Annotated in this window: 355 protein-coding genes, 1 tRNA gene, 1 rRNA gene, 1 other RNA gene, 9 pseudogenes and 1 riboswitch (2 of these 368 running past the window's edge); of the genes and pseudogenes, 174 read left to right on the top strand and 193 right to left on the bottom strand. The window is 60.0% G+C overall.

Translation table 11 applies throughout. From position 1 onward, the window contains the following. Together AB4N91_RS29935 and tyrS are read right to left on the bottom strand one after the other, a co-directional pair. A 16S ribosomal RNA gene (locus tag AB4N91_RS29935) occupies positions 1-659 on the bottom strand (it extends 880 nt beyond the left edge of the window). 552 nt (positions 660-1,211) lie between these two features. Continuing rightward, the gene (gene tyrS / locus AB4N91_RS29930) at positions 1,212-2,411 is read right to left on the bottom strand and encodes a tyrosine--tRNA ligase (protein ID WP_311096756.1); all 1,200 of its coding nucleotides are present in this window, start codon (positions 2,409-2,411) and stop codon (positions 1,212-1,214) included. A gap of 212 nt (positions 2,412-2,623) precedes the next feature. On the opposite strand from tyrS, the gene AB4N91_RS29925 reads away from it, so the two are divergent. Together AB4N91_RS29925 and AB4N91_RS29920 are read left to right on the top strand one after the other, a co-directional pair. Next, positions 2,624-4,045 (top strand): peptidoglycan DD-metalloendopeptidase family protein, encoded by a 1,422-nt coding sequence (locus AB4N91_RS29925; protein ID WP_460112007.1) that lies wholly within the window; start codon positions 2,624-2,626, stop codon positions 4,043-4,045. Positions 4,046-4,048: 3 nt separating this feature from the next. Further along, positions 4,049-5,140 carry an anhydro-N-acetylmuramic acid kinase gene (locus tag AB4N91_RS29920; protein WP_154912883.1) on the top strand — a complete coding sequence of 364 codons (1,092 nt, stop codon included), beginning with the start codon at positions 4,049-4,051 and terminating at the stop codon, positions 5,138-5,140. Positions 5,141-5,207: 67 nt separating this feature from the next. On the opposite strand, the gene erpA is transcribed toward AB4N91_RS29920, so the two are convergent. Together erpA and argC are read right to left on the bottom strand one after the other, a co-directional pair. Beyond that, complete coding sequence (gene erpA, locus AB4N91_RS29915) at positions 5,208-5,558, bottom strand: iron-sulfur cluster insertion protein ErpA (protein ID WP_007947969.1); 351 nt, start codon at positions 5,556-5,558, stop codon at positions 5,208-5,210. A 168-nt stretch (positions 5,559-5,726) separates the two neighbouring features. Continuing rightward, positions 5,727-6,761 (bottom strand): N-acetyl-gamma-glutamyl-phosphate reductase, encoded by a 1,035-nt coding sequence (argC, locus tag AB4N91_RS29910; protein ID WP_010467224.1) that lies wholly within the window; start codon positions 6,759-6,761, stop codon positions 5,727-5,729. 296 nt (positions 6,762-7,057) lie between these two features. Here argC and hemJ point away from each other — a divergent pair, with 296 nt between their 5' ends. The 6 genes from hemJ (at position 7,058) to coq7 (ending at position 11,579) form a co-directional block, all read left to right on the top strand. Beyond that, the gene (gene hemJ / locus AB4N91_RS29905; protein WP_154912884.1) at positions 7,058-7,486 is read left to right on the top strand and encodes a protoporphyrinogen oxidase HemJ; all 429 of its coding nucleotides are present in this window, start codon (positions 7,058-7,060) and stop codon (positions 7,484-7,486) included. Positions 7,487-7,513: 27 nt separating this feature from the next. Next, positions 7,514-8,482 (top strand): NAD(P)H-dependent flavin oxidoreductase, encoded by a 969-nt coding sequence (locus AB4N91_RS29900; RefSeq protein WP_010467219.1) that lies wholly within the window; start codon positions 7,514-7,516, stop codon positions 8,480-8,482. A 92-nt stretch (positions 8,483-8,574) separates the two neighbouring features. Beyond that, positions 8,575-9,519 carry a DUF805 domain-containing protein gene (locus tag AB4N91_RS29895; protein ID WP_077747324.1) on the top strand — a complete coding sequence of 315 codons (945 nt, stop codon included), beginning with the start codon at positions 8,575-8,577 and terminating at the stop codon, positions 9,517-9,519. Positions 9,520-9,614: 95 nt separating this feature from the next. After that, on the top strand, positions 9,615-10,403 hold the full coding sequence (locus tag AB4N91_RS29890) for an SDR family NAD(P)-dependent oxidoreductase (RefSeq protein ID WP_010467216.1): 789 nt from the start codon (positions 9,615-9,617) through the stop codon (positions 10,401-10,403). 81 nt (positions 10,404-10,484) lie between these two features. Then, complete coding sequence (locus AB4N91_RS29885) at positions 10,485-10,823, top strand: histidine triad nucleotide-binding protein (protein WP_010467214.1); 339 nt, start codon at positions 10,485-10,487, stop codon at positions 10,821-10,823. A gap of 108 nt (positions 10,824-10,931) precedes the next feature. Further along, positions 10,932-11,579 carry a 2-polyprenyl-3-methyl-6-methoxy-1,4-benzoquinone monooxygenase gene (gene coq7 / locus AB4N91_RS29880; RefSeq protein ID WP_010467212.1) on the top strand — a complete coding sequence of 216 codons (648 nt, stop codon included), beginning with the start codon at positions 10,932-10,934 and terminating at the stop codon, positions 11,577-11,579. A 117-nt stretch (positions 11,580-11,696) separates the two neighbouring features. On the opposite strand, the gene speD is transcribed toward coq7, so the two are convergent. Then, complete coding sequence (gene speD / locus AB4N91_RS29875; RefSeq protein ID WP_010467209.1) at positions 11,697-12,491, bottom strand: adenosylmethionine decarboxylase; 795 nt, start codon at positions 12,489-12,491, stop codon at positions 11,697-11,699. A gap of 239 nt (positions 12,492-12,730) precedes the next feature. Further along, positions 12,731-13,153 (bottom strand): OsmC family protein, encoded by a 423-nt coding sequence (locus AB4N91_RS29870; protein ID WP_007941657.1) that lies wholly within the window; start codon positions 13,151-13,153, stop codon positions 12,731-12,733. Between the two features lie 234 nt (positions 13,154-13,387). Between AB4N91_RS29870 and crp the strand changes: the two genes are divergently transcribed. Continuing rightward, positions 13,388-14,032, top strand: coding sequence for a cAMP-activated global transcriptional regulator CRP (crp, locus tag AB4N91_RS29865; RefSeq protein ID WP_008027103.1), 645 nt, complete (start codon positions 13,388-13,390; stop codon positions 14,030-14,032). On the opposite strand, the gene AB4N91_RS29860 is transcribed toward crp, so the two are convergent. From AB4N91_RS29860 to AB4N91_RS29845, 4 genes are all read right to left on the bottom strand, one after another. Then, positions 14,029-14,730 (bottom strand): lipoate--protein ligase family protein, encoded by a 702-nt coding sequence (locus AB4N91_RS29860; RefSeq protein WP_154501904.1) that lies wholly within the window; start codon positions 14,728-14,730, stop codon positions 14,029-14,031. The two genes, crp and AB4N91_RS29860, sit on opposite strands and share 4 nt — an antisense overlap. 145 nt (positions 14,731-14,875) lie before the next feature. Next, entirely contained in the window at positions 14,876-15,712 is an 837-nt protein-coding gene (gene trpC, locus AB4N91_RS29855; RefSeq protein WP_010467200.1) for an indole-3-glycerol phosphate synthase TrpC, read from the bottom strand. Then, entirely contained in the window at positions 15,709-16,758 is a 1,050-nt protein-coding gene (gene trpD / locus AB4N91_RS29850) for an anthranilate phosphoribosyltransferase (protein ID WP_010467198.1), read from the bottom strand. Before trpD ends, trpC begins: the two co-directional genes overlap by 4 nt. A gap of 9 nt (positions 16,759-16,767) precedes the next feature. After that, entirely contained in the window at positions 16,768-17,361 is a 594-nt protein-coding gene (locus tag AB4N91_RS29845) for an aminodeoxychorismate/anthranilate synthase component II (protein ID WP_010467196.1), read from the bottom strand. Positions 17,362-17,766: 405 nt separating this feature from the next. Here AB4N91_RS29845 and estP point away from each other — a divergent pair, with 405 nt between their 5' ends. Continuing rightward, entirely contained in the window at positions 17,767-19,677 is a 1,911-nt protein-coding gene (gene estP / locus AB4N91_RS29840; RefSeq protein ID WP_282411603.1) for an esterase EstP, read from the top strand. Positions 19,678-19,862: 185 nt separating this feature from the next. Here estP and trpE read toward each other — a convergent pair whose 3' ends face one another. From trpE to AB4N91_RS29790, 10 genes are all read right to left on the bottom strand, one after another. After that, positions 19,863-21,344: an anthranilate synthase component I gene (gene trpE, locus AB4N91_RS29835; protein ID WP_010467190.1), complete on the bottom strand. Its 1,482-nt coding sequence runs from the start codon at positions 21,342-21,344 to the stop codon at positions 19,863-19,865. Between the two features lie 71 nt (positions 21,345-21,415). Next, complete coding sequence (locus AB4N91_RS29830; RefSeq protein ID WP_102595487.1) at positions 21,416-22,234, bottom strand: phosphoglycolate phosphatase; 819 nt, start codon at positions 22,232-22,234, stop codon at positions 21,416-21,418. Next, positions 22,231-22,905: a ribulose-phosphate 3-epimerase gene (rpe, locus tag AB4N91_RS29825; RefSeq protein WP_008035979.1), complete on the bottom strand. Its 675-nt coding sequence runs from the start codon at positions 22,903-22,905 to the stop codon at positions 22,231-22,233. Before rpe ends, AB4N91_RS29830 begins: the two co-directional genes overlap by 4 nt. 80 nt (positions 22,906-22,985) lie before the next feature. Next, positions 22,986-24,134, bottom strand: coding sequence for an iron-containing alcohol dehydrogenase (locus AB4N91_RS29820; protein ID WP_154912888.1), 1,149 nt, complete (start codon positions 24,132-24,134; stop codon positions 22,986-22,988). Positions 24,135-24,353: 219 nt separating this feature from the next. Further along, a complete protein-coding gene (locus AB4N91_RS29815; RefSeq protein WP_010467184.1) occupies positions 24,354-25,178 on the bottom strand; it encodes an ABC transporter permease in 825 nt (274 codons plus the stop codon). Between the two features lie 12 nt (positions 25,179-25,190). Further along, the gene (locus tag AB4N91_RS29810; protein WP_083375643.1) at positions 25,191-26,438 is read right to left on the bottom strand and encodes an ABC transporter permease; all 1,248 of its coding nucleotides are present in this window, start codon (positions 26,436-26,438) and stop codon (positions 25,191-25,193) included. A 281-nt stretch (positions 26,439-26,719) separates the two neighbouring features. Further along, positions 26,720-27,763 carry an ABC transporter substrate-binding protein gene (locus AB4N91_RS29805; protein WP_010467181.1) on the bottom strand — a complete coding sequence of 348 codons (1,044 nt, stop codon included), beginning with the start codon at positions 27,761-27,763 and terminating at the stop codon, positions 26,720-26,722. Between the two features lie 48 nt (positions 27,764-27,811). Then, on the bottom strand, positions 27,812-28,936 hold the full coding sequence (locus AB4N91_RS29800; protein ID WP_010467179.1) for an ABC transporter ATP-binding protein: 1,125 nt from the start codon (positions 28,934-28,936) through the stop codon (positions 27,812-27,814). Between the two features lie 326 nt (positions 28,937-29,262). Next, a complete protein-coding gene (locus tag AB4N91_RS29795) occupies positions 29,263-29,904 on the bottom strand; it encodes a response regulator (protein WP_154501908.1) in 642 nt (213 codons plus the stop codon). Positions 29,905-30,050: 146 nt separating this feature from the next. Then, entirely contained in the window at positions 30,051-32,447 is a 2,397-nt protein-coding gene (locus AB4N91_RS29790; RefSeq protein WP_102595381.1) for a PAS domain-containing sensor histidine kinase, read from the bottom strand. Positions 32,448-32,520: 73 nt separating this feature from the next. On the opposite strand from AB4N91_RS29790, the gene AB4N91_RS29785 reads away from it, so the two are divergent. Beyond that, complete coding sequence (locus AB4N91_RS29785) at positions 32,521-33,513, top strand: alpha/beta hydrolase family protein (RefSeq protein ID WP_010467174.1); 993 nt, start codon at positions 32,521-32,523, stop codon at positions 33,511-33,513. A gap of 125 nt (positions 33,514-33,638) precedes the next feature. On the opposite strand, the gene AB4N91_RS29780 is transcribed toward AB4N91_RS29785, so the two are convergent. From AB4N91_RS29780 to AB4N91_RS29770, 3 genes are read right to left on the bottom strand one after another with little or no spacing between them, the layout of a single operon-like run. Beyond that, positions 33,639-34,406 (bottom strand): TerB family tellurite resistance protein, encoded by a 768-nt coding sequence (locus tag AB4N91_RS29780; protein WP_010467172.1) that lies wholly within the window; start codon positions 34,404-34,406, stop codon positions 33,639-33,641. 1 nt (position 34,407) lies between these two features. Next, positions 34,408-35,079: an N-acetylmuramate alpha-1-phosphate uridylyltransferase MurU gene (gene murU / locus AB4N91_RS29775; protein WP_154912889.1), complete on the bottom strand. Its 672-nt coding sequence runs from the start codon at positions 35,077-35,079 to the stop codon at positions 34,408-34,410. Then, positions 35,076-36,095 (bottom strand): aminoglycoside phosphotransferase family protein, encoded by a 1,020-nt coding sequence (locus AB4N91_RS29770; RefSeq protein ID WP_077747314.1) that lies wholly within the window; start codon positions 36,093-36,095, stop codon positions 35,076-35,078. The genes murU and AB4N91_RS29770 overlap by 4 nt, the downstream gene beginning before the upstream one ends. Positions 36,096-36,225: 130 nt before the next feature. On the opposite strand from AB4N91_RS29770, the gene AB4N91_RS29765 reads away from it, so the two are divergent. The 11 genes from AB4N91_RS29765 to AB4N91_RS29715 all read left to right on the top strand — a co-directional run bounded on the left by AB4N91_RS29765 (position 36,226) and on the right by AB4N91_RS29715 (position 50,330). Then, entirely contained in the window at positions 36,226-39,024 is a 2,799-nt protein-coding gene (locus AB4N91_RS29765) for an LPS-assembly protein LptD (protein ID WP_154501914.1), read from the top strand. Beyond that, positions 39,005-40,321 (top strand): peptidylprolyl isomerase SurA, encoded by a 1,317-nt coding sequence (gene surA, locus AB4N91_RS29760; protein WP_010467166.1) that lies wholly within the window; start codon positions 39,005-39,007, stop codon positions 40,319-40,321. Before AB4N91_RS29765 ends, surA begins: the two co-directional genes overlap by 20 nt. Beyond that, a complete protein-coding gene (pdxA, locus tag AB4N91_RS29755) occupies positions 40,318-41,307 on the top strand; it encodes a 4-hydroxythreonine-4-phosphate dehydrogenase PdxA (RefSeq protein ID WP_154912890.1) in 990 nt (329 codons plus the stop codon). The genes surA and pdxA overlap by 4 nt, the downstream gene beginning before the upstream one ends. Beyond that, positions 41,304-42,122, top strand: coding sequence for a 16S rRNA (adenine(1518)-N(6)/adenine(1519)-N(6))-dimethyltransferase RsmA (rsmA, locus tag AB4N91_RS29750; protein WP_154912891.1), 819 nt, complete (start codon positions 41,304-41,306; stop codon positions 42,120-42,122). Before pdxA ends, rsmA begins: the two co-directional genes overlap by 4 nt. A 123-nt stretch (positions 42,123-42,245) precedes the next feature. After that, the gene (gene apaG / locus AB4N91_RS29745) at positions 42,246-42,626 is read left to right on the top strand and encodes a Co2+/Mg2+ efflux protein ApaG (protein ID WP_010467163.1); all 381 of its coding nucleotides are present in this window, start codon (positions 42,246-42,248) and stop codon (positions 42,624-42,626) included. After that, on the top strand, positions 42,626-43,510 hold the full coding sequence (locus tag AB4N91_RS29740; RefSeq protein ID WP_154912892.1) for a symmetrical bis(5'-nucleosyl)-tetraphosphatase: 885 nt from the start codon (positions 42,626-42,628) through the stop codon (positions 43,508-43,510). The genes apaG and AB4N91_RS29740 overlap by 1 nt, the downstream gene beginning before the upstream one ends. Positions 43,511-43,543: 33 nt before the next feature. Next, a complete protein-coding gene (glpE, locus tag AB4N91_RS29735; protein ID WP_077747310.1) occupies positions 43,544-43,873 on the top strand; it encodes a thiosulfate sulfurtransferase GlpE in 330 nt (109 codons plus the stop codon). Between the two features lie 296 nt (positions 43,874-44,169). Further along, on the top strand, positions 44,170-46,092 hold the full coding sequence (locus AB4N91_RS29730) for a PrkA family serine protein kinase (RefSeq protein ID WP_010467160.1): 1,923 nt from the start codon (positions 44,170-44,172) through the stop codon (positions 46,090-46,092). A 114-nt stretch (positions 46,093-46,206) separates the two neighbouring features. Then, complete coding sequence (locus AB4N91_RS29725) at positions 46,207-47,478, top strand: YeaH/YhbH family protein (protein WP_010467159.1); 1,272 nt, start codon at positions 46,207-46,209, stop codon at positions 47,476-47,478. Continuing rightward, positions 47,475-49,037 (top strand): SpoVR family protein, encoded by a 1,563-nt coding sequence (locus AB4N91_RS29720; protein WP_077747309.1) that lies wholly within the window; start codon positions 47,475-47,477, stop codon positions 49,035-49,037. Before AB4N91_RS29725 ends, AB4N91_RS29720 begins: the two co-directional genes overlap by 4 nt. A 63-nt stretch (positions 49,038-49,100) precedes the next feature. Then, the gene (locus tag AB4N91_RS29715) at positions 49,101-50,330 is read left to right on the top strand and encodes a multifunctional CCA addition/repair protein (protein WP_154912893.1); all 1,230 of its coding nucleotides are present in this window, start codon (positions 49,101-49,103) and stop codon (positions 50,328-50,330) included. 108 nt (positions 50,331-50,438) lie between these two features. On the opposite strand, the gene folK is transcribed toward AB4N91_RS29715, so the two are convergent. Both folK and folB read right to left on the bottom strand, forming a co-directional pair. Continuing rightward, positions 50,439-50,957 (bottom strand): 2-amino-4-hydroxy-6-hydroxymethyldihydropteridine diphosphokinase, encoded by a 519-nt coding sequence (folK, locus tag AB4N91_RS29710; RefSeq protein WP_083375637.1) that lies wholly within the window; start codon positions 50,955-50,957, stop codon positions 50,439-50,441. After that, positions 50,948-51,304, bottom strand: coding sequence for a dihydroneopterin aldolase (gene folB / locus AB4N91_RS29705; protein ID WP_008051601.1), 357 nt, complete (start codon positions 51,302-51,304; stop codon positions 50,948-50,950). The genes folK and folB overlap by 10 nt, the downstream gene beginning before the upstream one ends. Positions 51,305-51,378: 74 nt before the next feature. On the opposite strand from folB, the gene plsY reads away from it, so the two are divergent. Continuing rightward, positions 51,379-51,948 carry a glycerol-3-phosphate 1-O-acyltransferase PlsY gene (gene plsY, locus AB4N91_RS29700; protein ID WP_077747307.1) on the top strand — a complete coding sequence of 190 codons (570 nt, stop codon included), beginning with the start codon at positions 51,379-51,381 and terminating at the stop codon, positions 51,946-51,948. Between the two features lie 23 nt (positions 51,949-51,971). On the opposite strand, the gene tsaD is transcribed toward plsY, so the two are convergent. Beyond that, positions 51,972-52,997, bottom strand: a complete 1,026-nt coding sequence (gene tsaD / locus AB4N91_RS29695) for a tRNA (adenosine(37)-N6)-threonylcarbamoyltransferase complex transferase subunit TsaD (protein WP_010467153.1) — start codon at positions 52,995-52,997, stop codon at positions 51,972-51,974. A 199-nt stretch (positions 52,998-53,196) separates the two neighbouring features. On the opposite strand from tsaD, the gene rpsU reads away from it, so the two are divergent. From rpsU to AB4N91_RS29670, 5 genes are all read left to right on the top strand, one after another. Next, on the top strand, positions 53,197-53,412 hold the full coding sequence (gene rpsU / locus AB4N91_RS29690; RefSeq protein ID WP_002551877.1) for a 30S ribosomal protein S21: 216 nt from the start codon (positions 53,197-53,199) through the stop codon (positions 53,410-53,412). A gap of 482 nt (positions 53,413-53,894) precedes the next feature. After that, positions 53,895-55,874, top strand: a complete 1,980-nt coding sequence (dnaG, locus tag AB4N91_RS29685; RefSeq protein ID WP_010467152.1) for a DNA primase — start codon at positions 53,895-53,897, stop codon at positions 55,872-55,874. A gap of 67 nt (positions 55,875-55,941) precedes the next feature. Continuing rightward, positions 55,942-57,792, top strand: a complete 1,851-nt coding sequence (gene rpoD / locus AB4N91_RS29680) for an RNA polymerase sigma factor RpoD (RefSeq protein ID WP_010467151.1) — start codon at positions 55,942-55,944, stop codon at positions 57,790-57,792. Between the two features lie 122 nt (positions 57,793-57,914). Further along, a complete protein-coding gene (locus AB4N91_RS29675; protein ID WP_077747305.1) occupies positions 57,915-61,661 on the top strand; it encodes an EAL domain-containing protein in 3,747 nt (1,248 codons plus the stop codon). 15 nt (positions 61,662-61,676) lie between these two features. Continuing rightward, positions 61,677-61,753, top strand: a tRNA-Ile gene (locus AB4N91_RS29670). 632 nt (positions 61,754-62,385) lie between these two features. On the opposite strand, the gene AB4N91_RS29665 is transcribed toward AB4N91_RS29670, so the two are convergent. Beyond that, positions 62,386-62,580, bottom strand: coding sequence for a hypothetical protein (locus tag AB4N91_RS29665; protein WP_010467148.1), 195 nt, complete (start codon positions 62,578-62,580; stop codon positions 62,386-62,388). Between the two features lie 451 nt (positions 62,581-63,031). On the opposite strand from AB4N91_RS29665, the gene AB4N91_RS29660 reads away from it, so the two are divergent. Then, positions 63,032-63,337 carry a DUF3077 domain-containing protein gene (locus AB4N91_RS29660; protein WP_460112006.1) on the top strand — a complete coding sequence of 102 codons (306 nt, stop codon included), beginning with the start codon at positions 63,032-63,034 and terminating at the stop codon, positions 63,335-63,337. A gap of 87 nt (positions 63,338-63,424) precedes the next feature. Here AB4N91_RS29660 and AB4N91_RS29655 read toward each other — a convergent pair whose 3' ends face one another. Beyond that, positions 63,425-64,105: a peptidase M41 gene (locus AB4N91_RS29655; RefSeq protein ID WP_154912894.1), complete on the bottom strand. Its 681-nt coding sequence runs from the start codon at positions 64,103-64,105 to the stop codon at positions 63,425-63,427. 156 nt (positions 64,106-64,261) lie between these two features. Between AB4N91_RS29655 and AB4N91_RS29650 the strand changes: the two genes are divergently transcribed. From AB4N91_RS29650 to AB4N91_RS29605, 10 genes are all read left to right on the top strand, one after another. Continuing rightward, entirely contained in the window at positions 64,262-64,723 is a 462-nt protein-coding gene (locus AB4N91_RS29650; protein WP_010467145.1) for an Lrp/AsnC family transcriptional regulator, read from the top strand. A 205-nt stretch (positions 64,724-64,928) separates the two neighbouring features. Further along, positions 64,929-66,611, top strand: a complete 1,683-nt coding sequence (locus AB4N91_RS29645) for a flavin monoamine oxidase family protein (RefSeq protein WP_010467144.1) — start codon at positions 64,929-64,931, stop codon at positions 66,609-66,611. A gap of 12 nt (positions 66,612-66,623) precedes the next feature. Beyond that, on the top strand, positions 66,624-67,418 hold the full coding sequence (locus tag AB4N91_RS29640; RefSeq protein ID WP_083375632.1) for a carbon-nitrogen hydrolase family protein: 795 nt from the start codon (positions 66,624-66,626) through the stop codon (positions 67,416-67,418). A 48-nt stretch (positions 67,419-67,466) separates the two neighbouring features. After that, positions 67,467-69,893, top strand: coding sequence for a pyrroloquinoline quinone biosynthesis protein PqqF (gene pqqF / locus AB4N91_RS29635; protein WP_460112005.1), 2,427 nt, complete (start codon positions 67,467-67,469; stop codon positions 69,891-69,893). A 155-nt stretch (positions 69,894-70,048) separates the two neighbouring features. Next, entirely contained in the window at positions 70,049-70,123 is a 75-nt protein-coding gene (gene pqqA / locus AB4N91_RS29630; protein WP_009045898.1) for a pyrroloquinoline quinone precursor peptide PqqA, read from the top strand. 76 nt (positions 70,124-70,199) lie between these two features. After that, a complete protein-coding gene (gene pqqB / locus AB4N91_RS29625) occupies positions 70,200-71,111 on the top strand; it encodes a pyrroloquinoline quinone biosynthesis protein PqqB (RefSeq protein ID WP_460112004.1) in 912 nt (303 codons plus the stop codon). A 127-nt stretch (positions 71,112-71,238) separates the two neighbouring features. After that, positions 71,239-71,991, top strand: a complete 753-nt coding sequence (gene pqqC / locus AB4N91_RS29620; protein WP_010467138.1) for a pyrroloquinoline-quinone synthase PqqC — start codon at positions 71,239-71,241, stop codon at positions 71,989-71,991. Further along, positions 71,988-72,263, top strand: a complete 276-nt coding sequence (gene pqqD / locus AB4N91_RS29615) for a pyrroloquinoline quinone biosynthesis peptide chaperone PqqD (RefSeq protein WP_010467137.1) — start codon at positions 71,988-71,990, stop codon at positions 72,261-72,263. Before pqqC ends, pqqD begins: the two co-directional genes overlap by 4 nt. 4 nt (positions 72,264-72,267) lie before the next feature. Further along, positions 72,268-73,410: a pyrroloquinoline quinone biosynthesis protein PqqE gene (gene pqqE / locus AB4N91_RS29610; protein WP_167362294.1), complete on the top strand. Its 1,143-nt coding sequence runs from the start codon at positions 72,268-72,270 to the stop codon at positions 73,408-73,410. Continuing rightward, positions 73,376-75,202 carry an alpha/beta hydrolase family protein gene (locus tag AB4N91_RS29605; protein ID WP_460112003.1) on the top strand — a complete coding sequence of 609 codons (1,827 nt, stop codon included), beginning with the start codon at positions 73,376-73,378 and terminating at the stop codon, positions 75,200-75,202. Before pqqE ends, AB4N91_RS29605 begins: the two co-directional genes overlap by 35 nt. Before the next feature lie 105 nt (positions 75,203-75,307). Here AB4N91_RS29605 and AB4N91_RS29600 read toward each other — a convergent pair whose 3' ends face one another. Next, positions 75,308-75,466, bottom strand: a complete 159-nt coding sequence (locus AB4N91_RS29600; protein ID WP_007904205.1) for a YqaE/Pmp3 family membrane protein — start codon at positions 75,464-75,466, stop codon at positions 75,308-75,310. Positions 75,467-75,670: 204 nt separating this feature from the next. Continuing rightward, positions 75,671-76,912 carry an aspartate aminotransferase family protein gene (locus tag AB4N91_RS29595; RefSeq protein WP_460112002.1) on the bottom strand — a complete coding sequence of 414 codons (1,242 nt, stop codon included), beginning with the start codon at positions 76,910-76,912 and terminating at the stop codon, positions 75,671-75,673. Between the two features lie 169 nt (positions 76,913-77,081). Here AB4N91_RS29595 and AB4N91_RS29590 point away from each other — a divergent pair, with 169 nt between their 5' ends. Next, a complete protein-coding gene (locus AB4N91_RS29590) occupies positions 77,082-78,011 on the top strand; it encodes a LysR family transcriptional regulator (RefSeq protein WP_169857121.1) in 930 nt (309 codons plus the stop codon). Positions 78,012-78,238: 227 nt separating this feature from the next. Here the strand turns inward: AB4N91_RS29590 and AB4N91_RS29585 are convergent, their stop codons facing one another. The 10 genes from AB4N91_RS29585 to bioB all read right to left on the bottom strand — a co-directional run bounded on the left by AB4N91_RS29585 (position 78,239) and on the right by bioB (position 90,792). Then, positions 78,239-80,017, bottom strand: coding sequence for an acyl-CoA dehydrogenase C-terminal domain-containing protein (locus AB4N91_RS29585; protein WP_154501949.1), 1,779 nt, complete (start codon positions 80,015-80,017; stop codon positions 78,239-78,241). 265 nt (positions 80,018-80,282) lie between these two features. Beyond that, positions 80,283-82,079: an acyl-CoA dehydrogenase C-terminal domain-containing protein gene (locus tag AB4N91_RS29580; RefSeq protein WP_154912901.1), complete on the bottom strand. Its 1,797-nt coding sequence runs from the start codon at positions 82,077-82,079 to the stop codon at positions 80,283-80,285. A gap of 90 nt (positions 82,080-82,169) precedes the next feature. After that, positions 82,170-83,459 carry a GGDEF domain-containing protein gene (locus tag AB4N91_RS29575; protein WP_010467125.1) on the bottom strand — a complete coding sequence of 430 codons (1,290 nt, stop codon included), beginning with the start codon at positions 83,457-83,459 and terminating at the stop codon, positions 82,170-82,172. Positions 83,460-83,698: 239 nt separating this feature from the next. Continuing rightward, entirely contained in the window at positions 83,699-85,504 is a 1,806-nt protein-coding gene (locus AB4N91_RS29570; protein ID WP_077747296.1) for a phenylacyl-CoA dehydrogenase, read from the bottom strand. Positions 85,505-85,781: 277 nt separating this feature from the next. Continuing rightward, positions 85,782-86,078, bottom strand: a complete 297-nt coding sequence (locus tag AB4N91_RS29565) for a hypothetical protein (protein WP_010467121.1) — start codon at positions 86,076-86,078, stop codon at positions 85,782-85,784. 107 nt (positions 86,079-86,185) lie between these two features. Further along, complete coding sequence (gene bioD, locus AB4N91_RS29560; RefSeq protein ID WP_010467119.1) at positions 86,186-86,866, bottom strand: dethiobiotin synthase; 681 nt, start codon at positions 86,864-86,866, stop codon at positions 86,186-86,188. Beyond that, complete coding sequence (gene bioC / locus AB4N91_RS29555) at positions 86,863-87,675, bottom strand: malonyl-ACP O-methyltransferase BioC (protein ID WP_460112001.1); 813 nt, start codon at positions 87,673-87,675, stop codon at positions 86,863-86,865. The genes bioD and bioC overlap by 4 nt, the downstream gene beginning before the upstream one ends. Then, entirely contained in the window at positions 87,668-88,399 is a 732-nt protein-coding gene (locus AB4N91_RS29550; RefSeq protein WP_010467117.1) for an alpha/beta fold hydrolase, read from the bottom strand. Before AB4N91_RS29550 ends, bioC begins: the two co-directional genes overlap by 8 nt. Then, a complete protein-coding gene (gene bioF, locus AB4N91_RS29545; RefSeq protein ID WP_460112000.1) occupies positions 88,392-89,570 on the bottom strand; it encodes an 8-amino-7-oxononanoate synthase in 1,179 nt (392 codons plus the stop codon). The genes AB4N91_RS29550 and bioF overlap by 8 nt, the downstream gene beginning before the upstream one ends. A 166-nt stretch (positions 89,571-89,736) precedes the next feature. Then, positions 89,737-90,792 carry a biotin synthase BioB gene (gene bioB / locus AB4N91_RS29540; RefSeq protein ID WP_010467114.1) on the bottom strand — a complete coding sequence of 352 codons (1,056 nt, stop codon included), beginning with the start codon at positions 90,790-90,792 and terminating at the stop codon, positions 89,737-89,739. 90 nt (positions 90,793-90,882) lie between these two features. Between bioB and AB4N91_RS29535 the strand changes: the two genes are divergently transcribed. The 5 genes from AB4N91_RS29535 (at position 90,883) to rarD (ending at position 96,742) form a co-directional block, all read left to right on the top strand. After that, positions 90,883-91,623 (top strand): ComF family protein, encoded by a 741-nt coding sequence (locus AB4N91_RS29535; RefSeq protein WP_460111999.1) that lies wholly within the window; start codon positions 90,883-90,885, stop codon positions 91,621-91,623. A gap of 187 nt (positions 91,624-91,810) precedes the next feature. Beyond that, positions 91,811-92,575 carry a TOBE domain-containing protein gene (locus AB4N91_RS29530; RefSeq protein ID WP_083375621.1) on the top strand — a complete coding sequence of 255 codons (765 nt, stop codon included), beginning with the start codon at positions 91,811-91,813 and terminating at the stop codon, positions 92,573-92,575. Positions 92,576-92,632: 57 nt separating this feature from the next. Next, positions 92,633-94,534, top strand: coding sequence for a PhoX family protein (locus AB4N91_RS29525; RefSeq protein ID WP_145309938.1), 1,902 nt, complete (start codon positions 92,633-92,635; stop codon positions 94,532-94,534). A 182-nt stretch (positions 94,535-94,716) separates the two neighbouring features. Continuing rightward, positions 94,717-95,691: a serine/threonine protein kinase gene (locus AB4N91_RS29520; RefSeq protein WP_077747291.1), complete on the top strand. Its 975-nt coding sequence runs from the start codon at positions 94,717-94,719 to the stop codon at positions 95,689-95,691. Positions 95,692-95,854: 163 nt separating this feature from the next. Further along, positions 95,855-96,742 carry an EamA family transporter RarD gene (gene rarD, locus AB4N91_RS29515; protein ID WP_010467094.1) on the top strand — a complete coding sequence of 296 codons (888 nt, stop codon included), beginning with the start codon at positions 95,855-95,857 and terminating at the stop codon, positions 96,740-96,742. 215 nt (positions 96,743-96,957) lie between these two features. Here rarD and AB4N91_RS29510 read toward each other — a convergent pair whose 3' ends face one another. Further along, positions 96,958-97,476, bottom strand: coding sequence for a glycine cleavage system transcriptional repressor (locus AB4N91_RS29510; protein ID WP_010467092.1), 519 nt, complete (start codon positions 97,474-97,476; stop codon positions 96,958-96,960). A gap of 535 nt (positions 97,477-98,011) precedes the next feature. Between AB4N91_RS29510 and AB4N91_RS29505 the strand changes: the two genes are divergently transcribed. After that, on the top strand, positions 98,012-100,189 hold the full coding sequence (locus AB4N91_RS29505) for a malate synthase G (protein ID WP_010467089.1): 2,178 nt from the start codon (positions 98,012-98,014) through the stop codon (positions 100,187-100,189). A 58-nt stretch (positions 100,190-100,247) separates the two neighbouring features. Here AB4N91_RS29505 and AB4N91_RS29500 read toward each other — a convergent pair whose 3' ends face one another. Continuing rightward, entirely contained in the window at positions 100,248-100,709 is a 462-nt protein-coding gene (locus AB4N91_RS29500; RefSeq protein ID WP_077747289.1) for a response regulator, read from the bottom strand. 252 nt (positions 100,710-100,961) lie between these two features. Here AB4N91_RS29500 and AB4N91_RS29495 point away from each other — a divergent pair, with 252 nt between their 5' ends. The 8 genes from AB4N91_RS29495 (at position 100,962) to AB4N91_RS29460 (ending at position 110,173) form a co-directional block, all read left to right on the top strand. Continuing rightward, positions 100,962-102,902 (top strand): putative nucleotidyltransferase substrate binding domain-containing protein, encoded by a 1,941-nt coding sequence (locus AB4N91_RS29495; protein WP_154912906.1) that lies wholly within the window; start codon positions 100,962-100,964, stop codon positions 102,900-102,902. Beyond that, positions 102,899-103,606 (top strand): 3'-5' exonuclease, encoded by a 708-nt coding sequence (locus tag AB4N91_RS29490; RefSeq protein WP_010467084.1) that lies wholly within the window; start codon positions 102,899-102,901, stop codon positions 103,604-103,606. Before AB4N91_RS29495 ends, AB4N91_RS29490 begins: the two co-directional genes overlap by 4 nt. A gap of 241 nt (positions 103,607-103,847) precedes the next feature. Continuing rightward, positions 103,848-104,366 (top strand): RNA polymerase sigma factor, encoded by a 519-nt coding sequence (locus AB4N91_RS29485; RefSeq protein WP_010467082.1) that lies wholly within the window; start codon positions 103,848-103,850, stop codon positions 104,364-104,366. Then, positions 104,363-105,334: a FecR domain-containing protein gene (locus tag AB4N91_RS29480; RefSeq protein WP_010467080.1), complete on the top strand. Its 972-nt coding sequence runs from the start codon at positions 104,363-104,365 to the stop codon at positions 105,332-105,334. Before AB4N91_RS29485 ends, AB4N91_RS29480 begins: the two co-directional genes overlap by 4 nt. A 247-nt stretch (positions 105,335-105,581) precedes the next feature. Next, entirely contained in the window at positions 105,582-108,008 is a 2,427-nt protein-coding gene (locus AB4N91_RS29475) for a TonB-dependent siderophore receptor (protein WP_282411994.1), read from the top strand. A 71-nt stretch (positions 108,009-108,079) separates the two neighbouring features. After that, positions 108,080-109,210, top strand: a complete 1,131-nt coding sequence (locus AB4N91_RS29470) for a PepSY-associated TM helix domain-containing protein (protein WP_460111998.1) — start codon at positions 108,080-108,082, stop codon at positions 109,208-109,210. Beyond that, complete coding sequence (locus tag AB4N91_RS29465) at positions 109,207-109,386, top strand: hypothetical protein (RefSeq protein WP_010467072.1); 180 nt, start codon at positions 109,207-109,209, stop codon at positions 109,384-109,386. The genes AB4N91_RS29470 and AB4N91_RS29465 overlap by 4 nt, the downstream gene beginning before the upstream one ends. A gap of 157 nt (positions 109,387-109,543) precedes the next feature. Further along, positions 109,544-110,173 (top strand): glutathione S-transferase, encoded by a 630-nt coding sequence (locus AB4N91_RS29460; RefSeq protein ID WP_010467070.1) that lies wholly within the window; start codon positions 109,544-109,546, stop codon positions 110,171-110,173. 208 nt (positions 110,174-110,381) lie between these two features. Here AB4N91_RS29460 and creD read toward each other — a convergent pair whose 3' ends face one another. From creD to rloA2, 4 genes are all read right to left on the bottom strand, one after another. Next, the gene (gene creD, locus AB4N91_RS29455; RefSeq protein WP_460111997.1) at positions 110,382-111,752 is read right to left on the bottom strand and encodes a cell envelope integrity protein CreD; all 1,371 of its coding nucleotides are present in this window, start codon (positions 111,750-111,752) and stop codon (positions 110,382-110,384) included. 177 nt (positions 111,753-111,929) lie between these two features. Further along, positions 111,930-113,348, bottom strand: a complete 1,419-nt coding sequence (gene creC, locus AB4N91_RS29450; protein ID WP_460111996.1) for a two-component system sensor histidine kinase CreC — start codon at positions 113,346-113,348, stop codon at positions 111,930-111,932. Continuing rightward, a complete protein-coding gene (gene creB / locus AB4N91_RS29445; protein WP_169857132.1) occupies positions 113,348-114,028 on the bottom strand; it encodes a two-component system response regulator CreB in 681 nt (226 codons plus the stop codon). Before creB ends, creC begins: the two co-directional genes overlap by 1 nt. A 59-nt stretch (positions 114,029-114,087) precedes the next feature. Further along, positions 114,088-114,594, bottom strand: coding sequence for a retropepsin-like aspartic peptidase RloA2 (gene rloA2, locus AB4N91_RS29440; protein WP_010467060.1), 507 nt, complete (start codon positions 114,592-114,594; stop codon positions 114,088-114,090). Positions 114,595-114,933: 339 nt separating this feature from the next. Here rloA2 and AB4N91_RS29435 point away from each other — a divergent pair, with 339 nt between their 5' ends. Then, the gene (locus AB4N91_RS29435) at positions 114,934-115,821 is read left to right on the top strand and encodes an acyltransferase (RefSeq protein WP_145306808.1); all 888 of its coding nucleotides are present in this window, start codon (positions 114,934-114,936) and stop codon (positions 115,819-115,821) included. A gap of 1 nt (position 115,822) precedes the next feature. On the opposite strand, the pseudogene AB4N91_RS29430 reads toward AB4N91_RS29435, so the two are convergent. Beyond that, a pseudogene (locus AB4N91_RS29430) lies at positions 115,823-116,376 on the bottom strand (DUF2780 domain-containing protein). 321 nt (positions 116,377-116,697) lie between these two features. On the opposite strand from AB4N91_RS29430, the gene AB4N91_RS29425 reads away from it, so the two are divergent. Both AB4N91_RS29425 and AB4N91_RS29420 read left to right on the top strand, forming a co-directional pair. Continuing rightward, positions 116,698-116,910, top strand: coding sequence for a cold-shock protein (locus tag AB4N91_RS29425; protein WP_010467055.1), 213 nt, complete (start codon positions 116,698-116,700; stop codon positions 116,908-116,910). 273 nt (positions 116,911-117,183) lie between these two features. Further along, positions 117,184-117,768 carry a DUF3757 domain-containing protein gene (locus AB4N91_RS29420; protein WP_191650635.1) on the top strand — a complete coding sequence of 195 codons (585 nt, stop codon included), beginning with the start codon at positions 117,184-117,186 and terminating at the stop codon, positions 117,766-117,768. Between the two features lie 65 nt (positions 117,769-117,833). Here AB4N91_RS29420 and fdhA read toward each other — a convergent pair whose 3' ends face one another. From fdhA to AB4N91_RS29380, 8 genes are all read right to left on the bottom strand, one after another. After that, positions 117,834-119,033, bottom strand: coding sequence for a formaldehyde dehydrogenase, glutathione-independent (fdhA, locus tag AB4N91_RS29415; protein WP_077747277.1), 1,200 nt, complete (start codon positions 119,031-119,033; stop codon positions 117,834-117,836). 203 nt (positions 119,034-119,236) lie between these two features. After that, the gene (gene purU, locus AB4N91_RS29410) at positions 119,237-120,094 is read right to left on the bottom strand and encodes a formyltetrahydrofolate deformylase (protein ID WP_010467046.1); all 858 of its coding nucleotides are present in this window, start codon (positions 120,092-120,094) and stop codon (positions 119,237-119,239) included. 147 nt (positions 120,095-120,241) lie between these two features. Further along, positions 120,242-120,874, bottom strand: coding sequence for a sarcosine oxidase subunit gamma (locus tag AB4N91_RS29405; protein ID WP_010467044.1), 633 nt, complete (start codon positions 120,872-120,874; stop codon positions 120,242-120,244). Between the two features lie 149 nt (positions 120,875-121,023). Further along, entirely contained in the window at positions 121,024-124,041 is a 3,018-nt protein-coding gene (locus AB4N91_RS29400) for a sarcosine oxidase subunit alpha (RefSeq protein WP_102593738.1), read from the bottom strand. Further along, complete coding sequence (locus tag AB4N91_RS29395) at positions 124,038-124,367, bottom strand: sarcosine oxidase subunit delta (RefSeq protein WP_010467039.1); 330 nt, start codon at positions 124,365-124,367, stop codon at positions 124,038-124,040. Before AB4N91_RS29395 ends, AB4N91_RS29400 begins: the two co-directional genes overlap by 4 nt. Positions 124,368-124,381: 14 nt before the next feature. Further along, positions 124,382-125,632 (bottom strand): sarcosine oxidase subunit beta, encoded by a 1,251-nt coding sequence (locus AB4N91_RS29390; protein WP_007947735.1) that lies wholly within the window; start codon positions 125,630-125,632, stop codon positions 124,382-124,384. Positions 125,633-125,655: 23 nt separating this feature from the next. After that, entirely contained in the window at positions 125,656-126,909 is a 1,254-nt protein-coding gene (gene glyA, locus AB4N91_RS29385; RefSeq protein ID WP_145306798.1) for a serine hydroxymethyltransferase, read from the bottom strand. 284 nt (positions 126,910-127,193) lie between these two features. Then, positions 127,194-127,910: a TraX family protein gene (locus AB4N91_RS29380; RefSeq protein WP_154912915.1), complete on the bottom strand. Its 717-nt coding sequence runs from the start codon at positions 127,908-127,910 to the stop codon at positions 127,194-127,196. 133 nt (positions 127,911-128,043) lie between these two features. On the opposite strand from AB4N91_RS29380, the gene AB4N91_RS29375 reads away from it, so the two are divergent. Together AB4N91_RS29375 and AB4N91_RS29370 are read left to right on the top strand one after the other, a co-directional pair. Next, the gene (locus AB4N91_RS29375) at positions 128,044-129,084 is read left to right on the top strand and encodes a threonine aldolase family protein (protein ID WP_010467030.1); all 1,041 of its coding nucleotides are present in this window, start codon (positions 128,044-128,046) and stop codon (positions 129,082-129,084) included. A 264-nt stretch (positions 129,085-129,348) separates the two neighbouring features. Next, entirely contained in the window at positions 129,349-130,173 is an 825-nt protein-coding gene (locus tag AB4N91_RS29370; protein WP_154912916.1) for an SDR family oxidoreductase, read from the top strand. A 99-nt stretch (positions 130,174-130,272) separates the two neighbouring features. Here the strand turns inward: AB4N91_RS29370 and gbcB are convergent, their stop codons facing one another. Further along, positions 130,273-131,373 (bottom strand): glycine-betaine demethylase subunit GbcB, encoded by a 1,101-nt coding sequence (gene gbcB / locus AB4N91_RS29365; protein WP_010467027.1) that lies wholly within the window; start codon positions 131,371-131,373, stop codon positions 130,273-130,275. Between the two features lie 283 nt (positions 131,374-131,656). Between gbcB and gbcA the strand changes: the two genes are divergently transcribed. Then, positions 131,657-132,952 carry a glycine-betaine demethylase subunit GbcA gene (gbcA, locus tag AB4N91_RS29360; RefSeq protein ID WP_010467026.1) on the top strand — a complete coding sequence of 432 codons (1,296 nt, stop codon included), beginning with the start codon at positions 131,657-131,659 and terminating at the stop codon, positions 132,950-132,952. 107 nt (positions 132,953-133,059) lie between these two features. Here the strand turns inward: gbcA and AB4N91_RS29355 are convergent, their stop codons facing one another. From AB4N91_RS29355 to AB4N91_RS29310, 10 genes are all read right to left on the bottom strand, one after another. Next, the gene (locus AB4N91_RS29355; RefSeq protein ID WP_145306794.1) at positions 133,060-134,304 is read right to left on the bottom strand and encodes a metallophosphoesterase family protein; all 1,245 of its coding nucleotides are present in this window, start codon (positions 134,302-134,304) and stop codon (positions 133,060-133,062) included. A 27-nt stretch (positions 134,305-134,331) separates the two neighbouring features. Beyond that, positions 134,332-136,200, bottom strand: coding sequence for a c-type cytochrome (locus AB4N91_RS29350; RefSeq protein WP_145306792.1), 1,869 nt, complete (start codon positions 136,198-136,200; stop codon positions 134,332-134,334). Positions 136,201-136,359: 159 nt separating this feature from the next. Then, the gene (locus AB4N91_RS29345) at positions 136,360-139,812 is read right to left on the bottom strand and encodes a GMC family oxidoreductase N-terminal domain-containing protein (protein WP_460111995.1); all 3,453 of its coding nucleotides are present in this window, start codon (positions 139,810-139,812) and stop codon (positions 136,360-136,362) included. Between the two features lie 1,025 nt (positions 139,813-140,837). After that, positions 140,838-141,404, bottom strand: a complete 567-nt coding sequence (locus AB4N91_RS29340; RefSeq protein ID WP_010467022.1) for a GNAT family N-acetyltransferase — start codon at positions 141,402-141,404, stop codon at positions 140,838-140,840. Positions 141,405-141,549: 145 nt separating this feature from the next. Next, complete coding sequence (etfB, locus tag AB4N91_RS29335) at positions 141,550-142,320, bottom strand: electron transfer flavoprotein subunit beta (RefSeq protein WP_010467008.1); 771 nt, start codon at positions 142,318-142,320, stop codon at positions 141,550-141,552. A gap of 15 nt (positions 142,321-142,335) precedes the next feature. After that, positions 142,336-143,556 (bottom strand): electron transfer flavoprotein subunit alpha, encoded by a 1,221-nt coding sequence (etfA, locus tag AB4N91_RS29330; protein ID WP_010467007.1) that lies wholly within the window; start codon positions 143,554-143,556, stop codon positions 142,336-142,338. Beyond that, positions 143,556-145,505 (bottom strand): dimethylglycine demethylation protein DgcB, encoded by a 1,950-nt coding sequence (dgcB, locus tag AB4N91_RS29325; RefSeq protein WP_460111994.1) that lies wholly within the window; start codon positions 145,503-145,505, stop codon positions 143,556-143,558. The genes etfA and dgcB overlap by 1 nt, the downstream gene beginning before the upstream one ends. Positions 145,506-145,616: 111 nt before the next feature. After that, positions 145,617-147,677, bottom strand: a complete 2,061-nt coding sequence (dgcA, locus tag AB4N91_RS29320; protein ID WP_008151900.1) for a dimethylglycine demethylation protein DgcA — start codon at positions 147,675-147,677, stop codon at positions 145,617-145,619. Between the two features lie 15 nt (positions 147,678-147,692). Next, complete coding sequence (locus AB4N91_RS29315; protein WP_008033249.1) at positions 147,693-148,223, bottom strand: DUF5943 domain-containing protein; 531 nt, start codon at positions 148,221-148,223, stop codon at positions 147,693-147,695. A 79-nt stretch (positions 148,224-148,302) separates the two neighbouring features. Further along, positions 148,303-149,280 (bottom strand): dipeptidase, encoded by a 978-nt coding sequence (locus AB4N91_RS29310; RefSeq protein WP_007907542.1) that lies wholly within the window; start codon positions 149,278-149,280, stop codon positions 148,303-148,305. A 236-nt stretch (positions 149,281-149,516) separates the two neighbouring features. Here AB4N91_RS29310 and AB4N91_RS29305 point away from each other — a divergent pair, with 236 nt between their 5' ends. The 4 genes and pseudogenes from AB4N91_RS29305 (at position 149,517) to AB4N91_RS29290 (ending at position 151,874) form a co-directional block, all read left to right on the top strand. Next, positions 149,517-149,918 (top strand): lysozyme inhibitor LprI family protein, encoded by a 402-nt coding sequence (locus AB4N91_RS29305; protein ID WP_010467005.1) that lies wholly within the window; start codon positions 149,517-149,519, stop codon positions 149,916-149,918. A gap of 10 nt (positions 149,919-149,928) precedes the next feature. Then, positions 149,929-150,159 (top strand): annotated as a pseudogene (locus AB4N91_RS29300) (helix-turn-helix domain-containing protein); the annotation flags it as partial. Positions 150,160-150,191: 32 nt separating this feature from the next. Continuing rightward, positions 150,192-150,608 carry a DUF3010 family protein gene (locus tag AB4N91_RS29295; protein ID WP_460111993.1) on the top strand — a complete coding sequence of 139 codons (417 nt, stop codon included), beginning with the start codon at positions 150,192-150,194 and terminating at the stop codon, positions 150,606-150,608. Positions 150,609-150,911: 303 nt separating this feature from the next. Further along, on the top strand, positions 150,912-151,874 hold the full coding sequence (locus AB4N91_RS29290) for an IS110 family transposase (RefSeq protein WP_017341458.1): 963 nt from the start codon (positions 150,912-150,914) through the stop codon (positions 151,872-151,874). 40 nt (positions 151,875-151,914) lie between these two features. Here the strand turns inward: AB4N91_RS29290 and AB4N91_RS29285 are convergent, their stop codons facing one another. Beyond that, positions 151,915-152,874, bottom strand: coding sequence for a GlxA family transcriptional regulator (locus tag AB4N91_RS29285; RefSeq protein WP_010467001.1), 960 nt, complete (start codon positions 152,872-152,874; stop codon positions 151,915-151,917). A 209-nt stretch (positions 152,875-153,083) separates the two neighbouring features. On the opposite strand from AB4N91_RS29285, the gene AB4N91_RS29280 reads away from it, so the two are divergent. From AB4N91_RS29280 to AB4N91_RS29255, 6 genes are all read left to right on the top strand, one after another. Then, positions 153,084-154,028 carry a choline ABC transporter substrate-binding protein gene (locus tag AB4N91_RS29280; RefSeq protein WP_010467000.1) on the top strand — a complete coding sequence of 315 codons (945 nt, stop codon included), beginning with the start codon at positions 153,084-153,086 and terminating at the stop codon, positions 154,026-154,028. Between the two features lie 75 nt (positions 154,029-154,103). Then, on the top strand, positions 154,104-154,991 hold the full coding sequence (locus AB4N91_RS29275) for a beta-keto acid cleavage family enzyme (protein WP_008151915.1): 888 nt from the start codon (positions 154,104-154,106) through the stop codon (positions 154,989-154,991). Between the two features lie 142 nt (positions 154,992-155,133). Next, on the top strand, positions 155,134-156,099 hold the full coding sequence (locus tag AB4N91_RS29270; protein ID WP_077747265.1) for an L-carnitine dehydrogenase: 966 nt from the start codon (positions 155,134-155,136) through the stop codon (positions 156,097-156,099). 134 nt (positions 156,100-156,233) lie between these two features. Further along, entirely contained in the window at positions 156,234-156,710 is a 477-nt protein-coding gene (locus AB4N91_RS29265) for a thioesterase family protein (RefSeq protein ID WP_010466998.1), read from the top strand. Positions 156,711-156,724: 14 nt separating this feature from the next. Continuing rightward, positions 156,725-157,885, top strand: coding sequence for a gamma-butyrobetaine dioxygenase (locus AB4N91_RS29260; protein ID WP_010466996.1), 1,161 nt, complete (start codon positions 156,725-156,727; stop codon positions 157,883-157,885). Between the two features lie 371 nt (positions 157,886-158,256). Then, positions 158,257-158,520, top strand: a complete 264-nt coding sequence (locus AB4N91_RS29255; protein WP_010466994.1) for a hypothetical protein — start codon at positions 158,257-158,259, stop codon at positions 158,518-158,520. Between the two features lie 67 nt (positions 158,521-158,587). Here the strand turns inward: AB4N91_RS29255 and AB4N91_RS29250 are convergent. The 3 genes from AB4N91_RS29250 to AB4N91_RS29240 all read right to left on the bottom strand — a co-directional run bounded on the left by AB4N91_RS29250 (position 158,588) and on the right by AB4N91_RS29240 (position 163,111). Further along, positions 158,588-159,954, bottom strand: a protein-coding gene (locus AB4N91_RS29250) for an IS3 family transposase (RefSeq protein ID WP_460111992.1) whose coding sequence is annotated in 2 segments (ribosomal slippage) — positions 158,588-159,486 and positions 159,486-159,954 — 1,368 coding nt in all. Because the reading frame shifts where the segments join, the coding sequence is not laid out codon by codon here. A 65-nt stretch (positions 159,955-160,019) separates the two neighbouring features. Then, entirely contained in the window at positions 160,020-161,123 is a 1,104-nt protein-coding gene (gbdR, locus tag AB4N91_RS29245; RefSeq protein ID WP_010466992.1) for a choline metabolism transcriptional regulator GbdR, read from the bottom strand. A gap of 611 nt (positions 161,124-161,734) precedes the next feature. Then, a complete protein-coding gene (locus AB4N91_RS29240) occupies positions 161,735-163,111 on the bottom strand; it encodes an L-serine ammonia-lyase (protein ID WP_010466990.1) in 1,377 nt (458 codons plus the stop codon). A 436-nt stretch (positions 163,112-163,547) separates the two neighbouring features. On the opposite strand from AB4N91_RS29240, the gene AB4N91_RS29235 reads away from it, so the two are divergent. The 3 genes from AB4N91_RS29235 to choV all read left to right on the top strand — a co-directional run bounded on the left by AB4N91_RS29235 (position 163,548) and on the right by choV (position 166,596). Beyond that, positions 163,548-164,498: a choline ABC transporter substrate-binding protein gene (locus tag AB4N91_RS29235; RefSeq protein WP_010466989.1), complete on the top strand. Its 951-nt coding sequence runs from the start codon at positions 163,548-163,550 to the stop codon at positions 164,496-164,498. A 77-nt stretch (positions 164,499-164,575) separates the two neighbouring features. Continuing rightward, the gene (gene choW, locus AB4N91_RS29230; RefSeq protein WP_010466987.1) at positions 164,576-165,421 is read left to right on the top strand and encodes a choline ABC transporter permease subunit; all 846 of its coding nucleotides are present in this window, start codon (positions 164,576-164,578) and stop codon (positions 165,419-165,421) included. Further along, positions 165,418-166,596 (top strand): choline ABC transporter ATP-binding protein, encoded by a 1,179-nt coding sequence (gene choV, locus AB4N91_RS29225; RefSeq protein WP_010466986.1) that lies wholly within the window; start codon positions 165,418-165,420, stop codon positions 166,594-166,596. Before choW ends, choV begins: the two co-directional genes overlap by 4 nt. Before the next feature lie 253 nt (positions 166,597-166,849). On the opposite strand, the gene AB4N91_RS29220 is transcribed toward choV, so the two are convergent. Then, entirely contained in the window at positions 166,850-168,799 is a 1,950-nt protein-coding gene (locus tag AB4N91_RS29220) for a BCCT family transporter (protein ID WP_224795543.1), read from the bottom strand. Positions 168,800-169,177: 378 nt separating this feature from the next. Between AB4N91_RS29220 and betI the strand changes: the two genes are divergently transcribed. The 9 genes from betI (at position 169,178) to yccS (ending at position 182,919) form a co-directional block, all read left to right on the top strand. Further along, the gene (betI, locus tag AB4N91_RS29215) at positions 169,178-169,771 is read left to right on the top strand and encodes a transcriptional regulator BetI (RefSeq protein ID WP_460111991.1); all 594 of its coding nucleotides are present in this window, start codon (positions 169,178-169,180) and stop codon (positions 169,769-169,771) included. Between the two features lie 110 nt (positions 169,772-169,881). Continuing rightward, a complete protein-coding gene (betB, locus tag AB4N91_RS29210) occupies positions 169,882-171,354 on the top strand; it encodes a betaine-aldehyde dehydrogenase (protein WP_010466983.1) in 1,473 nt (490 codons plus the stop codon). Positions 171,355-171,485: 131 nt separating this feature from the next. Beyond that, positions 171,486-173,189, top strand: a complete 1,704-nt coding sequence (gene betA / locus AB4N91_RS29205; protein WP_077747261.1) for a choline dehydrogenase — start codon at positions 171,486-171,488, stop codon at positions 173,187-173,189. 274 nt (positions 173,190-173,463) lie between these two features. Next, on the top strand, positions 173,464-174,906 hold the full coding sequence (locus AB4N91_RS29200) for a TldD/PmbA family protein (protein ID WP_460111990.1): 1,443 nt from the start codon (positions 173,464-173,466) through the stop codon (positions 174,904-174,906). After that, positions 174,899-176,242, top strand: a complete 1,344-nt coding sequence (locus tag AB4N91_RS29195) for a TldD/PmbA family protein (protein WP_460111989.1) — start codon at positions 174,899-174,901, stop codon at positions 176,240-176,242. The genes AB4N91_RS29200 and AB4N91_RS29195 overlap by 8 nt, the downstream gene beginning before the upstream one ends. A 140-nt stretch (positions 176,243-176,382) precedes the next feature. After that, a complete protein-coding gene (gene mdtD, locus AB4N91_RS29190) occupies positions 176,383-177,810 on the top strand; it encodes a multidrug transporter subunit MdtD (protein ID WP_154912926.1) in 1,428 nt (475 codons plus the stop codon). A 156-nt stretch (positions 177,811-177,966) separates the two neighbouring features. Beyond that, positions 177,967-179,304 carry an ATP-dependent RNA helicase DbpA gene (gene dbpA, locus AB4N91_RS29185; protein WP_229801809.1) on the top strand — a complete coding sequence of 446 codons (1,338 nt, stop codon included), beginning with the start codon at positions 177,967-177,969 and terminating at the stop codon, positions 179,302-179,304. 83 nt (positions 179,305-179,387) lie between these two features. Further along, on the top strand, positions 179,388-180,566 hold the full coding sequence (locus tag AB4N91_RS29180) for a BaiN/RdsA family NAD(P)/FAD-dependent oxidoreductase (RefSeq protein WP_010466977.1): 1,179 nt from the start codon (positions 179,388-179,390) through the stop codon (positions 180,564-180,566). A gap of 169 nt (positions 180,567-180,735) precedes the next feature. Then, complete coding sequence (gene yccS / locus AB4N91_RS29175; protein WP_010466973.1) at positions 180,736-182,919, top strand: YccS family putative transporter; 2,184 nt, start codon at positions 180,736-180,738, stop codon at positions 182,917-182,919. Positions 182,920-183,031: 112 nt separating this feature from the next. Here the strand turns inward: yccS and AB4N91_RS29170 are convergent, their stop codons facing one another. Beyond that, positions 183,032-183,769 carry a substrate-binding periplasmic protein gene (locus AB4N91_RS29170; protein WP_010466971.1) on the bottom strand — a complete coding sequence of 246 codons (738 nt, stop codon included), beginning with the start codon at positions 183,767-183,769 and terminating at the stop codon, positions 183,032-183,034. A 257-nt stretch (positions 183,770-184,026) separates the two neighbouring features. On the opposite strand from AB4N91_RS29170, the gene AB4N91_RS29165 reads away from it, so the two are divergent. Continuing rightward, the gene (locus tag AB4N91_RS29165) at positions 184,027-184,479 is read left to right on the top strand and encodes a GNAT family N-acetyltransferase (protein ID WP_010466969.1); all 453 of its coding nucleotides are present in this window, start codon (positions 184,027-184,029) and stop codon (positions 184,477-184,479) included. 96 nt (positions 184,480-184,575) lie between these two features. Here the strand turns inward: AB4N91_RS29165 and AB4N91_RS29160 are convergent, their stop codons facing one another. The 3 genes from AB4N91_RS29160 to AB4N91_RS29150 are packed head-to-tail and all read right to left on the bottom strand — an operon-like array spanning position 184,576 to position 187,547. Beyond that, entirely contained in the window at positions 184,576-184,872 is a 297-nt protein-coding gene (locus AB4N91_RS29160) for a winged helix-turn-helix domain-containing protein (RefSeq protein ID WP_010466964.1), read from the bottom strand. A 13-nt stretch (positions 184,873-184,885) separates the two neighbouring features. Then, positions 184,886-185,377, bottom strand: a complete 492-nt coding sequence (locus AB4N91_RS29155) for a M48 metallopeptidase family protein (RefSeq protein WP_010466956.1) — start codon at positions 185,375-185,377, stop codon at positions 184,886-184,888. A gap of 46 nt (positions 185,378-185,423) precedes the next feature. Beyond that, a complete protein-coding gene (locus AB4N91_RS29150) occupies positions 185,424-187,547 on the bottom strand; it encodes a putative bifunctional diguanylate cyclase/phosphodiesterase (protein ID WP_460111988.1) in 2,124 nt (707 codons plus the stop codon). Between the two features lie 325 nt (positions 187,548-187,872). Here AB4N91_RS29150 and AB4N91_RS29145 point away from each other — a divergent pair, with 325 nt between their 5' ends. Continuing rightward, the gene (locus tag AB4N91_RS29145; protein ID WP_077747256.1) at positions 187,873-188,541 is read left to right on the top strand and encodes a polysaccharide lyase family 7 protein; all 669 of its coding nucleotides are present in this window, start codon (positions 187,873-187,875) and stop codon (positions 188,539-188,541) included. Between the two features lie 426 nt (positions 188,542-188,967). Next, positions 188,968-189,261 (top strand): fructose-bisphosphate aldolase, encoded by a 294-nt coding sequence (locus AB4N91_RS29140; RefSeq protein ID WP_077747255.1) that lies wholly within the window; start codon positions 188,968-188,970, stop codon positions 189,259-189,261. Between the two features lie 106 nt (positions 189,262-189,367). Here AB4N91_RS29140 and AB4N91_RS29135 read toward each other — a convergent pair whose 3' ends face one another. Then, positions 189,368-189,613, bottom strand: coding sequence for a hypothetical protein (locus AB4N91_RS29135; RefSeq protein ID WP_154912927.1), 246 nt, complete (start codon positions 189,611-189,613; stop codon positions 189,368-189,370). Positions 189,614-189,928: 315 nt separating this feature from the next. Between AB4N91_RS29135 and AB4N91_RS29130 the strand changes: the two are divergent. Continuing rightward, positions 189,929-190,651: pseudogene (locus tag AB4N91_RS29130) on the top strand (transposase). Between the two features lie 95 nt (positions 190,652-190,746). On the opposite strand, the gene AB4N91_RS29125 reads toward AB4N91_RS29130, so the two are convergent. The 7 genes from AB4N91_RS29125 to tkt all read right to left on the bottom strand — a co-directional run bounded on the left by AB4N91_RS29125 (position 190,747) and on the right by tkt (position 197,785). After that, entirely contained in the window at positions 190,747-191,073 is a 327-nt protein-coding gene (locus AB4N91_RS29125) for a hypothetical protein (RefSeq protein ID WP_010466945.1), read from the bottom strand. Between the two features lie 340 nt (positions 191,074-191,413). After that, positions 191,414-192,478, bottom strand: a complete 1,065-nt coding sequence (fba, locus tag AB4N91_RS29120) for a class II fructose-bisphosphate aldolase (RefSeq protein ID WP_008081027.1) — start codon at positions 192,476-192,478, stop codon at positions 191,414-191,416. A gap of 270 nt (positions 192,479-192,748) precedes the next feature. Next, positions 192,749-193,081, bottom strand: a complete 333-nt coding sequence (locus AB4N91_RS29115; protein WP_077747251.1) for an MliC family protein — start codon at positions 193,079-193,081, stop codon at positions 192,749-192,751. 56 nt (positions 193,082-193,137) lie between these two features. Then, positions 193,138-193,359, bottom strand: coding sequence for a hypothetical protein (locus tag AB4N91_RS29110; protein WP_010466937.1), 222 nt, complete (start codon positions 193,357-193,359; stop codon positions 193,138-193,140). Between the two features lie 34 nt (positions 193,360-193,393). Next, on the bottom strand, positions 193,394-194,557 hold the full coding sequence (locus AB4N91_RS29105) for a phosphoglycerate kinase (protein WP_077747250.1): 1,164 nt from the start codon (positions 194,555-194,557) through the stop codon (positions 193,394-193,396). A gap of 17 nt (positions 194,558-194,574) precedes the next feature. Beyond that, complete coding sequence (epd, locus tag AB4N91_RS29100) at positions 194,575-195,627, bottom strand: erythrose-4-phosphate dehydrogenase (protein ID WP_010466935.1); 1,053 nt, start codon at positions 195,625-195,627, stop codon at positions 194,575-194,577. 160 nt (positions 195,628-195,787) lie between these two features. Continuing rightward, a complete protein-coding gene (gene tkt / locus AB4N91_RS29095; protein WP_460111987.1) occupies positions 195,788-197,785 on the bottom strand; it encodes a transketolase in 1,998 nt (665 codons plus the stop codon). A gap of 273 nt (positions 197,786-198,058) precedes the next feature. On the opposite strand from tkt, the gene AB4N91_RS29090 reads away from it, so the two are divergent. The 4 genes from AB4N91_RS29090 (at position 198,059) to AB4N91_RS29075 (ending at position 202,668) form a co-directional block, all read left to right on the top strand. Next, positions 198,059-199,054 (top strand): ArsR/SmtB family transcription factor, encoded by a 996-nt coding sequence (locus AB4N91_RS29090; protein ID WP_010466932.1) that lies wholly within the window; start codon positions 198,059-198,061, stop codon positions 199,052-199,054. 18 nt (positions 199,055-199,072) lie between these two features. After that, the gene (gene metK, locus AB4N91_RS29085; RefSeq protein WP_010466931.1) at positions 199,073-200,263 is read left to right on the top strand and encodes a methionine adenosyltransferase; all 1,191 of its coding nucleotides are present in this window, start codon (positions 199,073-199,075) and stop codon (positions 200,261-200,263) included. Between the two features lie 239 nt (positions 200,264-200,502). Continuing rightward, complete coding sequence (gene ligB, locus AB4N91_RS29080; protein WP_460111986.1) at positions 200,503-202,176, top strand: NAD-dependent DNA ligase LigB; 1,674 nt, start codon at positions 200,503-200,505, stop codon at positions 202,174-202,176. Positions 202,177-202,272: 96 nt separating this feature from the next. After that, positions 202,273-202,668, top strand: a complete 396-nt coding sequence (locus AB4N91_RS29075; protein WP_010466929.1) for a DUF1090 domain-containing protein — start codon at positions 202,273-202,275, stop codon at positions 202,666-202,668. A 77-nt stretch (positions 202,669-202,745) separates the two neighbouring features. On the opposite strand, the gene AB4N91_RS29070 is transcribed toward AB4N91_RS29075, so the two are convergent. Continuing rightward, positions 202,746-203,195: a c-type cytochrome gene (locus AB4N91_RS29070; RefSeq protein WP_042932506.1), complete on the bottom strand. Its 450-nt coding sequence runs from the start codon at positions 203,193-203,195 to the stop codon at positions 202,746-202,748. Positions 203,196-203,323: 128 nt separating this feature from the next. On the opposite strand from AB4N91_RS29070, the gene mltA reads away from it, so the two are divergent. Next, the gene (gene mltA / locus AB4N91_RS29065; RefSeq protein ID WP_010466927.1) at positions 203,324-204,508 is read left to right on the top strand and encodes a murein transglycosylase A; all 1,185 of its coding nucleotides are present in this window, start codon (positions 203,324-203,326) and stop codon (positions 204,506-204,508) included. 145 nt (positions 204,509-204,653) lie between these two features. On the opposite strand, the gene AB4N91_RS29060 is transcribed toward mltA, so the two are convergent. Together AB4N91_RS29060 and AB4N91_RS29055 are read right to left on the bottom strand one after the other, a co-directional pair. After that, a complete protein-coding gene (locus AB4N91_RS29060; RefSeq protein ID WP_010466926.1) occupies positions 204,654-205,037 on the bottom strand; it encodes an MAPEG family protein in 384 nt (127 codons plus the stop codon). Positions 205,038-205,077: 40 nt separating this feature from the next. Continuing rightward, the gene (locus tag AB4N91_RS29055) at positions 205,078-205,911 is read right to left on the bottom strand and encodes an EamA family transporter (protein ID WP_010466925.1); all 834 of its coding nucleotides are present in this window, start codon (positions 205,909-205,911) and stop codon (positions 205,078-205,080) included. 286 nt (positions 205,912-206,197) lie between these two features. Here AB4N91_RS29055 and AB4N91_RS29050 point away from each other — a divergent pair, with 286 nt between their 5' ends. Together AB4N91_RS29050 and AB4N91_RS29045 are read left to right on the top strand one after the other, a co-directional pair. Next, the gene (locus AB4N91_RS29050; protein ID WP_077747245.1) at positions 206,198-207,367 is read left to right on the top strand and encodes an MFS transporter; all 1,170 of its coding nucleotides are present in this window, start codon (positions 206,198-206,200) and stop codon (positions 207,365-207,367) included. A gap of 170 nt (positions 207,368-207,537) precedes the next feature. Then, positions 207,538-208,803, top strand: a complete 1,266-nt coding sequence (locus AB4N91_RS29045; protein ID WP_460111985.1) for a cation:proton antiporter — start codon at positions 207,538-207,540, stop codon at positions 208,801-208,803. On the opposite strand, the gene AB4N91_RS29040 is transcribed toward AB4N91_RS29045, so the two are convergent. Beyond that, a complete protein-coding gene (locus tag AB4N91_RS29040; protein WP_077747243.1) occupies positions 208,804-209,691 on the bottom strand; it encodes a formate/nitrite transporter family protein in 888 nt (295 codons plus the stop codon). Positions 209,692-209,873: 182 nt separating this feature from the next. Beyond that, complete coding sequence (locus AB4N91_RS29035; protein WP_010466921.1) at positions 209,874-210,278, bottom strand: acyl-CoA thioesterase; 405 nt, start codon at positions 210,276-210,278, stop codon at positions 209,874-209,876. A 189-nt stretch (positions 210,279-210,467) separates the two neighbouring features. After that, positions 210,468-210,570, top strand: a riboswitch (S-adenosyl-L-homocysteine riboswitch). Positions 210,571-210,593: 23 nt separating this feature from the next. Here AB4N91_RS29035 and ahcY point away from each other — a divergent pair. From ahcY to AB4N91_RS29015, 4 genes are all read left to right on the top strand, one after another. After that, entirely contained in the window at positions 210,594-212,003 is a 1,410-nt protein-coding gene (ahcY, locus tag AB4N91_RS29030) for an adenosylhomocysteinase (protein ID WP_077747242.1), read from the top strand. 191 nt (positions 212,004-212,194) lie between these two features. Next, on the top strand, positions 212,195-213,040 hold the full coding sequence (metF, locus tag AB4N91_RS29025) for a methylenetetrahydrofolate reductase [NAD(P)H] (protein ID WP_010466919.1): 846 nt from the start codon (positions 212,195-212,197) through the stop codon (positions 213,038-213,040). Between the two features lie 125 nt (positions 213,041-213,165). After that, positions 213,166-213,969, top strand: a complete 804-nt coding sequence (locus AB4N91_RS29020) for a substrate-binding periplasmic protein (RefSeq protein WP_169857146.1) — start codon at positions 213,166-213,168, stop codon at positions 213,967-213,969. 222 nt (positions 213,970-214,191) lie between these two features. Next, a complete protein-coding gene (locus AB4N91_RS29015; protein ID WP_460111984.1) occupies positions 214,192-216,069 on the top strand; it encodes a DEAD/DEAH box helicase in 1,878 nt (625 codons plus the stop codon). Between the two features lie 246 nt (positions 216,070-216,315). On the opposite strand, the gene AB4N91_RS29010 is transcribed toward AB4N91_RS29015, so the two are convergent. From AB4N91_RS29010 to AB4N91_RS29000, 3 genes are all read right to left on the bottom strand, one after another. Beyond that, positions 216,316-216,900 carry a YceI family protein gene (locus AB4N91_RS29010; RefSeq protein WP_077747241.1) on the bottom strand — a complete coding sequence of 195 codons (585 nt, stop codon included), beginning with the start codon at positions 216,898-216,900 and terminating at the stop codon, positions 216,316-216,318. Between the two features lie 32 nt (positions 216,901-216,932). Continuing rightward, positions 216,933-217,484 carry a cytochrome b gene (locus AB4N91_RS29005; protein WP_010466911.1) on the bottom strand — a complete coding sequence of 184 codons (552 nt, stop codon included), beginning with the start codon at positions 217,482-217,484 and terminating at the stop codon, positions 216,933-216,935. Positions 217,485-217,749: 265 nt separating this feature from the next. Further along, positions 217,750-219,507, bottom strand: coding sequence for a flavin monoamine oxidase family protein (locus AB4N91_RS29000; RefSeq protein ID WP_169857147.1), 1,758 nt, complete (start codon positions 219,505-219,507; stop codon positions 217,750-217,752). A gap of 222 nt (positions 219,508-219,729) precedes the next feature. Between AB4N91_RS29000 and AB4N91_RS28995 the strand changes: the two genes are divergently transcribed. Further along, on the top strand, positions 219,730-221,136 hold the full coding sequence (locus AB4N91_RS28995; protein ID WP_077747239.1) for an adenosylmethionine--8-amino-7-oxononanoate transaminase: 1,407 nt from the start codon (positions 219,730-219,732) through the stop codon (positions 221,134-221,136). 195 nt (positions 221,137-221,331) lie between these two features. Beyond that, positions 221,332-222,051, top strand: coding sequence for a 16S rRNA (uracil(1498)-N(3))-methyltransferase (locus AB4N91_RS28990; RefSeq protein WP_010466899.1), 720 nt, complete (start codon positions 221,332-221,334; stop codon positions 222,049-222,051). A gap of 116 nt (positions 222,052-222,167) precedes the next feature. Here AB4N91_RS28990 and AB4N91_RS28985 read toward each other — a convergent pair whose 3' ends face one another. From AB4N91_RS28985 to AB4N91_RS28975, 3 genes are read right to left on the bottom strand one after another with little or no spacing between them, the layout of a single operon-like run. Beyond that, positions 222,168-223,070 (bottom strand): transporter substrate-binding domain-containing protein, encoded by a 903-nt coding sequence (locus tag AB4N91_RS28985; protein ID WP_460111983.1) that lies wholly within the window; start codon positions 223,068-223,070, stop codon positions 222,168-222,170. Between the two features lie 27 nt (positions 223,071-223,097). After that, positions 223,098-223,448 (bottom strand): RidA family protein, encoded by a 351-nt coding sequence (locus tag AB4N91_RS28980; protein WP_010466895.1) that lies wholly within the window; start codon positions 223,446-223,448, stop codon positions 223,098-223,100. Positions 223,449-223,466: 18 nt separating this feature from the next. Further along, complete coding sequence (locus AB4N91_RS28975; protein ID WP_145306749.1) at positions 223,467-224,708, bottom strand: D-amino acid dehydrogenase; 1,242 nt, start codon at positions 224,706-224,708, stop codon at positions 223,467-223,469. Positions 224,709-224,815: 107 nt separating this feature from the next. Here AB4N91_RS28975 and AB4N91_RS28970 point away from each other — a divergent pair, with 107 nt between their 5' ends. Continuing rightward, entirely contained in the window at positions 224,816-225,724 is a 909-nt protein-coding gene (locus tag AB4N91_RS28970; RefSeq protein ID WP_460111982.1) for a LysR family transcriptional regulator, read from the top strand. Between the two features lie 113 nt (positions 225,725-225,837). Here AB4N91_RS28970 and trhA read toward each other — a convergent pair whose 3' ends face one another. Next, positions 225,838-226,455, bottom strand: coding sequence for a PAQR family membrane homeostasis protein TrhA (gene trhA / locus AB4N91_RS28965; RefSeq protein ID WP_010466891.1), 618 nt, complete (start codon positions 226,453-226,455; stop codon positions 225,838-225,840). Between the two features lie 129 nt (positions 226,456-226,584). Between trhA and AB4N91_RS28960 the strand changes: the two genes are divergently transcribed. Beyond that, a complete protein-coding gene (locus AB4N91_RS28960; RefSeq protein ID WP_077747236.1) occupies positions 226,585-227,499 on the top strand; it encodes a LysR family transcriptional regulator in 915 nt (304 codons plus the stop codon). A gap of 85 nt (positions 227,500-227,584) precedes the next feature. On the opposite strand, the gene madM is transcribed toward AB4N91_RS28960, so the two are convergent. The 10 genes from madM to AB4N91_RS28910 form a co-directional block, all read right to left on the bottom strand. Next, the gene (gene madM, locus AB4N91_RS28955; protein ID WP_010466889.1) at positions 227,585-228,349 is read right to left on the bottom strand and encodes a malonate transporter subunit MadM; all 765 of its coding nucleotides are present in this window, start codon (positions 228,347-228,349) and stop codon (positions 227,585-227,587) included. A 5-nt stretch (positions 228,350-228,354) separates the two neighbouring features. Further along, positions 228,355-228,747 carry a malonate transporter subunit MadL gene (gene madL, locus AB4N91_RS28950; protein WP_010466888.1) on the bottom strand — a complete coding sequence of 131 codons (393 nt, stop codon included), beginning with the start codon at positions 228,745-228,747 and terminating at the stop codon, positions 228,355-228,357. Between the two features lie 65 nt (positions 228,748-228,812). Next, positions 228,813-229,724: a malonate decarboxylase subunit epsilon gene (gene mdcH, locus AB4N91_RS28945; protein ID WP_083375555.1), complete on the bottom strand. Its 912-nt coding sequence runs from the start codon at positions 229,722-229,724 to the stop codon at positions 228,813-228,815. Next, a complete protein-coding gene (locus tag AB4N91_RS28940) occupies positions 229,721-230,332 on the bottom strand; it encodes a malonate decarboxylase holo-ACP synthase (RefSeq protein ID WP_460111980.1) in 612 nt (203 codons plus the stop codon). Before AB4N91_RS28940 ends, mdcH begins: the two co-directional genes overlap by 4 nt. Then, complete coding sequence (gene mdcE, locus AB4N91_RS28935; RefSeq protein WP_314641995.1) at positions 230,326-231,129, bottom strand: biotin-independent malonate decarboxylase subunit gamma; 804 nt, start codon at positions 231,127-231,129, stop codon at positions 230,326-230,328. Before mdcE ends, AB4N91_RS28940 begins: the two co-directional genes overlap by 7 nt. Beyond that, the gene (locus AB4N91_RS28930) at positions 231,126-231,977 is read right to left on the bottom strand and encodes a biotin-independent malonate decarboxylase subunit beta (protein ID WP_460111978.1); all 852 of its coding nucleotides are present in this window, start codon (positions 231,975-231,977) and stop codon (positions 231,126-231,128) included. The genes mdcE and AB4N91_RS28930 overlap by 4 nt, the downstream gene beginning before the upstream one ends. Next, positions 231,970-232,269, bottom strand: coding sequence for a malonate decarboxylase subunit delta (locus AB4N91_RS28925; protein ID WP_008026217.1), 300 nt, complete (start codon positions 232,267-232,269; stop codon positions 231,970-231,972). Before AB4N91_RS28925 ends, AB4N91_RS28930 begins: the two co-directional genes overlap by 8 nt. Next, complete coding sequence (locus AB4N91_RS28920; RefSeq protein ID WP_010466883.1) at positions 232,269-233,126, bottom strand: triphosphoribosyl-dephospho-CoA synthase; 858 nt, start codon at positions 233,124-233,126, stop codon at positions 232,269-232,271. Before AB4N91_RS28920 ends, AB4N91_RS28925 begins: the two co-directional genes overlap by 1 nt. Beyond that, positions 233,126-234,796, bottom strand: coding sequence for a malonate decarboxylase subunit alpha (gene mdcA / locus AB4N91_RS28915; protein WP_077747234.1), 1,671 nt, complete (start codon positions 234,794-234,796; stop codon positions 233,126-233,128). Before mdcA ends, AB4N91_RS28920 begins: the two co-directional genes overlap by 1 nt. Positions 234,797-235,065: 269 nt before the next feature. Continuing rightward, positions 235,066-235,695, bottom strand: coding sequence for a nucleotidyltransferase domain-containing protein (locus tag AB4N91_RS28910; protein ID WP_169857149.1), 630 nt, complete (start codon positions 235,693-235,695; stop codon positions 235,066-235,068). 304 nt (positions 235,696-235,999) lie between these two features. Between AB4N91_RS28910 and AB4N91_RS28905 the strand changes: the two are divergent. Further along, a pseudogene (locus AB4N91_RS28905) lies at positions 236,000-236,296 on the top strand (DUF6124 family protein); the annotation flags it as partial. Between the two features lie 91 nt (positions 236,297-236,387). Here the strand turns inward: AB4N91_RS28905 and AB4N91_RS28900 are convergent. The 6 genes from AB4N91_RS28900 to pilG form a co-directional block, all read right to left on the bottom strand. Continuing rightward, positions 236,388-236,843 carry a chemotaxis protein CheW gene (locus AB4N91_RS28900; RefSeq protein WP_010466875.1) on the bottom strand — a complete coding sequence of 152 codons (456 nt, stop codon included), beginning with the start codon at positions 236,841-236,843 and terminating at the stop codon, positions 236,388-236,390. After that, a complete protein-coding gene (locus AB4N91_RS28895) occupies positions 236,836-242,736 on the bottom strand; it encodes an Hpt domain-containing protein (RefSeq protein WP_460111977.1) in 5,901 nt (1,966 codons plus the stop codon). The genes AB4N91_RS28900 and AB4N91_RS28895 overlap by 8 nt, the downstream gene beginning before the upstream one ends. Before the next feature lie 52 nt (positions 242,737-242,788). Next, positions 242,789-244,846, bottom strand: a complete 2,058-nt coding sequence (locus tag AB4N91_RS28890) for a methyl-accepting chemotaxis protein (RefSeq protein WP_010466865.1) — start codon at positions 244,844-244,846, stop codon at positions 242,789-242,791. 147 nt (positions 244,847-244,993) lie between these two features. Continuing rightward, positions 244,994-245,533 carry a chemotaxis protein CheW gene (locus AB4N91_RS28885; RefSeq protein ID WP_010466863.1) on the bottom strand — a complete coding sequence of 180 codons (540 nt, stop codon included), beginning with the start codon at positions 245,531-245,533 and terminating at the stop codon, positions 244,994-244,996. A 10-nt stretch (positions 245,534-245,543) separates the two neighbouring features. After that, complete coding sequence (pilH, locus tag AB4N91_RS28880; RefSeq protein WP_008068134.1) at positions 245,544-245,909, bottom strand: twitching motility response regulator PilH; 366 nt, start codon at positions 245,907-245,909, stop codon at positions 245,544-245,546. Between the two features lie 57 nt (positions 245,910-245,966). Next, a complete protein-coding gene (pilG, locus tag AB4N91_RS28875; protein WP_010466861.1) occupies positions 245,967-246,371 on the bottom strand; it encodes a twitching motility response regulator PilG in 405 nt (134 codons plus the stop codon). A gap of 235 nt (positions 246,372-246,606) precedes the next feature. On the opposite strand from pilG, the gene gshB reads away from it, so the two are divergent. From gshB to AB4N91_RS28840, 7 genes are all read left to right on the top strand, one after another. Further along, a complete protein-coding gene (gene gshB / locus AB4N91_RS28870; RefSeq protein ID WP_010466860.1) occupies positions 246,607-247,578 on the top strand; it encodes a glutathione synthase in 972 nt (323 codons plus the stop codon). 106 nt (positions 247,579-247,684) lie between these two features. Beyond that, complete coding sequence (locus tag AB4N91_RS28865) at positions 247,685-248,584, top strand: energy transducer TonB (RefSeq protein WP_083375545.1); 900 nt, start codon at positions 247,685-247,687, stop codon at positions 248,582-248,584. Positions 248,585-248,798: 214 nt separating this feature from the next. Then, positions 248,799-249,371, top strand: a complete 573-nt coding sequence (locus AB4N91_RS28860; protein WP_077747229.1) for a YqgE/AlgH family protein — start codon at positions 248,799-248,801, stop codon at positions 249,369-249,371. Further along, positions 249,371-249,808, top strand: coding sequence for a Holliday junction resolvase RuvX (gene ruvX / locus AB4N91_RS28855; RefSeq protein ID WP_005792259.1), 438 nt, complete (start codon positions 249,371-249,373; stop codon positions 249,806-249,808). The genes AB4N91_RS28860 and ruvX overlap by 1 nt, the downstream gene beginning before the upstream one ends. Before the next feature lie 80 nt (positions 249,809-249,888). Continuing rightward, positions 249,889-250,392 (top strand): bifunctional pyr operon transcriptional regulator/uracil phosphoribosyltransferase PyrR, encoded by a 504-nt coding sequence (pyrR, locus tag AB4N91_RS28850; RefSeq protein ID WP_460111976.1) that lies wholly within the window; start codon positions 249,889-249,891, stop codon positions 250,390-250,392. Positions 250,393-250,419: 27 nt separating this feature from the next. Then, complete coding sequence (locus AB4N91_RS28845) at positions 250,420-251,424, top strand: aspartate carbamoyltransferase catalytic subunit (RefSeq protein WP_007897943.1); 1,005 nt, start codon at positions 250,420-250,422, stop codon at positions 251,422-251,424. Then, a complete protein-coding gene (locus AB4N91_RS28840) occupies positions 251,421-252,692 on the top strand; it encodes a dihydroorotase (RefSeq protein WP_010466848.1) in 1,272 nt (423 codons plus the stop codon). The genes AB4N91_RS28845 and AB4N91_RS28840 overlap by 4 nt, the downstream gene beginning before the upstream one ends. 94 nt (positions 252,693-252,786) lie before the next feature. Here the strand turns inward: AB4N91_RS28840 and AB4N91_RS28835 are convergent, their stop codons facing one another. Next, on the bottom strand, positions 252,787-253,218 hold the full coding sequence (locus AB4N91_RS28835) for an NINE protein (RefSeq protein ID WP_077747227.1): 432 nt from the start codon (positions 253,216-253,218) through the stop codon (positions 252,787-252,789). Positions 253,219-253,467: 249 nt separating this feature from the next. Here AB4N91_RS28835 and AB4N91_RS28830 point away from each other — a divergent pair, with 249 nt between their 5' ends. Further along, on the top strand, positions 253,468-254,085 hold the full coding sequence (locus AB4N91_RS28830) for a C40 family peptidase (protein WP_077747226.1): 618 nt from the start codon (positions 253,468-253,470) through the stop codon (positions 254,083-254,085). 151 nt (positions 254,086-254,236) lie between these two features. Here AB4N91_RS28830 and AB4N91_RS28825 read toward each other — a convergent pair whose 3' ends face one another. Next, positions 254,237-255,271 carry a type IV pilus twitching motility protein PilT gene (locus tag AB4N91_RS28825; protein WP_010466841.1) on the bottom strand — a complete coding sequence of 345 codons (1,035 nt, stop codon included), beginning with the start codon at positions 255,269-255,271 and terminating at the stop codon, positions 254,237-254,239. A 57-nt stretch (positions 255,272-255,328) separates the two neighbouring features. On the opposite strand from AB4N91_RS28825, the gene AB4N91_RS28820 reads away from it, so the two are divergent. From AB4N91_RS28820 to AB4N91_RS28775, 10 genes are all read left to right on the top strand, one after another. Then, a complete protein-coding gene (locus AB4N91_RS28820) occupies positions 255,329-256,015 on the top strand; it encodes a YggS family pyridoxal phosphate-dependent enzyme (RefSeq protein WP_010466839.1) in 687 nt (228 codons plus the stop codon). Positions 256,016-256,049: 34 nt separating this feature from the next. Next, complete coding sequence (gene proC / locus AB4N91_RS28815) at positions 256,050-256,868, top strand: pyrroline-5-carboxylate reductase (protein WP_010466837.1); 819 nt, start codon at positions 256,050-256,052, stop codon at positions 256,866-256,868. A 24-nt stretch (positions 256,869-256,892) separates the two neighbouring features. After that, positions 256,893-257,480, top strand: a complete 588-nt coding sequence (locus AB4N91_RS28810) for a YggT family protein (protein WP_010466835.1) — start codon at positions 256,893-256,895, stop codon at positions 257,478-257,480. Then, entirely contained in the window at positions 257,480-257,776 is a 297-nt protein-coding gene (locus AB4N91_RS28805) for a DUF167 domain-containing protein (protein ID WP_008007416.1), read from the top strand. The genes AB4N91_RS28810 and AB4N91_RS28805 overlap by 1 nt, the downstream gene beginning before the upstream one ends. A gap of 182 nt (positions 257,777-257,958) precedes the next feature. After that, on the top strand, positions 257,959-259,098 hold the full coding sequence (metX, locus tag AB4N91_RS28800) for a homoserine O-succinyltransferase MetX (RefSeq protein WP_010466830.1): 1,140 nt from the start codon (positions 257,959-257,961) through the stop codon (positions 259,096-259,098). A 7-nt stretch (positions 259,099-259,105) separates the two neighbouring features. Beyond that, complete coding sequence (metW, locus tag AB4N91_RS28795; protein ID WP_010466828.1) at positions 259,106-259,726, top strand: methionine biosynthesis protein MetW; 621 nt, start codon at positions 259,106-259,108, stop codon at positions 259,724-259,726. A gap of 26 nt (positions 259,727-259,752) precedes the next feature. Further along, positions 259,753-260,187 carry a DUF4426 domain-containing protein gene (locus tag AB4N91_RS28790; RefSeq protein WP_077747223.1) on the top strand — a complete coding sequence of 145 codons (435 nt, stop codon included), beginning with the start codon at positions 259,753-259,755 and terminating at the stop codon, positions 260,185-260,187. Continuing rightward, the gene (rdgB, locus tag AB4N91_RS28785; protein WP_077747222.1) at positions 260,184-260,780 is read left to right on the top strand and encodes an RdgB/HAM1 family non-canonical purine NTP pyrophosphatase; all 597 of its coding nucleotides are present in this window, start codon (positions 260,184-260,186) and stop codon (positions 260,778-260,780) included. Before AB4N91_RS28790 ends, rdgB begins: the two co-directional genes overlap by 4 nt. Next, positions 260,777-261,982 (top strand): radical SAM family heme chaperone HemW, encoded by a 1,206-nt coding sequence (hemW, locus tag AB4N91_RS28780; protein WP_145306720.1) that lies wholly within the window; start codon positions 260,777-260,779, stop codon positions 261,980-261,982. The genes rdgB and hemW overlap by 4 nt, the downstream gene beginning before the upstream one ends. 22 nt (positions 261,983-262,004) lie before the next feature. Further along, on the top strand, positions 262,005-262,328 hold the full coding sequence (locus AB4N91_RS28775; RefSeq protein WP_010466821.1) for a DUF3392 domain-containing protein: 324 nt from the start codon (positions 262,005-262,007) through the stop codon (positions 262,326-262,328). A 135-nt stretch (positions 262,329-262,463) separates the two neighbouring features. Here the strand turns inward: AB4N91_RS28775 and AB4N91_RS28770 are convergent, their stop codons facing one another. The 5 genes from AB4N91_RS28770 to AB4N91_RS28750 form a co-directional block, all read right to left on the bottom strand. After that, entirely contained in the window at positions 262,464-263,255 is a 792-nt protein-coding gene (locus tag AB4N91_RS28770) for a hypothetical protein (RefSeq protein ID WP_460111975.1), read from the bottom strand. 185 nt (positions 263,256-263,440) lie between these two features. Continuing rightward, complete coding sequence (trmB, locus tag AB4N91_RS28765; protein ID WP_083375541.1) at positions 263,441-264,166, bottom strand: tRNA (guanosine(46)-N7)-methyltransferase TrmB; 726 nt, start codon at positions 264,164-264,166, stop codon at positions 263,441-263,443. Positions 264,167-264,175: 9 nt separating this feature from the next. Beyond that, positions 264,176-264,970 (bottom strand): thiazole synthase, encoded by a 795-nt coding sequence (locus AB4N91_RS28760; RefSeq protein ID WP_010466815.1) that lies wholly within the window; start codon positions 264,968-264,970, stop codon positions 264,176-264,178. A 60-nt stretch (positions 264,971-265,030) separates the two neighbouring features. Then, the gene (gene thiS, locus AB4N91_RS28755; RefSeq protein ID WP_007897898.1) at positions 265,031-265,231 is read right to left on the bottom strand and encodes a sulfur carrier protein ThiS; all 201 of its coding nucleotides are present in this window, start codon (positions 265,229-265,231) and stop codon (positions 265,031-265,033) included. 90 nt (positions 265,232-265,321) lie between these two features. Then, a complete protein-coding gene (locus AB4N91_RS28750) occupies positions 265,322-265,693 on the bottom strand; it encodes a DUF423 domain-containing protein (protein WP_010466813.1) in 372 nt (123 codons plus the stop codon). 74 nt (positions 265,694-265,767) lie between these two features. On the opposite strand from AB4N91_RS28750, the gene mtgA reads away from it, so the two are divergent. After that, positions 265,768-266,490 carry a monofunctional biosynthetic peptidoglycan transglycosylase gene (mtgA, locus tag AB4N91_RS28745; RefSeq protein WP_042932499.1) on the top strand — a complete coding sequence of 241 codons (723 nt, stop codon included), beginning with the start codon at positions 265,768-265,770 and terminating at the stop codon, positions 266,488-266,490. A 200-nt stretch (positions 266,491-266,690) separates the two neighbouring features. Here mtgA and rpoH read toward each other — a convergent pair whose 3' ends face one another. From rpoH to ftsY, 4 genes are all read right to left on the bottom strand, one after another. After that, positions 266,691-267,545 carry an RNA polymerase sigma factor RpoH gene (gene rpoH / locus AB4N91_RS28740; protein ID WP_007897890.1) on the bottom strand — a complete coding sequence of 285 codons (855 nt, stop codon included), beginning with the start codon at positions 267,543-267,545 and terminating at the stop codon, positions 266,691-266,693. A gap of 113 nt (positions 267,546-267,658) precedes the next feature. Next, the gene (ftsX, locus tag AB4N91_RS28735; RefSeq protein WP_010466810.1) at positions 267,659-268,681 is read right to left on the bottom strand and encodes a permease-like cell division protein FtsX; all 1,023 of its coding nucleotides are present in this window, start codon (positions 268,679-268,681) and stop codon (positions 267,659-267,661) included. Next, positions 268,678-269,349, bottom strand: coding sequence for a cell division ATP-binding protein FtsE (ftsE, locus tag AB4N91_RS28730; RefSeq protein ID WP_010466809.1), 672 nt, complete (start codon positions 269,347-269,349; stop codon positions 268,678-268,680). Before ftsE ends, ftsX begins: the two co-directional genes overlap by 4 nt. Beyond that, complete coding sequence (gene ftsY / locus AB4N91_RS28725; protein ID WP_154502071.1) at positions 269,346-270,851, bottom strand: signal recognition particle-docking protein FtsY; 1,506 nt, start codon at positions 270,849-270,851, stop codon at positions 269,346-269,348. The genes ftsE and ftsY overlap by 4 nt, the downstream gene beginning before the upstream one ends. 341 nt (positions 270,852-271,192) lie before the next feature. Here ftsY and AB4N91_RS28720 point away from each other — a divergent pair, with 341 nt between their 5' ends. The 7 genes and pseudogenes from AB4N91_RS28720 (at position 271,193) to AB4N91_RS28690 (ending at position 279,468) form a co-directional block, all read left to right on the top strand. Next, the gene (locus AB4N91_RS28720; protein WP_010466807.1) at positions 271,193-272,548 is read left to right on the top strand and encodes a M16 family metallopeptidase; all 1,356 of its coding nucleotides are present in this window, start codon (positions 271,193-271,195) and stop codon (positions 272,546-272,548) included. Further along, on the top strand, positions 272,541-274,031 hold the full coding sequence (locus AB4N91_RS28715; protein ID WP_010466806.1) for a M16 family metallopeptidase: 1,491 nt from the start codon (positions 272,541-272,543) through the stop codon (positions 274,029-274,031). Before AB4N91_RS28720 ends, AB4N91_RS28715 begins: the two co-directional genes overlap by 8 nt. Continuing rightward, positions 274,031-274,642, top strand: coding sequence for a 16S rRNA (guanine(966)-N(2))-methyltransferase RsmD (rsmD, locus tag AB4N91_RS28710; RefSeq protein WP_010466805.1), 612 nt, complete (start codon positions 274,031-274,033; stop codon positions 274,640-274,642). Before AB4N91_RS28715 ends, rsmD begins: the two co-directional genes overlap by 1 nt. A 147-nt stretch (positions 274,643-274,789) precedes the next feature. After that, positions 274,790-276,091 (top strand): annotated as a pseudogene (locus AB4N91_RS28705) (M16 family metallopeptidase); the annotation flags it as partial. Between the two features lie 33 nt (positions 276,092-276,124). After that, positions 276,125-277,471: pseudogene (locus AB4N91_RS28700) on the top strand (M16 family metallopeptidase); the annotation flags it as partial. 155 nt (positions 277,472-277,626) lie between these two features. Then, on the top strand, positions 277,627-278,625 hold the full coding sequence (locus AB4N91_RS28695; RefSeq protein WP_077747218.1) for a hydrolase: 999 nt from the start codon (positions 277,627-277,629) through the stop codon (positions 278,623-278,625). 3 nt (positions 278,626-278,628) lie between these two features. Continuing rightward, on the top strand, positions 278,629-279,468 hold the full coding sequence (locus tag AB4N91_RS28690) for an AraC family transcriptional regulator (protein ID WP_311096818.1): 840 nt from the start codon (positions 278,629-278,631) through the stop codon (positions 279,466-279,468). A 119-nt stretch (positions 279,469-279,587) separates the two neighbouring features. On the opposite strand, the gene AB4N91_RS28685 is transcribed toward AB4N91_RS28690, so the two are convergent. After that, on the bottom strand, positions 279,588-280,442 hold the full coding sequence (locus AB4N91_RS28685) for a sulfurtransferase (RefSeq protein ID WP_077747216.1): 855 nt from the start codon (positions 280,440-280,442) through the stop codon (positions 279,588-279,590). Between the two features lie 33 nt (positions 280,443-280,475). Continuing rightward, a complete protein-coding gene (locus AB4N91_RS28680) occupies positions 280,476-281,147 on the bottom strand; it encodes a TetR/AcrR family transcriptional regulator (RefSeq protein WP_010466800.1) in 672 nt (223 codons plus the stop codon). 147 nt (positions 281,148-281,294) lie between these two features. Between AB4N91_RS28680 and AB4N91_RS28675 the strand changes: the two genes are divergently transcribed. The 5 genes from AB4N91_RS28675 to AB4N91_RS28655 all read left to right on the top strand — a co-directional run bounded on the left by AB4N91_RS28675 (position 281,295) and on the right by AB4N91_RS28655 (position 285,979). Further along, a complete protein-coding gene (locus tag AB4N91_RS28675; protein ID WP_077747215.1) occupies positions 281,295-282,725 on the top strand; it encodes a coniferyl aldehyde dehydrogenase in 1,431 nt (476 codons plus the stop codon). 27 nt (positions 282,726-282,752) lie between these two features. Next, positions 282,753-283,298 carry a hypothetical protein gene (locus AB4N91_RS28670; protein ID WP_010466797.1) on the top strand — a complete coding sequence of 182 codons (546 nt, stop codon included), beginning with the start codon at positions 282,753-282,755 and terminating at the stop codon, positions 283,296-283,298. 136 nt (positions 283,299-283,434) lie between these two features. Further along, a complete protein-coding gene (locus AB4N91_RS28665) occupies positions 283,435-285,030 on the top strand; it encodes a GMC family oxidoreductase (RefSeq protein ID WP_077747214.1) in 1,596 nt (531 codons plus the stop codon). A gap of 115 nt (positions 285,031-285,145) precedes the next feature. After that, positions 285,146-285,625 carry a pantetheine-phosphate adenylyltransferase gene (coaD, locus tag AB4N91_RS28660; RefSeq protein WP_007945531.1) on the top strand — a complete coding sequence of 160 codons (480 nt, stop codon included), beginning with the start codon at positions 285,146-285,148 and terminating at the stop codon, positions 285,623-285,625. 102 nt (positions 285,626-285,727) lie between these two features. Beyond that, positions 285,728-285,979: a YfhL family 4Fe-4S dicluster ferredoxin gene (locus AB4N91_RS28655; protein ID WP_010466792.1), complete on the top strand. Its 252-nt coding sequence runs from the start codon at positions 285,728-285,730 to the stop codon at positions 285,977-285,979. 160 nt (positions 285,980-286,139) lie between these two features. On the opposite strand, the gene AB4N91_RS28650 is transcribed toward AB4N91_RS28655, so the two are convergent. The 4 genes from AB4N91_RS28650 to AB4N91_RS28635 form a co-directional block, all read right to left on the bottom strand. Next, positions 286,140-286,463, bottom strand: coding sequence for a multidrug transporter (locus AB4N91_RS28650; RefSeq protein WP_010466790.1), 324 nt, complete (start codon positions 286,461-286,463; stop codon positions 286,140-286,142). Between the two features lie 54 nt (positions 286,464-286,517). Next, the gene (mutM, locus tag AB4N91_RS28645; RefSeq protein ID WP_010466788.1) at positions 286,518-287,330 is read right to left on the bottom strand and encodes a bifunctional DNA-formamidopyrimidine glycosylase/DNA-(apurinic or apyrimidinic site) lyase; all 813 of its coding nucleotides are present in this window, start codon (positions 287,328-287,330) and stop codon (positions 286,518-286,520) included. Positions 287,331-287,375: 45 nt separating this feature from the next. After that, the gene (locus AB4N91_RS28640; protein WP_169857237.1) at positions 287,376-288,191 is read right to left on the bottom strand and encodes an HDOD domain-containing protein; all 816 of its coding nucleotides are present in this window, start codon (positions 288,189-288,191) and stop codon (positions 287,376-287,378) included. 90 nt (positions 288,192-288,281) lie between these two features. Next, the gene (locus tag AB4N91_RS28635; protein ID WP_460111974.1) at positions 288,282-288,506 is read right to left on the bottom strand and encodes a hypothetical protein; all 225 of its coding nucleotides are present in this window, start codon (positions 288,504-288,506) and stop codon (positions 288,282-288,284) included. On the opposite strand from AB4N91_RS28635, the gene AB4N91_RS28630 reads away from it, so the two are divergent. From AB4N91_RS28630 to ilvD, 5 genes are all read left to right on the top strand, one after another. Further along, positions 288,505-289,701, top strand: coding sequence for a class I SAM-dependent rRNA methyltransferase (locus tag AB4N91_RS28630; RefSeq protein WP_003195152.1), 1,197 nt, complete (start codon positions 288,505-288,507; stop codon positions 289,699-289,701). The two genes, AB4N91_RS28635 and AB4N91_RS28630, sit on opposite strands and share 2 nt — an antisense overlap. Positions 289,702-290,127: 426 nt before the next feature. Beyond that, complete coding sequence (locus AB4N91_RS28625) at positions 290,128-291,207, top strand: SagB family peptide dehydrogenase (RefSeq protein WP_154502083.1); 1,080 nt, start codon at positions 290,128-290,130, stop codon at positions 291,205-291,207. Then, entirely contained in the window at positions 291,204-292,181 is a 978-nt protein-coding gene (locus AB4N91_RS28620) for a diiron oxygenase (RefSeq protein ID WP_460111973.1), read from the top strand. Before AB4N91_RS28625 ends, AB4N91_RS28620 begins: the two co-directional genes overlap by 4 nt. Next, entirely contained in the window at positions 292,174-293,379 is a 1,206-nt protein-coding gene (locus AB4N91_RS28615; RefSeq protein WP_460111972.1) for an MFS transporter, read from the top strand. The genes AB4N91_RS28620 and AB4N91_RS28615 overlap by 8 nt, the downstream gene beginning before the upstream one ends. A gap of 258 nt (positions 293,380-293,637) precedes the next feature. Further along, positions 293,638-295,479, top strand: coding sequence for a dihydroxy-acid dehydratase (ilvD, locus tag AB4N91_RS28610; RefSeq protein WP_010466773.1), 1,842 nt, complete (start codon positions 293,638-293,640; stop codon positions 295,477-295,479). A gap of 186 nt (positions 295,480-295,665) precedes the next feature. Here the strand turns inward: ilvD and AB4N91_RS28605 are convergent, their stop codons facing one another. Then, positions 295,666-296,721: an HAD family hydrolase gene (locus AB4N91_RS28605; RefSeq protein WP_010466771.1), complete on the bottom strand. Its 1,056-nt coding sequence runs from the start codon at positions 296,719-296,721 to the stop codon at positions 295,666-295,668. A 242-nt stretch (positions 296,722-296,963) separates the two neighbouring features. Between AB4N91_RS28605 and AB4N91_RS28600 the strand changes: the two genes are divergently transcribed. Then, a complete protein-coding gene (locus tag AB4N91_RS28600) occupies positions 296,964-298,355 on the top strand; it encodes an L-cystine transporter (protein WP_460111971.1) in 1,392 nt (463 codons plus the stop codon). A 121-nt stretch (positions 298,356-298,476) separates the two neighbouring features. On the opposite strand, the gene AB4N91_RS28595 is transcribed toward AB4N91_RS28600, so the two are convergent. Next, entirely contained in the window at positions 298,477-298,989 is a 513-nt protein-coding gene (locus AB4N91_RS28595; protein ID WP_010466767.1) for a dihydrofolate reductase, read from the bottom strand. An 85-nt stretch (positions 298,990-299,074) separates the two neighbouring features. Between AB4N91_RS28595 and AB4N91_RS28590 the strand changes: the two genes are divergently transcribed. Together AB4N91_RS28590 and AB4N91_RS28585 are read left to right on the top strand one after the other, a co-directional pair. Continuing rightward, complete coding sequence (locus AB4N91_RS28590; protein ID WP_460111970.1) at positions 299,075-300,454, top strand: DUF2868 domain-containing protein; 1,380 nt, start codon at positions 299,075-299,077, stop codon at positions 300,452-300,454. Next, a complete protein-coding gene (locus tag AB4N91_RS28585; protein WP_083375528.1) occupies positions 300,447-301,823 on the top strand; it encodes a GTPase/DUF3482 domain-containing protein in 1,377 nt (458 codons plus the stop codon). Before AB4N91_RS28590 ends, AB4N91_RS28585 begins: the two co-directional genes overlap by 8 nt. A gap of 119 nt (positions 301,824-301,942) precedes the next feature. Here the strand turns inward: AB4N91_RS28585 and AB4N91_RS28580 are convergent, their stop codons facing one another. From AB4N91_RS28580 to AB4N91_RS28550, 7 genes are all read right to left on the bottom strand, one after another. Next, on the bottom strand, positions 301,943-302,500 hold the full coding sequence (locus tag AB4N91_RS28580; protein WP_010466760.1) for a phosphonate degradation HD-domain oxygenase: 558 nt from the start codon (positions 302,498-302,500) through the stop codon (positions 301,943-301,945). Next, positions 302,500-303,633, bottom strand: a complete 1,134-nt coding sequence (locus AB4N91_RS28575; protein ID WP_427701294.1) for a TIGR03364 family FAD-dependent oxidoreductase — start codon at positions 303,631-303,633, stop codon at positions 302,500-302,502. The genes AB4N91_RS28580 and AB4N91_RS28575 overlap by 1 nt, the downstream gene beginning before the upstream one ends. Before the next feature lie 134 nt (positions 303,634-303,767). After that, the gene (locus AB4N91_RS28570; protein ID WP_010466757.1) at positions 303,768-304,793 is read right to left on the bottom strand and encodes a putative 2-aminoethylphosphonate ABC transporter substrate-binding protein; all 1,026 of its coding nucleotides are present in this window, start codon (positions 304,791-304,793) and stop codon (positions 303,768-303,770) included. 47 nt (positions 304,794-304,840) lie between these two features. Further along, the gene (locus AB4N91_RS28565) at positions 304,841-306,565 is read right to left on the bottom strand and encodes a putative 2-aminoethylphosphonate ABC transporter permease subunit (RefSeq protein WP_460111969.1); all 1,725 of its coding nucleotides are present in this window, start codon (positions 306,563-306,565) and stop codon (positions 304,841-304,843) included. Continuing rightward, complete coding sequence (locus AB4N91_RS28560) at positions 306,565-307,641, bottom strand: putative 2-aminoethylphosphonate ABC transporter ATP-binding protein (protein WP_010466754.1); 1,077 nt, start codon at positions 307,639-307,641, stop codon at positions 306,565-306,567. The genes AB4N91_RS28565 and AB4N91_RS28560 overlap by 1 nt, the downstream gene beginning before the upstream one ends. Positions 307,642-307,864: 223 nt before the next feature. Then, positions 307,865-308,728 (bottom strand): LysR family transcriptional regulator, encoded by an 864-nt coding sequence (locus tag AB4N91_RS28555; RefSeq protein ID WP_010466752.1) that lies wholly within the window; start codon positions 308,726-308,728, stop codon positions 307,865-307,867. Positions 308,729-308,744: 16 nt separating this feature from the next. After that, the gene (locus AB4N91_RS28550; protein ID WP_460111968.1) at positions 308,745-311,036 is read right to left on the bottom strand and encodes a heavy metal translocating P-type ATPase; all 2,292 of its coding nucleotides are present in this window, start codon (positions 311,034-311,036) and stop codon (positions 308,745-308,747) included. An 84-nt stretch (positions 311,037-311,120) separates the two neighbouring features. On the opposite strand from AB4N91_RS28550, the gene cadR reads away from it, so the two are divergent. After that, complete coding sequence (gene cadR / locus AB4N91_RS28545) at positions 311,121-311,570, top strand: Cd(II)/Pb(II)-responsive transcriptional regulator (RefSeq protein ID WP_010466748.1); 450 nt, start codon at positions 311,121-311,123, stop codon at positions 311,568-311,570. 20 nt (positions 311,571-311,590) lie between these two features. On the opposite strand, the gene AB4N91_RS28540 is transcribed toward cadR, so the two are convergent. The 4 genes from AB4N91_RS28540 to AB4N91_RS28525 form a co-directional block, all read right to left on the bottom strand. Continuing rightward, positions 311,591-312,421, bottom strand: a complete 831-nt coding sequence (locus AB4N91_RS28540; protein WP_077747199.1) for a hypothetical protein — start codon at positions 312,419-312,421, stop codon at positions 311,591-311,593. A gap of 150 nt (positions 312,422-312,571) precedes the next feature. Further along, positions 312,572-313,543, bottom strand: a complete 972-nt coding sequence (locus AB4N91_RS28535; RefSeq protein ID WP_460111967.1) for a thymidylate synthase — start codon at positions 313,541-313,543, stop codon at positions 312,572-312,574. 48 nt (positions 313,544-313,591) lie between these two features. Beyond that, entirely contained in the window at positions 313,592-314,398 is an 807-nt protein-coding gene (gene lgt, locus AB4N91_RS28530; protein WP_010466741.1) for a prolipoprotein diacylglyceryl transferase, read from the bottom strand. Between the two features lie 76 nt (positions 314,399-314,474). Next, the gene (locus tag AB4N91_RS28525) at positions 314,475-315,257 is read right to left on the bottom strand and encodes a sulfite exporter TauE/SafE family protein (RefSeq protein WP_077747197.1); all 783 of its coding nucleotides are present in this window, start codon (positions 315,255-315,257) and stop codon (positions 314,475-314,477) included. A gap of 134 nt (positions 315,258-315,391) precedes the next feature. Here AB4N91_RS28525 and AB4N91_RS28520 point away from each other — a divergent pair, with 134 nt between their 5' ends. Then, positions 315,392-316,138 carry an NRDE family protein gene (locus tag AB4N91_RS28520; RefSeq protein WP_102595076.1) on the top strand — a complete coding sequence of 249 codons (747 nt, stop codon included), beginning with the start codon at positions 315,392-315,394 and terminating at the stop codon, positions 316,136-316,138. Positions 316,139-316,243: 105 nt separating this feature from the next. On the opposite strand, the gene ptsP is transcribed toward AB4N91_RS28520, so the two are convergent. Both ptsP and AB4N91_RS28510 read right to left on the bottom strand, forming a co-directional pair. Next, positions 316,244-318,523: a phosphoenolpyruvate--protein phosphotransferase gene (gene ptsP, locus AB4N91_RS28515; RefSeq protein ID WP_010466735.1), complete on the bottom strand. Its 2,280-nt coding sequence runs from the start codon at positions 318,521-318,523 to the stop codon at positions 316,244-316,246. A gap of 22 nt (positions 318,524-318,545) precedes the next feature. Next, on the bottom strand, positions 318,546-319,025 hold the full coding sequence (locus AB4N91_RS28510; RefSeq protein ID WP_007945562.1) for an RNA pyrophosphohydrolase: 480 nt from the start codon (positions 319,023-319,025) through the stop codon (positions 318,546-318,548). 143 nt (positions 319,026-319,168) lie between these two features. On the opposite strand from AB4N91_RS28510, the gene AB4N91_RS28505 reads away from it, so the two are divergent. After that, positions 319,169-319,825 carry a histidinol-phosphatase gene (locus AB4N91_RS28505; protein ID WP_010466731.1) on the top strand — a complete coding sequence of 219 codons (657 nt, stop codon included), beginning with the start codon at positions 319,169-319,171 and terminating at the stop codon, positions 319,823-319,825. Positions 319,826-319,945: 120 nt separating this feature from the next. Here the strand turns inward: AB4N91_RS28505 and AB4N91_RS28500 are convergent, their stop codons facing one another. Both AB4N91_RS28500 and ilvA read right to left on the bottom strand, forming a co-directional pair. Beyond that, complete coding sequence (locus AB4N91_RS28500) at positions 319,946-320,371, bottom strand: DUF2269 domain-containing protein (RefSeq protein ID WP_077747195.1); 426 nt, start codon at positions 320,369-320,371, stop codon at positions 319,946-319,948. A gap of 39 nt (positions 320,372-320,410) precedes the next feature. Further along, the gene (gene ilvA / locus AB4N91_RS28495; protein ID WP_010466728.1) at positions 320,411-321,925 is read right to left on the bottom strand and encodes a threonine ammonia-lyase, biosynthetic; all 1,515 of its coding nucleotides are present in this window, start codon (positions 321,923-321,925) and stop codon (positions 320,411-320,413) included. A gap of 301 nt (positions 321,926-322,226) precedes the next feature. Between ilvA and rpiA the strand changes: the two genes are divergently transcribed. Continuing rightward, positions 322,227-322,898, top strand: coding sequence for a ribose-5-phosphate isomerase RpiA (gene rpiA / locus AB4N91_RS28490; RefSeq protein WP_010466726.1), 672 nt, complete (start codon positions 322,227-322,229; stop codon positions 322,896-322,898). 123 nt (positions 322,899-323,021) lie between these two features. Here rpiA and AB4N91_RS28485 read toward each other — a convergent pair whose 3' ends face one another. From AB4N91_RS28485 to AB4N91_RS28470, 4 genes are all read right to left on the bottom strand, one after another. Further along, positions 323,022-323,939, bottom strand: a complete 918-nt coding sequence (locus tag AB4N91_RS28485) for an SdiA-regulated domain-containing protein (RefSeq protein WP_010466724.1) — start codon at positions 323,937-323,939, stop codon at positions 323,022-323,024. A gap of 105 nt (positions 323,940-324,044) precedes the next feature. Next, on the bottom strand, positions 324,045-324,974 hold the full coding sequence (locus tag AB4N91_RS28480; RefSeq protein WP_154502110.1) for an SdiA-regulated domain-containing protein: 930 nt from the start codon (positions 324,972-324,974) through the stop codon (positions 324,045-324,047). Positions 324,975-325,228: 254 nt separating this feature from the next. Next, entirely contained in the window at positions 325,229-325,894 is a 666-nt protein-coding gene (locus AB4N91_RS28475; protein ID WP_010466720.1) for a fumarylacetoacetate hydrolase family protein, read from the bottom strand. 22 nt (positions 325,895-325,916) lie between these two features. Continuing rightward, positions 325,917-327,311, bottom strand: a complete 1,395-nt coding sequence (locus tag AB4N91_RS28470; protein ID WP_154913141.1) for an FAD-binding oxidoreductase — start codon at positions 327,309-327,311, stop codon at positions 325,917-325,919. Positions 327,312-327,674: 363 nt separating this feature from the next. Here AB4N91_RS28470 and serA point away from each other — a divergent pair, with 363 nt between their 5' ends. Continuing rightward, complete coding sequence (gene serA, locus AB4N91_RS28465; RefSeq protein ID WP_010466716.1) at positions 327,675-328,904, top strand: phosphoglycerate dehydrogenase; 1,230 nt, start codon at positions 327,675-327,677, stop codon at positions 328,902-328,904. A 61-nt stretch (positions 328,905-328,965) separates the two neighbouring features. Here the strand turns inward: serA and AB4N91_RS28460 are convergent, their stop codons facing one another. Further along, a complete protein-coding gene (locus tag AB4N91_RS28460) occupies positions 328,966-329,391 on the bottom strand; it encodes a DUF4399 domain-containing protein (RefSeq protein ID WP_010466714.1) in 426 nt (141 codons plus the stop codon). Positions 329,392-329,527: 136 nt separating this feature from the next. On the opposite strand from AB4N91_RS28460, the gene AB4N91_RS28455 reads away from it, so the two are divergent. Continuing rightward, positions 329,528-330,112, top strand: a complete 585-nt coding sequence (locus AB4N91_RS28455) for a transporter substrate-binding domain-containing protein (protein WP_221107717.1) — start codon at positions 329,528-329,530, stop codon at positions 330,110-330,112. A 53-nt stretch (positions 330,113-330,165) separates the two neighbouring features. Here the strand turns inward: AB4N91_RS28455 and AB4N91_RS28450 are convergent, their stop codons facing one another. Then, entirely contained in the window at positions 330,166-330,651 is a 486-nt protein-coding gene (locus AB4N91_RS28450) for a 2-thiouracil desulfurase family protein (RefSeq protein WP_102594808.1), read from the bottom strand. 2 nt (positions 330,652-330,653) lie between these two features. Next, positions 330,654-331,286, bottom strand: a complete 633-nt coding sequence (locus tag AB4N91_RS28445) for a 2OG-Fe(II) oxygenase (protein WP_042932493.1) — start codon at positions 331,284-331,286, stop codon at positions 330,654-330,656. Positions 331,287-331,409: 123 nt separating this feature from the next. On the opposite strand from AB4N91_RS28445, the gene AB4N91_RS28440 reads away from it, so the two are divergent. After that, a complete protein-coding gene (locus tag AB4N91_RS28440) occupies positions 331,410-332,162 on the top strand; it encodes a DUF2059 domain-containing protein (protein WP_010466707.1) in 753 nt (250 codons plus the stop codon). Between the two features lie 50 nt (positions 332,163-332,212). Here the strand turns inward: AB4N91_RS28440 and bipL are convergent, their stop codons facing one another. Beyond that, on the bottom strand, positions 332,213-333,160 hold the full coding sequence (gene bipL / locus AB4N91_RS28435) for a phospholipase BipL (protein ID WP_169857162.1): 948 nt from the start codon (positions 333,158-333,160) through the stop codon (positions 332,213-332,215). 98 nt (positions 333,161-333,258) lie between these two features. Here bipL and AB4N91_RS28430 point away from each other — a divergent pair, with 98 nt between their 5' ends. Then, complete coding sequence (locus AB4N91_RS28430) at positions 333,259-333,837, top strand: DUF6436 domain-containing protein (protein ID WP_083375517.1); 579 nt, start codon at positions 333,259-333,261, stop codon at positions 333,835-333,837. A 102-nt stretch (positions 333,838-333,939) separates the two neighbouring features. Beyond that, positions 333,940-336,351: a penicillin acylase family protein gene (locus AB4N91_RS28425; RefSeq protein WP_460111966.1), complete on the top strand. Its 2,412-nt coding sequence runs from the start codon at positions 333,940-333,942 to the stop codon at positions 336,349-336,351. A gap of 109 nt (positions 336,352-336,460) precedes the next feature. Here the strand turns inward: AB4N91_RS28425 and AB4N91_RS28420 are convergent, their stop codons facing one another. Beyond that, complete coding sequence (locus AB4N91_RS28420) at positions 336,461-337,426, bottom strand: GlxA family transcriptional regulator (protein ID WP_010466698.1); 966 nt, start codon at positions 337,424-337,426, stop codon at positions 336,461-336,463. 336 nt (positions 337,427-337,762) lie between these two features. On the opposite strand from AB4N91_RS28420, the gene AB4N91_RS28415 reads away from it, so the two are divergent. Beyond that, positions 337,763-338,404 (top strand): HD domain-containing protein, encoded by a 642-nt coding sequence (locus AB4N91_RS28415; protein WP_102594805.1) that lies wholly within the window; start codon positions 337,763-337,765, stop codon positions 338,402-338,404. Positions 338,405-338,536: 132 nt separating this feature from the next. On the opposite strand, the gene AB4N91_RS28410 is transcribed toward AB4N91_RS28415, so the two are convergent. The 7 genes from AB4N91_RS28410 to AB4N91_RS28380 all read right to left on the bottom strand — a co-directional run bounded on the left by AB4N91_RS28410 (position 338,537) and on the right by AB4N91_RS28380 (position 346,909). Further along, positions 338,537-339,430: an ABC transporter permease subunit gene (locus AB4N91_RS28410; RefSeq protein WP_010466694.1), complete on the bottom strand. Its 894-nt coding sequence runs from the start codon at positions 339,428-339,430 to the stop codon at positions 338,537-338,539. After that, complete coding sequence (locus tag AB4N91_RS28405) at positions 339,427-340,308, bottom strand: ABC transporter permease subunit (RefSeq protein WP_169857238.1); 882 nt, start codon at positions 340,306-340,308, stop codon at positions 339,427-339,429. The genes AB4N91_RS28410 and AB4N91_RS28405 overlap by 4 nt, the downstream gene beginning before the upstream one ends. Positions 340,309-340,343: 35 nt before the next feature. Further along, entirely contained in the window at positions 340,344-341,486 is a 1,143-nt protein-coding gene (locus AB4N91_RS28400) for an ABC transporter ATP-binding protein (protein ID WP_010466690.1), read from the bottom strand. Positions 341,487-341,559: 73 nt separating this feature from the next. Beyond that, positions 341,560-342,657: a polyamine ABC transporter substrate-binding protein gene (locus tag AB4N91_RS28395; RefSeq protein WP_077747186.1), complete on the bottom strand. Its 1,098-nt coding sequence runs from the start codon at positions 342,655-342,657 to the stop codon at positions 341,560-341,562. A 188-nt stretch (positions 342,658-342,845) separates the two neighbouring features. Continuing rightward, positions 342,846-343,958 carry a polyamine ABC transporter substrate-binding protein gene (locus AB4N91_RS28390; protein WP_010466686.1) on the bottom strand — a complete coding sequence of 371 codons (1,113 nt, stop codon included), beginning with the start codon at positions 343,956-343,958 and terminating at the stop codon, positions 342,846-342,848. A 169-nt stretch (positions 343,959-344,127) separates the two neighbouring features. Next, positions 344,128-345,492 carry an aspartate aminotransferase family protein gene (locus AB4N91_RS28385; protein ID WP_102594804.1) on the bottom strand — a complete coding sequence of 455 codons (1,365 nt, stop codon included), beginning with the start codon at positions 345,490-345,492 and terminating at the stop codon, positions 344,128-344,130. A 58-nt stretch (positions 345,493-345,550) separates the two neighbouring features. Next, a complete protein-coding gene (locus tag AB4N91_RS28380) occupies positions 345,551-346,909 on the bottom strand; it encodes a glutamine synthetase family protein (protein ID WP_010466683.1) in 1,359 nt (452 codons plus the stop codon). Positions 346,910-347,605: 696 nt separating this feature from the next. Here AB4N91_RS28380 and AB4N91_RS28375 point away from each other — a divergent pair. Both AB4N91_RS28375 and AB4N91_RS28370 read left to right on the top strand, forming a co-directional pair. Then, a complete protein-coding gene (locus AB4N91_RS28375; protein WP_010466681.1) occupies positions 347,606-348,982 on the top strand; it encodes a glutamine synthetase family protein in 1,377 nt (458 codons plus the stop codon). 263 nt (positions 348,983-349,245) lie between these two features. Further along, positions 349,246-349,884: a TetR/AcrR family transcriptional regulator gene (locus AB4N91_RS28370; protein ID WP_102594803.1), complete on the top strand. Its 639-nt coding sequence runs from the start codon at positions 349,246-349,248 to the stop codon at positions 349,882-349,884. A 202-nt stretch (positions 349,885-350,086) separates the two neighbouring features. On the opposite strand, the gene AB4N91_RS28365 is transcribed toward AB4N91_RS28370, so the two are convergent. From AB4N91_RS28365 to AB4N91_RS28325, 9 genes are all read right to left on the bottom strand, one after another. Continuing rightward, entirely contained in the window at positions 350,087-350,302 is a 216-nt protein-coding gene (locus tag AB4N91_RS28365; RefSeq protein WP_003229256.1) for a TOBE domain-containing protein, read from the bottom strand. Positions 350,303-350,409: 107 nt separating this feature from the next. Next, positions 350,410-351,216, bottom strand: a complete 807-nt coding sequence (ssuB, locus tag AB4N91_RS28360) for an aliphatic sulfonates ABC transporter ATP-binding protein (RefSeq protein ID WP_077747183.1) — start codon at positions 351,214-351,216, stop codon at positions 350,410-350,412. Then, a complete protein-coding gene (gene ssuC / locus AB4N91_RS28355; RefSeq protein ID WP_460111965.1) occupies positions 351,213-351,995 on the bottom strand; it encodes an aliphatic sulfonate ABC transporter permease SsuC in 783 nt (260 codons plus the stop codon). The genes ssuB and ssuC overlap by 4 nt, the downstream gene beginning before the upstream one ends. Positions 351,996-352,002: 7 nt before the next feature. Then, positions 352,003-353,151, bottom strand: coding sequence for an FMNH2-dependent alkanesulfonate monooxygenase (gene ssuD / locus AB4N91_RS28350; protein WP_010466669.1), 1,149 nt, complete (start codon positions 353,149-353,151; stop codon positions 352,003-352,005). 25 nt (positions 353,152-353,176) lie between these two features. Then, a complete protein-coding gene (locus AB4N91_RS28345) occupies positions 353,177-354,142 on the bottom strand; it encodes a sulfonate ABC transporter substrate-binding protein (protein ID WP_460111964.1) in 966 nt (321 codons plus the stop codon). A gap of 101 nt (positions 354,143-354,243) precedes the next feature. After that, on the bottom strand, positions 354,244-354,837 hold the full coding sequence (gene ssuE / locus AB4N91_RS28340) for an NADPH-dependent FMN reductase (protein ID WP_460111963.1): 594 nt from the start codon (positions 354,835-354,837) through the stop codon (positions 354,244-354,246). Positions 354,838-355,152: 315 nt separating this feature from the next. Beyond that, a complete protein-coding gene (locus tag AB4N91_RS28335) occupies positions 355,153-355,791 on the bottom strand; it encodes a peroxiredoxin (RefSeq protein WP_169857164.1) in 639 nt (212 codons plus the stop codon). Positions 355,792-356,084: 293 nt separating this feature from the next. Next, positions 356,085-357,428, bottom strand: coding sequence for an OprD family porin (locus tag AB4N91_RS28330; RefSeq protein WP_010466661.1), 1,344 nt, complete (start codon positions 357,426-357,428; stop codon positions 356,085-356,087). A gap of 373 nt (positions 357,429-357,801) precedes the next feature. Beyond that, positions 357,802-359,130: an OprD family porin gene (locus AB4N91_RS28325; RefSeq protein WP_010466659.1), complete on the bottom strand. Its 1,329-nt coding sequence runs from the start codon at positions 359,128-359,130 to the stop codon at positions 357,802-357,804. 375 nt (positions 359,131-359,505) lie between these two features. Here AB4N91_RS28325 and tauA (AB4N91_RS28320) point away from each other — a divergent pair. Then, positions 359,506-359,697: pseudogene (gene tauA / locus AB4N91_RS28320) on the top strand (taurine ABC transporter substrate-binding protein); the annotation flags it as partial. Between the two features lie 59 nt (positions 359,698-359,756). After that, a pseudogene (gene tauA, locus AB4N91_RS28315) lies at positions 359,757-359,892 on the top strand (taurine ABC transporter substrate-binding protein); the annotation flags it as partial. Between the two features lie 152 nt (positions 359,893-360,044). Here the strand turns inward: tauA (AB4N91_RS28315) and argA are convergent. Beyond that, positions 360,045-361,343 carry an amino-acid N-acetyltransferase gene (gene argA / locus AB4N91_RS28310; RefSeq protein WP_172791895.1) on the bottom strand — a complete coding sequence of 433 codons (1,299 nt, stop codon included), beginning with the start codon at positions 361,341-361,343 and terminating at the stop codon, positions 360,045-360,047. 233 nt (positions 361,344-361,576) lie between these two features. Continuing rightward, positions 361,577-362,746 carry an acetylornithine deacetylase gene (gene argE, locus AB4N91_RS28305; protein ID WP_010466655.1) on the bottom strand — a complete coding sequence of 390 codons (1,170 nt, stop codon included), beginning with the start codon at positions 362,744-362,746 and terminating at the stop codon, positions 361,577-361,579. Positions 362,747-362,903: 157 nt separating this feature from the next. Here argE and AB4N91_RS28300 point away from each other — a divergent pair, with 157 nt between their 5' ends. Next, positions 362,904-364,271 (top strand): CYTH domain-containing protein, encoded by a 1,368-nt coding sequence (locus AB4N91_RS28300; RefSeq protein WP_102594799.1) that lies wholly within the window; start codon positions 362,904-362,906, stop codon positions 364,269-364,271. Positions 364,272-364,392: 121 nt separating this feature from the next. Here the strand turns inward: AB4N91_RS28300 and AB4N91_RS28295 are convergent, their stop codons facing one another. Next, entirely contained in the window at positions 364,393-364,857 is a 465-nt protein-coding gene (locus AB4N91_RS28295) for an Lrp/AsnC family transcriptional regulator (protein ID WP_046045137.1), read from the bottom strand. A 125-nt stretch (positions 364,858-364,982) separates the two neighbouring features. Between AB4N91_RS28295 and AB4N91_RS28290 the strand changes: the two genes are divergently transcribed. The 3 genes from AB4N91_RS28290 (at position 364,983) to AB4N91_RS28280 (ending at position 367,586) form a co-directional block, all read left to right on the top strand. Continuing rightward, a complete protein-coding gene (locus tag AB4N91_RS28290; protein ID WP_010466649.1) occupies positions 364,983-365,321 on the top strand; it encodes a hypothetical protein in 339 nt (112 codons plus the stop codon). Positions 365,322-365,411: 90 nt separating this feature from the next. Next, the gene (locus AB4N91_RS28285; RefSeq protein WP_145306638.1) at positions 365,412-367,196 is read left to right on the top strand and encodes a GspE/PulE family protein; all 1,785 of its coding nucleotides are present in this window, start codon (positions 365,412-365,414) and stop codon (positions 367,194-367,196) included. A 69-nt stretch (positions 367,197-367,265) separates the two neighbouring features. After that, positions 367,266-367,586, top strand: coding sequence for a DUF2388 domain-containing protein (locus AB4N91_RS28280; RefSeq protein WP_169857239.1), 321 nt, complete (start codon positions 367,266-367,268; stop codon positions 367,584-367,586). Between the two features lie 175 nt (positions 367,587-367,761). Here the strand turns inward: AB4N91_RS28280 and gcvP are convergent, their stop codons facing one another. The 10 genes and pseudogenes from gcvP to AB4N91_RS28230 form a co-directional block, all read right to left on the bottom strand. Continuing rightward, on the bottom strand, positions 367,762-370,635 hold the full coding sequence (gene gcvP, locus AB4N91_RS28275) for an aminomethyl-transferring glycine dehydrogenase (protein ID WP_460111962.1): 2,874 nt from the start codon (positions 370,633-370,635) through the stop codon (positions 367,762-367,764). Positions 370,636-370,808: 173 nt separating this feature from the next. Continuing rightward, a complete protein-coding gene (gene gcvH / locus AB4N91_RS28270; RefSeq protein WP_460111961.1) occupies positions 370,809-371,192 on the bottom strand; it encodes a glycine cleavage system protein GcvH in 384 nt (127 codons plus the stop codon). Positions 371,193-371,241: 49 nt separating this feature from the next. After that, complete coding sequence (gene gcvT, locus AB4N91_RS28265; RefSeq protein WP_010464981.1) at positions 371,242-372,324, bottom strand: glycine cleavage system aminomethyltransferase GcvT; 1,083 nt, start codon at positions 372,322-372,324, stop codon at positions 371,242-371,244. A 155-nt stretch (positions 372,325-372,479) separates the two neighbouring features. Further along, positions 372,480-374,096, bottom strand: a complete 1,617-nt coding sequence (locus AB4N91_RS28260; protein ID WP_102594811.1) for an ABC transporter permease — start codon at positions 374,094-374,096, stop codon at positions 372,480-372,482. Positions 374,097-374,307: 211 nt separating this feature from the next. Beyond that, a pseudogene (locus AB4N91_RS28255) lies at positions 374,308-375,313 on the bottom strand (extracellular solute-binding protein). Between the two features lie 220 nt (positions 375,314-375,533). After that, entirely contained in the window at positions 375,534-376,751 is a 1,218-nt protein-coding gene (locus AB4N91_RS28250) for a 2-octaprenyl-3-methyl-6-methoxy-1,4-benzoquinol hydroxylase (RefSeq protein WP_172792597.1), read from the bottom strand. Between the two features lie 9 nt (positions 376,752-376,760). Then, the gene (locus tag AB4N91_RS28245) at positions 376,761-377,246 is read right to left on the bottom strand and encodes a DUF4442 domain-containing protein (RefSeq protein ID WP_460111960.1); all 486 of its coding nucleotides are present in this window, start codon (positions 377,244-377,246) and stop codon (positions 376,761-376,763) included. Continuing rightward, complete coding sequence (ubiH, locus tag AB4N91_RS28240; RefSeq protein WP_010464989.1) at positions 377,239-378,426, bottom strand: 2-octaprenyl-6-methoxyphenyl hydroxylase; 1,188 nt, start codon at positions 378,424-378,426, stop codon at positions 377,239-377,241. The genes AB4N91_RS28245 and ubiH overlap by 8 nt, the downstream gene beginning before the upstream one ends. Then, positions 378,423-379,757, bottom strand: a complete 1,335-nt coding sequence (gene pepP / locus AB4N91_RS28235; RefSeq protein ID WP_154502140.1) for a Xaa-Pro aminopeptidase — start codon at positions 379,755-379,757, stop codon at positions 378,423-378,425. The genes ubiH and pepP overlap by 4 nt, the downstream gene beginning before the upstream one ends. Positions 379,758-379,783: 26 nt before the next feature. Further along, positions 379,784-380,344, bottom strand: a complete 561-nt coding sequence (locus AB4N91_RS28230; RefSeq protein ID WP_010464994.1) for a YecA/YgfB family protein — start codon at positions 380,342-380,344, stop codon at positions 379,784-379,786. A 124-nt stretch (positions 380,345-380,468) separates the two neighbouring features. Between AB4N91_RS28230 and AB4N91_RS28225 the strand changes: the two genes are divergently transcribed. The 4 genes from AB4N91_RS28225 to AB4N91_RS28210 all read left to right on the top strand — a co-directional run bounded on the left by AB4N91_RS28225 (position 380,469) and on the right by AB4N91_RS28210 (position 381,893). Next, positions 380,469-380,678, top strand: a complete 210-nt coding sequence (locus AB4N91_RS28225; protein ID WP_003213954.1) for a TIGR02449 family protein — start codon at positions 380,469-380,471, stop codon at positions 380,676-380,678. Beyond that, positions 380,675-380,992 (top strand): cell division protein ZapA, encoded by a 318-nt coding sequence (locus tag AB4N91_RS28220; protein ID WP_007942435.1) that lies wholly within the window; start codon positions 380,675-380,677, stop codon positions 380,990-380,992. Before AB4N91_RS28225 ends, AB4N91_RS28220 begins: the two co-directional genes overlap by 4 nt. A 30-nt stretch (positions 380,993-381,022) precedes the next feature. After that, positions 381,023-381,201, top strand: a non-coding RNA gene (gene ssrS / locus AB4N91_RS28215) — 6S RNA. A gap of 86 nt (positions 381,202-381,287) precedes the next feature. Next, entirely contained in the window at positions 381,288-381,893 is a 606-nt protein-coding gene (locus AB4N91_RS28210; RefSeq protein ID WP_010465002.1) for a 5-formyltetrahydrofolate cyclo-ligase, read from the top strand. A 35-nt stretch (positions 381,894-381,928) separates the two neighbouring features. Here the strand turns inward: AB4N91_RS28210 and AB4N91_RS28205 are convergent, their stop codons facing one another. Continuing rightward, positions 381,929-382,081, bottom strand: a complete 153-nt coding sequence (locus AB4N91_RS28205; RefSeq protein ID WP_007942433.1) for a hypothetical protein — start codon at positions 382,079-382,081, stop codon at positions 381,929-381,931. 201 nt (positions 382,082-382,282) lie between these two features. Here AB4N91_RS28205 and AB4N91_RS28200 point away from each other — a divergent pair, with 201 nt between their 5' ends. The 4 genes from AB4N91_RS28200 (at position 382,283) to AB4N91_RS28185 (ending at position 387,657) form a co-directional block, all read left to right on the top strand. After that, complete coding sequence (locus AB4N91_RS28200) at positions 382,283-382,732, top strand: EVE domain-containing protein (RefSeq protein WP_077747168.1); 450 nt, start codon at positions 382,283-382,285, stop codon at positions 382,730-382,732. 121 nt (positions 382,733-382,853) lie between these two features. Beyond that, the gene (locus tag AB4N91_RS28195; RefSeq protein WP_077747167.1) at positions 382,854-383,819 is read left to right on the top strand and encodes an HlyD family secretion protein; all 966 of its coding nucleotides are present in this window, start codon (positions 382,854-382,856) and stop codon (positions 383,817-383,819) included. Further along, the gene (gene rbbA / locus AB4N91_RS28190; RefSeq protein WP_460111959.1) at positions 383,816-386,539 is read left to right on the top strand and encodes a ribosome-associated ATPase/putative transporter RbbA; all 2,724 of its coding nucleotides are present in this window, start codon (positions 383,816-383,818) and stop codon (positions 386,537-386,539) included. Before AB4N91_RS28195 ends, rbbA begins: the two co-directional genes overlap by 4 nt. After that, positions 386,539-387,657 carry an ABC transporter permease gene (locus AB4N91_RS28185; RefSeq protein ID WP_010465010.1) on the top strand — a complete coding sequence of 373 codons (1,119 nt, stop codon included), beginning with the start codon at positions 386,539-386,541 and terminating at the stop codon, positions 387,655-387,657. Before rbbA ends, AB4N91_RS28185 begins: the two co-directional genes overlap by 1 nt. A gap of 90 nt (positions 387,658-387,747) precedes the next feature. Here the strand turns inward: AB4N91_RS28185 and AB4N91_RS28180 are convergent, their stop codons facing one another. After that, complete coding sequence (locus tag AB4N91_RS28180) at positions 387,748-388,155, bottom strand: flagellar basal body-associated protein FliL (RefSeq protein ID WP_010465012.1); 408 nt, start codon at positions 388,153-388,155, stop codon at positions 387,748-387,750. A 150-nt stretch (positions 388,156-388,305) separates the two neighbouring features. Here AB4N91_RS28180 and AB4N91_RS28175 point away from each other — a divergent pair, with 150 nt between their 5' ends. Both AB4N91_RS28175 and glpT read left to right on the top strand, forming a co-directional pair. Then, on the top strand, positions 388,306-389,283 hold the full coding sequence (locus AB4N91_RS28175) for an NADPH:quinone oxidoreductase family protein (protein WP_010465014.1): 978 nt from the start codon (positions 388,306-388,308) through the stop codon (positions 389,281-389,283). A 240-nt stretch (positions 389,284-389,523) separates the two neighbouring features. Then, positions 389,524-390,876 carry a glycerol-3-phosphate transporter gene (gene glpT / locus AB4N91_RS28170; RefSeq protein WP_010465017.1) on the top strand — a complete coding sequence of 451 codons (1,353 nt, stop codon included), beginning with the start codon at positions 389,524-389,526 and terminating at the stop codon, positions 390,874-390,876. Here glpT and AB4N91_RS28165 read toward each other — a convergent pair. The 7 genes from AB4N91_RS28165 to AB4N91_RS28135 all read right to left on the bottom strand — a co-directional run bounded on the left by AB4N91_RS28165 (position 390,849) and on the right by AB4N91_RS28135 (position 399,055). Continuing rightward, positions 390,849-391,520 carry a gamma-glutamylcyclotransferase gene (locus AB4N91_RS28165; RefSeq protein ID WP_460111958.1) on the bottom strand — a complete coding sequence of 224 codons (672 nt, stop codon included), beginning with the start codon at positions 391,518-391,520 and terminating at the stop codon, positions 390,849-390,851. The genes glpT and AB4N91_RS28165 overlap by 28 nt on opposite strands. 221 nt (positions 391,521-391,741) lie before the next feature. Continuing rightward, complete coding sequence (locus tag AB4N91_RS28160; RefSeq protein WP_010465021.1) at positions 391,742-392,710, bottom strand: CDP-6-deoxy-delta-3,4-glucoseen reductase; 969 nt, start codon at positions 392,708-392,710, stop codon at positions 391,742-391,744. Continuing rightward, complete coding sequence (gene ubiD, locus AB4N91_RS28155; protein WP_007942423.1) at positions 392,710-394,176, bottom strand: 4-hydroxy-3-polyprenylbenzoate decarboxylase; 1,467 nt, start codon at positions 394,174-394,176, stop codon at positions 392,710-392,712. The genes AB4N91_RS28160 and ubiD overlap by 1 nt, the downstream gene beginning before the upstream one ends. A gap of 69 nt (positions 394,177-394,245) precedes the next feature. Then, complete coding sequence (locus AB4N91_RS28150; RefSeq protein WP_458725914.1) at positions 394,246-396,246, bottom strand: acyltransferase family protein; 2,001 nt, start codon at positions 396,244-396,246, stop codon at positions 394,246-394,248. Between the two features lie 144 nt (positions 396,247-396,390). Continuing rightward, the gene (gene rho / locus AB4N91_RS28145) at positions 396,391-397,650 is read right to left on the bottom strand and encodes a transcription termination factor Rho (RefSeq protein ID WP_007942421.1); all 1,260 of its coding nucleotides are present in this window, start codon (positions 397,648-397,650) and stop codon (positions 396,391-396,393) included. Positions 397,651-397,897: 247 nt separating this feature from the next. After that, on the bottom strand, positions 397,898-398,227 hold the full coding sequence (trxA, locus tag AB4N91_RS28140) for a thioredoxin TrxA (protein WP_008150340.1): 330 nt from the start codon (positions 398,225-398,227) through the stop codon (positions 397,898-397,900). 120 nt (positions 398,228-398,347) lie between these two features. Then, positions 398,348-399,055 carry a FadR/GntR family transcriptional regulator gene (locus AB4N91_RS28135; RefSeq protein ID WP_154913172.1) on the bottom strand — a complete coding sequence of 236 codons (708 nt, stop codon included), beginning with the start codon at positions 399,053-399,055 and terminating at the stop codon, positions 398,348-398,350. A 257-nt stretch (positions 399,056-399,312) separates the two neighbouring features. On the opposite strand from AB4N91_RS28135, the gene AB4N91_RS28130 reads away from it, so the two are divergent. The 5 genes from AB4N91_RS28130 (at position 399,313) to ppx (ending at position 403,905) form a co-directional block, all read left to right on the top strand. Next, complete coding sequence (locus AB4N91_RS28130) at positions 399,313-400,098, top strand: transporter substrate-binding domain-containing protein (protein ID WP_154913174.1); 786 nt, start codon at positions 399,313-399,315, stop codon at positions 400,096-400,098. Between the two features lie 21 nt (positions 400,099-400,119). Continuing rightward, a complete protein-coding gene (locus tag AB4N91_RS28125) occupies positions 400,120-400,788 on the top strand; it encodes an amino acid ABC transporter permease (protein ID WP_010465033.1) in 669 nt (222 codons plus the stop codon). Continuing rightward, positions 400,785-401,435, top strand: a complete 651-nt coding sequence (locus AB4N91_RS28120) for an amino acid ABC transporter permease (protein WP_010465035.1) — start codon at positions 400,785-400,787, stop codon at positions 401,433-401,435. The genes AB4N91_RS28125 and AB4N91_RS28120 overlap by 4 nt, the downstream gene beginning before the upstream one ends. Next, positions 401,422-402,159, top strand: coding sequence for an amino acid ABC transporter ATP-binding protein (locus AB4N91_RS28115; protein ID WP_010465037.1), 738 nt, complete (start codon positions 401,422-401,424; stop codon positions 402,157-402,159). Before AB4N91_RS28120 ends, AB4N91_RS28115 begins: the two co-directional genes overlap by 14 nt. A 243-nt stretch (positions 402,160-402,402) precedes the next feature. Further along, positions 402,403-403,905, top strand: coding sequence for an exopolyphosphatase (gene ppx, locus AB4N91_RS28110; protein ID WP_010465038.1), 1,503 nt, complete (start codon positions 402,403-402,405; stop codon positions 403,903-403,905). A gap of 195 nt (positions 403,906-404,100) precedes the next feature. Here the strand turns inward: ppx and ppk1 are convergent, their stop codons facing one another. Beyond that, positions 404,101-404,181, bottom strand: the 3' end of a protein-coding gene (gene ppk1, locus AB4N91_RS28105) for a polyphosphate kinase 1 (RefSeq protein WP_010465040.1). The gene runs 2,142 nt beyond the window's last position; the window shows 81 of its 2,223 coding nt (coding positions 2,143-2,223); its start codon lies beyond the right edge, outside the window — the gene reads right to left on this strand; it ends in the stop codon at positions 404,101-404,103.

Raw genomic sequence — 404,181 nt, 5'->3', positions numbered from 1 at the left:
TACCATACTCTAGCTTGTCAGTTTTGAATGCAGTTCCCAGGTTGAGCCCGGGGATTTCACATCCAACTTAACAAACCACCTACGCGCGCTTTACGCCCAGTAATTCCGATTAACGCTTGCACCCTCTGTATTACCGCGGCTGCTGGCACAGAGTTAGCCGGTGCTTATTCTGTCGGTAACGTCAAAACAGATACGTATTAGGTAACTGCCCTTCCTCCCAACTTAAAGTGCTTTACAATCCGAAGACCTTCTTCACACACGCGGCATGGCTGGATCAGGCTTTCGCCCATTGTCCAATATTCCCCACTGCTGCCTCCCGTAGGAGTCTGGACCGTGTCTCAGTTCCAGTGTGACTGATCATCCTCTCAGACCAGTTACGGATCGTCGCCTTGGTGAGCCATTACCTCACCAACTAGCTAATCCGACCTAGGCTCATCTGATAGCGCAAGGCCCGAAGGTCCCCTGCTTTCTCCCGTAGGACGTATGCGGTATTAGCGTCCGTTTCCGAGCGTTATCCCCCACTACCAGGCAGATTCCTAGGCATTACTCACCCGTCCGCCGCTCGCCACCAGGTACAAGTACCCGTGCTGCCGCTCGACTTGCATGTGTTAGGCCTGCCGCCAGCGTTCAATCTGAGCCATGATCAAACTCTTCAGTTCAAACATCTTTGGGTTTTTAAGAAACCCTAAACTTGGCTCAGCAATCGTTGGTTACATCTTTGATTTCTCGCGGAGTAACTTGTGATGCTGATAATCTTGTTGACTATCAGTCTGACTCCACAAGCACCCACACGAATTGCTTGATTCAGTTGTTAAAGAGCGGTTGGTTAAGATCTTTCGTCTCAACCGAGGCGCGCATTCTACAGCAGCCTCTGTTGCTGTCAAGCGGTTATTTTCAGAAGTTTTCAAAGTTTCCTCTGCAACTTCAACCACTTGCGCTTCCGATCTCTCGTTAGCGGGAGGCGAATTCTACAGCGTTACTCGCTGCTGTCAACACCTCTTTTTCTCCGCTTTCGACCGAGAAGATCGAACCGTCAATCAAGCCAAACAACCCCGCCTGATCAACTCCTTCTGGGCTTCGATAACCTGAAGCAACTCGCTGTCGAAAACTGCGTAACTCTTTGTTTACCAAGGAGTTTTCCGTTTCGACTGCGCCGGAAGTGGGGCGAATTATAGACTTCCAGAATCTGCCGTCAACCCCTAACTTAAGCTTTATTCAGATTTGAGCGTAATACGCGCAAATGCCTTCTTTCCGGCCTGGCAAACATGGGTCGCGCCCAGCACGTATATAAAGGCGCGATCAACAACCTCTCCATCTATACGCACACCGCCGGAATTCAGCAGATCACGGGCCACCGCCGAGTTCTTCACCAGCCCTGCCTTATTAAGGACAGCAGCAATCGGCATGTCTTCAGTAGCCGTCAGCTCGATCTCCGGCAGATCGTCCGGCAACTCGCCATCCTTCATACGATTGCCCGCTGCACGGTGAGCATTGGCCGCGGCCTCTTCACCATGGAAACGCGCAACGATCTCTTCGGCCAGCTTGATCTTGATGTCACGAGGATTGGCGCCCGCCTCGACATCAGCACGGAATGCGTTGATTTCATCCATGGAGCGGAAGCTGAGCAATTCGAAGTAGCGCCACATCAGCGCATCCGGAATAGAGACCAGCTTGCCATACATGACACCCGGCGCTTCTTGGATACCGACGTAGTTGCCCAAGGACTTGGACATCTTCTTCACACCATCCAGACCTTCGAGCAGCGGCATCGTCAGAATGCATTGAGCCTCCTGACCATAACCGCGCTGCAGTTCACGCCCCATCAGCAGATTGAACTTCTGATCGGTACCGCCCAACTCGACATCCGCGCGCAAAGCGACCGAGTCATACCCTTGAACCAGCGGATAGAGGAACTCGTGAATAGCGATTGGCTGGTTGGTCGTGTAGCGCTTGTCGAAGTCATCACGCTCAAGCATGCGAGCCACGGTGTACTGCGAAGTCAGACGAATGAAGTCCGCCGGCCCCATCTGGTCCATCCAGGTGGAGTTGAACGCCACCTCGGTTTTGGCCGGATCAAGAATCTTGAAGACTTGAGTCTTGTAGGTCTCGGCATTCTCGAGAACCTGCTCGCGGGTGAGCGGAGGACGCGTTGCGCTCTTGCCGCTCGGATCACCGATCATCCCGGTGAAGTCACCTATAAGGAAGATCACCTGGTGACCCAGTTCCTGGAACTGGCGCAGCTTATTAATAAGCACGGTATGACCCAGGTGCAAATCCGGCGCGGTCGGATCGAAGCCTGCCTTAATACGCAGCGGCTGGCCACGCTTGAGCTTTTCGATCAGCTCGGACTCGACCAACAGTTCTTCCGCACCACGTTTAATCAGCGCTAGCTGCTCTTCAACCGACTTCATAACAGACCCGCAAGGCTCGAATTCAAAGGGGACCAACCATACAAGATCACGCGTCAAATACAAAGTTTGGCCGGCGCAATGACGCCAATCCGCTGGCAGAGTGACCGCGGACTTGCTTCAGAGATGATTTGGTTATATTTTATACAGTTATTTCATCTTCATCATGTCATTCATCTTTTCCAATTCATCTTTTTCAAAGTCAAAAATTACCTATGACCAAAGAATCGTCTAAAGCGCCACCGCTTTACCCGAAGACCCACCTGCTCGCAGCAAGTGGCATCGCCGCTCTTCTGAGCCTGGCGCTTCTGGTATTCCCTTCCAGTGATGTAGAAGCCAAAAAGACGACGCTGAGTCTTGAGCTGGAAAGCCCTGCTGAACAACTGACACAAGATCAAGACGCTGCTGAAGCCGTTCAAGCCACAAATGAACCGGCAGCCTCCCCTTTCGCGCAGATCGAAAACAGCGCTGAAGAGCCACAGGAAACCGCCCAGGCCGAGCCTGTACCCGCCCCGGTCATCGAAGAAAAGAAGACCCCAAACCACAGGGAAGTGATCGTTTCCAAAGGCGACACACTTTCCACGCTGTTCGAGAAAGTAGGCCTCCCCGCCACTTCGGTGCATGAAGTCATGGCCAGTGACAAGCAGGCCAAGCAATTCAGCCAGCTCAAACGCGGCCAGAAACTCGAATTCGAACTGACCCCCGACGGCCAGCTGAGCAACCTGCACAGCAAGCTCAGCGACGTCGAAAGTATTACCCTGACCAAGAATGACAAGGGTTATACGTTCAACCGCATTACCGCCAAGCCAACCGTGCGCTCCGCCTACGTTCATGGCGTGATCAACAGCTCGCTATCGCAGTCTGCTGCGCGTGCCGGGCTGTCCCACAGCCTCACCATGGACATGGCCAGCGTGTTTGGCTATGACGTCGACTTCGCCCAGGATATCCGCCAGGGTGACGAGTTCGATGTGATCTACGAGCAGAAAGTCGTCAACGGCAAGGCTGTCGGCAACGGCCCGATCCTGTCCGCACGCTTCACCAACCGCGGCAAGACCTACACCGCCGTGCGTTACACCAACAAGCAAGGCAACAGCAGCTACTACACCGCCGACGGCAACAGCATGCGCAAGGCGTTTATCCGCACGCCAGTGGACTTCGCCCGCATCAGCTCGAAATTCTCCATGGGTCGCAAACACCCGATCCTGAACAAGATCCGCGCTCACAAAGGTGTCGATTACGCCGCTCCACGCGGCACGCCGATCAAAGCGGCCGGTGACGGCAAAGTGTTGTTGGCCGGTCGCCGTGGCGGTTACGGCAATACCGTGATTATCCAGCACGGCAACACCTACCGTACGCTGTACGGCCATATGCAAGGCTTTGCCAAAGGCATCAAGACTGGCGGCAGCGTCAAGCAAGGCCAGGTAATCGGTTATATCGGCACAACCGGGCTCTCCACCGGCCCACACTTGCACTATGAGTTCCAGGTCAATGGCGTGCACGTCGACCCACTGGGCCAGAAAGTTGCGATGGCCGACCCTATTTCCAAAGGGGAACGCGCACGCTTCCTTTCGCAGAGTCAGCCGCTGATGGCGCGCATGGACCAAGAGAAAGCCACCATGCTGGCTTCGAAGCGCTAAATCATGACGCTCTATATCGGTGTGATGTCCGGAACCAGCCTCGATGGCCTGGACATTGCGCTAATCGAGCTGACCCCGGCGATCAACCTGATCGCCACGCACTACACCCCCATGCCTGACTCCCTGCGCGCCGAGCTGCTTGGCTTGTGCGCCAGCGGCGCGGACGAGATTGCCCGCTCCGCCATCGCCCAGCAGAACTGGGTGAAACTGGCGGCTCAGGGTATTAACACTCTCCTCCGCCAACACAACCTGAAACCCGAAGACATTCGTGCGATTGGCAGCCACGGCCAGACCATTCGCCACGAACCGGCGCGCGGCTTCACGGTACAGATCGGCAACCCGGCCCTGCTGACCGAGTTGACCGGCATCACTGTGGTCAGCGACTTCCGCAGCCGTGACGTGGCCGCTGGCGGGCAAGGCGCGCCTTTGGTGCCGGCCTTTCACGAAGCGTTGTTTGATGAACGTGCCGGCAATCGTGCGGTATTGAATGTCGGCGGATTCAGCAACCTCAGCCTGATCGAGCCCCGCAAACCTGTCGCCGGTTTCGACTGCGGCCCGGGCAACGTCCTGCTGGATGCCTGGATTCATCAGCAACGCGGCGACAATTTTGATCGTGACGGCCAATGGGCTGCCAGTGGCAAGGTTGAACCGGTTCTGCTGAATGAATTGCTGAGTGATCCATTCTTCGTAACCAAAGGCCCGAAAAGCACCGGCCGCGAAGTGTTCAACCTGCCATGGCTGACACAGCATCTCTCGAAGCTCCCGCCCTTCGCCGCGGAAGATGTGCAAGCAACCCTGCTCGAACTGACCGCACTGACCATCGTCGAGTCATTGCAGCACGCCCAATCGGACACGCAGGAACTGCTGGTCTGCGGTGGTGGCGCGCACAACGCCACGCTGATGAGCCGTCTGGCCGCCCTGCTGCCGAACGCGAGAGTCACCAGCACTGCCGCTTACGGTGTGGACCCGGACTGGGTCGAAGCCATGGCCTTCGCTTGGCTGGCTCATTGCTGCCTGGAAGGCATCGCCGCCAACCGCCCGAGCGTCACCGGCGCCCGCGGCCTGCGCGTACTCGGCGCCATCTACCCGGCATAAACGCCGCACAGCAAAACGCCGCAAAGCCCTGAAGCCATGCGGCGCTTGATACTGCGGTGAAGCGCGATCAGATCGAGAACGAAGAGCCGCAACCACACGTGGTGCTCGCGTTCGGATTCTTGATCACAAAACGCGAACCTTCCAGACCTTCCTGATAATCCACCTCGGCACCGGCCAGGTACTGGAAGCTCATCGGGTCTACGACCAGACTCACACCTTCGCGCTCGACGATGGTGTCGTCATCGGCCACTTCTTCATCGAAGGTGAAGCCGTACTGAAAACCTGAACAACCGCCGCCCGTAACGAATACGCGCAGCTTCAAGCGATCATTCCCCTCTTCATCGACCAGGCTCTTCACCTTGTGCGCGGCACCGTGGGTGAATTGCAAAGCGGTGGGGGTGAAGGATTCGACGCTCATGCTGACTATCTCCCGGCGTTACGCCGCCATAATGCGTGATGACGCGCATTATCCGCTTCTCCTAGAAAATCGGTCAACTATTGTTACGGTATAGCAATAAACCCGATTGCCGGTTCGAAATGCAAAAAGGCCCGTCAGACGGGCCTTTTTGCTGAGCGGGATAAAGCCTTACGGCAGCATGCCGGCGTGGGACAGGCCCAGGCGCTCATCCAGCCCGAACAGAATGTTCAGGTTCTGCACCGCTTGACCCGACGCACCCTTGACCAGGTTATCGATTACCGACAGCACCACCACCAGATCGCCGTCCTGCGGACGATGCACGGCGATACGACAAACGTTGGCACCGCGAACACTGCGGGTTTCCGGGTGGCTGCCCGCCGGCATCACGTCGACGAACGGCTCGTTGGCGTAGCGCTTTTCAAACAACGCCTGCAGATCCACCGAGCGATCCACGACGGTCGCATACAGCGTCGAATGAATGCCGCGAATCATTGGTGTCAGGTGCGGAACGAAGGTCAGACCGACGTCCTTGCCCGCTGCACGACGCAGACCCTGGCGGATTTCCGGCAAGTGACGGTGACCTTTGACGGAGTAGGCTTTCATGCTTTCCGACGTCTCGGCATACAGCGAACCGACCGAAGCGCCACGACCGGCACCGCTGACACCGGACTTGCAGTCAGCAATCAAACGCGTGGTATCGGCCAGGCCGGCTTCCAGCAATGGCAGGAAACCCAATTGCGTCGCCGTTGGATAGCAACCCGGCACCGCGATCAGGCGCGCATCCTTGATTTGCTCGCGATTGACTTCCGGCAAACCGTAGACCGCCTCCTCCAGCAACTCCGGCGCGCCGTGAGGCTGGCCGTACCACTTGGCCCACTCGGCAGCGTCTTGCAGACGGAAGTCAGCCGACAGGTCGATGACCTTGGTCCCCGCAGCGAGCAACTCACCGGCCAGTGCATGGGCAACACCATGAGGCGTGGCGAAGAACACCACATCGCAAGCGCCCAGCGTCTTGATGTCCGGAACACTAAAAGCCAGGCCGTCGTAGTGGCCTCGCAGGTTCGGGTACATGTCGGCCACGGCCAGACCGGCCTCGGATCGGGAAGTGATCACAACCACTTCAGCTTGCGGATGCTGTGCCAACAGACGCAGCAGTTCGACACCGGTGTAACCCGTGCCGCCGACGATACCGACCTTGACCATAAACCTGCCCTCAACGAACCCACTGGAAAGCCGTCGATAATAGGGGCCGCGCGGCCCTGCGACAACCGCTTAGGTGACGTGTGGCGGCTCATGTGTCCCTTCTCGGGCATATCGCCCAACTTTTGGCGAGTGGCTTTTGTGGCCTGGCAAGGCCCCGCGACGAGTCATAGCTCGCTATGGCGAGGAGCGGCAACGCAGTCTGGCCGCAAAAGACGCCGTCAAAATTGAACAGTTATGTCCGAGACGGGACACTTTCTCTACTATTCGGGCTACCGTGAACCTGGGAATAACTAAAAATGCTTTATCTATGGCTCAAAGCGCTTCATATCGTCAGCATGGTCTGCTGGTTTGCCGGCCTGTTTTACCTGCCCCGTCTGTTCGTTTATCACGCCCAAAGCGAAGACACCGTCAGCAAGGAACGCTTCAGCCTCATGGAGCGCAAGCTGTACCGCGGCATCATGGGCCCGGCGATGATCGCTACCCTGATATTCGGCATTGCACTGATCTGGCTTAACCCGAGCCTCTTCAGTCAAGGCGCGTGGATTCACGCCAAGCTGACCCTGGTGGTGATCCTGATCGGCTACCACCACATGTGCGGCGCACAGGTGAAGCGTTTTGCCCGTGGCGAAAACATCCGCAGCCATGTCTTTTATCGCTGGTTCAATGAAGTGCCGGTTCTGATATTGCTGGCTATCGTAATTCTGGTCGTCGTTCGGCCGTTCTAATAAGCACAACTCACCGGGGTACTTCCAATGTCGCTGCCCGCTTTGCTCGAACAACGCTTGCGCCTGCCGGTAGTGGCAGCGCCGATGTTTCTGATTTCCAATCCGCAATTGGTGCTCGCCTGCTGCCGTAACGGCGTCGTCGGCAGCTTTCCTGCGCTGAACCAGCGCGAGAGCAGCGGCTTCAAGGCCTGGCTGGAAGAGATCGAAGCAGGGTTGGCGACACTGGAGAACCCGGCGCCTTACGCGGTCAACCTGATCGTTCACAACACTAACCCACGGCTGCAAGCTGACCTTGCGATCTGCATCGAGCATAAAGTACCGATCGTGATTACCAGTCTCGGTGCAGTGAAAGAAGTAGTCGATGCCGTTCACAGCTATGGCGGACTGGTGTTCCATGACGTGACAACGCGGCGCCATGCCGAGAAAGCCGCCGAGGCCGGTGTGGACGGCTTGATCGCCGTGGCAGCGGGTGCCGGTGGACACGCTGGAACCTGGAGCCCGTTCTCGCTGATTGCCGAGATTCGCCAGTTTTTCGACAAGACCCTATTGCTGGCAGGCTGCCTTAACCACGGCCACGAGATCCTTGCTGCGCAATTGCTCGGCGCTGATCTGGCCTATTTCGGTACGCGATTTATCGGCACCACCGAAAGTCATGCGCCTGACGCCTACAAAGAGATGCTGCTGACGTCCAGAGCCGCAGACATCGTCCATACGCCGGCAGTGTCAGGCGTACCGGCGAGTTTCATGCGTCAAAGCCTGGAGGCTGCCGGTTTCGACATGGCGGCACTGCAAGGCAAGGGCGAAGTCGACTTCGGCTCCAAACTCAAGCCGATCAGCGATGAAGCCAAAGCCTGGAAAACCGTGTGGTCTGCGGGCCAGGGTGTCGGGGAAATCGATGATTTGCCGAGCGTCGATCAATTGGTCGCTCGACTTGACGCGGAATACCGCAAGGCTCTGGAACTGGCGGCCGAGCTGCCCAAACGCTGGCCACGATGAGATGAAAGTTTGGCCAGCCCGCCCCGGCTGGCCTTACAATCCACGCTTGAAACACACCCTATTACAAATTCTCGCGACAAGGATGCCTCGCAATGAGCGACAACCGTTTCAAGATCGTGTTCGACGGCGCTCTGCTGCCAGGTGTTGACGCCGCCAGCGCCAGAGAGAACTTGGCTAAACTCTACAACAGCCAAGTCGCGGCCGTCGAACGGCTATTCACTGGCAAGACGGTTACGCTCAAGAAAGACCTGTCGCACGCCGACGCGCAAACCTACCTTCAGGCGCTGACGAAAACCGGCATCGATGCTCGCATCGAAAGCGAATCGTCCATTGAGCTGAACCTGGACGAAGCCCACGAACACAGGCCTGTCGCCAGCCAACCGGCATTTGCCGACCCCGCATCCCCTTACGCACCACCCCGAGCCACTGTCGGCGAAAGCCTGCCCGCGTATGCTCCACTCAAGCCATTCAGCGTTGAAGGCCGCATCGGTCGTTTGCGCTATCTCGCCTGGACGATGGTCCTGACGCTGGTCACCCTGGCCGTCGGTTCGGTATTGGCCATTTTCGCCTTCGCCATCATCAGCGCCGATTCGACCGCAGGCCTGATACTCGGTGGCCTGGTTGCGTTCATGCTGTTCATTGCCATGGCGGTCGTGAGCATTCAGATCAGTGTCCAGCGCCTGCACGACATCGGCTGGTCCGGCTGGCTCTGGTTGCTGAACCTCGTACCCTTCGTAGGCAGCTTCTTCCCGTTCGTGATCATGATCGCCCCGGGCACCAACATCGCCAATCGCTATGGCGCGCCGCCTCCACCCAACACCACGGCTGTCAAAGTGTTGTCTTCGTTGTGGGTGGTGTTGATCGCCATCGTATTGGTTGGCGCGCTGGCCGGAGGCCTTACGGCGATCCAGGAAGAGTATGAAACTGCTGCCGAAACCAGCTATGACAGCAGCTCGGTGATCACTGAAGAAGTGGAAGTCGAGCCGGCCGCAGAGGCTGAGCAGGCACCCGATTCTGCAGACGATGAAGCCGAATAAGCCCCGGTCCCTGTAGACTCTGCGAAAGAATGAACAGCGCTCCCCGCCCGTGACACCCGCGTCGCCGGCGCGGAGCTGCTGCGATGGAGAACTGCATGACCCGTTACGCTCTGATCACTGGCGCTTCCAGTGGGATCGGCCTGGCGATGGCCGAAGCGCTGGCCCGCCGAGGCCGCAGCCTGATTCTGGTGGCCCGACAACGTGATCAGCTGGAAAGTATTGCCATTGAACTGACCCAACGCTTTGGCGTGGAAGTGCTGTTCCGCGCCTGTGACCTCGGCGAACCGCTACGGCTGTCCGGGTTCTTGCTGGAACTGGAAGAAGGTGACCGGCAAATCGATTTGCTGGTCAACTGCGCCGGCATCGGCACCTGCGGACCCTTTCTGGCCCAGGACTGGATGACCGAGCAAGACCTGATCGAAGTGAACATCCTGGCCCTCACTCGCTTGTGCCATGCCATCGGGAACAGCATGGCCTTGCAGGGGGGCGGACAAATTCTGAACGTCGCTTCAATGGCGGCATTCCAACCCGGCCCGTGGATGAGTACGTACTACGCCAGCAAAGCCTATGTGCTGCATTTTTCCGAAGGGTTGCGCGTCGAACTGAAGAAATGTGCGGTCAAGGTCTCGGTGCTGTGCCCCGGCCCGACCCGTACCGGGTTCTTCCGTACCGCTCAACTGGACACCGGCAAACTGGCCGACAGCAACATGCTCATGAGTCCCGAAGAGGTTGCGCTGTATACGGTGCGCGCCCTGGAGAAAAATCGAGCGATCATCATTCCCGGTCGAGGCAATCGCTGGCGCGCCCTCCTGCCACGGCTGGGCTCTCGCTGGCTCAATCGGACAATCGCTGGCATGGTCAACAAGGCCTACTGCCCGCGCTGACCCGGCCTCAAGGTAAAAGGCTGGGCTCGGGGATAACCCATGAGTACACTCAAGCCAGCCCAAACAACGGAGAAAACAGCTGTGGATACTCTGTTCACCAAGATCATCAACCGGGAAATCCCGGCGAAGATCATTTACGAGGACGACCAGGTACTGGCCTTCCACGACATCGCCCCACAGGCACCGGTGCATTTTCTGGTCATTCCGAAAAAAGCGGTGCGCACCCTCAACGACCTCACCGAGGAAGACAAGGCTTTGGCCGGACATATTCTGTTCACCGCCCAGCGCCTGGCCCTGGAACTGGGCTGCGAAGAAGGTTTCCGTGTGGTCATGAACTGCAATGAACTGGGCGGGCAGACTGTCTACCACATTCATATGCATGTGCTGGGTCAGCGCCAGATGCACTGGCCGCCGGGCTGATTGCAAAAAGCTTCGAGGGAGTGGCCAGCCACTCCCGTATGACCCAGCGCAAACCTTCCCCGGCCGATTGGGTTAAACTGGCCGCCGAGATTCCTCCCGGAGGTCAGCATGACTACCCAGCGTCACTACTCGCCGATTGACCGTCTTCTGCTGCAAGCCGATGCCGCGATGCGAACGTTGCTGCCTTTCAGTGGCCAGCCATACCGTCCGTCGCCAGCCATCGTGCAGCCGGATGCGCAAATGAGTGACGAAGACACCCGCCACGTTGCTGGCTTGATGCGCATCAACCATACCGGTGAAGTCTGCGCCCAGGCGCTGTATCAGGGTCAGGCCCTGACTGCCAAGCTGCCGCACGTGCGGGCCGCCATGGAACATGCTGCCGAAGAAGAAATCGATCACCTGGTCTGGTGCGAGCAACGCATCCAGCAACTGGGCAGCCACACCAGCATTCTCAACCCGCTGTTCTACGGCATGTCGTTCGGGATTGGCGCAGTGGCCGGATTGATCAGCGACAAGGTCAGCCTGGGTTTTGTCGCCGCCACCGAGCATCAGGTGTGCAAACACTTGAACGAGCACCTCGAGCAATTGCCGGCGGAAGATGAAAAGTCCCGGGCCATTCTCGAGCAAATGCGGATTGATGAAGAACATCATGCCGAGAGTGCGCTGGATGCCGGAGGTTTTCGTTTTCCGGCGCCGGTGAAGTTCGGGATGAGTCTGTTGGCCAAGGTAATGACCAAGAGTACCTACCGGATCTGATCGATACGTTGCCTGACAGGGCCTCTTCGCGAGCAGGCTCGCTCCCACAAGGTTCTGTATTCCAGACATGAAAAAGGCGACTGCCGTGAGGAAGTCGCCTTTTTTGTGCTTGAAATCTTAGTTCGGCATGTTGCGCGCGTAGAAGATTTCCAGCATTTCGTGTTTCACACGGTCAGTCACCTGAGCACGCTGCTCGGAAGACAGGTTGCTGGTGGCATCGCCGAACAGGTAGTTATCCAGTTCGAAGTTCTTCAGCAGCATTTTGGTGTGGAACAGGTTTTCCTGGTACACGTTCACGTCGGTCATCTGGTACGCGCCGCGGGTGTCTTCGGACAGGTAGTTCTGGATCGAGTTGATCTCGTGGTCGATGAAGTGCTTTTTGCCTTCCACGTCACGGGTGAAGCCGCGCACGCGATAATCCACGGTCACGATGTCCGAATCGAACTGGTGAATCAGGAAGTTGAGCGCTTTAAGCGGTGAAATCACGCCACAGGTCGACACGTCAATGTCCACACGGAATGTCGCAATGCCGTCGTCCGGGTGGATTTCCGGGTAGGTGTGCACCGTGATGTGGCTCTTGTCGAGATGGGCCAGGATAATCTCGGGCAACGGGCCCGGCGATTCTTCGATCTGGCTGTCGGTCGGGGTTACCGGCTCTTCAGAGATCAGAATCGTGACGCTGGCGCCCTGGGGTTCATAGTCCTGACTGGCAATGTTCAGGATGTTGGCACCAATGATATCGACAACTTCCGTGAGGATCTGCGTCAGGCGTTTCGCGTTGTACTCTTTATTGATGTACTCGACGTAAGCCTGTTGGTCTTGCGGGGTTTCCGCGTAGCAGATGTCATAGATGTTGAAGCTCAAGGTCTTTGTCAGGTTATTGAACCCGTGGAGCTTGAGTTTGCTTTTCACCGTTAAAAACTCTCTATGTATTGCGGCCCGGGCCGCGTGATCAAGCATGCCCGTCAGATGCGAACAACGCAGCTGCGTAGGACGGTTAACACCTCTTCGCGATGGCGATTTTGGTTGTCTGTTCGGGTTCGCAGCCTGTCGATGACGAGGCCGTTACCCTGAAAAAAGTGGCGCATTATGCAGACGTCAGCTTGGGATCGCCAGAGTCTGCACTGCTTTTATGATAGTTGAATGTCGATTCAACCGAGTTCGATGATTTCGTAGTCGTGGGTAATGGCCACGCCAGCCGCGCCCAGCATGATCGAAGCCGAGCAATACTTCTCCGCCGACAGCTCGATGGCGCGTTTGACCTGGGCTTCTTTCAGCCCCCGGCCCTTGACCACGAAGTGCATGTGGATCTTGGTAAAGACTTTCGGATCCTCGGTCGCACGCTCGGCTTCGAGAAAGGCTTCACAGCTTTCGACGGCCTGACGGGACTTCTTGAGGATGCTGACCACATCGAAATTGCTGCAACCGCCGACACCCAGCAGAAGCATTTCCATCGGCCGGACACCCAGGTTGCGACCACCTGCATCGGGCGGACCGTCCATGACCACGACGTGTCCACTGCCGGATTCACCGAGGAACATGGCTTCGCCAGCCCATTGGATGCGTGCCTTCATCGCCAGACTCCACTGCATAAAAAAGGGTCGCCAGCTTAGCACAGGGCCCCGGACTGACAGTGCCTTGCATTTGTAGGGCATAACCTTCTGAACCGTAGGTAAATTCTCGAATATTGCAGGAAGTGTCTGTTAAGCTGGCGCCAATTCGCTGGCGCATGGCCAGCCTTTGCGCAGCCGTCGTCTGCGACTCATAAAAAAACCAAACACACCGTGAAGTCTTTTCGGGATACAACCATGGTTGCTATTGCCCCAACCCCCAAAATCAAGAACCTCGACAAGCTGTTGATGCATTGCCAGCGCCGTCGTTATGCGGCCAAGAGCAACATCATTTGTGCCGGTGATCGCTCGGAAACGCTGTTCTTCATCATCAAGGGTTCGGTCACGATCCTGATCGAGGATGACGACGGCCGCGAAATGATCATCGCCTACCTGAACTCCGGGGACTTTTTCGGTGAGTTGGGTCTGTTTGAACAAGCTGGGCTTGAGCAGGAACGCAGCGCTTGGGTACGCGCGAAGATCGAGTGTGAAGTCGCGGAAATCAGCTATGCAAAATTCCGCGAGCTGTCCCAGCAAGATCCAGACATTCTTTACGTGCTCAGCGGACAAATCGCACAGCGTCTGCGCAATACCACGCGCAAGGTCGGCGACCTGGCCTTCTTCGACGTAACCGGTCGTGTCGCCCGCTGTCTGCTGGAACTGTGCAAACAGCCGGATGCCATGACCCACCCGGACGGCATGCAGATCAAAGTGACCCGCCAGGAAATCGGCCGGATTGTCGGTTGTTCACGGGAGATGGTCGGTCGCGTGCTCAAGGATCTGGAAGAACGCAACCTGGTGGACGTCAAAGGCAAGACCATGGTGGTCTTTGGTACGCGCTAAGCCTTGAACATGTCTGCCAGCAACTGGCGATAAAGCGCATCAAGCCGCCCGAGCGCATCGGGTGCGGCAAATTTCTCATGCAGGGCAATGTGGCTTTCGGCGCGAACCCGCTGCTCCAGGCCACAGGTTTCATTGAAGCGATTGACTGCGGCGACCATCGACTCGCGTTCGTTATCCAGCAACAACGCACCGTGTACCAACCCGACCGGACGCGTGCCGCCCTTGCTCTGGCGCCAGCGCTGGGCAGTGCCGACCATCTTGCGGCCGTCGAGGTTAACGTTGAAACGGCCATCGCAGAATGCGCCGTCGACTTCGCCCAAGGACGAAACGCCGCCCAGCTCATCCAGTAACTGACAGATCGGGTCGCAGAGTCGGCGGTAAGCGCTTTCGATTCGATTTTGATCGCCTTCGCTACGCGGGGGTGCGTAGACAAGGGCGATATTGATGGTGGAAGCCGATTGCGGCACTGGCTCGCCGCCGGTTTCACGCAACAGCACCGGCCAACCGGCGGCGGCTGAGACTTCGCAGGCCGTTTCGAAGCCGGGTAGACGATTCAGGCGTCGGGGCATGACCAGTGCGCGGTCGCTGGGTTGCCAGAACAGCAGACCAAACTCAACATCACCGGCACAGACAGACGCCAGCAGATCCTGTTCGGCCTGTAAGCCGGCTTCGACAGTCAAAGAGACGATTGAGGTCATAAGGTATTCCGTTGGACATGAAGTCTGTGGTGCTACTTATGCCGCCATCGCGAGCAAGCTCGCCCCCACAAGGAGTTTTCTGACACCGCAGATCCAATGTGGGAGCGAGCTTGCTCGCGATGGGGTCGACTCGGCCTGAGCCTGATCAGTCGAGGGTCGAACCGCTGACCGGACCGCCGCGCTCAGGAAAGAACAGGCGCTGCAGTTCAGTGCCCGGGCTTTCAGCGCGCATGAATGCCTCGCCCACCAGGAACGCGTACACGTCGCTGATTTCCATCAGTTCCACATCGGCCCGGTTGAGAATGCCGCTTTCGGTAATCACCAGGCGATCACGCGGAATACGTGGCAACAGGTCAAGGGTGGTTTCCAGGCTGACGTCAAAGGTGTGCAGGTTGCGGTTGTTCACGCCGACCAGTGGCGTGTCGAGGGTTTTCAAGGCCCGCTCCAGCTCGTTGCCATCATGGACTTCTACCAGCACATCAAGGCCGACGCTTTTGGCCACGGCCGCCAGCTCGGCCATTTTCACGTCGTCCAGTGCGGAGACGATCAACAACACGCAGTCAGCGCCCAAGGCACGGGCTTCGACGATCTGGTACGGGTCGATCATGAAATCCTTGCGGATCACCGGCAGGTTGCACGCTGCCCGCGCCTGCTGCAGATACGCATCGGCACCCTGGAAGTAATCGATATCGGTCAGCACCGACAAGCACGTCGCGCCGCCCTTCTCGTAGCTTTTGGCGATGTCGGCGGGAACGAAGTGCTCGCGGATCACGCCTTTGCTTGGCGACGCTTTCTTGATTTCGGCAATGACGGCCGGTTGTTTCGACTTGGCCTGAGCAATCAATGCCTGGGCAAAACCACGGGGTGCATCGGCCGCCTTGGCCAGACTTTCCAGCTCCGCCAGACTCACACGGGCGCTACGCTCGGCGACTTCCTGGACTTTGCGGGCCAGAATGTTTTCCAGAACCGTCGGTACACTCATCCCTCATTCTCCACTTTGAATACCGCGGTAAATGCACCCAACTCCTCAAGTTTTTCCCGTGCGAGGCCTGTGTGCAGCGCATCGTGCGCCAGGGCAACGCCTTCTTTCAAACTGGTCGCCAGGTCGGCGGCGTAAAGCGCCGCACCGGCATTGAGCACAATCATCTCGGCGGCTTTCTGACCGCTCTCGGTCTTGCGCTTGCCCAAAGCATCGCGAATCAGCTCAAGGGACGCCGCCGGACTTTCCACTGCCAGGCCGTGCAGGCTCTGGCTCTTCATGCCCAAGTCTTCTGGCTCGACCCAATATTCGGTGATCTGGTCATTCTTCAGTTCTGCCACATAGGTTGGCGCCGCCAGGCTGAATTCGTCCAGGCCATCCTTCGAGTGCACCACCAGCACGTGCTTGCTGCCCAGACGTTGCAAGACTTCGGCCAGTGGCCGGCACAACGCCTGACTGAACACGCCCACCACCTGATGTTTCACGCCGGCCGGATTCGTAAGCGGGCCAAGCATGTTGAACAAGGTACGCAGGCCGAGATCCTTGCGCGGGCCGGCGGCGTGCTTCATGGCACTGTGATGGGTCTGGGCAAACATGAAACCGATGCCGACGTTATCGATGCAGCGAGCCACCTGCACCGGGGTCAGGTTCAGGTAGATCCCGGCCGCCTCCAGCAGATCGGCGCTGCCGCTTTTGCCCGACACCGCACGGTTACCGTGCTTGGCTACGGTGCAACCGGCTGCAGCGACTACGAAGGAGGAAGCTGTCGAGACGTTGAAAATGTTCGCACCATCACCGCCGGTGCCGACCACATCGACGACGCCGTCGAGGGTCTTGAGTTCGACCTTGTCCGCCAACTCGCGCATGACAGAGACCGCGCCGACGATCTCATCGATGCTTTCGCTCTTCATGCGCATGGCCATCATGAACGCGCCGATCTGCGCATCCGTGCATTGCCCGGTCATGATTTCGCGCATCACATCGCGCATTTCATCGGTGCTGAGGTCGAGCTGATCGACGATACGGCTCAGGGCTGTCTTGATATTCATGAAAAGTCCTTAGCGCGTGCCGCCGGTTTGTTTGAGGAAGTTTGCGAACAGCTCGTGGCCCTGCTCGGTGAGGATAGACTCGGGGTGGAACTGCACACCCTCGATGTTCAATGTCTTGTGGCGCAAGCCCATGATCTCGTCGACCGAGCCGTCTTCGAGCTGGGTCCAGGCGGTCAGCTCCAGGCAATCGGGCAGGGTTTCGCGCTTGACGATCAGCGAGTGATAACGCGTCACCGTCAGCGGATGATTCAGACCTTCGAACACGCCCTTGTCCTCGTGGAATACCGGGCTAGTCTTACCGTGCATGACTTGGCGGGCGCGGACTACATCACCGCCAAAAGCCTGGCCGATGGACTGGTGGCCGAGGCAGACGCCGAGAATCGGCAGCTTGCCGGCGAAATGCTTGATCACGTCGAGCGAGATGCCGGCTTCGGTCGGTGTGCAAGGACCGGGGGACACGACGATGCGCTCAGGGTTGAGGGCTTCTATGTCGGCAATGGTGAGTTCATCGTTGCGCACGACTTTGACCTGGGAGCCGAGCTCACCGAGGTACTGCACAACGTTGTAAGTAAAAGAGTCGTAGTTATCGATCATCAGCAACATGGCGTTTGGAACCTCTTGAATTCACTGACTTTTAATACAGCCTTCGAATGATTACCCGCAGCGTCCTGCGCTTTTTCAGTCGCCGGGTGCGCCAGCAAAGCGGTATGTCATACGGGTGAAGAAGGCAAAGCGGTACAGGTCCGGCGGGGCCGGCAAAAGAATTCAGGCGCGCCAACGCCAGCGGGCGTGTGCCTTGATGACTTGATCCAGAAGTTTGCTGATGATCAACACGGGGAAGGTCTCATTCATACGTCTCGGCACAGTAACTTAGCTGGGCAGAGCGTGCAATATGGCCGTGGCGACTGGCTGCGAAACAATCGAAGGGTTCGCGACCGATGGCAAAAGGCCGGAAGTTTTTGGTACTGTCGTTTCGTTCACTACAACAATAAATAAACGGACTTGCTCATGATCAAACAGACGTTGTTTGTACCGCTCGCAGGATGCTTGCTCGCCGCGGCCTGCGCCCAGGCGATCGCCGCGCCTAACCCTTACTCCAATTTCGTCGTCTTCGGCGACAGTCTCAACGATGCCGGGACCTTTGCCGACACGGGCGGGCCTGCCGGCTCGACCCAGCGCTATACCAACCGCACGGGGCCGGTTTACCTGGATGGCAACGGTGAAGTCCGCTCGCTCAACTCCACGCAGATCCTGGGGGGGAAACTGGGGTTCTCGGCGGATCAGACCGCTTCATCGTCCTCGGCGGTACGTGCCAGCAATGGCCAGCCCGATGGCAACAACTGGGCCGTCGGCGGTTATCGTACCGACCAGATTCTCGACTCGATCACCAGCACCTCCGCCACGGGTGATCGCACCCGGGCAGGCTACCTGCCGTCGAACAATTTCCGCGCCGACCCGAATGCGCTGTATTACATTTCGGGCGGTGGTAATGACTTCCTTCAGGGGCGCGTGACCAGCCTGCCCCAGGCCAGCGCTGCCGCCGATCGTCTGGTCAGCAGCGTGCAAACCCTGCAACAGGCCGGTGCTCGCTACATCATGGTCTGGTTGCTGCCGGACATCGGCTTTACCCCGGCCTTCAACGGCACCCCGTTGCAAGCGTTCACATCCCAGCTCAGTTCTCAGTTCAACACCGAACTGGTGAGCCAACTGCAAAACGTCAATGCCAACGTCATCCCCCTCAACATTCCGGTGCTGCTCAAAGAGACGTTTTCCAACCCGGCGCAGTTCGGCCTGGCCACCGACCAGAACCTGAGCGCCACCTGTTTCAGCGGCAGCAGCTGTACCGAAAACGCCCGTTACGGCATCAACAGTGCGACGCCGGACCCGACCAAGCTGATCTACAACGACTCGGTGCACCCGACCGAAGCCGGGCAGCGTCTGATTGCCGATTACGCTTACTCGCTGCTGGCCGCGCCGTGGGAAGCCACCCTGTTGCCACAAATGGCCCAGGGTACGCTGCGCTCTCATCAGGATGAGTTGCGCAACCAATGGCTGGCCGATTGGGAAAACTGGCAAGGCGTGGGCCAATGGCGAGCGATTGTCGCCGGCGGCGGCCAGCACCAGGATTTCGACAGCCAGCGCAGTGGTGCCAGTGCTGACGGCAATGGCGCCAACCTCAACATCGGTGGCAGCTACCGGCTGAATGACGCGTGGCGTGTAGGTTTGGCGGCGGGCTTCTACAACCAGAAGCTCGAAGCCGGCGACAACGATTCGGACTACAAGCTCAATACCTACATGGGCACGGCGTTCGCCCAGTACCAGCAGAATCGCTGGTGGGGTGACGCGGCCGTGACGGCCGGGCATCTGGATTACGACAGCCTCAAACGTAAATTCCAGCTGGGGGTCAATGAACGCGGGGAGAAAGGCGATACCGACGGCTATCTGGTGGCTTTCAGCGGTCGCGTGGGGTACGACATCGCGCCGATGGCGAGCAGCCCGTGGCACTTGTCGCCATTCGTGAGCGCTGATTTCGCCAAAGTTGAAGTCGACGGTTACTCGGAGAATGGCGCCGACTCCACTGCGCTGACATTCGACGACCAATCGCGCATTTCCCGGCGTCTCGGCCTTGGCCTCCAGGGTAAGTACCAGATCACCTCGCAAACCCAAGTCTTCGGCGAACTGGCTCACGAGCGTGAGTACAACGACGATACCCAGGATGTGACCATGAACCTCAACAGCCTGCCGAGCAACCGCTACACCCTGGCCGGCTATACCCCACAGACCAACCTGAACCGCCTGAACCTGGGCGTGAGCCACAACCTCACCAAGGACCTGGCTTTGCGGGCGAGTTATGACATTCGCAAGGATGATGACTTTACCCAGCAAGGCATTAACGTAGGCGTTGCGCTGGACTTCTAAACATCAGGCAAAAAAAACGCGGCGCCCTCCACAGGCGCCGCGTTTTTTTATGCTGAACACTTATTGTGGCGAGCGATCTTGCTCGCGCTCGGCTGCGAAGCAGTCGTCGATTGGGCCTGCTTCGCAGGCCAACGGGAGCAAGCTCCCTCGCCACAACGGCTCACTCCCACAGATGTTGCGTGAACTCAAGCGTCCGGGGTTTGTTCGGCCAGGGCTACGGCGCGGAACATCGCGCGGCGCTTGTTCAGGGTTTCTTCCCATTCCAGCGCCGGCACCGAATCGGCGACGATGCCGCCGCCGGCCTGCACGTGCAGCTCGCCATCCTTGATCACGGCCGTGCGGATCGCAATGGCGGTGTCCATGTTGCCGTTCCAGGCGAAGTAGCCCACCGCCCCGCCGTAGACGCCACGCTTGACCGGCTCCAGTTCGTCGATGATTTCCATCGCCCGAATCTTCGGCGCGCCCGACAATGTGCCCGCCGGCAGAATCGCCCGCAGCGCGTCCATCGCCGTCAGCCCGGCTTTCAATTGGCCAGTGACGTTGGAGACGATGTGCATCACGTTGGAATAACGCTCGATGACCATCTTCTCGGTGAGTTTCACCGAACCGATTTCCGACACCCGACCGGTGTCGTTACGGCCCAGGTCGATCAGCATCAAGTGCTCGGCGATTTCCTTGTCGTCCGACAGCAGGTCTTTTTCCAGCGCCAGATCGGCCTCTTCGTTAGCCCCGCGTGGGCGAGTGCCGGCAATCGGGCGCACGGTGATCAGGTTGTCTTCGACCCGCACCAGCACTTCCGGCGAACTGCCGACGACGTGGAAGTCGCCGAAGTTGAAGAAATACATATAAGGCGTCGGGTTGAAGCAACGCAGCGCCCGGTACAGATCGATCGGCGCAGCCTTGAAGTCGATCGACATGCGCTGGGACGGCACGACCTGCATGCAGTCACCGGCCAGGATGTATTCCTTGATGGTGTCGACGGCTTTTTCGTAATCGTCCTGGGTGAAACTCGAACGGAATACCGGGTCAGCCGACTGTTGCTTGCTGAAATCCAGGCCGCGGCGTGGGGTGATCGGCTGACGGAGTTTTTCCAGCAGCTCTTCCAGTCGCGCCTGGCCTTGCTCGAATGCATCGTCCTGCGACGGATCGGCCAGCACGATGGCGTGCATCTTCCCGGCGAGGTTGTCGAACACCACCACCGCGTCGGAGACCATCAGCAGAATGTCCGGCACGCCCAGCGGATCCGGGTTCGGGCATTTGCCCAGACGTTTCTCCACATAGCGTACGCAGTCGTAACCGAAGTAACCCACCAGACCGCCATTGAAGCGCGGCAGGCCGGGAATGGTTGGCACGTTGTAGCGGGCTTTGAATGCTTCAACGAAGGCCAGCGGATCTTCGGCTTCATGGCTTTCGATCTCGACGCCGTCGTGGGTCACGCTGACGTGATGATCATGAACCCGCAGCACGGTGCGGCACGGCAGGCCAATGATCGAATAACGGCCCCACTTCTCCCCGCCCTGCACCGATTCCAGCAGGTAGGAGTTTGGCTCGTCGGCCAGTTTCAGGTAGATCGACAGCGGCGTGTCGAAGTCGGCCAGGGTTTCGCAGGCCAACGGGATACGGTTATAGCCGGCAGCGGCCAAACGCAGGAATTCTTCGCGGATCATGGGGTAGCCTCGTGGCTTGAGGTGCTAACAGTCAGGTATGCAAACGCGCCGGAAAGCCGGCCAGAATCGAGTCAGGCGCGCCAACGCCAGCGGGCCAGGGCCTTGATGACTTTCATCCAGAGTTTGCGAGTGACCACCACGATGACGTTTCCAGAAGGGGATTGAGCAACGTCGGGCAACGTTATCTCAGAGGCTGGATCCAGGCAACCGGGAATTAGCTTGCGCAGATCATCGATCACCAGCGCCGGCGACTCTTCCGAAATCGGCCGACCGTGGTTGTAGCCGTAGCTGAGGGCCACGCACTTGACCCCTGCCGCTTTCGCCGCCAGCACATCGCTGCGTGAGTCGCCTACAAACAGCGACTGCGAGGCCGGGATGTTGGCCATTTTCATCACGAAAAACAGCGCGGCCGGGTCAGGTTTCTTCTGCGGCAAGGTGTCGCCGCCGATGATCCATTTGAAGTAACGGCCGATTTTCATCTGATCCAGCAGTGGCGCGACGAAGCGCTCCGGCTTATTGGTGATCAGCGCCATTTCGACACCCTGCTTGTGCAGCCATTTCAGGGTGTCACGCACGCCGGGATAGACCACGGTCAGATCATGGCTCTCGCTGTAAGCCTCCATGAAGATATCCAGCGCGCCCTCGGCTTCGCCATCGTCGACCGCCGAATGGTCGATGCCGCCGGCCAGCGCACGGCGGACCAGCACCGGCGCGCCATTGCCGACCCATTCACGCACCGACTCGATGCCGGCGGGTTGACGCCCCAGTTTGAGCAGCATGTTATCCACGGCCACAGCGAGGTCCGGGACCGAATCGACCAGCGTGCCATCCAGATCGAACATCACCAGCCGTGGCAGACGCCCCGGAAACAGCTGCTCAAAGCCACTCATGGACGAGCCAACGCCAGTTCGGAACGCATCTTTTCAATCACCTCTTGGTAGTTCGGTGCATTGAAGATCGCCGAACCGGCGACGAAGGTGTCCGCGCCAGCCGCAGCGATTTCACGGATGTTGTTCACGTTGACGCCGCCGTCGATTTCCAGGCGGATGTCACGGCCGGAGGCATCGATCAGCGCGCGTGCTTCACGCAGCTTGTCGAGGGTGCCGGGAATGAACTTCTGCCCGCCGAAGCCCGGGTTGACGCTCATCAGCAGAATCATGTCGACCTTGTCCATCACGTACTTGAGTACGTCCAGCGGCGTCGCCGGGTTGAACACCAGGCCGGACTTGCAGCCGCCCTCGCGGATCAGTTGCAGGGAACGGTCGACGTGCTGCGTGGCTTCGGGGTGGAAGGTGATGTAGGTCGCGCCGGCCTCGATGAAGTCACCGACAATGCGGTCCACCGGGCTGACCATCAGGTGCGCGTCAATCGGCGCGGTCACCCCGTATTTGCGCAGCGCGGCGCAAACCATCGGGCCGATGGTCAGGTTTGGCACATAGTGGTTGTCCATGACATCGAAGTGCACGAAGTCGGCGCCGGCGGCCAGGACGTTGTCCACTTCTTCACCCAGGCGGGCGAAGTCGGCGGAGAGAATCGACGGAGCAATGACGAAGGGCTGCATGACGCACCTTTTTTGAGCAGAATCACGATGGCGCGCATTGTATACCTCATGCTTTGACGCGCGCGACGTGGCCGCGATGATCAGTACGCCGCTCGGTAGATCTTCTCGATATCGACGGCGCTCAATTTACGTGGATTGTTGCGCATCAGGCGCTCGATCCCCGCCGCTTCCACGGCCATGGCCGGGATCGCATCCTCGGGCACACCGAAACTGCGCAGACCTGACGGAATCTCTACCGCCGCGCACAATGCGGTCATTGCCTCGACGGCTTTGTCCGCTGCTTCGTTGGCGCTCAGATGGACAGTCCTCACCCCCATGGCTTCGGCAATATCCTGCATACGCTCGACGCAGGCCATCTTGTTCCACGTCATGACATACGGCAGCAGCAAGGCGTTGCTGACACCATGAGCGATGTTGAAACGCCCGCCCAGCGGATACGCCAGCGCATGCACCGCGCCGACCCCGGCATTACCGAAGGCCATGCCGGCCATCAGGCTGGCGGTGGCCATGTCTTCGCGGGCTTGCAGGTTGGACGGGTTGGCATAGGCCTTGGGCAGCGCTTTGGCGATCAGCTTGATGGCGCCGATGGCCAGGGCATCGGTGATCGGCGAGGCGTTGACCGACAGGTAGGATTCGATGGCATGCACCAGCGCGTCGACACCGCTGGCGGCGGTGACGCTGCGTGGGCAGGTCAGGGTCATTTGCGGACTGACCAGCGCCACGTCCGGCAATAGGTAGTCGCTGACAATCCCTTTCTTCAATTGCGCGACCTTGTCGGAGAGGATCGCCACATTGGTCACCTCCGAACCGGTGCCGGCCGTGGTCGGGATGGCGATCAGCGGCGGACCTTTGCGCGGCACCTGATCCACACCAAACAAATCCTCCAGCGCACCGTGGTAACCGGCGTAGGCCGCGACGCTTTTGGCGATGTCGATGGCGCTGCCGCCGCCGAGGCCAATCAGACCGTCATGCCCGCCCTCGCGGTAAACCCGCATGCAGTCTTCGACGATGTCGATTTCCGGGTCTGGCAGCACACGGTCGAAAATTTCGTAGGATCGATCGCCCAACTGCGCCAGCGCCAGCTCGACCGTGCCGGACTTGACCAGCGCCGCGTCGGTGACGATCAGCGGGTTGTCGATATCCAGGCGGGTGAGTTCGGCGGCCAACTGCTCAATGGCACCTGCGCCGGTGATCAGTTTGTGAGCAATCTTGAAAGAGGAAAGACTCATCGTGCGCAGCCTCTTATAAATAGGGGAGCTGGGCACAATAGTAGCTGGGGATTGGGGTTTGTCTGCTATTCAGGTTGTGAATGACCCAACATCCCGAAACACCTTGAACTCCTGTGGGAGCGAGCCTGCTCGCGATAGCGGAGTATCAGTCGACATCAAGATTGAATGTCAGTCCGTCATCGCGAGCAGGCTCGCCCCCACAGGGGATGGTGTGTGGGATTAGACCTGGGCGGTGCGCAGTTTTTCGCTGCGGCCACGCAGCCACTCGAGGGTCAGCAACAGGATCACCGAGAAGGCGATCAGCAGGGTTGCTGCAGCGGCAATCGTCGGGCTGAGGTTTTCGCGGATCCCGCTGAACATCTGCCGAGGCAAGGTCGCTTGTTCGGGACCGGCGAGGAACAGCGTCACCACCACTTCATCGAACGACGTCGCGAAGGCAAACAGCGCACCCGAGATCACACCCGGCGCAATCAGCGGCAACGTCACCCTGCGGAACGCCGTCAGCGGCGAAGCCCCCAGACTGGCGGCGGCGCGCACCAGGTTATGGTTGAACCCCTGCAAGGTCGCCGAAACAGTAATGATCACGAACGGCACGCCCAACACCGCATGCACCACGATCAGCGAGAAGAAGCTGTTGCCCAGGCCTAACGGCGCAAAGAACAGGTAGCTCGCCACACCGATGATCACTACCGGCACCACCATCGGCGAAATCACCAGGGCCATGACCAGCGCCTTGCCCGGGAAATCACCCCGAGTCAGGCCAATCGCCGCCAGCGTTCCGAAGATCATCGCCAGCACCGTCGCCGCCGGAGCGACGATGATGCTGTTCCTCAATGCCCGCATCCATTCCGCCGAGGCGAAGAAGTCCTGATACCAGTGCAGCGAGAAGCCTTGCAGCGGATAGACCAGGAAACTGCCCGAGTTGAACGACAGCGGAATGATCACCAGCACCGGCAGAATCAGGAACAACAGAATCAAGCCGCAGAGAATCCGCAAGCTGTAGAACCACACCCGCTCAATGGGCGACATATAAGGACTCAGCATTTCATTCTCCCCTTAGCTCAGGCGCAGGCGACTGGCGCCCACCAGCCAGCTGTAAATCAGATAAAGCACCACGGTCGCCAACAGCAGCAGCCCACCGAGTGCGGTCGCCATGCCCCAGTTGATGCTGGTGTTGGTGTAGAAGGCGACGAAGTAGCTGACCATCTGATCGTTCGGGCTGCCCAGCAACGCCGGGGTGATGTAGTAGCCGATGGCGAGGATGAACACCAACAGGCAACCGGCGCCGACACCGGCATAGGTCTGCGGGAAGTACACCCGCCAGAAACTGGCGAACGGGTGGCAGCCGAGGGAAATCGCGGCGCGCATGTAGGTCGGCGAAATGCCTTTCATCACGCTGTAGATCGGCAGAATCATGAACGGCAGCAGGATGTGCACCATGGAGATGTAAACGCCTGTGCGGTTGAACACCAACTCCAGGGGTTTATCGATGATGCCCAGCGCCATCAGGCCGCTGTTGATCAAGCCACCCGATTGCAGTAACACGATCCACGCGGCCACCCGGACCAGGATTGAGGTCCAAAAAGGCAACAACACCAGAATCATCAGCAGATTACTTTGGCGTGACGGCAGGTTCGCCAGCAAGTAAGCCAAGGGATATGCCAGCAACAAGCAGATCACGGTGATGATCAGGCCCATCCAGAACGTGCGGGCGAAGATGTCGAGGTAGATCGCCTGGTCAGGCGTGGCCGGTGCGATTTCGCCGAGGTCGTCGATGCGATGATCGACAGCCGCCAGCAAATAGTACGGTGTGATGTTGCTGGTATTGCGGCGCACCGCTTGCCAATAGGCCGGGTCGCCCCAGCGTTCGTCGAGGCCTTCCAGCGCTTCTTTATAAGAGGCCGGTTCAGAGGCGAACGGCAAGGCGCGGGCGGTTTTGGTCAGCAGGCTGCGGTAGCCGGCCAACTCCATGTTCAAGCGCTTGGACAAGTCGCCCAGGGTCTGATTCTTGCGCGCTTCAGCGAGGTCTTCGCTGGCCGCTTTGTACACCGGCTCGGCGGGCAGGCCGCGGCCGTCCCAACTGGCGATGGCCGCCACAGTGCGCGGCATGCCGCCGACCACTTCTGGGTTACCAACGCTTTTGTAGAGCAGCGCCACGATCGGCACCAGGAACACCAGCAACAGAAACAGCACCAAGGGCGCGATCAAGGCCTGGGCCTTCCAGCGGTTGATCCGCTCGGCGTGCTTGAGCCGCTGCTTCAAGGTGGGGTCAGTGCCCGCGTTCAGGGGAATGGCGGTGGCCATGGCGTACTCCGGAAATCTTTGATCGTTGCAGAGGCAGGCAAGCCACCTCTGTTCCTGATAACTACATATCACCCCTGTAGGAGCGAGGCTTGCCCGCGAAAACGTCGGCACATTCAACATTAATGCTGACTGACACGCCGCCTTCGCGGGCAAGCCTCGCTCCTACAGGGGACTGACCGTTCCCACGCTCTGCGTCACAGGGACGCGGAGCATCCCGGGCGGCATTCCCACGCAAAGCGTGGGAACGATCATCCGCAGAACCGTCGTCCTGTGTGACTTGCTTATTTGGCAGCCCAGGAATTGAAGCGCTGCTCCAGTTGCTCGCCGTTGTCAGCCCAGAAGCTGACGTCGATCTGCACCTGGTTGGCGATGTTTTCCGGGGTGGTCGGCATGTCTTTCAGGACATCCTTGGCCAACAACGGTACGGCTTGAATGTTGGCCGGGCCGTAAGCGATGTTTTCCGAGTAGGTCTTCTGCTGCTGCGGCGCCACCGAGAACGCGATGAATTTCTTCGCCGCTTCGGCGCGCTTGGCGTCCAGACCTTTCGGGATAGCCCATGCGTCGAAGTCGTAGATACCGCCGTTCCACACGACTTTCAGGTTGCTTTCTTTCTGCACGGCGGCGATCCGGCCGTTGTAGGCCGAGCTCATGACCACGTCACCGGACGCGAGGTATTGCGGCGGTTGTGCGCCGGCTTCCCACCACTGAATGCTTGGCTTGAGCTCATCGAGCTTCTTGAATGCACGGTCCTGACCGTCTTTGCCGGCCAGCACTTTGTAGACGTCTTTCGGCGCAACGCCGTCGGCCATCAGTGCGAATTCCAGGGTGTACTTGGCGCCTTTACGCAGGCCGCGCTTGCCCGGGAATTTTTTGGTGTCCCAGAAATCCACCCAGCTGGTCGGTGCCGAGGCCAGTTTGTCGGCGTTGTAGGCCAACACGGTCGACCACACGAAGAAACCTACGCCGCAAGGCTGGATCGCGCCCTTGACGTAATCTTCGGATTTGCCGAACAGCGCAGGATCAAGTTGCTCGAACATGTCTTCGTCGCAACCGCGAGACAGTTCTGGCGACTCAACTTCCACCAGGTCCCAGGACACGCTCTTGGTGTCGACCATGGCTTTTACCTTGGCCATCTCACCGTTGTATTCGCCAGCCACGATCTTGCCGTTGCCTGCCGCTTCCCACGGTGCGTAGAAGGCCTTGACCTGCGCCGCCTTGTTCGCCCCGCCAAAGGACACCACGGTCAAATCCGGGCCCGCCGCCATCGCGTGTGCCGCACCGATCATGCCCATGACCAAAGCGGTGAATTTCAGGGATCTCAACATTTATTGTTCTCTCCACGTGCAGGGTTGGTGTTGGTGTAGCCGGGGCGATCAGTTCGCCTCTAGAAGGGGGTCGAGCGCGCGAACGTGTTCGACCTGCCAGCCAAGCGGTACCACGTCGCCGACAGCCAGCGCGGGATCAAGCTCGGCAATCGGTTGTTTCACGAAGAAGTCGGTCTTGCCGCAGACTTCCAGGCGAACCCGGACGTGGTCGCCCAGATAGATGAATTCCGCTACCCGCCCTGAGAAGCGGTTGACGCAGGACTCGCTGGAGCCGTTGAGGCTTACGCGTTCCGGGCGAATCGACAGCGTGACCGGTTCGCCGGTTTTGCCGACGTTGACCGCCAGGGCTTCAACCTTTTCACCGCGGCCGAGCTCGACGATGCAGCGGTCGCCGGTCTGGCTGTGCAAGCGGCCGTTGAGGCGGTTGTTCTCGCCGATGAAATTGGCGACGAAGGTGTTTTTCGGCTCTTCATAGAGGGTGCGCGGCGCGGCGATCTGCTGGATCTCGCCCTGATGGAACACCGCCACGCGGTCGGACATGGTAAGGGCTTCGCCCTGGTCGTGAGTCACATAGACCACGGTCACGCCGAGGCGCTGGTGCAGGTGTTTGATTTCCATCTGCATGTGTTCACGCAGCTGTTTGTCCAGTGCGCCGAGGGGTTCGTCCATCAGCACCAGTTGCGGTTCGAACACCAATGCGCGGGCCAGGGCCACACGCTGTTGCTGACCGCCGGACAGTTGTGCCGGGTAGCGCTGGGCGAAGGCGTCGAGCTGAACCATGCTCAGCACACGCTTGACCCGGTCACTGACATCGCTCTTGTTCAAGCCGCGCACGGTCAGCGGGAACGCCAGGTTCTCGGCGACGGTCATGTGCGGGAACAACGCGTAGTTCTGGAACACCATGCCGATGTCCCGCTTGTGCGGCGGTACGTTGTTGATGGAGCGTCCGGCCAGCTGGATTTCGCCGGCGGTGGGTGTTTCGAAACCGGCGAGCATCATCAGGCTGGTGGTCTTGCCGGAGCCGGAAGGCCCGAGCAAGGTGAGGAACTCGCCTTTGCGAATCTCCAGGTTGAGGTCTTTGACGATCAGGTTCTCGCCGTCGTAGCTTTTTTGCACTCCACGAAAGCTGACCAGAATGTCACTGGCCCCTGCGTTTGAATCGACCTGGCTCATACCCACACCTTTTTTGTTGATGACTGCTGTGGACTAAGCCTAGTGGACGCTGCCGACCGCGCAAATCGGGGCGCAGGAGAGAATCGCCTCAGCGGGATGGAAGGTTGGGTGTAGGGATTGCCCTACAAGGATGGCGGGGATGGGCAGGTGCAACGGTGATTTGCAGCTACAAGCGGCAAAAATGGGCAAAAGCGGGATTTCAGGATGTCGCAAATGGATATGACGACGAGATTCCTGTAGGAACGAGGCTTGCCCGCGAAGGCGCCCGCGCTGGCGCTAAAAGCTTCGCGGGCAAGCCTCGCGCCTACAGGGGATCGCATTCAGATCTAGAGGAGTTTGTGTTCCATCGCGTACTTCACCAGTTCCGCCAGTGAGGTGATGTTGAGCTTTTGCATCAGCCGCGCCTTATGGGTGCTGATGGTTTTGCTGCTCAGGGCCAGTTGCTGGGCGATATCGTTAACGTTGGCGCCCTGGGCCAGGCGTTCGAACACCGAGAACTCACGCTCCGAGAGCAATGAGTGCAACGGCCGCGAATCGGTCAGGCCGACTTCGAAGACCATGCGGTCCGCCAGGTCCGGGTCAATGTAGCGACCGCCCGCAGCGACCTTGCGGATCGCTGTCAGCAACAGCGCCGGATCGCTGTCCTTGGTCGCATAACCCGCGGCGCCGACCTTTAATGCCCGGGCAGCCATTTGTGCCTCGTCGTGCATCGACAACACCAGGATGGCCGGCGGATTGTTCAACGCACGAATCCTTGGAATCGCTTCCAGGCCATTGACGCCAGGCATGGAGATGTCCAGCAACACCACTTCGCAGGGCACATGCCGCAAGGTTTCGAGCAACTGCTCGCCATTGCTCGCCTCCCCTACCACCAGCAAGTCCTTGGCCAGGCCAATCAACTGCTTGATGCCTTCACGGACGATGGTGTGGTCTTCGGCTACCAGTACACGGATCACAGTCTTCTCCATTCTTTTTATGTAAGAGCCAAGATCATTCTCGGGCAAGCTCGCTCCTAAAGTGGACTACGGGGTATATCAGCTATCTGCGCACCTGCCCGAATCCCTGTGGGAGCGAGCCTGCTCGCGATGACGAAAGCAAAGTCACCACGAAGACTTCAGCCCTCATCCACCGGCACTCGCACACTCAACGTGGTGCCCTCCCCCGGCTCACTCTCCAGCGACAACCGCCCGCCCATGATCAACACCCGCTCACGCATGCCGACCACACCGAAGGACGTTGCCCTGCCCGTGGCGGGGACAAATCCTACGCCATCATCGCTCACCGTCAGACACAACTCGTCACCTTCCAGCGTCAATGTCAGTTCGACAGTATGCGCCTGGGCATGCCGCATGACATTGGTCAGCGCTTCCTGAAGGATTCGGAACAGCCCAATCGCCTTGGCATCACTGAGCACCGGCAGGTTCTCCGGCACCTGCACCAGACATGGAATCTGCGTGCGCGCCTCGAAGCGCCGGGCCTGCCACTCGATCGCCGAGGCGATCCCGGCATCGAGAATCGGTGGTCGCAGCGCGGTCGCCACATCGCGCACCAGCTGGAACAGCTGCGCAATCAGGCGTTTCATGCTGTTCAAGCGCTCGTTCAGACCAGGGTCGAGCTGGGCGTAGGCCAATTCGCACATGGAGGTTTCCAGCTTCAGTACGGTGAGCATCTGACCCAGTTCATCGTGAACTTCCCGGGCGATGCGCGCTTTTTCCTCTTCGCGCACGCTCTCCAGGTGAGCGGACAGCTCACGCAGTTGCTCACGGGAACTGGCCAGTTCCAGCTCGATGCGCTTGCTCTCGCTGATGTCCCAGACAATCCCGTCCCAGACATAGGCGCCATCTTCGAGCCGACGAGTGATGGCCTTGATCTCGGCCCAGCGCTGCTCGCCCGAACGAGTAAGAATCCGCCCCTGCCACGACCAGTCACTGTCGGTGTCCAGCGCATGGTCCTGAGTCTGGTGATAGCTGGCCTTGTCGTCCGGGTGCACCAGGCTGCGCAGGCCTTTGTCACGGTGGGCCAGGGTCGCCGGCGAATAACCCGACAGGCTCTCGCTGCCTTCGCTGATGTAGGCAAAGTCGATCTGCCCTGTCACCGGCGCCCGCTCAAGGCGGAAGACCAATCCCGGAACGTTGGCCGCAATCCCCTGCAACCGCGCTTCGCTTTCCTGCAACGCCGCCAGGGCGCGACGACGTTCGGTGACGTCGTTGAGGTAGACCACCAGGTATTCACCACCACGAAAGCGCATAAAGCTCAACGAAACATCGGTCGGCAGGATGCTGCCATCCGCTCGCACACAGTTGGTTTCGAAACTTTGCGGCCCTTCTTCGCTGGCCCGGGCACGCTTCCACAGGTTCAGCCAGCGATCCATGTGCAGGCCCGGCTCAAAGTCGATCAGCGGCCGATCCATGATGCCGCCGACCGGATACCCGAGCATGGTTTCGGCCGCGCGGTTGGCGTAGCGCACGTGGCTGTCCCAATTGACCCAGAGTATGCCGACGGTGCTCTGATCGATGGAAAATTGCGTGAGGCGCAACGCCTCTTCGCTGGCCTCGCGCAGGGCGATGTCCTCGCGCGCCTCCAATAGTCGCTGTTCCAGACTGTGTTGTTGGCGGCGCTGCCAGAACACGATGGCCATGCTGCTCAACATCAACACCGCCATCAACAGGCTGAGGTTTTGCCAGAAGCCCGGGGTCTCGGTCAGGCGCGGGTATTTGGGTTGCAGCCATTGGTTGTGCAGTTGCTCCAGGTCCTTGGCCGGGATCGCCCGCAGCGCGCTTTCGACGATGCCGGCCAGTTCCGGTTGATCCCGCCGCGTGGCTACTCGCAGCAATTGCGGCAAGCCGATGTCACCCACCACGACCAGCCCGGCAAATTCAGGCTCGACGGACAGCCGCCCCAATTGCGCTTCATCGACCACGGCATAACCGGCCTGCTGACTCAGCAACAATTGCAATGCCTGGCGCTCGGTCGGTACGCCTTGCAGGTTCAGGTGGGGATAGTTGCCGCGCAGATAGTCAGCCGTCGCACTGGGCATGCGCACAGCGACGCGGGTTTGGCTGTCGAGTTTTTCCAGCTCCACGGCGCCGGTGCTTTTCTGGTCACTGACCACCAGTTGCGGCACCCGCATGTAGGGGTCGGAGAATTGCCAGAACCGCAGGCCGGCGGGGGTTTGGGTCAGCCCGGGAGCGATGTCGATTTCACCCTCGCGCGCGGCGGCTTCCAGTTGCGCAAGGTCGGGGAAATTACGCCAGCTCAGCTCGACCTTGAGCGCTTTGGCCAGCCATTTCATCAACTCGACGTTGACCCCCGACAGGCGCTGCAAGCGGCGATCGTATTGCGCGTAAGGCGCCTGCAGCACCAGCCCGACACGCAATTCTCCGTGCACTGCCAGCCACTGTTGTTGCTGGAGCGACAGGGGCGCGACGTGCGTCGGTGGCGCGGAAGCCGCCCAACTCATCAAGGGAAACCACAAACAGCCGATAACCCACAGGCAGCGAAAACGCATCATCGAAGTCTCACACACTGACAAATACTGACCAACCCATTAGGCTGCCGGAATAACTTCTGGCCTGGAATATCCGATGCCCCCTGTCTACCGCCTGGCATTGCCAGCATTGTGCCTGTCGCTGATCCTGCCTTGCGCCTTTTCCGTCGAGGCGGCCGACCCGGCACCTGCCGCTGCGGAAAAACCCGCAGAAGAAAAACCGGTCGAACGCCAGCCACTGCTTGAGCGTAGTCAGGAAGAAACGACAGCACTTGAGCGAAAAATCCCCGCGCAGGAACAGCAACAGCTGCAAGCCGGCGCCGACACCTTCCTTGCGCTGTGGAAACCGGCCAACACCGCCGAGCCCAAAGGCGCGGTGATTATCATCCCAGGCGCAGGTGAAACCGTTGACTGGCCGCAAGCAATCAGCCCGTTGCGTAACAAATTGCCCGACGCGAAGTGGAGCAGCCTGAGTATCACCTTGCCGGACGTGCAAAGCGACGCCATTGCGCCACGCGTCATGGAAATGCCGCCAACGCTCAAGGCGCCGGAAACCGGCAGCAAGGACTCGACTACGGCCGCTCCCATCGAGCAAGCGGCAGGTGGTGAAGCGGAAGTAGCCGACAAGGCCATCGCCGAAACCACCGAGGAACAGTCAAAGGCCGCCGCCGAACGCATCTTTGCTCGAATTGATGCGGCCATTGCGTATGCCGAACAGCAAAGCGCTCGCAGCATCGTGGTGTTGGGCCATGGCACAGGCGCTTATTGGGCCGCGCGTTATCTGAGCGAGAAGCAGCCGTCGCAAGTGGAAAAATTTGTGATGGTCGCGGCACAGACGCCTGCCGCGGCGAAACCCGAACTGGTCGAGCTGACGCCGACACTGAAGCTGCCGACGGCAGATATCTTCTACATGGATAAGCCGCTGGATCGCAACGCAGCACTGGCACGGATGCAGGCCAGCAAGCGCTTGAAGTCTTCAGCGTTCAGCCAGGTATCGCTCAAGGCGTTGCCCGGTAATGCCAGGGCAGAGCAAGAGCAACTGGTGCGCCGGGTGCGCGGGTGGTTGAATCCGCAGAAGGCGGCGGACTGAAAGACCGCGTCGCCCCCATCGCGAGCAAGCCTAGCTCTTACAGGTTCTGTGTTGTATGACGCGAAACCTGTAGGAGCGAGGCTTGCCCGCGAAGACGGTATCCCTGGCGACACGAATCTTTCCAGCTACCGAAAATCCCGCCGCTCACGAATCAACGTATAAGCCGTATGCAGTTCGCGAGTCTTGTCCGTCGCCTCACGCACCTGCAACGCCGTTGCACCGCTGCCGGCAATCTTGTCCGGGTGATGGCGACTGAGCAGGCGTCGATAGGCACGCTTTATCTGCGCCGGCTCGCTGGTCGCGGACACCCCCAACAGCTGCAAGGCATCCTGATAAGTCAGGGTGCTGCTGACCTGCGGTCGCTTGTGCTGATCGTAGTCGGCCGCCAGCGCCAGTACTTGTTGCGGCGTCCAGCCCAGCCACTTGCCCCACAGGGCCAGCAATTCACGTTCATTGTTCCCCGCACGCCCATCGGCCCAAACCATGCGCCAACAGGCGCGCAATACGCCTTCCGCGGCGTGGGGCTGAGCACTCAAGCGCCGCAGATACCCGCGCAACCGGTCACGGCCCGACTTGCCGCGATTGAACGCGGCAATGGCACGACGCTGCGCCGGTTCGGTCATTTCCAGCGCACGCATTTCCTGGCGAGCCTGCTGGATGTGACCATCCACCACGCGTCCATCGCTCTTGGCCAACCGTCCCAGCAACACGAACAACAGTTCATCGTTGCGCAGCATCGGACGACCGCCGAGCTTTTCACGCAAATGCCCCCAGCTTTGCAGGTGCAAGCGCCGATCCAGCGCCTGTCCCAGCAAAGCACCGAGCATGGCCCCCGGAATGCTGGCTATGACAAAGCCCGCTCCGGCTCCAATCAGAGTCCCTGGCCACAGCATCTCAGCGTCTCGCTTCTATCAGGGTTTCAACTTCAGCCAGGCGTTCGTGCGTGCCGACATCCACCCAGTGTCCGCTCAGGCGTTCGCCGGTAACCTGTCCATCCGCCATCGCTTTGCGCAGCAACGGCGCCAGTTTGAAGGCGCCGGCCGAGCAACCGTCGAACAGTTGCGGATGCAGCACGGCAATGCCGCTGTAGGTCAGGGTGTCGGCGTCGGGCTGACCGTCGCGCACTTGCCCGTCGACCAGCGTGAAATCGCCGGTCGGGTGATGGGCCGGATTGTCCGCCAGCACCAGGTGCGCCAACCCGGCGATGGGTTGATGCAGCACGCTGAAGTCGTAGTCAGTCCAGATGTCACCATTGACCACCAGGAATGCTTCATCGCCCAGCAGAGGCAATGCGCGGAAGATACCGCCGCCGGTTTCCAGTGGGTCTCCTTCCGGTGAGTACTGAATACGCAGGCCGTATTGCGAGCCGTCACCCAAGTAGCTTTCGATCTGCTGACCGAGCCAGGCGTGGTTGATCACAATCTCGGTAAACCCGGCGTTTGCCAGGGCTTTCAAGTGGTACTCGATCAGAGGCACGCCGCCAGCACGAACCAGCGGTTTGGGTGTGGTCAGGGTCAGCGGGCGCATGCGCTCGCCTTTGCCGGCCGCCAGGATCATCGCCTTCATGCAGGGGCTCCAGCACGCAGGCTCAGCAGCAACACATCCAGCTCGGCCAGCTCAGGACGGCGGGCGATCACTGCATCTATATAAGCAAAGAAGCGCGGCACATCGGCCAGGTAGCGCGGCTTGCCGTCGCGATGACAGATGCGGGCGAAAATGCCGATCACTTTCAGGTGACGCTGCACGCCCATCAGGTCGCTGGCGCGCAGGAAGTCTTCGAAATCAGGCTGCACGGGAATGCCGAGCGCACCCGCTTGCTGCCAGTAATTTTCCAGCCAGGCGTGCACACGCTCCTCGGGCCAACTGAGGAAAGCGTCCTTGAACAGGCAAGTGACGTCGTAGGTCACCGGGCCGTAGACCGCGTCCTGGAAATCCAGCACGCCGGGGTTCGGCTCGCTGAGCATCAGGTTGCGAGGCATATAGTCGCGATGCACCAGCACTTTAGGCTGGGCCAGGGCGCTGTCGATCAGCAGCTCAGTCACGTGCTGCCAGAGCATTTGCTGCGCCGAGTCGAATTCGATGCCCAACTCGCGCTTCACGTACCACTCGGGGAACAGCTCCAGCTCACGACGCAGCAAAGCCACGTCGTAACTCGGCAACGGCGCGACCATCGGCAATTGCTGGAAAGCCAGCAATGCTTGCAGGGCATCCTTGAACAAATCGTCGGCGTTTTCGCTGTCGATCACGTCCAGATAAGTCTTGTTGCCCAAGTCATTGAGCAAAAGAAATCCGCGTTCGAGGTCTTCGGCATAAATTTTCGGCACATTTATTCCGGACTTCGCCAACAAAAAAGCGATATCCACGAAGGGTTTGCAGTTTTCCTGGGGCGGTGGCGCGTCCATCACGACGAAACTTCTGCCTTCGCCTTCCCAGCGGAAATAGCGCCGAAAACTCGCGTCACTACTGGCCGCGGTCAATGTGGCCGGGGGTACGACGCCCCAGCCCTGTTCTGCAAAGAGAATAGCCAACTGCTCATCGAGCCAAACTTTCAGGTGTTGCAAACGTACATCTTGGTCAGGCATTGCAAGGGTCTCCGACGGCGCTAGCCGTCAAGCGGGTCATGCTTTATTATCCAGCATCTTTTTCAGACCATCGAGAGGCGTGCGGCCCACACCGCGGGCAGATGGCACGCAGGAAGCCCGGACTAATAAGATGGCATTGAAATCCCCCGCGTTTCGTAAAAAATTTCCGTTGTTGGTTACCGGCAGTCTGCTGGCCCTGCAACCCCTAGCCACTTCTTTCGTGGTCGCCGCGGAACAGTATGACTGCTCAGTCTCTGCTTCGGGTGCCTGGGACTGTGCGCCAAAAGCGCCAGCGGCGGCATTGCCTCCGCGTCCCGTCCATGACGGCAGCGCAGTTTCCGCCACCGGCGAACCTGCGTCCGAAAGTGGCACCAGTGAAGACACTGGCGCCAAGCCTGTGCTGGTTACCGAGTCCAAAGGCCGCGGCCTGAAGTCGCGTAGTGCAGACTACAGTCACCTCGACTGGGTTCCGCGCGAGAACCTCACGGCAGCGCAACTGGCCGAGACCGGTCCTTACTGCTCTGGTTCCTATATCGAACCGATTCGTCCTGGCATGAATGACAAGACGGATAAAAGTGACGCTCCAACCTTTATCGGCGCGAAAGCCTCCCGCTATAAGCAGGAAGAGCAAGTCGCGACCCTGGCCGGTGACGTCGTCATGCGTCAGGGCAGCATGCAGGTTGAAGCCGACGAAGCGAATCTTTACCAGGCCGAGAGCCGTGGCGAACTGAGCGGCAACGTGCGCATTCGCGACAACGGCGCACTGATCGTGGGCGACCACGCCGACGTGCAGCTCGATACCGGTGAAGCCAAGGTCGATAACGCCGAATACGTGATGCACAAATCCCGTATCCGCGGTAACGCGCTGTACGCCAAACGTGCTGAAAACGCGATCATCCGCCTCAAGGATGGTACGTACACCACGTGCGAACCGAACAGCAACGCCTGGCAGCTCAAGGGCAACAACATCACCTTGAACCCGGCGACCGGCTTCGGTACCGCGACCAACGTGACACTGCGGGTCAAGGACATTCCTGTCCTGTACACGCCGTACATCTATTTCCCGATCGATGACCGTCGCCAGTCCGGCTTCCTGCCGCCGACTATCGGCACGGGCAGCGATACCGGCTTCATGCTGGTCACACCGTATTACTTCAACCTGGCACCGAACTACGATGCCACGTTGTACCCGCGCTACATGAGCAAGCACGGCTTGTTGATGGAAGGCGAGTTCCGTTACCTCACCAAGTCGAGTGAAGGTCAGTTTGGCGCCGCGTACCTCAACGACGAAGACACCGATCGCAGCAAGCAGACCGACTACCAGAAAAACCGCTACATGTATAACTGGCAGCACAAGGGTGGTCTGGATTCGCGGGTCCTCACGCAGGTTGATTACACTAAGATCAGCGATCCGTATTACTTCCAGGATCTGCAGACTGATCAGATTGGTGTAAAAAGCGAAGATTACGTGAACCAGCAGGGTTCCGTTACGTACCGTGGAGACAGCTACACGGCTCGACTCAACGCCCAGGCCTATCAGCTGGCGACCGTTTCCAACGTCACTCCGTACGATCGCCTGCCGCAAATTACCTTCAACGGTGCGCTGCCGTATCACCCTGGTGGTCTTGATTTCGCCTATAACACGGAACTCGTGCGGTTTGACCGAGACCTAAAGAACGGGGACTTTACCGACGAAGATGGCAATGTAACGCCGCGACTCGACAGAAACGTTACCGGGTTAGCACGTGCTACCGGTGATCGCCTGAATGTCGCCCCGGTTGTCAGCTATCCGATGAATGCCAGCTATGGCTTCCTGAAGCCAACTCTGAAGTACCAGTACACACAGTACCAACTGGATCTGGACGGAATCGGAAAAAGCCAAGTCGACGCACAGACCGCAGAGCAAGACAAGCTCAACGGCACCTTCGGTAGCAACCAAAACCGTGGTGTGCCAATCGCAAGCATCGATAGCGGTCTGTATTTCGATCGCAACACACAATGGTTCGGTAAAAACTATCGCCAGACGCTCGAACCTCGCCTGTTCTACCTGTACGTCCCTGAAAAAGACCAGGAAGACATTCCGGTTTTCGACACTAGTGAATACACCTTCAGCTACGACTCGTTGTTCCGTGACAACCGCTTCTCGGGTTCCGACCGCGTCGGTGATGAGAATAAATTGTCTCTGGGCATCACCAGTCGCTGGATTGAAGACAACGGTTTCGAGCGCCAAACCATCAGCATCGGGCAGGCTTTGTACTTCAAGGATCGTGAAGTTCAGTTGCCTGGTATCGATGCAAAAACCCGCGACGATGCGCAAGCCAATGTATCTCCATATGCGCTGGTCTATGGGTATCGTTTCAACCGCGACTGGCGAGCCACGGCGGACTACAACTGGGACCCGGACAGCCGCAGCCCGCGCTCGGGTAGCGCGATGTTCCACTACCAGCCTGAAGACAACCCGAACAAGGTCATCAACGCCGGCTATCGCTATCGTAATGACCAAGTCCGTTACGACCAGAACACCGGTAAGTGGTCGGTGGGCGGCGGTGACTACGGCACCCCCGGCCAACCTGGCTACGTGAAGGACTACTACAAAATCCAACAGCACGACTTCTCGGTGATCTGGCCGATCGTGCCGCAATGGAACGCCATCAGCCGCTGGCAGTATGATTACAATCGTAACCGTACCTTGGAGGCCTTTGGTGGTTTCGAATACGACAACTGCTGCTGGAAATTGCGTCTGATCAACCGTTACTTCGTCGACTACGACGAATTTAGCCAAGACGCCCCACAAAACGAAAAAGGCGACCACGGCGTCTTCCTACAAATCGTTCTGAAAGGTCTCGGCGGCCTCACCGGCGCCAAAGTAGAGAGCTTCCTCGACAAAGGCATCCAAGGTTATCGTGAACGTGAAGACCAAGCTTTCTGATTGTCTGCGCCCGCTAGTGCTGGGCGCGCTGTTCCTGGGTACTGCGGCGAACGCCGCGGTACAGTCCATCGATAAAGTGGTGGCCATCGTCGACAACGACGTGGTCATGCAGAGCCAACTGGACCAGCGTGTTCATGAAGTTCAGCAAACCATCGCCAAACGCGGTTCTGCGGTTCCGCCGGCCGGCGTGCTGGATCAGCAGGTGCTTGAGCGTCTGATCGTCGAAAACCTGCAATTGCAGATCGGCGAGCGTTCCGGCATCCGCATTACCGATGAAGAACTGAACCAGGCTGTCGGCACCATTGCCCAGCGCAATAACATGTCGATTGATCAGTTCCGTGCGGCCCTGACTCGCGACGGCCTCTCTTATGAGGACGCACGGGACCAGATTCGTCGCGAAATGATCATCAGCCGAGTGCGCCAGCGTCGTGTGGCCGAGCGCATTCAGGTGTCTGAACAGGAAGTGAAGAACTTCCTCGCTTCCGACCTCGGCAAAATGCAGTTGTCCGAAGAGTTCCGTCTGGCCAACATCCTGATTCCTACGCCGGAAAGCGCCAACTCCGATGCAATTCAGAATGCAGCCAAGCAAGCGGACGCGGTTTACCAGCAGCTCAAGCAAGGCGCTGACTTCGGTCAGTTGGCAATCGCCAAATCCGCCAGCGAAACCGCACTGGAAGGCGGCGACATGGGCTGGCGTAAAGCCGCTCAATTGCCACCTCCGTTCGATCGCATGTTGAGCACCATGACCGTTGGCGACATTACCCAGCCAATGCGCACGCCGGGGGGCTTCATCATCCTGAAGATCCTCGACAAGCGTGGCGGTGAAACCCAGACCCGTGACGAAGTGCACGTGCGTCACATCCTGGTCAAGCCGAGCCCGATTCGTGACGAAGCAAAAACCAAAGCCCTGGCTGAATCGCTCTACACCCGAATCGAAGCGGGCGAAGATTTCGGCGAACTGGCGAAAAGCTTCTCGGAAGACCCGGGTTCCGCCCTCAACGGTGGCGACCTGAACTGGATCGACCCGAACGCATTGGTGCCCGAGTTCCGCGAAGTGATGGCCAAGACCCCGCAAGGTCAGCTGTCCAAGCCGTTCCAGACTCAATACGGCTGGCACGTTCTGGAAGTCCTTGGCCGCCGCGCCACCGACAGCACGACCCAGGCCCGTGAGCAGCAGGCGATGACCGTACTGCGTAACCGCAAATACGACGAAGAACTGCAAACCTGGCTGCGTCAGATCCGTGACGAAGCGTATGTAGAGATCAAACTCCCTGGTGCAGACCAGGCAGCGCAGTGAAACCCAAGCGTTTCGCGCTGACACCCGGCGAACCGGCCGGCATAGGTCCTGACCTGTGCCTGCTGCTCGCCTCGCAAGCCCAGCCACATCCCCTGATTGCCATAACCAGCCGCGACCTGCTCCTTGAGCGGGCCGCGCAGCTGGGTGTGGTCGTCGATTTGCTGCCGGTAACACCGGACAGTTGGCCGGATGCCCCGGCACCCGCCAACAGCCTGTATGTCTGGGATACCCCGCTCAATGCACCGGTCATCGCCGGGCAACTGGACAAGGCCAATGCGGCTTTCGTTCTGGAAACCCTGACCCGTGCGGGCCAAGGCTGCCTCGACGGGCATTTCGCCGGCATGATCACCGCCCCCGTGCACAAGGGCGTGATCAATGAATCGGGCATTGCCTTCTCCGGGCACACCGAATTTCTCGCTGACCTGACCCATACCGCACAAGTGGTGATGATGCTTGCCACCCGCGGCTTGCGCGTGGCGCTGGTCACCACTCACCTGCCCCTTCGGGAGATTGCCGATGCAATCACCCCTGAGCGTCTGGAACGGGTCACACGCACTCTGTACTCCGACCTGCAACAAAAGTTCGGCATCGCCCGGCCACGCATCCTGGTCTGCGGGCTAAACCCGCACGCCGGTGAAGGCGGACATCTGGGCCATGAAGAAATCGACATCATCGAACCTACATTAGAGCGCCTGCGCGGCGAGGGCATGGACCTTCGCGGCCCCCTGCCCGCCGACACTCTGTTTACCCCCAAATATCTGGAGCACTGCGACGCGGTGCTGGCGATGTACCACGACCAGGGCCTGCCTGTGCTGAAATACAAAGGCTTCGGCGCGGCAGTCAACGTGACCCTGGGCTTGCCGATCATCCGCACATCGGTCGACCACGGCACTGCCCTGGATCTGGCCGGCAGCGGCAACATCGACACCGGCAGCCTGCAAGTCGCCTTGGAAACCGCCTACCAGATGGCCGAGACCCGTATATGACCGAGCATTACCAACACCGGGCGCGCAAGCGTTTCGGCCAGAACTTCCTGCACGATGCCGGCGTTATCGACCGCATCCTGCGCTCCATCCACGCCAAGCCTGAAGACCGCCTGCTGGAAATCGGCCCGGGCCAGGGTGCGTTGACCCAAGGCCTGCTGGGCAGTGGCGCGCAACTGGACGTGGTGGAACTGGACAAAGACCTGATCCCGATCCTCAATCAGCAGTTCGCCAGCAAGAGCAACTTCAACCTGCATCAGGGCGACGCACTGAAGTTTGACTTCAACAGCCTGAACGCAGCCCCGGGCAGCCTTCGGGTCGTCGGCAACCTGCCGTATAACATCTCTACGCCGCTGATTTTTCACTTGCTGCACAACGCCAGCCTGATTCGCGACATGCACTTCATGCTGCAAAAGGAAGTGGTCCAGCGTATGGCGGCGGGCCCTGGTGGCGGTGACTGGGGTCGTCTGTCGATCATGGTTCAGTATCACTGCCGGGTTGAGCATCTGTTCAACGTTGGCCCCGGTGCGTTCAATCCGCCACCGAAAGTCGATTCGGCCATCGTGCGCCTGGTGCCTCACGCGGTGCTGCCGCACCCGGCCAAGGATCACAAGCTGCTGGAGCGTGTTGTGCGCGAAGCCTTCAACCAGCGCCGCAAAACCCTGCGCAATACCCTCAAGTTGCTGCTGAGCAACGACGAAATCACGGCAGCCGGCGTCGACGGCAGCCTTCGCCCAGAGCAGCTCGACCTTGCCGCCTTCGTGCGCCTTGCCGACAAGCTCAGCGAACAAGTCCTGGCTACTCCCGCCGTCGACTGACAGCCGACGAGCGTTATCGGGTAGGACACCAGCGCCCATGTCTGGTTTACTACCCGATACTTGGCCTAGACTGAGCTCCATCAGCTACGCCCCGCGTCCCGCTTCGCTTTTAAGGCCTCTTGCATGTCCGATCCTCGTTATCAGGTCGACGTCAGCGTCGTCACCCGCTATCTGGCAGAACAATCGCAACCCGAGCACAACCGCTTCGCCTTTGCCTACACCATTACCGTGCATAACAATGGCGAGCTACCGGCCAAACTGCTGTCTCGGCACTGGGTCATCACCGATGGCGACGGACATGTCGAAGAGGTTCGCGGTGCGGGCGTTGTCGGCCAACAACCGTTGATCGAACCAGGCAAGAGCCATACCTACAGCAGCGGCACCGTCATGACCTCCAAGGTCGGTACGATGCAGGGTACTTATGAAATGATCGCCGACGACGGCAAACACTTTGACGCCGTTATCGCGCCATTCCGCCTGGCGGTGCCCGGAGCCCTGCACTGATGGCGACGTATGCCGTCGGAGACCTTCAAGGCTGCCTTGAAGCCCTGCAATGCCTGCTCAAAAAAGTCGCGTTCGACCCGACAAAGGATCGTCTGTGGCTGGTGGGCGATCTGGTCAACCGTGGCCCGCAGTCGCTGGAAACCCTGCGTTTTCTCTACAGCATCCGCGAATCGCTGGTGTGCGTGCTCGGCAACCATGACCTGCACCTGCTGGCCGCCGGTAAGAACATCGAACGCCTGAAGAAAACCGATACCCTACGCGAAATTATCGAAGCCCCCGATTGCGCCGAGCTGCTGGAATGGCTACGCCAGCAAAAACTCATGCATTACGACGAACAACGTAACGTTGCGCTGGTGCATGCCGGTATTCCCCCGCAATGGTCGCTGCGCAAAGCACTGAAGTACGCCGCCGAGGTCGAGACGGCGCTGCGCGACGACAATCTGCTGCCGCCCTACCTCGACGGCATGTACGGCAACGATCCGGCGAAATGGGACAGCGACCTCAGAGGCGTCACGCGCCTTCGGGTGATCACCAACTATTTCACCCGCATGCGTTTCTGTACGGCCGAAGGCAAGCTGGACCTCAAGAGCAAGGAAGGCCTGGGCACTGCGCCACCCGGCTACAAACCCTGGTTCCAGCACAAGGAACGCAAGACCAAAGGCGTGAAAATCATTTTCGGGCACTGGGCCGCGCTTGAAGGCCAGTGCAACGAACCGGGCATCTCTGCGCTCGACACGGGTTGCGTCTGGGGCGGTGCCCTGACGATGATGAACGTCGACAGCGGCGAACGCCTGTCCTGCAAATGTGACGAGCATGGCCATGCCGCCGCGCCGCCAATCGCCCCACGAACTAGCGAACAAACGCCAGCCAGCGCCCAGCGCTAGACTGCGCTTTCAGCCGAGCCACAGGAGCCCGCCATGAGCGAATTCAAACGTATCCCCCCAGAACAGGCACAGGCCCTGCGCGCACAAGGCGCCGTGGTGGTCGATGTCCGTGACCCCGCGACCTATGCCGCCCTGCACATCAGCGGCTCGAAGCATCTGGACAATCATTCCCTGCATGCCTTCATTCAGGCGGCCGATCTGGACGCACCGACCGTGGTGGTCTGCTATCACGGCAATTCCAGCCAGGGCGCCGCCGCATACCTGATCAGCCAGGGCTTTTCCGACGTGTACAGCATGGATGGCGGTTTTGAGCTGTGGCGTACGACTTATCCTGCGGAAACGGCGCAAGGCACTTCCGAATAATTTTTTTGTAACGTGCAAGCCCCGTCCCCTGTGGGCTCGCGCGGTGGCAGACGAACGGTCTGCCACAACTAATTACGTATCTCGCCTTTACCTCCTGAATAAGCAACTATCCTTAAGCGCAGGCCATCCAAAACAGGGGAGAGCCGGTACACCGGCGCGCGGGTCATCGGGAGTAGCTTTCGAGGTCGTCAGCTTCGAAAGAGTTCTGGGGGGTAAACAGCGACTGCATATCCGGTTGCTGCCAGCATCGACTGAATGATCCGGCGTCGGCTCCACGTATCGAGCGAGGTGACGTCATGAGTATCTTTAGCCACTTCCAACAACGCTTCGAGTCCACACGCCAGGAAGAACTTTCGCTGCAAGAGTATCTTGAGCTGTGCAAACAGGACCGCAGCGCCTACGCCTCCGCCGCCGAGCGTCTATTGCTGGCCATCGGAGAACCGGAGCTGCTCGACACCTCGACCAACTCGAGACTGTCGCGAATCTTTTCCAACAAGGTGATCCGCCGCTATCCGGCCTTTGAAGACTTCCACGGGATGGAAGAATGCATAGACCAGATCGTGTCGTATTTCCGCCATGCCGCTCAGGGCCTGGAAGAGAAGAAACAAATCCTCTATCTGCTCGGCCCCGTCGGTGGCGGTAAATCGTCCCTGGCCGAGAAGCTCAAACAACTGATCGAGAAAGTGCCCTTCTACGCCATCAAGGGCTCGCCGGTATTCGAGTCGCCGCTGGGTCTGTTCAACGCCACTGAAGATGGTGCGATCCTCGAAGAAGACTTCGGCATTCCGCGGCGCTACCTCAATACCATCATGTCTCCATGGGCCACCAAGCGCCTGGCCGAATTCGGCGGTGACATCAGCCAGTTCCGTGTGGTGAAACTCTATCCGTCGATCCTCAACCAGATCGCGGTGGCCAAAACCGAACCGGGCGATGAAAACAACCAGGACATCTCGGCGCTGGTGGGCAAGGTCGACATCCGCAAACTGGAGGAATACCCACAGAACGACGCTGATGCCTACAGCTATTCAGGCGCGCTGTGCCGGGCCAACCAGGGCCTGATGGAATTCGTCGAAATGTTCAAGGCGCCAATCAAGGTGCTGCACCCATTGCTGACCGCCACCCAGGAAGGCAACTACAACAGTACCGAAGGCCTCGGGGCGATTCCGTTTACCGGGATCCTGCTGGCTCACTCCAACGAATCGGAATGGCACACCTTCCGCAACAACAAGAACAACGAAGCCTTCATCGACCGGATCTATATCGTCAAAGTGCCGTACTGCCTGCGGGTCAGCGACGAGGTGAAGATCTACGACAAGCTTCTGTTCAACAGCTCTCTGGCCAAGGCCCATTGCGCACCCGACACCCTGAAAATGCTCGCCCAGTTCACCGTGCTCTCACGCCTCAAGGAGCCGGAAAACTCCAACATCTATTCCAAGATGCGTGTGTATGACGGCGAGAACCTCAAAGACACGGATCCGAAAGCCAAGTCGATCCAGGAATACCGCGACAACGCCGGTGTCGACGAAGGCATGAACGGTCTGTCGACCCGGTTTGCGTTCAAGATCCTGTCCAAGGTCTTCAACTTTGATCCGCACGAAATCGCCGCCAACCCGGTGCATTTGCTCTATGTGCTGGAACAACAGATCGAACAGGAACAATTCCAGGCCGAGACCCGTGAACGCTATCTACGCTTCCTCAAGGAGTACCTGGCACCGCGTTATATCGAATTCATCGGCAAGGAGATCCAGACTGCCTACCTCGAGTCTTACAGCGAGTACGGCCAGAACATCTTCGATCGCTACGTGCTGTACGCAGACTTCTGGATCCAGGACCAGGAATACCGAGATCCGGAAACCGGCGAAATCCTCAACCGCGTCGCGCTGAACGAAGAGCTTGAGAAAATAGAAAAACCGGCCGGCATCAGCAATCCGAAGGATTTCCGCAACGAAATCGTCAACTTCGTCTTGCGCGCCCGGGCCAACAACAATGGCAAGAACCCGACCTGGCTCAGCTACGAAAAACTGCGGGTGGTCATCGAGAAGAAAATGTTCTCCAACACCGAGGACCTCCTGCCTGTCATCAGCTTCAATGCCAAGGCCAGCAAAGAGGACCAGCAGAAGCACAACGACTTCGTCACACGGATGGTCGAGCGGGGCTACACCGACAAACAGGTACGACTGCTGTCCGAGTGGTACCTGCGGGTCCGGAAATCGCAATGACGCAGCGGCAAGCCATAAGCTACAAGCGGCAAGAAAAAGCGCGTAAGCCCTGATATCCGGGCAGCTTCTACTTGCAGCTTGTAGCTCACAACTTGAAGCCGCCCGGAGGGGCCTATGAGCTATGTGATCGACCGACGTCTCAATGGCAAGAACAAGAGCACGGTGAACCGTCAGCGGTTTCTGCGGCGTTATCGTGATCACATCAAAAAGGCCGTCGAAGAGGCGGTCAGTCGGCGTTCCATTACCGATATGGAACACGGCGAACAGATCAGCATCCCCGGCCGCGACATCGACGAGCCTGTGCTTCACCATGGACGTGGTGGCAAGCAGACCGTCGTGCACCCCGGCAACAAGGAATTCACCAGCGGCGAACACATTGCCCGTCCGCCAGGCGGTGGTGGCGGCAGAGGCCCAGGCAAGGCAGGCAACTCGGGCGAAGGGATGGACGAGTTCGTCTTCCAGATCACCCAGGAGGAATTCCTCGAATTCATGTTCGAGGACCTCGAACTGCCGAACCTGGTCAAGCGCAACCTGACCGGCACCGACACCTTCAAGACCGTGCGCGCGGGTATCAGCAACGAAGGTAACCCGTCGCGAATCAACATCATCCGTACCCTGCGCTCGGCCCATGCCCGGCGGATCGCCCTGTCTGGCAGCAGCCGGGCAAAGTTACGGGAAGCCAAAGAAGAACTGCTGCGACTCAAGCGGGATGAACCGGATAACTTCGGCGATATTCAGGAGATCGAAGCAGAAATCGAAAAACTCAGTGCGCGCATCCATCGCGTTCCCTTTCTCGATACCTTCGACCTCAAGTACAACTTGCTCATCAAGCAGCCGAACCCCAGCTCCAAGGCGGTGATGTTCTGCCTGATGGACGTGTCCGGCTCAATGACCCAGGCGACCAAAGACATCGCCAAGCGCTTTTTCATCCTGCTGTACCTGTTTCTCAAGCGTAACTACGACAAGATCGACGTCGTCTTCATCCGCCACCACACCAGCGCCCGCGAAGTGGATGAGGAAGAGTTCTTCTACTCCCGGGAAACCGGCGGCACCATCGTCTCCAGCGCCTTGAAACTGATGCAGGAAATCATGGCCGAGCGTTATCCGAGCAATGAGTGGAACATCTACGCGGCCCAAGCCTCCGACGGTGACAACTGGAACGATGATTCGCCGATCTGCCGCGACATTCTGATCAACCAGATCATGCCGTTCGTGCAGTACTACACTTACGTTGAGATTACCCCGCGCGAACACCAGGCTTTGTGGTTCGAATACGAACGCATCGCTGAAGCTTTCTCTGACACTTTTGCCCAGCAGCAACTGGTCTCGGCCGGGGATATCTACCCGGTCTTCCGTGAACTCTTCCAGCGCAGGTTAGTGACATGACCGCCAAAGAGCAGAAGCGCCAACCCATTTCCACCGGCTCAGAATGGACATTCGAGCTGATCCAGGCCTATGACAAAGAAATCAGTCGCCTGGCGGCTCGTTATGCCCTGGATACGTACCCTAACCAGATCGAAGTGATCACCGCCGAGCAGATGATGGACGCCTACGCCTCCGTCGGCATGCCACTGGGTTATCACCATTGGTCCTATGGCAAACACTTCCTCAGCACCGAGAAGTCCTACAGCCGTGGGCAGATGGGGCTGGCCTACGAGATTGTGATTAATTCAGACCCATGCATCGCCTATCTGATGGAAGAAAACACCATCTGTATGCAGGCCCTGGTGGTCGCTCATGCCTGCTATGGCCACAACAGCTTCTTCAAGGGCAATTACCTGTTCCGCACCTGGACCGACGCCAGTTCGATCATCGATTACCTGGTTTTCGCCAAGCAGTACATCATGCAATGCGAAGAACGCCACGGCATCGATGCAGTGGAGGACCTGCTGGATTCCTGCCATGCGCTGATGAACTACGGGGTCGACCGCTACAAACGCCCATATCCGATTTCGGCTGAAGAAGAGCGCCGCCGGCAGAAGGATCGGGAAGAGCACTTGCAGAAACAGATCAACGATTTGTGGCGGACCATTCCAAAAGGGGCCGACAAGTACAGCGACAAGGACAACGCACGCTTCCCCGCCGAACCTCAGGAAAACATCCTGTACTTCATCGAAAAACACGCGCCGCTGCTGGAGCCCTGGCAGCGGGAAATCGTGCGCATCGTGCGCAAGATCGCCCAATATTTCTACCCGCAACGCCAGACCCAGGTCATGAACGAAGGCTGGGCCACGTTCTGGCACTACACGCTGATGAACGACCTGTATGACGAAGGCCTTGTTACCGACGGCTTCATGATGGAGTTTCTGACGTCCCACACCAGCGTGGTCTACCAACCCGGCTTCGACAGCCCCTACTACAACGGCATCAACCCCTACACCTTGGGTTTTGCCATGTACCGGGACATCCGCCGCATGTGTGAACACCCTACCGAGGAAGATTACCGCTGGTTCCCTGAGATAGCCGGTACCGACTGGCTGTCGAGCATCAAGTTCGCCATGAGCAGCTTCAAGGACGAAAGCTTCATCCTGCAGTACCTGTCACCGCAGGTGATCCGCGACCTGAAGTTGTTCAGCATTCTCGATGACGACCAAAAGGACGACCTGCTGGTCCCGGCCATTCACGATGAAGGTGGCTACCGCACCATTCGCGAAACACTGGCCGCGCAGTACAACCTGGGTAATCGAGAGCCCAATATTCAGATCTACAGCATCGACCGGCGTGGCGACCGCTCCCTGACCTTGCGTCACCAGCAGCACGACCGCAAACCGCTGGGCGAGTCCACCGAGGAAGTGCTCAAGCACCTGCACCGGCTGTGGGGCTTCGACATTCACCTGGAAACGCTGCAAGGCGACCAGGTCATGAAAGTTCACCATGTCCCGCCCAGAAGCGAGCACAGCGAGGGAGATTACGGCCGGCTGGACCTGGCCGTCATTCATCTTTGATCCTGTTTCTGCCTCCGGAAGTTCGACGCAAAGGTTATTCTGTCGAGCTAACGGAGGTTTTTTATGCGGATTTATAAAGTCGGCGGCGCGGTACGCGATCGCCTGCTGGGCAAACCTGTCACCGATATCGACTGGGTCGTGGTCGGTGCCACCACTGAAGAAATGCTCGCCCAGGGTTATCGCCCCGTGGGTGCTGACTTTCCGGTATTTCTTCACCCCAAGAGCGGTGAGGAATACGCCCTCGCCCGTACCGAACGCAAAAGCGGACGTGGTTACGGCGGTTTCACCTTTCATGCCAGCCCCGAAGTCACCCTCGAAGAAGACCTGATCCGTCGCGACCTGACAATCAACGCCATGGCCGAAGATGATCAGCAGAATCTGACCGATCCTTACCACGGCCAGCGCGATCTCGAAGCCCGAGTTCTTCGTCACGTTTCCCCCGCGTTCGCCGAAGATCCGCTCCGTGTCCTGCGCGTTGCCCGCTTCGCAGCCCGATACGCAGGACTGGGCTTCACCGTTGCGCCTGAAACTTTGGAGCTGATGCGCCAACTCAGCGAATCAGGTGAACTGAAGGCGTTGACGGCGGAACGCAGCTGGAAAGAGATTTCCCGTGCACTGATGGAAGATCAGCCACGGGTGTTCATTGAGGTGCTGCGTGAATGTGGCGCGCTCAAAGTGTTAATGCCGGAAGTTGATGCTCTGTTCGGCGTGCCGCAACCGGCAGCCCATCACCCTGAGATCGACACGGGGGTGCACACCCTGAGCGTCCTTGAGCAAGCGGCGCAGCACAAACAGCCGCTGACCGTGCGCTGGGCATGCCTGCTGCATGATCTGGGCAAAGGGCTCACGCCCCAGGAAGAATGGCCACGCCACATTGCCCATGAGCACACGGGCCTGAAGCTGATCAAAGCCGTGAATGAACGGTTCAAGGCACCGAAGGATTGTCAGGAATTGGCATTGCTGGTGGGTCAGTACCACACACACGGCCACCGCGCCCTGGAGCTGAAACCCTCTACGTTACTGGACCTGCTGCAGAGTTTTGACGTTTACCGTCGGCCGCAGCGGTTTGAAGAGTTCATTGCGGCGTGCGAGATGGACGCCCGCGGCCGCAAAGGGCTGGAGCAGAGAAGTTACCCACAGGCGGATTATTTACGCGGAGCGGCGACTGCGGCGCGGAACGTGGCGGTACAGCCGTTGCTGGAGAAGGGATTCAAGGGGCCGGAGCTGGGTGAGGCGATCAAGCGTGAGCGACTAAAAGCGCTGAAGGCCTACAAAGAGGCGGCGTCTGCCTGAAAAGCTTTGCGGGCAAGCCTCGCGCCTGCAAGATCCAAGTCGTTTGCGATGGGGCGAACGACGCAAAACCTGCAGGAGCGAGGCTTGCCCGCGAAGGCGTCATCCGCCTCACAACAAACTCGAAGGTGTCAGCTGTTCACCGCGCCACTCAAACGCCACCGGCGCCAACACCTGATCAATCTGTGCCTCACGCCACAACGTCGCAAAGCTTTTGCCTACCCCCGGATGCACTCTGTCCGGCGCAATCAGGGACAACGGCCATAGCACAAAGGCATTTTTCAGAATCTCTGCCCGCGGCAGGATCAATCCATCGAAATTGCCCACCAGATCGCCAAACAGCAGCACGTCGATATCCAGCGGCAAACCCTTGCGGTCGGGCGCATACCGGCCATTGTCCGCCTCGATGAATTTCAATCGACGGTCCAGCTCCATCAGCGGCAAATCGGTGTAAGCCGACACCACGAAATTGAAGAACGGACCGCTCTTGATCCCCACTGGCTGGCTTTCGAACACCGCCGAGCAACGGATATCCACCAGGAAGCCTGCCAGGGCTTCCAGGCCCGCCTGCAAATGGGTTTCGCGCTCGATATTGCTACCGAGCCCGAGATACACCTGAGTCAGCGACATCCGCGCTCGATCTCCACGCCCACACCACCGGTGGCCGCCGGGACGGCGCCAGGCTTGGTCAGTTTGAGGCGCATCCAGGTGATCTTGAATTCGCTCATCAATACTTCAACCAGACGCTCGGCAAAGGTCTCGACCAGTTGGAACTGTGCCTGCTCGGCAAAGGCCTGGATGCGCGACGAAACGCTCGCGTAATCGAGCGCCAGGGTCAGGTCATCGCCTGCCGCTGCCGGGCGATTGTCCCAGGCGAAGCTCAGATCAAGTCGCAGGCACTGTCGGATGCCTCGTTCCCAGTCGTAGGCACCAATCACGGTGTCGACTTCCAGGCCCTCGATAAACACTCTGTCCAAGCACTTTTCTCCGCTGCACGACAAGGGCGCAATGCGCCGTTAGAATCAGGGCGTCCTCGCCCGGAATAGTTAGCATGTTTTGGTTACTGGCGACCCTCGCCTACCTGCTCGGCTCTCTGTCCTTCGCCATTTTGCTCAGCCGCCTGACCGGGAACCCCGATCCGCGAATGAGTGGCTCGGGCAATGCCGGCGCCACCAACATGTTGCGCCTGGCCGGCAAAAAACTCGCCATCCTGACCCTGATCGGCGACCTCTGCAAAGGCCTGTTGCCGGTGTTGATCGCCGGTGTTGCGGGTCTTTCGCTGCAAGAACAGGCCTGGATCGGCGTCTGTGCCGTCATCGGCCACCTGTTCCCGCTGTACTTTCGCTTTCGCGGTGGCAAGGGTGTCGCCACCGCGGCAGGAATGCTCCTGGGCCTGTATCCGCCAGCTGCATTGCTGGCGGTTTGCGCCTGGTTGCTGACGTTCTACCTGACCCGCACCAGCTCCCTCGCCGCATTGATCGCCACGCCGCTGACCCTACCGCTGCTGGCCTGGCAAGCACCTGCGGCATTGCTACCCATGAGCGCACTCACGGGGCTGATCGTCTGGCGTCATCGCGGCAATCTACGCGACCTGTTTGCCGGGCGCGAACGGCATTTTTAAATACTGGACATGAGCCCCGCTCATCACAGCGCCGACAGTTGCTCCATCGGCCAGCGCGCCTGCACGCTGATCGCCAGGCTTTCGTGCTGGCCGGCCTGCAAGCGCTGGCAACCGGCAAACGCAATCATCGCGCCGTTGTCGGTGCAGAACTCCGGACGGGCATAAAACACGTCGCCCTTCATGTCGCCGAGCATCTTTTCCAGGGAGGTGCGCAGCGCCTTGTTGGCGCTGACGCCCCCAGCGATCACCAGACGCTTCATGCCCGCTTGTTTCAGGGCGCGCTTGCACTTGATGGTCAAAGTCTCCACCACGGCCTGCTGGAACGCCAGCGAGATGTCGCAACGGGCTTGCTCGCTGTCGTCCCCGGCGCTGACGCTCTGCTGCCAAGTGTTCAGGGCGAAGGTTTTCAAGCCACTGAAGCTGAACGCCAGGCCCGGGCGGTCGCACATGGGACGCGGAAAAGTGAAACGTCCTGAAACGCCCCGCTCCGCCAGCTTGGCGATTTCCGGACCGCCCGGATAATTGAGGCCCATCATCTTCGCGGTCTTGTCGAATGCTTCACCGGCGGCGTCATCGAGGGTCTCGCCCAAGAGCGTGTAGTGACCGATACCGTCGACCTGAACCAGCTGCGTATGACCACCCGACACCAACAAAGCGACGAACGGGAATTGTGGCGGCTGCGGCTCCAGCATCGGCGCCAGCAAGTGGCCTTCCATGTGGTGCACACCCAAGGCCGGAATGCCCCAGGCAAAGGCCAGCGCCTGAGCGCAAGAGGCGCCCACCAGCAAGGCGCCGACCAGGCCAGGACCCGCGGTATAAGCGATGGCATCGATCTCGGTCGGCACACAGTCAGCTTCGGCCAACACCTGACGAATCAAGGGCAGCATGCGCTTGACGTGGTCGCGCGAGGCCAGCTCCGGCACTACACCGCCATAGGCGCGGTGCAGGTCGATCTGACTGAACAGCGCGTCGGCCAGCAGGCCGCGCTCACTGTCATATAATGCGACACCGGTTTCGTCGCAGGAGGTTTCTAATCCCAGTACTAGCATGGGTTTGCGCCTTGTTTAGGCTGAATTCGAAGGCGCGCATAATAGTCGCCATGGGATGCCCCGACTAGCGGTTTTCGATCAGAGGCTTTGCATTCCGGTCGATGAGGAGTTAACATCCGCAACCCTTAAAAACCGACGTCTTCAAGTGCTCTTTTGCCGCGAGGATGTTGACCCCGGTAATGAATGAAGGTAGCTCTGGATGCCAGCCGTCAAAGTAAAAGAGAACGAACCCTTCGACGTAGCTCTGCGTCGTTTCAAGCGCTCCTGCGAAAAAGCCGGTGTACTGGCTGAAGTTCGTAGCCGCGAATTCTACGAGAAGCCTACTTCTGAGCGTAAGCGCAAAGCAGCAGCCGCTGTTAAGCGTCACGCGAAGAAAGTTCAGCGCGAACAGCGCCGCGCCGTTCGTCTGTACTAATACACAGACGTTCGTAGCAAGCTTCTGCCAAGCCCGGCCCTCAGCCGGGCTAATGGCATTTGCGGAAAACGCTTGATGCTTCACCGTCAAAGCCGCAGACGCGACCGAGACAAACCTGCTTCGCAGCGTCAGACCTGGCTCTTTTGCCAGCGGTGCACGTCTTTTCTGACGAGCCTTCCAAGGCTACTGACGAGCACACCCACTGATTCCTCTTACGACGATCAGCCCAAGGCACCTTCTTGCGTGCCCGCTTATGAGCTATCCGAGGCCCTCGACTGGCCGCAGCGGATTTCAGCGAAATACTTTCATATAGTCGAATACTGATTGGTACTAACGTCAGTGGATTTTCGGCAGATACACTTCCCGACAGCGATTACGCAGACGACACCGGTCGAGCCGCACATTTTGCGCGCCTCAAACAACGACCCGCGTTCGGCCGCTCATCGTTTTGGGTCCATTTCAGCGCAGATGACGAGAACGCCATGGCCGGGCTAATTCCCCAGAGCTTCATTGACGACCTTCTGAACCGCACCGACATCGTCGATGTGGTCAGCTCGCGCCTGCAAATGAAAAAGGCCGGTAAAAACTACACCGCCTGCTGCCCTTTTCATAAAGAAAAAACCCCGTCCTTCAGCGTCAGCCCCGACAAGCAGTTCTATTACTGCTTCGGCTGCGGCGCGGGCGGCAACGCCCTCGGCTTCATGATGGACCACGACAACCTGGATTTCGTCCAGGCTGTCGAAGAACTGGCCAAAGCCGCGGGCATGGAAATCCCCCGCGAAGAAAGCGGTCGGCCGCACAAACCGCGGCAACCGACTGATTCGCCGCTGTACCCGCTGCTGACTGCAGCCGCCGACTTCTACCGGCAAGCCCTGAAAAGCCATCCATCGCGCAAAGCGGCTGTGGATTACTTGAAAGGTCGCGGGCTGACCGGCGAAATCGCCCGGGACTTCGGCCTCGGCTTCGCGCCGCCCGGTTGGGACAATCTGTTCAAGCACTTGAGCAGCGACACCCTGCAACAAAAAGCCATGGTCGACGCCGGCCTGCTGATCGAGAACGCCGAAACCGGCAAACGCTATGACCGCTTTCGCGATCGCGTGATGTTCCCGATCCGCGACAGCCGCGGACGCATCATTGCTTTCGGCGGCAGGGTATTGGGCGACGACAAGCCGAAATACCTGAACTCACCGGAAACCCCCGTATTCCATAAAGGCCAGGAACTCTACGGCCTTTATGAAGCACGCAAGAACAACCGCAACCTCGACGAAATCATCGTCGTCGAAGGCTACATGGACGTCATTGCCCTCGCCCAACAAGGCTTGCGCAATGCCGTCGCGACCCTGGGCACCGCCACCAGCGAAGAGCACTTGAAGCGGCTGTTTCGCGTCGTGCCGAACGTGCTTTTTTGCTTCGACGGCGACCAGGCCGGCCGCAACGCTGCGTGGCGCGCACTGGAAGCTGCCCTGCCGTGCCTGCAAGACGGGCGGCGCGCGCGCTTTCTGTTCCTGCCCGAAGGTGAAGACCCCGACACGCTGGTCCGCTCCGAAGGCACTGACGCTTTCCGCGCGCGAATCAACCAGCACGCCCAGCCGTTGGCGGATTATTTCTTTCAGCAACTGACCGAGGAATCGGACCCGCGCTCGCTCGAAGGCAAGGCCCACATGGCCACCCTCGCCGCGCCGCTGATCGACAAGGTCCCTGGCGCCAACCTGCGCATCTTGATGCGTCAGCGCCTGACCGAAATTACCGGCCTCAGCGGTGAAGCCGTGAGCCAACTGGTTCAAAGCGCACCTCAAGATGCGCCGCCGGCATACGACCCGGGCGTCGATTACGACGCCATGCCGGATTACAGCGACTACCATCAGCCGCAGGCACAAGAGATGTATGTGCCGCAGCAGGAATGGACGCCGAAGAAACCCGGAGCGGGCGGCAAGAAGTGGGACAAGAAGCCCTGGGACAAAAACGGCAAGCGAGGCGGTGATCGCGATCAACCTAGCGCCCCGCGCACACCGATTGCTGTGGAAGCCCCAACCCTGATCGCACTTCGCACGCTCATTCATCACCCCGATCTGGCTAGCAAGGTCGAAACCGCCAACCACTTCGCCAATGAGAGCAATACCTACGCTCAGTTGCTGGTAGCGCTGATCGAGGCCGTGCAAAAAAATCCTAAGCTAAACTCTATTCAGTTGATGGCCCGCTGGCACGGGACTGAACAGGGGCGTCTGCTCAAGGCTTTGGCGGAAAAGGAATGGCTGATTGACGGCGATAACCTTGAACAACAGTTTTTAGACACCATTACTAGGCTATCGGCAAGTCAACACACGGATAGCCTGGAAGTACTTATCAGGAAAGCAAGGCAGCCAGGATTGACCGCGGAGGAAGCAAATCAGATCGCAAATCAGATGCGCGACCTATTAAAACGCAATATGGCTGTATCAACCCCGACCTCAACTGGCGCGTGAGGTCATAGCTCAGGTATAATCCTCGGCTTGTTTTTTGCCCGCCAAGACCTTCAGTGGATAGGGTGTTATGTCCGGAAAAGCGCAACAGCAGTCTCGTATCAAAGAGTTGATCACACTTGGTCGTGAGCAGGGTTACCTGACTTACGCGGAGGTCAACGACCACCTGCCGGAGGATATTTCAGATCCGGAACAGGTGGAAGACATCATCCGCATGATTAACGACATGGGGATCAACGTATTCGAGGTTGCGCCAGATAAGGATTCCCTTATGCTGGCCGACGCCGATACTGACGAAGCCGCGGCCGAAGAGGCAGCAGCAGCGTTGGCAGCGGTCGAGACCGACATTGGTCGTACCACCGACCCAGTGCGCATGTACATGCGCGAAATGGGTACGGTAGAGCTCCTCACTCGTGAAGGCGAAATCGAAATCGCCAAACGTATTGAAGAGGGTATCCGTGAAGTGATGGGCGCAATCGCGCACTTCCCTGGTACGGTTGACCACATTCTCTCCGAGTACACTCGCGTTACCACCGAAGGTGGCCGCCTATCCGACGTCCTGAGCGGTTATATCGACCCGGACGACGGCATTGCGCCGCCTGCTGCCGAAGTGCCGCCGCCTGTCGATCCGAAAGCCGTTAAAGCGGACGACGATACCGACGACGACGAAGCTGAAGCCAGCACCGACGACGAAGAAGAAGCCGAAAGCGGTCCGGATCCGGTCATCGCAGCACAGCGTTTTGGCGCTGTCTCCGATCAGATGGAAATCACCCGCAAGGCGCTGAAAAAGCACGGTCGTGGCAACAAGCTGGCAATCGCCGAGCTGGTGCTGCTGGCTGAGTTGTTCATGCCGATCAAACTGGTTCCGAAGCAATTCGAAGGCCTGGTCGAGCGTGTTCGCAGTGCCCTGGATCGTCTGCGTCAGCAAGAGCGCGCGATCATGCAACTTTGCGTTCGTGATGCCCGCATGCCGCGTGCCGACTTCCTGCGCCAGTTCCCGGGCAACGAAGTTGACGAAAGCTGGACCGATGCACTGGCCAAAGGCAAAAGCAAATACGCTGAAGCCATTGGTCGCCTGCAACCGGACATCATTCGTTGCCAGCAAAAGCTGACCGCGCTGCAAACCGAAACCGGTTTGACGATCGCCGAGATCAAGGACATCAACCGTCGCATGTCGATCGGTGAGGCCAAGGCCCGCCGCGCGAAGAAAGAGATGGTTGAAGCGAACTTGCGTCTGGTGATCTCCATCGCCAAGAAGTACACCAACCGTGGCCTGCAATTCCTCGATCTGATCCAGGAAGGCAACATCGGTTTGATGAAAGCGGTAGACAAGTTCGAATACCGCCGCGGCTACAAATTCTCGACTTATGCCACCTGGTGGATCCGTCAGGCGATCACTCGCTCGATCGCCGACCAGGCCCGCACCATCCGTATTCCGGTGCACATGATCGAGACGATCAACAAGCTCAACCGTATTTCCCGGCAGATGTTGCAGGAAATGGGTCGCGAACCGACCCCGGAAGAGCTGGGCGAACGCATGGAAATGCCTGAGGACAAGATCCGCAAGGTATTGAAGATCGCTAAAGAGCCGATCTCCATGGAAACCCCGATCGGTGATGACGAAGACTCCCATCTGGGTGACTTCATCGAAGACTCGACCATGCAGTCGCCAATCGATGTCGCCACTGTTGAGAGCCTTAAAGAAGCGACTCGCGAAGTGCTGTCCGGCCTCACTGCCCGTGAAGCCAAGGTTCTGCGCATGCGCTTCGGTATCGACATGAATACCGACCACACCCTTGAGGAGGTTGGTAAGCAGTTCGACGTGACCCGTGAACGGATTCGTCAGATCGAAGCCAAGGCGCTGCGCAAGCTGCGCCACCCGACGAGAAGCGAGCATTTGCGCTCCTTCCTCGACGAGTGATCACAGAACCCCCGGCCCAGGCCGGGGGTTTTGCTTTCTACAGATAAAATCCCCCGTACCTCCCCCCCGCCGAATTGCCCGTCTACACTCGAAACATTCCCCCGAGCCATAACGAGACCGTTATGCCCAGACTGCCGACCGTGCTTTTTTTGCTGTCGCTGATGACCTGGACCGCAACGGCTGGCGCGCTGACTCTGACCGACGAAGAACGTAGCTGGCTGGCGGCTCACCCGGACTTGCGCCTGGGTGTCGACGCGTCCTGGCCGCCGTTCGAATTTCGTGACGACCAGGGCCGCTATCAGGGCCTGGCGGCGGACTACATCAACGTGATCCGTCAACGGCTGGCCGTCAAACTGACGCCCATCGAACCGATCAGCTGGACCGAAGTCCTGCAACAGGCCAAGCAAGGCAAGCTGGACGTCTTGCCGGGCATCATGTCGACCCCGGAGCGCCAGTCGTACCTGTCATTCACTCGTCCCTACCTGGACTTTCCGATTGTCATCCTCGCCCATGTCGGAGGCCCCCAACCGCGCAAGCTCGAAGAGCTCTACGGGCTGAAGATCGCTGTGGTGGAAAACTATGCGCCCCATGAGCTGTTGCGCACGCACCACCCCGACCTGAATCTGGTGGCGATGCCCAATGTCAGCTCAGCCTTGCAGGCGTTGGCCACCGATGAAGTGGATGCGGTCGTGGGCGATCTCGCCTCCAGCGTCTGGAGCCTGCGTCAGCTCAAGCTCGACGGCCTGTATGTCAGCGGCGAAACGCCCTATCGCTATCAATTGGCGATGGCAGTGCCCCCCGACAACAAGATACTGGTCGGGATTCTGGACAAAGTCCTGGCGGACATGACTTCAAGTGAAATCAGCGCCATTCAGGAACACTGGGTGGGCAATGTACTGGATCACCGAACCTTCTGGTCCGACTTGCTGGTTTACGGCCTGCCCGGATTGCTGTTTCTGATGATCACGCTGGCCGTGGTCATCCGGATTAACCGCCGGTTGAGTTCGGAAATCGCCCGGCGGGTCGACCTAGAACAAGAGCTGCGCAGCAGTGAATACCATTACCGCGGGCTGGTGGAGAGCCTTTCCGCAATTGCCTGGGAAGCACGGATCAGCGATTTCACCTACAGCTACGTGTCTCCGCATGCCGAAGAGCTGCTTGGCTATCCCCTGTCCCATTGGCTCATTCCGGGGTTCTGGCGCAACATCATCCACCCTGCGGACCTGACCCGGGCCCAGACATTCTGCGATCACGAAGTGCTGGCCGGGCGCGATCATAGCGTCGATTACCGCGTTATCACCGCCGACGGGCGCTGCCTGTGGGTGCGCGATATCGTCAGTCTTATCGAGCATGGCCATGAGCCGGTTATGCGCGGATTGATGATCGACATCAGCGACGCCAAGCGCACGGAAGAAGCGTTGAGACTCTCCGAGCAAAAATTCGCCTCCGTGTTTCAGCAATGCCCGGACATCCTGGTGATTGCGCGGCTGTCCGACGGCTGCCTGCTCGAAGTCAACAAAGCGTTCGAAGAACAAATTGGTCTCAAGGCCGAAGATGTCATTGGCCAGACCGCCACCGACCTCAACATCTGGGGCATCCCCGGCGTCGGGCCGGGCCTGCTGCAGCGCCTGCAAGCCGGCAGCATCCGCAACCTGGAGATGCCTTTTCGACGCAGCAATGGCCAGGTGTTTACCGGTCTGATTTCCGCCGAGCCCTTCGACCTCGATACGACCCCTGCGCTGGTCGTCGTGGTGCGCGATATCAGTCAGCTCAAGGAAACCCAGCAGCAACTGCAAACCTCCGAAGAAAAATTCGCCAAGGCCTTCCACGCCTCACCGGACGGCTTGTTGCTGTCGCGGCAGAGCGACGGGTTGCTAATGGAGGTCAACGAGGGTTTCAGCCGCATCACAGGCTTCAACAGCGCGATGTCCGTGGATCGCTCAGCCCTGGAGCTGGGGATCTGGGTCAATCTCAATGAACGCAAACAGATGCTCGACTTGCTGCACCGGGATGGCTTCGTCCGCGACTTCAGTTGCCACATCCGCCGCAGTGACGGGCAGATCCGCCTTTGCGAGGTTTCAAGCCGTCCGCTGCCGATCGGCGACGAAGACTGCATGCTGACCATCGCCCGGGACATCACCGAGCGGCACCTGATGCAGGAGAAACTGCAACAGGCCGCCACAGTGTTCGAGAGCACCGCCGAGGGCGTGTTGATCACCGACACCCAACAGCACATCAGCGCGGTCAACCGAGCGTTCACCGAGATCACCGGTTACAGCGAGAGCGAAGCACTCGGCCACACCCCTCGCTTGCTCGCCTCGGGGCTTCACGACAGCGCGTTCTATGCGGCGATGTGGCATCAGCTGACGGACGAAGGTCACTGGCAAGGCGAGATTTCCAACCGACGCAAGAATGGCGAGCTCTACCCGAGCTGGCTGACCATCAGCGCCGTGCGTAACCGGGAAAAATTCATCACCCACTTCGTGGCGGTGTTCGCGGACATTTCCAGCCTCAAACACGCGCAGGCCAAACTCGACTACCAAGCGCACCACGATCCGCTGACCGGCCTGCCAAACCGCACGCTGTTCGAGAGCCGACTGCTGACCGCACTCAATACCCAACAGGAAAACGGTGGCCAGGGCGCGGTGCTATTCCTCGACCTGGATCGCTTTAAACACATCAACGACAGCCTTGGCCATCCGGTGGGCGACCTGCTGCTCAAAGGCATTGCCGTGCGCCTCAAAGAGCAGCTGCGCGACATCGATACCGTCGCGCGCCTGGGGGGCGACGAATTCATCATCCTGCTGCCCGGCCTGCAACAATCCAGTGACGCCGACAACATTGCCACCAAGCTGCTCAATTGCTTCGCGGCACCTTTCCAGGCCGGCGAGCACGAGTTTTTTATCAGCGCCAGCATCGGCACCAGCCTGTACCCAAAGGATGGCTGCGACGTCGCCACGCTGGTCAAAAACGCCGATGCGGCGATGTATCGCTCCAAGGCCAAGGGCCGCAACCGGGTGGAAAGCTACACCCGCGACCTCACCGCCCAGGCCAGCGAACGCGTGGCGCTGGAACATGAATTGCGCCGCGCCATCGAGCGCAATGAGCTGTTTCTCTATTACCAACCGAAAATCAGCCTCGCCGACCATCGACTCGTCGGCGCCGAAGCGCTCATCCGCTGGCAACATCCGACCTTCGGCTCGGTGCCGCCGGAACACTTCATTCCCTTGGCGGAAGAAAACGGCATGATCCTGCAAATCGGCGACTGGGTGCTGGAGACAGCCTGCCGACAGATGAACGAGTGGAATCAGGTCTACGAGTGCCTCGGTCCCCTCTCGGTCAATCTCGCAGGTGCTCAATTGCGTCAGCCGAACCTGCTCGGACGGATCGAGCAACTGCTCAAAGACAACGGCCTGGCGCCCGGTTTACTGCAACTGGAAATTACCGAAAACTTCATCATGAGCCAGGCCGAAGAAGCGCTGGCAGTGCTGCACCAACTCAAACACCTGGGCGTGCAATTGGCCATCGATGACTTCGGGACCGGCTACTCGTCACTGAGCTACCTCAAGCGCCTGCCACTGGACATCCTCAAGATCGACCAGTCCTTCGTCCGCGGCCTGCCTGACGATCCCCACGATGCAGCCATTGTTCGCGCCATCATTGCCTTGGGCCGCAGCATGCAATTCACCGTCATTGCGGAGGGCGTCGAGACCCTCGCACAGCAACAATTCCTCGCCGAAGAAGGCTGCGAACAGATCCAGGGCTACATCGTCAGCCTGCCGCTTCCCCCCGACGAATTCGCCGCGACGTTTCTTCGTATAGCCGTATCGGATTTTTCGGATAGCACAGCCGAGAAACCATCGCTATAATCCGCGGCCTACTGAGGGCCTATAGCTCAGTTGGTTAGAGCAGAGGACTCATAATCCTTTGGTCCACGGTTCAAATCCGTGTGGGCCCACCAAACAAGAAAGCCGCGCTGATGCGCGGCTTTCTTTTGATTTAACGAATCACGTCAATAGTGCTATCGAAGCGACTGACCGGATGAGATTGAGCGCTTCCCAGCCGCGAAAGCCGTAACTGCGCAACGCGGTTCGCAAGTGGTGTCCGGATCTGCTTTACCAAATCGAAGAAGACGCCTATGGCGTCTTTTTTCGTTTCTGCCCTAGCAATACAGCCCTGCTCATAATCCTTTGGTCCACGATTCCTCCGTGTGGACCCACCAAACACGAAAGCCGCGCAAATGCGCGGCTTTTTTTCTGCGACTAACGTTTGGCCTAAGAGATCAGACCAGCCGAACCACCAAGGCAACAGCAACAATAGTCACGAGCGCCAGCGCGGCACCGAGTCCAAACGGCAGTAGGATTGCTCGGGTCGCGATGGGGGATGGGCTACGCATGTCTTCGGCCAAGGCGGCCACGTCACGGTGTAACTGTTCAATGCTGGCTTGAATCGTAGGAGGTGTGGACATACTGCGTCTTCCTGCAGGGATCACGAGTCACGCCTAATGCGCTAACCCTTGTTAGATAAGGTGGGCTGCTAAGCGGTAAAACTCAAGCACCTCCGATCATTGGTCGCTTCCGCGTGTTAGCGATTTTAAAGCTTGAACCACAATCCGACGGCGGCGACAACGGCGGTCACTAGACCGGCGCCTACTGCGAACGGATACCAAAAAGCCTCCTGCCTAAGCTTGCTTTCTTCCGCCATAAACTTGCGGGTTTCAGCAATGAATCTCCGGATTTCGACTTGAAGCTTATCGAGCTCCAGATTTTTGCGGTCATTTTGTAGCATCAGTCATCCTGTCGGGGCTCGGGTCGCGTCCTGTGCGCTGCTCCGCGGCGGGACATGCGTTTTTTCCTGTCTGCCGTCTAGGTTATATTTTGCGCTGACGTGAGGTTATCGGATGACGTCAACCAAGGTTGTAGGCAAACTACGAGAATTGCGTAATGGGTGCGTTTGGGCACTTTGCCGCCTTGTTGGCGTTCTCTTCGACGGGATACTCTCCGGACGTCGCTGCAAATGCAGTGATCGGGTGTGGTAACCCGGCTAGACAAAGTGCAGCAGTGCTCCCATCACGGTTTCATGTGTTTTTACACCTGTAATCCTGAGTTATGGCGGCTGTGCGTGGGAGACCTTCGGGTCTGCCGGTTTCTTTGCTCTCCCGGTTTACCACCCTGCGTACATCTGCCACCCATTCGTGTGGTAACGAATGCGGCAGCTCCTCGTTTTAAGGAGCGAAACAATGAGCAAAACCAATTCGTCTGCACCGTCAGACCTGAAAACCATCGGTTTCACCCCACTCATCTACTGCTCGGATCAGGCGTTGTTTAACGTCCGCGCCGGCGTCCCCATCGTTGATGCATTGTCACAAGCCTCCGACCTGCTGTTCCTCGCCAAATCATTTGCCGAGGACGCAGCCTACGCAAGAGACACCGACCGCCACGCCTGGGCCGCGCACTATCTGACGGCGATGGGTAAGGCGGTGACTGATGATGTGGTGAAGGTGCTTACACCAAGGCCTCCCCGGACAGCGACGGAGTCCGAGTAATAGCGCGGCTTTTCCCGTTGTAAGGCGCCCCGATTATTCGGGGCTTCCGAATCGTAATCGGGCGTGCATTGCGCGCCTGCAATGTCGTTATTTCCTGAATGGATCGGCATTACTGCAGCTGCCAGCCCCAACGCCCAAGGCCGGAATCGCCCGCACCACCCCCATCAGCTCAAGCCCCTCCCTCGTCAAAACACCCTCATACGTATCCGCCGCCCGCCCCCATTGCTCCACGATACTCATGCCATCCACCAACGCCTCGCCCAACCCAATAATCGTATCGGCCAACTGCTCAACGATTGTTTGAGTCCGTAACCACAGGCGATCCGTAATCTCTTTCAGCTCGGCGGTTACGCGATCAGGCGAAGCCGGATCCGTATCGGGGTAGGTGATGTTGCGCAGCAAGTGCCGTAACTCCCTGATTTTTGCGTAGTCCTGTTCTGCCCCAAGTTCTCCCCTCAGGATGGCGGCCGCTTTCGGCTTATCGACGCGTTTGCCGGGCGAACGCTTTGAAGCCAATGACTGCGCCATGGCGCCCGCAAAGAGAACCATCATTCGGGCTTGCAGATGCTCCTTCATTGCCTCAATCGTCGTAATTGAACGCGCCAAGGTAATGGAAGCGCCCGCTTGATGCCTCAAGTCCATGGTCACTGTCAGGCTCACATCACCCGTTTCAAACCCCAGGGCCCGGGCAACGACGTAGTGACCCATTTCGTGATTGGCAATCTGCACTGCGCGATCCCGTACAGCGGGAGGCATCTTCTTCGTCATTGTGGTCACCTCGCATCCCTCGATTTCTCATTCGACTATGACTGACAGCTGGTGTCCATCCTGTCTTCCGCGCGGCGTCTGACGTTCTCTGACATCCGCCGTGCCAGCCGTGCTGTAACATGCCAGCCCACTGATTTGTGTTGCTGGAGACGACCCTTGCCTGACACCCGCCCGCCCGTTCTTGACGAAATCGACCGCCAACTGATCGCGGCCTTGCAGATCAACGCCCGTGAAAGCGTGGCCATGCTCGCTCGCCAGTTGGGGGTCGCACGGACCACGGTGACTTCACGTCTGGCACGACTGGAAAAGGCCAAAGTCATCACCGGTTACGGCGTGCGTCTGGGTCAACGTGTGGTGGATGGCGGATTGCAGGCGTATGTCGGGATCACGGTGCAACCGCGCTCGGGCAAGGAAGTGCTGCGCCGGCTCAGTGCCATGGCCCAGGTGCAGCAGTTGTGTGCGGTGAGTGGCGAGTTTGACTACGTGGCGTGGCTTCGCACGGAATCGCCGGAGCAGCTGGATCAACTGCTGGATCAGATTGGCAGTGTGGATGGGGTGGAGAAGACGACGACGTCGATCATCTTGAGCAGCAAGATTGATCGGGGGCAGCCGGTTTGATTTGCAGCGTCTTGAGGGCCTCATCGCGAGCAGGCTCGCTCCCACATTGGTCAGTGTGTAGTAGTTTGTCGTCATAGTGACCAAAAAATTAGCAAAACGACGACACATTGCGTCTTATTAACGTGTTCTACGCTCTCTAGAATGGCTGCCATCTTTTCCTATACTCAGATGCGCATTCCGCGTCGGGTCGCCAGTAAGGTCAGTCATGAACAAGAACAATCGCCATCCTGCAGACGGTAAAAAACCAGTCACCATTTTCGGCCCGGACTTTCCTTTCGGCTTTGACGACTGGATCGAACACCCGGCCGGCCTGGGCAGCATTCCGGCACACAATCATGGTGCCGAAGTGGCGATTGTTGGCGCAGGTATCGCCGGTCTGGTGGCAGCTTATGAGCTGATGAAACTGGGCCTCAAACCCGTCGTCTACGAAGCTTCGAAAATGGGTGGCCGTCTGCGTTCCCAAGCGTTCAACGGGACCGATGGCATCGTCGCCGAACTGGGCGGCATGCGCTTTCCGGTGTCGTCCACGGCGTTTTACCACTATGTCGACAAGCTCGGTCTCGAGACCAAACCCTTTCCCAATCCGCTGACGCCAGCCTCTGGCAGCACCGTGATCGACCTGGAAGGCAAAACCCATTACGCACAGAAACTGGCAGATCTTCCTGCACTATTCCAGGAAGTGGCTGACGCTTGGGCAGATGCACTGGAGGCTGGCTCGCAGTTCGCCGATATCCAGCAAGCGATCCGCGACCGCGATGTGCCACGCCTCAAAGAGCTGTGGAACACCCTGGTTCCGCTGTGGGATGACCGAACCTTCTACGACTTCGTCGCTACCTCCGAAGCCTTCGCCAAGCTCTCATTCCATCACCGCGAAGTGTTCGGCCAGGTCGGTTTCGGTACCGGCGGCTGGGATTCGGACTTCCCGAACTCGATGCTGGAAATCTTCCGCGTCGTGATGACCAACTGCGACGATCACCAACATCTGGTCGTCGGCGGCGTCGAACAAGTGCCGCAAGGCATCTGGCGTCATGTGCCGGAACGTTGCGTGCACTGGCCCGAAGGCACCAGCCTCAAGTCGCTGCACAGAGGCGCGCCACGCTCCGGGGTTAAAAAAATCGCTCATGCCCCGGACGGCCGTTTTGCGGTCACCGATAACAACGGCGACACCCGCGAATACGCGGCGGTACTGACCACCTGCCAGAGCTGGCTGCTGACCACCCAGATCGAATGCGACGAAACCCTGTTCTCGCAAAAGATGTGGATGGCCCTCGACCGCACCCGCTACATGCAATCGTCGAAAACCTTTGTGATGGTCGACCGGCCATTCTGGAAGGACAAGGATCCGGAAACCGGCCGCGACCTGATGAGCATGACCCTCACCGATCGCCTGACCCGCGGCACCTACCTCTTCGACAACGGCGACGACAAGCCGGGGGTGATTTGCCTGTCGTACTCGTGGATGAGCGACGCACTGAAAATGCTGCCGCACCCGGTGGAAAAACGCGTGAAGCTGGCGTTGGACGCATTGAAAAAGATCTACCCGAAAGTCGACATTGCCGCGCGCATCATCGGCGATCCGATCACCGTGTCATGGGAAGCCGACCCGCACTTCCTCGGCGCTTTCAAAGGCGCCCTGCCCGGCCACTACCGCTACAACCAGCGGATGTATGCGCACTTCATGCAGGACGACATGCCGGCCGAGCAACGCGGGATCTTCATCGCGGGCGACGACGTTTCATGGACGCCGGCGTGGGTGGAAGGCGCGGTGCAGACCTCGCTCAACGCGGTCTGGGGCATCATGAAACACTTCGGCGGTGAAACTCACGCCGAGAACCCGGGTCCAGGTGATGTGTTCAACGAGATCGGTCCGATCGCCCTGCCCGAGTAAAAGGAGTTCCAAATGCGCGTAGCCCTTTACCAATGTCCGCCGCAGCCCCTGGATGTCGCCGGCAATCTGCAACGCCTGCATCAACTGGCGCTGGAGGCCAAGGGCGCTGACTTGCTGGTGCTGCCGGAGATGTTCCTGACCGGCTACAACATCGGCATCGATGCCGTCAGCGTGCTGGCGGAGGTGCACAACGGTGAATCGGCGCAGCAGATCGCGCGCATTGCCAAGACCGCCGGGATTGCCATTTTGTATGGCTATCCCGAGCGCACCGAGGACGGGCAGATCTACAACGCCGTGCAGTTGATCGACGCCAACGGCGAGCGCCTGTGCAACTACCGCAAGACTCACCTGTTCGGCGACCTCGATCACTCGATGTTCAGCGCCGGGCAGGATGATTTCCCCTTGGTGGAACTCAACGGCTGGAAGCTCGGCTTTTTGATCTGTTACGACCTGGAGTTCCCGGAAAACGCCCGTCGCCTGGCCTTGGCCGGTGCCGAGTTGATCCTGGTGCCGACGGCGAACATGGTTCCCTTTGACTTCGTTGCCGATGTCACCGTCCGCGCCCGCGCCTTCGAAAACCAGTGTTATGTGGCATATGCCAACTATTGCGGGCAGGAAGGCGAGATCAACTATTGCGGCCAGAGCAGCATCGCTGCACCGGATGGCAGCCGCATCGCCCAGGCGGGCCTGGATGAAGCACTGATTGTCGGTGAGCTGGATCGTCAGTTAATGGTCGAATCCCGTGCCGCCAATCGCTACTTGGTCGATCGCCGTCCTGAGCTTTACGGCGACCTTAACAAGCGCTGATCCATCGTAATCCGCTAGCATTAGCGCTTCTCTGTCCTGGAAGTGCTCATGCCTGCGCTGAATCATCCCCGCCCCCACACTGAAACCCTGGCCAATGGCCTGCGGGTGACGCTGCGTCATGCTCCCGATTTGAAGCGCTGCGCCGCGGCGTTGCGGGTTTTCGCAGGCAGTCATGACGTGCCGCTGGCATGGCCCGGCCTCGCGCACTTTCTCGAGCATTTGTTGTTTCTGGGGACGGAGCGCTTTCCCGCAGGGCAAGGGCTGATGGCCTACGTGCAAGGTCATGGCGGCCAGGTCAATGCGCGCACCAGCGAACGCACTACCGACTTCTTTTTCGACCTACCGCCTCAGGCGTTTAGCGGTGGGCTGGAGCGTCTGTCAGACATGCTCGCTCATCCGCGTATGAATCTGGACGATCAGCGGCGGGAACGGGAAGTGCTGCACGCCGAATTTGTCGCCTGGTCCCGGGATGCCACGGCTCAACAGCAATTTGCGCTGTTCGACGGGCTGTCGACGGCTCACCCGCTACGGGCGTTTCATGCGGGCAACCGTTACAGCCTGCCGGTGCCGCAGCCGGAGTTTCAGCAAGCGTTGAGGGATTTCTATCAGCGGTTTTATCGGACCGGGCAGATGACGTTGAGCCTGGCCGGACCGCAGAGTCTCGATGAGTTGAGGGCAATGGCTCAGCACTTTGGCGATCTTCTCGCCGTAGGGGAAAAGGTTGCGCAAGAAGCACCTGCACCGCTTATGGACTCTTCCGACAAAAGTTATCAACAGGCTGGCGAACGTCGGCTCGATCTACTGTTCGCGTTCGAAGCGTTGCCCGACTCATCCCGCGAGGCATTAGCGTTCCTGTGCCATTGGCTGAACGCCGCTAAACCTGGCGGTCTGCTGGCTGAATTGCGCGAGCAAGGGCTGGCGGACAGCCTGAAAGCCGCGCCGCTGTATCAGTTCGCCGGCCAAGCCTTGCTGCACATTGAATTCACCACAACTAAACCGGGGAACGCGATCCGCGAACGGCTTGTGGATTGGCTGGGCTTTTTTGCCTCTCACCAGAACTGGACCGAGTTGCGCCAAGAGTACGCCGCCCTGCTCGACCGTCAGCAACACGTCAGCGGTGCCCTGCAACTGGCGCGACTGGACAGTGAGCAGCTTGAAGCCGGTTTATCCGGACAAGGCGTCATAGCGCTCAAGGACATCCTGAAAAAAATCGGCGCTGTGGATAACTTCTCCGGCGAATGGCAATTGCCAACGCCAAACCCGTTTTTACGCACAGAAGCACCAGCGACCAATGCCGGATTGATTCGCGGCCAGACCAGCAAACACCGCGGCCTGCGGACGTTTGCCCAGGATCGCTCGCGCAGCCGTCGCGAAAACTCGCCGATGCAGTTCAGTCAGGCGTTGCCGGATAACACGGATGAGGGCGCGATTTATCTGCGCTGGCGACTGCAGGCCAAACCTCATCCCCGTGTTCAATCGAACCTGGAAAATCGCCTGCAACCCTTGCGTGAAGATGCCCGCCAGGCGGGGGTCGACTTTTCCTTCAGTGCATCAGGCAATGAATGGCTGCTGAAGATGACAGGCCTGCAGGAGCCCATGCCGACCGTCCTCGAACATGTGCTGAAAGAGCTGACAAAACCCGATGTCGGTTTCCCACAGGAAGAACCGCCAAGCATGCCGTTGATACCGATCAGACAGCTGCTGAAAATGCTTCCCGAGCATTCACTTGAGCGCACCGCTGAAAGTGATGACGTGCAGCAGCTCTGGGCGAGCGCACGCTGGCAAGGTCTGGCGATGGGCCTGTCGGCGCAGACGCAAGCAGCGATGGGCCTGGCACTTAGCCGCGTGCCCGGTGCTGCGGACGATCAGCCGTCGCCGCCCACCTCGATAAACGCGCTGCATCTGTGGAGCACGCTCGACACCGGTTCCAGCGAACACGCGCTATTGCTGTTTTGCCCGCAGGCCACGCAAGACATCACCGACGAAGCCGCTTGGCGTTTGCTCGCTCACCTGTGCCAGACGCCGTTCTATCAGCGCCTGCGGGTTGAACTGCAATTGGGTTATGCCGTGTTCAGCGGCCTGCGTCAGTTCCATGGGCAGACCGGGCTGCTGTTCGGCGTTCAATCACCGAGCGTTGCCCCTCAGGATCTGCTGGAACACATAGAGCGTTTCTTGAACGAAATGCCCGAACTGATTGAAGGCATCGATGATGCGACCTTCATTGCCCAGCGCCAGGCCTTGGCCGACCAATTCCACGCCACCGCACTGCCCCACGCTCAGGCGGCCGAACTGCTCTGGCAGGGCAAACTGGCGGGCCACTCGTCGGATTATCTGGAGCGATTGCCTGAAGCGATCCTGCTGATCGACCGCAACGCATTGAAAGAAGCAGCCCGGCGACTGAATCAGGCCGAAGGTGGCTGGCGCTGTCTGGCCAGCAGCGCCTGCGCGACAGCACCTTGGCAAGCGGCAAAATGATCATTACCGACGCTGCAATTAGCTTTCTCAAAGATTCGCGGCCAATCGCTCTGTAATTTTGAGTAACATAGCCACCTAACTATCTGAACATCTCCGACTGGAGGTGGACTATATGTATAGGTCTCAACTGTCTCATCACCTGAAGGAGCGCTCCCATGTCCTGGTCCAAACCTGCTTACACCGACCTGCGTATCGGCTTTGAAGTCACCATGTACTTCGCAAGCCGCTAAGGTCTGCCGTTGTAATGATGTGCAACGCCTCGGTTTACCGGGGCGTTTTTATTTTCAGCGTTGAAATGGAGCGCCCATGTTTGTCCAGATTCTAGGTTCCGCCGCCGGCGGCGGTTTCCCCCAGTGGAACTGCAACTGCGTGAACTGCGCCGGTTTTCGCAACGGCAGCCTGAACGCCAAGGCGCGTACCCAGTCGTCCATCGCGATTTCCGATGACGGCGTGAACTGGATCCTGTGCAACGCTTCGCCGGACATCCGCGTCCAGCTGCAAGGCTTCACCCCGCTGCAACCGGGCCGCGCCCTGCGCGATACCGGCATCAGCGCAATCATCCTGATGGACAGCCAGATCGATCACACCACCGGTCTGCTCAGCCTGCGCGAAGGTTGCCCGCATCAGGTCTGGTGCACCAACATGGTCCATGAAGACTTGAGCACCGGTTTCCCCCTGTTCACCATGCTCAAGCATTGGAATGGCGGGCTGAACTGGAACCGCATTGAACTCGACCGCAGTTTTACCATCCCGGCCTGCCCAAGCCTGCTCTTCACCCCGCTGCCCCTGCGCAGTGCCGCACCGCCCTACTCGCCCCACCGCTTCGACCCGCACCCGGGCGACAACATTGGCCTGATCGTCGAAGACCTGAACACCGGCGGCAAACTGTTCTACGCGCCGGGCCTGGGCAAAGTCGATGCGCCGCTGCTGGACATCATGGCCGCCAGCGATTGCCTGCTGGTGGACGGCACGATGTGGGACGACGACGAAATGCAGCGCCGTGGCGTCGGCACGCGCACTGGACGGGAGATGGGCCATCTGGCGCAAAATGGCCCCGGCGGCATGCTCGAAGTGCTGGAACAGTTGCCCAAGCAGCGCAAAGTGCTTATCCACATCAACAACACCAATCCGATTCTCGATGAAGATTCGCCGGAGCGTGCCGAGTTGGCTCGGCGCAAGGTTGAAGTGGCGTATGACGGCATGAGTATTGTGTTGTAGCGGATGGCCTCTTCGCGGGCAAGCCTCGCTCCTACAGTGATCGCGTGCCCCTGTAGGAGCGAGGCTTGCCCGCGAAGGCGTCGGACCAGACACCAGAGAATCCACCGGTCATCCCCGGAGAACCGCAATGACTGACACCCCAATGTCCCCCGCCGAATTCGAAGCAGCCTTGCGCGCCAAGGGCGCCTATTACCACATCTATCACCCGTACCACGTGGCGATGTATGAAGGCCGGGCGACCCGCGAGCAGATCCAGGGTTGGGTCGCCAATCGCTTCTACTATCAGGTGAACATCCCCCTGAAGGACGCTGCGATCCTCGCCAACTGCCCGGATCGCGAGATCCGTCGCGAGTGGATTCAGCGTCTGCTCGACCATGACGGCGCCCCCGGCGAAGACGGCGGCATCGAAGCGTGGCTGCGTCTGGGCCAGGCCGTCGGCCTCGACCCGGATCAGCTGCGCTCGCAGGAACTGGTCTTGCCCGGCGTACGTTTCGCCGTGGACGCCTACGTAAACTTCGCCCGCCGGGCCAGTTGGCAGGAAGCCGCCAGCAGCTCGCTGACCGAGTTGTTCGCGCCGCAGATCCACCAATCGCGCCTCGACAGCTGGCCGCAGCATTACCCTTGGATCGACCCGACGGGCTACGAGTATTTCCGCACCCGTCTCGGCCAGGCGCGCCGTGACGTGGAACACGGTCTGGCGATCACTTTGCAGCACTACACGACGCGTGAAGGCCAAGAGCGCATGCTGCAAATTCTCCAGTTCAAACTGGACATCCTTTGGAGCATGCTCGATGCCATGAGCATGGCCTACGAACTGAACCGCCCGCCGTATCACAGCGTGACCGACCAGCGGGTCTGGCATAAAGGAATCACCCTATGAGTTTCGATCGCAGCAAGACCCCGACGTGGCGTCAGGGCTACCGCTATCAGTACGAACCGGCGCAGAAAGGCCATGTCCTGCTGTACCCGGAAGGCATGATCAAACTCAACGACAGCGCTGCGCTGATTGGCGGTTTGATTGATGGCCAGCGTGACGTAGCGGCGATCATCGCCGAACTGGACGCGAAGTTCCCCGACGTGCCCGAGCTCGCTGAGGACATCGAGCAGTTCATGGAGGTAGCCCGTGCTCAGCACTGGATCGAACTTGCCTGATTCCGTGTCAGGCACGTTACCGCCAAAACCTGAAATCGGCCTGCCGCTGTGGCTGCTGGCCGAGCTGACGTACCGCTGTCCGCTGCAATGTCCATACTGCTCCAACCCGCTGGACTTCGCCGAACAAGGCAAAGAACTGAGCACCGAGCAGTGGATCAAAGTGTTCCGCGAAGCCCGGGAAATGGGTGCCGCACAGCTGGGCTTTTCCGGCGGTGAGCCGCTGGTGCGCCAGGACCTTGCCGAGTTGATCGCCGAGGCGCGCAAGTTGGGTTTCTACACCAACCTCATCACGTCCGGCATTGGCCTCACCGAGCAGAAAATCAGCGACTTCAAGAAAGCCGGCCTTGATCACATCCAGATCAGTTTCCAGGCCAGCGACGAACAAGTGAATAACTTGTTGGCTGGTTCGAAAAAGGCCTTCGCGCAGAAGCTGGAAATGGCTCGTGCGGTGAAAGCCCACGGCTACCCGATGGTGCTGAACTTCGTGACCCATCGGCACAACATCGACAAGATCGACCGGATCATCGAGCTGTGCATCGCCCTTGAAGCGGACTTTGTCGAACTCGCCACCTGCCAGTTTTACGGTTGGGCACAGCTCAATCGGGTCGGCCTGTTGCCGACCAAAGAACAATTGGTTCGTGCCGAACGCATCACCAACGAATACCGCGCCAAACTGGAAGCCGAAGGTCATCCGTGCAAGCTGATTTTCGTCACGCCGGACTACTACGAAGAACGCCCGAAAGCCTGCATGAACGGCTGGGGCAGCATTTTTCTTACAGTCACGCCGGACGGAACCGCACTGCCGTGTCACGGTGCCCGACAGATGCCGGTGCAATTTCCGAACGTGCGCGATCACAGCATGCAGCACATCTGGTACGACTCGTTCGGCTTCAACCGCTTCCGTGGTTACGACTGGATGCCCGAGCCATGCCGCTCCTGCGACGAGAAAGAAAAAGACTTCGGCGGCTGCCGCTGCCAGGCGTTCATGCTCACGGGTGACGCCAGCAATGCCGACCCGGTGTGCAGCAAGTCGGAGCATCATGGCGTGATTCTCAAGGCCCGCGAAGAAGCCGAACACGCGACCCAGACCATCGAACAACTGGCCTTTCGCAATGAACGAAACTCACGCCTCATCGCTAAAAGCTGAACCCTTCAGCGCTTCCCGGGCCGTCGCAGCCGGTATCGACTTCGCCGAGCTGTTAGTCGGCCAGCATGGCCTGTTCTGGAACGAATACCGTCCCGAAGATGCCGCCTGCAGGATCTGGCATTGGCGCGACGGCCAGGCCCGCTGCCTGACGCCAACGGGTTTCAGCGTGCGCAGTCGGGTGTACGAATATGGCGGTGGCGCGTTTTGTCTGACGGATGACGGGATTGTTTTCGTCAACGAAGCAGACCAGCAACTCTATTGGCAATCGCTGGCGGGCGAGACGCCTGAGGTGCTGACCTCCGGGGAATGCCGTTACGGCGATCTGCAGTTTGCCAACGGACAGGTTTTGGCGGTTGAAGAGAACCGGGATCGGCATCGTCTGGTGGCGATTGATGTGGCTGACGGCCAGCGTCATCTGCTGGCCGAAGGCGCCGATTTCTATGCCGCGCCGACGCTGAGTCCGGACTCGCAACGATTGGCGTGGATTGAATGGAGCCGCCCGGATCAGCCATGGACCGCCACTCGCTTGATGGTTGCCGAGCGCCAGAATGATGGGAGCTTCGCTCAACCGCGTTGTGTGGCGGGCGATGGTGCGCAGGAGTCACTGCAACAACCGCGTTTCGACAGCGACGGCCACCTGTTTTGCCTGACGGATCGCGGCTGCTACTGGCAGCCTTGGGCGGAATCCGCAGACGGCCTGAGCCAGCTGCCGAGTGTCGCCGCTGACCATGGGCCGGCACCGTGGCAGCTGGGGGGCAGCACCTGGTTGCCGCTGGGCGAAAGCCGCTACTTGGCCAGTTGGACCGAAGGCGGGTTCGGCAAACTGGGAATCTGCGGTGACGCCGCTGAAGATTTCACCGGTGATTACAGCCGTTTTCGTCATCTCGCACTGGATGAGCAATTCATCTATTGCATCGCGGCATCGCCGGTCAGTTCGTCGGCGGTGATCGCAATCGAGCGCGATACCTGCCAGGTCAAAATCATCGCCGGCGGGATCGCACCGTTGCCCGCCGAGCGCATCAGCGTCCCGCGAACCTTGCGCTACCCGAGCGGTTCGGGCGAGGCCCACGGCTTCTTCTATCCGCCGATGACCGGCGAGGCGAAACCGCCGCTGGTGGTGTTCATCCACGGCGGCCCGACCTCGGCCTGCTACCCGATGCTTGATCCACGCATTCAGTACTGGGCGCAACGCGGCTTCGCCGTGGCCGATCTCAACTACCGCGGCAGCAGTGGCTATGGCCGGGCGTATCGCCAGGCGCTGCATTTGAGTTGGGGTGACGTGGATGTCGAAGATGCCTGCGCGGTGGTCGCTTATCTTGCCGATCGCGGCTTGATCGACGGCGACAAGGCGTTTATTCGCGGCGGCAGTGCTGGCGGTTACACCACGCTGTGTGCGTTGGCCTTTCACAACGTCTTCCGCGCAGGCGCCAGCCTTTACGGTGTCAGCGATCCCGTGGCACTGGGCCGCGCGACCCACAAGTTCGAAGGCGATTATCTGGATTGGCTGATTGGCGATCCGGTTGAGGATGCCGAACGATACGCCGCGCGCACTCCGCTGCTGCATGCGAACAACATCAGTGTTCCGATGATTTTCTTTCAGGGCGAACTGGACGCCGTGGTGGTGCCGCAACAGACCCGCGACATGGTCAAGGCGCTACAAGACAACGGCATTCTGGTTGAAGCGCATTACTACGCGGACGAACGTCATGGCTTTCGCAAGGCGGGGAACCAGGCCCATGCGCTGGAGCAGGAGTGGTTGTTTTATCGGCGGGTGATCGAACTCGCAAGCTGAAACCGCGTCGCGCCCTTCGCGGGCAAGCTTCGCTCCTACAGGTACGGTGTTATCCCCGTAGGAGCGAGGCTTGCCGCGAAAGCGATCTATCTGACGCCGCAGAACTCAGCGCTTGGCGATGATGTACACCGCATGCACGATCCCCGGAATGTAACCGCACAACGTCAGCAAAATATTCAGCCAGAAAGCGCCGGCGAAACCGACTTGCAGAAACACACCCAGTGGTGGCAACAGAATGGCAATGATGATGCGAATGAAATCCATGGGGCAGCTCCTGATGTGAAGTGAACTCGTGTGAGCCCTACTGCTAATCGACACGCGCCGTTCGTCAGGGTTCAGTAGGAACCTGGCGCAATAGCGAAACCTCATGAATCGCAGGCAAAAAAACGCCCCACGCGAAAGAATCAAACGTGGGGCGATGCGTTATTACCGCGAGACGGTTCTGGAATTAGTGCGGGAAAAGTCTGATCAGACCGCAATCCCCTTGCGGCACTGCAGTTGTGCGGTGCGTACGCGGGAAAAGGCGCGGGACAGGCGCAGGATCATTTCGTCGATGTTGGCGTTGCTGACCGTGAGCGCCGGGGTAAAGCGCAGGCAATCGGGTTGTGGGGCGTTGAGCACCAAGCCTTCGGACAACGCGGCTTTGACCACGGCTTCAGCTGAATCATCGGACAGGGTCAGTCCCCAGAGCAGCCCTTGCCCGCGCAACTCGCCGTGACCATAGCGATAGGACAAACGACTCAAGGCTTCGCGCAGGTGCTGACCGGTTTCAACCACATGATCGAGAAAAACCTTGTCCTGAATCGTGTTCAACACCGCAAGACCGGCAGCAGTCATCAGCGCATTGCCATGATGAGCGCCCGACAGGTCGCCCACCTCGAAACAACAGGCCTTGCCCCGCGCCAACAACGCAGCCAATGGCACACCACCGCCAAGCCCTTCGCCGAGGACGACGATATCTGCCCGAACACCGTGGACCTGTTCGGCAAGCAACGTGCCGCAGCGACCGAGGCCGGTGTGCACGTCGTCGAGGATCAACAAAATGCCCAGCTCCCGACACAGGCGTTCGACACCCTTGAGGTAATGCGCGGTGGCCGGAATCACCCCGGCTTCGTTTTGGATCGGTTCGAGCAGGATGGCCACGGTCCGGGCATCGACCGCCGCGTGCATCGCCGCCAGATCATTGAAGGGAACGGGGTGAAAGTCCGACGGTGAAATCGTCCAGGGACTACGGCCATGGCAGCCGTTGCTGGCCACGATGATCCGTGAGGCCCCGCTGCGATGCAGTCGACCCCATTGACGTGCCAGTTGAATCGCGGCCTCACAGGCTTCGGCGCCGCTGTTGAGCAGGTACGCCTGATCACTGCCGGTGCTATTGCAGAGTCGCTCGGCAAGGTTGAGCATGCCGCGGTTATGCAGTGCGAAACCCGGGTTGATCAGCGATTGAGCCTGTTCTGATATCGCATTGACCAGCACCGAAGGGCTGTGGCCCAGGCTGTTGGCGCCGCCACCCTGCGAGAAATCCAGGTAAGCGCGGTCATCGCTGTCCCACAGCCAGGAGCCTTGCCCGCGGACAAAAATCTGCTTCGGCCGCTCGACACTGGGCATCAGGCACTCGCGGGAAAGGTTGTCGCGTCTGGACGATTGGGAAGTGTCTACGACCAAGTCGTCGAGGCTCGGTGGAGTGCGACGCAAGTTGAACAGATTCATCCGCAAAAGCCTCGCTTGAGGTTTTTTGCCTTACCTATGTAAACACCATCAACGTAAACGGTATTCATCGTGCGCTCTGGCCCTGTAAGCCTTGTGAATGCGGTTAGACTAGGCCCAGACAAGGCGTTGAGCCATTTCGATTTCCCAGCATTTTCGATAAGCGCACCTTATGGATTTCAAGCAACTGCGTTATTTCGTCGCGGTCTATGAAGAAGGCCACGTCGGCCGGGCGGCCGAGCGACTGTCAATCTCCCAGCCGGCGCTGTCCCAGCAGATCCGCCAGCTCGAGCAAAACCTCGATGTAAGCCTGTTCGAACGCAGCAGCAAACGCCTGCTACCCACTCTGGCCGCCCATACTTTGTACAACCACGCCCTACCCTTGCTTGATGGCCTGCAACGGGCCCGCGAGGCATTGGGCAACTTCAAGGGTCAGGCGCTGCGCACCTTGGCCATTGGCGTGTTGCAGACGGTTCACACAAGTCTCGTGCCGCAGATGCTCGAACGCGTGCGCAAGGCGCAACCGCATCTGGTGGTGCAGATCTATGAATTGACTGGCCTGGAAATCGAGCGGCGGCTGCTCAATGGTTCCCTCGACATCGGCATCAGCTACCTGCCGCCCCGACAGCCGGGGTTGCACGGCGTCATGCTGTACGAAGATGAACTGACCCTGGTGATCCCGGCGGACCACCCGTTGCGCGAGTTCAAGAAAGTCTCGATGAGTCAGGCCGCCGAGTTGCCCATGCTGTTGCTGGGTGAAGAGTTTCAAGTGCGGCAGATCTGGCAGACACAACTGGCCAATCTGGGACGACGGCCGCAGGTGCAGGCGGAACTGAACAACATGGCGGGGATTCTCGACAGTCTGCCCCACACCCGGCTGGCCACCGTGCTGCCCGGGCGCTCGCAAAAGGCGCTCGGCAGCAATGAATTGCTCTGGAAACCGCTGACCGAGCCACGAGTGCCGCTGAAAGTCGGATTGGTGTGTCGGGATGTGCAGCGGCAACAAGCCTCGCTGGCCCTATTGCGCACGCTGTTGGAAGAAGTGATGAACGGGCCCGACGACCGTTCGAACAGCTCGACTGCGCTCGACGGGCCGCGCTGAATACTTTTCTGCGGGCAAAAGAAAACCCCGCCGAAGCGGGGCTTTGCAGACTGTTTCCCTGACATCCATTTCACTCCGCCGTCCTGGCAGAATCCTACGTGTCCGTGTTGTTGCTTTGCGCTTCCTGCGCGACGTCCATGTGAAGTAGATTAGCTCTGGATCCAATCTTCGCCTATGGGAGAACAGCAGCACGTCATGTAAGAGAATGCTTACATGACGCTATCGGGTCAGAACTGTCCGGCGTCCAGCAGGAACAGCGACTCGCTCCCCGCCTTCACCGACGCACTCAACGAGTGAATACGCGGCAGCAGACGGGCGAAATAGAACCGCGCCGTGCCCAGCTTGCTCGCGTAGAAATCATCCTGCGCTTCTTTGCCGAAGGCCGCCTTGGCCATCAGGGCCCACATGTAGGCGTAAGCCACGTAACCGAAGGTTTGCAGGTACTCGACCGACGCCGCGCCGATTTCGTTCGGGTTATTTTTCGCCCGGTCCAGCAACCACGAAGTCAGCTCGTCGAGGGTGGTGACGGCATCGTTCAGCGGCTTGGTGAACTCCGCGAGATCAGCGCTGGCGGTGGCGGTGAAATGACGAATCTCATCCGCGAACAGGTTGTAGAACGCCCCGCCCGTTCCGACGATCTTGCGTCCTACGAGGTCAAGCGCCTGAATGCCGTTGGTGCCTTCGTAGATCTGGGTGATGCGCACGTCGCGAACCAGTTGTTCCTGACCCCACTCACGGATGTAACCGTGGCCGCCAAAAACCTGCTGGCCGTGCACGGTGGTTTCCAGACCGAGGTCGGTCAGGAACGCCTTGGCTACTGGCGTCAGCAGTGCGACCAGATCTTCCGCGCGTTTGCGGACGGTCGCGTCTTCGCTGAACTTGGCCGTGTCCAGTTGCATGGCCACGTAAGTGGAGAACGCACGACCGCCTTCGTTCGAGGCTTTCATGGTCAGCAGCATGCGACGCACGTCCGGATGGACGATGATCGGGTCAGCGACCTTGTCCTTGTTCTGCGCGCCGGTCGGCGAACGGCTTTGCAGACGGTCGCGGGCGTATTCGACGGCGTTCTGGTAGGAGCGCTCGCCGGTGGCCAGGCCCTGGATACCGACGCCCAGACGCTCGTAGTTCATCATGGTGAACATCGCTGCCAAGCCTTTGTTCGGCTCGCCGACCAGGTAACCCACGGCTTCGTCGAAGTTCATCACGCACGTCGCGGAGGCCTGGATGCCCATCTTGTGTTCGATCGAACCGCAGTTCGCCGGGTTACGCGCGCCCAGGCTGCCATCGGCATTGACCATGAACTTCGGTACCAGGAACAGCGAAATGCCTTTCGGTCCCGCCGGGGCGTCCGGCAGTTTGGCCAGCACCAGGTGAATGATGTTCTCGGTCAGGTCGTGCTCGCCGCCAGTGATGAAGATCTTGGTGCCGCTGACCTTGTAGGAACCGTCGGCCTGAGGCTCGGCCTTGGTGCGGATAATCCCCAGGTCTGTACCGGCGTGCGGTTCGGTCAGGCACATAGAACCGGCCCAGACGCCGGCATACATGTTCGGCAGGTACGCACCTTTCAGTTCTTCACTGGCGTGGGCGTTGATCGACAGGCAGGCACCGGCGGTCAGCATCGGGTACAGACCGAACGACAGGCTGGCGGAGTTGACCATTTCTTCGACTTGCGCCGACACGGCCTTGGGCATGCCCATGCCGCCGTAGGTCGGATCGCCACCGACACCGACCCAACCGCCTTCAGCGTAAGTCTGATAAGCCTGTGGGAAACCGGCCGGCGTGGTGACGGCACCGTCCGCCCAATGGCAACCTTCTTCGTCAGCTGCACGGCTCAGGGGCGCGATGCTTTTGCTGGTGACCTTGCCGGCTTCTTCGAGAATGGCTTCGACGGTTTCAGCATCAACGGTCTCGGCCAGCGCAGGCAGCTGCGCCCAGAGTTTGGCGACCTCGAAGACTTCATTGAGGACGAAGCGCATATCGCGCAGGGGCGCTTTGTAGTCAGCCATGGCAAACCTCGCAAGATCTAAACAGGTGATTCGTGGGAATGATGTTTTCGTTGGGCTCGAGTGTAACCCAACAACTTTTGCGACACATAGGGTCAGGCCGTGACCGTTTTGTAATTTTTAGTCAGCAGCATTTCAGCTGAGCAGTTCTCGTCTGGCAGAACGCATTCGCGGGCAAGCCTCGCTCCTACAGGTCGGGGTCACGCATATCCCGTGAACGACACTGACCTGTAGGAGCGAGGCTTGCCCGCGAAGCTTTTAACAATCGTCAGAGCGCAAACAACTCCGCCGGCAACTTCATCAAACAATCACTCCCCGCTTCGATAGCCGCCCGATGAGCGGCAGTACGCGGCAGCAAACGCTTGAAGTAGAACTCGCTGGTTGCCAGTTTGCCTCGGCAGTAATCCGCATCACCGCTGCCAGCGTCGAGTTGCGCCTGGGCCACCAGCGCCATGCGCAACCACAGATAGCCGAGGATGATGTAACCGCTGTACATCAAGTAATCCACCGACGCCGCACCGACTTCGTCCGGATTCTTCATTGCGGCCATGCCAACCTTGGCGGTCAACTCGCCCCACTGTTGATTCAGTCCATTGAGTTGAGCCACATAGCTGGCCAGTTGTGGATGCTCGGCATTCGCCGCGCAGAATTTGTGGACGATTTTGGTGAAGCCACGCAGCAATTTGCCCTGACTGCCGAGCACTTTGCGCCCGAGCAAATCCAGCGCCTGAATGCCGTTGGTGCCTTCGTAGATCGGCGCGATCCGGCAGTCGCGAACCAACTGCTCCATGCCCCATTCACGGATAAAGCCGTGACCGCCAAACACCTGCATACCGTGGTTGGTGACCTCCAGACCGGTGTCAGTCATGAAGGCTTTGCAGATCGGCGTCAGGAAGGCCAACAGGTCTTCGGCGTCCTGACGCGCCGTTTCATCCGGGCTCAGGTGTGCGACGTCCAGCAGCTGCGCGGTGAAATAGGTCAGCGCGCGGTTGCCTTCGTTGAAGGCTTTCATGGTCAGCAACATCCGGCGCACGTCAGGATGAACGATGATCGGATCGGCGGCTTTGTCCGGTGCTTTCGCGCCAGTCAGCGCGCGCATTTGCAGGCGATCGTTGGCGTACTTGATGGCACCCTGGAAACTCGCCTCACCCAGACACAACCCCTGCATGCCAGTGCCGAGCCGTGCGTGGTTCATCATGGTGAACATGCAGTTCAGGCCCTTGTTCGGCTCGCCGATCAAGAAGCCCTTGGCTTCGTCGAAGTTCAGCACGCAGGTCGCCGAGGCCTTGATGCCCATTTTGTGTTCGATCGAGCCGCAGGAGACGCCGTTGCGCTCGCCGGCTTCACCCTCGGCATCGGGTAGGAATTTGGGAACGATGAACAGGGAAATACCCTTGGTGCCTGCCGGAGCATCCGGCAGTTTCGCCAACACCAGATGAATGATGTTGTCGCTCATGTCGTGTTCGCCGGCCGAGATGAAGATCTTGCTGCCGGAAATCGCGTAGCTGCCGTCGGCTGAAGGCACGGCGCGGGTTTTGATGATGCCCAGGTCAGTGCCGCAATGCGCCTCGGTCAGGCACATGGTGCCGGTCCATTGGCCAGCCGTCAGTTTGCTCAGGTAGGTGTTCTTCTGATCTTCGGTGCCGTGGGCGTGGATGGCCGACATCGCCCCGTGGGTCAGGCCGGGGTACATGCCCCACGAGGTATTGCTGGAGCCGACCATCTCACTGATGACCAGGCCCAGAGAACTTGGCAAACCCTGGCCGCCATACGCCGGATCAGCTGCCAGACCGTGCCAGCCACCTTCCACGTACTGTGCGAAAGCCTGCTTGAAGCCTGTAGGCGTTGTCACCACACCGTTGTCGAAATGGCAGCCTTCTTCGTCACCGCTGCGATTCAACGGTGCGAGAACGTTCTCACAGAATTTCGCGCCTTCTTCGAGGATCGCATTGACCATGTCCGGGCTCGCGTCGGTGGCGCCCAGCGCGGCGTAGTTGGTGTGGAAGTCGAAGACGTGGTCGATCAGAAAGCGCATGTCGCGCAGGGGAGCTTTGTATTCGGGCATGGTCGTTTCTCCGTCAGCAGATCGTTCAAACCTACTGCCGCCCACCCGGCCTCACAATCACAGTCCAGACGCTGAATGCGCCATCATCACTCAACCCGCAGCGGCGTCCATGCGCACCGCGCCACGGCGAGTCTGACCGAATGCCACCACGCAATTTCGCCCGGCGCCCTTGGCGCTGTAGAGCGCTTCGTCCGCGGACTTGAGTACTTTTTCGGGGGTGCGCTGCTCTTGTCGTTCGGCCACGCCGATGCTGACAGTGACCGACACACTGGTAGCGCCCGAACCTGCACGTTTCTGGCGACCTTGCTGGTCGTCCTGAGGACGGCTGTCCTGATTGCGCAACTGAATGTTGTAGGTGGCGATGGATTCGCGGATGACTTCCAGGTGCGGCATGCACTCTTCGAGGGTCTTGCCCGCGAACACCAGGGCAAATTCCTCACCGCCGTAGCGATATGCCCTACCGCCTCCTCCGATTTTCGACAGCTTACTGGCGACCAGTCTCAAGACCTGATCGCCGACATCGTGACCATGGGTGTCGTTGAATTTCTTGAAGTGATCGACGTCGCTCATGGCCAGCACGTAATTGCGCCCCAGCCGCTGCATCCGCTCGTTCAAGGCGCGACGACCCGGCAGGCCAGTGAGCTCATCGCGGAAGGCCATTTGATAGGCCTCGTGGGCGACCGCGGCGGCAATCATTAGCATCACCTGACTGCACATGATGTTCAGGGTGAACGGCAGGATGAAAGTTTTCGGCAACGCCCAGAACAACCCGACCAACCCCACCAGTTGTGCGGCGTGCAAGGGTCTGGGGTTACGCCAGTATTGCCAGCTCAGCAGCAGGAACGAGGCGATGAACACGGGATAGGACAACTGGATCAAGCTCATCCAGGCGCCATGCAGCGCTGGCCAGCGGATTTCCGACAGCCACATCAACAAGGCCTGGGGATAACTTTGCTCCAGCCCGAGCGCGACACTGCCAACAGCGAGCAATACCGCGAAGCGCGCCACCATGTCCTGAAACAAGTGGGTGCGTTCCTGCCATGCGGCGAACACGCCGAACAACAGCGGCAGCAATAGGCAACACAGGTGGAACACCACTGCTGCATCTTCACGGACCTTGCCGTTGTCGCGGTAATAGTCGGTCTGGGTGTCGAGCAGAAAGTAGGCGATGTACACCGTCACCATCAGAAACAGTTCGCGCTGACGTCGGTAAACCGCGCAGTACGCGCCACCGAGTAACAGCACCAGGGTCGGCAGCACGTTGAACAGTGAAGTGAAGAAGACGTTGAGGTCCTTGATGTAAGCGGCCGCAAGCCCCGCAAGCAAAAGCAGTAACGACGGTAGGAAATGGCTGATACGTACAGCGGAAGAACGCGGCAAGGGTAAAGCTCCGACCGTCATGACAATAGATGGCATTGTGCCCACCTACTGTAACGGCAGAAATGCCGACTTACTGAGTCGATTGTCAGGTTTTTTTAGCGAGTGTTTCAGTGGCCGCAGACCGAATTGGCAGTGACTGGCTCCCATCAAAGATCGCGGGCGAGCTTTTACTTTCACCAGGAACAAAAAAGCCGCTACCCCGGAAGGGATAGCGGCTTTATGAAGAACTGCGTTGAGGCTTAGTAGCCCAGTGCGAAGTCTTCTTCTTTCATGTCCATCAAGTTGTTGGCACCCGACAGCATGGTTGCAACATGAGTGCGGGTACGCGGCAAGATGCGCTGGAAGTAGAAGCGCGCAGTCTGCAGCTTGGCGGTGTAGAACGCCTCTTCGGAGGTGCCGGCAGCCAGTTTCTCGGCAGCCAGACGCGCCATGTCAGCCCAGAAGTAGGCCAGGCAGGCGTAACCGGAGTACATCAGGTAGTCCACCGACGCCGCGCCGACTTCTTCGCGGTCCTTCATGGCCGCCATTCCGACCTTCATGGTCAGCTCGCCCCATTCTTTGTTCAGTGCAGCCAATGGCTCGACGAACTCTTTGACCGCTTCGTTGCCTTCGTTGGTCTGGCAGAACTTGTGGACGATCTTGGTGAAGCCTTTGAGGGCTTCGCCTTGAGTCATCAGCACTTTACGACCCAGCAGGTCGAGTGCCTGGATACCGGTGGTGCCTTCGTACAGCATCGAAATGCGGCTGTCGCGAACGTTCTGCTCCATGCCCCACTCGGCGATGAAGCCGTGGCCACCATAGATTTGCACGCCGTGGTTGGCAGACTCAAAACCGACTTCAGTCATGAAGGCTTTGGCGATTGGCGTCATGAACGCCAGCAACGCGTCGGCTTTTTTCTTCTCTTCTTCGTCTACGCCGTATTTGACGATGTCGACTTGCTTGGCGGTGAAGTAAACCATCGCGCGGTTGCCTTCGGCGAACGCTTTCATGGTCAACAACATGCGACGTACATCAGGGTGAACGATGATCGGATCAGCGGCTTTTTCCGGCGCTTTCGGGCCAGTCAGCGAGCGCATTTGCAGACGATCGCGAGCGTATTTCAGACCACCCTGGAAGCCGATCTCGGCGTGGGCCAGGCCTTGCAGCGCGGTGCCCAGACGAGCGGTGTTCATAAAGGTGAACATGCAGTTCAGGCCTTTGTTCGCCGGGCCGATCAGGTAACCGGTGGCTGCGTCGAAGTTCATCACGCAAGTGGCGTTGCCGTGGATACCCATCTTGTGTTCCAGGGAACCACAGGTCACGGCGTTGCGGGCGCCGATCGTACCGTCTGCGTTCGGCATGAACTTCGGCACGATGAACAGCGAAATGCCTTTGGTGCCAGCCGGCGCATCCGGCAGGCGAGCCAGCACGATGTGGACGATGTTGTCGGCCATGTCGTGTTCACCGGCCGAGATGAAGATTTTGGTGCCGGAGACTTTGTAGGAACCGTCGGCTTGAGGTTCAGCCTTGGTGCGCAGCATGCCCAGGTCGGTGCCGCAGTGCGGTTCGGTCAGGCACATGGTGCCGGTCCATTCACCGGACACCAGCTTGGTCAGGTAAGCCTCTTGCTGCTCAGGCGTACCGTGCTCGGAAATGGTGTTCATCGCGCCGTGCGACAGGCCTGGGTACATGCCCCACGACCAGTTGGCTTCGCCAACCATTTCGCTGACGGCCAGACCCAGAGACTCCGGCAGGCCCTGGCCGCCGTGTTCTACGTCGTGGGCCAGGCTTGGCCAGCCGCCTTCAACGAATTGCTTGTAGGCTTCTTTGAAGCCAGTCGGGGTTTTAACGCCGGACTCGCTCCAGGTGCAGCCTTCGGTGTCACCCACGCGGTTCAGCGGAGCCAGCACCTGCTCACAAAACTTGGCGCCTTCTTCGAGAATGGCGCTAACCATGTCTGGAGTTGCGTCTGCGCAAGCCGGAAGGCTCTGATAGTGCGCTTCGTAGCCGAGCAGTTCGTCACGAACGAAGCGAATATCACGCAAGGGGGCCTTGTAGTCAGGCATAGCGATAAACCTCTGCTGATGTAACCGGGAATGAACGACCGTGTTGATTTGTTGTGACGGTCAAACAGTTGTTTGAAACATACGTTTACGCCCAAATCTTGTCAAGCGCCGATCTTTTGCCGTTCGTCATCACGCGCACAAATGCCGGGCACGCAGCCGCGCCGCCGCCGTTGACAACGCAACAGGCCATGCAGGAAAGATTAGTTGAGGGAGAAGGACTTACGCACAAAAACGCCGCGAATAGTCGCGGCGTTGGCAGGACGGGTTCAGCGAGGGGTCAAGCGTAGGTATCAATTAACGTTCCAAGCATTTCATCGGACGCCTTGGCGACTTTCACGCCGGCCTCCACCTGAAACTTGCCCTGGGCCATCTCGACCATATTGCTGGCCAGGTCCGATTGCTGGCTGCGGTCAACCGAACGCAGGCGGTCTACCTGAACCTCGGAAGACTGGCTCGTCACCGAACGCTCGAGGGTACTGCTGGCGATCTGGCCGGAAGCCTGATCGACACGGTTCTGCCCTGTCTGAATAGTGCTCAGACCGGCATAAAAAGCGGTGTTTCCTGAGATTTCCATGGGAGAACTCGTCCTAAATAGGAACAACAGCGGCCATTGAAACAGACCTGATGGCAAAAGGCCCGACAAAAACACTAATGGCACAGTGCCTTGTCATAGGCAAAACCTCAATCCAGCAGATCCAGTTGCAGATGCTCCGCCACCGCTTCTGCGGTGACCGATTTGAGTTTTGGCACTCGTCCAAGACAAGGCGCGGGAATGCGCTCGGCGAGGGTCGCGAGGTTCTCTTCCAGGCGCGAGGTCTTCGGATCGATGATATTGGCCACCCACCCCGCCAGCTGCAAACCGTCCTGGGCAATCGCCTCGGCGGTCAGCAGCGCATGATTGATGCAACCCAGGCGCACGCCGACCACCAGGATCACCGGCAGGCCCAGCGCCATTGCCAGATCCGACAGATTGTCCTGATCCGCCAACGGCACGCGCCAGCCGCCGGCGCCTTCGATCAAGGTGAAATCGGCCTGCATGTCGAGAATCGCGAGCATCGGCGTCAACAGTGATTGCACCGTCAGCGCCACGCCCGCCTCCCGCGCGGCCAGGTGCGGAGCAATCGGCGGTTCGAACGCCACCGGGTTGACCTGTGCATAAGTCAGCGGCAACGAGCACTCGGCCAGCAACGCCAGCGCATCGGAATTACGCAAACCCTTGGGCGTCACATCACAGCCGGAAGCGACCGGCTTGCCCGCCGCCGTACTCATGCCCGCCGACCGCGCAGCATGCAACAGGCCGGCAGCAATGGTGGTCTTGCCGACATCAGTGTCCGTGCCGGTAATGAAATAAGCAGCGCTCATATGGGTTTCTCCAACACGGCGTAGACCACTTGATAAGTCGCCGGCAATCCTTCGGCCTGACGAAACTGCTCATAAGCCTCGACCAAGCCAAGGATCCGCGCCCGACCGGTCAAACCGCCCGGCCGACCGGGGTTCAAGTTGTGCGCGCCCAACGCCTTGAGTTCATGCGTCAGGCTGCGCACGTCCGGGTAATGCAACACATGAGGACGGGTCTCCAGACTGACAACCCGCAAGCCACTGGTCGCGCACAGCTGTTGATAAATACCGAACTCGCGGAAGCGATTGACGTGCACCATGCCATCCACTTGACGCCAGCTGTCACGCAACTCAAACAGCGTCCCTACACAAAGACTAGCAAACGCGAATAGCCCGCCCGGCTTGAGTGCCCGAAACGCCTCACTGAGCACCGATTCGAAATCCGCGCACCACTGCACCGCCAGGCTGGAGAAGATCAGATCACAGGTCGAATCCTGCAACGGCAACCGTTCTGCATCCCCGGCGATGAAATGGGTGGCGCCGCCTAATGGCCGGGCGTGTTTGAGCATGCCCTCGGCGATGTCCATTGCCAGTCCGTTGCCCGAAGAAAAGCGCTCGCCCAATGCCCGACTGAAATGCCCGGTACCGCAGCCCAGATCCAGCCAGACACCCGGCACAAAATCACCGGGCAAACGGCTCAACAACTGGCTGCCGACATCGCGCTGCAATTCGGCCACGCTGTCGTAGCTCGACGCCGCGCGGGAGAAGGAGGCCGCCACCTGGCGCTTGTCAGGCAAGCCGCCGGGTAGATTGGGGAAAGATAAATCAGTCATCACCGGACTCGTGCAAAAAGGCCTGGATCGCCCCCGCCACACCGTGGGGGTCTTCCAGTAGAAACGCATGGCTGGCCTGTTCGATCAGGCCGATTTCGACATCCGGCAGCAAGGCCAGCAACTCGCTCGCTGCCTCGGCCGGGACCAGACCGTCGAGGCCGGCGAACAAATGCAGTTGCGGACCACGAAATGCCTGCAAGGCTTGACGGGTATCTAGTTGGGCGAGCACTTCCAGACCGCTCATCAGCACTGCTTCAGAGGTGTGCGGCGCCCCACCGAGCAACAACCGCGACAGCCCGCGAGGATCTTCCGAGCCTTGGGCGCAAAGGAGTGAAAAGCGCTTCAACGTCATTCGCGGATCGGCCTTGCAACCGGCGAGAAACGCGTCGAAGGTTTCGCCAGCCATCGCGCTCGGCCATTGCTCATGGGCGACAAAAGAAGGATTGCTCGCCAGGGTCAGCAAGCCACAGCAACGATCACCACGACGCGCCGCCAGCTCAGACGCAAGCATGCCACCGAGGGACCAGCCACCGAGCCAGGTGTCTTGCGGGATCGTCGAATCCAGTTCATCGAGCCACTCTTCAATATCGCTCGATTCCAGTTCCGGCAACGGCTCGATCTCGACCCGCAGATGCTCATCCAGCCCCTGCAAGGCGGCCGCTAAAGGCTCCAGCGGTGAAATGCCGAGGCCCCAGCCGGGCAGCAGAATCAGTCGATCACGCATGGTTTGGCTCCGGTCCCAGTAATTGAAAACAATCGGCCAGTCCATTCAACAATAGCTGCACCTGCGCTTCGCTGTGGGCGGCGGTCAGGGTCACGCGCAGACGGGCGCTGCCGGCGGGCACGGTGGGCGGACGAATCGCCGTGACCATCAGCCCGCGCTCGCGCAGCATCTGCGACAGTCGCATCGCACGCCCGGCATCGCCGATCATGATCGGCTGGATCGGCGTGAAGCTGTCCATCAACTCCAGGCCGATCTGCTCGGCGCCATGGCGAAACTGGCGGATCAGCGTCTTCAGATGCTCGCGTCGCCAATGTTCAGTGCGCAGCAGCTCAAGGCTTTTCAGCGTCGCGCAAGCCAGGGCCGGTGGCTGGCTGGTGGTGTAGATATAGGGGCGAGCAAACTGGATCAGGCTTTCGATCAACTCTTCGCTGCCGGCGACAAAGGCACCTGCCGTGCCGAACGCCTTGCCGAGCGTGCCGACCAGTACCGGCACGTCTTCCTGACTCAGGCCGAAATGCTCGACAATCCCGCCGCCGTTGGCGCCCAGCGGACCGAAGCCATGGGCGTCATCGACCATCAGCCACGCGCCCTTGGCCTTGGCTTCCCGGGCCAGCGCCGGCAAGTCGGCAATATCGCCGTCCATGCTGAACACGCCGTCGGTGACCACCAGTGTATTGCCGCTAGCCTTCTCCAGCCGCTTGGCCAGGCTGACCGCGTCGTTGTGCAGATAGCGATTGAAACGCGCGCCGGACAACAAACCGGCATCCAGCAACGAGGCATGATTGAGGCGGTCTTCCAGCACCGTATCACCCTGCCCGATCAACGCGGTGACCGCGCCGAGGTTGGCCATGTAACCAGTGGTGAACAGCAGCGCACGCGGGCGACCGGTCAGGTCGGCCAACGCTTCTTCCAGCTCATGATGCGGCGTGCTGTGGCCAATGACCAAATGCGACGCCCCGCCACCGACACCCCAACGAGCAGCACCGGCGCGCCAGGCTTCGATCACTTGCGGATGATTGGCCAGGCCCAGGTAATCGTTGTTGCAGAACGCCAGCAATGGCTGACCGTCGACCACCACTTCCGGGCCTTGAGGGCTTTCGAGCAGGGGGCGCTGGCGGTAGAGGTTTTCGGCACGACGGGCAGCAAGGCGTGCGGCGAGATCGAAAGACATGCAGGCCTCGTGGATCAGAATTCAGTAGCGATCGCAGTACCTGTGGGAGCGAGCCTGCTCGCGAAAGCTATCGAACAACCAACATTTATGTTGAGTGTGAATGCCTCTTCGCGAGCAGGCTCGCTCCTACAGGGTTTTGCATTCCTTCAGAAGGATCAGTGGAGCGTCAAACAGCCGCGTTATAGAACTGCTCGCTGCTCTTCTGCTCAACCAACGCTTGTTCGATCGCGGCCTGATGCACTTCGTCCGCGTGCTCTTCGCGCGCTTCCGGCAGGATCCCCAGGCGCGAGAACAGTTGCATGTCCTTGTCGGCCTGCGGGTTGGCGGTGGTCAGCAGTTTTTCGCCGTAGAAAATCGAGTTGGCACCGGCGAAGAACGCCAGGGCCTGCATCTGCTCGTTCATCGCTTCGCGGCCAGCGGACAGGCGCACGTGGGATTGCGGCATCAGGATGCGCGCGACGGCGAGCATGCGGATGAAGTCGAACGGGTCGATGTCCTCGGCGTTTTCCAGCGGCGTACCGGCGACTTTCACCAGCATGTTGATTGGCACCGACTCTGGATGCTCGGGCAGGTTGGCCAGCTGGATCAGCAGATTGGCGCGGTCATCGAGGGACTCGCCCATGCCGAGGATGCCGCCGGAGCAGATCTTCATCCCCGATTCACGCACGTAAGCCAGGGTTTGCAGGCGCTCGCTGTAAGTGCGGGTGGTGATGATGCTGCCGTAGAACTCCGGCGAGGTGTCGAGGTTGTGGTTGTAGTAATCGAGGCCGGCGTCGGCCAGCGCAACGGTCTGGTCCTGATCCAGGCGACCCAGGGTCATGCAGGTTTCCAGGCCCATGGCTTTCACGCCTTTGACCATTTCCAGCACGTAAGGCATGTCTTTGGCCGACGGGTGTTTCCACGCCGCGCCCATGCAGAAACGGGTCGAACCAATGGCCTTGGCGCGAGCGGCCTCTTCGAGGACCTTCTGCACTTCCATCAGCTTTTCTTTTTCCAGGCCGGTGTTGTAGTGACCGGACTGCGGACAATATTTGCAATCTTCCGGGCAGGCGCCGGTCTTGATCGACAGCAGGGTGGAAACCTGGACGCGGTTGGCGTCGAAATGCGCGCGGTGCACCGTTTGCGCCTGGAACAACAGGTCGTTGAATGGCTGAACGAAGAGTGCTTTGACTTCGGCCAAAGACCAGTCATGACGCAGGGTGGCAGAGGTGCTGGCGCTCATGGGCGTTTCCTTGTTTATGCTTGGCAAGCGACTGGGGAAGGGAATACCCACAGACGCGACACGGATGTTCGGCATATTTAAGGAAGAGTGATGCGCTGTCAACCACGATACGTTGGACCGGTTTACATCTGGTTAAACAATAACCAACACTGCTTGCTCTGCAGTGAAGCCACCGAGGACGTCAGGCCGATCTGCATGGCCTGTGAAACCGACCTGCCCTGGCTGGGCGATCACTGCCAGACCTGCGCGCTGCCGTTGCCTGCGTCAGGCCTGACGTGTGGCCCATGTTTAAAACTGCCGCCGGCTTTCGAGCGGGTCGCCGCGCCCTGGACGTACAGCTTTCCGGTGGACACATTGATCACGCGCTTCAAGCACAGCGCCAAGTGGCCGTTTGGCCGCCTGCTCGGCGAACTTCTAGCGCAGTTCCTGCAACATCGCTTCGATGAGGACCTTGATCGGCCCGACGTTCTGATCCCCGTTCCGCTGGCTGCAAAACGCCTGCGTCAACGGGGTTTCAACCAGGCCGCGATGCTCGCCCACTGGCTCAGTAGTAGCCTCGACATCCCTTGCGATGAACAACTGCTGCTGAGGATTCAGGACACCAGCGCGCAACAGGACCTGAATGCCGACGCTCGCAAAAAGAACCTGCGCAATGCGTTTGCCCTGACGGCCGATGCGCCGGTCAAAGGGCGGCACCTGGCAATTGTGGACGACGTGCTGACCACAGGCGCCACGGCTCAGGCCCTGGCTCGCCTGTTGATGGACGCGGGCGCGGCTCGGGTAGATGTTTATTGCCTGGCCCGCACGCCCAAACCCGGCGACGCAGCCTGACGTAACGCCATGCACAAAACCTGTAGGAGAGAGCCTGCTCGCGATGGCGGTGTATCAGACACATCAACGGTGACTGTGATGGCCTCATCGCGAGCAAGCTCGCTCCCACAAGGACGTGGGCTGACTTGACTCCCAGGCTTCCAGCCGCCAACGTCCTCCCCATCACCACAGCCCAAAGCGCCTCACCATGTCCTTGCCCACCTTGTTGTCCCAGCACATTGTCCGTCGCCCGCAGCGCATCGCGTTGCTGCAACATATTGCCGAACAGGGCTCGATCACCCGCGCCGCGAAAAGCGCGGGACTGAGTTACAAGGCGGCGTGGGACGCTATCGATGAGCTGAACAACCTAGCGCAAAAACCGCTCGTGGAGCGCAGCGTCGGCGGCAAGGGCGGTGGTGGCGCCAAGCTTTCAAGTGAAGGCCAGCGAGTGCTGCGCCTTTATCAAAAACTGCAAGCCTTGCAGGCCCAGGTGTTGGAAGCCGCCGAAGATGCCAGCGACCTGGACCTGCTCGGTCGGCTGATGCTCAGAACCAGCGCGCGCAATCAATTGCACGGCAAGGTCGTGGCGATCGACAACCAGGGGCACAACGATCGGGTCCGTCTTGAACTGGCCGAAGGCTTGACCCTCGATGCGCAGATCACGCACGACAGCACCCTGCGCCTGGAGCTGGAGACCGGCACCGAAGTCGTGGCCCTGATCAAGGCCGGTTGGCTGGAGTTACTGGGCATCGATCAGCAAGCGACACCGGGTAGCAACTTTCTGAATGGCATCATCGAAGAAATACTCGACGCCCCAGACGGCCCCAGCGAAGTGCGCATCGGCCTGCCCAATGGCCAGACACTCTGCGCGCTGGCCGAGCCGCAGCACCTGAGGAGCCAGGGGCTTGCCACCGACAAACCGGTGCGGGTGCAGTTCGCGCCGTCCAACGTCTTGCTCGGCACACCGCTCTGAAACAAAAGTTTCATCATTGCTCTTTAAGGTGGCTGCAAAACCAGCAGGGAGCCTGATGTGAGCCTATTAGAAGAAAACCAGTCTACCGACCTCGAGAAAATGGTCGGCCTCAGCCGTCGCGGTTTCATCAGCGCCGGCGCCCTCTGCGGTGCGGCCATGTTCCTCGGTGGCAACCTGCTGAGCCGCAGCGTATTGGCCGCGAGTGTCAGCGCAGGCTCCAGCAAATTGTTGGGTTTTGACAGCATCCCCGCCGCCACCAGCGACGCAATCACCCTGCCGCCGGGCTACAAGTCTTCGGTACTGATCAGCTGGGGCCAGCCATTGCAAAAAAACGGTCCGAGATTTGACCCGAGCGGTAACGGCACCGCCGAGCAACAGGAAGTCCAGTTCGGTGACAACAACGACGGCATGAGCCTGTTCGAATTTCCCGGCGAAAAAGACCGGGCGCTGATGGCAATCAACAACGAATACACCAACTATCGCTACCTCTACCCGCACGGCGGCATGCCGCAATCGGCCGAAGAGGTGCGCAAGGCTCTGGCCTGCGAAGGCGTGTCGGTGATCGAAGTGCAACGCAAGAACGGCCAATGGGCGTTCGTCCAAGGCTCGCGCTACAACCGACGCATTCACGGCAACGCACCGATCAGCCTCAGCGGCCCGGCTGCCGGCCACGCACTGGTGAAAACCAGCGCTGACCCGCAGGGCAAGCATGTCCTCGGCACCTTCCAGAACTGCGCCAACGGCATGACGCCGTGGGGCACATACCTGACCTGCGAAGAGAACTTCACCGATTGCTTCGGCAGCAGCAATGCCGAGCAGAAGTTCGATGCCGCGCAGAAGCGTTATGGAGCAGTGGCGGCCAGCAAAGAGATCAACTGGCATCAACACGATGAGCGGTTCGACCTGGCGAAAAATCCGAACGAGCTCAACCGTCACGGCTGGGTCGTGGAAATCGACCCGTTCGATCCGCAATCGACGCCGGTCAAACGAACTGCGCTGGGCCGCTTCAAACATGAAAACGCTGCGCTGGCTGAAACCCATGACGGTCACGCCGTGGTGTACATGGGCGACGACGAACGCGGCGAGTTCATCTACAAGTTCGTCAGCCGCGACAAAATCAACCACAAGAACCCCAAGGCCAACCGCGACCTGCTGGACCACGGCACCTTGTACGTGGCGCGCTTCGATGCGGGCGACAGCAACGCCGATCATCCGAAAGGCCAGGGCGAATGGATCGAACTGACCCACGGTAAAAACGGGATCGACGCCAGCAGCGGTTTTGCCGATCAGGCCGAAGTGCTCATTCACGCGCGCCTCGCGGCCAGCGTGGTGAAGGCCACGCGCATGGACCGTCCGGAATGGATCGTCGTCAGCCCCAAGGATGGCCAGGTCTATTGCACGCTGACCAACAACGCCAAGCGTGGCGAGGACGGCCAACCGGTGGGCGGGCCGAACCCGCGCGAGAAGAACGTCTACGGGCAGATTCTGCGCTGGCGCACTGATCGTGACGATCACGGTTCCAAAAGCTTTGCCTGGGACCTGTTTGTGGTCGCCGGCAACCCGGGCGTCCACGCTGGCACGCCGAAGGGCGGTTCGTCGAACATCACGCCACAGAACATGTTCAACAGCCCGGATGGCCTGGGCTTCGACAAGGCCGGGCGGTTGTGGATTCTCACCGATGGCGATTCGAGTAATGCAGGCGACTTCGCCGGCATGGGCAACAACCAGATGCTGTGTGCCGACCCGGTGACCGGGGAGATTCGTCGGTTCATGGTCGGGCCGGTTGGCTGCGAGGTCACGGGGATCAGCTTCTCGCCGGATCAGAAGACGTTGTTTGTCGGGATCCAGCACCCTGGAGAGAACGGGGGCTCGACGTTCCCGGAGCATCTGCCGAATGGCAAGCCGCGGTCTTCGGTGATGGCTATCACGCGTGAAGATGGCGGGATCGTCGGCGCCTGATCGGGCCCCATCGCTAGCAGGCTAGCTCCCACACGGGATCTGCGACACACCGCAAATCCCCTGTGGGAGCTAGCCTGCTAGCGATGGCAACACCACTCATCTCAAGCCTTAACACTAAAGACGCCCCGTCTGCGCTACCATGCTTGGCCGGACGCGGCAGCCTGCTGCGCGCAGGAGTCAGCATGGCCCACCCGTTTGCAACCCTCACCCCAGACCTCGTGCTCGATGCCGTCGAAAGCATCGGCTTTCTCAGCGACGCACGCATCCTGGCGCTCAACAGCTACGAGAACCGCGTCTATCAGGTCGGCATCGAAGACTCCGAGCCGCTGATCGCCAAGTTCTACCGCCCACAACGCTGGACCAACGAAGCGATTCTCGAAGAACACCAGTTCACTTTCGAACTCGCCGAGTGCGACGTGCCGGTGGTGGCGCCGATGATTCACAACGGCGTCAGCCTGCATGAACACGCCGGGTTTCGTTTCACCCTGTTCCCCCGCCGTGGTGGCCGTGCGCCGGAGCCGGGCAATCTTGATCAGCTGTATCGACTGGGTCAGTTGCTTGGCAGGTTGCACGCCGTCGGCGCCACCAAGCCGTTCGAACACCGTGAAGCGCTGGGCGTGAAGAACTTTGGTCACGATTCGCTGACCACCCTGCTCGAAGGCAATTTCGTCCCCAAGAGCCTGCTGCCGGCCTACGAGTCCGTGGCCCGCGACCTGCTCAAGCGCGTGGAAGAGGTCTACAAGGCCACCCCGCACAAGAACATCCGCATGCACGGCGATTGCCACCCCGGCAACATGATGTGCCGCGACGAAATGTTCCACATCGTCGACCTCGACGACTGTCGCATGGGCCCGGCGGTGCAGGACATCTGGATGATGCTGGCGGGGGATCGCCAGGAATGTCTCGTTCAACTGTCGGAACTGATGGACGGCTACAACGAATTTCACGACTTCGACCCACGGGAACTCGCGCTGATCGAACCGCTGCGCGCCTTGCGCCTGATGCACTACAGCGCCTGGCTCGCCCGCCGCTGGGACGACCCGGCGTTCCCGCACAGCTTTCCGTGGTTTGGCAGTGAACGGTATTGGGGTGATCAGGTGTTGGCGTTGCGCGAGCAATTATCTGCTCTCAACGAAGAACCGTTGAAGCTCTTCTGACAACCAGATCCCCAGTAGGAGCGAGGCTTGCCCGCGAAGAACGATAACGCGGTATTTCAGGCAGACCGCGATATCGTTCTTCGCGGGCAAGCCTCGCTCCTACAAAAAATACAACACATCTATACAATCCCCTCTTTGTTAGCTGCCTAAGCAAGGATTCTGCATGCAAGCTGCCAACCCGCGTCGCGGGTACATCCTGGGCCTGAGTGCCTACATCATCTGGGGCCTGTTCCCGATCTATTTCAAAGCCATCGCCAGCGTGCCGGCCGTGGAGATCATCATTCACCGTGTACTGTGGTCGGCGCTGTTCGGCGGCTTGTTGCTGATGGTCTGGAAACACCCGGGATGGTGGCAGGAACTGCGGGATAACCCGAAACGCCTGGCGGTCCTGGCCCTGAGCGGCACGCTGATTGCGGCCAACTGGCTGACCTACGTCTGGTCGGTGAACAACGGGCGCATGCTTGAGGCCAGTCTCGGTTACTACATCAACCCTCTGGTCAACGTGCTGCTGGGGATGCTGATCCTCGGCGAGCGGCTGCGGCGGATGCAGTGGATCGCGGTGGGGCTGGCGGCCATCGGCGTGGCGCAGCAGGTGTGGCAAGTCGGCAGCTTGCCGTGGGTGTCGCTGGTGTTGGCGCTGACGTTCGGCTTCTACGGTTTGATCCGCAAGCAAGCGCCCGTCAAGGCGCTGCCCGGCCTGGTGGTGGAAACCTGGATGCTGGTGCCGATTGCCATTGCCTGGCTGCTGTTCAATCAGACGGCCACAAGCGCTCAGCCCGAGTTCTGGACCACATCCGAAGCCTGGTGGCTGGTCGCGGCCGGGCCAGTAACGCTGGTGCCGCTGGTGTGTTTCAACGCCGCAGCACGGCATCTGCCCTACACGACGCTGGGTTTCCTCCAGTACCTGGCGCCGACGCTGGTGCTGTTGCAAGCCGTGCTGTTGTTTGGCGAGCATTTGTCTTCCAGCACGCTGGTCGCGTTTATCTTTATCTGGGCAGGTCTGGCGGTTTACAGCGTCGATGCGGTGATCAGTCTTCGCCGCCGCAGCTGATCAAAAAACACACAAACCTCTGCGAGCCACGTCCTTCGTGGCCTGCAGTGATCCTTCCCAAGGTTATCCACAGCGTGATCCCCGCCGTTTGTGCGCAACTTGTTGAAACTGATGGTTTTTTGATCAGATCTGGAAGAAGCCCGGCCGGCGTGGGCTGGCGGGCTGTCTCTACAGGTTATCCACAGGCAGGTGCACGTTTAACTTGGATAACCCGGTCAGGGTTCACTGCGCAGCACCAATTCCACCATCAGATCGTCGGCCAGGGTTTCCAGGCGCGACTGCAAGACATCCAGCGATAAGGTCAGCGGCACCGCCAGGATCGCTTCGGCGTGAAACAACGGCTCGCTGCTCATCGGTGCCGGACGCACTTCGGTCACCAGACGCTCCAGGCTCACCCCTTGCTCACTCAGCAGGCGAGTGATGTCACGGACAATCCCCGGGCGGTCATTGCCCACCAACTCCATGGCAATCGGTTTCCAGGTGCAGGATTGCTCAATGCCGCTTTCGGCGATCAGCACGCGAATACCGTGGGCGGACAACGCCTTCAGGGCATCGACCAGCTCATCGTAAGCCTCGGCCGGCACGCCCACCCGAAGAATCCCGGCGAACTGCCCGGCCATGCGCGACATGCGGCTCTCCAGCCAGTTGCCGCCATGCTCGGCAATGCATTGGGCAATGCGCTCGACCTGCCCTGGCTTGTCCGGAGCGAAAACAGTGAGTACGAGGTGGTCCATGGCGCAGCCCTCTTTTGTTATAGAGAAAGAAGTATAGGCAAGGGTTGTTACTGCGTTGAATCGGCGAATGCCTTCCCGGGCAAGCCTCGCTCCTAGAAGGAGCCGCCCCCTGCAGGAGCGAGGCTTGCCCGCGAAAGGCGCGCCGCGAAGAACATCGCGAACAATAAATCGTGTACAAGTTTTTATATTTAACTGGAACAATCCAATAGTTTTTTGAGAACATCCCGTGCCCCGACGTGACCGCAATGCGTCATGGGGTCGCAGAACGACGTAATTAGTCTAATTTTCACAAGCGCAATTCATCATGTAGTATGCCGCAGCGCGCACTACATAACGTTGGATCGATGTCTGCCACAGGCACACTCGCAGCCCTGATAGCCCTGTCAGCAAGGCCTCAAAGCCGTTGATCGGTTCCATCCCAGCCGCCCGAAATGGCATGTACTGGTGGAAGGGGTTTGTGGTTTAAATAGCCAGAGGCTTCATTGTTAATTTGAAGAGCTGAAAAGCGAAATAGCTGAGCAGAGTGAGGCAAGCAATGACTGAACACGTTCAAGTCGGTGGCCTGCAGGTCGCCAAAGTCCTGTTCGACTTCGTGAACAACGAAGCCATTCCCGGTACCGGCCTCACCGCCGATAAGTTCTGGGCCGGTGCCGACAAGGTCATCCATGACCTGGCGCCGAAGAACAAAGCCCTACTCGCCAAACGCGATGATTTCCAGGCTCGTATCGATGGCTGGCACCAATCCCGTGCCGGTCAACCACACGACGCTGTGGCCTATAAAGCCTTCTTGCAAGACATCGGTTATCTGCTGCCAGAAGCGGCTGATTTCCAGGCAACGACGCAAAACGTCGATGACGAAATCGCCCGCATGGCCGGTCCACAGCTTGTGGTTCCAGTGATGAATGCCCGTTTCGCGCTCAATGCCTCGAACGCCCGTTGGGGTTCGCTGTATGACGCGCTCTACGGCACCGATGCCATCAGCGAAGCTGACGGCGCGGAAAAAGGCAAAGGCTACAACAAGGTTCGCGGCGACAAGGTCATCGCCTTCGCCCGAGCCTTCCTCGACGAAGCCGCGCCCCTGGCGGCCGGCACTCACGTCGATTCCACCGGCTACAAGATCGTTGACGGCAAACTGGTCGTCGCCCTCAAAGGCGGCAGCAACACCGGCCTGCGCAACGATGCACAGCTGATCGGTTTCCACGGCGATACAGCCGCACCGACTGCAATCCTGCTGAAAAACAACGGCCTGCACTTCGAAATCCAGGTCGATGCCAGCACCCCGGTCGGCCAGACCGACGCTGCCGGTATCAAAGACATCCTGATGGAAGCTGCGCTGACCACCATCATGGACTGCGAAGACTCCGTCGCCGCTGTCGATGCCGATGACAAAGTGGTGATCTACCGCAACTGGCTCGGCCTGATGAAGGGCGACCTGTCGGAAGAAGTCTCCAAAGGCGGTCAGACCTTTACCCGCACCATGAACGCTGATCGCACCTACACCGGTGTCGACGGTAAGGAACTGAGCCTGCACGGTCGTTCGCTGTTGTTCGTGCGCAACGTCGGTCACCTGATGACCATCGACGCGATCCTCGACAAGGACGGCAACGAAGTGCCGGAAGGCATTCTCGACGGCTTGATCACCAGTCTGGCAGCGATCCACAGCCTCAACGGCAACAACTCGCGCAAGAACAGCCGCACCGGTTCGGTCTATATCGTGAAGCCGAAAATGCACGGCCCGGAAGAAGCCGCGTTCACCAACGAGCTGTTCGGTCGCATCGAAGAAGTCCTCGGTCTGCCGCGCAACACGCTGAAAGTCGGGATCATGGACGAGGAGCGCCGCACAACGGTCAACCTCAAGGCCTGCATCAAAGCTGCGAGCGAGCGCGTGGTGTTCATCAACACCGGTTTCCTCGACCGCACGGGCGATGAAATCCACACCTCCATGGAAGCCGGCCCGATGGTGCGCAAGGCGGACATGAAGGCCGAGAAGTGGATCGGCGCCTACGAAAACTGGAACGTCGATATCGGTTTGAGCACCGGCCTGCAAGGTCGCGCCCAGATCGGTAAAGGCATGTGGGCGATGCCCGACCTGATGGCGGCGATGCTCGAACAGAAAATCGCTCACCCGCTGGCCGGCGCCAACACCGCCTGGGTTCCATCGCCGACTGCCGCTGCGTTGCACGCGCTGCATTACCACAAGGTCGACGTGTTCGCCCGTCAGGCCGAACTGGCCAAACGTGCCCGCGCGTCGGTTGACGACATCCTGACCATCCCGCTGGCGGTGAACCCGCAGTGGACTGCGGAACAGATCAAGAACGAACTGGACAACAACGCCCAGGGCATTCTCGGTTACGTGGTGCGCTGGATCGATCAGGGCGTGGGTTGCTCGAAGGTGCCGGACATCAACGACATCGGCCTGATGGAAGACCGTGCGACGCTGCGGATTTCCAGCCAGCACATCGCCAACTGGCTGCGTCATGGCATCGTCACACATGACCAGGTCATGGAAAGCCTCAAGCGCATGGCGCCGGTGGTTGACCGCCAGAACGCCAACGACGCGCTGTATCGTCCGCTGGCACCGAACTTCGACAGCAACATCGCCTTCCAGGCGGCGGTCGAACTGGTGGTTGAAGGCACGAAGCAGCCAAACGGCTACACCGAGCCGGTCCTGCACCGTCGTCGTCGCGAGTTCAAGGCTGCCAATGGCCTGTAACTGAGCACTGACGCCGGACAAAAAAAGGCCCTGATCGAAAGATCAGGGCCTTTTTTTATCAAGTCGGTGTTTGCTCATCCATTATTCCCAACTCATGTTTGACCAGCTCCAACAACCTGCCGGTATCGACAGGTTTGAGCAGGAAGTCGACCACGCTCAGATGCATTGCGGCGATTGCGTCTTTCACGTCGGCGTCGCCGGAAACGATGATGAACGGCATCGCCGCCCGGACTGACTCTCGCACCTGGCGGATCAGGTCCAGGCCATCGATGTGCCCCATTCGCAAATCAGTGATCACCAGGCCAATCGTTGGTTTTTCGATCACCATTTTGAGTGCAGTTTCTCCACTGGCGGCGGTCATGCAACGAATACCGTCCAACGCAAGAATCTCCGACAACAGCTCACGCGCGTCTTTATCGTCGTCAACGATCAGCACCCGCTGCGCCGGTAAATCGGGTTCGAGCATGACGGCACTCAGCGCCTCGCGCTCGGCATCACTCAAAATATCGTGGTCGGACATGGCTTTCTCTACGTTTTCAATTCAATCCCCTAGCACTTTCGTCAGACATCGCTAAGTAGACCTTCAATGTGCACTTCGTCGGAAACTTTTCCTATAGCCAATGTAGGAGGTTTTTCCTGCATTTGCGTCAGACATTTCCTAACTTCCGAAGCCTGCACGCCCCGACCTAGACTTACGTCCAATGGGCACCCTGCATGTACGAGCCGACCATGGGGGTAGTCATCCGACAACAATTCAAAAAAGACTGCGGTAATGGTTATGAGTAGAGAGGACGCCTTTACACAGGCAGGGAAAACCGCGGTGTTGCAGAACATTCAGGGCACTTTGCAATTCCTTCAGCGATTCCCGCCCTTCAATCAAATGGAACACGCGCACCTGGCGTACCTGGTTGAACAATGTCAGCTGCGTTTTTATGCGCCCGGCGAAAGCATCATCAAACCGGCCGACGGGCCGGTCGAGCATTTCTACATCGTCAAACAAGGACGGGTTGTGGGTGAGCGCCCGCATACGGCCAAGGGCGGCACCGAAACCACCTTCGAAATCACCACCGGCGAGTGTTTCCCCCTCGCCGCGCTGCTGGGCGAACGGGCGACCCGCACCGAACACCTGGCGGCCGAAGACACCTTTTGCCTTCAGCTCAATAAGCTGGCGTTCATCAAGTTGTTCGCCCTTTCCACCACGTTTCGCGACTTCGCCCTGCGCGGTGTCAGCAGCCTGCTGGATCAGGTCAATCAGCAAGTCCAGCAAAAAGCCGTGGAAACCCTCGGTACTCAATATTCGCTGAACACGCGACTGGGCGAATTGGCCATGCGCCATCCGGTGACTTGCAGCCCCGCCACGCCATTGCGTGAAGCCGTGACCCTGATGCATGAGCAACAGGTCGGCAGCATCGTGATTGTCGACGAGCGCAAAGCCCCGCTGGGCATTTTTACCCTGCGCGACCTGCGCCATGTGGTGGCCGACGGCACTGACGACTTCAACGAAGCGATCGAACGCCACATGATCCAGGCGCCGTTTTTCCTGTCGCCGGACCACAGCGCCTTCGATGCAGCGATCGCCATGACCGAACGGCACATCGCCCACGTCTGCCTGGTGAAGGACCATCGTCTGTGCGGCGTGGTGTCCGAGCGCGACCTGTTTTCCCTGCAACGGGTGGACCTCGTCCATTTGGCGCGGACTATTCGCAGCGCCCAGAAAGTGGAAAACCTGGTGGCGCTGCGCGGCGAGATCGGCCAACTGGTCGAACGCATGCTGGCGCACGGTGCCTCCTCGACCCAGATCACCCACATCATTACCTTGCTCAACGATCACACCGTGTGCCGGGTGATCGAACTGACCCTCGCCGAAAAAGGTGACCCTGGCATTCCATTCAGCTGGCTGTGCTTCGGCAGCGAAGGCCGCCGCGAACAGACGCTGCACACCGATCAGGACAACGGCATTCTGTTCGAAGCCCGGGACGCGGCGCATGCCGCCGAAATTCGCGGAAAATTGCTGCCGATTGCCCAGCAGATCAACCAGAGCCTGGCACTCTGCGGCTTCACGCTGTGCAAGGGCAACATCATGGCCGGCAACCCCGAACTGTGTTTGTCCCGGGCCGAATGGGCGCGGCGTTTTGCGGCGTTTATTCGTGAGGCGACGCCGGAGAACCTGCTGGGATCGAGCATTTATTTCGACCTGCGGGTGGTCTGGGGCGACGAACAAGGTTGCGAGCAGCTGCGTCGGGGAATTCTCGATCAGGTGAATGACAACCGGTTGTTCCAGCGGATGATGGCCGAGAACGCCTTGCGCAACCGCCCTCCGGTCGGGCGTTTCCGTGAGTTCGTGCTGGCGCGCAAGAATGGCGAGAAAGCCACGCTGGATCTGAAAGTCCAGGGGCTGACGCCTTTCGTCGATGGCGCCCGATTGCTGGCCCTGGCCCATGGCATCGAGTCCAACAACACCCTGGAGCGCTTTCGCGAACTGGTGGCCAAAGAGGTCATCGAACGGCTCGACGGCGCTGCGTATGAAGAGGCCTACCACTTCATCCAGCAAACCCGCATGCAGCAACATCAGCTACAGACTCGGGAGAACTTGCCCTACTCAAACCGGGTCGATCCTGACAGCCTCAATCATCTGGACCGACGGATCCTGCGTGAATCCCTGCGCCAGGCTCAACGCCTGCAAAGCAGCCTGGCCCTGCGGTATCAGCTATGAGCCTGTTTTCATGGCTGCGTCCGGCAGGCCCAAGCCTGACCGCTGAACTCCAGCTACGTCTGCAACGCTTACCCTCGGCGGCCGATCTGAGTGAATGCAGTCTGCGCGAGCAGCGCTGGGTGGTGCTCGACCTGGAAACCACCGGGCTGAACCTGAACAAGGACCGGGTGTTGTCCATCGGCGCGGTGGTGATCGAAGACGGAGCGATCGATTTCAGCCAGCAGTTCGAACGCACGCTGCAATGCGCGGATATGAAGGTAGGGCCCAGCGTATTGATTCATGGTCTGGGGCCTAGCGCGATTGCCGCTGGCAGCGATCCGGCTCAGGCATTGGTCGAATTTATGGAGTTCGTCAGAGACAGCCCGGTGCTGGCGTTTCATGCGCCGTTCGATCAACACATGCTGGGGCGTTCGCTGAAAGAGCATCTGGGCTACAAATTGCAGAATACCTTTCTGGATGTGGCGGACATCGCACCGTTGCTGTGTCCTCAGGCGCACATTCGCGATGCCGGGCTCGATGACTGGATCGACTGGTTCAAGCTGGAAGTCTTCGAACGGCACAACGCCAGCGCCGATGCGTTGGCCACCGCGGAGCTGGCGTTGATTCTGTTCAGCCGGGCGCGGCAGCAGCAGATTCATAGCCCGTTGAATTTGCAGCAGCGGGTGAGTCAGTGGAAACGCCGGCAGCGGGCGCCGTCCTTCTAAATCTGCGGCGCCTGTTCTGACGCCTTCGCGGGCAAGCCTCGCTCCTACAGGTTTTGTGTCGATCTGTGGAACGACGACATCCTGTAGGAGCGAGGCTTGCCCGCGAAGCACGACAACGCGGTCCACCTGAAGACTACCCATCAAAAACCACCTGACCAGTGGCCAATTGCTTACCTCCCCCGCCTCTGCCACAATCGCGAACAATTCTCGTTAGTTAACACTTCCCAATCGGTGATGCTGCGTGTCGTCAGTCCAAAGCCCCCAAAGTGAGCTCGTTGGTGCGTTGTATCGCGACCATCGCGGGTGGCTATTGGCCTGGCTACGACGCAATGTGGCCTGCCCACAACGAGCCGAAGACCTGAGTCAGGACACCTTCATGCGCCTGCTCGGCCGTGATGAGCTGAAGGAGCCTCGTGAACCACGGGCGTTTCTGGTGGCGATCGCCAAGGGCTTGCTGTTCGATTATTTCCGTCGCGCAGCGCTGGAACAGGCCTACCTCACCGAATTGATGCTGATCCCCGAAGGCGAACAACCGTCGGTGGAAGAACAGCAGCTGATCCTCGAAGACCTGAAAAACATCGACCGCCTGCTTGGCAAACTTTCCAGCAAGGCCCGGGCGGCGTTTCTCTATAACCGCCTCGACGGCCTCGGCCATGCGCAAATCGCCGAGCGCCTGGGCGTGTCAGTGCCTCGGGTTCGCCAATACCTGGCCCAAGGCATTCGTCAGTGCTACATCGCGCTGTACGGTGAGCCGGTATGAGCCCGGCCAGTTCCAAACCGGTATCAGCCCAAGTGCTGGACGCCGCGATTGCCTGGCAATTATCCCTGGATTCCGGCAGCCCGGTGGAGCGCGAAGAGTTCACCAAATGGCACGCCGCCCACGAGGAACACGCGCGGGCCTGGCGCCAGCTGGGCATGCTCGACCAGCGTTTCAGCGTCGCCAGCGGCCCGGCGCGCACGGCGTTATTGCAATCGCGCGAAAGCATTCGCCGACGGGTGCGCAAGCTCGGCAGTGGCCTGGCCAGCGTCGTCGCAGTAATCGGCTTGGCGCTGTTCGTCGGTGATCGTCATTTGCCCATCGACTATTGGCTGGCCGACCAGCGCACCGCCACCGGCGAGCAGCGCACCCTGCGCCTGAGCGACGGCACGCTGATCAACCTCAACACCCACAGCGCGGTGGACGTGCGTTTTGACGAGAAGCAGCGGCTGATCATCCTTCAGGAAGGGGAAATCCTCGTCGAAACCGGTCATGGCGACGCTCGGCCGTTTATCGTCGAAACCCGTGAAGGCAGCCTGCGCGCGCTGGGTACGCGGTTCCTGGTCAAGCGCGAGGACGACGGCACGCGACTGAGCGTGTTGCAGTCCGCGGTGGCCGCCCATCCGCAGTCGAGCCCTGAAGAGCAGATCCTGCGTGAAGGCCAGCAAGTGCTGATGCGCAGCAATGGCCTGGGCCCAATCGTCGCGCTGAACCTCGGCGCCGATGCCTGGACCCGCGGCATGCTGGTGGTGGACAACACACGACTGGAAGACCTGGTGCACGAACTCGGTCGATATCGACGGGGGCATTTGGGCGTTGCGCCGGAGGTGGCTGACCTGCGGATCACCGGTAGCTTCCCCCTGCACGACACCGACAAGGCGCTAAGCGCGCTGCTGCCGACCTTGCCCGTGCAGATCGAACAGCACACGCCGTGGTGGGTGACGGTGGCGAAGGCCGAAGCCAAGCCCTGAGGGGTGTTGCGTCTGATCGGCCGCCTTCGCGGGCAAGCCTCGCTCCTACAGGATGTCATCGCTCCACAGGTCGACACAAAACCCGTAGGAGCGAGGCTTGCCCGCGAAGAGGCCGTCCACAACAGCACACATCTAGACTCAGCCCCTCACTTACTGAATCGAAATTATTTTCATCCAGCCCTATCACTTTGGGATTCTCATTCGGCACCTAGGCAATTGAGAAATATTTCCATTCAGGAGCCGCTGTATGTCCCGTTCGCTAGACACCTTGTTGCGCCCCAGCTTGCTGGCCATCGCCATTGCCCTTTGCGCCCCGCTGGCCAGCAGTCAGCTGATTGCCGCTGAACAGGCGTCCAGCGTTCGCGCCTACAACCTGCCGGCCGCGCCATTGGCCAGCACGCTGAACCAGATCGCCAGCCAGGCGGGCCTCGCGCTGTCGTTGAACCCTTCGCTGGCCGCGGGCAAGACCTCAGCGCCGGTCAAGGGCCAGTACGACGCCGCCAGCGCCCTGCGTGAAGCCTTGCGCGGCACCGGTCTGCAACTGGAGCAAAGCAGCGCCGGCACCTACAGCCTGGCCGCCATTCCCGAGGGGACGCTGGCCCTGCCGGAAACCGCCGTCATCGGTGTCCAAAACACTGAAAGCGCCTGGGGCCCGGTGGAAGGCTACGTCGCCACGCGCACCGCCGCCGGCAGCAAGACCGACACCGCGCTGGTCGAAGCGCCGCGCTCGATATCGGTCGCCACTCGCCAGCAAATGGAAGATCGCAATGTGCAGAACCTCGATGACGCCGTGCGCTACATGCCCGGCATCGTCGCCAGCAGCTACGGCAGCGACACCCGTGCCGACTGGCTGCGGGTCCGGGGCTTTGAGCCGACCCAGTTCCTCGATGGCCTGCCGCTGCCGAAAGGCACCTACGCCAACCCGAAACAGGAAACCTGGAACCTCGATCGCCTCGCCCTGCTGCGCGGCCCGGCGTCGTCGGTCTACGGCCAGACCCCGCCGGGTGGCTTGCTGGACATGGTCAGCCGCCGTCCAAGCGCTGAAGACAGCCACGAGATCCAGCTGCAATACGGCAGCGACAACCAGCGCCAGATCAACTTCGCCAGCACCGGCAAAATTGATGACGAAGGCCAGTTCCTCTATAGCCTGAGCGGCGTGGTGCGCGACAGCGGCACGCAGATCGATCACGTCGACAACAAGCGCTACAACATCGCGCCAAGCCTGACCTGGAACATCGACGAAGACACCCGCTTCACCCTGCTCACGCAATTCACCCGCGACGATACCGGCATCACCAGCCAGTTCCTGCCGGTGCAGGGCACCAAGATCGACATGCCGTTCGGCAAGGTTTCCCATCATAAGAATCTCGGCGACCCGGACTGGGAATACTACGACCGCACCTACTACGCTCTGGGCTATGCGTTCGAACATCGCTTGAACGACGTCTGGCAGTTCAAGCAGAACCTGCGTTACACCAAATCCGATCTGTCGTTCCAGGGGCTCACTGTCGGCTCGTATCCGTTCACCCAAGTGGATAACGAAGGCAACGTCGGGCGCACCAGCACCATCGTCGATGAAGACATCAGCCAGTTCGCCGTGGATAACAATTTCCAGGCCGACTTCGCCACCGGCAATGTCCGTCACACCCTGCTGCTGGGTCTCGACCACCAGCGCAGCAACACCAACTACACCTCGATTTTCGGCGACGGGCTGACCACCAACGTCAACAACCCGATCTATGGCCAGCCCATCGTTCGTCCACCGCGCTCCACCGCGTTCTACGACTACAACCAGAAGACCTACCAGACCGGCCTGTACGTACAGGATCAAATGGCCCTCGACCAATGGCGCCTGACCGTCGGCGGACGTGAGGATTGGGTCCACACCAGCACCGAGTTTTTCAACAAGGGCGATGCCACCAACACCCAGCGCGACAAAGCCTTCAGCGGCAACGCGGCGATCAGCTATGTGTTTGACTCCGGCTTTGTGCCGTATCTGTCTTACGCCGAATCCTTCCAACCCACCACTGGCGCATCAGCCTCCAGCACCGAATCGTTCAAGCCGACCGAAGGCAAGCAGTGGGAGTTGGGCATCAAGTACCAGCCACCGGGCAGCAACACCCTGCTCAGCGCAGCGGTGTATGACCTGACCCAGAAAAACGTCTCGGTCACCACCACCGTCGGCGCCACACCGATCACCAGCCAGACTGGCGAAGTGAAGGTCAGGGGCCTGGAGCTGGAAGCGGTGTCCGACGTCACCGAAAACCTGAAAATCATCGCGGCCTACACCTTGGCCAAATCCGAAGTGCAGAAAGGCGACTACAAGGGCAACCGACTGCAACTGATGCCCAACCAACAAGCTTCGCTGTGGGCCGATTACACCTGGCACACCGGCGTGCTGGATGGCTTCGGCATTGGCGCCGGCGCTCGCTACACCGGCAACACCTACGGCGATCAGGGCAACACCTGGCTGGGCAAGGCCGATGCCTACACCGTGTTCGACGCGGCGGTCCATTACGACCTCGGCCGTCTGGACAACAGCCTGAAAGGCGCGTCGCTGGCACTGAACGCCACCAACCTGTTGGACAAGGACTACATCTCCACCTGTGACAGTTTCTACTGCTACTACGGCGACCAGCGCAGCGTCGTCGCCAGTGCAACTTACAAGTGGTAATTGCCTGAGCTGAACGCTCCAAGACCAAGCCGTCCTTCGGGGACGGCTTTGGTATTTCTGAAGGCCATCAAATGAAAAGTAAAACAATTCGCCGCTGGTCGTTCATCCACACCTGGACCAGCCTGATCTGCACCGTGTTCCTGCTGATGCTGGCGCTGACCGGCCTGCCGTTGATCTTCCACCACGAGATCGACCACCTGCTGGGCGATGCCGCCGAGTTGAAGCAAATGCCGGCGGACACCCCGCAGCTGAATTTGCAGCAGTTGGTGCAGGCGGCGGAAAAACATCGCCCCGGCGAAGTCATGCAGTATTTCGGCTTCGACGAAGAAGAGCCCAACGCCGCGATCGCCATCATGGCGGCCACCGCCGGTACCGAGCCCAATTCGTCGCACACCTTCATGCTCGACGCCCGCACCGGCGAAGCGCTGGAGATGCCGTCGGCCAACGGCGGTTTCATGATGGTGATGCTGCGCCTGCACGTGGACATGTTCGCCGGTCTGCCGGGCAAGTTGTTGCTGGCGTTCATGGGGCTGATGTTTGTCGTTGCCATCATTTCCGGGACGGTGCTGTACCTGCCGTTCATGCGCCGCTTGAAATTCGCCAGCGTGCGCCAGGACAAATCCACTCGCCTGCGCTGGCTCGACCTGCATAACCTGATCGGCGTGGTCACCCTGACCTGGGCACTGGTGGTTGGGGTGACCGGCGTGATCAGTGCCTGCGCCGACCTGCTGATCGCCGCCTGGCGCAACGACGCACTGAGCACGATGATCGCGCCCTACCGCGACGCGCCACCGCTGACGCAATTGGCACCCGCGACCCGTTTACTCGACATCGCCAAGGAAGTCGCGCCGGGCATGCAACCCGATTTCATCGCCTTCCCCGGCACGCGGTTTTCCAGCGAACACCATTACGCCGTGTTCATGAAAGGCAGCACCCACCTGACTTCGCACCTGCTGACCCCGGTGTTGATTGACGCCAGCACCCTGCAAGTCACGGCGGTGGCGGAACGACCGTGGTACATGGACGCCATGGGCATGTCGCAACCCCTGCACTTTGGTGATTACGGTGGCATGCCGATGAAAATCCTCTGGGCGACTCTGGATGGGCTGACCATCGTCGTGCTGGGCAGCGGGGTTTATCTGTGGGTAGTGCGGCGCAAGGCGGCGAAACCTGGGCTCGAGCAGGCGGAGGCTCAAGCATGAGGCCACGACAGTCGAACTTCTGGAAGGTCTTCGCCACGCCCACCGTGATCGCGCTGCTCAGTGCCGCGGGGTTGTTCGCCGCGTTGCTGGGCGACGGCGTGTGGGATGCCTTGAGCTGGCTTGGCTTGGGCGTCCCCGCTGTGCTTGCCCTGCGCGGCCTGCTGCAACGCCGCTGATCCTTGTGGGAGCGAGCCTGCTCGCGATGGCGGCCTGACATTCAACAGGGGTGCTGAATATAAACGACCTCTTCGCGAGCAGGCTCGCCCCCACGATCTTGAGCAATCTCTTGAACGCGCTATGCTGCCCAGCACTGCCCAACTCCGAGACGCTGCCATGTCCGCCCCCAGCATGACCCTGTTCCACAATTCGTTATCGCCCTTCGTCCGCAAAGTCATGGTGCTGCTGCACGAAACCGGTCAGACCGACCGCGTGGCGTTGCAAGACTGCGTGCTCACACCGGTAAGCCCGGATCAGGCGCTCAACGAAGACAACCCGCTGGGCAAGATCCCGGCCCTGCGCCTGGCCGACGGCAACGTCATCCATGACAGCCGGGTGATCCTCGATTACCTCGATCATCAACACGTCGGCAACCCGCTGATCCCCCGCGACGGTTCGGCCCGCTGGCGCCGTTTGACCCTGGCCTCGCTGGCCGACGGGATCATGGACGCGTCGGTGGTGGTTCGGTACGAAGTGGCCCTGCGCGCCCCCGAAAAACAGTGGGACGAATGGCTCGATGGCCAGCGCGACAAGATTCGTCGCGCGCTGGCGCTGTTGGAGAAGGACGCGATTGCCGAGCTGACCAGCCATTTCGATGTGGCGGCGATCAGCGTGGCGTGTGCGCTGGGTTACCTCGACCTGCGCCATCCGGATCTGCAATGGCGCGAGGCGAATCCGCAATTGGCGGCCTGGTATTTTGAGGTGAGTCAGCGGCCGTCGATGGTGGCGACGATGCCGAAGGTCTAGATCTTCGCTGGCTGTACCGGCCTCATCGCGAGCAGGCTCGCTCACAGTTGATCGGTGGTGTGTACGAACCTTGTGTTCACTGCAGATCCCTTGTGGGAGCGAGCCTGCTCACGATGGCACCACACCGGGTCAACAGGAAACAAACCGAATATCCGCGCCACCAACTCTTCCCTCACCCGCTGATCCTCGCGCAACCCCAACGACCGGCTCATTCCACCACCCCCAGATCAAACGCCAACGGCTTGGCCGGCTTCTGCCCGATCCCGTACCAATCCAGCTTGCGGGTCAGCACCATGAACACGCCGAGCAAGCCGAACAGCAGCAACGAGCCCATCAACAGCGCGTAATCCTCGGCACTCAACAAGCCGTAGAGCAAGCCATACAACGCCGCCAACCCCGCCGAAAAGCTCAAGCCATGACGCGCGCTGCCCAACACATGGCAGACATAGAACCCGATCAGCAACACGCAGCCGCCGGCCGACAACAGATAAGCCAGGGCAAAACCGATGTGCTCCGACAGCGACAGCAGCAACAGGTAGAAGAATGCCAGCGCAACCCCCACCAATGCGTATTGCACCGGGTGCACCGCCAGGCTTTTCAGCACTTCGAAGAGGAAGAATCCGGCGAAGGTCAGCACGATGAACAGCAGTGCGTATTTGATCGCCCGATCGCTCTTGAGGTATTGGTCCACCGGATCAATGAAACTCACGCCAAAGCTGCGGCCGCTGTACGCCTCGCACCCACCGCCGGACACACAACTGCTCAGCGCTTCCTGCAGGTTCGTGGAGAAAAACGAGGTCTGCCAGTTGGCGGTAAACCCCTGATCGGTGACTTCACGCTGGGCCGGCAGGTAGTTGCCGATGAAGCTTGGGTGCGGCCAGTTGGCGCTCAGCGACACTTTGCTGGTCTTACCCACCGGAAGGATCTGCAACTGACCGGTGCCTTGCAGCCGAAGGTCGAAACCGAAGGTCAACTCCGTGGCTTGCTTGGTATCCAGCGCCGGCAACGTCACGTGTACACCTTCGCCTAACCAACCCACTTGGGTCCCCGGAACAAAGTCCAGGCGCTGGTCATTGAGTTCGAGTTTCAGGGCGTTTTCGATGCCGCGAATGTCGCTGATCCCGACCGCCAGAAACGGTTGGTCGAACTGGTAATCGGCGAAGTCTTCCTTGATGCCCAGTTGCACCGGGACCGAGAAATGCCCGCTGATGCGGTTGTCTGCGTGGAACAGTCGCGCCTCGTAAATGCCTCGGGAGCGCAGTTCGGTCTGCACCTGGCCATCGAGTTCGAAGCGTTCCGGGAGGAAATACAGACGACCGCGCTCCTCACCGACTTCCTGATAACGCTGGTTGGTTTTTTCGTTGAGCTTCCAGGTGCGCACCACTTTGCGATACGGCACCACCATCAGCGGCCCGTTCAGTTGCTGGCTGTAGCTGGAGCTGCGGGCAATGTCTTCAAGCACACCGTCGCGCAATTGCTGGCGGTCCTGGATGACGCCGTTGATCATCAGCAACGGGATCAGCAATAGCAGAATCAGAAGGGCGATTGCCCCGAGTTTTAGGGTCAGGCTGCGGTTCATGGGACTCTCCCTGTTTGGATGGGGAGAGTCTGGAATCGGTGTGTGGGGGATTTATGAGGGGAATATGGAGATTGTGTGGAGTCTGGGCCGGCCCCATCGCGAGCAGGCTCGCTCCCACAGTTGATCTGCGGTCCCCCTGCAGGAGTGAGCCTGCTCGCGATGGGCCGCGACTCGGTCCTAAGCCAGGCGCAACCTGACTTCAACACCACCCTGGACATTGCCGATGCTCAATGCCCCACCATGCAGCTTCACCACTTCTTCCACAAAGTTAAGCCCCAACCCGGTGCTCTTGCGCCCACTGTCCGGGCGCGGCAGCGAGTAGAAACGCTCGCTCAAACGCGGTAACGCATAGTCGGGAATCGCCTCGGCCTGATTGAACAACCTGAACTCGATCTGCTCGCCGACCCTCTCGGCGCTGAACCGCAGCAGCCCCTGAGGCGGGGTGAAATCCAAAGCATTCTCCAGCAGATTCCCCAGCGCCTGACGCAACAGAAACGGCTCGCCATGCAGGGTCATATCCGGCGCAATCCTCTGTTCCACGCGCAACTTTTTCCCTTCGATCCGCGCGGCCTGGGCGTTGAGCAACTCATCCACCAAACCCGCCAACGGCACCGCCACCCGCTCTTCCAGCCCTTGACGCTGTTCGACCTGTGCCAGGTTCAGCAACCGCTCAATCAACTGCTGCATCCGCACACTTTCACTGTCGATGTTGCTGACGAAACGCTGCTGCTGAGCCAACGGCATTTCACCTTGCAGCAACTCAGCTGCACCGCGAATCGCCGCCAATGGGCTTTTCAATTCATGGGTCAGGGTGTGCACATAACGCTCGACGTAGGCTTTGCCTTCCAGCTGGGTTCGCATCTGTTCCACCGCCGTCGCCAGTTGCTCCAACTCCCCGCCGCGATAATGCGGCACCTCGACGCGCCGGCCCTCACTCACCGCTTGGGCATAGGCGGTCAACCGCCGCAGCGCCGCGCTCAGCCACCATGACAACAGCGCGCCGAACAGCAGGCCCAGGCCGATCAACCCGGCGCCATAAGCGAGCAATCGACGTTCGGTGCGATCCACGTAAGGCTGCAACGAACTGTTGGGTTTGGCCACGGTGACCACGCCGATGATCCGGCCGTTGTCGCGAATCGGCGCGCCGACGTGCATCACCGAAGAGGTCGCATCGTTCGGATCGCTGCGGGTGGAACGTGCGCCGTATTCACCGCGCAACGTCAGGTAGACGTCGTTCCATCGTGAATAGTCCTGCCCCACCGCTGCGCCACTGGAGTCCAGCACCACGAGGCCTTTGGCGTCGGTGACGTAAATCCGGTGGTTGACCTGGTTCTTCGGCAAGCCCCAGATGCTTGCCTTCGGCTGCCGTTCGCCATAGGCCCTGAGCAGCTCGGGCCAGCGGTTCTGGTTGAGGGTGCCGGCCTTGAAATCGTCGCGCAGGATCTCGGCCATCAGGTTGGCGGTGTCGACCAGGGTTTCTTCCGTGGACTGGCGCACCCCTGGGCGGATTTCTTCCATCACGGTGTTGAGCACGAAGTAACCGGTCAGGCCGATAAACAGCACGTAGACCAGGAAAATCCGGATCCCCAACGGCATCAGCTGTGCCCCGGGCTGTAGCTGTAACCGAGGCCGCGATGGGTCTGGATCGGTTCGGCGTCAGCCTTCACCAGACGCAATTTGGCGCGCACGCTTTTGATATGGCTGTCGATGCTGCGCTCGTAACCGGCATCGGCGGCCACGCCCAGCGCATCGAGCAATTGCTCGCGACTGAAGACGCGTTCGGGTTGTTCCAGCAGGCATTGCAGCAGACGGAATTCGTGCCGCGTCAGGCTCAATGGTTGATTGCGATAGCTGATCTGCACGCGTTCGCAGTCGACCCGAAACAACGCCGATGAGACTTCGGCCACCGGTCGCGGCGCCATGCGCTTGAGAATCGCCCGGACCCGCGCCGCGACTTCCCGGGGGCTGAACGGCTTGACCACGTAGTCGTCGGCGCCGATTTCCAGGCCCACGACGCGGTCGATTTCCGCGTCACGGGCGCTGAGGAAGATTACCGGCACTTCGCTGAAACGCCGCAGTTGCTTGCAGGTCTCGAAGCCGCTGATGTCCGGCAGGCCGATGTCGAGAATGATCAGGTCGGCCGGGGTCTGGCGCTGATGCTCCAGCGCCGCCGCGCCGAGGCTCAACCAGGTCGTGGTGAACCCCTCGCCCTGCAACGCGAATATCAGGGTGTCGGCAATCGCCGCTTCGTCTTCGACAATCAGGATATGAGGCATGGCGTCCGAGCCCGGCAGTTAAGTGGGCGAACGGTGCCCCAAGCCTCTCGTTCCGTCAATCAGCAGTCGGGTTTGTCGGCTGTGAAACGCCGCGCCGGGTTGACCGCCGCACCGAATTCACGCAAGGCCTTGGCACCGATCAACAGCGGATAGTTGAAGCTGCTGCGGTCGGTAAGGTTGACCTCGACGGTGCGCTTGACGTTGCCCAGGCACAGTTCCAGATCGACTACCGGACGCTTGGTCGGCTCGACAGCTTCCTTGTCATCGTCATCCTCTTCGGAGCGGGTCTTGATCTTGCTGATCCGCGCAACCTTGTGCTCGTAGACCTTGTTGCTCGCATCTTTGGTGGCGAGGCGGAAACGGACCCACTCGTCGCCGTCGCGGGTGAAGGTTTCGATGTCCTTGGCCGACAGCGAGGCCGTCAGGGCGCCGGTGTCCATTTTGGCCTTGAGGACTTCGCCGCCGATTTCCGGCAGCGCAATGTATTCGTAACGCCCGTACAGCGTCGGCTCGGCGGCCAGGACCGGCAGGGCCACGAGAGAAAGCAGTGCAAGGAGGGATTTCACGTAATGGGCATCCTTTGGGAATGGGGGCGCAGTGGCCAAATTCTAGACCGCAAACAACAAAGATAGTTGGACGGCCACCTAGCTTTGTGGCGAGGGAGCTTGCTCCCGTTGGGCGGCGAAGCCGCCGTAAATCCATTCAACTCGGTGTTCCTGACACGCCGCTTCACATTAGTTTTTGGGGCCGCTTCGCAGCCCGGCGGGAGCAAGCTCCCTCGCCACAGGTGATCTCATCAGGCGGCAAGCATAACGATGTAAAGGTGAAACATTCGTCACCGCCGATTTGGCCTGCGGCCCGAAGCTGAATATCATGACGCGCCCAAACGCTTTCAAGAGTTACTTATGCGCCGCCTGCTCACCGGCTGTTTCGTTACCCTGCTGCTGTTGCTCAACACCCTGGTCCTGATCGGGCCGCTGATGGTGTTTGCGCTGCTCAAACTGGTCTTGCCTGGTCGCCATCGCGACTACGCCTCATGGGCGGTGATGTGGATCGCCGAAACCTGGGCCGAGATCGACAAGCTGATCTTCAAGTGGTGCATCCCGACCCAGTGGGACATTCGTGGTGGCGAGGGTCTGCGCGTCGATACCTCATACCTGGTGATCAGCAACCATCAATCCTGGGTCGATATCCCGGCGTTGATCCAGGCCCTGAACCGCCGCACGCCATTCTTCAAGTTCTTCCTCAAGAAGGAACTGATCTGGGTGCCGTTCCTGGGGCTGGCGTGGTGGGCCCTGGATTATCCGTTCATGAAGCGCTACACCAAGGCATTCCTGGCCAAGCACCCTGAGTTGGCCGGCAAGGATCTGGAGATCACTAAAGCGGCGTGCGAGTTGTACAAGCGTCAGCCGGTGACCGTGGTCAATTACCTGGAAGGCACCCGATACACCGCAGCGAAAAGCACTCAGCAGCAGTCACCCTTCACTCACCTGCTCAAGCCCAAGGCCGGCGGCGTGGCGTTTGTCCTGGCGGCAATGGGCGAACAGCTGGATGCCGTGCTTGATGTGACGGTGGTGTATCCGCAGCAGCAGATTCCGGGGTTTTGGGACTTGCTCAGCGGCAACGTGCCGAGGGTCATCATCGACATCAAGACCCGAGAGCTCGACCCGGCATTGTGGCAAGGCGATTACGAAAACGATCCGGTGTTTCGCGAAACGGTCCAGAACTGGGTCAACCAACTCTGGATCGAGAAGGATCAACGCATCGACGCGTTGCGCGCCGAGCGCCGTTGAATCAACTGCCGGTGCCGGCGCCCCAGATCCCGCCCAGGCTTTCCAGCAACGAGCCACCAACGCCCTGCTGACCGAGGTATTGCAACAGCACCGGGGCAAACTGGCCGATCATGCCGCTGTCCATGCCCAACGCGCTGAAAGCGTTGTTCAGATCGTTGGTGTTCTTCACGGCACCCAAGGCATTGTCCAGACCGGCCGCCTTGCCGGAAGACCCAAGCAGGCCGGCCAGCGCACCCAGCTCACCGCCGCCGGACAACTTGTCGATACCCGGAACGCTTTTGGCCAGTTCCGAGTAATCGGTCGAGTTCAACTGATTCTTCGCCAGCCCCAGCATCGCCCCAGTCCCGCCGACGGCCTGTTGAGGTGTCACGTTCAATTCGCTGAGCGCGCTCAACAATCCGGCCGTTTCTGACGTTGGCGCAGCCGCTGCGGCAGCATTACCCCCTGCATGCTCGAAGCCGCTTTGGTCACATCGTCCAGGCTGAAACCGGCGAAGACCGGGCTGGCCGCGAGGGTCATCAGCGAAGCCAGTGCTAAACCGCGTGAAATCTTCATCCAGACATCCTCTTGCGCCGTGAGAGCCACCCGTGTGTGGGCGGGAAAACTGCCGATTTGACCGGGGTTTGGGGGGTGTTGTTCCTTGCTGGCGCAGGCATTTTTTGCCTTTGGAAGTGCATAGCATGAGATAGACCAGTTAATTGACTGCTATAAGAAACAACCTGACTACATCGAACCGGTATAAAAATCTGTCATATCTGACAGTTGCGACCGTTTCGCAGCACAAACTAAGCTGAGTTTGTAACAACAGCAATCGGGAGTGAGTTATTAAATAGCAGCTCGCACCTCTTCGTTTTCGATCTGGTAGGAAGCATTAATATGGCTGGCAGAGAAACAGGTATAGTTAAATGGTTTAACGATGAAAAGGGCTTTGGATTTATCACTCCAGATAGTGGAGGAGCGGAACTTTTCGTACACTTCAAAGCAATTGAATCAGACGGCTTTAAAACTTTGAAAGAGGGACAAGCAGTATCTTACGTTTCAGAAAAAGGGCAAAAAGGTCAACAGGCTGCGCAGGTTCGCACCGAATAAATAAACAATGACCAAAGTCGTTGAAGACTCGACCAGGCCTGCTTCCACCTAGTGGTTAGGGCAGGCCATTCTTATCGGAGACACGGCGATGAGGCGAAAAACAGAAAAGTGCGATACTACAGTCATTAACGAACCTACTTCGTCGCCATCGAAAAGTTTGGAACATATAGAACTGGAGACTCAACCAATTATCTTTTGCATCAACCCGGGCGACCGTCATCCAAAGGTCGGCGATAAGGTGACGTATGACCTAGTCCAAGGCGATAACGGACAGTGGTACGCAAAGAACATCATAGTGGTAAGCGACAAAAAGCCTCATTAAATCTATTTAGTTTTGACCGTAAGTCCAGCTTCTCTTTTGCGTACATACCAACTGAAGCTATTGTTTTTCTTCACTTACGGCAATTAGCTGGCAATAGGTATCAACGCGAGTGTTTATTACGGACAAACAAACGGGGGTTAGACACCATGCAGACAAAGATTATTGCCAGCGCTTTAGCAATCCTGACCGTGAGTAACTATACCTACGCAGATACTTGCCCTGAACCCTCATCTATTTACAAAACAAAGAGTGGCTTTGAAGCCAAGGACAGATCCGGCCATATCTGGAAAGGAGAAGATCCGGGACAACCGGTCGATGTTAAGACTCTGGTTTTTGAAGATGCGGCGTATATCACTGAAGACGAAACCGAAAACGGGCCAGTGAAAGTCAGTCAGTTGAGTTGCCGCTACCAAAATCTGGCCTTGTTTCTAGACAATGTAGTCAACTGGAAAGCCGGGGCGCCTGCGAATTGGGACGAATCGAATCGCTGTTATTCTAAACCCCACAATGACTGCTCATTCTCTTTGAGCAATTAGGTGTCACCGGACAGCCATAAAAAAGGGCGACATCACTGTCGCCCTTCTCCCGTCTTGCGTAACGCCTACGCCGCGCTGAACAACTTATGCGGATCAATCACAAACTTCTTCGGCACGCCCGCATCGAACTCGCCATAACCGCGTGGCGCGTCATCAAGGCTGATGACTTCCACGCCAACGATGTCGGCAATGTGAATGCGGTCCCACATGATCGCCTGCATCAGCTGGCGGTTGTACTTCATCACGGGCGTCTGGCCGGTGTGGAAGCTGTGGGATTTGGCCCAGCCCAGGCCGAAGCGGATGCTGAGGCTGCCCATTTTTGCGGCAGCATCGACGGCACCTGGATCTTCGGTCACGTACAGGCCCGGGATACCGATTTTGCCGGCAACCCGTACCACGCCCATCAGCGAGTTGAGCACGGTGGCCGGGGCCTCGTGTTTCACGCCGTCATGGCCGTGGCCGCGCGCTTCGAAGCCTACGGCGTCGACGGCGCAATCCACTTCTGGTTCGCCCAGCAGTGCAGCGATTTGTTCGTGCAGCGGGGTGTCCAGGGACAGGTCGGCGATTTCGAAACCCTGGGCCTTGGCGTGTGCCAGGCGGACGGTGTTGACGTCACCAACAATCACCACCGCCGCGCCCAGCAGGCGGGCGGACGCGGCAGCGGCCAGACCGACAGGGCCGGCGCCAGCAATGTACACGGTGCTGCCTGGGCCAACGCCGGCGGTGACTGCGCCGTGGTAACCGGTCGGCAGGATGTCGGAGAGGCAGGTCAGGTCGCGGATTTTTTCCATCGCGCGATCACGATCAGGCAGTTTCAGCAGGTTGAAGTCGGCATACGGCACCATCGCGTATTCAGCCTGGCCGCCGGTCCAGTCGCCCATGTCGACATAACCGTAAGCACCGCCCGGACGCGCCGGGTTAACGCTCAGGCAAACACCGGTATGCATTTCCTTGCAGGAACGGCAGCGCCCGCAAGCCACGTTGAACGGCACGGAGACCAAGTCGCCGATCTGCAGGTTTTCGACGTCGCTGCCCTTCTCGATCACTTCGCCAGTGATTTCGTGGCCCAGCACCAGGCCGGTCTGAGCAGTGGTGCGGCCGCGCACCATGTGCTGGTCGGAACCACAGATGTTGGTGGAAACCACACGCAGGATGACGGCGTGGTTAATCTTCCTGCCGCGCGGGTCCTGCATTTTCGGATAGTCGATTTTTTGCACCTCGACCTTGCCATTGCCGAGATACACCACACCACGATTGCCAGACATGCTTTCACCTCGCTGTTGTTTTTATGTAGCGGTCGCGTCGCCATGAAGCGGCGGCGCGTTGATTGCTCGGGTTATTGCCTGTGTCTTGTGTTGCCTGATAGGGCCTCTTCGCGAGCAGGCTCGCTCCCACATTTGATCGGGGGTGTACACACGTCTGTGACCAACACAAAACCTGTGGGAGCGAGCCTGCTCGCGAAAGCGAACTAGAGAACGACCGTGCGATTGGCGTTGAGAAACACTCGTCGTTCAATGTGATACCCGACGGCCCGCGCCAGGGTCAGCCCTTCGATATCCCGACCTTTGGCGATCAAGTCTTCCGGGTAATGACTGTGGTCCACCGCCTCCACGCCCTGGGCGATGATCGGCCCTTCGTCCAGGTCGTTGTTGATGTAGTGCGCCGTGGCGCCGACCAGTTTCACGCCCTTGTTGTAGGCTTGGTGATAAGGCTTGGCGCCCTTGAAACCCGGCAGCAACGAGTGATGGATGTTGATCGCCTTGCCGTCGAGTTTGCGGCACAACTCTGGCGAGAGGACTTGCATGTAGCGGGCAAGAATCACCAGTTCAGCGCCGGACTCTTCGATCACCTGCCACACCTGACGCTCTTGCGACGGCTTGTCGTTCGGGTCCAGCGGGAAGTGGTAATACGGAATCTGATGCCAGTCGGCCAACGGTTTGAGGTCCGGGTGGTTGGACACCACGGCGGCCACGTCCATCGACAATTGGCCAATGCGTTGGCGGTAGAGCAAATCGTTGAGGCAGTGATCGGCCTTGGAGACCATGATCACCACTTTTGGCCGGTAGTTCGGCGGTGTCAGCTCGAAGACCATGCCGAAGGCTTTGCCACGCTCTTCCAGTCCGGCGCGGAAGGCTTGCTCGTCGAAGCCATCGGGCTGGCGGAATTCCACGCGAATGAAGAAACGGCCCGAGAGCCGATCATCGAAGGAATGGTGCTCGGTGACGTAGCAGCCCTGCTCGAACAGAAAGCGGGTCACCGCGTCCACGGTGCCGAGGACGCTTGGGCAGTCGGCGGTCAGAATCCATGTGTCTGGGGCGCGGCTCATAGTGCGGTGACTCCTGAGAGTTCGGGGAACAAAACATTCTCCTGTGGGAGCGAGCCTGCTCGCGAAGAGGGCGTGTCAGTCGACATCAATGTCGCTGAGATACCGCCTTCGCGAGCAGGCTCGCTCCCACAGGTGATCGCCTCCTGATCAGGCCTGGACGCTCAGGCCGTATTCCGCCGCTGCATCCTGCAACCACAACCACCAGTAATCCGAGAAGCTGCGACGGATCAGCAGTTCCCAGGTGTCTTCGGCGGTGTGGCGGATCACCAGTTGCGACTTGGCAAACACGGTGCCGACAGCCTTGCCCACCGGGAAGCTGTTGGGGTGCACGTCGTAGCTGGTGGATTTCATCAGCACCTGGCGCACGTTCGGGCCGCTCAGTTCGAGGATCTGCTGGCCGCCGCTGACGTTGGTGATCGCGATGTGCAGGTCGCCCAGCGCTTCACGCAGTTTTTGCTCGGCGGCGAATTCTTCGCCGGTCGGCACAATCAGCAGCCATTCATCCGGCCCCATCCATTGCAGGCTGGTTTCGCCTTTGACGACGACGGTCAGCGCGGCCGGCAGTTCGATCCCGAGGGCCTTGTGCACGCCAGCGGCGAACGCCGCATCGTGGCCATCACCACGAATAGTCAGGTGGCCGAGGAGTTTTTTCTCACGCACGATCACGCCGGCGCTTTTACGGCCCTTGCCCACCAGACTGGCGAGGTCGGCATGATGCAGCGACGACTCGGCCTTGGCCCCGGTGGTTGGGCGTTGTTGGTAAACATTAGCTGCGGTCATAAAGCACCTTTCCTGAATTCTGTTGGTTCCTGTGATGGCTGCACTGCCGTCATCGCCAGCGGGCTAGCTCCCACATTTGACCGCGATCTCCTGTGGGAGCGAGCCTGCTCGCGAAGGCGGTAGCAGGCACCCCACAGGACCCGAAGCCATTAGATGTTCTGACGATCACCCTTTGGATCGAAGAACACCGAAGAAACGATTTCCGCCTCGATCACGCTGCCATCGGCCAGCGGTGCGAACACGCGCTCACCGATGCGCTTCAAACCGCCCTTCACCACGCCCATGGCAAACGAATAGCCCAGGGAGTTGTGCAGGTAGCTGGAAGTGACGTGACCGACCATCGTCATCGGGATCGTCTGCTTGGTGTTGAACACCAGTTGCGCACCTTCCGGCAGCCATTTGGTCGGGTCGATCGGTTTCAGGCCCACCAGCTGTTTGCGTTGATCACGCACGCAGTCTTCGCGGTTCATGCCACGCTGGCCAATCCACGAGAACGGTTTGGTGCGACCGACACACCAGCCCATGTTCAGGTCGTCCGGGGTCATCGAGCCGTCAGTGTCCTGACCGACGATGATGAAGCCTTTCTCGGCCCGCAGGATGTGCATGGTTTCGGTGCCATACGGGGTCAGGTTGTACTGCTTGCCAGCCTCGACGATTTTCTCGAGCACGCCCATCGCATAGTCGGCTTGCACGTTGACTTCGTACGACAGCTCACCGGTAAACGAAATCCGGAAAATCCGCGCCGGCACACCGCCGACCAACGCTTCTTTCCAGGTCATGAACGGGAAGGCTTCGTTGCTCAGGTCGGCGTCGGTCACTTCGCTGAGCAGCTTGCGGCTGTTCGGCCCGGACAGGGTCATGGTTGCCCAGTGATCCGTCACGGACGTGAAGTACACCTTCAGGTCTGGCCATTCGGTCTGGTGGTAGATTTCCAGCCATTGCAGCACGCGTGCAGCGCCGCCGGTGGTGGTGGTCATCACGAAATGGTTGTCGGCCAGGCATGCAGTCACGCCGTCGTCAAACACCATGCCGTCTTCTTTGCACATCAGGCCGTAACGGGCCTTGCCCACGTCGAGCTTGGTCCAGGCGTTGGTGTAGATGCGGTTCAGGAACTCGCGGGTGTCCGGGCCCTGGATGTCGATCTTACCCAGGGTCGAAGCGTCCAGCAGGCCGACGCTGTCGCGCACGGCTTTGCATTCGCGTTTCACCGCAGCGTGAATGTCTTCACCGTTTTTCGGGAAGTACCAAGGACGCTTCCACTGACCGACGTCTTCAAACTCGGCGCCGTTTTTCACGTGCCAGTGATGCAGCGCGGTGTGACGCACCGGTTCGAAGATGTGCCCACAGTGACGACCGGCCACGGCGCCGAAGGTAACCGGCGTGTAGTTCGGGCGGAACATGGTGGTGCCCATCTGCGGGATGGTCACGTTCAGCGAACGGGCGGCGATGGCCAGGCCGTTGACGTTGCCGAGCTTGCCCTGGTCCGTGCCGAAGCCCAGTGCGGTGTAGCGTTTGACGTGCTCGACCGACTCGAAGCCTTCGCGGGTCGCCAGTTCGATGGCGGCGGCGGTGACGTCGTTTTGCAGGTCGACGAATTGCTTCGGTCCGCGCGCGGTGCCTTTTTCGTGTGGCACCTGGAACAGCGCCAGGGTGGGCTCTTCGAGACGGCTCAGGGCTTTCGGCAACGTGCCTTCGACCACACTGAAACCGGCTTCGCTGGCTGCGCGAGCGCCGCCTTCAAAACCATCGGCCAACGAATCGCCGAGGCCATAGACGCCGTTGATGCCACCGACGCACACGCGTTTCTGCGGTGCTTCGCCCGGTACGAAACCGAGGATGTCTTCACGCCAGATCGGTTTGCCGCCCAGGTGAGAAGCCAAGTGAACAACCGGGCTGTAACCACCGGAGCTGGCGATCAAATCGCAATCAAGCCACTCGCCAGGGCTGGTCACGGCGTGTGCTTTGACATCGATCGCGGCGACGCGAGCGGCGGTCACGTGCTTGCTGCCACGGGCCTCGATCACGGCGCTGCCGGTCAGGATGCGAATGCCTTTGGCGCGCGCTTCTTCAACCAATGCACCGCGCGGATTGCTGCGGGCGTCGGCGATGGCCACCACTTGCAGGCTGGCATCGAGCCAATCCAGGGCAACGCGGTAGGCGTGATCGTTGTTGGTCGACAGCACCAGTTTCTTGCCCGGTGCCACGCCGTAACGGCGAACGTAAGTCGAGACAGCGCCGGCCAGCATGTTGCCCGGCACGTCGTTGTTGCCGTAGACCAGTGGGCGCTCGTGAGCGCCGGTCGCCAGCACCACACGTTTGGCGCGAACCCGGTGGATGCGCTGACGCACCTGGCCAATCGGAGCACGGTCGCCGAGGTGATCGGTCAGGCGCTCGTGAATGGTCAGGAAGTTATGGTCGTGGTAACCGTTGACCGTGGCGCGCGGCAACAGCAGCACGTCCGGGGTGTCTTTGAGTTCGGCGATGACGCTGGCGACCCACTCGACCGCTGGCTTGCCGTCGAGGCTTTCGCGGGAGTCGAGCAGGCTACCGCCGAACTCTTCCTGTTCATCGGCGAGGATGACACGAGCACCGCTGCGCGCAGCCGCCAGTGCAGCGGCCAGACCTGCGGGGCCACCGCCGACGATCAGCACGTCGCAGTGCTGGTTCATGTAGTCGTAGGTATCCGGATCGTTCTCGGTCGGCGAGCGGCCAAGGCCGGCGGCCTTACGGATGTACTTCTCGTAAGTCATCCAGAACGATTGCGGGTACATGAAGGTTTTGTAGTAGAAGCCCGGCGGCATCAGCTTGCCGCCGACCTTGCCGAGAATCCCCATCATGTCGTTGTTGACGCTTGGCCAGCCGTTGGTGCTGGTGGCGACCAGGCCTTGATACAGCGCTTGTTGCGTGGCACGTACGTTCGGGATCTGCGTGGCTTCGGTCGCGCCGATCTGCAGCACGGCGTTCGGCTCTTCAGCGCCGGCAGCGAAGATGCCGCGCGGACGGGAGTACTTGAAGCTGCGACCGATGATGTCGACACCGTTGGCCAGCAGGGCAGCGGCCAGCGAATCGCCTTCAAAGCCTTTGTAGACCTGACCGTTGAAGGTGAAGCTCAGCACTTTGTTGCGGTCGATCCGTCCGCCGTTGGACAGGCGATTGATCTGGCTCATACCTTCTCTCCCAGAGCCGTCGTGGCCGCTTTCGGGCTATCGGTCTTGTCGGTGAACTGCGGCTTGGCGCCGATCTTGTAGGTCTCGAGAATCTCGTAGGTCACGGTGTCGCGGGTCGCGTTGAAATACTGACGGCAACCGGCGACGTGATCCCACAACTCGTGGTGCAGACCGCGAGGGTTATCGCGGAAGAACATGTAGTCGCCCCACTCCTCGTCGGTGCAGGTGTTCGGATCCAGTGGGCGCGGAATGTGCGCCTGGCCGGATGCGTGGAATTCCTCTTCGGAGCGCAACTCGCCGCAGTGAGGACAGAAGATATGCAACATGGGGATTTCTCCTGTTAGTGGGCAACCGCAGCAGCGCCGTGTTCATCGATCAACGCACCGTTGTGGAAACGGTCGATGGAGAAAGGTGCAGCCAATGGGTGCATTTCACCCTTGGCCAGACTCGCGGCAAACACGTTGCCCGAGCCAGGTGTGGCCTTGAAGCCGCCGGTGCCCCAACCGCAGTTGAAGAACATGTTCGGGACCGGGGTTTTCGAGATGATCGGGCAGGCATCCGGTGTGGTGTCGACGATGCCGCCCCACTGCCGGTTCATGCGCACGCGGGACAACACCGGGAACATCTCGACGATGGCCTGGATGGTGTGTTCGATCACCGGGTACGAACCACGCTGGCCGTAGCCGTTGTAGCCGTCGATACCGGCGCCGATCACCAGGTCGCCCTTGTCGGACTGGCTGATGTAACCGTGTACGGCGTTGGACATGATCACGCTGTCGATAATCGGCTTGATCGGCTCGGACACCAGCGCTTGCAGCGGGTGGGATTCGATCGGCAGGCGGAAACCGGCCAGCTTGGCCATGTGCCCGGAGTTACCGGCGGTCACCACACCGACGCGCTTGGCGCCGATGAAGCCTTTGTTGGTTTCAACGCCGATGCACACGCCGTTTTCCTTGCGGAAGCCGATCACCTCGGTCTGCTGGATCAGGTCCACGCCCAGTGCGTCGGCGGCACGGGCAAAGCCCCACGCCACGGCATCGTGACGGGCCACGCCGCCGCGACGCTGAACGGTTGCGCCCATCACCGGGTAGCGAGTGTTCTTCGAGCAGTCGAGGTACGGGATCTCGTCGGCCACTTGCTTGGCATCGAGCAGTTCGCCGTCGACGCCGTTGAGGCGGTTGGCGCTGACCCGACGCTCGGAATCACGGATGTCTTGCAGGGTGTGGCACAGGTTGTAAACGCCGCGCTGGGAGAACATGACGTTGTAGTTCAGATCCTGGGACAGGCCTTCCCACAATTTCATCGCGTGTTCGTACAGGTGCGCCGACTCGTCCCACAGGTAGTTGGAGCGAACGATGGTGGTGTTGCGCGCGGTGTTACCGCCGCCCAGCCAGCCTTTCTCGACCACGGCCACGTTGGTGATGCCGTGCTCTTTGGCCAGGTAGTAAGCCGTGGCGAGACCATGCCCGCCACCGCCGACGATGACCACGTCATAGACCTTTTTAGGGGTCGGCGTGCGCCACATTTTCTGCCAGTTTTCGTGATGGCTGAGGGAGTGTTTGAAGAGGCCGAAGCCCGAGTAGCGTTGCATAGTCATTTACTCCAAAACCGCGCTCAGCGATAAACCGGGAAGTCCGCGCACAGGGCCGACACTTGCTGGGCAACATTCGCTTCCACGTCGGCGTCGCCGAGGTTGTCGAGGATGTCGCAGATCCAGCCGGCCAGTTCCACGCACTGGGTCACCTTGAAGCCGCGCGTGGTCACCGCCGGGGTGCCGATGCGCAGGCCGGAGGTCACGAACGGCGACTGTGGATCGTTCGGGACAGCGTTCTTGTTGACGGTGATGTGGGCGCGACCGAGTGCTGCATCCGCCTCTTTGCCGGTAAGGCCCTGACGGATCAGGCTGACCAGGAACAGGTGGTTATCGGTGCCGCCGGACACTACATCGTAGCCGCGTTTGATAAACACGCCGGCCATGGCCTGGGCGTTGTCGATCACTTGTTGCTGGTAAACCTTGAAACCAGGCTCCAGCGCTTCCTTGAAGCACACGGCTTTACCGGCGATGACGTGCATCAGCGGGCCGCCCTGTGCGCCGGGGAATACCGCAGCGTTGAGCTTTTTCTCGATTTCTTCGTTGGACTTGCACAGGATCAGGCCGCCACGCGGACCGCGCAGGGTCTTGTGGGTGGTGGTGGTGACCACGTCGGCGTACGGCAGCGGATTCGGATACAGGCCAGCAGCGACCAGACCGGCCACGTGGGCCATGTCGACGAACAGTAGCGCACCGACCTTGTCGGCGATCTGACGGAAACGTGGGAAGTCGAGGGTCTTGGAGTAAGCCGAGAAGCCGGCAACGATCATCTTCGGCTGGCATTCGACCGCCAGGCGCTCGACTTCGTCGTAATCGATCAGCCCGGTCTTGGTGTCGATACCGTACTGCACGGCGTTGTACAGCTTGCCCGAGGACGACACTTTGGCGCCGTGGGTCAGGTGACCACCGTGGGCCAGGCTCATGCCGAGGATGGTGTCGCCCGGCTGGATCAGGGCCAGATACACAGCACTGTTGGCCGAAGAGCCGGAGTGCGGCTGGACGTTGGCGTAGTCGGCACCGAACAGTTGCTTGGCGCGTTCGATGGCCAGCGCTTCAACTTTATCGACGTGCTCGCAGCCACCGTAGTAGCGCTTGCCCGGATAGCCTTCGGCGTATTTGTTGGTCAGGCCGCTGCCTTGCGCTTCCATGACGCGTTTGCTGGTGTAGTTCTCTGACGCGATCAGCTCGATGTGATCTTCCTGGCGTTGCTCCTCGGCATTCATCGCCGCCAGCAGTGCATCGTCGTAACCCTGGATCTGGTCTTGCTTGCTGAACATCGCGTCTCTCCCAGCGGCATCTATGCGCCATTCGTCTCGGTAAGGCACCGGTGTTTCGACAGTGCCCTTTGATGCGATGGTATGACCGGCGCAGACAGGCCAAATGCCTACGGACGCCACGCAAAGGTGCGTTTACGACATGGCGGGAAATGGCATGCCGAACACACTCCTCAAATCACCAAGGAACCCCTGTAGGAGTGAGCCTGCTCGCGATAGCGGTGGGTCAGGCAACATCAATGCTGGCTGTGACGGCCTCATCGCGAGCAGGCTCACTCCTACAGGGGTCAGACGATTGCCTGGCGCATTGCGAGCAACAGCAAAAAATGCAGCGGATACAAGGCATACGCCCAACGCCGCATTGGCGGCGGCTGGAAATGCCGGGTATGTCGCAACAGGAACAACCCGAGCAATGGCGCAATCAGACAAGCGGCAATGCCGAGGAAGGCTGCACGGTTGCCGATCCGCGCGGAGTAAAACAGCACCTCCCATTGATTCGCCGCCAGGCACACCAGCCCCGGCAACAGGCTGAAATACCAGGGCCGGCGGATCACCAGCAACGTCGCCAGCGGCAGCAGCACCCCGAAGAATCCAAACATCAGCCACTGCGGGAACAGCGCCGCCAGCGCCAGCGCGACCACCGCGAGCAGTCGTGATTGCAGGCGTCGATCCTGCCAGCCACGGGCCACCAGCAATCCCAGCGCCAACGTAGGCAACACGTTCAAGGTGTCGGGATCGGGAATGTACATCCGGTAGGGAATTTCGCTCAGGGCGCTGAACAACAGTAACCAGCCCAGGTATCGCCACTGGCCGTCGGTCGTCGTGGCACCAGTGCGCGCAAGGTTGGCCGCCATCGCCAGGCAGAACCACGGAAACGCCAGCCGTCCCGGCACATACAGCAGATCGACGGAGTAACCGACATATCGCAGGTGATCGAGCACCATGCTCAATAGCGCCAGCCACTTGAGCAGATCCAGTGCCCCATCCCTTTGCGTCATGTGCATAATTGCCCGTCGTCTTTGTAGTGTTCTGTCAGACGCATCCCGTGTGCTCGCCGGATGATCTTCGGTAAAGTGCGCACCATCATTGACCACGAGGCGCTTCACCATAAGCGTCTCGACCACGGAAAGCAGGGCCATGACCGATAAGAGCCAACAATTCGCCAGCGACAACTATTCCGGTATCTGCCCTGAAGCCTGGGCTGCCATGGAACAGGCCAACCACGGCCACCAACGCGCTTACGGCGACGATGAATGGACCGCACGCGCGTCCGATGATTTCCGCAAACTGTTCGAAACCGACTGCGAAGTGTTTTTCGCCTTCAACGGCACCGCGGCCAACTCGCTGGCCCTGTCGTCGCTGTGCCAGAGTTACCACAGCGTGATCTGCTCGGAAACCGCCCACGTCGAAACCGACGAGTGCGGCGCGCCGGAATTCTTCTCCAACGGTTCCAAGTTGCTCATTGCCCGCACCGAAAACGGCAAGCTGACCCCGGAATCGATCCGCGAAGTCGCCCTCAAGCGCCAGGACATCCACTACCCGAAACCCCGCGTCGTGACCCTGACCCAGGCCACCGAAGTCGGCAGCGTCTACACCCCGGAAGAAATCCGTGCCATCAGCGCCACCTGCAAAGAGCTGGGCCTGAACCTGCACATGGACGGCGCGCGCTTCTCCAACGCCTGCGCATTCCTCGGCTGCTCCCCGGCCGACCTGACCTGGAAAGCCGGCGTCGATGTGTTGTGCTTCGGCGGCACGAAAAACGGCATGGCGGTGGGTGAAGCGATTCTGTTCTTCAACCACAAACTGGCCGAAGACTTCGACTACCGCTGCAAACAGGCGGGGCAACTGGCCTCGAAAATGCGTTTCCTGTCGGCACCGTGGGTCGGGATTCTGGAAAACGACGCCTGGCTCAAATACGCCCGCCACGCCAACCATTGTGCGCAGCTCCTGGCAGAACTGGTCAGCGATATTCCCGGCGTGGAACTGATGTTCCCGGTACAGGCCAACGGCGTGTTCCTGCAACTGTCGGAGCCGGCCATCGCTGCACTGACGGCCAAGGGCTGGCGTTTCTACACCTTCATCGGCAACGGCGGCGCACGCTTCATGTGCTCGTGGGATACCGAAGAAGAACGCGTACGTGAATTGGCGGCGGATATTCGCGAAGTCATGTCCCACTGATTCCTTCAAACAGCAACCCGATCCCCTGTGGCGAGGGAGCTTGCTCCCGCTCGGCGGCGCAGCCGTCGTAGAACCAGCCAATGCGGTCTGCCAGACAGACCGCATTCTCAGTATTCGGGGCCGCTTCGCAGCCCAGCGGGAGCAAGCTCCCTCGCCACAAAACCCCTTTCCCCCTCCCCTGATCACTCACCCTGAAACTCTTGGTCTACATTGATTGGCGAGCCGCTTCTATCCGCTCAGACAATAATAATCAGGAGCGTACGCATGTCCTTACAAGGCAAAACCCTGTTCATTACCGGTGCCAGCCGTGGGATTGGTCGTGAGATCGCGCTGCGAGCTGCGCGGGATGGGGCCAACATTGTGATTGCCGCCAAAAGCGCCGCCCCCCACCCCAAACTGCCCGGCACGATTTTCAGCGTGGCCAAGGAAGTTGAAGACGCGGGTGGCAAGGCGCTGGCCTTGCAGGTGGATGTTCGCGATGAACTCGCGGTACGCGAGGCGCTGGCCCAGGCCCACGAGCATTTCGGCGGTATCGATGCATTGATCAACAACGCCGGAGCGATCAAGCTGACCGGCGTTCAACACATCGAGCTCAAGCGCTTCGACCTGATGCACCAGATCAACACCCGCGCCGTGTTGCTGTGCAGCCAGGCTGCCCTGCCCTATCTGAAAAAAACCAAGGGTCACATTCTTAACCTGTCGCCACCGTTGAACCTGGCGACGAAATGGTTCGCCCAATACAGCCCCTACACGGTGACCAAATACGGCATGAGCATGCTGACCCTGGGCATGAGTGAGGAATTTGCCAGTTATGGCATCAGCGTCAATTCGTTGTGGCCGCAGACGATGATTGCGACGGCGGCCATCGAGTTTCAGCTTGGCTCGAGGGAATCCTTCAAACACGCACGAACGCCGGCGATCATGGCCGATGCTGCTTACGCAATTCTGGACAGCAGCGGTCGCAGCATTACCGGGCGGCTGCTGATTGATGAAGAGATTCTGAGTGAGCACGGCGTGACCGAATTCGATCATTACCGTTTCGAGCCCGGCACCAACGACACGCTGATGCCAGATTTGTTTGTCGACTGAATACCAACACCTGTAGGAGCGAGCCTGCTCGCGATAGCGCCGGTACATTCACCACCGCTATCGCGAGCAGGCTCGCTCCTACAGGTTGCGCGGCGCGAATCAGAATTCGATGCGCACGTCGCCCTTCGGCACGCTGCAGCACGACAGGATGTAGCCTTCGGCTTCGTCTTCCTCGGTAATCCCGCCGTTGTGGTCCATTTCGACCTCGCCACCCAGCTTCAGCACTTTGCACGTGCCGCAAATGCCCATGCCGCAGGCCTTCGGAATCAGCAAGCCCAGCTTGGCCGCCGCCGCATGCACGGTTTCACCCGGGGCCACGCGAATGCTCTTGCCGGAGGAGATAAATTCGACTTGATGCAGGTCCGCCAGATCAACTTCCGGCGCGTCGGCAGCAATTTCGGCCTGTTCCACCGCATCGGCACGGGCTTCCGGCGGCGTGGCACCGAAGGATTCCTCGTGGTAACGCGACATGTCGAAACCGGCGGTCTCGAGCATGCGCTTGACCGCGTTCATGTACGGCGTCGGGCCGCAGCAGAACACTTCGCGCTCCATGAAGTCCGGGGCCATCAGTTCGAGCATCTTGTGGTTCAGGTAACCGCGATAACCCGCCCACGGCTCACCCAGACCATGCTTCTCGCAGATCAGGTGAAGGCTGAAGTTATCGATCCGCGACGCCATGTGTTCCAGCTCGCGGTGATAAATGATGTCTTTGGGCGAGCGGGCGCTGTGGATAAACACCATGTCGACGTTGCCGTTGGTGTCGTAGAACCAGCGCGCCATCGACATGACCGGCGTGATACCGACACCGCCGCTGAGGTACAACACCTTCGGCGCGGTGAAGTCCATGGCGTTGAACAGCCCGACCGGCCCGTGCACCGCCAGCTCCTGACCTTCATGCAGCGTGTCGTGCAACCAGTTCGAGACTTTGCCGCCCGGTACGCGCTTGATCGTCACCGAAAAGCTGTACGGCACCGATGGCGAGCTGGAAATGGTGTAGGAGCGCATGATCGGCACGCCTTCGATTTCCAGCTCCAGGGTGACGAACTGCCCCGGCTTGAAGAAGAACAGGATCGGCTGGTCGGCCATAAAGCAGAAGGTGCGCACATCCCAGGTTTCCTGGATGACTTTGACGCAACGGACAATGTGTCGACCGTTGGCCCAGGTCTGGGTGGTTACCGGATTCAGGAAGCTGTTGGACATGCTGTTCTCCACCGCCGATGGTCGGCCTTATGTTGGCGATTCTGCGTATAGCGCGAGCCACCCATTTACCTATCTGCGACATTCACATACTTATCGCGACCAGCCCCCAACTACCGGGGGTTGCGCGTCGGGAACAGATTGGGCCATGTCGCCCATGGATAAGGTTCTGCCCAGCGCCGGCCCCACACTCGCTCCATACCAAGACACAATCTTTACACCTTGCGTAGCAAACCTGATTAGCCACTTTCGCCGGCCACACAGAATGGCCTTGAGGATCAAATCGATGGACGTCACCGCAAAAATCAGCCTGGGCGATCCGCTGGAACCCGCACGCAAGGCCACCGCGCAGATGCTGCAAGAGCGCGAGCGCACTTTCTCGCTGCCGCAGCCGTTTTACTCTGACGAGCGGCTGTTTGATATCGACATGCAGGAAATCTTCCAGAAAGAGTGGTTGATCGCCGGCATGGCTTGCGAAATCCCGACCAAGGGCAACTACCTGACCCTGCAAGTCGGCAAGAATCCGATCATCGTGATTCGCGGCGCCGAAGGCGTGATCCATGCGTTCCACAACGTCTGTCGTCACCGCGGCTCGCGTCTGTGCACCAGTGAAAAGGGCAAGGTTGCCAAACTGGTCTGCCATTACCACCAGTGGACTTACGAACTGGACGGTCGCCTGCTGTTCGCCGGCACCGAAATGGGCGCCGACTTCGACATGAAGCAGTACGGCCTCAAACCGGTGAACGTGAAGACCGCCGGCGGCTACATCTTCATCAGCCTGTCGGAAAACCCGCCAGCCATTGATGACTTCCTGTCGACGCTGAACCATTACATGGAACCGTATGACATGGAGAACACCAAGGTGGCGATTACCACCACCTTGATGGAAAAGGCCAACTGGAAGCTGGTGCTGGAAAACAACCGCGAGTGCTACCACTGCAACGCGTCGCACCCGGAACTGCTGAAAACCCTGCTGGAATGGGACGACGTCACCGACCCGCGTGCCGACCAGGCCTTCAAGGACCACGTCGCGGCCTCCGCCGCTGCCTGGGAAGCCGAGAAGATCCCTTACGCCCACGCCAGTTTCGGCCTGCGTAACCGCATCGTGCGCATGCCGCTGCTCAAGGGCACCGTGTCGATGACCCTGGACGGCAAACAGGGCTGCGCCAAACTCATGGGCCGCATCAAGAACCCGGACCTGGGCTCGATGCGCATCCTGCACCTGCCGCACTCGTGGAACCACTGCATGGGCGATCACATCATCGTCTTCACCGTGTGGCCGATCAGCGCTCAGGAAACCATGGTCACCACCAAGTGGATCGTCCACAAGGACGCGGTTGAAGGCGTGGACTACGACGTGGAGCGCATGCGCCAGGTCTGGGACGCCACCAACGACCAGGATCGCCGTCTGGCCGAAGAGAACCAGCGCGGGATCAACTCCACGGCGTACCAGCCTGGGCCTTACTCCAAGACCTATGAGTTTGGTGTGGTGAACTTTGTGGACTGGTACAGCGAGCGTCTGTTGAGCAACCTCGGGGCCGAGCCTGCGCCTTACCTCAAGGGCGTTCCGGTTCAGGGCTAACAGCAAAAGCATCGCGAGCAGGCTCGCTCCCACAGGGGATCTTTGGTGCGCTGAAGATCGAATGTGGGAGCGAGCCTGCTCGCGATGGCGGCCTCACATTCACCCGATCAACTTGAAGACCACCGCACGCTGCCATCCTCCCCGAAAAACGTCTCTTCGATGTGCTCCCCCACCAACCGCACCTTCACATACCCATTCAACACCCGATCCGGGTACGCCTCATCCCGCGCATTCTCGGTTTCCGACCACAACACCCGTGTATGCCCGTCCAGCTCGCTGGCATTACCATACGGAATCGCCCCATGCCCGGCGCAACGCGCATGCAGTCCACCCTGGGCCGCATAGCAAATGCCATTGTGCAAATGCCCCCAATACCAGTAATCAGGCTCCCGACCCAACGCATCACAGACCGGCTGATACAACGCCGTCTTGTTGTGCCCGGAAATATCGAACCCCTGATGGTGACTGAGCACCATGATCTTCTTGCGCTGGGGCAGTTCTTTCATCCAGGCGATCTGCTCCTTGTTCAGCGTGCCGTCCATGTACAGATTGATGGCGTCTGACGCATAGGCCGTATCGAGCCCGACCACCAGCCAATCGTCGTTGTACAACGCGAAATAACTGGTGCCCTGCTGCGCCGGAAAACGCTTGGCCAGTTCCTTGAAATAACCGTGGGCGCCGCTGTACATCTCGTGATTGGAATTGAGGGTGAACGAGCCGTGCTTGCCCATGGGCCAGCCGACCATGTCGACGTCTTCCTGGGAATGGGTACCGGCGTAATACACATCCCCCAGGTGAATAGTGAAATCGGCCTGAGCCAGTTGCATCTGGTTGGCCACCGCCACCGCCGGGGCGTGGCTGTCGAACGGACCGGTGCCCCAGTCGCCGGCGATCGCCAGCACCACGTCACTGTCCATCTTCATCAATGCCGGGTTAGTGGCGAACGGCGCGTGATGGCGCAGGTTTTCGATCCACTTGAGCAGCGCTTCGCTCCACAACAGATCCAGCAGTTCCCACTTGCGACAGCCCAGCAGACTGCCGTCCTTGAGCACCCGGGTCTGCAACTGGTCGACCGATTGCGGTAAAGGCGTGGCGTTGCCGATGTGCAGGATCGACAAACCGTGGGACAACTCCCACGGCACGCTCGGCTGATCGACCGGCAGATCGCCGTGTTTGAGCACGTATTGCGCCTGATCGTGGCCACGCTGCAACAGGGCGACGATGGCCTGGAACTCCTCGGGCTCGAGCTCGCTGATGAGCTTTTTCCAGGACATTTCCAATCGCGTGAACAGCCCATGCACGCGAACTTTGACCTTGTCGTATTCATGTTCCCAATGAGTAACTAATGACATGTTGGCATTCCTCCATCCGTAGTGGGATCACAGGGTTTTCATGAACTCGATGAGCGCCCGTTTATCGATGTCCGACAGTTGCGTGCCGTACAGGTGGCCGCTGTTGTGGTTGCCCTCCAGGCGCGTGTCGTATTTGAAGTCCGCCGAGGCCTTGGCCTGCGCCCCGCTCGTGACGAAGCCGACCTTTTCCTGGTCGTACACATCGGAGCCGGTGTAGAACACCGACGGCCGCTGCTCCGGCGTCTGCAGCAGATCCCACAACGTGGGCACCGAACCGTTATGCAGGTAGGGCGCCCGCAGCCAGACACCATCGGTCGGCGTGTTGCTGTAGCTCTGGGTCTTGCGATAGGCGTTGAAGTCGAATGGCGGTTTCTTGAAGGTGTGGAAGGCCTCCACCAACCCCGTGGTGAACGAGTTCAGGCGATGGGGATCGGTGCCCAGTTCGTCGATGTGGGTGGTGACCTGGCCGGTGTCGGTGCGACCGAAGTCGTGACAACCGGCGCAGTTCTGATCCCAGAGCGGTTTGCCCTGGGCGACCTTGGCCTGGTCCAGCGCGAACGGCCAGGCGGGGGGCTTGGTGCCGAGCAGCCAGTTGGTCACGCGGTTGAAGCTTTCCGGCAGCACCGATTCCGGCGTCGCGCCCACGGCCATCGCCGCTGCGTAGTTGCGCTCATGGATATCGTTGTTGTTGCCGTCCCAGTGCAAGTACAGCGACTCCCGGGGTTTCTGGTTCCACACTTGCGGCAGGTCGACGGTGCCGATGGTCGAGTCATCCGGGAAGCCGAACACCACCATTTTCGTCGGGTTAAAGGTGTCGGTGCGCCCCGGCCCCTGTTGCGGGCGCAGCTTCTGCCAGGCGTAGGCCTGTTTCTGTTTGAGCAACGCGCTCTTGGCCATCGGAATGATGAGGTAGCGGTTGTACAAGCGCTCGAAAAACCCGAGTTGGAACTTGCCGTTGATCGCAGTCATCACCGCGTCGGTGGTGAATGTCGGATCGCTGGCGCAATCGTAGGCGAACCACTGAAAGGCTTGCAGTTGAAGGGTATTGGCCGGGGCGGTGGCCACCGGGGTGGCAACGTCGCTGGCATTGGCCCGGTAGGAACCGGTGTGACACAGGGCGCAGTTCGGCTCCACGGTCGGGTAGCCGATTTGCCGCTTGGCCATGCCGATGGGCAGGTCCTTGCCGTTCTCAAAGAGGAAACCGAAGACTTCATAGCCGCCGGGTTTCGGCAGTTTCTCGGGGCACATCTGCGGCAGCACGGCGAACAGGTAATACGGGATGCGTGCTTCGATGCCGAGGCCGATGGCGGCGTACTTGTAGTGGTCTTCGTCGGAGGCGTACTTCTCAGCTGGCACCACCCGCAGCATCTGGTACCAAGTCTCGTAACCGATAAATCCCAGCACCAGGACCACGATCAGCGTGCCGACCTTGAAACTGTGCCGCTGCCAGCGCAGCGCCCAGCCGGCACGCCATTCCCGCCAGCCGTCACAGAGCAACGCCAACGGACGATTGGCCGGCGTGCTGCCCAGGTACAGCAGGATGCCGAGGATCAGGAACATGCTCAGATCGCCCATCAGCATCGGCACGAACACCGATGCCTGGCTGCTGGTGTTGATCAGGTAGATCCAGAACGCCACGGCGATCAGTCGCGACAACACACATAACCAGGAATGCACCACAAACCGCGGCGCATTGAAGCCCGACGGCATGTAGAACACGCTGATACCCACCAGCAGCATGCCGGCGTTTTCAAGCCATGGATCGGAGAGTTGCGGTGGCATGCCGAGCATCGAGGTCAGCAGCGCCGGAGCGAAAAGCGCCGGGATCGCGAAGACCATGTTCATCACGATGCCTAGCCAGATGAAGCGTTGGAACCAGCGGATGTAACTGTCCATATCATCCATTTCCTTCTAATCCTGAACACCGTCCACTGTGGGAGCGAGCCCGCTCGCGAAAGCGGTGTATCAGGCAACGTCAATGTTGACTGTGCCGCCGCTTTCGCGAGCAGGCTCGCTCCCACAGGTTGTGCGACAAATCTCCAGCCTCCGGCGGTGTTAGCCGAGGGCGGTTTTCTCCAGGTGTTGCAGGATGATCGGGTACACATCGACCACCGCGTCCTTGCCGAACATGCAATCGATATGGCCGTACCCCGGCACCACATGCCGGCTGTAACGCTCCGGCCCATGGACCTTGCACACGCGGTCATAAGTCTTGAGCGTGCTTTCCGGCAGGTAGCACTGGTTGTCCGCGCCGCTGATAAAGCAGATCGGCATGCTCAGCCGGTCGAAGTGCGGCATGTAGACGTCGTCACCATTGAAGTCCACCAGATGGCCTTTGCGCACGATCAGCGCCAGGTGCTCGAAGGTGTGCATGTTCGACTCGCCAAACAATTCGTGCAGGTTGTCGTGCAAGGTTTCGTTGAGGGTGTCGTGGCGATACAACGACGCGTACATGAAGGTGATGCGATGGCACACCGGGTTGGTGCAGTAGCCTTGGGCCTCGATCCGGGCGTAGCCGTTGAGCGCCTTGTCGTAGAGCTTGTTGAACCAGTTCTCCTTGTTATCGGCATACGCCGTCAGGGATTTGATGCCGATGGCGTCGAGCATGCCCGGCAGGTGCAAACCGGCCTTGAGCCCGGTTGCCGTGGCGACCACCGTATCCGCCGCGATCTGCGAGCAGACCACCGAGCGCACGCCCTGCAGCCCGGCCAGCAACGACATGAAGAAGGTCGTCGCGCCGTAGCAATGCACCACGCACTGCACGTCCGCCGCCTCGGTTGCCTGGCGGATCTGCGCGATGGCCGCCTTGAAGTCGTACTGGGCGATCTGGTCGCCGTTCCATTCCTTCTTGCTCGCCGGCAGCAGGATGCTCACCCGCAAATCCAGGAGCCAGACGTCGTACTCGTGCTTGCACAAGAACTCCAGCAGGTTGGTCTGGATGGTGTCGGTGGAGAAAATATTCGAGCCCACGCCCAATCCATGCACCAGCATCACCGGCCCTTTACTGCCGCCCTGATAACGGGTCAGGCGCAATTCGACGTTGTCTTCGGTCTGGAAGAAATGCACCACGGGCGACGGCGCATCCAGGGGTCGTTTGAGCCGTGGCGGTGCGTCGGGATTGAAGTAGATGTCGCCGGCGAACACGCCGCCATAGCTCTCCCAGAGAATCCCGGCGAAGAACTTGCCGAACCGCGCCAGGCCTTCGATGCGTTCGCGTTCGTTGCGGGCGTTGAGCACCTTCATGGTGGTCATTTGCTTGGCAAAGTCGGTCGGATGGATGTGCATCACCCCGCTGCCGATCACCTCGCCGGTCTTGTCCGGCCCGCGATACAGCGTCACGTAGAGGGTGCTGGTGTCGTGCCAGATGTTCAGCACGCCGTTGTCCTCGGGCACGGTTTTGAAGGCGCTGAAGTAAAAGTCGCTGCCGTCCTCGGCGGTCAGTTTCATGTCGTACTTCATGTGGCGCACGCCGACCTGCTGCTGATACTGCTCGAACAGGTTGAACACGCCGTTGCTGGCGGTCAGCGGCTGCGGCGACAGGCTCGGGGCGTTGACCGTACCGACCAGCGTCGCGGCGTGCTCCGGCTCCTTGATCATGCGATTGAGGTCGTTGGCGGTGATGGTCAGGGTGAAATCGATGGGCGAGTTATCTGCCTCGCCGCGTTTGGCCGCCGCTTCGTAGACCTTCAGGTCAGTACTTTGGGCTGCGGTGAAGGCCCGGGAAAAGTAGCCTTTCATGGTTTCGGTGAATTGCACGCCGAGCGTTGGCGACGCCACTTGTTTGCGTGGGGCCGAAGGCAGCGTGTAGTCGATCTGCCAGCCGCGATCGGCAGCCAGCAGGCCCATGTTGCGCTCGCTCACCGCCGAAATCGTCAGCAGCGGATTGACCGCCAGGGACGTCGGAATTACCGCGCCGTCGGTCACGTACAAACCGGCATACACGTCAGTCCCGCTGGCGCCGCTGAACACCTGGCCCTTGTGGTTGACCACGCCCTGCCCCGCGTCCTCGCCCATGACGCAACCGCCCAGGGGGTGTACCGAGACGATGCTGTGCTTGAGCAATTTGGTCCAGATCGGGTTCTCGACCCAGATGCCGCCCAGTGCCTTGGTGCTCAGGTGCAGCCGTTCGTTGCCGATCTTGACGTTTTCCTGCTCGCCAACGCCCGGCCAGTCGATGCGCAGCTGATCCTTGCTGTCCAGCACCATCCGGCCCTTGCCGTCGTCGTGGCTCATGATCAGGTACGTCTGCATGTTGTGCAGCGCGCCGTAATACGGGCCACGGAGGAAGCTTTCGGCTTCGCGTTCCTTGTACTTCAACTTGCCGGTAAAACTGTCGTCGGTGGGCTGACCGATCAGCTCGGCGAACCCGGCCATGCTCGGCACCATCGGCCGACCGAGGGCACCGGGGATCGATCCTTCTTCGATGACCATGCGGCTACGCCAGTCGCCTTCGGTGCGCATGTCGATGACCGAGGTGATGCACGGGCCGACCGGCTGCAATTCCTTCGCCGGATGCGCGCCGAAACCGATGCCATTGATCGGTTGTGCGCAGTTGTGACCGAAGCCGAGGATGTCGCCGTTGCCGCTCATGTTCTCGCCGAGCTGGCCGGACATCGACAGGCCTTTGTCCCGGGAGCGCAGGAGGATTTCGGTGGAGCCGAGGGTGCCGGCAGACACCACGACGATGTCGGCTTTGACGAACAGCGTCGGCGCCGAGAACTTCTCGCGGCCACTGTCCAGGTACTGGAAGTGCACGATCCAGCCATCGCCGTCGCGTTCCAGATGCCGCACTTGCGCCTGGCAGAAAATCTCCGCGCCGTGGTTCCAGGCGTCCGGCAGATAATTCATCAGCGTGGTGTTCTTGGCCTTGTTGTTACAGCCCGAGACGCAGTCGCCGCAATGGTTGCAAGGCAGTTGCTCAACGCCGACATGGTTGAGGTTGTTCGGCAGTTTGTCGAAGGTCACGTTGATCGGCGGCCGGTAAAAATGCGCGCCTTGCTTGAGGTAGTCCGCCGACTTCTTGTTGGCTTCGAGTTTCGGCAACACCGGCGATGTAGCGGGATACGGATTGGGCTTGAGCATTTCCCGCGCCCGGGCGTAACCGTCCTTGAGCAAGGTGTCGCGATGTTCGCGCACCGCCAATGGCCAGCGCGGATCGTCGAACACACCGGGCTCCGGTTCGAGGGCGACGTTGGCGTTAATCAGCGACGTACCGCCCAGGCCGCAACCGACCACCACGTTCTGCTGGGCGTTGACGTGCAGATCGAACAACCCGGTGCGCGAGCCGAGGTGGCCGTCCGGGTCGTGCACCTGCAATTCCTCGGTGGCTGCCAGCATCGTGTTCGGGTATTCGCCGGGTTGTATCTCCCGGCCCCGTTCCAGCAGGCAGACCCGCTTGCCGGCGCGGGACAGGCGCGACGCCGCGATCCCGCCGCCGTAACCCGAGCCGATGACGATTACGTCGTAATGTTCCTTGATGTCGCTGATGGGCGTTGCGATCCGTGTCATGGGACTTTCCTCTATCAGGCAGATAGGGCAACTCTGCGGTTGCCTGCAATCGATGGGCGAACGAGTACCTGGCCACTGAGTGAACTCAACGGCAGCACGCGGGTGTCACTACGAAAGGTCGGGCGCTATAGGCGAGCGCGCTGATTGGCGGCGCGGCGGTGAATGCGTTTGCGCAACAAGACCGCCGGGAGGGGCACGCACGTTGCGAAGAAAATGGGGGCGGGCTGGCTATCCATCACGCGTTCTCCCTGAACCAGATGTGGATAAATGACGGCGGTCCTTGTGACCTGTGAGTGAAGACAGGCGACCGATCGAAGTCAAGCCAGCGGCTTAGAACTGTATGAAATCTGATCTATTCCATTCAAGCCTATGCGGGACGTGGCTTTCAGGGTTTGGCGAACAAGTTATCCACACCTCCACCCACAGCTAATGGGGACAAGTGTGGATAGGCGGGAATCTTTCTCCACAGAAACCGAAGAAAAACCGTGACTTATCCAGAAGGCCGGTTTTCCACAGCGATTGGTTGTTTTTTGATCTAAAGCTTGCAGGGCACGTTATACGTGGCTTGCAGCGGATGGCGAACACCTTATCCACAGAAGCGCCAACAGACTTTGGGGGCAACTTCCGCCGATCTGTGGAAAACCTCTGAAAACCGCAATATATCGGGCTCTGCGGGTGATTAGTCGCGCAAAACCGCTGATTTGATCGTTTTTTAACCATCTACCTGACAAGCCCGTTTTATAAGGCCTGTAGCGGACAGCGAACATCTTATCCACAGATGCGCTAACAGAGATTGGGGGCAAGTATTGGCTAGCGGACAAACTTATCCTCTGGAAAAAGCCTGTAAAAACCGCAAGTTAGCCTGGTTGTTTTTTGTACGAAGGTTTGCAGGGCTTGTTTTGTATGGTGTGTAGCGAAGGGCGAACATGTTATCCACAGAAGCGCTAACAGGGATTGTGGGTAACCATGGGTTTCCTATGGGATGGAAACGCCAGCCTGAATCTGGCGCAACATCGGGTGAGTGTTCATGGCCGATACATCAGGTAGGCCTCCCCCGTGACCCGAATCATCGGATGGGGCGTGATCTGGCAGGTGTCAACGATGCGGAAGCCATGACGCTCATAGAACCGACGCGCGCCAGTGTTGGCGGCGTAGTCGATCAGGCTCAAGCCGTTGAGCCCGAGCCGGTTGGCACGGTCGTAGGCGTAGGCAAGGAATTGCTTGCCCAGGCCCAGGTTGCGCCAGCCTTCATGCAACGCCAGGCTGGAGATGTACAGGGTGTCGGGGATTTCCATCTTCGCGTAGGGCGCCAGGACCGGATCGGTCGTCGGCTCTGCCAGCGGATCGTGACGCATCACGTAACTGTGCAGCATGCCGATGACCCGGCCCTCCGACTCTGCGATAAGGCAGTTCTGCCAGGAGAAATCCACGTCGTCGCGGGCGTAACGAATGGCGCCGACGTCCAGCAGATCCTGACCGGGCTGGGCGAGTTGGCTCCAAATGTAATCGGCAGCCCCCTCCGATGTGATTTGAAACAGACGCGCAATCTCACGCGCATCGGCGCGCACTGCCGAACGAAATTCTACTGCCATTGTTTCCCCATAAATGTCGGTGACACGGACACCCTGTGGGAGTGAGCCTGCTCGCGAAAGCGGTTGATCAGTCGCAAGGATGTTGAATGACCCACCGCTTTCGCGAGCAGGCTCGCTCCCACATGGGTTCTGTGCTGATTTTCGGTTAGCGGACGACGCCTTCTTCGATCAGCAACTTGAGAATCGCCTCAGCCCCGGCCTGCGCGGTCACGCCTTTGAGCACTTGCCCACCGCCGCCACTGGCCTTGGCCGTCGCAGCTTTCATCCGGTCCGCGCCGCTCTTGGCCTTGATCACCTTCAAACGTTTTGGGCGTGGCTTGGCCGGTTGCAGCGTGGCGACGGCCAACAATTCATCGTCGATCACTTCGACTTCATCGGCCTGCAGCACACCGCGCCGCGCCGGGCCGTAGGCGCTCTGCCGAGGTTTCGGTGCAGCGTTATCCACAGTTGCGAGAAACGGCAGCCGCACTTTCAATCGACGGCGTTGACCGCGAGGCAAGGCTTGCAGCACCAGCGCTGAATTACCGTCGATGGACTCCACTTGAGCCAGCCCCACCACCAGCGGCCAGCCGAGGCTTTCCGCCAGCAGGAACGGGAGCATGCCCGAGCCTTCGCCGGTTTCCGCCTGACTGCCAGTCAGCACCACTTGCGCCCCGGCGTCGCGCAGGTACGCGGTCAATGCAGGCAGTGCATCGGCGCCTTGCGGTTGTTCGAGCACATGCAGTTGTTCCAGGCCCATGCCCAGATAAGCGCGCAACGCCGGCTCTGCGACATCGCCGGCATGCAGCACGTGCAAGTTATCCCCAGCCAGTTGCAGACCCAGTTCCACCGCCCGCGCATCCTGCTCCGCGCGACGTGGCCGGCCGGAGGTCGGGTGGGCGCCGATGGACACCAGGCTGATGATTTTCGTGCTCATAACCCTTTCCTTTCCTTAAGCCGCATCGCGCTTGGCTTCGTTGCGGTAAGCCTCTACCGCCGCGATCAAGGCTTGAAGAATTTCGGCGCTCTCACCGATCACCGACAGGTCGGCTCGTTTGATCATGTCGCAGCCAGGGTCGAGGTTGATTGCCACCACCTTGTCGCAGGCACCAATGCCTTGCAGGTGCTGGATCGCCCCGGAAATCCCCACCGCCACGTAAACCCGCGCGGTGACCCAGGTACCGGACGCGCCCACTTGGCGATCGCGCGCCATGAAGCCATCGTCCACCGCCACCCGCGACGCGCCTTCGGTGGCGCCAAGGGCTTCAGCGGTCCTGTGGAAAAGTCCCCAGTCCTTGACTCCGTTGCCGCCGGAGAAGATGAATTCGGCTTCGGCCATCGGAATCGCCGCCGGATCCACCGCCACCGCGCCCAAATCTTCAATGCGCGACAAGCTGCGCGCGACGGCTGTGGATAACTCCACGGGCAACGCTTCGTGACGGGTTTCGCTGACCGGTTCTGCGCACTCGACAGCGGCCAGAATCAAGCGTGCGACCGGACGCGCAAGGTCCTGTAAACCGGCACCGGCGCGGCCGATACATTCCTGATCCTTGACCTGCCAGACCCGCGTGGCCGGGCGTTCGCCCAGTGCGGCGGCAAAGCGCCGACCGAGTTCACCGCCACCGCTGCGGCTGTCCGGCAGCAGCCAGTGACGCGGACTGAACTGGTTATCCACAGCCCGCAGGCCCTGGACCCGTTGCTCCGGTGCATAACCGCTGAATTCATCGCCGTCCAATACCAGCAAGCGATCGACGCCTGCGGTAGTGAAAGCGTTTTCTTTGTGTTCGCCGAAAACCACGGCCAACACCGCGCCTTCCTTGCCGGCGAGTTGATGAGCCAGACCGAGCAAGTCGCGGTCGTGGCTGCTCAAGCGGCCGCCGACCATGTCCGGCACCACACTGATGTAAAACGCAGGTGCAGGCACTTGATGCAGTGGCAATTGCACTTCCACGGCCGCCGAGCGTTTGGTCGCGCCGCCCTGCTGAGCGCCGCTGCGGTCAATGCGCTTGATGCCGTTGGGACCGATAAAACCGATGCCGTGCAGGTTCTTGCGGATGACGCCGTTAGGGCCCATCCAGCTGTGTTGCGCCGGTTGCATGGCCGCGTGCAGCGGGTGCAGGCGGTTACGGGCAATCCATTCGGCGCGGGGGTCGCGGCGGATAATGTCGCTCATCAGTGGGCCTCCGCAGGTTCACGTTGGGCCGGTTTGGTCGGCTTGCTCGGCGCCGCGTCTTCGAGCAACGCGTCCGCCACCAATTCGGCGATGTCCTTGATCAGCGGACGCGGTTCGACCACGCCTTCGAGCATCGCGGTGCATTGCGGGCAACCCACGGCCACCAGTTCGGCACCGGTTTCGCGGATGTCGTCCATGCGCATGTCAGGGATCCGTTGCTTGCCCGGAATGTCGGTGATCGGCGCCCCGCCACCGCCGCCGCAGCAGCGCGAGCGGAAACCGGAGCGTTGCATCTCTTTGACTTCAATGCCGAGGGCGCGCAGCACTTCACGCGGCGCCTCGTATTCGCCGTTGTAGCGGCCGAGGTAGCACGGGTCGTGATACGTCACGCTGCTGCCTCTGTGCTGGCCAAGGTTCAAGGCGCCAGCGCCGATGATTTCGGCCATGTAGGTGCTGTGGTGCTGCACCAGGTAGTTGCCGTCGAAGGCGCCGTACTCGTTTTTCAGCACGTGGAAGCTGTGTGGGTCGCAGGTGACGATGCGGTTGAAGCTGTACTTGGCCAGGGTCTGGATGTTGCGTTTGGCCAACAACTGGAAGGTTGCTTCGTCGCCCAGGCGTCGGGCCACGTCACCGCTGTCGCGCTCTTCGAGCCCCAGCACCGCGAAGTCGACCTTGGCTGCTTTCAACACTTTGACGAAAGCGCGCAGGGTGCGCTGGTTGCGCATGTCGAAGGCGCCGTCGCCAACCCAGAACAGCACGTCGACGGATTTCTTCTCGCTCATCAGGTTGAGGTTCAAATCCGCCGCCCAGTTCATCCGCCCGCCCGGCGCGAAACCGCCCGGGTTATCGGTGGCAATCAGGTTTTCCAGGACTTCGGCGCCCTTGTTCGGAGTGGCGCCTTTTTCCAGGGTCAGATGGCGGCGCATGTCGACGATGGCGTCGACGTGCTCGATCATCATCGGGCATTCCTCGACACAAGCCCGGCACGTGGTGCAGGACCACAGGGTCTCGGCGTCCACCAAACCGTTGACGATCGGTTGATGCGGGTTGCCGGCGTGCTCGCCGATGGCCTTGCCCGGATACGGGCTGCCAGCGAACTTGGCGTCGGTGCCACCGGCCAGGCCGACGACCATGTCCTGAATCAGTTTTTTCGGGTTCAGCGGCTGGCCAGCGGCGAATGCGGGGCACGCGGCTTCGCATTTACCGCACTGCACGCAGGCGTCGAAGCCGAGCAGTTGGTTCCAGGTGAAATCCTTGGGTTTTTCCACGCCCAACGGTGCGCTCGGGTCGTTCAGGTCCAGCGGTTTCAAACCGGTGGAACGACCGCCGCCAAAGCGTTCGGCGCGACGGTGCCAAGCCAGGTGCAGGGCCCCGGCAAAGGCGTGCTTCATCGGCCCGCCCCAGGTCATGCCGAAGAACAGTTCGCTGACGCCCCACAGCACACCGAGGCCGAGGATCGCTGCCACCACCCAACCGCCGAAGTTTTCCGGGAGGATGCCGGCCACCGGCAGGGTCAACAGGAAGAAGCTCGCCGAGAACGCCAACAGGCTTTTCGGCAGGCGCATCCACGGCCCTTTGGACAGGCGCGCCGGTGGGTTGCGACGACGCAGGTACACGAAGATCGCACCGACGAACATCACCACCGTCATCAACAGCAGCGCGTAACCGAGGATGCGGTTATGCAGGCCGAAACCGTGCACCAGAATCGCCAGCACGATGGACGCCACCGCACCACCGGCCGTGGCCACGTGGGTGTTGGCGATGTATTTGTCCCGCGCCACGACGTGGTGCAAATCGACCATGTAGCGCTTGGGCATGGCGAACAGGCCGCCGATCAGGTCGACCTTGGAGGCACGGCCCCGGCGCCACATAGCCACCCGCCGCAACGCGCCGAGGACGGCAAGGCCCAGGGCAGCGAACAACAGGATTGGAAGAAGGGTGTTCAACATCAGAGTCACCTCTGGCGAGGTGCAAGCTACAAGCTACAAGCTGCAAGAAAAAGCGGCGGTGAGGATGAGCTTTTACTTGTAGCTTGCAGCTTAAGGCTTGCAGCTAAGCCGTCAAAAATCCTTACAGAGCCGGAGTGCGTCATAAATGGCGGCGTGTGTGTTGCGCTGCGCCACGCAGTCGCCGATGCGGAATAGCAAGTAGCCGTCGCCCGCCTGGCTCAGCGAAGGTTGCGGCTTGATCGCGAACAGGGCTTCGATGTCCATCTGGCCTTTGTTGCGCGAGCCTTCCTTCATGGCGTAGTAGATTTCTTCGTCCGGACGCACGCCGTTTTCAACGACGACCTGGTCCACCACTCGCTCCTCTTTGGCGCCGGTGTATTCGTTTTCCAGCACCGCCACCAGCTTGTCGCCTTCGCGGTAGACCTTTTCCAGCATCATGTCGCCGGTCATGATCACTTCTTTGGGGTACATGCTGCGGTAGTACGTCGGGAACGACGTACCGCCAATCGCCACGCCCGGCTTGATGTCGTCAGTAACGATCTCGACCTGGCTGCCTTTGTCAGCGAGGAAGTCGGCGGTCGACATGCCGGTGAATTCGCAAATGGTGTCGTAGACCAACACGTTCTTGCCCGGCGCGACCTTGCCGTCGAGGATGTCCCAGCTGCTGACCACCAAGCCTTCAGCCGCGCCCCAGTGTTCGTTTTGTTCCAGGAACGGATGACCGCCAACGGCGAGCACCACCACGTCCGGACGCAGGTCGAGAATGGTTGCCGCATCGGCCGCCACGCCCAGGCGCAGGTCGACTTTCAGACGCGCCAATTCCAGCTGGAACCAGCGAGTGATACCGGCGATCTGGTCCCGTTGCGGGGCTTTCGAAGCGGTAGTGATCTGCCCGCCAATGAATTCTTTCTTCTCGAACAGGGTCACGTCGTGGCCACGTTCGGCCGACACACGCGCCGCTTCCATCCCGGCAGGACCGGCACCGACCACCACAACCTTGCGCTTCACACCGGTCGATTTCTCGATGATGTGCGGCACGCCCATGTACTCACGGGAAGTCGCGGCGTTCTGGATGCACAAGACGTCCAGGCCCTGATACTGACGGTCGATGCAGTAGTTGGCGCCGACGCATTGCTTGATCTGGTCAACCTGACCCATTTTGATCTTGGCGATCAGGTGCGGGTCGGCGATGTGGGCGCGGGTCATGCCGACCATGTCCACGTAGCCGCCTTCCAGAATACGGGTCGCCTGGTTCGGGTCCTTGATGTTCTGCGCATGCAGGACCGGGGCCTTGACCACTTCCTTGATACCGGCCGCCAAATGCAGGAACGGCTCCGGTGGATAACTCATGTTCGGGATAACGTTGGCCAGGGTGTTGTGGGTGTCGCAACCCGAACCCACCACGCCGATGAAGTCGATCATGCCGGTGTCGTCGTAGTACTTGGCGATCTGCTTCATGTCCTCGTGGGACAAGCCGTCCGGGTGGAACTCATCACCGCACAGACGGATGCCGACGCAGAAATCCGGGCCGACTTCAGCCCGCACAGCCTTGATCACTTCCAGGCCGAAACGCATGCGGTTCTCGAAGCTGCCGCCCCATTCGTCGGTACGCTTGTTGACCCGCGGGCTCCAGAACTGGTCGATCATGTGCTGGTGCACGGCGGACAGCTCGACGCCATCCAGGCCACCGGCCTTGGCCCGTGCCGCAGCGCTGGCGTAGTTGCCGATCACCCGCCAGATTTCTTCCGGCTCGATGGTTTTGCAAGTCGCACGGTGCACCGGCTCGCGGATGCCCGACGGCGACAGCAGAGTTGGCCAATGCTCGCCATCCCAGCGGGAACGACGGCCCATGTGGGTAATCTGGATCATGATCTTGGCGCCATGCTTGTGCATGGCATCGGCCAGGTTCTGGAAGTGCGGAATGATCCGGTCGTCGGCCAGGTTGACCGACTTCCACCAGCCTTGCGGGCTGTCGATGGCCACGCTGGAGGAACCGCCGCAAATCGCCAGGCCGATCCCGCCCTTGGCTTTCTCTTCGTAATACTTGACGTACCGGTCGGTGGTCATGCCGCCGTCGGTCGCGTAGACCTCGGCGTGCGCGGTACTGAGCACGCGGTTGCGGATGGTCAGTTTGCCGATCTGGATCGGCTGGAACATTGCTTCGAAAGCCATGGCGGGTTCCTCGACTTACAACGGCTTGACGGTGAACAAACCGTCGTCGTGGCCTTCTTCGGAGCCACCGTAAACCTGTTCGGCGACAGTGCGGATCTTGCTGCCACGGGCTTGCAGAATCTGGTCCATGGCCCCGGCAAACCAACCGGTGAACATGTAGTCGACCTTGCGCCCGACCTTGCCGTACACGTAGACGAACGCCGAGTGTTCGAGCTTGACGCTGGCGGTGCCCTTGTCGAGGTCGATGTCCTGGATCTTGAACAGGCCCCAGCCGCGCTGCGACAGGCGCTTCATGTAGTGCTCGAACACCGCGACGCCTTCAAGGCCGTGGCATTCGGCTTCTTTTTCACACCAGTGCCAGGCGGATTTGTAGCCGGCCTTGTAGAGGATTTCGGCGTAGGCGTCGGCGCCCAGTACTTCCTCGATGCCCATGTGGTTGTTGACGAAGAAGTGACGCGGTACATACAGCATTGGCAGGGCGTCGGAGGTCCAGACACCGGTTTCGCTGTCGACTTCGATTGGCAATTGCGGGGCGATCTTGGCCATGGAAACTTAACTCCAGAAAATTTTGGGTGTTGCCCCCGGCGCGGACGGCCGGGGGAAAGAATTCTTCAGATGCGGCGGCTTATTCGCCCCAAACGTCTTTCAAGACGTTGACCCAGTTCTCGCCCATGATCTTGCGCACCACACGCTCGGAGTGGCCGCGCTTGAGCAGGGTTTCGGTCAGGTTCGGGAACTCGCCGACGGTGCGGATGCCCAGCGGGTTGATGATCTTGCCGAAGCTGGTCAGGCGGCGGGCGTAGCCCTTGTCATGGGTCAGGTATTCAAAGAAGTCCTGGCCATGGCCCTGGGTGAAGTCGGTGCCGATACCGATGGCGTCTTCACCAACGATGTTCATGGTGTATTCGATGGCCTCGGCGTAGTCGTCGATGGTCGAATCGATGCCCTTGGCCAGGAACGGCGCGAACATGGTCACGCCGACAAAACCGCCGTGATCGGCGATGAACTTCAGTTCTTCATCGGACTTGTTGCGCGGATGGACTTTCAGGCCCGACGGCAGGCAGTGGGAGTAGCACACCGGTTTCTTCGATTCGAGAATGACTTCTTCAGACGTCTTGGAGCCGACGTGGGACAGGTCGCACATGACCCCGACGCGGTTCATCTCGGCAACGATTTCACGACCGAAACCCGACAGGCCGCCATCGCGCTCGTAGCAGCCAGTCCCTACCAGGTTCTGGGTGTTGTAGCACATCTGCACAATACCGACGCCGAGCTGCTTGAAGACCTCGACGTAGCCGATCTGGTCTTCAAACGCGTGAGCATTCTGGAAGCCGAACAGGATGCCGGTCTTGCCCTGCTCCTTCGCTTTACGGATGTCGGCGGTAGTGCGAACCGGAATCACCAGGTCGCTGTTCTCGCGGATCAGCTTCTGGCTGGCGGCGATGTTGTTGACGGTGGCCTGGAAGCCCTCCCACACCGACACGGTGCAGTTAGCCGCGGTCAGACCGCCCTTGCGCATGTCTTCGAACAGCTCACGGTTCCACTTGGCAATAATCAGCCCGTCGATAACGATGCTGTCGGCGTGCAATTCGGCTGGGCTCATCAGGCTGTCCCCTATTAGCGATTCATGCGCCGAATCGTGTGCCGGCGCTTTGGGGCCAGCATATGCCTGAGGACCGGGGCAGCCGGGTGCAAAAACGACAGGGGGTTTGCCGAAAGCGTCAATCCGCGACAAAGGGTCGTTGATCGACGCAATCGCCCACCTGTTCAAGGGCCGCTGCTTGGGCCAGAATCCGCTGCATTACTGAATAGGCACTGAAAAATAGGGGCTGCGTCGCAATGAGAACGATCTTCCTGGCTTTGGCACTGATAGCGACCGGCGTACACGCAGCTGAAGAGGCCGACGACAACCCCTGCGACAAGGTCGAAAACGACGTCCAGACCCTGGAATGCTCCGCCTTCAGCAGAACCACCGCCGAAGACCTGCTCAAGGACAACTACCAAAGCCTGACCGAGCGCATGCAAACGGCCTACGGCAAGAACCCGGCGCAACTGAGCGACATCACCGCCAAGCTCAAGGCCGCGCAGCAGCAGTGGCTGAAAACCCGGGATGCGGATTGCGCGGTTGAAGCGTTTCCGGCGACCAGTGGCAGCAAGGCGTTCACCATTGCGCAGAATGATTGCGTGGCGCGGATGAGTGATGAGCGGTCGGAGTTTTTGGAGTCGATTGGGCAGGAGTGAAAACATAAATATGGAGAATGATTTGATCCCTCACGAAGTAGTCAGCCTTATCGTTGATGGCGCGTTACCGGTCAGGGCCTGGCGCGAGCACCTGAACCTTACACAGGATGAGGTGGCCAAACGCATGGGCATTTCTCAACCTGCTTTTGCCCAGCAAGAGACTGTAGCGAAGCCTCGCAAGGCCACCCGCGAGAAAATTGCCGCGGCGTTTGGCATCACGGCTAATCAACTTGAGCTGTAGGCTGCACACAACCATTTGTGAAAGGGATCGAAATGAAAATCTGCGGCATCGAAATCAAAGGCAGCGAAGCGATCATTGCCGTCGCGTCCCTGGACGGTCAGACGCTGAGTCACGTAGCCCTGCCCACCAAGAAAATTGCCCTCGACGATGACGACGAAGCCGCGAACGTCAAAGTCTTCGCCGCTCAGGTGGCGTCGTTTGTACGCGAGAACTCCATCGACCGGATCGCGATCAAGAAGCGCAGCAAGAAAGGCGAGTTCGCCGGTGGACCGACCACGTTCAAGATCGAGGGTGTGTTTCAGCTGCTGGAAAATTGCGAGGTGACGCTGCTGTCGCCGCAAACGATCAATGCGCAGAGCAAGAAGCACAACGTGGAACTGCCGGCGACGCTGAACAAGTATCAGCATGAAGCCTACAAAACAGCCTGCTCGGCCTTAATGAAGAAATAAGATCCACAACAAATCATAACTGTGGGAGCGAGCCTGCTCGCGAAAGCGGTGGGTCAGTCGACATCAATGGCGGCTGACAGATTGCATTCGCGAGCAGCCTCGCTTGTATGTTTAGACTTGAAGGGGTGGGTGGGACTAAAGCTCGTCATCTGACTCTGACCAGTACAGACCGTGGGAGACTTCGTCCCACCCCTTCACCTAATGCGCCGATAAGGAATGCATCGGCTCGGACCGACGATAGAAACAAGCCAGCGCAACGGTGAACCCCGTCAAGTATCTAAACCCTAGCTCGGAGGGTGTGCCATGACAATCCTGGATTCGCAGGTGGTCGTCGGTGTGGATGTGGCGAAGGACGAGATCGTTATCTATCGATCCGACCTGGAAAAGACCCTAAATATCGCGAACAAGCGATCAACCTTGAAGCAATGGCTCAAGACGCTGCCAGCGCACAGCGCTATCGCGCTAGAAGCGACCAATATCTATCACCTTGATACAACGGAAATGGCCCATGAAATGGGCCATGACGTTTACGTCATCGATGGCAGTCGCCTCAACAAATACCGCGATGGAATAGGCATGAGGGCGAAAACAGATACGTTGGATGCCGAACTGCTGGCCCGTTACTTGAGCCGCGAATCCGACAGATTGAGGATCTGGAATCCGCCACCGAAGGCTTACACACAAATGAAAAGCCTGCTTCGCCGTCGGGCTCAGTTGGTCCGGGCCTGTGTTGCACTCAAGCAGAGCTGGAAAAACGAATCCTTGCTGAAAGAGCACTTCAACCAGCTTCTGGCCGCCATTGCCCAGTTCGAAAAGATGATTCAGAAAACGCTCAAGGAAATTGCTGAGGAAGGTGGGATTGATGATCAGGTGAAGCGTTGCCAGGCCATCGAGGGCGTAGGGCTCCTGACGGCCACCGCAGCGGCCACTGCTTTTATGCGTGGGGAATTTGCCAACAGCGACGAGTACGTCGCCTTCCTCGGCATGGATCCGCGTGTGAGGCAGTCAGGACAAAAGGATCAAAAGCGCCGACTCTCTAAACGAGGGGACTCGGAGTTCCGGCGCTTGTTTCACAATAGCGCTATGGCTGCCAGCCGTTCGCCGACCTGGAAGCCGTACTACGAACGCTATCTGGCCAGAGGTCTAAAAGGCACTCAGGCCTTGGTTATCCTGGCACGCAAGCTGGCCAGAGTGATGTTTGCCCTGATGAAAAACCAAACCGAATACAAGCCAAATTCTATGTTTGGGTGTTCCCCCCAAACATAGAATCTCCCACAGGGTTTTTTGGTGTTGTTGGAATCTGTGCTCAGACCAGCTCTCGCCCATCCCCAAGCCGTCGGCGATCCTCGCGCGGGCACCGCGCAAACTTCGCCCGATAGCTGCGGGTGAAATACGACGGCGATTCAAAACCGCACGCAATGCTCACCTCCAGCACACTCATGTCCGTCTGTCGCAGCAACTGCCGGGCCTTCTCCAGCCGCAAGCGCAGGTAGAAATTGCTCGGCGTGTCGTTCAGGTGCAACCGAAACAGGCGCTCCAACTGGCGCCGCGTCACCTTGATCGATTCGGCTAACTCAAGCGTACTCAGCGGTGGTTCGCTGTGCTGCTCCATCTCCCCAATCACATGCACCAGCTTCTTGTTGCTGATGCCATAGCGCGTGGCGACTTCCATGCGCTGGTGGTCTTTGCGCGGGCGGATGCGCCCGAGCACGAATTGTTCGCTGACCTGGATCGCCAGTTCCGGGCCGTGGGCCTGGGCGATCAGGTCGAGCATCAGGTCGATGGAGGCTGTACCGCCGGCAGAGGTGATACGGCGGCGATCGATCTCGAACAGCTCCTGGGTGACGCTGAGCTGTGGATAAGACTCCTTGAACGCGTCGATGGCTTCCCAGTGCAGGGTCAGGCGATGGCCGTCGAGCAGGCCGGCTTCGGCGAGGACGAAGCTGCCGGTATCGATGGCGCCGAGGGTCACGCCCTCGTTGTCCAGACGGCGCAGCCAGTGCTCCAGCGCGGGCGTGGCGAATTTCAGCGGTTCGAAACCGGCGACCACCAACAGGGTTGCACCTTTCTTCAGCGGTTCCAGCGCCGCATCGGCGTTGACCGACATGCCATTGCTGGCCAATACCGCCCCGCCGTCAGCGCTCAGCACGTGCCAGCGATACAACTCGCCGCGAAAGCGATTGGCGACCCGCAGCGGCTCGATGGCCGAGATAAAACCGATGGCCGAGAAACCCGGCATCAACATGAAGTAGAAGTCCTGGGACATGGAGCGCACTCGACTGGCAGGTAACGAGAGGGCGGGTAGCGTGTGGACGTTGATACGCCACTTGCAACAGGCTTTCAAGAGCGCAGGTCGCTGCAGTGCAAGAGCTGGTCGCCGCAGTGCGCTTTCACGGGGCCTTAGCTGCGTAACTTGGCATCACCGGCGCACAAAGATGCCGGAACCCACAATAACGTCTGCCGAGGAACCCCGACATGAAACGACTGATCAGCAGCTGTGTTCTTGCACTCAGCGGTACCGCCTTCTTGAGCGCCAGCGTCATGGCGGCCGAACCTGCTTCATGCCAGAACGTGCGCATGGGCGTCGTGAACTGGACCGACGTGATCGCCACCAGTGCCATGACCCAGGTCTTGCTCGACGGCCTCGGCTACAACACCAAACAAACCAGCGCCTCCCAGCAAATCATCTTCGCCGGGATCCGCGACCAGCGCCTGGACCTGTTCCTGGGTTACTGGAACCCGCTGATGACCCAGACCATCACGCCGTTCGTCGACGCCAATCAGGTCAAGGTGCTTGAAGCGCCTAGCCTGAAAGACGCCCGCGCCACCCTCGCCGTTCCGACTTACCTCGCCGACAAGGGTCTGAAAACCTTCGCCGACATCGCCAAGTTCGAAAAAGAACTGGGCGGCAAGATCTACGGCATCGAGCCTGGCTCGGGCGCTAACACCCAGATCAAGGCAATGATCGCCAAGAACCAGTTTGGCCTCGGCAAATTCCAGCTCGTCGAGTCCAGCGAAGCCGGCATGCTCGCGGCCGTGGATCGCGCCGTGCGCCGCAAAGAAGCCGTGGTGTTCTTCGGCTGGGCGCCGCACCCGATGAACGTCAACGTGCAGATGACTTACCTCACCGGCAGCGAAGACGCTCTCGGCCCGAACGAAGGCATGGCCACGGTCTGGACCGTCACTTCGCCGAACTATGCGCAGCAGTGCCCGAACATCGGCAAATTGCTGAGCAACCTGACCTACACCGCCGAAGACGAGAGCCGGATGATGCAGCCGCTGTTGGATCACAAGGACGCTTTCGAATCGGCTAAACAATGGCTGAAAGATCACCCGCAAGACAAGCAACGCTGGCTCGAAGGCGTCACCACCTTCGATGGCAAACCGGCCGCTGACAATTTGAAACTGACCAGCAAATAAACCCCGATTGAACCACCGGATCGCAGCCCTGCGGGGCTGCGAACGGAATCATCACGCCTGCAAGGAACCCGCCTCATGAACCACGACGTCATCATCACCTGCGCACTCACCGGTGCTGGCGACACGACCAGCAAGAGCCCACACGTGCCGGTCACCCCGAAACAAATCGCCGCTGCCGCCGTGGAAGCCGCCAAGGCCGGTGCCACGGTCGTTCACTGCCACGTTCGCAACCCCGAAACCGGCAAATTCAGCCGTGACGTGGCCTTGTACCGCGAAGTGATGGAGCGCATCCGCGAGGCGGACGTCGACATCATCGTCAACCTCACCGCCGGCATGGGCGGCGACCTGGAAATCGGCGCGGGCGAGAACCCGATGGAGTTCGGTCCGAACACCGACCTGGTGGGCCCGTTGACCCGTCTGGCCCACGTTGAAGCACTGTTGCCGGAAATCTGCACCCTCGACTGCGGCACCCTGAACTTCGGCGACGGTGACACCATTTACGTGTCCACCCCGGCGCAACTGCGCGCAGGCGCCAAACGCATTCAAGAGCTGGGCGTGAAGGCCGAGCTGGAAATTTTCGACACCGGTCACCTGTGGTTCGCCAAGCAGTTGATCAAGGAAGGCCTGCTCGACGATCCGCTGTTCCAGCTGTGCCTGGGCATTCCGTGGGGCGCGCCGGCCGACACCACCACTATGAAAGCCATGGTCGACAACCTGCCCGCGAACGCGGTGTGGGCCGGCTTCGGCATCGGTCGCATGCAAATGCCGATGGCGGCGCAAGCGGTGCTGCTCGGCGGCAACGTGCGGGTTGGTCTGGAAGACAACATCTGGCTGGACAAGGGTGTGCTGGCGACCAACGGCCAGCTGGTCGAACGCGCCTCGGAAATCCTCAGCCGCCTCGGTGCCCGCGTCCTGACTCCGGCGGAAGGACGGGCAAAAATGGGCCTGACCAAGCGCGGCTAATCCTCCACGCACATAACCTGTAGGAGCGAGGCTTGCCCGCGAAGGCGGCATTCCTGCCGGAAGAGATCCGTCGGATGTACCGGCCTCTTCGCGGGCAAGCCTCTCTCCTACAGAGATCACCGAATTCTTTTAGGACGACGCCATGAGCTTTATCACCGAAATCAAAACCTTCGCAGCCCTGGGCAGCGGTGTCATCGGCAGCGGTTGGGTATCCCGCGCCCTCGCCCACGGCCTCGACGTTGTCGCCTGGGACCCGGCGCCTGGTGCCGAAGCCGCGTTGCGCAAGCGCGTCGCCAATGCCTGGGGTGCGCTGGAGAAACAAGGCTTGGCACCGGGTGCTTCACAGGATCGGCTGCGCTTTGTCGCAACCATTGAGGAATGCGTTCGCGACGCCGACTTCATTCAGGAAAGCGCCCCTGAGCGCCTCGATCTGAAACTGGAACTGCACAGTAAAATCAGCGCGGCGGCCAAGCCCAATGCCTTGATCGGTTCCAGTACTTCCGGTCTGTTGCCGAGCGAGTTCTACGAGAGTTCGACGCACCCGGAACGCTGCGTGGTCGGACACCCCTTCAACCCGGTTTACCTGCTGCCGCTGGTGGAAGTGGTCGGCGGCAAAAACACCGCACCGGAAGCCGTTCAAGCGGCGATGAAAGTCTACGAATCCCTGGGCATGCGTCCGCTGCACGTGCGCAAGGAAGTGCCCGGGTTCATCGCCGACCGTTTGCTCGAAGCGCTGTGGCGGGAGGCGCTGCACCTGGTCAACGACGGTGTGGCGACCACCGGAGAAATCGATGATGCGATTCGCTTTGGCGCGGGTCTGCGCTGGTCATTCATGGGCACGTTCTTGACGTATACCCTGGCGGGTGGCGATGCGGGTATGAGGCACTTCATGGCGCAATTCGGACCGGCGTTGCAGTTACCGTGGACGTATCTGCCGGCACCGGAGCTGACCGACAAGTTGATTGATGATGTGGTGGATGGCACCAGCGATCAGTTAGGCACGCACAGCATTTCCGCGCTGGAGCGCTATCGTGATGATTGCTTGCTGGCGGTGCTGGAAGCGGTGAAGACCACCAAAGAGAAGCATGGGATGGCGTTCGCTGACTAAACACCCCACCCTCTGTAGGAGCGAGGCTTGCCCGCGAAGGCAATTTCCCTGCCGCAAGAGATCCGTCGAATGTACCGGCCTCTTCGCGGGCAAGCCTCGCTCCTGCAGGCCTCAACCATTTCGGATGTGACGACATGCCCGCACTCACCACCTACCAAACCAAAATCATCCCCGACTGGGTCGACTACAACGGCCACCTGCGCGATGCCTTCTACCTGCTGATTTTCAGCTACGCCACCGACGCCCTGATGGATCGCCTGGGCATGGACAGCAACAACCGCGAAGCCAGCGGCAATTCGCTGTTCACCCTCGAACTGCACCTCAATTACCTGCATGAAGTGAAGCTCGACGCTGACGTCGAAGTGCGTACCCAAATCATCGGCCACGACAGCAAACGCCTGCACCTCTATCACAGCCTGCATCTGGTCGGCGACGACAAGGAACTGGCGGGCAACGAACAAATGCTGCTGCACGTGGACCTCGCCGGACCTCGCTCCGCACCGTTCAGCGAAGACACCTTGAGCAAGCTGCAAGCCATCGTCGCCGAGCAAACCGACCTGCCAACCCCCGCCTACATTGGCCGAGTGATCGCATTACCCCCTAAAAAATAACAAGGAGATCGCCATTGAACACCGCCGCTTTTGCCGACTTCCGTACCTACCCGTTGATCAGCGCGTTGTCCGCCGTGCAAACCCTGGCGGATCGAATTCAAGTGCAGTGGGCTGACGGCCGGGTCAGCCCCTTTCATCATCAATGGCTTCGAGATAACTGCCCGTGCCCGCAGTGCGTCTACACCGTGACCCGCGAGCAAGTGCTGGAAATCGTCGACGTCGCAGAGGACCTGGTGCCGACAGCGGCAAACGTCGACGCCGAAGGTTGCCTCAGCGTCGAATGGCAGGACGGCCACCTAAGCCGCTTCGACCCGGGCTGGCTGCGGGCTCACGCCTATGACGACGAGTCCCGCACCGAACGCCGTGTCGGCAAACCAAAATCCAGGCTGTGGAAAAGCGACTTGCAGCTGCCGGCGTTCGAATACCAGGCGCTGATGAACGATAACGACGCCTTGCTGCAATGGCTGCTGGCGGTGCGCGATATCGGCCTGACTCAAGTGCGCGGCGTACCCACCGAACCCGGCTCACTTAAACTGATCGCCCAGCGGATTTCCTTCATCCGCGAGAGCAATTTCGGCGTGCTGTTCAACGTGCAATCCAAGGCCGATGCCGATAGCAACGCCTACACCGCCTTCAACCTGCCGCTGCATAGCGATTTGCCGACTCGAGAGTTGCAACCGGGGCTGCAATTTCTGCATTGCCTGGTGAATGACGCGGACGGTGGCGAGAGTATTTTTGTCGACGGCTTTGCCATAGCCCAAGCGTTGCGCGAGGAAGATCCCGAGTCGTTTAAAAGCCTCTGCGAAATCCCGGTGGAGTTCCGCAACAAAGATCGCCACAGCGACTACCGCCGTCTCGCGCCGATCATCGCGCTGGATGCCTTTGGGCAGGTGTCGGAAATCCGCATGGCGAACTTTCTACGCGGACCGTTTGATGCCTCGATCGAGGACATGCCCAAGCTGTACCGCGCTTATCGGCGGTTTATTGCGATGACCCGCGAAGCGCGATTCCGGGTGATGACGCGGCTCAATCCCGGTGAGCTGTGGTGCTTCGACAACCGCCGCACCCTTCATGCCCGCAATGCGTTTGATCCCGCCAGTGGCGCCCGTCATTTTCAAGGGTGCTATGTTGATCGGGATGAATTGTTGTCGCGGATCCTTGTGTTGCAACGCTAGACCGCGTCATCGTTCTTCGCGGGCAAGCCTCGCTCCTACAGGGGATCGCATATCCCCGTGGGAGTGAGCCTGCTCGCGATGTCGTCAGCCCGGACACCCCATCCCGCCCTGATTCACAGGCAAAAAAAACCCCGATCAAGCCGTGACAGGATCGGAGCTGAGGAGGGTACTGTTGAGGAGCCTTCGCGCGAGGGTGACCAAACCTTCGTGTTGCCAGCTGAATCCAGTGTGCCCACTCTCCCCTTTCGCAAGTTAGCCGAAAACGACCTGTTCATAGGTATCGCGGCCATTGCGACAAAACGTCCTTGCCGCCACCTCTTGCCCCGATGAGAATCGAATCACGACACCGTTCCCTGAAGAAGGATTGCGTCATGATGTACGCCGATTTGATTGACCAGGAAGACCTGTTGGGCCAGCTCAAGGCGTTAGGATTTGCAGTGCCCCCTGGCGCTAACGCCGAGCAGGCCTGCGAGTGCGCGGTACGGGGTTTGAACAACGAACGGGCAACGGATCTGCGAACTATGGTCAAGCAGATGTACACCAGCAGTGCGACCATCCTGCCGGCCGTGCGCCAGGCGATCGACAAGCAATTGCTGCCGGCGCTGGCGGAGTATCAACAAAGCCGTAGCGCCTGAGTAGCGCCTCACCATGATCGTTCCCACGCTCCGTGGTGTGCACCCCAAAAGTTGGACGATTGTGGATCTAGGCCTGAACGGATTGAGTCCTGTATTCCACAGGGCTCATTCCGTTCAGCCTCAGCTTGATGCGCCTGTGATTGTAATAGTGGATGTAGTCCACTAATCCGGCCTGAAGCTCGTCCAGATTACTGAATTTGTTCAGGTAAAAAAATTCGGATTTGAGCGTGCCAAAGAAGCTTTCCATGGCCGCGTTGTCGTAACAGTTCCCTTTGCGTGACATGCTCGCTGTGACCGAGCGCTCTTTTAGGCGTTGCTCATAAATAGGCATCCTGTACTGCCAGCCTTGGTCTGAGTGCAAGATGGGTTTTTCGTCTGGTTTTAGTCGCGCAAAAGCTTTGCTAAGCATTGCCCCGACCATGCTGAACAACGGCCGTCTGGCGATATCGTAGGAAATGATCTCGGCGTTATAGAGGTCCAGAATTGGCGATAGATACAGCTTCTGTCCTCCCACCTTAAACTCCGTGACGTCGGTTACCCACTTCTGATTGGGTTGTGATGCTTGGAAGTCGCGGTTCAGAAGATTGGGGGCAGCTCGCCCCACTTCACCTTTGTAGGCGCGATATTTCTTCACCCGTACTCGGCATCTGAGGCCAAGTTCAGCCATAAGGCGTTGCACGGTCTTGTAGTTGATCAAGAAACCGGCATTGCGCACTGCCAGCGTCACGCGGCGATAGCCAAACTTGCCTTCTTCTTCGTTGAAGACCTCACAGATCTTGGCTTTCAGCTCCGCATACTTATCAGCCGCCTGGAGCACTTTCTGCTGATAGTAGAAGGTACTGCGCGCCAATCCAGCGATTTTCAACAAGCCGTCGAGAGAGTGCCGCTGCCTCAGTTCAATTACGATTTGCGCTTTTTCTGTTGCGCTGCTCGTTTCTTTTGAACCAAGGCATCGAGCTTTTTTAGGTAATCATTTTCCAGCCGAAGTTGATTCAGTTCTGCGATCAACTCATCCCGGGAACGGGACTCATCAGGTAACAGAGGCTGGGCAGATTCGGGCGGTTTGGGCATTTTCTTTGTAGGTCCAGTTCGTCTGGGCTGGCTGAGCAGGGCATTTTCACCGCCCTCATCATAGCGGCGGTGCCAATCGCCGACGATGTTGAATTTCCGGATATCAAATAACGCGGCCACTTGGCGGTAGGAAAGCTGCTCTTCGCGCATCCGCTTCAAGACGGACATCCTGAATTCAGCACTATAGTGCTGCACTTTTTTTACTTCCAGAGCGGCCGGACCGTGCACCTGGTAGGCCGCGACCCACTGGCGCAACGACGAAAAATCCACCTCGTGACGGTGTGCGACATCTCTAAGCCCCGCTTTGCCAGCGCAGTAATCCTGGACCGCTGATAGCTTCGCTTGAACCGTGTACTTTCCCATGAAACACCCCATCGGTTGTGTCCAACTTTTGGGGTGCAGACCACCGCGTGGGAACGATCAGAGCATTAGAGCCTTACGCTGGCAAACGTCGACTCATTACGCGCCTGACTCAGCGCCGACAACGGCCCGGACAGCGGCGACAGCACCAGTGCTTGCGGCAACGGCATCATCGCCACCTGTTGCGTGGTATTGGAACCTACGCGTTCGTCACGCGGCGGAATGCCGAAGTATTCGCGGTAGCACTTGGAGAAGTGCGGCGTGGACACGAAGCCGCAGACCGACGCCACTTCGATGATCGACATCGGCGTTTGCTTGAGCAGCTGCCGGGCACGGATCAGGCGCAGTTTGAGGTAGTAACGCGACGGCGAGCAGTGCAGGTATTTCTGGAACAGGCGCTCCAGCTGACGACGGGAAACAGCGACATACACCGCCAGTTCGTCGAGGTCGATCGGCTCTTCCAGGTTGGCTTCCATCAGCGCGACGATTTCCTGCAACTTCGGCTGGTTGGTGCCGAGCATGTGCTTGAGCGGCACGCGCTGGTGATCCTGCTCGTTGCGGATGCGTTCGTAGACGAACATTTCCGAGATCGCGGCCGACAGTTCACGACCGTGATCGCGGCTGATCAGGTGCAGCATCATGTCCAGCGGCGCGGTGCCGCCGGAGCTGGTGAAACGGTTACGGTCGAGGGTGAACAGGCGTGTGCTCATGGCTACACGGGGGAACGCTTCCTGCATCGCGGCCAGGCATTCCCAGTGCACGCTGCAATCAAAACCGTCCAGCAGGCCGGCGCACGCCAAGGCCCAGCTGCCGGTGCAGACCGCACCGAGACGGCGGGACTGACGCGCCTGGCTTTGCAGCCACGACACGTGCTCGCGGGTAACGGTGCGCTGGATGCCGATGCCGCCGCAGACAATGATGGTGTCCAGTGGGGGCGCTTTGTGCATGGAGCAGTCGGGGGTGATCTGCAGACCGTCACTGGCCCAGACCTGACCACCGTCGACGGTGAGCGTGGTCCAGCGATACAGCTCGCGGCCGGACAATTGGTTGGCCATGCGCAGAGGTTCTACTGCGGAGGCCAGAGAAATAAGCGTGAAATTGTCCAGCAGCAGAAAGCCGATGGATTGAGGCGCACGGTTCTGGGGTTGAGCCCCGGAGTTGAACGTCGTCATCGCGGTATCTCCTCACACAAAGCGGGTGATGGCCTCAGGCGGAGGCTCTTGTTATTGCCATCGTTCTCGCGTGGGAGACGGGCTTTGTAATGACAGAGCAATTGCCATGCCTAAAGTTGAATGGTCATTCAATAACTCCTGAAAACGACGTCGCGGTGTGTCTAAATAAGCCTTGCCGCGAGTGGGGGTTATAAGTGCCATTATCGGCGGGAGGCGCTCTGCCCCGTTGGGCTTGAGCAGATCGGTAGCACTTGTGGGAACAGGGCTACGGCGACTTATTGGAGAGTGTCACCACAAGCACAGGTGACAGGCGGTAATGGCCAGGTTGGATCCCTGTCCTGGGTGAAGCCGCTTATCTGTAAGCGACGCGCCAAAACGTGGCGCGTTTTAATTCCGGTGTTCACTTAGCGCGCAGTTTTGACTGGTCTTCTCTCGCAGATGACTTTTCTGTGGAGAGGGAGCTTGCTCCCGCTGGGGCGCGAAGCGGCCCTGAAAACTGCAAACGCGAACTTTCAGATATACGCGGTCGCGGGCTATTCGGCTGCTGCGCAGCCGAGCGGGAGCAAGCTCCCTCGCCACAGATACTCATTTCACCAGAGAGTTAAGCGTTATCAGCACTCAACCGCGCTCACCGCCAACCCTCCACGCGAAGTCTCTTTGTATTTGTCATGCATATCGGCGCCGGTATCACGCATGGTGCGGATCACCCGATCCAGCGAGATAAAGTGCTGACCATCCCCGCGCAGCGCCATCTGCGCCGCGTTGATGGCTTTCACCGCGGCAATCGCATTGCGCTCGATGCACGGCACTTGAACCAGCCCGCCCACCGGGTCGCAGGTCAGGCCGAGGTTGTGTTCCAGGCCGATTTCCGCCGCGTTGCACAACTGCTCCGGGGTCGCGCCAAGGATCTCTGCCAACCCGGCCGCAGCCATCGCGCAGGCTGAACCGACTTCGCCCTGACAACCGACCTCGGCCCCGGATATCGAAGCGTTCTTCTTGCACAGAATTCCCACCGCCGCAGCACTGAGGAAATAGTCGACCACGTTGGCGTCCGTCACCGCCTCGCTGAACTTCATAAAGTAGTGCAACACCGCCGGAATGATTCCCGCCGCACCGTTAGTCGGTGCCGTCACCATGCGCCCACCGGCAGCGTTCTCTTCGTTGACCGCCAGGGCGAACAGGTTGACCCATTCCATGGCGCTCAAGGTCGAGCCGATGACGTTGGGTTTGCCCAGCTCTTGCAGGCTGCGATGCAACTTGGCCGCACGACGGCGCACATTCAGGCCGCCGGGCAAGATGCCTTCGTGCTTGAGGCCCTGATCGACGCAATCCTGCATGGCGCGCCAGAGCTTCATCAGACCGCTGCGAATCTCTTCCTCGCTGCGCCAGACCTTCTCGTTAGCCATCATCAATTCGGCGACGCGCAGGTTGTGCTTCTGGCACAGGCTGAGCAGTTCGACAGCGCTGGAGAAATCGTAGGGCAACACGGTGCGATCCAGATCGACCACGCCGCTGGAAGCCTGCGCTTCATCCACGACAAAACCACCGCCGATGGAATAGTAGGTGTCGCGATGTAACTCACCGTGTTCGCCTTCGACGATCAGGGTCATGGCGTTAGGGTGGAACGGCAGGTTTTCGTCGATCAGGCGCATGTCGCGGGCCCAGATAAACGGCACCGACAAGCGACCGTCGAGCAACAGGGTGTGGGTCTCGCGCAAGGTTTCGATACGGATGCCGATTTGCGACGGATCAATCGCGTCCGGCCACTCGCCCATCAGGCCCATGATCACAGCGTTGTCGCTGCCGTGACCGATTCCGGTGGCCGATAACGAACCATAAAGCTGAACTTCAACGCGCCGCACTTGTTCCAAAAGACCCTGCTCACGCAAACCTTGCACGAACAGCGCGGCGGCCCGCATAGGTCCCACGGTGTGCGAACTGGAAGGGCCGATGCCGATTTTGAACAGGTCGAAAACACTGATAGCCATTACTGCCGAACTCCTGGATGTGCCAACTCCAGACGCAAAAGCGCCCAGTGACGGAGCTGCTACGCTCAAGCTGCAATCCGCCGAGATTGGCCGCATCATCAGGCTTTTTCCGTGTCGTTCGACGTCTCACACCGACGCACTCATGCTCACTAACGCCGCAGGCGTTTTACGCTTCGTTTTCGCCGTTTTTTTGCGGATCAGGGAGGCAAAGGGGGCTGAAAAAAGCTGTAAACGACGTCACCGACACTGGATGCGACCATCCCTGTACTGGTTACGACGCACCCTGTAGGCGTCAGATTTTCACTGGTACATGATCGTATCGACTCGATTGCAAGGCGCCGTGGTAGAGCTGTCTCCAAAACGCCATCCAACCGCAACCTATAAGTGCGGTGGTCCAGTCGGAACACTGCCAAAAAAAACACCAAGGAGTCCATCCATGAAAGGTTCCCCGTCGTTGTTGTTGGCCGCCATGCTGAGTCTGCCGTTACTGGCTCAAGCTGCAGAACCCGCTCAGTGCAGCACCGTAAACTTCTCCGATGTCGGCTGGACTGACATTACCGTCACCACCGCCACCACCAGCGTCGTTCTCGATGCCCTGGGCTACAAGACCAAAACCACGATGATTTCCGTTCCGGTGACCTACAAGTCCCTGGCCGACGGCAAGAACATGGACGTGTTCCTGGGCAACTGGATGCCGACCATGGAAAACGACATCAAGGCTTACCGTGATGCCGGTACCGTGGAGACCCTGCGCGCCAACCTCGAGAACGCAAAATACACCCTCGCCGTGCCCGAAGAGTTGTATAACAAGGGTCTGAAAGATTTTGCCGACATCGCCAAGTTCAAGAAAGAACTCGACGGCAAGATCTACGGCATCGAACCGGGCAACGACGGCAACCGCCTGATTCAGAGCATGATCGACAAGAACGCCTTCGGCCTGAAAGACGCCGGCTTCAAGGTGGTCGAGTCCAGCGAGGCAGGCATGCTCTCGCAAGTCGATCGCGCCCAGCGCCGCAACACCGCCGTGGTGTTCCTGGGCTGGGAACCACACCCGATGAACACACGTTTCAAGATGAAGTACCTGACCGGCGGCGACGACTTCTTCGGCCCGAACTTCGGTCAGGCGACCATCTTCACCAACACCCGCAAGGGCTACGCGCAGGAATGCAGCAACGTCGGTCAGTTGCTGAAAAACCTGGTGTTCACCCTCGACATGGAAAGCACGCTGATGGGCAACGTCCTGGACGACAAAATGAAGCCTGACGCGGCCGCCAAGGCCTGGCTGAAAAAGAATCCACAGGTGCTCGATACCTGGCTCGCTGGCGTAACCACCATTGACGGTAAACCTGGCCTGGAAGCCGTGAAAGCCAAGCTCGCGCAGCCTTGATTTAGGAAGCATCGCTTACGCCGGGCGGGTTCGCTCGCCCGGGCTGTTTATTTCCTTGCATGCGGACGTTCACTACCATGCTGATTGATCAGAAAATACCTCTAGGCCAGTACATCGCGGGCTTCGTTGAATGGTTGACGCAACACGGCGCCAACACCTTCGACGCCATCGCCGTGTCACTGGAAACGATGATCCACGGCGTGACTTTCGCGCTGACCTGGTTCAACCCGCTGGCATTGATCGGCCTCATCGCACTACTGGCTCACTTCATTCAACGAAAGTGGGGGCTGACCGTTTTCGTCATTGCCTCCTTTCTGCTGATCCTCAACCTGGGGTACTGGCAGGAAACCATGGAAACCCTCGCCCAGGTGCTCTTCGCGACCCTGGTCTGCGTGGTCATCGGCGTACCGTTGGGTATCGTCGCCGCGCACAAACCGATGTTCTACACACTGATGCGGCCGGTGCTCGATCTGATGCAGACCGTACCGACGTTTGTGTACCTCATTCCTACCCTGACCCTCTTCGGGCTGGGCGTGGTCCCGGGTCTGATCTCCACGGTAGTGTTCGCGATTGCCGCGCCTATCCGCCTGACCTACCTGGGCATCCGTGATGTTCCCGCAGAACTGATGGACGCCGGCAAAGCCTTCGGCTGCTCGCGCCGCCAGTTACTCGCACGCATCGAACTGCCTTACGCCATGCCAAGCATCGCGGCCGGTATCACCCAGTGCATCATGCTGTCATTGTCGATGGTGGTGATTGCGGCTCTGGTGGGCGCGGACGGCTTGGGCAAACCTGTGGTCAACGCACTGAACACTGCTGATATCGCCCTGGGCTTCGAAGCCGGCCTGGCGATCGTACTGCTGGCGATCATGCTCGACCGTATCTGCAAACAACCCGACGCTAAAGCAGGGGGTGACGCATGAGCATTATTCGCTTCGAAGACGTCGACGTAATCTTCTCCAAAGATCCACGCGAGGCGCTCAAGCTCCTCGACCAAGGCATGACCCGCGACCAGATCCTGAAAAAAACCGGGCAGATCGTCGGCGTTGAAAAAGCCAGCCTGGACGTGGAAAAAGGCGAAATCTGCGTGCTGATGGGCCTGTCGGGCTCCGGCAAATCCAGCCTGCTGCGTTGCATCAACGGCCTCAACACCGTGAGCCGTGGCAAGTTGTTCGTCGAGCACGAAGGCAAGCAGATCGATATCGCTTCCTGTACCCCGGCAGAACTGAAAATGATGCGCACCAAGCGCATCGCGATGGTGTTCCAGAAATTCGCGCTGATGCCGTGGCTGACGGTGCGCGAGAACATCAGTTTCGGTCTGGAAATGCAGGGTCGCCCGGAGAAAGAACGCCGCAAACTGGTGGACGACAAGCTTGAGCTGGTGGGCCTGACCCAGTGGCGCAACAAGAAGCCTGACGAACTCTCCGGCGGTATGCAGCAACGCGTGGGCCTGGCCCGTGCGCTGGCGATGGATGCGGACATTCTGCTGATGGACGAACCGTTCTCGGCGCTCGACCCGCTGATCCGCCAAGGTCTGCAGGACGAATTGCTGGAACTGCAAAGCAAGCTGAGCAAAACCATTGTGTTCGTGAGCCACGACCTCGATGAAGCCCTGAAACTCGGCAGCCGTATCGCAATCATGAAAGACGGCCGAATCATCCAGTACAGCGTGCCGGAAGAGATCGTGCTCAACCCGGCGGACGACTACGTGCGGACCTTCGTCGCGCACACCAACCCGCTGAACGTGCTGTGCGGTCGCAGCCTGATGCGCACCCTGGACAACTGCAAACGCATCAACGGTTCGGTATGCCTCGATCCGGGCGGCGATTCATGGCTGGACCTGGCCGAAGGCAACACCATCAAAGGCGCCCGCCAGAACGGCGCGAGCCTGGATCTGCAGAACTGGATTCCAGGGCAAGCGGTTGAAGGCCTGGGTCGTCGGCCAACGCTGGTGGACTCGAACATCGGCATGCGCGATGCGCTGCAGATTCGTTATCAGACCGGCAACAAACTGGTGCTGCACGACAACAACAAAGTGGTCGGGATTCTGGGCGACAGCGAGCTGTATCACGCACTGCTCGGCAAGAACCTGGGTTAAGGCAACAGACACAAAAACGCCGCGAGAGGATCGCGGCGTTTTTGTTAGTGCAGATATTGGCTTGGAATGCTGATAACTGTGGCGAGGGAGCTTGCTCCCGCTGGGTTGCACAGCAACCCCAAAACAAGACACCACGGTCATTCAGAAAGACCGCGTTATCGTTAAATGCGACTGCTACGCAGTCGAGCGGGAGCAAGCTCCCTCGCCACAATGGATCTGCGGTGCAGCAACTTGCACCGCATGACCTCAAGTTTCAGCTATAGACACGGCCAAGGAGCTGCCGATGGCTTTCGAACTGATCGAGCACGTCACGGGTGATCTGATCCTGAGTGAAGCCCATCAAGTCGTAATCCTGGCTGCCGTTGTGCAGGTAAACCTCGGCGCGGTAATAGCGCGCACGCGGTTCGTCAGCGCTTTCGGCCGACACCGTTTCACTCGCCGCCGCCAGATAGCCATCCAGGCTCACTTCGTAGACAAAAGGGTTGCCCTCTTCCATCTCGATGCGCACACCCATGCAACGCTTGGACTTGCCCAGCAACGTTTGCACGTCCAGACCCTGGGCACGCAATTGCACGGCCGCATCTTCCAGCGCCGGGCTGACTTGCTTGTCCATGAAACGCTGAACGATCGACTGATTCGGTTGCAGGTCCAGCTGCGTCAAACGCTCGCTGAAACCACGGCGACCGCGTGCTGCGAGCTCCGCTTGCTCCTGTTCGATCTGCACGTCCTGGCGCATCGCCTTGTGCAGGCCAAACATGAAGAACACCAACACCACCGAGAACGGCAGACCGGCCAACACCACCATGGTTTGCATGGCTTCGAAGTTACCGGCGAACAGCAGGCCGATGGTCACCAGGGTGATCACCGCCGACCAGAAGATCCGCAACCAGTGCGGAGCATCTTCATCGACGTTACCGCCCTTGCAGGAAAGGTTGGCCATCATCACCGCGCCGGAATCCGCCGGGGTCAGGAACAGCACGAAACCGACGAAGATCGACACGCCGATCACAATCTTCGATGCCGGGTAATGCTCAAGCAATTGGTAGATCGCCATCGACGGCTGTTCGAGCGCCGTCTTTCCGAGCTCCACCGCCCCATGGTTCATCACCAGGTCCAGGGCCGAGTTACCGAAGATCGACAGCCACGCCAGGGTGAACCCCAGCGGGATCAGCAGCACGCCGGCCACCAGTTCACGCACCGTGCGACCACGGGAAATACGCGCGATGAACATGCCGACGAATGGGGCCCAGGAAATCCACCAGGCCCAGTAGAACAGGGTCCACAAGCCCAGCCAGCGGTCGGACTTCTCACTGTCGCCTTCGTAGACGTAGAGGTCGAAAGTCTTCAGGACCACGCCGTTCAGGTAGTCGCCGACGTTCTGCACGAAGCCGTTCAACAGGTGCAAGGTCGGGCCGAACAGCAGCACGAAAATCAGCAGACCGCTGAACAGTACGATGTTCAGGTTCGACAGACGGCGAATGCCGTTTTCCACACCCGACACAGCCGCGATGGTCGCCACGGTGCTCATCACGATGATCACGATCAGCAGGTTGGTGTTGCTGTGTTCCATGCCGAACAGGTTTTCAAGGCCCGACGACACTTGCAGCGAACCAATCCCCAGGTTCGTCACCAGCCCCAGCAGGGTCACGAACATGCCGAAACCATCCACCGCATGGCCGGCCGCGCCTTTGACCCAACGCTCGCCCACCAACGGATACAACGCCGAACGCAACGCCAGCGGCTGGTTATGACGGTAGGCAAAGTACGCCACGGCCAGGCCGACCAAGGCGTAGATCGCCCAGCCATGCAGGCCCCAATGCAGGAATGTCAGCTGCACAGCCTGACGGGCGGCCATGTTGCTGGCAGCCACGCCTTCCGGCGGGTTGAAGTAATGGTCCAGCGGCTCGGAAGCACCGAAGTACAGCAGCGAAATGCCGATACCCGACGAGAACAGCATCCCCGCCCACGCGCCGTAGCTGAAGTCCGGGGTGTCATCCTTGCTGCCCAGCTTGAGCTTGCCGTAGGACGAAAACGCCAGGCCGACGACAAATACCAGGTAGGCGGCGATCACCACCATGTAGTACCAGCCGAAGCTGCGGGACAACCAGGCCTGGGCGATGCCGAGCAATCTGCCGGCCTCTTGCGGGGCGATGATCAGAATGGCGGTCAACAACAGAATCAGCGCGGTAGAGGTGTAGAACACCCAACCGTTGACCGTCACCTTCTCGGGCGGGGTCTTTATTAGAGAGGCAGAACTCATGGCACAGATGCTCCAGGCAGTGCGAGAGAAGAACACAAGGCAACGCGGTACCCGACCAATCGGTTAGTTGGCAGCCGACCGACGGGTGATATAAAGACACCCCGAAAAAAGCCCGAAGCCCGGAACGCCAGTGCGTAGGGGTTTCGAGCCGTTTTGGATGTCGGTTTATCGTCATTTACACGTAGGAAAAATCTGTAAGCAGCGACGAATTGTCGCAGATCTTATTCTTTGTTGATTGAACGTTCAATCAAAACAAAATAGACTGGCCCTCAATCCGATAGACGTTTTACGTCCGCCGGAAGGCCTAAGGAGATGTGCAAGATGCCCAAGGTCGGTATGCAACCCATCCGCCGCCAGCAATTGATCGAAGCCACATTGCAGGCGGTCGATCAGGTCGGAATGGGGGACGCCAGCATTGCGCTGATCGCCCGTTTGGCCGGTGTCTCGAATGGCATCATCAGTCACTATTTTCAGGACAAGAACGGCCTGATTGCTGCCACAGCGCAGTATCTGATGAGTGTCCTGAGCGAGAACGTCACCGCGCGCCGTCAGGCGCTGGAGGACAGCAGCCCGCGGGCGCACCTCCAGGTGATCATCGAAGGCAACTTCGACGCCAGCCAGGTCAATGGCCCGGCAATGAAAACCTGGCTGGCCTTCTGGGCCACCAGCATGCACCACCCGTCTTTGCAAAGGTTGCAGCGGATCAACGATCACCGCCTGTATTCCAACCTGTGCTGCCAGTTCCGCCGTGTATTGCCGCTCGATGACGCGCGCAGTGCAGCCCGTGGCCTGGCAGCCCTCATTGACGGTTTGTGGTTGCGCGGCGCGCTGTCGGGAGATGCTTTCGACACCGAGCAGGCGCACCGGATCGCTTACGAATACATGGACTTTCAACTGGCCAAGCAGGTGAGTTAGAGCACACATAAATCGCTCAACCCCTGAACTGCTGCTGATCGGTGTTGCCACAACCCTATGGCTTCACTCCAGTGGCCTACGCCAACCACTTATGCACTTGCGAGGACACTATGGCCCGTTTCGAACTGCAAAAACTTTACATCGATGGCGGTTACTCCGACGCCAGCAGCGACGCCACCTTCGAAGCCATCAACCCGGCTAACGGTGAAGTCCTCGCAACCGTACAGCGTGCGACCAAGGAAGACGTTGAGCGCGCCGTCGTCAGCGCCGAAAAGGGCCAGAAAATCTGGGCCGCAATGACCGCCATGGAGCGTTCGCGCATCCTGCGTCGTGCCGTTGACATCCTGCGCGAGCGCAACGATGAGCTGGCCGCCCTGGAAACCCTGGACACCGGCAAGTCGTTCTCCGAAACCAAGTATGTCGACATCGTCACCGGTGCCGACGTGCTGGAATACTATGCAGGCCTGGTGCCCGCCATCGAAGGCGAGCAGATCCCGCTGCGTACCACGTCGTTCGTCTACACCCGTCGCGAGCCACTGGGTGTCGTCGCCGGCATCGGCGCGTGGAACTACCCGATCCAGATCGCCCTGTGGAAATCCGCGCCAGCCCTGGCGGCCGGTAACGCGATGATCTTCAAGCCAAGCGAAGTCACTTCCCTGACCACGCTGAAACTGGCCGAGATCTACACCGAGGCAGGCCTGCCAGCCGGCGTGTTCAACGTGTTGACCGGCAGCGGCCGTGAAGTCGGCACCTGGTTGACTGAGCACCCACGCATCGAAAAAATCTCCTTCACCGGCGGCACCGACACCGGCAAGAAGGTCATGGCCAGCGCTTCCGCTTCGTCGCTGAAAGACGTGACCATGGAACTGGGCGGCAAATCCCCGCTGATCATCTTCGACGACGCCGACCTCGATCGCGCCGCCGACACCGCGATGATGGCCAACTTCTACAGTTCCGGTCAGGTCTGCACCAACGGCACTCGCGTGTTCGTGCCGACTCACCTGAAAGCCGCTTTCGAAGCGAAGATCGCTGAGCGCGTTGCGCGCATCCGCATCGGCAACCCGGAAGACGAGAACACCAACTTCGGCCCGCTGGTCAGCTTCGCCCACATGGAAAGCGTGCTGGGTTACATCGCCAAAGGTAAGGAAGAAGGTGCTCGCGTGCTGTGCGGCGGCAATCGTCTGACCGAAGGCGAATTCGCCAAAGGCGCGTTCGTGGCCCCGACCGTGTTCACCGACTGCACCGACGAGATGACCATCGTTCGCGAAGAAATCTTCGGCCCAGTGATGGCGATCCTGACCTACGACACCGAAGAAGAAGTGATCCGTCGTGCCAACGACACCGACTTCGGCCTGGCCGCCGGCATCGTCACCAAGGACCTGAACCGCGCTCACCGCGTGATTCATCAACTGGAAGCCGGTATCTGCTGGATCAACGCCTGGGGCGAGTCCGACGCGAAGATGCCGGTCGGCGGCTACAAGCAGTCCGGTGTTGGTCGTGAAAACGGGATCAGCTCTCTCAATAACTTCACGCGCATCAAGTCCGTGCAAGTCGAACTGGGTGAGTACGTTTCGGTATTTTGATTAGCTGATCCAGCGACAAGCGGCAAGCTTCAAGCTGCAAGCAAAAGCAGTTTGGTTTGCCGCTCCATCTCAACACCGCTCGCTGCTCTCTTGCAGCTTGAAGCTTGAAGCTTGAAACTCCCGGAGGGCCTATGTCCCAAGAATTCGATTACATCATCATCGGTGCCGGCTCGGCCGGTAACACCCTGGCGACCCGTCTGACTGAAGACGAAGGCGTCACCGTCCTGCTGCTCGAAGCAGGCGGCCCGGACTACCGTCTGGATTTCCGCACGCAAATGCCGGCCGCCCTGGCGTTTCCGCTGCAAGGCCGTCGCTACAATTGGGCCTACGAAACCGATCCAGAGCCACACATGGACGGTCGCAAGATGGAATGCGGTCGCGGCAAGGGCCTCGGCGGTTCCTCGCTGATCAACGGCATGTGCTACATCCGCGGCAACGCGATGGACTACGACAACTGGGCCAAGCTTCCAGGTCTTGAAGACTGGGACTATCTGAACTGCCTGCCGTACTTCCGCAAGGCTGAAACCCGCGACATCGGCCCGAACGACTACCACGGTGGCGACGGTCCGGTCAGCGTGACCACGCCGAAAGCCGGCAACAACCCGCTGTTCCACGCGATGGTTGAAGCAGGCGTACAGGCCGGTTACCCGCGCACCGAAGATCTCAACGGGTACCAGCAAGAAGGCTTCGGCCCGATGGACCGCACCGTGACGCCGAACGGCCGCCGCGCCAGCACCGCTCGCGGTTACCTGGACATCGCCAAGAAGCGTTCGACCCTGACCATCGTCACCCACGCCCTGACCGACAAGATCCTGTTCGAAGGCAAGCGTGCCGTTGGCGTGCGTTACCTGATCGGTGCCGCTGAAGAGCGCGTTGAAGCCCGTGCCCGCAAAGAAGTGCTGCTGTGCTCCGGCGCCATCGCGTCGCCGCAGATTCTGCAACGCTCCGGCGTCGGCCCGGCTGAACTGCTGAACAAGCTCGACATCCCGGTGGTCCATGACCTGCCCGGCGTCGGCGAAAACCTGCAGGATCACCTCGAGTTGTACCTGCAATACGCCTGCACCCAACCGGTCTCGCTGTACCCGTCGTTGCTCTGGTACAACCAGCCGGCCATCGGTGCCGAATGGCTGTTCAACGGCACCGGCATCGGCGCCAGCAACCAGTTCGAAGCGGGCGGTTTCATCCGTACCCGCGAAGAATTCGATTGGCCGAACATCCAGTACCACTTCCTGCCGGTCGCGATTAACTACAACGGCAGCAACGGTGTGAAAGAGCACGGTTTCCAGGCGCACATGGGTTCCATGCGTTCGCCGAGTCGTGGTCGCATCCAGGCCAAGTCCAAGGATCCGCGCGAGTACCCGAGCATCCTGTTCAACTACATGGCCACCGAGCAGGACTGGCAGGAATTCCGCGACGGCATTCGCCTGACCCGTGAAATCATGCAACAGCCCGCACTGGACGCTTTCCGTGGTCGCGAAATCAGCCCGGGCATCGACGTGCAAACCGATGAGCAGCTCGACAAGTTCATCCGCGAACACGCCGAAACCGCGTTCCATCCTTCCTGCTCGTGCAAGATGGGCACCGACGAGATGGCCGTGGTCGATGGCGAAGGTCGAGTGCATGGCCTGCAAGCCCTGCGTGTGGTCGATGCCTCGATCATGCCGATCATCACCACCGGCAACCTGAACGCACCAACGATCATGATCGCCGAGAAAATCGCCGACAAGATCCGTGGTCGCCAGCCGTTGCCGCGCAGCAAGGCCGATTACTACGTGGCCGGCGATGCGCCGGTGCGTGGCAAGCCGTTGCGGGAAGTGAGCCTTACCGCTCAGTAAGACTTAATACCGAGGTGCGCCCTTCGCGGGCAAGTCGAATCGTCGCACCGCTCGCTCCTACAAGGGAACGCGATTACTTGTAGGAGCGAGGCTTGCCCGCGAAGGGGCCCGACCAAGCAACACATCTCTAACTGACACATACCGGTAATCCCTTCCTACACCGCTCCACCCTTGATCCTACCCCCCGCCCAGGCCTAATCTAGCGCCACGCAAACGTTTCACCCCCCCTTCGCAACACCGCTGCACCGCCACTCCAGACCAAGGAGGTTCCCGAATGTTCGATTTCCACCCCCAGCTCAAGCAGCGCTTCGCTGCCTTGCGCACGGGCGCTGAATTCTTTTCGCTGCGTTATGTACGCGAGTCCGGCCAGTACCTGTCGGTGCGCAAGAATGTCGCCGAACCTCCGAGCCTGAGCCGTGACGAAGGCGCGATGCTGACCGTGCGAGTCAACGGCGTCGAAGCCTACGCCGCGACCAACGACCTGTCGCAACAAGGCCTGCAAGCCGCACTGGAGAAGGCCGAGCAACAAGCCCGCCGACTCAAGCCCCACGCCCTGCTCGACCTGAGCGCACAGGTGGTCTCCAGCGACCGCGCCGACTACTTTTCGCCGAACCTCGACCAGCCCTTCCCTTCCCTGAGCGATTGCTACCAACTGCTCGGCGCCGAATCCGCATCCGTACCCAAGGACGAGCGACTGGTGAACTGGGAAGTGAGCATCGGCATCACCCATGTCGAACAGCTCTACCTCAGCAACGCCGGTGCCGAACTGCGCCAGGCCCAGCGGTTCGTCTACCCGAGCCTGGAAGTCACGGCCTACGACGGCAACGACAGCCAGACCCGAACCCTGGGCCGCGAGAACTTCGGTCAACAGGGCGGTTTTGATGTGATCAGCCGCTGCGGCCTGGTCGGCGCCGGTCCGAAAATCGCCGATCAGGCGCTGCAATTGCTGCTGGCGCCGAACACCCCGAAAGGCCCGCGTGACCTGCTGCTGATGCCGGACCAGATGATGCTGCAAATCCACGAATCGATTGGCCACCCATTGGAACTGGACCGCATCCTCGGTGACGAGCGCAATTACGCCGGCACCAGTTTCGTCAAGGCAGAAGACTTCGGCAGCCTGCAGTACGGCTCGAAACTGCTGAACGTGACCTTCGACCCGGAGATTCCCGAACAGCTCGCCAGCTATGGCCATGACGACGACGGCACTGCTGCCAGCAAACAATTCCTGATTAAAGAAGGCTTGCTGCTGCGCCCATTGGGCGGCGCGCTGTCGCAGTTTCGCGCGGGCATGGATGGCGTGGCCAACAGCCGCGCCTGCAGCTGGAACCGTCCGCCGATCGATCGCATGGCCAACCTGAACATCGAGGCCGGCGATCAACCGCTGGAGCAAATGATCGGCAACATCGAGCACGGCATCTTGATGAGCACCAACCGGTCCTGGTCCATCGACGATGCCCGCAACAAATTCCAGTTCGGCTGTGAATGGGGCCAACTGATCGAAAACGGCGAACTCAAAGGCGTGGTCAAGAACCCGAACTACCGGGCGATTTCCGCGCAGTTCTGGAAAAACCTCAGCGCCGTTGGCGATGCCAACTCCGTCAAGGTCCTGGGCACGCCGAACTGCGGCAAGGGCGAACCGAACCAGGTGATCCGCGTCGGCCATGCCTCGCCGGCCTGTGTGTTCAGCAACGTTGATGTGTTTGGGGGGGATGCCTGATGAGTACTTCAAAAGTCAGGCCGATGCGTTCAAGGCCTTGGTCAATTGGCTGCGTGATGCGATTCGCGAGCCGGAACAGTTCACTCTAAGTTACGCCGCCGAATCCTCGGCCTTCGTGCGCTTCAACCACGCCAAGGTGCGTCAGGCCGGCCAGGTGCAGCAGGCGAGCGTCGGTTTCAAGCTGATCAACGAGGGTCGGCATGCTGACCTCAACATCACGCTGGCCGGCGATCAGGAAGTCGACCTTCAGCGCCTGGCCGAAGGCCTGCAACAGTTGCGCGAAACCTTGCCGCTGCTGCCGCAGGATCCCTACCTACTGCTCAACCACAACAGTTGGCAGAGCAAGAACGTGCAGGAGCATCCGCTGCCGGACACCGAGCAGGTCGTGGCCGAAATCACCCAGGCCGCCGAGGGGCTGGATCTGGTCGGCTTCTACGCCGCCGGCCCGATCAGTCGTGGTTTCGCCAGTTCTTCGGGGGCGCTTGGCTGGCATCAGGCCAACAGCTTCAACTTTGATTTCAGTCTGGTCCATGAAAACGGCCAAGCGGTGAAAGCCAGTTACGCCGGGCACGACTGGAACAGCGAGGGTTTTGCCAAGCGCTTTGCGCAGGCGCGTGAGCAGTTGGCATTCCTCGGCAGACCGCAACGCACCCTGGCGCCCGGTCAGTACCGCGCCTATCTGGCACCGGCAGCCCTGGGAGAAATAATGGACATGCTGGGCTGGGGCGGTTTCTCGGCACAGTCGATTGCCACCAAAAGCAGCCCGTTGCAGAAGCTGTATGCGGGCGACAGTGCGTTCAGCCCGTTGGTGTCGGTTGATGAAAAGGTCAGCGGTTCGTTGAGCCCGGCGTTTTCGGGCGAAGGTTATCCGCGCAGCGATCTTGGCTTGATCGTCGAAGGCAAGGCGGGCGCGCAGATGGTCAGTTCACGCAGTGCCGCCGAATACGGCCTTACCGCCAATGGCGCCAGCGGCGGTGAAATGCCGAGTGCTGTGAACATGGCCGCCGGTACGCTGCCCGATGCAGAGATTCTCAAGCAACTGGGCACCGGTCTGTACATCAGCAACCTCTGGTACCTGAACTACTCGGACCAACCGGCGGCACGCCTGACCGGCATGACGCGATTCGCGACGTTCTGGGTCGAGAACGGCGAGATTCAGGCGCCGGTGAGCACCATGCGCTTTGATGACAGTGCTTACAGTCTGCTTGGTTCCCAACTGGAAGCGTTGACCGAGGAGCGTGAGCTTATGTTGTCGGCCAGCACCTACAGCCAGCGGGCCACGGCTTCGGCGTTGTTGCCGGGGGCGCTGATCAGCAAGCTGACCTTGACCCTCTGACACCGATCGTGCCCACGCTCTGCGTGGGAATGCCTCAATGGACGCTCCGCGTCCGCTTCGGCAGGGACGCGGACCGTCCCGGACTGCATTCCCACGCGGAGCGTGGGAACGATCATTAACTCCGACTCACACGAGGTCCCATGCCCAACCGCCCGCCTCTCGACGCTGTCACCGCCCGCTGGGTGCCGTGGGTCGTCGCCATCGCCTTCTTCATGCAGTCCCTCGACGGGACCATCCTCAACACCGCCCTGCCTGCCATGGCCCGGGATCTGGCCGAAGATCCGCTGCGCATGCAGGGCGTGATCATTGCCTACATGCTCACCGTCGCGCTGCTGATTCCTGCCTCAGGCTGGATCGCCGACCGCTTCGGCACCAAGAAAATCTTCTTCGGCGCAATCCTGCTGTTCAGCCTCGGCTCATTGCTCTGCGCCTTGTCGAGCACCCTGAGCATGCTGATCGGTGCCCGAGTGATACAAGGCCTGGGCGGTGCGTTGATGCTGCCGGTCGGGCGGCTGGTGGTGCTGCGCGCCTATCCGCGCTCGGAGCTGGTGCGGATCATGGGCTTCATCACCATTCCCGGCCTGCTCGGCCCGTTGATCGGCCCGACCATGGGCGGCTGGATGGTCGAATACCTGACCTGGCACTGGATCTTCCTGATCAACCTGCCGGTGGGCGCCATCGGCTGCTACGCCGTGTGGAAGTTCATTCCCGACCTGCGCGGCACTGAACGCACGCGCTTCGACAGCCTGGGCTTTTTGCTGTTCGGCGCGGCGATGATTCTGATCACCATCGCCATGGAAGGCCTCGGTGAACTGCACCTGCCGCACTTGCGGGTGATGTTGCTACTGTTCGGCGGCATGGCGTGTCTGGCGGCGTATTGGCTGCGCGCCGGGCGCATCGATAATCCGCTGTTCGCGCCGTCGCTGTTCAAGACCCGGACGTTTGCCGTGGGCATCCTCGGCAACCTGTTCGCCCGCCTGGGCAGCGGCGCCCTGCCGTTCCTCGTGCCGTTGTTGCTGCAAGTGGCGCTGGGTTATTCGCCGTCACAAGCCGGGATGAGCATGTTGCCGTTGGCCGCTGCGGCGATGGTCGCCAAATCGGTGGCGCGTCCGCTGATTGAGCGCCTGGGCTATCGCATCGTGCTCACCGGCAACACCCTGGCGCTGGGGCTGATGCTGGCGAGCATGGGCCTGGTCAGCGAGCAGACGCCGTACTGGCTGCTGCTGGGGATGCTGGCGATTCTCGGCGCGATCAACTCCTTGCAGTTCACCGCCATGAACACCGTGACCCTGATCGACCTCGACGACGCCAGCGCCAGCAGCGGCAACAGCCTGCTGTCGGTGGTCGCGCAATTGTCCCTGAGCCTTGGCGTTGCCTGTGCCGGCGCGTTGCTCGGCGGCTTTACCGCAGAGATCGGCAACGATGGCGTGGACACGGTGCTGGGTGCGTTCCAGCTGACGTTTGTGACGGTCGGAATCATGGCGATGCTGGCCGCGACGATCTTCTCCCAGCTCTCAAAGGAAGACGGACGGCGCGTCAGAAGCCCGGAAGAACACATAGAGCCTTAGTTTCCAGACGATAAGTGCCTGCGCTCGGCGACTTCTCGTCTGGAAACTACGGGCGAATGGCCATGGGACTGATACACTGCGCGACATTTTGTTTTGCAGGCCAGTCCCGTGACCACCATTGCCACCGCTTTTAATACTTTGCCGCTATCCGCCGCCATGCTGGCTAACCTCGACTCTTTGGGTTATGCCGAGATGACGCCGATCCAGGCGCAAAGCTTGCCGGTGATCCTCAAGGGGATGGACCTGATCGCCCAGGCCAAGACCGGTAGCGGCAAGACCGCCGCCTTCGGTGTCGGCCTGCTGAACCCGATCAATCCGCGCTTCTTCGGTTGCCAGGCGCTGGTCATCTGTCCGACTCGCGAGTTGGCCGACCAGGTCGCCAAGGAAATCCGTCGCCTGGCCCGCGCCGAAGACAACATCAAGGTCCTGACCCTGTGCGGCGGCGTGGCTTTCGGCCCACAGATCGGCTCGCTGGAGCACGGTGCGCACATCATCGTCGGCACCCCTGGTCGGATTCAGCAGCACCTGCGCAAGGGTTCGCTGATTCTCCATGGCCTGAACACGCTGATCCTCGATGAAGCCGACCGCATGCTCGACATGGGTTTCTACGATTCCATCGAAGAAATCATCGCCCAGAGCCCTGAACGTCGCCAGACCCTGCTGTTCTCCGCCACCTATCCGACGGGCATCAAGCAATTGGCGGCGAAATTCATGCGTAACCCGCAGATCGTGAAGGCCGAAGCGTTCCACGACGACACGCAGATTGAGCAGCGTTTCTACGAAATCTCCCCGGAAGAGCGCATGGACGCGGTGGTCAAAGTCCTCGCGCATCACCGTCCGGCGTCCTGCGTCGCCTTCTGCTTCACCAAGCAGCAGGTTCAGGAAACCGTCGATCACCTGACCTCTAAAGGCATCTCCGCCGTCGGCCTGCACGGCGATCTGGAACAGCGTGACCGTGACCAGGTGCTGGCCATGTTCGCCAACCGCAGTACTTCGGTACTGGTCGCCACCGACGTCGCCGCTCGTGGCCTGGACATCGATGCGCTGGACATGGTGATCAACGTCGAGCTGGCCCGTGACTCGGAAATCCACATTCACCGTGTCGGCCGTACCGGTCGTGCTGGCGAGAAAGGCATTGCGATCAGCTTGGTCGCGCCGTCCGAAGCGCACCGCGCCCAGGCCATCGAGCTCCTGCAGAAGTCGCCGTTGAGCTGGGATCAGCTGGACAACCTCAAATCCCAGGGTGGCGCACCGCTGCTGCCGGTGATGAGCACGCTGGTCATCGGCGCAGGCCGTAAAGACAAAGTGCGTCCGGGCGACATTCTGGGTGCACTGACGGGCGATGCCGGTATTCCGGGCGCTCAGGTCGGCAAGATCGCGATTTTCGACTTCCAGGCATATGTGGCTGTTGAACGCGGGATCGCCAAGCAAGCCTTGCAGCGCCTGAACGACGGCAAGATCAAAGGCCGTTCGTTGCGCGTTCGTATCCTCTAAGAACGCCGCAACTCCCCCTGCCTGATCGTTCCCACGCTCCGCGTGGGAACGATCAATATAAGCTCCTGTGTGAGGACACCGTTTTGCGCTCTACCGAAGTCGTGATCATTGGCGCTGGCGCCGCAGGGTTGATGTGTGCGCTGACCGCCGCCGGACGTGGGCGCAAGGTCATGTTGCTCGACCATGCGAACAAGGCCGGCAAGAAAATCCTGATGTCGGGCGGTGGCCGCTGCAATTTCACCAACATGTACACAGAACCGGGCAATTTCCTCTCGCAAAATGAACACTTCTGCAAATCCGCACTGGCGCGCTATACCCAGTGGGATTTCATCGGCATGGTCGCCAAACACGGCGTGCCGTATCACGAGAAGAAACTCGGCCAACTGTTCTGCGATAACAAATCCAGCGACATCCTTGAGATGCTCCTCACCGAATGCGATCAGGTCGGCGTCAGCCTGCACCTGGACACCTCGATCCAGACCATCGAAAAGCTCGAAAGCGGTTACTTGCTCGACACGACGCTCGGTCAACTGACCTGTGAATCCCTGGTCATCGCCACGGGTGGTCTGTCGATTCCGACCCTGGGCGCCACCGGTTTCGGTTATCAGGTCGCCAAGCAGTTCGGTCACGAACTGCTTCCGACCCGTGCCGGCCTGGTGCCGTTCACCATCACCGATCAGCTCAAGGAACTGTGCACCGAGCTGTCCGGCACATCGGTGGATTGCCTGGTGAGCTGCAACGACCAGAGCTTTCGCGAGAACATCCTGTTCACCCATCGCGGCCTCAGTGGCCCGGCGATTTTGCAGATTTCCTCGTTCTGGGAATCCGGCGACACGGTCGAGATCAACTTGATGCCGGACCACGACGTGCCGAGCTGGCTGCAACAGCAGCAAGCCGAACGCCCGAACAGCGAACTGAAAACCCTGCTCGGTGAAATCTTCACCAAGAAGATGGCCAACTTGCTGGCGGACAACTGGTTCGTCTCCAAACCGATGAAGCAATACACCCACGCGGAAATCGCCGACATCGCCGAAAAACTGGCGAGCTGGAAAGTGGTTCCTGCCGGCACCGAGGGCTATCGCACTGCGGAAGTGACTTTGGGCGGTGTCGACACTCATGAAGTGTCATCCAAGACCATGGAATCGCTGAAAAGCCCTGGCCTGTATTTCATTGGTGAAGTGCTCGACGTCACCGGACACCTGGGCGGCTTCAACTTCCAGTGGGCCTGGGCCTCGGGTTATGCCGCTGCGCAGTACGTCTGATATACCGCGTCATCGTTCTTCGCGGGCAAGTCGGATCGCGAAGGCGTCCGAACAGACAACACTGAACAATCAAGGAACAGATTTTGCTGTCAGATGTGATCGGCGCCATTGCGTCGGCGTCATTACTGGCTCAATTTAGCGGCATTGCCTCGGAAGGCCTTCGCACTTCATGTCATCGACCTCATTTCGTCAGTCGCTGCGCCGTCTCTGGGCGCTGGATAAATTCAGCTACAGCGTGCGGGTGTTCATCGCCCTGACCGGCAGCATGGCCGTCTGTTGGTATCAGGATGAAATGGGGCTGCTGATCCCGTTGTTCCTGGGGATCATCGCCAGCGCCCTGGCCGAGACCGACGACAGTTGGCAGGGCCGCCTCAACGCGCTGGCCGTGACGCTGGTGTGCTTCAGCGTCGCCGCCCTCTCCGTCGAATTGCTGTTCCCCTACCCCATCGTTTTTGTCATCGCCCTGGCCCTCGCCAGTTTCGGCCTGACCATGCTCGGCGCCCTCGGCGAACGCTATGGCGCGATTGCCTCGGCGACGTTGATTCTGTCGGTCTACACCATGATCGGCGTGGATCAGCGCGGCGGCGCGGTCACCGATTTCTGGCACGAGCCGGTGCTGCTGGTGGCCGGCGCCGCCTGGTACGGCTTGCTCTCGGTGCTGTGGCAGGCGATGTTTTCCAACCAGCCGGTGCAGCAGAGCCTGGCTCGGTTGTTCCGTGAACTGGGCTTTTACTTGAAGCTGAAATCGTCGCTGTTCGAGCCGATTCGGCAGATGGACGTGGAAGCACGCCGACTGGAACTGGCGCAGCAAAACGGTCGAGTTGTCGCGGCACTCAACGCTGCCAAGGAAATTATCCTGCACCGGGTCGGCAATGGACGACCGGGTTCGAAAGTCAGCCGCTACCTCAAGCTGTACTTCCTCGCTCAGGACATCCACGAGCGCGCCAGTTCTTCGCACTACCCTTACAACGCGCTGGCCGAGGCGTTCTTTCACAGCGACGTGCTGTTCCGTTGCCAGCGTCTGCTACGCCAGCAAGGCAAAGCCTGCCGGGCGCTGGCGGAATCGATCCAGATGCGCCAGCCGTTCATCTATGACGCCAGCTTCGCCGAAGCGTTGAGCGACCTGCACGCCTCCATCGAACACTTGCGCATCCAGAGCAACCCGGCCTGGCGCGGTCTGTTGCGCTCTTTGCGGGCATTGGCCGCCAACCTCGGCACCCTCGACCGTTTGCTCAGCGATGCCAGCAACCCCGACGCTCTGGCCGACGCCACCGACAGCAGCCTGCTCGACCGCTCGCCGCGCAACCTCAAGGATGTATGGATTCGCTTGCGCACGCAGCTGACGCCGACCTCGCTGCTGTTCCGCCATGCACTGCGCCTGCCCCTGGCCTTGAGCATCGGCTACGGCATGGTGCACTTGATTCACCCCTCGCAAGGTTACTGGATCATCCTCACCACGCTGTTTGTCTGCCAGCCAAACTACGGCGCCACTCGACGCAAACTGGGCCAACGGATCATCGGCACCGCGATTGGCCTGACGGTGGCCTGGGCGCTGTTCGATCTGTTCCCCAATCCGCTGGTCCAGTCGTGCTTCGCGATCGCAGCCGGAGTGGTGTTCTTTATCAACCGCACCACGCGCTACACGTTGGCGACCGCCGCGATTACCTTGATGGTGCTGTTCTGCTTCAATCAGGTCGGTGATGGTTACGGGCTGTTCCTGCCGCGGCTGTTCGACACCTTGCTCGGCAGCTTGATCGCCGGGCTCGCGGTGTTCCTGTTCCTGCCGGACTGGCAGGGCCGACGCCTGAACAAAGTGCTGGCCAATACCCTGACCTGCAACAGCATTTACCTGCGCCAGATCATGCAGCAATACGCCGCCGGCAAAAGCGACGACCTGGCCTATCGCCTGGCCCGACGCAATGCGCACAACGCTGATGCGGCATTGTCGACGACACTGGCCAACATGCTCATGGAGCCAGGGCATTTCCGTAAGGAAGCGGATGTCGGGTTTCGCTTCCTGGTGCTGTCGCACACGTTGCTCAGCTACTTGTCGGGATTGGGTGCGCACCGTGAAACCCAGTTACCGGCGGATGTTCGCGAGCATTTGATCGACGGCGCGGGCGTGAGCCTGGCGGCCAGCATCGACGAGATCGCCCAAGGGTTGGCGAGCAAACAGCCAATTGCGATTCAGAGCGATGCCGAAGAGGCGCTGGCCAATGAGTTGGAGCAAATGCCGGACGAGATCGATGAAGGGCAGCGGCTGGTACAGACGCAGTTGGCGTTGATCTGCCGGCAGTTGGGGCCGTTGCGGACGTTGGCGGCGCATCTGATCAAGGACACCAGTGAAGCCTGAGATCTGTAGTGACAGGTCGGGGCCCATCGCGAGCAGGCTCGCTCCCACAGATTCGGTGCAAATCCTGTGGGAGCGAGCCTGCTCGCGATAGGGCCATCAGCCACACCGAAGCTTACATCCCATGCTGCTTCATCAACCGCTCATAACTGCCATCAGCCTTCATCTCCGCAATCTCGCGATCGAAACCGGCGACGATCTGTTCATGCTGCGGATTTTTCAGGCTGACCAATATGTGCAAGCTGTTCTCGCTCAATGCCTTGGGCAGGAACTCCACGGCATTGCGCACCTTGGATGATTCCCGAGCCAGGTAATAACGGGCGACGTATTCGTCTTCCAGCGTCAACTTGACCCGGTCTGCCGCGACCATGCGCACGGCCATGGCGAAGTTATGCACGGGGACTTTCTGCAACGACACGTCCTCATCGAATTCCGGTGAATAGGCATAACCGCGCACCACTGCAATCGGGTAAGTGTGCAATTGCTGCAAGTTGTTGTATTCGATGGGCGCGTCTTTGCGCTTCAGAAAACGCACGCGGTTGAGCAGGTATTCGCCGGAAAACTGGCCCAGCTTGGTGCGCTCGTCGGTGTACCAGGCGTTGACCAGCACGTCGTAACGGCCTTCACCGACGCCGAGCAACGCTCGCGCCCAGGGCACCTGCTCGAAATCACTGGCGTAACCGGCCCGTGCCAGCGCAGTGCTGACAATGTCAGTGGCCAAGCCACCGTTGACCAGCGTGGCGTCGGTAAACGGTGGCCAGGCGTCGGCGACCAGACGCAGCTTCTCCGCTGCCGCGCTCTGTGTCAGCAACAGCAGCACGATCAAAGCAAACGCTCGATGCAATCGCGGCATGCTAGAAAATCCTTAGCGGGCGGGCTGCCCGACGCATTTTTCTGCCAAAACTCCAAGACACATGTATCAGCACCCAAGTACTCAACATTAGCTCATTGAAGCCACTGCACTGCGCTCAATCGCAGATTACACAAAGAAGACAGTGCCGCGAGAAATGAATGATGGCATTTTGGCCTTCGTCACAGATTGCTCCGTCATAAAGACATATATCGCCGGGACGCTTAGTATCCGAAGGACGTTGCTCAAGGAAAGTGAAGATGACAATCGATTGGGTCTGCAAACACCACAGCGATCTGGGGAAAGAGCAGCTGTACGCCATTCTCCAGTTGCGCGCAGAAGTGTTCGTCGTCGAACAGAAATGCGCTTATCAGGATGTCGATGGCCAGGATCTGGAAGGGGACACCTGCCATTTGATGGCGTGGGACGGGGATCGGCTGGTGGCCTATCTGCGCTTGCTCGACCCGGAAACGCAGGGCGGCGACGTAGTGATCGGGCGGGTGATTATTGCGCCTGGCGCCCGTGGCACCGGGCTGGGGCACGAGTTGATGGCCCAGGCGTTGAAGCAGGCCGCGAAACGCTGGCCCGAGGTGCCGATCTATCTTTCGGCCCAGGCGCATTTGCAGGGGTATTACGGGCGGTACGGGTTTGTGGTGTCGGGTGAGGAGTTTCTGGAGGATGACATTCCGCATATCGGGATGCGTCGCCCTTAAGGGCCCTATCGCGAGCAGGCTCGCTCCCACAGGGGACCGCGGTCAAATGTGGGAGCGAGCCTGCTCGCGATGGCGTCAGCTGTATCATCGAAGAACTCAGGGATACTCGAGCACCGCTTTAATCTGCCGCAGATTCCGCTCGATCCACCCCCGATCAATCGCCCCCCACTCGCGAATCCGATAGCGCCCCGCATGATTGCGCGCGCCCTCTTCCTGCTCGAACTCGCAAATGATGTCCAGGTCCGCCAATGCGGCAATTGTGTCCTGCGCCGTGCGCCGGGGCATGCCGGTTGCTTCGGTCAGCGCCGGGACGCTGCTGGCCAACCCGCTGTCGATCAGGTAGGCCACGTACAACCGGCGATAAAAGCTGCTCTTGGTCTTGCTTACATCCATTCAAACACTCCCTTTACTGCATATCCCGCCACGTCAGGTACACCCGCAGATCAAATTCCACCTGGTGATACCCCGGCAACATGTGTTCGCAGAGCTTGTAGAACGCCTTGTTGTGATCCGACTCTTTAAAGTGCGCCAGCTCATGCACGACGATCATTTTCAGAAACTCGGAGGGTGCTTCCTTGAACAACGAGGCCACCCGGATTTCCTTCTTGGACTTGAGCTTGCCGCCCTGCACCCGCGAGATTGTCGTGTGCAGGCCAAGGGCGCGATGGGTCAGGTCGAGGCGGTTGTCGAACAGCACCTTGTCGATGGCCGGCGCGTTGCGCAGGTATTCCTGCTTGAGGTCCAGCGCGAAGGTGTACAGCGCCTTGTCGCTCTGCACCGCGTGTTTTTCCGGGTAGCGCTTGCTCAGGTAGTCGCCCAGCCGACCTTCGGTGATCAGCTGGCGCACCTGGTCCTGCAACGCAGCGGGATAGGCCTGGAGGTATTTCAACGCGGTCATCAGGGTCGGCAACACGAATCACGAAAAGGTCGCCAGTGTAGCGAATTCAGCGGATCAGCGCGCTCCAGTCAAACGGCGTCACAAAGTCGCCGGCATCCTCGGCCATCATCGGCCGCCCCACCAGAAAACCTTGCACGTACTGGCAGCCGTTGGCTTGCAGCCATTCATATTGCGCGATGGTTTCCACCCCTTCGGCAATCACCAGCATCCCGTATTGCTTGCACAGGTCGATCACATTGCGCACCAGCGCCGCATCCCGTTCTGACGCCGGCAATCGGGCGATCAAATGCCGGTCAAACTTGAGCGTGTCCAGTTCCAGATCGCGCAGATGCGCCAGCGAGCACGGTCCGGAGCCGAAGTCATCCAGCGCCACCCGCACTCCAAGATTGCGCAGCAAGCGCAGGGTCTTGCGGGTTTCTTCGGGGTTTTGCATCAACGCTTCTTCCGTCACTTCGACTTCCAGATAACGCGGCTGCAAGCCGTGACGCTCCAGCACCTGGCGCAATTCAGTGACCAGGTTGGGCATGCCGAACTGGGTGCTGCTCAAACTGACGCCCAGCACCAGGTCTTCGGCAAACAAGGTTTCCCACGCTTTGCGCTGGCCGGCCCCGCGATGGTAAATCCAGCTGCCCAGACGACTGATCAGCCGCGCCTCTTCCAGCAACGGCAAAAACAGCCCCGGCGGCACGTCACCGACGCTCGGGTGCTGCCAACGCAGCAGCGCTTCGAAACCACGAATCTGCCCGCTGTCTATCGCCACCTGCGGCTGATACACGAGGTTGAAATCACGGTTCTCAATGGCGGTGCGCACGCTATCTTCGAGCATCAGCCGCGAGCGCGCCCGGCCATTCATGTCGTGATCGTAGAAACGGTATTGCTGACGGCCGGCCCGTTTGGCTTCGTACATGGCAATGTCCGACGCACGCAGCAAGCCGTCGAGGTTCGAACCGCAATCCGGGTACGTGGCGATGCCGATGCTGGCGCCCAAGGCGATATCCAGACCATCAATCTGCTGACAGATCGACACCCGCTCAATGAGCTTCTCGGCGATCTTCGCCGCTTGCTCCGGGAACTCCAGATCCAGCAGCGCCGTGAACTCATCGCCGCCCATGCGCGCCAGAATGTCAAAGGGCCGCAGACAGGCTTTCAATTGCTCGGACACCCAGCGCAGCACCCGGTCGCCGGCATCGTGTCCGAGGGAATCGTTGACGCGCTTGAAGCCGTCGAGATCCAGGTACAGCAGTACCCAGGCGCTGTCGGACCGTTCACCGCGCAACAGCAGATTCTCCACCGTCTGGTAGAAACCGCGACGATTGAGCAGCCCGGTCAGCGGATCCGTCACCGCCTGGAATTCCAGTTGCTGATGCAGATGGCGCACCACCGACATATCCAGCACCGTCACCACCATCGCATGTTGTTCGCTAGGCAATGGCGCACAAGACAGCGCCACCGGCACTTGCTGGCCGGGCGCCGTTCGCAGCAACGCGTCGTGCAGGCGCAGGGTTTCGCCGCGCCGGTAACCGGTATAAAAGTCAGAGTCCGCCCAGACCGGGATGTGCGGCTTTTGCAGGAAATCCAGAAACTCTTTGCCTTGCAGGTCTTGCACCGTGGCATTGAGCAACCGGGACATCGCCGGGTTGGCAAAGCGGATCACACCGTCCTCATCCACCACCAGGATGCCTTCGGCGGCGTTGTCCAGCACCGAGGCATTAAACGCGCGAGCGACCTCCAGATCGTGGCTCAGGCGCTGCAAGGCACGGCGATTGCGTTGATGCTCGAGCAACGCCTGAACTTTGGGCTTGAGAATTTGCGGGTCGAACGGCTTGAACAGGTAATCCACCGCACCACTGGCATAGCCCTTGATCACGGCGTCCTGGGACTGTTCGTTAGCGGTCAGGAAAATAATCGGTGTGAGACGGGTTCGCTGACTGCCGCGCATCAGGCGCGCCACTTCAAAACCATCCATGCCCGGCATCTGCACATCCAGCAGCACCAGGTCGACATCGTGTTCGAGCAACAGACTGAGCGCTTCGAAACCGGAAGCCGCGGTAATGACCTGCCAATCCTGGCGCTGGAGCAAAGCGCGCAAGCTGATCAGGTTTTCAGGGTAATCATCGACGATTAAAAGGATCGAGCTGCCTTCAGCTGGCGTCGGGTGCGCGCATTCCATGCTGCTTCTCTTATTTCGGGGCGTCAGGCCAGTCTCTCGTGAAAACCGGCCAAATACTGAGCCTTCACTCTAGACCGGGATCCGCAAAAGCAGAAGCTGCCAGTGCGCCATCATTTAACCATCACGTACATTTGCCGACTAACGGTCGCTTCTACAGCCCCCTGAAACCGGGGAAGATGGCCTTTTGACAGGATTTTGACGCCATCCATCTGTCATTTTCGCATTAACAAATTGAACTTCTACGCTTATAAGGATGGCCCCCAAGGCCCGCGCCAGAGCTTCTGGCACGGGCGTGCAGCAAAAAAAATCGTGGAAGCTTTTGACTATGATCGATCTCGCAACCTGGAACCTTAGTGTTCCTGTCGGCAGTCCGCCGTACACCGTTGACACCCCCAAACTGGTGAACGGCTTCAAGGATCAATACTTCCACTCCGACACCGGCACCCTGTTTTTCTGGTCCCCGGTCACCGGCTCCAAAACTGCAAATGCAAAATACCCCCGCACCGAACTGCGCGAAACCTACAGCAACGGCACCCTGAAAAACTGGCTTTACCCGGACGCCGACAACTCCCTACGCGCCACCCTCGCAGTCAACCAGGTACCGAGCACAGGCAAAATCGTCATCGGCCAGATCCACGCCTATGAAAGCCAGAAACCCATGGTGAAGCTCGAGTATCAGTACAAGACCAGCACGCAATCGGGCAACATCGTCGCCAAGGTGCGCATGCGCCCGGATGACGACGAAGGCCGGATCATCACCATCGCCACCGGGGTGAAACTTGACCGGGAGTTCTCCTACCTCATCCACCTGAGCCCGGGCGGCGCGCTGGGCATCAGTGCGGCGGGGTATCAGTGGGACACCGACATCAGCGCGACGTGGCGGGACAAACCGCTGTATTTCAAGGCCGGGGTCTATGTGCAAGACCACACCGGGTACACCAGCGAAGGTGGGAAAGTGACGTTCAGCAAGTTGGATATTGATCACGATAAGTAAGAACACCTCTGCCCCTGTAGCAGTTGTCGAGCAACGCGAGGCTGCGTTCGAGGATGAAGTCCTCTCAATCTCGACAGCTGCTACATCGTCCGAAAAACGCGTAGGACGCCTCTGACTGTGGCGAGGGAGATTGCTCCCGCTGGGCTACGAAGTAGCCCCAAATCCTGCCACCTGATTCCCACAGACACACCACGCCACCGATTCACGGCGCCCACGTCGCCGAATGGGAACGAGTGCCCTTGCCACAATGACCGCATACACGTCCTACAGCCCGGTTGCGGCTACCCGAATCGCTGTCCTCTAAAGTTGGCCTGTCGCTGACATTGTTAGCGATAGGGTTTCGCAGCCCTGACGATACGTGGAGTAACCTAGCGCCTCGAAAAAAGGGGCACGTAAACGCTCGCCCTCCTTTGTTATGGTGGCTGTGTGTGGGAGACCTTCGGGTCTGCCGGGTTCCTCGTATCCTCGGTCTGCGAACCCGACTACCCCGTCCTGCTCATCGACAACGACGCCCCATTACGCGAACTCCACAACTGCGTCAGCGAACGCCTCAACGCCGTCCTCAAATATTTGAATCTGATGGCGTGCACCAGCCTGCCGGACTACGCCGAGAACGACATCAACACCGTCACCAACATTGCCCGGATCATGGTTCAGGACGTCGCCGACGTTTTTGGGGTCATTGAACAGCGCGGATTTGATACACCTAAGCAGCAGTAAAAATCAGGCAATAAAAACCCGCATCACTGCGGGTTTTTACTTAAATCAAGATAAAAATCATGGCGGACCGAAATACTCACAGCCGGCCCGCAGCGCGCCCTGACTTTCATCTCGCTTTTGCTGTTATCTGCGGAACACGCAGGTCCTTTATAGTTTTTACTAAGATCTCTTTATCATGATCAGTGCCAACCAACGTCAACTTCAGCTTATTATCTTCATACGAAACAAAAAGACCTGACACTGTGGTGCCATCATCCAGAGTCACATCAATCCGCTCCCCGCCATTCAGCGAACTCAATCGAGCTGGAATAGAAAGTTGAGTATTACTCCCGCCAAATTTACTATTTTCCATGACCCTGCTCTCCTTCAATAATAGTAAAAAGAAACCGACCAGCCTTATGCTCAAAGAAAGGGGACAGATTTATTTAACACTTCCCTTCCTTTTCTCTCGGTTACGCATTAAACAATAGGCGGCAGCCCGCATTAAATCACCTGTAATAAATGACAGTTTTTTATACGTTTTTGCGATAACGGAGTTCACTAAAAAGCAAGCGACAACTCGAATAAAGTAACGCAGGGGTCGATTAGCAAACAAATGGGACAGATTTATTTAATCGATTATCTGCTGCTATGCTTCACCCATCACTACAAGGACGTAGGAGGCTATATGCCCAGAATGGGACGAGTTGTTTTACCCAATTATCCGCATCATGTCGTGCAACGAGGCCACAATAGGCAGGTAGTGTTTGCCGAGCCGGGCGACTTCCAACGCTATCTCGACGACCTCCGAGAGCTCAAAACGCTATATGACGTTAAAGTCTATGCCTTCTTTTTAATGACCAATCATGTCCACTTACTCCTCGCACCAAGAGACTCCGCCGCGAGTCTCGGGCAATTGATGAAAGGCCTGGCAGGCCGCATGACGCGCTATCGCAACAAGCTGGAGGGACGCTCCGGTACCTTGTGAGAGAGTCGATACAAATCCAGCGTGGTTCAATCCGATACCTATTTGCTGGCTTGTATTCGATACATCGAGCTAAATCCGGCGCGAGCGCAAATGGTACAGCGTGCACAGGATTACCCTTGGTCGAATCTGCACCTTCGCCTCAACGAAGCAGCCGGAAATCATTGGCTTGATGAAGATCTTTGCTTTACCGAACTGGGCAACACTCACGCCGAGCGCCTTGCCCGCTATACCTCATTTATGGAACAAACGATTCCTTCCACAGAGTTGCAGTTGATCAGAGGCGCCCTTCAGCGCGGACAGCTGACGGGCAACCCCCGATTCACAGATGAGATTGAAAAAATCACCGGTTTGCGAATCTCACATCGAGTGCAAGGCAGACCTGCAAAACGACTCGAACAGAAGAACGCCGGGGACGATTATTAAATAAATCTGCGCCCTTTAAGTTAAAGAAAACGACTTTCAGAGAGCAAACAATGGGACGGTCAAATAGATCCGCCCCCTTTTTTTCAGATCTTCATTTATGCTGTCTTTCCAAGACTTGCACTAAACACCGTGGCACCGCCGCCAAAATACGAAACAGTACCTTGCAGCAGTGAATAAGTTTTATCAGGCGACATTAATTTCATCTCATAACTCGGAGAGTCGTCACGAGATGCCAATACCAGATTAATAACAACCTTTGTATTGGGCTGACTCATATAATAAAAATTACCCCTTACATCATAGACCTTCCCCGCATACTCATATGTTCCGCCATTTATAATATCGCGACTAGCATCTGAGTCTGTGATCTTCAGAATAGCTTTGCTGTCACCATCTCCGCCTTCATATGCTCCATTCAACATTATATTAATCTCCATAATTGCAAATCAACAGAGCTAGCGAAATGAGTTCATTCACATCGCTTGCCCCTTGGATACGGCATATGAACGATATGTCAAAATAACTTGCGGATCACCTGTAACAAATTACAGTTCTTTATACAATTTCGAAATAACAAAAAGCGCGAAACACATGCTATCGCAACAGTACCAAGACAACGCGACCACTTAGGAACTATTCCAAAAATCAAGGTCGTACAAGATAAACATTATCGAGACAGAAAAATCGAATCAACTACGACTTCCTTACAAGCAAAAAACCCGCCTCTCGGCGGGTTTCTTATGCGACTCAAACGCTAAAAACTTAGTTAACCTTAGCGTTCAACTCACCCTTCAAATACCGCTGGTACATCGCTTCCAACGAGATCGGCTTGATCTTCGAAGCATTACCCGCAGTACCGAATGCTTCGTAACGAGCGATACACACATCACGCATCGCAGTAACCGTCGCACCAAAGAACTTACGCGGATCAAACTCGCTAGGATTGGTCGCCATCAACCGACGCATCGCACCGGTGGAAGCCAAACGCAGGTCAGTATCGATATTGACCTTACGCACGCCGTGCTTGATGCCTTCAACGATCTCTTCAACCGGCACGCCGTAGGTTTCTTTGATGTCGCCGCCGTACTGGTTGATGATCGCCAGCCACTCTTGCGGAACCGAAGAAGAACCGTGCATCACCAAGTGGGTGTTCGGGATGCGCTTGTGGATTTCTTTGATGCGGTCGATGGCCAGCACGTCGCCGGTAGGTGGCTTGGTGAATTTGTACGCGCCGTGGCTGGTGCCGATGGCGATGGCCAGGGCGTCGACCTGGGTGCGCTTGACGAAGTCAGCGGCTTCTTCCGGGTCGGTCAGCATCTGGCTGTGATCCAGAACGCCTTCGGCGCCGATGCCGTCTTCTTCACCGGCCATGCCGGTTTCCAGCGAACCCAGGCAGCCCAGCTCGCCTTCTACCGAGACGCCGCAGGCGTGAGCCATGGCCACGGTTTGTTGGGTGACACGGACGTTGTAGTCGTAGTCAGTCGGGGTCTTGCCGTCTTCGCCCAGGGAACCGTCCATCATTACCGAGCTGAAGCCCAGCTGGATGGAGCGCTGGCAGACGTCAGGGCTGGTGCCGTGGTCCTGGTGCATGCACACCGGGATGTGCGGGAATTCTTCGATGGCGGCCAGGATCAGGTGACGCAGGAACGGTGCGCCGGCGTATTTGCGAGCACCGGCCGAGGCCTGGACGATCACCGGGGAGTCAGTCTTGTCAGCGGCTTCCATGATGGCGCGCATCTGCTCAAGGTTGTTGACGTTGAAGGCTGGAACGCCGTAGCCGAACTCGGCTGCGTGGTCCAGCATCTGGCGCATGCTGATAAGTGCCATTGTGTGTGTCTCTCCCGGTTTGGGTCGTTAATCGTGCCAGCCTGCCGGAGCGGCGGCGGCTATTCAAGTTATTGCAGATCGGGGGTTGGCCCGGGCTGCGAATTCGGTGTTGCTCAAATCTTGAGAACCTGCACAGATCCACTGTGGGAGCGAGCCTGCTCGCGAATGCGGTTTAACATTCAATCTTGATGCAAGCTGATCCACCGCTTTCGCGAGCAGGCTCGCTCCCACATTTGGATCTGCTCCCACATTGGATCTGTGGTGTGTCAATTACTGCGCTTTACAACCGCGGCCAATCAAATCATTGGTGGCGACCCAGTACACCAGGCCTTCCTCACCTTTTACGTGAAACGCCAGCATGTCGTTGCTGTACAGCGAACCTTCGGCGCCCGGTTCAAGCTTCAAGCGGTAGACCTGATCGGCCCCGCCGAGGCGCACGTCGACTTCCTTGCGGCTGTCGTCGGTGTAGCGCCAGAGCACTTTGGCCTGGCTGTCGCAGGTCCAGGTGGTCCAGTTGTCCGTCGATTCGGCAGGCTTGAACAGGTTGAAATTCGAGCAACCGGCCAGCAATGCCAACGCCGTAACGGCGATAAAACCTTTCATCCATGTTCCTCGACTGACGGCGCACGCCGCCAGCCCTGAGTAAAGTGTCTGACCCGTCAAGGGCAACCATGTTCCTTGGCCGGGGTCTGGGTCTCGTATTTCTCCAGGCCATCAGGCCCGGAACGCTTGTTGATCACCGGGTTGGTTTCCGCTTGCCAGTCGGCCTGGTAGCAGCCTTTTTCCACTGACTGCGGCGCAGGTTCCGGCTTGGCTTTCGGGTTACTCCCGCAAGCCACCAGCATACCCGCGGCGATCAACAGCGCTAATGGCTTGACCATGAGAACACTCCTTTGCGTGGCCAAATGAATGACCTCAGCCCTTGGCCCGGCTTTCCAGGACTTCAACGGCAGGCAAGACCTTGCCTTCCACGAACTCGAGGAACGCGCCGCCGCCGGTAGAAATGTAGGAGATCTGGTCGGCAACGCCATATTTATCGATGGCAGCCAGGGTGTCGCCGCCGCCAGCGATGGAGAACGCCGAGCTTTCCGCGATGGCCTGGGCCAGCACTTTGGTGCCGTTACCGAACTGGTCAAATTCGAACACGCCCACCGGACCGTTCCACAGGATGGTCTTGGACGACTTCAGCAGCTCGGCGAAATTCGCCGCGGTCTGCGGGCCGATATCCAGGATCATGTCGTCGGCGGCTACGTCAGCAATCAGCTTGACGGTGGCGGTCGCGCTTTCAGCGAATTCCTTGGCCACCACGACATCGACCGGCAGCGGCACGCTGACCTTGGCGGCGATGGCGCGAGCGGTGTCCAGCAGGTCCGGCTCGTACAGCGACTTGCCGACCGGGTGACCGGCAGCGGCCAGGAAGGTGTTGGCGATACCGCCGCCGACAATCAGCTGGTTGCAGATCTGGCTCAGGCTGTTCAGGACGTCGAGTTTGGTCGAGACCTTGGAACCGGCAACGATGGCAGCCATCGGCTGGGCCGGGGCGCCAAGGGCTTTGCCCAGTGCGTCCAGCTCAGCAGCCAGCAGCGGGCCAGCGGCGGCGACTTTGGCGAACTTGGCCACGCCATGGGTCGAACCCTCGGCGCGGTGAGCGGTGCCGAAGGCGTCCATCACGAACACATCGCACAGGGCGGCGTATTGCTGGGCCAGTTCGTCAGCGTTCTTTTTCTCGCCTTTGTTGAAGCGCACGTTTTCGAACAGCACGATGTCGCCCGCTTTCACGTCAACGCCGCCCAGGTAATCGGCGACCAGCGGCACTTCGCGGCCCAGGGCCTTGCTCAGGTAGTCAGCGACTGGCTTGAGGCTGTTCTCGGCCGAGAATTCGCCTTCGGTCGGACGACCAAGGTGCGAGCAGACCATCACGGCCGCGCCTTTTTCCAGGGCCAGCTTGATGGTCGGCAGCGAAGCCAGGATTCGCGCATCGCTGGTGACAACACCGTCCTTGACTGGGACGTTGAGGTCTTCGCGGATCAGTACGCGCTTACCTTGCAGATCGAGGTCGGTCATCTTCAACACGGTCATGGGTCGCAATTCCTGGGTTACTGTTTTTTGGAAATAGCTGTTTGCAGATAGTGTTCTGCAACGTCCAGCATTCGGTTGGCAAAACCCCATTCGTTGTCGAACCAGGCCAGGATGTTCACCAGCCGTGGGCCGGAAACTCGGGTCTGACTGGCATCGACGATGGCCGAATGTGGGTCATGGTTGAAATCACAGCTTGCATGGGGAAGCTCGGTGTAGGCCAGAAGGCCTTTGAGCGGGCCGCTGGTGGCAGCCTCGCGCAGAATCCGGTTGACCTCGGTGGCGTCTGTGTCGCTGACGGTCTGCATCGTTATGTCGAGGCAAGACACGTTAACCGTCGGCACCCGCACGGCTTTGGCCTGAATTCGCCCGGCAAGTTCCGGCAGCAGGCGTTCGATGCCACGTGCCAGACCAGTGGACACCGGAATCACCGACTGGAACGCCGAACGCGTGCGGCGCAGGTCTTCGTGATGATAGGCGTCGATGACCGGCTGATCGTTCATTGCCGAGTGAATGGTGGTAATCGACACGTATTCCAGACCAATGGCCTGATCCAGCAGGCGCAACAGCGGAACGCCGCAGTTGGTGGTGCAGGACGCGTTGGACACCAGCAGCTCGTCGCCGGTCAGGCAATCCTGGTTTACGCCGTAGACGATGGTGGCGTCGACATCCGCCTCACTGGCCATCGGCTGGGAAAACAGTACGCGGGGTGCGCCGGCGTCGAGGAAACGCTGGCCATCGGCACGCGTGTGGTAAGCGCCGGAGCACTCCAGCACCAGATCGACGCCCAGGGACGCCCAATCGATGCCTTCGGGGGTGGCACTGCGCAGGACTTTCACGCAGTCACCATTAATATGCAGACAATCGCCCTCCACTCGCACTTCGCCGGGAAAGCGCCCGTGAGTGGAGTCGAAGCGTGTCAGGTATTCGATGCTGGCCATGTCAGCCAGATCGTTGATCGCAACAATTTCAAACCCGGCCGCCGAGCCTCGCTCAAACAACGCACGCAAGACGCAACGACCAATCCGGCCGTAGCCGTTGAGTGCAACTTTGTAAGGACGCGGTTGAGGCATGGGGTTCTCGATGACGCTTGGGAATGAGGTTGCCAGGACTGCCGCCTTCGCGGGCAAGCCTCGCTCCTACAGGTCTTCGGTTGTCTTGAAAACAACGCGATCCCTTGTAGGAGCGAGGCTTGCCCGCGAAGACTTCAGCCCCGATAACGCTACTTCTGGATCAGTCTTCCAGCAGCTCTTCAGCCTGACCCAGGATGTTTTCCAGGGTAAAGCCGAACTCTTCGAACAAGGCAGGCGCAGGCGCCGACTCGCCGTAGGTGGTCATGCCGATCACGCGGCCTTCCAGGCCCACGTACTTGTACCAGTAGTCCGCGTGCGCGGCTTCGATGGCGATACGGGCGCTGACTTGCAACGGCAGAACCGCTTGCTTGTAGCCGGCGTCCTGGGCATCGAACACGCTGGTGCACGGCATCGAAACAACACGCACCTTGCGACCTTGCTCGGTCAGCTTGTCGTAGGCCTGAACCGCCAGACCGACTTCCGAACCGGTGGAGATCAGGATCAGCTCAGGCTCGCCTGCACAGTCCTTCAACACGTAACCGCCACGGGCGATATCCGCGATCTGCAGCGCGCTGCGTTCCTGATGCTGCAGGTTCTGACGCGAGAAGATCAGCGCCGAAGGGCCGTCCTTGCGTTCGATGGCCTGTTTCCAGCAAACGGCCGATTCAACGGCATCGGCTGGACGCCAGGTGTCGAGGTTCGGTGTGCTGCGCAGGCTGGTCAGTTGCTCGATCGGCTGGTGAGTCGGGCCGTCTTCGCCCAGACCGATGGAGTCGTGGGTGTAGACGAACACCACGCGCTTCTTCATCAGCGACGCCATGCGCACGGCGTTGCGGGCGTATTCCATGAACATCAGGAAGGTGGCGCCGTAAGGCACCAGACCGCCGTGCAGGGCCACGCCGTTCATGATCGCGCTCATGCCGAATTCGCGAACGCCGTAGTACATGTAATTGCCGCTGGCGTCTTCAGCCGAAACACCTTTGCAACCTTTCCACAGGGTCAGGTTGGAACCGGCCAGGTCAGCGGAGCCGCCGAGCAGTTCAGGCAACAGCGGGCCGTAGGCATTCAGTGCGTTCTGGCTGGCTTTACGGCTGGCGATGGTCTCGCCCTTGGCCGCAACTTCGGCGATGTAAGCCGAGGCTTTTTCCGCGAAGTCTTCTGGCAGATCGCCGCCCAGGCGACGGACCAGTTCGTTGGCCAGCTCAGGGAAAGCCGCAGAGTAGGCAGCGAAACGCTGATCCCACTCGGCTTCGGCCGCGCGGCCAGCTTCCTTGGCGTCCCACTGGGCATAGATGTCAGCCGGGATTTCGAACGGACCGTGGTTCCATTTCAGCGCGGCACGGGTCAAGGCGATTTCCGCGTCACCCAATGGGGCGCCGTGGCAGTCTTCTTTACCTTGCTTGTTCGGCGAACCGAAACCGATGGTGGTCTTGCAGCAGATCAGGGTTGGCTGATCGCTTTTACGCGCGGTTTCGATCGCGGTCTTGATCTCTTCCGGATCATGACCGTCGACGTTGCGGATCACCTGCCAGTTGTAGGCTTCGAAACGCTTAGGCGTGTCGTCGGTGAACCAGCCTTCGACTTCGCCATCGATGGAGATGCCGTTGTCGTCGTAGAAGGCGATCAGCTTGCCCAGGCCCAATGTACCGGCCAGGGAGCCAACTTCGTGGGAAATGCCTTCCATCATGCAGCCATCACCCAGGAACACGTAGGTGTGGTGATCGACAACATTGTGGCCAGGACGGTTGAACTGCGCCGCCAGGACTTTTTCAGCCAGGGCGAAACCGACGGCGTTTGCCAGGCCTTGGCCCAGAGGACCGGTGGTGGTTTCAACGCCCGGGGTGTAGCCGAATTCCGGGTGACCCGGGGTGCGGCTGTGCAGTTGGCGGAAATTTTTCAGGTCATCGATCGACAGGTCGTAGCCGGTCAGGTGCAGCAACGAGTAGATCAACATCGAGCCGTGACCGTTGGACAGCACGAAGCGGTCACGGTCGGCGAACGATGGATTGCTCGGGTTGTGCTTCAGGTAGTCACGCCAAAGTACTTCGGCGATATCCGCCATACCCATCGGGGCACCGGGATGGCCGCTGTTGGCTTTTTGCACGGCATCCATGCTGAGGGCACGAATGGCGTTGGCACGCTCACGACGGCTGGGCATCGCTGTTCTCCTGCGGGTTCTGTATCGAGAGTGAATAAAACGAAACGGAAAAAAGGCGAGCATTTTCCCTCACCCACCCGCCTCGGGGCAATGACAGATAGTCATCTGGAGGCGTTTTTCCAATTGTTAACAGCGGTTTCGACTGATGAAACCTTTCTGCAGTTCGTTTGTTGACTGAACCTAACGTCTGGAAGTGCCATTTATCGACCAATATCAAAACTTTTTGATATTGCCCTTGCGGTGATTTCTGAGCGTCACTAGACTGCTGGCCTTATGAATTTACGCGTGCCTTCCATTCAACATGACGATTGCGATGAGCTGGCGGCCCTGTGCAAGGCCGGCGGTGATCCTCTGCGGCTGAATGTATTGCGCGCGCTGGCCAACGATTCGTTTGGCGTACTGGAACTGGCGCAGATCTTCGGTATCGGTCAGTCCGGCATGAGCCACCACCTCAAGGTCCTGGCCCAGGCCGACCTGGTGGCGACCCGCCGTGAAGGCAACGCGATTTTCTATCGTCGCGCCCTGCCCCACACCGACCTGCTGGGCGGCAAGCTGCACGCCGCCTTGCTCGAAGAAGTGGACAACCTGACGTTGCCCGCCGATGTGCAGTCGCGGATCGCTCAGGTCCATGGACAACGAGCGGCGGCCAGCCAGGACTTTTTCTCACGGGTGGCGGAGAAGTTTCGTGCCCAGCAAGACTTGATCGCCGGCCTGCCGCAATACCGCGAAAGCGTGGTGGCGCTGCTCGACAAGCTGAGTTTCAGAGACGGCGCGACGGCCATTGAAGTCGGCCCCGGCGACGGTGAATTTTTGCCGGAACTGGCGCGCCGATTCACCGAAGTCACGGCGCTGGACAACAGCCCGGCGATGCTCGAACTGGCGCGCCAGGTTTGCGAACGTGAAACGCTGGCTAACGTCAGCCTGCAACTGGCCGATGCATTGAATGGCGTGAGCCTCAAGGCCGATTGCGTTGTACTGAACATGGTGCTGCACCATTTCGCCGCGCCGGCCGAAGCGCTCAAGCACATGGCCGACTTGCTGCAACCGGGCGGTAGCCTGCTCGTGACAGAGTTATGTAGCCACAACCAGAGTTGGGCCAGGGAGGCCTGCGGTGATCTGTGGTTGGGGTTTGAACAGGACGATTTGGCCCGTTGGGCCACCGCTGCGGGACTCGTTCCCGGGGAAAGCCTCTATGTAGGCTTACGTAATGGTTTCCAGATCCAGGTCCGCCATTTTCAGCGACCGGCTGGCGACACTCACCATCGGTAAATTCAGGAAAAAATCGAGATGAGCGAATACTCCCTCTTCACCTCCGAGTCCGTGTCCGAAGGGCACCCGGACAAAATCGCCGACCAGATTTCCGATGCGGTGCTGGACGCCATCATTGCTGAAGACAAGTTCGCCCGCGTAGCGTGCGAAACCCTGGTTAAAACCGGCGTGGCAATCATCGCAGGTGAAGTCACCACGTCGGCCTGGGTCGACCTGGAAGAGATCGTGCGTAACGTCATTCTGGACATCGGCTACAACAGCTCCGATGTCGGCTTCGACGGTGCCACTTGCGGCGTGATGAACATCATCGGCAAGCAGTCCCCTGACATTAACCAGGGTGTCGACCGTGCCAAGCCTGAAGATCAGGGCGCTGGCGACCAGGGCCTGATGTTCGGCTACGCCAGCAACGAAACCGACGTGCTGATGCCAGCACCGATCACTTTCTCGCACCAGCTTGTGCAGCGCCAGGCCGAAGCCCGTAAATCCGGCCTGCTGCCTTGGCTGCGCCCGGACGCCAAGTCGCAAGTGACTTGCCGTTACGAAGGCGGCAAGGTCGTCGGTATCGACGCCGTTGTACTGTCGACCCAGCACAACCCTGAAGTGTCGTACAAAGACCTGCGCGAAGGCGTGATGGAGCTGATCGTCAAGCACGTGCTGCCTGCCGAACTGCTGACCAAAGACACCCAGTTCCACATCAACCCGACTGGCCAGTTCATCATCGGTGGCCCTGTGGGCGACTGCGGCCTGACCGGTCGCAAGATCATCGTCGACAGCTACGGCGGCATGGCCCGTCACGGCGGCGGCGCGTTCTCCGGCAAGGATCCATCGAAGGTTGACCGTTCGGCAGCCTACGCCGGTCGTTACGTGGCCAAGAACATCGTTGCTGCCGGCCTGGCCGAGCGTTGCGAGATTCAGGTTTCCTACGCGATCGGTGTTGCCCAGCCGACTTCGATCTCGTTGAACACCTTCGGCACCGGCAAGATCAGCGACGACAAGATCGTCAAACTGGTCCGCGAAATCTTCGACCTGCGTCCATACGCGATCACCACCATGCTCGACCTGCTGCACCCGATGTACCAGGAAACCGCTGCGTACGGCCACTTCGGTCGCACCCCGGCAACCAAGACTGTGGGCGAAGACACCTTCACCACGTTCACCTGGGAAAAGACCGACCGCGCCGACGACCTGCGTACTGCAGCCGGCCTGTAAGACTTTCCTGGCGGTACCAAAAGCCCCGCACGGTTCGCCGTGCGGGGCTTTTTATTGGTTTTCGCTTTACACCGGATCGCCCCCATCGCGAGCCGGCTCGCTCCCACATTAGTCCTGTCATGCGCCAGCTTTGCCCTCACTGAAGATCCAGCCCGGAAACACCAGGCAAAACACCCACTCCTTCCTAAAAAAAATACTGACTAACCTTCAAGCATCCCCCCTGAGCAAGGACGCTCACGATGCTTCTGCGCCTGTTTTCCGCTTTGTTCCTGACCCTGCTTTGCCTGAGCTCGAACGCTGCCGACTGCCCCGACTGGTCACCCGCCCGCGCCCTGGACGAAATCACTGCCCTGCAAAAACAGATCGATTTCTGGGACGACAACTATCACCGCCACGGACGCTCGCTGGTCGCCGATGAAATCTATGATCAATCCCGCGCGCGATTGAGCGAATGGCGTGAGTGCTTTGATTTGAGTCTGGCGCCCGACCCCTTGCGCACGGCGGGCGGCAAGATGGCCCACCCCATCGCTCACACCGGCCTGGAAAAACTGCGTGATGGCGGAGCAGTCGAGCATTGGCTACGCGAGCGCAATGACATCTGGATACAACCCAAGGTCGACGGCGTGGCCGTGACGCTGATCTATCGCAACGGCTCGCTGCATCAGGCGATCAGCCGCGGTAACGGCGTCAATGGCCAGGACTGGACCGCCTCGGCCCGACAGATTGCGGCCATTCCCCGGCATCTGCCGCAACCATTGGATGTGCTGGTGCAAGGCGAACTCTACTGGCGCCTGACCGACCATGTGCAAGCCAAGGCAGGCAGCCTCAACGCCCGCTCCACGGTGGCCGGGTTGATGGCCCGCAAAGAGCTGACCGCCGAGCAGGCAGGTGGTATCGGGTTGTTTGTCTGGGATTGGCCGCAAGGTCCGGCAAGCCTGCCGGCGCGCGTGGCGGCTCTCGATGAAATGGGTTTTCCGGGCACGGCGCCCTACAGTCAGCCGATCAAGGTGTTCGCCGACGCTGAACGATGGCGCGATCACTGGTATCGCACGCCACTGCCCTTCGCCAGTGACGGCGTCGTTTTGCGCCAGAGCCAGCGACCACCGGCAGAACGCTGGCAGGCGCGCCCCTCCTTCTGGAGCGTTGCCTGGAAGTATCCGTTCGCCCAGGCACTGGCCGAAGTGCGCAAGGTCCACTTCAAGATTGGTCGCACAGGGCGGATTACTCCGGTGCTGGACCTGACGCCGGTGAAGCTGGATGACCGACAGATCAAACGGGTAAGCGTCAGCTCCCTGCGACGCTGGGAAGAGCTGGATGTCCGCCCTGGGGATCAGGTGTCCATCAGCCTGGCGGGACTGACCATTCCAAGGCTCGATGGCGTCGTGCTGCGCAGTACCGAACGCACTGAATTAAACGTGCCATCGGCAGCAGACTTTCACCATTTGAGTTGCTGGCAACCGACATCAGGCTGCGAGAGCCAATTCCTCGCGCGACTGACCTGGCTCAGCGGCAAGCAAGGACTGGCTTTGCCCCATCTCGGCCCTGGCACCTGGGAGAAACTTTTCGAAACAGGCCGCCTCGACAGCCTGTTGGATTGGTTGACCCTCGATGCTCAAGAGCTTGCTAACATTGATGGCTTCGGCGAACGCAGCGCGGCTCGTCTTCTAAACAGCTTCAACAGTGCCCGGCAACGCCCTTTCGCTCGCTGGCTCAAAGCCTTGGGGTTGCCGCCGACCGGCCAGGCACGGCTTGCCGATTCATGGCAGGAACTGGCGAATAGAAACACCGAACAATGGCAGGCAGAAGCAGGTATCGGCCCGGGACGCGCAGCGCAATTGAGCGCCTTTTTCCGCGACCCGCACGTCCTGGCACTGAGTCAAACATTACGTATGGCCGGGATTGACGGCTTTTAAACACCGAGCCCCCGGCAGCCCGGGAACCCAAAGGGGCCGACGGGCTCAAACGCCCATCGCCACATCGACCCGATTGTCTTCGCACTTGGAGCTTTTATGAAATTTCTTTCACCACTCGCCTTGCTGACCCTTTGCAGCGTGATGGCCGCTCCCCTGATGGCCGCCGAAGAAGCCCCGGGGCTGACCGGCTGCGCCGCCAAGAAACAGGGGATCATCAATCAGATCGAACTGGCCAAATCCCACGGCAATGCTGAACAGCAGGCTGGCCTCGAAACGGCCCTGAGCGAAGTCACCACCCATTGCACCGACGCCTCGCTGAAGAAAGAACGGGAAAACAAGGTGCTCGATGCCAAGCATGAAGTCAGCCAGCGCCAGGCCGATCTGGACAAGGCCATGAAGAAAGGCGATCCGGACAAGATCAACAAGCGCAAAGACAAACTTGCCGAGTCCCGAAAGGAATTGCAGAACGCGCTCGACGAGTTGGACAAGTAACCCCCGAATTGAGCGAGGGAGCTTTTGTGACGAGGGGCTTGTCGGAACGCCCCCTCGCCACAGGAATGCATTGCCAATCAATGATCCCGAAACTCTTTATGGCAGGCACTACAGGCATCTTCGACTTTCTGCACCGCCGGGCCCAGGTTACTGGCCTTGTAAGGCTGAACCTTGCTGGCAATCACCAATTCACCGGTGGCGGCTTCAAGGGTGCGGGCCATGTCCTGGAAGCGTGCCTGCTGCTGCCACACATTGTCCTTGGCGCTGCTGTGATCTTCTTCACGCACTTGCGGGAAATGTTTCCAAGGCTCACGGGACAAGGTGTCGAGTTTCACGGCGCCTTCGGCAAATTTCGGACCGTCGAACGGGATACGACCACGCAACATACCGCCCAGGTCTTCACCGGTCTTGAGCATCTGTTTGAAGATCGCCTTGCGTTGTCCCAGCGGCGAATTCGGATCAACGCCACCGCAGGCAGACAAGGTCAGGCAGGCCAGCAATACAACAGAAAGTCTTTTAAGAGTCATGGTGGCTTCAGGTCACGGGAAACGGCGGCCAGTATCCTCGTGTCATCGGCAAAGACCAATAGCCCTATTATCAATACGGGTTGTTTGAGCGCATGGAGCACTCAGGCAACCGACAAAGGAATTACTCCATGAACAGCCGTTTCAAGGCATGGCGTCACCACCTCGTGTGGACTCTTCCAATGGTGGCCGTGCTCGCCGGCTGCACCGGCGGCGATAAAGACACCCCTAAAACCCACGCCCTGGCGACCTACTCCAGTACCAGCTGGGAAGCATTGCCGGCGGTGTCCGACACCGACCTGGTCGCCGGCTTCGGCTCGTGGCGCAGCGCCTGCACCCGACTCAAGGCCGACCCGGTCTGGGGATCGACCTGCGCGGCTTCCGCCAATGTGCCGCAGACCGCCAGCGACATTCGCGGCTTCCTCAAGCAGAACCTCGACGTCTACGGCCTGCGCGCCGCCAATGACAATCCCAACGGTTTGATCACCGGCTATTACGAGCCGGTCTACCCGGGCAGCCTGACCCAGACCGAAGTGGCGAACATTCCGGTGTACGGCGTGCCCGAGGACATGATCATTGTCTCGCTGGACAGCATCTACCCGGAACTCAAAGGCAAACGCCTGCGCGGACGCCTCGAAGGTCGCGTGCTCAAGCCTTACGACGATGCGGCAACGATTGAAACCAATGGAGTAAAGGCGCCAGTGGTTGCGTGGCTGACCGACCCGATGAACCTGCAATTCCTGCAAATCCAGGGTTCGGGTCGCATCCAGCTCGACGACGGCCGCCAACTGCGCATTGCCTATGCTGACCAGAACGGCCATCCCTATCGCCCCATCGGGCGCTGGCTGGTGGAGCAAGGCGAGCTGAAGAAAGAAGACGTGACCATGGGCGCCATCAGCACGTGGGCAAAAGCCAATCCGTCGCGCATTCCGGAACTGCTGGGCAGCAACCCCAGTTACGTGTTCTTCACTCGCAACCCGGACAGCAACGAAGGGCCACGCGGCTCGCTGAACGTTCCGCTGACGGCCGGTTACAGCGCGGCAGTGGACCGCAAAGTCATTCCGCTGGGCAGCCTGTTATGGTTATCCACGACAAAACCGGACGGTACGGCACTGGTACGGCCCGTGGCGGCGCAAGACACTGGCGGCGCGATTGCCGGCGAAGTGCGTGCGGATCTGTTCTGGGGCACTGGCGAGGCGGCCGGGCAATTGGCCGGGGACATGAAACAGCAAGGGCAGATCTGGATGCTCTGGCCTAAAGGCGCGGCGTTGCCGCAAGTGCCGCAGGTTGCCGATGCGGCGAAGGCCAACCCGTAAGCCTTGTATTTGCAGTTAGATAGTCATCGCGAGCAGGCTCGTTCCCACGGTGGATCTCGGTTGTACACAGCGTTTGTGTTCACTGAAGATCAACTGTGGAAGCGAGCCTGCTCGCGATGAGGCCAGACAAATCACCGCAATACTTTCAGACCGACACCACAAAGAAACTGGCAATCAACCCCATCCCCACAAACCACACCAGCGACCGCAATATCGCCCAGTCCGCCAGGTAGCAAATGATGTACAGCAGCCGACTGGTGATAAACAGCACCGCCAGCACGTTAACCGTCACCAACTGCGCCGTGCCCACCAGATGCGCAACAATCACCGCGATCGCAAACGCCGGGGTCACTTCAAAGCTGTTCAGTTGCGCCGCATGCGCGCGCCTGCCCAGACCATTGAGCGACTCGAGAAAGTCCCGGGGGTCATGGTTGTCTTGCAGCCTGAACCTGCCACTGACCTTGGCGATGACCGTGCAGAGATAGGGCAGGAAAATCGCGATCAAAACGCACCACAGAGCAACCGTCATAAAGCAGTCCTTTCTTCAGTTTTGGAATGTTGAGTGCCCGTTAGAACTTCATGACCAAAATACCGATCAGTACGAGCCCACAGGCTAAGAGCCTTGGCCTGCCGAAAGGTTCTTTCAGGTAACGCATGCCGAACAGCACCACCAGAATCACGCTGATCTCGCGCAACGCCGCCGCTTCGGCAATCGACCCCAGCTGCATTGCCCACAGCACCAAAGCGTAGCTGAACAACACGCAGAACCCGACCGCCAGCCCCAGTCGCCACTGTTCACGCCAAAACAGCATGAACGCCGTGCGCTTGCTTACCAGCGCCAGCAACGGGAACGGCCAAGCGCTGAGCAACGTGACCCAGACCAGATAGTCCAGAGGGTGCGACCAGCGCCGTAACGCCTGGCCATCGATGAAGGTGTAGCAGCCGATGCACAGGCCGATCAGTGCCACCACCGGCAACATCGACCACGGCAGACGCGCACCACCACCGCCCTGCCAGAGCAGGCACAGCATGCCAAACGGAATCAACAGGATTCCGAAAATCTGCTGATTTGTCAGGACTTCGCCAGCGAAGATCAGCGTCAGTGCCAGCACCACCAGCGGCGACAGCCCACGCATCAACGGATAGACCAACCCGAGGTCGCCGACCCGATACGCCTGGATCAGCAGATAGCGATAGAGCAGTTCGAACGCCGCCGACGCCAGAATCCATGGCCAGATTTCAATCGGTGGCAGCGCCACGAACGGCAGCATCAGAGCGACAAACAGCATCGCGACGCTATCCATGCAGGCCACCACCAGCAGCCGTTCGGCACTGAATTTGATCAGGGTATTCCACGCCGCGTGCAACAGCGCCGCCACCAACACCAAAGCCGTCGCAAGCACGGCACGCTCCTTTTATTGACCGCCGCGCCCCCCTGTAGGAGCCAGGCTTGCCGGCGAAGGCAATCTCAAGGACGCCTTCGCCGGCAAGCCTGGCTCCTACAGGACGCGCGTGGATAATTGATTCGCCATATGTCAGCAGCTGTTTATACTGCAAGCGACCACGCCGCACTCAGTTGCGCACAGACTAATTCCAATAATTTCTGCCCCTGCCCGCGCTCATCGAGAACGGTCATCGGCATGCGTATGCCTGATCAAAGCGTCAAGACTACCGACAGAGACCTTGCGCATGCCACTCGCCTTGCTCGCCCTCGCTGTTGCCGCGTTCGGCATCGGCACCACTGAATTCGTCATCATGGGCTTGCTGCCCGACGTCGCCCGCGACCTCGCCGTGAGCATTCCCCACGCCGGCCTGCTGATCACCGGCTACGCCCTGGGCGTGGTGTTCGGCGCGCCGATTCTTGCGATCGGCACCGCCAACATGCCGCGCAAAGCCACGCTGCTGGGCATGACGCTGATGTTCATCCTCGGCAACGTGCTGTGCGCATTGGCACCGAACTATGCCACGTTGATGGCCGCGCGAGTGGTCACCGCGCTGTGCCACGGTGCGTTCTTCGGCATTGGCTCGGTAGTCGCGGCGGGCCTGGTTGCACCGAACAAAAGGGCGCAGGCCATTGCCATGATGTTCACCGGCCTGACGCTGGCCAACGTGCTCGGCGTGCCGTTGGGCACCGCGCTCGGGCAATACGCCGGTTGGCGTTCGACGTTCTGGGCGGTCTCGGTGATCGGGGTGATTGCAGCGCTCGCGCAGTGGCTCTGGCTGCCGAAGGACATCGCGATGGACAAGGCCAACCTCGCCAGCGAGTTCAAAGTGCTGGGCAAGGTCAATGTGTTGTTGGCATTGGGCATGAGCGTGCTGGCGTCGACCAGTCTGTTCAGCGTGTTCACCTACATCGCGCCGATTCTGCAGGACATCACCGGGGTCAGCCCCCATGGCGTGACAATCATGCTGTTGTTGTTTGGCGTCGGCCTGACGGCGGGCAGCATGCTGGGTGGTCGCCTGGCGGACAGCCGATTGCTGCCTTCATTGGTGGGCATGGCGCTGGCCGTGGCGGTGGTATTGGCTGCCTTTAGCCAGACCAGTCACTCGGTGATTCCGGCGGCGATCACACTGGTGCTGTGGGGGATTTTCGCGTTTGCCCTGTGCCCGATTCTGCAACTGCTGATCATCGATCAGGCGCATGAAGCGCCGAATCTTGGCTCGACGCTGAACCAGAGCGCCTTCAATCTTGGCAACGCAGCAGGTGCGTGGATCGGCGGGCTGGTGGTTGCCAGCGGTGCGGATCTGGCGGATCTGCCGTGGACCGGTGCGCTGGTCAGTGGCCTGACGGTGCTGACCGCCCTGTTCTACATCTATCTGCAACGCCGCGGTGCGACTGCGGTCAATGTGTCCGGCTGAATCATTGCGTCGCTGCTGACACCGCTATCGCGAGCAGGCTCGCTCCCACAGTGGATCTCCAGTGCACACAGATTCTGTGTACACCGAATTCCATGTGGGAGCGAGCGTGCTCGCGAAGAAACTGACTCGGTGCAACTGTCTTAAACCCCACCCCCATCCAAGGACCCCGGATGCTCGAACTTGTCGCTGCCTTTATCTGCCTGACCACACTCCTCACCTACGTGAATTTCCGCTTCATCGGCCTGCCTCCGACCATCGGGGTCATGGTCACCGCGCTGATGTTTTCCCTGCTGCTGCAAGGCCTGAGCTTGCTCGGCTACCCCGGCCTCGAAGAGCGCATTCAGCAGCTGATCAGCCAGATCGATTTTGGCGATCTGCTGATGAACTGGATGCTTTCCTTCCTGCTGTTCGCCGGCGCCCTGCACGTCAACCTCAATGACCTGCGCAGCTACCGCTGGCCTATCGGGCTGCTGGCGACCTTCGGCGTATTGATCGCCACGGCGGTGATCGGCAGCCTCGCCTATTACATTTTTGCCCTGTTCGGCTGGCACGTGAGCTTCCTTTATTGCCTGCTGTTCGGCGCGCTGATTTCCCCCACCGACCCGATCGCGGTCCTCGGCGTGCTACGGACTGCCAATGCGTCCAAGCCTCTGAAAACCACCATCGTCGGCGAGTCGTTGTTCAACGACGGCACGGCCGTGGTGGTGTTCACCGTGTTGCTGGGCATCGCACAACTCGGTGAAACCCCGACCGCTGGCGCCACAGCGATGCTGTTCGCCCATGAAGCGATTGGCGGTGTGCTGTTCGGTGGGCTGATCGGTTATCTGGTGTACCTGATGATCAAGAGCATCGAGCAGCATCAGATCGAGGTCATGCTGACCCTGGCGCTGGTGATCGGCGGCTCGGCCATGGCGTCGGAGCTGCATGTGTCCGCCCCCATCGCGATGGTCGTCGCGGGTCTGATCATCGGTAACCTGGGCCGCAACCTGGCGATGAACGACATGACGCGCAAGTACCTGGACGGCTTCTGGGAATTGCTCGATGACATGCTCAACGCCCTGCTGTTCGCTCTGATCGGCATGGAGCTGTTGCTGCTACCGTTCAATTGGCTGCACGTGCTGGCGGCGAGTTTGCTGGCACTGGCGATTCTGCTCTCGCGCCTGCTGACGGTCGCGCCGGCCATCGTGCTGCTGCGGCGCTGGCGCACCGTGCCGCGCGGGACAATCCGGATTCTGACCTGGGGTGGTTTGCGCGGCGGTGTTTCGGTGGCCCTGGCCCTGGCCCTGCCGCTGGGCCCGGAGCGCGACTTGCTGCTGAGCATCACCTACATCGTGGTGCTGTCGTCGATCCTGCTGCAGGGTTTGAGCATCGGCAAACTGGTCAAGCACGTGACCCGGGATGAGCCTGCGCCAGCGGCACAGGCCGAGCATCACTGATTACTTTTTGCTCTTCTGCGGATCAGGCTCTGACGCCTGATCCGCCGTCTTCTTCGGCGGACCGCTCTCGCTGCGGATCTGCGCGTGGCTGATCAGCGCGAAGATGAAGCTGCCGCCGATGATGTTCCCCGCCAGCGTCGGCCCGGCGAACACCAGCCAGAAATCCTTCCACGGCAATTCGCCGGCAAACACCAGGTACGAGACCTCGGCCGAACCGACCACGATGTGGGTGAAATCCCCCAGCGCCATCAGGTAAGTGATGAGGATGATGATCCACATCTTGGCGCTCTCCATGGACGGGATCATCCAGACCATGGTGGCAATCATCCAGCCCGACACAATGCCTTTGGCGAACATCTGGCTGGCGTCGTTTTCCATGATCTTGCGCCCGATATCGAGGAAGGCCAGGTCGGTCTTGCTGTCGAAAATCGGCAGATGGAGCATCACGTAGGCCACGAGCAGCGTGCCGCAGAGGTTGCCGACCAGCACCACCGACCACAGGCGTAGCAATCGCCCGAAATTGTTCAGTGTGGGTTTGGTCATGATCGGCAGCACGGCCGTCAGGGTGTTCTCGGTGAACAACTGCTGACGGGCGAGGATTACCGCAAGAAAGCCAGCGCAATAGCCGAAACTGGCGATCACCTTGAAGCCTTCACCGTCTGGCAGTCGAGAATTGAGCAGTCCCATGGCCATCAGCGACAGGCCCATGGTCAGGCCGGCGGCGAGTGCCGACCACCACAAGGCGGCGACGCTGCGTTCGAGCTCCTGATCGCCCTGGGTGCGGATGATTTCATGCAGCACCGCGGCCCGCGGTGGCTGGTTTTTGTCGACGTCGTGCTGTTCTTCCGGCGACAGGTTGGGGGTCTTGCCGTCTTGCTTGATGTCCATAGCGCTCCGGAACAGGTGATGTGTCATGTAGGTACGACACGCGCGGCCCGGAGCTGTTCACTGACCGTCCAACGAAACTGGCTCTGTAGGCGCGAGGCTTTCCAGCGAAGGGTTCACCTCGGTATTGCTGGTGACACAAATGACGCCTTCGCGAGCAAGCTTCGCTCCTACGGGGGCTCGCATTACTCGCTGGCGACGTCGTCCTTGAACTGGTCTTTGACGTACTTGATCTCGGTCTGGCCGTGCGGCGCGGGCAAGCCGTCTTCACCCAGGTTGACGAAGACAATCTTATCCACCGTCAGGATGCTTTTGCGGGTGATCTTGTTGCGTACTTCGCATTTCAGGGTTATCGAGGTACGACCGAACTCGGTGGCAGTGATGCCCAGTTCGATGATGTCGCCCTGGCGCGAGGCGCTGACGAAGTTGATCTCGGAAATGTACTTGGTGACCACTCGCTGATTGCCCAGCTGGACGATGGCGTAGATCGCCGCTTCTTCGTCGAGCCAGCGCAACAGGCTACCGCCGAACAGTGTGCCGTTGGGGTTGAGGTCTTCGGGTTTTACCCATTTGCGGGTGTGGAAATTCATAGGGGGCTCCAGGTTTGAGGCGTTTGAGCGATAGAGTTCTGCCCCCAGCTTCAAGTTTTAAGCGCCAAGCTGCAAGTAAATGCAGATTCGCTGTTACTTGCCGCTTGTAGCTTGTCACTTGCCACTAGCCGGACAAAGGAAGCTATAATCGCCACCGATTTAAAACGGCTACTACCGTTTTCCCGCCACCTGTCCGAGGGGCGCTGCAGCAGGTTCGACCTGTCAGGCTCGGATGGGGCGTTGACTGGCCATGATCGGCCGGACACTAAACGCACAACGGCGCCCATTCGCATACATTACGAATGGAGGCTCATCATGAGCGCTGTTATCACGCCTGCAGATTTTAACGATTACAAAGTGGCCGACATGTCCCTGGCTGCCTGGGGCCGTCGCGAAACCATCATCGCCGAATCCGAAATGCCAGCCCTGATGGGTCTGCGCCGCAAGTACGCCGGTGAGCAGCCACTCAAAGGCGCCAAGATCCTTGGCTGCATCCACATGACCATTCAGACTGCCGTGCTGATCGAAACCCTGGTTGCCCTGGGTGCCGAAGTGCGTTGGTCGTCCTGCAACATTTTCTCGACTCAAGACCAGGCCGCTGCCGCTATCGCAGCTGCCGGTATCGCGGTTTATGCCTGGAAAGGCGAAACCGAAGAAGAGTACGAGTGGTGCCTGGAGCAAACCATCCTCAAAGATGGCGCGCCTTGGGATGCCAACATGATCCTCGACGACGGCGGCGACCTGACCGAGCTGCTGCACAAGAAATACCCGGCGATCCTGGACCGCGTCCACGGCGTCACCGAAGAAACCACCACTGGCGTTCACCGCCTGCTGGACATGCTGGCCAAGGGCGAGCTGAAAATCCCGGCCATCAACGTCAACGACTCGGTGACCAAGAGCAAGAACGACAACAAGTACGGCTGCCGTCACAGCCTGAACGATGCGATCAAGCGTGGTACTGACCACCTGCTGTCCGGCAAGCAAGCGCTGGTCATCGGTTACGGTGACGTGGGCAAGGGCTCGGCTCAGTCCCTGCGTCAGGAAGGCATGATCGTCAAGGTCTCCGAAGTCGACCCGATCTGCGCCATGCAAGCCTGCATGGACGGCTACGAGCTGGTTTCGCCGTTCATCGACGGTATCAACAACGGTACTGAAGCCAGCATCGACAAAGCCCTGCTGGGCAAGATCGACCTGATCGTGACCACCACCGGCAACGTCAATGTTTGCGATGCAAACATGCTCAAAGCCCTGAAGAAGCGCGCTGTTGTCTGCAACATCGGCCACTTCGACAACGAAATCGACACCGCTTTCATGCGCAAGAACTGGGCATGGGAGGAAGTGAAGCCGCAGGTTCACAAAATTCACCGTACCGGCCCTGGCGCATTCGATGCCCAGAACGACGACTACCTGATCCTGCTGGCCGAAGGCCGTCTGGTTAACCTGGGTAACGCTACCGGTCACCCAAGCCGCATCATGGACGGTTCGTTCGCCAACCAGGTTCTGGCGCAGATCTTCCTGTTCGGCCAGAAGTACGCCGACCTGTCGCCAGCCCAGAAAGCCGAGCGCCTGACCGTTGAAGTACTGCCGAAGAAACTCGACGAAGAAGTGGCCCTGGAAATGGTCCGCGGTTTCGGCGGCGTTGTGACTCAACTGACCAAGACCCAGGCCGACTACATCGGCGTGACCGTCGAAGGTCCGTTCAAGCCGCACGCTTACCGCTACTAAGACAAAGCAGCTGCGAGCTTTAAGCTTCAAGCGGCAAGCAAGGTCAAAAGCCGAACTTGCCGCGCGAAGCTCGAGAGCTCTGCCCCTATTCCAAAACAGTTTCAGGCAGCAGGCTCCAGGCACAAGAGATCAGCGCACCTCCGCTTCTCTTGCAGCTCGCAGCTTGCAGCTTGTAGCTGGAGGTTCCCTCCATGTCCCAAGACCGTCGCTACAGCTTCGAGTTCTTCCCTACGAAGACCGACGCTGGGCATGAAAAGCTACTCGCCACTGCCCGTCAGCTCGCCACGTACAACCCCGATTTCTTCTCCTGCACTTATGGCGCTGGCGGTTCGACCCGTGATCGCACGCTCAACACCGTGTTGCAGCTCGAAAGCGAAGTCAAAGTCCCGGCTGCGCCGCATCTGTCTTGCGTTGGCGACAGCAAGGACGACCTGCGCGGCCTGCTGGCTCAATACAAGGCAGCCGGCATCAAGCGTATCGTTGCCCTGCGCGGTGACCTGCCATCCGGCATGGGCATGGCCAGCGGCGAAATGCGCCACGCCAACGACCTGGTTGAGTTCATTCGTGAAGAAACCGGCGATCACTTCCACATCGAAGTCGCCGCCTACCCGGAGATGCATCCGCAAGCGCGCAATTTCGAAGACGATCTGAACAACTTCGTGCGCAAGGCTAACGCTGGCGCCGACAGTGCGATCACCCAGTACTTCTTCAACGCCGACAGCTACTTCTACTTCGTCGAGCGTGTACGGGCGATGGGCGTGAACATCCCGATCGTGCCGGGGATCATGCCGATCACCAACTACAGCAAGCTCGCGCGTTTCTCCGACGCTTGCGGTGCGGAAATCCCGCGCTGGATCCGCAAACAACTGGAAGCCTACGGCGACGACACCCAGAGCATTCAAGGCTTTGGTGAGCAAGTCATCACCGAAATGTGCGAACGCCTGCTGCAAGGTGGCGCACCGGGGCTGCACTTCTACACACTGAACCAGGCTGAAGCGAGCCTGGCGGTGTGGAACAACCTGAAGCTGCCGCGCTGAAACAGTGCAGCACTCCAATGAAGGCTCTGGCGCAATCCAGGGCCTTTTTTATGGATTGCGCCTCGGGCCAGAGCTTCTGGATCCGATTTCTGGCTCTTTATGACTTCTCGTCGTAATCTCAAGCCATGCCTCTGATCGCACAGTTACTCACCGTGTTTCTATTCTCTTGCCTGAGCTTTGCCGCCCGGGGCGAGAAGTTGCGCATTGTCACCGAGCCGTGGGCGCCTTATGTCTATGAGGAAAACGGCAAATCCCTGGGCCTGGATTACGAAACCACGGCGATCGTGTTCAAACGCCTGGGGATCGAAGTGGACTGGCAGTTCCTGCCATGGAAACGCTGCCTGTCGATGCTTGAAACAGGCCAGGCGGATGGAGCGCTGGACATTTTTCACAGCGATGAACGCGACGCTACCTTGCTCTACCCCAGCGAACCGCTGTCGGAAGTCGAGTTCGTGATGTTCTACGCTAATGAGCGGCCCCATCCGTTCCGCACCCTCGACGACCTGAAAGGCCTGACCGTCGGCACCTCGCCGGGCTACCTCTATAACAAGGATTTCAGCGAGTCGACTTTGTTCACCCGGGAGCCGGCGCCAACCCATGAAGCCAACTTCGGCAAACTGGTGCGCGGGCGTATCGACCTGCTGATCACTGATCGCCGGGTCGGGCAGCACTTGCTCGACGAATTGGGCATCCGCGACAAGATCACCGAAAACCCCACCGTCATCAGCCGCCAGAGCCAGTTTTTGGCGGTACGCCGTAACGCCGGCATGGATTTGCTGGTGCAGCGTTTCGGTGCCGAACTCAAGCGCTTCAAGCGCGAGCCCGCCTACGCTGAGCTCAGCGCCCGTTATGGCGCAGGCCCGGGGGTGCAAGCCGCCGCCACCACCACCGAAAAAACCGTTGAGCAGCAGGAAAGCGGCGCGCAGTGATTGCTCTGTTATACTCCGGCCTTCCCGCCAGGCTCACGCCCGGACGCTCGGACTTGTTCAAGGCATCTCGATCCGCTACAGCGCAGCTTTTCAGCCCGCGCGAGCGCTCCAGACGAGCTTTCAAGACCCAGCAGGACCGGACGGGATTGCGTTCCTCTTAAACGCCATTCGCGCCAGGCAAGACTCCCATTGGGCCAAGCCCTAACTAAAACAGGATTACTCATGTCCTTTGCTTCCCTCGGTCTCTCCGAGGCTTTAGTCCGCGCCATCGAGGCAGCGGGCTATACCGAGCCTACTCCGGTGCAACAGCGGGCTATCCCCGCCGTGTTGCAAGGTCGCGACCTGATGGTCGCGGCTCAGACAGGTACTGGTAAAACCGGCGGCTTCGCCCTTCCGATTCTGGAGCGGTTGTTCCCCAACGGTCACCCGGACAAATCCCAGCGTCACGGCCCGCGCCAACCGCGCGTACTGGTCCTGACCCCTACCCGCGAACTCGCGGCTCAAGTACACGAGAGCTTCAAGGTGTATGCCCGTGACCTGAAGTTCGTCAGCGCCTGCATCTTCGGCGGCGTCGGCATGAACCCGCAGGTTCAGGCCATGTACCGTGGTGTCGACGTGCTGGTGGCCTGCCCTGGCCGCCTGCTCGACCTCGCCGGCCAAGGCAGCGTCGATTTGTCCCACGTGGAAATCCTCGTGCTGGACGAAGCCGACCGCATGCTCGACATGGGCTTTGTCCATGACGTGAAGAAGGTCCTGGCTCGCCTGCCGAGCAAACGTCAGAACCTGCTGTTCTCGGCGACCTTCTCCAAAGACATCACCGACCTTGCCGGCAAGCTGCTGCACAACCCGGAACGCATCGAAGTCACGCCGCCGAACACCACGGTCGAGCGTATCGAGCAACGCGTCTTCCGCCTGCCAGCCAACCACAAGCGTTCGCTGTTGGCGCACCTGATCACCGCTGGCGCCTGGGAACAGGTCCTGGTGTTCACCCGCACCAAGCACGGCGCCAACCGTCTGGCCGAGTACCTGGACAAACACGGCCTCAGCGCCGTCGCGATCCACGGCAACAAGAGCCAGAACGCCCGCACCAAAGCCCTGGCCGACTTCAAGGCCGGTGAAGTGCGCATTCTGGTCGCCACCGACATCGCCGCTCGCGGCCTCGACATCGACCAGTTGCCACACGTGGTCAACTTCGAGCTGCCGAACGTCGACGAAGATTACGTTCACCGTATCGGCCGTACCGGCCGCGCCGGTCGTTCGGGCGAGGCGATCTCGCTGGTCGCCCCGGACGAAGAAAAGCTGCTGAAAAGCATCGAGCGCATGACCAAGCAGAAGATTGCCGATGGCAACCTGATGGGCTTCGACTCCAGCGCTGTAGAAGCCGAGAAACCGGAAGTTCGCGAGCGTCCGGATGTGCGTAACCCACGTAACCCACGTGGCCCGCGCGGCGACGGCCCGAACGGCACCGGCGGTGGCGGCGGTCGTAAAGACAAGGGCAAGGACAAGGGCGGCAAAGAAAAAGCGCCCGCCACTGGCCGTGGCGATCGCCCGGCCCGTGAACACAAGCCACGCGAAGGCACCCCGGCTCGCGAGCAACAGCGTCCGGCTCCTCGTGCTGCCGTTGATCGTGCTCCGGATGAGTTCCTGGACGACGATGTGGATAACTTCGGTAACCGCGTTGACTACGTGCCTCAAGCCAAACCGGCTCAGGGCCGTGGCCGCCGTCCGGGTGCTCCGGCACCAGGCGCGGCAGCCGGCGCAGGTGCTCCACGCACCGGCGGCAAGCCTCAGGGTCGCCAAAGCGGTCCGCGCAGCAGCGACGGCGCCACCACCGGCACGCCGCCGGCCAAGCGCAGTGGCCCACGTAACGGCGCTCCACGTGACGGCCAGGCCCGTCGTGAAGAGTCGCGCAACCGTCGTCCGGCTCGCACCGACGACCAGCCGCGTTCGGAACCGGCCGTGCAAAACCCGCGCGGCCCGGCACCGAAGATCATTCACAAGGAGTCGAAAACCGATCGTTTCCCGACTCCAGAGCAACTTGATCAACTGCCAGGCCGTCCACGCGGTGAGAAGCCAGCGTTGCTGACCCGCAATCGCTGATTTAGCACTGCCATAAAAAATGCCCCGGCTCTCACGACCCGGGGCATTTTTTTGGCCTGACGCAACCCCCTGTAGGAGCGAGGCTTGCCCGCGAAGGGGTCAACCGGATTTCTGTGGAGAGGCCGCTGGCGCTTTCGCGGGCAAGCCTCGCTCCTACAGGATTTTGGGTGCGACGCAGATTATGTTCGGCCATAAAAAACGCCCCCGATCGCGAGATCGGGGGCGTTTTCGTGTCAGGGGCGAAAATTACTTCGCCTTCACACCTTCAAACGAAACGTACAACTCGACGGCATCGGACGCTGGGCCCAGGTCTTTCTGCTTGCCGAAGTCGGAACGCTTGATGCTGGTGGTGCCTTCGAAGCCGGCACGGTAGCCGCCCCATGGATCCTTGCCTTCGCCCAGGAAGGTAGCCTTGACCACGACTGGCTTGGTCACGCCAAGGATGGTCAGGTCACCGGTCACGTCGGCAGTGTCTTTGCCAGCGGCGTTTTTGCCGGTGGATTTAACGCTGGTGGAGACGAACTTGGCTTTAGACCCGTCCAGGAAGTCTTTGCTGGCGATGTGCTTGTCGCGCTCGGCATGGTTGGTGAACACACTGGCGGTGTTGACGTTGAACTCGATCTTGCTCGCTTCCGGCTTGGCCGCATCGAAGCTGAACTTGCCGTCGATGTCCTTGAAGGTACCGGTGATGTAGCTGTATCCCAAGTGGCTGATCTTGAAGTCAACGAAGGCGTGCTGGCCTTCTTTGTCGACGACGTAGTCAGCCGCCATCACGTTAGCGGACAGCAGAGCCGAACCGATTGCCAGAGCAGCGAGTGTTTTTTTCAACATGCTTTCTATTCCTTTGGAGTCGAGGTTGAACTTCAGGCTTTGCGGCCCAGCATTCGATTGAGGGTCGCATCACGATCGATAAAGTGGTGCTTCAATGCTGCCAACGCGTGGAGACCGGAAAAAATTACCAGCGCCCACGCCAGATACAGATGAATCACACCGGCGGTGTCTGCCTGGTCCGGTAGTCCGGAAACCAGCGCAGGAATTTCAAACAGGCCAAACACCGAAATCCCGACACCGTCTGCGGTGGAAATCAGGTATCCGGCAATCATCACAGCAAACAGGCTGAAGTACAGGAACGAATGACCGAACTTGGCGCCGAGACGCGTCATGCGGCTATACGTTTCCAGTGTCGGCGGTGGCGGGCTGATAAAGCGCCACAACACCCGCAGGACCATGACAGCCAACAACACCAGGCCAATGCTCTTGTGCAATTCCGGCGCGTCTTTGCGCCAGGTGCTGTAGTAGTCGAGACCGACCATCCACAAGCCCAGCGCGAACAAACCGAAGACCGCCAGCGCCACGCCCCAGTGCATGAAGACGCTGACCCAACCGTAGCGGGAAGAAGAGTTACGTAGCTGCATTGCCCAAATCCTGTGAGAACTGCGACCAAGACTATCGAGTTATCTATCGAATTAAAGCGGAAAATTTCGCTTTGAAATATCGAGAAATACGATCAAGAGTCTGAAATAGAGTCGTTAAGGAAAGATTAAAGACCAATGTGTAATAAAAAATGAAGTCCAGCCATGGAACACCTGCGCCACAAGATTTATTCGATTCTTGTGATTGGTTTCTTTCAGGCATAAAAAAACGCGGCATGTCTGCCGCGTTTCTTTGAGTGCCAAAAGCTTACTGCGCTTTGGTTTCCGTCGCCGGGGTCGTAGAAGTTTTTGCCGCTGGTTTCTTCGCGGTTTCAGCCTTCTTCGCCGGGGCTTTGGCCGGCGCTTTTTTGGCTTCGGTCTTGGCAGCAGGCTTTTTCACCGGGGCTTTCTTGGCCGGCTCGGCTTTCACCGGGACCACAGGCTTCGGCGCTTCAACCGGTGCAGGTGCTGGAGTCGGTGCCGGCGTTGGAGCAGGTGTCGGCGCCACTGGCTCTGGTGCCTTGACCGGTTCCGGCTTCTTGTCGTCATCGGACGAACCACCGAACAGGTTGGTGAAGAAGTTGCCTTTCTTCGCCGCCACCGCGCCGGCCGCTACAGCGGTCGCTGCCGGCACAACCTTCGCAGGCTCAAACGACTTGCCCGCCGCCAGGTCTTCAACCTGACTGGCTGCACGTTGACCGGTGCGCAATGCGCCTTCCAGCGTGCCTGGGTACAAGGTGTCGGTGTGTTCGCCAGCGAACGCTACGCGTTGCAGCGGACGTTCCCACAGGCGCCAGTATTTGCTGATCTGGCCCGGGCCGAAGGCCAGGTAAGCGCCGCCCATCGACGGGTCGGTGCTGTAGCGGCGGATTTCATAACCGGTGAACGAACCGCGCGCCTGTGGATAAAACGCATGCAGACGAATCAGCACCTGGTCGACCATCTGCTTGTCGCCGAACGCCTGCATCACCCGTGCGTTGTCGCCGGACAGGTTGATCACCACGTTGGCGCCACCCTTCAGCGCCGGCTCGACCCACAACATGCCCAGGCCGGTGTTGCTGTAGATCTCGCCGGACATGCGCGCCTTGCTTTCCCACACTGGCGTCTTGAACTTCAGCATGATCTGGTCACGCCAGCCGTAGTTGGTGCCCTTGATGGCACCCAGGTGCTGGGCGTCCAGCGCCGGGATCATCTGAATCTTGTTCAGGGCGCGCAACGGCACGGCCACCACCACGTAGTCAGCCTGATAGCCAACGCTGCCGACTTTGACGGTCACACCGTCCTTGTCCTGGTTGATGGACGACACCGGAGAGCTGGTCTTGATGGTTTTCAGCTGTTTGACGAAGGCCTGGGCCAGTACCGGGCTGCCGCCGAGCAGGCGCGAAGCGCGCAGGTCACGGTCGGAGACGCCACGGTAAACACGGCTCTGCTGTGCGAAATACAGCAGCGACAGGCGCGAAGGTTCGTCGTAACGGGTACGAATCTGCTGGTTCACCAACTGACGTGCCGTGGCTGGCAGGCTCAGACGGTCGAGCCAGTTGGAAACGTTGATCTGATCCAGAGCGTGCAGCGTACTGTTGGCCGCCGGGTTCTGTGGATCTTCGATCGAACGCGCCAGATCGTCCAAGGTCTTTTCGTAGCGCTTGAGGGCTTCGGCGGTGGCCGGTTCCTTGGTGGCCAGGTCGGCGGCGGTGTAATACACGCCATCGATCAGGTAGCTCGGGGTCCGCACGAATTCAGGGGCTGGCGTGGTGCTCAGCTTGAAGGTCGATACGTATTTGTTCAGCACCGGTTGGGTCTTGTCGTTGCCGATCCACTCACTGGTGGCCATACCGGAGCGACCGCCCAGGCTCGGCTTGGCTTCCAGCAGGGTCACCTGCCAGCCTTTGTTCTGCAGTTCATAAGCGGCAGTAAGGCCCGAGAGCCCGCCGCCGATCACGATCGCCGTTTTATCCTTGGCCAGCGCAGACACGCTGAACAGCCCCAACATCACCAGCGCACAGGCGCGCAGCCAACCAGCAGACATTCAGCGAACTCCGGAAATACACGAGGAAATAGCGGTTTTACGAGTCAGACGACTCAAAGAACCGCGAAGAATACGTCAGCCATCAAAAGGCCGCCAGCGACGTCTATCGACCTATACAAAGTAGCTCAATCGACACAATGGGTTGTCCCCGTGCGATGCATTGCATAGGCTTGCGCGATTGTTTGCCCGCGAAACCAGCGAGCCGCCTCGAGGAGACTGAACATGGGCCTGAATAATCAGTGGATGCAACGCGATCTTGCGGTGTTGTGGCATCCCTGCACCCAGATGAAAGACCACGAACAGCTGCCACTGATCCCGATCAAGCGCGGTGAAGGCGTATGGCTGGAAGACTTCGAAGGCAAACGCTACCTCGACGCCGTCAGCTCCTGGTGGGTCAACGTGTTTGGCCACGCCAACCCGCGCATCAACCAGCGCATCAAGGATCAGGTCGATCAGCTGGAGCACGTGATTCTGGCCGGTTTCAGCCATCAGCCGGTGATCGAGCTGTCGGAGCGTCTGGTGAAGATGACGCCGGAAGGCCTGACGCGGTGCTTCTACGCCGATAACGGTTCGTCCTGCATCGAAGTCGCGCTGAAAATGAGCTTTCACTACTGGCTCAACCGCGGCCAGCCGAACAAGAAGCGCTTTGTCACCCTGACCAACAGCTACCACGGCGAAACCATGGCGGCGATGTCGGTGGGCGATGTGCCGCTGTTCACCGAAACCTACAAGGCGTTGCTGCTGGACACCATCAAGGTGCCGAGCCCCGATTGCTACTTGCGCCCGGAAGGCATGAGCTGGGAAGAACACTCGCGGAACATGTTCGCGGCCATGGAACAGACGTTGGCCGAGAACCACGACACTGTCGCGGCAGTGATTGTCGAGCCGTTGATCCAGGGCGCCGGCGGCATGCGCATGTATCACCCGGTGTACCTCAAACTGCTGCGCGAAGCCTGTGATCGCTATGGCGTACACCTGATCCACGACGAAATCGCCGTCGGCTTCGGCCGCACCGGGACGATGTTCGCCTGTGAACAGGCCGGCATCCGCCCGGACTTCCTCTGCCTGTCCAAGGCCCTGACCGGCGGCTACCTGCCGCTGGCGGCCTGCGTGACGACCGAGGATGTCTACAGCGCGTTCTACGACGACTACCCGACCCTGCGCGCCTTCCTGCATTCGCACAGCTACACCGGCAACCCGCTGGCGTGCGCGGCGGCTTTGGCGACGCTGGATATCTTCGAAGAAGACAACGTCATCGAGAACAACAAGGCATTGGCGCAGCGCATGGCCAGCGCGACCGCGCACCTGGCCGATCACCCGAACGTTTCGGAAGTGCGCCAGACCGGCATGGTGCTGGCCATCGAGATGGTCAAGGACAAGGCAACAAAAGAAGCTTATCCGTGGCAAGAGCGTCGCGGTTTGAAGGTGTTCCAGCACGCGCTGGAGCGCGGTGCTTTACTTCGACCGTTGGGCAGCGTGGTGTATTTCCTGCCGCCGTATGTGATTACACCGGAGCAGATCGATTTTCTGGCCGAAGTGGCCAGTGAAGGGATCGACATCGCGACCCGTGAGGGCATCAGCGTGTCGGTGCCGAAGGACTTCCACCCCGGCTTCCGCGATCCGGGCTGAGTCACCGAAAAACCCTGTGGCGAGGGAGCTTGCTCCCGCTCGGCTGCGAAGCAGTCGTACTCCGGCTTGCGCGTTTTAACTGACAAATCGCGGTCGCCAGGTTTGGGGCTGCTTCGCAACCCAGCGGGAGCTAGCTCCCTCGCCACAAAAGCTGATTGAGCACGCTGCTATATTCGACTTTTACAGAGATCCAAGATGAGACTGTCCCGCTTCTTTATCGACGCCCCCTTGAGCACCGGCGAACACGAATTGCCCGAGGCCCAGGCCCATTACATCAGCCGCGTCCTGCGGATGGCCGAGGGTGATGCGCTGCAATTGTTCGACGGCTCAGGCCATGAGTTTCGGGCCACGCTGGTGGAGGTCGGCAAGAAGCGCGTCGTCGTGCAGATCGATGAAAGCTTCGCCGGGCAAATCGAGTCGCCCTTGCAGATCCACCTCGGCCAGGGCTTGTCCCGAGGCGAGCGCATGGATTGGGCGATTCAGAAAGCCACTGAACTGGGCGTCACCGAAATCACCCCGATCTTCAGCGACCGCTGTGAAGTCCGCCTGAAGGATGAACGCGCCGACAAACGCCTGATGCACTGGCGCCAGGTGGCGATCAGCGCGTGCGAGCAATGCGGGCGTTCACGGGTGCCAGTGATTCATCCGCCGCTGTTGCTGGCGGACTGGTTGAAGCAGACCGAGGCCGAGTTGAAACTGGTGCTGCATCCGGTGGCTGAGCCGTTGGTGAGTCATGCCAAACCGACAACCTTGGCGTTTCTGATCGGGCCTGAGGGCGGGTTGTCCGATGCTGAAGTCGAGCAGGCCAAGGCTGGCGGTTTTCATGCCGCCCGCCTCGGTCCTCGCGTATTGCGCACCGAAACCGCACCCGTCGTGGCGTTAGCGGTGGCGCAACAACTGTGGGGCGACTTCTAGGTTCTGATCGTTCCCACGCTCCGCGTGGGAATGCAGCCCGTGACGCTCCGCGTCACTGGACGCAGAGCGTTCCTAGAGGCATTCCCACGCAGAGCGCGGGAACGATCTGCCCGCAACTACTGCACCGGATCACTCACCGGTTTGGCGATGATGGCTTTCAGTTCGCTGGTCATCGGGAATTCCAGGTTCAAGCCTTTGGGCGGGATCGGCTGTTGGAACCAGCGGTTGTAGATGCCGTTGATTTCCCCTGAGCTGTACAGGTCGGCCAGCGTGGAGTTGACCAGTGCCAGGAACTGCGGATCATCCTTGCGCACCATGCAGCTGTAGATTTCCCTCGACTGCTCCTCGCCCACCACCACCCACTTATGCGGATCGCGGGCCTTCGCTCGTTCACCATAGAGCAGCGCGTCGTCCATATAGAACGCCGCCGCCCGACCCGACTGCAGCATCTGGAAAGCCTCGCCATGGTCCTTGGCGCTGATCACGAACATATCGATCTTGTGATCGATGTTATAGCTCTTCAGAAACCGTTCATTCGTTGTGCCCGCGGTGGTCACGACGTTCTTGCCGCGCAGGTCAGCGAAACTCTTGATGCCGCTGTCCTTCGCCGTGAGCAACTGACCCTTCACGTAGATAAACCCGTAGGAAAACGCCACTTGCTGCATGCGCTCGGCGGTCACGCCGGTGGAGCCGCACTCAAGGTCGACCGTGCCGTTCTGCACCAGCGGAATGCGCGTTTGCGAGGTCACCAGGTTGTACTTCACCTGCAGATCCGGCAGTTCAAGCTTTTGCTTGATGCGCTCGACAATCTTGCTCGCCAGGTCCACCGAATAGCCCATCGGCTGCCCCGTGTGATCACCCACGTAGGAGAACGGCACCGACGCGTCGCGATAGCCCAGCGTGATGCTCTTGGCATTGGCAACCTTGTTCAGCGTACCGGTCAGTGGCGTTTCGTTGGCCTGGACCTGACTGGCGAGCAGCAGACCGAGGGTGCAGCCGATCAACGTGATTTTTTGCATTGTTATTCTCCGTTGTGGGTTGAGCGATTAGCGGCGCGCTGCGATCACGGTGATTTCCACCAGGACCTCGGGACGGGCCAGTTGCGCCTGCAAAGTAGTGCGGGTTGGCGCTTTGCCCGGTGACAGCCACTGCGACCAGACCTCATTCATGGCGGCAAAGTCGCGGCCAATGTCGTTCAGGTAAATGGTCGCGTTGAGCAGATGATCCTTGTCGCTGTCAGCTTCGGCCAGCAACGCATCGATCTTCGCCAGCACCTCGGCGGTTTGGCCAGTGACGTCGAGGCTGTCACCCGGAACCTGTCCCGAGAGAAACACCAGATCGCCAAAGGTCACCGCGCCAGAGAGCCGGCTGTTGCTGTTGATACGGTTGATGCTCATCGGTTTTTCCTTTTCAAGTCAGGCGACGCGGGGGGCGAGGCCCTGCATTTCAATCGAGGGTGCGCGCCGGGCGATCAACTCGCTGAGCAACCGGGCGCTGCCGCAAGCCAGGGTAAAACCCAGGGCGCCATGGCCCAGGTTGAGCCACAGGTTGCGGTACGCCGTGGCCCCGATCAACGGCACGCCGCTGGGGGTGGCCGGGCGCATGCCGGCCCATTCGATGGCGGCGGTGTAATCGCCGGCATTGGGTAAGGTTTCCTGCGCCTGGCGCTTGATCAGCGCCAGACGTTTGGGGTCGAGCGCCGGGTCGAAACCGACGATGTCGACCATCGCCGCCACGCGCAGTTGATCACCGATGCGGGCATAAACGATCTTGCGGTTGTAATCGGTGATGCTCAGCTCCGGCGCGCGATGTTCGGTGCGCACGGGCAAGGTCAGGCTGTAGCCCTTGAGCGGATACAGCGGCAGGTGCATGCCGGGCAGCGCCAGCGCCGGACTGCGATGACCGGCGGCGATCACCAGTTGCTCGACCGGCAGCACGTGCGAACCCATTTCGACAGCCTGCACCGCGCCATCCGCGTGGCGAATGCCGGTGACCTTGCGTCCCAGCAAAAACTCGCAACGCCCCGACGCCTGGAGCCGAGCCAGCAGTTGCTGGCAGAAAGCATGGCAATCGGCGACTTCTTCATCAGGCGTATAAATCGCGCCCACAAACGGCGCCTCGGCAAGCGCAGGCTCCAACTGTGCGCATTCGGCACGCGACAGCACATGCTGCTGTTGCGGATCGGCCAGGCCATGGCGCGCATGCTCAAAACTCGCGGCTTCACGAAACGTCACCAGTTTGCCGTTGCGCCGCCAAGCGAAGCCGTCGAGACGGTCTTCGTCCCGCCAGCCTTGCAGCGTGGACTGGCTCAGCAGCGCCAGACGCAGCAGGTGCGCGCCGTTGCGCTGATTCACAGAACGACGGCACGCCGCCAGGAAGGACCCCATCCAGCGCCATTGCGCCGGGTCCAGGCGCGGACGCAACTTCAGCGGAGAGTCACCGCGCAGCATCCAGCCAAGCGCCTGCAACGGCACGCCGGCATCGGCCAGAGGCGCGACGTAACGGTAGGACAACTGGCCGCCGTTGGCGAAACTGGTCTCGCTACCCAGCGAATCTCGGGCCTCGATCAGCGTCACGTCGATGCCGTCGCGAACCAGTGCGTAAGCCGTCGTCAGGCCGATGACGCCGCCACCGATGATGCAAACCCGCTGAGCCATGTCTGTCCTTAACCGTTGTTGAAACAGGCTTCAGGTTAGGACCAGGTGACAGACCTTGAACAATGCATAAAGATGCCTGACCCATAAACAAAGGTTATGGACTTGCCATGCGACTGCGACACATCGAGATTTTCCAGGCCATTCGCCAGACCGGTTCGGTCAGTGGCGCCGCGCAGTTGCTGCACGTGTCGCAGCCGGCGGTGAGCAAAGTGCTGCAACACGCCGAGCAGCAACTGGGCTTCCCGTTATTTCTGCGGGTTCGCGGTAAATTGCAGGCCACGCCCGAAGCGCTGGAGCTTGAGCGCGAAGTCGACAAGGTCACCGAAAGCCTGCAAGGCGTGCGACGTCTGGCCCAGAGCCTGCGCCGCGAGCCGGGTCACAGCGTGAGGATCGGCGCGATCCCGGCGCTGGCCTTGTCGCTGCTGCCGCCGGCCATCAACGAGTGGACGCAACGCTACCCGGACATTGTCTGCGAGCTGTCCAGCGCCCACAGCCGTGAGTTGATGCAGAATTTGTTGATGCGCGAAGTGGATGTCGCGCTGACCTTGCAACCGCCGGATCATCCGGGCCTGAAGGCGCAGCCCCTGGCATGCGGGGTGTTGGTGGCGCTGGCGCCGTTGGGCTATTGGACCGACGACGCCTTGGGCCAGCCATTACCCTTGATCGAACTGGCCGGCGCGCCGCTGATCGGCCTGTCCAGCACCGATCCGCTGGCGGCCAGGCTCGACAGCTACCTTGAGGCGGTCGAGCCGCCACCACGGGTTCGCATCGCCGTGCAGACCTATTCGCTGGCGCGGGCGATGGTTGAATCCGGTGCCGGGCTGGCGGTGATCGACCCGTTTACTGCGCTTGGCGCATCCCCCGCCACCACGGCGATTCGACCTCTGGCGCCAGCGTTACCGATCACGTTGTATGCGGTCACCCGCGCCGACGAACCGCCGCCCCATACCTTGAGCGACTTGTTGCAGGTGTTCAGCCGACGGGCGCAGGCACAACTGGATCGCCTGTGTTCCTGAGGGAGCATGCCTGCTCGCGAATGCGGTGGATCAGTCAGCGATGATGTCGACTGACCTGGCGCTTTCGCGAGCAGGCTCGCTCCCACAGGTTTTTCATATAGCTGCGGTGCGATCTACAAGACATAAAACATAATCGCCACGAAGTGCAGCAGACTCCCGGCGATCACGAACAGATGCCAGATCCCGTGGGCATGACGCAAACGACTGTCCAGCGCAAAAAAGACAATGCCCACGGTGTACAACACGCCGCCCGATGCCAGCCAGGCAAAACCTGTGCTGCCCAGCGCCGCCAGTAGCGGCTTGACCGCCACCAGCACGATCCAGCCCATAACCGCGTAGATCACTATCGACAGAATCCGCGCTTCCGAACGCGGTTTGATCTCTTGCAGGATGCCGATCAGCGCCAATCCCCAGACAATTCCGAACAAGGTCCAGCCCCACGGCCCGCGTAGCGTCACAAGACAGAATGGCGTGTAACTGCCCGCAATCAGCAGGTAGATCGAAAAGTGATCGACCTTCTGCATGATCGCTTTCTTGCGCCCGCGCACGCTGTGGTAAACGGTCGATGCGCTGTAAAGCACCATCAAGGTAAATCCGTAAATCGCCACGCTGACAATCTTCCACGGGCTGCCGTCCATGCTGGCAATCACCAGCATCCACACCACCCCGACCATCGCTGCCACCGCACCGACCAAATGCGTCCAGGCGTTCAATCGTTCCCCGTGATACATGTGTCGCCCACCTCAACATTCGTTACAACATGGCGCAAGGCTCAGCCCTTGAGCCTAAAAGCGCAATGTTTCAGATCACAAATCCGCGCATACGTGCACAATCGAGCCATTCGACCAAGAGTCACGCCCATGCTGATCGACGAAGAGTTGACCCTGAAAAAACTCGAGGTGTTCCTCGCCTTCATGCGCACCGGCAACCTGGCCCGGGCCGCGGCCGAGTTGCAGACCAGCAACGTCAGCGTGCACCGCGCCATTCACTCGCTGGAAAGCGCCTTGCGCTGCCCGTTGTTCAAGCACGAAGGCCGCAACCTGACACCGCTGGAAAGCGCTTATGTGCTGGAAGAACGCGCCCAGAAGCTGATTCAGGACGTGGTCGAAACCGTGCGCCTGACCCGCGAAGCGGCCGGGTTCTCCGCCGAACGCTTCAAGCTCGGCTCGTTGTATTCGCTGACGGTGAAGACGGTGCCGCAGCTGATCATGGGCCTGAAAATCCGTCGCAGCGAGCTCAACATCGACTTGATCCTCGGCTCGAATTTCGACCTGCTGTACAAGCTCAAGAACATGGAAGTCGACGCGATCCTGGTGTCCCTCGACGACAGCGTCAACGACCCGGACTGCGAGCAGATTCCACTGTTCTCCGATGACATCTTCCTGGCCACGCCAGCGGATTCGAAGTTTGCCCAACGGGCGGAAGTCGACCTGGCCGAAGTGCGCGACGAAACCTTCATCACACTCACTCAGGGGTTTGCCACGCATCAGGACGGCAACCGGGTGTTCAAACAGGCGGGGTTCGAGCCGAAGGTGGCGATGCAGGTCAACGACATCTTCACCCTGCTGAGCATGGTCAGCTCGGGGGTGGGTTATGCGTTGCTGCCGGGGCGGATTGCGGCGGTGTATGAGAACCGTGTGAAGCTGATTCCGTTGCAGGAAAAGTATCGGTTGCAGCAGCACATTGGCGTGGTGTTTCTGAAAGCCAAGGAGCGCGATCCGAATCTGCTGGCGTTGTTGGCGGAGTGTCGGATGTATGCCAATCGCCAGGCCTGAGACCCTGTCGCGCCCTTCGCGGGCAAGCCTCGCGCCTACAGGCATTGCGCAGATCCTGTGGGCGCGTGGCTTACCCTCTAGCGCATCAGCCCATTAATCCGCGCATGATCAGAAACAGCAACGAAGGCCCGAGTAAACAGCCCAATGCCGTGTAGAACGCGGCGGTCAGGCAACCATAAGGCACCAGTTTCGGATCCGTGGCCGCCAACCCGCCCGCCACACCGCTGGATGTCCCCATCAAGCCCCCGAAGATCACCGCACTGCGTGGGTTGTTCAGACCAATCATCGGCGCCACGAACGGCGTCATGACCATCACCAGAATGGCTTTGATCAACCCTGCGGCAATCGACAGCGCCATGACCTCGGAACTGGCACCGATGGCAGCCCCGGTCACCGGACCGACGATATACGTCACAGCCCCGGCACCAATGGTGGTCAGGCTGACCGCATCGGTGTATCCGAAGGCCATGGCCACGGCGACACCGGCAATAAACGACGTCCCGACGCCGACGAACAACGCCAGTACTCCGACAAAACCGGCACGTTTGAGCTCATCGACACTGACACCGAACGCCGTGGCCACAATGGCGAAATCGCGCAACATGGCACCGCCCAGCAGGCCAATCCCGGACAGCAACGGGATGTCCACCACGCCTTTCTGGCCACCGGTCAACGCACCACCGACATACGACAACAACAGGCCGAGCAAAATGGCGATGGCCGAGCCGTGCAAGCGGCCTTTAGTGAACGTATTGGAAATCCAGTAGGACACCCACATGGTCACGCCGACAATCAGAAAGCCACTGATCAGGCCGTAACCGGTAATTACCTTCATCATCGATTCGTACATGGCGATCACCCTACCGTCTTCGGAGGAATGACAGAGGCGGGTTCCTTGTTGCCGATGCGTACCAGCACCGGCACCAAGGCAAAGGCGATAACCACCGCTGCCGTCCCCGCCAGAATCGCCATCGGCCCACCCTTGAGTGCGCCATAGACGTTTTGTTGCGCCGCCATGGCGACGACGATCGGAATATAAATTGCGCTCCAGAACTCCACGCCCTGCTCTGTCTTGCCTTTGAACCAACCACTTTTATTCAGGTAACTGCCGAGGCCGATCAACAGCAGCATCGCAATACCTACACCGCCAACGTTGGCCGGTACGCCAATCAGCTTGCCGAGCAGTTCACCGACAAAAATACCCACCAGGGTACAAAAGGCGAGAAACGCCACACCATAAATAATCATTGTTGTTGTCCTCAAAGTGCATCGTCGAATGTTGTTTTTGTTGTTCGAAGGCTTGAGTCGGTGGTCTAGGGTTGGCGGCTTCCCTCCTCACGCAACAGCGCCTGCAAGGTATCAAGGCGAGCACCGTCGAAGGCAATGACGGTGCCCTGCTCGAACACCCGGCGCGCCAGCCCGGTCAGCACCGCACCGGGCGGCAGTTCGATCTGTAGACGTACGCCACGCTCGTAAGCGCTTTGCACCGTGCCGCGCCAATCCACCACGCGACACATGTTGAAAGCCAGGTCATCGCGCAAGGCTTCGGTGTTGATGACGGGCCGGGCGCGACTGCCGCTCAGGTAACTCAATGTCGGTGTTTTCAGTTGCACATTGGCGAAGGCTTCGGCCAGGGTTTTCGCCGGAGCTTCCAGCAGCGGGCAATGGGAAGGCACGCTGACGGCCAGTCGTTTTGCCAGACCTGCACCGCGACCTCGGGCCAGTTCGGCGACAGCTTTCATCGCCGCATCGCTGCCGGCAATGACCACTTGGTTATCGGCATTGATATTGGCCAGGTAAACCGGCATATCGACGCGGTGAACCTGCGCCAGCAACCCTTCCACTGTCGCCAGATCCAGACCGATGATCGCGGTCATGCCGTAGCCCTGAGGATAAGCCTGCTGCATCAGCTCACCACGCAGGCTGACCAGATGCAGCGCATCGCTGAAGCTCAGGGCGCCCGCCACCACCGCTGCCGGGTAGGCGCCGATGGACAATCCCGCCACGTAATCCGCTGCCATTGATAACTGGCGTGAAGCCGCGACGCCGGCAATCAACAGGCAAAGCTGAACGGCCCTTGTCGATTTCAACGCCTCGGCGCAATCCAGCCGCAACACGTCTTCGCCCAGCACTTCACTGGCCTCATTCACCGTTTCGAGAGGCAAACGGTGGAGCATGCCCGGTTGCTGCGCGCCCTGACCTGGGAACACCAGCAAACTGCTCACGCTGCTTGCTCCCACGGATCAATCACCAGGCAGGCTTCACGGGCGTTTTTCAGCAAAACCCGGCGGGCAGCACCAGCCCATTCGCGCAGGGCGACGGCGCCGAAAGGCGTCTGCAACTGCATGTCTACCTGGCACGCAGCCGTGTCCAGAATCTTCACCAGCGCCTGCGCTTTCAATCGATCCAACGGTTGCGGGGTGCGCAGGATCAAGTCGAGATCACTGCCCTCGTGCAACGCCTGAACACCGCTGGCCAATTCAAACCCGGCGCTGCCGCTGACGCCCCACGCCCAACCGAAGTCATCGAGCATCGGCCGCAAATCATTGAGGGCGCGTACTGCTGGCAGATCCCGCTCGATCAAGGCATGACAAAGGTCTTCCGGTCTGACGCGACGAGCAATCGCAGCGATCGACATCACCGTTGCAAACCGCTGCTCACGCAACCGCCCACGTACCCCGACCGCGACGTGATCCGGCGCACTCAACGCACGCCGAACCACCACCGGCTGACCTGCGCTGACCGACTCGATCGCCCATGCAGGCGCGTCCATCGGCAGCTGCTCCGGGGTCATCCCCCAAAGCAGGTCGTGGGCCAGAAACGTATTCACCACTGCGCTCTCAGCAATTGGCGAACGGTGCTTGATGCCGCACGGTTGGTCGCGCCCAAGCGGCTGCCCAGGTCACGTCCGCTGGTGGCGACATCGCCAATGGCTAGGTTCAGGCATTCAGTCACCCGCGCCAGATCCGCCGCTGTCGGCTGCTCGATCTGCTCTACCGACAAGGTTTCCCAAAGCAATCCCAGACTCGCATAGCTGTCGATGTCATAAGCCATCGGAGGCACGCTGGAAGCCAGGGCTTCGAGTTCTTCGACGCTGCGCAACGTCACCCGCGCTGCCGATGCCTTGCCCATCGCATGGACCATCACGCCTGGATCACGCAAGGCAATCAAGCGATTGGCCTGATACCCATGGGCCAGAAACGCCCCGGACATCGCCTTGCCCACCAGCAAGCCAATCACCGCATGACCGGCCAACCGGGCGCGGGCATAACTGTCTGCCGCACCCGCCAGGGCCTGATGAATGCCGAGCGCTTCTTCGCGCCGACCGTAAGCCTGGCTCGGCACATCGACGATGGCGACCAAAGCGCGTTTGTGCGGTTTATCCGTGTCTTCGGCGATGACGTCATCCACCGCCTTGGCCAGGCCCCAACCTTCCAGCAGACCGACCTCGCCATTGCGAGCGCGGACGAAACGGTTGTCGGGATCAGCCACCACCGCGATAAACCGTACAGACTGATCACCCAATACACCGTCGGCGACCTTCAACGAAGCAGGCAAACCTTCGACCGGTTTCGCGCCCGCACTCAAGGCGTTGAACCAGTTCAAACCTCTCAGGGAATACGAACTCATGAGTGCTCTCCTTGATACAGATCGCGAACCACTGACGGCTCGATTTGCGGTTCGGCGTCCAGACGGGCCAGCCGTTGCAGGAACAGATCGGCCTGACGGCTGCGTTGCTGTGCCGGCAAACCTTGCTTGAGTAACTCACCGACCTGCTGCTGAATCTGCGCCACGTCGTCGGCGACATAACGGTCCACCAAACCGCTGGCAAAACGCTGCTCGCCACCGGTCAGGCTCCAGATGAAAGGACGGTCGCGGGAGTCGTATTCCTCAAGCCCGGCTTCCTGTTCGATCACTTGCGGACCGTTGAGGCCAAGCCGCGCTTCCTGAGTCACCAGCAAATAGCTGCACAACCCGGCGGCAATCGACATCCCGCCAAAGCAACCCACGCTGCCGGCGACCACACCGATAACCGGCTGGTACTGGCGCAGGTCGACAATCGCCGCATGAATATCGGCAATTGCCGCCAGCCCAAGATTGGCTTCCTGCAAACGCACGCCGCCGGTTTCCAGCAGCAACACGGCGCGAGTGGGAATGCCATTGCGGTTGTCTTCGGCGGCGAGTTCCAGCGCACCGGCAATCTTCGCCCCGCCGACCTCACCGAGGCTGCCGCCCTGAAATGCACCTTCGATGGCGGCGATCACCACCGGTAATCCGCCGATGCTGCCCTTGGCGATCACCACGCCGTCATCGGCTTGCGGCACCACGCCCTGGCGCGACAGCCACGGCGACATGACGCGTTGAAACGGGTCGAGCAATTCGCGGAAGGTGCCAGGGTCGAGCAAGGATTTCGCCCGTTGCCGGGCGCCGAGTTCGACGAAGCTGTGCTTGTGTAGGAGTTCTTTACTGTCAGTCATGACCGATCTCCTCAAAGCCTTGTTCCAGACGCAAGCGCACCACGCCGGGGGTAGCGCCGAAATCGTGGATATCAATGGCCATCGCTGGCGGTGTCTGGCCGTCGAACATCCGTGCAAACAGGTGCTGCCAGCGTTGTTCGGCGCCATTGACCGAGGTCTGCACCTTGATCGTCAATTTGCCGGCCTGACCCGGTTCGATCAGCACTTCCAGATCGCCCGAACCGACACAGCCCACCAGCGTGCGGCCCCGTGGCGGCTGCCCGGCGGGGAATTCAAAGGATAAGGTTTCCATCAGAAAGCTCCCGACTCGATGCGGTCGATAAACAGGCAGGCGGCGAGCAAATCCGCGGCACCGCCGGGCGACGCATTCAATGCGATTAATTGTTCGTCCAATTCGTGCAGACGGCGGCGACCGGCGAGGCTGGCACTGCCGCCCGCATCGAGTACCGCTTGGGCACCAAGCTGCATGGTTTGCAGGCCGTGTTCGCCGGCGCGGTAGAGCACGCAGGTGTCGGCCAGGTTCGTCATGATTGCGAGCAAGGCGTCGAGCCGGGCGTTCTGCTCGCCATGGCCCAAGGCGCGGCTGCGTTTGAGTTGTGGCAGTGCGCGTTGCAGAACCGAAGGAAAGCCGAGTTGGGCTTCTTCACGGGCACCGCGAGCGCCGTAGCGTTGGGCAACCTGGGCGCCATGGCTGAGTGGACGTGGTGCGTAACGGTCGTCGATTAACGCGAGTCGGGCAGCACGCAAAGCAATCGGGCCTGCGGCACTGGATTCAGGCTCAAGCGCGCAGGCGGTGACCAAAAGACCCAAGGCCCAGATCGCCCCGCGATGGGTGTTCACGCCAGCCGTCGTGGCGAGCATCGCTTGCTCCCCTTCCCGACCGATCCGTCCAACGGCTTCACGCAGCGGCACACCGACTTCGCCAGATTCAATGGCCGCTTGCGCCATTTCCTTGAATGCAGGCCACAGCGACAGCGCCGAGGCGTGCATCAGCCCGAGGTGCAAATCGGTATGAGCGCCATTGCCACGACGGTCGACCAACGCCGGTTTCGGCGACAGGTCCGCTTCGTCGATCAATGCGTCCACCGCCAGGTCCGCCAGCCGTTCAGCCAGGGAAAGCGTTTTCGGTTGCAGGTTGAATGCGTGCATTACCAGCTCCTGAACTTGGCGGGCGGGTTGTAGAGGCCACCGGACCACTCGACCAGATCAGCCACGCTCTTGGCCGCGAGCAATTCGCGGGTGGCGTCGGTGCGGCGGATGCCGAGGTCTTCGGGCAAGGCGATCAAGCCTTCACGGCGCATGCGTGCGGTGTCTTTCGGGTTGTGGCGCAGGCCGATGGCGGTCACTCCGGCGACGGCGGCGATCATCGCCTGGCGCTCTTCAAGGGAACGGGCCTTGTACAAATAGGCGATGCCTTCTTCGGTCAGCAGGTGGGTGACGTCGTCGCCGTAGACCATGATCGGCGCCAGCGGCATGCCGCTTTTCTTCGCCACTTCTATTGCATCGAGGGTTTCGACGAAGGTCGGTTTGCCGCCCTCCTGGAAGGTCTCGACCATTTGCACCACAAGTTTTTTACCGCGTTCGAGCAACGCTTCGGGCGCGTCGTCATGGCGCATGTCGAGCCAGGCCGGCGTGCTATGACGGCGACCGCGCGGGTCGTGGCCCATGTTCGGCGCGCCGCCGAAACCGGCCAGGCGCCCACGGGTCACGGTGGAAGAATGACCGTCGCCATCGACTTGCAGGGTTGCGCCGATGAACAGGTCCACCGCGTATTGCCCGGCGAGTTGGCAGAACATCCGATTGGATCGCAGAGAGCCGTCGCGCCCGGTGAAGAACACGTCCGGCCGCGCAGCGATGTAGTTTTCCATGCCCAATTCAGTGCCGAAGCAATGCACACTTTCGACCCAGCCGCTTTCAATCGCCGGGATCAGCGTCGGGTGCGGATTGAGCGTCCAGTTGCGGCAGATCTTGCCCTTCAGGCCTAGGGATTCGCCGTAGGTCGGCAGGATCAATTCGATAGCGGCGGTGTTGAAACCGATGCCGTGGTTCAGCGACTGAACGTTGTGTTTTTCGTAGATCCCACGGATCGCCATCATCGCCATCAGCACGTGCACAGGCTTGATGTGCCGTGGGTCGCGGGTGAACAGCGGTTCGATGTAGAACGGCTTGTCCGCCACCACCACGAAATCGACCCAGGACGCGGGAATGTCGACGCGTGGCAGGTCGCTGACATCGTCCACCAGTTGGTTGACCTGGACGATGACAATGCCGTCGCTGAAGGCGGCCGGCTCGATCAAGGCGGGGGTGTCTTCGGTGCTCGGGCCGGTGTAGATGTTGCCGGCACGGTCGGCCATGAAACCGGCCGAGAGCACGACGTTGGGAATCAGGTCGACCACCAGCCGCGCATAGAGCTCGATGTAGGTGTGGATCGCGCCGATTTCCAGCAGGCCGTCTTCCAGCAATTGGCTGATGCGCAGGCTCTGGGTGCCGGCGAAGGAGAAGTCGAGCTTGCGGGCGATGCCGCGCTCAAACAGGTCCAGGTGCTCGGAGCGGCCGACGCTGGGCATGATCATGTGCAAGTCATGCAACTTGGCGGGATCGGCCTTGGCCAGGGAGCGAGACAGGAAATCCGCCTGCTTCTGGTTATTGCCTTCCAGCACCACGCGGTCGCCGGGCAGGATCAGAGCTTCCAGTGCCGCGACGATGTTGTCGGTGGGCAGGACCACACCGTCGGCAAGATCCTTGACCAACGCCAGACGCCGCTGCTTTTCGCTGCGCCGCCGCGTCCATCGCGAGTCGGGGGATATTGTTGTTGTCATGACCACTCCACGGGTTCGCTGTCGTGGGAGTCACCTTAGGAGGGTTGGGTGGGGAGCATCAATCAAGCACAGAGACGGATCGTTACGGTCAGGGTAATGGTTGACCATGCCGACGCCATCGCGAGCAGGCTCGCTCCCACAGGAGAGCGCATTTCAATGTGGGAGCGAGCCTGCTCGCGAAGAGGCCAGAACGATCACCGCAGTTTTCAACGAGTAATAATTACAGCCCAGCCATCTGCTGCTGCACACGAATGGCTTTCAGCCCACCGCTACGTAACAGGTTTTCCAGATTCTCGTTGCTGCCCATCCTTGGACTCCAAAGGGTTTTCCCCCATCAGGTTGATCTTGTCCTGCTGCGCTACCCGCACGACGAAGCTGTTTTCAGCCGCCAGTTTTGCGGCCCAGTCGTCGGGGGTATAGAGCGTCGGATTGAGGACGCGGCCTAATTGCTCCTCCAGAGGCATAAGCCGCTCCATCACTTCACTGTAGTGCAGGCCTTCACCGATCAGCATGAGATCAATGTCACTGGATGCGTTTGCCGAATCCTTGGCGATTGAACCGTACACAAATGCCCAGGTGATCTGTTCGGCAAAGGGTTGAAGCGCCTGACGCAGAGGCTCGGCAATGCCAAAAGTCTTGCGGGCGATGCCCAACAGCTCAGCATAAATCGGGCACTGCGGATTGGCCTGATAGTGGGTCTGGTTGCCTTGGCGGCTCAAGGTCAACACGCCTGCCTGTTGCAACCGATCCAGCTCTCGCATGAGGCTGCCTTTACCCACTTGAGCCCAGCGGGCGATTTCGTTGGCGTAAAAACTTCGATCGGGTTTGCCGAACAACAAGCCCAGCACTTTTTGCTGAGTGGTCGTGAACAAGGCTTCGCTGAGGGAAAGGTTTTTCACAGTGGCAACCGATGAGTCCCAAAAAGGGAACGACAGGTCCCTTTTTGGGAATCTTCAACCTGTCGCGAGCCGAATAGGGATTTGTGTTTAAACATTTGTCCGCAGGAACGGTGCGAGGCTACACAGTCTGGCGTCGCCGCCTACAGCAATGCCGGAAGCCGCTGACTGGGGGGGTTTTGCGCTGATCGTTATTGTTTATGGGTCGCTGCCAATCAGCGATCGGGTCTGGAACCCCCGAAAAGACGGAGAAAAAGCGCCATTCATTTCGAATGGACCAACGCCAATCTGTAATCGGAAACTCATTATGTCCAAGGTAAAGACCAACCCAGCAGATAACACTGACATCGATTCCCAAGCGTCCCTTGAAGCCGAGAAACTTAAAGAAGCTGCCGACCGCGTCTTCTCCTATTACTTTCCCCCTGCTCACGAAAAAACGTCGAGGCGCCGTAATAAGTCCCGGCTCTTCACTGTATGCCCCGACATCGACACCGAAGCCTTGCTGGCCAATGCCTCCGAAGACTTGCTGTCCATCAGCGCCATTGCGGCCGATCTGGCAGACGATGTGGAAGGCTCGGGCCGGGGTTTAGCTGTGAAGTATTCGGTAAGGTGAAGGCCGCCTTCGCGGGCAAGCCTCGCTCCTACAGGTTTGGCGCAGTCCTTGTAGGAGCGAGGCTTGCCCGCGAAGGGGCCCGTCAGACTAGCCCGGCACTTACCAACAACTCCTCCAGCGCCAGCAAATCAGGCACCTTGGCCACTTGCTCCCCCACCTGCACCGCCGCCTGCTCCAGCGGACACAACGGCACATCGACGTAACTCAACTGACTGTCGAGCTTGTACGACCGCGGAATCCCCTGAACCAACAGCGCAATGAACTTCAACTCTGGCCGCCCACCCAGTGCATTGAGAATCACGATCCGCGCACGCTCACCGATGACGGTTTTATTGCCGCACGCCGATTCGAAACTCAGCAACGGAATCTGCCGGTCCCGCCACGTCACCAACCCCAGGTACCACGGCGGTGTGTCCAGATCGAACGCCCCCGGTTGATAGTCAATCAACTCCGCCACCGCCACGTTGGGCAGAATCAGGTTGCGGTCAGCCAGGGGCAGCAGCAGGCCGGTGAGATTGCTGGTGCGATGCTCAAGCATGGGTTTTGCTCCACAACGCGATGCTGTCGAGCAGCACCGATTCCTGGTACGGCTTGCCGAGGTAGTCGTTGACGCCGATGGCCATGGCGCGGTCGCGGTGTTTCTGGCCGGTGCGGGAGGTGATCATGATGATCGGTAAATGCTGCAAACGTTCGTCGCTGCGCACCTGGGTCGCCACTTCGAAGCCGTCCATGCGCGGCATTTCGATGTCGAGCAGCATAACGTCGGGCATATGTTCTTCGAGCAGCAGCATGGCGTCGACCCCATCCTTGGCAGTCAGCACGTTCATGCCGTGACGTTCGAGCAGGCGGCTGGTGACCTTGCGCACGGTGACCGAATCGTCGACCACCAGCACCAGCAGCGGTTTATGCGGCTCGACCTCAACGTCCTGTGTCGCCGACTGTTGCGGCACTCGGGCCTGCATGGCGCGGATCGGCGCCAGCAAATCGAGAATCAGCACCACCCGGCCATCGCCCAGAATCGTCGCCCCGGATAACCCCTGCACCGACGCAAATTGCGGGCCGAGGCTTTTGACCACGATCTCCCGCGTGCCGGCCGTGGAATCCACCTGCACGGCGATGTGCCGCTCGTTGCATTGCACCAGCAACACTGGCAGCGGCAGGCTCTGGCCCAACAGTTTCGGGCGGGTGCTGGTTTTCAGCAGCTCGCCCAGATAACACAGTTCATAACGCTGCCCGGCGTATTCATAGGTCGGCGGATCGAGCCGGTAATGCCCTTCGAGCTCGTTGGGCAGCACGCGAACGATGCCGTCGATGGTGTTCAGCGGGATCGCGTATTGATCCTCCAGACACTGCACCATCAGCGCGCGGTTGACCGACACGGTGAACGGGAGGCGAATCCGAAAGTGCACGCCCTGCCCCGGTGTCGAGTCGATGACCATGGTGCCACCGAGCTGCCGGACTTCTTCGTGAACCACGTCCATGCCCACGCCACGCCCGGAAATCTGAGTGATTTTCTCGGCGGTGGAGAACCCCGGTTGCAGGATGAATTGCAGCACATCGCGGTCGCTGACCTCGGCGTCCGGGGCCAGCAAGCCGCGCTTGATCGCCTTGCGCCGCACCGCGTCCAGCGGCACGCCTGCGCCGTCGTCGCGGATGTCGAAAATCATGTCGCCGCCCTCGCGGGACAGGTCGAGAGTGATTCGTCCCTGGGCCGGTTTGCCGGCCGCAATACGCACCTCGGCCGATTCCAGGCCGTGGTCCACGGCGTTGCGCAGCATGTGTTCCAGCGGCGCCGCCATGCGCTCAAGCACGTTGCGATCCATCTCGCCTTCGGCGTTGCCGACCACGAACTCAACGTCTTTACCCAGTTCACTGGAGACCTGGCGGACGATGCGCCTCAAGCGCGGCAGCATGCGCTCGAACGGCACCATGCGCGTGCGCATCAGGCCTTCCTGCAATTCGGTGTTGATGCGGCCCTGCTGTTGCAGCAGGTTTTCCGCATCCTGATTGCGTCGATCGAGGGTTTCCTTGAGGTCGAGCAGGTCGGAGGCGGATTCGAACAGCGCCCGCGACAACTGCTGCAACTGCGAGTGACGGTCCATTTCCAGCGGATCAAACTCCTCGTAGCCCAGACGTTCCGCTTCGACTTGCTGGCGGCTGAGAATCCGTCCCTGGGTTTCGGTGTCGAGCCGTCGCAACTGATCGCGCATCCGCTCGATGGTGGTTTCCATCTCGCTCAGGGCCACCCGCGCATCGTTGACCTGTTGCTCGATACGGCCACGGAAGATCGAGGTTTCACCGGCCAGGTTGACCAGATCGTCGAGCAGTTCTGCCGAGACCTTGACCATGTCGACGCCCACTTCGGCTTGCGCCACCGGGGCGTCGGGTTTCGGCGTGGCGGGCACGATCACCGGCGTATCAAGAACAGCGGGATGGCTGAAGTTCTTGATCGCGTCGATCAACCGATCAGCCGGCGGCAAGGGCTGGCCGGCGCGGGCGGCGTCGAGCATTTGCGCCAGTCGGTCATGACTGCTTTGCAGCAGGGCGAACAGCGCCGGGGTCGGTTGCAGCACGCCAGCGGACAGACCTTCGTAGAGAAATTCCAGCTCATGGGCGAGGTCGCCGATGGGGGCAATTTCCACCATCCGCGCACCACCCTTGAGCGTGTGCAGGTCGCGCAGCAGGGTTTCCACTTCCTGACGGTTCGATGGTTCGGCTTGCCAGCGCACCAGCGCCGCGCCGGAGTTTTCGATGATGTCGAAACCTTCCTCAAGGAAGATCTCCAGCAGCTCGGGGTCATGCCCCGGCGAGTCATTGGCCGGCGCAGGTTCCGCCACTTCGGCGGTGTTGGCATTGCCTTGACGGAACTCGCGAATCGCCTCGATCAGCTCGCTCGGGGCACCCAGGGTGTGCTGGTTTTTCAGCTGTTCGAGCAACACCGCGAGCCGGTCATGGCTCTGTTGCAGCAACTGCGCAAGGGTTTCGCTGTAGCTGTAACGGTGGTCCACCAGGCCTTCGTAAAGACTTTCCAATTCATGGGCCAGGTCGCCGACCGGCTCGACCTCGGCCATCCGCGCGCCGCCCTTGAGAGTATGCAAGTCCCGCTGCAAGGACGACAGCGGCGCGGCGTTGTCCGGGTCGTTCAGCCAGCGCTGCAAGGCCTGGCCAGCACTCTCGAGAATATCCACCGCTTCTTCGAGAAAGATCGAAACGATCTCATCGTCCAGCTCGACCTGAGTCGCAGTCTGTTCCAGTTCTGCGGTGGCGCTGCCCAGTTCGCGGATGCTCAGGGTGCGGCTGCCATCGCTGCGGATCAGGCCCATGGACGATGGATCAAGGCTTTCATCGAGCAGGCCGCGCAAGGCCCGGATGCGTTCCGGTTGCGGGCTGACTTCCTGGCCGGCGGCCAGTTCGTCGAGCATATTGATCAGCGCTTCGTGGGCACTTTGCGCCTCGTGGAAAAACCGGTCGCTGACTGCCAGGCTGCTCTCTTCCACCGCGCCGTACAGGTCGAGCAACGCTTCGCACAATTCATCCACCGGATGCAGATCGGCGAGGTGCGCGCCTTCGCCCAAGGTGGTCAATTCGTCCAGCAACGCGCTGAGTTCCTGGCGCTCGCCGGGGTGCTGCTGCCAGCGCTGCAACAGGCTTTCGGCGTCCAGCAGGATGTCCATGCCCTGGGCCAGGAAGTTGTTGATCAGTTGCGGATCACGCTTGATTCGCAGCGCGGTGTTCGGCGCTTTCAACAGCGCATCCAGACGCTCAGCGAGCAGCGCCTTGGTGCGCTCGATCAGTAAATCGGCATCCGGTATTTCGGCCAGCGGATCAGTCTTGAGTTGCCGCAGCCCGAGACGGAACAGACCTTCGGCTTCCAGCAGCAGTTCGACTTCGTCGAGGTCGAGGGCGATCAGGTGCGCTTTGTATTCGCGGGCCAGTTGATCCAGCGGCGTCGCCAGCTCGGCGATCGGCAATACGCCGGCCATCGAGGCGCTGCCCTTCAAGGTATGCAACGCCCGCTGCAACTCGTCGCTGGCTTGCAGCGGCACGTGCTCGGCGGCTTGATCGAGGAAACGGTTGAGGCTGGCGAGATGGGTCTCGGCTTCCTTGCGGAAGATCTCCAGCAACAGCGGATCGAGGGCCGCGACGTCCTGGGTGTCCTCATCGCTGGCGGGCGTATCGCCCTTGGCGAGGGCATGGGCGCGAGCGGCCAGTTGGTCGACCTGGTTGCACTGGCGCTGGGCATTGGCGGCAAACTCGGCCACCAGTTGCGGCAGCAGTTCCAGTGCATCGAGGAGCAATTGTTGCACTGCCGCCCCAGGCGCAACGCTGCGCTCCAGCACGCGGTTGAGCAGGTTTTCCACCGCCCACGCCAGCTCGCCCAGCACCAGCGCACGGACCATCCGGCCACTGCCTTTCAAGGTGTGGAAAGCCCGGCGCAATTCACTCAACGCGGCGTTATCGTCCGGGTTGGCCGTCCAGCGCGGCAAGTACTCCCGGAGGATTTCCAGGACTTCATCGGTTTCTTCGAGGAAGACTTCCCGCAGCTCTTCGTCCACCGGTTCTTCGCCGGCGGGCGGTGGCAGCAAGCTGCCCGGGATGGTCAGCGCCGGCGGATTGACCGAAGACACCGGGCTGGCCAGGACATCGGCCAGCGACTGCACGGTATCGGGGTCATCGAGTTCTTGCAGGTCCTGCATCACCTGGGCTTCACTCGGGCTCAGCACATCCTCAAGCATCGGCACCTGTTGTTCACTGGGGAAAAACCCAAGGGACGCCAGGCTCTTTTCCGCCACGTCGAGCAGTTGTTCACCGGGTGCCTCGGGGTCGTCGCTGAGACGCTCCAGGTAATACTCGATGCTGGTGATAACGTCGGCCAGGCTGTCCAGTTCCTGCCAGCCGGGCTGGCCCGGGTCCAGCAGCAGATGCTCGCGAATGAAGTGGTTGCAGGCTTCGATCAGGCTCGCCGCACGACCCAACGGAATCATCGACAGCGCACCGCGTACCTGGGTCAGCAACGCCGGCAAGGCCTGCAAATGCTGGCGATCCCAGTCGGCGTCGATGTAGTCGACGATCATGTCCTTGGCCTGTTGCAGGCAGATGCGCGCTTCCTTGATCACGATCTGGTGGATCTGCGTCAGATCGGTGGTCGGCAGGTGGCTTTCTTCCTGGCTCTCCGGCTCTACGGTGCCGACCATGCCGGCCAGCGTCGCTTCGACGTAGAGCAAGGCCCCGGCAACGTCCATGAGAATGGCGTCGTTGGGTTCACGCTGGCCCTGGGCGAGGCTCAGCACCACCGCCAGTTGATCGATGATGACTTTGCGCGGCTGGCCGAAACCCAACACCGCCAGGGTGTCGGCGATTTGCCGCAACGGCGCCAGCAGGGTTTCGAGGTCCGAGGTGTGCTGGCGGTCGCTGCGCACAAACAGGTCCAGGCGTTCCTTGACCCGCACCAGCTCTTCACACAGCGCGGCCAGCACCGAGCGCATGGCGTCACGGTCCGGTCCGGCCAGGCGGGCGCGTTCTTCGTCGACCATTGCGCTGTCAGGCAGCGCGTCGTCCAGTGAGTAACGATCTTTCATGGTCAGCATCTGCCCGGTGGGATGTTCGGCCTTGGCAATGTAGAACAGCAAACTCTTGAGCAACTCCGGCGGTGCCGGCTGATTGATGCCGCGTATGCCCTGTTCGAGCAAGCGCTTGAGTTCTTTGTCGGCGTCCTTGAACAGGCTGCGCAGCGCCGGGCTGTTGGCAATCGAGCCGCCGCGCATGCCTTCGACCAGCGCCGAGGCGACTTGCCACAACGGGCTCAAAGGCGCGTTGCCGCACAGTCCTTCCAGGCGTGAAAAAACCTTGGTCAGATAGCCAAGGTTAGTCTCGTCATCCTGCTCGCGCAGCAACCCGACCAACGCCATTTGCAGCATCTGCCGCAACTTGCGCAGCACATTGGCAAAATCCGCCGGTTCCAGCAGGGCCAGCGATTCTTCGTCCAACACCGGCAGGTCGAGCAATTGCGGGCTGAACAGGCTGGTTTCCGACAACAGGCTTTCGCCCCGGGCACTGCGTAAATCGTTGATCAGCGGCAGCACCACCAAGGGCAGGTCACGGCGCGCGCCTTGCACCCGGTCGAGGTAGATCGGCAGTTGCCCGAGGGCTTGCAACAGCAGATGAAGCGCCTCGTCGCGATGGTTGATGCGGTCTTGCTGCAAGGCGGTGGCCAGGTGTTCCATTTCTTCGGCGAGCAGGGCCGCGCCGTAGAATTCGACCATCTGCAAACTGCCGTGGACCTGATGGATGCACGCCAGGCAATCGCTCAGGGCGTGCGTCGCCTGGGGATCATCAAGCAGGGTTTCGATCGCTTGATGAGCCACTTTCAGCGTTTCGGCAATCTCGCCTTTGACCCACTCGAGGGCCACATAGTCGTGCCGATCACCCATAACCACTCCAAATCACTGCTCTACTCAAAAAACCCGAACGCCTGCGGGCGCTTCACACTTTATCCGCCGCCTGCGCCTTGGCCGCCGGCAAGGTAAAACCGGACACCGAGCGCCGCAGCTGACTGGCCATTTTCGCCAGGTTGCCAATGCTTTCGGCGGTGGCGGTCGAGCCCGACGAAGTCTGCGTGGTGATCTGCTGGATCACGTTCATGGTCAGGGAAATCTGACCGGCTGAAGACGTCTGCTGCTGCGCAGCGTTGGAAATACTCTGGATCAGCGCCGCCAGGGTCTTCGATACCCCTTCGATTTCTTCCAGGGCCACACCGGCATCCTGCGCCAGACGCGCGCCGCGCACCACTTCGGTGGTGGTCTGTTCCATGGAAATCACGGCTTCGTTGGTGTCGGTCTGGATCGCTCGCACCAGGGTTTCGATCTGCCGGGTAGCGGCGGACGAACGCTCGGCCAGACGCTGCACTTCATCGGCCACCACTGCAAAACCGCGCCCGGCATCACCGGCCATCGAGGCCTGGATCGCCGCGTTGAGCGCAAGGATGTTGGTCTGATCGGCAATGTCATCGATCAGGCTGACAATGTCGCCGATTTCCTGAGAGGACTCGCCCAGACGCTTGATGCGCTTGGCAGTGTCCTGGATCTGCTCGCGAATGTTGTCCATGCCGTGGATGGTGTTGTGCACCACCTCGTTGCCCTTGTTGGCGATTTCCACCGAACGTTCCGCCACCGCCGAGGACTCGGCAGCGTTGGCGGAGACTTGGTCGATGGACTGGGCCATGTCGTTGATCGCGGTGGAGGCTTCGCTGATCTGTTGCGCCTGATGTTCCGACGCCTGGGCCAGGTGCATGGCGGTGGCCTGGGTTTCCTGCACGGCGGCGGCGACCTGGCCGGCGGTGAGGTTGATGGTCGCCACCAGGTCGCGCAGTTGATCGACGGAATAGTTGATCGAGTCGGCGATGGTGCCGGTGAAGTCTTCGGTCACCGAGGCCGTCACGGTGAGGTCGCCGTCGGCGAGGTCTTCGATCTCGTCGAGCAGGCGCATGATCGCGGTCTGGTTGCGCTCGTTCTTCTCGGCGGTTTCGCGCAGCTGGCGGTTGGTTTCGCGAACCATCACCAGGCCGATAAGGATGATCGACATCAGCGCCAACAGGCCCAGCACGTAGCCGCCAATGGTGTCGGTGTCGCGCCCACCGGCAAGGTTTTCGAACCCGCTGGCCAGGTGCGAGGCTTCGTCGAGCAGGGTCTGTGACAAGGTGAAGATGTTGGTCGCCGATTCGCGAACCTTGAACAGCTCCGGCGAGGTTTCGAGGATTTCATCCACAGAGCCGGAAACGAATTCGAACAGCTCGGAAATCTCGGTCAAGCGGGCCCGCGCATCGCGGTCTTCGACCTGGCTGACCCGCAGCGACGTATTGCCCTGGAGCATGCCATTGAGTACCTGGCCGAATCGGGCAGCGTCGCGACCGAACGCGTCGGCGGCCTGTTGTGAATTTTCATCGCCGGACAGCACGGTGTTCACCGCGCCCAGGATGCGTTCGGCCAGCAGCGACTGACGCTGGGCCATGGCCACCTGAGCGGCTGGCGCGCCGCGCTGCAAGAGGATTTCGACGACTTTTTCGTATTCGACCTGCAACTGCGGCACGGTTTCGGCCAGCGTCGCGGCGACCTGATGCAGCGAGAGTACGGTCTGCTCGCTGGAGAGGATGGCGTCGGTGTTTTTCAGCAGCCGTTCCCAGTCCAGCTGAACGGCGCGCATTTCCGGGCGCACGGCGGACGGCGCTGGCGGCAGGCCGGTGGCCGGGTCGCCCTTCTTCAAGTAACCCCAGCGTTGGGCGAAGTCGTTGCGTGCATCGCTCAGCAGCTTGAACGCTGCCGCCTTGCCGGCAGCGGCTTCGGTGGCGTTTTTGGCGATGCGTTGGGACAGCACGCGCAGTTCGCCGGCGTGGCCGATGTACTGTTTGTCATACGTGGCTTGCGTGTTGAGGTAAGCGAAGTTGGCAAACAGCAGCATGATGAAGATGATCAGCGCGATGAACAGCACGATGATCTGCGAGCGGCTGCGCGATCCTTCTGGCTTGCCTGTTTTTGTTTTTATCATCGGTCCTCGCCTGTACTGCCTGATTCAACGACGCCCTTGCAAGAGCGAGGCTTGCCCGCGAAGCAGGCGCTACGGTCTTACGGGAACACCGCGTTTTCGTTCTTCGCGGGCAAGCCTCGCTCCTGCAGGATTGGGGCGTCGCCTTGATTACAGCGCTACATGCATAAAGCTTTGCGACTGCGCCAGCGTAAACGGGCTGAATATTTGCCACGTCTGCTCACGCTGAAACCGGCCCTGGACGAACGCGGCAATCGGCCCGTGCAGATCGGCCATCGACACCGGTTCCAGACTGTCCTGGGCAAAGTGCTGCAAGCCGAAGACTTCGTCGACCATCAACCCGGCAAACACTTCACCGTGCTCCACCACCAACACCCGCCGCTGTTTGCGCAGGGTCGACTGCTCATGTCCGAAGAAGCTGCACAAATCCATGATCGGCAGCAATCGTCCGCGCAAGTTGGCCACACCCTTGACCCAGGGTTTGACGCCCGGCAATTGGGTGAAACGCGGTTCGTGCAGGACCTCGCTGACTTCGCCCATGGGCGCGACGTACCAGTTTTCGCCCAAGCGAAAGCCGATGCCGCTCCAGCGGTCCTGTCGGGTTGGCTGGGATGGCAGATCCGCCGCCAGCAGACGACAGCGCTGGTCAATCTGCAGCAGCAGTTCGAAAGCCGTCAGCGACTCGGTCATGGCCGGACGATCAACCGGCCAGCACGTTGTTCAGGGTTTTGATCAGGGTCTCTTCGTCGACCGGTTTGGTCAGGTAATCCTTGGCGCCCTGGCGTGTGCCCCAGACTTTGTCGGTTTCCTGATCCTTGGTGGTGATGATGATCACCGGGATATGCCCGGTTTCCGGGTCTTTGGTCAACTGGCGGGTCGCCTGGAAACCGTTGAGGCCGGGCATGACGATGTCCATGAGCACCGCGTCGGGTTTTTCCTGACGGGCCAGGGCCACGCCGTCGGCGCCGTTTTCGGCTTTCAACACTTCATGACCGTGCTTTTCCAGCATGCCGGTCAGTTTGTACATTTCGGTCGGCGAATCATCGACGATCAGAATACGTGCCATGGTCTTCCCCATTCTTGTCAACGCCGGGCCCGCTGGCCGAGCGTCACTGTGCGTGTCCTACTGCGGCAAAACGGCGGCGAAGCCCGGTACATGGGCCTGGATCGCGTTCAGCAGTTCTTCCTTGCTGAAAGGCTTGGTCAAAAACTGGTCGGAGCCGACGATGCGCCCCTTGGCCTTGTCGAACAGCCCGTCCTTGGACGACAGCATAATCACTGGCGTGGACTTGAACGCACTGTGGTTCTTGATCAACGCGCAGGTCTGATAGCCATCCAGGCGCGGCATCATGATGTCGACAAAGATGATGCCGGGATGGTTATCGGCAATCTTGGCCAGGGCATCGAAACCATCGATGGCCGTGATGACTTCACAACCCACGTTTTTCAACAGCGTTTCGGCGGTACGACGAATCGTCTTCGAATCGTCGATCACCATGACCTTCAAGGCGCTGGAATGCTGTTCCATAAATGCTCTACCGTCGCCTTTGCGAATCAAATTGTCCGTTTACGGACCTTCGGTGGCTCGAAACCCTTGATGTTCAAGGGCCAGCACGACATGGCAGCCTTTTTAGCACAGTCTCCAACACCAATCTATCGGGCGACTGACACGGTGGTTTTTCCTTGACCGGGAACACACTGGGCGCCAATCTGACGCCACTTTTTCGTGTCCATCCGGACCACCCCAATTCGAGGAAAAACCCATGAGCGTTCGCGTCGGGATTGTCATGGACCCTATTGCCAGCATCTCCTATAAAAAGGATAGCTCGCTGGCCATGCTGCTGGCCGCACAGAAGCGCGGCTGGGAACTGTTCTATATGGAACAGAGCGATTTGTACCAGGCCGAAGGTGAAGCCCGAGCGCGGATGCGTCCGCTGAAAGTCTTCGCCAACCCGGAAAAATGGTTCGAACTGGAAGCCGAGACCGACGCGCTGCTGAGCGATCTTGACGTGATACTGATGCGCAAGGATCCGCCATTCGACATGGAGTTCGTCTACTCCACGTACCTGCTGGAGCAAGCCGAGCGCGCTGGCGTGCTGGTGGTCAACAAGCCGCAAAGCCTGCGTGACTGCAACGAAAAGCTGTTCGCCACGCTGTTCCCGCAGTGCACGCCGCCGACCATCGTCAGCCGTCGCCCGGACGTGCTGCGCGAGTTCGCCGATCACCACGGCGATGTGATCCTCAAGCCGCTGGACGGCATGGGCGGCTCGTCGATCTTCCGTCACACCGTCGGCCACCCGAACCTGTCGGTGATCCTCGAAACCCTGACCTTGCATGGCAAGCAGCAGATCATGATCCAGGGTTACTTGCCGGCAATCATCGATGGCGACAAACGCATCCTGATGATCGACGGCGAACCCGTGGATTACTGCCTGGCACGGATCCCGGCCGCCGGTGAAACCCGTGGCAACCTGGCGGCCGGCGGTCGTGGCGAAGCCCGCCCGTTGACCGACAAGGATCGCTGGATCGCTGCTCAGGTCGGCCCGACCCTGCGTGAGAAAGGCCTGCTGTTCGTGGGTCTGGACGTGATTGGTGAGCACCTCACCGAAATCAACGTCACCAGCCCGACCTGCATTCGCGAGATTGATAATGCGTTTGGCACCGACATCGGCGGCATGCTGATGGATGCCATAGAGAAGCAGCTGCAAGCTTCAAGCCGCAAGCCGCAAGCTTGAAGCTGACGCCCTACAGCTTGTCGCTTGATACTTGTAGCTTGAAGCTAAAAACCAACATTGCGTTATCATGCCGAGCCCGTAAAAACGCGATGTTGGTTTTTTTGTCATGACACTTCCGTCCGATCTGCCCCCTGAACTCGCCCATCGTGGCGTGCGCCCGGCCGATCGCCTCGGATTTACCCTGTTTCTAGCGGCGCTGATTCACCTGGCCTTGCTGTTGGGCGTCGGGTTCACGATGGTCGAACCCAAGCAGATCAGCAAAACCCTGGAAATCACCCTCGCCACCTTCAAAAGCGAAAAGAAGCCTGCGAAAGCTGATTTCCTTGCCCAGGAAAATCAGGAAGGCAGCGGCACCCTGGATAAAAAGGCGATTCCCAAGACCACCGAGGTCGCGCCCTTCCAGGACAACAAGGTGCAGAAAGTCACGCCACCGCCGGCCGCCAAGCCGCCAGTGCCGGAAGCCGCGCCCAAGGCTGCCGTGACCACGGTCGCGCCGAAGCCGAAAAAAGCCCCGGCCAAGAACGAAGAGATCAAGCCGATAACCAAGCCTGCGGTGGCGGCGCCGACGTTCGACACTGAACAGCTGTCCAGCGACATCGCCAGCCTGGAAGCGGAACTGGCCAACGAACAACAGCTGTACGCCAAGCGCCCACGCATCCACCGCCTGAGCGCTGCTTCGACCATGAAAGACAAGGGCGCCTGGTATAAGGACGAATGGCGCAAGAAGGTCGAGCGCATCGGCAACTTGAATTACCCCGACGAAGCGCGACGCAAGCAGATCTACGGCAATTTGCGCCTGATGGTCTCGATCAACCGCGATGGCTCGCTGTATGAAGTGCTGGTGCTGGAATCCTCCGGGCAACCGCTGCTGGATCAGGCGGCGCAGCGGATTGTGCGGCTGGCGGCACCGTTTTCACCGTTTACCGGGGATTTGTCGGACATTGATCGGCTGGAGATCATCCGCACGTGGAAATTCGCCCGTGGGGACCGGTTGTCCAGTAATTGATCAATTGATTTGGGTGATTGAGCCGGCGCCTTCGCGTGCAAGCCTCGCGTCTACAGGTCATGCGCCACTTTTGCGGTACATACCGAACCTGTAGGAGCGAGGCTTGCCCGCGAAGAGGCCCTCAAGCAAAACCCGGATCAAAAGACACCCGCCCAGGCATTTCCTGTGCATCCCCAGCTTGTCAGTTCGCCCCTCCAACGCCACACTAGCGCTCATGAAGAACGTCAGCCCCAGCTACCTCAAGCATCACTTCCTGATCGCCATGCCTCACATGGCCGACCCGAACTTTGCGCACACCTTGACCTACATCGTCGAGCATACGGCCAATGGTGCCATGGGGCTGGTGGTCAACCGCCCGCAAGACCTGAATCTGGCCGATATCCTCGAGCAATTGCGCCCCGACATCGAACCGCCGGTGCTCTGCCAGCATGTGCCGATCTTCATCGGCGGCCCGGTGCAGACCGACCGTGGTTTTGTCCTGCACCCTTCGGGCAAGACCTTCCAGGCGACCGTTGATCTGGAAGGCGATCTTTCCTTGTCCACCTCCCAGGACGTGCTGTTCGCCATCGCTGACGGTGTCGGCCCGGCCAAAAGCGTCATTGCCCTCGGTTACGCTGGCTGGGAAGCCGGACAGCTTGAAGCCGAACTGGCGCAGAACGCCTGGCTGACCTGTCCGTTTGACGCCGACATCCTGTTCAACACCAGCAGCGAACTGCGCCTGGATGCAGCGGCCAAGCACCTCGGGGTCAATCTCAGCCTGCTGACCAGCCAGGCGGGCCACGCCTGATGGCTCTGCGACTGATTCTGGGTTTTGACTACGGCACCAAACAGATCGGCGTTGCGGTCGGCCAGGTGATTACCGGTCAGGCCCGCGAGCTGTGCACCTTGAAGGCGCAAAACGGTATTCCCGACTGGAACCAGGTCGAAGCCCTCATTAAAGAGTGGAAGCCCGACGCCGTGGTCGTCGGCCTGCCCCTGAACATGGACGGCACGCCGAGCGACATGTGCCTGCGCGCGGAGAAATTCGCCCGCCGCCTCAATGGCCGCTACAACCTGCCCTTCTATACGCACGACGAACGCCTGACCACCTTCGAAGCCAAGGGCGAGCGGCGTGATCGCGGCGGGCAAAAAGGCAGTTACCGCGACAACCCGGTCGACGCCATCGCCGCCGCCCTGCTGTTGCAAGGCTGGCTCGACGAAAACACCGCACTGTTCGAATCCTGAAGCGCCGTCACAGCGTCTCTCTTAGCTAGAACCCGAGCCAAACCCCGCACGCACCGGCTCGGGCCCAAGAAGGAGCAACCATGAGCCTGCCCAATCCCGCCGAACTGATCAGCCAGATGGCGATCCGTCTCAAGGCACATCTGGAACACCGTGGCATCAGCGAACCGCGTTACATCGGCATTCGTACCGGCGGCGTCTGGGTCGCCCAGGCGTTGCTCGATGAACTGGGCAGCGATTCGCCCCTCGGCACCCTGGACGTGTCCTTCTACCGCGACGATTTCAGCCAGAACGGCCTGCACCCGCAAGTGCGCCCGTCCGCCCTGCCGTTCGAAATCGAAGGCCAGCACCTGGTGCTGATCGACGACGTGTTGATGAGCGGTCGAACCATCCGCGCCGCCATGAATGAACTGTTCGACTACGGCCGCCCGGCCAGCGTGACGCTGGTGTGCCTGCTGGACCTGGACGCCGGCGAGTTGCCGGTCCGCCCGAACGTGGTCGGTGCGACGCTGACGCTTGCGGCCCACGAGCGGGTAAAGCTGTCCGGCCCGGAGCTCAAGCTCGAACTGCAAGACCTCGCCCTTTAATCCGCCCTATTGAGAGTCCCCCTCGCGATGACGCCTCTAGAAACCAAGCGCCCGCTGCAGCTCAATGATCAGGGCCAGCTGCGCCACTTCCTCTCGCTCGACGGTTTGCGCCGCGAGTTGCTGACGGAAATCCTCGACACCGCCGACTCGTTCCTCGAGGTCGGCGCCCGGGCGGTGAAGAAAGTCCCGTTGCTGCGCGGCAAGACCGTGTGCAACGTGTTCTTCGAGAACTCCACCCGCACCCGCACCACCTTCGAGCTGGCGGCCCAACGGCTATCGGCCGACGTCATCACGCTGAACGTGTCGACCTCGTCGGCGAGCAAGGGCGAAACCCTGCTCGACACCCTGCGCAACCTGGAAGCCATGGCCGCCGACATGTTCGTCGTGCGTCACGGTGATTCCGGTGCGGCGCACTTCATTGCCGAACATGTCTGCCCGCAAGTGGCGATCATCAACGGCGGCGACGGCCGTCATGCGCACCCGACCCAGGGCATGCTCGACATGCTGACGATCCGCCGGCACAAGGGCGGCTTCGAAAACCTCTCCGTGGCCATCGTCGGCGACATCCTGCACTCGCGGGTGGCGCGCTCGAACATGCTGGCGCTGAAAACCCTCGGCTGCCCGGACATCCGTGTGATCGCGCCGAAAACCCTGCTGCCGATCGGCATCGAGCAATACGGCGTGAAGGTGTACACCGACATGACCGAAGGCCTGAAAGACGTCGATGTGGTGATCATGCTGCGCCTGCAACGCGAACGCATGACCGGCGGCCTGCTACCGAGCGAGGGCGAGTTCTACCGCCTGTTCGGCCTGACCACCGCGCGCCTGGCCGGGGCCAAGCCGGACTGCATCGTCATGCACCCGGGGCCGATCAACCGTGGGGTGGAGATTGAGTCGGCGGTGGCCGACGGTCCGCACTCGGTGATCCTCAACCAGGTCACCTACGGCATCGCGATTCGTATGGCCGTTTTGTCCATGGCCATGAGCGGGCAGACTGCGCAACGTCAATTCGAGCAGGAGAACGCCCAGTGAAGCTCAGCATTCTCGGCGCACGTGTCATCGATCCGGCCACAGGCCTGGATCAAGTTACCGATATTCATATTGAAGCCTGCAAAGTCGTTGCCCTCGGCGCCGCACCCGCCGGTTTTGTGCCCGTCGACACCATTGACGCCAAAGGCCTGGTGGCCGCCCCTGGCCTGGTTGACCTGAACGTCGCCCTGCGCGAGCCGGGCTACAGCCGCAAAGGCTCGATCATCAGCGAAACCCGCGCCGCCGCGGCCGGTGGCGTGACCAGCCTGTGCTGCCCGCCGAAAACCAAACCGGTGCTCGATACTTCGGCCGTGGCCGAACTGATCCTCGACCGCGCCCGCGAGGCCGGCAACACCAAAGTCTTCCCGATCGGCGCCCTGAGCAAAGGCCTGGACGGCGAACAGCTGGCCGAACTGGTCGCTTTGCGCGATGCCGGCTGCGTGGCCTTCGGCAACGGTCTGGAGAGCTTCCGCAACACCCGCACGTTGTGCCGGGCGCTGGAATACGCGGCGACCTTCGACCTGACGGTGATTTTCAACTCTCAGGATCATGATCTGGCCGAAGGTGGTTTGGCCCACGAAGGCCCGACCGCCAGTTTCCTCGGCTTGCCGGGCATTCCGGAAACCGCCGAGACCGTGGCCCTGGCCCGGGACCTGCTGCTGGTCGAGCAAAGCGGCGTGCGTGCGCACTTCAGCCAGCTCACCAGCGCTCGCGGCGTGGCGCTGATCGCTCAGGCCCAGGCCCGTGGCCTGCCGGTGACCGCCGATGTGGCGTTGTATCAACTGATCCTGACCGACGAAGCGCTGATCGACTTCAGCAGCCTCTATCACGTCCAGCCGCCGCTGCGCACCCGCGCCGACCGCGATGGCTTGCGTGCAGCGGTGAAGTCGGGCGTGGTTTCGGCCATCTCCAGCCATCACCAGCCCCACGAACGGGATGCCAAACTGGCACCGTTTGGCGCGACCGAGCCGGGCATCAGCAGCGTTGAACTGCTGCTGCCGCTGGCGATGACACTGGTGGAGGATGGGTTGCTGGATCTGCCAACGTTGTTGGCGCGCCTCAGCACCGGGCCTGCCGAGGCGTTGCGCTTGCCGGCGGGCAAGTTAGCCGTAGGCGGGCCGGCGGACATCGTGCTGTTTGATCCGGCGGCTTCGACCGTGGCCGGTGAGACCTGGCTGTCCAAGGGTGAGAACTGCCCGTTCATTGGGCATAGCCTGCCCGGCGTCGTGCGCTACACCCTGGTGGATGGGCGGATCAGCCACCAGTCTTGAGACTGAGCTGTCCCAATCGCTAGCAGGGCTAGCTCCCACGCAGGATCTGTGAACAACACAAATCCCCTGTGGGAGCTAGCCTGCTGGCGATGGCTTACTGGAAAGTGCCGCGATTCTGCGCGTTACGCACGGACACCTGGTCATTCAGCGTCCAGAAGTCATACAGCACCCCCAGAAAGAACAACCCGCCCGTCACCAGGTACAGCAATCCGCTGATCCACTTCCCCTGATACATCCGGTGTACGCCGAAGACACCGAGAAACGTCAGCAGAATCCACGCTACGTTGTACTCGATGGGCCCGGCGGTAAAACGCAGGTCCGCTTCACGGTCCATGGCCGGGATCAGGAAGATGTCGATCAGCCAGCCAATACCCAGCAAACCGAAGGTGAAAAACCAGATCGTCCCGGTCACCGGCTTGCCGTAATAGAAGCGGTGAGCCCCGGTAAAACCAAAAATCCACAGCAGGTAGCCGATCACTTTGCTGTGTGTATCTTGCTGCTGGCCAGCCTGTTGATAGGTGTTCATGAAGGACCTCGATTCACACGATAGATAAATATTCTTGAATTCTTTGTGACTTTTTTACAGGTTGCCGACGTATGGCACATGCTACCTTCGGTTGCGTCAAAGCCTTATACCACCTGACTTCTGTCCGACAATTGCGTCCATTTGCCGCTTATTTGGTTCCGTTGACCACAAGTTGAATCGACCAACGGCCTCGGAAGGGCAAAAAAAGCTGTTATAAAGTTGCGCGCTAACCCATATGAGCCTTGCCTAATGCGTCCATTTTTCAAGACATGGCTAACCATTTGCCTTTTGATGCCACTGGCCGCCCACGCCACCAATCGTGAGCAACGTCTTCCAAACGTTAATGGTTACACCCAAAAATCCCATGTTTCTGCTCCTTCGAGCAAAAACAAGAAAACCGAAAAACGTGCTCCACAGCTGGCTAGTAAAAGCAGCCTTGTTCCGCCGATGGCGACCAAGGAAAGCAGCAACGTGCTGAGTCGCGCCGTCAACGTCCTCGGTACACCTTACCGTTGGGGCGGCAGCAGCCCAAGTAAAGGGTTCGATTGCAGCGGCCTGGTGAAATACGCGTTCAACGACGCCACGTTCGACCTGCCACGCACGTCCAATGCCATGGCCAGCGGTCATGGCGAGAAAGTCGATCGCAAGGATCTGAAGCCGGGCGACCTGATTTTCTTCAACATCAAGAGCCGTCGGGTCAATCACGTTGCCATCTACCTGGGCAACGACCGTTTTATCCACGCACCGCGCCGTGGCAAGTCGGTGACCATCGACACCTTGAAGAAACCGTACTGGGAAAGCCACTACGTGGTTGCCAAGCGGGTTCTGCCGAAAGAGAAGAACACACTTCAGGTTGTTCAGCGCTGATCTGAAGTCCCGGGGTCAGACCCGGCACTTGCTTCGGTCATGACGCCCTCTTCGCGGGCAAGCCTCGCTCCTACAGGTCACGTGCCATTTTTTGCGGCACATGCCTGACCTGTAGGAGCGAGGCTTGCCCGCGAAGGCGTTTCTGGCCTCCTCAGAAGTTATCCGGCGTCCGCGCCTTCTCCCGTGCATGCTCCCGGCTGATCAAGCCCTTGGTCACCAAATCCTTTAAGCACATGTCCAGCGTCTGCATCCCCAGGCTGCCCCCGGTCTGAATCGACGAGTACATCTGCGCCACCTTGTCTTCGCGGATCAGGTTACGGATCGCCGACGTGCCGAGCATGATTTCGTGCGCCGCAATGCGCCCACCGCCGATCTTCTTGATCAGGGTCTGCGACACCACCGCCAGTAACGACTCGGACAGCATCGACCGCACCATCGATTTCTCGTCCCCCGGAAACACGTCCACCACCCGGTCGATGGTCTTCGCCGCTGACGTGGTGTGCAGCGTGCCGAACACCAAGTGACCGGTCTCGGCGGCGGTCAATGCCAGGCGAATGGTCTCCAGGTCACGCATTTCCCCCACCAGAATCACGTCGGGGTCTTCCCGCAGCGCCGAGCGCAGGGCCGTGGCGAAGCTACGGGTATCACGGTGGACTTCGCGCTGATTGATCAGGCATTTACGCGATTCATGGACGAATTCGATGGGGTCTTCGATGGTGAGGATGTGGTGATGGCGATGGTTGTTCAGGTAATCGATCATCGCCGCCAGGGTGGTGGACTTGCCGGAACCGGTGGGGCCGGTCACCAGCACCAGGCCGCGCGGCGCCTCGGTGATCTTGCGAAACACCTCGCCCATGCCGAGGTCGTCCATGCTCAGGACTTTCGACGGGATGGTCCGGAATACCGCACCCGCCCCCCGGTTCTGGTTGAAGGCGTTGACCCGGAAACGCGCCACGCCGGGCACTTCGAAGGAAAAATCAGTCTCCAGGTGTTTCTCGAAGTCCACCCGCTGGGTGTCGTTCATGATGTCGTAGATCAGCTCATGCACCTGTTTGTGGTCCAGGGCCGGCAGGTTGATGCGCCGCACGTCGCCGTCGACGCGAATCATCGGTGGCAGGCCGGCAGACAGGTGCAGGTCGGACGCGCCCTGTTTAGCGCTGAAGGCCAGCAGCTCAGTGATATCCATAGCGCTCCTCAATTCCAGTAGAATGCCGCCAACCTTCAAACCGCCGGCGCCTCTTTGATGTCCACGATAGCAGACAACATTCTTCAGGTTAGTTCGCGCATCCGCGCCGCCGCCCTTGCCGCCCACCGCGACGAGCACAGCGTTCAACTGCTGGCGGTGAGCAAGACCAAGCCTGCCGAGGCCGTGCGCGAGGCGTATGCCGCAGGCGTGAGCGATTTTGGCGAGAACTACTTGCAGGAAGCCTTGGGCAAACAGCTCGAATTGGCCGACCTGCCCTTGATCTGGCACTTCATCGGCCCCATTCAATCGAACAAGACTCGCGCTATCGCCGAGCACTTCGCCTGGGTGCATTCCGTGGATCGCTTGAAAATCGCACAACGCCTGTCCGAACAACGCCCTGCCGATCTGCCGCCCCTGAACATCTGCATCCAGGTCAATGTCAGCGGTGAAGCCAGCAAATCCGGCTGCACCCCGGCCGACCTGCCGGCCCTGGCCAAGTCCATCAGCGAATTGCCGCGCATCAAGTTGCGAGGGCTGATGGCGATCCCTGAGCCGACTGAAGATCGCGCCGCCCAGGATGCCGCTTTTGCTGCCGTGCAAAGCCTGCAAGCCAGCCTGAATCTGCCGCTAGACACACTTTCCATGGGCATGAGCCACGACCTCGAGTCGGCCATCGCCCAGGGTGCCACTTGGGTCCGCATCGGTACGGCCCTGTTTGGCGCCCGCGACTACGGTCAACCATGACAATGGCTGACGCCTCTCTTGATAAGGACCTGACATGAGCAAGACTCGTATTGCCTTTATCGGTGCCGGAAACATGGCCGCCAGCCTCATCGGCGGTCTTCGCGCCAAAGGCCTGGACGCCGCACAGATCCGCGCCAGCGATCCGGGCGCCGAAACCCGCGCCAAGGTGCAGGCTGAACATGGCGTTGAAGTATTCGCCGACAATGCCGATGCCATTCAAGACGCTGACGTGGTAGTGCTGGCGGTCAAGCCGCAGGCCATGAAAGCCGTGTGCGAAGCGATTCGCCCAAGCCTGAAACCGAATCAACTGGTGGTTTCGATTGCGGCCGGCATCACCTGCGCCAGCATGAACAACTGGCTCGGCGCCCAGCCGATCGTGCGCTGCATGCCCAACACCCCGGCGCTGCTGCGTCAGGGCGTAAGCGGTTTGTTTGCCACGGCCGAAGTAAACGCTGAGCAACGTCAGCAAGCCGAAGAGCTGTTGTCGGCCGTCGGCATTGCGCTGTGGCTGAACGAAGAGCAGCAACTGGACGCGGTCACCGCCGTTTCCGGCTCGGGTCCGGCGTACTTCTTCCTGCTGATCGAAGCCATGACCGCCGCTGGCGTGAAACTCGGCCTGCCAGCGGACATCGCCGCACAATTGACGGTACAAACCGCGTTGGGTGCCGCACACATGGCGGTTGCCAGTGATGTCGACGCTGCTGAATTACGCCGTCGCGTGACGTCCCCTGCGGGCACCACGGAAGCGGCAATCAAATCGTTCCAGGCCGGCGGCTTTGAAGCGCTGGTCGAAAAAGCACTCGGCGCCGCTGCGCACCGTTCGGCCGAGATGGCTGAGCAACTTGGCCGCTAATCAGCTCTTACAAAGGAATTAATGATGCTTGGACTCAATGACGCTGCCATTTTCATAATTAAAACCCTGGGCAGCCTGTACCTGCTGATCGTACTGATGCGCTTCATCCTGCAATTGGTCCGGGCGAACTTCTACAACCCGCTCTGCCAGTTCATCGTTAAGGCCACCCAACCGCTGCTCAAGCCGCTGCGCCGGGTCATCCCGAGCATGTTCGGGCTGGACATGTCGTCACTGGTATTGGCGCTGATCATTCAAATGCTGCTGATCGCGGTGATCCTGCTGCTCAAAGGCTTCATGGTCGACTGGCTGTTCCTGGTGCCATGGGCCCTGATCGCCCTCTTCTCTCTGTTCTTGAACATTATTTTCTGGGCGATGATCATCAGCGTGATTCTGTCCTGGGTCGCCCCGGGCAGCCACAACCCAGGTGCAGAACTGGTCGCGCAGATCACTGAACCAGTACTCGCCCCGTTCCGTCGGATCATTCCGAACCTGGGTGGCCTCGACATCTCGCCGATCTTCGCGTTTATCGTGATCCAGTTGCTGCAAAGCTGGCTGATCCCGCGCCTTGCGAACTTCGCCCTGATGCCGATGGGGCTCCTCGGCCTGATCTGATGAGCTACTTTCGCTGGGACGGTGACGATCTGATTCTGGAATGTCACCTGCAACCGGCAGCCCGCAGCGATGACTTCTGCGGGCTGCACGGGGATCGGCTGAAGATTCGCCTGACCGCACCGCCGGTCGAAGGCAAGGCCAACGCGTATCTGATGGCGTTTCTGGCCAAGGCGTTTGGGGTGTCCAAGAGTCAGGTCAGTTTGATCAGCGGGGAGTTGAACCGGCAGAAGCGGGTGCGGATCTGTTCGCCGAAGAAGCTGCCGGATTTGCCGGATCTGCTGCGTCCGGCAGGTTAACCGCGTCATCGTTCTTCGCGGGCAAGCCTCGCGCCTGCAAGATGACGCAATCCCTGTAGGAGCGAGGCTTGCCCGCGAATGCCACATCTCGGTCCAGCTGAATGAAATCAGGCCCGCCCTTTGCTTGCCGCTGACCCCACCGGTCTTTAGACTTACGCCTCATTTCAACGAGAGCAGGGTCGATGCCAACTGCCTTTCCCGCCGATTCTGTTGGTCTGGTGACGCCGCAAGTGGCGCACTTCAGTGAACCCCTGGCCCTGGCCTGTGGCCGTTCGCTCCCAGCTTATGACCTCATTTACGAAACCTACGGCACGCTGAACGCCACGGCGAGCAACGCCGTGCTGATCTGCCACGCCTTGTCGGGTCATCATCACGCTGCCGGCTTCCACAGCCCCGACGACCGCAAACCCGGTTGGTGGGACAGTTGCATCGGCCCCGGCAAGCCGATCGACACCAACAAATTCTTCGTGGTCAGCCTGAACAACCTCGGCGGCTGCAACGGCTCCACCGGCCCCAGCAGCATCAATCCGGAGACCGGCAAGCCGTTTGGCGCTGACTTCCCAGTCCTGACCGTGGAAGACTGGGTGCACAGCCAGGCGCGCCTGGCCGACCTGCTCGGCATTCGTCAATGGGCCGCCGTAATCGGCGGCAGCCTCGGCGGCATGCAGGCGATGCAGTGGAGCATCACCTACCCCGACCGCATTCGTCATTGTCTGGCCATCGCCTCGGCCCCCAAGTTGTCGGCGCAGAACATCGCCTTCAACGAAGTGGCGCGCCAGGCGATCCTCACCGACCCCGATTTCCACGGCGGCTCGTTCCAAGAGGCGGGAGTGATCCCCAAGCGCGGTTTGATGCTGGCGCGGATGGTCGGGCACATCACCTACCTGTCGGATGACTCGATGGGCGAGAAATTCGGTCGTGGCCTCAAGAGCGAAAAGCTCAACTACGACTTCCACAGCGTCGAATTCCAGGTTGAAAGCTACCTGCGTTATCAGGGCGAAGAGTTCTCCGGGCGTTTCGACGCCAACACGTACCTGCTGATGACCAAGGCGCTGGACTACTTCGACCCGGCAGCCAACTTCGACGATGACCTGGCGAAAACCTTCGCCAATGCCCAGGCCAAGTTCTGCGTGATGTCTTTCACCACCGACTGGCGCTTCTCCCCTGCCCGCTCGCGGGAACTGGTGAATGCGCTAATGGCGGCCAAGAAGGACGTTTGCTACCTCGAGATCGACGCTCCGCAAGGCCACGACGCCTTCCTGATTCCGATCCCGCGTTACTTGCAGGCCTTCAGCAATTACATGAACCGCATTACGTTGTGAGAAAGCCATGAGAGCTGATCTGGAAATCATCCAGGAATGGATCCCCGCTGGCAGCCGCGTGCTCGACCTCGGTTGCGGCGACGGCGAACTGCTGACCTGGCTGCGCGATAACAAACAAGTGACGGGCTATGGCCTGGAAAACGATCCGGACAACATCGCCGAATGCGTGGCCAAGGGCATCAACGTGATTGAGCAGGACCTGGACAAGGGCCTCGGCAACTTCGCCAGCAACAGCTTCGACGTCGTGGTCATGACCCAGGCGCTGCAAGCCGTGCATTACCCGGACAGGATCCTCGACGAAATGCTGCGGGTCGGCCGCCAGTGCATCATCACCTTCCCCAACTTCGGTCACTGGCGCTGCCGCTGGTACCTGGCGAGCAAGGGCCGGATGCCGGTGTCGGAGTTTCTGCCATACACCTGGTACAACACGCCGAACATCCACTTCTGCACCTTCGAAGACTTTGAAGCGTTGTGTCGCGAACGTGAAGCCAAGGTCATTGATCGGCTGGCCGTGGATCAACAACACCGCCACGGGTGGGCCAGTAAGCTATGGCCTAATCTATTAGGTGAAATCGGTATTTACCGCGTCAGCAGCCCAGGGTTGCAGGATCACAAAATCGCGGTCTGAACCACGACATTCCAAGGAGAACGATCATGGGTCGTCTAGCGCTGTTTGTACTTACTGCCTGCCTGAGCGTCACGGCCATGGCCGCCGACGTCATCAAAGGTGATCGTCAGGAGAAGTTTGGTGATGTGACGGTGCATTACAACACCTTCAACTCGACCTTTCTGACCCCTGATATCGCTAAAGCCGCGGAGCTCACCCGCAGCAAGAATCAAGGCGTGATCAACGTTTCGGTAATCAAGGAAGGCAAACCCCAGATGGCTCAGGTCAGCGGGACGGTCAAAGACCTGACCAGCCAAAGTGTGCCGCTGAAATTCAAACAGATCACCGAACAGGGCGCGATCTACTACATCGCCCAGTTCCCGGTGGATCAGCAGGAAGTCCGCACCTTCGAGATCAAGGTGCAGAACGGCGATAAAATCAACACCATCAATTTCAACCAAGAGCTTTTCCCCGGCGAATGATGAACTTCACGCAACTCGTACTGGCCAGCCATAACGCCGGCAAACTCAAGGAACTCCAGGCCATGCTCGGCGAGTCGGTGCAACTGCGCTCGATCGGCGAGTTCAGCAGCGTCGAGCCTGAAGAAACCGGCCTGTCGTTCGTCGAGAATGCCATCCTCAAGGCCCGCAACGCCGCGCGCATCTCCGGTTTGCCGGCGCTGGCCGACGATTCCGGGCTAGCGGTAGATTTCCTTGGCGGTGCGCCGGGTATCTATTCGGCTCGTTACGCGGATGGCCAGGGTGATGCGGCGAACAACGCCAAACTGCTCGATGCGTTGAAGGATGTGCCGGAATCTGAGCGCGGCGCACAGTTCGTCTGCGTGCTGGCGCTGGTGCGACATGCCGACGATCCGCTGCCGATCCTCTGCGAAGGCCTGTGGCACGGGCGCATCTTGACGGCGGCCAGCGGTGAACACGGGTTTGGCTACGACCCGCTGTTCTGGGTGCCGTCGCGCGATTGCTCCAGCGCCGAGCTGAGCCCGAGCGAGAAGAACCTCATCAGCCACCGCGCCCGTGCAATGGATCTGCTGCGCCAGCGTCTAGGCCTGATATGACCCACGACTCATCCGCGTCACCGCTGATTTTCGGCGGTGCCGCCCCCTCGCCTCGGGCCGCGCTCCCCGTGCTGCCGCCCCTTGCGTTGTACATCCACATTCCGTGGTGTGTGCGCAAATGCCCTTATTGCGACTTCAACTCCCACACTGCCAGCCCGGTGCTGCCGGAAGAAGAGTACGTCGACGCGTTGCTGGCCGACCTCGATCAGGACCTGCATGCGGTTTACGGTCGTGAGCTGAGCTCGATTTTCTTCGGTGGCGGCACGCCGAGCCTGTTCAGCGCCGAAGCCCTGGGTCGTTTGCTCAAAGGCGTCGAGCAGCGGATTGCGTTCGCCAGCGACATCGAAATCACCCTGGAAGCCAATCCGGGAACGTTCGAGCAAGAGAAATTCGTCGCCTACCGCGCGCTGGGCATCAATCGCCTGTCGATCGGTATCCAGAGTTTCCAGGAAGAGAAGCTCAAGGCCTTGGGGCGGATTCACAACGGTGACGAAGCGGTGCGAGCCGCCGGCATGGCACGTCAGGCCGGGTTCGATAACTTCAATCTGGACTTGATGCACGGCTTGCCGGATCAGTCGCTGGACGATGCGTTGAACGACCTGCGCCAGGCCATCGCCCTGAAGCCGACGCATCTGTCCTGGTATCAACTGACGCTGGAGCCGAACACGGTGTTCTGGAACCAGCCGCCGACGCTGCCGGAAGACGACACGCTGTGGGACATTCAGGAAGCCGGTCAGGCGCTGCTTGCCGAACACGGTTACGCGCAATACGAAGTCTCGGCTTATGCTCAGCCTGGTCGCCCGGCGCGGCATAACCTCAACTACTGGAGTTTCGGCGACTTCATCGGCATCGGTGCCGGTGCCCACGGCAAGCTGAGCCATCCGGACGGGCGCATCGTGCGCACCTGGAAAACGCGCCTGCCGAAGGATTACCTGAACCCGGCGAAAAGCTTCAAGGCCGGAGAGAAAGCGCTGACCAACGACGAGCTGCCGTTCGACTTCCTGATGAACGCCCTGCGCCTGACTGAAGGCGTGGAATCGCGCCTGTATCCGGAGCGCACCGGACTGCCGCTGGAAAGCCTCGCCGAAGGCCGGCGGGAAGCCGAACAAAGCGGCCTGTTGCGGGTCGAACCGTCACGTCTGGCGGCGACTGATCGCGGACAGCTGTTTCTCAATGACTTGCTGCAAACATTTCTGAGCTGATTTCAGCCTTAGGGGAAAACGAATGGATTTGATACTCGACCTGCTCGCCACCGTCTCCCGCTGGAGCCGCAGCAACCTGTCGGAAATCTCTCTGGCGCTGGTGGGCTGTCTGCTGGTGTTGTTTGGCGCCGATATCAAAGGCTGGGTCGACCAACGCCTGGGCAGCATCGCCGGCGCCTTGCGCGTCCCGCTGATGGCATTGGTGTGCATGGTCGGCAGCGGCGTCGCGTTGATCTACGCCACCCCGTGGATCATCAAAGGCCTGAGCCAGTTCAACAACTACAGCCTGGCGCCGGTGTTGTTGGTGGTGCTGGTGCTGATCGGCGTCGTCGCCGACCGCCGCTGACCTTTGACTACACCCAAAACAACTGTGGGAGCGAGCCTGCTCGCGATGACGTCATAACATTCAACATCTTCGTTGACTGTCAGACCGCCATCGCTGGCAAGCCCGCTCCCACATTTTTTGTATTGCGAATGCCCTTTATGGCTTGCCCACGGACTTGGCTTCGCTTCGGATCCTGGCAATGATCCCCATAAAGTCGTGGCAGCCCAACGCTTCGGCCTTGTCCAGATACACAACATTCTGACGGTCGAGCCTGCCACTCTCATTGACTCGGCTCATTGCCAGAATGTAATTGGCCTCGGCCCGGTACTGATCTTCGGTCAGCATCAATGCGACAGCACGCGCCTGCAAGGACCCTATCACTCGTTCTTTTGACAAGCCTGGCTGCAAGTCCTGAAAGCACAGGGCGCGCTTGGCCGGCATCGGATAAAAATCAGCAAAAATATCTGGCTCCTGAAGCAGCTCCTCAAGCGTCTGCAGATATTTCAAGTGACCGGCATCGCGTCGGTCAGACTTCATCGAGTCCTGATCGCACCGATGGAAGTAGGCGACGGCTGCCGCCAAAAAGCCTTGATCCATGGCTTTTTCATAAAGCTCACAGGTTTCCCTGCGCTGTTGTTCGGTAGGGCCCGGTTTGCTCAGGGTATTAGCCAGCAAATAGCTCGCGATGGGATGCCCACCGTCAGACGCCATCTTCAAATTGTATTTGAAGGCCTCCAGATCACCTTCCATGTTGCCTATTTGCTCGGGCTTGTTCTTGAAATCCAGCTCCCCGCTTGCTTCCAGCCTGACCAACTCATCCGCGTTACGTTTGATTTGATCAGCTGCATCCTGGGCACGTTGAAAGTAGTCGTCGATCGTCAGCGTCTGTCCGTGAGCCATTGAAGGCAGGGCGATGAACAACAGGATGCAGACGAGGATGAATTTCAAAACCTTGTCTTCCTTTACAATTGGGGGCATAGAGCTTTCGGCGGCCAGACGCCGATCTTGAACACTGCATAAAGCAAATGTGGGAGCAGCCTGCTCGCGAAGGCGTCGTCACATTCAACATTATCGTTGACTGTCAGATCGCTTTCGCGAGCAGGCTCGCTCCCACAGTTTGTAGTGCGTAGGGCTCAGGACTGTTTTTCGAACTTCAGGTCCCAAACGCCATGCCCAAGTCGCTCGCCGCGGCGTTCGAACTTGGTGATCGGGCGTTCGGTCGGGCGCGGGACGCATTTGCCGTCTTCAGCCAGGTTCCGATAACCCGGGGCGACGTTCATCACTTCCAGCATGTACTCGGCGTAGGGCTCCCAGTCGGTGGCCATGTGCAGAATGCCACCGACTTTCAGCTTGCTGCGCACCAGCTCAGCGAACGACGCCTGAACGATACGACGCTTGTGGTGACGACTCTTGTGCCATGGATCCGGGAAAAACAGCATCAGGCGATCGAGGCTGTTGTCGGCCACGCAACGGTTGAGCACTTCGATTGCATCGCAATCGTAGACCCGCAGGTTGGTCAAGCCCTGCGTCAGAACGCCATTGAGCAGCGCGCCGACACCCGGACGGTGCACTTCCACGCCAATGAAATCCTGTTCTGGCGAGGCCGCGGCCATTTCCAGCAGCGAATGGCCCATGCCGAAACCGATTTCCAGCGAGCGCGGCGCCGAGCGACCGAACACTTGGTCGAAGTCTACCGGCGCGTCGGCCAATGGCAGCACGAACAGCGGCGTGCCCTGGTCCAGACCGCGTTGCTGGCCTTCGGTCATGCGCCCGGCGCGCATCACGAAACTCTTGATGCGGCGGTGTTGGCGCTCGTCGCCTTCTTCCGTCTGGATTGGCGTGTCGTTTGATTCAGTCATCAATGGCTCTTACTTGATCAGACCATCCAGCGGCGAGGAGGCGCTGGCATAGAGTTTTTTCGGCATGCGACCGGCGAGGTAGGCCAGGCGGCCCGCGACGATGGCGTGTTTCATGGCTTCAGCCATCATGATCGGCTGCTGGGCGTGGGCGATGGCCGAGTTCATCAGCACGGCTTCGCAACCCAGTTCCATGGCGATGGTGGCGTCGGAAGCGGTACCGACACCGGCATCCACCAGCACGGGAATCTTGGCTTCTTCGAGGATGATCTGCAGGTTGTACGGGTTGCAGATCCCCAGGCCCGAACCGATCAGACCGGCGAGCGGCATGACCGCGATGCAGCCGATTTCCGCCAATTGACGGGCGATGATCGGGTCATCGCTGGTATAGACCATCACGTCGAAGCCTTCCTTGACCAGCGTTTCGGCGGCCTTGAGGGTTTCGATCACGTTGGGGAACAGGGTTTTCTGGTCGGCCAGCACTTCCAGCTTCACCAGATTGTGCCCATCGAGCAGCTCACGGGCCAGGCGGCAGGTGCGCACGGCTTCGATGGCGTCGTAGCAACCCGCGGTGTTCGGCAGGAAGGTGTAGCGATCCGGCGACAGCACTTCGAGCAGGTTCGGCTCGCCTTCGATCTGGCCCAGATTGGTACGGCGCACGGCGAAGGTGACGATCTCGGCACCCGAAGCTTCGATGGCCAGGCGGGTTTCTTCCATGTCGCGGTACTTGCCGGTGCCTACCAGCAAACGCGACTGGTAAGTACGACCGGCCAGGACGAAGGGCTTGTCGCTACGAACGATGCTCATGGGAAATCCTCTGTAGGGGTGAGGTTCTTGCAGAATTCTGTGCCCTTGCGGGCCGGGCGACTAGCCGCCGCCGATGGCGTGGACCACTTCGACGGAATCGCCATCGTTGAGCGTGGTTTCTGCATGCTGGCTGCGCGGGACGATATCCAGATTGAGTTCGACCGCCACCCGGCGTCCGGTCAGTTCCAGACGGGTCAGCAGGGCCGCAACGGTTTCACCGTCGGGCAGTTCAAGGGATTCGCCGTTCAACTGAATGCGCATACCGAATGCCGCCATCATTTTTAGGGGCTGGCATTCTAGCCCGATCAGTCTTGGCGACCCAAGCCATTCGTCATGAAATGGACTGCCCGGTCAGCTCAACCGCCAGGCGGCAAGCCCCAGGCAGAACCAGCCGACCAGGAATGCCAGGCCGCCGAAGGGGGTGACGATCCCCAGCTTGCTGACGCCGGTCAGGGTCAGCAAGTACAGGCTGCCGGAAAACAGCAGGATGCCGATGGCAAACGAGGCGCCGGCCCAAGTGATCAAGCGTCCCGGAATCTGCGTGGCCAGCAGCGCCACACCCAGCAACGCCAGGGTGTGCACCAGTTGGTAGGTGACGCCGGTATGGAAAATCGCCAGGTACTCGGGAGTCAGACGGTTTTTCAGGCCGTGGGCGGCGAACGCGCCAAGGGCAACGCCGGTGAAGCCGAAGAAAGCGGCCAGCATCAGAAAGCCACGCAGCATGAAGAACTCCAGTCAGACTCGATCCACAGGGTCTGTATAATGGCCCGCTCAACGGGTTCGGCCAAGTCATCTCTATGCTGCGTTTATTTTTAAGACGATTTACCAAGGCCGTGCTCTGGTTCGCGGCCGGCAGCGTGCTGCTGGTACTGATCTTTCGCGTGGTCCCGCCACCGGGAACGGCATTGATGGTCGAGCGCAAGGTCGAATCCTGGTTCGACGGCGAGCCCATTGACTTGCAGCGCACCTGGAAGCCTTGGGATGAAATCTCTGACGACCTGAAAGTCGCGGTGATCGCGGGCGAGGATCAGAAATTCCCGGAGCACTGGGGTTTTGACTTTGGTGCGATCCAGAAAGCCCTGGCCCATAATGAGCTCGGTGGTTCGATTCGCGGTGCCAGCACTCTGAGCCAGCAAGTCTCGAAGAATCTGTTTTTGTGGTCCGGCCGCAGTTGGCTGCGTAAAGGCCTGGAGGCGTGGTTCACCGGGTTGATCGAGGTGCTCTGGCCCAAGCAGCGGATTCTTGAGGTGTACCTGAACAGCGTCGAGTGGGATGACGGAGTGTTTGGCGCGGAAGCGGCAGCCCGGCATCACTTTGGTGTGAGCGCTAAAGGTCTTAGTCGCCAACAATCGAGCTTGCTCGCGGCGGTGCTGCCAAACCCGCGGGTGTGGAGTGCAAGTCATCCGACCAACTATGTTGCGCGTCGGGCCGGGTGGATTCGGCAGCAGATGAGCCAGTTGGGTGGCGATAGCTATCTGGTTGGCATCAATGATTCACGCCGGGCACCTTGGTCCCAATAACGAGCTCGAGACGACGCAAATCACCCGTAGGAGCGAGGCTTGCCCGCGAAGGCGGTATGTCAGCCAACCCCTTCATCGACTGATACACCGCCTTCGCGGGCAAGGCTCGCTCCTACAAGAGGCGGCTTGTTACTAGTAGGCACACACAAAAACGCCCCGATCATCACTGATCGGGGCGTTTTTTATTGCCGCTTCGCAGGTCAGGCGGCGATCGACAACTTGAGCTTGTTCATCGCGCTCTTTTCAAGCTGACGAATACGCTCGGCCGACACGTTGTACTTCTGCGCCAGGTCATGCAGCGTGGCTTTTTCTTCCGCCAGCCAGCGCTGGTAGAGGATGTCACGGCTGCGGTCGTCCAGCACTTCGAGCGCTTCGTGCAGGTTGTGATTGGAGTTGTCGCTCCAGTCGGCATCTTCCAGTTGACGCGCCGGGTCGTACCGGTGGTCTTCCAGGTAGTTGGCCGGCGACTGGAAAGCGCTGTCGTCGTCCGCTTCCGCGGCCGGGTCGAAGGCCATGTCATGGCCGGTCAGGCGACTTTCCATCTCGCGCACTTCCCGCGGCTCTACGCCGAGGCTTTCCGCCACACGGTGGACTTCCTCGTTGTTCAGCCACGCCAGACGTTTCTTCTGGCTGCGCAGGTTGAAGAACAGCTTGCGCTGGGCCTTGGTGGTCGCGACTTTCACAATGCGCCAGTTGCGCAGGATGAACTCGTGAATTTCCGCCTTGATCCAGTGCACTGCGAACGAAACCAGACGCACACCCATTTCCGGGTTGAAGCGCTTCACCGCCTTCATCAGACCGACGTTACCTTCCTGGATCAGGTCAGCCTGAGCCAGGCCGTAGCCGGAATAGCTACGGGCGATATGTACAACAAAACGCAGGTGGGCGAGCACCATCTGCCGAGCCGCCCCCAAATCCTGCTCATAATAGAGACTCTCGGCCAGTTCACGCTCCTGCTCCGGAGTCAGCAATGGAATGCTGTTCACGGTGTGCACATAGGCCTCCAGGTTCGCACCCGGGACCAGAGCATATGCAGGTTGCAAAGAATTGGTCATACGAAAAAACCTCCGACTTACATAACTCGTGCAGTTCAGCACTGCGAAAATTGACCGGAAACCGAAAGACAAGTTCCCATAAACGCTGAAAGGTCAATACGAGCAAAATGATACTACTTAGGCGCAAGCTCCCTCAGGTGGCGTGCGACTGCAATCCATGCACCGATATACCCCAACAGCACCGCGCCAAGCAAGAGAGACAGACCGTCGGCAACTGGCACTCCGGCCAGCGCAAAATCACTGCCATACAAACCGGCCAGCCCGACAACTGCGTCGTTCAGCCAATCAAGGCCAAACGCCAATACACCCCAGGAAAGAATCCCCGCACCGAAGCCATAAAGCGCACCCATGTACAGAAAGGGCCTGCGCACATAGCTGTCCGTGCCGCCGACGAGTTTAATCACTTCTATCTCTGTGCGGCGGTTTTCAATATGAAGACGAATGGTATTGCCTATCACCAAAAGTAATGCAGAAACCAGAAGCACGGTCAGACCGAAGACAAAACGGTCACCCAGCTTGAGGATCGCTGCCAGACGCTCGACCCAGACTAGATCAAGTTGAGCCTGTTGTACCTTGGGCAGCTCGGAAAGTTTTTGTCGTAATGCTTCAAGCGCGGGCTTGTCGACTTCGTTCGGGGTCACCAGCACCACGCCTGGCAGCGGGTTTTCCGGCAGTTCCTTAAGCGCCTCGCCCAGTCCGGACTGCTGCTGGAACTCTTCCAGCGCCTGATCTCGGCCGATATATTCAGCATCGGCTACGCCAGGCATGCCTTTGATCTGCTCGCGCAACGACTCGCCTTCAGCCGGGCTGGCCTCGAGTTGCAGGTACAGGGAAATCTGCGCCGCTCGCTGCCAGGAACCGCCGAGACGCTCGACGTTACTCAGCAAAAGTGACAGGCCCATCGGCAAGCTCAGGGCGACCGCCATCACCATGCAGGTGAAAAAGCTGCCGATTGGCTGTTTACCCAACCGACGCAAGCTGTCCAGCAGACTGGCGCGATGGCTTTCAACCCAGGCACGAAACAACGTGGCGAAATCCGGGCCGTCGTCATCGTTGCGCTTTTTCTTCTGCGGTTGCGGATCGGCGGCTTTCGGCGCCACGCGCTCGGAAACCTTGGGGCTGCGTGTCGCACTCATACGCCCGCCTCCCCGTCGCCGATCAATCGGCCGCGTTGCAGGGTCAGCATCCGATGACGCATGCGGGCGATCAAGGCCAGGTCGTGACTGGCGATCAGCACGCTGGTGCCCAGGCGGTTGATGTCTTCGAACACGCCCATGATCTCGGCCGCCAGACGCGGATCGAGGTTACCGGTGGGTTCGTCCGCCAGCAGCAAGGCCGGACGGTGGACGATGGCGCGAGCGATGCCGACGCGCTGTTGCTGCCCGGTGGACAAGTCGCCGGGGTACAGATCGGTTTTATCCGACAGCGCGACACGCTCAAGCGCCGAATCCACACGTTTGACGATCTCGGCCTTGGACAGCCCAAGAATCTGTAACGGCAGAGCGACGTTGTTGAACACCGTGCGATCAAACAGCAGTTGGTGGTTCTGGAACACCACGCCAATCTGCCGGCGCAAGTACGGAATCTGCGCATTGCTGATGGTGGCGAGGTCCTGGCCGGCCAGCAGCAATTTGCCGGTGGTCGGACGTTCCATCGCCAGCAGCAGCCGCAACAAGGTGCTTTTACCGGCGCCGGAATGGCCGGTTACAAACAAGAATTCGCCCCGACGGACTCGAAAGCTCAGCTCATGCAAGCCGACGTGACCGTTCGGGTAGCGTTTACCGACCTGTTCGAAACGAATCATGAACGCTCCCGCTCGGCAAACAGTGCCTGGACAAAGGGTTCTGCTTCAAAAGTACGCAAGTCATCGATGCCTTCACCGACGCCGATGTAGCGAATCGGCAAACCAAATTGCTTGGCCAGGGCGAAAATCACCCCGCCCTTGGCGGTGCCATCGAGCTTGGTCAGCGCCAGGCCGGTCAGTTCGACGGTCTGGTTGAATTGCTTGGCTTGGCTGATTGCGTTCTGGCCAGTACCGGCGTCGAGCACCAGGAGCACTTCGTGCGGCGCGTCGGCGTCGAGTTTGCTGATAACCCGGCGAACCTTTTTCAGCTCTTCCATCAAATTGTCTTTGGTGTGCAGGCGACCGGCGGTGTCGGCGATCAGCACATCAATGCCACGGGCCTTGGCGGCCTGTACGGCGTCGAAGATAACCGAAGCGGAGTCGGCACCGGTGTGCTGGGCGATGACCGGGATCTTGTTGCGCTCGCCCCAGACCTGCAATTGCTCAACGGCGGCGGCGCGGAAGGTGTCACCGGCCGCGAGCATGACTTTCTTGCCTTCGAGTTGCAGCTTCTTCGCCAGTTTGCCAATGGTGGTGGTTTTGCCGGCACCGTTGACGCCGACCACCAGAATCACGAAAGGCTTGTTCTGCGAGGTGATTTTCAGCGGCTGCTCGACAGGCTTGAGCATCGCGGCGAGTTCAGCCTGCAGGGATTTGTACAGCGCGTCGGCATCGGCCAGCTCCTTGCGCGCAACCTTTTGGGTCAGGCGCTGGATGATGACCGAGGTCGCCTCGACCCCGACGTCGGCGGTCAGCAGACGGGTTTCGATGTCTTCGAGCAGTTCGTCATCGATGATTTTCTTGCCCAGGAACAGGCTGGCCATGCCTTCGCCAATGCTGGCGCTGGTCTTGGACAGGCCTTGCTTGAGGCGGGCGAAGAAACCGGCTTTGGTTTCTTCGCTACGCGGCGGCTCGGCCGGGACTTCGGCGGGAACTGCGGGCGCGGCGACTACCGGAGCAATGACAGGAGCAGGCGCAGGCGCAGGTGCTTCAACCACAGGAGCGACGAACGCAGGAATCACAGACTCTGGAACAACCGGCTCCGGCTCGGCCACGATAACCGGCGCAACGACAGGCTCAATGACCGGCGTTTGAACAGGCTCAGGTGCAAAAGCAGTCGGTGCAGGAATCGTCGGCGTCACATGCGGCGCCAGCTCATCTTCGACCAAGGCCACCGGCTCTTCCGCCACTGGCAACGTCAGCCACGGCTCTGGAGCGGGTGCCAGCGGATGCTCGGCAATGACTTCGGGTTCAGCCTCGGCGACCGGCTGCAGCACCGGCTCGGCCATCGGCAAGACAACCGGCGCCGGTGCTTCTTCTATTACCGGCGCGGGTGTTGGCTCAGGAATTGGCTGTGGCTGTTCGACGACGGGTTCCTGCGGCTTTTTGCGCAGCCATCCGAACAGGCTTTTCTTCTCGCCAGCCGCAGCTGGGGTCTTCTTGTCGTCGTTGGAACCAAACATGGAGGACGGCTATCTCACGGTAGCGACGCGCCAAAGGGCGCCCCGGCAAATAAATATTCGATGCAGAACAGACTGCGATTGACCCAGCTTGTTCACGCGCAACATTTTGTCGAGGTGCAAACAGCACCTCAAAGGTTGACTAATACGAAGGACTGGTACGGCATCTTCTGCGAAAACGCAGAGTTTAGCTGACAAAACCAAGGTTCCGCAGGTAACCCATGCAACCGTCCGGCCGATCAAAGGCCTGATAGACGTGGCCGCCAGTAAAACGGACCAGTATCCTAGCACCCTCTCGCCCGCCGACGCTAAGCCAAGGGGCAGCTCAACAGGTTTAAAAACGAATGAATGCTTTAGCCCGCCGCGCTGCAGGCCTGCTGCTCAGCACAGTTTGTCTGCCCCTCTCGGCCCTGGCTGCCGATCCACAACCCACCCACGAATTCACTCTGGATAACGGCCTGAAGGTCGTTGTGCGCGAAGACCATCGTGCGCCCGTGGTGGTTTCCCAAGTCTGGTACAAGGTCGGCTCGAGTTACGAGACGCCGGGCCAGACCGGTTTGTCCCACGCCCTCGAACACATGATGTTCAAGGGCAGCGAGAAAGTCGGCCCCGGCGAAGCGTCGCTGATCCTGCGCGACCTCGGTGCCGAAGAGAACGCGTTCACCAGCGATGACTTCACCGCGTATTACCAAGTGCTGGCCCGCGACCGCCTGGGCGTGGCCTTCGAACTGGAAGCCGACCGCATGGCCACCCTGCGCCTGCCGGCCGACGAGTTCGCCCGCGAGATCGAAGTCATCAAGGAAGAACGTCGCCTGCGCACCGACGACAAACCGATGTCCAAGGCCTACGAACGCTTCAAGGCCATGGCTTTCCCGGCCAGCGGTTACCACACGCCGACCATCGGCTGGATGGCTGACCTGGACCGCATGAAAGTCGAAGAGCTGCGCCACTGGTACCAATCCTGGTACGTGCCGAACAACGCCACGCTGGTGGTGGTCGGCGACGTGACCCCGGACGAAGTCAAAACCCTGGCCCAGCGCTATTTCGGCCCGATCGCCAAACGCGATGTGCCAGCGGCGAAAATCCCGCTGGAACTGGCCGAGCCTGGCGAACGCCAGATCACCCTTCACGTACAGACCCAGTTGCCGAGCCTGATGCTGGGCTTCAACGTGCCGAGCATCGCCACCGCCGAAGACAAGCGCTCGGTGAATGCCTTGCGCCTGATCTCGGCCCTGCTCGACGGCGGCTACAGCGGACGCATCCCGACGCAACTGGAGCGCGGCGAAGAACTGGTGTCCGGTGGTTCGTCGAGTTACGACGCTTACACTCGCGGCGACAGTCTGTTTACCCTGTCGGCCACGCCGAACACCCAGAAAAAGAAAACCATGGCCCAGGTCGAAGCGGGCCTGTGGAAGCTGCTCGATCAGCTGAAAACCACTGCGCCGTCCGCCGAAGAACTGGAACGCGTCCGCGCCCAGGTCATCGCCGGCCTGGTCTACGAGCGTGATTCGATCACCAGTCAGGCCACCTCCATCGGCCAATTGGAAACCGTCGGCCTGTCCTGGAAACTCATGGACACCGAACTCGCCGACCTGGAAAGCGTGACACCGCAAGACATCCAGAAAGCCGCCAAGCTGTATTTCACCCGCGAACGTCTCAGCGTCGCCCATGTACTGCCACTGGAGACGACTCATGAGTGAGCGTAAAAAATCCCGTCTGGTCCTGATCGGCCTGATCGCAGTCGCCCTGATCGGCTCTGCTGCGTTCTATTTGTCGAAAAGCGAAGACTCCACGGCCAGCGAAGCCCTAGACAAGGCCAAGTCCAGCCAGAAGCTGCAATCGCTGAGTGAACTCGACGGTAAGGCGCCGAGCCACCGTTCGCTCGACGTACAGACCTGGAACACCGCCGAAGGCGCCAAGGTGATGTTCGTCGAAGCCCGCGAGCTGCCGATGTTCGACCTGCGCCTGATTTTCGCCGCCGGCAGCAGCCAGGACGGCAACGCGCCCGGTCTGGCACTGCTGACCAACGCGATGCTCAACGAAGGTGTGGCCGGAAAAGATGTCGGCGCCATCGCTCAAGGCTTCGAAGGCCTGGGCGCAGACTTTGGCAACGGCGCCTTTAAAGACATGGCACTGGCTTCCCTGCGCAGCCTCAGCGCCGCAGACAAGCGCGAACCCGCGCTGAAACTGTTCTCCGACGTCGTCGGCAAACCAACCTTCCCTGCCGACTCCTTTGCGCGCATCAAGAACCAGATGCTTGCCGGTTTCGAATACCAGAAGCAGAACCCGGGCAAACTGGCGAGCCTGGAGCTGATGAACCGCTTGTACGGCGATCACCCCTACGCGCATTCCAGCGACGGCACGGCGACAACCGTCCCGGCGATTACCGTGGCGCAAGTCAAGGCGTTCCACGAGAAAGCCTACGCAGCCGGCAACGTGGTGATTGCGCTGGTGGGTGATTTGTCCCGCGCCGAAGCCGAGGCGATTGCCGCGCAAGTCTCCAGCGCGTTGCCGAAAGGCCCGGCACTGGCGAAAATTGCGCAGCCTGAAGAACCGAAAGCCAGCATCGGCCACATCGAGTTCCCGTCCAAGCAGACCAACCTGATGCTTGCGCAACTGGGCATCGACCGTGACGATCCGGACTACGCCGCACTGTCCCTGGGCAACCAGATCCTCGGCGGCGGTGGTTTCGGCACCCGATTGATGAGTGAAGTGCGCGAGAAACGTGGCCTGGCCTACGGCGTCTATTCGGGCTTCACCCCGATGCAGGCACGCGGCCCGTTCATGATCAACTTGCAAACCCGCGCCGAGATGAGTGAAGGCACGTTGAAACTGGTGCAGGACGTACTCGCCGACTACCTTAAAACCGGCCCGACCCAGAAAGAACTCGACGACGCCAAGCGTGAACTGGCCGGCAGCTTCCCGCTGTCCACGGCCAGCAACGCCGACATCGTCGGCCAGCTCGGCGCCATGGGTTTCTACAACCTGCCGCTGAGTTATCTGAATGACTTCATGCGTGAGTCGCAGAGCCTGACTGTCGAACAGGTCAAAGCCGCACTGAACAAACACTTGAGCACGGACAAAATGGTCATCGTCAGCGCTGGCCCGACCGTGCCGCAAAAGCCGTTACCGGCCCCAACTGATAAACCTGCCGAGCAGCCGCTCGGGGTTCCGGAGCATTGATGGCCACTCGTCCTAAGAAACCTGTTCACAACGTCCACAACGGAGTGAACCAATTGCGCATCATCGGCGGCGAATGGGGCAGCCGGAAGCTGAGCTTCCCCGACGCCCCGGGCCTGCGCCCAACCCCGGACCGGGTGCGTGAAACCCTGTTCAACTGGCTCGCGCCTTACATCGCGGGCGCCAAGGTGCTTGATCCATTCGCCGGCAGCGGCGCGTTGTTCCTTGAGGCGCTGTCCCGTGGCGCGGCGATGGGCCAGGCACTGGACGCCAGCAACATCGCGGTCTCAAGCATCAAGGAACATCTGGGCACCCTGCGCTGCACCACCGGCCAGATTCAGACGGCCGATGCCTTGCGCTATCTGGAGACCCAGACCGCGACCGCCTACGACGTGGTGTTCCTCGACCCACCGTTCAATCAGAACCTGTTGCCGGCCGTTTGCACGCTGCTGGAAGAGCGCCAATGGCTGGCGGACGATGCGTGGGTGTACACCGAAAGCGAAACAGCACCCTCGACGCTCGGCCTGCCGGCCAACTGGCGCCTGCACCGTGAGCAGAAATCCGGGCGCGTCTACTATTCGTTGTGGCAGCGAAGCACTGAAATATCTTCTTAAAAGAGTAACCTGGACAGGTGAACCGCCTGTCCAGGGTGCCCTCCCGTTTTTTCAAACAGCAACATAACCAGTTTGCTTAGCTCTTTTCCTTTCGTTCACTGTGAACCTGCGAAACAACTCGCATGGACGCAAAGGACTGTTAACGGAATGAAAGCATCAGCTAACGAGACAACTTCCAGTTCAACTACCGAGTTCACACTCGACAATGGCCTCAAGGTCATCGTGCGCGAGGATCATCGGGCACCGGTGGTAGCTTCCCAGGTCTGGTACAAGGTCGGCGCCAGCTACGAGCCTCCGGGTCAGACCGGCTTGTCCCACGCTCTGGAACACATGATGTTCATGGGCAGCAAAAAAGTCGGCCCAGGCAAAATCTTGCCGCTCCTGCGCGAGCTCGGTATCCAATTCAACGCCTTCACCAGCAGCGACTCCACCGCGTACTACCAGACGCTGGCTCGAGATCGTCTGAGCGTGGCCTTCGAACTGGAAGCGGACCGCATGGCCAATCTGCTCCTGCCGGTCGACGAGTTCGTCCGGGAGATTGAAGTCATTAAAGAAGAACGTCGCCTGACCACTGATGACAAACCAATGGACAATGCCTACGAACGCTTCAAAGCGATGGCCTACCCGTCCAGCGGTTATCACACGCCGACCATCGGCTGGATGGCGGACCTCGACCGGATGAAGATCGAAGAGCTGCGCCACTGGTATCAATCCTGGTATGCGCCGAACAACGCCACGCTGGTGGTGGTCGGCGACGTGACCCCGCACGAAGTCAAAGCCCAGGCCCAGCGCTACTTCGGCGCGATCGCCAGACGCGATGTGCCGGCCGCGAAAAGACCGCTGGAACTGGCCAAGCCCGGCCAACGCCAAATCACTCTGCACGTGAAGACCCCACTGCCCAGCTTGATGCTGGCCTTCAACGTGCCGAGCATCGCCACCGCCGAAGACAAACGCTCAGTGAATGCCTTGCGTATGATTTCGGCCTTGCTCGGCAACGGCCACAGCTCACGCATCCCAATGCAACTGCAACGCGTTGAAGAGCTGGTGTCCGACGGTTCGTCGAGTTATAGCGCTTACACCCGGGGTGACAGCCTGTTCCTCCTGTCGGCAACACCCAACAGCCGTAAAAACAAAACCATCGCCCAGGCCGAAGCCGGTTTGTGGAGGCTGCTCGAACAGCTGAAAATCACTGCGCCGTCCACTGAAGAACTGGGACGCGTACGCGCGCAGGTCATCGCCGGGCTGGTTTACGAGCGCGACTCAATCACCCGCCAGGCCACCGCTATCGGTCGACTGGAAACCTTCGGCCTGTCGTGGAAACTGATGGACACCGAACTGGCCGAACTGGAAAGCGTAACGCCAGAAGACATCCAGAAAGCCGCCAAGCTGTATTTCACCCGCGAGCGGCTCAGCGTCGCCCATGTACTGCCAATGGAGGTGAATAAAGAGGATGGGGATGAGTCCGGCGCCGGCAAAGTACCAGACAAGGAAAACTCCGACCAAGGGCTGCAATCGCTGGCTGAGCTCGACGGTCAGGCGCCAAGTCCCCGCACGCTTGATATTCAGGCTTGGAATACTGCCGAAGGCGCCAAAGTGTTGTTCGCCGAAGCCCGAGGGTTACCGATGTTCGACATGCGCCTGACCTTCGCAGCTGGCAGCAGCCAGGATGGAGGCACTCCGGGTCTGGCCATGCTGACAAACTTGATGCTCAACGAAGGTGTTGCCGGCAGGGATGCCAACGCTATTGCCCAAGATTTCGAAAGCCTGGGCGCACAGTATGCCCCCAGCACTGGTCTGGATACGGCACAGGTCTCCCTGCGCTGCCTCAGCGCCAAGGATAAACGCGATCCGGCATTGACACTCTTCGCCGAAGTCGCAGGCAAGCCGACCTTCCCTGGCGATTCGTATGCCCGCCTTCGCAATCAGACCCTCGCCGCTTTCGTAGATAAGCAGCATGACCCGAGCAAACTGGCGAGCCTTGAGTTGATGAACCGCCTGTATGGCGATCATCCTTACGCGCACGCCAGCGATGGCATGGCGCAAGCCATTCAGTCCGTCACCCCGACACAGCTGCGCGCGTTCCACGAAAAAACCTACGCGGCCGGCAACGTGGTGATCGCGTTGGTGGGCGACTTGTCCCGTGCCGAAGCTGAAGCCATTGCCGCGCAGGTATCCGCTACCCTGCCCCAAGGCCCGGCCCTGGCGAAAATCCCGCAACCGACCGAACCCAACGCCAGCATCAGCCACATCGAATTCCCATCGAAACAGACCATTCTGATGCTCGCGCAACTGGGCATCGACCGTGACAATCCAGACTACGCGGCACTGTCCATGGGCAATCAGATCCTTGGCGGCGGCTTTGGCACTCGACTGATGAGCGAAGTGCGCGAGAAACGTGGCCTGACTTACGGCGTGGTTTCGACCTTCACCCCGATGCAGGCGCGCGGTCCGTTCATGATCAAGTTGCAGACCCGCTCCGAAATGAGCGAAGGCACTCTGAAACTGGTACAGGACGTGCTCGCCGACTACCTTAAAACCGGCCCGACCGAAAAAGAACTTGATGATGCCAAGCGCGAGTTGGCTGGCAGCTTCCCGCAGTCCAATGCCAGCAACGCACAAATCGTCTCGAAACTGGCGTCCATCGGCTTTTATAACCTGCCGTTGAATCACCTGGACGACTTCATGCAGCAGTCCCAGCGCCTAACCGTAGAGCAAGTCAAAAGCGCATTGAACAAACACCTGAGCATGGACAAATTAGTCATCATCAGCACAGGACCGACCGTCCCGCAAAAGCCATTGCCGGAGCCTACTGGCAAACCTTCCAGGTAATCGCTCAAACTGTCAGGAAACCTGCACCGCATCGGAATGCAGAAATCCGGGCAGGTGTATTACGCGTTGTGGCAACGTATGGCAGAGATCGCCGGTTAACCGACCGGCCTGAAAAAGGTGCGCACCGGTTGCGCACCGCTGCATCGAGAGCAATCGTGTCCTTTCCGTCAGAACGCTTCACCCCCGCCTTCGGCCTCGGCAACCCGCACCTGCAAACCTTGTGGGGACCGCTGTGGCGCAAAACCACGCACATCGAACGCGAGCGCGAACGCTTGTGGCTTGAGGATGGCGACTTTCTCGATATGGACTGGCACGGCCCGCACACTGCCGATGCGCCGCTGGTGCTGGTGCTGCACGGACTGACCGGCTCTTCGAATTCGCCCTACGTGGCCGGTGTGCAAAAGGCGTTCGCTGCCCAGGGTTGGGCCAGCGTCGCACTGAACTGGCGCGGTTGCTCCGGCGAGCCGAATCTGTTGCCACGCAGCTACCATTCCGGCGCCAGTGAAGACCTGGCCGAAGCCATCAGGCACCTGCGGGCCAAGCGCCCTCTCGCACCGCTGTATGCGGTCGGCTATTCCCTGGGCGGCAATGTCTTGCTCAAGCATTTGGGCGAGACCGGCAGTGACAGCGGCGTGTCAGGCGCGGTGGCGGTGTCGGTGCCGTTTCGTCTCGATCAATGCGCTGATCGCATCGGGCAAGGTTTCTCGAAGGTCTATCAGGCGCATTTCATGCGCGAGATGGTGGCCTACATCAAAAACAAGCAGCGCCAGTTTCAACATGACGGGCGCGAGGATGGACTGGCGGCGTTGGCGGCACTGGGCTCGCTGGAGAACATGCGCACCTTCTGGGATTTCGACGGCCGGGTCACGGCGCCGCTGAACGGTTTCGTCGATGCCGAGGATTACTATCGCCGCGCTTCGAGCCGGTATTTCCTTGGAGAAATTCGCACACCGACCCTGATCATTCAGGCGGCTGACGACCCCTTCGTGTTCCCCCATAGCCTGCCGCAGGCGATGGAGCTGTCCGCCTCCACTCAATTCGAGTTGCAAGCCAAGGGTGGGCATGTCGGTTTTGTCGATGGCTCGTTCCGCCAGCCAGGTTACTACCTGGAACGCCGCATTCCGCAGTGGCTGAGCGCCGTGGGTCGCGGGTAAGCCATGGATGCCGACCAAGGCGAGTCGATCCGATTCTGGCAAACGGCGCCATTGGCCGGCGTCGAGTTATTGTCCGCGCGCTACATCGAACATCGCTTCGCGCCCCACGTGCATGACGGTTATGTGATCGGCATGATCATGGCCGGCGCCCAGCGCTACCGCTATCGCGGCGCCGAACACCTGGCCGGCAGCGGCACGCTGGTGTTGATCAATCCTGATGAACTGCACACCGGCCACAAAGGGACGGAGGATGGCTGGTTGTACCGGGCGTTTTATCCGGACAGCGGGCAGATTCTCTCGCTGCTGGACGAACTGGAACTGCCGACCAACAACCTGCCGGGGTTTGGCGCGACGTTGTATCGCGACCCGGACCTGGTGAAGGGTTTCTGCCAACTGCATCGCTTGCTGGAAAGTCCGTCCACCGCCTTGCAACAGCAAATGGTCTGGCGCGAGATGATGCTGTTGCTACTACAACGTCACGCCTCCGTGCCGATCGCCGGCAAACCCGGCAAGGAGCACCGGGCGGTGACGCTGGCCAAGGATGTGCTGCATGCACAATTGGCGGCGCCGCCTTCGCTGGAAGAACTGGCGGCACTGGTCAACCTTTCACCGTTCCACTTCGCCCGGGTCTTTCGCCGCGCCACGGGCATGCCGCCGCATACCTGGCTGATGCAGCAACGCATCGCGCAGGCAAGGGCGCTGTTACAGAACGGATGTTTGCCGCTGGAAGTCGCGATGCAATTGGGGTTTGCCGACCAGAGTCATCTGAGTCGGCAGTTCAAGCAGGTTTACGGGGTTGGGCCGGGGGCGTATCGCAGCGCCCGGCAATTATCAGGAAGTTGAGCTCGACACAGGTCCAAAAGTGGGAGCGAGCCTGCTCGCGATAGCGGCGGGTCAGTCAGCAATGATGTTGACTGACCCGCCGCTATCGCGAGCAGGCTCGCTCCTACAGGGGATCAGTGTTATTCGCCGATGGCGATGCCGTGCGCAGGATCGTTGATCCACTCGCTCCACGACCCGGCATACAACGAGCCCAACGGATAACCCGCCAGGCACAGCGCGAACAGGTTATGGCACGCCGTCACGCCGGATCCGCAATACGCCACCAGATCGGTCGGCGCACGATCGCCGAGTTTCGCGGCAAAGCGCTGCTTGAGCTGATCGGCCGGCAGGAAACGTCCGTCACTGCCCAGGTTCTCGGTGAAGGCTGCGCATTGCGCACCGGGGATGTGCCCGGCAACCGGGTCGATCGGTTCGACTTCGCCCTTGAAACGCGGCAAGGCGCGAGCATCGAGCAAGGTCAGCATGGGTTGGCCGAGACGTTTTTGAAGCTGTTCGGCGCTCAAGATCAGCGCGTCGTCCGGCGTCCCGGTAAAGGTGCCGCGCGGGGTGTCGCACGCATCCAGGCTCAGCGGCAACCCGGCGGCGTGCCAGGCCTTGAGCCCGCCATCGAGAATAAACACGCCGTCACGCTTGCCCAGCCAGACCAGCAACCACCAGGCCCGCGCCGCGTAGGCACCGGGGCCGTCATCGTACAAAACCACTTCGCTGTCGGCGTTGATGCCCCAGGCTTGCAGACGCTCGATCAACTCTTCAGGCTCAGGCAACGGATGGCGCCCGGTCACACCCTTGACCACTGTCCCGCTCAAATCACGCTCAAGATCGGCAAAACTCGACCCGGCGATATGCCCTTCGGCATAACTACGCTGGCCGTAATCCGGGTCTTCGAGGGCAAAACGACAATCCAGAATCACCAGCCCAGGTGCATCCTTTTTCAGGTCCAACGCTTGCGGGCTGATCAGTTGCGCAATGGGCATAACGGGCTCCTGTGATTAAGTCGGTCTTGAATCCTACTGCACTTCTTCCAGCGCCTGGGCCAGTGGCACGTAAAACTCTTCGTACAGCGCGTTGACTGCGTCGCGAGACTGTTCCGTGACGAAACCGGCCTCAAGCACCAGCACCTGATACACCCCACGTTTAATCGCCTGCTCACTCAAGTGATTGGAGTTTTCCCGCGTGGTGCACAGAAAACGCACCCAGGACGTCAGGATGATCCAGGCATTGAGCGTCAGGGATTCGATCTGGACTTTGTCCATTTTCAGGATGCCGGCGTCGACGAAGGCGGCGTAGATGTGGGTGCCATGGATCAGGCAGCGCTGGGAGAAACGCCGATAACGGGCAGCCAGTTCGGGATCGCTGTCTAGCAAATGCTCAAGATCGCGATGCAAAAACCGATAGCGCCACATCGCCGCCAGCAGTTCCTGAAGGTAGAAGCGTTTGTCTTCCACCGTGGACGCTCGGCCCTGGGGCGGGCGCAGGAAGCTGTCCACCAGGCTTTCGTACTCACTGAACAGCACGGCGATGATCGCCTGCTTGTTGGGGAAGTGGTAGTACAGGTTGCCCGGAGAAATCTCCATGTGGGCAGCAATGTGGTTGGTGCTGATGCTGCGCTCGCCCTGTTGATTAAACAGCTCCAGGCTGTTCTGCACGATGCGCTCGCTGGTTTTGATCCGAGGGGCCATGGCTTGAGCTTTAATTCAGAGTGCGTTGGCAGGCATCTTACGACCTATCGGCGAGTGGATAAAACAATGCTGCGCCAGGATGCCATTTGACTTTATAGAGCTTAGACTCTAAAAAGTGCCTCATTACAACAAAAACCGGAGCCGATCATGACCGCCGACATCGCTTATCTGCAGAACCTGCAACAGCCGCTGGACGAGCTTCAGGCCCTGTTCGATGCGCAGCGTGCGGCGTATGCGGCCAACCCGATGCCACCGGCCGCCCAGCGCCAGCAATGGCTCAAAGCCCTGCGTGATCTGCTGAGCAACGAACGCCAGTCCTTGATCGATGCGATCAGCCAGGATTTCAGCCACCGCAGCGCCGATGAAACCCTGCTCGCCGAACTGATGCCGAGCCTGCACGGCATTCACTACGCCAGTCAGCACCTCAAAGGCTGGATGAAGCACTCGCGGCGCAAGGTCGGTATCGCGTTTCAGCCGGCTTCGGCGAAAGTGGTTTACCAGCCGCTGGGCGTGATCGGCGTGATCGTGCCGTGGAACTACCCGCTTTATCTGGCTATCGGGCCGCTGGTGGGTGCGTTGTCGGCGGGCAATCGGGTGATGCTCAAACTCAGTGAGTCGACCCCCGCCACCGGCTTGCTGCTCAAGGAACTGCTGGGCCGGATCTTCCCGCAAGACCTGGTCTGCGTGGTGCTGGGCGAAGCCGATATCGGTGTCGCGTTCTCCCGACTGCGTTTCGATCACCTGCTGTTTACCGGCGCCACCAGCATCGGCAAGCACGTGATGCGCGCGGCAGCCGAGAACCTGACGCCGGTGACCCTTGAGCTGGGTGGCAAGTCCCCGGCCATTGTGTCCCTCGACGTGCCGCTCAAGGACGCCGCCGAACGCATCGCGTTCGGCAAGACGCTCAATGCCGGGCAAACCTGCGTGGCCCCGGACTACGTGCTGGTGCCGGAAGATCGTATCGGCGCTTTCGTCGAAGCCTATCGCCACGCGGTTCGCGGGTTTTATCCGACACTGGCCGACAACCCGGACTACACGGCAATCATCAATGACCGGCAACTGGCGCGACTCAATAACTACGTCAGCGACGCCACCAGCAAGGGCGCGCTGCTGATTCCGCTGTTTGATCAGGGCCAGGGCCGGCGCATGGGTCATAGCGTGCTGCTCAACGTCAGCGACGACATGACCGTGATGCAGGATGAAATCTTCGGCCCGCTGCTTCCGATCGTGCCGTACAAGACGCTTGATCAGGCGTTTGCCTACATCAATCAACGACCTCGTCCGCTGGCGCTGTATTACTTCGGCTACGACAAGCACGAACAAAATCGTGTACTCCACGAAACCCATTCCGGCGGTGTTTGCCTCAACGACACCTTGCTGCACGTGGCGCAGGACGATATGCCGTTCGGTGGTATCGGCGCCTCGGGCATGGGCCATTACCACGGCCACGAAGGTTTCCTGACCTTCAGCAAGGCCAAAGGCGTGCTGATCAAGCAGCGCTTCAACGCGGCGAAACTGATTTACCCGCCTTATGGAAAATCCATTCAGAAACTGATTCAGAAGCTGTTTATCCGCTAACAATCGCACCCTCGGGTAATAACAATAATGAGCCCAAGCCTGTCCGATACACCCGCGCTGTCGCGGCGCGGCCTGCTTAAATTCAGCCTCGGCGCGAGTGCTTTCCTGGCCACGGCCGGATTGGGCGCGAGCCTCAGCGGCTGCTCATCGAGCATCCCGGCTAACGGTTTCGCGACCCTGCGCAGCGGCGATCTGTTGTTTCTGCGGGCATTGGTCCCGGTAATGCTCGAAGGCGCCGTGGCCGCCGAAAAAATGCCGGCCGCCGTCGATGGCACCCTGAAAACCCTGGATAACGGCCTGAATCACCTGTCGCCGGAAATGCTCAAGCTCACTCGGCAATTGTTCGACGTGCTGGGGATGGCGGTGACCCGCGGGCCGCTGACCGGGATCTGGGGCAGCTGGGAAAACGCCAGTACCGATGAGATCCGGCACTTTCTCGATCGCTGGGAAAACAGCTCGTTGAACCTGTTGCGCATGGGGCACAGCTCGTTGCTGCAACTGGTGATGATGGCGTGGTACAGCCGCGCGGAATCGTGGGTGCATTGCGGGTATCCGGGGCCGCCTGCCGTTTAAGACCGGGTCGCCCCCTTCGCGGGCAAGCCTCGCTCCTACAAGGGCTTACGCGGTTCTGTAGGAGCGAGGCTTGCCCGCGAAGGCATCCTCATGAACACCACTGCATCCAAAACCATAACAACTAGAGAACCCGAAGATGCCCGTACCCGACCCGTTCCGCGAAGGCATGGCCCGTGGCTGGAAAACCTACAACGGCTCGCAACTGACCCAGGACCTGACCCTGGACGCGGACGTGGCGATCATCGGCAGCGGCGCGGGCGGCGGGACCACCGCGGAAATTCTCAGCGCCGCCGGCTACAAGGTGTTGCTGATCGAAGAAGGCCCGCTCAAGACCAGCAGCGACTTCAAGATGCTCGAAGACCAGGCCTACACCAGCCTCTATCAGGAAGGCATCGGCCGCATGAGCAAGGACGGCGCGATCACCATCCTCCAGGGCCGCGCGGTGGGCGGCACTACGCTGATCAACTGGACATCGAGCTTTCGCACGCCCGACCCGACGCTTGAGCATTGGGCCAGGGAACACAACGTCAAAGGCCACAGCCCGGCCGAGATGGCGCCTTGGTTCGAGAAAATGGAACAGCGCCTGGGCGTTGCGCCCTGGATGGTGCCGCCCAACGCCAACAACGACGTGATCCGCAAAGGCTGTGAGCAGCTCGGCTACACCTGGCATGTGATCCCGCGCAACGTGCGCGGGTGCTGGAACCTTGGCTATTGCGGCATGGGCTGCCCGACCAACGCCAAGCAGTCGATGATGGTCACGACCATCCCCGCGACCCTGGAAAAAGGCGGCGAGCTGCTGTATCTGGCCCGCGCCGAAACGCTCTCGATCAAGGACGGCAAGGTCACGGGCCTGCAATGTGTGGCGATGGACGACCGTTGCGTCGCACCTACCGGACGCACAATCACGGTCAAGGCGCGGCATTACGTGCTGGCGGGCGGCGGGATCAACAGCCCGGCGCTGCTCCTGCGCTCGGAGGCGCCCGATCCGCACCAGCGGCTGGGCAAACGCACATTCCTGCACCTGGTGAACATGTCCGCCGGGCTGTTCGATGAGGTGATCAACCCGTTCTACGGTGCGCCGCAGTCGATCTATTCCGACCACTTCCAATGGCAGGACGGCACCACCGGCAAGATGTCCTACAAACTGGAGGTGCCGCCACTGCACCCGGCGCTGGCCTCCACCCTGCTCGGCGGTTTTGGCAAGGAAAACGCCGGGCACATGGAAAATCTGCCCCACACCCACGCGATGCTGGCGCTGTTGCGCGATGGTTTCCACCCGGACAGCCCCGGCGGCAGTGTCGAATTGCGCGGCGACAACACGCCGGTGCTCGACTATCAAGTTTCACCCTACGCCTGGGACGGCTTGCGCCGAGCCTTTCACAGCATGGCCGAGATCCAGTTCGCCGGCGGCGCCAACGCGGTCATGCCGATGCACGCCGACGCGCGCTACGTGAAAACCCTGGCCGAAGCGCGCACGTTGATCGACGGTTTGAGCCTTGAGTTGTATCGCACCCGCCTGGGCAGCGCTCATGTGATGGGCGGTTGTGCCATGGGTGAAGACCCGAAAAACGCCGTGACCGACAGCCTTGGCCGGCATCACCAGATCAGCAATCTGTCGATCCACGATGGCTCGCTGTTCCCCACCAGCATTGGCGCAAACCCGCAATTGTCGGTCTACGGATTGACGGCGCAACTGGCGACTTCGCTGGCCGAACGTTTGAAAAACCCATGAAAACGGAGAATATTCCAATCGTCTATAGTGCTTTCTTACCCAACAGGCGACTTGGCCGACCGGGAAGGCTGCGATACCATCCGACTCCCCAACGGACTCCCGCCAGGACGACGCGATGAACCGAGTGTTGTACCCAGGTACCTTCGACCCTATTACCAAGGGCCATGGCGACTTGGTCGAACGCGCCGCGCGCCTGTTCGATCATGTGATCATCGCCGTCGCTGCCAGCCCGAAGAAAAACCCGTTGTTTCCCCTGGAACAACGTGTGGAGCTGGCCCGCGAGGTCACTAAACATCTGCCCAACGTTGAAGTCGTCGGCTTCTCGACGCTGTTGGCGCATTTCGCCAAAGAGAAGAACGCCAATGTGTTCCTGCGTGGTTTGCGCGCGGTGTCGGACTTCGAATACGAATTCCAGCTGGCCAACATGAACCGCCAACTGGCGCCGGATGTGGAAAGTCTGTTTCTCACACCGTCCGAGCGTTATTCGTTCATTTCCTCGACGCTGGTCCGTGAAATCGCAGCGTTGGGCGGCGATATCACCAAGTTCGTCCACCCTGCGGTGGCGGATGCCCTCACCGAACGCTTCAAGAAGTAACGACCGCTCAAGCGGCGCCCGCGTGCACTGCGGGCGCCAATGCGGCACAATTGCGCGCATTGGTTTATTGCGCCCGGGCCGTCCGCCCTGGCTGGAGTTAGCATGTCCCTGATCATCACCGACGATTGCATCAACTGCGACGTCTGCGAACCCGAGTGCCCGAACGCCGCTATTTCCCAAGGCGAAGAGATCTACGTGATCGACCCGAACCTGTGCACGCAGTGCGTCGGCCACTACGACGAACCTCAGTGCCAGCAAGTGTGCCCGGTGGATTGCATTCCGCTGGATGAAGCGCATCCGGAGACTGAAGAGCAGTTGATGGCGAAGTATCGGATTATTACCGGGAAGGCTTGAGGCAGGCATTTTTGTAGTGCCTGTGCCGGCCTCATCGCGAGCAGGCTCGCTCCCACAGTGGGTTTGTGGTGCTCACATCATTTGATTCACAACACAAATCAACTGTGGGAGTGAGCCTGCTCGCGATGAAGCCATCAGGTACACCGAACATGTAACTGATTCACTCCCGCTGCTCAAACCCCTCCCCGATACACCCCAGGCACCGCACAAATGCGGCTTTCGCCGGATCAACCACCAGCGCCTGTCCCGCATCGCCGATGCCGCCGCCCAAGGCCGTGAACGGCAACGACACCACAAACGCCCCGGCACCGATCACCGTCGCCACTACCAGCAACGGTCTGGCGATCAGCAAGTCACCGAGCATGGCGTAGGCCGGGGGATTCTGGATGGTGTAACGCGGATCACCGCTGCCGCTGCTGGCCGCCAGCGCGGGCGCACCGACGCTCAGCAGCAGCGCAACAACAAGGGTTCGAAACGAATTCATGGCGCGGTCCTTCGGCTAGGCAGTGAGAACACTGACTATAGACCGTCGCACGTATCAGCTCTGGCAGCGTGGGCAAAAGACGCTGGCGCGCTGCCCCAGTTTCACTTCGCGCAGTTCAGTGCCACAGACTTTGCAGGGCTCACTGCCCCGGCCGTAGACAAACAATTCCTGCTGGAAATACCCCGGCTGACCGTCGCCGCCGATAAAGTCCCGCAGCGTCGTACCGCCCCGCTCAATGGCCGCGGCCAGAATGCGTTTGATCTCGATCGCCAGCTTCAAATAGCGCGCCCGGGAAATGCTCTTGGCCTCGCGACGCGGGTCGATGCCGGCGGCGAACAGGGCTTCGGTCGCGTAGATGTTGCCGACGCCGACCACCACCGCGTTATCCATGATGAACGGCTTGACCGCCATGGATCGTCCGCGGGACTGCTGAAACAAGCGATCGCCATCAAACAGGTCGGTCAACGGCTCCGGCCCCAGGCGAATCAACAGTTCGTGGTTGAGCGGATCGAGACTCCAGAGCATCGCACCAAACCGGCGCGGGTCGGTATAGCGCAGGGCCAGGCCGGACTCGAGTTCGATGTCCACATGCTCATGCTTGGCCGCCGGCATACCGACTTCAACCAATCGCAGGTTGCCCGACATACCCAAGTGACTGATCAGCGTGCCCACTTCAGCATTGATCAGCAGGTACTTGGCGCGGCGCTCCACCAGCACGATGCGCTGGCCGGACAGGCGCACATCGAGGTCTTCAGGAATCGGCCAGCGCAATCGGCGGTCACGCACGATCACCCGGCTGACGCGCTGGCCTTCCAGGTGCGGTGCAATCCCGCGGCGGGTGGTTTCGACTTCCGGCAGTTCAGGCATGGTGTTCTCGAATCAGGGCGCTCGAATAAATGCAGCAGCCGATGTTCAGCGGTGGGCGCCGAGGTCACGAATCGTTTGCTTGAGGGTTTCGAAGTCGTAGTCCGAGAGGCCGACATAATCGAGCACCAGATGCCCGATGCTGTTCCATTCGTGGTCTTCGGTCTGATTACCCAACACCCGGTAGGACGCACAAATGTGCTCGGCCATTTTCAGGATCGCCAGCAGGTTCTTGAGCTGAGCGTTGCGCGAAGATTCGTCGCTGAAGATCGCCAAGGCGTTGTGGTGATTGGCGATAGCGGCGGTCACATGCTCCGGCAGGCGCCAGGACTTGGCCGTGTAGTAACCGACCACCGCGTGGTTGGTGTTGAACACCCGGTTCTCGGTGTCGACCACCCGGCATTCGGCACTGGCGTTGGCGTAGGCCTCTTCCAGAACGGTCATGTAGTTGGGGAACCGTTGCAGCATCAGCGGCACGCCGCAGTCGTGGAACAGACCCAACGCGTACGCTTCGTCACCGGCCTGGGCGCCGATGCGCTTGGCCAGCGTCAGACAGGTCATCGCCACGTCCTGAGCCGTATCCCAGAACCGGTTCAGGGTGACGATGGTGTCGTCGTTCATCTCGCCCTTGATCGACTGCGCGTTGATCAGGTTGATGATCGAACGGCTGCCCAGCAGGTTCACCGCACGCTGGATCGAGGCGATCTTGTTGCTCAAGCCGTAATACGGCGAGTTGACGATCTTCAGCAAGGCACCAGAGAGCCCTGGGTCCTGGGAGATCAGCTTCGCGATCACTTCCAGGTCCGGGTCGGGCATGTACTGCTCCATCTGCAAATCCACCATGATTTGCGGCTGGGCAGGCACACTGATGCCTTGCAGGGACTGTTGAATCTGTTCGGAAGTCAGCTCTTGGGACATAAGTACACACTCTGGGCCAGGGGGCGATTCTAACCTTTATAAAGTTGGATCCGACACACCGGTCGACACATTGGCGAAATGTTTCATTTCTGCATAGCCATCGACATCGCTTTCGCGGGCAAGCCTCGCGCCTGCAGATTCACACGATCCAGCAGGAGCGAGGCTTGCCCGCGAGGAGTCCATCAGCGTTTCATCGCCCGCCCGGCCCGCCGCAAGCCTCAACACGCTATACTCCCGCTCTTTTTTCCGGAGCGACGTCATGTCCCTGCCTAGCCTGCGCCTCAAAGCCAACGCCGACCGTCGCCTGCGAAACGGCCACTTGTGGGTCTATAGCAACGAAATCGATGTAGCGGCGACCCCTTTGCACGGTTTTCAAGCCGGCGACCAGGCGATCCTCGAAGCCGCCGGCGGCAAGACGCTGGGCATCGTGGCCATGAGCCCGAACAACCTGATCTGCGCCCGTCTGCTGTCGCGCGACATCAAGTTGCCGCTGGACAAGTCGCTACTGGTCCATCGCCTGAACGTTGCCCTGTCCCTGCGTGATCGCCTGTTCGACAAGCCGTTCTATCGCCTGGTCTACGGCGACTCCGACTTGCTGCCAGGCCTGGTGGTCGACCGCTTCGGCGACATCCTGGTGGTGCAGATCGCTTCGGCGACCATGGAAGCCCATAAAGAAGACGTGATCGCGGCGCTGACCCAAGTGCTCAAGCCAAGCGGCATTCTGTTCAAGAATGACTCCGCTGCCCGTGACGCCGAAGGCCTCAACCGTTATGTCGAAACCGTGTTCGGCCTGGTGCCGGAGTGGGTCGCTCTGGAAGAAAACGGCGTGAAGTTCGAAGCACCGGTCATCCAGGGCCAGAAAACCGGCTGGTTCTACGACCACCGCATGAACCGCGCACGCCTGGCTCCTTATGCCAAAGGCAAACGCGTGCTGGACCTGTACAGCTACATCGGCGGCTGGGGTGTGCAAGCGGCCGCGTTCGGCGCCAGTGAAGTGTTCTGCGTCGACGCGTCGGCCTTCGCCCTCGACGGCGTCGAGCGCAACGCCGCGCTGAACGGTTTCGCCGAAAAAATGACCTGCATCGAAGGCGACGTGTTCGAAGCCTTGAAAGAGCTGAAAGCCAGCGAAGAACGCTTCGACGTGATCGTTGCCGATCCACCCGCCTTCATCAAGCGCAAGAAAGACATGAAGAACGGTGAAGGCGCCTACCGCCGCCTGAACGAGCAAGCCATGCGCCTGCTCAGCAAGGACGGCATCCTGGTCAGCGCGTCGTGCTCGATGCACCTGCCGGAAGACGATCTGCAGAACATCCTGCTGACCAGCGCCCGCCACCTGGACCGCAACATCCAGATGCTTGAGCGCGGCGGTCAGGGCCCGGACCACCCGGTCCACCCGGCCATCGCCGAAACCCGCTACATCAAGAGCATCACCTGCCGGTTGCTGCCAAACAGCTGATGACACCGGTTTGACAGGGAGCCAGAGGGCTCCCCGTTTTATTATCTGTTATTGAATTCCGTTCAAACTTCCTACACTTGCGATCCTACGGACTTGCAGGACGTTTCCCTGCGCCTTTCACTATTCAGCATTCAACTGACAAAACTTGTTCATGCCCAAGATCGATCCGACGAAATTACTGGAAGTTTCCTACCCAATATCGCCTTGATAAGCGCTCATTACACTCTATGATTGAGCGTGTCACCACGAAGTGACTCTTACTTTCAATTACAAGGAGTTCCAAATGAAAGCAATTACTCTGGAAGCTAACAGCATCGCCAACCTGGCTTTCCTGGTCGCCCCTAAAGCCCGCTAAGTAAATGAGACGCTGGGGAGTGCCGGCTACCCAGCGTTTTCTATGGCATTGCCCAGAGCGAACCGCCCATCATGCAGATCAGTCCTCATTTATTCATACTTCCACGCACGCCCGGTCAAATAGTCTGGGATTACAAGAATCACAAACAGTTTGAACTGAACCTGAAGTATTCAACCCGACTGGCAGAACTTATCGACAACCCCGAAAAGTTCAACGAACGCAATACAATTGACACCCAGCTACTTGACGCTGGAATACTGACAACTGCAATAACAGATACTACAGACTGGGGCTGGGACGAACTGTCGAAGATATTCCATATCGGCACCAAGAACATTCCGTGCGAACACGTTCCGCAAAATATCAATGAATGGTCAAAACAATACCTTGATCATTGCAGCGACGTACTGAGCACGCCCTCGCCGAAAGCCAGGCGCTCGGAACGCCTGGGATTCGAGCTGATTACCCTGCCAAAACCTTCCTGCCTGCCGGAAGGTTCCCTGGCAAACGCCCTGGTCAATCGGAAAACCTGCCGCACCTTCACGGGTGAAGCCGTTTCCCTCGAAGCCGTCAGTACATTGCTGTACCTGTCCCTCGGCTATCTGCATGAGCGCGAAAACGACGTCGACGAAAGCATCGTCGAAGGTCTCGGCGCCCGGCGCAGCAGCCCGTCCGGAGGTGGACTGAATGCCTGCGAAGGCTTTCTGCTGGTGCAAAACGTCAGCGGCCTGCCACCCGGTGTCTACGCCTATCACCCCACCGGGCACGCGCTGAGTCTGGTTAATCCGCTGCCTCCCCAACCTTTAGGGCAACTGATGTGCGGACAACACTTCATCAATAACCTGCCCGCAGGCCTGTTCATCACCAGCCGATTCGACAAGCTGTGGTGGAAATATGAACACTCGCGGGCCTACCGAATGGCCTACGTCGAGGCCGGCCATATTTCCCAGACCTTTCAACTGGCGGCCACCGCGCTGGGATTGAACACCTGGCTGACCGGTGCATTGACGGACGACCAGGTCGAAGCGCTGCTGGGACTTGAGAACAGCGCAGAGCAACCGCTGTTCTTTGTCGGCTGCGGCCAGAGCGACGGGCAAGTGATGTGCAAGGAATTGAAAGCACTGCTGAGCAGTCGGGGGGCGGAACAATGACCGAGCCCCTCATCGACCCCGCGTCAGCCTCTGCCTCATGGGCCCATCGCTTCACCCTTGGAGACTGGAACACCCGAGCCTCGGTGCGGATCAGCGAACACACCTACCAATTGCCACCGGACCTGAAACGGCAACTGGAAACCCGCCACTGGTTTGCGCCGGACTTTCTGCCCTACCTGAGTCATCCGGCAATCAAAGCAGCAGGCAGAGCAATCACTCATCGCCTGTCCGCCAACCATCTGGTGTATTTCCTCGACTACACCACCCTGCTGGAACACCGCATCGTCAACCGTTCCGTGGAAACCATCGTCCACAACGAACTGGGGGTATCCATCCCCCCACGGATGAAAACCGCCGCGCTGCAGCTCTATACGGATGAGGCTTATCACGCACTGTTTTCCAACAGCCTCGCCGAGCAGATTGCCGATATTTACGACATGACAGATCGCCCGGTCGTGCCCCACCGGATAGCCCGGCTGAACGCCCTGCTCGATCGCACACCGGACAAGCACAAGGCACTGGCGTGGTTTCTCGTCGGCTTCGTCTCGGAAACAATTATCGCCAAGGAACTGCTCGACGTTTGCCGTGACACGCTGGTGAGCAGCGTTCAGGAAATGCTCAGGGATCACCTGGCCGACGAAGCGCGTCACAGTCGCTACTTTTGCGAAGTATTCCACCATCTGTGGGTGCAATTGAACTGCGGCCAACGCACGTTCACCGCCAGGTCGCTCGCGGAAATCCTGCTGATTTTCTTTGAGATAGATGAACGCTGGCTTGGGGAAAGCCTGCGCAGCGCCGGCCTGAGTGAAGCGGCTGTCGCGCAGATCCTTGGGGATCTGACCGGCTCGCAAGCACAGCGCCTGCGCGTCCGATCGAGTGCTGGTGCAACGCTCAATGCAATGAAAAAAGCCGGGTTCTTCGATCTGCCTGCCAATCGCCAACTTTTCTCCAGGGCAGGGCTGTTCGATGAATGACGGAAAACAGGTAGCCCGGGGCGAACAACGTGCCATGGTCATTCTGTTGATGACCATGACGCTGCTCGGCGTCTTTCCCCTGGATGTGGTACTCCCCTCCTTTCCCGATCTTTCTGACTACTTTCGGACCTCACCGTCCGACATCGCCCTGTCCGTGAGCGTGTTCGCCATTGGCCTGGCGTTGTCCGTGGTGCTGGTCGGACCATTGTCGGATTTGTGGGGACGCAAGAAATTACTGCTGGCCGGTATCGCAATTGCGGTGGTCGGAGCGACAGGGTGTTTGGTGGCCAGCGAATACAGCTGGTTTTTGTTCTTCCGGGTGATCCAGGCCGTTGGTTGCGGGTCATTCGTCCTGTCACAGGCGTTGGTTCAGGATCTGTTCGTCGGCAAGGAACAGGAGCGAATCAGAATCTGGATGGTGACCGGCGGCGGGGTATTCATTTCGATTTCGCCGCTGCTGGGGACGTGGTTGCAATTGCAGCTAGGCTGGCAGGGCAGCTTTTATGTGTTTATCAGCCTGGCCGTCATTGTCTGGCTTAAAGCCTTCTTTCTGCTCAGGGAAAACCCTCACCTTCATACCACGGCACCTGAACGTTTTTTCAGCGCCTATTGGCGGCTGTGTTCGGATTTTCGCTTCATGGGGTATTGGTTGATTTCAGCCTTGGCTTTCGCCTGCCATTTCTCGTTCATCGTCATTTCACCGATCATTTTCATGGAGCGGCTGGCGCTGTCGCCTTACGCATTTGCCTGGGCGTTGCTGCTGTATGGCGTGGCTTATGTGTTTGGCGGGATTGTCGCCAGCGCGCTGCATCGGTACCTGCAGGCCAACACACAAATAGTCATTGGCCTGGGGCTGATCGCTTTGTCAGGGCTGGTGATGCTGTGGTTGGCGGAACAGTTCGGGCTCTCTGCGGCAGCGGTGCTGATACCCATGTTGATTTGTACGGCAGGCACCACCATTGCCCGGCCCATCGCCAACTCCAAAGCCATGAGTCTCTACCCCCGGAATGCCGGAACCTCGACCTCGGTAGGCGGCGTGCTGATTTTCATGTGCGGCGGTGTGATCAGCGTAGTGATCAACCTTGCCTCCGAAGACCTGACCACGGCACTAGCCCTGTGTTTTCTGAGCTTGAGTGCTACGGGCCTTGGCCTGAATGTCTTGATTACACGACGGCATCTGGCGCTGAAGGCGGGCTGAAACCTGCCAGTCGTCATCCCGCACGTTGTGTCAGCGCCGGATCAACGCTTCCCGGCATTCCCTCCTGACGCCAGCCGTGTAGAATCGCGACATTCATCGCCAGTCATCCCCCGGCGGGTTTATGAGCTCAAGCTGAAGCGCGCGGCGATCCCGCAAAGTTATCGGCAACTTCCGGACACACGGCCATTTCTGGGTGTTCCAGACGTCAATAGAAGCTCACTTCCCTTTTGATACCTGATTAGCCGCCCGGAGTGCTTCATGCCTGATTACCGCTCGAAAACATCCACCCACGGCCGCAACATGGCCGGCGCCCGCGCACTGTGGCGCGCCACGGGGATGAAAGATGACGACTTCAAAAAGCCGATCATCGCCATTGCCAACTCGTTCACCCAGTTCGTACCGGGCCACGTCCACCTCAAGGACCTGGGCCAACTGGTCGCCCGCGAAATCGAACGCGCTGGCGGTGTGGCAAAAGAATTCAACACCATCGCCGTGGATGACGGCATCGCCATGGGCCACGACGGCATGCTCTATTCGCTGCCGAGCCGCGAGATCATCGCCGACTCCGTCGAATACATGGTCAACGCCCACTGCGCCGACGCCATCGTCTGCATCTCCAACTGCGACAAGATCACCCCTGGCATGCTGATGGCCGCCCTGCGCCTGAACATCCCGGTGATCTTCGTTTCCGGCGGCCCGATGGAAGCCGGCAAGACCAAACTGGCCTCCCACGGCCTCGACCTGGTAGACGCCATGGTCATCGCCGCCGACTCCAGCGCTTCTGACGAGAAAGTCGCCGAGTACGAGCGCAGCGCCTGCCCGACCTGCGGCTCGTGCTCCGGCATGTTCACCGCCAACTCGATGAACTGCCTGGTCGAAGCCCTGGGCCTGGCATTGCCGGGCAACGGTTCGACCCTGGCCACCCACAGTGACCGCGAGCAGCTGTTCCTGCAGGCCGGCCGCACCATCGTCGAGCTGTGCAAGCGTTACTACGGCGAGAACGATGAGTCGGTATTGCCGCGCAACATCGCCAACTTCAAGGCGTTCGAAAACGCCATGACCTTGGACATCGCCATGGGCGGCTCTACCAACACCATCCTGCACTTGCTGGCCGCCGCCCAGGAAGCCGAGATGGAGTTCGACCTGCGCGACATCGACCGCCTGTCCCGATTCGTGCCGCAACTGTGCAAAGTCGCTCCGAATATCCAGAAATACCATATGGAAGACGTGCACCGCGCTGGCGGGATCTTCAGCATCCTCGGCTCGCTGGCCCGTGGCGGCCTGCTGCACACCGACCTGCCGACCGTGCACAGCAAGACCCTGGCCGAAGGCATCGCCAAGTGGGACATCACCCAGACCGACGATGAAGCCGTGCATCACTTCTTCAAAGCCGGTCCTGCGGGCATCCCGACGCAAACCGCATTCAGCCAGTCGACCCGTTGGGAAACCCTGGACGACGACCGTGAAAACGGCTGCATCCGCAGTGTTGAGCATGCATATTCGAAAGAAGGCGGCCTGGCCGTTCTCTACGGCAACATCGCACTGGACGGCTGTGTGGTGAAAACCGCTGGCGTCGACGAATCGATCCACGTGTTCGAAGGCAACGCGAAGATCTTCGAAAGCCAGGACAGCGCCGTTCGCGGCATCCTCGCCGACGAAGTGAAGGCCGGCGACATCGTGATCATCCGTTACGAAGGTCCGAAAGGCGGCCCGGGCATGCAGGAAATGCTCTATCCGACGTCGTACCTGAAATCCAAAGGCCTGGGCAAAGCCTGCGCCCTGCTCACCGACGGCCGCTTCTCCGGCGGCACCTCGGGCCTGTCCATCGGTCATGCTTCGCCGGAAGCCGCTGCAGGCGGCGCGATTGGTCTGGTGCAGGACGGTGACAAGGTGCTGATCGACATTCCGAACCGCTCGATCAATCTGTTGATCAGCGACGAAGAAATGGCTGGCCGCCGTGCCGAGCAGGATCAGAAAGGCTGGAAGCCTGTGGAAAAACGTCCACGCAAAGTGACCACTGCACTGAAGGCCTACGCCCTGCTGGCGACCAGCGCCGACAAGGGTGCCGTGCGTAACAAGGCAATGCTCGACGGGCTGTAAGGCTTAACCGTCGAACAAAAAATGCCCCGCCAAGTGCGGGGCATTTTTTTGACCACGATCCCCCAAACACTGGAGATCAACTGTAGGAGTGAGCCTGCTCGCGATAGCGGTATGTCTGTCACCATTGATGTCGTCTGACACTGCGCTATCGCGAGCAGGCTCACTCCTACATTGGATTTTTGGTGCTTACTGGATTTCCTCCGGTTTCACGATCACCCAGTTCTTGTCCGCCGTCACCGGCAACCCTTCCTTGGCCTGTGCTGCCGCGTGCTTGGCCATCATGCCGTTAATCTGGGTCATGTATTTGTCCTTGCGGTTGATCCACAAGTGAATGCCGCCCTTGGCCACGTCGACGCTGTGGAACAGCATGAAGCCGTCGCTGGTCGGTGTGTCGCCGCCGACGAGCACCGGTTTTTTCCATTCATCGATGTAGGTCAGGATCGCCGCTTGCTTACCCGCCATCCAGGTCGCCGGGGTCCACAGGTACGGGGTCAGTTCGAGGCCAAGGTTGGCCTTCTCGTCATACTTGCCCGCAGTGATTTGCTTACGCGCCGTGGTCAATTCACCGGACTTCGGGTCCTTGAGCAGCAGGCTCACACCAATGACGTTTTGCGGTTTGACGTTGTAGCCGTACTTCGGATCGGAAGCGACCATGCGCACCAGTTCTTCCGAGGCGGCGGTCATCACGTAGACCTCGATGCCGTTCTCCATCAGCTTGTTGTAGAGCTCTTTCTGACCGGTGAAGATTTTCGGCGGGTTGACGTCGAGGTTCTTGACCACATCGCCTTCGTAATAGGTCGCCGGCACTGGCTTGTCCAAGGCCATCAGCTCATCGACGTAGCCTTTGAGTTCCTGGAGGGTGAAACCGGAGAACACTTGCGCGACCCATGGATAGCACACCATGTCGTCGAGTTCGCAGAGGCGATAGTAGTAGCTGAACAGGCTTTCCTTATGGTCGGCGGTGTCCTTGAACGGGATCAGTTTCAGGGAGGGGTCGAGTTTCTCGCGGGTGATCAGGCCTTTGCTTTCCATGTACGGCAGCAACGACTCTTCGAGGTCGTAGCGGTAACTGGTGTTGTCCATGTCGAACACCGCGTAGTTACCTTTGTTCGCGTTGGCTGCAATCATCGCGTCCAGCGCCTTGGCCTGATCGGCTGGCCAGTGCTTCAAATCCGTGGCGAAGACCTGGCCGGCGAGGCCAAGACAGAGTACTGCTGCGAGAAATTTGGGTGCGAGCTTCATCGGCGGTTTCTCCCTGATCCAAAGATATCGACGCTAACAAATAAGTGTGACAACTCTCGTCCACTAGCGACCGCACACGTCCCTTTCGCGTCAAGTGCATCCCCGACAGCGACACCGGCTTATTCCAAAAACGACAGTTATCAGACTTTTTTGATATTAATTCTTTGTAAATCAAGCTGTTAGGCTTGCCGGTTCGCAGCTGCCCCGGAAGGTGGCTGGCACAAGTCACTTTCGGAGTTCTCATGAATCTGCCGCTGATCCTCAATCTGCTGGTGTTCCTCGCGTTACTGTTTGGCCTCGCGCAAACCCGCCACACCACCTGGAGCCTGGCGAAAAAAGTCCTGCTCGCGTTGGTATTGGGCGTGGTGTTCGGTGTCGCGTTGCACACGATTTACGGTGCCGGCAACCCGGTGCTGAAAGCCTCGATCAGCTGGTTCGATCTGGTGGGCAACGGGTACGTTCAGTTGCTGCAAATGATCGTCATCCCGCTGGTGTTCGCCTCGATCCTCAGCGCCGTGGCCCGTCTGCACAACGCCTCGTCGCTGGGCAAGATCAGCTTCCTGACCATCGGCACGCTGCTGTTCACCACGGCCATTGCGGCGTTGATCGGTATCGGCTTGACCAACCTGTTCGGCCTGACCGCCGAAGGCCTGGTCGCCGGCACCCAGGAAATGGCTCGCCTGCAAACCATCCAGACCGACTATGCCGGCAAGGTTGCCGACCTGAATGTGCCGCAGCTGCTGCTGTCGTTTATTCCGCAAAACCCGTTCGCCGACCTCGCTCGCGCCAAGCCGACGTCGATCATCAGCGTGGTGATCTTCGCCGCGTTCCTCGGTGTCGCGGCGCTGCAACTGCTCAAGGATGACGTCGAGAAAGGTCAGAAAGTGATCAACGCCATCGACACCCTGCAAGCCTGGGTGATGCGTCTGGTGCGTCTGGTGATGAAGCTGACCCCCTACGGCGTATTGGCGCTGATGACCAAAGTGGTCGCCGGTTCCAACCTGCAAGACATCATCAAGCTCGGCAGTTTCGTGGTGGTTTCCTACATCGGCCTGGGCCTGATGTTTGTGGTCCATGGCCTGTTGGTGTCGGCGGCCGGGATCAACCCGCTGCGGTTCTTCCGCAAGATCTGGCCGGTGCTGACGTTCGCGTTCACTAGCCGCTCCAGCGCCGCGACGATTCCACTGAGCATCGAAGCGCAGACCAGCCGCCTGGGCATCCCGCAATCCATCGCCAGTTTCGCCGCGTCGTTCGGCGCGACCATTGGCCAGAATGGCTGTGCCGGTCTGTACCCGGCGATGTTGGCGGTGATGGTGGCGCCGACTGTCGGCATCAACCCGCTGGACCCGCTGTGGATTGCAACACTGGTGGCGATTGTGACCTTGAGTTCGGCCGGTGTGGCGGGCGTGGGCGGCGGTGCGACGTTTGCCGCGCTGATCGTGCTGCCGGCGATGGGTTTGCCGGTGTCATTGGTGGCGTTGCTGATTTCGGTTGAGCCGCTGATCGATATGGGCCGCACGGCGTTGAACGTGAGTGGTTCGATCACGGCCGGGGCGATTACCAGCCAGATCATGCAGCAGACGGATAAAGCACTGCTGGATGCCGATGAGCATGCGGAGTTGGCGCACGCTTAAGTTTTTTAGCGTCTGAGCTGGCCTCTTCGCGGGCAAGCCTCGCTCCTACCAGAATTTGTGTCGTACGCAATTTTCGCGATCGACACAAATCCTGTAGGAGCGAGGCTTGCCCGCGAAGCTTTTAGACTTTCTCCCAAACTTCAAAGTCGTACGCTGGTTTGTCGCCTTCAGCCGGATTCTGGGTGTTGGACACCAATGTCCACTGCCCCAAATCAAACTCCGGAAACCACGCATCCCCTTCCGGGCTCAACGCCACTCGGGTCAGATACAACCGATCCGCCTGCGCCATCCCCTGCGCATACAATTGCGCGCCGCCAATCAGCATCACCTCATCGACGCCCTGCTCGTTCGCCCATTCCTGCGCGCGAGCCACGGCCGCCTCCAGCGACGGATAAACCTCCGCGCCTTCCAACACCAGATCCGCCTGACGGCTGACCACGATGTTCAATCGGCCCGGCAGCGGCCGGCCGAGGGAATCCCAGGTCTTGCGACCCATGATGATCGGTTTGCCGAGGGTGGTGGCCTTGAAGTATTTGAAGTCCCCCGGCAAGTGCCAGGGCATGCTGTTGTCGACGCCGATCACACGGTTTTCACCGAGGGCTGCGATCAGGCTGAGGGGGAGTGATTTAGTCATGCCGGCGAGGATACCAGAGCCTCCCGTACCCCGATAAGCGCCACAGCGGTTATGCTCACAGCTCATTTGAGCGACGGGATGCCGCGTGACTGAACTGACTCCACTGCAAACCCTCTGGCTGACCGAGACGGTGCGCCTGCGTGAAGAACACGCCGGCCCCCTGGAGGATCTGGAAGCCAACCGGCTGGCCCGCAGCGCCGGCGGCGACTTGCCGACGCGAATTCAGCGCCGTGCCGTGTGGCTGGCCGAGCGCGACGGTTTGTCCGACGCCCTCAAGCATTGGCTGCAAGGCGCGCGACTGGCGCTGATCGTCATGGCGGTGCTGGCCATCGTCAGCGGTGCTGGCCTGGCGTTTGCCGCACTGGGTGATGGCCAGACCCCGGTAAATGTGTTCTGGGCCCTGGGCAGTCTGCTTGGGCTCAATCTGATTCTGCTGCTGAGCTGGGCGTTGGGCCTGGTGTTTGCCGGTGAGCACGGCGCCAGCCTTGGACGCTTATGGCTGTGGCTCAGCGAAAAACTCGCTCGTGATGCCAAAGCCGCGCAACTGGCACCCGCCCTGCTGCTGTTATTGCAGCGACGCAAACTCAATCGCTGGGCGATCGGCGTGCTGGTCAACGGCTTGTGGTTGCTGGCGTTGCTCAGTGCGCTGGTTATCGTGCTGATGCTGATGGCGACCCGGCGCTACGGCTTTGTCTGGGAAACCACCATTCTGCGCGGCGACACCTTCGTCGCCATGACCCAAACTCTCGGCGCCCTGCCGGCCTTGCTCGGTTTCAGCGTGCCCAGCGTGGAGATGATCCGCGCCAGTGGCGATGCCGCGCTGAACATCGAAAGCGCTCGTCAGGCCTGGGCCGCTTGGCTGGTGGGCGTGTTGCTGGTCTACGGGGTGTTGCCCCGTTTGTTGCTAATGCTGTTCTGCCGCTGGCGCTGGACCTCCGGCCAAGCCGCTTTGCGCCTGGATTTGAACCTGCCCGGTTACGCCCAATTGCGCGAACGGCTGATGCCCACCAGCGAACGCCTCGGCATCAGTGATGCCGCGCCTGCGCAACTGCATCGTGTCGAAAGCGGCGTCAGTGAGCAGCAAAGCGACGGCGCGTTGCTGGTGGCCATCGAGCTGGACGATCAACGCCCGTGGCCGCCGCAACTGCCGAAAACCGTGAACAACGCCGGCATCCTCGACAGTCGCGAATCGCGCAACAAACTGCTCGAACAGTTGAGTCGTTTCCCTCCGGCACGCCTGGCGATTGCCTGCGATCCGCGACGTTCGCCCGACCGTGGCAGCCTGGCCCTGATCGCCGAACTGGCGCGCAATGCCGCTGCCACCCGTGTCTGGCTGCTGCAAGCGCCGCCCGGCGAAGCACTGGATGCCGAACGTCTCGGCGACTGGCACGTGGCGCTGCAACAGCTGGACCTGCCGTTCGCCGATTGCGCGCCCGTGAACTGGCTGGAGACCGGCCATGACTAATGCCTGGAAAGCGCCCTTGAAGCTGGCCGTGGTCGGCCACACCAATGTCGGCAAAACCTCGTTGCTGCGCACGCTCACCCGGGACGTCGGTTTCGGTGACGTGTCCCATCGCCCCAGCACCACCCGCCATGTCGAAGGCGCGCGGTTGTCGGTGGACGGCGAGCCGTTGCTCGATCTCTACGACACGCCCGGCCTCGAAGACGCCATCGCCCTGCTCGACTACCTCGAGCGCCTGGAACGTCCCGGCGAACGCCTCGACGGCCCGGCACGGTTGGCCCGATTCCTCGACGGCAGCGAAGCCCGGCAGCGCTTTGAACAGGAAGCCAAAGTACTGCGCCAATTGCTCGCCTCGGACGCCGGCCTCTATGTGATCGACGCCCGGGAGCCGGTCCTGGCCAAGTACCGCGACGAACTGGAAGTGTTGGCCAGTTGCGGCAAACCGCTGCTGCCGGTGCTGAATTTCGTCAGCAGCGCCAACCATCGCGAGCCGGATTGGCGTGAAGCCCTGGCACGCTTGGGCCTGCATGCCCTGGTGCGTTTCGACAGCGTTGCACCGCCCGAAGATGGCGAACGTCGACTCTATGAAAGCCTCGCCTTGCTGCTGGAAAACTCCCGCGAACAATTGGAGCGCCTGATCGCCGATCAACAGGCTCAACGCCTGGCTCGCCAACAGAGTGCGGCGCGATTGATTGCCGAGTTGCTGATCGATTGCGCCGCGTGCCGGCGTAGCGTGGTCAGCGACGCGGAGCAGGAACAACAGGCGATCAGCGAACTGCGCAAAGCCGTTCGCCAACGGGAACAGCGCTGCGTCGAAGGTTTGCTCAAACTCTATGCCTTCCGCCCACAGGACGCGGCGGCCAGTGAACTGCCGCTGCTCGATGGCCGCTGGGGCGATGATTTGTTCAACCCGGAAACCCTCAAGCAATTGGGTGTGCGGGTCGGCGGTGGCATCGCGGCCGGCGCGGCGGCCGGTGCCGGGGTTGATTTACTGGTGGGCGGCCTGACCCTCGGCGCGGCGGCACTGGCCGGCGCCATTGCCGGCGGCGCCCTGCAAACCGCCCGCAGTTATGGCAGCCGGTTAATGGGCAAGATCAGGGGTCAGCGAGAATTGACGGTCGACGACAGCGTGTTGAGGCTGTTGGCCTTGCGTCAGCGCCAATTGCTGCATGCGCTGAATGCCCGTGGGCATGCGGCGATGGACAGCATCCAGGTGGCCACGCCACAGGACAAGACCTGGCGCGAAGGCAAACTGCCCGAAGCCCTGAACAAGGCCCGGGCGCATCCGCAGTGGTCGTCGCTGAATCCGCAGGCGAAGTTGAGTCAGGCGGAGCGGCAAGAGCAGGTTGAGGTGTTGGCGCAGCAGTTGTAAACCTTGGTTATTGGGGTGTCCGGGCTGGCCCCTTCGCGAGCAGGCTCGCTCCCACATTGGAATGCGTTCCCCTGTGGGAGCGAGCCTGCTCGCGATGGCAGCGACCCGGTTTCGAGCTATTACGCAGCCAACAGCCGCAACGCCTTATCCTTCAACACCCCCAGATCCATCACCGGCACGCCCATGTCCTTGGCCTGTTCATCCCACTGGCGCATCCGCAAACTGGCCTTGCATAACGGATCCTTCTCGAAGGCTTCCGCCTCTTCCGCGGTCATCACCCCACCCTGGTATTCCAGGGTCCGGCGGCTGGCTTCGCTCAATCGCTCGTAGTACCCGGGCTCTTTAAGCGTCAGATAACGCTTGGCCTGAACGTGGTATTCCACCAGCCGCGCCAGGCGCTCGCTGAAACCGGCCCGACGCAAGTAATCGGCGCCCAGACGTTCGTGGCTGACCACACCAAAACCACCCATGTTCTCGGCGCTCCCGCCACAGATATGCCCGATGTCATGGAAGAACGCGGCCAGCACCACTTCGTCATCAAAGCCTTCAGCCATGGCCAATTCAGCCGCCTGGGACATGTGTTCGATCTGCGACACCGGCTCGCCGATGTAATCGCTGTCGCCAAAGCGTTCGTACAGCCCAAACACCTCGGCGATCACTTGCTCATTGCTGTCCATCAATGCTCTCCCAATAAGGTGGCGACGTTACGTTCGGCAAGCGCCGGGCCGACGCTCATGCCGACACCGGTGTGCATCAGCGCCACGCTCACACCCGGCATCGGGAGCAGGAACGAGAACGGCCCCGGCCCCCGTGAACCATAGACGCCCTGCCAGCGCTCGACCACCTGCACCTTGCACCCCAGGGTTTGTTCAGCGAGTCCGATCATCCAGTCATCGACCTGCTCGGCATTGAACGGCGATGGATCGCGGCCGTAATGGTGGGAGTCGCCGATGATCAACTCACCGTAAGGCGTCGGGCTGATCAGCAGGTGGATGCCGTTTTCATGCAAGTGTGGCTCCTCGCGCAGAATCTGCGCCTGCACCGCCGCCGCTTCCGGCAGATCGGCGAAGGCGCCGTAATGCACGCAACTCAAACCGGTGAGCAATGCGTGTTGCAGGTTGAGGTTGATCTGCGGCCGGGCGCGGAGCATTTGCAGGCGGCAGATTTGCGGGTTGAGCGCGGCGATCGGCTCGGCCAGCAAGGTCTGATAATCGTGGCCGGAGCAGACGATGATCTGATCGGCGCTGAACGTGCCGGCCGTGCTGCGCAGGCGACCCGGCTCGATATCGCGCACCAGGGTAGAGAAGTGAAACGCGACGCCGAGCTCGCGGCGCAAGTAGTCGATCAACGCCGGAATCGCTTCACGGGAATACAGTTGCTGATCGTCCAGGCCGTGCAACGCCGCGCGGTGATGGCGGAACTGACCGCCGTAGAGATCGCGCAAGGCAGCACCGCGCAGCAGGTCGACGCGGTAACCGTATTCCACGGCGCGGCCGGTGCAGAAGGCTTCGAGCAGGTGTTCTTCGGCTTCGCTGCGAGCGAACAAATACGAGCCGTTGCGCTTGAGTTGCAACCCGGCCAGTTGTGCCCATTGGCCCCAGATCTCTCGGCTGGCCTTGGCCAGTTCGAGCATCGGGCCCGGGGGTTGGCCGGTGACGAGGGCCTGGCCGAAGTTGCGGACCGAGGCGCCCAAGGGGGTTTCGCTGCGTTCGAAAACCGTGACCTTCAGACCGCGTCTGGCGGCGGCGTAGGCGTGGGACAGGCCGAGAATGCCGGCGCCGACGATCAGCATGTCGTTGTGGTGTGTCATCAAGTGATGTCCTGAATTTGAAGCCGCCTTCGCGGGCAAGCCTCGCTCCTGCAGGGTTGCGCGTTATCACAAACGACACCAACCCTGTAGGAGCGAGGCTTGCCCGCGAAGAGGCCCTTCAGCCGATAGAGATCTTACTTGGCAGCCACTTTCTCGGACTTGCCGTCATACCGCTTGCGCCACTCGCTCAGGATTTCGTCGCGATTCTTCGACGCCCAGGCAAAGTCGTTCTTGATCAAACGCTGCTCATAATCCGCCGGCAATTCGGTCTGCGGCTTGGCAATCCCCGGTTGCGCGAGCACCGCGAAGTTCTCTTTATAAAGCTCCATCGCCGCCGGGCTGGCCGAGAAGTCAGCCAGTTTCTTCGCCGCCTCTTCGTGTGGTGTGCCCTTGATCACAGCGGTCGCTTCGATCTCCCAGCCCAGGCCTTCCTTCGGCAGGATGATGTCCAGCGGTGCGCCCTGACGCTTCAGCTGAACCGCCGGGTATTCAAAGGAAATGCCGATCGGGAATTCACCCGAAGCCGCCAGCTTACAAGGCTTGGAACCGGAGTGAACGTACTGGCCGATGTTCTGGTGCAGGTCGTCCATGTACTGCCAGCCCTGCTTCTCGCCGAAGGTTTGCAGCCAGGCGCTGACGTCGAGGAAACCGGTGCCGGACGAGGCCGGGTTGGGCATCACGATCTTGCCTTTGTACTCAGGCTTGGTCAGGTCCTGCCAGCTGACCGGCTTGGTCAAACCCTGCTTTTCGGCTTCGACGGTGTTGAAGCAAATGGTCGCCGCCCAGACGTCCATCCCGACCCACGCGGGCGGATTGGCGGCATCGCGGTAGTTGCCGCCGATCTTGCCCAGGTCCTTCGGCGCGTAGCTTTGCAGCATGCCTTGCTGATCGAGGATCGCCAGGCTCGACGCCGCCAGGCCCCAGACCGCATCAGCCTGTGGGCGGGCTTTTTCGGCCAGCAGTTTGGCAGTGATAATCCCGGTGGAATCGCGTACCCACTTGATCTCGACGTCCGGGTTAGCCTTTTCGAAGGCTTCTTTGTAAGTCTTCAGTTGCTCGGCTTCGAGGGCGGTGTACACCGTCAACTCGGTTGGCGCCGCGAAGGCGTTCAGGCTGAAAGCGGTGAGGACAGCAGCGGCCAGGGCCATAGGCTTGAACATGATCTTTTCCTGTTTGAGTTGAGGGTTGGTCTTTTATGGGGACAGATTTATTTACCAGGAGCGGTCTGCCGCCAGGCCTGGGAACGGTGCAGCAAGCCGCGCGAGGCCCAGGCCAGCAGCAGGGACACGCCTGCCGAAGTGAACAGAATCAGGGTCGACATCGCCGCTGCGCCGCCGACGTTGCCGGCGTCGTCCATGTTCAGCACCGCCACCGCCGCGAGGATGGTGTCGGGGCTGTAGAGGAAGATCGCGGCTGAAACGGTGGTCATGGCCGAGACGAACAGGTAGCGCACGATGTCCAGCAGCGCCGGCAGGCAGATCGGCACAGTGACTCGCAGGTAGTGCCGATACAGCGGCGCCTTGAGTGACAACGCGGCGGCCTCGAACTCGGCGTCGAGTTGACGTAGCGCCGTGGTCGCGGTCATTTGTGCGGTGGTCAAATAGTGAGCAATGGTGCAGACCACCAGCAGCGTCATGGTCCCGTAGAGCACATGCAGCGGGTTGCCGCTGAGGTTGAAGAAGAAAACGTAACCCAGGCCCAGCACCAGACCCGGCACCGCCATCGGCACGAAACTGAGCATGCGCAAGGTCAGGTTCAGTCCGCGCTGACCTTTGGTTTTCTCCATCAGGTAGGCGCCGGTGAAGATCAGCACGCTGCCGATCAACGCCGTGCACAAAGCCATTTTTACGCTGTTGCCATAGGCCAGCCAGCCGCCGCCCGCGGTGTCGCTGAACTGGTAATGGTTGAGCGACAGCGACAGGTTGTACGGCCAGAATTTCACCAGCGAGGAGAACACCGCCATGCCGAACACCAGCAGCAACACCGCGCAGATCAGCAGCACGATGGCCAGATAACAACCGTCCCGCCGCTTCGACGGCGCGGGTTTGAAGACTTGGGCGCGGCCGCTCATGGCGTCGCCGTGTCGTCGACGCAACCAGGCATCGACTGCAAAACTGAAGAGTGCCGGCAGCAGCAGGACCATGCCGATCAACGCGCCGCGACCGAATTGCTGCTGGCCGACCACGGCCTTGTAGGCTTCCAGCGCCAGCACTTGATAGTCGCCACCGACCACTACGGGCACGCCGAAGTCAGTGATGGTCAAGGTGAACACCAGGCAGAACGCCGCGAACACGGCCTGACGGGTCGCTGGCCAGGTGATGCTGCGAAAGGCTTTGGCCGGACTGGCGCCCATGCTGGAGGCGGCATCGAAGAGTCGCGCATCCGCCAGGGAAAGCGCCGACAGAAGAATCATCAGCGCGTGTGGGAAGGTGTAAATGACCTCGCCCAGAACAATGCCCCAGAAACCGTAGATATTGTCCGAGAGCAAGCCGCGCAACATGCCCTGATTGCCGAACAGATAAACCAGCGCAATCCCCGGCAGCATCGACGGCGCCATCAGCGGCAACAACGAAATTGCGCGACAGATGCCTTTGCCGGGAATCAACGTGCGTTGCAATGCGTAGGCAAACAAGTAGGCCAGCGGTACGACAATCGCCGCCACGCTGAGGGAAACTTTCAGGCTATTGCCGAGCAACCAGTGGAAGTTCGCACTGGTCACCAATTCGCGCGCAGCCACCAGGCCTCCGCCCTGCCCGGCCTCCGAACTGAAACCGCGCCAGAAGATCGCCAACAACGGCATCAACACCGCGAGGCCGAGCAACACCAATAAAAGGAGTTTGCCGCCGACCACGAACACCCGGTCGCCGATCTCGGCACGGGAGGTCTGCCGAACCTGCTTGTGCGGTATCGGCAGCGCGATGTTCGCGCTCATCAGGCAAACACCTGCAGGCTGCGCGGGGGCAAGGCGACCATGATCTGCTGCGCACCGAGGCGCGGCATGGCTTCCGGTGCCAGTTCGGCCAGCAATGCGTGGCCGGGCAGTTGATCGAGTTCGAAGCTCATGCGGCAGCGGTTACCGAGAAAGGTGATCTCGCGAACCTTGGCCGGGAACAGGTTTTCTTCATGCACCGGCGGGTTGACGTTGATCGCTTCCGGTCGGCAAAAAAGACGGCCCGACGTGGTTTTAGCGCTGCCATCCGCCAGGCGCATGCTCATCCCGCCGACCTGGGCGTGGCTGTCACTGCTGCGGCTGAATGGCAGCCAGTTGCCCTGGCCGACAAACTCCGCCACAAATGGCGTGGCCGGGCGGTCGTAGATGTCCTGCGGCGTGGCGTACTGCTCGACCTTGCCGTTGTTCATCACGGCGATGCGGTCGGCCATCAGCATGGCCTCGTCCTGATTGTGCGTGACCATCAGGGTGGTGACGCCGAGGTTGCGCTGCAGTTGGCGCAGTTCGGTGCACAAATGCTCGCGAACCCGGGCGTCGAGGGCCGACATCGGTTCGTCCAGCAGCAACAACGATGGAGCCGGCGCCAATGCCCGAGCCAGCGCGACACGTTGCTGTTGGCCGCCGGACAATTGGCCGGGGTACTTTTTCTCGCTGCCGGTCAGGCCGACCAGTTCCAGCATCTGACCGACACGTTTGCGCACTTCATCACGACCACTGCCGGCGAGGCCGTAGGCAATGTTCGCTTCGACGGTGAGGTTGGGAAACAGCGCGTAGGACTGAAAAAGAATGCCGTAGTCCCGGGCCTGGGGTGCCAGGTGGGAAACGTCGCGATCGCCGAGGTACAACTCGCCGCTGTCCTGTTTCTCCAGGCCGGCGATGCAACGCAGCAACGTGGTTTTGCCACAGCCGGACGGGCCCAGCAGGCACACCAGTTCACCGGCCGCCACGTCGAGGGAAACATTGTCCAGCGCGGTGAAGGCGCCAAAGCGTTTCTGCACACCGCGCACTTTCATCGGGGCGCCGGGGTTGGTCAGGGCAGTTGCGATCGAGTGGTTCATGGACAGGCCTCATCAAGCAGATGAAGCCCATCCTAGGTTTGTAATGCGTCCGTCATGTGGCAGTGAGGCAAAATCGGCTGATAGTGGTATTCAAGAATTTGGGTTGGATACGTTGGTGCACTGACGGACGCCTTGGCGGGCCCGCCTCGCTCCTACAGGGGAATGCGACCACCTGTAGGAGCGAGGCTTGCCCGCGAAGGGGCCCTCACATTCAACACAAATCTCACGCGGGGGCCATTTCCTGCGCCAAACCCAGGAACGCCGCCGGCAACCGCGCGCCTTTGCGCTCCTTGAGGCAGTACAGATACTCCGGAATCTGCGGCGCATTCTCAATCGTCAGCACGCGCAATTGCGGGTCATGCGGCACTTCCTGTCGGGCAATGATGCTGATGCCGATGTTGCGCAGCACCGCCTCGCGAATCGATTCACGGCTGCCAATTTCCAGCAACGGCCCGAAACTCACCCCGGCGCTGGCCAGTAATTCTTCGGTCAGGCGTCGAGTGGTCGAGCCTGATTCGCGCATCAACAAGGTATGCCCGGCCAACGCGCTGAGCGGCACATGATCGTGCGCCGCCAGCGGATGGTTGCGATGCACCGCCAACACCAGCGGATCGCTGCCGAGCACCCGCCGAATCAGCCGCGCGTCATCGAGCAATTGTGACGACGCCGCGACATCCACCCGGTAATCCTCCAGCGCTTCCAGCACCTGCTGGGAGTTGCCGATTTCCACCGACACTTCCACTTGCGGCAAGCGCTCGCGGAAAGTCTTCACCAGGTCGAGGATGTAATACGGCGCAGTAGCAGCAATGCGCAATGTGCCCTGGACCTGGCCGCTGTTGCGCAGGAAAAACTCGATGTCGGCTTCCTGCTGCAACAGCGCCTTGACCATCGGCAACAGCCGCGCGCCTTCATCGCTGACGCTGAGGCGGCGGCCGCCACGGTAGAACAGCTCAACCGAATACTGGCTTTCCAGATGGCGGATCTGCGTGGTCACCGTGGGTTGGCTCAGGCCGAGCTTTTTCGCCGCCAGGGTAATGCTGCCCAGGCGGGCAACCATGTAAAACGCCTTCAGCTCGGCACTCAGCACACCCGTCCCTCATCGCTTACTTGCGCAGCAGGCGCAAACCGTTGAACACCACCAACAGGCTGACACCCATGTCGGCGAACACCGCCATCCACATGGTGGCGATCCCGGCGAAGGTTACCCCAAGAAAGATCACCTTGATGACCAAAGCGAGGGCGATGTTCTGTTTGAGAATGGTCGAGGTTCGACGCGACAGGCGGATGAACGCAGGGATCTTGCGCAGATCGTCGTCCATCAGGGCGACATCGGCGGTCTCGATGGCGGTATCGGTACCGGCAGCGGCCATCGCGAAACCAATCTGGGCGCGGGCCAGCGCCGGCGCATCGTTGATGCCGTCGCCGACCATGCCAACACGATGGCCCTGTGCATAAAGTGCCTCGATGGCTTGCAGCTTGTCGTTGGGCAGCAGATCGCCCTTGGCCTCGTCGATGCCGACTTGCACGGCAATCGCCTGGGCGGTGTGGACATTGTCGCCGGTCAGCATCAGGGTTTTGATGCCCAGATCGTGCAACTGCTGGATCGCTTCGCGGCTGGACTCTTTCACCGTGTCGGCCACGGCAAACAGCGCCAACGGGCCGGACTTGTCGAGTAACAGCACCACCGATTTGCCCTGTTTTTCCAGGGCAAACAGCTTCTCTTCCAGCGCCGGCGAACACAGGCCCAAATCTTCCACCAGGCGATGGTTACCCAAGTGGTAGACCTGACCGTTGATTTCCCCGCGTACACCGCGACCGCCCAGGGCTTCGAAGTTATCCACAACGAGCGGCGCGAATTGTTTATCCACAGCCGCATTGGCGATGGCCAACGACACCGGGTGGTCCGAGCGACCGGCCAGCGCTGCGGCAATCGCCGGGGCAGTGGCGTCTGCGGTGGGATCAAGCGACACATAATCGGTCTGCACCGGTTTGCCGTGGGTCAGGGTGCCGGTCTTGTCCAAGGCCAGGTAATCGAGTTTGTGGCCACCTTCCAGATAAACGCCGCCCTTCACCAGGATGCCTTTGCGTGCCGCCGCGGCGAGGCCGCTGACGATGGTTACCGGAGTGGAAATCACCAAGGCGCAGGGGCATGCGACCACCAGCAAGACCAACGCGCGGTAGATCCAGTCGAACCAGACGGCGCCCATGAACAGCGGCGGAATCACCGCCACGGCCAAGGCCAGCAGGAACACCGCCGGGGTATAGATTTTCGAGAACTGATCGACGAAGCGCTGGGTCGGCGCCCGTGCGCCCTGGGCCTGTTCCACGGCGTGGATGATCCGCGCCAGTGTGGAATTGTTCGCCGCGGCAGTGACGGAATACTCCAGCGAGCCTGCCTGGTTGATGGTGCCGGCGAAGACCTTATCGCCCACCGTCTTCTCGATCGGTAGACTTTCGCCGGTGATCGGCGCCTGATCGATGGTCGAACTGCCCGACACGACTTCGCCGTCCAGGCCAATCCGCTCGCCGGGACGCACCCGCACTCGCGCCCCCAGTTCGATGGTTTTGACCTCTTGTGTGACCCAGCTGCCGTCGGCTTGCTGCACCGTCGCCTGTTCCGGGGTCATCTGCATCAAGCCGCCAATGGCGTTACGCGCCCGGTCCAGCGACTTGGCCTCGATCAACTCGGCCACGGTGAACAGGAACATCACCATCGCCGCTTCCGGCCATTGCCCGATCAGGATCGCGCCGGTGACTGCGATGCTCATCAACGCGTTGATGTTCAGGTTGAGGTTCTTGAGCGCGATCCAGCCCTTCTTGTAAGTGGTGAGGCCACCGCTGAGGATCGAAATCAGCGCGATGATCGCCACCACCCAGTCCGGCGCGGCGCTAGTGAAGTGGATCACTTCTGCCGCCAGCGCACCCACGCCGGACAGTGCAAGAGGCCACCAGTGCTTTTTCTCGGGGGTCGGCGCTGGCGCATCAGTGCCCTGTTCCATCGGTTCGGCCACCATGCCCAGCGACTTGATCGCCTCGATGATCGGCGCAGTGCTCGGCAGGTCATGGGTCACGCCCAGGACCCGATTGATCAGGTTGAATTCCAGTTGCTGCACCCCCGCAAGCTTGCCCAGTTTGTTCTGGATCAGCGTCTGCTCGGTCGGGCAGTCCATGGCGTCGATGCGGAAGCTGCTCAGCCGCGCGCCGTCGGTCGGCGTGTCGCTCAACTTGATCAGCGAAGGCGCTGCCGCCTTGGAGGAACAGCAGGAGTCGCCGTGCCCGCCATGGTCATGCTTCTGCACAGGCTGCAGCTTGTGGCTGTGATCGTGATCGTGATCGTGATCGTGATCGTGATCGTGATCAGCCTCGGGTTTGTGGGTGTGAAGGGAATCGCTCATTGGTTGCGTCCATGAAGGTGCCTGTTGCCAAGTAAAGACCCTGTAGCCACTATAGGGTCAAGCACCCTTTTGGAGATTGCTGTCATGAAGATCGGAGAACTGGCGAAGCTCACCGACTGCGCCGTCGAAACCATCCGCTACTACGAGCGCGAAAACCTGCTGCCGGAGCCCGCCCGCAGCGACGGCAACTACCGCGTCTACACTCAGGCCCACGCCGAACGCCTGACCTTCATCCGCAACTGCCGCACGCTCGACATGACCCTGGAAGAGATCCGCAGCCTGCTGGCCCTGCGCGACAGTCCGCAGGATCAGTGCGAAAGCGTGAACGCGTTGATCGACGAGCACATTCATCACGTGAAAGCGCGGATCGACGGATTGATGGCGTTACAGACGCAACTGCTCGACCTGCGCCAACGCTGTGGCGAGGGCCCGGACATTGATCAGTGCGGGATTTTGCAGCGGCTGGAAGTGAGTGGCGGGGTGGTGGCGACGGAAGTTGAGCATTCCCATGTCGGCAGGAGTCATGGGCATTAGCCCCATCGCCACATCAGCGACTAGATCAACTTGAATTCCAATATGCCTCGATGCCCCATGCCGTAACCGATGCCCGGGACCATGCCCGAGCCCAGAAAAAGACTGCAGCGCAGGTGAACGGTCTCACCCCGGTGCTTTTGATAGACAGAGGGCTCAATCCGAAACTTGAGGGGTGAATCGGGATTGACCGTCAACTTGCGCTGATAGTCTCTCCAGGCTCCGCCCTGCCCGCCATTCGCGCTACTTATCCAGAGCATTTCAATGGCGTTGTTTGTTCGCAGGTTTTCAATCCGCGGAATGGTCAGAACGACGCCATCGGGATGTGGGTCAATCTCCAGAACGCCTTCAGATACACCCTCAATAGAGACCGGACCGGTTTGCATCAGTGCCGGGGCGAAGGTCATCAGCAACGATGCAGAAGGTATAGCGCCCCCGCCTCTTTCGATGACAAAAATGACCTCGACCCGGTCTCCTTCAAACTGCCTTGCCGTGTCGTCGGGCACAACAAAATGCAACGGCATAAAACTCTGTACGGACTGCGGCTGCGACTGATAATTGCCCCCCGAACCGCCAAACGCCGCCCATTGCACTCGAACCTGATCGCCGATCTGAAATTCTCTATCGTTTACCGCCACGACCACTCGAAGTGAATCGACGAAGATCGGTGCGCCGGTGAAAACCTCCATGGGCACCACGCATCCCCATGGATCGAGGCCCGGAATGAAATGAAAGAGCCCCGACTGGCTTTCACAGCCAACGAACGGTGCTCCTGTCAATCCGCTCCTTAGAGGATTTGTGCCGAAATGTCGCTCCGAAAAGCCGTCCGTTCCACCGGCCGCAGTGTTATTCATGACAAGGCTCCTGAAATAAAAAGAGGGTGTTGCTGACCACGGCCTGATGGCCTCGTGATCAGTCAAACACCCTCTCATTTATTCGCCTACTGGCAGAAATGACAGTCAGGTAGAACCTTTTCTAATAAAACAGCCCTGCCCGTCAAACAATCAGACGGCCATCGGTGCCGTCATCGGCGCGTGATGCTGATACCCCTCAAGCGAGAAATCGCTCGGCTCGATCAACTCCAGACACTCCGGCTGATACAAGCCGGTCTTGGCAAACTCCGGCACACGGTCACTGATCACCAGTTTCGGCATCGGGAACGGCTCGCGCTTGAGCTGTTCGTTGAGCATGTCCAAATGGTTTTCGTAAACGTGGGCATCACCGATGAAATAGGTGAACCAGCGCGGTGTGTAGCCGGTCAGTCGGCCGATCAGGCTCAGCAACGCGGCGCCTTCGGTGAGGTTGAACGGCGTGCCCAGGCCCAGGTCGTTGGAGCGGATGTAGAGCGTCAGGGAGATTTCCCTGGTCTCGACATTCGGGTGGAACTGGTACAGCAGGTGGCACGGCGGCAAAGCCATTTCATCGAGCTGGGCGACGTTCCAGCCGTGGAACAGAATGCGGCGGCTGCCCGGGTCCTTGATGATGGTGTCGACGCACTGGCGGACCTGGTCGATCGCCTTGTACAGAACGACATAGGCCTGACCGTCTTCCTCGCCTTCGGCGATCTGACGATAACCCTGGCTCAGGGTCTGTTCGATAGCGGCCTGATTGCTGACCGGAATCTGCTTGTACGCCGGCCATTTGCGCCATTGCACGCCGTAGATTTCGCCAAGGTCGTCTTCACCCTGACGGAACGGATTGGCCAGCCACTGCGCGTTTTCGTTGGCGTTCTGATCCCAGACCTTGCAGCCCAGCGCGCGGAATTCGGCGGCGTTGTTCACGCCACGCAGGAAACCACACATCTCGCCGATGGCCGATTTGAAGGCCATCTTGCGCGTGGTGATCGCCGGGAAACCTTCTTTCAGGTCATAACGCAGCATCGCGCCCGGAAAGCTGATGGTGTTCACGCCGGTGCGGTTGGCTTGCTTGGTGCCGTTCTTGATGACGTGGGCGACCAGTTCGAGATATTGCTTCATGAATTACCTGTGTCCTTGAACCCGGGGCCGTCACCCCGGGATTCGAATTTATACGGCAGCCGCTGGAGTCGCCGGGGCGCGGTGATACGCCAGCCAGATCAGGAACAGCCCGCCAACGATCATCGGTACGCAGAGCACTTGGCCCATAGTCAGCCAGTTCCAGGCCAGATAGCCCAGTTGCGCGTCCGGTACGCGGACAAACTCCACGATGAAACGGAAGATGCCGTAGAACAAGGCAAACATCCCGGACACCGCCATGGTCGGCCGCGGCTTGCGCGAGAACAGCCAGAGAATGGCAAACAGGGCCACGCCTTCGAGCGCGAACTGGTACAGCTGCGACGGGTGACGCGCCAGTTGCGCCGGATCGGTCGGGAAGATCATTGCCCACGGCACGTCGGTCGCCTTACCCCACAACTCGGCGTTGATGAAGTTACCGATGCGCCCGGCACCCAGGCCGATCGGCACCATCGGCGCGACGAAATCCATCAGCTGGAAGAACGACTTGTTGTTCTTCTTGCCGAACCACAACGCCGCCAGCATCACGCCGATGAAGCCGCCATGGAACGACATGCCGCCCTTCCACACTTCGAAAATCAGTGTCGGGTTGGCCAGATAAGCGTTCAGATCGTAGAACAGCACATAGCCCAGGCGGCCGCCGACGATAACGCCCATCGACATCCAGAAGACCATGTCGGAAAGCTTTTCTTTGGTCCAGGTCGGGTCGAAACGGTTGAGCCGCCGCGATGCCAGCAGCCAGGCGCCGCCGATGCCGATCAGGTACATCAGACCGTACCAGTGGATTTTCAGCGGACCGATGGCCAGGGCCACCGGGTCGATCTGCGGGTAAGGCAGCATTGCGACTCCTTGTTGAAAGTTGAAACCAGAATTCCCGGGCGACGCTGCCACCTCAGGATTAAGCCAGCATTGCGAGCTAGAGCAGGAAGCTCAGGCCTACGCAGAACAGCAAAGCTGCGAACAGCCTTTTCAGCAACTTTGGCGACAGCCTGTGGGCCAGTCGCGCACCGAGGCGGGCGAACACCATGCTGGTCAGGGCAATCCCCAGCAGCGCCGGCAAATAGATAAAACCGAGACTATGGGCCGGCAGCAAGGGATCGTGCCAGCCCAGAATCATGAAACTTGATGCACTGGCCAAGGCGATGGGCAGGCCGCAAGCCGACGAAGTCGCCACGGCTTGCTGCATCGGCACGCTGCGCCAGGTCAGGAACGGCACGGTCAACGAGCCGCCGCCAATGCCGAAAATCGCCGAGGCCCAGCCAATCACACTGCCGGCCACGGTGAGACCGAGTTTGCCGGGCACCGTTCGACTGGCCTTGGGTTTGACGTCCAGCGCCAGTTGCGCGGCGATGATCAGCGCAAACACACCGATGATTTTCTGCAGATTCGGGCCGGAGATCGCTTCGGCCGTCAGCGCCCCGAAACCGGCACCCATCAGAATTCCGACGGTCATCCACACGAATATCGGCCAACGCACGGCGCCACGACGATGATGTTCGCGGACGGCATTGACCGACGTAAAGATGATCGTTGCCAGGGACGTGCCGACCGCCAGGTGGGTCAGGATCGAGGCGTCGAAGCCCTGCAAGGTGAAACTGAACACCAGCACCGGGACGATGATGATCCCGCCACCTACCCCGAACAGCCCGGCCAGCACGCCTGCGCAGGCGCCCAGCGCCAGATAGAGCAGAAATTCCATGGACGATCCCAATGCTTAGGCAAAACCGGAGCGGCATGGTAACGGATGCGTGGCCTCGGGCTCCACTGCGGATGGCAATGGAACGACAGGCGACGACTGCGTAGAGTGGGCAAAAAACACACAAGGACCACCTTATGTGCCTGATTGTTTTTGCCTGGCGACCGGGTCACGCCCAGCCGCTGATTGTGGCGGCCAACCGCGACGAGTTCTATGCCCGGCCCAGCCAGCCCCTGGCGCAATGGCCGCACGCACCGCATGTCTACGCCGGTCTCGACCTCGAAGCCGGCGGCACCTGGCTCGGTATTGGTGCCAATGGGCGTTTTGCTGCGCTGACCAATATTCGTGATCCGAATCAGTCGCCATCGCGAAAATCCCGAGGTGAGCTGGTGGCGGGTTTTCTCTTGGGCAATATGCCAATTGATGATTACTTAAGCGACGTTGTCGGACGTTCGCTGGAATATGCCGGATTTAATCTGCTGATCGGCAATGCCAACGAGCTGTGGCACTTCAATGCGCGGGAGTCTGAGGCGGTGATGCTGGCGCCTGGGGTTTATGGGCTGTCGAATGCCGGGCTGGATACGCCGTGGCCGAAATTGCTCAAGGCACGGGCGGCGCTGGAGGAAGTGCTGGAGGATCCGCAGCCAGAGGCGTTACTGGCGTTGCTGAAAGATCCGCAAACCGCACCCTTCGCCGAGTTGCCGGATACCGGGGTGGGGTTGGCGACCGAGACGTTGCTGTCGAGTGTGTTTATTGCCAGTCCGACTTATGGGACGCGTGCGAGTACGGCGTTGATTGTGCAGGCGGATGGGACGCGGCGGATGGTCGAACGGAGTTTCGGGCCGTATGGGGGGCATTTGGGGGAAGTGGAGATCTGGGTTTAGATTTTTGGAGTGTTCGAGGACGTCTTCGCGGGCAAGCCTCGCTCCTACAAGGGTCAGGTAATCCCTGTAGGAGCGAGGCTTGCCCGCGAAGGGGCCATCAGCCTTTTAGAGAGCCTTGACCACAGCCGGATTGACCATTCGCGCCAACCCAAGGTTTTTCAGCGCCAATTGCAGCGAGCTGTGGATCACTTGCGGGTTGTCGATGGTCATCAGTTCGGCCAGCAATTCCTGGGCCTTGCTCAGGTTGATCTGACGCAGCATCCACTTCACTTTCGGCAGGTTGGTGGCGTTCATCGACAGGCTGTCGAAGCCCATCGCCATCAACAGCACCGCCGCCGCCGGGTCACCGGCCATCTCGCCGCAAATGCTCACAGGCTTGCCTTCGGCGTGGGCATCACGCACCACGTTCTGCAACGCTTGCAGCACCGCCGGGTGCAGATAATCGTAAAGGTCGGCTACACGCGGGTTGTTCCGGTCCACCGCGAGCAGATATTGAGTCAGGTCGTTGGAGCCGACCGACAGGAAGTCCACCTGCCGCGCCAGTTCCTTGGTCTGATACACCGCCGCCGGAATCTCGATCATCACGCCAATCGGCGGCATTGGCACGTCGGTGCCTTCGTCGCGGACTTCGCCCCATGCCCGGTGAATCAGGTGCAGGGCTTCTTCGAGTTCGTGGGTGCCGGAGATCATCGGCAGCAGAATCCGCAGGTTGTTCAAGCCTTCGCTGGCCTTGAGCATGGCGCGGGTCTGCACCAAGAAGATTTCCGGGTGGTCGAGGGTAACGCGAATGCCGCGCCAGCCGAGGAACGGGTTGTCTTCCTTGATCGGGAAGTACGACAGCGACTTGTCGCCGCCGATGTCCAGGCTACGCATGGTGACCGGTTGCGGATGGAACGCGGCGAGTTGCTCGCGGTAGATCGCCAGCTGCTCCTTTTCGCTCGGGAACCTCTGGTTGATCATGAACGGCACTTCGGTGCGGTACAGACCGACCCCTTCGGCACCACGCTTCTGCGCTCGCGCCACGTCCGCCAGCAGACCGGTGTTGACCCACAGCGGCATGCGGTGGCCATCGAGGGTCACGCACGGCAAGTCGCGCAAAGAGTCGAGACCCAGCGCCAGCTGTTTCTCTTCTTCCACCACTTCGGCGAACTGCTTGCGCAGCACGTCGCTGGGGTTGGTGTAGACCTCGCCGCGATTACCATCGACGATCAATTCGATGCCGTCGACCTTGGCATAGGGCAGGTCGACCAGGCCCATCACCGTCGGGATGCCCATCGCCCGGGCGAGGATCGCGACGTGGGAGTTACCCGAACCGAGGACCGAGACCAGACCGACCAGCGTGCCTTCCGGCACCTCGCCGAGCATGGCCGGCGTCAGTTCTTCACTGACCAGAATGGTTTTTTCCGGATAGACCAGATTCTGCTGACGCTCTTCCTGCAAGTAGGCGAGCAAACGGCGGCCAAGGTCCTTGACGTCCGAGGCGCGCTCACGCAGGTAGGCGTCGTCCATCAATTCGAAACGGTTGACGTGCTCGGTGACCACCTGACGCAACGCACCCTGGGCCCACTGACCGGTCTTGATCACCGTGGTCACTTCGTTGCCCAGCGCTTCGTCGGCGAGCATCATCAGATAGACGTCGAACAAGGCCCGCTCTTCGGGGCGCAGCTGCGAGGCCAATTTGGCGGACAAGGCACGCATGTCGGCGCGAACGCCTTCGATGGCGGTCTTGAACAGCCCGAGTTCGGCGGCGATATCGGAGATGGTCTTGTCGGGCACCACGTCCAGGTCGGCCGGCGGCAGCATGACCACCGCGGTCCCGACCGCCGCACCCGGCGAACCCGGTACACCGACGAACTTGGCTTCCTGGATGCCTTTGCCCTGACGGCCCAGGCCACGGATCGAACCGGTGGCTTCGGCGTGGGCGATAACGCCGGCGAGCTGCGCGCTCATGGTCACGAGGAAGGCTTCTTCACCTTCATCGAACTGGCGGCGTTCTTTTTGCTGAATGACCAACACGCCGACGACGCGGCGGTGGTGAATGATCGGCGCCCCGAGGAATGAGGCGTAGCGCTCCTCGCCCGTCTCGGCGAAGTAGCGGTAGCGCGGGTGATCCGCGGCGTTTTCGAGGTTCAGGGGTTCTTCACGCGTGCCGACCAGGCCAACCAGACCTTCGTTGGGTGCCATGCTGACTTTGCCGATCGAGCGCTTGTTCAAGCCCTCGGTCGCCATCAGCACGAAACGGTTGGTCTCGGGGTCAAGCAGGTAGACCGAGCAGACCTGGCTGCCCATGGCCTCTTTGACGCGCAACACAATAATCCCCAACGCCGCCTTGAGATCCTTGGCGGAGTTAACTTCCTGGACGATCTTGCGCAGCGTATTGAGCATGGCTCGGGGTCGAACTCCGTCGTCAGTCGCGCGTTAAAAGGCGCGGGGCAAGCTCTTTGAGAGCGCGTCGATACACCTCGCGCTTGAATGTCACCACCTGGCCCAACGGATACCAATAACTGACCCAGCGCCAGCCATCGAACTCCGGTTTACCGGTCAAATCCATCCGCACCCGCTGCTCGTTGGAGATCAGGCGCAGGAGAAACCATTTCTGTTTCTGGCCGATGCACAGCGGTTGGCTGTGTGTTCTGACCAGACGTTGCGGCAAACGATAGCGCAACCAGCCCCGGGTGCAGGCGAGAATTTCAACATCTTCGCGCTCAAGACCCACTTCTTCGTTCAACTCGCGGTACAAGGCGTCTTCCGGCGTCTCCTGGGGGTTGATCCCGCCCTGTGGAAACTGCCAGGCATCTTGATTGATACGGCGAGCCCATAGCACCTGTCCGGCATCATTCGTGAGAATGATCCCGACATTGGGGCGGAAACCATCGGGGTCGATCACGGCAACAACCTCGCAAACGCATGTCGCCGCATTGTTCCACAAAGGTTGTGAAGGCAGCAACGAGCCGACCTACCTTATGTGCACTCTTGTGAAAAGTCCGTATTCTGGACGCCTTTCTACAGACTTTTCAGCGAGTAACTGCAATGCGGCTGGCTTTATTCGACTTGGACAACACGCTTTTGGGCGGCGACAGTGACCACGCCTGGGGCGATTACCTGTGCGAGCGCGGCTTCCTCGATGCCGTCGCCTACAAGGCACGCAACGACGAGTTCTATCAGGATTACCTGGCCGGCAAGCTGGATAACGATGCTTATCTGAACTTTTGCCTGGAAGTCCTCGGCCGCACCGAGATGGCCACACTGGATCAATGGCACCTGGATTACATGCGCGATTGCATTGAGCCGATTGTGCTGCCCAAGGCTATCGATTTGCTGGCCAAGCACCGCGAGGCTGGCGACAAATTGGTGATCATCACCGCGACCAACCGCTTCGTCACCGGGCCGATTGCCCAGCGCCTGGGGGTTGAAACCCTGATCGCCACGGAATGCGAGATGGTTGATGGCCGTTATACCGGGCGCAGCACCGATGTTCCGTGCTTCCGCGAAGGCAAGGTCACGCGGTTGAATCGTTGGCTGGAAGAGACCGGGCATTCGCTGGAAGACAGCTATTTCTACAGCGACTCGATGAATGATTTTGCGTTGCTGGAGCAAGTGGCGAATCCGGTGGCGGTCGATCCTGATCCGAATTTGCGCGCCGAGGCCGAGCAGCGTGGCTGGCCGGTAATTTCGTTGCGCGACTGAAATTGCTTTCGCGGGGAAGCCTCGCGCCTACAGGATTTGTGGTGGTAGCCGACTACAGACTCGACACATCACCTGTAGGAGCGAGGCTTGCCCGCGAAGGGATCGCCTCGGTTTCAAGCCTTAAACCGGCTTGGCGCCCATCAACCCCGCGATGGCGATAAAGCAGACAAAGCTGAACAGCGCGAGAGCAAAGGTGAACTTGCCGCTGCCGCCCGGCGCAGTACGCAGCTTGTTCAGCCGCACCAACAACCAGAACCACCCCAATGCTGCCAGGGTGTAAAGCACACTCGACGCGAGCAACCACGTCTGCCCCAACGGCCAGCCCACCAGATGCACCATCCACCAGCCGGTGAATGGCATGCTCAGCAGCGCCAGGCCCATCAACAGCCAAACGAACACCCGAGGCCGTTGCAACGTGCGCGCTGCAGCAGTCGCATCACCACGACGCCGCGTTTGCCAAAACCATATCCCCAAGCCCAGCGCACAGCCCAACAATATTGCCGTCGCCGCGGTGTGCGCCATTTTCAGGGCGGTTAACGTTTCCATTGTTCGACTTCCTTAGAGACTGCCCATCAGCGTAGCCGCTCAGCCGAGAAACAGCTGATAGGCCGGATTGTCGCTTTCATCCCAGTACGGGTAACCGATTTCCTCAAGCGCCGCAGGAACCAGATGACGTTCGTCGTGAGGCACTTGCAGGCCCGCGACCACACGGCCATCCGCCGCGCCGTGGTTGCGGTAGTGGAACATCGAGATGTTCCAGCGCCCGCCGAGCTTGTTGAGGAAGTTGAACAGCGCACCCGGACGTTCCGGGAATTCAAAGCGCAGCACCACTTCATCGACGACCTGGGCCGCGCGGCCACCGACCATGTGACGTATGTGCAACTTGGCCAGTTCGTTATCGGTCAGGTCCAGCACCGGGAAACCCTGCTCGCTGAGGCTGGCGATCAGCGCACTGCGCGGGTCGGTTTCCGGGTGCGTCTGCACGCCGACGAAGATATGCGCTTCGCTGCCAGTGTTGTAGCGGTAGTTGAATTCGGTGATCTGGCGCTTGCCGATGGCTTCGCAGAACGCCTTGAAGCTGCCCGGTTTCTCGGGAATGGTCACGGCGATGATAGCTTCGCGGCCCTCGCCCAGCTCGGCGCGCTCGGCAACGTGGCGCAAGCGGTCGAAGTTGACGTTGGCGCCGGAATCGATGGCGACAAAGGTGTGCCCGGTGACACCGCGTTGCTCGACGTACTTCTTGATCCCGGCCACGCCCAGGGCGCCGGCAGGTTCGGTGATCGAGCGGGTATCGTCGTAGATGTCCTTGATCGCCGCGCAGATTTCGTCGGTGCTGACGGTGATCACTTCATCGACGTAGTCTTTGCAGATATCGAAGGTGTGCTGACCGATCTGCGCCACCGCGACACCATCGGCGAACAGGCCCACGGTCGGCAGCACCACGCGCTCGCCGGCCGCCATGGCCGCTTGCAGGCAGTTGGAATCGTCCGGTTCGACGCCGATGATTTTGATTTCAGGGCGCAGGTATTTCACATACGCCGCGATCCCGGCGATCAACCCGCCGCCGCCCACCGGAACGAAGATCGCATCCAGACGCCCGGGGTGCTGGCGCAGAATCTCCATCGCCACGGTGCCCTGCCCGGCAATAGTGTGGGGATCGTCGTAAGGATGAATGTAGACGTAGCCTTTTTCGTCGACCAGTTTGAGCGAGTAGGCCAGGGCTTCCGGGAACGAATCGCCGTGCAGCACGACTTTGCCGCCACGGGAGCGCACGCCTTCGACCTTGATTTCCGGGGTGGTCTTGGGCATGACGATGGTGGCTTTCACGCCCAGCACTTTTGCCGCCAGGGCCAGGCCCTGCGCGTGGTTGCCCGCCGAGGCGGTGACCACACCGCGAGCGCGCTCTTCATCGCTCAACTGCGTCAACTTGTTGTAGGCGCCGCGAATCTTGAACGAGAACACCGGCTGCAAGTCTTCACGCTTGAGCCAAATGGAATTGCCCAGCCGCTCGGAGAGCTGGCGAGCAGTCTGCAACGGGGTTTCTACGGCAACGTCATAAACGCGCGAGGTGAGGATCTTTTTGACGTACTGTTCGAGCATCGGAAAGCATCACTGAGCGGGTTGGGCAGGGCCAAGGAGTCTAACCCGGCTTTCGGCCGGACGACCACACTAAACAGGTGGTTTTACCGTCCATGGAAGGGATCATGAACCTGTGGGAGCGAGGCTTGCCCGCGAAGAGGCCGTCACATCCAACATAAATGTTGGCGGTATGATCGCTTTCGCGGGCAAGCCTCGCTCCTACAGGTAAAGGTCGGGGCCCGCCAATCGGGCAATGACCTTCCCTGCCCCGAAGCCTATAATGCTGGCCTTTCGTTCCCTCCTTCGGCACCTCGGAGCCCGCATGACCCAGGATCAACTCAAACAGGCAGTGGCTCAGGCCGCCGTCGACTTCATCCTCCCGAAACTCGACGACAAGAGCATTGTCGGGGTCGGCACCGGCTCCACCGCCAACTGCTTCATCGACGCCCTGGCCAAGCACAAAGGCGCGTTTGACGGCGCGGTCGCCAGCTCCGAAGCCACCGCCGCTCGCCTCAAGGGCCACGGCATTCCGGTGTATGAGCTGAACACCGTCAGCGACCTGGAGTTTTATGTCGACGGCGCCGATGAAAGCGACGAGCACCTGAACTTGATCAAGGGCGGCGGCGCGGCCCTGACCCGCGAGAAAATTGTCGCGGCCGTGGCCAAGACCTTCATCTGCATCGCCGACGCCAGCAAACTGGTGCCGGTGCTCGGCGCGTTCCCGCTGCCGGTCGAAGTGATCCCGATGGCCCGCAGCCATGTGGCCCGCGAGCTGGTAAAGCTCGGCGGCGACCCGGTCTACCGTGAAGGCGTGTTGACCGACAACGGCAACATCATCCTCGACGTGTTCAACATGCAGATCACCAACCCGGTGGAGCTGGAGGCGCAGATCAACGCCATTGTGGGCGTGGTCACCAATGGTTTGTTCGCGGCGCGTCCGGCGGATTTGCTGCTGCTGGGCACTAGCGAAGGCGTGAAAACCCTCAAGGCCTGACCCCGCACTCCCCCGCAGAAGCGAAGCTTGCTCGCGAAGAGGCCGTAACAATCGACAGCGATGTTGAATGTGACGGCCTCTTCGCGAGCAAGCTTCGCTCCTACAATTGGTTTGCGGTGTTTGTTAGTTCTGCGCTGGTTTTTTGAAGACGTAGAACAGGTTCGGCTCGCTCACCAGGTACATCGTGCCATCGTCATCCATGGCGATGCCTTCCGCTTGCGGCACGGTCTTCTGCAACCCCTGTCGCCCCTTGCTCAGCGACATGGTGCTCAGCGGCCGCCCGTCCACATCCAGTTCCAGAATCAGCCGCGACTCGTCGGACAGCGCCAGCAAATGGCCGCTGCGCTCGTCGTATTGCAGGCTCGACAGGTCTCGCACGAACATCCCGGCATCGCGCTTGGGGTTGTTGACCACGTGCACCGCGTAGGATTTCTCCGGGTTGTAATGCGGGAAGCCCTGCACTTCGTAGATCAGCATCGGGTCGCGCTCTTTGGCGACGAACAGGCGCTTGCCCACCGAATCGTAAGCCAGGCCTTCGAAACCCTTGTTGCCGCTCATGTGCACGCCGAGGGTCATCTGCTCGGCGTCCGCCGCGTCGAGGAACGTCGTGTCCTTATCCAGATGAATCTTGATCAGCCGCTGCTGGCGTTCATCGGTGATCACGTATGTGTCGGCGCTGATGAACTCCACCGCCTCCGGATCACCGAAGCCGACCAGCGAAATGCGTCGGACGATCCGCCCGTCCAGCGACAGCTCGATCAGCTCGGCGTTTTTGTTGGTGACGGTAAACAGGCTTTTGCGCACCGGATCGAAGGTCAGCGCCGACACGTCGTCGTTCAGCCCGTCAATGACCCGGGCTTCGATCTCCACCCGGTATTGATCCAGGCCGATGGACTCGCTGCTTAAAGGTTGCCAGAGGGTGTGCAGGTTGAACCAGGCGCGCTCGAACAGACGCATGTATTGGCCAACCGCAATCAGCGCGACCAGTGCAATGACTGTCAGGATCAAAATAAGGGGTTTGGGACGGGCAAGTCGGCGCATTCAGGCGGGCTCGGAAACAGAAACAGGCGGATGAAATATCACGCCTGTATGAATTCAAGCTTAATGGCCAGTTGCCTTTGACCACAACGCCTGGATTCTGAGCGCCTATTTCTGCTTTTCGAAACGGTAGAACAGGTTCGGCTCACTCACCATGTACAGCGTGCCCGCCTCGTCCATGGTCACGCCTTCGGCGCGCGGAATGGTCTTCTTCAAGCCGTTGAAGCCGCCCAGCAAGGTCATGAAGCTGACCTGCTCGCCCTTCTCGTCCAGCTCCAGCAACAAGTGGGAATCGGCGGACAGCACCAGGGTGTGGCCTGTGCGCGGGTCGATGGCCAGTCCCGAGAGGTTGCGGATGTCCAGTTCGTCATTGGCGAGTTTCTGCTTGTCGCCCTTGAGGGTCTGGCTGCCGTCGCTTTTCCAGCTGAACAGCGCAGGCGGACGCTCCTCACCCAGGAGGATTTGCTGATTGCGCGGGTCATAGACGATGGCTTCGAAGGCCTTGTTCTGGTCTTTCGAAGGACCGAGGTCGTATTTAGGGAAGTTGGCGATGTTCAGTTCACGAGTGTCGGCATCGACCTTGACGATGGAGAGCATATGCTCACGCTCATCGACGATGGCCAGCAGACCATTGCCCATCATGGTCAGGCCTTCAGGGTTGCTCCAGCCCACCAGCGGCATCTTGCGCAGGACATCGCCTTGCAGGGTCAGCTCAACGAGGAACGGGTTTTTGCCCATGACCGAAAACAGGGTTTTGGTGTGCGGGTTGTAGGCCAGGTCCGACGCTTCGTCCTTCTCCATGCCCGGCAGCAGCTTGGCGTCGATCACTGCGCGGTAATCCGGTAGCCAGATACTTTCCTGACGCTCGGCCGGGCTTTCAAAACGCTCATGCAGCCAGAGCACACCGCGATCGTCCCAATGCATCGCAAAGGCGAGGCCATAAACGGCGACGGCCACCAGCAAAAGCCAGGAATACCAACGCATGACAAAGCGCGAGCGGCGGGCAGTTTTGACAGTGGGCAGCGGTCGGGTGGCCATTCAGGATGCGTTCCAGAAATTCAGGCTACGGGTAATAGCACAATTGGGACCGGCTCAGACGCCGGAATCCGCGGAATTATCCAGACAAGATGTGAAAAAAACGGGAAATGGCGGGATTGCCCTTCTGCGGGCCACCACAAACCGATGTCGGAGCGAGCCTGCTCGCGATGAGGGCGTGTCAGTCAACAGAGATGTCGAATGACAGGCCGGTATCGCGAGCAGGCTCACGCCTACAGGGTTTTGCGGTGTTTGGGTTAACGGACGCTGCTGGTGAAACTGCTCGCGCCGGACAGTTCGATCACCAGTTCATCACCGACATTCAGCGGGCCAACGCCCACTGGCGTGCCGGTCAGGATCACGTCCCCGGCCTGCAGCGAGAAGCAACCGGCCATGTGCTGGATCATCGGCACGATCGGGTTGAGCATGGCGCTGCTGTTGCCATCCTGGCGCACTTCGCCATTGATGGTCAGGCGGATGCCGATGTCAGTCAGGTCGGCAAAGGTGCTGCCGGACACGAACGGCGCAATCACCGCCGCGCCGTCGAAGGACTTGGCGATTTCCCACGGCAGGCCCTTGGATTTCAGCTCGGCCTGCTTGTCGCGCAACGTCAGGTCCAGGGCCGGGGCGAAACCGGAAATCGCATCCAGCACTTCTTCACGGCTTGGCTTGGTCGACAACGGCTTGCCGATCAACACCGCGATTTCCGCTTCGTAATGCACCGAACCGCGCTCGGTCGGAATGCTGAAACCGCCTTCCAGCGGCACCACGCAACTGCCTGGCTTGATGAACAGCAGCGGCTCGGTAGGCACCGGATTGTCCAGTTCCTTGGCGTGTTCGGCGTAGTTACGGCCGATGCACACCACTTTCCCCAGCGGGAAGTGAATACGCGTACCGTCGACATACTGGTGCTGATAGCTCATTACCGACTCCTGTTCCGTTGATTCAAACAGCGAAGATTTTGCCCGGGTTCATGATGCCGTTCGGGTCGAACACCGCCTTGACGGCTTTCATGTACTCGATCTCGACCGGCGAGCGGCTGTAGGTCAAGTAATCACGCTTGGTCATGCCCACGCCGTGTTCGGCGGAAATCGAGCCGTTGTACTTCTCGACCGTTTCGAACACCCACTTGTTGACGGTGGCACACTTGGCGAAGAACTCGTCCTTGCTCAGGTTTTCCGGCTTGAGGATGTTCAAGTGCAGGTTGCCGTCGCCGATGTGGCCGAACCAGACGATTTCGAAATCCGGGTAGTGTTCGCCGACAATCGCGTCGATTTCCTTCAGGAATGCCGGGACTTTCGACACGGTGACCGAAATGTCGTTCTTGTATGGCGTCCAGTGGGAAATGGTTTCGGAAATGTATTCGCGTAGTTTCCACAGGTTCTGCAGCTGGGTTTCGCTCTGGCTCATGACGCCGTCCAGCACCCAGCCCTGCTCGACGCAGTGCTCAAAGGTTTCCAGGGCGTGGTTGGCCACTTCTTCGGTGGTCGCTTCGAATTCCAGCAGCGCGTAGAACGGGCAATCGGTTTCAAACGCCGCCGGCACGTCGCCGCGGGCCATGACCTTGGCCAGGGCCTTGTCGGAGAAGAACTCGAAGGCGGTCAGGTCGAGTTTGCTCTGGAACGCGTGCAGCACCGGCATGATCGAGTCGAAATCGGCGGTGCCGAGGACCATCGCGGTGAGGTTTTTCGGCGCGCGGTCCAGGCGCATGGTCGCTTCGACGACAAAACCGAGGGTGCCTTCGGCGCCGATGAACAGCTGACGCAGGTCGTAGCCGGTGGCGTTCTTGATCAGGTCGCGGTTCAGTTCCAGCAGATCGCCCTTGCCGGTGACGACTTTCATGCCGGCTACCCAGTTGCGGGTCATGCCGTAGCGAATCACCTTGATTCCGCCGGCATTGGTGCCGATATTGCCGCCAATCTGGCTCGAACCCGCCGACGCAAAATCCACCGGGTAATACAGGCCTTTTTCTTCAGCCACGTTCTGCAGATGCTCGGTGACCACGCCTGGCTGGCACACCGCCGTGCGGTCGGTCAGGTTCACGTCGAGAATCTGGTTCATGTAGTCGAACGACACGACCACTTCACCATTGGCCGCCACCGCAGCGGCGGAAAGACCGGTACGACCGCCGGACGGCACCAGCGCCACCTTGTGCGTGTTGGCCCAACGGACAATGGCCTGGACCTGCTCGATGGTCTTGGGGAACACGATGGCGGTCGGGGCCGGGGCGAAATGCTTGGTCCAATCCTTGCCATAAGTATTCAGGGAGTCGGCGTCGGTCAACACCTTGCCAGGCTCAACCAGGGTCTTCAGCTCATCAATCAGGGCAGGATTGGTCATCGACAGAACTCTCGAACAATTCATGGTCATCCTGAGAACGCTTCACGTCGCAGGAATGAGTGTTTAGCGGGGTGCGTATGCTAGCATACCGACCCCGCAGGGTAGTGCCCAACGGCTATTCTGCGGTGACGGCTTTCCTGCCGTCCGGGTCAGCGTTATGTGCCCTGTTTTATACGTACGATCCTCTTTTGACGAGTGGCTGTTGTCGTCAGGCAAGGCGCCGCGACGAGTCATAGCCCGCTATGGCGAGGAGCGGCAACGCAGCATGACGGCAACAGACGCCGTCAAAAAGGAACAGTACGTATAAGACAGGGCACCCTGACTATTTCCTGCCATTTTTCTCCGGGATACAGGTTTACGCAGATGAGCAAGACTTCTCTCGATAAGAGCAAGATCAAGTTCCTTCTTCTCGAAGGCGTCCACCAATCGGCTGTCGACGTCCTCAAGTCGGCGGGCTACACCAGCATCGAGTACCTCACTGGTTCTCTGCCGGAAGCCCAGCTGAAGGAAAAGATCGCTGATGCGCACTTCATCGGCATTCGCTCTCGCACTCAACTGACCGAAGAGATCTTCGATCACGCGAAGAAGCTCGTGGCTGTGGGGTGTTTCTGCATCGGCACCAACCAGGTCGACCTGAACGCGGCGCGCGAACGCGGCATCGCGGTGTTCAACGCCCCGTACTCCAACACTCGCTCCGTTGCCGAGCTGGTGCTGGCCGAAGCGATCCTGTTGCTGCGCGGCATTCCTGAGAAAAACGCGTCCTGCCACCGTGGCGGCTGGATCAAGAGCGCGGCCAACTCCTTCGAGATCCGCGGCAAGAAGCTGGGCATCGTCGGTTACGGCTCGATCGGCACGCAATTGTCGGTCCTGGCGGAAGGCCTGGGCATGCAGGTGTACTTCTACGACACCGTGACCAAGCTGCCATTGGGCAATGCAACCCAGGTCGGTAACCTGACCGAGCTGCTGGGCATGTCCGACATCGTTACCCTGCACGTTCCGGAAACCGCGGCGACCCAGTGGATGATCGGCGAGAAGGAAATCCGCGCCATCAAGAAGGGCGGCATTCTGATCAACGCCGCACGCGGCACCGTGGTCGAACTGGACGCCCTGGCGGACGCGATCAAGGACAAGCACCTGATCGGCGCGGCCATCGACGTGTTCCCGGTGGAGCCACGCTCCAACGACGAAGAGTTCGAAAGCCCGCTGCGTGGCCTGGACAACGTGATCCTGACCCCGCACATCGGTGGTTCCACCGCCGAGGCGCAGGCCAACATCGGTCTGGAAGTGGCAGAAAAACTGGTCAAGTACAGCGACAACGGCACCTCGGTGTCGTCCGTGAACTTCCCGGAAGTGGCCCTGCCGGCTCACCCTGGCAAGCACCGCCTGCTGCACATCCACCAGAACATTCCGGGTGTGATGAGCGAGATCAACAAGGTCTTCGCCGAAAACGGCATCAACATCTCCGGTCAGTTCCTGCAGACCAACGAGAAAGTCGGCTACGTGGTCATCGACGTAGACGCCGATTACTCGGAAATCGCCCAGGAGAAACTGCAGCACATCAACGGCACTATTCGTTGCCGCGTGTTGTTCTGATAGCGACTTGAGTGACAAAAAAGGAGCCCTTCGGGGCTCCTTTTTCATGCGCGCTACTGTGTCATTTGACGTTGACGGTGATCTTCTTCGACACGATGGGCGGATCGAACGGCATGTGTCCGCTGTCGCCCAGCTCAAGCTGCAAGGTGTGTTTGCCCGGGGCCAGTTTGATTTCGGCCTGGGTCTGCGCCTTGCCGAAGTGCATGTGGTTGGCATCCAGCGGAATCGGTGCGCCGGCGGCCGGCAGTTTGTCGACATCGATCAGCAAGTGGTGGTGACCGGTGTTCTTGGTGACATCCCCGGCCGGTGCCAGGGCGATGTCCTTGACGCCGAATTTGACGGTGAAGGTTTCCGGGACAGTGGCGCCGTCTGCGGGAGATACGATAAACACTTCTGCACCCTTGGGCGCCGGAGTCGCAGCCGTTGCCAGCATCGAAGCACTCAGCAGCAGCCCAGCGAATGCTGCTCGTGACATAAACGTTTTCATTCTCTTCTCCAGTTTTTCCGTAAAATCCGCGTGGCCGAGACAACTTCACGGCCATTTGTTGTCGAAGGACCTCGACAACCATAGCAAAGCGAGCCTGAATCAGAGCATCGCGATAAATGTATTCAAAGGAGTGACCATGCGCTTTTTGCCTGGCCTGATCTGCCTGCTACCCCTTTTGAGCCCTTTGGCCCATGCCGAACTGATTGACGATGTAAACGATCGGGGCGAACTGCGTATTGCCCTTGAGGCTAATACACCCCCCTTCAATTTCAAGGACGAGGGCAAACTCACCGGCTTCGAAGTGGAATTGGGCCAACAGCTGGCCAACGAACTGGACGTGCGGGCCGACTTCGTCGTGACCGATTCCAGCGACCTGTTGTCCGGCGTTGAAACCGGCAAGTACGACATCGCCATCAACCACATAGCAATGACCCCGGATCTCAAGGATCGTTTCGACTTCACCGAGCCTTACATTCAAACCAATGCGCAATTGATCGCGCAGAAAGAAGAGCCGCGTTCGATCCTGTTGGTGCAGTCGCTGACGGAAGAAAAGCCGAAAACCGCCCCGGCTGTGGATTTGGCGATTCCGTTTCAGAAGGGTAACCCGGCGTTTCACGCCAGCCTGGAAGCTGCGTTGAAGCGGATCAAGGCGGATGGTCGACTGGGGGCGCTGGAGCAGAAGTGGTTTGGGGCGGATGCGAGTGTGGCGCCCAAACCCTGATCCCGGACTGACGACCAACCCTGTAGGAGTGAGCCTGCAGGGTGTGAAGGTGGTTAGTCTTGCGCGGTCAATGCAGCGGACGCTTCGGCCAGCTCCAACTCACTGAAGACTTGCACACCATGGCGCTTGAGCAACGCCGCCGTCACCCCCTCGCCGCTGACCTTCACACCGCTGAAGCTCCCGTCATACGTCAGCAAGTTCCCGCACGACGGGCTGTTGGCCTTGAGCACGGCGATGCGGATGCCGTGCTTTCGCACCAACTCCAGCGCCTGATAAGCCCCCGAGAGAAACTCGGCGCTGACGTCCTCACCCTCGGTAGTGATGACGGAGGCGTGGCCATCCAGCACTTCACCGCCCTGCCCGCCCGGAATTTCCGCTGCGGCCCTGGGTGTTGGCAAACCACCGGCAACCTCCGGGCACAACGGCACCACGCGACCTTCATCGAGCCACTGTTGAAGCTGATCGAACGGCCCGCTCGCCCCGCCGTCGTAACGCACGCGATGGCCCAGCAGGCAGCGGCTTACCAGAATCTTCTGCATGATCAGAACGGCTCATTACCGCGGCGCCGGAACCAGCCCGTCAATGACAGGCGATCCCGGGTCGCGGGCAGGACTTCGTGAGGCACCTCGCCTGACAGAAACACCACCAGGCATCCGCCAGTGGGCACAACGTCGTGTTCGACGCCGTCCTCCAGGTACATGCGCAACTGGCCTCCGTGCTCGGGCAGCCAGCCGTCATTGAGGTAGATCACCGCCGAAACCATGCGCCGGTCGTCATCCCGAAAACGATCGACATGCTTGAGGTAAAACGCACCGGGCGGGTACAGAGCGAAATGGCTTTCGAAATCTTCCAGGCCCAGGTACAACCCGCGATTCATCGCCTCGCGCAGGCTGTCCATCAAGCTCAGGTAACTGTCGCACGCCAACGCCTGGCCGGGCTCGATCCACTGGATGTGGTCGCCGCGGATCCCCTCGCGAATCTCCGACGTCGGCCCTCGCCCCACGGCCGCCGGGGCCAGTTCGCCCTCAGCTGCACGTTTACGGCACTCAGCCGCCAGTTCCCGGGTCAGACCCAGAGGCAGGAAAATATTCTGCTGCGACCAGCCGCGCTCGGCCAGGTCGTCGACGATACGTAACAGCAGCGGGTGATCAGAGGATATTTGCATGGCGCGCATAGTATTCCTGTGCCTGCAAATCCGACAGAGCCGCGCGGCGGAGGATTTGTCGGATTACTGATACGAATTCTCGACAAGTACGAAAGCCGCACGGAGAATAGTCGCCTGCTGACAGGAGTCCCTATGCGCCGTTTGTTTTTTTCATTGCTGATGCTCTGTGTGTTGCCCGCTTGGGCAGACGGCCACGACCAGTTGTACAAGGTCGCCGGTTGGCCAGATCAGCGCGCGCATTTTAACGACGCCCTCTCTGCCGCTCAGCAGCGCTACCAGAACAGCCTGCCACCGGCGGTGTTTCAAGCCTTGGTGAACAACAGCAATCAACGTTTCGCCTCCCAGGCCGTGGACCAGCGCGCCGAAGCTCAATTGCGCAAAAGCCTCGCCGATCCGCAACCGGCGCTGACCTTCTTTCAATCGCCCCTGGGCAAGAAAATCGTCGCCGCCGAATTGCTGGCGACCCGTCGCGATCAACTGGCGAAAAACGCCAAGGGTTTGCCGAAGATTCAGGCCAGTGACAGCCGTCTGCTGATCATCGGCCACCTGGCCCAGGCCCTGCCCGCTCGCGAGGCTGGTGCGGAAGTCAGCCTGGCGATCGCCGGTGTCGCGGCTGACAGCCTGAGTTCGATGATCCCGGGGTTGCTCGGTGGCGGTCAGGCGCAAGGGGTGTTGAATGGACAGCGCCAGCGTTTGATGGAACAGATTGGTGCTGATCTGAACAACACGCTGTTGTATGTGTATCGCGATCTGTCGGATGAAGAACTGGAAGAGTTCGCCACGTTTGCCGAGTCCACCGAGGGCAAGGCGTATTACCAGGCAGCGCTGGCAGCCATTCGGGCGGGGTTGGCGGTGGGGCAGGATCCGGCGAATCTCAGTCAGTAATCTTTAGCGCCTGATACACCGACTTGCCCGCGATGAGGCCCTCACTTGCGCTAAAGATTCCGACCCTTGATCCGCTTGGTCAAAAACCCGAAATACTCCCGCCGCAACCCAACCGTCTCATTCGCCAGATGATGCCGCGCCTCCGGCAGCATCAATACCTGCGGCCGATCAAACTTGGCCTTCAACACCTCAAGGTTATGCTCCCAATCCACCGTCATGTCCGACTGCCCCTGCACAATCAGCGGTCGCCGTGGACTGTTCGGTGCCGCCTCGATTCGCTTGATCCACCGCGCCAACGCACCGACCCACGCCGTTGGCAGTCGCAGCGCTTGCAACGGATCGGCTTGCAGGAACGACAGGAACTCAGGGTCGTTGGAGTTCTCGCTGAAGCGCCGGGCAATGCCGTTCACGAAAGGCTTGAGCAGGTAATAACTGAGCTGCGACCAGCCCCAGGCGCGCGGCCGAACCAGCGGTGACAGCAGAATCACCTGACCCTGGGCCGGACTGTCTGCACCGTGGTTAAGTACATGATCGATCACGATCGCCCCGCCAGTACTTTGCCCGCACAGGTGCCATGGCTGTGGGAGGTCGAGCGACTGCGCCTCGGCAAGCAACCCTTCCAGGGTGTGCTGATACTCGGCGAAATCCTTGATGCTCGCCCGCTCGCCACTGGACAGGCCATGCCCCGGCAAGTCGCAGGCAATCACTGCGAAGCCCTGATCCAGCGCCCACTCGATCACATGCCGGTAGAGCCCGGTGTGGTCGTAGAAGCCATGGAACATAAACAGCGTCGCCTTCGCCTGGTCAGGCCACCAGACCTGGCTGACCACTTCATAGCCATCGACCTCGAAACGCCCCAATCCGCGGCGCAGCATTCGCCCCGGAAAATCCAGCCCGTAAAACCGCTGATAGGCCAGCGCTTCCACCGAAAGCGGCTGCCATTCGGCCAATGGCCGCAGGCTGGCGCGCAAATGATCGGGGTCGAAAGTGGCAGACATGAGCTATTTCCAGAGCGTTAAACAGACTTTATGGGCCTGCGATATTCATCTGTCGCGGCAAGCATGGCAAGCTAGCCGACCTTCGAGGATTGAAACCCATGCGCCCGGCCTACCGCACCACACTGCTTGCCAGCCTGCTCGCCCTCGTGTGTGCCGGCGTCTTGTGGGCGGCCTATGACTGGTTTCAGGGGCGCTACCTGCGCGCATTCAGTTCGCACACCGCGTTATTTTCCGGTGATCCGCTGCGCCTGCCCGCCGACCTCGCCGGCCCCGGTGCCATACGCCTGGTGCACTTCTGGGACCCTGCCTGCCCGTGCAATGTCGGCAACCAGCAACACCTGACTGAACTGGTCGATCAATACGTACCGCAGGGCGTGGAGTTTTACGCGGTCCAAAAACCCGGCAGCCACGGTCAGTTGCCCAGCACCTTGAGCCGCCTGAAAACCATCACCGTTCTCCCGGGTTCCGAACAGATCCCCGCCAGCCCGGCGGTGGCGATCTGGGACCGCAGCGGCAAACTGGCCTACTTCGGCCCGTACAGCGAAGGCCTGACCTGCAATTCGAACAACAGCTTTATCGAGCCCATCCTGCAAGCACTCAGCGAAGGTCGTGCGGTGGGTGCCACCCATACGCTGGCGGTCGGTTGCTACTGCCCTTGGCCGGAGGAAGCGAAGTAAGGCAATCCTGACTTTTCCAGGACCGCGATGCCCGGCACAGAAGGTCTGTGCTACATGTTTGCAGCCCGCACGGGCGGCAATCCCGAAGAACAAGGAGTCACCATGAAACGCGTCCTGACCGTACTTGTATTGCTGATCGTCACGCTCGTCATCGGGGTCGGCGGGTACGTGTACATCAAGCAGCCGACGCGCCAGGGCCAGGTGGAGTTGCAGCATCTTCAGGGCTCGGTGACCGTGCGTTACGACGAGCGCGGCGTGCCGCATATCCGCGCCGAAAACGAAACCGACCTCTACCGCACCCTCGGCTACGTGCAGGCTCAGGATCGGTTGTTCCAGATGGAAGCCATGCGCCGCCTCGCCCGGGGTGAGCTGGCCGAAATCCTCGGACCGAAACTGATCGACACCGACAAACTGTTCCGCAGCTTGCGTATCCGGGAGCGCGCCGAGAGTTATGTGGCCGCACTGGATCGTCAGTCACCGGCATGGAAGGCGCTGGAAGCCTATCTGGATGGCATCAACCAGTATCAGGACACTCACGCGGCGCCCATGGAGTTCGACGTGCTGGGCATCCACAAGCGCCCGTTCACCGCCGAAGACAGCATCAGCGTCGCCGGTTACATGGCGTACAGTTTTGCCGCCGCGTTTCGCACCGAACCTTTACTGACGTTTGTGCGCGACCAACTGGGCGTCGAGTACCTGAGTGTTTTCGAACTCGACTGGCAGCCCAAAGGCGTATTGGCCAAGACGCGCTCAACACCCGGCCCCGCCCTCGCTGCCGGTGACTGGAAAGACCTGAACGCCCTCGCCCGCCTGAGCGAACAGGCCTTGGCCGACAACGGCCTGCCACAGTTCGAAGGCAGCAACGCCTGGGTGATTGCCGGCAACCGCAGCAAAAGCGGCAAGCCGCTGCTGGCCGGTGACCCGCACATTCGCTTCTCGGTGCCGTCGGTATGGTACGAGGCGCAATTGTCGGCGCCGGGCTTCGAGCTCTACGGTCATCATCAGGCGCTGGTGCCGTTTGCCTTTCTCGGCCACAACCTGGACTTCGGCTGGAGCCTGACGATGTTCCAGAACGACGACCTCGACCTGATCGCCGAGAAGATCAATCCGGACAACCCGAACCAGGTCTGGTATCGCGGCAAATGGGTCGACATGGTCAACACCGAGCAACAGATCGCGGTGAAAGGCCAGGCGCCGGTCACCCTGAAGCTGCGCCAGTCGCCCCACGGCCCGATCATCAACGATGCACTCGGCACTGCCGCCGGCAAGACACCGGTGTCCATGTGGTGGGCGTTCCTTGAAACGCCGAACCCGATCCTCGAAGGTTTCTACCAGCTCAACCGCGCCGACACCCTGGCCAAGGCCCGCGCCGCAGCGGCCAAGGTTCAGGCTCCGGGATTGAACATCGTCTACGCCAACGCCAAGGGCGACATCGGTTGGTGGGCCTCGGCGCTGCTGCCCAAGCGTGCGGCCGGGGTGAAGCCCGGTTTCATCCTCGACGGCAGCACCAATCAGGCGGACAAGGACGGTTTCTACCCGTTCAGCGCCAACCCGCAGGAAGAGAATCCGGCGCGCGGCTACATCGTCTCGGCCAACTTTCAGCCCGTTTCGCCGACTGGCATGGAGATTCCCGGTTACTACAACCTCGCCGATCGCGGCCAGCAACTCAATCATCAGCTCAGCGACAAGAGCGTGAAATGGGACAACGAGGCCAACCAGAAGCTGCAACTGGGCACCACCACCGCCTACGGCCCGCGTCTGTTGGCGCCGCTGTTGCCGGTACTGCGTGAAGGGGTGAGCGATCCCGCCGAACTGAAACTGGTCGAGCAACTGGCGCAATGGAAAGGCGATTACCCGCTGGATTCCACCAGCGCTACGCTGTTCAACCAGTTCCTGTTCAACCTGGCCGACGCGACGATGCACGATGAGCTGGGGAATGATTTTTTCGAGACCCTGCTCTCGACTCGCGTGATCGACGCTGCGCTACCCCGCCTGGCCGCGACGGCCGATTCGCCGTGGTGGGACAACCGCAACACCCTCGGCAAGGAAACCCGCGCCGATACAGTGAAAGTGGCCTGGCAAGCGAGCATCGCCCACCTAAAGACCACCCTTGGCCCTGACGTCGCGCACTGGCAGTGGGGCAAGGCGCACACCCTGACCCACGATCACCCCTTGGGCGTGCAGAAGCCGCTGGACCGAATCTTCAACGTCGGCCCGTTCGCGGCGCCCGGCACCCATGAAGTGCCGAACAACCTCTCGGCCAAGATCGGCCCGGCGCCGTGGCCGGTGACGTATGGCCCATCGACGCGGCGCCTGGTGGACTTTGCCGACCCGGCCCACAGCCTGACCATCAACCCGGTCGGCCAGAGCGGCGTGCCGTTCGACAGCCATTACGAAGACCAGGCCGAAGCGTATGTCGAAGGGATTTACTACGAGGCGCACTTCAATAACGAAGAAGTCACGGCCAATACGCGCAGTACGTTGAAGCTGTTGCCGGCGCGAAGTGCTCAATAGTTTTGTATTGCCAGCAGGCTGGCTCCCACAGTGATCCTGTACACGCAGATCCATTGTGGGAGCCAGCCTGCTGGCGATGAGGCCCGCAAGAACAACGCCTGTTCATGGCTCAAACCATCGCCGCAAAATTCAACCTGAACTGCTGCGGCGTCACCCCCAGCCGGCGACTGAACACCGTGCGCATGTGCTGGGCATCGCGAAACCCGCATTGATACGCCACCGTTTTGAGCGGTGAATGGGTGCTTTCAAGCAGCACCCGCGCCGCGTCCACCCTCGCCCGCTCGACGAATTCCGCCGGAGTGATTTTCGCCTCCTTGGCGAACACCCGGGAAAAGTTGCGGGCACTCATGTTGGCCGCGTTCGCCAGATCGGCAATGGTCAGGTCGCCGGTCAGGTTGGCCAGGACGTAGAGTTGCACCAGTGCCACCGCCGACGTCGGTTCGGCGTGGGGTGTGAGGAACGGGCTGAACTGTGATTGCCCGCCCGAGCGTTGGGTGAACACCACCAGCCGCTTGGCCACGCTCAACGCCACTTCCGGCCCATGGTCCCGGGCCAACAGGTACAACGACAAATCAATCCCCGCCGTGACGCCGGCCGAGGTGAAGAGCTCACCGTCCTGAACGTAGAGGCGATCGGCATCGACCTGAGTCGATGGGCACGCTGTCGCCAACGCCGCGGCATCATCCCAATGGGTGGTGACGGTCCGTCCTTCGAGCAATCCGGCCCGGGCCAGCATGAACGCGCCGTTGCAGATCGAACCAAATCGTTGCGCCCGCGCACAGGCATCGCGCAACCAGCCATCGAAGGCCGCGCCAAAATCCAGGAACGGCAATTGCGGCCCGCCGGCCACCAGCAGCAAGTCATAAGCCTCCAGCGCTTCGCTGAAATGCCGATGGGCATTGAGCGACAAACCGTTGGAGCACGCCATCATCCCGTGCTCGACGCCGATAACCTCTAGCCGGTAATGGTCATGCGGTTCGAGGAAGCGATTGGCTTCGCAAAACACATCCATGGGACCGGTGACGTCCAACGACTGGACGCCAGCGAACACTACGATGGCAACGGTTTTACTCATGGTTGGATTGCCTCTACGGGTCACACTTACCTGTGGCGAGGGAGCTTACTCCCGCTGGAGTGCGCAGCACTCCCATTCCTGTCACTACTGTTTGCCTGGTGTAATTGAGTTGCAGGTTTTGGAGCCGCTTCGCAGCCCAGCGGGAGCAAGCTCCCTCGCCACAAAAGCGTATTCGCCGGTACCAAACTTAGCCAACCCGGGCGCAACAAGCGAGGTTGGCGCGATTTGCATGCTCATTGGCCGGGATCGCAGCCATGGATCGATTGTCCGGTTTTGGAGGCCGGAACAGACTTGTTCCATCAGCGCCGCCACGGCGTTCCCCACGAGGAAAGCACCATGAGCAGCATCATTGCCGGTATCAAAATCCCCGACAGCGCGTTGGCCAAGGCCACCACCGAATACATTCGCGACGCCGAGTCCGATTTGCTTTACCACCATTCGCGCCGGGTGTTTCTGTTCGGCGCCTTGAGCGGTGAGCGCAAGCAGTTGGCCTACGATCCAGAGATGCTCTACGTCGGCGCCATGTTCCATGACCTGGGCCTGGTGGACGGTCATCGCACGGACAACGAGCGCTTCGAAGTCGATAGCGCCAACGCCGCCAAAGCGTTCCTCAAGCCGTATGGGTTGTCGGATGGCGATATCGAGCAGGTGTGGCTTTCGATTGCCCTGCACACCACGCCGGGCGTACCGCAACACTTGCGGCCTAACGTGGCATTGGTCACGGCCGGTGTGGAAATGGATGTGCTGGGTATCGATTACGCCGCGTTTCCCACCGTGCAGCGTGAGGAAGTGGTGCATGCGCACCCACGGGGCGAGGGGTTCAAGGAATGCATCCTGTGCGCGTTCGCCAATGGCGTCAAACACAAGCCGGACACTACGTTCGGCACGGTGAACGCAGATGTGCTGGTGGACAGCGAGCCGGGGTTCAAGCCGATGAACTTCGTCGAGATCATCCGCAAGTCTCCCTGGATGTCCTAAAACAACTGTGGGAGCGAGCCTGCTCGCGATGAGGTCGTGTCAGTCGACATCTCTATCCACTGACACGACCTCATCGCGAGCAGGCTCGCTCCCACACTGGATCGGGGTTGGCCACATAATCGTGGCCAACCTTCAAGCCGCTTCCGGCGCCTGCTGGGCGCGACGCACGTCCGGTTGTTTCCAGGAGTCGGCCGCGCTTTCTTCGATCGCCTGCTGGATCGCACGCTTGCGCGCTTCTTCGGCACGGCGGCTGAAGAACCAGACCAGGAAGGTCATCAGCGAAACCGCCAGCAGAATCAGGCTGGCCACGGCGTTGATCTCGGGTTTAACCCCAAGGCGCACCGCCGAGAACACTTCCATCGGCAGGGTCGTGGAGCCCGGGCCCGACACGAAGCTCGCCAACACCAGGTCATCCAGGGACAGGGCGAACGACATCATGCCGCCGGCACCCAGGGATGGCGCGATCATCGGGATGGTGATCAAGAAGAACACCTTCCATGGCCGCGCACCGAGGTCCATGGCCGCCTCTTCGATGGACAGGTCCAGCTCACGCAAGCGCGCCGACACCACCACCGCCACATACGCCGCACAGAACGTGGTGTGAGCGATCCAGATGGTGACAATGCCGCGTTCCTGTGGCCAACCGATCATCTGCGCCATGGCCACGAACAGCAGCAACAGCGACAGACCGGTGATCACTTCGGGCATCACCAGCGGCGCGGTGACCAGGCCACCGAACAGCGTGCGACCCTTGAAGTGGGTGATACGGGTCAGCACAAATGCCGCCAACGTACCCAGTGCCACCGCCGCCACCGCCGTGTAGCAGGCGATTTCCAGCGAGCGCACCACCGAGCCCATCAATTGAGTGTTGTCCATCAAACCGACGTACCACTTGATCGACCAGCCGCCCCACACCGTCACCAGTTTCGAGGCGTTGAACGAGTAGATCACCAGGATCAGCATCGGCGCGTAGATGAACAGCAAGCCCGCGATCAGCATGAAACTCGAGAAACGGAAGCGCTTCATTCTTTACCCTCCATTTCCTTGGCCTGACTGCGGTTGAACAGAATAATCGGCACAATCAGGATCGCCAGCATCACAACCGCCAGGGCGGACGCCACCGGCCAGTCGCGGTTGTTGAAGAATTCTTGCCAGAGCACTTTACCGATCATCAGGGTTTCCGGACCGCCCAGCAGTTCCGGGATCACGAACTCGCCCACCACCGGAATGAACACCAGCATGCAGCCGGCGACGATGCCGTTCTTCGACAGCGGAATAGTGATCTTCCAGAAGCTGTTGAACGTGCTCGAACCCAGGTCCGACGCGGCTTCCAGCAGACTGTTGTCGTGCTTCACCAGGTTGGCGTAAAGCGGCAGGATCATGAACGGCAGATACGAATAGACGACGCCGATGTACACGGCGAGGTTGGTGTTGAGGATCTGCAGCGGTTCGTCGATCCAGCCCATGGTCATCAGGAAACCGTTGAGCAGGCCGTTGTTGCTGAGGATGCCCATCCACGCATACACGCGGATCAGGATCGCCGTCCAGGTCGGCATCATGATCAGCAGCACCAGCACCGTTTGCAGCTCTTTACGGGCACTGGCGATGGCATAGGCCATCGGGTAGCCAATCAGCAGGCAGAGGACGGTGCTGATCAGCGCCATCTTCAGCGAGCCGAGGTAGGCGGCGATGTACAACTCGTCGCCGGCCAGCATCGCGTAGTTGCTCAGGTTAAGCAGCAACTGCACCTTCTGGTCGATGTAGCTGTAGATTTCGGTGTACGGAGGAATGGCTACGTCGGCTTCAGCGAAGCTGATCTTCAGGACGATGAAGAACGGCAGCATGAAGAACAGGAACAGCCAAATGAACGGTACCCCGATGACCAGCTGGCGGCCACCGGGAATTATTCGATTGAGGCGGCGTTTGAATTTGCGCATGTTCATGAGCGAAGTACCACGCCGCTGTCGTCTTCCCAGTACACGTAGACCTGGTCACCCCAGGTTGGGCGCTGGCCACGGCGCTCGGCGTTGGCGACGAACGACTGGACGATCTTGCCGCTCGGCAGCTCGACGTAGAACACCGAGTGACCGCCGAGGTAGGCGATGTCGTGCACCTTGCCGCTGGACCAGTTGTATTCGCAGGTCGGCATGGTCGGGGTCACCAGCAGTTTTTCCGGACGGATCGCGTAGGTCACGGATTTGTCCTGCACCGAGGTGCTGATGCCGTGGCCCACGTAGATCTTCCGGTCGAGGTCCTTGCAGGTGATGATCGCATGACCCTCGGCGTCATCGATCACTTCGCCGTCGAAGATGTTGACGTTGCCGATGAACTCGCAGACCAGGCGGCTGGTCGGGGTTTCGTAGATGTCGATCGGGCTGCCGATCTGAGCGATCCAGCCCAGGTGCATGATCGCAATGCGCTCGGCCATGGTCATGGCCTCTTCCTGATCGTGGGTCACCATGACGCAGGTCACGCCGACGCGCTCGATGATCTCGACCAGTTCCAGCTGCATTTGCGAACGTAGCTTCTTGTCCAGCGCACCCATCGGCTCGTCGAGCAGCAACAGCTTCGGCCGCTTGGCCAACGAGCGCGCCAGGGCCACACGCTGACGCTGGCCACCGGACAACTGATGCGGCTTGCGTTTGGCGTACTGGGTCATCTGAACCAGCTTGAGCATGTCTGCGACACGGGCATCGACTTCAGAGGCGGGCAGCTTGTCCTGCTTGAGGCCGAAGGCGATGTTCTGCGCCACGGTCATGTGCGGGAACAACGCGTAGGACTGGAACATCATGTTGATCGGCCGCTCGTATGGCGGCATGTCAGTGATGTCTACGCCATCGAGGTAAATGCGCCCCTCCGTGGGCCGTTCGAAGCCTGCGAGCATGCGCAGCAACGTGGATTTGCCCGATCCAGAACCGCCGAGCAAGGCGAAAATCTCGCCTTTCTTGATTTCCAGGGACACATCGTCCACGGCAATCGTCTCGTCGAACTTCTTCGTGACCCGGTCGATTTTGACCAGCACCTGTTTAGGTGTCTGGTCGCCCTCGAGGGCTTTCTTATAGGCGCCGGAGGCAACTGCCATTTACGAAACTCCCAGAAAAAAAGAGTGCAGTTCGCTCAAGGTGAGCCAACCTTGGATAGTTTGAGCCTTGTCGCTATTTACCCGACTTGACCTTGGTCCAGCTGCGGGTCATCAAACGTTGAATGTTTGGTGGTAACTCGACGGACACATAGGTCTTGTCGAGAACGGCTTGCGGTGGATAGACCGACTCGTCGGTGCGGATGGACTGTTCCATCAACTTGTCCGAGCCAGGGTTGGGGTTCGCATAGCCAACAGAATCACTGACCTGTGCGATCACCTCGGGTTTCAACAAATAGTTGATGAAGGCGTGGGCCTCTTTGACGTTGCTCGAATCCTTCGGAATCGCAAGCATGTCGAACCACAGCGCACCGCCCTCCTTGGGAATGGTATAGGCCACATTCACGCCTTTGCCGGCCTCGGATGCCCGGGCCTTGGCCTGGAACATGTCACCGGAGAAACCGATGGCGATGCAGATGTCGCCGTTGGCGAGGTCCGCGATGTATTTGGAGGAGTGGAAGTACGTCACGTAAGGGCGCACCGCCAGCAACTTGGCTTCGGCCTTTTTGTAGTCTTCGGGGTTGGTGCTGTTAGCGTTGAGGCCCATGTAGTTGAGGACGGTGGGCATCATTTCATCAGCGGAATCGAGGAACGCGACGCCGCAAGCGTGCAGCTTCTTGATGTTCTGCGGTTCGAATACCGCGCTCCAGGAGTCGATCTTGTCGACGCCCAGTACCGCCTTGATCTTGTCGACGTTGTAACCGATGCCGTTGGTGCCCCACAGGTAAGGCACGGCGTACAAGTTGCCCGGATCGTTTTGCTCAAGACGCTTGAGCAGTACCGGATCGAGGTTGGCATAGTTAGGCAGCTTCGACTTGTCGAGCTTCTGGAAGGCGCCCGCCTTGATCTGTTTGCCCAGGAAGTGGTTGGACGGTACGACCACGTCGTAACCGGTGCGCCCGGCCAGCAACTTGCCTTCCAGGGTTTCGTTGGAATCGAAGACGTCATAAACCGGTTTGATGCCGGTCTCTTTCTGGAAGTCGGCCAGCGTCGTCGGGCCGATGTAGTCCGACCAGTTATAAATATGCACAGTGCCGGCGGCCTGGACACTGACAGCGAGTGTCAGCCCGGCGCCGACCAGCATGGCATTGCGCAACAAAGAAAAAATAGGCAAGTGGAGGTCCTCTAAAATTAGTTGGGCCCAAGTTGCCCCGCGTTACATGACAGGCATGGCTGCCCAGCAACAAAACCGGCGCGCAACTTACCCTCGAAAAACCGTTCCAGCAAAACTTTCTGTCATTTAATTACACCTGTTGCCGTCACCGCGCAGGCGACGGCAACAGGTTGTTGCCTCAAAACGGCTTATTTACCCGATTTGATCTTGGTCCAGCTGCGCGTCATGATCCGCTGGGTCGCGGCCGGCAAGTCGGCAATCGCGTACAACTTGGCCAGCACTTCTGCCGGCGGGTAGATGCCCGGGTCGGCGGTGATTTCTTTATCAACCAAGGCGGTGGCGGCCGCGTTACCGTTCGGGAAGCGCACGGCGTTGGTGATTTCAGCCATGATTTCCGGCTTCTGCAGGAAGGTCATGAACTTGTAGGCGCCTTCGACGTTTTCGGCATCTTTAGGGATGGCGACCATGTCGTAGAAGCTACCGGCACCTTCTTTCGGAATGTTGTAGCTGACTTTCACCTTGTCACCGGCTTCAGCCGCGCGGGACTTGGCCTGGTAGATGTCACCCGAGTAACCCACGGCCACGCAGATGTTGCCGTTGGCCAGGTCGGAGATGTACTTGGACGAGTGGAAGTAGCCCACCGAAGGACGAATCTTCAGGAACAGCGCTTCGGCTTCGGCCAGTTGTTTTTTGTCCTGGCTGTCGGTTGGATAGCCCAGGTAGTGCAACGCCACCGGAATCATCTCGGTTGGCGAATCGAGGAAACTGATACCGCACGACTTCAACTTCGCGGCGTTTTCAGGTTTGAACAGCAGGTCCCAGGAATTGGTTGGTGCATCCGCACCCAGTGCAGCCTTGACCTTCTCGGCGTTGAAGCCAATGCCGATCGAACCCCACATGTACGGGAAAGCGTGTTCGTTGCCCGGGTCGCTCACCGACACAGCCTTGAGCAGGTCAGTGTTCAGGTTTTTCCAGTTAGGCAGCTTGGACTTGTCCAGCTTCTGGTAAACGCCGGCCTTGATCTGCTTGGCCAGGAAGTTGTTCGACGGTACGACAATGTCGTAACCGGACTTGCCTGCCAGCAACTTGGCTTCCAGGGTTTCGTTACTGTCGAATACGTCGTAGACAACCTTGATGCCGGACTCGGTTTCGAACTTCTTGATGGTGTCCGGCGCGATGTAGTCGGACCAGTTATAGACGTGCAACACCTTGTCGTCCGCCTGAACCGCACCCGCCATTATGCCCATCAGGGACATGGCGAGAAGTGTCTTGCCAGCAAGCTTTTTTCCTAATGCCTTCATGCGTAATGCTCCAAATTTTTTCTTTTTTGAACCACTTTGTTCAGCGGCCGAACCCGGACAACTGGAACCGCGGCTAGTCTGGCAAGATCCGAGGCGGTCTTTCAAGGAAAGGCCTCCCTTAGAACTGCTCTGAGCGAAAGTTTCATGACTCCCGCCCAGAGCCTAGCACTTAGCCCTGCAACGCACTCAGGGTCAGGTCCAGGCACTTGCGTGCCTTGGTTACCAGCTCATCGATTTCAGCCTTGGTAATCACCAGCGGCGGAGCAATGATCATGGTGTCCCCCACGGCGCGCATGATCAGGCCGTTGTCGAAGCAGAACTGGCGGCAGATCATGCCGACGCCCTTGCCTTCGTAACGCTTGCGAGTGGCCTTGTCCTGCACCAGCTCGATTGCCCCCAGCAGACCGACCCCACGCACTTCCCCCACCAACGGGTGATCGTTCAGTTCCCGTAGACGCTTTTGCAAATAGGGTGCCGTTTCGGCATGAACACGCTCGATAATTTTTTCTTCGCGCAGGATGCGGATGTTTTCCAGTGCCACCGCAGCGGCCACCGGGTGTCCGGAATAAGTGAAACCGTGGTTGAAATCGCCACCTTCGTTGAGCACGGCGACCACTTCGTCACGCACGATCAGGCCACCCATCGGAATGTAGCCGGAGGTCAGGCCCTTGGCGATGGTCATCATGTCGGGCTTGAGGTCGTAGAAATCGGTACCGAACCACTCACCGGTGCGGCCGAAACCACAGATCACTTCGTCCGCCACGAACAGGATGTCGTACTTGGCGAGGATTTCCTTGATGCGCGGCCAGTAGGTGTCTGGCGGAATGATCACGCCGCCAGCGCCCTGGATCGGCTCGGCAATAAAGGCGCCGACATTGTCCACGCCGAGTTCCAGAATCTTTTCTTCCAACTGATTGGCCGCCCACACACCGAACTCTTCCGGTGTCATGTCGCCGCCTTCGCCGAACCAGTACGGCTGGGCGATGTGGACGATGCCAGGGATCGGCAAGTCGCCTTGTTCGTGCATGTACGTCATGCCGCCCAGGCTCGCGCCGGCCACGGTGGAACCGTGATAGCCATTCTTGCGGCTGATGATGACTTTCTTCTTCGGCTGGCCCTTGATCGCCCAATAGTGGCGGACCATCCGCAGCATGGTGTCGTTGCCTTCGGAACCGGAACCGGTGAAGAACACGTGGTTCATGCCTTGCGGTGCGATGTCGGCGATGGCCTTGGCCAGTTCCAGCACCGGCGGGTGGGCCGTCTGGAAGAACAGGTTGTAGTAAGGCAGTTCGCGCATCTGTTTGCTGGCGGCATCGGCCAGTTCATCGCGACCGTAGCCAATCGCAACGCACCACAGGCCGGCCATGCCGTCGAGGATCTTATTGCCTTCGCTGTCCCAGAGGTAAACGCCTTTGGCGCTGGTGATGATCCGCGGGCCTTTCTCTTTCAGCTGCTTGAAGTCGCTGAACGGGGCCAGGTGGTGATCGTTGCTCAGGGTTTGCCATTCACGGGTTTGCGGATTGTTGCTAGTCATACCAATCTCCAAAAAAATCAGGTGAAAGCGCCGCCCGACAACGACGGCGCCCGGCGTATCAGACGGCGAAGAGCAGGAATTCCCGCTCCCATGAGCTGATCACGCGCTTGAAGTTTTCATGCTCGGCCCGCTTGACCGCGACGTAGCCAGTGATGAATTTCTTGCCCAGGTATTTCTCGATAGTCGCGCTGTTTTCCATGCGTTCCAGCGCGTCTTCGATGGTCAGTGGCAGGCGCAGGTTGCGGCGTTCATAGCCACGACCCACCACCGGCGCACTCGGGTTCAAGCCTTCGACCATGCCGATGTAACCGCAGAGCAGGCTCGCGGCAATCGCCAGGTACGGGTTGGCGTCGGCGCCCGGCAGGCGGTTTTCCACCCGACGGTTTTGCGGCCCGGCATCCGGAACCCGCAGGCCCACGGTGCGGTTCTCTTCGCCCCACTCCACGTTCACCGGTGCCGAGGTGTCCGGCAGGAAGCGGCGGAACGAGTTGACGTTGGGTGCGAACAGCGGCAACAGCTCGGGGATCAGTTTCTGCAAGCCACCGATGTGGTGCAGGAACAGCTGACTCATGGTCCCGTCTTCATTAGAGAAGACGTTCTTGCCGGTTTCGAGGTCGATGATGCTTTGGTGCAAGTGCATGGCACTGCCGGGCTCGCCGGTCATGGGTTTGGCCATGAAGGTGGCCGCCACGTCGTGCTTGAGCGCGGCTTCGCGCATGGTGCGTTTGAACACCAGGATCTGGTCGGCCAGGGACAGGGCATCGCCGTGACGGAAATTGATTTCCATCTGCGCCGTGCCGTCCTCGTGGATCAGCGTGTCGAGGTCCAGCTCCTGCAATTCGCACCAGTCGTAGACGTCCTCGAACAGCGGATCGAATTCGTTCGCGGCTTCAATGGAGAACGACTGACGACCGATTTCCGGGCGCCCGGAACGGCCGATAGGCGGTTGCAACGGGTAGTCCGGATCGTCACTGCGCTTGGTCAGGTAAAACTCCATTTCTGGCGCAACGATCGGCTGCCAGCCCTTCTCGGAATAGAGTTTGAGCACTTTCTTGAGTACGTTGCGAGGCGACAGCTCAATCGGGTTGCCTTGCTTGTCATAGGTGTCATGGATCACCTGCGCGGTGGGCTCGACGGCCCAAGGCACCAGGAACACCGCGTTCTGATCGGGGCGGCAGATCATGTCGATGTCGGCCGGGTCGAGCAGTTCGTAATAGATGTCGTCTTCGACATAGTCGCCCGTCACGGTCTGCAGCAGAACGCTCTCGGGCAGGCGCATGCCTTTTTCAGCAATGAACTTGTTGGTCGGCGAAATCTTGCCCCGGGTGATCCCGGTCAAGTCGGCGATCATGCATTCGACTTCTGTGATCTTGTGGTCTTTCAACCAATCGGTGAGCTGGTCGAGGTTGTTACTCATAAATGCCTCTTAGGCTGAGTTTCCTGACTCTTATAAGTCAGGCGTTGTTTGACGCACGGGCGTCGCGTGATACAGATTGCCACTGCAATAGCCGCGCACAAGTACCCACACGGGTAATGGCGTGGGTCAGTGAGAGCGTAGTGGAGCGTGCAGAATCATGAGCAGAAGCCGACGCGTTGGTCGGGCTGCCAGGACGAAACGGAACTATATTGGATAGAGAGGCAGTCAAGAGAATGTCGTGCAGACCGTCCAGAATATCGGACGGTGCCAGCAGGTTCGCCGGGGAAGTAAGAGTCGACGGCACGCCTTGGGCAACGCTTGCCTTGGCGTGGACGCTACGATCGCCACTGATGTGATAAGCATACAGACCGATCTGCCTTGAGCAGATGGCGACGCCGATTAACGGCAGGCGAGACATGAAGCACCCCGGTATTATTGCTGTTATGGGTTTGAATCGAGCTTAGCCTTGTTCATTTTTTTACACAACACCCCCGTAAAAAATACAACACGGCCCGCTCAAGCTCGCGGGCGCTAAAGCGCTCAAAGGCATAAAAACGCCCCAAACTGCCTCAAAAAAGCCCTACGAGCGCTTTTTTAGGGCAAAAAAGGCCTCGCTTGACTTCGGCATGCCGTTCGGGTTGACTGAAACCCGAAGAGATCAATGATTGATATTTTTAACAACAAAGGTGTTGCATCATGTCGGTACCCCCGCGTGCCGTTCAGCTTAACGAAGCGAACGCGTTCCTTAAGGAACATCCTGAGGTTCTGTACGTTGACCTTCTGATTGCGGATATGAATGGTGTGGTGCGCGGCAAGCGCATTGAACGCACCAGTCTCCACAAGGTTTACGAGAAAGGCATCAACCTGCCGGCCTCTCTATTTGCTCTGGATATCAATGGCTCGACGGTGGAAAGCACCGGCCTGGGCCTGGACATCGGTGATGCTGACCGAATCTGCTATCCAATCCCCGACACCCTGTGCAATGAACCCTGGCAGAAGCGCCCTACTGCGCAACTGTTAATGACCATGCACGAACTCGAAGGTGAACCTTTCTTCGCGGATCCCCGTGAAGTCTTGCGTCAAGTTGTTACCAAGTTTGACGAGATGGGTTTGACCATCTGCGCCGCCTTCGAACTTGAGTTCTACCTGATCGACCAGGAGAACGTGAACGGTCGCCCACAACCTCCGCGCTCGCCGATTTCCGGCAAACGCCCGCATTCGACCCAGGTTTACCTGATCGACGACCTCGACGAATACGTCGACTGCCTCCAGGACATTCTGGAAGGTGCGAAAGAGCAAGGCATCCCTGCCGACGCGATCGTCAAGGAAAGTGCTCCGGCGCAGTTCGAAGTGAACCTGCACCACGTGGCTGACCCGATCAAGGCCTGCGACTATGCGGTCCTGCTCAAGCGTCTGATCAAGAACATCGCCTACGACCATGAGATGGACACCACCTTCATGGCCAAGCCTTATCCAGGCCAGGCGGGTAACGGTCTGCACGTCCATATCTCGATTCTTGATAAAGATGGCAAGAATATTTTTGCCAGCGAGGATCCCGAGCAGAACGCCGCACTGCGTCACGCGATCGGCGGTGTGCTCGAGACCCTACCGGCGCAGATGGCTTTCCTCTGCCCGAACGTCAACTCCTACCGTCGTTTCGGCGCACAGTTCTACGTGCCGAACTCGCCGTGCTGGGGCCTGGACAACCGTACTGTGGCGATCCGCGTACCGACCGGTTCCTCCGATGCCGTGCGCATCGAACACCGTGTGGCCGGTGCCGACGCCAACCCGTATCTGTTGATGGCTTCGGTCCTGGCAGGCGTGCATCACGGCCTGACCAACAAGATCGAGCCGGGCGCCCCCGTGGAAGGCAACTCCTACGAGCAGAACGAGCAAAGCCTGCCGAACAACCTGCGCGATGCATTGCGCGAGCTGGACGACAGCGAAGTCATGGCCAAGTACATCGATCCGAAATACATCGATATCTTCGTCGCGTGCAAAGAGAGCGAGCTGGAGGAGTTTGAACACTCCATCTCCGACCTTGAGTACAACTGGTACCTGCATACCGTGTAAGCGGTTGCCGTAAAAACAACGCCGCCGGCTATTGAAGCCTGCGGCGTTTTTTTATGGCCAACATCAAACCTGTGGCGAGGGCGCTTGCTCCCGCTGGGTTGCGAAGCGGCCCCAAAACAGTCAATGAGGTGTGTCTGACAGAACCGTATCGCTGTTACAGGGAGTCCTTCGGCCTCCAACGGGAGCAAGCTCCCTCGCCACAGGGGATATGGAACATGTGCCCGCTCTGCGTACAATGCCCGCTGCCCCGCAGGAGGACTCCAATGACGCGCACCGCCACCGTTCGCAAACCCCGCGCCCGCAGCCAGGCCCGGATCGATTCGATACTCGATGCCGCCCGCACGCTGCTGGCGGCCGAAGGCGTGGCCAGTCTGTCGATCTACAGCGTCGCCGAACGCGCGGAGATCCCGCCCTCCTCCGTCTACCATTTCTTCGCCAGCGTCCCGGCGCTGCTTGAAGCCTTGACGGCCGACGTCCACGCCGCGTTCCGGGCCTGTCTGCAAGCGCCCATCGACCACGAAGCCCTCAACGGTTGGCGCGACCTGTCGCGAATCGTCGAGCAGCGCATGCTCGACATCTACGACGAAGACGCTGCCGCCCGGCAACTGATCCTCGCCCAGCACGGACTCACCGAAGTCACCCAGGCCGACCGTCAGCACGACATCGAACTCGGCGACCTGATGCACAAGCTGTTCGATCATCACTTCGAGTTGCCTAGATTGCCGAGCGATGTCGATGTGTTTGCCCTGGCGATGGAGCTCGGCGACCGCGTCTACGCCCGTTCAGTGCAGCAGCATGGGCAGATCACGCCGCGCATGGCAGAGGAAGGGATGCGGGTGTTTGATGCATACCTGGGGCTTTATCTGCCGCCGTACCTGCCGAAGCGCCCCATTTACGCCTGATTTCTGCGGTGCCTGCGATGGCTTCTTCGCGAGCAGGCTCGCTCCCACATTGGATCTTCAGCGGGCATAGCGTCTGTGTACGGTACAACTCCCTGTGGGAGCGAGCCTGCTCGCGAAGGCCGCACCGCTAAACTCACTGATCCAAACACATAAAAAACCCCGAAGGGTTCACACCCTCCGGGGTTGTCTGCACGGCATGCCCTTACAACTTGGCGATCGACACCTCGGTGGATTTCACAAACGCGATCACTTCACTGCCGACCACCAGTTCCAGCTCCTTCACTGAACGCGTGGTGATCACCGAAGTGACGATGCCGGAAGCGGTCTGTACGTCGATTTCCGACAGCACGTCGCCCAATACGATTTCCTTGATCGAGCCTTTGAACTGGTTGCGAACGTTGATGGCTTTGATAGTCATACGATTTCTCCTGAGGTCGAAATGAGCTGCAGGTGGCAAGCTACAAGTGGCAAGTAAAAGCGCCCTGCTTCTTCTTGCAGCTTGAAGCTTGCAACTCGCCGCTGCGTCTATTGCGCCCAGCGCAATTGCGTGGGCAAGGGTGAAACAGGTTCCGGTTCCGGCGGTTGGCCGGGCAGCGCCAGCACGCGATTGAGCACTTCGGTTTCCAGCGCCGCCAGCCGATGGGAGCCGCGCACGCGTGGGCGGGGCAATTCAACCGGCAGGTCGAGGCCGACTTCGCCCTCTTCGATCAGGATCACCCGGTCGGCAATCGCCACGGCTTCGCTGACGTCGTGGGTTACCAGCAACACGGTGAAGCCGTGCGTCTGCCAGAGCCGTTCGATCAACTGCTGCATTTCAATTCGGGTCAGGGCGTCCAGCGCGCCCAGGGGTTCGTCGAGCAACAGCAAGCGCGGTTGATGGATCAGCGCGCGGGCCAGGGCCACCCGTTGTTTCTGGCCACCGGACAATGCGGCGGGCCATTCATTGGCGCGATCCGCCAGGCCGACCGATTCCAAGGCTTCCAGCGCTTGTGGCCGCCAGTTGCCCTTGAGCCCGAGGCCGACGTTGTCGATGACCTTTTTCCACGGCAGCAGACGCGCTTCCTGGAACATCAATCGGGTGTCTTCCCGGGCATCGTTCAGCGGCGCGGAGCCGGCGAGCAATTCACCCCCGGTGGGTTTGTCGAGACCGGCGAGCAACCGTAGCAAGGTACTTTTGCCGCAACCGCTACGACCCACCACGGCAACGAACTGACCCGCTGGAATGTGCAGGTCAATCTCACGCAACACCTGCCGAGAGCCGTAGGTTTTTTGCAGCTTACGCACCACCAGCGGGATCCCGCGCTGCAACCGTGGAGGTTGTTGAGCCGTCATGCCGCACCTCCTTTAACAACTTGATAGGCTGGGTGCCAGCGCAACCACACGCGCTCAAGCCCGCGGGCCGCGAGGTCGGCGAGTTTGCCGAGCACGGCGTACAGAAGAATCGCCAGCACCACCACATCGGTCTGCAAAAACTCCCGGGCATTCATCGCCAGGTAGCCAATGCCGGCGCTCGCGGAAATGGTTTCCGCGACGATCAGCGTCAACCACATGAAGCCCAGCGCGAAGCGCACACCCACCAGAATCGAAGGCAGCGCCCCCGGCAGAATCACCTGGCGAAACAGGCTGAAACCGGACAAGCCATAACTGCGCGACATTTCCACCAACGCCGGATCGACGTTGCGGATACCGTGATAGGTGTTGAGGTAAATCGGGAACAACGTGCCCAACGCCACCAGGAAAATCTTCGCCGACTCGTCGATGCCGAACCACAGGATCACCAAGGGAATCAGCGCCAAGTGCGGCACGTTGCGGATCATCTGCACCGAACTGTCGAGCAGGCGTTCGCCCCACTTCGACAGACCGGTGATGAAACCCAAGGCCAGGCCGATGCCGCCGCCAATGGTGAAGCCCAGCGCAGCACGCCAGCCGCTGATTGCCAGGTGCGTCCAGATTTCGCCGCTGCGCACCAGGCTCACGCCGGCCTCGATGACCGCGATCGGCGCCGGCAGAATCCGCGTCGACAACCAGCCCGCCGACACTGACAACTGCCACACCGCGAGCAGCAACACCGGCAACGCCCAGGGCGCGAGGTTGTGGATAAGTCTGTTCATGCGCGCCTCAGCTCTGGGACGCGGCTTTGGGAAGAATGTCGTTGGCGACCATCTCACCGAACGGGCTGACGTAATTGGCGCCTTGGGGCAGTTCCGGACGTTCGATGTCGAGGTGCGGGAACAGCAATTCCGCAACCCGGTACGACTCTTCCAGGTGTGGATAACCGGAGAAGATGAAGGTATCGATGCCCAGGTCCGCGTATTCCTTCACGCGGGCAGCCACAGTCGGACCATCGCCCACCAACGCCGTACCGGCACCGCCACGTACCAGGCCGACACCGGCCCACAGGTTGGGACTGACTTCCAGGTTGTCGCGGCTGCCGCCATGCAGCGCGGCCATGCGTTGCTGGCCGACCGAATCGAACCGGGCCAGAGAAGCCTGGGCTCGGGCGATGGTTTCATCGTCGAGATGGGAGATCAGCCGATCCGCCGCTTGCCAGGCTTCGGCATTGGTTTCTCGGACGATCACGTGCAAGCGAATGCCGAAACGCACGGTGCGACCCAGCTTCGCGGCTTTGGCTCGCACTTGTTCAATCTTCTCGGCGACGGCGGCTGGTGGCTCGCCCCAGGTCAGGACCATTTCCACCTGCTCGGCCGCGAGGTCTTGCGCCGCTTCCGACGAACCGCCGAAGTACAGCGGCGGACGCGGTTGCTGGATCGGTGGATAGAGCAACTTGGCGCCTTTCACGCTGATGTGCTGACCGTCGTAATCAACGGTTTCGCCTTCCAGTACGCGACGCCAGATGCGGGTGAATTCCACCGAGGCTTGATAGCGCTCTTCGTGAGTCAGGAACAAACCGTCGCCGGCCAATTCTTCCGGATCACCGCCGGTGACCAGGTTGAACAACGCACGGCCGCCGGACAGGCGATCCAGGGTCGCCGCCTGACGCGCGGCCACCGTCGGGGAAATGATCCCGGGGCGCAGCGCGACAAGGAATTTCAAACGCTGAGTCACTGGAATCAGCGACGCCGCCACCAGCCACGAGTCTTCGCAGGAGCGACCGGTGGGAATCAACACCCCGCCGAAGCCCAGGCGATCCGCCGCCTGGGCGATTTGTTGCAGGTAACCGTGGTCGACGGCGCGGGCGCCTTCGGCGGTGCCAAGGTAATGGCCATCGCCGTGGGTAGGCAGGAACCAGAAAATATTGAGGCTCATGGAGTGGTCTCCTTGGGGAATCGAATTACTGCGCTTTGGCAACGGCTGCCGGTGGCGTCCAGATCACGTCTTTGATGCTCAACGGTTTCGGGATCAGCTTGAGCTGGTAGAAGCTGTCGGCGATTTTCTGTTGGGCGGCGACCACTTCAGGCGTGAGGAACAACGCGCCGTAACCCTGACGTTTCATCGAGGTCAGGGTGATGTCCGCCGGCAAGCCGAGCAGTGGCGAAACCTGTTGGGTCACCTCGACTGGATTGGCCTTGGACCACTCGCCGACGGCGCGCACTTCTTCCACGAGGGTCTTGATCACCTCAGGGTTTTTCTGTGCGTAAGGCTTGGTCGCCAGATAGAACTGGTGGTTGTCGACGATGCCCTGGCCATCGCGCAGGGTGCGCGCTTGCAGTTGCTGTTCGGCGGCAGCCTGGTACGGGTCCCAGATCACCCACGCATCGACGCTGCCACGCTCGAACGCAGCGCGGGCATCGGCCGGCGGCAGGAATACGGTCTGGATGTCGGTGTATTTGAGGCCGGCGTCTTCCAGTGCGCGGACCAGCAAGTAGTGGACGTTGGAGCCTTTGTTCAGGACGACTTTCTTGCCCTTGAGGTCCTGCACCGATTTGATCGGTGAATCCTTCGGCACCAGGATCGCTTCGCTGTGTGGCGCTGGCGGTTCGTAGGCGACGTAGAGCAGATCGGCGCCGGCGGCTTGAGCAAAGACTGGTGGGGTTTCGCCGGCGACGCCGAAGTCGATCGAGCCGACGTTCAGGCCTTCAAGCAATTGCGGGCCGCCGGGGAATTCAGTCCATTGCACGTCCACGCCTTGGGCGGCGAGGCGTTTTTCCAACGTGCCTTTGGCTTTGAGCAGCACCAGGGTGCCGTACTTCTGATAACCGATTCGCAACGTCTCGGCTTGAGCTTGAGTAATGGCGCCGAAGGTGACAGCCGCTGCAAACAGAGCGACCAGACCACGACGCAAAATGACAGTGCGCATGGCGCTCTCCTTTTTGCAGTTGGGTTTTGGCTGCACCTGCTTGCCCGTTAGCGGGCGAGTAAGGCCAGTACATCAATTTCAGGTGTGGCTTTAGTGCCGACTTAAATGCTCCAGCGAGCACTCAACAAACGTTCATTCAACAGCTTCGGATCGATCGGCTTGGGCCGTCGGGCCATGGCGCTGAAAAACAGCTCCAGCGATTCCTTCAGTCGTTGTTCCAGCTCTGGTGCCAACTGCGCCTGGGCGCTGCCTTCGCCGTAAGCGATCTGGCTGTCTACCGCGAAAACCCCATGGAGCATTTCCTGGGCTTTCAACGCCGACAGCACCGGCTTGAGCGCGTAATCCACCGCCAGCATGTGGGCGATACTGCCGCCGGTCGCCATGGGCAAAACCACTTTGTGGTCCAACGCGCGCTCGGGCAGCAAATCCAGCACGGTTTTCAGTGCGCCGGAGAACGACGCCTTGTAGACCGGAGTGGCGATCAACAGGCCATCGGCATTTTCAATCTGTTGCAGCAGGTCGATCACCTTCGGGCTGTCGAAGCGTGCATGAAGCAATTCTTCGGCCGGGAAGTCCCGCACCTGGTAACTCACCACTTCCACACCCTGCTCCTGCAACCAGCGTTGGGAGCGCTCCAGCAGCACCCCGGAGCGGGAGCGTTGGCTGGGACTGCCACCGAGTGAGACGACCAGCATTCAAATGATTCCTTGCACGGTGTTGGCGATTCGCGGTTTGCGATCTCGCTGTGATGGAGGTGACCTTAACAGGTGATTGTTATATCCATAAATCATATTTGTTCATTTGGTTATGCACATTGGATATATAAGAAGGTAGTTCCTGCGGGCGAAAAAAAGGCCGTCGAAACGGCCTGAAATCCCCTGCTTTATGGATATGGTCAATCTTTCTGCGGTGCCTGCAATTCCGTCATCGCGAGCAGGCTCACTCCCACAATGGATAGCGTTTTACCTGCTCGTGATGGCGATACCAGCCACACCGAAAATGCTGATGGCTTACCTGTTGGGCTGCGGCGTCAGACGCAGGTACGGCTTTACCGCGCGGTAGCCCTTGGGAAAGCGCTTCTTGATTTCGTCTTCGTCCTTGAGCGACGGCACGATCACCACTTCATCACCGTCCTGCCAGTTGGCCGGGGTGGCCACCTTGTAGTTGTCGGTAAGTTGCAGCGAGTCGATCACCCGCAGGATCTCGTGAAAATTGCGCCCGGTACTCGCCGGGTAGGTGATGGTCAGCCGAATCTTTTTGTTCGGGTCGATCACGAATAGCGAGCGCACGGTCAGGGTGTCATTGGCGTTCGGGTGGATCAGGTCATAGAGGTCGGAGACCTTGCGGTCCGCGTCGGCCAGGATCGGGAAATTGACGAGTGTGTTCTGGGTTTCATTGATGTCCTCGATCCACTTGTGATGCGAGTCCACCGGGTCCACGGACAGGGCGATGGCTTTGACGCCGCGATTGGAAAACTCATCCTTGAGCTTGGCAGTGAAGCCCAGTTCGGTGGTGCACACCGGCGTGAAGTCCGCCGGATGGGAAAACAGCACGCCCCAGCTATCGCCCAGCCATTCGTGGAAACGGAGGGTGCCGGCGCTGGAATCCTGTTCGAAGTCGGGGGCGATATCGCCCAGTCTGAGGCTCATGGTGCTGCTCCTGATGAGTGCTTGTCGGGCTCAACTTTGCCTGTGTTCCTTATGAATTAAAAAGAATAAATATCGATGAATTTAGATCATAAATGAATATTAAATATCTATTCACTGGACCTCCAGGAACATCAGGACGAACATCGCCGACAAGGTTCGAGAAGGCCTTGAGTTGCTGCAAAGAGGGAGTTTTCACGGCGGGATTACGGGGGTGACCCCGCCTTGAAAACGCAAAAGCCCCGCCCGGCGAGATGCCGGGCGGGGCTTTTTTTTCAGCGGTTACGCGAGCGCTATTACAACAGCGGGATCGAGTAGCTGACGATCAGACGGTTTTCGTCCTGGGAGCGAACGCCCGGGATGTTGGTGCGCCAGGTGGCGTTTTTCCACATCAAGCCAACGTTCTTCAACGGGCCTTCCGGTACGACGTAACCGACAGTCAGGTCGCGTTCCCACTCGGTGCTGTTATTACCGGCTGCAGCAGTAGAGGTGCGATTGGTGTCGATATCGTCGCCACGCAGATAAACCATACCAGCGGTCAAGCCAGGCACGCCGACTTTGGCGAAGTCAAACGAGTAGCGAGCTTGCCAGGTGCGCTCGCCGGCACGGCCGAACTTCTGGATTTGCATGTCGGTGATGGTGTAGTTCGACGAACCGTCGCCCTGGTTCAGCCAAGGGAAGTCGCTGCTGCCGTTGCTGACCTGATAGCCACCACCGAAGGTGTGACCGGCAACGGTGTACAGGAACAAGCCGCTGTACAGATTGTTGTCGACCTTGCCTTTGCCATTGGAGGTGCTGCTGTAGTTGCCGGAGCTGTAGTACAGCGGGTCGTGACCGTTTGCGCCGTCATCCGAGCTGTTGAAGTAGCGCAAGTCAGACTTCAACACGCCAGGGCCGATAGCCCAGTTGTGTACCAGACCCAGGAAGTGCTGCTTGTAGAAGTCTTCCAGATTGCCGTAGTAGTACTGGGCAGTCAGGTCTTTGGTGATTTTGTAATCACCACCGGCATAGATGAACTTGTTGCTGTCGCGGCCGCTGGCAGTACGAGCGTTGGCGCCGCCGATGCTCAGCTGCTCATTGTTGCTGGAGTTACGTCCCTTCACGGCTTCGATCTGACCGCCAACCAGCGTCAGGTCCTTAATCTCGCCGGAAGTGATCTGACCACCCTGCCAGGTTTGTGGCAGCAGACGACCGTCGTTGGTCACGATAACCGGGTTCTTTGGCTGCAACGTGCCCAGCTTCAGTTCGGTCTGGGAGATCTTGGCTTTTGCAGTCAGGCCCAGGCTGGAGAAGTTATCAACTGCTTCGCCGTTGGACTCGCTTGGGAATACTGTGCCGCCGTACGAATTATTGCTGGCACCGTTGGTACCACCGCCCGAATCCAGACGCACGCCCAACAGGCCGATCGCATCGATACCGAAGCCGACAGTGCCTTGGGTGTAACCGGAGATGAAACGCAGGTCGAAGCCTTGGCCCCACTCTTCGTTTTTGTTCGCGCCCGAACCATCACGGTTATCGGTGTTGATGTAGAAGTTACGCAGACCCAGAGTGGCCTTGCTGTCTTCGATGAAACCGGCGGCGCTTGCCTGCTGCGCCAAAACCCCTACGGCCACGGCCAGGGCCAAGGTGGACTTGTTCATTTGTTTCGCTCCTATCGTTTCTAATTTTTTATGCTTCTGGCCCTGGGTCGGATGCCCTGGATCCTGAAAAGCGCGGTTAGCGCCAGACCGCATGTCATCGTGACAACGCGCATCTACGGTCGCGGCCTACCCGCTGTGATTTTTTGGGGGGCGCATGGTAAAACCGAAAAACATTTATTTCATTATTTTTAATGCCATTTCGGAATATAGCTATGCGCGCCGAACACAGGGTATCGGCTCCTTGGCTTGCCACTTTAGGCGCCCGGATAAAAATCCAAAAAGAATAATAAATTACTATTTTAGGTCTATTTGGAATATCAAATAAAACGCGAAAAAAAGCCCCGCCCTGAGGCGAGGCTATTTCTGGTGGGTGTTACAGGAAGCTGTAGGTGTAGTTGAAGATCAGACGGGTCTGGTCTTGCGCAGAGATGTTGGTATCGCCGCGGTAGGTACCGTGACGCAACGTCGTGCCGAAGCCTTTAAGCGCGCCTGTCTGGATCACGTAATCCACACGCAGGTCGCGTTCCCACTCGGTCTGGTCTTTACCCACGCCGTTAGTAGCCTTGATGTTATCGCCACGCAGGTAGGCGGCCGAGGCTTTCAGGCCAGGAACACCCAGAGAAGCGAAGTCGTAGGTGTACTGACCGAAAGTGGTGTTCTCACCAGCACGGACGAAGCCGTTAACCATGGCGTCGGTGAACAGGTAGAAGCTCGTTCCTCCCGCGCCTTCGTTGCGACCGTTGCTGTCGACCACGTTGCCCTGGTTCAGGTAAACAAAGCCACCGTCATCGCTGACACGCTGATGGCCGAGCAGGAAGGCGTTCGCACCCAGGGTGTAGGTGAACATGGCGCTCCAGGTCTTGTTATCGACCTCGCCCGGGTTCTTGGCGAAACCACCGTTGTTATTGAACCGATAGCCCGCATCGCCGTTCTTGCCGTCGGAGCTGCTGTCGAAATAGCGCAGGTCTGTCTTGAACGACTGGTTGGGTGCGATCGTGTAGACGTGCACCAGACCGAGGAAGTTCTGCTTGTAGTAGTCTTCCAGGTTCGCGTAGTAGTACTGCAGGGTGAGGTCTTTGGTGACCTTCCAGTCCGCACCGGCATACCGGAACTTGTTGCTTTCCTCGGTACCGCCTGCCACGGCCAGGCCGGTGGTGTTCGACGAAGCGCGACCCGCTGCGTGCTCAAACTGGCCGACGTTAAAGGTGAAGTTGTCGATTTCCTTCGAGGTGATGGTGCCACCTTCAAAGCTCTGTGGCAGCAGACGACTGTCGTTCGCGACCAGAATCGGCATGTTCGGTTGCAGAGCGCCGCCCAGGTGAGCCTCGGTCTTCGAGAAACGCGCCTTGACGTTGGCGGCTGCGCGACTCCATGGGTCCGACGCCGAACCGTCGGAATCGCTTGGGAAGAAGGAGTTGTTATCCGGGTGGTGACCACGGCCACCGTCCAAATGAATGCCAACGACCGCCTGGGCATCGATACCGAATCCAACAACACCCTGAGTGAAACCAGACTGGTAATCGAACTTGAGACCTTCAGCGGTCTCTCTTTGATCGTTCGCAGTCCCTTCGCGGGTGTCCGCGTTGTAATACATGGTGCGGGAACTGACGGATGCCTTGCTGTCTTCGATAAAACCCGCGGCGCCTGCCTGCTGCGCCAAAACCCCTACGGCCACGGCCAAGGCCAAGGTGGACTTGTTCATTGTTTTAGCTCCTCTCGTTTCTAATTCTTGTATTCCTGGCCCTGAGTCGAATGCCCGGGATCCTAAGATGCGCGATTAGCGCCAGACCGTGACTCACAAGTCAATCGTAACTATGTGTGTCTACGACCATGGTCTAATCCCCGTTTTTTTTGGTCCTTGCAGGGTCGTGCGTTCGTCACAAACCCAAAAAGAATTGGTCTGTTCTTTTTAATACCTTTTAGGAATGAAGCTCCGCTCCATTCCTCGTCCCGGGCCAGAGCGGCTGGCTCGAAAATTAATTCCTAAAAGGTATTTTTTAGCGGTTTTTTAGATCGATCAGCTTTGACGCCATTCGGAAACAATCCCCTCCCGAAAGGCCTCCCGAAAGGCCACGCCATGACGACCAAACGCGCACTATCCAGACCAATTGTTACAGTTTGTGTATCGCTATTATTTTTCACTCAGCGTTCAAACGGCGAACCTCACGGTCGGTTATCAAACCGGTATCGACCCCAGCAAAGCCCCCCAAGCGGACGGTGTTTACGAAAAGACCATGGGTGGAAAATCGACTGGCGCCGTTTCAGGGCCTGGATGCCTCGAAGGTCAAAGTGGTGAACGGCAACCGGCGGAAATCGCTGCCGCCTGCAAGCGTGGCGCTGCTGGACGGCGGCACGGCCAAGGCCATTGGCGAGACGGCGAAGTTCTTGAAGGAGCAAGGGAAGGGTCGAGACGGTGCTGCCGGATTATTCGGCGTATGTCAGCGCGAAGTTCGTGCAGGAGTAACACAAACCCTGTGGCGAGGGAGCTTGCTCGCGCTGGGCTGCGGAGCGCCCCCAAACCCGGTAAACGCGTTATGTCTGATAGACCGAGTTGCCGGGTTTGGGAGTCCTTCGGCCTCCGGCGGGAGCAAGCTCCCTCGCCACAAAAGCCCGCAGTTACAGGGATTTTTCGAAGATCTTCGAATTACGCTGATAGTTGTACAGCGACGCTCGCGCCGACGGCAGGCGTTCGACGCTGCTCGGCACGAACCCGCGTTCGCGGAACCAGTGAGCGGTCCGGGTCGTCAGCACGAACAGGGTTTTCAAGCCCTGGGCCCGGGCGCGGGTTTCAATGCGCTCTAACAGCTCATCACCGCGACCGCCGTGGCGGTATTCCGGGTTGACCGCCAGACACGCCAACTCGCCAGCGTCCGAATCGGCAATCTGATACAACGCCGCACAAGCGATGATCATGCCTTCGCGCTCAACCACGCTGAACTGCTCAATCTCGCGCTCCAGCACCTCGCGGGAACGACGCACCAGAATCCCTTGCTCTTCCAGCGGGCTGATCAGGTCCAGCAAACCACCGACATCTTCGATGGCCGCTTCGCGCACGATCTCGAATTGCTCCTGGGCCACTAGCGTACCGCCACCGTCGCGGGTGAACAGCTCGGTCAGCAGCGCACCGTTTTCGGCATAGCTGACGATATGGCTGCGGGCAACGCCGCCCCGGCACGCTTCAGCCGCGGCATCCAGCAGTTCCGCCTGATAGTTGCTGCCCAGACGCTGCAAATGCGCCGGGACTTGTTGCGGACGCAGCTCACGCACCAGCCGACCGTTTTCATCGATCAAGCCAAGGTCAGCACCAAACAGCAGCAGTTTGTCCGCACCCAGGTCGATGGCCGCGCGCGTGGCAACGTCTTCGCAGGCGAGGTTGAAAATCTCCCCGGTCGGCGAGTAGCCCAATGGCGACAGCAGCACGATGGAGCGCTCGTCCAGCAGGCGATTGATGCCCTTGCGGTCAACCCGGCGCACTTCGCCGGTGTGGTGATAGTCGACGCCTTCCAGCACGCCGATCGGCCGTGCCGTCACCAGGTTGCCGCTGGCCACCCGCAGGCGCGAGCCCTGCATCGGCGACGAGGCCATGTCCATCGACAGCCGCGCTTCGATGGCGATGCGCAACTGGCCGACCGCATCGATCACACACTCCAGGGTCGCGGCATCGGTGATGCGCATCCCGTGGTGGTAATGCGGGGTCAGGCCGCGTGCGGCGAGGCGGGTTTCGATTTGCGGACGGGAACCGTGAACCAGCACCAGGCGCACGCCGAGGCTATGCAGCAGCACCAGGTCGTGGACGATGTTGCCGAAATTCGGATGCTCAACGCCGTCGCCGGGCAGCATGACGACGAAGGTGCAATCGCGGTGAGCGTTGATGTAAGGCGAAGCGTGACGAAGCCAATTAACGTATTCGGGCATGAACCTGGGCCTGTAATAAATAGCAGCCAAAAAATGGGCGAAACTGAAAACGCACAGCGGGCTGATGGTTATCGTCGGAACAGGCTTGGCGACACGCGCGCTCTCCTCATGAATACGGGTTGGGACACTGGCAATTTACACCTGTAGGAGCCGGCTTGCTGGCGATGCAGGCGCCGCGGCTCATCAGGAGAACCGCGTCATCGTTCATCGCCAGCAAGCCGGCTCCTACAGGTTCAACCACCTGACATTGGCGTTTGGGCCGGTGTCAGGCAGTAATGTTCAATCAATTGACGTAATAGATGCACGGTAGGCTGCAAACGTGACATTTCGAGGTATTCACCCGGTTGGTGCGCACAGGCGATATCGCCCGGGCCGAGTACCAGCGTTTCGCAGCCAAGACGCTGAAGATAAGGCGCTTCGGTGCCGAACGCCACTGCTTCGGCGCGATGGCCGGTGAGCTTTTCGGCGACCCGGACCAATTCGGCGTCCTCGGCCTGCTCGAACGGCGGCACTTCGGGGAACAGCGGCGCGTAATTGATCTTCACCTGATGGCGTTCGGCAATCGGGTTGAGCCGCTGCAGAATGGCCGCGCGCAGGGCTTTGGGGTCCATGCCCGGCAACGGCCGCAAGTCGAATTCCAGTGAACACTGGCCGCAGATGCGGTTGGGATTGTCGCCGCCATGGATACAGCCGAAGTTCATGGTCGGTGTCGGCACGCCGAATTGCGGATTGCGGAATTCACGCTGCCACAACAGGCGCAGGCCACGCAGCTCGCCGATGGCATCGTGCATGGCCTCAAGGGCGCTATGTCCCAGGCGCGGGTCCGAGGAATGGCCGCTCTGCCCGAGGATGTCGATGCGCTCCATCATGATGCCTTTGTGCATGCGGATCGGCTTCAGCCCGGTCGGCTCGCCAATCACCGCCGCACGCCCCAGCGGACGGCCGGCTTCGGCCAGGGCACGAGCGCCGGACATCGAGCTTTCTTCATCGCACGTGGCGAGGATCAGCAGCGGTTGCTTGAAAGGCTGATCGAGCAGCGGAATCACCGCCTCGATGGCCAGGGCAAAAAAGCCTTTCATGTCGCAACTGCCAAGGCCCACCCAGCGGCCGTCGACTTCGGTCAGTTTCAGCGGATCGGTCTGCCACAGTGCGCCATCGAACGGCACCGTATCGCTATGCCCGGCCAGCACCAGGCCACCGGGGCCGGAGCCGAAACTGGCCAGCAAGTTGAACTTGCCGGGGCTGACCTGCTGGATGTCGCAGGCGAAACCAAGGTCACCGAGCCACGTCGCCAGCAAGTCGATGACCGGACGGTTGGATTGATCAAGGCTGGGCTGGGTACAGCTGACCGTCGGCGCAGCAATCAGCGCAGCGAACTGATCTTTCATGGACGGCAAAGGCATCGCTGACTCCAACTCGCGAATTGAAGACCATCATAGAACCATCTGGCGACAGGAATAAACCGTCGCGGCACGTAGGACTAAGGAGTCCTGTACACTGCACGGCCTTGGCAGCCACACATTTCCCCCGGCTGCGCTCCCGATCCTGGATTTTCCGGCCATGCAGAAAGAAACCGAAATCAAACTCCGCGTCAGCCGCGAAACCCTCGCAGCCCTGCGCGAGCACCCGCTCCTGAAAAAACGCAACAAAAGTGGCTGGGAACGCCGTGAGTTGATGAACCAATACTTCGACACGCCTGAGCGCGACCTGGCCCGCGCCAAGGTTGCCCTGCGCCTGCGCAAGGACGGCGAAGAAGTGATTCAGACCCTCAAGACTCGTGGCCAGAGCGTCGCCGGTCTGTCCGAGCGTAACGAATACGACTGGAACCTGCCCAAAGCCAAGCTCGACATCAAGAAACTTGACGGTGAATGCTGGCCCGAAGAGCTTGCCGAACTGGACAAGAAAACCCTGAAACCGATCTTCACCACCGATTTCGTTCGCGAACGCGCCGAAATCGCCTGGGGCCGCGGCAAGACCAAAGTGGTCATCGAAGCCGCACTGGACCTGGGCCACGTGGTGGTCGGCAAGCAGAAAGAAGAAATCTGCGAGCTGGAACTGGAACTGCGCGAAGGCGAGCCGGCTGCCCTGCTGGAACTGGCCGCCGAACTGGCCGCGACCCTGGCCCTGATGCCGTGTGACATCAGCAAGGCCGAGCGCGGTTATCGCTTGTACGACGCCAACAGCTATTCGTTGAGCCTGCCGGCACCGCAAATCACCGCTGAAACGCCGCTGGACGATGCATTCGCCGCGCTGAGCTGGCATTTGCTGAGCAGCAGCCAGCGTCTGGCCGAGCAGTATCGCTTCAATGGCCACTGGCGCTTGTTGCAGGACTGGGTCGAGAACCTGGCCGAATTGCGTGCCTTGCTGAGCAGCCTGGGCCAGGCCGCACCGCGTCAGTCGACTCACGATCTGCGCGTTGCTCTGGATGCCTTGCTCGAAGACTGGCGCCCGCTGGTGCAAGCCGGTATCGACGACGAAGACGTGCGCAAAGCCGCGCCGGAGCAATTCCTCGAAGAACTGGAAGACCCGCGCTGGGGCTTGTTCTCGCTGAACACGTCGCGTTGGTTGCTGGCCCGCACCTGGGCAGCTGATCGCAACGTCCGTGGCAATCGCCAGGGTGCTGCGCAATTGGGTAGCTGGTTGCCACGTTTGCTGGGTGAAGAAGCGACCTCCCTGCAATTGCAGCGTTATCAGCAACAGCCGGAAGACCTGGCCGAGCAACTGCCGCGCATCGAGCGCATCCAGGCCTGGCTGCACCATGCCCGTGGCGTGCTGGACATTCCGGAAATGGACCGCCTGTACGGTGAGCTGAAGCAGCTTGCCCAATTGGCGAACGAGCCGATCACCGATGAATCGCTGGATGCGCGCAAGCAGCAGGCCATTGCGGTTTATCAGAATCGTGCCTGGAAAATGCTGCTGCGTATGTAATGACGCCTTCGCGGGCAAGCCTCGCTCCTACAGTATTTTCGTTGACCCCAATTCGGCGGCCGACTCAAACCTGTAGGAGCGAGGCTTGCCCGCGAAGAGGCCAGCACATTCACCGCATACCCTAGACAGGCAAACTCGTCGTCGACTTGATCTCCGACAACGCCACAATCGAGTTCACTTCCTGAATCCCCGGCACCATCGACAGCTTTTCAAAGAAAAACCGCTCATACGCCTCGATGTCCGCCGTGACGATCCGCAGCAAGAAATCCACCGATCCCATCAGCACATAACACTCCAGCACCTCGGGAAAGCCGCGAATCGCCTCGGTAAACTCAGTGAAGTTCGAACGCCCGTGCGCGTTGAGTTTGATCTCGGCAAAGATCTGCGTGTTAAGCCCGATCTTCTTCCGGTCGAGCAACGTCACCTGCCCGCGAATGATCCCCTCTTCCTTCATCCGCTGAATCCGCCGCCAGCACGGCGACTGAGAAAGTCCCACCTGCTCGGCAATCTGCGCGCTGGACAGCGAAGCGTCCTCTTGCAGCAACGCGAGAATCTTGCGGTCGTAGCCATCCAGCTCGCTGTGCATAAATAAACCCGTAATTGATAGATGGCCAAATCAAACAATTCGAAAAATAGCCAACAAGCCCCATCATAGATAAGAAATGCCCGGCACCGAATGTAAAAATTCCTCCATTGATTTGGAGACCGACCATGCCGCACCTGGAAGCTGTGAACACCTCGCCTATCCGCGCCGATGTCTGGCACGCCGGCAACGCGCACTGCCGCGTTCATTACCAACTGCTGGCCGAAGCCGAGCCGGACCTGCTGTGCCGGGCGCTCAACCTGTTCGCTTTGCAGTTTCTGACGCCGCAACAGGTCAGCGCGCAGCGGATGGACGATCTGATGTCGATCGACATCGTCATGGACGGGTTGAGCTGGCATCGCGCCGAAGTGATTGCGGAAAAATTACGTAACCTGATCAACGTGTGTTCGGTGGAGCTGCAAGCGGCTGATTCCCTGCGGGAAGCGCCTGTTCAGGCGGCGGGCTGACAAACCTCGACACGGCTTCGTCGGGTAGTGGCCCAACGGTCGGTGGGTCCGCGACTATCCTTTGCGAACTGTTGTTCATGAGGAGCCCGCATGTCCGTTCAACTTGCCATTCAGGACCGCTGGCTGGATCTCAATGATTTGCTGCGTGAACTGGTCGCCCAGGGCTTTATCAGCCAGGACTCGGCCGAACACGCGCTCAATGCCCGCCGCCGCCACGCCACCCATGGCCAGATGCATCCCCTGGAATTCATCGCCAGCCAGCACCTGGACGACCTCAGCCGTCCCGGTAAACACCTCGACCTGGAAAGCCTGACCCTGTGGCTGTCGCAGCAGGCGGGCCAGCCTTACTTGCGCATCGATCCGCTGAAAATCAACGTGGCGGCGATTACGCCGCTGATGTCCTATGCCTTCGCCCAGCGTCACAAGATTCTGGCGGTGTCCATCGACCGCGACGCGGTGACGGTGGCCAGCGCCCAGCCTTACGTCAACGGCTGGGAAGCTGACCTGACTCATGTGCTGAAACTGCCGATCAAACGCGTAGTGGCCAACCCGGTGGACATCCAGCGCTTCAGCGTCGAGTTTTTCCGGCTGGCCAAATCGGTCAGCGGTGCGACCAACAACGATCAGCAGGCCAGCAACCTGGGCAATTTCGAACAATTGCTCAACCTCGGCGCCAGCGATCAGGAACCGGACGCCAACGACGCGCACATCGTCAACATCGTCGACTGGCTGTTCCAGTACGCCTTCCAGCAGCGCGCCAGTGATATCCACATCGAACCTCGACGCGAGCAAGGCACGGTGCGCTTTCGCATCGACGGCGTGCTGCACAACGTCTATCAATTCCCCCCGCAAGTGACCATGGCCATCGTCAGCCGCCTGAAAAGCCTGGGGCGGATGAACGTGGCGGAAAAGCGCAAACCCCAGGACGGCCGGGTGAAGACCAAGACCCCGGACGGCGGCGAGGTCGAGCTGCGGCTGTCGACCTTGCCGACGGCATTCGGCGAAAAAATGGTCATGCGGATCTTCGACCCGGAGGTGCTGCTCAAGGACTTCGATCAGTTGGGCTTCTCCGCCGAAGACTTGCGCCGCTGGCAGGACATGACCCGCCAGCCCAACGGCATCATTCTGGTGACCGGGCCGACGGGTTCGGGCAAAACCACCACGCTTTACACCACGCTGAAGAAACTGGCGACGCCGGAGGTCAACCTCTGCACCATCGAAGACCCGATCGAAATGGTCGAGCCGGCCTTCAATCAGATGCAGGTCCAGCACAACATCGACCTGACCTTCGCCGCCGGTGTTCGCGCGCTGATGCGGCAGGATCCGGACATCATCATGATCGGCGAGATTCGCGACCTCGAAACCGCAGAAATGGCGATCCAGGCTGCGCTCACGGGTCACCTGGTGCTCTCGACCTTGCACACCAATGACGCGCCCAGCGCGATCAGCCGCTTGCTGGAACTCGGCGTGCCGCATTACCTGATCAAAGCCACGGTGCTCGGCGTCATGGCACAGCGCCTGGTGCGAACCTTGTGCCCGCACTGCAAGGCACCGCTGACGTTGGGTGAAGAAGACTGGCAAACCCTGACCAAACCCTGGCAAGCGCCACTGCCCACCAACGCCCAGCGCGCCATCGGCTGCCTGGAATGCCGCGACACCGGTTACCGTGGCCGCGCTGGGGTTTACGAAATCATGCAGCTGACGGATGGCGTTAAGGCGCTGATCAATCCCGACACCGATCTGCTGGCGGTACGGCGCCAGGCGTTCAAGGAAGGCATGCGCAGCCTGCGGCTGTCGGGGGCGCAGAAAGTGGCGGCCGGCCTGACGACCATCGAGGAAGTCTTGCGCGTGACGCCGCAGAGCGAACAAAAGTAGGCACGGCCGTCACGGAACTGGAGGGGGGGAAAGGCATCCAACGCCGTAGTTAACCAGTGGAGTCACCCCATCATGCGTCTCAAACTTGCTGTCGCTACCATCGCGTTGTTGTCCCTTCCAGTCGGTTCGGCGATGGCCGATAGCTTTTGGCGTAACGTCATTTCGTCCGGTGCCACCACCGGTTCGACCTACCTGACCTTCAAGGATCACAAGCTGATCGTTGCCGCGCAGGACGATGCCGGCAGCTTCGTCGCCAGTGACGGCGGCATCCGCGGTCCTTATCTGGAAGCCGCAATGCAGAAAGTCCGCGCCGACAATCCGGGCCTGCAGGCGACGGACATGGAGCTGGCGAATGCGATCCTGGCAAAGAATGCCGTGGCTTCGGAATAAGCTGTTCAGCTGAATAAAAATGCCGCTCCCGTGAGCGGCATTTTTTTGCCCGACACAAAACCCTGCAGGAGCGAGCCTGCTCGCGATAGCGGTGGATCAGTCAACATTTCAGCGACTGTTGCACCGCTATCGCGAGCAGGCTCGCTCCTACATTGGATTTGCGTAGTCCGGGCGATCAGCGGTAATCATCGACGGGCACGCAGGCACAGAACAGATTCCTGTCGCCATAGACGTTGTCCACCCGATTCACCACCGGCCAATACTTGTGCGCCTTGGTGTGCGCATCCGGCGTCACCGCTTGCTCGATGCTGTAAGGCCGCTCCCAGACCCCGGTGATATCGGCCAGGGTGTGCGGCGCTCGCTTCAGCGGATTGTCTTCGGCGGGCCAGTTACCGTTCTGCACCTCGGTGATTTCCGCGCGAATGCTCAGCATCGCCCCGATAAACCGATCCAGTTCGGCCTTTGATTCGCTCTCGGTCGGCTCGACCATCAGTGTCCCTGGCACCGGAAACGACATGGTCGGCGCATGGAAACCGTAATCCATCAGGCGCTTGGCCACGTCCTCTTCACTGATCCCGGTCAGCGCCTTCAATGGCCGCAAATCGAGGATGCATTCGTGCGCCACCCGTTCATTGCGCCCGGTGAAGAGCACTGGAAACGCCCCGGACAAATGTTGCGCCAGGTAATTCGCAGCGAGGATCGCCACCTCGCTGGCATCCGCCAATTGCGGGCCCATCATGGCAATGTACATCCAGCTGATCGGCAAAATGCTCGCGCTGCCCCAGGGCGCTGCGCTGACCGCACCGTTCTGCGCCAGCGGTCCCTCAATCGGCACCACCGGGTGATTGGCGACGAACGGCGCCAAATGCGCGCGCACGCCTATCGGCCCCATGCCCGGCCCGCCGCCGCCATGGGGAATGCAGAACGTCTTGTGCAAGTTCATGTGGGAGACATCGGCGCCAATGTCCGCCGGCCGCGCCAATCCCACCTGTGCGTTGAGGTTGGCGCCGTCCATGTACACCTGGCCGCCGTGGCTGTGGATAACTTCACAGATTTCGCTGATGCCTTCCTCGTACACGCCATGGGTCGACGGATACGTCGCCATCAGGCAGGCGAGTTTGTCGCCTGCGTCCGCGGCCTTGCCTTTCAGGTCATCCAGATCGACGTTGCCGGCCTCGTCGCATTCGACGATCACCACGCGCATCCCGGCCATCTGAGCCGAGGCAGGGTTGGTTCCGTGGGCCGAGGACGGAATCAGGCAAATCTCTCGCGCCCCCTGATGACGGCTCTCGTGATATTTGCGGATCGCCAGCAGCCCGGCGTACTCGCCTTGAGCGCCGGAGTTGGGTTGCATGCAAATCGCGTCGAAACCGGTGATTGCGCAGAGCCAGCGTTCCAGTTCCTCGATCATCAGCGAATAACCCACCGCCTGCTCTTTCGGTACAAACGGATGCAGGTTGGCGAATTGCGGCCAGGTGATGGGGATCATCTCGCTGGTGGCATTGAGTTTCATGGTGCAGGAGCCCAGCGGGATCATTGATTGGTTGAGCGCCAGGTCTTTGTTTTCCAGTTGCTTGAGGTAACGCAGCATCTCGGTTTCGCTGTGATGGGCGCTGAATACCGGATGACGCAGATAAGGCGAGGTGCGCAGCAGACCTGCCGGAATACCGGAAGCAAGGGTTTGAGCGTCCAGTTCGTCGACGTTCAGCCCATGATCGGAACCGAGGAACACATCAAACAGTTTCGCTACCGTGGATTCGTCAGAGGTTTCGTCGAGGCTCAGCCCCAACTGCCCGCGCCCGAGAATGCGCAAGTTGATCTGTGCTGCCTGGGCGCTTTCGATAATTGCGGTCTGAGTACCACCAACCTCCAGCGTCAGCGTGTCGAAAAAGTGAGTGTTGAGGCGAGTGATGCCGTGACGCTCCAGGCCAGCGGCGAGGATGCAGGTCAACCGATGGACGCGCTGGGCAATGCGTTTGAGTCCTTCCGGACCATGGTAGACCGCATAGAAACTGGCGATGTTGGCCAGCAGCACCTGAGCGGTGCAGATGTTCGAGTTGGCCTTCTCCCGGCGGATATGTTGCTCACGGGTTTGCAGGGCCATGCGCAGCGCGACATTGCCACGAGCATCTTTCGACACGCCGATGATCCGCCCGGGAATCGCCCGTTTGTACTCATCGCGGCTGGCAAAAAACGCAGCGTGCGGCCCGCCGTACCCCATCGGCACACCGAAGCGCTGGGACGAGCCGAACACCACGTCGGCGCCCAACTCCCCAGGCGGGGTCAGCAACAGCAGGCTCAGCAGATCCGTCGCGACACAGGCCAGCGCCTGCTGGGCATGCAGATGATCGATCAACGGACGCAGGTCGCGGATCTCGCCGTGGGTGTCGGGATATTGCAGCAACGCACCAAACACCTCGTGCTGTTTCAAGTTATCCACAGCGTCGATGATCAGCTCGAAACCGAACCCTTCGGCCCGGGTCTGCACCACGGAAATGGTTTGCGGATGGCAGTTCTCATCGACGAAGAACAGATTGCTCCGGGACTTGGCGACCCGCTTGGCCAACGCCATGGCTTCCGCCGCCGCCGTGGCTTCATCGAGCAGCGAAGCGTTGGCCAGTTCGAGGCCCGTGAGGTCGATGGTCAATTGCTGGAAATTCAGCAGCGCTTCGAGCCGCCCCTGGGCAATCTCCGGCTGATAAGGGGTGTAGGCGGTGTACCAACCGGGATTTTCCAACACGTTGCGCAGAATGACGGCCGGCGTGAGGGTGCCGTGGTAACCCATACCGATCAGGCTGGTCCAGACCTGGTTTTGCTCGGCGTACCCGCGCAGCTTGGCCAGCGCAGCCTCTTCGTCGAGGGCCGGCGGCAAATCGAGCTCGCGGTTCAGGCGGATTCCCGGCGGTACCGTCTGTTCGATCAGTTCAACCCAGCTGCCGAGGCCGAGGCTGTCGAGCATCGCCTGTTGCTCGGCAGCATCGGGGCCAAGATGGCGGCGAAGGAAGGCATTGGGATCGCGTAACTGGCTCAAGGACGGCAACTGGGACATGACGGGCTCTCTCTAGGCTGGCGCTCAACGTCGATGCAACACGGTCAAACCAGCATAGCAGCCGCTGCCAACAGCGAACCCGTGCAGGAGCGAGGCTTGCCCGCTCCCACAGGGAAATCCGTCAGGCGAAAAAAAGCCCCGACACGTCGGGGCTTTGGGATGACGCTGAAGGCTTACTCGCCGATGGCGGCCTTGTAGCCGGCTGCATCGAGCAGCTTGTCCAGCTCAGCCTTGTCGCTAGGCTTGAGTTTGAAGATCCACGCGCTGTATGGGTCAGAGTTGAGGCTTTCCGGAGAGTCACCCAGAGCGGCGTTGACAGCGGTCACTTCACCACCGATAGGAGAATAGATATCGGAAGCGGCTTTGACCGACTCGACCACACCGGCAACATCACCGGCAGCGAAAACTTTTCCAACTTCAGTCAGCTCAACGAACACCACATCGCCCAAGGCTTCCTGAGCGTGATCGCTGATGCCCACGGTAACGGTGCCATCGGTTTCCAGACGGGCCCATTCGTGACTTTCGGCAAAACGCAGGTCGGCAGGGATATCGCTCATGTTCTGTGTCCTCAAGAGAATTGTCAGCGGTCGTTGCCCGCCAAAAAGGTTAGATCAAGGTTTTGCCATGGCGGACGAAGGTCGGTTTGACCACCCGGACCGGGTACCACTTGCCACGGATTTCCACTTCTGCGCGGTCGGCAGTTGCCATCGGCACGCGCGCCAGTGCTATCGACTTGCTAAGCGTAGGAGAGAAACTACCACTGGTGATCTCTCCTTCGCCAACATTGGCGATACGGACCACTTGATGAGCGCGCAAAACCCCACGCTCCTCAAGGACCAGACCGACCAGCTTATGCTGCACACCACCGGCCCGCTCGGCTTCCAGAGCACTGCGACCAATGAACTGGCGAGTGGCCGGTTCCCAGGCAATGCTCCAGGCCATGTTCGAGGCCAGCGGTGAAACGTCTTGATGAATGTCCTGGCCGTACAGGTTCATGCCGGCTTCGACACGCAAGGTATCCCGGGCACCCAGGCCGATAGGAGAAATGCCCGCGCCCACCAGGTCGTTGAAAAACCCTGGCGCCTGATTGGCGGGTAGAACGATTTCCAGGCCATCTTCACCGGTATATCCGGTGCGCGCGATGAACCAGTCGCCGTCAGGCTGGCCTTCAAAAGGCTTGAGCATCTGGATCAGGTTGCCGCGGGACTGGGTCACCAGTTCGGAAATCTTGTGCCGGGCATGGGGGCCTTGAATCGCCAGCATCGCCAGTTCGGAGCGCTCGTTGAGCTGCACATCGAAACCATCGAGATGGGCCTGCATCCAGGCGAGGTCCTGATTGCGGGTGGAGGCGTTGACCACCAGCCGATAACCGTCCTCGAGACGGTAGACGATCATGTCGTCGACGATGCCGCCGCGCTCGTTGAGCATGGTGCTGTACAAGGCACGGCCAGGGCTGTGCAGGCGCTCGACGTCATTGGCCAGCAAATGCTGGAGCCAGGCTTTGGCCTGGGGGCCGGTGACATCAATCACGGTCATGTGGGATACATCGAAAACCCCGCAATCGCGGCGCACCTGATGGTGTTCCTCGACCTGCGATCCGTAATGCAGAGGCATATCCCAACCGCCAAAATCGACCATCTTCGCGCCTAGGGCGAGATGAAGGTCATACAGAGGCGTGCGCTGTCCCATGGGTTTCTCCTTCCGGGCGTGGCGAAGGTGCGGGCCGGTGCTTTACGGGCGAAAGCCTTGAAATAGAAGGCTTTGAGCCGATGTCAGCTACCAGGTCCGTAGGACGGACCGCACCGAATGCCGCGCATTGTAGCCTCAAGGTGTAGGACTGACACCTAGGCGTTTCGATGCGCCGAACGTCGAATCAATCCGATGACCGGTAACAGCCCGACCAAAACCAGAGTCAAGGCCGGCAACGAAGCTCTCGCCCACTCCCCTTCGCTGGTCATTTCAAAGATCCGAACCGCCAGCGTGTCCCAGCCAAACGGGCGCATCAGCAGGGTCGCGGGCATTTCCTTGAGCACATCGACGAACACCAGCAACGCAGCGCTCAAGGTGCCGGGCAGCAATAACGGCAGATACACTTTGAAAAACAGTCGTGGCCCACTGACCCCAAGGCTACGTGCCGCTTCGGGCAAAGATGGCCGTATTCGCGCCAGGCTGCTTTCCAACGGCCCGTAAGCCACTGCAATGAAACGCACCAGATAGGCCAGCAACAACGCCGACAAACTACCCAGCAGCAATGGCTTGCCCGCGCCACCGAGCCAGCCCGACAGCGGGATGACCAGCTCGCGATCCAGATAACTGAACGCCAGCATGATCGACACCGCCAGCACCGAACCCGGCAGGGCGTAGCCGAGATTGGCCAGGCTGATACCGGAGCGGATCGCCCGGGTCGGTGCCAGGCGCCGGGCAAATGCCAGCACCAGGGCAACGCTGACGGTGATCAGCGCGGCCATGCCGCCCAGGTACAAGGTGTGGACGATCAGACCGGCGTAACGCTCATCCAGGTCGAAGCGTCCACGCTGCCAGAACCACACCACCAGTTGCAGCATCGGAATGACGAAGGCACAGGCGAACACCAGGCCACACCAAGTCATGGCCGCCAACGCCTTGAAACCCCGCAGGTGGTACAGCGCCTTGATGCGAGGTCGTTCATTGCTGGTGCGGTTGGCCCCGCGAGCACGCCGTTCGCCGTACAACACGACCATCACCACCAGCAGTAACAGGCTGGCCAGTTGCGCGGCGGTGGAGAGGCTGAAAAATCCGTACCAGGTTTTGTAGATGGCCGTGGTGAACGTGTCGAAGTTGAACACCGACACCGCACCGAAGTCCGCCAGGGTTTCCATCAGCGCCAAGGCCACACCGGCACCAATCGCCGGCCGCGCCATGGGCAAGGCCACTCGCCAGAACGCCTGCCACGGCGATTGCCCCAGCACCCGCGCCGCTTCCATCAGGCCTTTGCCTTGGGCCAGGAACGCAGTGCGCGCCAGCAGGTAAACGTAGGGATAAAACACCAGCACCAGAACAAGGATGACGCCGCCGGTGGAACGCACTCTCGGCAATCGCAGCTCGGTGCCGAACCATTCGCGCAGCAAGGTTTGCACGGGGCCGGCGAAATCCAGCAGGCCGACGAAGACGAAGGCCAGCACGTAAGCAGGAATGGCAAATGGCAGCATCAGCGCCCAGTCCAGCCAACGCCGGCCGGGAAATTCGCAGAGGCTGGTGAGCCAGGCGAGGCTCACACCCAGGAGCGTGACGCCGATACCGACGCCGAACACCAGGGTCAGGGTATTGCCCAGCAGGCGCGGCATCTGGGTGTCCCAGAGGTGGGACCAGATTTGCTGATCGATGGTTTGCCAGGAGAAGAACAGGACGCTCAGGGGCAGCAGGACCAGCGCGGCGATGGCGAAGACCAGGGGATACCAGCGGCGTTGGGCGGGGTGGGCCAAGGGGATTCTCTAGAAAATATGGGCCGACTCTAACCTGAAGTCGGCTCCATTTTGTGGCGAGGGAGCTTGCTCCCGCTCGGGTGCGAAGCAGCCGCAGGAGGTTATCAGATCATCTCGATCCTGACCTGTCGACGCCAACAGGGCCGCTTCGCAGCCCAGCGGGAGCAAGCTCCCTCGCCACAGGTAGCCGCTCGCCACAATAACGGTGAAGTCAGTTCCAGCCAGCCCGATCCATCATGCGAATCGCTTCAGCCTGACGCTTGCCGGCAATTTCCACCGGTAGCGTATCCGCCACAAACTTGCCCCAGCTCGCCACTTCCTGCAGACGGTTGAACCGCAGGGTTAGCCGGGAATTCCTGGTTCACGTCAGCGAAGATCTTCTGCGCTTCAGGGGTGGTCATCCATTCAACCAGGGCTTTGGCGGCTTCTGGATGCGGTGCATGCTTGGTCAGGCCGATGCCCGACAGGTTCACGTGTACGCCGCGATCGCCCTGGTTCGGCCAGAACAGCTTCACGGCCAGGTCAGGCTTCTGTTTGTGCAGGCGGCCATAGTAGTAAGTGTTGACGATGCCGACGTCGCATTGGCCAGCGTTGATCGCTTCCAGCACCGCGATGTCATCGGAGAACACATCGGTGGACAGGTTGTTGACCCAACCTTTGAGGATCTTCTCGGTTTTTTCGGCGCCGTGCACTTCGATCATGGTGGCGGTCAAGGACTGGTTGTAGACCTTCTTCGCCGTGCGCAGGCACAGGCGACCTTCCCAGTTTTTATCGGCCAGCGCTTCGTAAGTGGTCAGCTCGCCCGGTTTCACCCGCGCGGTGGAGTAGGCGATGGTCCGGGCCCGCAGGCTCAAGCCAGTCCAGGCGTGAGCCGAGGAGCGGTATTGCAGCGGGATGTTGGCGTCGATCACCTTGGAGGTGAACGGTTGCAGGATGCCCATCTGCTCAGCCTGCCAGAGGTTGCCGGCATCGACGGTCAGCAGCAGGTCGGCGGTGGCGTTCTCGCCCTCGGCCTTGATCCGCTGCATCAACGGCGCTTCCTTGTCGGTGATGAACTTCACCTGCACACCGGTTTTCGCGGTGTAGGCATCGAAGACCGGCTTGATCAGCTCGTCGATACGCGAGGAGTAAACCACCACCTCGTCGGCGGCCTGGGCAGTGGTGCTACCGATCAGGGTCAGGGCGAGTGCAGTCAGTAGACGCTTCGGTGCCAACATGGGAGCGATCTCTCGATTGGAAAATTGAGGGCAAATGATAAGGACTCACATTTAGCTTCTCAATCGAACAGTTCGCGGAGGCGTTACCAAATGTTGCATGGTCGACATGGGCGGTGAATGTACCAACGCCATCGCGAGCAGGCTCGCTCCCACAGGGGAATGCATTTCAACTGTGGGAGCAAGCCTGCTCGCAATGAGGCCGTCTGCCGCAATGAAGATGTCAGGCCTTGGCCAGCGCCGGCAAATCCCCGATCAACCCCAGCGCTTCGCGCACGAACAACGCCTTGGCTTCTGGCATCTGGTCAACCATCTTCAACCCGGCATTACGCAACCAGCGAACCGGCAACGGATCCGCCTGGAACAAGCGTTCAAAGCCTTCCATCGCCGCCATCAACGCCAGGTTGTGCGGCATGCGCCGACGCTCGTAACGACTCAGCACCTTCACATCCGCCAATCGCTCGCCGCGCCCTGCCGCTTGCAGCAGCACTTCGGCCAGCACAGCGGCGTCGAGGAAACCGAGGTTGACGCCCTGCCCGGCCAGCGGGTGAATGGTATGCGCCGCATCACCGATCAACGCCAAACCTTCAGCCACATATCGCTTGGCATGCCGCTGACGCAGCGGCACGCACAAACGCGGGTCGGCGCTGAGCACCGTCCCGAGCCGGCCTTCAAAGGCGCGTTCCAATTCGAGACAGAAAGCGCCGTCGTCCAGCGCCATCAGGCGTTCGGCTTCGCTCGGCGTGGTCGACCAGACAATCGAACACCAATCCTGCTGACCGTCCCGCTCCAACGGCAGAAACGCCAATGGACCGTTGTCGGTGAAGCGCTGCCACGCGGTCATTTGATGAGGTTTGGAGTTGCGCACGCTGGTGACGATCGCATGGTGCAGATAGTCCCACTCGCGCGTGGCCACGCCGGTCAGGCGCCGCACCGCCGAATTGGCGCCATCCGCCGCTATCACCAGGGGCGCGCGCAAGGTGCGACCATCGGCCAGGGTCAGCAGCCAGTCATCGCCGGAGCGGCGCATCTGCTCCAGACGCGCATTGGCCAGCATCCCGAGGTCGCAGTCGTGCAGACGATCCAGCAAGGCATCCTGAACCACGCGGTTCTCGACGATATGGCCCAGCACGTCGGCATGCACACTGGCGGCCGAGAAACGAATCTGCCCGGTGCCGCTGCCATCCCAGACCTGCATGTCGGTGTAAGGGCTGCTGCGGCGATTGGCGATGCCGTCCCACACGCCCAGGCGCTCGAGAATGCGCTGGCTGGCCGCCGACAAGGCACTCACCCTCGGTTCGAACGGCGCCTGGGCATCAAAGGGTTTGACGCTCATCGGGCTGCCGTCCAGCAACAGGACTTCCAGCCCGCTGTCCTGCAACGCCAGCGCCAGGGCGCTGCCGACCATTCCGGCCCCGACAATCAGCAGATCTGCGCGCATTTCCATGCTTTAAGCCTGTCTCGCTTGCGGTTTGAGCCGCACGTAAAGGGTTTTCTGCACCCGCGCCACCAGGGCGCCAGCACCGTCATGAATATCAACCTGCAGCTGCGGCAGGTATTTTTCGCCGTTCGCTGTCTGTCGACGGATCTCGTCGAGCAAGGTCTCGTCGATGCTGAAGCGGGCGAACACCGGGCCTTTGCCCGGCGCGATGAAATCGATGTCGGCAGCCTTGTCCCAGACAATGAACTGACGACCGAGGTTTTCCATCAGCATCAGCATGTAGAACGGGTCGACCATCGAATACAGGCTGCCGCCAAACTGGGTACCGACGTAATTGCGGTTGTACCAACTCAGTCCCATGGACACTTGAATGTCCCGGAAGTCATCGCTGATGTGCTGCACCCGCACCCCGGCACCGAGGTACGGCGGGTAGAAGGTCATGAACCACCGCATCAACAGCGCTTTACCGAACGTATCAGTCAGCCACTTAAGCATCGGGACGCGTACCCAGGCCCATGGCTTGCCGGGCGAACCAGCGCTTGGCCGGCGGCAGCAGATCGAGACCGAGCAGGCCTATGTTGCGGCCCAGCGAAACCAGTGGCTGGGTGCTGCCGAACAAACGGGTCACCTGATCGGAGAACCCCACAGTCAGGTTCTGATCCATGCGCTGACGCTCGCGATAAGCCTGCAAGGTCGCGAAGTCGCCGGGCGACGTGTCGCTCGCCAGCAGCGCATCGGCCAGGGCTTGAGCATCACGCAAGGACAGGTTGAAGCCCTGGCCGGCAATCGGGTGCAGGCTGTGGGCGGCGTTGCCGAGGATGGCCAGATGCGGACGCACTTGCTCTTCGGCTTCGATCAGCGTCAATGGGTACAGATGCCGCGCGCCCACCTGCTTCAGGGTGCCAAGGCGATAACCGAACACGCCCTGCAACTCGCTGAGGAAACTGCGCTCATCCAGCGCCGCCAGTCGTTGCGCGTCCATCCCCAAGCGGGTCCAGACCAGGGCGCAGCGGTTGTCCGGCAGCGGCAACAACGCCATCGGGCCGTCATCGGTGAAGCGCTCGAAGGCCACGCCGTTATGCGCTTCGCTCGGGGTGACGTTGGCAATCAGTGCGCTCTGGTTGTACGGACGCTTTTTGATGCCGATGCCCAATTGCTCGCGCAGGCCCGAACGGCCGCCATCAGCGAGCACCGCAAGGTCGCATTCCAGGGTGGTTTCATCGTTGAGGGTCAGGCGATAGCCATCGGTCAGCGGTTCCATGCGCGTGACTTCCGCCGGGCAACGCCAAGTGACCACATCCTTGTCCAGGCCCTGCCAGAGGCATTGGCCGAGCCAGGCGTTTTCCACCACATAACCCAGCGCCGGCACGCCCTCTTCCATCGCCGACAAACGGGCGGTGGAAAAACGTCCACGGTCGGAGACATGAATCTGCTTGATCGGCTCGGCGCGGCGGGAGATTTCCTGCCACACGCCCAACCGTTGATAAATCTGTTTGGCCCCGTAGGACAGCGCCGAAGAGCGGGCGTCGTAGCTCGGTTGATAGGTGTCGCCCGGGGCGAATGGCTCGATCAGCACGATCTTCCAGCCACGGGCCTTGGCCCCGGCCTGCAACGCCAATGCAAGGCTGGCGCCCACCAGGCCGCCACCGATAATTGCCAGATTGACTCGACTCATGCCGCTTTTGTCCGCGCAGCAGCCATCAAGGCCTCGATCTCGGCGACCGTTTTCGGCACGCCTTGGGTCAGGATTTCACAACCGTTTTTGGTGACCACCACGTCGTCCTCGATGCGCACGCCAATGCCGCGCCATTTCTTCGCTACGTTCTGGTTGTCCGGGGCAATGTAGATGCCCGGTTCCACAGTGAGCGCCATGCCGACTTCCAGCACCCGCCATTCGCCGCCGACCTTGTATTCGCCGACGTCATGCACATCCATGCCCAACCAATGGCCGGCACGATGCATGTAAAACGCTTTATAGGCTTCGCTGGCGATCAACTCGTCGACGTCGCCCTGCAACAGGCCCAACTTCACCAGACCGGAGGTAATCACCCGGACCGTGGCTTCGTGCGCCTGATTCCAGTGTTTGTTCGGGGCGATTTCGGCGAATGCGGCTTCTTGCGACGCCAGCACCAACTCGTAAATCGCTTTCTGCTCCGCTGAATATTTGCCGTTGACCGGCCAGGTGCGGGTGATGTCGCTGGCGTAGCAGTCGATCTCGCAACCGGCATCGATCAACACCAGGTCGCCATCCTTGAGCACGGCGTCATTCTGCTGGTAATGCAGGATGCAGCTGTTACGCCCGGCGGCGACGATCGAACCGTAGGCCGGCATCTTCGCCCCGCCCTTGCGGAATTCGTAATCGAGTTCGGCTTCGAGGCTGAACTCGTGCAGCCCGGCCCGGCTGGCCTGCATCGCCCGGATATGCGCCTGGGCGGAAATCCGTGCAGCTTCGCGCATCACCTTCACTTCTGCCGCCGATTTATACAGGCGCATGTCGTGCAGCAGATGATCCAGGGCAACGTATTCGTTCGGCGGCTGGGCGCCGAGGTGCGCTTTAGACCGGATCACGTTGATCCACTCCATCAGGTGCCGGTCGAATTCCGGGTTGCTGCCCATGGCCGAATACACCCGGTCGCGCCCTTCGATCAGGCCCGGCAGGATGTCGTCGATGTCGGTGATGGGAAACGCATCGTCGGCGCCGAAGTCGCGGATCGCGCCTTCCTGGCCGGCGCGCAGGCCGTCCCACAGTTCTCGCTCGGCGTTGCGTTCACGGCAGAACAGAATGTACTCGCCATGTTCGCGACCGGGCATCAGTACGATGACGGCCTGAGGCTCGGGGAAGCCGCTGAGGTACTGGAAGTCGCTGTCCTGCCGGTAGACGTGCTCGACGTCGCGGTTGCGTATGGCTACTGCGGCGGCGGGCAGGATGGCGATGCTGTTGGGTTCCATCTGCGCCATCAGGGCCTTGCGGCGACGGCTGTATTCCGATTTCGGGATATGAATCATGGGCAGATGGCGTTCCCTGGCAACAATTAATGCAGCGACGGCTTGGCCGCAGCCGGCTCTTCCGCTTTTTTGGTTTCGGAGAACAGCAGCAGCGGCGCAACGCGCAGGTATTCCATCACTTCCATGTAGTCGCTTTCGCCGTCTTCGGACTCTTCCAGGGCGTCTTGCACCTGGGAAATGGCCGCCAGATCCTGCAACACTTCGGTGGCTTCGGTGCTCAGCATGCTGCTGTCGCGGCAGTTCAGGCCGAAACCGCTGAGAAAGCCCTGGCACCATTGGCCCAGTGCCGCGGCACGGTCAGCCAGTGGCGCGTCATCGGTCGGCAGCAGCAGAACGACAGTGACGTCGTCGCCGGTGAGCTCGCCCTTGACCATCTCCTGCAAGCCGATCAAGGCATTGCGGACATTATCCTGGGGCTCAGTTTCGAGCAGTTCGGCGGCATCGACCAGCCAGCCTTCGGCATCGAAACCGGCACCGGCGCAGCTGCGGCCGAGCAGCAGGCCGTGCAGTTCGGCAGGCGAGACGTTATGACCGCTGGAAGTCAGCAGGGTGGCGAAGGCTTGATACGGGGAATTCTGAATGGGCATGGGCAGCTAGGCGCCAGACGGCGCTATGTCTAGAATGAAGGCCTTGTATCCTACATCGACAGACTCGCCAAGACTATTAAAGGCTGTCCGCCCGTTACCCCCATCAGACTATTCAGTGGACACAATGGAAGACACCGACCTGCAAGCGCTGATGGCCAGACTCGAACTGCTAATTAATCGGGTCGAGCAACTTAAGAGTCAAAACGGACTCCTATTAGCTCAGGAAAAAACCTGGCGCGAGGAACGCGCTCACCTCATTGAAAAGAACGAAATCGCCCGGCGTAAGGTCGAATCAATGATTTCGCGCCTCAAGGCCCTGGAGCAAGACTCATGAGTTCAAGCAATAGCGTTACCGTGCAGATCCTCGATAAAGAATATTCGATCATCTGCCCCCAGGAAGAGCGCAGCAACCTGGTGAGCGCCGCCCGTTACCTGGACGGGAAGATGCGTGAAATCCGCAGCAGCGGCAAAGTCATCGGCGCCGACCGCATTGCCGTGATGGCCGCGCTGAACATCACGCACGATCTTCTGCACAAGGAAGAACGCCCGGATGTGCAGGCCAGTGGCTCGACGCGCGAGCAGGTTCGCGACCTGCTGGATCGCGTCGATCTGGTGCTTGCCACCGATCCGGACGTCACCAAGGGCTGAAACACGAAACCGCTTGGGGTATACTCGCATCACTCCCTGGGGTGCTTGCCAGTTGACCACGTCCCTGAGCCGATTCGCACTACCCTGGAGGCTGCACGTTGGGCTGGTGTGCATGTCCGCTAGACGGAAAGCCTTAAAGCCTACTGCATCTTCCACCTTGAACTTTCGGGTTCAAGGGCTAAGTCAGCAGCGGTTCATCCGGGGAGCCTGATTCCAGTCCGATGCCGGTTTAAATACCGGCATCGGCTTTTTTACGGGTACGCTTTACGTATCCGTCCTGTCGAAGCCTGAATCCATGACCGAACCTGCGCTGCTGCCCCGCCCGCAACTTCGACGCATGCTGCGCAAGGCCCGCCGCGCACTGACCCCCAGTCAGCAACGCCAGGCTGCTCGCGGGCTGTACAAGCAATTGGCTCAGCAGCCGTTGTTTCGCCGGGCCAAACACATCTCCCTCTACCTGCCCACCGACGGTGAAATCGACCCGCGCCTGTTGCTGCGCGCAGCGCAACGTCGGGGCAAGGCGACTTATCTACCGGTACTCAGTGCCTGGCCGCGGACCAAAATGGTGTTCCAGCGGATTCGTCCCGGTGAAAAACTCAAACCCAACCGCTTTCGTATTCTCGAACCCCGGCACAACCTCGCCCGCCAGCGCAAAGTCTGGGCGCTGGACCTGGTGCTGTTGCCATTGGTGGGATTTGACGACGTCGGCGGCCGCCTGGGAATGGGCGGCGGTTTCTACGATCGAAGCCTCGCCTACCTGGCGCGGCGAAAAAACTGGCGCAAGCCGACGCTGCTGGGCCTGGCCCATGAATGTCAGAAGGTAGAACGATTGGCTCAGGCGAGCTGGGATGTGCCGTTGCAAGGAACGGTTACCGACAAGGCGTGGTATTTCGCAGGCTAGACGCCACTGGAATCAGCGGCGCCCGAAAAACAGGCTCAGCGCTTGAAGGCCGACGGCTGTTGTTGCTGTGCGATTTCGATTGGCGCGTCAGTCTTGTTGTTCCACAGGCTTTGGGCATAGCCGGTGGTCACGACGCCGAGGCCGAACAAAATAACCAAAATCCATAGTAAATCCGGTTTGCGTTTCATCGATTGCCCCCCAAAGGCACATCAACACGATGACAGCAGCGGTTTCCGTTGTAGGTGTAGGCCGTGCAGCAGCGTCAAGCTTAGAAGGCCGGCATTTTGCGGCAACGTGAACTGACACGCAAACGCTGGCGTCAACCGACTGTCGGTTTGTCATAAAATTGCCCGACAACTTGCCCAATCACCTCGCAAGGAGCAAAAACCATGGCCTATTGGCTGATGAAATCCGAGCCCGATGAACTCTCGATCAAAGACCTGGCGAAGCTTGGCAAAGCGCGCTGGGATGGGGTTCGCAACTATCAGGCGCGTAACTTTTTGCGGACGATGGCGGTGGGCGACGAGTTTTTCTTCTATCACTCCAGCTGCCCGGAGCCCGGGATTGCCGGGATCGGAAAGATTATTCAAGCGGCGTATCCGGACCCAACGGCGCTGGAGCCGGAAAGTCATTACTACGATCCAAAGGCCACGCCAGAGAAAAACGCCTGGAGCGCGATTGATGTTGCGCATGTCGAGACGTTTTCCAAGGTGTTGAAGCTGGATTACTTGAAGCAGCAGACGGCGTTGGCCGAGATGCCATTGGTGCAGAAAGGCTCAAGGTTGTCGGTGATGCCGGTTACCGCCGAGCAATGGACAGCGGTGCTCGGCCTGCGCTAAACAAGCTGAACCGCCCGACGCTCTGGCCTGGATCGGTCAGACGTGACACCCCGTTGACGGATATCAAGTCGCCCCGCCGCTTGCCTGTCAGACTACGACGCTACAGACGCAGGATGCCGACATGTCGATTCACCGCCGCTCTTCACTTTTTTTCGCCTTTTTACTGGGGGCAGTGTTACTGGCCGCTGGGGGTTTTGGTTATTGGAAGTCGACCCTTAGCCGACTGCCCGAAGGGTTGTATGTCGGTAATGGCCGACTTGAAGCCACTGAAGTACAGATCGCCAGCAAAACAGCCGGCCGGCTGGCCGAAGTCCTGGTCGATGAAGGCGACAAGGTGACCAAGGGTCAACTGCTGGCACGCATGGACACCCGGACCCTCGAAGCCCAGCGCAACCAGGCCGAAGCCGAAGTGATACGCGCCCGGGAAAACCTCAATGCCGCCCAGGCCAATGTGCAACTGCGCCAGAGCGAGCAACGGCTTGCCCACCAAGAGCTCAGCCGTTCTCAGGAATTGTTCAAGCGTGGCTTCTCCAGTGGCCAGACCATCGATCAGCAACAATCTCGCTTCGAAACGAGCAACGCGGCCGTCACCGCGGCCCGTGCGCAGGTGTCCGCCGTCGGCGCCGCCATTGGCGCGGCGCAGGCACAAGTCGCTCAGCTGACCAGCGAGATTGACGACAGCAGCCTGCGGGCGCCCATTGACGGGGTGATTCAGCTGCGCATGGCCGAACCCGGTGAAGTCCTCGGCGCCGGTGGGCGGGTGTTGTTGCTGATTGATCCGAACGATCAGTACATGAACCTCTATCTCGCCACATCCGTAGTGGGACGCCTGGCGGTCGGTGATGAAGCGCGGATCCTGCTGGACGCCCTGCCCGGCCAGCCGTTGCCGGCGAAAATCAGCTTCGTGGCAGCCAAATCGCAATTCACCCCCAAAGAAGTCGAGACCCGCGACGAACGTCAGAAACTGGTGTTTCGGGTCAAGCTGCGCCTGACCCAACCCAGCAGCGTGCCCCAGGCCAAACCGGGGATGCCCGGTAACGGCTACGTGCGCACCGCGCCCATTGGCTGGCCGGCCAATCTTCAATGACCGGCCTGGCGCTGCAAGCCACCGGCCTTCAGCACCGATACGGCCAACAGCAGGTGCTGACCGACATCACGTTCAGCCTGCCCGCCGGCACCCGGTGCGGCTTGATCGGTCCGGACGGCGCCGGGAAATCCAGCCTGCTGGGATTGATTGCCGGCGTGAAGACGCTGCAAGACGGCCAACTGGACGTGCTCAGCGGCTCGATCCAGGACCGGCGCCACCGTATCAGCCTCTATTCGCGAATTGCGTTTATGCCTCAAGGCCTGGGCGGCAACCTGTATCCCGAGCTGTCGATCAGCGAAAACATTCACTTCTTCGCCACTTTGTTCGGCCTGTCCGGAGCCGAATGCGATCAGCGCATGCAAAGTCTGTTGCTGGCCACTGACCTGCAGCGGTTTGCCGAGCGCCCGGCGGGCAAGTTATCGGGCGGGATGAAACAGAAGCTCGGCCTCTGTTGTGCGCTGATTCATGAACCCGACCTGTTGATCCTCGATGAACCGACCACCGGCGTCGATCCGCTGTCCCGGCGGCGCTTCTGGGAATTGATTGATGACGTCCGGCGTCAACGTCCGCAATTGACGCTGTTGGTTGCCACCGCGTACATGGAAGAGGCCGAGCAATTCGAACACTGCCTGATGCTCGATGGCGGCAAACTGATTGCCGCCGGCTTGACCCGCGACCTTGGGGCAGCGACCCCCAGCGGCAAGCTCGATGAGGCCTTTACTCACTTTCAGGGCGACAGCGGCCGTGACAACCAGCCGCTGGTGATCCCTGCCCGAACCAACGCCACGGCCGACATCGCCATCGAAGCCCATGACCTGACCCTGCGCTTCGGCGATTTCACGGCGGTGGACAAGGTCAGCTTCGCCATCGGCCGCGGCGAGATCTTCGGGTTTCTGGGCTCCAATGGCTGCGGCAAAACCACCACCATGAAAGTCCTCACCGGGCTGATCCCGGCCAGCGAAGGCCGCGCCACGCTGCTGGGCAATCCGGTGAACGCCAAGGATCTTGCCACCCGCAAACGCGTCGGCTTCATGTCCCAGAGCTTCTCGCTCTATGGCGAGCTCAGCGTGCGACAGAATCTGGACTTGCACGCCCGGCTGTTCGATTTGCCCAAGGCCGAGAGCGCACAGCGCATCGATGAGCTGATCCAGCGCTTCAACCTGGGCAGCGTCGCTCATCAGCCGTCCGGAGCACTGCCACTGGGCCTGCGCCAACGCTTATCCCTGGCGGTGGCGGTGCTACATCGCCCCGAAGTGCTGATCCTCGACGAACCGACGTCCGGCGTCGACCCGGCCGCACGGGATGATTTCTGGCGTCTGCTGATCGAACTGTCTCGCGAACAGGGCGTGACGATTTTCCTCTCCACGCATTTCATGAACGAAGCCCAGCGCTGTGACCGCATCTCGCTGATGCACGCCGGCAAGGTCCTGGCCTGCGACACCCCGGCGGCTCTGCAACTGCAGTTCAAGGGCCAGACTCTGGAGGCGGCGTTCGTCACCTGCCTGGAGCAGGCCCAGGCCCCGATCGCAACGGCGGCGCCACCAACGCCCATCGACACGACGCTCGCCCCCGTCGCCCCGATGCAAGACAGCCGCTTCAGTTTTGGACGGTTGCGGGCGCTGGCGAGTCGTGAAAGCAAGGAGTTGCTGCGCGATAAAGTGCGCATGGCCTTTGCCCTGCTCGGGGCGATGTTCATGATGGTGATTTTCGGCTACGGCATTTCCCTGGATGTGGAAAAACTCGCCTTCGCGGTTTACGACCAGGACCAGACGCCACAAAGCCGGGCGTATCTGGAGGCTTTCCGCAGCTCCCGTTACTTCGACGAACAACCGCCTATCAGCGATCCGGCGCAATTGCATCGACGATTACAGCGCTCGGAAATCAAACTGGCGCTGGAAATCCCGCCGGGATTCGGCCGGGACTTGTTCGCCGGTCGCCAACCCGCTGTCGCGGCCTGGCTCGATGGCGGCATGCCGTTTCGCGCCGAAACCAGCCGCAATTACGTGGAAGCGGTACACCAGGGCAACCTGGTGCAATTGGCCGAGCAGTCCAGCCCCGCACTGAACCGGCAAGCGGCAGCCCAACTGGAAACCCGCTTCCGCTACAACCAGGATGTCGTCAGCGTCAACGCCATCGGTCCCGGGGTGATGGCGCTGATCCTGGCGTTCATCCCGGCCATGCTGACGGCGCTGGGCATCGTGCGGGAGAAAGAACTGGGCTCGATCACCAACTTCTACGCCACACCGCTGACGCGACTGGAGTTCCTGCTAGGTAAGCAAGCGCCATATTTGGCCATCAGCTTGATCAACCTCGCCGTCCTGACGGCTATGAATCGCTGGCTGTTCGGCGTGCCTTTCAAGGGCAGCGGCCTGACCCTGGCCTTCGGCGGGCTGCTCTACGTGCTGGCGACCACCAGCATGGGCCTGTTGATTTCGGCGTTCACCCGAACCCAGATTGCCGCCATTCTCGGCACCATGATCATTACCAGTCTGCCGACCATTCAGTTCTCCGGCTTGATCGTGCCGCGCTCGTCACTTGATGGCGCGGCCGCTGTCATGGGGATGCTGTTCCCGGCGGGTTACTTCCTCGATATTGCCGTTGGCACGTTTACCAAGGCCCTGGATATCCGGCAGTTGTGGCCGCAATGCCTGGCACTGTTCGGGTTCTTCCTGGGGTTTACCGGCCTTAGCCTGGCCATGCTGAAAAAGCAGGAGGCCTGATGCACAAGCTTGCGCACATCCTGCGACTTGGCCTCAAGGAACTCACCAGCCTGCGACACGACAGCGTGTTGCTGCTGTTCCTGTTCTATGCCTTCACCGTCGCGATCTACATGCCGGCCGCGGGCTCGGTGATTGGCGTGCACAACGCCAGCGTGGCCATGGTCGATGAAGATCACAGCCACCTGTCACGACAATTGGCGCAAGCCCTGCAGCCGCCGGAATTCCAGGCGCCGGTGTCGCTGCCCTATGAGCAACTGGACGATGTGCTGGACAGCGGCCGATTCACCTTCGTCATCAATGTCCCGGCCAATTTCCAGGCAGATCTGTTGGCTGGCCGCCAGCCAGCCGTGCAGGTCAACGTCGACGCCACGGCCATGAGCCAGGCTTTCATGGGGGCGGGCTACATCGGACGGATTTTCCAGCGCGAACTGCAGACCTACAGTGAACAAGGCGATGCAGCGAGCAAAGCCCCCGTGCTGCTGACCACCCGAGCGCTGTTCAATACCAATCTGGAGGGCGGCTGGTTCCTGGCGGTGATTCAAATCGTCAACAACATCACCATCCTCGCCATCATCCTGACCGGCACAGCGTTGTTGCGTGAGCGCGAACACGGCACCCTCGACCATTTGCTGGTGCTGCCCCTCACGGCGCTTGAAATCATGCTGGCGAAAATCTGGAGCAACATGCTGGTGGTGGTGCTGTGCACCTGGATCTCGCTGGAGGTGATCGTCAAAGGTGCACTCGGCGTGCCGCTGGCCGGTTCCATGACCCTGTTCCTGATGGTGACGGCCGTTTATCTGTTCGCCAGCACAGCGCTGGGGATATTCCTTGCGACACTCGCCCGCTCGACACCGCAATTCGGCCTGCTGGCGATTCCGGTGATCATCCCGATGTTGCTGCTCTCCGGCGGCAGTACGCCGCTCGACAGCATGCCGCAATGGCTGCAATGGGTCATGCAGGGCTCGCCATCGACCCACTTCGTCAGCCTCAGCGCCGCGATACTGTTTCGCGACGCGGGGATCAATGTGGTGTGGCCGGACTTGCTGGCATTGAGCGCCATTGGCCTGCTGTTTTTTAGCGTGGCGCTGATGCGGTTTCGCAAGAGCCTGGCGTCCTGAATCGCGGGCAAGCCGGCGCCCACAGGGTTCTGCTCAGGTCCTGTGGGAGCGGGATTGCTCGCGAAGAGGCCGGCCCGGGCAGCGAGAGACTTACTGAATGATGAGGTTGTTGAACAACAAATCCTCAACCATCGGCTTGCCGGTCTCATCGTTCATCACTTGCTGAGTCTGCTTCAGGGCTTCCTGACGCAGCTTCTCCTTGGCTTCAACGTTGCTCATCGCTTCGGTCGTCTGCTGGGCAAACAACGCCACCAGCTGATTACGGATCAACGGCTCGTTGGCCTTCACTGCCTTGGTCGCCTCCTCACCGGTCACGCGCAATGCCACATCGGCCTTGTAGACCTTGAGCTTCGGCGTACCGTCCAGCCCATAGTTGCCCACGAACGGCGGGCTCAGGGTGATGTAATTGACCTTCGGAGCTTCACCTTCTTTGGCTTCTTCGGCCATCGCTGCCACAGGCAGAGACAGGGCCAGCAACAACATGATCCACGCTTTCACAATTCGCTCCTTATCCGGTTTGCGGCCTAGCATAACGACCCGCCGCTCAAGCACAAGCTTATGGCTGACTATCAGGGTCGGGCATGCTCGTTGACCCATCGACTCACACACCTACACTTATCGGCCATCACTCCCAAAGGAATAGCCCTGATGAAAGCCGTGCTGTGCAAAGCCTTCGGCCCTGCCGAATCGCTGGTGCTGGAAGACGTCGCCAGCCCTGTCGCGAAGAAGAATGAAATCCTGCTGGACGTGCATGCCGCCGGGGTGAATTTCCCGGACACGCTGATCATCGAGGGCAAATACCAGTTCAAGCCGCCCTTCCCTTTTTCCCCGGGTGGCGAAGCGGCCGGTGTGGTCAGTGCAGTGGGCGAAAAAGTCAGCCACCTCAAGGTCGGTGACCGGGTCATGGCCCTGACCGGCTGGGGCAGTTTCGCCGAGCAGGTCGCCGTGCCGGGCTACAACGTGCTGCCGATCCCGCCCTCGATGGACTTCAACACCGCCGCCGCGTTCAGCATGACTTACGGCACCTCGATGCACGCACTCAAGCAACGGGCCAACCTGCAACCGGGTGAAACCCTGCTGGTGCTCGGCGCTTCCGGCGGTGTTGGCCTGGCCGCCGTGGAAATCGGCAAAGCCATGGGCGCCCGCGTGATTGCCGCCGCCAGCAGCGCCGAAAAACTTGCGGTGGCCAAGGCAGCCGGCGCCGATGAACTGATCAACTACAGCGAAACCAGCCTCAAGGACGAAATCAAACGCCTGACCGACGGCCAGGGTGCCGACGTGATTTACGACCCGGTCGGCGGCGATCTGTTCGACCAGGCCATCCGCGCCATCGCCTGGAATGGCCGCTTGCTGGTGGTCGGTTTCGCCAGCGGACGCATTCCAGAACTACCGGTGAACCTGGCGCTGCTCAAGGGCGCGGCCGTAGTCGGCGTGTTCTGGGGTTCGTTTGCCCAACGCCAGCCGCAGGACAACGCGGCGAACTTCCAGCAGTTATTTGGCTGGTTTGCCGAGGGCAAACTGAGGCCGTTGGTTTCGCAGGTGTATCCGCTGAGCAATGCGGCGCAGGCGATCAATGATCTTGGCCAGCGCAAGGCGGTCGGGAAAGTGGTGGTACAGGTTCGCTGAACCTTAAAAAGCGGGCCGGATTGTCCGGGCCGCTTTTTCAGCACGCTTGAAATGCCTCATCAACCGCCGCCCAGGACCATTCCCATAACGCCCTTCACTTATACCTGTGCGACATGTTCATAAAGGAACACGCGACTGCCCACATTTCCGCTGTTTGGTCGATGCGAACCGGTGCTATTTTCGGTAACGAAACTGTAACATTCGCATCCGCAGTCAAAACAAGAAATCTGGAGCTCTTGAATGTTTGCTTTCTTTCGTCCTGCCGCACATCAGGCTCCATTGCCTGAAGAAAAAATAGACGACACCTATAAACGCCTCCGCTGGCAGATCTTCGCCGGGATTTTCATCGGGTATGCGGGTTACTACCTGCTGCGCAAGAACTTCACCCTGGCGTTCCCCGATCTGATCGCCCAAGGCTATACGAAGGGTCAACTGGGTGTGGCCATGTCGGCGATTGCCATCGCCTACGGTCTGTCCAAGTTTTTGATGGGCATCGTGTCCGACCGCTCCAACCCGCGTTACTTCCTGCCCTTCGGCCTGGTGGTCTCCGCCGGGGTGATGTTCGTTTTCGGTTTCGCGCCGTGGGCGACGTCCAGCGTGACCATGATGTTCATCCTGTTGTTCATCAACGGCTGGGCGCAAGGCATGGGCTGGCCGCCAAGTGGCCGCACCATGGTGCACTGGTGGTCGCAGAAAGAACGTGGCCAAGTGGTGTCGATCTGGAACACCGCGCATAACGTCGGCGGTGGCTTGATCGGCCCGCTGGCGATTCTCGGCATGGGCTGGTTCAACGACTGGCACAGCAAGTTCTACGTCCCGGCTGCGGTGGCGCTGCTCGTTGCCGTGTTTGCGTTCATTGTGATGCGCGACACGCCGCAATCGACAGGCCTGCCGCCGATCGAGAAGTACAAGAACGATTACCCGGAAGGCTACGACGCCAGCCACGAAGAAGAATTCAGCGCCAAGGACATCTTCGTCAAATACGTGCTGCGCAACAAAATGCTCTGGTTCATTGCCCTGGCTAACGTCTTCGTCTACCTGCTGCGCTACGGCATCCTGGACTGGGCACCGACTTACCTCAAAGAGGTCAAGCACTTCGACTTCGACAAGAGTTCGTGGGCGTATTTCCTCTATGAGTGGGCAGGCATTCCGGGCACGTTGCTGTGCGGCTGGATGTCGGACAAGGTTTTCCGTGGCAACCGTGGCCTGACCGGCATGGTGTTCATGGCGTTGGTGACCGTTGCAACGATCGTGTACTGGCTGAATCCGCCGGGTAACCCGATGGTCGACATGATCTCGCTGTTCGCGATCGGCTTCCTGATCTACGGCCCGGTGATGCTGGTGGGCTTGCAAGCGCTGGAACTGGTACCGAAAAAGGCCGCCGGTACTGCCGCGGGCTTTACCGGTCTGTTCGGTTACTTGGGCGGGTCAGTCGCGGCCAGTGCGCTGATGGGCTACACCGTGGACTACTTCGGCTGGGATGGCGGCTTCATCCTGTTGGTAGCCGCCTGCTTGCTGGCAATGGCGTTCCTGGCGCCCACGCTGGGGCACAAGCAAATCGCCAGTCAGACCCGCGAAGAAGCGATCGCCTGATCGGCTTTTGATTGGCAGCGCTTGAGCCGCGCCTCCAGATTCAGGTCTGGCATGGCGTGGCTACGCAGGGCGTTGGCGGTCTGCTCGACATAATCGCGAGTGGTGCCGTAACGCCCGCAAGCGTTTTCGAACACATGGCTCAGCACATGATCCGGCAAGTTGCCGGCATAGCTGGGCAAGTGTCGCTCCAACACAAATCCCAAGGCCTGAACCTGGCTTCCGTCTTCGAGACGGCAGTTGAGCCAGTGTGGCCGATAAGACGGGAACGGCATTTCGCGCTGCCAAAGCGCATAAAGCGAGGCTTCCAGTTGTTCTTCGGGCAAACGGTAAGCGAAGCCGCTGCAAGAACCGCCGCGATCCAGGCCAAAGACCAGACCAGGGACTTCCGGCGTGCCGCGATGTTCGTGGGACCACAGGTATAACCCGCGATGGTAGCCATGCACTCGGCCGCGCACTCGCTCCACCGCCGCACATTCAGGGCGCCAGATCAGCGAACCATAAGCGAATAACCAGACGGGCCCGCCCTTGTGTCGAGCCATGATCGACTGCATCGAGCTGAGTAATTGTTCGTGCGTAAGCTGCGGCCCCAGATCGAGCCGCGGAGGGTAAGCCAGATTCAAAAATGAAGATTCAATGGCGCTCATGGCGAATAGCGTTCAGCTCCCCGCGGATAAAGAATTACTAAATAGAACGCACCGCTGTAACAATAAGGCACATATGTTTTCAGGCAATTTAAGTGCCATGGCACAGTTCTTAAATAATTGCCTTCCTTGGATATAACCTACCGGCATTTATATAAATTTATAAATACCGATCGGCTATATAGGGAGTTATAACGATTAGAATCGCGGATCAAGATCGTGGATCAAGATCGCGGCGCGTACGCAAAGACGTCGGCACGCATTTGATGGGCATCCATCCCCGCTTCAACCAACGCATCCAGCGTGCCGTAGACCATGGCCGGTGAGCCGCTGGCATATACGTGCAGCGCTTTCAGATCAGGGAAGTCCTCACACACTGCCTCATGCAACATGCCGCAACGCCCCTGCCAGCCGCATTGATCGCTGACGACTTTATGCAGGAACAGATTGGGCAGTTTCAGCCACTCATCCCAATGTTCGATTTCATAAAAGTCTTCAGGCCGACGCACCCCCCAATACAGATGCACCGGATGTTTAAAACCCGCGGCCCGGCAATGTTCGATCAGGCTGTGGATCTGGCCCATGCCGGTGCCAGCGGCAATCAGCACCAGCGGACCGTCCGGCAGTTCCGCCAGATGGGTATCGCCGAACGGCATCTCGATCCGCACCATCGGGTTGCGTTGCAGTTGTTCGATCAGGCTCAGCGCACTGCTTTCGCGCGCCAACACATGAATTTCCAGGTCGCGGCCGGAATGCGGTGCCGAGGCCAGGGAGAAGGCGGATTTCTCGCCGTTTTCACGTTCGATCATCAAATACTGGCCAGCGTGATAACGCGGTGGCTTGCCGGCTGGCGCCCGCAGATGCACGCGAAAGGTATCGCCGCCGACGTCCCTGCATTCAATGACCTGACACGAAAAGCTGCGCACCGGCAGTTCTCCCAGCGCGAGCACGCCATCCCACAGCACGATGCAGTCTTCCAGCGGCTCTGCTATGCAAGTGTAGAACTCGCCATGGTCACGCACACCGCCGTCCTGTTCGACCCGGCCTTCCACCAGCAACGCCGCGCACACGTGGCAATTGCCGTTACGACAGCTTTGCGGGCATTCATAGCCCAGGCGCCGCGCGCCATCGAGAATACGCTCGCCGGGCAGAATCTCTAGCACTGCTCCGGAAGGCTGCAAGGTTACACGCATCAATCTATTCCTAACTGATTCCAGATGGCATCGATCCGTTGGGTCACGGCGTCGTCCTTGACGATCACCCGGCCCCACTCGCGAGTGGTTTCGCCCGGCCATTTATGCGTGGCATCGAGCCCCATCTTCGAACCAAGGCCGGAGACCGGCGAGGCGAAGTCGAGGTAGTCGATCGGCGTGTTGTCGATCATCACCGTGTCGCGCTTGGGGTCCATGCGCGTGGTGATGGCCCAGATCACGTCGTTCCAGTCTCGCGCATTGATATCGTCGTCTGTGACGATAACGAACTTGGTGTACATGAACTGTCGCAAAAACGACCAGACACCGAGCATTACCCGCTTGGCGTGGCCCGGATACGACTTCTTCATGGTCACGATGGCCATGCGGTACGAGCAACCTTCCGGCGGCAAGTAGAAGTCGGTGATTTCCGGGAACTGCTTCTGCAGGATCGGCACGAACACTTCGTTCAGCGCCACGCCGAGAATCGCCGGTTCATCCGGCGGACGGCCGGTGTAGGTGCTGTGGTAGATCGGTTTGATCCGATGGGTAATGCGCTCGACGGTGAACACCGGAAAGCTGTCGACTTCGTTGTAGTAGCCAGTGTGGTCGCCGTAAGGGCCTTCGTCGGCCATCTCGCCCGGATGGATCACGCCTTCAAGGATGATCTCGGCGGTGGCCGGCACTTGCAGGTCGTTGCCGCGGCACTTCACCAGTTCGGTGCGGTTGCCGCGCAGCAGACCGGCGAAGGCGTATTCGGAGAGGCTGTCCGGTACCGGCGTCACGGCGCCAAGGATGGTCGCCGGGTCAGCGCCCAGGGCCACGGAGACCGGGAACGGCTGGCCGGGATGCTTTTCGCACCACTCACGGTAATCCAGCGCGCCGCCCCGGTGGCTCAGCCAGCGCATGATGACCTTGTTGCGGCCAATCACTTGCTGACGGTAGATACCGAGGTTCTGGCGGTCTTTGTTCGGACCTTTGGTGACGGTCAGGCCCCAGGTGATCAGCGGGCCGACGTCGCCGGGCCAGCAGGTCTGCACCGGCAGCATCGCCAGATCGACGTCGTCGCCTTCGATGACCACTTCCTGGCACACCGCGTCTTTCACGACTTTCGGCGCCATCGCAATGATCTTGCGGAAGATCGGCAGCTTGGACCAGGCGTCTTTCAAGCCCTTCGGCGGCTCGGGCTCTTTGAGGAAGGCCAGCAGCTTGCCGATCTCGCGCAGCTCGCTGACCGCCTCGGCGCCCATGCCCATCGCCACCCGCTCGGGGGTGCCGAACAGGTTGCCGAGCACCGGAATGTCGTAGCCGGTCGGGTTTTCGAACAGCAGCGCCGGGCCTTTTGCCCGAAGCGTGCGATCACAGACTTCGGTCATCTCCAGCACTGGAGAGACGGGGATCTGGATGCGTTTCAACTCTCCGCGCTGCTCAAGCTGCTGCACGAAATCCCGAAGATCCTTGAATTTCATTGACGATGGCACCCCTAAAATAGGCGTACATCCTACCTGCTCTGCCGCCCGCTGGCAGCTTATCGCTGCTTACTTGGCCGCATTTGCGTTGCCATTGCCCAGTGTCGTGCGGGCTTGCAAGCGCTTGAACAGCGGCTCAAGCACCGGCGCGATAAAGCGCGCACCGACTTCCGACAGGTGATTGTCGTCGGTATACAGCGAATGACCGTCGAGTTCGGCGCGGCACAGGCCCGCGTGATCGCACAGCAATGGCGCCGGATCAACCACGGTCACGCCGGGGTTCGCCGCCGCTATCTGCGCGAACAGTTGGCTGATGAACGCCTGGCGCTTGAAGTGCTCAGCCACTGCTAATCCGACGTCATCGGTCGGACGATGCAGCATGGCCAGGCGGCTGAGGCGGTAAGGCGGGCTGAAGGGTTGCAACGGCGCTTCCTTGATCAGCCAGACGCGATGCCCGCCATTGCGCAATTGCCGGATGGTCGCCTGTAACCCTTCCGCCAGTTGCTGCTCGGCATTGGCCCTTTCATAACGACCATGGGCATCTTTCAGTGCATGCCCGAGATCGCCTTTCGCATCACCATAGAGATACAGGCTCCAGCGCGCGACAAGCACCACATCGCCCACCGACTGCGGCTTCAACTCCTGCTCGACCCGGCGATTGAAACGGGCGCACCGTTGATCGTGCTCAAGCCCTTCCACCGGGAGGCAGCCCGTGGAGCTGGCGAGAATCACGCTGACGCCATGCTTCTGCGCCCCCTCATCGAATACCGGAATCAGCGCGGTGGCGTGACTGTCGCCCCAGACCAGCACCCGTGACGACAACGCCGGCGCCCCGTAGTGACAGAAGAGCTTGTCGTCAGGGGTTTTGTCGTCGGCTAAACAGCGCATCAGTTCCGGACGCCATTCCTTCGCCTTGGCGTACTGCAACGCTTGATCGGACAGGCGCGAAGGCAAGCCATGGGTCCAGCGCAACGTTTGCCCGGCCAGCCCCAGCACCAGTACACCGACGCCCGCCGCCACCAGCATCTGCCGACGCCCCGCCAGCAGCCGTCGTTCACGGAACGGCGTCTCGACAAATTTCCACGACAAGTAGCCCAGCACCAGGGTGAGCAGAATCAAGCCGGCAATATCAAACGGGCCGGGCTCCTCGACACTGGCGTAACTGGCGAAGACAAACACCGGCCAATGCCACAGGTACCAGGAATAGGAAATCAGCCCGACGCCGACCAGTACGCGACTGGCCAGCAGCCCACCCACCAGGGTCTGCCGATGGCCGTTGGCCCAGATCAGTGCAACCACGCCCAAGGTCGGCAACAACGCCGCGACACCGGGAAATGGCGTGCTTTTGTCGTAACCTACTATCGCCAGCAGAATCAACCCGAACCCGGCCAGGCTGACCACTTGAGCCCCGGCGGTGGTCAGGCGCCATTGGCTTCTGGGCGCCACGGCCAGCATGGCGCCGGCCAACAACTCCCAGGCGCGCATCGGCAACAGGAAAAACGCTTTCTCAGGGTGATGCGCAACGGCCCACACACTGAGCCCGAAAGACACCAGCAATACGGCGAACAGCGCCAGACGCCAGGCTTTCAGGCGACTCGACAACAGCGTCAGCAACAGCGGGAAAACGATATAGAACTGCTCTTCAACCGCCAGCGACCAGGTATGCAGCAACGGCTTGAGGTCGGAAGCAACGTCAAAGTAGCCGTCCTGACGCATGAACAGGATGTTGGAGACAAACATCACCTGGTAACGCACCGAGCGCCCCAGTTCTTCATAGTCCTTGGGCGCTAACAGAAACCAGCCCACCGCCAGCACGGCAATGATCATGGCAAACAGCGCGGGGAGGATTCGCCGGGCACGGCGGGCCCAGAAGTCGACAAAGCTGAAACGCCCGGCCTGACGCTGGTTCCAGATGATCGAGGTGATCAGGTAGCCGGAAATCACAAAGAAGATGTCCACGCCGACGAACCCGCCGGTAAACCCTGGAACGCCAAAATGGAACAGCACCACGGCAATCACGGCGATTGCGCGTAAACCGTCGATATCCCTTCGATAAGCAAGCGTGCTCATAAACAGTAAGGCCAGTCAGTTGATTGTTTTTACGATCGTTTTTTTGTTTTCTAACTGACCGGAGTTAATCACAAACCTCCCATTTTTCTGGCAAAAAAAATGGCGCCCCGAAGGACGCCATTTTAAGCGGATGTAAAAACCGCCTTACTTGCGCTTCATCGACAAGAAGAACTCGTCGTTGGTCTTGGTCGTTTTCAGCTTGTCGACCAGGAACTCGATGGCCGCAATTTCGTCCATCGGGTGCAGCAGCTTGCGCAGAATCCACATGCGCTGCAACTCGTCGTCGGCCGTCAGCAACTCTTCGCGGCGGGTGCCGGAACGGTTGATATTGATGGCCGGGAACACGCGTTTTTCAGCGATACGACGGTCCAGAGGCAGTTCCATGTTGCCGGTGCCTTTGAATTCTTCGTAGATCACTTCGTCCATCTTCGAGCCGGTTTCAACCAGCGCGGTGGCGATGATGGTCAGCGAACCGCCTTCCTCGATGTTCCGCGCGGCGCCGAAGAAACGTTTCGGTTTCTCCAGTGCGTGGGCATCGACACCACCGGTGAGTACTTTGCCGGAGCTCGGGATCACGGTGTTGTAGGCACGAGCCAGACGGGTGATGGAATCGAGCAGGATCACCACGTCTTTCTTGTGTTCGACCAGGCGCTTGGCCTTCTCGATCACCATTTCTGCAACCTGCACGTGGCGGGTTGGCGGCTCATCGAACGTCGAGGCAACCACTTCGCCGCGCACGGTGCGCTGCATTTCGGTCACTTCTTCCGGACGTTCATCGATCAGCAATACGATCAGGTGAACTTCAGGGTTGTTACGAGCGATGTTGGCGGCGATATTCTGCAGCATGATCGTTTTACCGGCTTTCGGCGGTGCAACGATCAGACCGCGCTGGCCTTTGCCGATCGGGGCGCACAGGTCGATGACACGACCGGTCAAGTCTTCGGTGGAACCGTTGCCGGCTTCCATCTTCATGCGCACGGTCGGGAACAGCGGGGTCAGGTTCTCGAAGAGAATCTTGTTTTTCGCGTTCTCGGGACGATCGTAGTTGATCGTGTCGACCTTGAGCAGCGCGAAATAACGCTCGCCTTCCTTCGGAGGGCGGATCTTGCCAACGATGGTGTCACCGGTGCGCAAGTTGAAGCGACGGATCTGGCTCGGCGAGACGTAGATATCGTCTGGGCCGGCGAGATAGGAAGCGTCAGCGGAGCGCAGGAAGCCGAAGCCGTCCTGGAGAATCTCCAGCACGCCATCACCGGAGATTTCCTCGCCGCTTTTCGCGTGCTTTTTGAGCAGGGAGAAAATCACGTCCTGCTTGCGCGAACGGGCCATATTTTCTATGCCCATCTGTTCGGCCAATTCGAGCAGTTCGGTAATCGGCTTTTGCTTGAGTTCAGTCAGATTCATATAGGAATGACGTAATCATTTATGGAGGGGGGAAATTAAGCTTTTGGCTTAATGAGGCCGCGCCGCAGAGAAGGCGACAGGATCGCGTACTTATTCGAAAAGGAGTGCGTCGGCGACGGCTAGCAGGGGGCAATGGAGAAACCAGTGCGGGGCCGAATGTACCACCTGAGTTTCGGAGCGTCTAGCCCTCAATAACGAAAAGGCCCCGCAATATGCGGGGCCTTTTCCTGACGCTTTATAACAACGCTTAAATGTTGGCGTCGAGGAAGGCCGCCAGTTGCGACTTCGACAGTGCCCCGACCTTGGTCGCTTCAACGTTGCCGTTCTTGAACAGCATCAGAGTCGGGATACCACGCACGCCATGCTTGGCCGGGGTTTCCTGGTTCTCGTCGATGTTCAGCTTGGCAACGGTCAGTTTGCCTTTGTAGGTTTCAGCAATTTCGTCCAGGACAGGAGCGATCATTTTGCAAGGGCCGCACCATTCAGCCCAGTAGTCGACCAGTACAGCGCCTTCGGCCTTGAGGACGTCGACGTCGAAGCTAGCGTCGGTGACGTGTTTGATAAGATCGCTGCTCATGGAAGTCTCCAGGTTGTAAGCAAAAAAACGTGGCCCATCATAGCCGCCCTTCCCTCGTTCAGGAAGGTGCAGTTGATTGAGTCTCGCTATGGTGGCGCATGACTTTGGGTATAGCTCAAGTCACGGGGTGGCGGGAGCGACGAAGGCAATTCCGGTACGCAGGGCTGCATTGCGTACATGTTCCTGCATGGCTTTCTGCGCCGCGCCGGACGAACGCCGGGCTAGCGCACGGAGGATTTTGCGGTGTTCCTGCCAGGTTTCCATGGCGCGTTCGGCCCGGATGAACGGTAGCTTCTGGCTCTCCAAAAAGATGTCGGCGCTGGCCGTGAGGATGCTCAGCATCGCCTGATTACCGCTGGCCAGCAGGATGCGTCGGTGAAAATCGAAATCCAGTCGTGCCGCCGCCTCGAAGTCGCCTGCCTTCAATTCGTTGCGCATGGCGGCCACGTTGTCTTCCAGCGTATCGAGCTCGTGAGTGCTCAGGGTCACCGCGGCCAAACCGGCGGCAAAACCTTCCAGGGCATAACGCAACTGGAAAATATCCAACGGCGATGCCTGCGCTGCGAAGGGCCAGCTCAGTGCCGCATCGCCGCGCGGCAAATCCATCGGCGACTGCACGAATACGCCCTTGCCCGGCTGAATGCTGATCACGCCCAACGCACTCAACGACGACAGCGCCTCACGCAGGGACGCCCGACTCACCCCCAATTGCACCGCCAGATCTCGCTGCGAAGGCAAGGCATCGCCCGGCGCGAAACCCTGTTCGGTGATCAGTTTACGGATGGCTTGCAGCGCCACTTCAGGTACGGCTCTGGAAATCGAATTCATGGTTTTTTCAGACGAACCAGGACAATGAGCGGCTAGTTGTAAAGCTATTCGCAGCCCTCGGCAAGTCGTGCCCCATGGGGGTTCGGCACGTTTCACGGATGCGCCATGAGGGTGCGAAACGCCCATTCACTGTTCAGACCAGTAAGACCGAAAGAATCCAGTAAAACCGTGGCCTGCGGCCCCCAAATCCGCTTCTTGGCATGGCCCGTGCTCTGTCGATCCGCAGAATTCATTCCTCGTCGATTCGGAGATTCGCCATGACCCTGCGTTACAGCGCCCTTCTCACTGCCCTGTTTGCCAGCCTGATGTTGAGCCAGGCACCCGCTCACGCCGACGGCCTGGAGGATGTAGTCAAACGCGGCGTCCTCAAGGTCGCCGTGCCTCAGGACTTTCCGCCGTTCGGCTCGGTCGGCCCGGACATGAAACCCCGCGGCCTCGACATCGACACCGCCAAACTGCTGGCCGAGCAACTCAAGGTCAAACTTGAACTGACCCCGGTCAACAGCACCAACCGCATTCCATTCCTGACCACCGGCAAGGTCGACCTGGTGATCTCCAGCCTGGGCAAGAACCCCGAGCGCGAGAAAGTCATCGACTTCTCCAGCGCCTATGCGCCGTTCTACCTCGCCGTGTTCGGTCCGCCAGATGCCGACATCAAAGGCCTGGACGACCTCAAGGGTAAAACCGTCAGCGTCACCCGGGGCGCCATCGAAGACATCGAGCTGACCAAAGTCGCTCCCGAAGGTGTGACCATCAAACGCTTCGAAGACAACAACTCGACCATTGCCGCCTACATCGCCGAGCAAGTCGACCTCATCGCCAGCGGCAACGTGGTGATGGTCGCGATCAGCGAGAAGAACCCTAAACGCATTCCAGCGTTGAAAGTGAAGCTCAAGGACTCGCCGGTCTATGTCGGCGTGAACAAGAACGAGCCGGCGCTGTTAGGCAAGGTCAATCAGATCCTCGCCACCGCCAAAACCGACGGCGCACTGGAGAAAAACTCCCAGACCTGGCTGAAAGAGCCATTGCCGGCCGACCTCTGATCGTCGCTCGGGAGATTTGATATGGCCTATCAGTTCGACTTTCTGCCGGTGGTGCAAAACACCGATCTGCTACTGCGCGGCGCCTTGTTCACCCTTGAACTGACGGCCATCGGCGCGGTGCTGGGTGTGGGGCTGGGCATCGTCGGGGCGCTGGTGCGGGCGTGGAACATTCGCCCGTTTTCGGCGATCTTCGGGGTCTACGTCGAGTTGATCCGCAATACGCCGTTTCTGGTGCAGCTGTTTTTCATTTTCTTCGGCTTGCCGTCGCTGGGGGTACAGATTTCCGAATGGCAGGCGGCGGTGCTGGCGATGGTGATCAACCTCGGTGCCTACTCGACCGAAATCATTCGCGCCGGTATCCAGGCGATCCCCCGAGGACAGCTGGAAGCCGCTGCGGCCTTGGCGATGAGTCGATTCGAAGCGTTCCGCCACGTGGTGCTGCTGCCAGCGCTGGGCAAGGTCTGGCCGGCCCTGAGCAGCCAGATCATCATCGTCATGCTCGGCTCGGCGGTCTGTTCGCAAATCGCCACCGAAGAATTGAGCTTTGCCGCCAACTTCATTCAGTCGCGCAACTTCCGCGCCTTTGAAACCTATGCCCTGACCACGCTGCTGTACCTGTGCATGGCGCTGCTGATCCGCCAACTGCTGAACTGGATCGGCCGCCGCTACATCTCGAGGAGCAGCCAATGAGCGATTTCACCTTCTGGGACGTCGTGCGCAACCTGCTCACCGGCCTGCAGTGGACCCTGGCGTTATCGCTGGTGGCGTTTATCGGCGGCGGGCTGATCGGCTTGCTGATCATGGTCATGCGCATCTCGAAAAAGCCTCTGCCGCGTAACATTGCCCGCACTTACATCGAGCTGTTCCAGGGTACGCCGCTGTTGATGCAGCTGTTTCTGGTGTTTTTCGGCGTGGCGCTGGCCGGTGTGGAGATTTCGCCGTGGATGGCGGCGGCGCTAGCCCTGACGCTGTTTACCAGCGCCTATCTGGCGGAGATCTGGCGCGGCTGCGTCGATTCGATTCCCAATGGTCAGTGGGAAGCCTCGTCAAGCCTGGCGCTCAACCCGCTGGAGCAACTGCGCTACGTGATTCTGCCGCAAGCGCTGCGGATCGCCGTGGCACCCACCGTGGGCTTCTCGGTGCAAGTGGTCAAAGGCACCGCCGTGACCTCGATCATCGGTTTCACCGAACTGACCAAGACCGGCGGCATGCTCGCCAACGCGACGTTCGAACCCTTCATGGTCTACGGCCTCGTCGCCCTCGGCTACTTCCTGCTTTGCTACCCCTTGTCCCTCAGTGCGCGCTACCTGGAAAGGAGACTGCATGCCTCTGCTTAGAATTTCCGCCCTGCATAAATATTACGGCGACCACCATGTGCTCAAAGGCATCGACCTGAGCGTCGAGGAAGGCCAGGTGGTGGCGATCATCGGCCGCAGCGGCTCGGGCAAATCCACCTTGCTGCGCACCCTCAACGGCCTGGAGTCGATCAACGACGGCGTAATTGAGGTCGACGGCGAATACCTCGATGCCGCTCGCGCCGATTTGCGGACCTTGCGGCAGAAAGTCGGGATGGTGTTCCAGCAGTTCAACCTGTTCCCGCACCTGACCGTGGGCGAGAACGTGATGCTCGCGCCGCAAGTGGTGCAGAAAGTGCCGAAGGCCAAAGCGGTCGAGCTGGCGCGGGAGATGCTGGAGCGGGTCGGGCTGGGCGAGAAGTTTGATGCCTTCCCGGACCGGCTGTCGGGCGGGCAGCAGCAGCGCGTAGCGATTGCCCGGGCGTTGGCAATGTCTCCCAAAGTCTTGCTGTGCGACGAAATCACGTCAGCGCTGGACCCGGAATTGGTCAATGAAGTGCTGAGCGTGGTCCGGCAACTGGCCAAGGAAGGCATGACACTGATCATGGTCACCCATGAAATGCGCTTTGCCCGGGAGGTTGGGGATAAGTTGGTGTTCATGCATCAGGGCAAGGTGCATGAGGTGGGGGATCCGAAGATTCTGTTTGCGAACCCGCAGACGGCGGAGCTGGCGAACTTCATCGGCACAGTTGAAGCAGCAGGCTAACCCTTTTGTGGCGAGGGAGCTTGCTCCCGCTGGGCTGCGCAGCGGCCCTAAAAACTATCACCTCGTTTTCACTGGATCGCATGTGCAGGTTTTGCGACTGCTGCGCAGTCGAGCGGGAGCAAGCTCCCTCGCCACAGGAACTCATGCCGTCCGTGCTCTGGATCAAGGCTTTGAACGCTGCGCGTTGGCGGCAGCGTTTGATCGTGGCAGGATGTCGAGGTTATCGACCGAGACCCCATGACCATGCCGCAATCCCAAGCCAAGAATCTGTCCCTGATCGCCGCAATCGACCTGGGCTCCAACAGCTTTCACATGGTCGTGGCCAAGGCCCAGAACGGCGAAATCCGTATTCTCGAGCGCCTCGGGGAGAAAGTTCAGCTGGCCGCCGGCATCGACGAAGAGCGTCAGCTCAACGAAGAATCCATGCAGCGCGGGCTCGATTGCCTGAAGCGTTTTGCCCAACTGATCAACGGTATGCCGCCCGGTGCCGTGCGGATCGTCGGCACCAACGCCCTGCGTGAAGCCCGCAACCGCGGTGAATTCATCCGCCGCGCCGAAGAAATCCTCGGCCACTCGGTGGAAGTCATCTCCGGCCGTGAAGAAGCGCGCCTGATCTACCTCGGCGTGTCCCACACCCTCGCCGACACCCCGGGCAAACGCCTGGTGGCCGACATCGGCGGCGGCAGTACCGAATTCATTATCGGCCAGCGCTTCGAACCGCTGCTGCGCGAAAGCCTGCAGATGGGCTGCGTCAGTTATACCCAGCGTTATTTCAAGGATGGCAAGATCACCCCGGCCCGCTACGCCCAGGCGTACACCGCAGCGCGGCTGGAGATCATGAGCATCGAACACGCGCTGCATCGCCTGACCTGGGATGAAGCCATCGGCTCCTCGGGCACCATCCGCGCCATCGGCCTGGCGCTGAAGGCGGGCGGTCATGGCACGGGCGAGGTCAACGCCGAAGGCCTGGCCTGGCTCAAGCGCAAACTGATGAAGCTGGGCGATGTCGAGAAAATCGACTTCGAAGGCATCAAGCCCGACCGCCGCGCGATTTTCCCCGCCGGCCTGGCGATTCTCGAAGCGATCTTCGACGCCCTAGAACTGCAACGCATGGACCACTGTGAAGGCGCCCTGCGCGAAGGCGTGCTCTATGACCTACTGGGCCGTCATCACCATGAAGACGTCCGTGAGCGCACGCTCAGCTCGTTGATGGAGCGTTATCACGTCGATCTGGAACAAGCGGCGCGGGTCGAGCGCAAAGCCCTGCATGCCTTCGATCAGGTGGCCAAGGATTGGGAACTGGATGACGGCGTCTGGCGCGAACTGCTCGGCTGGGCGGCCAAGGTCCATGAAGTGGGCCTGGACATCGCTCACTATCAGTACCACAAGCACGGCGCTTACCTGATCGAGCACTCGGACCTGGCCGGGTTCTCCCGTGAAGACCAACTGATGCTCGCGTTGTTGGTGCGCGGTCACCGACGCAACATTCCCCGGGACCGGTTTGCCGATTTCGGCGAGGACGGGATCAAGCTGATTCGTCTGTGCGTGCTGCTGCGCTTTGCGATCCTGTTCCATCACATCCGTGGCACCCAGGAAATGCCGCAGGTCGTCTTGCACGCCAAACGCGACAGCCTCGATGTGTTGTTCCCTGAAAACTGGCTGGACGAAAACCAACTGACCCAAGCCGACTTCGCTCTCGAAGCGGAATGGCTCACCCGAGTCAGCTTCACGCTGAACGTGCGCTAAAAACCGCAGCGAACACATTCCCTGTGGCGAGGGAGCTTGCTCCCGCTGGGGTGCGAAGCGCCCCCGTCTATCCCTGAAAAGAAGGGGACTGCTACGCAGTCCAGCGGGAGCAAGCTCCCTCGCCACAGGTAGGAAGCTGAAACCAAAAAGGGCGATCCATGTGGATCGCCCTTTTTTTGCCCAACCGAATCTGCGTCAGCGAACGGCGAGAATCGGGCTGCCCAGCCGCTCCAGCAAGGTCGCCTGCGCGCTGCGCGGGTTCTGGTTGCCGGTCGG

This window comes from Pseudomonas sp. H3_D04, assembly GCF_054669175.1.
Note: the sequence above shows the minus strand (reverse complement) of the source record. Positions and strands in the feature narration are given on the sequence as shown.

Bases quoted from the DNA above. Each gene is read 5' to 3' on its own strand.
- tyrS (WP_311096756.1), bottom strand. From the start codon at position 2,411: ATGAAGTCGGTTGAAGAGCAGCTAGCGCTGATTAAACGTGGTGCGGAA.
- AB4N91_RS29925 (WP_460112007.1), top strand. From the start codon at position 2,624: ATGACCAAAGAATCGTCTAAAGCGCCACCGCTTTACCCGAAGACCCAC.
- AB4N91_RS29920 (WP_154912883.1), top strand. From the start codon at position 4,049: ATGACGCTCTATATCGGTGTGATGTCCGGAACCAGCCTCGATGGCCTG.
- erpA (WP_007947969.1), bottom strand. From the start codon at position 5,558: ATGAGCGTCGAATCCTTCACCCCCACCGCTTTGCAATTCACCCACGGT.
- argC (WP_010467224.1), bottom strand. From the start codon at position 6,761: ATGGTCAAGGTCGGTATCGTCGGCGGCACGGGTTACACCGGTGTCGAA.
- hemJ (WP_154912884.1), top strand. From the start codon at position 7,058: ATGCTTTATCTATGGCTCAAAGCGCTTCATATCGTCAGCATGGTCTGC.
- AB4N91_RS29900 (WP_010467219.1), top strand. From the start codon at position 7,514: ATGTCGCTGCCCGCTTTGCTCGAACAACGCTTGCGCCTGCCGGTAGTG.
- AB4N91_RS29895 (WP_077747324.1), top strand. From the start codon at position 8,575: ATGAGCGACAACCGTTTCAAGATCGTGTTCGACGGCGCTCTGCTGCCA.
- AB4N91_RS29890 (WP_010467216.1), top strand. From the start codon at position 9,615: ATGACCCGTTACGCTCTGATCACTGGCGCTTCCAGTGGGATCGGCCTG.
- coq7 (WP_010467212.1), top strand. From the start codon at position 10,932: ATGACTACCCAGCGTCACTACTCGCCGATTGACCGTCTTCTGCTGCAA.
- AB4N91_RS29870 (WP_007941657.1), bottom strand. From the start codon at position 13,153: ATGAAGGCACGCATCCAATGGGCTGGCGAAGCCATGTTCCTCGGTGAA.
- crp (WP_008027103.1), top strand. From the start codon at position 13,388: ATGGTTGCTATTGCCCCAACCCCCAAAATCAAGAACCTCGACAAGCTG.
- AB4N91_RS29860 (WP_154501904.1), bottom strand. From the start codon at position 14,730: ATGACCTCAATCGTCTCTTTGACTGTCGAAGCCGGCTTACAGGCCGAA.
- trpC (WP_010467200.1), bottom strand. From the start codon at position 15,712: ATGAGTGTACCGACGGTTCTGGAAAACATTCTGGCCCGCAAAGTCCAG.
- trpD (WP_010467198.1), bottom strand. From the start codon at position 16,758: ATGAATATCAAGACAGCCCTGAGCCGTATCGTCGATCAGCTCGACCTC.
- AB4N91_RS29845 (WP_010467196.1), bottom strand. From the start codon at position 17,361: ATGTTGCTGATGATCGATAACTACGACTCTTTTACTTACAACGTTGTG.
- estP (WP_282411603.1), top strand. From the start codon at position 17,767: ATGATCAAACAGACGTTGTTTGTACCGCTCGCAGGATGCTTGCTCGCC.
- trpE (WP_010467190.1), bottom strand. From the start codon at position 21,344: ATGATCCGCGAAGAATTCCTGCGTTTGGCCGCTGCCGGCTATAACCGT.
- AB4N91_RS29830 (WP_102595487.1), bottom strand. From the start codon at position 22,234: ATGAGTGGCTTTGAGCAGCTGTTTCCGGGGCGTCTGCCACGGCTGGTG.
- rpe (WP_008035979.1), bottom strand. From the start codon at position 22,905: ATGCAGCCCTTCGTCATTGCTCCGTCGATTCTCTCCGCCGACTTCGCC.
- AB4N91_RS29820 (WP_154912888.1), bottom strand. From the start codon at position 24,134: ATGAGTCTTTCCTCTTTCAAGATTGCTCACAAACTGATCACCGGCGCA.
- AB4N91_RS29815 (WP_010467184.1), bottom strand. From the start codon at position 25,178: ATGCTGAGTCCTTATATGTCGCCCATTGAGCGGGTGTGGTTCTACAGC.
- AB4N91_RS29810 (WP_083375643.1), bottom strand. From the start codon at position 26,438: ATGGCCACCGCCATTCCCCTGAACGCGGGCACTGACCCCACCTTGAAG.
- AB4N91_RS29805 (WP_010467181.1), bottom strand. From the start codon at position 27,763: ATGTTGAGATCCCTGAAATTCACCGCTTTGGTCATGGGCATGATCGGT.
- AB4N91_RS29800 (WP_010467179.1), bottom strand. From the start codon at position 28,936: ATGAGCCAGGTCGATTCAAACGCAGGGGCCAGTGACATTCTGGTCAGC.
- AB4N91_RS29795 (WP_154501908.1), bottom strand. From the start codon at position 29,904: ATGGAGAAGACTGTGATCCGTGTACTGGTAGCCGAAGACCACACCATC.
- AB4N91_RS29790 (WP_102595381.1), bottom strand. From the start codon at position 32,447: ATGATGCGTTTTCGCTGCCTGTGGGTTATCGGCTGTTTGTGGTTTCCC.
- AB4N91_RS29785 (WP_010467174.1), top strand. From the start codon at position 32,521: ATGCCCCCTGTCTACCGCCTGGCATTGCCAGCATTGTGCCTGTCGCTG.
- AB4N91_RS29780 (WP_010467172.1), bottom strand. From the start codon at position 34,406: ATGCTGTGGCCAGGGACTCTGATTGGAGCCGGAGCGGGCTTTGTCATA.
- murU (WP_154912889.1), bottom strand. From the start codon at position 35,079: ATGAAGGCGATGATCCTGGCGGCCGGCAAAGGCGAGCGCATGCGCCCG.
- AB4N91_RS29770 (WP_077747314.1), bottom strand. From the start codon at position 36,095: ATGCCTGACCAAGATGTACGTTTGCAACACCTGAAAGTTTGGCTCGAT.
- AB4N91_RS29765 (WP_154501914.1), top strand. From the start codon at position 36,226: ATGGCATTGAAATCCCCCGCGTTTCGTAAAAAATTTCCGTTGTTGGTT.
- rsmA (WP_154912891.1), top strand. From the start codon at position 41,304: ATGACCGAGCATTACCAACACCGGGCGCGCAAGCGTTTCGGCCAGAAC.
- apaG (WP_010467163.1), top strand. From the start codon at position 42,246: ATGTCCGATCCTCGTTATCAGGTCGACGTCAGCGTCGTCACCCGCTAT.
- AB4N91_RS29740 (WP_154912892.1), top strand. From the start codon at position 42,626: ATGGCGACGTATGCCGTCGGAGACCTTCAAGGCTGCCTTGAAGCCCTG.
- glpE (WP_077747310.1), top strand. From the start codon at position 43,544: ATGAGCGAATTCAAACGTATCCCCCCAGAACAGGCACAGGCCCTGCGC.
- AB4N91_RS29730 (WP_010467160.1), top strand. From the start codon at position 44,170: ATGAGTATCTTTAGCCACTTCCAACAACGCTTCGAGTCCACACGCCAG.
- AB4N91_RS29725 (WP_010467159.1), top strand. From the start codon at position 46,207: ATGAGCTATGTGATCGACCGACGTCTCAATGGCAAGAACAAGAGCACG.
- AB4N91_RS29720 (WP_077747309.1), top strand. From the start codon at position 47,475: ATGACCGCCAAAGAGCAGAAGCGCCAACCCATTTCCACCGGCTCAGAA.
- AB4N91_RS29715 (WP_154912893.1), top strand. From the start codon at position 49,101: ATGCGGATTTATAAAGTCGGCGGCGCGGTACGCGATCGCCTGCTGGGC.
- folK (WP_083375637.1), bottom strand. From the start codon at position 50,957: ATGTCGCTGACTCAGGTGTATCTCGGGCTCGGTAGCAATATCGAGCGC.
- plsY (WP_077747307.1), top strand. From the start codon at position 51,379: ATGTTTTGGTTACTGGCGACCCTCGCCTACCTGCTCGGCTCTCTGTCC.
- tsaD (WP_010467153.1), bottom strand. From the start codon at position 52,997: ATGCTAGTACTGGGATTAGAAACCTCCTGCGACGAAACCGGTGTCGCA.
- rpsU (WP_002551877.1), top strand. From the start codon at position 53,197: ATGCCAGCCGTCAAAGTAAAAGAGAACGAACCCTTCGACGTAGCTCTG.
- dnaG (WP_010467152.1), top strand. From the start codon at position 53,895: ATGGCCGGGCTAATTCCCCAGAGCTTCATTGACGACCTTCTGAACCGC.
- rpoD (WP_010467151.1), top strand. From the start codon at position 55,942: ATGTCCGGAAAAGCGCAACAGCAGTCTCGTATCAAAGAGTTGATCACA.
- AB4N91_RS29675 (WP_077747305.1), top strand. From the start codon at position 57,915: ATGCCCAGACTGCCGACCGTGCTTTTTTTGCTGTCGCTGATGACCTGG.
- AB4N91_RS29665 (WP_010467148.1), bottom strand. From the start codon at position 62,580: ATGCTACAAAATGACCGCAAAAATCTGGAGCTCGATAAGCTTCAAGTC.
- AB4N91_RS29660 (WP_460112006.1), top strand. From the start codon at position 63,032: ATGAGCAAAACCAATTCGTCTGCACCGTCAGACCTGAAAACCATCGGT.
- AB4N91_RS29655 (WP_154912894.1), bottom strand. From the start codon at position 64,105: ATGACGAAGAAGATGCCTCCCGCTGTACGGGATCGCGCAGTGCAGATT.
- AB4N91_RS29645 (WP_010467144.1), top strand. From the start codon at position 64,929: ATGAACAAGAACAATCGCCATCCTGCAGACGGTAAAAAACCAGTCACC.
- AB4N91_RS29640 (WP_083375632.1), top strand. From the start codon at position 66,624: ATGCGCGTAGCCCTTTACCAATGTCCGCCGCAGCCCCTGGATGTCGCC.
- pqqF (WP_460112005.1), top strand. From the start codon at position 67,467: ATGCCTGCGCTGAATCATCCCCGCCCCCACACTGAAACCCTGGCCAAT.
- pqqB (WP_460112004.1), top strand. From the start codon at position 70,200: ATGTTTGTCCAGATTCTAGGTTCCGCCGCCGGCGGCGGTTTCCCCCAG.
- pqqC (WP_010467138.1), top strand. From the start codon at position 71,239: ATGACTGACACCCCAATGTCCCCCGCCGAATTCGAAGCAGCCTTGCGC.
- pqqD (WP_010467137.1), top strand. From the start codon at position 71,988: ATGAGTTTCGATCGCAGCAAGACCCCGACGTGGCGTCAGGGCTACCGC.
- AB4N91_RS29605 (WP_460112003.1), top strand. From the start codon at position 73,376: ATGAACGAAACTCACGCCTCATCGCTAAAAGCTGAACCCTTCAGCGCT.
- AB4N91_RS29600 (WP_007904205.1), bottom strand. From the start codon at position 75,466: ATGGATTTCATTCGCATCATCATTGCCATTCTGTTGCCACCACTGGGT.
- AB4N91_RS29595 (WP_460112002.1), bottom strand. From the start codon at position 76,912: ATGAATCTGTTCAACTTGCGTCGCACTCCACCGAGCCTCGACGACTTG.
- AB4N91_RS29590 (WP_169857121.1), top strand. From the start codon at position 77,082: ATGGATTTCAAGCAACTGCGTTATTTCGTCGCGGTCTATGAAGAAGGC.
- AB4N91_RS29585 (WP_154501949.1), bottom strand. From the start codon at position 80,017: ATGGCTGACTACAAAGCGCCCCTGCGCGATATGCGCTTCGTCCTCAAT.
- AB4N91_RS29580 (WP_154912901.1), bottom strand. From the start codon at position 82,079: ATGCCCGAATACAAAGCTCCCCTGCGCGACATGCGCTTTCTGATCGAC.
- AB4N91_RS29570 (WP_077747296.1), bottom strand. From the start codon at position 85,504: ATGCCTGACTACAAGGCCCCCTTGCGTGATATTCGCTTCGTTCGTGAC.
- AB4N91_RS29565 (WP_010467121.1), bottom strand. From the start codon at position 86,078: ATGGAAATCTCAGGAAACACCGCTTTTTATGCCGGTCTGAGCACTATT.
- bioD (WP_010467119.1), bottom strand. From the start codon at position 86,866: ATGAGCGCTGCTTATTTCATTACCGGCACGGACACTGATGTCGGCAAG.
- bioC (WP_460112001.1), bottom strand. From the start codon at position 87,675: ATGACTGATTTATCTTTCCCCAATCTACCCGGCGGCTTGCCTGACAAG.
- AB4N91_RS29550 (WP_010467117.1), bottom strand. From the start codon at position 88,399: ATGCGTGATCGACTGATTCTGCTGCCCGGCTGGGGCCTCGGCATTTCA.
- bioF (WP_460112000.1), bottom strand. From the start codon at position 89,570: ATGTCTTTCGATCTCGCCGCACGCCTTGCTGCCCGTCGTGCCGAAAAC.
- bioB (WP_010467114.1), bottom strand. From the start codon at position 90,792: ATGAGCGCCAGCACCTCTGCCACCCTGCGTCATGACTGGTCTTTGGCC.
- AB4N91_RS29535 (WP_460111999.1), top strand. From the start codon at position 90,883: ATGCGCTGTCAACCACGATACGTTGGACCGGTTTACATCTGGTTAAAC.
- AB4N91_RS29530 (WP_083375621.1), top strand. From the start codon at position 91,811: ATGTCCTTGCCCACCTTGTTGTCCCAGCACATTGTCCGTCGCCCGCAG.
- AB4N91_RS29520 (WP_077747291.1), top strand. From the start codon at position 94,717: ATGGCCCACCCGTTTGCAACCCTCACCCCAGACCTCGTGCTCGATGCC.
- rarD (WP_010467094.1), top strand. From the start codon at position 95,855: ATGCAAGCTGCCAACCCGCGTCGCGGGTACATCCTGGGCCTGAGTGCC.
- AB4N91_RS29510 (WP_010467092.1), bottom strand. From the start codon at position 97,476: ATGGACCACCTCGTACTCACTGTTTTCGCTCCGGACAAGCCAGGGCAG.
- AB4N91_RS29505 (WP_010467089.1), top strand. From the start codon at position 98,012: ATGACTGAACACGTTCAAGTCGGTGGCCTGCAGGTCGCCAAAGTCCTG.
- AB4N91_RS29500 (WP_077747289.1), bottom strand. From the start codon at position 100,709: ATGTCCGACCACGATATTTTGAGTGATGCCGAGCGCGAGGCGCTGAGT.
- AB4N91_RS29495 (WP_154912906.1), top strand. From the start codon at position 100,962: ATGGTTATGAGTAGAGAGGACGCCTTTACACAGGCAGGGAAAACCGCG.
- AB4N91_RS29490 (WP_010467084.1), top strand. From the start codon at position 102,899: ATGAGCCTGTTTTCATGGCTGCGTCCGGCAGGCCCAAGCCTGACCGCT.
- AB4N91_RS29480 (WP_010467080.1), top strand. From the start codon at position 104,363: ATGAGCCCGGCCAGTTCCAAACCGGTATCAGCCCAAGTGCTGGACGCC.
- AB4N91_RS29475 (WP_282411994.1), top strand. From the start codon at position 105,582: ATGTCCCGTTCGCTAGACACCTTGTTGCGCCCCAGCTTGCTGGCCATC.
- AB4N91_RS29470 (WP_460111998.1), top strand. From the start codon at position 108,080: ATGAAAAGTAAAACAATTCGCCGCTGGTCGTTCATCCACACCTGGACC.
- AB4N91_RS29465 (WP_010467072.1), top strand. From the start codon at position 109,207: ATGAGGCCACGACAGTCGAACTTCTGGAAGGTCTTCGCCACGCCCACC.
- AB4N91_RS29460 (WP_010467070.1), top strand. From the start codon at position 109,544: ATGTCCGCCCCCAGCATGACCCTGTTCCACAATTCGTTATCGCCCTTC.
- creD (WP_460111997.1), bottom strand. From the start codon at position 111,752: ATGAACCGCAGCCTGACCCTAAAACTCGGGGCAATCGCCCTTCTGATT.
- creC (WP_460111996.1), bottom strand. From the start codon at position 113,348: ATGCCGTTGGGGATCCGGATTTTCCTGGTCTACGTGCTGTTTATCGGC.
- creB (WP_169857132.1), bottom strand. From the start codon at position 114,028: ATGCCTCATATCCTGATTGTCGAAGACGAAGCGGCGATTGCCGACACC.
- AB4N91_RS29435 (WP_145306808.1), top strand. From the start codon at position 114,934: ATGCGCCGCCTGCTCACCGGCTGTTTCGTTACCCTGCTGCTGTTGCTC.
- AB4N91_RS29425 (WP_010467055.1), top strand. From the start codon at position 116,698: ATGGCTGGCAGAGAAACAGGTATAGTTAAATGGTTTAACGATGAAAAG.
- fdhA (WP_077747277.1), bottom strand. From the start codon at position 119,033: ATGTCTGGCAATCGTGGTGTGGTGTATCTCGGCAATGGCAAGGTCGAG.
- purU (WP_010467046.1), bottom strand. From the start codon at position 120,094: ATGAGCCGCGCCCCAGACACATGGATTCTGACCGCCGACTGCCCAAGC.
- AB4N91_RS29405 (WP_010467044.1), bottom strand. From the start codon at position 120,874: ATGACCGCAGCTAATGTTTACCAACAACGCCCAACCACCGGGGCCAAG.
- AB4N91_RS29400 (WP_102593738.1), bottom strand. From the start codon at position 124,041: ATGAGCCAGATCAATCGCCTGTCCAACGGCGGACGGATCGACCGCAAC.
- AB4N91_RS29395 (WP_010467039.1), bottom strand. From the start codon at position 124,367: ATGTTGCATATCTTCTGTCCTCACTGCGGCGAGTTGCGCTCCGAAGAG.
- AB4N91_RS29390 (WP_007947735.1), bottom strand. From the start codon at position 125,632: ATGCAACGCTACTCGGGCTTCGGCCTCTTCAAACACTCCCTCAGCCAT.
- glyA (WP_145306798.1), bottom strand. From the start codon at position 126,909: ATGTTCAGCAAGCAAGACCAGATCCAGGGTTACGACGATGCACTGCTG.
- AB4N91_RS29380 (WP_154912915.1), bottom strand. From the start codon at position 127,910: ATGCACATGACGCAAAGGGATGGGGCACTGGATCTGCTCAAGTGGCTG.
- AB4N91_RS29375 (WP_010467030.1), top strand. From the start codon at position 128,044: ATGACCGATAAGAGCCAACAATTCGCCAGCGACAACTATTCCGGTATC.
- AB4N91_RS29370 (WP_154912916.1), top strand. From the start codon at position 129,349: ATGTCCTTACAAGGCAAAACCCTGTTCATTACCGGTGCCAGCCGTGGG.
- gbcB (WP_010467027.1), bottom strand. From the start codon at position 131,373: ATGTCCAACAGCTTCCTGAATCCGGTAACCACCCAGACCTGGGCCAAC.
- gbcA (WP_010467026.1), top strand. From the start codon at position 131,657: ATGGACGTCACCGCAAAAATCAGCCTGGGCGATCCGCTGGAACCCGCA.
- AB4N91_RS29355 (WP_145306794.1), bottom strand. From the start codon at position 134,304: ATGTCATTAGTTACTCATTGGGAACATGAATACGACAAGGTCAAAGTT.
- AB4N91_RS29350 (WP_145306792.1), bottom strand. From the start codon at position 136,200: ATGGACAGTTACATCCGCTGGTTCCAACGCTTCATCTGGCTAGGCATC.
- AB4N91_RS29345 (WP_460111995.1), bottom strand. From the start codon at position 139,812: ATGACACGGATCGCAACGCCCATCAGCGACATCAAGGAACATTACGAC.
- AB4N91_RS29340 (WP_010467022.1), bottom strand. From the start codon at position 141,404: ATGGCAGTAGAATTTCGTTCGGCAGTGCGCGCCGATGCGCGTGAGATT.
- etfB (WP_010467008.1), bottom strand. From the start codon at position 142,320: ATGAGCACGAAAATCATCAGCCTGGTGTCCATCGGCGCCCACCCGACC.
- etfA (WP_010467007.1), bottom strand. From the start codon at position 143,556: ATGAGCGACATTATCCGCCGCGACCCCCGCGCCGAATGGATTGCCCGT.
- dgcB (WP_460111994.1), bottom strand. From the start codon at position 145,505: ATGTTGAACACCCTTCTTCCAATCCTGTTGTTCGCTGCCCTGGGCCTT.
- dgcA (WP_008151900.1), bottom strand. From the start codon at position 147,677: ATGGCTTTCGAAGCAATGTTCCAGCCGATCCAGATCGGCAAACTGACC.
- AB4N91_RS29315 (WP_008033249.1), bottom strand. From the start codon at position 148,223: ATGGCCAAGATCGCCCCGCAATTGCCAATCGAAGTCGACAGCGAAACC.
- AB4N91_RS29310 (WP_007907542.1), bottom strand. From the start codon at position 149,280: ATGAGCCCAGCCGAATTGCACGCCGACAGCATCGTTATCGACGGGCTG.
- AB4N91_RS29305 (WP_010467005.1), top strand. From the start codon at position 149,517: ATGAGAACGATCTTCCTGGCTTTGGCACTGATAGCGACCGGCGTACAC.
- AB4N91_RS29295 (WP_460111993.1), top strand. From the start codon at position 150,192: ATGAAAATCTGCGGCATCGAAATCAAAGGCAGCGAAGCGATCATTGCC.
- AB4N91_RS29290 (WP_017341458.1), top strand. From the start codon at position 150,912: ATGACAATCCTGGATTCGCAGGTGGTCGTCGGTGTGGATGTGGCGAAG.
- AB4N91_RS29285 (WP_010467001.1), bottom strand. From the start codon at position 152,874: ATGTCCCAGGACTTCTACTTCATGTTGATGCCGGGTTTCTCGGCCATC.
- AB4N91_RS29280 (WP_010467000.1), top strand. From the start codon at position 153,084: ATGAAACGACTGATCAGCAGCTGTGTTCTTGCACTCAGCGGTACCGCC.
- AB4N91_RS29275 (WP_008151915.1), top strand. From the start codon at position 154,104: ATGAACCACGACGTCATCATCACCTGCGCACTCACCGGTGCTGGCGAC.
- AB4N91_RS29270 (WP_077747265.1), top strand. From the start codon at position 155,134: ATGAGCTTTATCACCGAAATCAAAACCTTCGCAGCCCTGGGCAGCGGT.
- AB4N91_RS29265 (WP_010466998.1), top strand. From the start codon at position 156,234: ATGCCCGCACTCACCACCTACCAAACCAAAATCATCCCCGACTGGGTC.
- AB4N91_RS29255 (WP_010466994.1), top strand. From the start codon at position 158,257: ATGATGTACGCCGATTTGATTGACCAGGAAGACCTGTTGGGCCAGCTC.
- gbdR (WP_010466992.1), bottom strand. From the start codon at position 161,123: ATGACGACGTTCAACTCCGGGGCTCAACCCCAGAACCGTGCGCCTCAA.
- AB4N91_RS29240 (WP_010466990.1), bottom strand. From the start codon at position 163,111: ATGGCTATCAGTGTTTTCGACCTGTTCAAAATCGGCATCGGCCCTTCC.
- AB4N91_RS29235 (WP_010466989.1), top strand. From the start codon at position 163,548: ATGAAAGGTTCCCCGTCGTTGTTGTTGGCCGCCATGCTGAGTCTGCCG.
- choW (WP_010466987.1), top strand. From the start codon at position 164,576: ATGCTGATTGATCAGAAAATACCTCTAGGCCAGTACATCGCGGGCTTC.
- choV (WP_010466986.1), top strand. From the start codon at position 165,418: ATGAGCATTATTCGCTTCGAAGACGTCGACGTAATCTTCTCCAAAGAT.
- betI (WP_460111991.1), top strand. From the start codon at position 169,178: ATGCCCAAGGTCGGTATGCAACCCATCCGCCGCCAGCAATTGATCGAA.
- betB (WP_010466983.1), top strand. From the start codon at position 169,882: ATGGCCCGTTTCGAACTGCAAAAACTTTACATCGATGGCGGTTACTCC.
- betA (WP_077747261.1), top strand. From the start codon at position 171,486: ATGTCCCAAGAATTCGATTACATCATCATCGGTGCCGGCTCGGCCGGT.
- AB4N91_RS29200 (WP_460111990.1), top strand. From the start codon at position 173,464: ATGTTCGATTTCCACCCCCAGCTCAAGCAGCGCTTCGCTGCCTTGCGC.
- AB4N91_RS29195 (WP_460111989.1), top strand. From the start codon at position 174,899: ATGCCTGATGAGTACTTCAAAAGTCAGGCCGATGCGTTCAAGGCCTTG.
- mdtD (WP_154912926.1), top strand. From the start codon at position 176,383: ATGCCCAACCGCCCGCCTCTCGACGCTGTCACCGCCCGCTGGGTGCCG.
- dbpA (WP_229801809.1), top strand. From the start codon at position 177,967: ATGCTGGCTAACCTCGACTCTTTGGGTTATGCCGAGATGACGCCGATC.
- yccS (WP_010466973.1), top strand. From the start codon at position 180,736: ATGTCATCGACCTCATTTCGTCAGTCGCTGCGCCGTCTCTGGGCGCTG.
- AB4N91_RS29170 (WP_010466971.1), bottom strand. From the start codon at position 183,769: ATGCCGCGATTGCATCGAGCGTTTGCTTTGATCGTGCTGCTGTTGCTG.
- AB4N91_RS29165 (WP_010466969.1), top strand. From the start codon at position 184,027: ATGACAATCGATTGGGTCTGCAAACACCACAGCGATCTGGGGAAAGAG.
- AB4N91_RS29160 (WP_010466964.1), bottom strand. From the start codon at position 184,872: ATGGATGTAAGCAAGACCAAGAGCAGCTTTTATCGCCGGTTGTACGTG.
- AB4N91_RS29155 (WP_010466956.1), bottom strand. From the start codon at position 185,377: ATGACCGCGTTGAAATACCTCCAGGCCTATCCCGCTGCGTTGCAGGAC.
- AB4N91_RS29150 (WP_460111988.1), bottom strand. From the start codon at position 187,547: ATGGAATGCGCGCACCCGACGCCAGCTGAAGGCAGCTCGATCCTTTTA.
- AB4N91_RS29145 (WP_077747256.1), top strand. From the start codon at position 187,873: ATGATCGATCTCGCAACCTGGAACCTTAGTGTTCCTGTCGGCAGTCCG.
- AB4N91_RS29135 (WP_154912927.1), bottom strand. From the start codon at position 189,613: ATGGAAAATAGTAAATTTGGCGGGAGTAATACTCAACTTTCTATTCCA.
- AB4N91_RS29125 (WP_010466945.1), bottom strand. From the start codon at position 191,073: ATGTTGAATGGAGCATATGAAGGCGGAGATGGTGACAGCAAAGCTATT.
- fba (WP_008081027.1), bottom strand. From the start codon at position 192,478: ATGGCACTTATCAGCATGCGCCAGATGCTGGACCACGCAGCCGAGTTC.
- AB4N91_RS29115 (WP_077747251.1), bottom strand. From the start codon at position 193,081: ATGAAAGGTTTTATCGCCGTTACGGCGTTGGCATTGCTGGCCGGTTGC.
- AB4N91_RS29110 (WP_010466937.1), bottom strand. From the start codon at position 193,359: ATGGTCAAGCCATTAGCGCTGTTGATCGCCGCGGGTATGCTGGTGGCT.
- AB4N91_RS29105 (WP_077747250.1), bottom strand. From the start codon at position 194,557: ATGACCGTGTTGAAGATGACCGACCTCGATCTGCAAGGTAAGCGCGTA.
- epd (WP_010466935.1), bottom strand. From the start codon at position 195,627: ATGCCTCAACCGCGTCCTTACAAAGTTGCACTCAACGGCTACGGCCGG.
- tkt (WP_460111987.1), bottom strand. From the start codon at position 197,785: ATGCCCAGCCGTCGTGAGCGTGCCAACGCCATTCGTGCCCTCAGCATG.
- AB4N91_RS29090 (WP_010466932.1), top strand. From the start codon at position 198,059: ATGAATTTACGCGTGCCTTCCATTCAACATGACGATTGCGATGAGCTG.
- metK (WP_010466931.1), top strand. From the start codon at position 199,073: ATGAGCGAATACTCCCTCTTCACCTCCGAGTCCGTGTCCGAAGGGCAC.
- ligB (WP_460111986.1), top strand. From the start codon at position 200,503: ATGCTTCTGCGCCTGTTTTCCGCTTTGTTCCTGACCCTGCTTTGCCTG.
- AB4N91_RS29075 (WP_010466929.1), top strand. From the start codon at position 202,273: ATGAAATTTCTTTCACCACTCGCCTTGCTGACCCTTTGCAGCGTGATG.
- AB4N91_RS29070 (WP_042932506.1), bottom strand. From the start codon at position 203,195: ATGACTCTTAAAAGACTTTCTGTTGTATTGCTGGCCTGCCTGACCTTG.
- mltA (WP_010466927.1), top strand. From the start codon at position 203,324: ATGAACAGCCGTTTCAAGGCATGGCGTCACCACCTCGTGTGGACTCTT.
- AB4N91_RS29060 (WP_010466926.1), bottom strand. From the start codon at position 205,037: ATGACGGTTGCTCTGTGGTGCGTTTTGATCGCGATTTTCCTGCCCTAT.
- AB4N91_RS29050 (WP_077747245.1), top strand. From the start codon at position 206,198: ATGCCACTCGCCTTGCTCGCCCTCGCTGTTGCCGCGTTCGGCATCGGC.
- AB4N91_RS29045 (WP_460111985.1), top strand. From the start codon at position 207,538: ATGCTCGAACTTGTCGCTGCCTTTATCTGCCTGACCACACTCCTCACC.
- AB4N91_RS29040 (WP_077747243.1), bottom strand. From the start codon at position 209,691: ATGGACATCAAGCAAGACGGCAAGACCCCCAACCTGTCGCCGGAAGAA.
- AB4N91_RS29035 (WP_010466921.1), bottom strand. From the start codon at position 210,278: ATGAATTTCCACACCCGCAAATGGGTAAAACCCGAAGACCTCAACCCC.
- ahcY (WP_077747242.1), top strand. From the start codon at position 210,594: ATGAGCGCTGTTATCACGCCTGCAGATTTTAACGATTACAAAGTGGCC.
- metF (WP_010466919.1), top strand. From the start codon at position 212,195: ATGTCCCAAGACCGTCGCTACAGCTTCGAGTTCTTCCCTACGAAGACC.
- AB4N91_RS29020 (WP_169857146.1), top strand. From the start codon at position 213,166: ATGCCTCTGATCGCACAGTTACTCACCGTGTTTCTATTCTCTTGCCTG.
- AB4N91_RS29015 (WP_460111984.1), top strand. From the start codon at position 214,192: ATGTCCTTTGCTTCCCTCGGTCTCTCCGAGGCTTTAGTCCGCGCCATC.
- AB4N91_RS29010 (WP_077747241.1), bottom strand. From the start codon at position 216,900: ATGTTGAAAAAAACACTCGCTGCTCTGGCAATCGGTTCGGCTCTGCTG.
- AB4N91_RS29005 (WP_010466911.1), bottom strand. From the start codon at position 217,484: ATGCAGCTACGTAACTCTTCTTCCCGCTACGGTTGGGTCAGCGTCTTC.
- AB4N91_RS29000 (WP_169857147.1), bottom strand. From the start codon at position 219,507: ATGTCTGCTGGTTGGCTGCGCGCCTGTGCGCTGGTGATGTTGGGGCTG.
- AB4N91_RS28995 (WP_077747239.1), top strand. From the start codon at position 219,730: ATGGGCCTGAATAATCAGTGGATGCAACGCGATCTTGCGGTGTTGTGG.
- AB4N91_RS28990 (WP_010466899.1), top strand. From the start codon at position 221,332: ATGAGACTGTCCCGCTTCTTTATCGACGCCCCCTTGAGCACCGGCGAA.
- AB4N91_RS28985 (WP_460111983.1), bottom strand. From the start codon at position 223,070: ATGCAAAAAATCACGTTGATCGGCTGCACCCTCGGTCTGCTGCTCGCC.
- AB4N91_RS28980 (WP_010466895.1), bottom strand. From the start codon at position 223,448: ATGAGCATCAACCGTATCAACAGCAACAGCCGGCTCTCTGGCGCGGTG.
- AB4N91_RS28975 (WP_145306749.1), bottom strand. From the start codon at position 224,708: ATGGCTCAGCGGGTTTGCATCATCGGTGGCGGCGTCATCGGCCTGACG.
- AB4N91_RS28970 (WP_460111982.1), top strand. From the start codon at position 224,816: ATGCGACTGCGACACATCGAGATTTTCCAGGCCATTCGCCAGACCGGT.
- trhA (WP_010466891.1), bottom strand. From the start codon at position 226,455: ATGTATCACGGGGAACGATTGAACGCCTGGACGCATTTGGTCGGTGCG.
- AB4N91_RS28960 (WP_077747236.1), top strand. From the start codon at position 226,585: ATGCTGATCGACGAAGAGTTGACCCTGAAAAAACTCGAGGTGTTCCTC.
- madM (WP_010466889.1), bottom strand. From the start codon at position 228,349: ATGTACGAATCGATGATGAAGGTAATTACCGGTTACGGCCTGATCAGT.
- madL (WP_010466888.1), bottom strand. From the start codon at position 228,747: ATGATTATTTATGGTGTGGCGTTTCTCGCCTTTTGTACCCTGGTGGGT.
- mdcE (WP_314641995.1), bottom strand. From the start codon at position 231,129: ATGAGTTCGTATTCCCTGAGAGGTTTGAACTGGTTCAACGCCTTGAGT.
- AB4N91_RS28930 (WP_460111978.1), bottom strand. From the start codon at position 231,977: ATGACTGACAGTAAAGAACTCCTACACAAGCACAGCTTCGTCGAACTC.
- AB4N91_RS28925 (WP_008026217.1), bottom strand. From the start codon at position 232,269: ATGGAAACCTTATCCTTTGAATTCCCCGCCGGGCAGCCGCCACGGGGC.
- AB4N91_RS28920 (WP_010466883.1), bottom strand. From the start codon at position 233,126: ATGCACGCATTCAACCTGCAACCGAAAACGCTTTCCCTGGCTGAACGG.
- mdcA (WP_077747234.1), bottom strand. From the start codon at position 234,796: ATGACAACAACAATATCCCCCGACTCGCGATGGACGCGGCGGCGCAGC.
- AB4N91_RS28900 (WP_010466875.1), bottom strand. From the start codon at position 236,843: ATGCTTGAGCATCGCACCAGCAATCTCACCGGCCTGCTGCTGCCCCTG.
- AB4N91_RS28895 (WP_460111977.1), bottom strand. From the start codon at position 242,736: ATGGGTGATCGGCACGACTATGTGGCCCTCGAGTGGGTCAAAGGCGAG.
- AB4N91_RS28890 (WP_010466865.1), bottom strand. From the start codon at position 244,846: ATGATAAAAACAAAAACAGGCAAGCCAGAAGGATCGCGCAGCCGCTCG.
- AB4N91_RS28885 (WP_010466863.1), bottom strand. From the start codon at position 245,533: ATGACCGAGTCGCTGACGGCTTTCGAACTGCTGCTGCAGATTGACCAG.
- pilH (WP_008068134.1), bottom strand. From the start codon at position 245,909: ATGGCACGTATTCTGATCGTCGATGATTCGCCGACCGAAATGTACAAA.
- pilG (WP_010466861.1), bottom strand. From the start codon at position 246,371: ATGGAACAGCATTCCAGCGCCTTGAAGGTCATGGTGATCGACGATTCG.
- gshB (WP_010466860.1), top strand. From the start codon at position 246,607: ATGAGCGTTCGCGTCGGGATTGTCATGGACCCTATTGCCAGCATCTCC.
- AB4N91_RS28865 (WP_083375545.1), top strand. From the start codon at position 247,685: ATGACACTTCCGTCCGATCTGCCCCCTGAACTCGCCCATCGTGGCGTG.
- AB4N91_RS28860 (WP_077747229.1), top strand. From the start codon at position 248,799: ATGAAGAACGTCAGCCCCAGCTACCTCAAGCATCACTTCCTGATCGCC.
- ruvX (WP_005792259.1), top strand. From the start codon at position 249,371: ATGGCTCTGCGACTGATTCTGGGTTTTGACTACGGCACCAAACAGATC.
- pyrR (WP_460111976.1), top strand. From the start codon at position 249,889: ATGAGCCTGCCCAATCCCGCCGAACTGATCAGCCAGATGGCGATCCGT.
- AB4N91_RS28845 (WP_007897943.1), top strand. From the start codon at position 250,420: ATGACGCCTCTAGAAACCAAGCGCCCGCTGCAGCTCAATGATCAGGGC.
- AB4N91_RS28835 (WP_077747227.1), bottom strand. From the start codon at position 253,218: ATGAACACCTATCAACAGGCTGGCCAGCAGCAAGATACACACAGCAAA.
- AB4N91_RS28830 (WP_077747226.1), top strand. From the start codon at position 253,468: ATGCGTCCATTTTTCAAGACATGGCTAACCATTTGCCTTTTGATGCCA.
- AB4N91_RS28825 (WP_010466841.1), bottom strand. From the start codon at position 255,271: ATGGATATCACTGAGCTGCTGGCCTTCAGCGCTAAACAGGGCGCGTCC.
- AB4N91_RS28820 (WP_010466839.1), top strand. From the start codon at position 255,329: ATGTCCACGATAGCAGACAACATTCTTCAGGTTAGTTCGCGCATCCGC.
- proC (WP_010466837.1), top strand. From the start codon at position 256,050: ATGAGCAAGACTCGTATTGCCTTTATCGGTGCCGGAAACATGGCCGCC.
- AB4N91_RS28810 (WP_010466835.1), top strand. From the start codon at position 256,893: ATGCTTGGACTCAATGACGCTGCCATTTTCATAATTAAAACCCTGGGC.
- AB4N91_RS28805 (WP_008007416.1), top strand. From the start codon at position 257,480: ATGAGCTACTTTCGCTGGGACGGTGACGATCTGATTCTGGAATGTCAC.
- metX (WP_010466830.1), top strand. From the start codon at position 257,959: ATGCCAACTGCCTTTCCCGCCGATTCTGTTGGTCTGGTGACGCCGCAA.
- metW (WP_010466828.1), top strand. From the start codon at position 259,106: ATGAGAGCTGATCTGGAAATCATCCAGGAATGGATCCCCGCTGGCAGC.
- AB4N91_RS28790 (WP_077747223.1), top strand. From the start codon at position 259,753: ATGGGTCGTCTAGCGCTGTTTGTACTTACTGCCTGCCTGAGCGTCACG.
- rdgB (WP_077747222.1), top strand. From the start codon at position 260,184: ATGATGAACTTCACGCAACTCGTACTGGCCAGCCATAACGCCGGCAAA.
- hemW (WP_145306720.1), top strand. From the start codon at position 260,777: ATGACCCACGACTCATCCGCGTCACCGCTGATTTTCGGCGGTGCCGCC.
- AB4N91_RS28775 (WP_010466821.1), top strand. From the start codon at position 262,005: ATGGATTTGATACTCGACCTGCTCGCCACCGTCTCCCGCTGGAGCCGC.
- trmB (WP_083375541.1), bottom strand. From the start codon at position 264,166: ATGACTGAATCAAACGACACGCCAATCCAGACGGAAGAAGGCGACGAG.
- AB4N91_RS28760 (WP_010466815.1), bottom strand. From the start codon at position 264,970: ATGAGCATCGTTCGTAGCGACAAGCCCTTCGTCCTGGCCGGTCGTACT.
- thiS (WP_007897898.1), bottom strand. From the start codon at position 265,231: ATGCGCATTCAGTTGAACGGCGAATCCCTTGAACTGCCCGACGGTGAA.
- AB4N91_RS28750 (WP_010466813.1), bottom strand. From the start codon at position 265,693: ATGCTGCGTGGCTTTCTGATGCTGGCCGCTTTCTTCGGCTTCACCGGC.
- mtgA (WP_042932499.1), top strand. From the start codon at position 265,768: ATGCTGCGTTTATTTTTAAGACGATTTACCAAGGCCGTGCTCTGGTTC.
- rpoH (WP_007897890.1), bottom strand. From the start codon at position 267,545: ATGACCAATTCTTTGCAACCTGCATATGCTCTGGTCCCGGGTGCGAAC.
- ftsX (WP_010466810.1), bottom strand. From the start codon at position 268,681: ATGAGTGCGACACGCAGCCCCAAGGTTTCCGAGCGCGTGGCGCCGAAA.
- ftsE (WP_010466809.1), bottom strand. From the start codon at position 269,349: ATGATTCGTTTCGAACAGGTCGGTAAACGCTACCCGAACGGTCACGTC.
- ftsY (WP_154502071.1), bottom strand. From the start codon at position 270,851: ATGTTTGGTTCCAACGACGACAAGAAGACCCCAGCTGCGGCTGGCGAG.
- AB4N91_RS28720 (WP_010466807.1), top strand. From the start codon at position 271,193: ATGAATGCTTTAGCCCGCCGCGCTGCAGGCCTGCTGCTCAGCACAGTT.
- AB4N91_RS28715 (WP_010466806.1), top strand. From the start codon at position 272,541: ATGAGTGAGCGTAAAAAATCCCGTCTGGTCCTGATCGGCCTGATCGCA.
- rsmD (WP_010466805.1), top strand. From the start codon at position 274,031: ATGGCCACTCGTCCTAAGAAACCTGTTCACAACGTCCACAACGGAGTG.
- AB4N91_RS28690 (WP_311096818.1), top strand. From the start codon at position 278,629: ATGGATGCCGACCAAGGCGAGTCGATCCGATTCTGGCAAACGGCGCCA.
- AB4N91_RS28685 (WP_077747216.1), bottom strand. From the start codon at position 280,442: ATGCCCATTGCGCAACTGATCAGCCCGCAAGCGTTGGACCTGAAAAAG.
- AB4N91_RS28680 (WP_010466800.1), bottom strand. From the start codon at position 281,147: ATGGCCCCTCGGATCAAAACCAGCGAGCGCATCGTGCAGAACAGCCTG.
- AB4N91_RS28675 (WP_077747215.1), top strand. From the start codon at position 281,295: ATGACCGCCGACATCGCTTATCTGCAGAACCTGCAACAGCCGCTGGAC.
- AB4N91_RS28670 (WP_010466797.1), top strand. From the start codon at position 282,753: ATGAGCCCAAGCCTGTCCGATACACCCGCGCTGTCGCGGCGCGGCCTG.
- AB4N91_RS28665 (WP_077747214.1), top strand. From the start codon at position 283,435: ATGCCCGTACCCGACCCGTTCCGCGAAGGCATGGCCCGTGGCTGGAAA.
- coaD (WP_007945531.1), top strand. From the start codon at position 285,146: ATGAACCGAGTGTTGTACCCAGGTACCTTCGACCCTATTACCAAGGGC.
- AB4N91_RS28655 (WP_010466792.1), top strand. From the start codon at position 285,728: ATGTCCCTGATCATCACCGACGATTGCATCAACTGCGACGTCTGCGAA.
- AB4N91_RS28650 (WP_010466790.1), bottom strand. From the start codon at position 286,463: ATGAATTCGTTTCGAACCCTTGTTGTTGCGCTGCTGCTGAGCGTCGGT.
- mutM (WP_010466788.1), bottom strand. From the start codon at position 287,330: ATGCCTGAACTGCCGGAAGTCGAAACCACCCGCCGCGGGATTGCACCG.
- AB4N91_RS28630 (WP_003195152.1), top strand. From the start codon at position 288,505: ATGTCCCTGCCTAGCCTGCGCCTCAAAGCCAACGCCGACCGTCGCCTG.
- AB4N91_RS28635 (WP_460111974.1), bottom strand. From the start codon at position 288,506: ATGACGTCGCTCCGGAAAAAAGAGCGGGAGTATAGCGTGTTGAGGCTT.
- AB4N91_RS28625 (WP_154502083.1), top strand. From the start codon at position 290,128: ATGCAGATCAGTCCTCATTTATTCATACTTCCACGCACGCCCGGTCAA.
- AB4N91_RS28620 (WP_460111973.1), top strand. From the start codon at position 291,204: ATGACCGAGCCCCTCATCGACCCCGCGTCAGCCTCTGCCTCATGGGCC.
- AB4N91_RS28615 (WP_460111972.1), top strand. From the start codon at position 292,174: ATGAATGACGGAAAACAGGTAGCCCGGGGCGAACAACGTGCCATGGTC.
- ilvD (WP_010466773.1), top strand. From the start codon at position 293,638: ATGCCTGATTACCGCTCGAAAACATCCACCCACGGCCGCAACATGGCC.
- AB4N91_RS28605 (WP_010466771.1), bottom strand. From the start codon at position 296,721: ATGAAGCTCGCACCCAAATTTCTCGCAGCAGTACTCTGTCTTGGCCTC.
- AB4N91_RS28600 (WP_460111971.1), top strand. From the start codon at position 296,964: ATGAATCTGCCGCTGATCCTCAATCTGCTGGTGTTCCTCGCGTTACTG.
- AB4N91_RS28595 (WP_010466767.1), bottom strand. From the start codon at position 298,989: ATGACTAAATCACTCCCCCTCAGCCTGATCGCAGCCCTCGGTGAAAAC.
- AB4N91_RS28585 (WP_083375528.1), top strand. From the start codon at position 300,447: ATGACTAATGCCTGGAAAGCGCCCTTGAAGCTGGCCGTGGTCGGCCAC.
- AB4N91_RS28580 (WP_010466760.1), bottom strand. From the start codon at position 302,500: ATGGACAGCAATGAGCAAGTGATCGCCGAGGTGTTTGGGCTGTACGAA.
- AB4N91_RS28575 (WP_427701294.1), bottom strand. From the start codon at position 303,633: ATGACACACCACAACGACATGCTGATCGTCGGCGCCGGCATTCTCGGC.
- AB4N91_RS28570 (WP_010466757.1), bottom strand. From the start codon at position 304,793: ATGTTCAAGCCTATGGCCCTGGCCGCTGCTGTCCTCACCGCTTTCAGC.
- AB4N91_RS28565 (WP_460111969.1), bottom strand. From the start codon at position 306,565: ATGAGCGCGAACATCGCGCTGCCGATACCGCACAAGCAGGTTCGGCAG.
- AB4N91_RS28560 (WP_010466754.1), bottom strand. From the start codon at position 307,641: ATGAACCACTCGATCGCAACTGCCCTGACCAACCCCGGCGCCCCGATG.
- AB4N91_RS28550 (WP_460111968.1), bottom strand. From the start codon at position 311,036: ATGAGCGATTCCCTTCACACCCACAAACCCGAGGCTGATCACGATCAC.
- cadR (WP_010466748.1), top strand. From the start codon at position 311,121: ATGAAGATCGGAGAACTGGCGAAGCTCACCGACTGCGCCGTCGAAACC.
- AB4N91_RS28540 (WP_077747199.1), bottom strand. From the start codon at position 312,421: ATGAATAACACTGCGGCCGGTGGAACGGACGGCTTTTCGGAGCGACAT.
- AB4N91_RS28535 (WP_460111967.1), bottom strand. From the start codon at position 313,543: ATGAAGCAATATCTCGAACTGGTCGCCCACGTCATCAAGAACGGCACC.
- lgt (WP_010466741.1), bottom strand. From the start codon at position 314,398: ATGCTGCCTTACCCGCAGATCGACCCGGTGGCCCTGGCCATCGGTCCG.
- AB4N91_RS28525 (WP_077747197.1), bottom strand. From the start codon at position 315,257: ATGGAATTTCTGCTCTATCTGGCGCTGGGCGCCTGCGCAGGCGTGCTG.
- AB4N91_RS28520 (WP_102595076.1), top strand. From the start codon at position 315,392: ATGTGCCTGATTGTTTTTGCCTGGCGACCGGGTCACGCCCAGCCGCTG.
- ptsP (WP_010466735.1), bottom strand. From the start codon at position 318,523: ATGCTCAATACGCTGCGCAAGATCGTCCAGGAAGTTAACTCCGCCAAG.
- AB4N91_RS28505 (WP_010466731.1), top strand. From the start codon at position 319,169: ATGCGGCTGGCTTTATTCGACTTGGACAACACGCTTTTGGGCGGCGAC.
- AB4N91_RS28500 (WP_077747195.1), bottom strand. From the start codon at position 320,371: ATGGAAACGTTAACCGCCCTGAAAATGGCGCACACCGCGGCGACGGCA.
- ilvA (WP_010466728.1), bottom strand. From the start codon at position 321,925: ATGCTCGAACAGTACGTCAAAAAGATCCTCACCTCGCGCGTTTATGAC.
- rpiA (WP_010466726.1), top strand. From the start codon at position 322,227: ATGACCCAGGATCAACTCAAACAGGCAGTGGCTCAGGCCGCCGTCGAC.
- AB4N91_RS28485 (WP_010466724.1), bottom strand. From the start codon at position 323,939: ATGCGCCGACTTGCCCGTCCCAAACCCCTTATTTTGATCCTGACAGTC.
- AB4N91_RS28480 (WP_154502110.1), bottom strand. From the start codon at position 324,974: ATGGCCACCCGACCGCTGCCCACTGTCAAAACTGCCCGCCGCTCGCGC.
- AB4N91_RS28475 (WP_010466720.1), bottom strand. From the start codon at position 325,894: ATGAGCTATCAGCACCAGTATGTCGACGGTACGCGTATTCACTTCCCG.
- AB4N91_RS28470 (WP_154913141.1), bottom strand. From the start codon at position 327,311: ATGACCAATCCTGCCCTGATTGATGAGCTGAAGACCCTGGTTGAGCCT.
- serA (WP_010466716.1), top strand. From the start codon at position 327,675: ATGAGCAAGACTTCTCTCGATAAGAGCAAGATCAAGTTCCTTCTTCTC.
- AB4N91_RS28460 (WP_010466714.1), bottom strand. From the start codon at position 329,391: ATGAAAACGTTTATGTCACGAGCAGCATTCGCTGGGCTGCTGCTGAGT.
- AB4N91_RS28455 (WP_221107717.1), top strand. From the start codon at position 329,528: ATGCGCTTTTTGCCTGGCCTGATCTGCCTGCTACCCCTTTTGAGCCCT.
- AB4N91_RS28450 (WP_102594808.1), bottom strand. From the start codon at position 330,651: ATGCAGAAGATTCTGGTAAGCCGCTGCCTGCTGGGCCATCGCGTGCGT.
- AB4N91_RS28445 (WP_042932493.1), bottom strand. From the start codon at position 331,286: ATGCGCGCCATGCAAATATCCTCTGATCACCCGCTGCTGTTACGTATC.
- AB4N91_RS28440 (WP_010466707.1), top strand. From the start codon at position 331,410: ATGCGCCGTTTGTTTTTTTCATTGCTGATGCTCTGTGTGTTGCCCGCT.
- bipL (WP_169857162.1), bottom strand. From the start codon at position 333,160: ATGTCTGCCACTTTCGACCCCGATCATTTGCGCGCCAGCCTGCGGCCA.
- AB4N91_RS28430 (WP_083375517.1), top strand. From the start codon at position 333,259: ATGCGCCCGGCCTACCGCACCACACTGCTTGCCAGCCTGCTCGCCCTC.
- AB4N91_RS28425 (WP_460111966.1), top strand. From the start codon at position 333,940: ATGAAACGCGTCCTGACCGTACTTGTATTGCTGATCGTCACGCTCGTC.
- AB4N91_RS28420 (WP_010466698.1), bottom strand. From the start codon at position 337,426: ATGAGTAAAACCGTTGCCATCGTAGTGTTCGCTGGCGTCCAGTCGTTG.
- AB4N91_RS28415 (WP_102594805.1), top strand. From the start codon at position 337,763: ATGAGCAGCATCATTGCCGGTATCAAAATCCCCGACAGCGCGTTGGCC.
- AB4N91_RS28410 (WP_010466694.1), bottom strand. From the start codon at position 339,430: ATGAAGCGCTTCCGTTTCTCGAGTTTCATGCTGATCGCGGGCTTGCTG.
- AB4N91_RS28400 (WP_010466690.1), bottom strand. From the start codon at position 341,486: ATGGCAGTTGCCTCCGGCGCCTATAAGAAAGCCCTCGAGGGCGACCAG.
- AB4N91_RS28390 (WP_010466686.1), bottom strand. From the start codon at position 343,958: ATGAAGGCATTAGGAAAAAAGCTTGCTGGCAAGACACTTCTCGCCATG.
- AB4N91_RS28385 (WP_102594804.1), bottom strand. From the start codon at position 345,492: ATGACTAGCAACAATCCGCAAACCCGTGAATGGCAAACCCTGAGCAAC.
- AB4N91_RS28380 (WP_010466683.1), bottom strand. From the start codon at position 346,909: ATGAGTAACAACCTCGACCAGCTCACCGATTGGTTGAAAGACCACAAG.
- AB4N91_RS28375 (WP_010466681.1), top strand. From the start codon at position 347,606: ATGTCGGTACCCCCGCGTGCCGTTCAGCTTAACGAAGCGAACGCGTTC.
- AB4N91_RS28370 (WP_102594803.1), top strand. From the start codon at position 349,246: ATGACGCGCACCGCCACCGTTCGCAAACCCCGCGCCCGCAGCCAGGCC.
- AB4N91_RS28365 (WP_003229256.1), bottom strand. From the start codon at position 350,302: ATGACTATCAAAGCCATCAACGTTCGCAACCAGTTCAAAGGCTCGATC.
- ssuB (WP_077747183.1), bottom strand. From the start codon at position 351,216: ATGACGGCTCAACAACCTCCACGGTTGCAGCGCGGGATCCCGCTGGTG.
- ssuC (WP_460111965.1), bottom strand. From the start codon at position 351,995: ATGAACAGACTTATCCACAACCTCGCGCCCTGGGCGTTGCCGGTGTTG.
- ssuD (WP_010466669.1), bottom strand. From the start codon at position 353,151: ATGAGCCTCAATATTTTCTGGTTCCTGCCTACCCACGGCGATGGCCAT.
- AB4N91_RS28345 (WP_460111964.1), bottom strand. From the start codon at position 354,142: ATGCGCACTGTCATTTTGCGTCGTGGTCTGGTCGCTCTGTTTGCAGCG.
- ssuE (WP_460111963.1), bottom strand. From the start codon at position 354,837: ATGCTGGTCGTCTCACTCGGTGGCAGTCCCAGCCAACGCTCCCGCTCC.
- AB4N91_RS28335 (WP_169857164.1), bottom strand. From the start codon at position 355,791: ATGAGCCTCAGACTGGGCGATATCGCCCCCGACTTCGAACAGGATTCC.
- AB4N91_RS28330 (WP_010466661.1), bottom strand. From the start codon at position 357,428: ATGAACAAGTCCACCTTGGCCCTGGCCGTGGCCGTAGGGGTTTTGGCG.
- AB4N91_RS28325 (WP_010466659.1), bottom strand. From the start codon at position 359,130: ATGAACAAGTCCACCTTGGCCTTGGCCGTGGCCGTAGGGGTTTTGGCG.
- argA (WP_172791895.1), bottom strand. From the start codon at position 361,343: ATGCCCGAATACGTTAATTGGCTTCGTCACGCTTCGCCTTACATCAAC.
- argE (WP_010466655.1), bottom strand. From the start codon at position 362,746: ATGCCTTTGCCGTCCATGAAAGATCAGTTCGCTGCGCTGATTGCTGCG.
- AB4N91_RS28300 (WP_102594799.1), top strand. From the start codon at position 362,904: ATGCAGAAAGAAACCGAAATCAAACTCCGCGTCAGCCGCGAAACCCTC.
- AB4N91_RS28295 (WP_046045137.1), bottom strand. From the start codon at position 364,857: ATGCACAGCGAGCTGGATGGCTACGACCGCAAGATTCTCGCGTTGCTG.
- AB4N91_RS28290 (WP_010466649.1), top strand. From the start codon at position 364,983: ATGCCGCACCTGGAAGCTGTGAACACCTCGCCTATCCGCGCCGATGTC.
- AB4N91_RS28285 (WP_145306638.1), top strand. From the start codon at position 365,412: ATGTCCGTTCAACTTGCCATTCAGGACCGCTGGCTGGATCTCAATGAT.
- gcvP (WP_460111962.1), bottom strand. From the start codon at position 370,635: ATGTCCCAGTTGCCGTCCTTGAGCCAGTTACGCGATCCCAATGCCTTC.
- gcvH (WP_460111961.1), bottom strand. From the start codon at position 371,192: ATGAGCGATATCCCTGCCGACCTGCGTTTTGCCGAAAGTCACGAATGG.
- gcvT (WP_010464981.1), bottom strand. From the start codon at position 372,324: ATGGGACAGCGCACGCCTCTGTATGACCTTCATCTCGCCCTAGGCGCG.
- AB4N91_RS28250 (WP_172792597.1), bottom strand. From the start codon at position 376,751: ATGCGCGCAGATCTGCTGATTGTCGGGGCCGGAATGGTCGGCAGCGCC.
- AB4N91_RS28245 (WP_460111960.1), bottom strand. From the start codon at position 377,246: ATGCTTAAGTGGCTGACTGATACGTTCGGTAAAGCGCTGTTGATGCGG.
- ubiH (WP_010464989.1), bottom strand. From the start codon at position 378,426: ATGAGTCGAGTCAATCTGGCAATTATCGGTGGCGGCCTGGTGGGCGCC.
- pepP (WP_154502140.1), bottom strand. From the start codon at position 379,757: ATGATTCATATCCCGAAATCGGAATACAGCCGTCGCCGCAAGGCCCTG.
- AB4N91_RS28230 (WP_010464994.1), bottom strand. From the start codon at position 380,344: ATGCCCATTCAGAATTCCCCGTATCAAGCCTTCGCCACCCTGCTGACT.
- AB4N91_RS28225 (WP_003213954.1), top strand. From the start codon at position 380,469: ATGGAAGACACCGACCTGCAAGCGCTGATGGCCAGACTCGAACTGCTA.
- AB4N91_RS28220 (WP_007942435.1), top strand. From the start codon at position 380,675: ATGAGTTCAAGCAATAGCGTTACCGTGCAGATCCTCGATAAAGAATAT.
- AB4N91_RS28210 (WP_010465002.1), top strand. From the start codon at position 381,288: ATGACCGAACCTGCGCTGCTGCCCCGCCCGCAACTTCGACGCATGCTG.
- AB4N91_RS28205 (WP_007942433.1), bottom strand. From the start codon at position 382,081: ATGAAACGCAAACCGGATTTACTATGGATTTTGGTTATTTTGTTCGGC.
- AB4N91_RS28200 (WP_077747168.1), top strand. From the start codon at position 382,283: ATGGCCTATTGGCTGATGAAATCCGAGCCCGATGAACTCTCGATCAAA.
- AB4N91_RS28195 (WP_077747167.1), top strand. From the start codon at position 382,854: ATGTCGATTCACCGCCGCTCTTCACTTTTTTTCGCCTTTTTACTGGGG.
- rbbA (WP_460111959.1), top strand. From the start codon at position 383,816: ATGACCGGCCTGGCGCTGCAAGCCACCGGCCTTCAGCACCGATACGGC.
- AB4N91_RS28185 (WP_010465010.1), top strand. From the start codon at position 386,539: ATGCACAAGCTTGCGCACATCCTGCGACTTGGCCTCAAGGAACTCACC.
- AB4N91_RS28175 (WP_010465014.1), top strand. From the start codon at position 388,306: ATGAAAGCCGTGCTGTGCAAAGCCTTCGGCCCTGCCGAATCGCTGGTG.
- glpT (WP_010465017.1), top strand. From the start codon at position 389,524: ATGTTTGCTTTCTTTCGTCCTGCCGCACATCAGGCTCCATTGCCTGAA.
- AB4N91_RS28165 (WP_460111958.1), bottom strand. From the start codon at position 391,520: ATGAGCGCCATTGAATCTTCATTTTTGAATCTGGCTTACCCTCCGCGG.
- AB4N91_RS28160 (WP_010465021.1), bottom strand. From the start codon at position 392,710: ATGCGTGTAACCTTGCAGCCTTCCGGAGCAGTGCTAGAGATTCTGCCC.
- ubiD (WP_007942423.1), bottom strand. From the start codon at position 394,176: ATGAAATTCAAGGATCTTCGGGATTTCGTGCAGCAGCTTGAGCAGCGC.
- AB4N91_RS28150 (WP_458725914.1), bottom strand. From the start codon at position 396,246: ATGAGCACGCTTGCTTATCGAAGGGATATCGACGGTTTACGCGCAATC.
- rho (WP_007942421.1), bottom strand. From the start codon at position 397,650: ATGAATCTGACTGAACTCAAGCAAAAGCCGATTACCGAACTGCTCGAA.
- trxA (WP_008150340.1), bottom strand. From the start codon at position 398,227: ATGAGCAGCGATCTTATCAAACACGTCACCGACGCTAGCTTCGACGTC.
- AB4N91_RS28135 (WP_154913172.1), bottom strand. From the start codon at position 399,055: ATGAATTCGATTTCCAGAGCCGTACCTGAAGTGGCGCTGCAAGCCATC.
- AB4N91_RS28130 (WP_154913174.1), top strand. From the start codon at position 399,313: ATGACCCTGCGTTACAGCGCCCTTCTCACTGCCCTGTTTGCCAGCCTG.
- AB4N91_RS28125 (WP_010465033.1), top strand. From the start codon at position 400,120: ATGGCCTATCAGTTCGACTTTCTGCCGGTGGTGCAAAACACCGATCTG.
- AB4N91_RS28120 (WP_010465035.1), top strand. From the start codon at position 400,785: ATGAGCGATTTCACCTTCTGGGACGTCGTGCGCAACCTGCTCACCGGC.
- AB4N91_RS28115 (WP_010465037.1), top strand. From the start codon at position 401,422: ATGCCTCTGCTTAGAATTTCCGCCCTGCATAAATATTACGGCGACCAC.
- ppx (WP_010465038.1), top strand. From the start codon at position 402,403: ATGCCGCAATCCCAAGCCAAGAATCTGTCCCTGATCGCCGCAATCGAC.